A 453,305-nucleotide genomic window follows, 5' to 3' on the forward strand; every position below is an offset into this window, starting at 1 on the left:
TGCAGGTGGAAAACCATGTACAACCTGACATTACAGATATTCACCGCTGGCCAATGGCAAGACGCCATGGTCTTGAGTTTCGACAATCCTGAACAGGGGTTCGAAAGTCGCTGCAGTTTTGGTTACGAGACCGCTTACCTGGTCGATAACATCGACGATATAGGATCTCGTTTTTCCAAGGCTGTGAGTGCGCGGTTCCCACTGGATTGGGAAGGACGGCGGTCCGGCACGCCTGCGTTTGTGCATGACATTGCGCCGGCCGGCGCCGCCAGAAGGTTTCTCCTGGCACGCTTGGGAAACGAGAAACCTGCAAACATCAGCGCTGACCTTTATCTGCTCGGCCGGAGCACTCCGGCACCCATCGGCAACATGCGGATAAAAGAGTCGGCCGAGGCTGTGGATGAGCGTAAGCCAATCGGATTCCAGCGCGAGGATGTTATCAATCGTGACAACCGTTTTCTGGAGTACGCCTATGAACTGGGCGCGGCGATTGGCGGTGCCACAGGTGCTGGCGGGGAAGCTCCTAAGTTGCTGCTCGTCGAGAACCGTGCCGGCCTTTTGTATCCCGACGCGGTACTGGCTGATGAAGAGGTCAGTCAGCACTGGTTTGTGAAGTTTGCTCGAAACAAAGGAGGCCTGACTGATCAGGATATCCTGCGAAGCGAATTTCATTACTACAGGGCCTTACAGACACTCGGTATCGAAACGGTCGCTGCAGCAGGTCTGGCATTGGAGGAAGCGAGTAAACCCAGTCTGTGGATGCAGCGCTTTGATCGCATTGCGGCGGACGGGGAAGTAAGGCGTTTGGCTGTCGAGTCGATTTACTCGTTGGCTGAGGTAACAACGCCAGGCAGCGCAATGAACCATATGGATGTCATCCGCATGCTCGCCGGACTCTGGCGCGATGCGGGTCAGGCAAGTCAGATTCCGACGCTCGTTGCGGACTATCTACGCCGGGATCTGATCAACAAAATCCTCGGTAATTCTGATAACCACGGCCGTAATACCGCAATCATCCGGCAAGCCAACACGTTTCGCCTGGCGCCCATTTATGATTTGGCACCCATGGTCATGGATGACGAAGGCGTGACCCGTTCGACCAAATGGCCAAAAGAGCTGGAGCGGGCGGGAAATGTCGATTGGCGTGGAGTTTGCCGCGCACTTGCAGATATTGCTGATCCAGATGATCCATTGGCTGCGTTGGCTGACGCGCCCGACTCATTCGAGCGCTTGCGCGGGGATGCACAGCGCTTGGCTGCACTTCCCGATATTCTGACTGCCAGCGGTTTGCCGGATCGAACCATGAACCATCCGAGCATTGCATTGAAGAATCTGGAGCAACGTTTGAAAGAGTGGGATCTGAAATGAGCATGACCGTTGCCGAGCGCACTGTGCTCATCGAGAACATTCAAGAGGCACTGGCACAAGGAACCCTGGAGATCGGTGAAGCGGTTCGCCGTTTGCGCGTTGAAGTGACGGGATTGCATCAGACCCAGTTCGCGAAAATGTGCAAAATTTCCGTACGCACGCTGGTGCATATAGAGCATGGCGAAGGTAATCAGACGCTGAAGTCACTGAATGCCGTGTTTCGCCCCTTTGGACTGAAAATGGGCGTAGTGCGGATTCGCCGGGACGTTAACTGAAGATCAAAAGATCGCAGCCTGCCGAAGGCTGCGATCTTTTGCTTTTACAGGCTTAAGCGCGGCATTCAACCAAGCCTTTCACCTGCCCGTCAGGCGTCTGATTTTCATCGGACAGCCACTGCTCGAACCCCGCCGCAATCGCTGGCCATTCCGAGTTCAGAATCGAGTACCACGCGGTATCGCGGTTTTCGCCCTTGACCACCATGTGCTGGCGGAACACGCCTTCGAAGCTGAAGCCCAGACGTTCGGCGGCGTATTTGGAACGCGCGTTGCCGTTGTTGCATTTCCATTCCAGGCGACGATAGCCCAGCGCGAAGGATTCCTTGGCCAGCAGGTACACCGCTTCGGTGCTTTTCGGTGAGCGCTGCATCGGCGCGCCGAAGGTGACGTGGCCGATTTCGATGCGGCCGTGGGTCGGGACGATCGACATCAGGCTGAGGATGCCTTGCACCTGACCTGTGGCGCGGTCGATGACGCTGAAGAAATACGGGTCGCTGCTGGCAGCGTTGTTGTTCAGCCAGTCATTGAAAGTGCTGCGCTCGGGGAACGGGCCGTAAGGCAAGTAGTTCCACAGTTTCGGATCGGCGCCAGGACCTTCGAGGGCTTTGAAAAGGTCGTCGCCGTGGCGTGCCGGGTCGAGTCTTTCCAGACGGATAAAGCGGCCTTCGAGCAGTGTGGTCGAGGGCGGCGGTACGCCTTTCCAATCGGCGAGTGAGGTGGTCATGGCGCGATTTTCCTTGAAGAGTCTCAGATGGCTTTGCGGAACTGGATAAACCCCGGGCGTTCGGCGATGCGCTCGTAGAGCTGGATCGCCGTGGCGTTGGTTTCGTGGGTCAGCCAGTGAACTTTGCAGCATCCGTCAGCCTTGGCGGTGGCGTAGACGTGTTCGATCAGCAGGCGACCGACGCCAGTGCCACGGGTTTGCGGCGCGACCAGCAGGTCTTGCAGATAGCAGGAGTTTTCAATGCTCCAGTTCGAACGATGGTAGATGAAATGCACCATGCCCACGGCTTTGCCATCGGCCCAGGCGACCGCTGCGTGGGTCGGTTCGCCCGGGTCGAGAAAACGCTGCCAGGTACTGTGCGTGACGGCGTCCGGCAGTTCGGTGTTGTAGAAGCGCAGGTAGGCCTGCCACAGCGGCAGCCAGGCGGCGTGGTCGCTGGCGGTGACCGGGCGGATGTCGATTTGGCTCATGGTGATTTCCTTAACGCATCAAGTGGGCGAGTGTCTGATCGTTGATCTCGGTGCTGGCGGCCAGTCCTTCGCGCACTCCGGCGATGTCGGCGTCGCTGCGGTTCTGGCTGAGCTTGCGTTTGCCTTCGAGACGGTCGATGGGAATCGCAAAACCGACGATGGCCTTGAGCATGCCGTCGATGTAATCGGCGGGTGCGTCATCGACTTTCCACGGTTGCGCACGGCCGGCTTCATGGCGGTCGGTGAGGGTGCTGACGATGTCGAGCAGGCGTCCGCCATCGCTGAAGGTTTCGGCGTGGCCATAGGCGTGCACGGCGACGTAGTTCCAGGTCGGCACGACTTTGCCGTGCTCGGCCTTGCTCGGGTAAAAGCCCGGGCTGACGTAGGCGTCGGGGCCGGCAAAGATCAGCATGGCTTCGGCGCCGTCGCGCAGGTCTTTCCACTGAGGATTGGCTTTGGCCAGATGTCCGTAGAGCGTGCCGTTCTCACCTTGTTCGCAATGCAGCAGCACCGGTACGTGGCTGGCTTGCAGGCCCTGTTCGCCGTGGGTCACCAAAATGGCGAGGCGAGTGGCGAGGATCAATTCGTGCAGTTGCGACAAGTCGTCGATGGCAAAGGCGCGGGGCGTGTACATGGCGAAATTTTCCTTGGCGAATGCCTGCATCCTAGGCAGGCTATTGGTCTGTTGTAAGAGCCATTGATGGCCAATTTCATAGGTCCATTGTCATGCCAGAATCCATCACGCCAGCAATGCCCTTCAATCCGGCCGGGATTGAACTCGACCGTCGTCAGGGCCTGAGCCTGCAACTTTTCCAGGCACTGCGCCTGCGCGTGCTGGATGGGCGACTGGGCAGTGGCACCCGGTTGCCGGCCAGTCGTGATCTGGCGGCGGCGTTGGGTATTTCGCGTAACAGCGTGGTGCGCGCCTACGATCAACTCTACGCAGAGGGGTACATCGAGGGGCGTGTCGGTGACGGAACCTATGTGGCGCAACTGCCGCAAACACAACCTGCGGCAAAAAAATTATCCACAAAACTATCCACAGGGTTTTCAACAGGCTTACCCACAGCCTTATCCACAAAATCGTCAAATACACCTGGAATTTTATCCAGTAAAGTTATCCACAGCAGCGCTTTACAGACCCTCGAGCACAATCATTTACCGACGCCGCCGAGCGGTCCGCCGCGCGCTTTTCGGGTGGGGGTGCCAGCTTTCGATCTGTTCCCGTTCGACGTCTGGGCCAAGCTCAACGCGGCTTTCTGGCGAAAACCGGCTTTGCAGCAGTTGTGTTACGGCGATCCGGCTGGGGACGAACGTCTTCGAGGCTTGATTGCCGCGTATTTGCGCAGCTCGCGGGGGATGCAGTGCTCGGCTGAGCAAATTGTGATCACCAGTGGCGCTCAACAGGCCATTAGCCTTTGTGCACAGCTGCTGGTGGAGCCGGGCGCGGTGGTCGGCATCGAAAATCCGGGCTATCGGGCGGCCGGTCATGCCTTCACCGTGGCGGGAGCGCGATTGCATGGAGTGCCGGTGGATGAAGAGGGCATTGATTGCACAGCGTTGGCCAGACTTAGCGATTGCCGACTGGCCTATGTCACGCCGTCACACCAATACCCGACCGGGGTGGTCATGAGTCTGGCGCGGCGACTTGAGTTGCTGGCCTGGGCCGAGCGCAACCAAGGCTGGATCATCGAGGACGATTACGACGGCGAGTATCGCTACAGCGGCGCACCGCTGGCGCCTTTGGCAGCGCTGGATCGCGAAGGGCGAGTGCTCTACGTCGGGACGTTCGGCAAAGTGGCGTTTCCGGCATTGCGTCTGGGTTATCTGGTGTTGCCGACTGCGCTGGTGCAAGCCTTCGCCCGACGCCGGGCGGTGGATGTGCGGCATTCCGAAGTCAGCACCCAAGCGGTGATGGCCGAGTTCATGGCGGCCGGGCATTTCCAGCGGCATATCCGCCGTATGCGCCGTGCCGCGTTGAGTCGGCGCAACTGTTTGTTGGCGCATTGGCCGGAGAATATCGAAGGTGTCGGCAGCCTGCCGGCGGTGGCTGCCGGATTGCACCTGACCGTCTCGGTGAACAGCCTTGCCCGCGAGCGCGAATTGATCGCCAAAGCGCAAAGTGTCGGAGTCGAGGTCAATGGCCTGAGCAACTATTGGTTGCCCGACTCCCACATCCCGGCGGATCAACGTGCCGGGTTGGTACTGGGATTTGCAGCGGTGCCGGAGCAAGATATTCAGGCTGCTCTGGCACGTTTGCGTAGCGTCTGGCGCAAGTAACTCTGTAGACGATTAACCTTCAGTCAACCTCGCCAACCGGGTGCAGAAACAGATCCAGTACCTGTGGCCGAACGATTTTGCGCAGCACGTTATCCACTGCATCGAAATGTTCCAGATCCTGCCGCGCCTTGGCGGACAGCTCCTGCAAATAGCCGTCGGCAAACTTGAGATGCGCAGCCGTGAACTGATCAATCGGGTCAGTCAGGTTGTTGTAATGGAAGTGTGCGACCCACAAGGCTTTGTTCTGGCGTGCCTTGTCGTTAATCCGATACTCCTGGAAATAGTCTTTGCGCTGTTTGGTTCGGATGCGTCCCCGCTCGTCCTTGGTTATCTGTACCAGACGGTGGTCGTGCAGCCACTGCAGATAACTCTCCCGGGGTCTGCGCCCTGTGAGTATCGCGCCATAGACGCTGACGCCCTCACGACGCATACGGATTGCAGCCTCACGCAGTCCGGTGCTCAGTTGTCCCACCGGAAAATCCGCTTTTCTGCGAGCAAATATGGCGTCGACGTTCTCGGCAGTCTGGTCGAGACGGGTTGCCTGCTGGTCAAACAGATCCTGCATGTCAGCCGGAATACGTGAAGGTCGTTGGGCATCTGTGCGCAAACGTTTGATAAGCGGAGCCAGCTCGTCAACCATCGTCATGGCGCCGCTGATGACCTCTTCATCGGCCAGCGTTGGTGCTTGTATCGGCCGTTCGGCGGCGGCCCTGACGACAGGCATCTCTTCGAGTGCGCGGGGTGTTTCGGAGGAGGCAGCCTTTTGCGTTTCGATGACTCGTGGCCGGGATTTGTTCACCTTGCCAACTGCACGTGAGGTGGAGGACGCTGGTTCGAGCCGGGCCATCGTGGCGGTCATGACTTCTTCGGGCTCCGGCAACAGATCCAGCAGGTGACGTCGCGCTAAATGGTGGAATTCCTTGACCAGTTGCTGAACACGCTGGAAGCGGATGGCCTCCAGTTGTGCGGATGAACTGCTGGACAGATCTTCCAGTCGTTTTTCGGCATCTGCCAGGCGATCGACCAATTCGGTGAGCTGCTCGACGCTCAGGTCCGGGTTTTTTGTCTCCCTCGCGATGCCGAGGCGGCTGAACAGGCGGTGACCTGCATCAGCTGCACCGTCGAAAATCGGCACGATAATTTTCCGTAACGGATCCAGGACGCCCTCCGGTGCATCCAGCAGCGAGAGTTCAATAGACATCCCGATTTCATTGGCGTGCAGGTCGTGGCGCGAGAGCGCTGGCATCAATCGTTGTAGATCCCCCGCGACTTTGCGGGTGGTGCCGGTGTGAGCGTTCAACCTGTCGTGTGAAGCGTGCAGAAGGGTGAGGCGCTCGACCATTTCATTGCTTACGGCGATGGCTTTGCGCGCGGCTGTCATCTGTATCGGTCGGGATCGACTTTCGGGAGGCTCCAGAGTGCTCAGTTGCGGTGCGACGATTTTTGCGTACTCACGCAACTTCATGCGCATCCAGCTACTGAGATAGCGATTCTGTTCGACCGTCAACCGTATCAGTTGCGCCTGATAAAACACCCCGGCACCGCCGGCCTCACGCCACTTTTCGAGATCGGCCAATGCCTGGGTGTAGTCAATGGTCAACTGGTCGGCTTTGCTGACATAGGTGGCGATATCTTGCTCAGTCATCACGGCTGAAAGGTCGCTGTTTTCCGGTGGTTGCAAGGCACTTTCCAGATCCGCTCTTTTGCTGGCTTCCTGTTCGATGAACAGATGCAACGCAGCCCATGCCTCATCCTTGCGTTTGTTCTTCTCGCGGCGCAGGGCTTCGATCCTCCCGGTCGGACCACCGCCGCGTAACCGCAGTTTCAGCTCCCAGTGCCAGCGTTTGGTCTGTTGGTCGAACCTGATGCACAAACCCGTTTGGGAAGGTGTGTCGGGATCGACGACGAACACCGGCTCATCCGTTTCGGCACTGACTTGAAACCAGCGTTCACCGACTTCGGCATACAGCTTGCTCTCGAACTCATAAAGATGATCAGCGTTGGCTACCGCACCCTCGGGAAGAATCGGCCTGGGTACTTTAAGGCGATCAATGGTTTGCAGGAATGACGCTTGTGCATTGATGCGAACCAGTTTTTTGGGTGCCAGAATCGAGGAATGAGTTTCAGGCAGGGGAGAATTTAGTGGAGTGGTGTCGTGAGTGATGACCATTGTCCTGGTGCGAATCGGGGCAACGAGCTGCGGATCATCGACAGATACGTGCACCGGCGTGGCTTGCTCTTTCAGCGGACTCGAGAGCCGAAGGCGCTGTAACGAGAACCTTTGCGCGAGCAAGATGCCCAGCGTCAGCAACACATCACCGATCGACGACCATTCGGCAGACTTGTCACCGGTGTCATGTGCATCCAGAGCTTGCTGGAGTTGACTGATAGTCTGCCAGACCCACACTGCCGCGCCTGCCGGGCCGCTGAGGAAATTTGTTGCCACACCGAATATCGACCAGCCGCTGTCCTCCAGCAATGCCCAGCGCCGCTCGGCATTGGAGGTGGATTGGCGGTCGGCAAGCTCGGCTATTGCCAGGCTGTTTTTATCGAAAAGAGTCGAGAAAATGTCGCTGCTCAAGGGGCTGTTCGCCAGACTGACAGCAGCGCTCAGGTCAAGGTGGCTGAACGGATCGAATGCCAGGTCGGTGACGGTCCAGAGTGATGGCAGGCCACTGGAGAATACATACTGACCGTACTCGAAACTCAAGGCGCGGGTCGGTAGCCAGGCCAGCACTGCATCACGTAACTCACCCGCCTGGTAAAAGGCATAGAGCATGTTTTGTTCGGACGGAAATTGGCGCAGCGGTTGATCCAGCAGAGGGCGATAAAGAAGGCAGGGGCCGCTGGCTCCCGCTCGGGGTCCGATGATGTACATGTTGGTGACGGTGTCGGGTGTGCTGCCGAGCCGAAAGCGCGGGATGAACGCCAGTGGGCGAATCTGTACCGGCCACGAAGCGATCGGTGTAGCCGCGGTAATTGAAGCCATCAACTGACAGACCTGACGGTAACCCTGCTCGTCGACATCGCCCTGCTGCCTGAGTTTGCACTCCAGCGCCAGCATCGGCAGGAGTAACGGTAATTGTCGGCTGTAGCGCAACTTGTGGCGACGGGCTTGCTCCTGATCGTCAATCAAGGTGCTTTTGATCAGTTCTGGATAGTTTTCGCCGATGTTGACCTCGCTGGCCATGCGTATCAGAAACTTGATTGTCATCCAGGCCGGTGCGGGCGTGCCGTCGAGATAAGCCACCTCGGCCATGTAGGGCGACGTGTTGTACAGGGCGAATTCGCCAAGCGTCTGAACCCTGATCTGATTTGGATCGGGAAGGGTAAAACCACCGGCTTCGAAGCTATGTGTGATGGTGATCCGGACATCATTCAGGCGCAATTGCGTACTGTCGACTTCGTTTCGCTCGGCGACGATGGCCGCGTTTATTTGCTTTTGGGCATAGTCCTTGATCAGCGGAATTTCGCTGCTGTTGAAAACATCGCTACCGGTTTCACCGCGCAGCTTTCCCAAAGCAGTCAGGTAGCCGCTGTAGGCCTGAATTTCATCCAGCGACCCCGCCAAAAGCCATTCCGGGATCGCCTCTACAAGCCGTTCGACATGCGCCTGAGAGTTCCCCGCATCATCCTTGTATGCGACGAGCTGTGTCGTGGATGAACTGCTCGCCGGATCAAGGACATCGATCGAGTCGATCTGGCAGCCAATCAATGCCCAGACCGTGGCGTCGAAAATATTACCTTCGGGTTCATAGAGTCGCCACTTCAAACCATACTCTCTCAGATCGAGGTCGATCCGTCCGGGAAGAGTGGCGCCGAGTTGCGCCATGGATTCGAACGATTCACAGCCTTCATCAATGGTAAACATCGTGACCAACTCGCGGTTGCCCAGTGTTGCGGTCAGTACGATTGCACCAGCCAGCATCAGGTGCCGGGTCTTGTGGGTTTGGGTCAGGTCAACAATCAGATCGATATCGATAAGACTGGCGCGCACGTTTGACAGGCCGGCGATGTTCGCGGCGCGTGCAGCCCGATCCGGGAACTGCGAAACGTGTCGTGCCAGGGTGCATTCATGCGCATTCCAGCCTTTTACGGACTGGACGTTCAGTGCCTTTTGCAGCGTCTCGGACAACTGCTGCCAGCGCGGCAGGCTTTCGACGATTGCGCTCCAGTAATCGAGTTGGCTTTGCGCGAAGCCAACGAACAGTACCGGGGCACACTCGTTCAGCAGTGTGGTAATCGCGTCCATGCTGACGGGCAGGTGGACCGGGTCGGCGGCCTGGGGCGTCAAGGTCAGGAAGTGTTCACCCTCGATGAAGTCGGCTGTCATTTGAGTGAAAGCCAGGCGCGCCAGTAAGTGGGTCAGCGTTTCGAACCGGGTACTGTCGCTCAGCAGGTTTTCGCCCTGCTGATGCCAGATCGGGGTCATCAACATGGTTTTTTCGGGGTCGATTCGTTGCTCGGGAAAGAACTTGTGCAGGGCCCCGCGCAGCAGTTGTGCGGCAGCCTCCTGGAGAGTCGGACCGCCGCTGGTCTGTTCGATCAGTTGGCTTTTATTAAGCAGCGGTGAGGCAGTGTCTGTTCGGTTTGTTTCTTTCATGGGATCGGAACCGATTGCATGGTGGGGCGGCATCCGCCGCATGCAACCGAATGTACCGGCGTGTTCACCCGCTCGGGTGGTAGATATATATAGGTCGTAAAAAAGCCCGCAGATCGCGGGCTTATGGGGCGGGTATGTTTCAGGAGAAGAACAATGCAGAGGCTTGCCTGTGAGTGATGGTACTGCGATGGATGGCGATCAACTCTTGATTGCTATGGTTCTCGCGCTCTACGTAGGCACCACCCAGTCGTCTTTGCTCGACGGTTTTCAGATGTGCCGCAGTGAACGACGGTAGTGGATCGGTGGCGCTGGCGTAATGAAAATGCGCATACCACAAGACCTTGCCGGTAGGCTTGTCGAGTATCGGGTACTCCAGCAGATAATCTTTGCGCGGGCCTTTGAGTCGTCGACGTTCGGAGGCTTTGTCGATGGACACTTCCCCTTTGCCGTAGAGCCATTCGATCCGCGCTGCTGTCGGGAGCTGCTGTTTGGTGGTTTCGATTCTGGCGGCGCGACCTCTGGCATAAAGGGCCTTGGCCTCGATGTCGAGTTGTTGTCTGAGTGTGGCGGCGGAAGTGGTTTTGCTGGCGGTATGGTTACCGGCGGCGAGGGCCTGATCGATTTTTTCCATCGTTTCGTGCAATCGCGTGGCGTGCAGGTAGTAGATCTCCTCAATCTCCGTCGGATTGCGCTGCGCCCGGTCGATGTGTGCCTGGGTGCGCTCGCGGAAAGTTGGCAGCCCGTCGAGCAGCGCCTTTGCGGTTAGCAGGGCCTTCGGTAGATCGGGGTGTGGCTTGGGTGTTGCTGTGGGTTTGGCGGGTACTCTTTCCACCCAGTTGCCCGGAGTCTTTTCATGAAAGGTCGCGATCACTTTGCCGGTCAACGGCGCCACCACATCGACCAGGTCGCTGTCCTGTCCGTCGACACCGCGACGCGGCTGGCCGATCATCGTCCCCTTGTAACGAGTCTTGATGATTTTTTTCGCCGGCGCCGGTGACGATTTCGACGGCCCTGCGATGGGCTTCACCAGCCGCTGGTCCCGGAGCAGGTTCGACAACTGTCGCACAGCATCCTGATGGAATTCGGCAACATGTTTTTTGACTTGATCGAGACGTTCGGGAACCAGCTGCTGCGGATACTCGGCGAGGAGATCAACGAACCGCTGGTCGATGACGTCGAATTGCTCCACGAGATTGTTCATCGCTTCCAGGCGTTCGCCGAGCTGATCAAGACTTTGCTCCGCGCTCAGATCCAGGGTGCTCTGGATGTTCAGAGAGGCATCTTCGACAAGTGATTCAAGGGCCACTCGTGCTCCCTCCCGTGAATCCGTTGGATCGGCCCGAAGGCATAGTTCCTGCCCCAGGGTGATTTGCAGAAGCTTCAGATCTTCCAGCGAAAACTTCGGCAGTTTGGCCTTGTATTGACGGCTGATCTCGACCGCTTCTTTGCCAAGCAGGCTCATTTGCGTGAAACGTGTATGGGCGAACTCGATTTTTTCGATAATTCCCTTAGTCAGCTCGGACATGCTTTCGAACGGCGCAGAACGATCGGTTGCAGAAGTACTGGCACCCTCGTCGAGCAGCACCAGGGTTGTCTCCAGATTTTCGCGGAATGCGGGGAAGCTCTCATCGATCCAGGACTGCATGAGGAACAGTTGCAAGGAGGTTCGCTCGAGCATGGCTGTCCGGTAGTTGGGTACTGTTTCGAGGGTGTTCAATTCCTTCAGGCTTTCGATTTGCGTGCCGTAGTCCTTCACCTGTGAGTCGAGCGTGTCGAGAAAATGCTGGCGGGCGCTTGCGGCGTTTTCCGCCGTGGCCTCCAGCATGCTGCGTCGTGCGGTCATCAATGTGCTTCGCTTGGCCTCTAGGCTGGCATCGAAGGCGGCGATGTCTTGTTTCTTCTTGCGCAGCAGTTCCGCGTTCTGCTGTTGCAACTGCTTGCGGCGGCTCTTGAGACCGCCACCGCGCAGTCGCAAGCGCAGATCGACAAACCATTCGCCACGCGCATTGCGAATCAGTAAAGGCCCCGTGCGTCCCGGGTTCTCGCGAGTATCGATGATCTGAACGTCATCGTTGTCATTGAGCGCAACTTCGAACCAGCGTGCACCGACCTGCGCATACCATTTTTGTCCCTGATTACGCAGATGCCGATACAGGCCTTCGGTTGCGGGTTCGGCCAGTCCATCGGGACGGTCGATCTTCAGGCTGTCGAGCACCGTGGCCAAACCGGCCGGTGTTTTTTTGAGTGCGCCGAGGGTGTGCAGTAACAACTCATGATGGTGTGGCAGCTCATGGCCGGCGACATCTGGCAGCCGCGTCGCGCTGATGCGGGCGGACGTGATGGGTTCGCTGGACGTTTGCGGCACTTTCTCGGGGAGGGCGGCAGCCCGCTGTGCTGTCTTGCGCATCGCCGCGCGATGAGCGAGCACCATGCCCAGCGATAACAGAACGTCGGCCAGCGCGGTCCACGCGGGCTGCTGCTGTTCCTGTCCGTCAGCGACCTCTTGCAGATCGTCCATGATCTGCCAGATCCATGCAGCCGTGCCGACGCTGCGTCCCAGAAACGGCAAGGCTGCATTGAACAACGCCCAACCGCCGAGCTTGAGGGTGGCCCAGCGCGCTTCGGCATTGGAGACGGAGTCGCGATCGGCTTGAGCGATCAGCGCATCGGCATTGGCCTTGAACAGGTCTGCGAACAGGTCCTGTTCAAGCACTCGGTTGCCGAGCGCTACGGCGCCGGTCAGGTCCGGCGACAGCGTCGGGTCGACAAGTAACTGCGGCACTGTCCACACCGAAGGCAGAGCTCCGGGAAAGACATACTGTGAGTAGTTGAACCGAACACCGTCCGGCAACCAGGCGAGTACCGATTGACGCAACGTTCTCGAGTGCCTGATTGCATACAGCAGGTTCGCCGTTGAAGGGTATTGCAGCAGCGGCCTGTCGAGCAGCGGGCGATACAGCAGACACGGTCCGTTGTGCGTATCCCGTGGACCGATCACGAACATGTTGACTACTTCATCGGCGGCGCCGCTGACGTGATCGCCGGTGACGAAAGCCAGCGGGCGAATCACGATGTCCTGGCCGTCGACTCGTCGATCTGCGGGCTCGTTTGCCAGCGCGGCAACCACATACCGGTAACCCTGCTCGTCGAGGCCTGCTTCCCCGCGGATTTTGTGCTGCAACGCCAGCAACGGCAGCTCGATGGGCAATTGACGAACGTAGAGTTGGCGTAAGTGAGAAGCTTTGGCGTTGTCTTCTATCAACCTGTTTTTGAGCTGATTCGGATAGTTTTTGCCGATGTCCGCTGAAGTGATCAGGTTGTCCAGGTAGGCCGGGGTCATCCATGGCGGTATTGGTGTCCTCCCGTCCCGGTAGTTCACCGATCGGTTCCCCAGCGGCATCCCTGCCAGATTCTGCAGCGCCAGTTCGGTCAGTGACAGGGTCAGCGTCTGTTCGTGTTCCGGTGGGAGGAAGGTGCCCCAGACCACCACGCTGGTGATGGTCATTTCAACGTCTTGCAGTCTGACGTTTTGCGCCGGCCCCCGGTTGATGATTCTGTTCAGCTCCGCCAACGTGAAATCCTGAATCCTGGGAACTTCGTTTTGAAAGGTCTTCCCCTCGTTCTGTTGCTGTACCGCGACCAGGTCCAGCAAGTGCCGGCTGTAGCGCGACTGGTCGGCAGGTGCTGCATGTTCCAGCCACTGCGGCAACGAGTGCCCCATGCGCGCATAACCGGAGGATGATTGTTCTGTCGCCGAGGCTGAACCACCGCCTGCATCGGCAGGTGAAAAGTAAACCGAAGCCCGAGGTCGCTGGAAGTTGTCGATCTCACCTATCGCCTGGGCCTCCAGTGCAATCAGGGTGCAGGCTTGCTGGTCGAAAAAATTGCCTTGAGGCTCGAATAGCCGCCATTGCACGTTGATCGGGGGCATACCCGCTTCAGCCGGCCATTCCAGAGACTCGTTCAGTTCATCGAAGGTGTCGAAGCGTTTAAAACCCTGGGTAACCGAATGCGTCAGGATCATTGTGCGGTTGCCGTTTGTGCCAACCAGAACCGCCGTGTCGAGGATGCTCAGGTGCGTGCGGTCACTGCCTTGCTCCTTATCGAAATCGATCAGGCAGGCTCGGGTCTGGTAACGGTCGATGACTGATCGTTCAGTCTTGTCCGGGTAGTTGAAAACCGCACGCGCCATGGCTTGCTGATCGGCATCCCAACCATTGGCATCACTGACGTTCCACAGTTGCCGCAAGGTTTGCGAGAGTTCGTGCCAGCGGGGTGCTGAGGCGCTGCCGGTTTCATTCCAGTACTCAACTTGCTGTTGCTGGCGGGCCTTGAACAGCAAGGGGGCGAACTCATTCAGCAGAGCGCCGATCTTCTCGATGTCTGCCGGGATCTGAACGGGAGGGTCTACACCGGGTTGTGCGGTGAGGAAGTGTTCGCCTGCAATGAGAGTGACCACTGCACCTGACAGGGCAAGCCGCACCAGCATATCGGTGAGCGACTCGAAGTGGCAGGGGCCAGCCTCGACCTTGTTTTCCCTGATCAACCAGGTCGGTGTTGCAACCATGGTCAGCGCCGGCTCGATGGTCTGGCGCGGGTACAACTGCACGAGGACCGGGCGCAAAGTTTGGGTGGCGACTTCGGTAAGTGAGGGGCCGCTTACCAGTTGTGTGAGTACATCGACAGCGCTGGGCGTGGTGCTTTCGGGCATGACCATATCCTTGTCTGATGTTACGGCCGTTGCGATATGCAGCGCCGGACCAAGGCAAGGTAGGGCAGCGACTCAGACGTCGGGCGGTACATAAATATTGCAGGCAAAAAAAGACCCGCCTCGGCGGGTCTTTGGTTGGGTGACCACTCAGGTGCCGGACTTGATTTTGGTCCAGGCCCGGGTGCGCGCCCGTTCGGCGTCACGCGGCAGCGGTTGCAGGGTATACAGCGTGCTCATTGCCGCATCGGTCGGGTACAGATTAGGGTTGTTGCGGATTGCCGGATCGACCAGTTCGGTGGCGTCCTTGTTCGGATTCGGATAACCGACAAAGTCGCTGACCGGTGCGATCACCGCAGGTTGCAGCAGGTAGTTGATAAAGGTGTAGGCATCCTCGGTGTTCTTCGCGCCCTTGGGAATCGCGAGCATGTCGAACCAGATCGGCGCGCCTTCCTTCGGCAAGCGCATGTCCACGACTACGCCGTTCTTGGCTTCCTTGGCGCGGTTGGCGGCTTGCGAGAAGCTGCCGGAATAACCGACCGCCACACAGATGTCGCCATTGGCGATGTCGGCCATGTACTTGGATGAATGGAAGTAGGTTATGTACGGACGGATCTTCATCAGCAGTGCTTCGGCCTTGGCATAGTCCGCCGGGTTCTTGCTGTTCGGGTCGAGGCCGAGGTGTTGCAGGGCCAGCGGCAGAATCTCCGACGGCGAGTCGAGCAGGGCGACGCCGCACTGCTTGAGCTTGCTGATGTTCTCTTCTTTGAAGATCAGGTCCCAACTGTCTACAGGCGCGTTGTCACCCAGCGCAGCCTTGACCTTGGCCGGGTTGAAACCGATCAGGATGGTGCCGTACATGTATGGCACGGCGAATTTGTTGCCCGGATCGTTGGCCTCGATCAGCTTCATCAGTTTCGGATCGAGGTGATTCCAGTTTGGCAGCTTGCTGCGATCCAGTGGCTGGAACACCCCGGCTTCGATTTGCTTGGCGAGAAACACGTTGGATGGCACCACCACGTCGTAGCCGGAGTTGCCGGTCAGCAGCTTGGCCTCGAGCGCTTCGTTGGTGTCGAAGATGTCGTAGACCAGTTTGGTCTGGGTGTTCTGCGCCTTGAAGTCTTCCAGCGCCTTTGGCGTGATGTAGTCGAACCAGTTATAGACGCGCAGGGTGCGTTCTTCGGCGTGGACGGCGCTGCTCAGAAACGCAGCGCACAGCGCGGGGGCGATGAAGTGCTTGAGTCGGCTCATTGTTCAAAACCTTCCAGCACGTTCACCGCGTTGATGCCGATTTCTTCCACCGCGTAACCACCTTCCATGACGAACAGCGTCGGTTTGCCCAGCGCGGCGATGCGCTTGCCCATCGCCAGGTAGTCCGGGCTGTCGAGCTTGAACTGCGAGATCGGATCGTCCTTGAACGTATCGACGCCCAGCGACACCACAATGATGTCGGCGCCGTAGCTGTCGATCTCGTTGCAGGCCTGATCCAGCGCGGCGCTCCAGGTGTCCCAGCCGGAACCGGCCGGCAGCGGATAGTTGAAGTTGAAACCTTCACCGGCGCCTTCGCCCAGCTCGTCTTCGTAGCCGAGGAAAAACGGGAACTCCGCTTCCGGATGACCGTGAATCGAGGTGAACAGCACGTCGCTGCGCTCGTAGAAAATCGATTGCGTGCCGTTACCGTGGTGGTAATCGACGTCGAGGATCGCGACCTTCTTGTGGCCCTGATCGATGAATGCCTGTGCGGCTATGGCGGCGTTGTTGAGGTAGCAATAACCGCCCATCAAGTCGCCAGCAGCGTGGTGTCCCGGTGGTCGGCACAGGGCAAAGGCACTGCGTGCTCCGCGTTGTATTTCGGCTTGCGCGGTCAGCGCTACTTGCGCCGCGCTATAGGCCGCTTGCCAGGTACCGGCAGTGATCGGTGCGCCGCCGTCGAAGCTGTAATAACCGAGCTGGCCGTGCAGGCTGGTCGGTTTGATCTGACGCAAGGTGCGTGCCGGCCAGGTGTAGGGCAGCAGGTCGCCGTCGGTTTCGAGTTCGGCCCAACGTGCCCACGCTCCTTTGAAGAAGTCGAGATAGTCGCGACTGTGGATGCGCGCGATCGGTTCGAGGCCGAAGTCTTTCGGCGCCTCGACCGGACCGAGTTCCTGGTTCTTCACGCGGTGCAGAACGTGATCGGCGCGCGATGGCATCTCGAAGCAAGGCTTGAGTTGACCGTCGATCAATTCGCAGCGGCCATGGTGCAGGTGGTGATCGTCTGAGTAGATCGTCAGCATTTGTTGTTCTCCGCAGGGCTGATTCGGTTGACCCCAGTGTTGCGGCGCGAGGCGAATCGGAGAACGGCAGGAGAGGCCAAAAGGGGATCGATATGGCCAAAACCTGTGACCGGAATTCGCTCCTTTTCATGCATCCCTGCCCCGACTCAGGGCATGGAATAAAGAACCCTGTAGGAGTGAGCCTGCTCGCGATGGCGGTGTGTCAGTCACCTTTGATGTCGACAGGTTTGACGCTATCGCGAGCAGGCTCACTCCTACAGGGGCAATCAGTGTGGGCGGAACTGGCTCGGCGCCACGCCGCTCCAGCGTACGAAGGCGTGGCGGAAACTCGCGGTCTCGCTGAAACCCAGGGTTTCGGCGATGCGGTAGATCGGCAGTTGATCCTCGCACAGCATCTGTTTGGCCCGTTCGAAACGCAACTCGTCAAGCAGCTCCTGATAGCTGCTGCCCATGTCCTTGAGGTGCCGGCGCAAGGTGCGTGGCGAGCATTTCATCTGCTGCGCCAGGCCCTCAAGTCCCGGTGCGGCATTCAACTGGGCGCTGAGCAACTGGCGAATCCTTCCCAGCCACGCCTGACGCCCGGTGAACTCGGTGTTCTGCTTGCGGCAGCGTTCGGCCATCGCTTGATGGGTGATCACGTCGGCCAGCGGCAGCGGTTGATCAAGCCAGCGCCGGTCGAAAGCGAAGGCGTTGTCCTTGGCGCCGAAGTGCAGCGAGCTGTCGAAGTGCTCGGCATAGCTGTCGCGGTATCCCGGCGCCGCATGTTCGAAGCGCGCCGCCAGCAGCGGCAACGGATGCCCGAGCAAGTCGTCGCAAATGACTTTCAGCGACACCAGACAGAACTCGGCATTGAACACCGCCATCGCCGGACTCTCGCGGTAATCAGCGGCGACGAACCAGGCCCGTTCGCCGTCGTCCTCCAGACTCAGCTCGAAAAGTGTTCCCAACAGCGCCGGATAACGAATCGCCAGACGCAAAGCGTCACCGAAGGTGGCACAGGTGAGCAGCGCATAACCGAGGATGCCGTAGCAGGAAACGTGCATCCGTCGGCCGAGTTCCAGGCCGATGTCATGTTTGAGTGCAACGGCGTTGGCGCAGACCTGCATCTCCTGATTGGTGGTGATACGGGTGTCGGCACGGTTCAGATCCGCCGCGCTGATGCCGCTTCCGGCCAATAAAGCTTCACTGGACAGACCTTCGGCCTTGAAGGTGTTGAGCACCAGTGAAACGGCGTTGAGCGTGGTGAGGTGGGAGTGGAGCATGAGGACTTCCAGCCTGGGGATGGCTGGAACGCAGCAAGTTATATGCCGCACGAAGACCCTGATGTATGCGCGCTATTGTGGCGAGGGAGCTTGCTCCCTCGCCACAAAGGCTCACTCGCACAGGGTAAGGCGTTGTGTCAGATCAGTTCGCCGCAGAGGTCGAGTTCGATCAGACGTCGGACTTCTTCCGTTTCCAGCCCCGCGCCGAGCAATGCATGCAACTTGCCGAACCCCGCCTCACGGGTCATGCCGCCACCTGACAGCACGCCAACACCGCGCAAACGGCTGCCAGCCTCGTAGACATCCAGTTCGACACCGCCCTCATGGCACTGCGTCACGGCAACCACCACCACGCCGTTGTCCCGCGCGCGGCCAAGGCTGGCGAGAAACTCTGGATTGTCGCTGGGCCCGGTGCCGCTGCCATAGCACTCCAGCACTAGCCCTTGGATTCCGCTGTCGAGCAGACCGTCGAGGACTGCCGCGCTGATACCCGGGAACAGCGGCAGCACCGCGACATTCGCCAGTTGCCTGGGCTGGTTGTAGCTCAGCGCTGCCGGGATCGAAGACGCTTTCACGCCACCGCCCTGACGCTCCAGACGCTTGAACGGATGACGACCGAAGCTGCGCACTTTCGCGCAACGGGTCGGCGCCAGCAGCTCACCGTGGAAGTACAGATGCACGCCCGGCGCCAGGCCCTGACCGAGGGCGACCAGTGCGCCGCCGAGGTTTTCCCAGGCATCGCTGTCGGTGACACCGGCCGGCAGCATCGATCCGGTGAAGCACACGCGGGCATGCAGGCCGAGCAACTGGAAGCTCATTGCTGCGGCGCTATAGGCCAGAGTGTCGGTGCCGTGGAGGATCAGCACGCTGTCGCAACCTTGTACGTCGACGGCATCAACCACCGCTTCGCGTAGTTGCTGCCAGTAGGCAGGGGTCATGTTGGCGCTGTCGATCAGCGGCGCCATCTCGCGAAAGCGCCACTGCGGCACCACGAGTTCAGGCTGGCTGTGCAGATAGTCGCGCATCCGCGCTTCGAAACCGGAAGCCGGGGCCAGACCGTTGGCGCTGGCCTGCATGCCGATGGTGCCACCGGTATACAAAACCATGACGTGTTGGGCGGCGGGGTAGGTCGACGAATTCATAGGATTCTCCGAAACGATGAGTTCCTGTGGGAGCGAGCTTGCTCGCGAAAGCGGTGGGTCAGCCAAACATATTTCGACTGATTCACCGCATTCGCGAGCAAGCTCGCTCCCACAGTTTTCTGCACTTTAACTGACGGGCGCAGAGGGTGCGCCCGTCATTTACCCATCAGCGTTGCGCTGCGGGTACACCTTGCGACTCGGTTTCAACCTTGCCGGCAGCGGCAGGCGGATTGGCCGGCCAGGCTTTGCGGTCCAGATCCAGATCCGGGAACTTGCTCGAATCGAACACCGGAGTCTTGATCCCGGCTGCACGCTGGTCATCGTAGTCACGCAGGATGCGCATGCCGACCTTGAACAGCATGAACAGCGCGATCAGGTTGACGAACGCGAGCATGGTCATGGTGATGTCGGCGAAGGCGAACACGGTGCTGAGGTTTTCGATAGCGCCCCAGAAAATCAACACCAGTACCAGTGCGCGGTAGCCGATCAGCGCCTTGCGGTTTTCACCGATCAGGAAGCGCAGGTTGCTCTCGCCCAGGTAGTAGTTGTAGAGAATCGAGGTGAACACGAACAGCGCCAGTGCGACCGAGATGAACATCCGGCCCCATTCACCGACCACGGCGGCCAGCGAGTTCTGGGTCAGGGCAATGCCGTCGCCTTCGAAGCCCGGGGTGTAGAAACCCGAGAGCAGGATCAGCAGCGCGGTGCAGGTGCAGATCACGAAGGTATCGAGGAACACGCTGAACGCCTGAACCACACCCTGAGCCACCGGGTGCTCGACCGAAGCCACTGCGGCCACGTTTGGCGCACTGCCAAGACCGGCTTCGTTGGCGAACACGCCACGCTTCACGCCCATGACGATGGCGCTGCCGATCAGACCGCCGAAGGCCTGGTCGAGACCGAAGGCGCTCTTGACGATGGTCATCAGCATCGCTGGAACGTGATCGAATTGCAGCACGATCACGTACAGAGTCACGCCGATGTAAACCAGGGTTTTTACCGGTACCAGCAGGTCAGCGACCTTGGCGATCCGCTTGATCCCGCCAACGAACACCAGGCCCAGCAACACCGCCAGACCGAGGCCGGTGTAAGTGGTGTCTAGGCCGAAAGCGTTGTTCAGCGAGTGAGTCACAGCGTGAGCTTGCAGACCGTTGAACGCGAAGCCAAAAGTCACCAGCAACAGGAACGCCATGACCATACCCAGCCAGCGCTTCTGCAGACCGTGCTGGATGTAGTAGGACGGGCCGCCACGGAAGGTGCCATCGGAGTCGGTACGTTTGTAGAGCTGACCGAGCGAGCACTCGAAGAAGCTGCTGGACATGCCGACCAGTGCGGTGACCCACATCCAGAACACGGCACCTGGCCCACCGAGGGTCACGGCAATGCCGACACCGGCGATGTTACCTGCACCGACGCGGCCGGCGAGGCTGAGCATCAGGGCCTGGAACGAGCTGAGTTGCCCGGCGCTACTTTTCAGGCTGTCGCGGAACACCGCGAACATGTGGAAGAAGTGACGCAGTTGAACGAAACGCGAGCGAATCGTGAAGTAGCTACCGAGCCCGACAATGAGCACGATCAGTACTTTCCCTGAGAGGAAGTCGTTGATGACTTCGAGCATGGATTTTTCCTCGCTGTTTTTTGTGTAAGCAAATGCTGGATGTTCAGAAACATCGCGTTACACCGACAAGCGCACGGCAAGGCAGGTGAGGCGCAGGTTTCGTCCCGGTTCCAATTTCGCGGGTTTGTTATTAGTTCGGGTTTCGCATGGGTTATGGCCTCGTTACCGACGACCGCTCACGCGAAGAGGGGCGGCACTATACCGATCAGTGACGCGCCCGTCTGCACGGTAGTGGTGCAAGCGACGAAACGAGGCTTTGAAACACCCGACGTTACCGGCGCCGGGCTAGTGCGGAGACTGCTTTTCAGTGGGAGCGAGCTTGCTCGCGAAAGCGGTGTATCAGGCGCATTGCTGTTGAATGTACCGCCGCCTTCGCGAGCAGGCTCGCTCCCACATTGTTCAGTCCCCAGACATACGGGTCTCAGGATCAAAAGTTAAAAAAAAGGGCTTGGGGATAAAATCCCCAAGCCCTCAAAAGGTGAGAGGTGTCTAGTCCCTCGACCTGGTGAGCGGTGCTACAAGTTACGTGTCGGTTCAGCCTTTAAGCGGAACCAGACGCGGAGCAATCATGTTTTCCGGGCGCAGGATGTCGGCGAGCATGGCTTCGTCGAGCAGACCTTCTTCGCGCACCAGTTCCAGTACGCCACGGCCGCTTTCAAGCGCTAGGCCGGCGATACGGGTGGCGTTTTTGTAGCCGATGTACGGGTTCAGTGCGGTGACCAGACCGATCGAGTGCTCGACCAGTTCACGGCAGCGCGCTTCGTTGGCGGTGATGCCGACGATGCAGTGTTCGCGCAGCATGTCCATGGCGCGTTGCAGCAGGCGGATCGAGTCGAAGATCTTGAAAGCGATCAGCGGCTCCATCACGTTCAGTTGCAGTTGGCCGCCTTCGGCTGCCATGGTCAGCGCCAGATCGTTACCGATGACCTGGAATGCCACCTGGTTCACGGCTTCCGGGATAACCGGGTTGACCTTGCCTGGCATGATCGAGCTGCCTGGCTGACGCGCCGGCAGGTTGATTTCGTTGATGCCGGTGCGCGGGCCGCTGGACAGCAGACGCAGGTCGTTGCAGATCTTCGACAGCTTGACCGCGGTGCGCTTGAGCATGCCGGAGAACAGCACGAAGGCGCCCATGTCGGAAGTGGCTTCGATCAGGTCGGCGGCTGGAACCAGCGGTTGACCGCTGATCAGGGCCAGACGCTGAACGGCCAGAGCTTGATAACGCGGGTCGGCGTTGATGCCAGTACCGATCGCGGTGCCGCCCAGGTTCACTTCAGTCAGCAGTTCCGGGGCCAGCGTCTTCAGACGGGCCAAGTCTTCGCCCATGGTGGTGGCGAAAGCACGGAATTCCTGACCAAGGGTCATCGGTACGGCGTCTTGCAGTTGGGTACGGCCCATCTTCAGGACGTGGTTGAATTCTTGACCCTTGGCCGCGAATGCCTGAATCAGGCTGTCGAGGCTGGCGAGCAGGGCGTCGTGACCCAGCAGCAGACCCAGGCGGATGGCAGTCGGGTAGGCGTCGTTGGTCGACTGCGCCATGTTGACGTCGTCGTTCGGGTGCAGGAACTGGTACTCGCCTTTCTGGTGACCCATTGCCTCGAGCGCAATGTTGGCGATCACTTCGTTGGCGTTCATGTTGGTGGAAGTACCGGCGCCACCTTGAATCATGTCGACCACGAACTCTTCGTGGAAATCACCGCGGATCAATCGGGCACAGGCTTCGCTGATGGCAGCGTGCTTGGCTTCGCTCAGATGACCCAACTCACGGTTGGCGTCAGCAGCGGCCTGTTTGACCATTGCCAGACCGACAACCAGTTTCGGGTAATGCGAAATCGGAACGCCGGAGAGACGGAAGTTATTCACCGCTCGCAGGGTCTGGATGCCGTAATACGCTTGAGCCGGTACTTCGAGGGCGCCAAGCAGGTCGTTTTCTGTGCGGAAAGATGCAGCGGAGGACATGATAGAAATCATCTCGATATGGACCCGGTCTGTGCCGGAACGCTGCGAATGCTAGGCTTGTGGGAAATTTTGGGCCAATGCTGTTAAGCACTGGCCTATGCACATTCGGCATAATGCCCGTGTGACGCCGCCCGCGCGGCAGACGTGTGACCTGTTTTGGTGCGTGTCCGGGAGGACGTGATGAATCTGGAAAGCAAATGGCTCGAGGACTTCAGTGCTCTGGCCGCCACCCGCAGCTTCTCGCAGGCAGCCGAACGGCGCTTCGTGACTCAGCCGGCGTTCAGTCGGCGAATCCGCAGCCTCGAAGCGGCGTTGGGGCTGACTCTGGTAAACCGCTCGCGCACGCCGATCGAACTGACGGCGGCGGGGCAACTGTTTCTGGTGACGGCGCGCACGGTGGTCGAGCAACTCGGTGAAGTGCTGCGTCATCTGCATCATCTGGAAGGCGGGCAGGGCGAAGTCATGCAGGTTGCCGCGGCGCATTCGTTGGCGCTGGGCTTCTTTCCGCGCTGGATCGCGCAGCTGCGTAACGAAGGGCTGAACATTGCCACACGGCTGGTGGCGACCAACGTCGGTGATGCGGTGCATGCGTTGCGCGAGGGCGGATGCGATCTGATGCTGGCGTTCTATGACCCGGACGCGGCGATGCAGATGGACCCGGAGATTTTTCCTTCTTTGCATTTGGGGCAGACGGAAATGTTACCGGTGTGTGCCGCCGATGCGGATGGCAAGCCGCTGTTTGATCTGGAAGGTGATGCAAGTGTGCCGTTGCTGGCTTATAGCGCCGGGGCGTTTCTTGGGCGTTCGGTGAATGGTCTGTTGCGTCAGCGTGCTTTGCGCTTTACCACTATCTATGAGACTGCGATGGCGGACAGCCTGAAGAGTATGGCGCTGGAAGGGTTGGGGATTGCCTGGGTGCCGCAGTTGAGTGTTCGGGCTGAACTTGCCCGCGGTGAGTTGGTTGTTTGTGGTGGGCCGCCATGGCATGTGCCACTGGAAATTCGTTTGTATCGATGTGCGCTGGTGCGCAAGGCCAATGTACGGTTGTTGTGGCGAAAGTTAGAGAGTGGGGCGGCTGGCTCTACCGTTTGATCGACCGCCAAGAGTGAAAGTCAGTGGCGCTTCACTCTTGGCGAAATAAAAACTCAAAGTTTATTAATCGTGCAACTCGAGATAGTTACGAATGTGTTCCCGGTTTTTATCGCTGAAACGCTTGGCGTTTCCTCTGAAATTCGATTCAAGGGTGCCTGATGCCATGATGGTTTCATCCCACCAGCCATTGTAGTAAACCTCGTAATCTTCATGTCGTGCCCCGAACAAGTGACCGACTTCATGTGCCGGCGTCTGGTGGCCATTGATAGAGGCAATTGCACAACTGCCCGTATGAGTAGCAATCCCCCCGACCGTATCGCTTAGGTTGTCGCGTGTTAGCAGCAGACACTTCAGGGTGTGATCGGTGTATCCCGAGTTGACACCGATAATTTTCTCTTTATTTCTTTCGATTTTTTCATACCATGAATAGAGCGCCTGCTCGGGAGTGTCGACTTTGTAACTGTGCTCGCAGAGCTCCGGAGCCCTTGAATGCGGCACCATAATGATGCCGAATATTCTTCCGGAAATAGTTTCGAACTCCTTCGATAGCCATTTGAAATGGGTGTCGTAAAGATCGTTACTGTCATGCTCGGATAAATCCTTGTGAACATAAACCATCAATAATAAAGGCTTTGGCATTCGAGATTCTCTAGTGGTTTTTAATTGTTGGGTTTGCGTGAGCAAGTTCTATTGGTTCTGGTATTTTTATAGCACCAATAACTTCAGGGGTCTGTTTTCAGTGTTTTAGTTTTTATTTCTTAAAGTGCGAGCGTTCAGCTTTAACATACTGAAGTGACTGCTATTAATATTTGCCAAGTGTTATTTGGCAGATCACTGATCTTGATTTTCGAGTCAGTAAACGCGCTGTTTTTCGGCAAATGACAGATGGTCGAGACGGGGGCTGTTTATTGGCTTCTTTGCGGTATACTGCGCGGCCTTCGGCCGGTCCGTCCGGCCATTTTTCGTACAATCAAGCCACGCATCCTGCGTGGCTTGTTGTTTTTTGACGCGCCTGCGGGCGCCCAGAGAGAAGAGGCGCGACGATGAGTGCACTGGTTGGCGTGATCATGGGCTCCAAGTCCGATTGGTCCACCCTTAGCCACACCGCCGATATGCTGGAAAAGCTCGGCATCCCGTACGAGGTTAAAGTGGTCTCTGCCCACCGTACCCCGGATCTGCTGTTCCAGTACGCCGACGAGGCTGAAAGCCGCGGCATCGAGGTGATTATCGCCGGTGCCGGTGGCGCGGCCCACTTGCCTGGCATGTGTGCGGCCAAGACCCACCTGCCGGTGCTGGGCGTTCCGGTGCAGTCGTCGATGCTCTCGGGCGTCGATTCGCTACTGTCGATCGTGCAGATGCCGGCCGGTATTCCGGTTGCCACTCTGGCCATCGGCAAGGCCGGTGCGATCAACGCAGCCCTGCTCTCGGCGAGTATCCTCGGCGCCAAGCATCCGCAGTTCCACGCGGTACTGAAAACCTTCCGTGCCGAGCAGACAGACAGCGTCCTGGACAATCCAGACCCACGTATTGCCTGAGGTTGTTGAGATGAAGATCGGTGTAATCGGTGGCGGCCAGTTGGGCCGCATGTTGGCCCTGGCGGGCACTCCGCTGGGCATGAACTTCGCTTTCCTCGACCCTGCGCCGGACGCCTGTGCGGCCGCGCTGGGCGAACACCTGCGGGCCGATTACGGCGATCAGGATCACCTGCGTCAACTGGCCGATGAAGTCGATCTGGTGACCTTCGAGTTCGAAAGCGTCCCGGCCGAAACCGTGGCGTTTCTCTCGCAGTTCGTACCGGTCTACCCGAGTGCCGAAGCGCTGCGCATCGCTCGCGACCGCTGGTTCGAAAAGAGCATGTTCAAGGATCTGGGGATTCCGACTCCGGCGTTCGCCGACATCCAGTCGCAAGCCGATCTGGACGCCGCTGTCGCGACCATCGGCCTGCCGGCCGTGCTGAAAACCCGGACCCTGGGTTACGACGGCAAGGGCCAGAAAGTTCTGCGCAAGCCGCAAGATGTGGTCGATACGTTTGCTGAGCTGGGCAGCGTTGCCTGCCTGCTGGAAGGCTTCGTGCCGTTCACCGGTGAAGTGTCGCTGATCGCCGTGCGTGCCCGTGATGGTGAGACGAAATTTTATCCGTTGGTACACAACACCCACGACAGCGGCATTCTCAAGCTGTCGGTCGCGAGTACCGATCACCCGTTGCAGGCGCTGGCCGAAGACTATTCCAGCCGCGTCCTGAAGCAACTGAACTACGTCGGCGTAATGGCGTTCGAGTTCTTTGAAGTCGACGGCGGCCTCAAGGCCAACGAAATCGCGCCGCGTGTGCATAACTCCGGGCACTGGACCACCGAAGGCGCCGAGTGCAGCCAGTTCGAAAACCACCTGCGGGCGGTTGCCGGTCTGCCGCTGGGTTCGACCGCCAAGGTCGGCGAAAGCGCGATGCTCAACTTCATCGGTGTGGTTCCGCCGGTAGAGAAAGTCATCGCGATTGCCGATTGCCATCTGCATCACTACGGCAAAGCCTTCAAGGCCGGACGCAAGGTCGGTCACGCCAACCTGCGTTGCGCCGACAAGGCCACGCTGGAGCAGCAGATTCTCAAGGTCGAAGCGCTGATCGCCGAGTAAAGACAGTTTCATCTGGCGGCGGCGGAACCTTCGGGAACCGCCGTTCTCTGATGGCAGGATGCCAAAGTCTGGCTAGGCTATAGCCAATCAATCAGAGGGAAATGCCATGGGAATTATCGGAACCATCTTTATCGGCTTGATCGTCGGCCTGCTGGCGCGCTTCCTCAAACCGGGCGATGACAGCATGGGCTGGATCATGACCATCCTGCTCGGTATCGGCGGTTCGCTGGCAGCCACTTACGGCGGTCAGGCTCTGGGCATTTATCAGGCAGGTCAGGGTGCAGGCTTCATCGGCGCGCTGGTCGGTGCGATTGTCCTGCTGGTGATCTACGGTCTGATCAAAAAGAACTGATCCAAAGCGACCAGGTCCTCTCTGCCAAACCGGCGGAGAGGGCTAGAATGCTCGGCGAATCTCTTTCCTTCCTTTTACCCGAGCACCTTCATGCGCCGCATTTTGTTGACTCTCCTTTTTCTGGGCAGCGGTTTGGCCCATGCCGGCGAATTGCCGGAAACCGACTGGCTGGAACTGATGCCCAAGTCGGATCAAAAGGCCCTCGAGGCCATGCCTGAAATCGACCACAACTCCCCCGAAGCCACCGGCACCTTCACGGATAAGGGCGGCATGAAACAGGCCAAAGGTCTGCCGGCGGTGATGTATTCGACCAAAACCGTGGCGTCGATGAACGACAAGCACATCCGCATCGGTGGTTATCCGGTGCCGCTGGAGTCCGATGCCAAGGGCCGCAGCACGCTGTTCTTCCTCGTGCCATACCCGGGCGCCTGCATCCACGTGCCGCCACCGCCGCCGAATCAACTGGTACTGGTGCGCTATCCGAAAGGCTTGAAGCTGGATGACATCTATACACCGCTTTGGGTGATCGGCACGCTGAAGATCGAGAAGGTCAACAACGACCTGGCCGACGCGGCGTATGCGCTGGAGGCGGACAAGGTTCGCGTAGTCAAAGAGTCGGATCTCTAGCCAATACCCAAGAACAACTGTGGGAGCCAGCCTGCTGGCGATAGCGGTGCGTCAGGCATCTTCAAGTTGCCTGACACGGCGCCATCGCCAGCAGGCTGGCTCCCACATTTCGTACTGCGGTGTTGGTTAGAGCGGTTTAGCGCCGATGCTGACGCCCATCGTATGGCTGGCACCCGGTGCCAGATTCACCACATCGCCCATCACATTCGCCGTCTCGATGCACAACATGCGCTGCCAGCCATCGTTGTCCATGTCGCTGAGCGCGGCGGCGCGGTCGATCCACGGGTTCCAGATCACTGCTGTGCGCGAACCGGTCGCGCTCAGCACGATGCGCCGTTCCCACGTCGGGTCGACGATGCTCAGTTGTGGCGGAGCGTCGAGGTAGATGCGGTCGGTTTCGCCGGCAAACTGCAGATCGCCTCGCTGGGTGGCGGTGTTCCAGTCATCGAGGGTCTCGATGTAGTCCAAGCCGTCCACGCCTTCGACATGCACGTTGCGCACATCGCTGACCGCGAAATAGCTGTGCAGCGCCTGGCTGAGACTGACGCTGTCGCCGCCACGGTTATGGCTGGTCAGGCTGATGTGCAGTTGCTCGTCCAGACGCAGGGTCAGGGTCAGGTCCACTTCGTGCGGCCAGCCCGGGAAGCCGCCATCAGGGTAGGGCAACTTGAATTCGACCTTGATGCCATGGTCTTCGGCTTCGATGCCGCCCAATTCCCAATCCATCGCCCGGACAAAACCGTGCGCGCCTGCCGGTTCGTCGCTGACGCGCATGGCTTTGACGCTCTGCGGATTGCGCTCGAACACGCCGAACCACGGCCAGCACACTGGCACGCCGGCACGGATGCTTTTGCCGGTCTTGAACACGGCCTTGTCGTTCAGCCAGATGATCGGCGGCTGGCCGTCGATCTGATAACTGAGGATGTGCGCGCCTTGCTGGGCAACCAGCACTTCGGCCTGACCGTGGCGGATACGCCAGCAGTTCAGTTCATCCAGTTTCACGGCTTCAACGTTGGGCGTGTTCATGGGACAACTCTCGATCAGACACTTGGACGACTATCGACCGCAAAACGGCCGCGAGGTTTAACGTGCGCGAGGCGGAACCGAACGAGTGCGGCCGCTGCCATCGATGGCGACGAACACGAACACCGCTTCGGTGACTTTACGCCACTCGCTGGACAACGGATCGTCGCTCCACACTTCGACCATCATCTGGATCGAGCTGCGGCCGATTTCCAGGGTCTGGGTATAGAAGGACAATTGCGCGCCGACAGCCACCGGCACCAGAAACGCCATGCGGTCGATGGCCACGGTAGCGACGCGGCCGCCAGCGACACGGCTGGCCATTGCGGTACCGGCCAAATCCATCTGCGCCACCAGCCAGCCGCCGAAAATATCGCCAAAGCCGTTGGTTTCACGCGGTAGCGCGGTGATTTGCAGGGCCAGGTCGCCCTGTGGGATCGGATCTTCTTGTTCGAGCTCTATCATGCCGGGGGTGCCTCTGACCCGTGACTCTTCGTTGGTATCGCTGGTGGTAGCCGTCTTCAGGAAAAACGATTCAGCACCGAACATACTACGTTCGTCACGTTTTCCATAAGGCGCCTAAAGGGGAAACTCTGCGAAAGCGACTGACAGATCCAGCGACGATTTCGCACAGCAACCCCCTACAAACCGGAGCAAGGTTGCGAGTATATCGGTCGGTAGACTCCGCGACGACCATCCGGTTCTCATTTCGACCGTCAAATACGCACCTCTATGTGCTTTTTCGAACAATTTGCTATGGTGCCGAACCTGTCCAAGTCACAGCCAGCGTTGTTGTGACGACAGATCTGACTATAAGAGAAGCCCTTGCCATGACCACAGCGCCTTCGAGCCTCGCGCAGCCCGAGCAACCCGCACGACCGTTAACCCGCAATGACTACAAGACTCTGTCGCTATCGGCCCTGGGCGGTGCGCTGGAGTTCTACGATTTCATCATCTTTGTGTTCTTCGCCACCGTGGTCGGCAAGCTGTTCTTCCCGGCGGACATGCCCGAGTGGCTGCGCATGATGCAGACTTTCGGCATCTTCGCCGCTGGCTATCTGGCCCGGCCATTGGGCGGCATCGTCATGGCGCACTTCGGCGACCTGCTGGGGCGCAAGAAGATGTTCACCCTGAGCATTTTCATGATGGCCGTGCCGACCCTGATCATGGGTTTGCTGCCGACTTACGCGCAGATCGGCATGTGGGCGCCGATCCTGTTGCTGCTGATGCGGGTGATTCAGGGCGCGGCGATTGGCGGTGAAGTGCCGGGGGCGTGGGTCTTCGTTTCCGAACACGTACCGCAAAAGCACATGGGCTACGCCTGCGGCACCCTCACCAGCGGCCTGACCGCCGGTATCTTGCTGGGTTCGCTGGTCGCCACCGCGATCAACAGCATCTATACGCCTGTGGAAGTCGCGGATTACGCCTGGCGGATTCCGTTCCTTCTCGGCGGTGTGTTTGGCCTGTTCTCGGTGTACCTGCGCCGCTGGCTGCACGAAACCCCAGTGTTCGCCGAGCTACAACTGCGCAAGGCGCTGGCTGAAGAAGTGCCGCTGCGTGCGGTGCTGCGCGACCATCGCGGGGCGATTGCGATCTCGATGCTGCTGACCTGGCTGCTGTCGGCCGGCATCGTCGTGGTGATTCTGATGACCCCGACCGTGCTGCAAACGGTCTATCACTTCTCGCCGACCGTGGCGCTGCAATCAAACAGTCTGGCGATTGTGTTTCTGAGCATCGGTTGCGTTATTTCCGGCGCACTGGCTGATCGCTTTGGTGCGGGCCGCGTGTTCGTCTTCGGTAGCCTGGGGCTGTTGATCAGCTCCTGGACCTTCTATCACAGCCTGGCAGATCACCCGAACTGGCTGTTCCCGCTGTATGCGCTGACCGGTTTGCTAGTCGGCACCATCGGCGCGGTGCCGTACGTGATGGTCAAGGCGTTCCCGCCAGTAGTGCGCTTCAGCGGGTTGTCGTTTTCGTACAACGTGGCTTACGCGATCTTCGGTGGTTTGACGCCGATGGTGGTCAGCCTGCTGCTGAAAGAAAGCCCGATGGGGCCTGCCTACTATGTGGCGGTGCTGTGCACGATGGGGATTCTGGTGGGCGCGTATCTCTGGAAGAAGGGGCGCTGATTCCAGGATTATTTGCAGCAGTACCGGCCCTATCGCCAGCAGGCTGGCTCCCACATGGAGATGCATTCCAATGTGGGAGCCAGCCTGCTGGCGATTTGGGGCAGCGGAATTATCCGATAAAAGCTCAATGCTGGCCTTTCATCCAATTGTCATATTTCAGCCATAGAGTGTTCACACGGCCTGCTGATACTTGGCCCCGACTTAACACACCCTATCTGCTAGGAGTAAGGCATGAAACTGAAGCGTTTGATGGCGGCAATGACTTTTGTCGCTGCTGGCGTTGCGACTGCCAACGCGTTCGCCGCTGTTGACCCTGCTATCCCGAGCTACACCAAGACCACTGGTGTGTCGGGCAACCTGTCCAGCGTCGGCTCCGATACCCTGGCCAACCTCATGACCCTCTGGGCTGAGAACTACAAAAAAGAATATCCGAACGTAAACATCCAGATTCAGGCCGCTGGCTCCGCCACCGCGCCACCTGCGCTGACTGAAGGCACCTCCAACCTCGGCCCTATGTCTCGCAAAATGAAGGACACCGAACTGGCGGCCTTCGAACAGAAATACGGCTACAAGCCAACCGCTATCCCGGTTGCCGTGGATGCCCTGGCGGTGTTCGTCCACAAGGACAACCCGATCCAGCACCTGACCATGGAACAGGTTGACGCGATCTTCTCGTCTACTCGTCTGTGCGGCGCGAAAGCCGAAGTCAAAACCTGGGGTGACCTGGGTGTGACCGGCGACCTGGCCAACAAGCCAGTGCAACTGTTCGGCCGTAACTCGGTATCCGGCACCTACGGCTACTTCAAAGAAGAAGCCCTGTGCAAAGGTGACTACAAGCCAAACGTCAACGAACAACCAGGTTCGGCGTCGGTTGTGCAGTCGATCAGCTCCTCGCTGAACGGCATCGGTTACTCGGGCATCGGCTACAAGACCGCTAGCGTGAAAACCGTTGCTCTGTCGAAGAAAGGCAGCACCGAGTTCATCGAAGACAGCGAAGAAAACGCCCTGAACGGCAAGTACCCACTGTCGCGCTTCCTCTACGTTTACGTGAACAAAGCCCCGAACAAGCCTCTGGCCCCACTGGAAGCCGAGTTCGTGAAACTGGTTCTGTCGAAACAGGGCCAGGAAGTGGTAGTGAAAGACGGTTACATCCCGTTGCCAGCCAAGGTTGCTGCAAAAGCACTGGCTGACCTGGGTCTGCAAGAAGGCGGCGCTGAAGTCGCAAAGAAGTAACAAATTGAGTCCGGGGTGAACCCCACCGGACTCAAGTAAAAGGCCGGATCTGCTTGCAGACCGGCCTTTTACACACCTCAAATTTTCGATCCTCTGCCAGTTACGCTGGCGGCGGATTTGGTGCGTCACTGCATTGTCATCTTTCTGTCATACAGGATCGCTAGGGTGAGCGCATGAATGATCTGGCCAATTCCCCAATGACTACGACTTCCCCTCCCAAGCGCATTGATTTCAATACGCCTGAGCTGCAACGCAAGCGCCGCATCCGCGCGCTCAAGGATCGCTTCACCCGCTGGTACGTCCTCGTTGGCGGCCTGGCGGTGCTGGCAGCCATCACCCTGATCTTCTTCTTCCTTGCCTACGTGGTCGCGCCGCTGTTTAAAGGTGCCGATCTGACCGCGCAAGATGCAATCACCCCGGCCTGGATGCAGGACGCCGGCAAGCCGCTGATGATTTCGCTCGAAGAGCAGAATCAGGTGGCGATGCGCGTTTCCGATAAAGGTCAGGCGCTGTTCTTTGATATCGACAGTGGCGCTGAACTGAAGCGCGTCGATCTGCCGGTCCCGGTGGGCACCACCGTAACGTCCATCGGCGAAGACCAGCCAGGTCATCCGCTAGTGGCAGTGGGTCTGTCCAACGGTCAGGCTCTGGTGTTCCGTCACACCTATAAAGTCAGCTACCCCGATGGCAAGAAAACCATTTCCCCGGCTATTGAATACCCGTATGGCGAGGCGCCAATCGCGCTGAACGAAAACGGTGGTGCGCTGGAGCACGTCAGCCTCAACGCTACCGATACCACGTTGGTGCTGGCCGGCTCGACCGACTCGCAACTGCATGTGCTGTCGCTGACCAGCGAAGAAAACATGATGACCGGCGAAGTCACCAACGAGCAGAAGCGTATCGAGCTGCCGCAGATGACCGAACCGGTGAAGAACATCTTCGTCGACCCGCGCCAGCAGTGGCTGTACGTGGTCAACGGTCGTGCCCAGGCCGACGTGTTCAGCCTTCGCGACAAGAGCCTCAACGGTCGCTACAAATTGCTGGAAAACGCCGACTCTGAAATCACCGCCAGTACGCAATTGGTGGGCGGTATCTCGCTGATTTTCGGCGACTCCAAGGGCGGACTGGCCCAGTGGTTCATGGCGCGTGATCCGGATGGCGAACAACGCCTGAAGCAGATCCGCACCTTCCAGATGGGCACCGCACCGATTGTTGAAATCACCGCTGAGGAGCGCCGCAAGGGTTTCCTCGCCCTCGATGCTGCCGGCAAGCTTGGTGTGTTCCACAGCACCGCGCACCGCACCTTGCTGGTCGATCAAGTGGTCGACGGCCAAGGCCTGTTTGGTCTGTCGCCACGCGCCAACCGCGTGATCGTCGAGCAGGGCGGCAAGCTGCAACCGTTGTTGCTGGACAACCCGCACCCGGAAGTTTCCTGGAGCGCACTGTGGAGCAAGGTCTGGTACGAGAACTACGACGAGCCTAAATACGTCTGGCAATCGACCGCCGCCAACACCGATTTCGAACCGAAGCTGAGCCTGTCGCCACTGACTTTCGGCACCCTGAAAGCCGCGTTCTACGCGATGCTGCTGGCCGCGCCTCTGGCGGTTGCCGCTGCGATCTACACCGCCTACTTCATGGCGCCGGGCATGCGCCGCAAGGTCAAACCGGTCATCGAACTGATGGAAGCGATGCCGACGGTGATCCTCGGTTTCTTCGCCGGCCTGTTCCTCGCGCCGTATGTCGAAGGGCATTTGCCGGGCATTTTCAGTCTGTTGATGTTGTTGCCAATCGGCATTCTGGTCGCCGGTTTCAGCTTCAGTCGCCTGCCTGAATCGATCCGCCTGAAAGTGCCGGACGGTTGGGAAAGTGCGCTGCTGATTCCGGTGATTCTGTTTGTGGGCTGGCTGTCGCTGTACATGAGCCCGTTCATGGAGAACTGGTTCTTCGGCGGCGACATGCGTATGTGGATCTCCCACGACCTGGGCATCACCTACGACCAGCGCAACGCTCTGGTGGTTGGTCTGGCCATGGGCTTCGCGGTGATCCCGAACATCTACTCGATTGCCGAAGACGCCGTGTTCAGCGTGCCTCGCGGCCTGACCCTGGGCTCGCTGGCCCTCGGTGCCACACCGTGGCAGACCATGACTCGCGTGGTGATCCTCACCGCCAGCCCGGGGATCTTCTCGGCGCTGATGATCGGTATGGGCCGTGCGGTTGGCGAAACCATGATCGTGCTGATGGCCACCGGCAACACGCCGGTCATGGAAATGAACCTGTTCGAAGGCCTGCGCACCCTGGCCGCCAACGTCGCGGTGGAAATGCCCGAATCGGAAGTCGGCGGCAGCCACTACCGCGTGCTGTTCCTCTCGGCGCTGGTGCTGCTGTTGTTCACCTTCGTCATGAACACCCTGGCAGAACTGATTCGTCAGCGTCTGCGCAAGAAATACTCGTCGCTTTAAGCAAAGGTAGAAGTCTGTGAAACAGAACTCCCTGAAAGGATGGTTCAAGAGCGGCGCCCCGGGCGTCTGGATCAGCGGTGGCGCGGTGTCCATCGCGGTCATCATGACCATTGGCCTGTTGGCGGTGATTGCCGTGCGCGGTCTGGGTCACTTCTGGCCGGCGGATCTTGTCCACGCCAACTACGACGTACCGGGCCAGGCCAATCACCTGGTCATCGGTGAAGTGGTACAGAAAGAAGAAGTGCCGCGTGCACGTCTGAAGAGCGCTGGTTTGCCGGTGCCGGACCAGGGCCCGGAGTTCATGACCCGCGAGCTGATCAAGGTCGGCAACCGTGACTTGAACGGCAACGACTTCACCTGGATCGTCGGCGAGTGGCTGACCAACCAGACCACGCCGCCAGAGCTGATGGCGATCGAGCGTCGTGAGTGGGGCAACTTCTACGGCTATCTGGTCAACGTCAAACAGGACGGCAAAGTCATCGCCGAGGGCGAAGCGGCATGGCCTGAACTGCAAGCGCGGATCAACCGTGTGAACGGTCTGGCGGCGCAACTCAAGTCGCTGGAAAAAACCGACATTGGCGCGATCAACTCGGGTCTGGAGCGCATCCGTCTGCACGGTCGCAAACTGGAACTGGAAGGCAAGCTCGACGCCACCGCGCAAGCGGACATGGAATCCGAGCGCGCCGAACTCAACGCCCGTTATCAGGACATCGAAGCGCGTCTGTCGGATCTGCATGCGCAGTTCAACCGCGACAGCCTGACCGCTCGCGATGCCAACGGCAAAGAGCTGGAAATCGGTCTGGGCAAAGTGGTTCACGCCTACCAGCCGAACGCCATGAGCACCTTCACCAAGGTTCGTTTCTATTTCGGCAAGATCTGGGAATTCCTCTCGGATGACCCGCGTGAAGCCAACACCGAAGGCGGGATTTTCCCGGCGATTTTCGGCACCGTGATGATGACCTTGATCATGGCGATGATCGTCACCCCGTTCGGCGTACTGGCAGCGGTGTACCTGCGTGAATACGCCAAGCAGAACACCCTGACCCGGATCATCCGGATTGCGGTAAACAACCTCGCTGGCGTACCGGCCATCGTTTACGGCGTGTTCGGTCTGGGTTTCTTTGTTTACGTGCTGGGTGGTTCGGTTGACCGCTTGTTCTTCCCGGAAGCGCTGCCGGCACCGACCTTCGGTACGCCGGGTCTGCTCTGGGCGTCGCTGACCCTGGCGCTGCTGGCGGTGCCGGTGGTGATCGTGGCCACCGAAGAAGGTCTGGCGCGCATCCCGCGTACCGTGCGTGAAGGCTCGCTGGCCCTCGGCGCGACCAAGGCCGAGACGCTGTGGAAGATTGTGATTCCAATGGCCAGCCCGGCGATGATGACCGGCATGATCCTCGCCGTGGCTCGCGCCGCCGGTGAAGTGGCGCCGCTGATGCTGGTGGGTGTGGTGAAACTGGCGCCGTCGCTGCCGGTGGATGGCAACTACCCGTATCTGCACCTGGATCAGAAGATCATGCACCTGGGCTTCCACATCTATGACGTCGGCTTCCAGAGCCCGAACGTCGAAGCGGCCCGCCCGCTGGTGTACGCCACGGCGCTGCTGCTGGTGCTGGTGATCGCGACCCTGAACCTGTCGGCAGTGTGGATTCGAAACCATCTGCGCGAAAAGTACAAAGCACTGGATAGCTGATTTTCAGCACTGATTTCTATGTGGGAGCCAGCCTGCTGGCGATGGCAGCACCGCGGTTTATAGACAAACCGCAGCGCCTGAATCGCCAGCAGGCTGGCTCCCACGAAAACTGAACCGAATTTGTTAGCACAGGGGAGCCTCCCATGCAGCACGAAGCACATACCCACGGCATCAACATGTCCGCCCTGGGCCGCGACAAGCAGAGCCTGAACCTCGAACAGGAAACCGTGGCCATCGAAGTGCCGGGCCTGAGCCTGTACTACGGCGAGAAACAAGCACTGTTCGACGTCAGCATGAACATCCCGAAACAGCGCGTGACGGCCTTCATTGGTCCGTCCGGCTGCGGCAAGTCCACGCTGCTGCGCACCTTCAACCGGATGAACGATCTGGTTGACGGCTGCCGCGTCGAAGGCGCGATCAACCTGTACGGCAACAACATCTATCGCAAGGGCGAAGACGTTGCCGAGCTGCGTCGTCGTGTCGGCATGGTGTTCCAGAAGCCCAACCCGTTCCCGAAAACCATCTACGAAAACGTGGTTTACGGTTTGCGCATTCAGGGCATCAACAAGAAGCGCATCCTCGACGAAGCAGTCGAGTGGGCATTGAAAGGCGCGGCGCTGTGGGACGAAGTCAAAGACCGTCTGCACGAGTCGGCACTCGGCCTGTCCGGTGGTCAGCAGCAACGTCTGGTGATCGCCCGTACCATCGCCGTAGAACCTGAAGTGCTGCTGCTCGACGAACCGTGCTCGGCCCTTGACCCGATCTCGACCCTGAAAGTCGAAGAGCTGATCTACGAGCTGAAATCCAAGTTCACCATCGTCATCGTTACCCACAACATGCAACAGGCTGCGCGGGTGTCCGACTACACGGCGTTCATGTACATGGGCAAACTGGTGGAATTCGGCGACACCGACACGCTGTTCACCAATCCGGCGAAGAAGCAGACCGAAGACTACATCACCGGTCGTTATGGCTGACAGATGGTGGTTGCCCACTGAATTGATGCTGCGGCCCGCCGCACCTTACCGGACGCTCCAAGGACGCCAAGATGATTAGTAAAGAAGGTCTTACCCACCACATTTCCGCGCAGTTCAACGCCGAACTGGAAGAAGTGCGCAGCCATCTGCTGGCCATGGGCGGGCTGGTGGAGAAGCAGGTCAACGACGCCGTGACTGCGCTGATCGAGGCCGACTCCGGTCTGGCCCAGCAAGTGCGCGAGATCGATGACCAGATCAATCAGATGGAACGCAACATCGACGAAGAATGCCTGCGCATTCTGGCCCGTCGCCAGCCGGCGGCGTCCGACTTGCGTCTGATCATCAGCATCTCCAAGTCGGTGATCGACCTGGAGCGCATCGGCGACGAAGCGACCAAGATCGCCCGCCGCGCCATTCAGTTGTGTGAAGAAGGCGAAGCGCCGCGTGGTTACGTCGAAGTGCGGCACATCGGCGACCAGGTGCGCAACATGGTGCGCGATGCGCTCGACGCCTTTGCCCGCTTCGATGCCGATCTGGCGCTTTCAGTCGCCCAGTACGACAAGGTCATCGACCGCGAGTACAAGACCGCCCTGCGTGAACTCGCCACCTACATGATGGAAGATCCGCGCTCTATCTCGCGGGTCTTGAGCATTATCTGGGTACTGCGCTCGCTGGAGCGGATCGGCGACCACGCGCGCAATATCTCGGAGCTGGTGATCTATCTGGTTCGCGGCACCGACGTGCGCCACATGGGCCTCAAGCGCATGAAGGCAGAAGTTGAGGGCACAAGCGGCGAAACCGCTAATGTTCCGGGCGATGCTGACGATAAGTAAGATTGCCTGAGTAAAGCGCCCGGTCCTTTGGCCGGGCGTTTTTGTTTATAGCTTTCGAATTAAAAAGCAGCACCCGCGAACGAAAAGTCCCGGCGTGACTGAAGAGTTTTGGCAATGTGCCATCAGCCAGCGTTATGCTTGCCGGGATTTTAATAGGGGTGTTGGATGAGCAAGATCAGTGTGTTGGTCGTGGACGACGCTTCGTTCATTCGTGACCTGGTGAAAAAGTGCCTGCGCAATTACTTCCCGGGGATTCGCACCGAGGACGCCATCAACGGCAAAAAGGCTCAGGCGATGCTGGCCCGCGAAGCGTTCGACCTGGTCCTGTGCGACTGGGAAATGCCGGAAATGTCCGGCCTCGAACTGCTGACCTGGTGCCGCGAGCAGGACAACCTCAAAACCATGCCGTTTGTCATGGTCACCAGCCGTGGCGATAAAGAGAACGTGGTGCAGGCGATTCAGGCCGGCGTTTCCGGCTACGTCAGCAAGCCGTTCACCAACGAACAGCTGCTGACCAAGGTCAAGCAGGCGCTGAACAAGGTCGGCAAGCTCGATACCCTGATGAACAGCGCGCCGACCAAGATGAACTCGGCATTCGGCAACGACTCCCTGAGCGCATTGACTGGGGGCAAAGCTGCGGTGATCGGTTCGGCTCCGGCCGCTGCTGCGGTCAATCCGTTTGCCAAACCTGCCGTCGTTGCTCCAGCCCCGGCTGCCGCGCCATCCCGTGGTCTGCTCAACAGTCCGCCGGTCAAGGCACCAGCCTCTGCGGCAGCGCCTGCCAGCGGTCGCGGCCAAGGCCAGTTGCGCCTGCCGAGTGGCAACCAGCAATGCGTGATCAAGGCGCTGAGCATCAAGGAAGCGCTGTTGGTAGTGAAACGCACTGACACCCTGCCGCAGATTCTCGACAGCGCCGTGCTCGATCTGGAGCAGGGCGACAACGCCGAAATTGCCCGCCTGAATGGCTACCTGCATGCCATCGTTGCCTTTGAGCAGAAACCTGACAGCGAATGGCTGCAACTGACTTTCCGCTTCGTCGATCAGGACGCGCAGAAGCTCGACTACATCTCGCGTCTGATCGCTCGTGGTACCGCACAGAAGCACTTCGTTCCGGGCGCGTAATCATCGTCGCCTGAAAGTCCGCCTTCGCGAGCAAGCTCGCTCCCACAGGGATCACGCTGAACCTGTGGGAGCTAGCCTGCTGGCGATGGGGTCATCAAAAGCACCACCCATCTCTCGCTCTCCCAATTTGAAACATCTGTCGACTAGCCTGGTCTGTCTCAGCTGCTAGGCTCTTTCCCAAGCCTTACTTCGACAGACTCTTGCCCATGCTCGCGCGCCTGCTGTTTTTCTGTGGTCTCTTCATGGCCTCCACCTCGGCTGTGGCCATGACCATTTACAAATCCACCGATGCCAACGGCGTGGTCTCGTACAGCGACCGGCCGAGCAAAGGCTCGCAGGTGTTCGTGTTTCAGGACCGCATGGTCGAGCGCCTCGAGCGCCAGGTGTATCTCGACATCAAGAAGCAGAAGGGCGCCGATGTGGTGTTCGTGCGCAACGATCTGTATGCGCCGGTCGAGATTGCACTGGCTTTTACCGGGCTGAGCAATGTGCGTGGCGCGCCGGGTCAAACCATCCGCAAGGTACTGCCGGCGCGCAGCAATACGCGTCTGGCGCTGCTCACGGCGATTAACGGCGGACAACCGCTGGTGTATTCGCCGCAGTTCCAATATTCCCTGGGCGACCCCACGGGAGCGGCTCAGGGCTATCGCTATCCATTGCCGTGGCGTGGCGGGCCGTTTCGTCTCAGCCAGGGCGCCAATGGTCAGTACAGCCACTTCGGGCCGAAGAACAAATACGCGATGGACATCGCCATGCCGGTCGGCACGCCGATCATTGCGGCGCGGGCAGGCATCGTGGTCAAAACCGAGAACTCACAGACCGGACGCGGTACTGATCCGTCGGGCAATTTCGTCCGGGTGCTGCACGACGACGGGACAATGGGCGTGTATCTGCACCTCAAGCAAGGTTCGGTGAGCGTACGAGAGGGACAGCGGGTAGTGGTGGGCAGTCCTTTAGCGTTGTCGGGCAATACCGGCAACAGCAGCGGCCCGCACCTGCACTTTGTGGTGCAGCGCAATACCGGGCTGGGGCTGGTGTCGATTCCGTATCAGTTCAACCAGCCGCTGGGTGCGCTGCCCAACTTTGCGTTGGGCAAGCAGTAGGAAGGGATGTTGGGAGTCATTGTGGCGAGGGAGCTTTGCCCACTTGCGTCAATCCAGCATCAACACCTTGGCCAGAACGATCTTCGGCCCTTTCATCTTTTTGATGATGATCCGCAGGCCTTCGACTTCCAGCACTTCTTCCTCTTCCGGTACCCGTTTCAGGGTTTCGTAGATCAGACCGGCGAGGGTTTCAGCCTCGATGTGATCGAGGTCGATGCCCAGCAGGCGTTCAACCTTGAACAACGGCGTATCGCCACGCACCAGCAACTTGCCCGGCTGATAGGCGAGGATGCCGCGTTCGGCCTTGCGGTGTTCGTCCTGAATGTCGCCGACCAGCACTTCCAGCACGTCTTCCATGGTCAGGTAGCCGATGATGTTGCCGTCGGCTTCTTCGACTACGGCGAAGTGCGAGCCGCCCTTGCGGAACTGTTCCAGCAGTTGCGACAGCGGCATGTGCCGTGAAACGCGCTCCAGCGGGCGGGTCAGTTCGGCGAGGTTGAACGACTCGGGAATGTGATCCAGCGCCGCCAGTTCCAGCAACAGATCCTTGATGTGCAGCAAGCCGACGAACTCTTGGCGCTCGCTGTCGTACACCGGATAACGGCTGAACTTGTGGCGACGGAACATCGCCAGAATTTCCTTGAGCGGAGCGTTGAACTCCAGCGTGATCAAGTCTTCCCGGGAGTTGGCCCAGTCGACCACTTCCAGTTCGCCCATTTCCACCGCCGAGGCCAAAACACGCATGCCTTGGTCGCTCGGGTCCTGGCCACGGCTCGAGTGCAGAATCAGTTTCAGCTCTTCGCGACTGTAGTGGTGTTCATGGTGCGGGCCGGGCTCGCCTTGACCGGCGATACGCAGAATCGCGTTGGCGCTGGCGTTGAGCAGGTAGATCGCCGGGTACATCGCCCAGTAGAACAGGTACAGCGGCACCGCCGTCCACAGCGACAACAGCTCGGGTTTACGGATTGCCCAGGATTTTGGCGCCAGTTCACCGACGACGATGTGCAGATAGGAAATGACGAAGAACGCGGCGAAGAACGACACGCCTTTGATCACTTCCGGCGACTGCACGCCGACGGTTTCCAGCAGTGGCTCGAGAATGTGCGCAAACGCCGGCTCACCAACCCAGCCGAGGCCGAGGGAGGCGAGGGTGATGCCGAGCTGGCACGCCGAGAGATACGCATCGAGCTGACTGTGTACGGTGCGCAGGATGTGCCCGCGCCAGCCGTTTTTGTCAGCGATGGCCTCGACCCGGGTCGAGCGCAGTTTGACCATGGCGAATTCCGCCGCAACGAAGAATCCGTTGAGCAAAACCAGGATCAGAGCGAAAAGAATCATGCCGAAATCGGCGAAAATTGTAGCGAGGGACAAGCCAGGGGAAGGGTCCATGATGGAGTTTTGCGGGTTCCGTGTAATTCAAAAGAGAGAAAAATCATTGCCTGAAAGGCAGGCACAAGTCAGCCAATGTAGCGGCTGATATGGCGATTGCCTAGTGGCGGATTACTCAGCGGCGCGGATTACCTGAGCCCGGGCCACCTGCGCCGGGGCGAAATGGCAGGTGAACGTGCTGCCGTGGCCGGGCACGCTGCTGATCTCCATGCGTGCGCGGTGGCGCAATAGAACGTGTTTGACGATGGCCAGACCGAGCCCGGTGCCGCCGGTGTTGGAATTGCGGCTGGAGTCGACGCGGTAGAAGCGTTCGGTCAGGCGCGGCAGGTGTTTGCTGTCGATGCCGATCCCCGAATCCTGCACGCTCAGGTGCGCGCCTTGCTCGTCGCCCCACCAGCGAATGCGGATGTTGCCTTCGGCCGGGGTGTATTTCACCGCGTTGAACACCAGATTGGAAAACGCACTGCGCAATTCCGCTTCGCTGCCCTTGAGCAGCAGGCTGGCGTCGGCTTCCAGTGTGATGTGCTGGTTTTTCGAGCCGGATAATTGCTGCGCGTCGCTTTTGATCGATTGCAGCAGTGAGTCGACAGAAGTCGGCTGATTGTCCGACGGATAATCGGTGGCTTCCAGTTTCGCCAGCAACAGCAGGTCATTGAGCAGCGTCTGCATGCGTCCGCCCTGTTGCTGCATCTGCTGCAAGGCACGGCTCCAGCGCGGGTTCACCTCTTCGACGTTGTCGAGCAGGGTTTCCAGATACCCGCAGATCACCGTCAGCGGCGTGCGCAATTCGTGGGAGACGTTGGCGATGAAGTCTTTGCGCATCTGCTCCAACTGATGAATACGCGTGACGTCGCGTACCAGCATCAGGTGTTCGTTGTTGCCGTAGCGGGTCAGGTACAACTGAATGCGCACGCGATCATTGGTCGGCGAGGGGATTTCCAGCGGTTCGGCGTAGCTTTCCTGCTCGAAATATTCCTTGAAGCGCGGATGGCGCACCAGGTTGGTCACCGGTTGACCGCTGTCCTGCGGGGTTTTGAGGCCGAGCAGGGTTTCAGCGGCGCGGTTCCACCATTCGAGGTTGCCGTCGCTGTCGAGCATGATCACCGCGTCTTTCAGCGCGGCGGTGGACTCTTGAACCCGGTCGATCACCGCTTGCAGGCGTCCGCGCACCCGTTGGTCGCGGCGTTGCAGGTGATAGATGCTGTCGAACACTTCGCCCCACAGGCCATAGCCGTCGGGCGGTGCTTCATCGGGTTGGTGCAGGCGCAGCCATTCGTGCAGACGCAGCAGTTGCTTGAGCGTCCAGCCCAGATAAATCCCCAGGCCCGCCGCCAGGCTCCAGCCGTAATAGCCGGTGATCAGGCCGATCACCAGACACGCGGTGACCAGCAACAGCATGTGGCGAATCAGGGTGCCATGCCAGTTTTGATTCACGGAAAATACGGTCCTTGTCTGCGGGGCTGGCGGTCGGATCAGGCCTTGGTGGAAAACCGGTAGCCAGTGCCGCGCACGGTTTGTACCAGATTTTCGTAGGCATCGCCGAGGGCCTTGCGCAGGCGCCGGATATGCACGTCGACGGTGCGTTCTTCCACATAGACGTTGCCGCCCCAGACCTGATCCAGCAACTGGCCACGGGTGTAGGCGCGTTCCTGGTGGGTCATGAAGAATTGCAGCAGTCGGTATTCGGTCGGGCCCATCTCGGCCGGTTTGCCGTCGATGGTCACGCGGTGGCTGATCGGGTCGAGCAGCAGGCCGCCGACTTCAATCGGCGCTTCGCCATCGGTCGGCCCGGCGCGACGCAGTACAGCCTTGAGGCGTGCCACCAGTTCGCGAGGGGAAAACGGTTTGGTGATGTAATCGTCGGCACCGACTTCAAGACCCTGGATCTTGTTGTCCTCTTCGCCCTTGGCAGTAAGCATGATGATCGGGATGTCCCCGGTCAGCTCATCACGCTTGAGGCGCCGGGCCAGTTCAATGCCGGAGGTGCCGGGCAGCATCCAGTCGAGCAGGATCAAGTCCGGCTTGCGGTCGACGATGATGGCATGCGCCTGCTGCGAGTTCTCCGCCTCGAGGCAGTCATAGCCGGCCATTTCCAACGCAACGGCGATCATTTCGCGAATGGGCGCTTCGTCGTCGACGATCAGAATGCTCCTGCCAACCATGCCTTAATCCTCTTGTCATTTAACTGTCTTGCGCCGCATTAGATAACGGAATTATTGCAGTCGTGTGACAGTATTTCAGCGTCCGGCGATTGTGCAAATCCTCAACTAAGCTCTAAGTCCGAATCCTGACAACCACAAGAGAAGGTTTCCATGACTCAAATGACTGCTTCTTTCAAAGCCCTGCTGATGGCTGCTGCCCTGACTTTGCCTGGATTTGCCATGGCCGCCGAGCCGGCCATGATGAAGGACGGCATGATGGTCGATCATAAAGGCATGACCGTTTATACGTTCGACAAGGACGCTGGCGGCAAGTCGATGTGCAGCGGCGATTGCGCGAAGAACTGGCCGCCGATGATGGCGCCGGCGGGTGCCAAGGCTGAAGGCAAGTGGACGGTCATCAAACGCGATGACGGCATGATGCAATACGCCTATGACGGCAAGCCGCTTTACACCTTCATGAAGGACGAAAAACCTGGAGAAATGAAAGGTGATGGCATGAAGGATGTGTGGCACGTAGTGCACGAGCACAAGTAAACGCAAATCCCCTGTGGGAGCGAGCTTGCTCGCGAAAGCGGTGTGTCAGTAACCCGTTTGCTGGCTGACACGACGCCTTCGCGAGCAAGCTCGCTCCCACAGGTTTGAATCCTCAGCGCAGCGCGTAATCCAGCACGATCCCGACGAAAATCGCCAATCCTGCCCAGTGGTTATGCAAAAACGCCTGGAAGCAACGCATCCGGTCCTTGCCACGGGTGTACCAGAACTCCCAGACAAAGCATCCCGCCGCAGCCAGCAAACCGATGTGAAACCAGCCGCCGAGCTCGAACTTCGATCCGGCCAGCAACAGGCAACCCAGCGCCAGCGTCTGCAAGGTCAGGATGATCACCCGGTCGGCATCGCCGAACAGAATCGCCGTGGATTTCACGCCGATCTTCAAGTCGTCATCGCGGTCGGTCATCGCGTAGTAGGTGTCGTATCCCACCGTCCACAGCAGATTGGCGATCCACAGTAACCACGCCGCTGCGGGCAGGTTGCCGGTCTCGGCGGTGAACGCCATCGGCATGCCCCAGGAAAACGTCGCGCCCAGCACCACTTGCGGGTAATAGGTGTAGCGCTTCATGAACGGATAGGTGAACGCCAGCGCCAGCCCGCCAAGTGAGAGCCAGATGGTTGGGGCATTGGTGCACAGCACCAGCAGGAAACTCACGCCCATCAGCAGCGCAAAAAACACCAGAGCTTCTTTCGAGCTGATCCTGCCTGCCGCCAATGGCCGTTGCGCAGTGCGTTTGACGTGGCCGTCGACCTTGCGGTCGGCCCAGTCGTTGATCACGCAGCCGCCGGCACGGGTCAACACCACGCCGAGGACGAAAATCACGATATTGGCCAGCGATGGCGAGCCTTTGCCGGCAATCCACAGCGCCCACAGCGTCGGCCACAGCAGCAGGTAAATGCCGATCGGCTTGTCCATGCGCGTCAGCTGGACGAAATCCCAGGCGCGCGGGTTCAAGCGGTTCAGCGACTTGAGCAGGCTCTGATACATCAGCAGTTCTCCGGATGGGCGCGTGCGGCGCTCCACAGGGTCGGTAGAAAAATCTCCGCCACCAGCACGCTCAGTGCGCCACGGTCGAAACGCGAACGGCGGCCCCACAGTTCAGGTGCGCGGGATGCTTCGGGCAACCATTGTTCGGGGTAGTGACAGACCTCAATGGCGCGGCGCTGGAAGGCGTGATCACAGAACAGCAATTCACCCAGCGAGCGGCTGCCGAGTTCATCCATGTGCAAGCCGTCGCCCTGCAACGCACTGCGCGATGCCACGCTGCGGGCAAACACCCAGGCCTCGCCGTGACCGCGCAAATACACTTCGCGCACCCAGCCTTCGCTGCCTTCGGCCAGATTCAGCGCCGCACATTCATCGGCGCGCAAGGTGTTCCAGCCTTCGAACAACGGCGTGACGCTGAAGCCGTCAGCGGACAGCCTCGTCAGGCGACGGGTCAACGAACCTTCGTCGAACAACCAGTTCAGGGTCAACGAATCGGGGAGGGGCGACAATCGGCTCTGAGTCAGCCAGAGCGGGGCCGGGCAGGGATTTGTGTGTTGCACAATGAGTCATTATTGGCCGCAAATGAGGCCGCGAGCTTAACATGTCGAACTGCGATATTGATTGATCCGGGTCGCCGTTGCGCCGAACAGGCTTGCATCTGCCCGGCGTGATCAGTACAAAACGCGCTGAGCCGGATGGCAACGCAACACCCATCGACCGTTCGCGCCAGTCAAAGCCTGAATCCTGAGGAAGTATTTGAATGAAAAAGTGGCAATGCATCGTCTGCGGCCTGATCTACAACGAAGCCGATGGTTGGCCGGATGACGGCATTGCGCCGGGCACCGCATGGCAGGACGTACCGGAAGACTGGCTGTGCCCGGACTGCGGAGTCGGCAAAATGGACTTCGAAATGATCGAAATCAACTGAGTAAACACTGAGGAGTAAGGCATGAGCGCACCTGTCGTAATCATCGGCACCGGGTTGGCGGGTTACAACCTGGCCCGGGAGTATCGCAAGCTCGATAGCGAAACCCCGCTGTTGCTGATTACCGCCGATGACGGGCGCTCTTACTCCAAGCCGATGCTGTCGACTGGTTTCGGCAAGAACAAGGACGCCGACGGCCTGAGCATGGCCGAACCCGGCGCGATGGCCGAGCAGTTGAAAGCCGAAGTGCGCACCCACACGCGCATCAGCGGCATCGATGCCGGTCACAAGCGCCTGTGGATCGGCGAGGAAGCGGTGGCCTATCGCGACCTGATCCTCGCCTGGGGCGCGGAAACCGTGCGGGTGCCGATTGAAGGTGACGGCGCGGATCTGGTGTTCCCGATCAACGATCTGGAAGACTACGCACGCTTTCGTGCCGCGGCGGCGGGCAAGCGCCGGGTATTGCTGCTCGGCGCCGGCCTGATTGGCTGTGAATTCGCCAACGACTTGATCCTTGGCGGCTACGAAGTGCAATTGGTTGCTCCATGTGAACAAGTCATGCCGACCCTGCTGCACCCGGCGGCGGCCGCAGCGGTACAGGCCGGGCTGGAAAGCCTTGGCGCACGTTTCCATCTCGGCCCGGTGCTGACCCGCCTGCAAAAGGTTGCCGATGGCCTCGAAGCACATCTGTCCGACGGTCAGGTCATCGCTTGCGACGTGGTGGTGTCGGCCATCGGCCTGCGCCCACGAATCGATCTGGCGGCGGCTGCCGGTGTTCAGGTCAACCGTGGCGTCGTGGTCGACCGGCATCTGAAAACCTCACACGCCAATATCTATGCCTTGGGCGATTGCGCCGAGGTCGACGGGCTGAACTTGCTGTACGTGATGCCCCTCATGAGCTGTGCGAGAGCGCTGGCACAAACCCTCGCCGGTAACCCCGTCGCCGTGAGCTACGGCCCGATGCCGATCACTGTGAAAACCCCGGTATGCCCGCTGGTGGTTTCGCCGCCGCCACGGGGCGTCGAAGGTGTCTGGACTGTCGAAGGCCAGGATGCCGACATCAAGGCCCTGTGCCACGGCGCAGACGGTCAGTTGCTCGGTTACGCGCTGACTGGCGCGGCGGTGATGGAAAAACTCGCGCTGAACAAACAGCTTCCGGCCCTGCTGGCGTAAATACCGGTCGTTCTGTCGGAATCACCCCGCTTTTGCCCCTACAAAGGTCGCGGGGAGACTGGCGCAGCCGGTATCCGCGTGCCATTCTCACTCCCGTCTGCCGCAGAGTAGAGCCTGCGGCGCCTTGGGCGCTGTTCCAACGAGAACAGCACGGACATAACAACAAAAAACCGTCAAAGGGGCTTCACTAATGCGTAAACCAGAACTCGCCGCTGCAATCGCTGAAAAAGCAGATCTGACCAAAGAACAGGCCAACCGCGTTCTCAACGCCGTTCTCGAAGAAATCACCGGCGCTCTGCACCGCAAGGACAGCGTCACGCTGGTGGGCTTCGGCACCTTCCTGCAACGCCACCGCGGCGCCCGCACCGGCAAAAACCCGCAAACCGGCGAGCCGGTGAAAATCAAGGCCAGCAACACCGTTGCGTTCAAGCCAGGCAAATCGTTGAAAGACAGCGTTAATCCTTAATTGCGGCGAACTCCTCGAATCGCGAGGAGAACCGCAATAAAAAATGGGCACACCGATTGCGGTCGGGTGCCCATTTTTTATGCTTGATGGATGCGCTCAGTTGCGTCGAAAGCAGGCTTTGCCGTTGCCAAAATCCACAGCCAGGCAGTTTGGCTCAATCGCCAATTGCAGATCCTGGAACAAGGCGGACAAATCGCTGTTGGAGGTCGCTTTGGTTTCGCTGTTCAGCGTCAACATGTTGTCCTGCACTGTCCAGGTGCCTTTGGCGAAACCGTCGGCACTGCCGTACGCCACGCCTGCGTCAAAGGTGCCGTCCTGGCGCAGTAACAACTCGGCGCCCATTTCCATTGCTCCGTAGAGATAGTAATGGCCGTCCATTGGCGGGGTGTCCGCTGAGGCTTGTGTGACGGGAAGCCACATCAGTGCTGCAAAAAACAGGGGTTTCAATTCCATGAGGTAATGCTCCTTACCAGCTCCCGTAGGGGATGCCGTATTTTTCGATGTAGGCTTTGGATTCAAGTGATAGAGGCAAGGCATAGTGCCCCTCATTTTTTCCTTGATACGGACCTTCCTTCAATACACTTCCTTCGACCCGAGCTATCTCGACAGACTTGAGGCAAGTCCCTCCAAGCCAGACCTTCACAATGCCGCCGGGAGCCAAGCCAATTCCGATGTCGTCGCGGTAGTCAGTGATCCATTTACCATCAAGTCTGCAGAATGCTTGCTCGGGTTTGCGCATGATTTCCCGGGCAGTTTCGGGAATGATGACATAGGCCTCATAGGTTTGAGGCTCCGCTAGAGACTGCCAGCGTACGTAGATCAAGCGAGGCAGGTCGGCGCCGGTGACATCACGACCCGCGCCACTTCCGGGGTTTTCGGGCCAACCTGCGGGCTTGCCTTTGTAATCAGCGGGAGCTCTTACCGAAGCAATTCCGGCCCCAACACGCCGGAACACCCGTTCTCGAACATCTACGACGTCGGCGGTTTCAATCCAGACCTCCATGTAGTCCGGGGCTCCAAAGCCAAGAAACCATGGCACGTTACCCGCAGCATGAGAGCCCTCTTGTACGCAGCCGGCCAGTAACAAGCCTAAAAGAAGGCTCTTGCCTTTTTTGAAAATGCGAATGAAGTTAGTCATGGGGGTGCACCACTCGTTGCTTGTTCTTACTGGGGCGGTTGATAAACACAATGTTCATGTCGCTGCTATTCAAATCCTTGGCTGCGTTCCAGTTAGCGGAAAGATGGATATAGCGGCTACGTAACAGTGCCCTTTCTTTGATAGTCAGTCCTTCAACGGAAGACTCACCCAAGGCGTACGCCTGAAGTTTCTTATGGATGGGGATCAACTCTTCGGGCAGTTTTAGAGCTGGCGTTGCCGGGATGACCTTGAAAGGCACATCTGCTCGGACTGCAAGTTCATGCATGATGCGCAAATACACTAACGACAGTTCACCATGTACCGGGCGTTCAATGCTGGCTGCAGCATAAACCCGCTTCTGAGGTTCCTGCCTGAAACTGCCTTTTTCTGATGATTGACTTACGGGTTTTTCCCAGAATGCCACCCGCAGTTGGCTGCCTGGGGAGTCATCCTCTATGACTCCCTTCGCATACCATGCAAAGGCTTCTTTCTCGGCTTCAACATATGCTGCACTGCGGGCGCTCTCCTTATCTCGGCTAATGGTGCTGGTGATCGGTTTGCTCAGCAGGAGTTTTTCCTTAGCTCTGGGTAAATAACCGCCACCGAGATCCGAGTGTGAGCCGGGCAAAACCAGATCAATGTCACCTAAGCTGTTAAGCGCGAAGTTTTCACGAAACTCATCACGTGCAACCAAATGCACCACTTTGTTGGCGCAACCGTCTGGCAGTTTCAGATCGACGAAGGGATTCCTGCTATTGGCGCCAGTAAAGTCCAGCAGCCATGGGTTGGCGATTGCCGTGACGGTATCAAACAGGCCAATGAAGTTGATGGCGATGCTCGATTTCTGGCTCCAGTCAAAGCTGCTGGAAAAACCCGGAGAGCCCGCCGGCAAAGCGTTTGCGAGAGAACTGCGCTCATTTTTGAGTATCTCATTCGCAAAATGTCGAGCCGCTGCCGAACCTCGACTGAACCCAAAAATATCAACCTCGATGCTTTCCATGAGTACATTTGGATTCTTTTCAATCAGCAATCGCATTCGACCAATGATTTTTTCAGGACTCTGCTCAACTCGGGCTGACACACCTGTATCACCTCTGCCTGTTGCCTGAGCGTAAATCGAGTCACTCCCGTCAGCTGTAGTACCAATTCCTTCGATGTACACACGCAAAGAAGCGCTTTTCGCTTTCTCCGGCAGGGTTTCGAAAGCATGGTCCGTATATAGCTCATACAGCCGAACAATGTTGCTCACATCATTCCCATAGCTGTTATCCGGCGAATTCCCGTCCCCGTCATAACCATAAGTGGCGCAGTGTTTCTGAATCTCTTCAGCCGCTTCCGCCAGATTGGCATCCGGCGCATAGCAAGCGGCGACTGTCTCGCTGTTGGCTTTGTTGTTCCCCGTCCCATCAAAAAACACGCCGATACGCAAAGTAATACCCCCAGGCGTTTCGTCCTCCAGATCGACTTCTTCTTCCTCTTCTTCGAGTTCTTCCTCTACACGTGCCTGTGCCTGTGCTGCTGGAGCTGACGCAACGGACAACATGCCATCCAGCCCAGGCAGGAGCAGATGGGTGCCTGCACTGTCCGGTGGCTTGCGCCCCGTCTCGATTTCGGTGCTGGTGAAAATCCCGTCGGCATCGATCACGATGTGATGACCGCCCGCTTTCAGCGTGATGCTGGCGCCGGCATCCAGCACTACACTGGCCCCGGCCTTGAGATGCACTTGCTGGCCGGCTTCGATGTCGAGGGATTTTCCAACGCTGGTGTGGCTGTTGCCGTTGATGGTTTCACGGCGCTCGTTGCCCACTTCCAACTGAATGCTGTTACCGATTTTCTGCGCCAAGTCGCGTTGTGCACGCAGGTAGATCAACTCCTGCCCGGCGCGATCTTCTATCGACAGTTCGTTGTAGCCACCGGTATGGGGCGAGCTGTGGCTGCGCAGTACGGTTCTGGTTTTGTGATCGGGCAAGGAGTAGGGCGGCAAGGTGGATTTGTTTGCCACGCAGCCGGTAATCAGTGGTTTGTCAGGGTCGCCCTCGAGAAAGGTCACCACGACTTCCATGCCGATGCGCGGAAGGGTCACGGTGCCGAAGTGATCCCCGGCCCACCCCGTCGCCACACGTACCCAGCAACTGCTGCGCTCACTGTTCAGTTCGGCGCGATCCCACGGCAGTTCAATCTTCACGCGCCCGAATTCATCGCAGTAGATCTCTTCGTGCGCCGGCCCGGTAACTCGTGCGGTCTGAGCCACCAGTGGTGGTCGACGCGCTGGCAACGGCGGGCGGAAAACAACTTCTGCGGGAATCACGCTGAAGGTATTTCGATAGCCTTGGGTGAACCCGTCGGCGGCTTTGATTTCACTGGGGATCGATTCTTCGAGCACTTGTGGTTGTCGCCCATCGTGCTGAACGCTGAGCAACAGCCACAAGTCGTTGCACTGTTTGCGCGGGTGTTCAGTCAGATCGAAGAGGTGCCCACAGCGCAGGATCTGCTGATCGCTTTCACCCTCACCCAGTTCATAGTCGCTGCGATGCCGCTCCAGCGCCTGACGGGCAATTTGCTTGCCGCGCTTTTCGTTCTCGATCAGCAACGGATAACGGTAGTCCTCCAGGGCTGGAGTGAATTCGGCGGTGAAGCGGCTTTCAAGCAACAAACCTGGGCGTTTCAGGTCGTAGTCGCGGCGGGTGACGGTGCTGGTGCGAGTGCTGTTACGCACACTGAACCGGCTGACCACCGGGTGCTCGGCGACCATGCCGGTGTCCTGCTGATACGGTGTCGCACCCAACGTGGGGAGAAATACCTGGTCATCGGTGAACACCAGCAAATGCCCGTCCGCCGAATGCTGATGATGCCAGGCGATTCCGTCCTCGGCGCACAGGCGCTGAATGAATTCGAAGTCGCTTTCCGCATACTGGGTGCAATAGTCGCGTGGCGGGTTCGGGGTGACATGAAAGGTAAACGCATCACTTTGAATGCCGTGATCCTTGAACACCTGCGCGATGATCTGCTGCACCGTGCGGTGCTGAAAAATCCTTTGATCATGACTGAACTGCAAATAGTGCAGCGCCGGCACCAGCGTCAGTTGATAGTGCGTCAGCCGTCGTCCTGTCTCACCAACGCTCACATCCTCAATGCGTCCATGAATCCCCTCGTTGTTGAACCCGAATTGCAGAAATGCCGGTTGACTGAGCAAGCCTTCCAGGTCGATATCCGCTCGTTCGCTGACCAGCTTGATCCGGATGGCGTAAAGGCTGCTGATGGCTTCATCACCATCGAATGCCAACACCTTGAAGTCGTGGCGAACTCCGGGAATTTGCAAGGTAAAAGGCGCGCAAGTGCCCGTACTGAACATACGCTTGTCCTTAAGCAAGTGAGTCGATGCGCGGTGTTCGATCGTCCCTGATCGCCACGCGAAAAGAATTTGCCAAGGCAAGCTAGCAACGCAGGAAATAAATTGATGTAAGAAGTATCTCTGACATTTGTCAGAGCATTCCGGGCGTGAAAGTGTGGTGTGGGTTGAAGGAAATGACTGTGGGAAAGTAATTCGATAATTATTGAGTTAGCACGAAAGTGCAGTGTTTTCCGAGGCTGTGTAAGTTTCAACGAAATGAAATGCCATCACATTGATGGCACTTTTGTTGTGCGCTGTTGTCAGCGGTAATTGTTTTATGAATCCAATGAATTTTAGGAAGAATCCTACTTCTATTTTTTTCGAGAATGGTCATGCTTGCCGCCGTGTAATGGAGCCGGCGTGCTGCGCGAAGCCATCGAGGTCGAGCGGGCCGCTCTGGAGCAAGGGTTTCGAGGGGGCAGGGCAAATGTACACAATATAAGCCGACATCAGGGAACCCCCTGCAACATATAGGGCGATCTCTTACGCAGGGCAATGAACACTTCGTCTTGTTGTTTGATCAGATGCTTGCTAGTGGCCATCATTGTGATTACGATGCGCCCACTTGAAAGAGCAAACACTCAATTGGATGAGTCTCCAACAGCTCTTCGATACTGTCCGCGCCGCTGAAATTCCAAACAGGCGTATGACCGTCATCAAAACTTAAAGGCCATGGATGTCCTACTCAAGCAAACTTTCCGCTCATTACCTCGAACTCGCAAAAGTCTCTGTTTCCAAAGAGAATTTCGCGGGCGAAGACGTTCGTTTTTCGAGCGAATTCGAGGCACTGGAAAGCGAGCTGGCCAAGGCTTCGTCGATGCACGAAAGCGGGCAGATCGACTGGCTGAAAATCCGTGAAAACAGCGAAAATCTGCTGCGTACCCAATCCAAGGATTTGCGTGTCGGCGCCTGGCTGACGTGGTCTCTGTACCAGCGTGAATCTTTCCCCGGCCTGCTGGCCGGCCTCGGTCTGCTGCACCATCTGTCGGAAAACAACTGGCCTGTCGTTCACCCACTCAAAGCCCGGACCCGTGCTGCCGCCATTGGCTGGCTGGTGCCGCGTCTGGAGCAGGTGATCACCGAAAACATTGCGATCAAGGAACAGCTGCCGATGTTCCGGCAGTTGTCCGAGCATCTGGCCGGTCTCGACGCCGCGTGCACCGAGCATCTGGGCGATGACGCGCCGCTGCTGTTGCCGCTTTCCCGTCGCCTGAAAACCATGATCCAGCGCGCTGCCGACAACCAGCCGGCACCCGGCGTGATGGGCTCGGCGGTGGCGCAGGTCAAGCAGGCCGCCAGCCAGTTGCTCACGCCCGGCGCACCGATCGACAACGAAAAAGAAGCCTACAAGGCTCTTCGCGCCCAGCAGGAAAGCGCGCGTCCGTTGTGTGCCTGGTGGCTCAAGCAGAAAGCCACCGACCTGCGCGCCCTGCGCCTCAACCGTACTTTGCTCTGGCTGCCGATTGACGCGGTGCCGGAGCGCAACGCCGAGCAGATCACCGTGCTGCGCGGTCTGCCTGCGGACAAACTCAAGCAGTATCAGGACCGTTTCGATCAGGGCAAATACGCCGACCTGCTGGTTGAACTGGAGGCGAGCCTGGCGAAGGCGCCGTTCTGGTTCGATGGCCAGAGGATGGTCTGGGAATGTCTCCAGAACCTCAACGCCGAGATGGCTATGCGCGAAGTGGAGATCCACTTCGCGCTTTTGGTTCAGCGCCTGCCCGGCATCATCGAATGCCGTTTCCATGACGGTGCGCCGTTCGCCGATCCGTCCACCCGGGCGTGGATCGCCGGCAACGTCATGCCGCACCTGCAAAGCGCCAGTGCGCCGCGAAAGGTTGAAACCGACGACGTCCAGACTCAGCCCGCCTGGGAAAAAGCCCTCGAAGAAGTCCTGCCGGTTCTGCGCAAGGAAGGCCTCAAGCCTGCCGTGCAGATTCTCAAGCAGGGTCTGCAATCCGCCCACGGTGGGCGCGAGCGTTTCTTCTGGCAGTTCGCCCTCGGCCGGCTGTGTTTCATGGCCAAGAAATACGAACTGGCCAAGAACCAGCTCGAAACACTCGATCAGACTTTACAGGACTCAGGCCTGCACGCCTGGGAGCCCGATCTTGCATTGGAAGTGCTGCACCTGCTGCATAGCTGCTGCGAGTTGTTACCGCAGAACCATGCAGTGCGTGAACGCAAGGAAGAGATTTATCGCAGGCTGTGCCACCTCGATCTCGAAGTGGTACTCGAATAGGCCCCAGGGCCACAACCGCAAGGAGAAAAGCCATGGCCAAAGAAGGCTCGGTAGCCCCCAAGGAACGCATCAACGTCACCTTCAAACCCGCCACCGGCGGTGCTCAGGAAGAGATTGAACTGCCGCTGAAACTGCTGGCAATCGGTGACTACACCCACCGCAAGGACGATCGCAAAATCGAAGATCGCAAGCCGATCAGCATCGACAAGATGACCTTCGACGAAGTGTTGGCCAAGCAGGAACTGGGTCTGACGCTGAGCGTGCCGAACCGTCTGCAGGAAGACGGCGAAGCCGACGAGCTGGCTGTGCAATTGCGCGTCAATTCGATGAAGGACTTCAACCCGGCCAGCCTGGTCGAGCAAGTGCCTGAGCTGAAAAAACTGATGGAACTGCGCGATGCGCTGGTGGCCCTCAAAGGCCCGCTGGGTAACGCACCTGCGTTCCGTAAAGCCATCGAAGGCGTGCTCGCCGACGACGAATCCCGCGGTCGCGTACTCGGTGAGCTGGGCCTGAACGCCGCAGCCACGGACGCTTGAGACTCCAGTAGCCAAGGAAGCCAACACAATGAGCACTAGCGCAGCACAAGAGAAGAGCGCCGGCAACGGCGAGTACAGCATTCTCGACAGCATCATCGCCGAAACCCGCCTGACGCCGGACGACGAAGCCTACGACATCGCCAAGCGCGGTGTGTCGGCTTTCATCGAAGAGCTGCTCAAGCCGCAGAACAACGGTGAGCCGGTCAAGAAAGCCATGGTTGACCGCATGATCGCCGAGATCGATGCCAAGCTCAGCCGCCAGATGGACGAAATCCTGCACCACCCGGACTTCCAGGCTCTGGAATCGTCGTGGCGTGGTCTGCAACTGCTGGTCGACCGCACCAACTTCCGCGAAAACATCAAGATCGAAATCCTCAACGTCTCCAAAGACGACCTGCTGGACGATTTCGAAGACTCGCCGGAAGTCATGCAGTCTGGCCTGTACAAGCACATCTACACCGCTGAATACGGCCAGTTCGGTGGTCAGCCGGTTGGCGCGATCATCGCCAACTACTACATGTCCCCAAGCTCGCCGGACGTGAAACTGATGCAGTACGTTTCCAGCGTAGCCTGCATGTCTCACGCGCCATTCATCGCGGCTGCCGGTCCGAAGTTCTTCGGTCTGGAAAGCTTCACTGGCCTGCCGGATCTGAAAGATCTGAAAGACCACTTCGAAGGCCCGCAATTCGCCAAATGGCAGAGCTTCCGTACCTCGGAAGACTCCCGCTACGTTGGCCTGACCGTGCCGCGTTTCCTGCTGCGTAACCCGTACGATCCGGAAGAAAACCCGGTCAAATCGTTCGTGTACAAGGAAACCGTTGCCAACAGCCACGAGCACTACCTGTGGGGCAACACTGCCTACGCGTTCGGCACCAAGCTGACCGACAGCTTCGCCAAATTCCGCTGGTGCCCGAACATCATCGGCCCACAGAGCGGCGGTGCTGTTGAAGACCTGCCTCTGCACCATTTCGAAAGCATGGGCGAAATCGAAACCAAGATTCCTACCGAAGTATTGGTTTCCGACCGTCGTGAATACGAACTGGCCGAGGAAGGCTTCATTTCCCTGACCATGCGTAAAGGCTCCGACAACGCGGCGTTCTTCTCCGCAAGCTCGGTGCAGAAGCCGAAGTTCTTCGGCATCAGCGCAGAAGGCAAGGCAGCAGAGCTGAACTACAAGCTCGGCACCCAACTGCCGTACATGATGATCGTCAACCGCCTGGCTCACTACTTGAAAGTGCTGCAGCGCGAGCAACTCGGTTCGTGGAAAGAACGTACCGACCTCGAGCTGGAACTGAACAAGTGGATTCGCCAGTACGTTGCCGACCAGGAAAACCCGAGCGCCGAAGTACGTGGCCGTCGTCCGCTGCGCGCTGCGCAAATCATCGTCAGCGATGTTGAAGGCGAGCCAGGCTGGTACCGCGTGAGCTTGAACGTGCGTCCGCACTTCAAGTACATGGGTGCCGATTTCACCCTGTCGCTGGTTGGCAAGCTGGACAAAGAGTAAGAGCGACTCATGGACGGATACGGCAGCCTTTTCGAACGCCTCAATGGCGATGCTGAAAAACGTAATGGCAGGAGCCTCGAGGTTTCCGCCATGGCGTCTGTGGCTGCCCATCTGGCCAAAATGCTCAGCACCCGGGCCGGCAGTGTGCAAACGCTGTCCGACTACGGGTTGCCCGATCTCAATGACATGCGCCTGAGCCTGCACGACTCCCTGAGTCAGGCCCGCCTGGCCATCGAAAGCTTCATCGAAGCCTACGAACCGCGCCTGAGCAACGTGCGTGTCATTTCCCTGCCGCGTGACCACGATCAGCTTCGCCTGTCCTTCAGCATCGAAGGCCTGCTGGAAGTTGATGGTTTCAAGCGACAGGTCAGTTTTTCCGCGCGCCTGGATGGCAGCGGTCAAGTCAAGGTCAACTAAGGAGAACCCCGATGTCTGGCAAACCAGCAGCACGTGTATCCGACCCAACCGCTTGCCCGCTCCCCGGCCACGGCACAAACCCGATCGCCGCCGGTTCCGGCGACGTGTTCTTCGACGGCCTCGCGGCCGCCCGCCAAGGCGATGCCTCGGCGTGTGGTGGTGCGTTGGTCGGCGATCTGGCGACCACGGTTTTGATCAATGGCAAGCCGGCTGCGATCGTAGGTTCGGTTGGTACTCACGGCAATAAAGTCACGGCAGGTTCCGGGACAGTGATTATCGGTAATTCGCACTCGCCGGCGCCGTTTGTGCCACCAATTCCGTTGAACATATTTGGCTTTGATGTACGTGTTCAGTTAATGGACCCAGTATCGGGAGCCCCACTTAAAAATATTGCATACACCGCTACGCTTGAGGATGGTTCGGAAATTCGAGGCGTAACAGACGATACCGGACTATCCAAGTCGCTGGGCTCAAAAGCTCAAGTCCAAAATATACAAATTTCGGCTATACCAAACTGGTTGGTTAGGGGAGAGTGAAATGCCTCAAGCCGTAAAAGTCGCAACTGTAGCGACCACTCCTGCTAAGGATAAGACCCCAGTACAAATTTACTTGGTAAGTGATCATGATTTTGTGATTCCTGTTGTGTTTCCGGACTACAAAATTCATGTGGAGGCTTTGGGTATTAGTCATAAGTTCTCTGACCTAGGTCACGCAGGTGTACTAATTGTCAACGGTAAAACGGGGCTGACGAAGTACGGAGAGTACGGGCGTTATGAAGGAGCAGGTCCACCGGGAATTGTGAGGTTACGCCCTGTTCCTAATGTGACGATCAAAGGCGGAGCGATTACTGAGTCATCACTCAAAAAAACGTTGAGAAGTATGTCTTTAGCTTATGGTCAGTCGAGCAATGTGTCTGGGGTTGTACTCAGGGGGGCCGCTTTTTCTCAGGCCGAAGCGTGGCTTAAAAATAAAGAAAAAGACAACGACAACATGAATAGAGAACCGTACAGCATAAGAAGCCACAACTGCATGACGTTTGTGGCTGATTTAGTTGATAGTCTGGATCTCGGTGCGCCTAAAAGATCCTATTTTGCAGTGATACCAAAAGATTATATGGAGGATTTCCAAGAAACAAAGCCAGATCTGGATTACACATTCAGCAGCGATACGTTGGAGATAAAAGATTGATCTGGTTGAAGCGTTTTCTGATGGCCGTTGGTGCACTGTCTCTGTTGATAGCATTCGGGGTAATGTTTTTTATGGATTTTTCAGAAGATAAGCCGCATGTACTCAGCGAATATCCAAATGCTCATTGGAGAGGTGGTGCTGATGGAGGTCAATACATTGAAGTGACTAAGTCAGAACCTCCATATTATTTCGTTCAAGTCAGGCATGAAAGTGGTGAGTTGTGGGATGAAGGATGGCTCAAGTTTGGAGACGAGAATAGCGAGCCACTCACATCTAACAGTGTAATTGCCTTTTCAGGAGAAGGTGTTATTTATCTTCAGCAACGCAAAGTCCTAAGTTCTGAAAAAGCTAAAGCGAAATAGCTATGAGCAAATATTGAAAGACATTCTTGGGTATACGTTGGAAGCTGATGAAAATATCTGAAGCAGGTGAAATTCAAGGCTACCTCGCCTTTGTTGCCGACAGCGACCTGTTCGGCTGGCTGGCCCTGTTGAGCTTTTTTTTACTCGCGGCAGCAATTTTTCCCGCTGCTCGGAATTCGCGCCTGCACCGTGTGATGACGTTTTCGGTTCTGGTAGCCATTGTTGCTATCCATGGCTTTGGTTCGTGGTATGGGAATTTGAGGCTTGCATGAGTAGCTACGTTCGTCTCGCCCTATGCCTATTAATCCACGCCCTCGGATGCGTGGCTTATGCGTTTTTGAATGACGCGGTTGTGCATGCTTACAGGCTTTTTAACGGCGGATTTACCTCCCATGGTGTCGCCATCGGCATTGCGAGTTACGCACTGTTTTACATTTTTCTGGGCGTCAACCTGATCGTTGCGCTGATTCGAAGTCTGGTTGCCAAGCTGGCCATCCTTTTTCTGATGGTGGGCTTCATCCTGCTCGGGATGCTACCCGACAACCCGTTAAGAGCCCTGTTCTACGGCGTGGCCCAAGGCTGCGTCACGTTGCTGGCGATCCTCACCACTCAAGTCATCGAGTTGCGTTGGGCTTTGCGAAACATCTCAGGTCGTATTCAGCCAGGTCGGCCTGCAGGTGTAATCCAATGACCAGGTCGGGCGTCGAGCGTAATCCACAGCTCCGTATTTCCATGAGTTCCACTACCAGGCAGGTAACCCGTGTCCTTTAACCACTACTACCAAAGCGAACTCACCGCACTGCGCCAATTAGGTCGCCGTTTCGCCGAGCGTAGTCCGGCGTTGGCGCCGTATCTGGGGCAGGCCGGGCGGGACCCGGATGTGGAGCGGTTGCTGGAAGGCTTTGCGTTTCTGACCGGGCGCCTGCGGCAGAAGCTTGATGACGAGTTGCCGGAACTCAGCCATTCGCTGATGCAGTTGCTGTGGCCGAACTATATGCGGCCGCTGCCGGCGTTCAGCATTCTGCAGTTCGATCCGTTGAAGCGTTCCGGGCCCGCGTTGAAGGTCGAGCGGGATACGCCGATTGAAAGCAAACCGATTGAAGACGTGCGTTGCCGCTTTCGCACCTGCTACCCGACCGAGGTGTTGCCGCTGGATCTGGCCGCGCTGAATTACTCGGTGAAGGGCGACGGTTCGCTGCTCAGCCTGCGTCTGGAAATGAGCGCCGACGGTCATCTCGGCGAGCTCGAACTGAGCAAGCTGCGCCTGCACCTTGCCGGTGAGCGCTACATCAGCCAGATGCTTTACCTGAGCCTGTTGCGCAATCTGGAAGGCATCGAGTTGATCCCGCTCGACGGCGCCGGCAAGCCGATTGATGGCGTCAGCGGCAAGCCGATGGCGTTCAAGATTCCCGGGGACCGGGTCAAACCGGTGGGCTTTGCCGAAGAAGAAGCGTTGATCCCGTATCCGCTGAACACCTTCCGGGGCTATCGCTATCTGCAGGAATACTTCGCCTTCCAGGACAAGTTCCTGTTCGTCGACGTCCATGGTCTGGACATTCTCAAGGCGCTGCCGGAAGACACGCTCAAGCAGATGCGTGGCCTGGAATTGCGCTTCGATATTCGCAAGAGCGGCATCATGCGCATGCGTCCGACTTTGGACAACGTGAAGCTGTTCTGTACGCCTATCGTCAACCTGTTCAAGCACGATGCGCTGCCGATTCGTCTCGACGGCAAGCAGGACGAATACCTGCTGCTGCCGGCCGAATACGATCAGGAAAACTGCGGTGTGTTCTCGGTGGAAACCGTGACTGGCTGGAAGCCCGGCGGCCTCGGTTATCAGGAATACGTGCCGTTCGAATCCTTCGAGCACGACCCGAGTTTCGACGTGCCCAACAGCCGTCCGCATTACAGCATTCGCCAACGTTCATCCTTGTTGCACGACGGCCTCGACACCTACCTGAGCTTCGGCATTCGTCACACCGAAGCCCACGAAACCCTGTCGATCGAGCTGATGTGCACCAACCAGAACCTGCCGCGCAAGCTCAAGCTGGGCGACATCTGCATGGCGTGCGAGGAAACCCCGGAGTTCCTCAGTTTCCGCAACATCACCCCGGCCACTTCGAGTTTTGCGCCACCGCTGAATCGTGACTTCCTGTGGAAGCTGATCAGCAACATGTCGCTCAACTATCTGTCGCTGGCCGACGTCAATGCGCTGAAGGTGATTCTCGAAACCTACGACCTGCCTCGCTACTACGACCAGCACGCGGAGAAGGTCAGCAAACGCCTGCTCGGCGGCCTCAAGAACATCAAGCACCACCACGTGGACCGGTTGCACCGTGGCTTGCCGGTGCGCGGTTTGCGCACCGAACTGACCATCGACCCGGAAGGGTATATCGGCGAGGGCGACCTGTTCGTTTTCGCCTCGGTTCTTAACGAGTTTTTCGCGCTTTACGCCAGTCTCAATTCATTCCACGAGCTGCGGGTAAAAAGCACACAGGGAGAGGTGTACCAATGGACACCACGTATGGGCCTTCAGCCCCTGCTTTAAGCGGGCTGACCAAGGGTATACGCGAGTACTCGCTGTTTCAGGCCGTGCTGCTGGTGATCGACCGGCTGCGCGATGCGCACCCGTACCTGAGCGAAGACGATCTGTACGACCAGCTGGAATTCCAGGCCAACCCGAGCCTGGGCTTTCCCGGCAGCGACGTTGATCGCGTGGAGTTTTTCGAAGAGCACGGGCAGATGCGCGCGCGCCTGCGGTTCAACCTGATCGGCCTGGTCGGTTCGGGTTCGCCGCTGCCGGCGTTCTATGGCGAACAGGCCTTGGGCGACAGCGAGGACGGCAACCCGACCCGCAACTTTCTCGACCTGTTCCACCATCGCCTGCAACGCCTGATGCTGCCGATCTGGCGCAAATATCGCTACCGCGCAAGCTTCCAGAGCGGTGCGCTCGACCCGTTCTCGGCGCAGTTGTTCGCGCTGATCGGTCTGGGTGGCGAAGACATCCGCAAGGCCAAGGAACTGAACTGGAAGCGCCTGCTGCCGTACCTCGGCCTGCTCAGCTTGCGGGCGCACTCGGCGGCGCTGATCGAGGCGGTGCTGCGTTACTACTTCAAGCACGAAGACCTGGTCATCGAGCAGTGCATCGAGCGCCGCGTGGAGATCCTCGAGGAGCAACGCAATCGCCTCGGCCGCGCCAACAGCGCGCTCGGTGAAGACCTGGTGCTCGGCGAACATGTGCGCGACCGCAGCGGCAAGTTCCGCATTCACATCACCGAACTCGACTGGGAGCGATTCCACGAATTCCTGCCGATCGGTTTCGGGTACCAGCCGCTCTGCGCGCTGGTGCGGTTCACCTTGCGTGACCCGCTCGATTACGACATTCGCCTGGTGCTGCGCCCGGAAGAAATCCGCGAACTGCGCATTGGTGAGAAGAACGACTGTCGCCTTGGGTGGACCAGTTGGCTGGGCTGCGAGAAAGCAGACGGCGTGGTGACCCTGGGCAGCAAAATTCATTAAGGACGTGAGCCATGATCAACGTAGACCTGCAACAACTCATCCAGGCGCTGGACGCCGAAACCCGTCGTGACCTGGAACGTTCGGCGGAACGTTGTGTTGCCCGTGGCGGCAGCAAGATCCTCGTCGAAGACCTGATGCTCGGTTTGCTGGAGCGTCCGAACGGCTTGCTCGCACGCGCGTTGCAAGACGCCGATGTCGATGCCGGCGAACTCAGTGCCGCACTGCAATCGCGGGTCGAGCACAGCGCCTCGCGCAACCCGGTGTTCGCCCCGGAACTGGTGCAATGGCTGCAAGACGCGTTGCTGGTGGCCAACCTTGAACTGGGCCAGACCCAGGTTGAGGATGCGGCGCTGATCCTCGCGTTGCTGCGCAATCCGATGCGTTATGCCGGCAGCCGCTATCAGCCGCTGCTCGCCAAACTGAACATTGATCGCCTGAAAGAATTTGCCCTGTCACAACAGGAGCAACCGGCGGGCAATGGCAAACCGGCCGCACAAGGCGAGTCGCTGCTGCAACGCTTCACCCACAACCTGACCCAACAGGCCCGCGACGGCAAACTCGACCCGGTGCTGTGCCGCGATGGCGCGATCCGGCAGATGGTCGACATCCTCGCCCGTCGCCGTAAAAACAACCCGATTGTGGTCGGTGAGGCCGGTGTCGGTAAAACCGCCATCGTTGAAGGTCTGGCATCGCGCATCGCTGCCGGTGAAGTGCCGCAAGTGCTCAAAGGCGTCGAGCTGCTGTCGCTGGACATGGGCCTGTTGCAGGCCGGCGCCAGCGTCAAAGGTGAATTCGAACGTCGCCTGAAAGGCGTGATCGACGAAGTCAAAGCGTCGCCAAAACCGATCATTCTGTTCATCGACGAAGCCCACACCCTGATCGGTGCGGGCGGCAATGCCGGTGGTTCCGACGCAGCCAATCTGCTGAAACCGGCACTGGCGCGGGGCGAGTTGCGCACCATCGCCGCGACTACCTGGGCCGAGTACAAGAAATACTTCGAGAAAGACCCGGCGCTGGCCCGTCGTTTCCAGCCAGTGCAACTGCACGAACCGACCGTCAGCGAAGCAGTGACCATCCTCCGTGGTCTGGCTCAGGTTTACGAGAAGAGCCACGGCATCTACCTGCGTGACGACGCCGTGGTGTCGGCTGCCGAGTTGTCCGCCCGTTATCTGGCCGGCCGCCAACTGCCGGACAAAGCCGTCGACGTGCTCGACACCGCTTGTGCCCGCGTGCGCATCAGCCTCGCTGCTGCGCCGGAAAGCCTTGAGCGCCTGCGTGGTGAACTGGCTGAAGGTGGTCGTCAGCGTCAGGCGCTGCGTCGCGATGCCGAAGCCGGTCTGCTGATCGACCACGAAGCACTGGATGCACTGGAAGCGCGTCTGGACGAAGCCGAAAACGAAATGGTCGCGCTGGAAACTCTGTGGACTGAACAGAAGCAACTGGCCGAGCGCCTGCTGGAACTGCGTCAGCAACTGGCCAAGGCCCGTGAAGCCGCCGCCGTCGAGCCGACTGTCACGGTCGAGGAAGACGCCGAAGGCACCGTGATCGAAACCCTCGCCGCTGAAGTCGAAGAAGGCCAAAGCGTCGAAGCGCTGGAAGCTCAACTCAACGAAACCCACAGCGCGCTGACCGCCGTGCAGGTCAAGGAGCGTCTGGTCAGCTTCGAAGTCTGCCCGCGTCTGGTCGCCGAAGTAATCAGCGCCTGGACCGGTGTGCCATTGGCGCAACTGGCCCGTGAGCACAACGCCAAGGTAGCAAGTTTCGCCACCGATCTGCGCACGCGTATTCGCGGTCAGGAACAAGCCGTGCACGCGCTGGATCGCTCGATGCGCGCCACCGCTGCCGGCCTGAACAAGCCTGACGCCCCGGTTGGCGTGTTCCTGCTGGTCGGCCCGAGCGGTGTCGGCAAAACCGAAACTGCGCTGGCGCTGGCCGACTTGCTGTACGGCGGTGATCGTTTCATCACCACCATCAACATGTCCGAGTTTCAGGAGAAACACACCGTTTCGCGCCTGATCGGTGCGCCGCCGGGCTACGTCGGTTACGGCGAAGGCGGCATGCTCACTGAAGCGGTACGTCAGAAGCCGTATTCGGTGGTGCTGCTCGATGAAGTCGAGAAGGCTGATCCGGACGTGCTCAACCTGTTCTATCAAATCTTCGACAAAGGCGTGGCCAACGACGGTGAAGGTCGCGAGATCGACTTCCGCAATACGCTGATTCTGATGACCTCGAACCTCGGCAGCGACCGCATCAGCGACCTCTGCGAGAACGGCGCACGGCCGACTGCCGAAGTGCTTGAAGAAACCATTCGCCCGGTGCTCAGCAAACACTTCAAACCGGCGCTGCTGGCGCGGATGAAAGTGGTGCCGTACTACCCGGTCGGCGGCCCGGTGCTGCGCGAGCTGATCGAGATCAAACTCGGTCGTCTCGGCGAGCGTCTCAACCGTCGTCAGCTGGATTTCAGCTGGTGCCAGAACCTTGTCGATCATCTGTCCGAGCGTTGCACGCAAAGCGACAGCGGTGCGCGCCTGATCGATCATTTGCTCGATCAGCACGTACTGCCGCTGGTAGCGGATCGTCTGCTCGACGCGATGGCTACCGGTGAAAGCCTCAAGCGTGTGCATGCCACGCTCGACGGCAACGCCAGCGTGACGTGCGAGTTCGTCTGAGGTGGGCGTGATGTTCACTCAAGTGCCGCAACCACTGGTTTACGCCGAAGCCTTGCTGGCGCAATTCGCCAGCCTGTCGCGCGCGGCCGACGGTGCTGCGCTGCTGGGTGACTTCGTGCGCGGTCTGGCCGAACTGAGCGGTTGCGAGCTGACGCAGTTGTACCTGCTCGATGCCACGCACACGTGCCTCGGAATGAACGCCGAGTGCCTCGACGGTGTGTTGCAACCACGCGGCGCGGCGAGTCTGCCGGCCGACTACAACGGTGAACAACTGCTGCAATTTGCCCTGTGCCAGAACCGCGTGGTGAGCCTTGGCGACTTGGGCGGCAGCCTGCACGAAACCAGTTTTCTGCCGGCCACATCGGTGGCGTGGCAATCGTTGCTGTGCGTGCCGCTGGTCAATCAGCAGAAGGCTGTCGAAGGCTTGCTGCTGTGCGCCAGTCGTCATCGCGTCGAGCTGCAAGGGTTTGCCGATTCGCTCGGCCAGCTCGGCTCGTTCGTGCTGGGTCAGTTGCACTTGTTGCAACGGCTGCGTCAGCCAGTCGGCGTCGAGGCGCCGGCCAGCCGCAGTGTGCCGAGTGTCAGTGGTTATGGCTTGATCGGTAAGAGCGCGGCGATGCGCCAGACTTACTCGCTGATCAGCAAAGTGCTGCACAGCCCGTACACCGTGATGTTGCGCGGCGAGACCGGCACCGGCAAGGAAGTGGTGGCCCGCGCAATCCACGACTGCGGCCCGCGTCGGTCCCAGGCGTTCATCGTGCAGAACTGCGCGGCGATTCCGGAAAACCTGCTGGAAAGCGAGTTGTTCGGCTATCGCAAAGGCGCGTTCAGCGGCGCCGACCGAGACCGTCCGGGGCTGTTCGATGCTGCCAATGGCGGCACGCTGTTGCTCGATGAAATCGGCGACATGCCGATGTCGCTGCAATCGAAGCTGCTGCGCGTGTTGCAGGAAGGCGAGATCCGTCCGCTGGGTTCCAACGATACGCACAAGATCGATGTGCGGATCATTGCCGCAACGCACCGTGATCTGGCGGTGCTGGTCAGCGAAGGCAAATTCCGTGAGGACCTGTACTACCGTCTCGCGCAATTTCCGATTGAACTGCCGGCGCTGCGTCACCGCGAAAACGACATCCTCGATCTGGCCCGCCACTTCGCCGAAAAAGCCTGCGCGTTCTTGCAGCGTGACCCGGTGCGCTGGTCGGATGCGGCGCTGGATCACCTGTCCGGCTACGCCTTCCCCGGCAACGTGCGTGAACTCAAAGGACTGGTCGAGCGAGCGGTGCTGTTGTGCGAGGGCGGCGAGTTGCTGGCCGAGCATTTTTCGCTGCGCCTGACGGAGCCGATGCCGGATGACGCTGGAAGCCTGAATCTGCGCGAACGTCTGGAGCAGGTCGAACGCAGTCTGCTGCTCGATTGCCTGCGCAAGAACGACGGCAACCAGACCCTGGCCGCCCGCGAACTGGGCCTGCCACGCAGAACGCTGCTTTATCGCCTCGGGCGCCTGAATATCAATCTGGGTGACTTTGATGGCTGATCTGAAATTGATTTCTGCAATTCGCAGATCCCCGATGACCAGCAATTCCCCTGTGGTGAAGGGATTCCCCTCGCCACAGGGGATCGGCTCCAGGCCTTGGTTTAGAGCCTCCCCAAAGAATGAATTCGCTTATAACAGCGCCGCCCGCAAGGGTCGGCGCTTTGTGCTTTGTCTACACCTGGAGACCTTCTGATGTCTGTTCGTCACTGGCACGCTGCCCTGCTGACCCTCGTCGTTCTATGCGGCCTTGGCGGTTGCAGCGGCAATTACAAATTCAACGACAACGACTATCGCCCGTTGGGTGATCCGCAAGCGGTCAATCGCGGCAAGTGACCGCAAGGAGCATCAAACATGGAATTGGTTTTCGAAATGCTGAACACCAAGCAGTTCGTGCCCACCGAGCTGTGCCAGAGGACCTTCAAACAGGCCGGTGGCGTGATCGGGCGGGGCGAGGACTGCGACTGGATCATCCCTGACCGCAAGCGTCATCTGTCGAACCATCACGCGATTGTCAGCTTTCGCGAAGGTGTGTTCTTCCTGACCGACAGCAGCAGCAACGGGATTCAGGATGGCGGCAGCGGTGCACGTCTGAACAAAGGCGAGCCCGTGCGTATCGAGCACGGCAGCACCTACGTGCTCGGCGACTTCGAAATTCGTGCACGACTGGTGCGTGACCCGGCGACCTTCGATGGTGAAGCCGGCCGTCCGCGTGCTGCTGGCAGCATCATTCCGGACGACGCGTTTCTCGACCTTGACCCACTCAATGCGCTCGAACAGCAAGAGCGCGTGTACTCGGAAATCGACGAACTGCTGGCGCCGAACACCGCGCCCGAAGACAGCCGTCAGCGCGCCGACTATGCGCGCATCGACATGGAAAGCCTGATGGTGCCGGAGCTGATCGCCGCTCCCGCCGAACCTGCGCCTGCTCCGGCCCCGAAAGCCGTCGAGCGTCAGAGCGAAGGTTTCTGGGACCACTTCGGTGCAGCGCTCGGTGTCGATCTCAAGGGCCTCGATCACGATGCCCGCGAAGCGCTCGCCCTCAACGCCGCACGACTGCTGCGTCAGAGCATCGGCGGTTTGCAGCAGAGCTTGCGTACTCGTTCCGAGCTGAAAAACGAACTGCGTCTGGCCCAGACCACCGTGCAAGGCACCAACAAGAATCCGCTGAAATTCGCTGTCGATCCGAGCGAAGCACTGGAGATTCTGTTGCAGGCGCACAAGCCCGGGCATCTGCCGGCCGAGCAAGCGGTGTCCCGTGCGTTCCGTGATTTGCAGGCGCATCAGGTGGCCTTGCTGACCGCCAGCCGCGCCGCCGTTCGCGGCACGCTGGAGCACTTCTCGCCGGAGCAGTTGACCCTGCGTTTCGAGCGCGACAACAAACCGTTGCTCGCCACCTCGGGCGGACGCTGGAGAGCGTTCGGGCGTTATCACCAGGCACTGCGTCAGGACGATGACTGGAGCGAGCGTCTGCTGGCCCGCGATTTCGCTCAGGCCTACGAAGAACAGATCCGCCTGATCTCCACCCTCCACACCGACCACCAAGGATGATGCGCATGTCTCGCCGTTCGACCGCTTTTTTCAAGACGCTGACTGCGCTCACCGTACTGGTGCTGCTGGCTGGATGCTCGTCGTTGTCGCCGTACTCGAAAGTGACCAAGGTCAACCTGAAACTGACCGGCAGCGATCAGCTCAACCCGGACCTCAACGGGCGTCCGTCGCCAATCGTTGTGCGTCTGTTCGAACTCAAACACCCGGTGACCTTCGAGAACGCTGACTTCTTCAGCCTCTACGAGCGCGCCAAGGAATCCCTCAACCCGGATCTGGTGGCCAGCGAAGAACTCGAACTGCGCCCGGGTGAAACCGTGGAACTGAAACTCAGCGTGGAGGAGGGCAGCCGCTACGTCGGCATTCTCGCCGCTTACCGCGACCTGCCGGATACCAAGTGGCGCTACACCGTGCAGATCACGCCGCTGGAACTTACCGACGCCGATCTGACGCTTGATCAGGCCGGTATCCGCAACACCAATGAAGTGCTCGCCAAGGCGGATGACTGAACATGAATACCCATAAAGTCATTTGGCAGGAAGGCATGCTGCTGCGTCCGCAGCACTTCCAGCACAACGATCGCTACTACGATCACCAGATGAAAACCCGCACCCAGTTGCTGGGCAGTTACACCTGGGGTTTCCTCAATCTGGAGATCGACTTGCAGTTCCTCAACATGGGCAAACTGGTGATCAGTGAAGCCTCGGGGATTCTGCCGGACGGCAGCCTGTTCGAACTCGGCGGCAACACCGAGCCGCTGGCGCTGGACGTGCCGCCGAACACCGGCAACACGCCAATCTATCTGGCGCTGCCGCTGGTTACCGGTAACCACATCGAGTCGCGTCGTCCGGAGCAGTCCGACGTGCTGGCGCGGTTTACCGCGTATGACGCCGAAGTCGCCGACTCCAACGCCGGTGACGATTCTGCAAGCCAGGTCAGCTGCGGCCGCCCGGATTTCAAACTGCTGCTCGGCGAGCAACAGAGCGATCAGGCCTACGTGAAGCTGAAGATCTGCGACGTGCTCGACACCACGCCGGACGGCGTGATCAGCCTCGATCCGGATTTCGTGCCGACCTACATTCAGGCGCACGCTTCCAGCTATCTGCTGTCGTGCCTGAAAGAAGTGATCAGCATGCTCAACCACCGTGGCGACACGATTGCCGAGCGGATTCGCTCCAACGGCAAGGTCGGCGGCGCGGAGGTTGGCGACTTCATGATGCTGCAACTGATCAACCGCACCGAGCTGCTGTTGCGTCATTACCTTGGTCTTGAGCAGGTGCACCCGGAAGAGTTGTACCGCACGTTGTTGACCATGCTCGGCGATCTGGCGACCTTCTCCGGCGAGAGCAAACGTCCGCGTCTGGACAGCCGTTACTCGCACGCCGATCAGGGCGGGAGTTTCCGCAAACTGATGGAAGCGATCCGTCAGGTGCTGTCGATGGTGCTCGAACAGCACGCCATCGAACTGATCCTGCAAGCGCGTCAGTACGGGATCATCGTGTCGCCGTTGCACGACCACAAACTGCTGGGCTCGGCGTCGTTCGTGCTGGCAGCCAGTGCCAACTGCGATTCCGAAGAACTGCGCCACCGCTTGCCGGCGCACCTCAAGGTCGGCCCGGTGGAGCGTATTCGCCAACTGGTCAACCTGCATTTGCCGGGGATCAAGGTCAAACCGTTGCCGGTGGCCCCGCGGCAGATTGCGTTCCATTCGAACAAAACCTATTTCATTCTCGAACTCAGTTCCGAAGACTTGGCACAACTCGAGCGCTCCGGCGGCTTCGCGTTCCACGTGTCCGGCGAATTCGCCGAGCTTGAACTGAAATTCTGGGCCATCAGGAACTGACCGACATGATCAAGGACATGGAACACAATCAGGACGATAAAACCGTCCTGCTCGACCGTCAGGGCCACGGCCCGGCATCGAGTCCGCTGACCGACTTCGCCGCGCCTCCGCGCTTCGAACAACTGGAAGAACGGATGATCTACGCCGCGCGTCTGCGCCCGGCGGAAGCCTTCAACATCAGCCTCAATTCGCTGGTGGCGGCGTCGTCCGAACTGCTCTCGGAAGTGGTGCGTCTCAAGCACAGCGAAACCCGCGAAGACCTTTATGCGCTCAACGAGCGTTTGACCGCCGGGCTCAAGCTGTTTGAAGTGCGCGCCCTGCACAACGGCGCCGAAAGCAGCCAGGTGATGGCCGCCCGTTACGTGCTCTGCACCGTGGTCGACGAAGCCGTCGTGACCACGCCGTGGGGCAACGAAAGCGAGTGGTCGCAGATGAGCCTGCTCAGCTCCTTCCACAACGAAACCTTCGGTGGCGAGAAGTTCTTCCAGCTGCTCGATCGGTTGTCGAAAAACCCGGTCAAGCACCTGCCGATGCTGGAGCTGATGTACTTGTGCCTGTCCCTCGGTTTCGAAGGCAAGTACCGCGTGCAGGCACGCGGCATGCTCGAACTCGAAGGCATCCGTGACGCCTTGTACCGCCAGATCCGTCAACTGCGTGGCGACGTGCCGCGTGAGCTGTCGCCGCACTGGGAAGGCCTGAACGATCAACGTCGCAACCTGGTGCGCATCGTGCCGGCGTGGATGGTGGTGTTGTTCACTTTCGTCTGTCTGGTGGTGATGTATTCGGGTTTTGCCTGGGTCCTGGGCGAGCAGCGCGACACCGTTCTGCAACCCTATCAGCCGATTGATCCAGCCGCGGTCCAACCGCAGTCGCAGCCGTAAACAGGGACGTGTGATGAAAAAGTTTTTCAAGAAAGTCGGCGCCTTCCTGCGCCAGACCTGGGTCTGGACCCTGCTGCTGGTGCTGTTCGTGGCACTGCTGGTGTGGTTCGTCGGCCCGTTGTTGGCCGTTGATGACTACAAGTTCTGGGAAGGTTCGACCTCCCGCCTGCTGACCATCAGTGTGCTGTTCCTGATCTGGGGCCTGACCATGGTCTTCGTCAGCTGGCGCGCCGGTGTGCGCAAGAAAGCTGTCGAAGCAACCGAGGACGGTCAGGATCGCATCCGCCGCGAAGAGCTGATCGACGACGAGCAGAAAGAGTTGAAGGCGCGTTTCAAGGACGCACTGAAAACCCTGAAGACGTCGAGTCTGTATCGCGGTCGCAGCGAACGCTGGCGCAGCGAGCTGCCGTGGTATCTGTTGATCGGCCCGCAGGCCAGCGGCAAGACCAGCCTGCTGGACTTTTCCGGTCTGGAATTCCCGATCAACAAGATCGACCGCAAGCTGACCCGCGACACCCTCGGCACCCGTCATTGCGACTGGTACTTCGCCGATCACGGCGTGTTGATCGACACCGCCGGGCGTTACCTGACCCAGGCGGACGTCGACGTCGACAGCAGTGCCTGGACCACGTTGCTGGAGCTGCTGCGCAAGCGTCGTCGTGGACGTCCGCTGAACGGCGTGCTGGTGACCATTCCGGTGGAAACCCTGATCGGTGGCAGCGAGCAAGACATCGACACTCTGGCGCGCCAGGTGCGTGCCCGTCTGCAAGACGTCTATCAGAAGCTGCACGTCGATGTGCCGGTGTATCTGGTACTGAGCAAGGCTGACAAGCTGCTGGGCTTCGACGAGTTCTTCGATCAACTGACCCGCGAAGAAAGCGATCAGGTGCTGGGCACCAGTTTCCGCAAGGATCAGCAGGGCACCGACGTGTCGGTGCTGCGCAGCGAGTTCGAAGAGCTGCTGCGTCGCCTCAACAGCCAAGTGATCATGCGCATGCACTCCGAGCGCGATACTCAGCGCCGTGGCCGCATCCTCGACTTCCCGCATCAACTGGGGCAGATCGGCGAGCGCATGTGCCTGTTCGTCGATCTGGCGTTCACCGGCAACCGTTACCAGCGTGCCACGCAACTGCGCGGTTTCTACCTGACCAGCGCGCCGCACCTGACGCAGGAAATGGACGCGACCACCGCTGGCATCGGCGCCAACCTGGGCATGAGCGCCGGCGTATTGCCGACGTTGCGCAGTGGCCGTTCGCGGTTTATCCACCACTTGCTCAGCCGGGTGATTTTCCCCGAGGCCGATCTGGCCGGTCTGGACAAGCGCGAACGCAGTCGCATCCATTGGGGCCAGCGTGCGTTGTACGTCGGTGCACTGGCGGCACTGGCACTGTTCGGCATGCTTTGGGCTGGTGGTTTTTCGGCCAACTATGAGCGTCTGGAAAACCTGCGCAATCTGGCGCAGAACTGGGCTCAGCAACGCACGTTATTGAGCCCGCGTGATGATGCGATGGGCGCGCTGAAAGTCCTCGACACCAGCTACGCGGCGACGCAAGTGTTCCCGAAAAAGGGCGACGTTTCGTACCACGAGCGTGGCGGTCTGTATCAGGGCGAAGACGTTAATCCGGTAGTCAAAGAAGCTTACGAACGTGAGCTTCAGGCGCAACTGCTGCCACGGGTCGCGACGCTGCTCGAAGGGCAGATCCGCACCAACATGAAGGACCGCGAAAAGCTGATCAACAGCCTGCGCGCGTACCTGATGTTGAACATGAAGGACCGTCGCGATGCGGCGTGGCTCAAGGACTGGGTCGCTACTGACTGGTCGACGCGCTACACCGGCAACACTGCGGTGCAGAACGGCTTGACCACCCACTTCGAACGTCTGCTGAAGCTGCCGTTTATCTACCCGCTGAACGACCAACTGGTCGCGCAGGCGCGTCAGGTATTGCGCAGCGAATCGCTGGCGACCGTGGTGTATCGCATGCTCCGTGAGCAGGCGCGCAACCTGCCGGATTACCGTTTCAGCCAACACCTCGGCCCACAAGGCTCGCTGTTTGTCGGCACCGATTACGTGATCCCGGGTTTCTACACCCAGCAGGGTTATCAGCAGTATTTCTCGGTCCAGGGTTCTGCACTGGTCACCGACATCCTGCGTGACAACTGGGTGCTGGGCGAAGGCGCCGGTATCAGCGACATGGACTTGCGTCGCCTGATGGTCGAGCTGGAGCAACTGTACTTCCGCGACTACGCCAACTACTGGAGCGAGGCCGTTGGCCAAGTGGCATTGCCGCCGATCAACGACGCTGGCGAAGGCGCCGAGCAACTGGCGGGCCTGACTTCGGCCAACTCGCCGGTGCTGGCATTGCTGACAGAAGTACGCGAAAACACTCGCTTCCCGGCTGCTGCTGATCCGGTGGATGAAGCTGGCGATGCCGCCGATGCGCTGGCCGGCCAGAAGGGCAAGTTGGGTAAAGTCGGCAAACTGGCCTCTGCCGTGGCGGACAAGGCTTCGGCCCTGAACGTCGCGAAGAACCTGCCAGACACCGCGAAAAAATCCCTGCAACGTCGCTTCGAACCGCTGCACCGTTTGCTGGATGACAACAACGGCCCGGCCGCTGATCTGACCCCGGCACTGAGCGCGCTCAACGACCTGCAACTGCAACTGGCCAGCCTGGCTCGTTCCAGCTCGCCGGAACAAGCCGCGTTCGAACTGGCCAAGACCCGCATGAGCGGCCAGCGTGATGCGCTGACCAACCTGCGCAATGCGTCCGGTCGTCTGCCGCGTCCGCTGAGCGTGTGGTTCAACGTGCTGGCCGAAGACTCCTGGCGTCTGGTGCTCAACGATGCCTACCAATACCTGAACGGCCGTTATCAGAACGAGCTGTACAGCGTTTACGGCAAGACCATCAGCAAGCGTTATCCATTCAGCGCCAGTAGCACCAGCGACGTGGCGATCAGCGACTTCCGCGAGTTCTTCAAGGCTCAAGGCATCGCCGACCGTTTCTTCGACACCTACATGCGTCCGTTCGTCAGTGGTGATCCGGGCAACTACCGGATGCGCAGCGTCGACGGTCACAGCCTGCCGGTGTCCAAGGTCTACCTCGATCAGATGGCGGCCGCGCTGACGATTCGTCAGAGCTTCTTCTCGATCAACCCGGCCGAGCCGACCGTGCAGTTCAAACTGGAGCCGTACACCCTTGATCCATCGGTCAGCCGTTCGGAATTCAAGTTCGGTGACAAGACCATTGAATATCGCCACGGTCCAATCGTGCCGGTGTCGTTCAAGTGGCCAACCGATGCTGAAGACGGTCGCACCAGTCTGGTGATGGACAAGATGGCCGGTCGTCCGATCGGGATCGAAAAGAACTCCGGCCCATGGTCGTTGTTCCGTCTGTTCGACCTGATGCAGACCGAGTACCTGACCGGTCGCGACGTGCTGGTGCTGAAAGCCGATGTGGGTGGCCTGCGCGCCAACTACCTGCTGACCAGCCAGCGCACGCCGAACCCGTTCGACATGGGCGTGCTGCGCACCTTCCGTATGCCGGTGCAGCTCTGATGCTGGTGGCCAGTGCCTGGCGCAGCGCGGCGCGTACCGACCCGGGCAAGGTGCGGGCGCGCAACGAAGATGCTTTCCTCGACAATCCGCAGCAGGGGCTGTGGGTGGTCGCGGACGGCATGGGCGGTCATCAGGGTGGCGACATCGCCAGCCAGTTGATCGTCGCCAGCCTGGCGGAGTTGCCGCCACACGACGACTTCGACGAACGCCTCAAAGCCATTCGCCAGTGCCTGCACTGGCTGAACCGGCGACTGGGGCAGGAGTTGACCGTCACTGCCGGTCGTCACGACAGCATTATGGGCAGCACCGTCGTGGCGCTGCTGGTGGACGGTAATCGTGCGGCCTGCATCTGGGCCGGCGACAGCCGTTGCTACATGTGGCGCGGGCAGCGTTTGTATCAGCTGTCCAAGGACCATTCGCTGCAACAGCAATTGATCGACGAGCAACAGATGAGCGTCGAGCAGGCTGCTGCGCATCCGGCAGCTCAGGCATTGACCCGAGCCGTCGGCGCTGCCGAGCAACTGACCCTCGATGTACTGGAACTCGAAGTGCATCCGGGTGATGCGTTTTTGCTCTGCAGTGATGGTTTGTATCAGGGCCTGAGCAGCGACGCCCTCGGCAACGCCCTCAGCCTGACCGCGCCGCATGTGGCGCTGGAACGTCTGTTCGACGGCGCCCTGCGTGGCGCCGCCCGGGACAACCTGACTGCCGTGGTGATCCGCCAATGACTGAAATCGAATCCTCAGTCGACGACTTGCTGATGAGCGAAGAGCAGGCCAACAACCTGACCTACTTCGCCTTCGCCAAGCAACATAACGCCGAACCTGCGCTGGCGCCGACCAAGGCCAGCGTCGGTGAACTGCCGGATGTTCTGGCAGGCCGTTACCACCTCGAGCGTCTGCTCGGGGCGGGTGGCATGGGCGCCGTTTACCGGGCAAGGGATCTGCTGCACGAACAGTTCGGCGATCCCGACCCTTACATCGCGCTGAAAATCCTCAGCGAAGAATTTGCCGAGTCGCCGGACGCCAGTGCCTTGCTCTACAGCGAGTTCGCCCTGACCCGACGCCTGCGCCATGACAACGTGCTGCATCCGTACACGTTCGAAGTGGACACCGATTGCCAGCGGGCCTTCATCACCATGGAACTCATGCGTGGCCTGACCCTGGACAAATTGCTCTGCGAGCGGCCACTGGGCCTGCCGTGGAAAGAACTGCGCGACATTGTCCTGCCGCTGCTCGATGCGCTGGCCTACGCCCACGCACGCGGCGTGCTGCACGGCGACATGAAACCGAGCAACGTGATGCTCAGCGAAGACGGCGTGCGCCTCTTCGACTTCGGCCTCGGCCAGGCAGTCGAGGGCATTCTGCCCGGCCTGCCGCACCTGAGCCGAGAGCGCTTCAACGCCTGGACCCCGGGCTACGCCGCACCCGAACTGCTTGAGGGCCAACCGTTGTCGGCCAGCGCGGACGTGTACGGCGTGGCCTGCGTAATCTACGAACTGGCGGGCGGCAAACACCCGTTCCGCCGCTTGCCCTCGACCCAGGCCCGCGACGAGCACTTGGAGCGCGAGCTGCAAGCCCCGCAAAACTTACCGAAACACTGTTGGCCGGCGCTGCAAACGGCGCTGAGCTTCGATGCGGCAGAACGCACCATCACTGCCATCCAACTGCGTGACGCCATGGGCGCCACTTCGTCCTGGCTGCAACGTCTGCGACTTCGGGCGTAACGGATGACATTCGAACAGGGAGCACACAATGTTCAACTCAGCTAACGAAACGCACTTCAGCCTGACGGTTGAAGACTATGTGGGCGACCTGCAAGTGCTGGCGTTCACTGGCACCGAAGGCATCAGCCAGCCGTTTCGTTTCGACCTCGAACTGGTCAGCGAAAACCCCGATCTGGACCTGGAAAAACTCCTGCACAAGCAAGCGTTTCTGGCGTTCGATCCGCAGGGCAGTGGCATTCACGGCCAGATCTATCGCGTTGCCCAGGGCGATGCCGGCAAGCGCCTGACCCGCTACAAAATCTCGATGGTGCCGCAACTGCAATACTTGCATCACCGCACCAACCAGCGCATCTACCAGCAGATGTCGGCGCCGAAAATCATCGCGCTGATCCTCGAAGAGCACGGCATCAAAGGCAACGCCTACAGCTTCCAGCTGAGCCAGCCATGCCCGGATCGCGACTACTGCGTGCAGTACGACGAAACCGACCTGCACTTCGTCCAACGCCTGTGCGAAGAAGAAGGCATTCACTACCACTTCCAGCACAGCGAAAAATCTCATCTGCTGGTGTTCGGTGACGACCAGACCGTGTTCCAGAAACTCGGCCAGCCCACCGCCTACGTGCAGGGCAGCGGCATGGTCGCTGACGAACCGGTGATCAAAGGTTTCAAGCTGCGCCTGGAAACCCGCACCAGCCGCACCACGCGCCGCGACTACGACTTCGAAAAACCGCGCCTGCAAATGGAAGCGGCGTACAAACCCGATGGCGCTCTCGATAGCAAAGACGCTGAACCGGATCTCGAAGACTACGACTACCCGGGCCGCTTCATCGACCGCGCGCGTGGCAAGTTTCTCAGCCAGCGCGCCCTCGAACGCCATCGCGCCGACTACCGTCAGGCCGAAGGCCGTGGCGACCAGACCAAACTGGTCAGCGGCCACTTCATGGAAATGTCCGACCACCCGCGCACCGAGTGGAACGACCTGTGGCTGCTCACCGAAATCCTCCACGAAGGCAAGCAACCGCAAGTCCTCGAAGAAGGCGTGACCAGCGACACCACCGACAACAAAGACGACTTCCACCAAGGCTACCGCAACACCTTCCTCGCCACCCCGTGGGACGTGTTCTACCGCCCGGCGCTGGAACACCCGAAACCGCGCGTGCTCGGCAGCCAGACCGCCCACGTCACCGGCCCCAAAGGCGAAGAAATCCACTGCGACCAATACGGCCGCATCAAAGTCCAGTTCCACTGGGACCGCGAAGGCCAGGCCGACGACAAAACCAGCTGCTGGCTACGCGTCTCCAGTTCCTGGGCCGGCGACCGCTACGGCGCCATCTCCATTCCGCGCATCGGCATGGAAGTCCTCGTCACCTTCCTCGAAGGCGACCCCGACCAACCCCTCGTCACCGGTTGCCTGTACCACAAGGAAAACCCGGTGCCGTACGAACTGCCGGCGAACAAAACCCGCAGCGTGTTCAAAACGCTCAGTTCACCGGGCGGCGGCGGTTACAACGAACTGCGCATCGAAGACAAAAAAGGCGCCGAACAAATCTTCATCCACGCCCAGCGCGATTGGGATGAAAACGTCGAGCACGACCAGAAAATTCGGGTCGGCAACGAACGCCACGACACGGTCGAGAAAAACACCTACACCGAACTCAAGGCTGAAGAACACCGCACCACGATCTCCGACCGCAAAGTAGAAACGCGGATGGACGATCACCTGACGATTGGGCAGAACCAGCATGTGAAGCTCGGGACGGCGCAGCTCACCAGTGTGGGGAAAGAGATTCACCTTAAGGCTGGGGACAAGATTGTTATTGAGGCGGGGACGGAGCTGACCATTCTTGGGGGTGGGAGCTTTATCAAGCTGGATGGCGGTGGTGTGACGGTTGTTGGGCCGGTGGTGAAGATTAATGCTGGCGGGTCGGCGGGTAATGGGACAGGGATCGGGATTAAGCCGCCGGTTCTGCCGGGGGCGGCGGATAAGGATAAGGCGGGGAGTTTGATGGATCAGGCGTTGTTGAATGCGTCTGAGGAAAAGATCAAACGCAAACCGAAGCGCATGCTCAATTTTTCCGGGTAAGACATCGACGGCAATCCAAGCCACCAGGGATCAGAATTCAGGTAATTGGTAATGACAGAGACAACGAACAAAATTCAAAAATGGTCGTATCCCTTGAAAGTGGGGACAGCCGAAGCGACCGATCCGCAGCAGTTCTACAAGGCGCTAGCCAAAGCGAAGGATGGTTACTATCCGCTGGGGGCCAATGGGCTTTGGCATGGCGGCGTTCACTTCGATGAAGCTTCGGGTTTGGTCAGCGATCTGACGGAGGTCAGATGCATCGCTGATGGAGAGGTCGTCGCGTATCGCATTGACGAGAAGTACCCGACTTCTGATTTTAGCTCGACGCCCTCGGTTTATTCGACTGGGTTTGTGCTGGTAAAGCACCGACTTGAGCTCCCGGCACCTCCTGCGCCTGCATCCGGGGCGGCTCCTGCAAGCACGCCAACGGCTGGGCCAAGCCTGACGTTTTTCAGCCTCTATATGCACTTGCTGGACTGGGAGGGTTACAAAGCGAACCCTACGCTTAAAGACCGGCCGGGTTTTTGGGGAAAGGGACTTTATGAAGTTAAGGCCAATGCTCCAGACAAGCCTTTGGGCATACGGATGCGAAGTGGTAACGCCGGACACTTTCCTGTCTTGGCGGTTTTGCCCCGGGGGACGACCGTGGTTACACAACCTGCCCCAGCGAATCAAACGTGGGTTGCGGTTATCAGCGTTAGTCCTGAAATTTCAGGCTTGCCTGCGGGCGGATGGGTATATAAGGGGCAATTGAAAGACTTGGGGGGGGGCAAATACTTCGTGGGTAACGAAGCTCAAGATCCTATCCCTGGAGGCACTCAGCACGGAGCGAATATCCGCAGCGCCCATACTAGCGGCCTCCCGCTTAGCCACTTACCAGCAGGCGCACAAGTACGGCTTGGTGACGAAGCGACACCTAACAACTTTCGTAAACTCGCCGAAATCGTCAGTGGCCAGGCAACGCCAGCCTTAGCGCCCGGCGCAGATGGGAAGCTTCCTGGGTTTATTTGGCTGCAATCACTTACGCCAAAGAGTGAGCCGCACAGCCCGATGGGAGATGTTGTTGTCCTCTCTCAGACATACAAGATCAAGGCTGGTGAGGTTCTGGGGCATGTAGGCAAGTATCAGAACCATTCAGATGCAGCTCCGAAGAACCTTCTGCACCTAGAGGTTTTTAGCTGTGAGGATGTGAAAGCTTTCACTGAGCAAAGTAAAGCTAAGGCTGTCGGTTTTCCCCTCGCTGAGAAATCTATAGTAAAAATTCCAGTAGGCACCAAGCTTGTAACTCACGTACAAGGAATGGGCGCTACGAATCCACCTAAAGCATCGGATGCTGGGAAAGATGTGGGGTACGATTTTTATATCCCAGTAGGACTGCTAGAAGGATTACCTGCGGACAAAAAAATAAAACAAGCAGTCACAATGGGTCAGTCAACGACAACTACTTATTGGTGGCGTCTAGATGGTCTGTTAGGAGACAAGGACGGTAACGGAATTGATGGTTGGTTCGCGGAGCAGGATGTAGTTATTTCTCGACACTCACCCTTTGAATGGGGTGGCTTCAATTTCATCGAAGAGACCACCAGCAACGCCGATCACTTAGCAGCGTTCCTACATGCTCAAGAGAATCTCAATGAGCAAGAGCGTGAAACTTATGTGCCAAACATTGAAGCGGCCGTTGCGGGTTCGGTTAACGAGATGCTGTATAAAATACTTGACCGGAATGGGGACAAAAAACTGGCCCCGTCTGAGATTGCAGAGGCATTGAGCAAGCCTTGGTTCTCCCAACCGATATCGAACCTGGTCACGCGCTATGAAAATGAGTGGGATTTCAAAAAAGATAAGTGGGATGCTCTGGACGAAATAATTGGGCATAGTAATTCTGAGCCTCATAAAGATTGGGTAGAAGAAAAGGCAAGAATTGAGAAGCTTAGTTGGTGGAGCAAGCTGTTGGGTCAGCATGGGATCTCAAATAATGCGAGCGTGCAACATATTCATCCTGTCGGGCTAATTTCTTCGTTTGCATATAGCGGTGGCTGTAGTTGTTCGGACGTTATTACTAAAGAGCAAATTAAATTAATTGCCCCAGCGGCTACGCAGGCCAATATAGATAAGTACACAGATTTGCTAACTGAAATGTACGCCACGGCTGGAATTGTCACGTGTATAAGTAAAGCGCATGTTTTGGCGCAGATGTTACATGAGAGTGGCAGCCTTAGAGTTACGATTGAGGGTTATAATAGCCTTCCTTCGTATGCACCATATATTGGTCGGGGCTTGATCCAAATTACTTACGAAGAAAACTATAAGGCTTATGGGATTTTTGTAGGCGAAAATTTCTTGGGTGCGCCCGACTATAATAAAATGGCGCAGCTGCCTCATAGTGTAGTTTCCGTAGGGTGGTTCTGGGCGAATTATAAAAAGCTAACTGCGAGTTCGGATTTGGATGATTTTATCTATTGTACGGCCGTGGTGAATGGTGGCTTCAATGGTTACGATGATAGATTGCAGTTTTTGAATCGAGCAATTGAAGCGCTTGATATAAAGGGGTGCGCTAAGCTAAATAAGTTGGGCGTCTATGAGTTGGCTGACAGCAAAGCATATAAAAATGCCAAGTTTTCGTTTGCTTGGGGGTTATGGAGTGATCCGGCGGGAGGAACTAGCGGGAAGGCCGCAGACCGAAATCAAGCGATTATAGGGTATAAGCGTTTTATTGAACTATATAACTCGGACTCGTCCGTGAGTGGCAATGCTACCCGCAAATACTACGCGTCTTCCCGCACCGCGTCTGTCGCGAAACAGCATGCTGAAGCTCGAATAGTTGCTCTTGGAGGAACGCTATGATGAAGTTTTTATTTGGTTTCATGCTTCTTTCCGTGTTCGGCGTTGTGCAGGCAGCTACGCAGTGCCAGATCGATCTGAATTCCGATGGAGTATGTGATCATTATGCTGTGTCCTCTTCCGCGGACGATGAGACTTTTTCAAATATAACCATCGATATTGGCGGTAGTGATAAAAAAATAACAGGTGGTTTTGAGCTCGGTAGCGGTGGGCTTTCTGAGGGGTATATACCAGGTGATTTTTCACTTCTGATTGACTATTACCCGCATAACACACTGATAACGAAGTATGACTTCAGATGGGATCGAAGTCTTAATGATTTCGTGCTATACAAAATGTCCGGCTGGGAGGAGCCGGATCGTGATGAAAAATATTCTATTAGCGACGAGAGCGTGCCAGGCGAAGATAGAATTCCTCGTGAATTTGATGTGCGTCGCATTGAGTGTTGCGTAAAGTTTTCTCAATTTTCTGGTAATGGTCCTGCTGTCAAGAACATGAGTGAAAGTGCAAAGGTTGCTGAAATCAATAAAGATTTTAAGTATGTATTGAAGAAGCTTCCTGAAGGTGAAAAAGGGGCGCTGTTTCTTCAGCCCGGCACAGGTGGGGAACGAATTAGCATTCCAAAAGATTTGGTATATGAAATGACATTGATTGTTGGGGGTGATAATGTTGGAGCGATCAATGATTATGCTTACTATCTATACCGCAATAAAGAAAGTGCTTTAGCAGTATTGCTTCTGAAGAAAATTCACCAAAAGTATCCTGAAAGGGTAGTTGCTATACTGAATTTGGCAGATGCTTATTGGGATCTAGGTATGAAAGAAGATGCTTGCCCTCTTTACGCGAGTTATATCGATAAGATGAATGCGCTTGGCAAGTCTTCACGTATACCTGAATCTGTTAAAGATAAGAGTTATTGTATAAAGAGGGGTTGATATATTTGTCGTGATTGACATAAGTCTATCCTATTCCTTCGTGACGTAATTACAGCTTTAGAAGTCCAGCGTCGGATCCTGATCTTCGGAGTGGGCAGTGCTCAGGGAGATCGGGATAGACCGTACAATCGATTTCCCATAAGAAAATGGACATGAAAAAAGTACTTTTGGTGCTATCCAGCCATCTTCCCGATGATGGCTCACAGCGCAATTACCAGCGAATCTCTCTGCTTCGAACTCTTCAGAGACGTTGGCCATGAGTGCTTCGGCGTCGGTGCCGGGGAGAGGCTAAAGAGGCCGGTTTCGCGTCGCGTTTGGTTCGGTGGGCAGTTTGACGTGGTGGTCGATGGCGCGTTCGGCGGCTTTGTGGAATTTCTTGGATTCCAGCGATTCAATTGAATGTATTGGAGCAGGTGGCACTCAGTGAATGGAAATGCGTACAGGGGCATTCAGTTGAGCTTGCCCCAATCTTGTTTGAGGTGGGTGTTCGCATTCTGCACGACACTTCTATCACCGACATTGTTTGCTCAAGAGTCCACCTGCGAGTTTCATGACGTTCAGCCAATGCTGGAGTTCGTCAGCTGTGTCAACGAGGGCGCAATTGAAGTCCTGAAACTTTCGCCACTTCATCAGTCAACTTATGAAGGTGATCTAGACGGCCTCCCAACGTTTATCGTGCGGGGTAAGGACCTCGCCGAAGTCACGAAAACTGTGGGAATGAGTTCTTTATCGTCGCCATACAACTTGCTCGTCAAGCTGCCGAATGCTGAGGCAATCATGCACTTCGATGGACTTCCTGAAGCAGCCAGTACGAAATTGGCTATGTCAGGCTGGGTGCTGACGGATGCGCGGGATGTCGTGTATGGAAGGCAGGATGGCGGGGAAGGTCCGGGGATTGTATGCAGCACCCATGAAAAAGCGACCGGCTATGAATATGTGGTCCTGACGCAATGTAATGCCTTTTATGAGGAGGATATTGCTAGGTTGAAGGAGCTGCTCGTCTTGATTGACGCTCACTCAGTGCGATAGCGACAAAACCTATTGTGTTCGAGCGACTGAAAACACCCATTTTCCTTTAAACTCCCCACCCCCAAGGAATGCGCTCAGGACACGGAATGCCAGCCCCCTCGATCTCCCTTCGCCGCGCTTTAGTGCTCTGGCTATACGCCGCTGCGATCGTGCACATACTCGCCGGCCTCACCCTGACCTGGGCCGGGCATTCCGGTTTACTCGACGGCTATCTTCAAGTTCTCGAACTCGCATTCTGGGGCGCAGACCCGGTGCCCGCCGCCGGCCACGAACAACAAGTCTGGTGGCTCGCGCTGTTCGGCGCGACGCTGCAAAGTTACTCGCTGTACATGCTCGCGCTGGTGCACATTGGCAATCGCTCGAAAGCCCCGATGGTGTGGGGCTGGTTGATCGCCGGCATTCTGTTATGGGCACCGCAGGACATGTGGCTTTCAGCGCAACAACAGGTCTGGTCGCACTTGTGGCTCGACGGTTTTGCGTTGCTGGTGTTGGTGCCGCCGCTGTTGTGGCTGTATCGCCATGACCACCAAAAATCCCCTTCAGTTAAGACTCCGAGTTCATCCAACCCGTTTGTCGGCAGCGCCTATAAGCGCGTGCTGATCACCGGCGGCACCGGTTTTATCGGTGAAGCTTTGGTCAACCAACTACTCGACGCCGGTCATTCAATCAGCGTCCTGACGCGTGATCCGTTGAACGCGGCGAACCTGTTCAACGGCCGCGTCCGCTGTGTGCATTCGCTTAGCGAGCTCAGCCACGACGAAGCCTTCGACGTAGTGATCAATCTCGCAGGCGCACCAGTAGCTGGGCCACGCTGGAGTCCCAAGCGTCAAGCGCAACTGCTCGCCAGCCGAGTCGGTACCACCGAAGCGTTGATGACCTGGTTGAAGAACACGCGGCACAAACCAACGCTGTGGATTCAAGCCTCGGCCATCGGTTTCTACGGCGTGCGCGATGCCAGCGAAAGCCTCGACGAACACGCCAGCAAGGGTGACGGCTTCATGGCCGAACTCTGCGCTCGATGGGAAGCCGCCGCGCAACCGGCCACCGAGTTTGGCGTGCGTCAGGTGGTGCTGCGCTTCGGCGTAGTGTTCGGCCCGGGCGGTGCGTTGTTGCCGTTACTGATGCCGTTCCGCTTGGGCTTTGGCGGGCGAATGGGCGATGGTCGGCAGATCATGAGTTGGGTGCATCGCGACGATGTGCTGCAGGTGATTGCTCGGGCCTTCGACGACGAGAGTCTGCGTGGCACCTACAACATGGTCGCGCCTGAAACCGTCAGTCAGGCAGCGTTCGCCGCCAATGCCGGCAAAGTCCTCAAGCGCCCGGTGTGGTTCCACATTCCCGCCGCGCCAGTGCGTGCATTGGCGGGGGAGATGGCGCAGTTGTTCTTCGACGGTCAGCGCGTGGTGCCGCAGCGTTTGACCGAGGTCGGTTACACATTCCGTTATCCAACTCTCGACGCCGCTCTGCGCGATCTGACCTGAGGATCGTCCATGAGCAAACCCTTGATGTACCTGCTGGCCGGGAACGGCAGTGCCGCCGATTGGTGGGACGATGCGTTGCCGCACTTCCAGCGTTACACCGTGGTGCCGCTGGAGCTGCCGGGCTTCGGCATCAATCCGCAGCCACCCTGCGAAGACTTGACGGCCTACGCTCAGACGTTGCTGGCGATGACGAAAAAGGGCAGCGCGATCATGGCGGTCGGGGTTAATGCGTTGCTGGTGCTGCACGCGTTGCAGCGTCGGCCGGGGCACTTCTCCCGCAGCGTTTTGTTGGCTCCGGTCGGTGCCTTTTTGTGGCAGCGGCGGTTGCCGGCGCTGATGTCGCCGCTACCGATTCGCAAGACCATCCACTGGTTGCTGTCGAACAAACCCACGCTGTTCGCCCGCAAGTTCTCCAACCAGACCTGGACGCCTGCGCAGTACCAGCGCATGGGCGCCGGGTATGCGCGTTGCCGAGCGTTTGTGCCGCATTGGGATCTGGTGCGAGCCGACACGGCGCTGCCGCTGCTGGAGTGGATCACCGATCCGGTCGAGCTGGTCTGGGGCGATCAGGACAACGTGTTGGGCATTGAGCAAGCGGCGGCGTGGTCGGCGATTCTTGCGCGCGCCGATCTGACCATCAGCCTCAAACCCGGTTGGGGTCATTACCCGTGGATCGATTCGCCGGCCGAATTTGCCACGTGGCTGGAGTCCGGTGAGCGCGGATTTGTCGCGCACACCAAGGGCGGTCGGTTGCGCCTCGCTGAACTGGCAAGGCAACCGGTGCCGGCGGCGCTGACGCTTAACGATTGCGATGATCCGCGTCTGTCAGCGTTTCTCGCCGCGCAACCCGACGTGACCTGGGCGGTGCGCTCCTCCAGTTATGGCGAAGATCAGGCCGACTCGGCAAATGCCGGTTTGAGCACCACCTATCTGCGCGAGCCGAGCGCTAATGTGCCGAAACGTATCGCCGAACTCACGGCCGAAGGCGTCGAGGAAGTGGTGGTCCAGCGCTTCATCACGCCGGTGGTTTCCGGGATCGCGTTTGTGCGGCATCTGTCGGTAGAACTGGAATGGGTTGAAGGTCATCTCGAATCGCTCGCCGACGGTCACGTCAGCCCCTCGCGGGCAACGCTTTCGCGGCTCGGCGATGCGTGGCGAAGCGGCGCGTTCACGCCGTCCCATGGCTTGACCGAAGGCGTGCTCTGGCGCTTTCTGCAAGACGTTCTGCGCGTGTTCCACTACGTGCCCGGCGACGTCGAATGGGCTTGGGACGGTGCGCAACTGTGGCTGCTGCAATATCGGCCGATCAGCGATTACGGTTGGCGCCGGCACCTCACCGCCGCCAACATCGCCGAGATCCTGCCGCCGCAACCGAGCGTGTTGGTGGAGTACGCGCAGCGGCGCGCGGCAGCGAGTATCCCGGCAATCATGGCGCGCTGGGATGCGCGGGTGTTGCAGGACAACGAGCCGTTCACCGCAGTGTTCGGTGGCGCGTCCTATATCAACAATGATCTGTTTCTTGCCAGGCTGGCCGACTGGGGCATCAGCGCCGCTAACTACGCCGGTGAAGTCGGCGGCGCGACGCCGCATCTGCCGTGGCGACCGCTGAAGATGTTGCGTTCGCTGCCGCTGTTCCTGCGCATGCAACGCATCGCACGCGGCCACTTGCTGACTCTTGGACATGGCTTGCAGCGCTTCGATCAAGAGCTGACCGAACTCGTCGCCCAACGAGCTGACGGCCAACAACTGGCAGACTGGTTCACCCGGTTTTATGTATTCGTGGTGCAAGGCAACCTGTGCATCGCCACGGCGCTGGCCAGCAGCGGCGGCGATTGGCTGGGGCGTCCGCCGACCGCTTACGACAACCTTGAAAGCAGCCCCCACCGATTGCCATGGGAGACCGATCCGGCAACGCCTCGGCCAGCGGCAAGCGAGCTGCCGTTACAGGCATTTCCGCAGTGGTCGAGCCTGATCCGTATCGCGCACTCGACCGGCCTGCCGGGCTTGCGCGGTTACTACCTGCAAGTGCGCGAGTGGTACCGCGACAACCTGATGCGCATCTTCTTCCGTCTGCACCACGCCATGCCGCTGGCGGATCGCGAGCATTGGTTTGCGCCGCATCCGGACGTGCGGACGCGCGATGGCAGCTTCTGGCAGGACGGCCGTGAAGGCGCAGAGCAGGCGACCGGGTTCATGATTTATCCGGGGCAGGTGCGGGGCATTCTCGGCGAGGATATTTTGCTGGAGGACACACTTGATCCGGGACGGCACGCGCATTACCAGACGGCGCGTGCGGTGATTGCGCGGATGGGCGGACGCTTGTCCCACGGTTCGACGTTGTTGCGGGAATTGCGCAAGCCGTCGGCGGTGATGCCGCAGGTTGATCCGGCGTGGGTGGGGTGTGAGGTGTTGTATCGGGATGGTGAGTTGGAATTGATTAATTCGAAGGATACGAAGTGATAAGAAGGTCGTTATGTATCGGCATCATGTTAACCGCCTCGGCGTTTACGGCGCATGCTCGAGAAACCTGCAACCCCGATAGCTTTTCCAATCCTGACTTGGTCATTTGCGGCCAGCAAAGTTTCGAAAAGGTTGATGCCTTGCTGAATGAGCAATACAAGAAAGCGCTGGGCAGTTTGGCGCCTGCTGAACAGTTACAACTCAAAGGCGTGCAGAAGAAATGGGTGCGTTTCAAAGAAGGCTTTTGCGAGGAAATCTATCAGGGCACGTTCCCGGGCGCTGAGGCGCCGATTGATAGGCTTGGGTGTCTGGTGCAAACAACCAACGCACGTTTGGGAGAGTTGGTTGCTCTGCAAACCGGGTTGCCGCTGGACGGTTTTTACAAAGCCGCCACGGCCCTGGCTGGGCAGAATCGTGAGAAAGGTCTGGCGACGTCGATGGAGCGGTTGGGCGGGGCTGACTTCGACGATCCGCTTTGGAAGCAATACGCTGACGGGCACTGCGAAATGGCTGTTCAACTGTTTCGTGAAGACTTCGCCAATTGCATTGTTCGTATGCGTTTCCAGTTGCCGTTGAATCGTTGACGGGTTTGAAATTTTTCCACTTTTTCGATTACATCGCGAATTCGGCACTGGAGACAGGTTGCCAGCGGTCAAACAGGGAATTCAAGAAAGGGGACTTAACGTCCCCTTTTTCTATTCCAGATTCCGTTGAGCCTTAGCCCTGAAATGCCTGCCGCGTTTCAATATGATCCAGCGCGCCTTCCACCATCAACTGAACCCCATCCGCCATTCTGCTTAGCGCCAGGGCGACCGACCGGCGTGAGCCATCGATATCGTCAGCGAGGTCCGCAGCGATGGTACTGATGGATAACAAATCTTCCGAAGCGTTGGCTAGAAGGGCTTCGGCGTCGATTTTGGGGGAGAGGGTAAAGAGGCCTTCACGGCGCTTGGGTGTTGGATCTTTAGGTGGCCCGAAGTAGTGGGCGAAGGCGCGTTCGGCTGCTTCCTTGTCGAGTTTTTCATTGTCGACGGGTTCGGAGGATGTGGTTGTTTCGATATCGTTTGGTGAGTGATTCATCGGTGTAAATCCTGTGAAGTAGGAAAAAGATTTGCTCCCGATTTCGGACTTGCACATCCGGTCACCGATTTTGCGGCGACCCACAGAGGCTATCGATGATCGCTCAACCTGCCTAGTTCATGCATATCCCGGCGCTTTGCAGGAAATTTCCCATAGGTTTGCGGGGCTGAAGATCAAAAGATCGCAGCCTTCGGCAACTCCTACAGATATGTGTTTCAACAGGTGTAGGACGGTGGGTATTGGATTGTGACTTGGTGGTCATCGTGCGGGAAATGGGCTGCATCATCTTCCAATAGAGGCAGATAGTGGAGTTATCGTTCGAATCCCTTACACTGCCCCGGCCGTTCATTTTCCTTTTGAGGCTGTGCGCATGAAATTTCGTTTTCTTCTGTGGATGCTGGGTTTGTTGATGGGTAAGGCCAGTCGGACAAATCCTGCGTTCCAGCAGCAGTTGGGTGACAAGGATCTGGTGTTTCAGCTGCAGACTCTGGATGGGAAGGTGGCGCGGCATTTCGTGGTGAAGGGGCAGCGCATCACCAGCAAGTCAGGGGTGGTGGCGGAGCCGGCGTTTGCGATTGCGTTTAAAGATGCGGGTTATGGCTTTGCCACGATGCAGGCGAAGAATAAGCAGTTGGCGTTTATGCAGGGGATTCAGGACAAGTCGATTCAGATTAAAGGCAACCCGGCGCTGGTGATGTGGTTCCAGGGGCTGACCAAGTATTTGAAGCCGAGGAAGGCCAAGCCGAAAGCCTGAGTAGAAGGGCTGTTGTGGTGAGGGGATTTATCCCCGTTGGGCTGCGAAGCGGCCCTGAAACCTGATATTTGGGTTTTATCAGGCACACCCGGTTGGCTGGACTTGCGACTGCTGCGCAGCCGAACGGGGATAAATCCCCTCGCCACAGGTTTCTGGTGATTCAGTTGGGTTCTGGTTATTCAGCTGAATTGTGGTGATCAGATGGGTGCTGCTGAGTCAGTTGTACCGGGTTGGATTCTTCGCGAGCAAGCTCGCTCCCACAGGAGGTCGGCGAAACCTTGTGGGAGCGAGCTTGCTCGCGAAGTTTTTAGGCCTGGCTGAATTGCGAGGCCAGTTCGCGCAGCAGGACTTCGGCTTCGAGGACTTTGCTGACGACGTCGTTGGCTTTGTCGCGGCTCAGGCCGACGCGTTCGAGCAGGGCGTCGGGGATGTCTTCGTCCGGACCGGAGCCGATGCCGCGACCGCGCAGCAGGCGTACTGCCAGGCAGACGAGGTTCGGGTATTCGGCGTAGGCGCCATCGTAGCTTGGGTCGTGCTGGAAGCGCAGGGCGGTGGCCAGTTCGTCCGGCATGTCCCAGTAACGCATCAGCCACGAGCCGATCTGTTCACGGCTGATGCCCAGCAGGTGTTGCTCGACGTAGCTGTGGCACAGGTGCGGGTTGACCTCCAGGTGACGGCAGATCAGCGAGAAGTGTGGCGGGAACACGTGCGCCAGCAGCAGATAACCGAAGTTGTGCAGCAGGCCGGCAAGGTAGGTCAGGCCGGCTTCCGGACGCTGGGCGCGCGGCATGGCGCGGGTCAGGCCTTCGATGACGGCGGCGGTGTAGATCGACTGCTGCCAGTACGGCGTGGTGTGTTGCGGGTGGTCTTTCGGCAGGCTCAGGGTCTTGCCGAGGGCCAGGCCCAGCGCCAGGTTGATCACCAGATCGAAGCCGAGTACGCGGACAATGGCGTCTTCCACCGAACGAATCTTGCCCGGCGAAGCGTAGTACGGCGATGCCGCCCAGCTCACGACCTGTGCAGCCAGCGCCGGATCGGTTTCGACCACGCCGGTGATGTCGTCGATGGTGGCGTTCGGATCAACGCGCAGCTTGATGATTTTTTGTGCAGTTTCCGCCAGCGGTGGAATCTCGATGGTCGCTTCCAGACGCTGCTGGATACGGCGCGCCGTGAACGCTTGCACAGCCTGGGTGATTTCCTCGCGGTCGTCATCCGGGCGATCAAGGTTGGGGCGGATGCTGCTCAGGGCTTCGCCGAAGTTGGCGGCGCTGGCCTTGGTCAGCATGGTCTTGAAGGCTTCGCTGGTGATTTCCAGCAGTACGCCCGGTTCGCCGGAGTTGATCAGCAACTTCGGCTCGCGCAGCAAACTTTCTTCATACAGGCACGGCGAACTGGTCAGCGCCGGCAGGCCCGGCAACAAACTCAGGCTGTGTTTGCCGAGCATCTTTTCCAGGCGCTCGGTGGACACGGCGGTGAGGCGGCGGCCAGTCAGTTCAGCGAGGCGATTGAGGTCAAGCAGCTGGCTCTGCGGGAACAGCACCATCAGCGCGCCCACGGCATCGTCCAGCAACACGGCCTGCACTTTGCGCGAGGCGTTGAGACCGTGGTGGTCGAGCACTTCTTCGTAGGCGATGCCCAGCTTGCCCAGCAGCAGCCGAATGACGGACGGAGCGTGCGGGGGTTCGGGGGCGAGAGCGGCTTCGGTCATGGTGTGTATCCAGTTTTGAAACAATGGCAGGAGTATAACCAGCTCTGTAGGAACGATCCTTCACAAACTGCGACGGTGCTCACACTTGGCCATATTGCTGCCCATGACGCAGCCAGCGATCAAGCAATGGGCTGACGTGGGTCGGCCAGCGTTCCAGCAATGCCTGTGCGGCATCGCGCACGGCTGGCAACAGATCGGCGTCGCGCATCAGATCGGCGACTTTGAATTGCAGCAGACCGGTCTGGCGGGTGCCGAGCATTTCGCCGGGGCCACGCAGTTCGAGGTCTTTTTCGGCGATGACGAAACCGTCGTTGGTCTCGCGCATGATGCCCAGCCGCTGGCGCCCGATCTGTGACAGCGGCGGATGGTAGAGCAGCACGCAATGGCTGGCGGCGCTGCCTCGACCGACGCGGCCGCGCAATTGGTGCAGTTGCGCGAGGCCGAGGCGCTCGGGGTTTTCGATGATCATCAGGCTGGCGTTGGGCACGTCGACGCCGACTTCGATCACCGTTGTGGCGACCAGCAGTTGCAGGTTGCCGGCCTTGAATTCAGCCATCACGGCGGCTTTCTCGACGGGTTTCATCCGTCCGTGGATCAGCCCGACTTTCAGTTCGCCGAGGGCGGCAGTAAGGTCTTCGAAGGTGGTTTCGGCAGCCTGACAGGTCAGCTCTTCCGACTCTTCGATCAGCGTGCACACCCAATAGGCTTGACGCCCTTCGGCACAGGCGCCGCGCACCCGTTCGATGACTTCGACACGGCGGGTGTCGGTGACCAGCACGGTGTTGACCGGGGTTCGACCGGGCGGCAGTTCGTCGAGGATCGAGGTGTCGAGGTCGGCGTAGGCGCTCATCGCCAGCGTTCGCGGAATCGGCGTGGCGGTCATGATCAACTGGTGCGGGCACATGCGCCCGCCGACGCCTTTCTGCCGCAGCGCCAGACGCTGTTGCACGCCGAAACGGTGTTGTTCGTCGATGATCACCAGTGCGAGGTTCTTGAACTTCACTTCTTCCTGGAACAGCGCGTGGGTGCCGACCACCATTGGTGTACCGCTGGCGATTTGTTCCAGCGCGGCGACGCGGTTCTTGCCCTTGAGCTTGCCGGCGAGCCATGCGACTTCGATGCCCAGCGGCTCGAGCCAGCGCTTGAAAGTGATGAAGTGTTGTTCGGCGAGGATCTCGGTCGGCGCCATCAGCGCGACTTGGTAACCCGCCTCCAGTGCTTGCAGTGCGGCGAGGGCGGCGACCACGGTTTTACCCGCGCCGACATCGCCCTGAATCAGCCGCAGCATCGGTTCGTGCTGGCTGAGGTCGTAGGCGATTTCATTGCCGACACGCTGTTGCGCACCAGTCGGGCTGAAGCCGAGGTTGGCCAGATATTTTGGTGGCAGCTTCTTGGCTTTCGGCATCGCCGGGGCACGCAGCGAACGCATGCTCTCGCGCAGGCGTTGCTGCGACAGTTGATGGGTCAGCAGTTCTTCGAACGCCAGACGATGCTGGGCCCAGTGATGGCCGAGGGCGAGCTCGTCGACGTCGGCATCGGCCGGCGGGTTGTGCAGATAGCGGATCGCGTCGGCCAACGGCGCCAGTTGATAGTCGCGGGCCAGTTCGGTCGGCAGCCAGTCGGGCAGGCTGGTCGGGCCGAGCATGGTCAGGGTCTGCATGCACAACTGGCGCAGGCGCGCTTGCGTCAGGCCTTCGGTCAGCGGGTAGACCGGGGTCAGCGTTTCATCCACTGGCGGTGGTTCGTCGCCGGTAATGGCGCGGTATTCCGGGTGGTAGATTTCCAGCCCCGAGGCACCGGGCCGCGCTTCGCCGTAGCAGCGAATGCGCGTGCCGCGTTTGAGGCCTTCTTTCTGTGCGTTGCTGAAATGGTAAAAACGCAGGCTGAGCCCGCCGGTGCCGTCCTGCATTCGCACGACCAGGCTGCGGCGGCGGCCCATGACCACGTCGGCGCCGCTGACGGTGCCTTCGACGACGGCGTCCTGACCGGGGCGTAATGCGCCAATCGGCACCACGCGGGTGCGATCCTGGTAACGCAACGGCAGATGGAAAAGCACGTCCTGGAGGTTCTCCAGACCGACCTTGGCCAGTTTCTCGGCCATGGCTTCCCCGACACCCTTGAGTGCCGTCACCGACACTTGCGACAGCTCAGTCATGACGCTCGCTTAACCGGCTGTAACCGGTGCCGCTGGCTTGGCCACCGAACACAGGCGAATGGAGTCGGCAAGAATCTCGATGGCTTTCGGCCGCGGGAAGCTCGCGCGCCAGGCAATCGCTACGGTGCGGAACGGCACTGGCGGCGACAGTGGACGCACTTCGAGCACGCCCGGCGCGTAGTGATGGCTGTCGACCGCCGACAGCGGCAGGATCGAAATACCCAGCCCCGAAGCGACCATGTGACGAATGGTTTCCAGCGAGCTGGATTCGACCGTGGTGTGCTTGGCGCCGTCGCTGCCCTTGGTCAGGGTCGGGCAGGCTTCGAGCACCTGATCGCGGAAGCAGTGGCCTTCGCCGAGCAGCAGCAGGCTCTTGTCGTTGAGCAGGCCGGCGTCGATGGTTTCCTTTTGCGTCCACGGGTGCTGGGCCGGCATCAGGACGTAGAACGGCTCGTCGTAGAGTTGCAGGGTCAGCACGTCAGCTTCGTTGAACGGCAGGGCGATGATGATCGCGTCGAGCTCGCCGTTGCGCAGTTTGTCGCGCAGCACGTGGGTGAAGTTTTCTTCGATGTACAACGGCATCTGCGGGGCGACCCGGTGCAGTTGTGGAATCAGGTGCGGGAACAGATACGGGCCGACAGTGTAGATCGCGCCGACTTTCAGCGGAGCGGTCAGTTGGTTCTTGCCGGCCTGGGCCAGTTCGCGAATGCCTTGGGCCTGCTCCAGCACTTTCTGCGCTTGTGCGACGATGCCTTCGCCGACCGGCGTCACGCGCACGGCGCTTTTGCTGCGCTCGAAAATCAGCACACCGAGTTCGTCTTCAAGTTTCTTCACACCCACCGACAGGGTCGGCTGGCTGACGTGGCATTTCTCGGCGGCATGGCCGAAATGCTGCTCTTGGGCGAGGGTAACGATGTAGCGTAATTCTGTGAGGGTCATAGCAAGCGTCCATGAAGATGCGGGCCAAGCATACCGGCTGCAATCGATAGACGCACGTTATCAGACTGAGTGAGGAATGCGACACCGGGCAATGTGTGTTTGCCGCGTACAGATATGCAAAAGGCACCTTTCGGTGCCTTTTTGGCTGGATTCCCCGGTTGGCGGAGATACCTGTGGGAGCTGGCTTGCCAGCGATAGCGGTGGGTCAGTAGGTAAATTCTTGTCTGACACACTGCAATCGCTGGCAAGCCAGCTCCCACAGGGGTTTGTGTGGCTTTAGCGGCGACGTTCCAGCGAGTAAACAAACGGCGCAACAATTTCAATCGAGCCGTTGGTCAACATGTCGGCCGGCGGCTTGGGCAGCGGTTGAGCGCGGCGGATCATTTCCAGGGTAGCCCGGTCCAGATCGGCATTGCCGGAACGGCCCACCAGTTCGAACGACAGCACGTTGCCTTCGGCATCAACCACGAAGCGCAGACGGTTCAAGCCTTCCTTGCCCCGCGCCTGGGCGCTTTGCGGATACTTCTTGTATTTCGCCAGATGCGCGAGCAGCGTGCCTTGCCAGCTGGCCTTTGCAGCCATCTGTGCCGGCGAGGGACCCGGTGCTGGCTGGGCGGATTTCTCCGTCGGTGCCTGGGTCGGTTGTGCGTCGGACGGCTTTTCCTCGGAAGGTTTTTCCTTCGGCGGATCAGGCAGCTTCTTCTCGACCGGTTTCGGCGGTTGTGGCTTGGGCTTCGGCTTCACTGGCTTGGGCACGGCAATTTCTGCCTTCGGTGCTTCCGCCATTTTCGGAATCGGCAACTCTTCAACCGGAGCCGGTGGCTGCGGTGGTGTGACGACTTTCGGCGGAGCCGGCGGTGGCGGGGCCGGAACCGGTGCCAGCTCAACCATCATTGCCTGCGGCGGCAATTCGATGGGCGGGCGGGCGGTCCAGTTCAGTGCCAGCGCGATGGCCAGCGCATGAACACCCAGCACCACGGCCAGGCTACCGCCGTAACGCGTCAGCTTATGGCGCGTCGTGATCATTTCTTGGCTGCCGTCTCGAGTCCGACCAGACCGACCTTCAGGTAACCGGCTGCGCGCAGGTTATCCATCACGCTCATCAGGTCGCCGTAGTCCACGCCTTTGTCAGCCTGGAAGAAGATGGTCGTGTCTTTCTTGCCGTGGGTTCTGGCGTCGAGTGTGGCGCCGAGGGCTTCGGCCTTCACTTCGTCTTCGCCGAGGAACAGGCGCTGGTCAGCTTTGACGCTGAGGAACACCGGTTTCTCTGGCCGCGGCGCCGGTTTGGCGGTCGAGGCAGGGAGATCGACTTTGATGTCCACGGTGGCGAGCGGCGCCGCCACCATGAAGATGATCAACAGTACCAACATCACGTCGATGAACGGTGTGACGTTGATTTCGTGGTTCTCGGCCAGATCGTCGTCTGCGCCTTCTTTCAAATGCAGGCCCATGGCCGATTACCCCACTTTAACCATGTGCGGCTGGGAGCTGCGCTCAGGCTGGTGGTCGAGGTCACGGCTGACCAGCAGCAGGACTTCTGCCGAAGCGTCGGACACCTGCGCCTTGTAACCGGCAATCGAACGGGCGAACACGTTGTAGATGACCACGGCTGGAATTGCAGCGACCAGACCCAGTGCAGTAGCCAGCAGCGCTTCAGCGATGCCCGGAGCTACAACGGCGAGGTTGGTGGTCTGGGTTTTGGCGATGCCGATGAAACTGTTCATGATGCCCCACACGGTACCAAACAGACCGACGAACGGCGCGGTGGAACCGATGGTGGCGAGCACGCCGGTGCCGCTGCTCATGTTGCGGCCGCAAGCGGCAACCAGACGCTCAAGACGGAAGCTGACGCGTTCCTTGATGCCTTCTTTCTCGCGGCTGTTGACCGACAGGCGCATCTCTTCAAGGGCGTCGTGGACCAGCAGGTTGGCGAGGGTGCCCTCCTTGCCCGCCGTGGCGCTGGCTTCTTTCAGAGTGGCGGCTTTTTTCAGGGCAGCGATCTCGCCACGCAGACGACGCTTGGCGCCCATCAGCTCAAAGCCTTTGGCGATCCAGATGGTCCAGGTGATGATCGAGGCGATGGCCAGGCCGATCATCACGATTTTCACGATAATGTCGGCGTTCTGGTACATGCCCCATGGCGACAGGTCGTGGGCCATGCCCAGCGTGTTGTCGGCTTCGAGGACTTCCGGGGCATCGGCGGCGTCTACTGCTTGAACCGGATCGGTGGCAGCAGGCGCAGCAACCGGTGCGGTACCGGCAGGAGCATGCTGCTCGGTGGCGGCCGGAGCGGCAGGGGCCTGAGCGTCAGCGAAAGCGGCGGTCGGCGCCAGCATCAGGCTGAGCAACAGAGCCGCCACGGCGCTCCAGGCGCGAGGTCGTTTGGTTGGCGAAGCGGGAATTTGATTGCGTGTCATGCTGGCCGGACCTGAGATAGAAAAACGTGTGATGCTCTACCAGGCCTCGCAAGGCCGAGAACAAAAGTGGCGTGCATTATTGCAAGTAATTCTTGTTAACAAAAGTAATAGAGTATCTTTTTTTCCTTGATTGCTAGCCACTCGTCCAGTGCCGAGGCTAGTTTGTAGCTTTCCGATGGGAGTTTTTTGATGTCCGCGCCTTCTGTTTTGATCGCCGGTTGTGGTGATGTCGGTAGCCGTCTGGCCACGCAATTGCTGGCCCTGGGCTGGGAGGTTCATGGTTTGCGCCGTGACATTTCACGCCTGCCGGCCGGGGTGATCGGTGTGGCCGGTGACTTGTTCAATGAAGATTGCCCGGAGACCTGGCCGGTCGGTGCCGTGGATTACCTGGTGTATTGCGCGGCTGCCACCGACCACGATGAGGCCGGTTATCGCGCGGCTTATGTGCAGGGTTTGCAGAATGTACTGAGTTGGCTGGACGACTACGGGCAGACGCCGGATCGCCTGCTGTTCGTGTCCAGCAGCAGCGTTTATGGGCAGCAGGAGGGAGAGTGGGTCGACGAAAGCTCCGAAACCGTCGCGGCCGGCTACTCGGGTCGAGTGATGCTGGAAGCCGAGCAGTTGGCGTTGTCCAGTGGCATCCCGGCGAGCATCCTGCGTCTGACCGGCATCTACGGCCCTGGTCGTGAGTGGCTGTTGACTCAGGTGCGGCGCGGGTATCGCGTGGCAGTCGAACCGCCGTTGTACGGCAATCGCATTCATGCTGACGACGCTGCCGGTTTGATGGCGTTTCTGCTGGAAGCGGATCAAAAGGGTGTGGCGCTGGAGAAGGTCTACATCGGCGTCGACGATGCGCCGGCGCCGTTGGCCGAAGTGGTGGGCTGGCTACGCGAGTATCTGGGTGTGACTGAGTGGGCGGATGACGCCAGCGTGCGCCGTACCGGCAGCAAGCGATGCAGCAATGCGCGGGCGAAAGCGCTGGGCTGGGTGCCGAAATACCCAAGCTACCGCGAAGGTTATGCCGCGATCCTCGAAGGTAAATGCTGACTTCCAGGTACCGAAAATCACTGTGGGAGCTGGCTTGCCAGCGAAGACGGCCTATCAGTCAACATTGATGTTGAACGTGACGGCCTCATCGCTGGCAAGCCAGCTCCCACAGGATATGCGTTGTGCTCAGGTGTGCTTACTGTTTTTCCAGCAACCACTTGCGCTCACCCGGGGTGAACTGCGGCTGTTCATCCGCCAGTGCGCTGTTCACCGCTTGCAGGATTTCCAGCTCTTTACCCTTGCGGACAAAGATCCAGTTATTGCCTTGGCCACCCTGTTGCAGCCACATGCTGTCGTGGTCGCTGCTCATCGAGGCGCAATCGCCTGCGAGGCACAAGGCGTAACGATCTGCATTCGGCAGGCCAGTCACCTGACCATCAGCCTGAAACTGCACGGTGTTGCCTTCGCCGTCACCGCTGGCAATTTTCCAGCTGCCGCCCAGATAAGCGGAATACAGTGCGCGTTCGAAGCTGGCGCCGATCGGTGCACCTTCCGGTACCGGAATCTGCGCGCGGTCGAACAGTTGCTCCGGTTCGTTCTCGGTGGAAGCCTGTTTCAATTGTCGGCCGTCACGTTTCAGCTCACTGCTGGAGCTGCCATAGAAGTCGACTTTCCAGGCGCCGGACTGTTCGCCCAGCAGCCGTCCTTCGACGTTCTCAAAACCGTTGGTGTAGCGGGCCTGGCTGGCCTTGGTGTTGATGTCCCATTCCAGATTCGGGCCATAGGCCTGAAGCGCTTCGCGCAGGGGACCGCCCTTGGCGGCAGCATCGATCGCCACCTGGTTGATCCAGGTGCCGCTGATGTCACGGTCGGCAGGGTCGCTGGCGCAGCCGCCGAGGAAGATGGCGAGCAGCGAGAGAGCTAGCGCTTTGCGCATGGTGGAATCCTTTCAAAACCTTTTCTTGCAGAGCAGTCGGCGCAGCGTTTGATGGCTGCGCCGTACGCATTACTCGATGACCAGAATGGCATCCATTTCGACTTGCGAACCCTTCGGCAGGGCAGCAACGCCGATGGCGGCGCGGGCCGGGTATGGCTGGTCGAAGTACTTGCCCATGATCTCGTTGACCTTGGCGAAGTGGCTCAGGTCGGTGAGGAAGATGTTCAGTTTGACGATGTCCTTGAACGAACCACCGGCAGCTTCGGCCACGGCCTTGAGGTTCTCGAACACCTGGACGGTCTGGGCTTCGAAGCCTTCAACCAGTTCCATGGTCTTTGGGTCCAGAGGAATCTGGCCCGACATGTAGACGGTGTTGCCGGCCTTGATTGCCTGCGAATAGGTGCCGATGGCAGCTGGGGCCTTGTCGCTGGTGATAACAGTCTTGGTCATGTATGACTCCTTGTAATGGTTCAGTTATGCACGCATGCGGGTGATGCGGATGACCCCGGTCAGAGCGCGCAGTTTCTTGATCACGCGGGCCAGGTGCACACGGTCGTGGACGCTGACCACCAGTTGCACGACGCTGATGCGACCATCGCGTTCGTCCATGCTGATTTTCTCGATATTGCCGTCGGCTGCGTTGACGCTGCTGGCCAGCAGTGCGATCAGGCCGCGCTGATGTTCCAGCTCGACGCGCAGCTCGACGTTGAATTCGCCGGTGACATCCTTGGCCCACGAGAGCTGGATGCATTTTTCCGGGTTGTGGCGGATTTCGCTGATGTTGCGGCAGTTGTCCAGGTGTACAACCATGCCTTTGCCCGCCGACAGGTGCCCGACAATCGGGTCGCCCGGGATCGGCGTGCAGCATTTGGCGTAGCTGAGTACCAGACCTTCGGTGCCGCGAATCGCCAGCGGGCCTTCAGGGCTTGGCAACTGTTCGCCTTCGCCGAGCAGGCGGCGCGCAACCACATAGGCCATGCGATTGCCGAGACCGATGTCTTCCAGCAAATCTTCGATCAGTTCGAGACGGTATTCGGTGAGCATCGCTTTGACGCGCTCGGCCGGGATTTTTTCCAGTGAGCTGTCGAAACCGTTTAGCACCTTGTTCAGCAAGCGTTCGCCGAGGCTGATGGACTCGGAGCGGCGTTGCAGTTTCAGCGCATGGCGGATGTGCGTGCGCGCCTTGCCGGTGACCACGAAGTTGAGCCACGCCGGGTTCGGACGGGCGCCGGGCGCGCTGACGATCTCCACCGTGGAGCCGCTTTGCAGCGGTTCGGACAGCGGTGCGAGACGTCGGTTGATCCGGCAGGCAATGCAGCTGTTACCGACGTCGGTGTGTACCGCGTAGGCAAAGTCGACCGCCGTGGAGCCTTTCGGCAGCTCCATGATCCGGCCTTTTGGCGTGAACACGTAGACCTCGTCCGGGAACAGGTCGATCTTCACGCTTTCGATGAATTCCAGCGAGTTGCCGGCGCGTTGCTGCATTTCCAGCACGCCTTTGACCCACTGGCGGGCGCGGGCATGGGTGCCTTTCGGCTGTTCGTCACCGCTGGATTTGTACAGCCAATGGGCGGCGATGCCGTTGTTGGCCATCTCTTCCATTTCGCGGGTACGGATCTGAATCTCGATCGGTACGCCGTGCATGCCGAACAGCGTGGTGTGCAGCGACTGATAGCCGTTGGCCTTGGGGATCGCGATGTAATCCTTGAAGCGCCCCGGCAACGGTTTGTACAAATTGTGTACAGCGCCGAGCACGCGGTAGCAGGTATCGACCTTGTCGACGATGATCCGGAACGCATAGACGTCCATGATCTCGTTGAAGGCCCGACGCTTGCCGCGCATTTTTTTGTAGATGCCGTAGAGGTGTTTCTGGCGACCGCTGACTTCGCCCTGGATCTCATCGATGGCCAGGCAATGTGCGAGGGATTCTTCGATCTTGTTGACGATTTCCTTGCGGTTGCCCCGGGCGCGTTTGACGGCCTGGTAGATCCGCGCGGAACGCATCGGGTGCATGGCCTTGAAGCCGAGGTCTTCGAACTCTATGCGGATCGCGTGCATGCCCAGCCGGTTGGCGATGGGTGCGTAGATTTCGAGGGTTTCCTTGGCGATGCGCCGGCGTTTTTCGCCGGACAACACTTCCAGCGTGCGCATGTTGTGCAGGCGGTCGGCGAGTTTGACCAGGATCACGCGAATATCGCGTGCCATGGCCATGGCCATTTTCTGGAAGTTTTCAGCCTGGGCTTCGGCCTTGGTCTCGAAGTTCATCTGGGTCAGTTTGCTGACCCCGTCGACCAGTTCGGCCACGGTTTCACCGAACTGCGCTTGCAACGCTTCTTTGGCAATACCGGTGTCTTCGATCACGTCATGCAGCATCGCAGCCATCAAACTCTGATGGTCCATGTGCATGTCGGCAAGAATATTCGCCACCGCAAGAGGGTGCGTGACGTACGCCTCGCCGCTGCGACGGCGTTGACCGTCATGGGCTTGTTCGGCGTAGAAGTACGCTCGGCGGACCAGGTTTACCTGGTCTTTGCCGAGATAGGTCGATAAGCGATCGGCGAGGGCGTCTATGCTCGGCATGATGACTCCTGCCGTAGTCTGTATTCCCGCGCCGTGCTACGTCGACCAGGCATAGGCTTAGACGGCCTCGTTGGACTCGTCTTCGAACGCTGCGAACAGCGGCTCGTCCTGAACGATTTCCTGCTCGGCGATGAACTCGTAGCTCATCAGGCCTTCAGCGATTTCACGCAGGGCAACAACGGTAGGCTTGTCGTTTTCCCACTGAACCAGAGGCTCTTTGCCGCCGGTGGCCAGTTGACGGGCACGCTTGGTGGACAGCATGACCAGTTCAAAACGGTTTTCCACGTGGTTCAGGCAGTCTTCAACGGTTACGCGGGCCATGGTATTCCTCGGAGCGAATGCAATATGCGCGCTGCCCGGTTGGGCGAGCGGACTCAACAGTTTAAAAAATCACCAGCGATTAGGGAAGCGCTGATTTTTTGACCAAGCCCTTCAACGCGCTGCAAGTGCCAATGTAAAGCGCTTGCAGCGGTTTTGGGAAGCGCTGATTAGCCGAGCAATTCAGCGAGCAATTTGCCGAAACGCTGCTGTTGGCGCTTCTGTGCCAGCTGATTGGCACGGAAAATCGCCTTCAGATCGTCCAGCGCGTGGGCGAAATCGTCGTTGATGATCAGGTAGTCGTAGTCGACGTAGTGGCTCATCTCGCTGACGGCTTCACGCATCCGGCCGTCGATGATCTCGTCGCTGTCCTGACCGCGATTGGTCAGGCGCTGGTGCAGGGCCTGCAACGATGGCGGCAGAATGAAGACCGAACGCGCCTGCGGCATCAGCTTGCGCACTTGCTCGGCGCCCTGCCAGTCGATTTCCAGAATCAGGTCGTGGCCTTCGTCCAGTGTCTGCTGCAGGTGGCTTTGCGAAGTGCCGTAGAGGTTGCCGAAAACTTCGGCGCGCTCCAGGAAATCACCGTGCTCGATCATCTTCACGAACTCGCTGCGTTCGACGAAGTGATAGTTCACACCGTTCTCTTCACCGGGACGCATGGCGCGGGTGGTGTGGGAGACCGAGACGCGGATCTCCGGATTGGCGTCGGTCAAAGCCTTGACCAGACTGCTCTTGCCCGCGCCCGATGGGGCGGAAATGATGTACAGGGTGCCGGTGCTGTGGGTCATGTCGGGGTAGCCTTACTCAATATTCTGCACTTGTTCGCGCATCTGCTCGATCAACACTTTGAGGTTGACGGCGGCTTGGGTGCTGCGCGGGTCGAAGGCCTTGGAGCCCAGTGTGTTGGCTTCGCGGTTGAGTTCCTGCATCAGGAAGTCCAGGCGTCGCCCGGCGGCGCCGCCGGATTTGAGAACCCGGCGAACTTCAATGATGTGGGTGCTCAAACGGTCCAGTTCTTCGGCCACGTCGCTCTTTTGCGCGAGCATGACCATTTCCTGTTCGAGGCGCTGCGGATCAAGCTCGGCCTTCATGTCGGCGAAGCGATCGAGGACCTTCTGGCGCTGGGTCGCGAGCATCTGCGGAACCAGATCGCGCAGGGTCACGACGTCTTCTTCAATCGACGTCAGGCGCTCGTTGATCAGGCGTGCCAGTTCCGAACCTTCGCGCTCGCGGCCAGCCTTGAGCTCTTTCAGACCTTGATTGAACAGAGCCAGTGCGTCGGCATTCAGTGCCTGCGGGTCGCTGGCGTCGGCGACCAGCACGCCGGGCCAGGCCAGCACTTCCAGAGGATTCAACGCCGCCGGGTTCTTGATCAGGCTGGCGACGGTTTCAGCGGCGGCGACCAGTTGCGCGGCGCGCTCGCGATCCACCTGCAACGGTTTGCCGGTGCTTTCTTCGGTGAAGCGCAGAGTGCATTCGAGTTTGCCTCGCGACAGACCTTGGCGCAGCGCTTCACGCACGGCGCCTTCGAGGTCGCGAAACGACTCCGGCAGGCGCAGGTGAGGTTCCAGATAGCGGCTGTTGACCGAGCGCAGTTCCCAGCTCAGGGTGCCCTGAACGCCGGCTTTTTCAACGCGGGCGAAGGCGGTCATGCTGTGCACCATGGCGGTGACCTCGCAATGCAGATCGACACGGAGCGTAGGCTCCGCAGCTCGATATCAATGAATTTAAGCCGACTGGCAGCAAAGGCGCAGGATTGTAGCGCAGTGCGGCGAATGCGCCCAAACACACGGTGTGACAAAGGGCTGCAGGCCGTCGGGTAAGTACGTTTCAGGGCCTTCGATCGTCGGGCGAAATTTTTAACCCGTGCCCAGTCGCGGTGCACGGCTCTATAATGCTCGGCAGTTTTCCGTCCCCAGTACAGGTATTCCCTATGAAACGTCCAAGTGGTCGCGCTGCCGATCAGCTCCGCTCGATCCGCATTACCCGCAACTACACCAAACACGCCGAGGGATCTGTACTGGTCGAATTCGGTGATACCAAAGTCATCTGCACCGTCAGCGTCGAAAACGGCGTGCCGCGTTTCCTCAAAGGTCAGGGCCAAGGCTGGTTGACCGCTGAATACGGCATGCTGCCGCGCGCCACTGGCGAGCGTAACCAACGTGAAGCGAGCCGTGGCAAGCAGGGCGGTCGTACTCTGGAAATCCAGCGTCTGATCGGTCGTTCGCTGCGCGCCGCACTGGACATGTCCAAGCTGGGCGATGTCACCCTGTACGTCGACTGCGACGTGATCCAGGCTGACGGTGGCACCCGCACTGCATCGATCACCGGCGCCATGGTTGCGCTGGTCGATGCGCTGAAAGTGATCAAGAAGCGCGGCGGCCTGAAAGGCGGCGACCCGCTCAAGCAAATGATCGGCGCCGTGTCGGTTGGCATGTATCAGGGCGAGCCAGTGCTGGATCTGGACTATCTTGAAGATTCGGCTGCCGAGACTGACCTCAACGTAGTGATGACCAGCTCCGGCGGTTTCATCGAAGTTCAGGGCACCGCTGAAGGCGCGCCGTTCCAGCCAGAAGAGCTGAACGCCATGCTTGAGCTGGCGAAGAAAGGCATGAACGAAATTTTCGACCTGCAAAAGGCTGCACTGGCCGACTGAACAGGTTCATAACCCGCAAGGAGTCTGCGATGAGTGATGAGCAAGAGCTGCTGCCCAAACCGAGCCAGGAGGTTCGTCAATGGGCGATGTTTTGTCACTTGTCCGCCTTGCTGGGGATCTGGATTCCGTTCGGCAACCTGATCGGGCCACTGATTCTGTGGCAGATGAAGCGCGAAACCGATCCGTTCATCGATGCTCAGGGTAAAGAAGCGCTGAATTTCCAGATCACCGTGGCGATTGCCTCGGCCATCTGCCTGCTGTTGATGTTGCTGATTATCGGCTTCTTCCTGCTTGGCCTGCTGGCCATCGGTGCGCTGGTGCTGACGATCATTGCCGGGGTGAAGGCCAATGACGGGTTCCCTTATCGGTATCCGTTCACTTGGCGGCTGATCAAATAACGATCAATGCAGAACCCCTGTGAAGAAGCAGTAAGCAAATGCCCTGACTTGTCAGGGCGTTTTTGTTTTAGCGCCACAATTAACTACATGCTCGGGTGATATATCCGCGATAACAAAATGCAATAGGAATTTTCCTAAAGAAAACTCTTACATGTTTAGTCACAACTGCAATGCCCCTACGTCGGGTATGTCCTTGGCAATGCCACTTGGCGGTTGATAAAGTTGCCCCACGTCATATTCCCTCTGAAATATTTCGACATATTCAAGCCATCGAAGGTCCTTGAATTTCAAGCAATCAGCGTTGAGACACTCAGCCGATTCATGAGCCGTGCTTAGGTAGAAAAGTGCGCTTGTGAATATACAGCCAAGAATAATCCCAATGATTCAGCTCGATTTTTACGGAACGCTTGTGGCCGCCTCTTTAGTGCTTTTGCTAGGGCGCGGATTGGTTACACGAGTGGGTTTCCTGCGTAATTACAATATCCCTGAACCTGTTGCCGGTGGCCTGTTGGTTGCCCTGGTTCTGCTGGTATTACGAACTTTCGAAATTGAAGTGCGCTTCGATACTTCATTGCAGACGCCATTGATGCTGGCGTTCTTCGCCACCATCGGTTTGAGTGCAGACTTCGCCAGCCTGAGGAAGGGCGGTCGCGTAGTCGGCATTTTTCTGCTGGCGGTGGCCGGTCTGCTGGTCGTCCAGAACGCCATGGGTATCGGCCTTGCGAAAATGCTCGGGCTCGATCCGTTGATGGGCCTGCTGACCGGTTCGATTACATTGTCGGGCGGTCACGGTACCGGTGCGGCGTGGGGGACGGTGTTCAGCGAGAAGTACGGTCTGGCCTCGGCTTCCGAGCTGGCGATTGCCTCCGCGACGTTTGGCCTGGTGCTGGGCGGTTTGATTGGTGGTCCAGTCGCTCGCCTGCTGATCAAGCGTGTTCAGGTGCCCGGTTGCCAATCTCAGGAAGCGCCCCGGTTGCCAAAAGGCTTTGAGCAGCCAAACAAAGAGCGCTCGATCACGCCTTTTTCGTTTATCGAAACACTGGCGCTGATCGCCGTCAGCTTGCTGGCCGGCAATCTTCTGAACGGCTTCCTGCAAGGCACGGCACTTGAGTTGCCAACCTTCGTCTGTGTGTTGTTCGTCGGCGTGGTTTTGCGCAACGGGCTTTCGGCGCTGGGCCTGTATCAGGTATTCGAGCGTGAAGTTTCGGTGCTGGGTAATGTCAGTCTGTCGCTGTTTCTGGCGATTGCCTTGATGTCTCTGAAGCTTTGGGATCTGGCGGCATTGGCCTTGCCGATCTTCATCATTCTGGCCGCGCAAACTCTGGTCATGGCGCTGTTCGCGATTTTCGTGACGTTCAGGGTCATGGGTCGCAATTACGATGCGGCAGTATTGGCGGCAGGGCATTGCGGCTTCGGGCTGGGTGCAACGCCGACGGCCATCGCCAACATGCAGGCGGTGACGCAGCGCTACGGGCCTTCGCAGATTGCGTTTCTTGTGGTGCCGATGGTCGGTGCGTTCTTCATCGACATCATCAATGTCATCGTGATCAAGCTCTACCTGGCGCTGCCGTTCTTTGCGGTGACCTGAGGTTCGGGTCATTTCACCAGCGCATAAAAAATGCCCGTATCTCGCGATACGGGCATTTTTTAACTGCGAATCGACGCTTAGATAGTCAGCGTCCAGTCGTAGTCGACGATCAGCGGTGCGTGCTGCGAGAACCGTGGCTGACGTGGCAGGCGTGCGCTGCGTACAAAGCGGCGCAGGCCCGGGGTCAGCAACTGGTAGTCGAAGCGCCAGCCGAGGTTAAGCATCTCGGCCTGCTCGTTGTCCGGCCACCAGCTGTACTGGTCGCCTTCACGGCTGACTTCGCGCAGGGCATCGACATAGCCCATGTTGCCGACAATCTCGTCCATCCAGGCCCGTTCCGGCGCCAGGAAGCCCGGGGATTGCTGGCTGTCGCGCCAGTTTTTGATGTCGAGCTTCTGCTGCGCGACGTATAGCGAGCCACAATAAATGTACTCGCGACGTTTGCGTCGCTGTTTGTCCAGGTACTTGCCGAAGTCGTCCATGAGCTTGAACTTCTGGTTCAAGTCCTCATCGCCGTTCATCCCCGAAGGGAGCAGCAAGGTGGCAATACTGACTTTGTCGAAATCTGCTTGCAGGTAGCGCCCGTAGCGGTCGGCCGTCTCGAAACCGAGACCGCTGATGACAGCCTTCGGTTGCAACCGCGAATACAAAGCCACGCCACCTTGGGCAGGGACTTCAGCATCGCAGGCATAAAGGAAGTAGCCATCCAGTTGGAAGGCTGGGTCATCCAGTTCAAAGGCGGAGGCACGGGTGTCCTGCAGGCAGATGACGTCGGCATTCTGTGCTTGCAGCCAACTGAGCAAACCACGCTCGACTGCAGCCTGAATACCATTGACGTTCACACTGATGATCCGCATAAATGGCCCCAAAAATCGCGTGCGTGTATGATACACGGCGTCAAGCTAATTAGCTAAATCCGTGGTATTTGGGGTTTTTTTCATGCAAGCGTATCAGCGCGATTTCATTCGTTTTGCCATCGATCGCGGCGTTTTGCGCTTCGGTGAGTTCACCCTGAAGTCCGGGCGCACCAGTCCTTACTTCTTCAATGCCGGCCTGTTCAACTCGGGTTCGGCCCTGGCGCAGCTGGGTCGTTTCTACGCCGCAGCCATTGTCGAGAGCGGCATTGCCTTCGATGTGCTGTTCGGCCCGGCCTACAAAGGCATCCCGCTGGCGGCGACCACTGCCGTCGCGCTGGCCGAGCATCACGACCGTGACCTGCCATGGTGCTTCAACCGCAAGGAAGCCAAGGCCCACGGCGAGGGCGGCAGCCTGGTCGGCGCGCCGCTGACCGGTGATGTGCTGATCATCGACGACGTGATCACCGCGGGTACCGCTATCCGCGAGGTGATGCAAATCATCGCTTCGCAGGACGGCGCCAAGGCTGCCGGCGTGCTGATCGCCCTGAACCGTCAGGAGCGTGGCAACGGTGAGTTGTCGGCTATTCAGGAAGTCGAGCGTGATTTCGGTATTCCGGTGATCAGCATCGTTTCGCTGAACCAGGTGCTGGAATTCCTCGCCGACGATCCACAACTCAAGCAGCACCTGCCGGCCGTGGAAGCCTACCGCGCCCAATTCGGCGTGTAACGGCAAGATACTGTGGGAGCGAGCTTGCTCGCGATGGCGTCGTAACGTTCAACATCTTTGTTGACTGACTCACCGCTATCGCGAGCAAGCTCGCTCCCACAGGCAGCGCAGGCAAAAAAAGACCCCGCTCAGCCAGGCTGAGCGGGGTCTTTTTGTTTGCGTTGTTGCTTACGGACGCTTGCGATTGCTGATCAGCGTGCCCACACCGGTATCGGTGAAGATTTCCAGCAGGATCGCGTTCGGTACGCGACCGTCGATGATCAGCGAGCTGCCCACGCCGCCTTGCACCGCTTCCAGTGCACAACGGATCTTCGGCAGCATGCCGCCGTAGATGGTGCCGTCGGCGATCAGGTCGTCGACCTGCTGGGTGCTCAGGCCGGTCAGGACCGTGCCCGACTTGTCCATCAGGCCGGCGATGTTGGTCAGCAGCATCAGCTTCTCGGCTTTCAGCGCTTCGGCAACCTTGCCAGCCACCAGATCGGCGTTGATGTTGTACGACTCGCCGTTCTCACCCACGCCGATTGGCGCAATCACCGGGATGAAGTTGCCTTTGACCAGCAGGTTCAGCAGTTCGGTGTTGATCCCGACCACTTCGCCGACCTGACCGATGTCGATGATTTCCGGTTGGGTCATTTCCGGCGTCTGGCGGGTGACGTTGAGCTTCTTCGCGCGAATCAGCTCGGCGTCTTTACCGGTCAGACCGATGGCGCTGCCGCCGTGACGGTTGATCAGGTTGACGATGCTCTTGTTGACCTGGCCGCCAAGGACCATTTCCACCACGTCCATGGTGGCGGCGTCGGTGACGCGCATGCCGTCGACAAAATGGCTCTCGATCGACAGGCGCTTGAGCAGATCACCGATCTGCGGGCCGCCACCGTGCACGACCACCGGGTTGATGCCCACGGCTTTCATCAAGACGATGTCGCGAGCGAAGCCGGTTTTCAGCTCCTCGCTTTCCATCGCGTTGCCGCCGTATTTGATCACCAGAGTCTTGCCGACATAACGTCGGATGTAAGGCAACGCTTCGGACAGGACCTGGGCGGTGTGGGCGGCGGCTTCGCGTTCGAGGGTCATTCAGGGCTCCGGGTGAATCAGAACGGTAATTGGAGATCAGGTGCAACGCGTTTCAGTTGGGCGTGGAACACATCTTTGATGCGCTGCAATTCAGCCTCGTCATCGGCCTCGAAGCGCAGCACCAGCACCGGTGTGGTGTTGGAGGCGCGCACCAGGCCCCAGCCTTTGGCGTAGTCGACTCGCACGCCGTCGATGGTGGTCAGGTCGGCGCCTGCGCCCCACTGTGCGTCGTGCAGTGCATCAATGATGCTGAATTTGCTCTCTTCGGTCACATGGATATTGATTTCCGGCGTAGAAATATCGTTCGGGAAGGTCGCGAACAACTCTTCTGCCGAGGACTTTTCCTTGCTGAGGATCTCCAGCAGCCGCGCGGCGCTGTAGATACCGTCATCGAAACCGAACCAGCGCTCCTTGAAGAAAATGTGCCCGCTCATCTCACCGGCCAACAGGGCGCCGGATTGTTTCATCTTCTTTTTGATCAACGAATGACCAGTCTTCCACATTAGCGGACGACCACCGTATTCCTTGATCAGCGGTACCAGGCGGCGTGTGCATTTGACGTCGAAGATGACTTCCGCGTCCGGGTTGCGCGCCAGTACGTCGCGGGCGAACAGCATCAGCAGGCGATCCGGGAAGACGATGCTGCCGGTGTTGGTCACTACGCCGACGCGGTCACCGTCACCGTCGAAAGCCAGGCCGAGGTCAGCCTTGGTTTCCTTGACCTTGGCGATCAGGTCGACGAGGTTTTCCGGTTTGCCCGGGTCCGGGTGGTGGTTCGGGAAGTTGCCGTCCACTTCGCAGAACAGCGGGATGACCTCGCAGTTCAGCGCTTCGATCAGTTGCGGGGCGATCACGCCGGCCGCGCCGTTGCCGCAGTCGACTACGACTTTCAGGCGACGGGCCAGTTTGATGTCCTGGACAATTTCGGTGTTGTAGCGATCAAGAATCTCGACCTGGGTCACGCTGCCGGTGCCGCTGCTCAGATTGTTGCTCTTGAGGCGTTCGTGCAGGGCCTGGATCTGCTCGTTGGCGAGGGTGTCGCCGGCGATAACGATTTTGAAGCCGTTGTAGTTCGACGGGTTGTGGCTGCCGGTGAGCATCACCCCGGATTTGCCGGCCAGTACGTTGGCGGCGTAATACAGCGCAGGTGTCGGCACCAGGCCGACGTCGCTGACGTGGCAACCGCTTTCGGCGATGCCGCGAATCAGTTCGGCGACCAGTTCAGGGCCGGACAGGCGACCGTCGCGACCGACGGAGACGTTCGGCTCGCCTTGGGCCAGGCTCTGCGAGCCGATGGCGCGACCGATCCAGTAAGCGGTTTCGGCGTTGAGAAATTCCGGCACGGTGCCGCGAATGTCGTAGGCGCGGAAGATGCTGTCAGGCAGCTTTGGGGCAACTTGGGCTGGGGTGCTCATCTGCGGAAATGCTCCATCTCGAAAGTGGCTGGACAGACCGACGAGTCATTCGACGGCAGGCTCAAACTGAAGGGTATGACGGCGTTTTCCACAGAGAGTTCGTGGTGTGAAAGGGCCATGACACCTCGGCTGGCGTGGCTTTCGGCCGGCAAAACCTTGATTTCCGGCAGTAAACCTTTCAGATGAATCTGCGCAAATTTCCCCTGTAGGAGCTGCGGAACGCTGCGATCTTTTGATTGTGATTTTCAAAAAACAAGAACAAAAGATCGCAGCCTCCGGCAGCTCCTACAGGGAATGTATTGCAGCGGGTTATTTGGTGCCCGAGTGTCCGAAACCACCAGTGCCACGTTCGGTTTCAACGAACTCTTCAACCATCTCGAAATGCGCCTGCACCACTGGCACCAGTACCAATTGCGCCAGACGTTCGCCGACCGGCATGGTGAATTCGGTCTGGCCACGGTTCCAGCAGGACACCATCAGCGGGCCCTGGTAATCGGAGTCGATCAGGCCCACGAGATTGCCCAGCACGATGCCGTGCTTATGGCCCATGCCCGAGCGCGGCAGGATCAGTGCGGCGAGGTTCGGGTCGCCGATGTAAACCGACAGGCCGGTAGGGATCAGCACGGTTTCACCCGGCTTGATCACGGTGTCCTGTTGCAGCATGGCGCGCAGGTCGAGGCCGGCGGAGCCCGGGGTGGCGTATTGCGGCAGCGGGAATTCGGTACCGATGCGTGGGTCGAGGATCTTGGCTTGCAAAGCGTGCATGTAAATTAAACCTGGTTCAGACGTTCGGCGATAAAAGTGACCAGTTGGCGAGCGATTTTGCTCTTGCTGGTCTGGGCGAAAACTGTGGCGTGAAGCTCACGGTCGATCACGCTGCAGGCGTTTTCTTCGCTGTTGAAACCGATGCTCGGATTGGCGACGTCGTTGGCGACGATCAAATCGAGATTCTTGTCCTTCAGCTTGCGTGCAGCGTAGTCGAGCAGGTGTTCGGTCTCGGCGGCAAAACCGACACTGAACGGACGGTCGGGACGGGTTGCGATGGTGGCCAGGATGTCTGGGTTACGCACCATTTGCAGGACAAAGCCGTCGCCGCTTGTAGGGTCTTTCTTGAGTTTTTGTGGCGCGATGACTTCCGGGCGGTAGTCCGCAACTGCTGCCGAGGAAATGAACACGTCGCACGGGATCGCCGATTCACAGGCCGCAAGCATGTCGCGGGCGCTGACCACGTCGATGCGCGTGACGCGATCCGGGGTCGGCAGGTGCACCGGGCCGCTGATCAGCGTAACGCGAGCACCGGTTTCCACTGCGGCTTCAGCCAGGGCAAAGCCCATTTTTCCGGAGCTGTGGTTGGTGATGTAGCGCACCGGATCGATGTTTTCCTGGGTCGGGCCGGCGGTGATGACGACGTGCTTGCCGGTCAGCGCCTGACGCTGGAAGCAGTCTGCAGCGCATTGCGCCAGATCGGTGGCTTCCATCATCCGGCCCATGCCGACGTCGCCACAGGCCTGGCTGCCGGAGGCTGGGCCGAAAGTCTTCAGGCCACGGCTTTCCAGCAGTTGCAGGTTGGCCTGAGTGGCTGGATCGCGCCACATCGCCTGATTCATTGCCGGCGCGACGGCGACTACGGCGTCAGTGGCCAGCACCAGCGTGGTCAGCAGATCGTTGGCGATGCCTTGGGCCAGGCGGGCGATCAGGTCGGCGGTGGCCGGGGCGATCAGCACCAGATCGGCCCATTTCGCCAGTTCGATGTGGCCCATCGCGGCTTCAGCGGCCGGGTCGAGCAGGTCGAGATGAACCGGGTGGCCGGACAGCGCCTGCATGGTCAGCGGGGTGATGAACTCGGCGCCGCCACGGGTCATGACCACGCGCACTTCGGCGCCCTGGTCGATCAGGCGACGAACCAGGTCGGCGCTCTTGTAGGCAGCAATGCCGCCGCCGACGCCCAGAACGATGCGTTTCCGATACAGCCGCTGCATAGGTCTGCCTTTCATTTCGTTGATGACTGCTGGGCGATACCCCCTCCCCAGGGGTGAATCGACCGCAAAAAAGATGGGCTACGATATCACAGCGACCGCTACGGAACAGCGGCGCCCACAGACAAGGAATGTGTATGAGTATTCGCGATTGGCCTGCGGCGGAACGGCCGCGGGAAAGGTTATTGGAGCAGGGGCCGGCGAGTCTTTCGGATGCCGAATTGCTGGCGATATTTTTACGTACTGGAGTGGCCGGAAAAAGCGCCGTGGATCTGGCGCGACACTTGCTGACTCAGTTTGGCTGTCTGCGTTTGTTGCTTGAAGCCGATCTCGAAGCATTCAGCAAACAGTTGGGCCTCGGGCCAGCCAAGTTTGCCCAGTTGCAAGCTGCTCAAGAAATGAACAGGCGGCATCTGGCCGAGCGATCACGCGAGAAACCGGCTCTGGAAAACCCGCAGGCAGTCCGCGATTACCTCAAGGCGATGCTGCGCCATGAGCCGCACGAGGTGTTCGGGTGTCTGTTTCTTGATTCCAAGCATCAGGTTTTGGCCTTCGAGGCGCTGTTTCGCGGCTCGATCGACAACACCAGCGTGCATCCCCGGCAAGTGGTCAAGCGGGCTTTGGCGCATAACGCTGCGGCGCTGATCCTCTGTCACAACCACCCGTCGGGCAACACCGAGCCCAGTCAGGCTGATCGGCAACTGACCAAGCGTTTGCAAAAGGCGCTGGATCTGATTGATGTGCGGGTGCTCGACCACTTCATCGTCGGCGACGGGGAGCCGCTGTCTATGGCGGAGTATGGCTGGATGTAACCCTCGGAAAATGCAAGACCCTGTGGGAGCTGGCTTGCCAGCGATAGCGGTATTTCAGACGGCAATAGTGTTGAATTTATTGCCGTCATCGCTGGCAAGCCAGCTCCCACAGGTATTGTGTTGTTGCGGTTATTTCAGGGTGACTTTGGAGTAATCCTGACGCCCGAACGGGCTGACGGAGTAGCCCTGAACGTCCTTGCGCGTCAGTGCGAACGCGGTCGGATGCGCCAATGGCAGCCACAGCGCCTGTTGCTGGATCTGCGCCTGTGCCTGCTCATAGAGCTTGCTGCGCACGCCTTGCTCGCTGGTGGTCTTGCCGGCGCTGATCAGCTTGTCCAGATCGGCGTTGCAGTAACGCGCGAAGTTGGTACCGGACTTGACCGCGGCGCAGGAAAATTGCGGCGTGAGGAAGTTGTCCGGGTCACCGTTGTCGCCGGCCCAGCCCATGAACAACAAGTCATGCTCGCCAGCCTTGGCGCGACGGATCAACTCGCCCCACTCGATCACGCGGATTTCCGCCTGAATGCCGATTTCCGCCAGATCCGATTGCAGCAACTGGGCGCCGAGGCTCGGATTCGGGTTGAGCAGGCTGCCGGATGGCCGGGTCCAGATAGTGGTCTGGAAACCATCCTTCAAACCAACCTTGGCCAGTAACGCCTTGGCTTTCGCCACGTCGTGCGGATAACCCGGCAAGCTCTTGGCGTAGCTCCAGGTGTTCGGCGGATAAGGGCCATTGGCCGCTTCGGCGGTATCTTCGAACACCGCTTTGATGTAGTTGGCCTTGTCGAACGCAAGGTTGATCGCTTGACGCACTTCCGGCTTGTCCAGCGGTGGATGCTGGCTGTTGATGCCGACGAAAGCGGTCATGAACGCGTCAGTCTTTTCCACTTTGATCGTCGGTTCTTCTTTCGCCGCTTGTACGTCCAGTGGTTTGGGCGACAGGGCGATCTGGCATTCGTTGCGCTTGAGCTTTTGCAGGCGCACGTTGGCGTCCGGGGTGATGGCGAAGATAAGCGGGTCGACCGCTGGCTTGCCACCGAAGTAATCCGGGTTGGCCTTGTAGCGCACCGAAGCGTCTTTCTGGAAGCGGGTGAACACGAACGGGCCGGTGCCGATTGGCTGGCTGTTGAGCTTGTCGGTCGCGCCAGCCTTCATCAGTTTGTCGGCGTATTCGGCTGAATAGATCGAGGCGAAGCCCATGCTCAGTGTGGCGAGGAATGTCGAGTCCGGGTGGTCAAGGGTGAAGCGCACGGTCAGCGGATCAAGCGCATCGATCTTCTTGATCAGCGCGGGCAACTGCATTGATTGCGCATGCGGGAAACCACTTTGGGCAACCTTGTGCCATGGGTTCGCCGGGTCGAGCATGCGGTCGAAGCTGAATTTGACGTCTTCGGCGGTCAGCTCGCGCGTTGGGCTGAAATACTCGGTGCGGTGGAATTTCACCTGCGGATGCAGCTTGAACACATAGCTCAGGCCATCGGTGCTGACTTCCCAGCTATCGGCCAGGCTCGGGACGACTTTGCCGCTGGCAGTGTCGAACTCCACCAGACGGTTCATCAGCACGTCGGCGGATGCATTGGTGGTGGTCAGCGAGTTGTACTGCACCACGTCGAAGCCCTCAGGGCTGGCCTCGGTGCAAACGCTCAGGGCGGCAGCCTGGGCCAGAGGGCTCAGCAGAAGCGGGGCGAGCAACAGGGATAGGGCAGCGAGGCGCATGGTCGGCTTCCTTTACAGATCGAAGGCCCATCTGCAAGTGCAGTCTGGAAAAGGCCTACCCTAGTGGGCTGGATTGCAAATGACTATCCCCTTTTTGCATTTTTGAGGCTGGGTCATGGCGGTTTTTGCGGTAGCGTAGCGGGATGAAAAGTTAGAAAGGCGTGCGAAGGCGGTTTTCTTCGACGAGTGGTAAAAGCCGGTGACAGCCTTTATCCAAGGCTCTCGCAGCCGGGTTTTGCGCCTTTTTAGTGATCGATTGCACACGGAATGTTGTTGCTCTTCGGTCTTTCTGGTATAAAGCAGCGCTCTTTTCTAGGGGCCCGGTTCCTTCACTGTAGGTGTAGCCGGTAAGACCTCTAAAGAAACGCGGCGCCTGGCGCCAAATGACTGAGAGATTAAGCGGCCAACCCATGCCGGGTTGGGCATGTGGTTTTAGAGGGCTGAGGCATGTCGAGAGTATGTCAAGTTACCGGTAAGGGTCCGGTGACTGGGAATAACATTTCCCACGCAAACAACAAAACCCGTCGTCGTTTCCTGCCGAACCTGCAGCATCACCGCTTCTGGGTTGAAGAAGAGAAACGTTTCGTGCGTCTGCGTGTATCTGCCAAAGGCATGCGCATCATCGACAAGCGTGGCATCACTGTCGTGCTGGCCGAAATCCGCAAAGCTGGCAAGATCTAAGGGAGCTAATCATGCGTGAATTGATTCGTTTGATTTCGAGCGCCGGTACTGGTCATTTCTACACTACCGACAAAAACAAGCGTACTAAGCCGGACAAACTCGAGATCAAGAAATTTGATCCGGTTGTTCGCAAGCACGTGATCTACAAGGAAGGCAAAATCAAGTAATTGATTTTTCCCGACTTACGAAAAAGGCCCGTATCTCACGATACGGGCCTTTTTTGTTGCCTGGATTTTGAGGGGAGAGTCAGCCGCAGATAATCTCCAGGATCTCATCGCGGTCATTGACCAGTACCCGGACCCGATCGGTTCTGTTCAACAGGCTGAACATGTCCTCGGGCTTTTCCAGGCGCAGCCGATCCGAGCCTGTGGCTACCTGGATGGCCGAAAGGGTCAGCGAGGTGGCCTTTTGGCCTACAGGCAGGCCAGGGACATCTATATTGCATTGCCCGGCAAGCGCCGGCAGGGTAGACGCAAGCAGGACAGTGAACAGCGCCCCTTTGATCAGTTTTGATACGGTCATGGTAGTCATATGGCTTCCTTGCAAATTTATGGGATGAGGGCGCTCTGCGCTCTGGCCGAACAGCACATCCTGTGCCGTTTGATTCGGTATCGGAGACTGCGGAACACCTGGATTTGAGTCTGCCTCAAAGTCAGGGTGAAAACCGCTCTGCGATGGTGACAGTCTATTTCGTCGCGCAGGCGTAAGGTTCAGGCACAATACGTCCTGACGAAAAAAGGCCCGTATCGCGAGAGACGGACCTTTTTGTTGCATTCAGCTCTGCGGGGCCAGTGTTTGGCCGGAGCAGGCGGCGCAATAACTCAAGCCTTCTGTTCGAAGATCACATAGACCTTGCGGCAAGCCTCCAGCACTTCCCAGGTCCCACGGAAACCGGCAGGAATCACAAAACGATCGCCAACACGCAAAGTCTTGGCATTGCCGTCGCCATCACGCAGCACCGAAACCCCCTGCAGAATCTCGCAGTATTCGTGCTCGGTGTAATTCACCGTCCACTGGCCCACCGCACCTTCCCACACGCCGACGCCCATCTGCCCACACGGGCTTTCGTATTGATGGAATACAGCTTGCTCGGGATCACCTTTAAGCACTTTGGCCGGGTCCGGGCGATAGCGTTCGGCTTCGCTGCTGGTCAGGCTGATGTCGACGACGTTCTGGATATTCATTGTTGTTTTCTCCCGTGATTACGGCGCGTTGGCTGGAAAGGGCCAAAGTCTATGTTTATTAAATTGAACACTGCAAGGCCGTTTGCCGGGCTTATGTCAAATATATTGAAACAAACCCGGCCGCTGGTTTAGGGTGACGGGTGCCTCTGGCCGAAAAGCAGGCTGGCCGGGCAGAATTTCTGAAGACGTCCGCGAAGATCGCGGCGCTCGTATTCAACAAGAGGAGGACACTCGAATGACCACCCTGACTCGTGCCGATTGGGAACAACGCGCTCGCGACCTGAAGATCGAAGGCCGCGCCTACCTCAATGGCGAATACACCGATGCTGTCTCCGGCGAGACCTTCGAGTGCATCAGCCCGGTCGATGGCCGTCTGCTGGGCAAGATCGCCAGCTGTGACGCCGCCGACGCCCAGCGCGCCGTGGAAAACGCCCGCGCCACTTTCAATTCCGGCGTCTGGTCGCGTCTGGCGCCGACCAAACGCAAAGCCACGATGATTCGTTTCGCCGGCCTGCTCAAGCAGCACGCCGAAGAACTGGCACTGCTCGAAACCCTGGACATGGGCAAGCCGATCAGCGATTCGCTGTACATCGACGTTCCGGGCGCGGCGCAAGCGCTGAGTTGGAGCGGTGAAGCGATCGACAAGATCTACGATGAAGTCGCCGCCACCCCGCACGATCAACTGGGTTTGGTGACTCGCGAACCGGTGGGCGTAGTGGCGGCCATCGTGCCGTGGAACTTCCCGCTGATGATGGCCTGCTGGAAACTGGGGCCGGCGCTGTCGACCGGTAACTCGGTGATCCTCAAGCCGTCGGAAAAATCCCCGCTGACCGCCATCCGTATCGCCGAACTGGCGGTCGAGGCCGGTATTCCGAAAGGCGTGCTGAACGTGCTGCCGGGCTACGGTCACACCGTCGGCAAGGCACTGGCCCTGCATAACGATGTCGACACGCTGGTGTTCACCGGTTCGACCAAGATCGCCAAGCAACTGATGATCTACTCCGGCGAATCGAACATGAAGCGCGTCTGGCTGGAAGCCGGCGGCAAGAGCCCGAACATCGTGTTCGCCGATGCCCCGGATCTGCAAGCGGCGGCCGAATCCGCTGCCGGCGCCATCGCCTTCAATCAGGGCGAAGTCTGCACCGCCGGTTCGCGTCTGTTGGTCGAGCGTTCGATCAAGGACAAATTCCTGCCGATGGTGATCGAAGCGCTGAAAACCTGGAAACCGGGCAACCCGCTTGATCCGGCGACCAACGTCGGGGCGCTGGTCGATACCCAGCAAATGAACACCGTGCTGTCGTACATCGAGTCCGGGCATACCGACGGCGCCAAACTGGTGGCTGGCGGCAAGCGCATCCTTCAGGAAACTGGTGGCACTTACGTTGAGCCAACGATTTTCGACGGCGTGAGCAACGCGATGAAAATCGCCCAGGAAGAGATCTTCGGCCCAGTGCTGTCGGTCATCACTTTCGACACTGCAGAAGAAGCGATCCAGATCGCCAACGACACGCCATACGGCCTGGCGGCAGCGGTGTGGACTCAGGACATCTCCAAGGCGCACCTGACCGCCAAGGCACTGCGTGCCGGCAGCGTGTGGGTCAACCAGTACGACGGCGGCGACATGACCGCGCCATTCGGCGGCTTCAAACAATCGGGTAACGGTCGCGACAAATCGCTGCACGCGTTCGACAAATACACCGAGCTGAAGGCGACCTGGATCAAGCTGTAAGTCAGTGGGAGAGCCCGGTCTGAACCGGGCTCTCTGAGCGACGTAGATCCCCTGTGGGAGTGAGCCTGCTCGCGATAGCGGTGTGACAGTCGACATCAATGTTGAATGTGACGCCGTCTTCGCGAGCAGGCTCGCTCCCACATTGGTTTTTGTGGTGCACATAATAATTATCCACAGGAGCGTGGAACATGCGTTGGGCGACGTATTTCGCCGTGTTGGCGTCTGTCTTGAGTGTTGGCCTGGCCCTTGGGGTCAGCATGCCGCTGGTGTCGTTGCGGCTGGAGGGTTGGGGTTACGGCTCCTTCGCCATCGGTGTGATGGCGGCGATGCCGGCGATTGGCGTGTTGTTGGGCGCGAAGATTTCCAGTCATTTGGCGGCGCGTTTCGGCACGGCCAATCTGATGCGCCTGTGCCTGTGGGCCGGTGCCTTATCGATCGGTTTGCTGGCGCTGTTGCCGAGTTATCCGATCTGGCTGGTACTGCGCCTGATGATCGGCGTGATCCTGACCATCGTATTCATTCTCGGTGAAAGCTGGATCAACCAATTGGTGGTCGAGCGCTGGCGCGGGCGACTGGTGGCGCTGTATGGCAGCAGTTACGCGCTGAGCCAATTATCCGGCCCATTGCTGCTCGGTGCGCTGGGCACAGAACACGATTACGGCTTCTGGGTCGGTGTCGGCCTGCTGTTGGCCTCGCCGTTGTTGCTGTTGGGCCGTAGCGGCGCGCCGAGCAGTGAGGCGAGCAGCGTGACGTTCGGCGATCTGTGGCGTTTCAGCCGCGAGCTGCCGGCGATTGCCTGGGCGGTGTCGTTGTTTGCCGCGTTCGAGGCGATGATCCTGACGCTGCTGCCGGTGTATTGCCTGCGTCAGGGTTTCACCGCGGAAATCGCCTTGGCGATGGTCAGCACCGTTGTGGTCGGTGATGCGCTGCTGCAATTGCCGATTGGTGCGCTGGCCGACTATTTGTCGCGACGCACGTTGTTCGCCGGCTGCGCAGTGATCCTGATGCTGTCGAGTCTGGCGATTCCGCTGTTGATCGATACGCCGCTAATCTGGCCGCTGTGGGTGTCGTTCGGTGCCAGTGCGGGCGGCTTGTTCACCTTGTCGCTGATTCTGATTGGTGAGCGTTATCGCGACGATGCCTTGGTTCGTGCCAACGCGCACATTGCGCAGTTGTGGGGCGTTGGTTGTCTGATCGGGCCATTGGCAGCAGGGGCGGGCAGTCAGTGGATCAGCGGGCATGCGCTGCCGTTGTTGATGGCAGTGGGGGCGTTCGGATTGGTGATTCTGCTGATGCGCCAAGGTGCGTTCGGAGCAGTGCAAACCGCTTGAGATCAAATGATCGCGGCCTTCGGCAGCTCCTGCATGGGATTACATTCCAGCTGTTGGAGCTGCCGAAGGCTGCGATCTTTTAAAGCATTTTCTCCAGGCCGACGGTGGTGCTGAACCACGCATTGAACCGTCGCCACCAGCTCCCCGGCTCCTTGGTCAACGTATGCATCTGGCCGTTATCCTCGGTGACCCAGACAATCTTCCCGTCCTGCAATTTCGCCTCATAACTCAACGCTGGCGCCATGCCTTGTTCTGCCAGCTCGCGCACGTGCGCGGCCAGTTCCGGGCTGTCGACCAGCACGCCGACTTCGGTATTCCACAGCACTGAGCGCGGGTCGAAATTGAACGAGCCAATGAAGGATTTCTGTCGGTCGAAAATCATCGCCTTGCTGTGCAGGCTGGAATCCGAGCCGCGAAACGACTTGCTGTAAAACAAGTGCGGCCCGCTGCCATGGTTATCCCCAGGCTGGCGGCGCAGCTCGAACAGTTTCACCCCGTGCTCCAGCAATGCCTTGCGATACGGCGCATAACCGCCATGCACCGCTGGCACGTCGGTGGCCTCCAGCGAGTTGGTCAGCAGACTCACCGATACCCCGGCATCGGCGCGCCCGGTCAGGTACACCAGCCCCGGCTGGCCAGGCACGAAGTAGGCCGAGATCATGATCAGCTCTTTGCTGACGTTTTTCAGTTCCGGCGCCAGTTGCGTGGTCAGCAGCAATTGCGGGTCCGGTTCATCCTTGGCCAGCACCTTGCTCGGCGCATCCCACAGTGCCTGGTTCCAGGCCCAGATCAGCTCTTTGCGCCAGATGTCCATGCGCGGCTCGGTGGTGAAAGTCATCAGTTGCTGATACAGCGCGTGATTCTGTTTTCGGGATTCTTCCAGCGATTCTTCCAGCCGTGTGCGGGTGTTTTGCAGATCCTTGGCGCTGGGTCTGCTGGAGAGAAATTCGTCGATCGGTTTGCTCAGGGCGCTGTTCCAGTACTGATCGAAACTGTGCCCGAGTTGCTCGGCCACCGGGCCGACACTGAGCATGTCGATGTCGGTGAAATTCAGGTTGGGCTCGGCATCGAAATATTCGTCACCCAGATTGCGCCCGCCGACGATGGCCACACTGTTGTCCGCCAGCCACAGCTTGTTGTGCATCCGTCGGTGTTGCAGCGACAAGTTGAACAGCCGTCCTGCCGCGCGCGTCACGCCGGTGCTGCGCCCCAGATTGAGCGGATTGAACAGGCGAATCTGGATCTGCGGATGCGCCGCCAGTGTGGCGATGATCGTATCGAGGCCGTCGCTGGTGGTGTCGTCCAGCAGAATGCGTACGCGCACGCCACGGTCGGCAGCCTTGAGCAGTTCTTCCACCAGCATCCGTGTGCTGATGCCGTCATGGACGATGTAGTACTGCAGGTCGAGGCTGGTTTGCGCGTGGCGGATCAGCTCGGCGCGGGCGGTGAACGCCTCGGTGCTGTTGGACAGCAGGCGAAAGCCGGAGCGACCCTGATAGGGCGCAGCTTGCGCCTGGATCGAGCGGCCGAAGCTGGAGCTGGATGCCGGCAATGCCTGGCTCGGCTCGCGGGAAACATCGAGGCTGGCGCAACCGCCCAGGAACGCGGCGAGGATCAGCAAAGCGAGTAGGGGCTGTCTGAAGCTCACGTAGGATCGTTCCGGTCGGCAGTAATGGTCGGCATATGGACGCTGATGGCTCGAAAAAGGTCAGTCGGCTTCGGCCAGCAATCTGCTCGCCGCCGCGCCGACCTTGCGCACCGCGTCTTCGACCAGCGGTGTCGGTTTGGCAGCGTAGTTCATCCGCAGGCAATTGCGGTACTTGCCCGAGGCGGAAAAGATGCTGCCGACGGCGATCTGTACGCCTTGATCGTGCAGCTCTCGATTCAGTTTCAGGGTATCGAAACCCTCCGGCAGTTCGACCCACAACATGAAGCTGCCCTGCGGACGGCTGGCGCGAGTGCCGGCAGGAAAATAGCGCGTCACCCAGTCGATCATCACGTCACGGTTGCGTTGGTACTGCGTGCGCATCCGCCGCAAATGCGGTTCGAAGTGGCCGGCCTTGAGGAATTCGGCGATGGCAATCTGCGGCTGAGGCGCTGTCGAACCGGTGCTGATGTATTTCATGTGCAGCACCCGCTCCAGATAGCGGCCCGGTGCGACCCAACCGATGCGCAGCCCCGGCGCCAGCGTCTTGGAAAACGAACTGCACAGCAGCACGCGACCATCCTCGTCGAAGGATTTGATCGTGCGCGGACGTGGGTAGGTGTAGGCCAGTTCGCCATACACATCGTCCTCGATGATCGCCACGTCGAAACGCTGGGCCAGCGTCAACAGCGCGCGTTTGCGCGACTCCGGCATGATGTAGCCCAGCGGGTTGTTGCAGTTAGGCGTGAGCTGAATGACTTTGATCGGCCATTGCTCCAGCGCCAGTTCGAGGGCTTCGAGGCTGATGCCCGTGAGCGGGTCGGTGGGGATTTCCAGGGCTTTCATGCCCAGACCTTTAAGGGTCTGCATGGCGCCGTGAAAGCTCGGCGAATCCACCGCGACGATGTCGCCGGGCTCGCAAATCGCATGGATGCTGGTGGACAGCGCTTCATGGCAACCGGTGGTGACGACGAGGTCGGCGGCACTCAACTGGCAGCCGGAATCGAGCATCAATCGGGCAATCTGTTCGCGCAGTTCGAGGGTGCCGTGGATGTTGTCGTAATACAGGCCGGGCATGTCCTGGCGGCGGCTGATCCGCGCCAGTCCGCGCAGCAGCGGTTTCATGGTTGGCGAGCTGACATCCGGCATGCCGCGACCCAGTTGCACCACGTCTTTGCGCGGCACCGCGCGAATCAGTTCCAGCACCTGATCCCACTGCGAAATCTCCACCGGCCGCTGCGCCGGACGCCCGACGGCGGGCAGCTCCGGCAGCTCACGCCCCACCGGCACAAAGTAGCCGGACTTCGGTTTCGGTGTGGCCAGGCCGCTGTCTTCCAGCATGCGATAGGCCTGCTGCACGGTACTCAGACTGACGCCATGTTCTACGCTCAAGGCGCGCACCGAAGGCAAGCGGTCTCCGGGGCGATAGAAACCTTGTTCGATGCGCGTACCGAGCAATTCGGCGAGGTTTACATAGAGCGTCATGGCACTGCCTCGATGCAGATGATTCGTTAAACCAGTACAGATGCGACAGAAATCGGCAATTCAGTAACAGAAGCGGCAAATCTGTATGGAGTTAATACAGTTTGTTTGAATCTGTAATGCTTTTGTCGGCCCGCGCATCATGGAATCTCTGGCTACCCAAGTAAACAGGAGCGACAAAAATGAACGGCTTGAGTGATGTGCGGCTGACGTTACACAGTCAGGAACTGGCGGCGGGGCAGGAGGACAATGCGTGGCATGCGGCAATGCGCAACGCGCCGTCCGGCCTCAGTCGCTGGGGCCTGCTCTGGCATCGTCTGCACACGCGCAAGGCGTTGCTGGGGCTGACGCCGGAGCAACTCAAGGATGTCGGGCTGACGCGTGAACAGGCGCAGGAGGAGGGGTTGAAGCCGTTCTGGCGGATCTGAATTATATGCTGGCCTTGCTGGCCCCATCGCTGGCAAGCCAGCTCCCACAGGTTCGGTGGTGAACACCAAAACGTGTGAACCCCCCAATCACTGTGGGAGCTGGCTTGCCAGCGATGGCGGCCTCAAGGCCGATGCAAAAACCTCAGACCAACTCTTTCAGCCGATGCCACAACATCCCCAACGCCAGCAACGGCGAGCGCAAATGCTTGCCGCCCGGGAAGGTGATGTGCGGCACCTTGGCAAACAGATCGAAACCACCGCTGTGCTGCCCGCTGATCGCTTCGGCCAGCAACCTGCCCGCCAGGTGCGTGGCATTCACTCCATGACCGGAATAAGCCTGGGCGTAATACACATTCGGCTGTTCCGCGAGCCGACCGATCTGCGGCAAGCGATTGGCGCCGATGCCGATCATGCCGCCCCACTGATAGTCGATTTTGACCCCGCCAAGCTGCGGGAAAACTTCCAGCATCTTCGGCTGCATATACGCAGCGATGTCTTTCGGATCACGTCCCGAGTAATGGCAGGCTCCACCGAACAGTAAGCGTCGATCCGCCGAGAGCCGGTAGTAGTCCAGCGCCACCCGCTGGTCGCAGACCGCCATGTTCTGCGGCAACAAGGCATGGGCCTGTTCTTCGCTCAAGGGTTCGGTGGCGATGATGTAGCTGCCGGCCGGCAGCACTTTGCCGCTGAGTTGCGGGTTGAGGTCATTGAGATAGGCGTTGCAGCCGAGCACCAGGGTCTTGGCGCGCACCGAGCCTTGTGCGGTGTGCACCTTCACTTCAGGGCCGTAATCGATGCGTGTCGCTGCCGAATGTTCGAACAGTTTCACGCCCAGTTGCTGCGCCGCAGCGGCTTCGCCCAACGCCAGATTCAGCGGGTGCAGATGCCCGGAGCCCATATCGATCAAGCCGCCGACGTAGCGTTTGGAGCCGACCACCGTGTGCATTTCATTGGCTTGCAGCAGACGGGTTTCGTAGCGATAGCCGAGGCCGCGCAGTTCTTCGGCGTCTTCGGCAAATCCTTCGAGATCGGAAGGTTTGTTGGCGAGGTCGCAGTAACCCCACGTCAGGTCGCACGGGATCTGAAAGCGTTCGACGCGTTGACGGACGATTTCCACGGCTTCCAGGCCCATCAGTTTCATCTGTCGGACACCGTCGGTGCCGATGACGTTGGCGAACTGGTCGAGACCATGACCAACTCCGCGAATCAACTGCCCGCCGTTACGCCCGCTGGCGCCCCAACCGATCTTGTGCGCTTCCAGCAGGACCACGCTGAGGCCGCGTTCGGCCAGTTCCAGCGCGGTGTTCAACCCGGAGAAGCCGCCGCCGACCACGCACACGTCCGCAACCAGTTCGCCTTGCAACACCGGATGATCGGGCTGCGGCAGGCTGCTGGCGGCGTAATAAGAGGCAACGTGCGGTTGGCTCGCGGTGGTGTGGGCGCGGGCATTCATAGGCGTCATCCAACGGCTGAGTGTCGAGAAAATTTGACGGAGCATAAGCCGCACGCCCGAATACGGGCAACACTGGTCGGCCGTCGCTGTCTGGAATACGGCTTTTGCGGCACAATCGTCGCCTATTCCACGTTGGTTACCGTTTCGATGAGCTGCAACAGCGAGAAAATCCGCACCCTGCGTCAGCAGATCCCCACGTTCGAGTGCGTGCCGGGCTGCCATGACTGCTGCGGGCCGGTAACCACCTCGCCCGAGGAAATGGCCCGTCTGCCGCGCAAGACCCGCGCCGAGCAGGACGCCGCGATGGATGAGCTGAACTGTGTGCACCTGGGGCCGAACGGCTGCACGGTGTATGGCGAGCGACCGCTGATCTGCCGTTTGTTCGGCACCACCAAAACCTTGCCCTGCCCGAACGGGCGCGGGCCGGTGGAGCTGATACATCCACGGGTCGAGAAGCAGGTGTTCGAGTACATGGCGGCGAATCGGCAGGTGCTGGTCTAGCCAGATAGCCGAGTTGTCCGCATCGCTAGCAGGCTAGCTCCCACAGGGATTGCAGGTGTTCACATTGTTCGTGTTCACCACTGAACCTGTGGGAGCCAGCCTGCTGGCGATGGCAGCAGCACAAATCTCAGTCAGGAATCGGCAGGCTCAGGCTCTCTTTCACTTCTTCCATGACGATATAGCTCTTGGACTCGCGCACATGTGGCAGCTTGAGCAGGATGTCGCCCAGCAGTTTGCGGTACGAGGCCATCTCGGAAATCCGCGCCTTCACCAGATAGTCGAAATCCCCTGACACCAGGTGACATTCCAGCACATGCGGCAGTTTCAGCACCGCGCGTCGGAACTCCTCGAAAGTGTCGCCGGATTTGTAGTCGAGGCTGATCTCGACGAACACCAGCAGACTACCCTTCAAATGCTGCGGATTCAGGCGGGCGTTGTAGCCCATGATGATGCCTTCGCGCTCCAGCCGGCGTACCCGCTCGGTACACGGTGTGGTCGAGAGGCCGACTTTTTCCCCGAGTTCGGTAAAGGAAATCCGCCCGTCCGCCTGCAGGATTCGCAAGATGTTGCGGTCGATCTTGTCCAGCTCACGTTTGGTCTGAGTGTTGGTACGCATAGGGGATGCGCCTCCGTGAAAAGGGTTTTTGCCGAGAATTGTCGCCAAATATAGGCGCTTATATAGTGAAAAGCACTGGCTAATCTTTTTTACACTGCGCCCACAATTGCTCGTACAACAGACGTCGGCGGACAGCCCCGATGAGGGATACAAAAATGCGCGTTATGGTCTTGGGTAGCGGCGTCATCGGTACCGCCAGTGCTTATTATCTGGCCCGTGCCGGGTTTGAGGTGGTGGTGGTCGACCGGCAGCCAGCCGCCGCCATGGAGACCAGTTTCGCCAACGCCGGCCAGGTATCGCCGGGTTATGCCTCACCGTGGGCCGCGCCGGGCGTGCCGCTCAAGGCCATCAAGTGGCTGCTGCAACGCCACGCACCGCTGGCGATCAAAGCCACCGCCGACATCGATCAATACCTGTGGATGGCGCAGATGCTGCGCAACTGCACCGCCAATCGTTACGCGGTGAACAAGGAGCGCATGGTGCGTCTGTCCGAGTACAGCCGCGACTGCCTCGACGAATTGCGCGCTGAAACCGGCATCGCTTACGAAGGCCGCAGCCTCGGCACCACGCAACTGTTCCGCACTCAGGCTCAGCTTGATGGCGCCGCCAAAGACATCGCCGTGCTGAAAGAATCCGGCGTGCCATTTGAAGTCCTCGACCGCGCCGGCATTGCCCGCGTCGAGCCGGCACTGGCCAATGTCACCGACATCCTCGCTGGTGCGCTGCGCCTGCCGAATGACCAGACCGGCGACTGCCAGATCTTCACCACCCGCCTCGCCGAAATGGCGGTGAAACTGGGTGTGGAATTCCGCTACGGCCAGGACATCCAGAAGCTCGACTTCGCCGGTGATCGCATCAACGGCGTATGGATCGACGGCAAGCTGGAAACCGCCGACCGCTACGTGCTGGCACTCGGCAGCTACTCGCCGCAACTGCTCAAGCCGCTGGGCATCAAGGCCCCGGTGTATCCGCTCAAGGGTTACTCGCTGACCGTGCCGATCACCAACCCGGACATGGCCCCGACGTCGACCATTCTCGACGAGACCTACAAGGTCGCGATCACCCGTTTCGACAACCGCATCCGCGTTGGTGGCATGGCCGAGATCGCCGGTTTTGACCTGTCGCTGAACCCGCGTCGACGCGAAACCCTGGAGATGATCGTCAACGACCTTTATCCTCAGGGCGGTAATCTGGCCGAAGCGAGTTTCTGGACCGGCCTGCGTCCAACCACGCCGGACGGCACGCCGATTGTTGGTGCAACCCCGTTCAAGAATCTGTTCCTCAACACCGGTCACGGCACTCTTGGCTGGACCATGGCGTGCGGTTCCGGTCGTTTACTGGCTGACCTGATGGCGAAGAAAAAGCCGCAGATCAGCGCCGAAGGCCTCGATATTTCCCGTTACGGCAACAAAACCAAGGAGTCCGCACAACATGTCAATCCAGCGCCAGCTCACCAATGAGCGCATGAGTCAGATCGTCAGCCACAACGGCACCGTGTATCTGGCCGGACAGGTCGGTGACGATTTCAGCGCCGGGATTGAACAGCAGACCCGCGAAGTGCTCGCCAATATCGAGCGCTTGCTGGATCTGGCCGGTACCGACAAACAGCATTTGCTGTCGGCAACGATCTACCTGAATGACATCGAAGCGCACTTTGCCGGGATGAATTCGGTGTGGGACCAGTGGCTGCCAAAAGGCGCCGCCCCGGCCCGTGCCACCGTCGAAGCGAAGATGGCCAAGCCGACCATCCTGGTGGAAATCTCCATCGTCGCTGCGCTGCCGTAACCGCTGTAAAGATCCCTCTCCCGGTGCTGTTGGCGGTTCACGTCGTCAGCCAGCGCCGGTTTTTATTCCCATGACCGCCTAGAAGTCTGCCGCCATGCGTCCAGCCCGTGCCCTGATCGACCTTCAAGCCCTGCGCCACAACTACCGAATTGCCCGCGAAATCACTGGTGCCAAGGCGCTGGCGGTGATCAAGGCTGACGCTTATGGCCATGGTGCGGTGCGCTGTGCCCAAGCGCTGGAAGCTGAGGCTGATGGTTTTGCTGTCGCCTGCATCGAAGAAGCGCTGGAGCTGCGCGCTGCCGGTATCCGTGCCCCGGTGTTGCTGCTTGAAGGTTTTTTCGAAGCCGATGAACTGGCACTGATCGTCGAGCATGATTTCTGGTGCGTGGTGCATTCGTTGTGGCAGCTCGAAGCCATCGAGCAGGCGGCACTGAACAAACCGATCACCGTGTGGCTGAAGCTCGACTCGGGCATGCACCGCGTCGGCCTGCATCCCAAGGATTACCCGGCGGCCTATCAACGGCTGCTGGCCAGCGGCAAAGTGGCGAAAATCGTTCTGATGAGCCACTTCGCCCGCGCCGATGAACTGCACGCGCAAAGCAGCACCGAGCAAGTGGCGGTGTTCGAAGCGGCGCGTCAGGGCCTGGCTGCCGAAGTCAGCCTGCGCAACTCGCCTGCGGTACTCGGCTGGCCGCAGATCCACAGCGACTGGGTACGACCGGGCATCATGCTCTACGGTTCGACGCCTTTTGAAGAAGCCAACGCTGTCGCCGAACGCCTGCAACCGGTGATGACCCTGGAATCGAAAGTGATCTGCGTGCGTGAGCTGCCAGCCGGCGAACCGGTGGGCTATGGCGCCAAATTCATCACCGATAAACCGATGCGCATCGGCGTGGTCGCCATGGGTTACGCCGACGGCTATCCGCGTCAGGCACCGACCGGCACGCCGGTATTGGTGGCCGGTAAACGCAGCCGCATCATCGGCCGGGTATCGATGGACATGCTGTGCATCGACCTCACCGATGTGCCGGAAGCGGGCCTCGGTTCGACCGTCGAATTGTGGGGCAAAAACATCCTCGCCAGCGACGTGGCGAAGTGGGCGGACACCATCCCGTACCAGATCTTCTGCAACCTGCGCCGGGTGCCAAGGCTCTATTCCGAGGCTTGAGGCCGCTACGGAGCCCAAGTGTTGTAAATACTGAACGCTGTCGCCATGATACCGCTCAATATTCTTACAACATCAGGAGGCTCCAGCCTTGGACGTCGGTGAACGACTGCAATCCATTCGAAAGCTCAAAGGTCTTTCCCAGCGTGAGCTCGCCAAGCGCGCGGGCGTCACCAACAGCACCATTTCGATGATCGAGAAGAACAGCGTCAGCCCCTCGATCAGTTCGCTGAGAAAGGTTCTGGGCGGGATTCCCATGTCCATGGTCGAGTTCTTCTCCGAAGAAATCCTGCAGGAAAAACCGACCCAGATCGTCTACAAGGCCAACGAGCTGATCGACATCTCCGACGGTGCCGTGACCATGAAGCTGGTCGGTCGTGCGCACCCGAGCCGGGCCATCGCCTTCCTCAACGAAATCTACCCGCCGGGCGCCGATACCGGCGAAGAAATGCTCACCCATGAGGGCGAGGAAACCGGGATTCTGGTGGAAGGTCGTCTGGAGCTGGTGGTAGGGCTAGAAACTTTTATTCTCGAAGCTGGCGACAGCTACTATTTTGAAAGTACCAAGCCGCATCGTTTCCGTAATCCGTTCGACTCACCGGCGCGACTAATCAGCGCAGCCACGCCGGCGAACTTTTAAACAAAGAGGCGCCAGGCCATTACGGCGAAGGCACCCGGACCGTTTTATCGATGCGCAACAAGACCCCTTTAATAATGGGGTTGTTTCAGTGTGGCGGGCTACCCGCTATACTTGCGCCCGCCTGCGAACCGTGGCCGCAGGCGTGAATAGCCACCATTGAGGGTGAACGCGTGAACCTAATTATGAAAATGCTGGCTGCACCAGCAACCGTACTGGCCCTCTGGGCTGTCAGCGCTCAAGCTGCGACGAATGACGATATTGCCAAACGCCTCGAGCCGGTTGGCCAGGTGTGTGTCCAGGGTCAGGAATGCAAGGGGATGGAAGTTGCTGCCTCTACGGGCGGCGGCGGTGGAGCGAAGACGCCTGACGAAGTGATTGCAAAACATTGCAACGCTTGCCATGGCACCGGCCTGTTGGGCGCACCGAAAATCGGTGACGCGGCAGCCTGGAAAGACCGCGCCGATCACCAGGGCGGCCTCGACGGTTTGCTGGCCAAAGCCATTACCGGCCTGAACGCCATGCCGCCGAAAGGCACCTGCGCCGACTGCTCGGATGACGAGCTGAAGGGCGCGATCCAGAAGATGTCCGGCCTGAAATAAGCCGCATTTCTGACGAAAAAAACCGTCTTCGGACGGTTTTTTTGTGCCTGCGATTCAGGGTTGAGGCTGTCCTTTGCAGCAAACTCAAGGCAAGCTCGGTCTCACCTCTATTCACGGAACGGGCGGGAGGATTCAGATGGTGCAGTTGTGTTCGATCGAACAGGCAGTGGACGACGTGCTCGCACGGTTGCCGGCGCATATCCACATGGGCTTGCCGCTGGGGCTGGGCAAACCCAACCATTTCGTCAACGCGCTGTACCGGCGCGTCAAAGAGCTGCCCGAGCGGCAACTGACGATCTACACCGCCCTGTGCCTTGGCCGTCCGGATCTGGGTGATGGCTTGCAGAAGCGCTTTATCGAACCCTTCGTCGAACGCGTATTCGGTGATTATCCGGAGTTCGATTTCCTCGCCGACTTGCGTCGCGACAGCCTTCCCGCGAACATCCGCGTCGAACAATTCTTCATGCAGCCCGGCAGCCTGCTCAACAGCGCACCGGCCCAGCAGGATTACGTCAGCAGCAACTACAGCCACGCGGCCCGCGATATCAACGCAGCGGGCCTGAATCTGGTGGCGCAACTGCTCGCCAGCAGCAGCGAACATCCGGATCGCCTGAGCCTGAGTTGCAACCCCGACATCACTCTCGACCTGTTGCCGATGATCGCCAAACGCCGCGGGGCGGGGGAGACCATCCTGTTGGTTGGCCAGGTACACACCGATCTGCCGTACATGCCCGGCGATGCCGAAGTCGAGATCGATACCTTCGACTTTCTGATCGACGAGAAGGACAGCAGCACACTGTTTTCCACGCCGAACATGCCAGTCGGGTTTCAGGATCACTTCATCGGTCTGCACGCCAGCACCTTGGTACGCGACGGCGGCACCTTGCAGATCGGCATCGGTTCGATGGGCGATGCGTTGACCGCCGCACTGCTGGCTCGGCAGGCCGACAACGAAGGCTATCGGGCCTTGCTGGCGGACATCAATCTGAGCCAGTGGGCGCAATTGATCGAGCGCGAGGGCGGTATCGAACCGTTCGCCAAAGGTTTGTACGGTTGCAGCGAAATGTTCGTCAACGGCCTGTTGGTGCTGGCGGACGCCGGGATCATCCGGCGCAAGGTCTACCCGGACGTGCCGACTCAGGAGCGGGCCAACGCCGGCACTCTCGACGAGGCGGCGCAAACCGACGGCATCTCGGTGCACGGTGGTTTCTTCCTCGGGCCGCGCAGTTTCTACGAGCGCCTGCGCGAATTGCCGCACAGCAAGCGCCTCGAATTCAACATGACCCGCATCAGTTACATCAACGAGCTGTACGGTCAGGAAGAACTCAAGCGTTTGCAGCGCATCGATGCGCGCTTTATCAACACCGCGTTCACCATGACCTTGCTCGGTGCTGGCGTGTCCGATCAGTTGCAGGACGGTCGGGTACTCAGCGGTGTTGGCGGCCAGTACAACTTCGTCGCCCAGGGTCATGCGCTGCACGATGCGCGCTCGATTCTGATCCTGCGCAGCTGGCGCGAGTCTGGCGGCGAGGTCAGTTCGAACATTGTCTGGGAGTATGGCCACTGCACGATTCCCCGGCACTTGCGGGACATTGTGGTCACCGAATATGGCATCGCCGATTTGCGCGGCAAGACCGATGCGGTGGTGATCGAAGCGCTGCTGAATATCAGCGACTCGCGCTTCCAGTCAGGGCTTATCGAACAGGCGCAGAAGGTCGGCAAGCTGCCTAAGGACTTCCGGATCGATCCACGTTTTGCTGACAACACCCCGCAGCGTTTGCAGGCGATTGCCGCACGGCATCCGAACCTGTTTCCGGAGTATCCGCTGGGCTGTGATTTCAATGAGATCGAGCGGGATTTGTTGCGGGCGCTGAACTGGCTGAAGAGCAAGTTCAAACTGACCGAAATTCTGGAGTTGGGCAAGGCTGCGCTGGATGCGCCGGAGGCTTCGATGTATCCGGAGCATCTGCAGCGGATGCAGCTCACCAATCCCGAGGGCCTGAAAGAAGACCTGTTTCAGCGGCTGCTGCTTACCGGCCTGAAGGCCACCGCGCAGTAACCGCCCACACAAAACCAACTGTGGGAGCTAGCCTGCTAGCGATGGCGGTCTGTCAGTCATTTAAATTTTGACTGACACGTTGCCATCGCTAGCAGGCTAGCTCCCACAGGGGTAATGCGGTTTAGCTGGCTTTATTCGATGAAGGTTACTACGCCGCCCGCCAGCGACTTCACGCGTGCCAGCGATTCAACGCGATAACCCTGAGAATCCAGCTCCGCACGGCCGCCCTGAAACGACTTCTCGATCACGATGCCCAGACCGGCAACGGTTGCGCCAGCCTGTTTGATGATCGAGATCAGCGCTTGCGACGCCTTACCGTTGGCCAGGAAGTCGTCGATGATCAGCACGCGGTCGCTGCTGGTCAGGTGACGCGGGGAAATGGCGACGGTGCTTTCGGTCTTTTTGGTGAACGAGTAAACGGTCGCCGACAGCAGGTTTTCAGTCAGGGTCAGGGACTGTTGCTTGCGGGCGAAGATCACCGGCACGCCGAGGTTCAGACCGGTCATGATCGCCGGGGCGATGCCCGAGGCTTCGATGGTGACGATCTTGGTGATCCCCGAATCCTTGAACAGCGTGGCGAATTCGTCGCCGATCAGCTTCATCAGGGCCGGGTCGATCTGGTGGTTCAGGAAGGCGTCGACCTTCAGGACCTGGTCGGAAAGCACGATGCCTTGTTCGCGGATTTTCTGGTGCAATGCTTCCATGAAGCTGTCCTCTGATGGCGCTTGTGCGCCCTAGGCTTGTAAAAAAGTGGTCAATTCTAGCGCTTTAACATCGCGCGTATATCAGCCAATGCGCTATTGCCCCGCACGGCTTTGACTTCGGTAGGTGTGTCGTCGTTGCCTTCCCAGGCCAGATCGTCCGGCGGCAGCTCATCGAGGAAGCGGCTTGGCGCGCAATCGATGATCTCGCCGTACTGCTTGCGCTTGGCGGCGAAGGTGAACGCCAGGGTCTGACGGGCGCGGGTGATGCCCACGTAAGCCAGACGACGTTCCTCCTCGATGGTGTCGGCTTCGATGCTGGAACGGTGCGGGAGGATTTCCTCTTCCATGCCCATGATGAACACGTATGGGAATTCCAGACCCTTGGACGCATGCAGCGTCATCATCTGCACGCCTTCGGCGCCATCTTCCTCTTCCTGCTGACGCTCGAGCATGTCGCGCAGGACCAGTTTGCCGATGGCGTCCTCGACGGTCATTTCGCCTTCTTCGTCTTTCTCGAGGGTATTTTTCAACGCCTCGATCAGGAACCAGACGTTGCTCATCCGGTAGTCCGCAGCCTTGTCGCTGGAACTGTTGGTGCGCAGCCAGTTTTCGTAGTCGATGTCCATGACCATGCTGCGCAGCGCCGAGATCGGATCTTCGCCGGCGCACTGCTCACGCACCTTGTCCATGAAGCGCTTGAAGCGCGACAGGCGATCGGTGAAGCGGTTGTCCAGATGTTCGCCCAGACCGATTTCGTCGGTGGCGGCGTACATCGAAATCTTGCGCTCGGTCGCATAGTTGCCGAGTTTTTCCAGCGTGGTCGAGCCGATTTCCCGGCGCGGCACGTTGATCACCCGCAGGAAGGCGTTGTCGTCGTCCGGGTTCACGATCAGCCGGAAGTAGGCCATCAGATCCTTCACTTCCTGTCGCCCGAAGAAGCTGTTGCCGCCGCTCAAGCGATACGGCACCTGATGGTGCTGCAATTTCAGCTCGATCAGCTTGGCCTGATAGTTACCGCGATAGAGGATCGCGAAATCGCTGTAAGGGCGGTCGGTGCGCAAGTGCAGGCTGAGGATTTCCATGGCCACGCGCTCGGCTTCGGCGTCCTCGTTGCGGCAGCGGATCACGCGGATCTCGTCGCCGTGGCCCATCTCACTCCACAGCTGTTTTTCGAATTCGTGCGGGTTGTTCGAGATCAGCACGTTGGCGCAACGCAGGATGCGGCTGGTGGAGCGGTAGTTCTGCTCGAGCATCACCACTTTCAACGACGGGTAATCGTCCTTGAGCAGCATCAGGTTTTCCGGCCGCGCCCCGCGCCAGGCGTAGATCGACTGGTCGTCGTCGCCTACCACGGTGAACTGGTTGCGCTTGCCGATGAGCATTTTCACCAGCAGGTATTGGCTGGCGTTGGTGTCCTGGTATTCGTCGACGAGCAGATAGCGAACCTTGTTCTGCCACTTTTCGAGAATGTCGGCGTGGGCTTCGAACAGCTTCACCGGTTGCAGGATCAGGTCGTCGAAGTCCACCGCGTTGAACGCCTTGAGCGTGCGCTGATAGTGGGTGTAGACGATAGCGGCGGTCTGTTCCTTGGGGTTGCGCGCGTTTTCCAGGGCTTCGGGCGGCAGGATCAGATCGTTTTTCCAGGAGCCGATCATGTTCTTGATTTCGTCGACGCCGTCTTCGCCCGAGTATTCCTTCTGCATGATGTCGGTCATCAGGGCTTTGACGTCGGTCTCGTCGAAAATCGAGAAGCCCGGTTTGTAGCCCAGCCGCGCGTGTTCCTTGCGGATGATGTTCAGACCCAGGTTGTGGAAGGTGCAGACCGTCAGGCCACGACCTTCGCCGGCACGCAGCAGGGTGCCGACCCGTTCCTTCATCTCGCGCGCGGCCTTGTTGGTAAAGGTCATGGCGACGATGTACTGGGCGCGGATGCCGCAGTTCTGGATCAGGTGCGCGATCTTGCGAGTGATCACGCTGGTCTTGCCGGAGCCAGCACCGGCGAGCACCAATAGAGGGCCGCCGACGTAGTTCACGGCTTCTTGCTGCCGGGGATTGAGTCGGGACATACGAAATTCGGGAGTCGTTGACGAAATGGGCCGGCATTTTAACAGGCTCAGCGATTTATGCTGGTCTCTCCGACTTGTGACGTACCACGCGATTCATATTTGCCGGTTTTGTTACTTTCACGCAGGATGCGCGGTGATTTTGCGACTAATGTTCTCATTCGTGACACAAAATAACGTTTTGATAACCGTTGTCATTTGGTCATTGCTCAGCACAACGGCATAATGCCCGCCGCCCACATCATTGCAGAGTCTAGGGAGCTAGCTTGTCTACGCCTGTCGAACCCTTGCGTTTGCTGCTACTGGCCGAAGAGCCAGCGTGGACAGCGTTATTGCGTGAGTGTCTGGCTCCGATGGGGAGCGCGGCAGTGCTGATCAGCGCGCCGAGCTGGGAGTCGGTCAGCAGTTTGTTCGAAGACAACCGCCACGCGGTGTTGTTGACCATTCCCGCCTTGCAGCCAGCGCCCGGGCGTTGCAGCCTGCCGACCGTGTTGCTGCTGGAGCACGAGCCGGCCACTGCGCCGGACGGTGTCAGCGACTGGCTGGTGTTCGACGCACTCGACCCCGGCATGCTTCGCCGTTGCCTGCGTCATGTGCGCGAACGCGGCGTGCTGGAAAACACCCTGCAACGCCTGGCCGAACAGGATCCGTTGACCGGCATCGCCAACCGTCAGGGCTTCCAGACGCTGTTGACGGCGCGCCTCGCGGAAAACGACGGTCGCGGTCTGGCGCTGGGTCATCTCGATCTCGACAACTTCCGGCATGCCAACGATGCCCTCGGCCATCAGGCCGGTGATCGGCTGATCCTGCAAGTCGTCGCCCGCCTGAAAAGCCAGCTTGAGGCCGGCGATCAACTGGCACGCCTGGGCAGCGACGAATTCGCCCTGCTGATCGACACCCGCCGTGCGCCGCAGCGCGCCGAGTGGATGGCCGAGCGCATCACCGAAGCCTTGTCCGAACCGTATTGGGTCGATGGCGAAAGTCTGCTGATCGGCTCCAGCCTCGGTATCGCCCATGCCCGTGCGCAGGCTGGCGCCGATCCGCTGATGTGGCACGCGCACATCGCCATGCAGCAGGCGAAAAGCACTCAGGGCTGCACTTTTCATATTTTCAACGAACGCATCAACCGCAATGCGCGGAGCATGGCCGACCTGGAAAGCGAGTTGCGCCGGGCTCTGCGTCGCGATGAACTGGAGCTGCATTACCAGCCACGCCTGAACCTTGAGGACGGCCAGATCGTCGGCCTCGAAGCGCTGGTGCGCTGGCGTCACGGTGAGCGCGGTTTGCTGCCGCCGAGCGAATTCGTGCCGCTGGCCGAGCAGAGCGGTTTGATTGTGCCGCTGGGTTACTGGGTGATTTCCCGGGCCCTGCGCGACATGCAGGCGCTGCGCGAGCGTGGGCTGCCGGCGTTGCACATGGCGATCAACCTGTCGTTTCGCCAGTTTCAGGACAGCCAGTTGCTGCCGACCCTCAGCCGTTTGATTGCCGAACGCGGCGTCGAGGCGCAATGGCTGGAGTTCGAACTGACGGAAACCGCGGTGATGCGCCGCAGCGATCTGGTCAAGCAGACCATGGACGCTCTTGGTCGCCTCGGCGTGCGTTTCTCGCTGGATGACTTCGGCACCGGGTTCTCGTCGTTCGTGCACCTCAACAGTCTGCCGATCACTTTGCTGAAGATCGACAAGAGCTTTGTCGGCGGCATGGAACAACGCGAAGAGAACCGCAAACTGGTGCACGCGATGATCAACCTTGCGCACAACCTGCATCTGGAAGTGGTTGCTGAAGGGGTGGAGACGCCGGAGCAACTGGATCTGTTGCGTGGATTTGGTTGCGATCAGGTGCAGGGTTATCTGATCAGCCGGCCGTTGCCGTTGGCGGAGCTGGTCGAGTATCTGACGTTCGGTTCCAGCCAGCAGCCAGCCCTCGAAATCGTCGGTTGATCGCCAAATCAATGTGGGACTGCTTTTGTGGTGAGGGGATTTATCCCCGTTGGGTGGCGAAGCCGCCCCAAAACCTGGGATCGCGGTGTATCAGTTACACCCGGTTCTATGGTTTTACGACTGCTTCGCAGCCGAACGGGGATAAATCCCCTCGCCACAAAGGCTTGCTCCCACAAGGAAGTTTCACTCAGGCTGAGGGATGTTGAAGCCTTGAGATTGTGGTTCTCGAAGAATCATCCTCTTCATTTTCCATTCAAACGCCAGCGTCAGGCTCACCGCCGCGCACGCCAGCCCCAGCGCCAGACCCCACCAGACGCCCGTCGGCCCCCAATGCAGATGGAACGCCATCCACCACGCCGCTGGTGCGCCGATCAGCCAATAGCAAGCGAGCCCGACCAGGAAGGTGGTCTTCGCATCCTTGAGTCCGCGAATGCAGCCCATGGCAATGGTCTGCGTGCCATCGAACAGCTCAAACCACGCCGCCACCGCCAGCAGACTCACCGCCAGCCTGATCACCTCGGCAAACGCCGGATCGTTGTGATCGAGGAACAGACCAACCAACTGATTCGGCAGCAACCAGAACACCATGGCAAAACCGAGCATCACCACTGCGCCGAAGACGATCCCGACCCGCCCGGACATCCGCGCATCCAGCAACTGCCCGGCGCCGTAATGCTGACCGATGCGCATGGTGATCGCATACGACATACCCGCCGGCACCATGAACGCGACCGAGACGATTTGCAGGGCAATCTGGTGCGCACCCAACTGCGTGCTGCCCATGGTGCCCATGCACAGCGCCGCAAACGCGAACAAACCAACTTCCACTGCATAGGTGCCGCCAATCGGCAGGCCGAGGCGCCAGAGTTCTTTGAGGTACTGGCGATTGGGCCGCGACAGGCCTGCGCGTAACGGATAGGCGTCATACGCCGGATGCCGACGGATATGCCACGCCAATGCCAGCGCCATGCAGTTGGCAACTATCGCCGTAACCAGCCCGATGCCGGTCAGACCCATTTTCGGCAGGCCGAACATGCCGGTGATCAGCGCGTAATTGAGCAGGAAATTGGCCACCGTGCCGCCGAGGCTGATGACCATCACTGGCGTCGCCCGGCCAATCGCGCTGGTGAAACCACGCAAGGCCATGAAGCTCAGGTAGCCGGGCAGGGCGAACGGCAGGGCGATCAGGAACTGGCCGGCAGCGTTGACGTTGGTTTCGGTCTGGCCGAACAGCAGCAACACCGGTTTGAGGTTCCACAGCAGCAATCCGGCGCCCAGCGCCATCAGCCACGCCAGCCACAATCCGGCCTGCGTCAGGCGCGCGGCTCCGACAATGTCGCCGGCGCCCTGACGAATCGCCACCAACGTGCCAACAGCGGCAATCACGCCGATGCAGAAAATCGACACGAACGAATAACTCGCCGCGCCCAGACCGCCGCCGGCCAAAGCCTCGGGGCTGAGACGGGCCATCATCAACGTGTCGGTCAGCACCATCAGCATGTGCGCTAACTGCGAGGCAATCAACGGCCCCGCCAGCCGCAGGATGGCCCAGAGTTCGGTACGCACAGGATGCTGCATGGTCATCACCACTCAATTTTCAGAGGGAACAGGAGACCGTCGATTCTCGGCGCTTGGCAGGCGTTGCACAAAGGGATAAAAAGGATGGGTGGCATGATTAAAACTCATCCTGAGAACTTTCGGCCAGGTTGGCCTCGTCCCGCTACAGGAGCTTTCTGCATGTCGCGTCGTCTTCCTCCCTTGTATGCCCTGCGCGCATTCGAAGCAGCGGCACGGCATAGCTCGTTCACTCGCGCGGCGGAAGAGTTGTCGATCACTCAAAGTGCTGTCAGCCGGCACATCCGTACGCTGGAGGAGCATTTTGCTTGTCGGTTGTTTCACCGCAGCGGTCGCAATCTGCAACTGACCGAGTCGGCGCGCTTGCTGTTGCCCGGTATCCGCGACGGCTTCGCCGCGCTGGAACGCGCCTGCAATACCTTGCGCGCCGAAGACGACATCCTGCGCATGAAAGCCCCGTCGACCCTGACCATGCGCTGGCTGCTGGCGCGGCTCAGCCGCTTCCGCCATTTGCAGCCAGGCAACGAGGTGCAACTGACCAGCGCGTGGATGGATGTCGACTCGGTGGATTTCAACAATGAGCCGTTCGATTGCGCGGTGCTGCTGAGCGACGGGCATTTCCCGCCGGACTGGGAAGCCAGCCTGCTGTTTCCCGAAGAGCTGATCCCGGTGGGCGCGCCGAATCTGCTCAATGATCAGCCATGGGATTTGGCGCGACTGGCCAGCACCGAGTTGCTGCACCCGACCCCGGATCGCCGCGATTGGCGCAGTTGGCTGGAGCACATGGGCCTGTCTGACCAGGTATCGCTCAAGGGCGGGCAGGTGTTCGATACGCTGGAACTGGGGATGATCGCGGCGGCTCGCGGTTACGGCGTGTCGATGGGCGATCTGTTGATGGTCGCCGAAGATGTCGCACAAGGGCGCTTGAGTCTGCCGTGGCCAACCGCCGTCGCCAGTGGACTGAATTATTACCTAGTGTGGCCAAAGACCCGTCCGGGAGGTGAACGTTTGCGCCGGCTCAGCGACTTCCTGCAAGGCGAAGTCCGCGCCATGGCGCTGCCTGCGGTCGCACGCTTGAGCTGAAACGTTCGAGCGGCCACAATGCAGGCCTTGAGCCATACCCCTGCCACACACTCAAGTATTCAGTTTTACCGCCGAATACGTCCAAGTGGAACCGTCGTGCCGGTATCCGCGATTCACCCCCCATTATTAGAATATTTCCGAGCAATAGCTGCGATCAGGGAGGATCCGGTGGCTCGGCCAGGAGCTTCTCATGTCTCAACCTCGCGCCCGGATCGCCTCGCAGCTGGGCCTCGCGCTCGCTGTGATACTGGCGATTGTCATCAGCGGCAGTACGGTTTTCGCCCTGCGTTCGCTGGATACCGCTAACCTCGCCACCCGTGAAGAACACCTCGCCAGTGAAGCGCGGCTGTTGGCCGACCAACTGAGCACCTTCCACGGCACGCTGCGTGAGAGCACCCAGCGCCTGAGCGGGTTGTTCGAGAAGCGCTTCAGCGCGGGTTTGAGCATTCATCCGTCGGAGCCTGTGACCGTGGCCGGGACTCAGACGCCGGGCCTGCACCTGGGCAGCGAAGTGCTGAACAACAACTTCAAGGAAGTTGACGAGTTCACGCAAATGACCGCCGGTGTCGCTACATTGTTCGTGCGCAGCGGCGAAGACTTTGTGCGGGTCAGCACCTCCCTGACCAAGCAGGACGGCAGCCGCGCCATCGGCACGTTGCTCGATCACGCCCACCCGGCGTACGCGAAGTTGATGGCGGGGCAGGGCTATGTCGGCCGTGCCTTGTTGTTTGATCGTTCCTACATGACCCAATACACCCCGGTTCGCGACGGCAGCGGCAAAGTGATCGCAGTGCTGTTTGTCGGTTTCGATTACACCGATGCGCAGAACGCCCAGTTCGATAACCTCAAGCGCTTCCGCATCGGCCAGAGCGGTTCGCTGGCGTTGCTGGATGAGCAGAACAAATGGCTGGTTCCACCAGCGGGTGTGCAGGCACTGGATCAAGCCGTACCGGTGATCAATGGTCTGGCGAAGACCCCGGGCAAAGGCGAATTCTGGAGTGACAAATCCGAGGACTTCTACAGCATCGCCGTACCATTCGACGGCGGGCCGTGGTCGGTCGTGGCGAGCATGCCGAAAGCCGAGATTCGTGCGGTGACCTGGAGCGTTGGTACGCAACTGGCGATCGGCAGCCTCTTGGCGATGTTGCTGGCGGTCGGTTCGGTGGTCTGGTTGTTGCGCAGCAAGCTGGCACCGCTGAGCGATCTGGTGCGTCAGGCTGAAGCCTTGGGCGCCGGTGATCTTAGCGTGCGTCTGAACGTGTCGAGCAACGACGAAATCGGTCAGTTGTCCCGTGCGTTCAACCAGATGAGCCAGGCGCTGTCGACCATGGTCGAGCACATCCGCCGTTCCTCGGAAGAGGTCAACAGCCGTGCCCAGGCGCTGTCCGGTTTGTCCGGTGGTGCGTACGAAGGCATGGAGCAGCAGTCCGGCGAAATCACCAGCATGGCCGGTGCCGTTGAAGAGTTCAGCGCTACTTCGCTGGACATCGCCGACAACATGGGCGCGACCCAGCGTCTGGCCCAGGAAAATGCGCAGCAGACGCAGATCGGCCGCACCTCGATGGATGAAGCGTCTTCGTCTTTGGAGCAAATCGCAGGCGCGTTGAACACCACTGCCACCGTGATCAATACCCTTGGTCAGCGCTCGCAGGAAATCGGCGGCATCGTCAGCGTCATCACCTCGATTGCCGAACAAACCAACCTGTTGGCGCTCAACGCGGCCATCGAAGCAGCGCGTGCCGGTGAGCAGGGCCGTGGCTTTGCGGTAGTGGCGGACGAAGTGCGTAATCTGGCGTCGCGCACCCGTCAGGCGACCGATGAAATCTCCGGCATGATCCAGAGCATTCAACAGGAAACCGGTAACGCGATCAGCACCATGGAGCAGGGCAATCTGCTGATGCAGGAAGGCCTGTCGCGCAACGCCAATGTGGCCACGGCGCTGGCGCGCATTGATGAGCAAAGCCGTTCGGCGGGCCAGCAGTTTGCAGCGATTACCACGGCGACTCAGGAGCAGAGCAGCACCGCGACTTTGTTGAGCAGTAACTTGCAGAGTATTGCGCTGGCCAACAGTGAGCAGCGCGAGGTGGTATCGAACCTCGCCGTCACTGCCAAAGAGCTGGAGAAGCTTGCGGCGGATCTGCGCTCCGAGGTCGATCGCTTCCGTTGATACAGCCTTGATATAGCTTTCGCGAGCAAGCTCGCTCCCACAGTTTCCGGGGTCGCTCACAAAATTGTGTGAACAACCCAAAACCCTGTGAGAGCGAGCTTGCTCGCGAACGCAACGCCGCCGATCCGTGGCAAATCACCCTCTGCATCTCTCATCTATACTTGCTGAATCGTTTCCGCAGCGCTATAAAAATGGCACAACTCCAATAAAGGCTGCTGCCATGACCCCGCTCAAACTCGCCGTTGCACTCGGCGCACTGTCTGCTGCTTCCCATGCCATGGCTTGGGATTACGTCCTTCTCGATGCCAACAAGCCCGCGCAAAACTGGAGCATATCCAGTGAACAACTCGGGGTGAAAACCGACAAACCCTTCTCCGTAAGCCTGCGTACCTTGCACGGTGGACGGCAGGAAGGGGTCAGCATCGTCGATATCGATAACGGCACGATGAAACTCTCGGTAGTGCCGACACGTGGCATGAATGTCCTGCAAGCCTCTGTCGGCAACGTGCGCATGGGCTGGGATTCGCCGGTCAAGGATGTGGTCAACCCGGCGTTCATCGAACTCAACGGACGCGGTGGCCTGGGTTGGCTGGAAGGCTTCAATGAACTGGTGGCCCGCTGCGGTTACGAATGGGTCGGCCATCCCGGGATGGACAATGGCGAGTTGCTGACCCTGCACGGGCGCGCCGCCAACATTCCGGCCAGTACCGTCACGTTGCACATCGACGAAAAGCCTCCCTACGCCATCAGTCTGCGCGGCGAGCTGAAAGAGCAGGCGTTCAAGAAAGTCGACTTCTCGGTCGTCACTGAACTGGTCACCGAGCCCGGCACTGCCCGTTTCGCCCTCAACGATACGCTGACCAACAACGGCGATTATCCTAAGGAATACCAGGCGCTGTATCACAGCAACTTCAGTACGCCGTTCCTCGAACAGGGCGCGCGATTCGTGGCGCCGGTGAAACAGGTCTCGCCCTTCAACGACAAAGCCAAAGCCGAGTTGGCGGATTGGCAGACCTATCGCGGGCCGACCAAGGACTACGACGAAACGGTCTACAACGTCGTGCCTTATGCGGACGCCAAAGGCGAAACCCTGGCCGTTTTGCATAACAAGGCCGGCAGTCTTGGTGTTTCTGTTGGCTTCAATACGCAGCAGCTGCCGGTATTTTCCCTGTGGAAAAACACCGATACCCAAGGTCAGGGCTATGTCACGGGCCTTGAGCCGGGCACCAGTTTTTCCTACAACCGCCGCTATCAGCGCCCATTGAATCTGGTGCCGACCATTGCGCCAAAGGCCAGTCAACAGTTCCAGATCAGCTACAGCCTGCTGGTGGACAAAGGCGCTGTGGATAACGCGTTGAAGCGCGTGACCGAAATTCAGGCCGGGCGCGACACCGAAGTGCGGCAGGCACCATTGGTGGATCTGACCGAGCATTAAGGCGTTGCCGGCCGGTATTGCAGCGCTTCGGCCAAGTGCTCACGCTTGATTGCATCGACTTGCTCAAGGTCTGCCAGGGTTCTGGCGACTTTGAGTAAGCGGTGGGCCGAGCGCAGCGACAGAGTCAGCCGCTCACACGCCGACTCCAGCCATTTCTCATCGACTGTGGATAACTTGCAGTGGCGCTTCAACCCCGGCAGATCGAGAAACGCATTGGCGCAGCCCTGACGCTTCTGCTGACGCTCGCGGGCTTCGGCCACGACGGCCGCTGCGCTGGCGCTGTCCTCTCCCGGCTTCACCTCTGGATTCAACGCCGTCGCCTCCCGTGCGACCGTCAGGTGCAGATCGATCCGATCCAGTAGCGGCCCAGATAGCTTGTTGCGATAGCGCTGCACCATGTCCGGTGTGCATGAGCACTTGCCGCTGGGCTCGCCAAGATATCCACAGGGGCATGGATTCATCGCTGCCACCAACTGAAAGCGAGCGGGAAAGCGCACGCGATCCTTGGCGCGTGAAATCACGATATGCCCGGATTCCAGCGGCTCACGCAGCACCTCCAGCACCTTGCGATCAAACTCTGGCAGCTCATCCAGAAAGAGTACGCCGTGATGGGCGAGGGTGATCTCGCCGGGTTGCGGTTTCGAGCTGCCGCCGACCAGCGCCGGACCCGATGCGGAATGGTGCGGCTGGCGAAAGGGGCGTTGCGGCCAATGGGTCAATGGCACGCCGCTCGCGACTGATTGAATCGCCGCCACCTCCAGCGCTTCGCATTCCGACAGCGGTGGAAGCAATCCCGGCAGCCGACTGGCCAGCAGCGTCTTGCCTGTCCCCGGCGGCCCGCTGAACAGCAAATTGTGCGCCCCCGCAGCGGCAATCAGCAGCGCTCGTTTGGCGGCCATTTGCCCCTGAACCTCGTTAAGGTCGGGATAGGGTCTGGCGGCATGGATCAATCCGTCCGAAACGTACGGCGCAACCGGCGTATGCCCGTTGAAATGCGCCACCGCCTCCAGCAAATGATCCACCGCAAAAACTTTCAATCCCGACGCCAGACAAGCCTCCTCCGCATTCGCCCGCGGCACCACCAGCGCACGACCCGCCTTGCGCGCCGCCAACGCTGCCGGCAACACCCCGCGCACAGCTCGCACCGCACCGGACAATGCCAGCTCGCCCAGGCATTCCACATCATCCAGCGTCAGACACGGCACCTGCACACTCGCTGACAGAATCCCCAAAGCAATCGCCAGATCAAAGCGCCCGCCATCCTTGGGCAAGTCTGCCGGCGCCAGATTCAAGGTGATCCGCCGCGCTGGAAACTGCAGCCCGGAATTGATGATCGCGCTGCGCACCCGGTCCTTGCTCTCCTTCACCGCCGCCTCGGGTAGCCCGACCATGGTCAGCGACGGCAGACCGTTGGCGAGATGGACTTCGACAGTGACAGCGGGAGCATCCACGCCAATCTGGGCGCGGCTGTGGACGATGGAGAGGGACATGGTCGTTCCTTGAGCTGAATCGGGGGCCGCTTCCTGCGGGTTTTTGAAGGGTAGTCTTGGGATAAAGCGTTGGTCGGATTGTTTTAAGGACGAACTTTCTCTGAATGTTGCTGGAGGCACTAATCCTCAGGCATAAAAAAACCGCCTGTCAGGCGGTCATTTTGGCGGTACTCAGGTTCCACCACCGGCGAGCCAACCATCGGGCTCCATCTCCTTGCCGTAGGTCGCGGCCACTTTCAGAAAATGCCGCTGACTGGCTGAAACTCTGTCCGGCAAACCGAGTGCCTCGGTACCAGGTTTGGAAACCCGTGCCGGTTGGGTTTTCTGCTTCTTCTGCTTCATAAACACCTCACGTGCCGGGATGCTTGATTCAAGGTACTTACTTAATAAGGCGCGTGGGACGGTGCTTGTAGGACGTTGCCGGGATTGTCGCAGGGCTGAAGATCAAAAGATCGCAGCCTGCGGCAGCTCCTGCAAGTGAGGCGTAAGGTCGTTCCGACCTTTAATCGCTAGCAGGCTAGCTCCCACAGGGGATAGCAGCGGGTTATTCGGCTGGCGGAGTCAGCTTCGCTTCCATCTCGGCGACTTTGGCTTCGAGGCTTTCGAGGCGAGCGCGGGTGCGCGCCAGCACGACCATCTGACTATCGAATTCTTCCCGGCTGACCAGATCCAGTTTGCTGAAGGCACTTTGCAGCAGCATTTTGAACTGGCTTTCGATTTCGGCTTTCGGCAGCGGGGTGTCGCCGTTGAACAGGCGGGAGGCGGTGCCGCTCAGGGCGTCGAGGAAGTCTTTGGGCGCGAGCATGGGAAATGTCCTGGAAACAATGGCCGGCAGTGTATCACGCAGTGTCTATAGTCATTTGCGCAGGCACGGATGCACGCTTTTCGCGCAGGCGGACGGACGGCGACGCACCGTTGTTGTGCGTATCTGGATGGCCTTTTGCGCGGTTGCGCTTGCGGCAGCGGCTAACGGATTGAAATCAGTGGTTTTTGGCGACATGGCAAGCTTTCTGCTTAGTCGGTAGTGACCCATGCACTGATGCAGTCGCTGTGACGAATGCAGTGCGCCGGACGGGACGGGGAGTTTCGTCAGGAGCGGTTAGCTGGCGTCAGTCGGGCGGGTAAGGCCGACGATGCGTTACAAAGCCAGGCACTGCGCTTAGACTTGAGTCGGGTTTGTTTTCCTGGGGCAAGTCCACCAATTCGGGAGAGAGTTTCATGAAGCTAGTCACTGCCATCATCAAGCCGTTCAAGTTGGACGACGTGCGCGAGTCGCTGTCCGAAATCGGCGTGCAGGGCATTACCGTTACTGAAGTCAAAGGCTTCGGCCGGCAGAAGGGTCACACCGAGCTGTATCGCGGCGCGGAATACGTGGTCGATTTTCTGCCCAAGGTGAAAATCGACGTTGCAATCGACGACAAGGATCTGGATCGGGTTATCGAGGCGATAACCAAGGCTGCCAACACCGGCAAGATAGGTGACGGCAAGATCTTCGTGGTCAATCTGGAACAGGCGATTCGCATCCGTACCGGCGAAACCGATACCGACGCAATCTAAGCCGCCACAAACCCAACGCCCCAGGAGAAAACAATATGACTCTGCGTAAATTCGCAGGGCTAGGCGCCCTGTTGTCCATCGTAATGCCCGGCCTGGCTATGGCGGCAGATCCGGTGGCGCCTCCAGTCCTCAATTCCGGCGATACCGCCTGGATGCTGACCTCCACCGCCCTCGTGCTGTTCATGACCATTCCGGGTCTGGCGCTGTTTTACGGCGGCATGGTTCGCTCCAAAAACATTCTTTCCGTGATGATGCAGTGCTTCGCCATTACCGGCCTGGTCACCATCCTGTGGTTCCTTTATGGCTACAGCATGGCGTTCGACACCACCGGGATGGAAGCCAACGTCGTCAACTTCAACTCCTTCGTCGGCGGTTTCGGCAAGGCGTTCCTCGCCGGCATAACCCCTGCGAGCATCACTGGCCCGACTGCGCTGTTCCCTGAGGCGGTGTTCGTCACCTATCAGATGACCTTCGCGATAATCACCCCGGCGCTGATCGTCGGTGCGTTCGCCGAGCGGATGAAGTTCTCCGCAATGCTGGTGTTCATGGGCGTCTGGTTCACTCTGGTTTACGCACCGATTGCGCACATGGTCTGGAGCGGTCCGGGTTCGCTGTTGGGTGACTGGGGTGTGCTCGACTTCGCAGGCGGCACCGTTGTGCACATCAACGCTGGTGTCGCAGGTCTGGTGGCTTGCCTGGTACTCGGCAAGCGCAAGGGCTTCCCGACCACTCCAATGGCTCCGCACAACCTCGGTTACACCCTGATGGGTGCGGCGATGCTGTGGGTTGGCTGGTTCGGCTTCAACGCCGGTTCCGCTGCTGCTGCCAACGGCACTGCCGGTATGGCAATGCTGGTGACTCAGATCGCAACCGCCGCCGCTGCACTGGGCTGGATGTTCGCCGAGTGGATCACCCACGGCAAACCAAGCGCACTGGGCATCGCCTCGGGTGTGGTTGCAGGTCTGGTGGCGATCACTCCGGCCGCTGGCACCGTGGGCCCGATGGGTTCGCTGATCATCGGTCTGGCGGCAGGCGTAGTGTGCTTCTTCTGCGCGACTACCCTGAAACGCAAACTCGGCTATGACGATTCCCTGGACGCCTTCGGTGTGCACGGTATCGGCGGTATTCTCGGCGCGATCCTGACCGGTGTGTTTGCTGCACCGGCTCTGGGCGGTTTCGGCACCGTGACCGACATTGCTTCGCAAGTGTGGATTCAGTGCAAAGGCGTGGGCTTCACGGTGATCTACACCGCGATCGTCACTTTCATCATCCTCAAGGTACTGGACGTGGTCATGGGTCTGCGTGCCACCGAGGAAGAAGAAGCGGTCGGCCTGGATCTGGCACTACACAACGAACGCGGCTACAACCTGTAAGCACGCGAAAAAAATTGCCCGGTTCGCCGGGCATTTTTTTGCCTGCGATTTGTCATTCAAGAGAAGGCTGAAAGGATTTTTCGTACGGCTTTGGTCGTGTTTACGACAAGCATTTTTCTGCGGCCAAAGGCTTACATCAAAGCAGGAATATTAGGGCCTTTGTTTTTTTCCTGAGCGCGCTAGAATGCGCCCCGAACGTGCGGAGAACTGTATGTGGCAACAGACTCTGATAACCCTGCGGGCACGGCCCCGGGGCTTTCATCTGGTAACGGACGAGTTACTCGCCGGCCTGCCTGAACTCAAGGCGTGCCGGGTCGGTCTGTTGCATCTGTGGCTGCAGCATACCTCGGCGTCGTTGACCATCAACGAGAACGCCGATCCGGCGGTCCGTCGCGACTTCGAACGATTTTTCAATCGTCTGATCCCACAAGGAACAGACGGCTATGAGCATAACGACGAAGGCCTGGACGACCTCCCGGCGCACTTCAAGGCCAGCGTGCTTGGCTGTCAGATCAGTCTGCCGATTTCGGCAGGCCGGTTGGCACTGGGAACCTGGCAGGGCGTTTATCTGGGCGAGCACCGTGATCATGGCGGTGCACGTAAAGTCCTTGCCACCTTGCACGGTGAAGAGGCATAGCCGCTGGTCAGCAGCGACTACCGTTTTTTTACGGCGACTTTCGACAGTTGCCAAAGCTGGTCTATAACTAATCTGCTTTTCGCAAGTCATGAGGTAGAACATGAGCGACGATGATCTGGAAAACGACGACCTCGAAGTAGGCGACGAAGACGAGGCCGAAGAAGGCCTGGAAGCGGCAGCGGAAGACGCTGCCGACGATGATGGCGGTGACGATACGCCGGCCCCGGCTGCCAAAGGCAAAGCCAAGGCTGCGGTGTCGGTCGATGAGTTGCCGAGCATCGAGGCCAAGAACAAGGAACGCGACGCCCTGGCCAAGGCCATGGAAGAGTTTCTGTCGCGCGGCGGCAAGGTGCAGGAAGTGGAGGCCAATGTGGTCGCCGATCCGCCCAAGAAGCCGGACAACAAGTACGGTAGCCGTCCTATCTGACGGTCGCTGTTTGCTTGCTGAAAAAGCCCGCCGTCGCTGCGGGCTTTTTCATGCCTGAAATAAAGACGGACACTGTGGCGAGGGAGCTTGCTCCCGCTGGGTTGCGAAGCGACCCTGAAGTCTGCAATCCCAATCTTCCAGGAATACCGCGCCAGTTGATTTTGCGACTGCTGCGCAGCCGAGCGGGAGCAAGCTCCCTCGCCACAGAAGGCGGAACTCATGTCAGGCGGAAGTAGCATTCCAGCGCGCGAGCACGGCTGGCAGGTCGGTCAGGCTGCGGATTTCTGCGTCCGGCAGGCGCTCGGCTTCCCAGACTTTGCCGGCCGGGTTGAACCAGATCGCTCGCAGTCCCGCCTGTTGTGCGCCGGCAATGTCATCTCCCGGATGATCGCCAATGTGCACCGCCGCCTCGGCACTCACGCCGCCACGCTGCAAGGCTTCTTGAAACAGTCGAGCATCCGGTTTGGCGATGCCGATGTCTTCTGCGCACAGCGCAAACTTGAAATAGTCCGCCAGACCCAACCGTCGCACATCGGCATTGCCGTTGGTTACCACGCCGAGCGCATAGTGATTGGCGAGGATCTCCAGCACCGGCTCGACTTCCGGGAACACTTCGATCTGATGCCGCGCATGCAGGAATACTTCAAAACTCTTGTCGGCCAGATCAGACGCCTCGCCATGGGCATAACCGGCGTCTTCCAGAGCATGGAACAGCACGCGTCGACGCAGCGCGCTGATGCGGTGTTTCAGACCCGGCTCATTGGCCAGCACCCGCTCGCGGATTGCCCACAGATGTTCCACCGGCACCGCGCCCAGGTTCGGCGCATGTTCGGTCAGCCATTCGCGCAATACGGCTTCGGCGCTGATGATCACCGGAGCGGTATCCCACAGGGTGTCGTCGAGGTCGAAGGTGATCAACTGGATGCTCATGAATCGTCGCCTTTCATGCGTTTGGCCCGTGGGTGGGCGCTGTCGTAGACCGCCGCCAGGTGCTGGAAGTCCAGATGGGTGTAGATCTGCGTGGTCTTGATGTCCGAGTGGCCGAGCAGTTCCTGCACGGCGCGCAAGTCTTGGGAGGACTCCAGCAAGTGGCTGGCGAAGGAATGCCGCAGCATGTGCGGGTGCAGGTTTTGCCCCAGCTCACGCTCGCCGGCCAGTTTGACCCGCACCTGAATCGCCCGTGGGCCCAGACGTCGGCCTTGCTGGCTGACAAACACTGCGTCATCGGCCGGGTTGGTCATTGCCCGCAATGGCAGCCATAGTTCGAGCGCTTCACGAGCCTTTTTGCCGACCGGCAGCAGACGCGTCTTGCTGCCCTTGCCGAGCACCTGAACCATGCCGTCAGCGAGGTCGAGTTGATCGAGATTAAGCCCGGTCAGTTCCGACAGGCGCAGGCCAGAGGAATAGAACAACTCCAGAATCGCCTGATCACGACGGGCGAGAAAATCGTCCTCGACTGCGCCTTCAAGCAGTTGCAAGGCGCGGTCAGTGTCGAGGGTTTTCGGCAGGCGACGTTCGCCCTTCGGCGGCGCCAGACCCGTGGCCGGATCGTGGTCGCAGAGACCTTCGCGATTCAGATAGTGATAGAGCCCGCGCACCGCCGACAGCAAACGCGCAAGGCTGCGCGAGGACTGGCCTTGTGCATGCAGGCGAGCGATCAGGCTGCGCAGGCGCTGGATATCCAGCGCGGCCCAGCTGCCGACGTTCTGTTTGATGCACCAGCCGAGGACTTTATCGAGGTCGCGGCGGTAGGCCGACAGGGTGTGCGGCGACACCTGTCGCTCACTGCGCAGGTGTTCGCAGTAAGCGTCCAGTTGCCGTTCCATGTTCAGCGTACCGAACGCAGGGAGCTGTTGACCCGTGGCAGCACGCGGCCCATGACTTCGGCGATGTAGCTCAAGAACAGCGTGCCGACCGAACTCTTGTAGTGCTGCGGATCACGGCTGGCGATTGCCAGAATGCCGTGGATACCTTGATGGCTGACGGCAACGACGGCGGTGGAGCCGATCTGCTTGCGCTGTTCTTCGCCGAACAGGAAGTCCAGTTCATGCTCACGCAAACTGCCGCTGACGCTTTTGCCTTCAGTGAGCAAACCGCCGATAGCGACTTGTGCGTCGGCGTGGGTCACCCAGCGGCCGACCGGCGCCGGGTTGTCGCCAAGCAGGATCAGGCTCACGAAGGGCACCTGAAAATCCTGGCGCAGGCTGTCTTCGACGCTGATCACCACGTCTTCGAGACTGGCGGCGTCCATCAGGGCGAGGATCAGGCGACGGGTCTTGTCGAAGAGCCGGTCGTTGTCGCGGGCGACGTCCATCAACTGCGAGAGGCGATGGCGCATCTCGATGTTGCGGTCGCGCAGGATGGTCATCTGGCGTTCGACCAGCGACACGGTGTCACCGCGCTGGTGCGGAATGCGCATCGCCGGCAGCAGTTCTTCATGCTCGACGAAGAAGTCCGGATGAGCCTCCAGGTATGCGGCAACCGCTGCCGCCTCCAGGCTCTCGGACGCTGATTCGTCGGACTGTCGGGCGGGTACCTGAGGCTTATCGGTCATGGTTTCTGCTCACTCAAAGACGCACTTGTCCTTCGTATACGCGCACTGCCGGCCCGGTCATCAACACCGGGTGGCCAGGGCCTGCCCATTCAATCGACAGACGCCCGCCGGGCAGGTCGATCAGCAGTGGCGAATCCATCCACCCCTGACTGATCGCAGCTACAGCCGCTGCACAGGCGCCGGTGCCGCAGGCCTGGGTTTCCCCGGCGCCGCGTTCCCAGACGCGCAGTTGCGCGCGGTTCCGGTCAATGACCTGGATGAAACCGACATTGACCCGCGCCGGAAAGCGCGGGTGGTGTTCGATTTTCGGCCCCAGTTCATGCACCGGTGCGTTATTGATGTCCTGTACTCGCAGCACGGCGTGGGGGTTGCCCATCGACACGGCGGCCAGTTCGACGGTCGTACCGTCGACTTCAAGCTGATAGCTGGTGGCCTGCGCCGGCGCTTCGAACGGAATATCCGCCGGCACCAGACGCGGGGCGCCCATGTTCACGCCGATCTGGCCGTCATTTCGTACGTCCAGTTCGATGATGCCGCTCTTGGTCTCGACACGGATCTGGCGTTTGGCGGTCAGACGCTTGTCCAGCACGAAGCGGGCAAAGCAGCGCGCACCGTTGCCGCACTGCTCAACTTCGGAACCGTCGGAATTGAAGATCCGATAACGGAAGTCCACGTCCGGGTTGCTCGGCGCCTCGACGATCAGTAACTGATCGAAGCCGATGCCGGTGTGCCGATCACCCCATTGCTTGGCGTGTTTAGGCTGAATATGCGCGTGCTGGCTGACCAGGTCGAGAACCATGAAGTCATTGCCCAGGCCGTGCATTTTGGTAAAACGCAGCAGCATGGGTTACTCCGGCAGCAGGCTTTCGCCGGCAAACAGCTCGGCCACGGTTTCGCGGCGGCGCACTTCGAATACTTGATCACCATCCACCAGCACCTCGGCGGCGCGGCCGCGGGTGTTGTAGTTGGAACTCATCACAAAACCGTAGGCACCGGCCGAATGCACGGCCAGCAGGTCGCCTTCTTCCAGCGCCAGCTCACGATCCTTGGCGAGGAAATCACCGGTTTCGCAGATCGGGCCGACGATGTCGTAGGTGCGTGCCGCGGTTTCGCGCGGGCGCACGGCAGAGACGTCCATCCAGGCTTGATAAAGCGCCGGGCGGATCAGGTCGTTCATTGCCGCATCGACGATGGCGAAGTCTTTGTGTTCGGTGTGCTTGAGGTATTCGACCTGAGTCAGTAGCACGCCGGCATTGGCGACGATGAACCGGCCCGGCTCGAACACCAGCGCCAGATCACGACCGTCGAGACGTTCGCGCACGGCTTTGATGTAGTCGGCAGCCAGTGGCGGCTCTTCATCGCGATAACGCACGCCCAAACCACCACCGAGATCGATGTGGCGCAGGTGGATGCCGCAATCGCCGAGGCGATCAACCAGATCAAGCAAGCGGTCGAGGGCATCGAGGAACGGTGCCAAAGTGGTCAGTTGCGAACCGATGTGGCAGTCAACGCCGATCACTTCCAGGTTCGGCAAGTGCGCGGCACGCACGTAAACATCCTCGGCGTCGGCAATGGCAATGCCGAACTTGTTCTCTTTGAGACCGGTGGAAATGTACGGGTGGGTGCCGGCATCGACGTCCGGGTTGACGCGCAGCGAGACCGGCGCGCGAACGCCCAGTTCGGCGGCTACAACTTGCAGACGCTCAAGCTCTTCGGTGGACTCGACGTTGAAGCAATGCACGCCGACTTCCAGGGCGCGACGCATGTCGTCACGGGTCTTGCCGACGCCGGAGAACACGATCTTGTCGGCACTGCCGCCAGCGGCGAGTACGCGTTCCAGTTCGCCACGGGAGACGATGTCGAAACCGGCGCCGAGACGGGCCAGGACATTCAACACACCGAGGTTGGAGTTGGCTTTGACCGCGAAGCAAACCAGGTGCGGCATGCCGGCCAATGCATCGGCGTAAGCCAGATACTGGGCTTCAATGTGCGCACGCGAGTAAACGTAGGTCGGTGTGCCGAAGCGGTCGGCAATGGCGGACAGCGCCACACCTTCCGCGAACAGCTCCCCGCCACGGTAGTTGAAAACGTCCATGGCGATCCCTTATTGGTAAACGTCGTGCTTATGCGCCTTGGAGGCAGGTTGTTGTTGCGACGATTTGGCTTGCTCGGCCGGGTCCTGATTGTCATCGGGCAGGTACAGCGGGCCTTTTTGACCGCAGGCCGATACAAGGCAGGCAACCGCGACGAGCGCAGCAAGGGAAGAGATCAGGCGCTTCATGGCGAAATCCTTGAAAATGCGTTAATTGCGCCGGAGTATACCGGCCACCCGGCAGCTTGCCTATGCGACGGGCTTCCCGTCCGGCGGGCCTTGGCCGCTACTCCGCCAGACCCTGTGGGAGCGGGCTTGCCCGCGATGGCGGTGGATCAGCCGACATTGATGCTGAAGTTGCAGGCCCCATCGCGGGCAAGCCCGCTCCCACAGGGTTCGGTGTTGGCTTGCCAACAGGTCCCTGGTCGTTATCCTTTGCAATCAGTGGGGCGCGTCCGTATCTTTCGGCGCTTGAGCCTGATCAGACATTTTTTGAGGTTGCCGCAATGAGTTTGTCCGAAGCGCGTTTTCACGATCTGGTCGATGAAACCCAGGAAAAACTGGAAGACATCTTTGACGAAAGTGATCTGGATATCGATCTGGAGAGCTCGGCAGGTGTGTTGACCGTCAAGTTCGAAAACGGCTCGCAGTTGATCTTCAGCCGTCAGGAGCCGCTGCGTCAGCTGTGGCTGGCGGCGGTGTCCGGTGGTTTCCACTTCGATTACGACGAAGAGAGCGAGCGCTGGATGTGTGACAAGAGCGAAGAGCAACTGGGCGAAATGCTTGAGCGCATCGTCAAGCAGCAGGCCGGTGCCGAATTCGATTTCGAAGGTCTGTGATTTCGTGACTCAGCCTGCACCCGTTCGTCCGCCCAAGCCGCTTTACAGCAACGTCAGCCCGGCCGTGCTTTCGCCGTGCAGCGGCGTGTGTCGGCTGGATGAGCAGAAGGTTTGTCTCGGCTGCTTCCGGCATGTCGAGGACATCCGCGAATGGCGCTCGGCGGATGATGAGCGGCGGCGGGTGATCTGCACCGAGGCGGCGACGCGCAAATCTTTGGCTTAAGGATGTTGTGGCGAGGGGATTTATCCCCGTTCGGCTGCGTAGCAGTCGTCAAGGTCTCGGGGGCCGCTACGCGATCCAACGGGGATAAATCCCCTCGCCACAGAGGTTCTCGTCCAGCTCCAAAGGGCGTGACTTGTATATTTTTTGAGCTGTGATAGTGTCCGAGCACGCCTCAACCCATCGAGGCCTGGTGAAAACCCCGCCTTTTTTGGCGGGGTTTTGCTTTTTTTGTGCAGAAGAAAGGAGTCTGCCCGGATCATGACCGCACCTTCCATCACCCTTACCCGTCTGGACGTGCAACGTCTGGAGCGTTTGATCGACAGTCTGAAAGATCAGACTTCGCCAGGCGTAATCGCGCTGCAAACCGAACTGGACCGCGCCGATACGCTGGTCGGTCACGATGAAGTGCCCGCCGATGTCGTGACGATGAATTCCCGTGTGCATTGCCGCGAAGAAGGCAGTGGCAAGGACTATCACCTGACGCTGGTGTATCCCAAGGATGCCAACGCCGATGAAGGCAAGATCTCGATCCTGGCGCCGGTCGGCAGCGCACTGCTTGGCCTGAAAGTCGGTCAGCACATTGACTGGCCAGCACCGGGTGGCAAGACCCTGAAGCTGACCTTGCTCGAAGTCGAATCGCAGCCAGCCAATGGCGGTGAGTTTCGCGAGTAACCCCGTCTCAGACCTGTTCGAGTGCCTCGTTCAGGGCGCGCTCCAGGTCGGCCTTGTAACGCAGATACAGATTGCTTGAACTCTGACCATCACCGAGCAGGCCCGACAGGTCCAGGTCGGTGATGTAGCAGCGATAGCGCTCGGTTTCCCGGCGTTGCTCGACGATCTCCCGGGCGACCACGCTGAACAGCTGGTCGCCATGCTCCAGCTCGTTGAACTCTCGTTGATTGCAATACAGCGTGACCTGCACTTCCCCCGGTGTGGCTTTGCCGACGATGGCCTGCACGTCGTAGAACGGTTTGTTGACCGGAGTCTGCGGCGCCGGCCGCGCTTCGACCCGACGTGCCCGGCCCGGGCCTGATGGCAATAACTGGTAATACAAAGTATCGAGGTTGACTGCCTGACTGCCATCCATCGGCAGCAACGCCTCGCGCCGGAACAGGATCGATTGCAGAAATCGCTGCAACGGCACCAGCAGACTTTGTTCATCGTGATACGGCAAATGTTGCTGCCACAGCGCATTGAACTCATCCAGCACGTACAACTCGGCCTGATGCTCGGTAATCCGGTAGAACACCTGAATGGATTCGGGCTGGCCCATCGGCAGGATCAACGCCAGATCGTGATCCTCCAGTGCCATCGGGTCGAGGTGCAGCGGGCTGTAGCGCGCCTGTTCTTCGCCAAGGTAATCGAGCAGCGCCGGCAGGGTGGCGAGGGCCACATGGTTGACCTGACCCGGTACCAGCTCCAGTACGTGATAGTGCTGCTGTACCTGAATCAGGTAGCGATGATTGAGCCCGCTGAGCAACAGGTTCTGTGCGGTATCGACGATCTCTTCCACACGCCGGGCAATGAACTGCGCACGGTTATGACAGAAGCAACGTACCCGCAACGCTGGTTGCAGCGGTCCGCTGGGCAGGTTGTTGAGGTAATCGCGCAGGCAGTCGAGCAGGGCGTGCGGCCCGTCGAAGCGGTTGACCAGCACTTCGTTCCAGCTGTTGAGCGTGACCTGGTCCAGGGTCAGCACGAGGTTTTCGCGCACTCCGGCATAACTCAGCGAGTCAGTGCGCTCGGTGGTCATCAGGATATTCAGGTCGCGGTGATGCTTGAGTGGATCGACCCCGACGTTGACCAGAATCAGCACTTCACTCGGCACGGCGGCGCGCAGCAAAGGCTCTTCATCCACCGTCGGCAAGGGCAGGGCGATGCTCTGTTGCAGGCTGCCGAGCAGGTTGAACAGCTCGAACTCGCTCATGTCGCTGGTGCCGGGGTGCAAGGCCAGGCGGGTGCTGCTGTCGATCACGCCGTTGCGGTGGCACCACGTCAGCAGTTCGAGCAATTCGCGGCTGCGCTTGATCGGGGCGAAATGTTCCCACTCATGGGCGGTGAGGCTGCCGTTGTACAGACCCCATTGGGTTTGCCCCGGCTCTTTTTTGTTGCGCGACTGCACCAGCGTCAGAGTGTCTTCGGCCAGGTCCGGGGCGATCCCGGGGTTGATGAATTCGACCTTGTCGGCCTTGCGTTCGAACGCTGCGTACAACCGCCGACCCAAAACATTGAGGTCGCGCTTGTTGATCAGGCTGACGGTCTGTTCGGTGCGGGCGAACTGGGTCAGGAAGCGGTAGCTGTAATTCAGTTCATTGACCAGTGCGCGGCGTTCGGCACTGACCTGACGGACTTTCCACTGGCTCCGACTGTCGAGCAGCGTCAACTGTCGCTGATCCCAATGCCACTCCTGAGCCAGTCGTTCCAGCAACGAACGCTGCCAACTCTGGGTGCGACTGTTGCCGGTGAGCTTGCGATTGACCTTGAGATACAGCGCCCGGCGCACCAGCTCAAGCCGCTCCGGCTCGTTGCGCGCGATGAGGTATTCCTCGATGCGGCGGTAAACCACCATGTACGGGTCCAGCTCATCCAGATCGAGCTGGTTGGCAAACACCGCCTGCTTGAAGCGCAGGCTCAGGCACTGCACCTTCGGGTGCTCGCTGGCGTAGACCTCGGTCAGCAGCAGTTTGAGCACCGACTTGTAGGGCGATTCAATGCCTTTGAACAGCTGCCACAATCCGGCACCAATGAACTCCCCCGGCGGAATCTGCGCCAAATGGCCAAGGTCGAGGGTTTCGTCGGCGCGAATGAAACGCTTGGACAGCAGAGTGTGGGTGTACAGGTCGTAGGCTTTTTCTTCGTAAACCGGCACCAGCCACCAGATCGGCGTGCGCCCGGCCAGCCAGATCGCGGTGCGGTAGAACTCGTCCAGCAACAGATAGTGCTGGGTGGTACCGCAATCCTCTGAGCTGAGTTGCGTGTCGCGCTCGCCTTTGACGAAACGCGTCGGGTCGATCAGAAAGAAGTGCGCCTCAGCGCCCTGAGTGGCAGCCCAGGCTTCGAGCAACTGGCATTTCTTGCGCAGTTCGGCGAGCTCGTTTTCAGTCAGATCCGGCGCGTGGCAGACCCACACGTCCATGTCGCTCTGATCGGCCTGGGCCAAAGTGCCGAGACTGCCCATCAGGAACAGACCCTGAATTGGCCGTGGCGGATTGCTGCCGTGACGCGGCTTGTAAGAAAACGAGCGGGTCAGGCGCTGGGCTTCGGCGAGCGCATTGGTGTCCGGTTCGTAATTCGACAATCCAGCCGGCGTGCTGCCCGAAACGTAGCCCGGCAGCAGCGGATGATTGACGTGGAAAAACAGCGGCAGCAGCGTGAGCACGTCTTGCTGGCGGGTTGATAAACCTTCCAGTGCGCGAAGCAGGCGACCTTCATTGAGTTTGAGAAAGCGTGCGCGTAGCTGGCTGAGAACCTTGCGGTCGATTCCCTCGTCCAGATCGGGGCGAATTTCGTGGGTGCGCGTCATGTCAGCTCAAACCGGCTCGCAGGGCTCGGACGTAGAAGGTCTCGGAATGTGAGGCAGTTTAGCGTCTGCGCGGCGGGACTTTTAAGCTGAATTTGTGTTTTGACGTCAGATTTCTATCGTCGGGCGACGACAGATCATCGGGCAGGCCCGCGGAAATCCCGTGAAAGGGGTTCCCGTGGGCAATAAACGGGGATTCAGGCGGTTTCTTCTACGTTCAGAATGGTCAGAACGGTTTGCACATTTTGCGCGGCATCACGACCAAGGCTGGTCAGGTAACCGCCATCGGGCTGGTCGGTCAGTTCTTTTTCGAAGAGGCGTTGCGCGGCAGCAATATGTTTCAGGGCAGCGGTCTGATGAATTTTCAAACCTTCCTGGGAACTGTCCAGGGGAAAGAGTGCAAGGACTTCCAGTTCGGCAACCAACTCAGGGGTAAGCGACATAAGGACTCCAGACTTTCTAGGAATTAGACGACAGCGCCCCTAAGGTGAACCTGCGGATGCGGTGTGTCCAGTGCTGGCGACAGGGAATTTTCCCTTGGGCGGGTTCCAGTGTAGTCAGGTTCCTGGATCAAGCTGGATGGATACGTAACCAAACATCGTAGGAGTGAGCCTGCTCGCGATGGCGCAGTGTCGGTCAGCATCTTTCTGACTGAGAGAACGCAATCGCGAGCAGGCTCACTCCTACAGGATCGGGGGTTACTGTTTTTCTGGCGGTAGATCGGGCAGTGCGCGCAACGCGGTTTCATACCATTCGGTATCGAACGGGCGATCTTCATCGAGCATCGCGTCAATTTCGTAGGCCAGAACGTGGGCCATCAGATTGAGGATCTCTTCGCGCTCAACGCCGACCAGGGTCAGCTTGTTGAGCGTGGCTTTGGCGGCTGGCGGGTTGTCGCTTACGATCTGGTTTTCGATGGCTTCGATCAGAGTCGATTCGGTGAACTCTTCTTCGTCGTTATCGATATCAGTTGGCTCGCTCATGGCAGGCTCCTCAAGGAAAGGCGCCAGTTTACCCGCATTCAGCGGCGTGATGCTGCTGGCGGGAATCCATCCGGCGATCTATAAACAGGCACTGCCCACCCCGCACGGCCTGGAGGCTATGTGATGCTCAAGCTCTACGGATTCTCAGTCAGCAACTACTACAACATGGTCAAACTGGCGCTGCTCGAAAAGGCTCTGCCATTCGAAGAGATCACGTTCTACCCGACGCAGACCCCGGAATCACTGGTCATCAGCCCGCGTGGCAAGGTGCCGGTGCTGGGTGTCGAGGGCGGGTACATCAACGAAACTGCGGTGATCCTCGAATACCTTGAGCAGACTCAAAAAGGTACGCAGCTGCTGCCGAGTGATCCGTTCCAGCGCGCCCAAGTGTTGGCGATTGCCAAGGAAATCGAGCTGTACATCGAGCTGCCGGGCCGCGCCTGTTATGGCGAAGCGTTCTTTGGCGCGAGCATTCCCGAGGCGATCAAGGAAAAGACCAAGGCTGAACTGCTGCTGGGGTTTGCGTCGCTGGGGCGTCACGGCAAATTCGCGCCGTATGTGGCGGGCGACAGTCTGAGCGTGGCGGATTTGTACTTCCTCTACAGCGTGCCGCTGGCGTGCGCGGTCGGGCAGAAGCTGTTTGGAATCGATTTTCTGGCGGAGATGCCACAGGCCAAGGCACTGTTGCAGCGTCTGGAATCCAATCCGCATGTGCAGAAGATTGCGGCGGATAAGGAAGCGGCAATGCCAGCGTTTTTGGCGATGATCGCTGCCAAGAAGTAAGTTTTTGCTGATCTGAAGTGAGCTATCGCCAGCAGGCTGGCTCCCACAATTGGATTTGTGAACTCAGTCCAATGTGGGAGCCGGCCTGCTGGCGATGCTTTTAGCGGCTGGCGAGCAGCGCCTGACCGCGAACCACAGCCTTCTTGACCTGCGCCGGCGCAGTGCCGCCGATATGGTCACGGGCATTTACCGAGCCTTCCAGCGTCAGCACGGCGAACACGTCCTGCTCGATCTGGTCGCTGAACTTGCGCAGTTCTTCCAGGCTCATTTCCGCCAGATCCTTGCCGGTGTCCACGCCGTACTTCACCGCGTGGCCAACGATTTCGTGGCAATCGCGGAATGGCAGGCCACGGCGTACCAGATAGTCGGCGAGGTCGGTGGCGGTGGAGAAACCGCGCAGCGCCGCTTCACGCATGATCGCGTGTTTCGGCTTGATCGCCGGGATCATGTCGGCAAATGCACGCAGCGAGTCGCGCAGGGTGTCGGCCGCGTCGAACAGCGGCTCTTTGTCTTCCTGGTTGTCCTTGTTGTAGGCCAGGGGCTGGCCTTTCATCAGGGTCAGCAGGCCCATCAGCGCACCGAACACACGGCCGGTCTTGCCACGCACCAGCTCCGGCACGTCGGGATTTTTCTTTTGCGGCATGATCGAGCTGCCGGTGCAGAAACGGTCTGGCAGATCGATGAACTGGAACTGCGCGCTGGTCCACAGCACCAGCTCTTCGGAGAAGCGCGACAAGTGCATCATCGCGATGCTCGCAGCCGAGCAGAACTCGATGGCGAAGTCACGATCGGAAACGTTGTCCAGCGAGTTGCCACCGACGGCGTCGAAGCCCAGCAATTGCGCGGTGTATTCGCGATCGATCGGGTAGGTGGTGCCGGCCAGTGCAGCACTGCCCAACGGCATGCGGTTGGTGCGCTTGCGGCAGTCGACCAGACGCTCGTAGTCGCGGCTGAGCATTTCGAACCAGGCCAGCATGTGGTGACCGAACGTCACTGGCTGCGCGGTCTGCAAGTGGGTGAAGCCGGGCATGATGCTCGCGGATTCACGCTCGGCTTGCTCCAGCAGGCCTTTTTGCAGACGGGTGATCTCGGCCAGGATCAGGTCGATCTCGTCACGCAGCCACAGGCGGATGTCGGTAGCGACCTGGTCGTTGCGGCTCCGGCCGGTGTGCAGTTTTTTGCCGGTGACGCCGATGCGGTCGGTCAGGCGGGCTTCGATGTTCATGTGGACGTCTTCGAGGTCAATGCGCCAGTCGAACTGGCCGGCCTCGATTTCGCCCTGAATGGTCTTCAGGCCTTCGATGATGCTGTCGCGCTCGGCATCGGTCAGCACGCCGACCTTGGCCAGCATGGTGGCGTGGGCAATCGAGCCCATGATGTCGTGGCGATACAGGCGCTGGTCGAAAGTGACGGAGGCGGTGAAGCGGGCGACGAAGGCGTCGACGGGTTCACTGAAGCGGCCGCCCCAGGACTGATTGGTCTTGTCAGTGCTCATGAATTCGCTCGTATCGGCTTGAAGAAAAAAGGCGTGAAACGCTGGCGCGGATAATAACAGGGTTGCCAATCCTGTCGCTGACACTGGTCGATACGTTTTTTTCTCATTCGCTCATGCATAGTCGGCGCGGCCCGTGGGGCGTTTTGCACAAGGATATTTTTCGTTTGAGCAATATCGCTCCGGCGAGCGTCTACAGTTGGACATAGGAGTCGGCGCGAGCGGGGATCGCGCAAAGCGCTGGGTGCCGACTATAAGAAGAGAGGGGTGGGTGTATTGTCCATCGGCAAACCTTGTGAAAAGCGCAGACAACAGCGGGCTTTGAGCGGTACGAACCGGGCTTTGGCAAATATTGCTGGCCGACGTACGGCACTTTTTGGCGCTCGGGCTAGTCTTAGCGTGGATCGCGGTGACGGACGTCACTCCACCTGTCTACGCTATCCTTGTGCGAGACTCACGCAGGAATCCAGCGCAATATGAATGTCCTGATCGTTGATGACGAACCACTGGCCCGCGAGCGCCTCAGCCGAATGGTGAGCGAACTCGAGGGTTACACAGTCCTGGAGCCCAGCGCCACGAATGGCGAAGAGGCGTTGGCGCTGATCGACAGCCACAAGCCGGATATCGTGCTGCTCGATATCCGCATGCCTGGCCTGGATGGCCTGCAAGTGGCTGCCCGTCTGTGCGAACGTGAAACACCACCGGCCGTGGTGTTTTGCACCGGCCCCGATGAATTTGCCGTGGAAGCCCTGCAGGCCAGCGCCGTGGGCTATGTGGTGAAACCTGTGCGAACCGAACATCTGCAAGACGCCCTGAAACGGGCTGAACGTCCCAATCGGGCGCAACTCTCGGCCCTGACCCGTCCGGCTGCCGAAAGCGGCACCGGCCCACGCAGCCACATCAGTGCCCGCACCCGCAAAGGCATCGAGCTGATCCCGCTGGATCAGGTGGTCTACTTCATCGCCGACCACAAATACGTGACCTTGCGCCATGAAGGCGGCGAAGTGCTGCTGGATGAGCCGCTCAAGGCGCTGGAAGACGAATTCGGCGAGCGCTTCGTGCGTATTCACCGCAACGCACTGGTTGCCCGCGAACGCATCGAGCGACTGCAACGCACGCCGCTGGGACACTTCCAGCTGTTCCTCAAAGGTCTGAATGGCGACGCCTTGATCGTCAGCCGCCGGCATGTGGCGGGTGTGCGCAAAATGATGCAGGGCCTTTAACCCGGGGTTTCCCGGCGGCTCTCACTTCTCGTTACCGGACATTGCAGGCCAGGGAGGCCGCGCCGTTTCTGATTCAAGTCAAAGTGGATTTGGCTGAGCTGTTATTATCCGCCGTATCTATTCAGTACGGATTGATCCATGTCCTCTCGCGAAATCCGCATCGCCACCCGCAAAAGTGCCCTTGCCCTGTGGCAGGCCGAATACGTCAAAGCCCGTCTGGAAGCGGCCCACCCGGGTCTGCTTGTGACGCTGGTGCCCATGGTCAGTCGCGGCGACAAGCTGCTTGATTCGCCACTGTCGAAAATCGGCGGCAAAGGCCTGTTCGTCAAGGAACTGGAAACCGCGCTGCTGGAAAACCAGGCCGATATCGCCGTGCATTCGATGAAAGACGTGCCGATGGACTTTCCTCAAGGTCTGGGCCTGTTCTGCATCTGTGAGCGCGAAGACCCGCGTGACGCGTTCGTTTCCAATACTTACGCCAGCCTTGAAGCGCTGCCGGCCGGCAGCATCGTCGGCACCTCCAGCCTGCGTCGTCAGGCGCAGTTGCTGACCCGTCGCCCGGATCTGGAAATCCGCTTCCTGCGCGGTAACGTCAACACCCGTCTGGCCAAGCTCGATGCCGGTGAGTACGACGCGATCATCCTCGCCGCCGCCGGCCTGATTCGCCTCGGTTTCGAAGACCGCATCACCTCGGCAATCAGTGTTGATGACAGCCTGCCGGCCGGTGGCCAAGGCGCGGTCGGCATCGAATGCCGCAGCGTCGATAACGAAATTCATGCCCTGCTGGCGCCGCTGCATCATGCGGATACCGCTTCACGCGTTACTGCCGAACGAGCCCTCAACAAGCATCTGAATGGCGGCTGCCAGGTGCCAATCGCCTGCTACGCGGTGCTTGAAGGCGATCAGTTGTGGTTGCGCGGGCTGGTTGGCGAGCCAAGTGGCGGCAAGTTGCTGAGCGCCGAGGCCCGTGCGCCACGTGCTGCTGCCGAGACTCTGGGCGTGCAGGTCGCCGAAGACCTGCTGAGCCAGGGTGCTGCCGATATTCTCAAAGCGGTTTACGGTGAGGCTGGTCACGAGTGACCGGCTGGCGCCTGCTGCTGACCCGTCCGGCGGATGACTGCACGGCGCTTGCCGAGTTGTTGGCCGGGCAGGGGATTTTCAGCAGTTGTCTGCCGCTACTGGAAATAGCACCGCTGCCGGTCTCTGCGACAATGCGTCAGACGTTTGCCGATCTGCCGCGTTGCAGTGCGGTGATTGTGGTCAGCAAGCCGGCGGCGCGTATTGCGGTCGAGCTACTCGATAGCTACGGGCCGGCGTCGCTGGCGATGCCGTGGTTCAGCGTCGGCGCGGCTACCGCGCAGATTCTTCTGGATCGCGGTCTGGATGCAAACTTCCCGGCCGATGGCGATGACAGCGAAGCCTTGCTGCAATTGCCACGTCTGCGCGAGGCTGTGACCCGCGCTGATTCGCAGGTATTGATCCTGCGTGGCGAGGGTGGCCGTGAGCTGCTGGCCGAGCGCCTGCGCGAGCTAGGTGCTAGTGTCGAGTATCTGGAGTTGTATCGGCGAGACCTGCCGGCCTATCCGTCTGACGAACTGCCGCTGCGGATCGAAGCGGAACGCTTGAGCGGGCTGGTGGTCAGCAGTGGACAGGGTTTCGAGCACCTGCGTCAGTTGGCCGGCGATGCCTGGCCGAACATTGCGCAGTTGCCGTTGTTTGTTCCAAGCCCAAGGGTCGCCGAGCTGGCAAGTGCCGCCGGGGCCCGAACAGTTGTGGATTGCCGCGGCGCGAGTGCCGCGGCTTTGCTGACGGCGTTACGGGAGCATCCCGTGCCCGTTCTCTAATGCAAAGGATGGATACGTGAGCGAAACTGCCTTGCCTAAAGATGAACGCCCGCCGGTGCTTGATGCACCGATTGATTCATCGGTAGAAAGTCGGCCGCCGACTAAGGAACCGAGCCGAGGCAACGGACTGGCAATCATCGCGCTATTGCTCGGTGCCGCTGGTGTTGCAGTGGGCGGTTGGGGTGTGTGGCAGGTGCGTCACCTGCAAACCAACACTCTGCAACAGTCGAGTCAGGTGCAGGCGCTGAACGATCAGGCGCAGACACTTAAGCTCAACGAACAGCGCCTGACCGAGCGCCTCGCGCAATTGCCAGGCGCCGATGAACTCGCTGACCGTCAGCGTCTGGTGAGTCAACTCCAGAGCGATCAGCAGCGCCTCAATCAACGTCTGGAAACCGTGCTTGGTGCTAGCCGCAAAGACTGGCGTCTGGCCGAGGCCGAGCATCTGCTGCGTCTGGCCAGCCTGCGCCTTTCAGCGCTGCAGGACATCAGCAGCGCTCAGGCGCTGGTGCAGGGCGCCGACGAAATCCTCCGCGAGCAGAACGATCCCGGTTCTTTCGCCGCCCGCGAACAAGTGGCCAAGACTCTGGTTGCCCTGCGCAGCACCGAGCAGCCGGATCGCACCGGGTTGTTCCTGCGTCTGGGCGCATTGCGTGATCAGGTGATCGGGCTCACCGAGCTGGCGCCGGAATACAAGGACCGCGGCGAATCTCTGCTGGGCCTGACCGCCGATGGCGATGGCGCCAGTCGCTGGTCGCAGTGGTGGGATCAGGTTTCCCGTTACATCCGCATCGATTTCAATGCCGACAAGAATGTTCGACCACTGCTGGCCGGGCAGAGCCTGAGCCAAGTGCGCCTGGCCCTGAGCCTGTCGCTGGAGCAAGCGCAGTGGGCGGCGCTCAATGGTCAGGCGGCGGTTTACACCCAGGCGCTGGCCGAGGCACGGGATGTGCTTAAGGGTAATTTCAATCCGGATAATCCGCAGAGCAAAATCATGCTCGAACAGGTCGCCGAGCTGAGCAAGCAACCGGTCACCGTCAATACGCCGGATCTGACCGGCACGTTGAGTGCGGTGCAAGCCTATCTTGAGCGGCGCAATGTCAACGCTGAAGACTCGGTGAAACCCTTCGCCAAACCTGCCACTGACACTGCGCAGGAGGCCAAACCATGAAGCGCCTGTACGTGATCGTGTTTCTGGTGATCGCCGCAACGGCAGCGCTGGGCCTGGCGATTGCCGAGCATCCCGGTTACGTGCTGGTCGCCTACAAGAGCTTCCGCTATGAGTCGAGCCTGTGGGCAACGCTGGCGGTGATCGCAGTGTTGTGGCTGGTTGTCTGGGGGATCAAGGCGCTGGTCGAACTGGTGATGACGTCCAGTGGCGTGGTCAATCCATGGTCGCGACGCAACCGTAGCCGTCGTGTGCAAGTGGCAATCGAGCACGGTCAGCTGGATCTGGCGGAAGGTCGTTGGGCCAGTGCCCAGCGTCATTTGTCTCGAGCCGCCGAGGCCGAACGCCAACCGCTGCTGTATTACCTCGGTGCCGCCCGGGCGGCCAACGAACAAGGCAATTACGAAGAGTGTGATCGTTTGCTGGAGCGCGCTCTGGAGCGCCAGCCACAAGCGGAACTGGCGATTGCCTTGAGTCATGCCCAGTTGCAGACCGATCGTGGTGATACCGAAGGTGCGCTGGTGACGCTGCAAGCGATGCACGAGCGTCATCCACACAATGCGCAAACCTTGCGTCAATTGCAGCGTCTGTATCAGCAACGGGGTGAGTGGTCGGCGGTGATTCGTCTGTTGCCGGAACTGCGCAAGGACAAGGTTTTGCCACCGGCTGAGCTGGCTGAGCTTGAGCGTCGTGCCTGGGGTGAAAACCTGTCGCTGGCCGCTCAGCGAGAAGAGGACGGCAGCGTCGGCTTGCAGTCCCTTGAACGCGCATGGCAGCAATTGACTTCGGCTCAGCGTCAGGAGCCGGCGCTGGTGTTGGCCTACGCCGAGCAACTGCGTCAGCTGGGTGCTCAGGCTGAAGCGGAAGAAGTGCTGCGTGGTGCCCTTAAACGCAAATTCGATAGCCATCTGGCGCGTCTGTATGGTCTGGTACGTGGCAGTGATCCTGCACGCCAGTTGCAAACCGCTGAAGGCTGGCTCAAGGATCATCCGGCCGATCCGAGCTTGCTGTTGACCCTCGGCCGCCTCTGCCTGCAAACCAGTCTTTGGGGCAAGGCGCGTGATTATCTGGAAAGCAGTCTGCGTATGCAGCGCAATCCGGAAGCCTGCGCAGAACTGGCGCGCCTGCTCGCGCAACTGGGCGACACCGAGCGCAGCAACCAGTTGTTCCAGGAAGGCCTCGGGCTGCTCGATGAGCGACTTCTGGCAGCACCGTTGCCCGTGCCGGTGAACGCCTGAAACAGTGAGGGAGTACGCTCCCTCTTTCACCTTTTTCGAGTGAAAAATTACCTGTCTCTGACGTCCTGGGCAAAGTCCTACAGAGGACTACACCTATTCCTCCATAACTTGTCGGGATTTCCCTACACCTTTGGTGAAGTGTCGGCAGTGCGCTGCCTTGAAAGGCCCGCACCCTTTCCTCTACCGTAACCGCCTGTCTTTACTGTTACGGATTAGCCATGTCGTTGGCCTGCTCACGCTCCTTGTTTTTCATGGCTTTCACCGCTGGGGCAGTGGCCCTGGGAGCTTCTTATTACCTTGAATACGCGGTAGGCCTGCGGCCATGCAGTCTGTGTCTGGTGCAGCGCTTGTTCCTGAGTGTGCTCACCCTGAGCTGCGGGCTTGCAGCGGTGCACGGGCCGCGTAGCGCCGGATTGGGGTTCTATTGGACCTTTGCGCTGTCCGCCAGCCTTGGCGGGACGACAGCGGCATGGCGCCAGGTTTTGTTGCAGGGGGACTTCGTCAATCAACTGGTCAGCTGCTCACCGCAGCCCGAAGAGTTGTTCAGTAGCGTGCCTTGGTTATGTGCGTTGGTGCGGATGTTCAACAACACGGCCGATTGCGCAGAAATGTCCTGGACGCTGTTCGATTTGAGTATCCCGGAATGGAGCCTGCTGTTCTTCGTGGGGGTTTCGATGCTCGCCGCATGGCAGTTGCTGGGACTGGCGTGGAGCGCTCTGCAACGACCACTTAGCGGCGAACGGTCGCACCATGCCCTGATCCGGGATTAAACACTTGTATGAACTTTGTCGTCTGCGTACCTTGATGCTATAGGCGCGCGGGCATAATCTGGCCCGCACGTGTCATTGGAATTATGTTGCTCGATGACGCTCTGCCCGGTCGCCCCCCGAACCACAAGAGGGGTGCGGGTGTAGAGCAGCATGACCCACAAGGGAAGAGAGATCGCCATGCTCGAAAGTTGTCAGAATGCTCAGGAACGTTGGGGTGGAGTTCATCTGCTGATCGACCGCTGGTTGCAGGAGCGCAACGGTCTTGTTACAGCCTACGACTCGCTCGGCGCCAAGCCTGAAACCTTGAGTGAAAGCCGCAAGCCATTGCAGGAGTTCTGCGGTGTGCTGGTTGATTACGTATCAGCCGGGCATTTCGAGATCTATGAACAGCTTACTGGCGAAGCCAAGGCGTTCAACGATAAGCGTGGTCTGGAACTCGCCGAGACTATTTACCCGCGTATCGACGTGATCACCGAGAAGCTGCTGGCGTTCAACGATCTGTGCGACGAAGGCAAATGCGTTGCCGAGAAATTCAAAGAGCTGGGTGGCCTGCTTCACGAACGCTTCGAACTGGAAGACTGCCTGATCGAAGTGCTGCACACGGCTCACAAGGAAAAGGATGCAGTTCAGGCTTGAACCGCTTCCCGCAAGACCTCGAAACGGTGCGCCACGGCGCACCGTTTTTCGTTTGTGCGATCAGCTGGCGCCGCGTAATTCGACTTCAAATACCAGCGGTGTGAATGGCGCAATCAGGTCACCGGCACCGTCGGCGCCATAGGCCTGATCCGATGGAATCACCAGACGCCACTTCGCGCCGACCGGCATATTCTGCAACGCGGTGCGCCAGCCGGCGATCACGCTGTCGAGGCTGAACCATTGCGGTTGAGTGTTCTGATCGAACACCGTGCCATCCGGCAAGCGACCGACATACAGCACCTGCACTTTTCCATCAGGGCCGGCCTTGGCGCCGGTACCTGGTGTGAGTTCGGTCAGCAGGATGCCATCGGCCAGTTCCTTCACACCTGGCTTGGCTTTTTCTGCGGTGAGAAAACGCTGCTCGTTTTCCATCGCCGCCTCACTCGAAGGCTGCGACGTGTGCTCGGCATTTTGCGATTCGTGGTCGGCGAGGATCTGTTCGATTCGTGCCTCGCTCAATGTCAGTGGCTTGCCTTGATAAGCCTGCTGCAAACCTTCGATCAGTGCCTGAATCTGCAATTGCGGAACCTCCTGACGCAGGCGTTCGCCAAGGCTGGCGCCGAGGCTGTAGGCCAGATCATGAGCATCGTTCGGCGTGGTTTTTTCGTCAGCGTGGGCTGCGGAAAAAATCATGCAGAGGGATAAAAAAAGGTAGCGCGACATCGGCACTCTCCGTCCTGAGATGCGGTGGATTATGCCAGCGCGAACGTCTGCAACGGTGAACTGCTTTCGACTTCAGGCAGAACATTTTCACTTCGTTGCAACGCAAGCGTTTCGATACTGTCAACATCACCTAGCGGCGGTAGCAGCAGAGGTCTAGTATGAGCCGCACTCACGTCAGCCAGGAGGTAAACCATGTCGGCCACCAAGAAGCCTGTAAATACTCCGTTGCACTTACTCCAACAACTCTCGGGCAGCCTGCTCGAGCATTTGGAAACCGCTTGTTCCCAAGCCTTGGCTGATGCTGAAAAACTGCTCGCCAAACTGGAAAAGCAACGCGGCAAGGCACAAGAGAAACTGCACAAATCCCGCACCAAATTGCAGGACGCAGCAACCGCCGGTAAAGCCAAGGCACAGACCAAGGCCAAAGGCGCAGTGAAAGAACTTGAAGACCTGCTCGACGCGCTGAAGGATCGTCAGTCCGACACCCGCAGCTACATTCTGCAGCTCAAGCGCGATGCTCAGGAAAGCCTGAAGCTGGCGCAGGGCGTGGGTCGCGTGCAAGAGGCGGTGGTCAAGGCGTTGTCTTCCCGTGCGGCTAAACCAGCTGCCCCGGCGAAGAAAGCTGCAGCCAAACCAGCGGCGGCAAAAGCACCGGCGAAAACCGCTGCGGCCAAGCCTGCTGCAAAAGCTCCAGTGAAAGCAGCGGCCAAACCTGCTGCGAAACCAGCTGTGAAAAAAGCCGCAGCAAGTGCTGCAAAACCGGCTGCCAAAACCACCGCCGCCAAACCTGCGGCTGCCAAATCGGCCGCGGCAAAACCGGTTGCTAAAACCGCAGCAAAACCTGCTGCAAAACCAGCAGTGCGCAAAGCTGCTCCAGCGAAAACTGCTGCCGCCAAACCAGCCGCTAAACCGGCTGTAAAAGCTGCCGCCAAACCCGCTGTAAAACCGGCCGCCAAAACTGCCGCAGCAAAACCTGCTGCCAAGGTTGCCGCGAAGCCAGTCGCCGCGAAGCCAGCAGCGAAACCAGCCGTTAAGCCTGCTGCAAAAGCAGCTGCCAAGCCGGCTGCAAAACCTGCCGCCAAACCAGCAGCCTCGGCAAAACCAGCTGCCGCTGCCGCCAAGCCTGCCGCTGCCAAGCCGGCCGCCAAGCCAGCAGTAAAACCGGCTGCAAAACCAGCGGCAAAACCTGCCGTGAAAAAGCCGGTTGCTGCCAAACCAGCCGCCGCCAAACCAGCTACAGCGCCAGTCGCCAAGCCAGCGACTTCGGCACCGGCCGCTGCTCCAGCCGCTTCTACCTCGACCACCACGACTGCGCCAACGCCAGCCGCTGCGTCGAGCGTCGCCAGCAATCCGACCAGCGCTTCCTAACTGCCGGTCACCGCGGCGCGCAGCACTTGCAGCGCGTCGCGGTTCGGGTTGGCGCCCATGCCAGCCAGATTCTCCAGCCATTCCTTACACGCTGACGCCTCGTTCGACGGCCATTCCAGCGTTGCCTGTTGCAGTTGCCACAGCAGATGCCGCTCGGCTTCCAGCTCCAGTGCTTTCATTTGTTCACGCAGTTTCTTGAGGACCGGGTCATCATTGGCCAGGGTTTTCCACTGAGTGCGCAAGGCACGCAATGGCTGCACAACCTCCATATCCCAAGGTTCAACCAACGCTTCAAGTTGCCGCACGCGCTGTTCGTCGCAGGCTGTGCCGCGCTGTTCCAGCCATAATCCGCAGAGCAGCAGGCACACGTTGGCCCCCGCCGATTGCAGCTGCAGGCAAGCGTGTTCCACGCCCGGTCGGGCGTAAGTGGCAAGGGAAAAACTCCACAGGTCAGAGGACATCGTGCTTCTCGCGCCAGTTGCGAGCGAAGCTGGTAGACTCCGCCGCCATTATGATTCGACTTCAGAACCTGACTTTACAGCGTGGCCCGCAACGTCTGCTAGAAGACGCCGAGCTGACCCTGCACGCCGGCCATAAAGCCGGCCTCATCGGTGCCAACGGCGCCGGCAAATCCAGCCTGTTCGCCTTGATTCGGGGTGAGCTGCACCCGGACTCGGGTGATTGCTACTTGCCGGCCGACTGGCGTATCGCCCATATGCGCCAGGAGATCGAGACGCTTGAGCGTCTTGCCGTCGACTATGTGCTCGATGGTGACCTGCGCCTGCGTGAGGTGCAACGTGATCTTGCCGTTGCCGAAGCAGCCCACGACGGCACCGCTCTGGCCCGCCTGCATGCGGAACTCGACAGCGCCGACGGCTACACCGCCGATGCGCGAGCGCGCAAACTGCTGGCCGGTCTCGGCTTCACCAATGAGCAGATGGACCGTCAGGTCGGAGATTTCTCCGGTGGCTGGCGGATGCGTCTGAACCTGGCGCAGGCATTGATGTGTCCTTCGGACCTGTTGCTGCTCGACGAACCGACCAACCACTTGGATCTCGACGCGATCATCTGGCTTGAGGACTGGTTGAAAAACTATCCCGGCACGCTGCTGTTGATTTCTCACGACCGCGACTTCCTCGACGAAGTGGTTGATCACGTGGCGCATGTCGATCAGCGCAAAATTACCTTGTATCGCGGCGGCTACAGCGCGTTTGAGCGTGCCCGTGCCGAGCGTCTGGCCCAGCAGCAACAGGCCTACGAGAAGCAGCAGGTGCAACGTGCACACATGGAAAGCTACATCGCCCGCTTCAAGGCCCAGGCCACCAAGGCCCGTCAGGCGCAGAGCCGGATCAAGGCGCTGGAGCGCATGGAAGAGCTGTCCGCCGCCCACGTCGATTCGCCGTTCGACTTCGTGTTCCGCGAGTCGACCAAGATCTCCAGCCCGCTGATCGATCTGTCCGATGCGCGTCTGGGTTATGGCGACAAAACCGTGCTGGAGAAGGTCAAGCTGCAACTGACCCCCGGCGCGCGCATCGGTTTGCTCGGCCCTAACGGCGCCGGTAAATCGACCCTGATCAAGAACCTTGCCGGCGAGCTGGAACCGCTGGCCGGGCGCCTGACCCGTGGCGAGAACACCGTGGTCGGCTATTTCGCTCAGCATCAGCTCGACTCGCTGGACTCCAAGGCCAGCCCGTTGCTGCACTTGCAGCGTCTGGCTCCGGGCGAGCGTGAGCAAACCCTGCGCGACTTCCTCGGTGGTTTCGACTTCCGTGGTGCGCGCATCGACGAACCGGTACTGAATTTCTCCGGTGGCGAAAAGGCCCGCCTGGCGCTGGCGCTGATTGCCTGGGAACGGCCGAACCTGTTGCTGCTCGATGAACCGACCAACCACCTCGATCTGGAAATGCGCCTGGCGTTGACCATGGCGTTGCAGGAATTCAGCGGCGCGGTACTGGTGGTCTCTCACGATCGGCATTTGCTCAAGAGCACCACCGACAACTTCTTCCTGGTCGCGGACGGCAAGGTCGAAGAGTTCGACGGCGATCTTGAAGACTATGCACGCTGGCTGGTGGAATACCGCCAGCGCAACGCCCCTGTCAGCAATACGCCGGTGAATCCGGACAAGACCGACAAGAAGGCTCAGCGTCAGGCTGCCGCTGCGTTGCGTCAGCAACTGGCGCCGCACAAGCGCGAAGCCGACAAGCTCGAAGCCGAGCTGGGCAAGTTGCACGAGAAACTGGCGAAGATTGATGCCAGTCTCGGCGACAGCTCCATCTACGAGCCTGCGCGCAAGAACGAATTGCGTGATCTCCTGGCCGAACAAACCAGGCTGAAAGTGCGCGAAGCCGAGCTGGAAGAGTCCTGGATGGAAGCGCTGGAGTTGCTCGAAAGCATGCAAGCGGAGCTGGAGGCACTGTCCTGATGGATGCCTTCAAGCTGCCATTGCCGGCGGTGTGGATCGAGCCGATCTGGCTCGGTGTGCAGATTCTGCTGATCCTGCTGGCCGGTTATCTGGCCCAGCGCTTTGTCGCCAAAGGCCTGACCCGCCTCGGCGAGCGCTATCCGTTTCCGCCACAACTGCTGATGCCGCTGCGTGGTGGTTTGCGCTGGCTGATCATGGGCAGTGCACTGATCTTTGTGCTGGAGCGTCTCGGGGTATCGGCGACGGTGCTGTGGACGGCGCTGTCCGGTTTCGTTGCGGTGGCGGCGGTCGCGTTCTTCGCGATGTGGAGTGTGTTGTCGAACCTGCTCTGCGCGATTCTGATCTTCACCGTCGGGCCGTTCCGCCTCGGTGATGTGGTCGAGTTGGTCGACACCACCGACAAGCCCGGGGTCAAAGGGCGGGTGGTCGCGATCAATCTGCTGTACACCACGCTGATCGAAGCGGAAGAACTTGGCACCGGCAGCGCCATGGTGCAGGTGCCGAACAGCTTGTTTTTTCAACGCTCGGTGCGGCGTTGGCGCGGGACTGATGTGTTCCCTTCGAGTGGTTTCGAGAAGTAAGTTTCCAACAAGCAAGATCAAAAGATCGCCGCCTTCGGCAGCTCCTACAGGGGATCGTATTTCCATGTTGGAGCTGCCGAAGGCTGCGATCTTTGCTTTTGGCCCCAAACCGCATTAGCTTGGACGTCTGTCACGATTCTGAGTCGAGGTGTGCGATGGAGCTTCAAACATGGCTGGCGTTCTTCGCTGCCTGCTGGGTGATCAGTCTTTCCCCGGGCGCTGGCGCCATTGCGTCGATGTCCAGCGGTCTGCAATACGGCTTCTGGCGCGGTTACTGGAACGCCCTGGGCCTGCAACTGGGCCTGGCTTTGCAGATTGCAATTGTCGGCGCCGGCGTAGGCGCGATCCTTACTGCATCGGCCACCGCATTCCACGCGATCAAATGGTTCGGCGTGGCTTACCTCGTGTACCTGGCGATCAAGCAATGGCGCGCGCTGCCCATGGACATGAGCGATGACGGCGCAGTGCGTCCGATCGGCAGGCCGCTGGCGCTGGTGTTCCGTGGCTTTCTGGTGAACATCAGCAACCCCAAGGCGTTGATCTTCATGCTTGCGGTGCTGCCGCAGTTCATCAATCCGCATGCGCCACTGCTGATCCAGTATCTGTTGATTGGCGTGACCATGATCTGTGTTGATCTGGTGGTCATGGCCGGTTACACCGGACTGGCATCCAGGGTGCTGCGTCTGTTGCGGACACCGAAACAGCAGAAACGCATGAATCGCACGTTTGCCGGGCTGTTCATTGGTGCGGCGGCGTTTATGGCGACGTTGCGCAGGGCTGCGGTCTAAAGTTTGCGGACACAAAAAAAGGCGACCTGTTCAGGTCGCCTTTTTTCTGCCCGCAGGCTTTTGTGGTTGGCTCTTGTGGCGAGGGGATTTATCCCCGTTGGACTGCGCAGCAGTCCCGTCTCCGGGGCCGCTACGCGTCCCAACGGGGATAAATCCCCTCGCCACAGGGTGTCATTCCAACGGCTAGTGCAAAATCACCGGCGCAGTATCACGCGGCAGGTTGTTGCGCTGCGGTGCCTCGCGAGGCTGTTCGTAGCCGTTGCCACCGAGCTGTTGGCTCAGTTGCGCGGCCACGTCTTCACCCAGTGCCTTGGACACCTCACGCACCACCCGTGGGCGGTTCAGCGAGATCTTGATGTCGCGGTGGTTCACCAGTTTGGTGTCTTGACCTTCGCCCATCGCCGTGAAGGCCGAAGTGATCTCGTACGTCTTGGTGTTGATCAGGCTGAAGTCCGCCACCAGCGTCAGTGCCAGCACGGCTGAATAGCTGTCGGTGTTCGCCAGCTCGTTCATGTCCTGGGTGAAGTCGATGTCCGACACGGTGCCGAACAGCACATAGTCGGCGCCCTTGAAGTTGCCGGCCTTGATCCGCTTGATCACGTCGTAGACGTCACCCTTGGACGAAGCGGTGTACGGCGTGCCCTGCACCAGCTGGAACATGCCGGTACGGAGCATTTCACCCTTGATGTCGCCGGTGAATTTACGCAGTTCGCCTTGCTCGATGTAGCTGGTGGTGGCTTCGATCTCGTTGTAGCTCGAAGAGCCACTTGCACTGTAGTAACCCTCGCGGTGATTGCTCTGGGCCGAAACGATGTGGATGTATTGCTCCACACGTTCCTGATACGCCAGATCCGTCACTGCGACTTTCGGGGCCGCTTGCGCGCTGAACGCGCAAGCCAGGGCCATCATGCCAATCCATGTGCGCATCGATTAACGCTCCGTGGTTTTGCGGATCTCTTTTTCGTCCATCCACTCGGCCAGACCGCTTTCGACGTCGATCAATTGCAGGCTGAATTTGTAGAAGACGTCTTTGTAGTCGCTGCTGCGCTTGACGATCGAGCTGATCGAACCTTCGATGCGGTACTTGGCAGCGATCATGTTGCCAGTCTTGGCCACGGTGCTTTTTTTGTACAGACCGCTCTGGTTTTGCAGCTTGAGCTGGTCAACCTGGCTCTGCATGGCAGTGTTGTCGCTGGCGAAGCGGGCAACGCCGGTCTTCATCAACTGAGTCTTGATGCTGGTGGTGATTTCGCGGGTATCGATGTACTCGCTGGTCTTGTTCTTCACGTCGTAGACCTGAACCACCGGACGGCCCTGCAGAATGCCGGACTGGGCCAGCGAGCGGGTCATCGACTCGGCGATCATTTGCAGATCGGTCGAACCGAATTCGTTGGTCACGGTTTCAACCGCTTTGGTGTCGCCGTAGCTGATGTTCTTGCTGCCCAGAGTCGGCGAAGTGTTGGCGCAACCGGAGGCCAGCAGGGCGAGGACAGCGATGAAGGAAAAGCGTGCAAACATGGGAGTGCTCTCTGAATCAGGAATAGGGTGGCGTGCTTAAGGCTTCTTGAGTTCCAGACGGAAGTCCACGGCTTTAGGGGTCGGCGCGATGCCTTGGATGAAGCTGGTCTGCGCGCCATACATCATTTGGCTTTTCCAGACTTCTTCTTCGGCGATCGGGAAACCTTCCGGGCCAAGCCAGGCGAAGCGGTAGTAGAACGTCTTGTTGCTGTTGAGCGTATTGGTCAACTGCACATTGACGGTCATGAAGCCGTTCTCACGGGCAACGCGCATGGCGCCGACCGCGATGTGCTTCTGCGGGCCCATGGCCACGACCTTGCTCGCGGCACTGCCGGGCTCCGGTGGTGGCGGGGTGGCGCAGCCGGCCAACAGGGCCAGGGCGACAACGGCGATGAGTTTGAAGCGCATGCAAAGACTCCGTTCTTAAGGTTGTTTGAGGCTGGCCACGGCAGTCGGGCTGGCGCTCGGGATGACATGAGCGGCAACGCCGCCGGCGAAAACCTGATTGCCCACGGCACGCAGGCTGATCACCTGATAACGCTGGTCGACGGTGATCTTGACCAGCGAGCCGCCCACAGCGCTCGGCAGGGTGACTTGGTGTTCACCTTTCTTCAAGCGCAGACGCACCACCTGAGTATTGTCCGGCAGGGTGCGCCACGTACGGGTATCGGCACCTTCGAGCACAGCTGAAGAAATACCCACTGCCAGCCCGGCCAGCGGATTGGTTTCGTTGATCTTCTTCTGCGCCACACCTTTGGTGATCGCCCGCACGGTGGTGCGCAGGATGATTCCCGGCATGTCGTCACGCAGGGCGCGGCGGGACATGGCGGTGGTGCTGTTGAGCGCGGTCAGGTCCAGTTGCTGGCCATCGACACCAATCTGCGCGAACGGCGCGGTGCTGGTGTCTGGCTTGATCACCGGGAACGACAGCGGAGTGATCACTACATTGTTGGAAATCGGCAATGGCAGCGGAATGCGGATCGAGTCGCGGGACGGCGCCAGACCGCTTTGCACGACGATCAGGATGTCGCTGTCATCAGACTTGCTCGGCTTGTCGAGATCGATCAGCGCCTGTTCCAGCAGTTTGGTGTTCGGACGCAGTTCGGCAGCCTTGCGATAGCCCGGCGCGGCGAGGTCTTTTTCACCCAGGGCTTCGTAGACGAAACCGGCCAGGTAATGGCTGAACGCACTCTGGTAGCTGTTTTTCAGACCGACCACTTCCGGCGCATCGAGACTGGCAACCGGATAGCCTTGCAGATCCTTGTACTGGGTCTTGACGCCTTCTTTCTCGGCCTCTTCTTCGCTCTTGAGGTATTCCTTGTCGCGCAGGTCGGCGATCACCGCTTCACGTTCGTGAGTCTTCTTGATCGCGGTGCGGGCGCCATCGAAGTCATTGACCGCCAGCAGGTTCAGGGCCATTTGCGTGGTCAGCATGACTTTTTCGTAGTCGTAGCCTTCGTAGCGACGGACCTTGTCGTTGACGATAAAGCTGCCGAACTGAGCGAGGTATTTACCGGTGTCGAGCTTGACCGAGTCTTCCCACTGGCCAACCACCTGATCGGCATGACCCCAGGCATTCTGGCTGCCGGACAAGTCACCCTTGGCGCGCAGCAGTTCACCTTTCTCGAAGTAATAGAGCAGGTCTTTGTCTGGGCTGGTGTTGTTCTTTTCCAGCAGTGTCAGAGCGGCGTCAACGTTGCCGGAAGCCAGTTGCTGGTTGGTCTGGGCCAGTTCGGAGTCGTAGTTGCGAAACGCTGAACAGCCGGACAACAGAGTGACGGCGCTGAGCGCGATCAGAGTGGGAGCGCGGAATGCCATGGGGGTACTTCTTCCCTGAGCTTGAAACTGCATCAGCCGCCTGTGCTGGTCGGGCTGGTGTGACCCATCGACAGTGGCGCTGGCCTCCTGCCAATTCCTCATAACCAGAGGAGCTTTTATGCCATATCGCGATAGCGAGGGCGCGGCATTATAAGCGAGCAATACTGGCCATGTAATAGCTTTTTAATTGCACTGGTTAGTTATGTGCCATTACTGGTCGATTCCTGCGGTTTTGCCCGCTAATGGCAATTCGGGCAGAACCAGTGCCGGTCCTATATAAAAATCCTGGCCGCGGAAAATCCGCAGGTAGAACACCTGATGCGGCTGATCGACGCGTACCGTGAAGCCGTCTTCGGCCCGGTAGTAGGGGAAACGCAGGCGGTGCAGGCCTTTCTTCAGGCGCAGTCGGGCGACCAGGGTTTTATCCGGCAGGGTGCGCCAGGTACGCGTGTCAGCCTCTTCGAAGGGGTCTTTCTCTGTGACCACCAGCGAAGCCTTTTCCGGGTGGCGTTCGTTCTCCTGAGCCTGACTGATGGCGGCCATGTTGGCGCGAAACATCGCGCGAGAAATGATTGCCGGCATGTCATCGCGCAAGGTGCGCATGGCCATGTCGGTGACGCTGTTGATCATGGTCAACGGTTGTTGTTTGCCGTCAACCAGGAGGTAGGTCACCGCTGGCGTGAGGGTGTCGGGCACCATCACCGGGAACGAGATCGGGGCGACAATCGTCAGGTTCTCGTTCAGCCGCACCGGAATCGGCACCTGCACCGAACTGCGCGCCGGGGCAAAACCGCTTTGCACAACCACAAGGATCTCGCTTTCATCGTCTGCTGGCGGCGGCTTGTCGAGATTGCGCAAAGCCTTCTCGAGAAACGCTACGCCCGGGCGCAACTCGATGGCCTGACGATAACCCGGTGCCGCAAGACCGCGTTCGCCCAAGGCTTCATAAGTGAAACCGGCCAGATAATGGCTGAACGCACTTTGATAGCCGTTCTTCAGTTCAACCACTTGCGGGGCGTCGAGGACGGCGACCGGATAGCCTTGCAGATCCTTGTAGTGCAGCTTGATCCCTTGGTTTTTGGCCTGTTCTTCGGCTTCTTCGTATTGCCGTTCGCGCTGGCGGGCAATCAGGGTTTCGCGTTCGTGGGTTTTCTTGATGTCGGCGCGGGCACCGTCGAAATCGTTGTCCGCCAGTTGGTTGAGGGCCATTTCCGTGGTCAGCATGACCTTTTCGTAGTCGTAGCCGTCGTAGCGCAGCAGCTTGTCGTTGACCAGCATGGTGCCCATTTCATTGCCGAAGCGGGTCAGCAGTTTCATGGCGCCAGAAGGGTCGGCCTCTTCGCGCTGGAAAATCATCCGGTCAGCCGTGCGCCAGGCTTCCTGGCTTTTTGGCAGGTTGGTACCGGCGCTGAGAATGGCGCCTCTTTCCAGGTAATACAGCAGATCCTTGTCTTCCCAGGGATTGTGCAGCTTCAGCAGGTAGAGCGCTTCGTTGAGCTCGCCTTTCGACATTTCATCGATGGTCTGCTGCATCTCCTGATCGTAATTGCGGTAGGCGGCGCAACCGGCCAATTGCAGGATTGCCCCGAGCAGCAGTAAGACCAGCAAGCGATGGCGCATGGAGGCTGTTTCTTCCTTGAACGAAACGGGCGAGAAGGTGGCGCATTATAGAGATGGATAATGGCCCTGTGCTGCGATGTTTTTGCTCTGTTATATGTTTGAAAAGTGCACTAATCACGGTGTTAAGGGGGCAGGGGTTGGGCTAGGCTTGTGCGCTTGCCGCTCAACTGACTCCCGGGGTTTCGATGAATCAACTGCTGGCCATGCGTGCGTTTCGTTGCATCGTCGATTGTCGCGGCTTCAGCGCGGCGGCCGAGCGTCTGGACACGACGCATTCGACCATCTCCCGCCAATTGCAGCAGTTGGAAGCCGAACTCGGCACGCGCCTGATCAACCGCAACACGCGCAATTTCAGTCTGACCACGGCGGGTCAGCAGTATTACGCCGCGTGCGTCGACATTCTCGAACGTCTCGACCAGGCCGCAGTAGCGGTGGGGCAAGCCCATGAAAGTCCCAGCGGATTGCTGCGCATCAGCGCACCGATGGTGATCGGCACCCTGGAGCTGGCGAGCTGGTTGCCGGCGTTTCAACAGCGCTACCCGGATATTGAAGTCGATCTGTCCTGCGATGACCGCTTTGTCGATCTGATCGCCGACGGCTTCGATGTGGCGTTGCGCATTTGCGGGCCGCTGGCGGATTCCTCTTTGGTGGCGCGGCTGCTGACGGTCTCGGACATGCTGCTGGTGGCCTCGCCGGCCTATGTGGCGCGGCGTGGTCTGGTGCGTCAGGTGCGCGAACTCGCCGAGCATCAGTTGCTGGCGTTTTCCGGCGGCAGTGACTGGTCGCTGACCGATGCTCGCGGTGCGACCAGCAACGTGCGGGCGCAGGGCCGTTTCAAGGCTGACTCGATCAGTTCGCTGCATGCCGCTGCGCTGGCTGGCGTCGGCATCGCCGCGTTCACCCGGGCCACGGTGCAGGAGGATCTGCTGCGCGGTCGGCTGGTGCAGATCCTGCCCAACTGCTCGCTCGGCCAGCGTCATTACTACGCGTTGTATCCGCATGCCCGACATGTCGCGCTCAAGGTGCAGGTGTTTGTCGATTTCATGCTTGATCACTATCGCAATGCGACGGCGCCACTGCGCTAAAACGCCGCGAGACAGCGACAAAGCTTGAGGGAAACGTCTTCGAAGGGAACAATGTGTTACTTCGTATTTCCAATTGAGAATGATTCATGACTGCCTCGTCCCGATTCCTGGCCTGGCTGGTGTTGCCGTTGTGCGCCCTGAGCAGTTTCAATCTGCTGGCCGACACGGTGGAAAGTGCACCTCAGGCGCTGCACCTGCTTGATTACATCAGCGCGGATTACCCGAATACCGTGCAAGCAGGCCAAGTCATCGACGAGTCCGAATACCGCGAGCAACTGGAATTCACCCAAGCGCTGCAAGGGCTGATTGCCGACATGCCGGCCAAGCCGGAAAAAGCCGCGCTGGAGCAGGGTGTGAGTACGCTGCACGCAGCGATCAGCGCCAAACAGGACGGCGCGCAGATCGCCCGTCAGGCGCGCCAACTGGGTGCACAACTGGCGGTGGCCTACGAGGTCAGTCAGGCGCCAATTATCACCCCTGATCCGACTCGCGGCGCGCCGCTCTACGCCCAGCAATGTTCGGTGTGCCATGGCGACAGCGGAGCCGGTGACGGCCCGGCAGGTGTCGGCATGGTGCCAGCGCCCGCCAACCTGCGCGACGCGGCACGCATGGATCACCTGAGCCTGTACGCGATCTATAGCACCCTCGGCCAAGGTGTCGAAGGCACCGACATGCCGGCCTTCGCCGATCAACTCGACGACCGTCAGCGCTGGGATCTGGCCACCTACATCGGCGGATTCAGCGCCGATGCGGCGGCAGGCAAATCCGACAAGGCTTACAACATCGCCGATCTGGCCCGCCAGACCCCATCCGAAGTGTTGGCTGCCGAAGGCGCGCAAGCTGCCGCGACCTTCCGCGCCCAGCGTTCGCAGCCGCCGCAGGTCAAGCGTGGCCCGGCACAGTTGCTCGATTACACCGCTGCAACCCTCGACAAGAGCCTCGCCGCTTACCGTGCCGGTGAGCGCGATCAGGCCTATGACCTGTCGGTGGCTGCGTATCTGGAAGGCTTCGAACTGGTCGAAAGCTCGCTGGATAACGTCGATGCCAACGTGCGCAAGGACACCGAGAAGTCGCTGATGGCTTATCGGCAGTCGTTGCAGGATGGTCTGCCGGTCGAACAGGCCGAGCAGCGGCTTGATGTCGCCAAGGCCAAACTCAACGAGTCGGCTGGCCTGCTCGGCAATGACGGCTTGAGCTGGTCGCTGAGCTATATCTCCGGTCTGCTGATTCTGCTGCGCGAAGGTCTGGAAGCGATTCTGGTGCTGGCGGCGATCCTCGCGTTCCTGCGCAATACCGGCCAGCAATCGGCAGTGCGCAGCGTCAACGTCGGTTGGGGTCTGGCGCTGTTGACCGGTCTCGGGACCTGGGCACTGGCGGCGTATGTGATCGATGTCAGCGGCTCGCAGCGCGAATTGCTCGAAGGCGCCACGGCGCTGTTCGCCAGTGTCATGGTGTTGTGGCTTGGCGTGTGGATGCATGACCGTCGGCATGCAGCGGCCTGGCAGGATTACATCAAGAGCAGTCTGGTCGGCGGAGGCGGGCGTTTCGGTTTTGCGATCCTCGCGTTCTTCTCGGTTTATCGCGAACTGTTCGAAGTGATCCTGTTCTATGAAACCCTGTGGTTGCAGGCGGGGCCCGCCGGGCATGACGCGGTGCTGGCTGGCGGCGCGACGGCGCTGGTGCTGCTGGTCGGTCTGGCGTGGGTGATTTTGCGCGGCTCAGCGAAATTGCCGTTGACCCTGTTCTTCAGCATCAACGCCGGTCTGCTTTGCGCCTTGTCGGTGGTGTTTGCCGGGCATGGCGTCAAGGCGTTGCAGGAAGCGGGGATCTTCGGCACGCGGCCGGTGGCGTTCTTCGAGTTCGATTGGCTGGGGATTCATGCCGATGCGTATTCGCTGACGGCGCAGGCACTGGCGATTCTGGCGATCATTGTGTTGTATGGCCGTAGTCGGATCGCCGAGAAGAAGCGGGTGACCGCTTAACTGCATTCGCTGCGCTCATAATCGCGAGCAGGCTCGCTCCCACATGGATGGTGTATTTCCTGTGGGAGCGAGCCTGCTCGCGAAGCTTTTTAAGGGGTAAACAAAATGCGTGTATGGATCGATGCCGACGCCTGTCCGCGTGCGGCCAAGGATCTGGTGGTCAAGTTTGCGCTCAAGCGCCAGTTCGAAGTGGTGCTGGTCGCGGGGCAGCCGCAGATCAAACCGGCGCTGGCTATCGTCAAACTGATCGTGGTGCCGAGCGGCCCGGATGCGGCGGACGATTATCTGGTGGAACACGCGGTGCCCGGTGAGCTGGTGATTTGCAGCGATGTGCCGCTGGCTGACCGCCTGGTGAAGAAGGGCGTCTCGGCGCTCGATCCACGCGGCAAGGAGTTCGATGCGCAGAACATGGGCGACCGGCTGGCTGTACGCAACCTGTTCACCGATCTGCGTGAGCAGGGCCAGATGAGTGGCGGCCCCGCGCCGTTCGGCGAACGCGAGAAACAGGCGTTCGCCAATGCGCTGGACCGAATCCTTACCCGCCTGACCCGCAAGCCCTGATTCAACTCGATCCCCTGTGGGAGCGAGCCTGCTCGCGAATGCGGTGTGTCATGCAACAAAACTGTTCCCTGAAACACCGCTATCGCGAACAGGCTCACTCCTACATCAGGTCGTCTCAGGCATCGTTTTCGTGGGTCAGTTCCAGCACTCGATCCACCAGTTTGTTGATCCCTGATGCCGCTTCGCTGATGTTCTGCGCCAGCATGTACGCCGGGGTCGTCACCAGTTTGCGTGCCTTGTCTTCGATGATGTCGGACACCGCGCAATCTTCGTGGGTGGCGCCCATCTTGTTCATCGCTGTGGCGGTGTCGGCGTCATTGCCGATGGTGCAGGTCACGCCGGGGCCGTAGATTTTTGCCGCCAGTGCCGGCGAGATGCACATCAGGCCCACCGGTTTGCCCGCTTCGGCAAATGCTTCGGCCAGTGCCAACACTTCGGGTTGCACGCTGCAGCCAGCGCCTTCGACGGCGAAGTTCGACAGGTTCTTTGCCGCACCAAAACCGCCGGGCACGATCAGCGCATCGAAGTCATCGACGCTGGCTTCGCGGATGTCCTTGATGTTGCCGCGGGCAATGCGCGCCGATTCCACCAGCACGTTGCGCGACTCGGGCATTTCTTCGCCGGTCAGGTGATTGATCACATGCAATTGCGCGATGTTCGGGGCAAAGCACTGCACCTGCGCGCCGCGTTGATCAAGGCGTAGCAGGGTGATGACGCTTTCGTGGATCTCGGCGCCGTCGTATACGCCACTGCCGGACAGGATCACTGCAACTTTTTTGCTCATGGGTTTCTCTCCTGATTCATGGCGCTAAATGTCCACTAATTTGTCGCTCGTTGCCATAGGGTTAAATCGCGGCTAGACCTAGGATCTGTGCTCAAGACTTCAGTCGAGAAGCTTCATGGACTTGATTCTGTATGCGGTGCCGTTTTTCCTGCTGTTGATCGCACTGGAGCTTGTCGCTGACCGTTGGCGCGGGGTCAGCAACTATCGCCTGGCCGATGCGGTAAACAGCATCAGCACCGGTGTGCTCTCGACCACCACCGGCCTACTGACCAAAGGCGTCGGGCTGCTGACGTATGCGTTTGCCCTGGAACATCTGGCGCTGTTCAGATTGTCGGCGAACAGCGTCTGGGTCTGGGTGTTGGCCTTCGTCCTCTACGACTTTTGTTATTACTGGCTGCATCGCATGGGCCATGAACGCAACGTCCTCTGGGCCGCTCACTCGGTGCATCACCAGAGCGAGGACTACAACCTCTCGACCGCATTGCGCCAGACCAGCACCGGGTTTCTGCTGGGCTGGATCTTCTACCTGCCGATGGCGGTGCTCGGTGTGCCGCTGTTGGTGTTCGTCAGCGTTGCGGCGCTGAACCTGCTCTATCAATTCTGGGTACACACCAAGCACATCCCCAAGCTCGGCTGGTTCGAGTGGTTCTTCGTCACGCCGTCCAATCATCGGGCTCACCATGCACAGAACGCTCTCTACATGGATCGCAACTACGGCGGGGTGTTCATTCTTTGGGATCGGCTGTTCGGCACCTTTCAGGAAGAGGACGACAACGAGCCGGTGATTTTTGGCGTAACCACGCCGCTGGCCAGCTGGAATCCGTTGTGGGCGAATCTGCAGTTCTATGCGCAGCTGTGGAATGACGCACGTCGCGCCGAGAGCAAGTGGGACAAGCTGCGGATCTGGTTCATGCGTACCGGTTGGCGGCCGGCAGATGTCGCCGCGAAATATCCGATGAACAAGCCGGATCTGACGCAGTTCTGCAAATTCGATGTGCCGCTCGACAGTCGGCAACAGTGGTACGTCGCGGCGCAGTTTTGCGTCTACATCGCGTTGGGCAGTTACTTGATGAACCTGGAACGAAGTCTGCCTACCGCAGCGTTGGTACTCGGTTGGGGGGCGGTGGCGTTCGGTGTGTTTGCGCTGGGTGTGGCGCTGGAGAATCGCCCGTGGGCGCTGAAAGTCGAGCTGTTGCGGTTGTTGTCGAACCTGCCGCTGGTGTGGCTGGCGCCCATGCTCGGGCTATGGCCGGCCAGCCCGGTGATCTGGGCTGGCCTGCTCAGTTACAGCCTGCTCAGTGGCATTGGTCTGTATGTGTGCCGCCAGCGAATTACTCGGCTGGCGTCTTAGGCTCGGCGGCTTTGGCCTGTTCGGCTTTGTGGATTTGCTCGTCTTCGTAGATCTTCTTCGCCAGACGGGCATTCTTGAAACGGCGGCGCAGCCACAGGCCGACACCGAGGATCAGCAGCGCGCCGAGCACCCACAGCTCGTACTTCTTGATGCTGCCGAGCATGCCCTCCAGCACCGCGCCGAAGTGATAAGCAGCGGCGGCCAGAGCCGTGGCCCAGATTGCTGCGCCAATCCCGTTGAGCAGCAGATAGCGTCCCGGCGGATAACCCGACAGGCCGATGGCCACCGGCATTACCGTGCGCAAGCCATAAACAAAGCGGAAACTCAGGACCCAGATGTCTGGATGCTTGCGGATGTGCTCCAGCGCCCGGTCGCCCATCATCTGCCAGCGCGGTTTGCGCGCCAGCAACTTGCGCCCGTGCTTGCGTCCGAGGAAGTACCACAGCTGATCGCCGGCATAACTGCCGAAGAACGCCACAACCACGACCAGGTTGATATCCATGTATCCACGGAACGCGAGGAAGCCCGCGAGCACCAGGATGGTTTCGCCTTCGAAGAATGTGCCAAGAAACAGCGCAAAGTAACCAAAGTCATGCAGAAATTGTTGGAGCATTGTCTGGGTGCTGGCGAAATGAACGCGCAGCCTAACCCTTCAGACACATTCATGAAAGTGTCCAAATGTGTCTCGACGTGAACATTTCCTACACGGACAATGGAATAAGGCTACCTGTCACAGGACACACATAACTGTCATCTGTTGGTCATAATGGCCGTCTATAACTGTCACGCTCGCCCGTTTGCGCGGGCTCAGGAGTCCGCCGTGAGCTTTACCCCCGCCAATCGCCTGTTCCCTGCCACTCGTCTGCGACGCAATCGTCGTGATGATTTTTCGCGTCGGCTGGTGCGGGAAAATGTGCTGACGGTCGATGATCTGATCCTGCCGGTGTTCGTGCTCGACGGTGAAAACCGCCGCGAAGCCGTGGCCTCGATGCCGGGTGTGGAGCGTCTGAGCATCGACCTGCTGCTCGAAGAAGCCGCGAAATGGGTCGAACTGGGCATCCCGGCGCTGGCGCTGTTCCCGGTGACGCCACCCGGACTCAAATCCCTTGATGCCGCTGAAGCCTGGAATCCGCAAGGTATTGCCCAGCGTGCTACTCGCGCCCTGCGTGAGCGTTTCCCTGAGCTGGGCGTGATCACCGATGTCGCGCTGGACCCGTTCACCACCCACGGGCAGGACGGTATTCTCGATGAAGAAGGCTACGTGCAGAACGACATCACCGTCGATGCACTGGTCAAACAGGCTCTGTCCCACGCCGCCGCTGGCGCTCAGGTGGTCGCGCCATCCGACATGATGGACGGCCGGATTCAGGCGATCCGCGAAGCGCTGGAGATTGCCGGTCACGTCAACGTGCGGATCATGGCCTACTCGGCCAAGTACGCCAGCGCCTACTACGGGCCGTTTCGCGATGCCGTCGGTTCTGCTTCGAATCTGGGCAAGGCGAACAAAGCCTCCTATCAGATGGACCCGGCCAACAGCGACGAAGCGTTGCACGAAGTCGGCGCCGACTTGTCTGAAGGCGCGGACATGGTCATGGTCAAACCCGGCATGCCGTACCTGGACATCCTGTTTCGGGTAAAAGATGCCTTCAAAGTGCCGACCTTCGTCTATCAGGTCAGCGGCGAATACGCCATGCACATGGCGGCGATCCAGAATGGCTGGTTGAGCGAAGCAGTGATCCTCGAATCACTCACCTCCTTTAAACGTGCCGGCGCTGATGGCATCCTGACTTACTTTGCTGTCCGCGCCGCTCAATTGTTACGAGAGCAGAAATAGCCCTCCCAGGAACATCCGATGAATACCGAAGGACTGACTGAAGTTGCCGTAAAAGACGCTCAACCGGTGGTCGAGCAAATCACCGAAACCCCGCCGGAGCTGGAGCCAGCTCCGCCCGCGCCGGTGGCCGAACCGGCTGCGGCGGTTCCGGCGATTGCCATTCCCGGTCTGGATGACAGCAGCCTGTACATCCACCGCGAGCTGTCGCAACTGCAGTTCAACATCCGCGTGCTGGAACAGGCGCTGGATGAGTCCTATCCGTTGCTGGAACGATTGAAGTTCCTGCTGATCTTCTCCAGCAACCTCGACGAATTCTTCGAAATCCGCGTTGCCGGCCTGAAGAAGCAAATCACCTTCGCCCGTGAACAGGCCGGCGCCGATGGCTTGCAGCCGCATCAGGCGCTGGCGCGCATTAGCGAACTGGTGCACGGTCATGTTGATCGCCAATACGCGATCCTCAACGAGATTCTGTTGCCGGAGCTGGAAAAGCATCAGGTGCGCTTCATCCGTCGCCGTCATTGGTCGACCAAGATCAAAACCTGGGTACGCCGCTATTTCCGCGACGAGATCGCGCCGATCATCACCCCGATCGGACTCGACCCGACGCACCCGTTCCCGTTGCTGGTGAACAAGAGTCTGAACTTCATCGTCGAACTCGAAGGCATCGACGCCTTCGGTCGCGATTCCGGTCTGGCGATCATCCCGGCGCCGCGTCTGCTGCCACGGATCATCAAGGTCCCGGAAGAGGTCGGCGGCGCTGGCGACAACTATGTATTCCTGTCGTCGATGATCCACGCGCACGCCGACGATCTGTTCCAGGGCATGAAGGTCAAGGGCTGCTACCAGTTCCGTCTGACCCGAAACGCCGATCTGGCGCTCGACTCCGAAGACGTAGAAGACCTGGCTCGTGCCCTGCGTGGCGAGTTGTTCTCGCGTCGGTATGGCGATGCCGTGCGGCTCGAAGTCGCCGACACTTGCCCGAAACATCTCTCGGACTATCTGCTCAAGCAGTTCAACCTGAGCGAGACCGAGCTGTATCAGGTCAACGGCCCGGTGAACCTGACGCGGCTGTTCAGCATCACCGGTCTGGACAGTCAGCGCGAGCTGCAATATCTGCCGTTCACCCCGCAGATCCCGAAACTGTTGCAAAACAGCGAGAACATTTTCAGCGTGGTCAGCAAGCAGGACATCCTGTTGTTGCACCCATTCGAATCGTTCACGCCCGTGGTCGATCTGCTGCGTCAGGCAGCGAAAGACCCGCATGTATTGGCGGTGCGCCAGACCCTGTACCGTTCCGGCGCCAACTCGGAAATCGTTGATGCCCTGGTCGATGCTGCGCGTAACGGCAAGGAAGTGACCGCGGTCATCGAGTTGCGTGCGCGTTTCGACGAAGAGTCCAACCTGCAATTGGCCAGCCGCCTGCAAGCGGCCGGTGCAGTGGTGATCTACGGCGTGGTCGGCTTCAAGACCCACGCCAAGATGATGCTGATCCTGCGTCGCGAGGCCGGCGAGATCGTGCGTTACGCGCACCTCGGCACCGGTAACTACCACGCCGGCAACGCCCGCCTGTACACCGACTACAGCTTGCTGACCTCCGATGACGCGTTGTGTGAAGACGTCGGCAAACTGTTCAGTCAGTTGATCGGCATGGGTAAAACGTTGCGCATGAAGAAGCTGCTGCACGCGCCGTTCACCCTGAAGAAGGGCATGCTCGACATGATTGCCCGCGAGACCCAGTTCGCCCTCGACGGCAAACCGGCGCACATCATCGCCAAGTTCAACTCGCTGACCGATCCGAAGATCATCCGCGCGCTGTACAAGGCCAGCCAGTCCGGTGTGCGCATCGATCTGGTGGTGCGTGGCATGTGCTGCCTGCGTCCGGGCATCGCCGGGGTTTCGCACAACATCCATGTGCGCTCGATCATCGGCCGGTTCCTTGAGCACACCCGTGTCTTCTACTTCCTCAACGGTGGCGAGGAGCAGATGTTCCTCTCCAGCGCAGACTGGATGGAGCGCAACCTCGACAAGCGCGTCGAGACTTGCTTCCCGGTAGAAGGCAAGAAGCTGCTGACCCGCGTGAAGAAAGAGCTGGAGCTGTACCTGACTGACAACACCCACAGCTGGAGTCTGCAGTCGGACGGCCGTTACATCCGCAACACGCCAACCGGCAACCAGAACCCGCGCAGTGCGCAGGCGACTTTGCTGGAGCGCTTGGGCAGCCCGATTTTGCCGGTTAGCAGTTGACCTTCAAATCTGGCGCAATAAAAAAGGCGATCCTGATGGATCGCCTTTTTTGTGCCTGCACTGATTACCTGTGGCACAGGTTTCTCTGAGTTAGTGCACGGTAAGGATGATGCCCACCCGTGTCAGCCATTCAGCCTCAAGCCCGAAATCCGCCTGGGTCAGCTGATTCTCATCCAGCCAGTTCTCCGGGAATTCGACGTCGAGGCTGTCGCCCTTGGCGTGCAACACCACCTGCGGCATGGTCTGGGTGCCTCGAATGTGGTGGAACAGAATCGCAAAGCGCAGCAACGCACACAGGCGGATCAGCTTGATTCCGTCGTCGCCAAAGTCGGCGAACTTGTCCTTGGGAATGTTGCGGCGATGGCCGCGAACCAGCAGTGCGAGCATCTGTTGGTCTTCACGGGAGAACCCGGCGAGGTCCGAGTGCTCGATCAAATAGGCGCCGTGCTTGTGATAGTGATAGTGAGCGATGTCGAGACCGACTTCGTGCACTTTCGCTGCCCAGCCGAGAAGTTCGCGCCAGATACCGTCATCCAGTTCCCAGTCTTGAGCCACCTGATCAAACGCGTGCAGCGCCTTGCGTTCGACTCGCGCAGCCTGTTCCAGGTCAACGTGGTAACGCTCCATCAGCGACGTCAGGGTGCGTTCACGCACGTCTTCGTGATGATGGCGACCGAGCAGGTCATAGAGCACGCCTTCGCGCAGTGCGCCTTCGCAGTGATCCATGCGTTGCAGTTCGAGGGCGTCGAAGATCGCTTCGAGAATCGCCAGTCCTGCCGGGAAAATCGCCCGGCGATCCGGTTTGATGCCTTCGAAGTCGATCTTGTCCGAGTCGCCGAGCTTGAACAGTTTGCGCTTGAGCCAGGCCAGCCCTTCGGCGTTGACTTCGCCGGTACCATGACCGCCAGCCTTCAAGGCCAGACCGATGGCACGGATGGTCCCCGAGGAGCCGATGGCTTCATCCCAGGTCAGGCGGTGCAGGGCGTGTTCGATGCTCATGATCTCCAGCCGCGCCGCTGTGTACGCCTGGGCGTAGCGAGCCGGGGTGATCTTGCCGTCCTTGAAGTAGCGCTGAGTGAAGCTGACGCAGCCCATTTGCAGGCTCTCGCGCAGCAACGGCTCGAAGCGCTGGCCAATGATGAATTCGGTACTGCCGCCGCCAATGTCGGCGACCAGGCGTTTGCCCGGGGTGTCGGCCAAGGTGTGCGATACGCCGAGGTAAATCAGTCGCGCTTCTTCACGGCCGGAGATGACTTCCACCGGGTGACCGAGGATTTCTTCGGCGCGGTGGATGAATTCTAGGCGGTTACGCGCTTCGCGCAGGGCGTTGGTGCCGACGATCCGCACGGCGCCTAGCGGCATACCGTTGATCAGTTGGGCAAAACGCTTGAGGCAATCGAGCCCGCGTTGCATCGATTCTTCGTTGAGCTTGCGCTCATCGTCGATGCCGGCGGCCAGTTGGACCTTTTCGCCGAGGCGCTCGAGAATACGGATTTCGCCGTTCTGGGCCTTGGCCACGACCATATGAAAGCTGTTGGAGCCCAAGTCGATTGCGGCGATCAGGGACAGATTCTTGGCTTTGGATTGCGGCATGGTCAGGGGGGTCTCGGTCGATAACCCCGACATCGTGCCACGATCAAACGCCGCCGCCAACGCGTACGGCGCAAAGCCTTGATATGGCGCAGGAATGCCGGTGACCGCTGCGCGGTCAATCGCGAGCAGGCTCACTCCCACAGGTTTTTGCGCCGAACACACAATCCGGTTCCACCCGAAAACCCTGTGGGAGCGGGCTTGCCCGCGAAGAGGCCAGTAAAACCCCTACAGTTTCTTCAGGCTGTCGCCTCTACGCTACCAATAAAATTCGCCAGCTCCGCCGTCTGCGGATTGGCAAACAACACCTTCGGATCGCCCACCTCATGCACCTTGCCATGGTGCATGAACACCAGTTTGTCGCCGACCTCGCGGGCAAAGCGCATTTCATGGGTGACCATGATCAGGGTCATGCCTTCCTTGGCCAGTTGCCGCACCACGGCCAGCACTTCATTGACCAGTTCAGGGTCCAGCGCCGAGGTGATCTCGTCGCACAGCAAGACTTTCGGCGACATCGCCAAAGCACGGGCAATCGCCACCCGTTGCTGCTGCCCGCCGGACAGTCGATCCGGAAACGCATCGAACTTCTCGCTCAACCCCACCCGGGCGAGCATCTGCCGCGCCAGTTCGGCGGCTTTGGCCTTGGGCACTTTCTGCACCACTTGTGGTGCGAGCATCACGTTCTCGCCGACGGTCAGGTGCGGGAACAGATTGAACTGCTGGAACACCATGCCGACTTTCTGCCGCAGGCTGCGCAGATCCGCGCGGGCGGCATCAAGGTATTCGCCATCGACTTCGATCACGCCGTCATTGATCGATTCCAGACCATTAAGCGTGCGCAACAAGGTGGATTTGCCCGAGCCGCTGCGGCCGATGATCGCCACCACCTGGCCTTCCTCGACACTGAGGTCGATGCCTTTGAGTACATGGTGATCGCCGTAATACTTATGCAGGGCGGAAATTCTAAGCAGAGGCATGCAGTCTCCTTTCCAGATAGCGCGCACTGAGGGACAAGGGGTAACAGAGCAGGAAGTAGCCGGCGGCGACGAGGCCGTAGACCATGAACGGTTCGAACGTGGCGTTGGCGAGCATGCCGCCGGTCTTGGTCAGCTCGGTGAAACCGATGATCGAAGTCACCGCAGTGCCTTTGACCACTTGCACCGAGAAGCCCACGGTTGGCGCCACGGCAATGCGCAGGGCCTGCGGCAGGATCACGAAGCGCAGTTGCTCCAGCGGGTTCAGCGCCAGACTCGACGAGGCTTCCCACTGACCGTTGGGAATTGAATCGACGCAGCCGCGCCAGATCTCTGCCAGATAGGCGCTGGTGAACAGCGTCAGGGCAATCGCCGCCGCCATCCACGGCGAAATGTCTATACCGGCCAGCGCCACACCGAAAAACACCAGAAACAGCTGCATCAACAGCGGCGTGCCCTGGAACAGCTCTATCCAGGTCCGGGCGATGTTGCGCGGCAGGGCGTTTTTCGAGATGCGCATGACCATGATCAGCAAGCCGACCAACCCGCCACCAATGAATGCCACCAGCGACAGCGCCAGCGTCCATTGCAGACCGATAAGCAGGTTGCGCAGGATGTCCCAGAAGGTGAAATCGCTCATACGCTGCTCCTGCTTATGAAGCGGCGCCCGATCCAGTTCAGCAACTGGCGGATCAACAAGGCCATGCACAGGTAGATCAGCGTGGTCAGGGCGTAGGTTTCAAAGGCGCGGAAGTTGCGCGACTGAATGAAGTTGGCAGCGAAGCTCAGCTCCTCGGTGGCGATCTGTGAACACACCGCCGAACCGAGCATGACGATGATGATCTGGCTGCTCAGCGCCGGCCAAACCTTGCCCAGCGCCGGTAACAACACCACATGCCGGAACGCCTCGAAGCGACTCATCGCCAATGCGGCTGCGGCCTCCAGTTGACCCTTGGGGATCGCCTGAATGCCGGCGCGGATGATCTCGGTCGAATACGCACCGAGATTGATCACCATCGCCAGCACCGCCGCTTGCCACTCGGAAATCTGCACCCCGAGGGACGGCAAACCGAAGAAGATGAAAAACAGCTGCACGAGGAATGGCGTGTTGCGGATCAACTCGACATAGACGCCGAAGATTGCCGAGAACGGGCGGATGTTCCACGCCCGCACCAGCGCGCCGACGATGCCTACGCCAACCCCGAGCACCGCACCGATGGCCGTCAGCTCAAGGGTGAACAGAGCACCGCGCAACAGCAGGTCGGTGTTTTGCACCACCGGCAGGAAATCGAACTGATAGGCCATTAATTAACTCCCGCCCGAGCGATCAAAGATCGGCCGGCAGCGGCTCTTTCAGCCAGGTTTGCGAATTCTTTTCCAGCGCACCGTCGGTCTTGGCGGTGGCGAGGATCTCGTTGACCTTGCTCAGCAGTGCCGGCTCGTTCTTGTTCACGCCGACATAGACTGGCGAATCCTTGAGCTTCACTTTCAGCGCCGGCACGCGTTTCGGATTCTTTTCGCTGATCGCGACCATCACCACGTTGCCGCTGGCGATCAGATCAACCTGGCCGGCGAGATACGCGGCGATGGTCGAGTTGTTGTCTTCGAAGCGCTTGATGGTCACGCCTTCAGGGGCAACCTTGGTCAGTTCGATGTCTTCGATGGCGCCACGGGTAACGCTGATGGTTTTGCCCTTGAGGTCGTCGAGGCTGGTGATCGCGGCGTCCGGCGGGCCGAACACGGCGAGGTAGAACGGCGCGTAGGCATGGGAGAAATCGATGACTTTCTCGCGCTCCGGGTTCTTGCCGAGGCTGGAAATCACCAGGTCGACCTTGCCGGTGGTCAGGAACGGGATGCGGTTGGTGCTGTTGACCGGGGTCAGTTCGAGTTTGACCTTGAGCTGCTCGGCCAGCAGTTTTGCGGTATCGATATCGAGGCCGCGAGGTTTCATGTCCGGGCCGACCGAGCCGAACGGCGGGAAGTCCTGCGGCACGGCAACTTTCAATGTGCCGCGTTTGACCACGTCATCGAGACCGTCGGCGTGGGCGGAAACCTGACTCAACATCAGACCGGCAAACAGGGCAGCGAGGAGGGCGCTGGAACGCAGGGACATGGCAAATCTCCGGGATCGGCTGGAAGTGATTTCTGCGATCGGACAGAGCATGGGGCATGCCAACCCACCGTAATCATCACGGCAGGCCACGGTTTTGCCGGGTTTGTTCGGTCTTACTGGTCTGAACAGTCAGGTTGGTTTTCGCACCCCGATAGCGCATCGCAGCCCAGCGCCGAACCCCGCTGGGGCACGACTTGCCGGATGTTGCGAATAGCTTTACAACTAGCCGCACATTGGCCTGGCTCGTCTGGAAAACCATGAACTCGATCTCCCGCGCCGTACCCGAAGTGGCGCTGCAAGCTATTCGCAAACTGATCACCGAACAGGGTTTCGGCGCGGGCGATGCCTTGCCTTCGCAGCGCGATCTGGCCGTGCAGTTGGGGGTTAGCCGGGCTTCATTGCGCGAGGCGCTGTCGTCGCTGAGTGCGTTGGGTGTGGTGAGTATTCAGCCGGGCAAGGGCGTGTTCGTACAGGCGCCGGTTGATTTGTCACGCAGTGAAGGCGCGCTGGGCTGGCCATTCGCGGCGCAGGCCTCGCCGCTGGATATCTTTCAGTTGCGCTATGCGCTGGAAGGCTTTGCTGCGGGGCTGGCGGCGGTGACGTTGAGTACCTTTGAGCTGGACGCGCTGGAGGACAACGTCGCGGCAATGCGTGAGCAGTTACGGGCCAGCGACTTTGAAGCCGCAGCGAAACTCGACTTCGAATTCCACCGGCGCATCCTGCTGGCCAGCGGCAATCAGGCGATGCTGAGCATCCTCACCGCCAGTGCCGAGATCTTTCTCGAGAGCCAGAAGCTACCGTTCATCCGGGCCGAACGTGCCATGGAAACCTGGCAGGAACACCGCAAGATCCTCCGGGCACTCGCCCGTCGAGCCTCCGGCGCGGCGCAAAAAGCCATGCAGGAGCACGTGCGCAACGCTGCTCTGCGCACCGGAATTGCCTTCATCGCCCCCGCCACGGCGTGACTTGAGCTATACCCAAACTCATGGGGCACCATAGCAAGACTCAATCATCTGCGACTTCCTGAACAAGGGAAGGGCGGCTATGATGGGCCACGTTTTTTTGCTTACAACCTGGAGAATTCCATGAGCAGCGATCTTATCAAACACGTTAGCGACGCTAGCTTCGAAGCCGACGTACTCAAGGCCGAAGGCGCTGTACTGGTCGACTACTGGGCTGAATGGTGCGGCCCTTGCAAAATGATCGCCCCGGTTCTGGACGAGATTGCCGAGACTTACAAAGGCAAGCTGACCGTTGCCAAACTGAACATCGACGAGAACCAGGAAACCCCGGCCAAGCACGGTGTGCGTGGTATCCCGACTCTGATGCTGTTCAAGAACGGCAACGTTGAAGCGACCAAAGTCGGCGCGCTGTCGAAGTCGCAACTGGCTGCTTTCCTCGACGCCAACATCTAAGCGTCGCAGTAAAGTGTCTGAAAAAAAGCCCCGCAATTAGCGGGGCTTTTTGCGTATTCAGGGCTAGACGCTCCGAAATTCAGGTGGTACATTCGGCCCCGCACTGGTTTCTCCAATGCCCCCTGCTAGCCGCCGCCGACGCACTCCTTTTCGAACTAGTTCGCGATCCTGTCGCCTTCTCCGCGGCGCGGCCTCATTAAGCCAAAAGCTTAATTTCCCCCCTCCATAAATGATTACGTCATTCCTATATGAATCTGACTGAACTCAAGCAAAAGCCGATTACCGAACTGCTCGAATTGGCCGAACAGATGGGCATAGAAAATATGGCCCGTTCGCGCAAGCAGGACGTGATTTTCTCCCTGCTCAAGAAGCACGCGAAAAGCGGTGAGGAAATCTCCGGTGATGGCGTGCTGGAGATTCTCCAGGACGGCTTCGGCTTCCTGCGCTCCGCTGACGCTTCCTACCTGGCCGGCCCGGACGATATCTACGTCTCGCCTAGCCAGATCCGCCGTTTCAACTTGCGCACCGGTGACACCATCGTTGGCAAGATCCGCCCTCCGAAGGAAGGCGAGCGGTATTTCGCACTGCTCAAGGTCGACACGATCAACTTCGATCGTCCAGAGAACGCGAAAAACAAGATTCTCTTCGAGAACCTGACCCCGCTGTTCCCGACCGTGCGCATGAAGATGGAAGCCGGCAACGGTTCCACCGAAGACCTGACCGGTCGAGTGATCGACCTGTGCGCTCCGATCGGCAAAGGCCAGCGCGGTCTGATCGTTGCACCGCCGAAAGCCGGTAAAACGATCATGCTGCAGAACATCGCAGCGAACATCGCCCGTAACAACCCTGAAGTTCACCTGATCGTGTTGCTGATCGACGAGCGTCCGGAAGAAGTAACCGAAATGCAGCGCACCGTGCGCGGCGAAGTGGTTGCATCGACCTTCGACGAGCCGCCGACCCGTCACGTACAGGTTGCCGAAATGGTGATCGAGAAGGCCAAGCGCCTGGTCGAACACAAGAAGGACGTGGTGATCCTGCTCGACTCCATCACCCGTCTGGCCCGTGCCTACAACACCGTGATCCCGAGCTCCGGCAAGGTGCTCACCGGTGGTGTCGATGCCCACGCCCTGGAGAAACCGAAACGTTTCTTCGGCGCTGCGCGGAACATCGAAGAAGGCGGCTCGCTGACCATTATCGCCACCGCACTGGTTGAAACCGGTTCGAAGATGGACGAAGTGATCTACGAAGAGTTCAAGGGTACCGGCAACATGGAACTGCCTCTGGATCGCAAGATCGCCGAGAAGCGTGTGTTCCCGGCCATCAACATCAACCGTTCCGGCACCCGCCGCGAAGAGTTGCTGACTGCCGACGACGAACTGCAGCGCATGTGGATTCTGCGCAAGCTGCTGCACCCGATGGACGAAGTTGCCGCCATCGAGTTCCTGATCGACAAGCTGAAAACGACCAAGACCAACGACGAGTTCTTCTTGTCGATGAAGCGCAAGTAATACGAAAGCCGCTTAAAAAGGAGCGTCCCGAAAGGGGCGCTTTTTTTTGCGCTCGCGGTGCATAACTTTCCTGGCTGGCTAATGTCCTTGTTTGATCGGCTTGTATCCGAACCCACAAGGAGCGCTATGCACACGTTTGGCAATCGCCGTGATATCGACGGATTACGGGCACTCGCGGTTATTCCCGTCGTGCTGTTCCATTTCGGCTTCAGTACATTCAGCGGCGGTTTTGTCGGCGTTGACGTGTTCTTCGTCATCTCCGGATTCCTGATCACCACAATCCTGTTCCGTGAAATCAGCGCCCAGCGCTTCAGCTTCCTTGATTTCTGGGGGCGCCGGGCTCGTCGTATCCTGCCGGCCTTGAGTGTGGTTGTGGTGGTGACGCTGGCGTTGGGTTGGCTTTTGCTGACACCCAAAGACCTTTCCGAACTGGGGCGTACGGTTCGTTACCAGTCGTTGTTCATCTCCAACATCCTGTTCATGCGTCAGGACGGCTACTTCGAGCCTGCTTCGGAGCTCAAACCATTGCTGCACACCTGGTCGCTGGCGGTGGAGGAGCAGTACTACATCTTCTTCCCGCTGATGATGGTGTTGATGGTGCGCCACATCCGCCATTGGCGTTGGCTGCTGTTTGGCGTGCTGCTGGTGTCGTTCGGCCTGAACATTATCTACATCGAACGCAGGCTCGAATTTGCCTTTTTCTCGTTGCCAACCCGGGCCTGGGAATTGCTCTGCGGGGCCATGCTGGCGGTGATGCCTGCGCCGAAACTGGTTGTACGAACGTGGCTGCGTCAGTTGGTCGGTCTGGCTGGACTGGCGGCAGTGCTGGTAGCGGTGTTCACGTTTGACAAGTCCACGGTGTTCCCGGGCTGGGCGGCATTGCTTCCGGTATTGGGCACGACCGCGTTGATCTGGTCTGGCGCGCAGGGGCCGACGTGGGCTGGCCGGCTGTTGAGTGCCCGCGCCCTGGTGTGGGTCGGTCTGCTGTCCTATTCGCTTTACCTGTGGCATTGGCCGGTTTACGTGTATGCCAACGCGATTTCCATCGACGGCATCCAGCCTCTGGAAGCGATTGGCTGGATGGCCCTCGCGCTGGGTCTTGCATGGCTGAGCTTGCGTTACATCGAGCTGCCGTTTCGTGAAAAGCGAGTGTTTGCCAGCCGCAACTCGGTATTGATCGGTGGTTTGATCTCTATCACGGCTCTGGCTGTGACGGGGACGGCGATTGACCGGGCGCAAGGTGTGCCCCAGCGCATGACCGGTAAAGCGTTGGAGTACGCTCAGTCCCGGGAATGGCAGGCCGGGCAGGTGAAATGTATGCAGGTAAGCACGGACAAGGCGCTGGACAAAGCATGCCTGCTGGGCGGTGAACAGAAGTTAGCGGCGACAAAGATGTTCTGGGGTGACAGTCATACCGCCGCGTTGTTACCGGCCATCGAAGGAAGCGTCAGTCAAAATGGGCCGCCAGTGTGGTTGTACAGTCTGAGTGCCTGCCCGCCGATTATCGAAGATGTATTACGTCAGCAGTGCAAAGACTTCAATAAGCGAAACATGGAGAAAGTTCTCAGCCTCGGGATCAAGGACGTGGTGTTGGCGGCCAACTGGAGCTTGTACGTTTATGGCCGTGAAGACGGCGATGGCGACAGACAGTTCCTGCTTGATCGCAAAGACAATACGCAGCAAGCCGAACGGCGCATGGCCGCAGCGCTCAAGGCGCAAGTGGCCGAGCTACGTGACGCGGGCGTGCAGGTCTGGCTGTTCAAGGAGGTGCCGCTGCAGCACAAGAGTTTCATCAACCGTCTGACCAGCCTGGCGCGAATCGGGCGCTCGGCCGAGGGGCTCGGTCGGCCGCTCAATGAACATCTGGCGCGTCAGCAATTTTTCACTGACCTGTTCAACTCAATGAGTGCCGCGGATTCCGGTGTGCACGTCCTCGACCCGACACCGTTCATGTGTAAGGACGGGCTGTGCGCCATCGATGTCGATGGCCATTCACAGTACAAGGATGCAGATCATCTTTCTGACATGGGCAGTGCCAGATTGAGCCCTTTGTTTGCGCCGATACTGCTGGGCACCAACCACAATTGAGCAATGCCAAGCGCTGACGGGCTGCTGTTTGCCCGTCAGAGCAGGTAGGATGTACGCCTATTTTGAGGGTGCCATCGTCAATGAAATTCAAGGATCTTCGGGATTTCGTGCAGCAGCTTGAGCAGCGCGGAGAGTTGAAACGCATCCAGATTCCCGTCTCGCCGGTGCTGGAGATGACCGAGGTGTGCGACCGCACGCTGCGGGCCAAGGGCCCGGCGTTGTTGTTCGAGAAGCCGACCGGTTACGACATCCCGGTGCTTGGCAACCTGTTCGGCACACCCGAGCGGGTCGCCATGGGCATGGGTGCCGAGTCGGTCAGCGAGTTGCGCGAAATCGGCAAGCTGCTGGCGTTCCTCAAGGAACCGGAGCCGCCGAAGGGCTTGAAAGACGCGTGGTCGAAGCTGCCGATCTTCCGCAAGATCATCGCGATGGCGCCGAAAGTCGTCAAAGACGCGGTGTGCCAGGAAGTGGTTATCGAAGGTGATGATGTCGATCTGGCGATGCTGCCGGTGCAGACTTGCTGGCCCGGCGACGTCGGCCCACTGATTACCTGGGGCCTGACCGTCACCAAAGGTCCGAACAAGGACCGGCAGAACCTCGGCATCTACCGTCAACAAGTGATTGGTCGCAACAAAGTCATCATGCGTTGGCTCAGCCACCGTGGCGGTGCGCTCGATTTCCGTGAGTGGTGCGAGAAGCATCCAGGTCAGCCGTTCCCGGTGTCCGTGGCCCTCGGTGCCGATCCGGCGACCATCCTTGGCGCAGTGACGCCGGTACCGGACAGCCTCTCCGAATACGCCTTCGCCGGTCTGTTGCGCGGTAACCGCACGGAATTGGTGAAGTGCCGTGGCAACGACTTGCAGGTGCCGGCGACTGCCGAAATCATCCTCGAAGGCGTGATTCATCCGGGCGAAATGGCCGATGAAGGCCCGTACGGCGACCACACCGGTTACTACAACGAAGTCGATAGCTTCCCGGTATTCACCGTCGAGCGCATTACCCACCGGATCAAACCGATCTATCACAGCACCTACACCGGTCGTCCGCCGGATGAGCCGGCGATCCTCGGCGTGGCGCTGAATGAAGTGTTCGTGCCGATCCTGCAAAAGCAGTTCCCGGAGATCACCGATTTCTACCTGCCGCCGGAAGGCTGCTCGTACCGCATGGCCATCGTGACCATGAAGAAGTCGTATCCGGGCCATGCCAAGCGCGTGATGCTCGGTGTCTGGTCGTTTTTGCGACAGTTCATGTACACCAAGTTCGTTATCGTCACCGACGACGATATCAACGCCCGGGACTGGAACGACGTGATCTGGGCCATCACCACGCGCATGGACCCCAAGCGTGACACGGTGATGATCGATAACACGCCGATCGACTATCTCGACTTCGCCTCGCCGATTTCTGGCCTGGGCTCGAAAATGGGCCTCGATGCCACCCACAAGTGGCCGGGTGAGACCACTCGCGAGTGGGGCCGTGTCATCGTCAAGGACGACGCCGTTACTCAACGGATCGATGCCATCTGGAATCAGTTAGGAATAGATTGATGCGTGTAACCCTGCAGCCCTCCGGAGCGGTACTTGAGATACAGCCCGGTGAGCGGATTCTCGATGGTGCGCGGCGCCTTGGCTACGAATGCCCGCAAAGCTGCCGCAATGGCAATTGCCACGTTTGCGCGGCGTTGCTGGTGGAAGGTCGGGTCGAGCAGGCCGGCGATGTGCGTGACCACGGCGAGTTCTACACTTGCATAGCCGAGCCGCTGGAAGACTGCATCCTGCTGTGGGATGGCGTGCTCGCGCTAGGAGAACTGCCGGTGCGCAGCTTGTCGTGTCAGGTCATCGAGTGCCGGGATGTCGGTGGCGACACCTGGCGCGTGCGCTTGCGTGCGCCGGCCGGCAAGCCGCCGCGTTATCACGCCGGGCAGTATTTGCTGATCGAACGCGAGAACGGCGAGAAATCGGCGTTCTCCATGGCCTCGGCACCGCATGGCGGGCGAGACCTGGAAATCCATGTACTGGCGCGCGAACCCAGTGCGTTGAGCCTGATCGAGCAATTGCAGCGCAATCCGCTGGTGCGCGTCGAACTGCCGTTCGGTGATACCCACCTTGCGGAACTGCCCGACGGTCCACTGGTGCTGATCGCTGCCGGAACCGGCATGGGGCAGATCCACAGCCTGATCGAACATTGCCGGGCCAACGGCTTCAAGCACCCGGTGTATCTGTACTGGGGCGTGCGCCGACCGGAAGACTTCTATCAGATGGAACATTGGGACGAATGGGTGAAGTTGCCCAACCTGTTCCTGCACAAGGTCGTCAGCGATCAATGCGGCTGGGAAGGGCGCTGCGGGATGTTGCACGAAGCAGTCTGCGAGGACTTCCCTGATCTGAAACCGTTGCACGTCTACGCCAGCGGCTCACCGGCCATGGTCTATGGCACGCTGGACGCTTTGGTTGAAGCGGGGATGGATGCGCATCAGATGCGCGCCGACGTCTTCGCCTACGCGCCTCGTTCCTGAGTCGCGATTGAGCGTGCGTTACTAGAAACGCACGCCGGTCGTGACCATGGCCGCGTTGGCGCCGAGCAACACCAGTTCGGCAGCCACTGGCCCGTAATGAGTGCCCAGAGACGGAATGATCACCGGTGCAACACCGAAGTGATTGAGCGGGATCTTGTCCTTGTAGTCGCCGCGATAACCCTGCAACAACCCGCCGGTGAGTTTCAGGTAAACCGGATAATCGGCACTGTCGAAACGTTTGCCGACATAACCGTAATTTGAGCGCTGGCTGAACGAGTTACGAAAAGTCGCCCCGCCAAATACCCAGCCTGACGCCTGATTACGTTCAATGCCAATCAAGTCCTGATTGTTATTGTGTTCAGGGTCGGGAGAGTAGTGTTTGGTATAGACACTGGTCTGTGCATACCAGAACCCGCCGTCTTTCTCCGAGCTTTCCTGCGCCATTGTCTGGCCAGCCAGACTCAGCAGCAGTGCGGTCAAAATCCATGGGGTTTTCATTGTGCAGCCTCGGTAACGGGATGGCTTGCGCCAGAGGAAGGCCGTTATACGCGGGCGTTCAGCGACGGGACATAAAGAGATTCCGATATTTTAGTAGGAAATTTCCTTCGTACTCATGAACAAACCCTGAACAGGTGAGCGAATGCTTATGGATATGTCATTCAGGTATTTAAGACATTGGTGAAAGGGGATTAGGCTATATAAAAGCCAATGACCGGGCTGATAGCCGTTATTTGTCCTTATCAAAAGTGTCATACATCCTTTAGCACTTTTCGTTTTAGAGTTACTGCTATATGTTCTATGAAGCGAATTGTGCTTACATCTTGTAATACTTGCGGGGCCGAACACTACTGTCATGACAGCCATTGAATCTGCTTTTCTGAATCTGGCTTACCCTCCGCGGCTCGATCTGGGCGCGCAGCTGACGCACGAACAACTTCTCGTCTCGATGCAATCGACCATGGCGCGCCACAAGGGCGGGCCGGTGTGGCTGTTCGCCTATGGCTCGTTGATCTGGAAGCCGGAGTGTTCGTCCTCTGAACGGGTGCGCGGTCGGGTGCATGGTTACCATCGCGGCTTGTATCTGTGGTCGCACGAGCACCGAGGCACCCCGGAAATGCCCGGGTTGGTGTTTGGTCTGGATCGCGGGGGTTCTTGCAGCGGCTTTGCCTATCGGCTGCCGGAAGAGAATCTCGACAGTGCGTTGTATGCCCTGTGGAAAAGAGAGATGCCGTTTCCATCCTATCGCCCGCACTGGCTCAACTGCCGTCTTGAAGATGGCAGCCAGGTACAGGCCTTGGGATTTGTGCTGGAGCGACACCTGCCCAGCTATGCCGGCAACTTGCCGGATCATGTGCTGAGCCAGGTGTTCGAAAGCGCTTGCGGGCGTTATGGCACCACTCGCGATTATGTCGAGCAGACCGCACACGCTCTGCGTAGCCACGCCATGCCAGACCGGAATCTGGAGGCGCGGCTCAAGCGCTGTCAGTCAAAGACTGATCAGGCGACGGCTTCGCGGCTCTGACTGGCGACTTGTTTGTGCCAAAGGGTCGGGGCCAGGCAAACCATTGCCATAATGCAGCCGCCTACCAGAAGCACGAAACCACCGTCCCAGCCGAAATGGTCCACGGTGTAGCCCATCGCCGCACTGGCTGCGACCGAGCCACCCAGATAACCAAACAGGCCGGTGAAGCCCGCGGCGGTGCCGGCGGCTTTTTTCGGTGCCAGCTCCAAAGCTTGCAGGCCTGTCAGCATCACCGGACCATAGATCAGGAAACCGATTGAGAACAGGGCGATCATGTCGATGGTCGGGTTGCCTGGCGGGTTAAGCCAGTAGACCAGCGTCGCTACGGTGACCAGCGCCATGAACACCATGCCGGTCAGGCCACGGTTGCCACGGAAGATCTTGTCCGACATCCAGCCGCACAGCAAGGTGCCTGGAATGCCGGCCCACTCGTAGAAGAAGTACGCCCACGACGTGGTATCCACGGTGAAGTGCTTGGCTTCTTTCAGGTACGTCGGGGCCCAGTCCAATACGCCATAGCGCAGCAGGTAGACGAAGACGTTGGCCATGGCGACGTACCAGAGCATTTTGTTGCGCAACACGTATTTGACGAAGATTTCCTTGGTGCTGAATTCGTCTTCGTGGCTGGCGTCATAGCCTTCCGGATAGTCGTTCTTGTACTGCTCGATCGGCGGCAGGCCAACCGATTGCGGGGTGTCGCGCATGGTGATGAAGGCAAACGCCGCCACACCCAGGGCCACTGCTGCGGGTACATAGAATGCAGCGTGCCAGTCATTGAACAAGCCCATGCCAAGCAGAAACAACGGGCCGATCAGACCACCGCCAACGTTGTGCGCCACATTCCACACCGACACTACGCCGCCGCGTTCCTTTTGCGACCACCAGTGCACCATCGTCCGGCCGCTTGGCGGCCAGCCCATGCCCTGAGCCCAGCCGTTGATGAACAACAGGATGAACATCATCGTCACGCTGGACGTGGCCCACGGTGCGAAACCGAAAACGAACATCACGCCCGCCGAGATAAGCAGGCCGAACGGCAAGAAGTAGCGAGGGTTGGAGCGATCCGAGACCAGGCCCATCAAGAACTTCGACAAGCCGTAAGCGATCGCGATAGCCGACATTGCCAGACCCAACTGACCCCGGGTGTAGCCCTCGTCTATCAGGAATGGCATCGCCAGCGAGAAGTTTTTGCGCAGCAGGTAGTAACCCGCGTAACCAAAGAAAATACCGGCGAAGATCTGCCAGCGCAGGCGTCGGTAAGTGCTGTCTATTTTTTCTTCAGGCAATGGAGCCTGATGTGCGGCAGGACGAAAGAAAGCAAACATTCAAGAGCTCCAGATTTCTTGTTTTGACTGCGGATGCGAATGTTACAGTTTCGTTACCGAAAATAGCACCGGTTCGCATCGCCAAAACAGCGGAAAATGTTGGAAGTCGCATGTTCCTTTACGAACCTGTCGCTCAGCTGTAAGAACAGGGCGTTTTCACCACTTATCAACATCGAGTGACTTAGACTCGCGGCCAGTTCAGCCGATTGATCAGTCGAGATAAGAAATGCCACTGAAGGTTCGCAGGTTATTGCCGAGATTTTTTGTGGCGGCAGCACTCACCTTTGTGGTGCTGACCTTGATTTATGCTGATCATCCTGCCCATTCGGGCCTGCGCAATGCCACCGTATTGATCATTCGGCATGCGGAAAAACCGGATGTGGGATCGGTACTCAATGCCCGAGGCGAACAGCGCGCGGCAGCCTACGTCGATTATTTCAATCCGCTGAAACTCGACGGCCAGACCCTCACCCCCCAGCGTTTGATTGCTGCCGGCGACACCGCGGAGAGCTCACGCTCGCGCCTGACCCTGATCCCGCTGGCCCAGCGTCTGAACCTTGCGATTGAGCAGCCCTACCTCAATGGTGATCTTCATCAGTTGGTCAAACTGCTGCGCAAGAGCAATCAGGCGAAGACCGTGCTGATTGCCTGGCATCACGGACATATCAATAAACTGCTCAAAGCCTTCGGCGGCGACGCCACAGCATTGATGGGCCAGGAAAAATGGCCCGACGATGTCTACGACTGGCTGATCGTGTTGCGCTTCGATGAAAATGGCCGCCTCATCCCGTCTCGTAGCGAGAAAATTCAGGAACACCTGCTGCCGGGCGACATCGGCTATGCGCCCGGCAACTGATGACGTGCGTCCCAGGCTCAGCGCACCTGCACCACAACCTTGCCCACAGCCTTGCGCTGTCCAAGATCATTGATCGCCTGCGCCGCATTGCTCAGCGGATAGACCTGCGACACCAGCGGTTTCAGCTTGCCCTCGGCGAACCAGCCAAACAACTGCTGGAAATTCGCCGCGTTGTCCTGTGGCTGACGTTGAGCGAAGGAGCCCCAGAAAACGCCGAGCACCGCCGCGCCCTTGAGCAGGGCGAGGTTGACCGGCAATTCGGGAATGCGTCCGCTGGCGAAGCCGACTACCAGCAGGCGGCCGTTCCAGGCGATGGCGCGGATGGCTTGATCGAACAAGTCACCGCCGACCGGGTCGTAGATCACGTCAGCGCCCTGGCCATCGGTCAGGCGTTTGATTTCTTCCTTGAGGCTGGTTTCGCTGTAGTTGATCAGTTCGTCGGCGCCGGCCGCTTTGGCCACCGCGAGTTTCTCTGCGCTACTGGCAGCAGCGATGACCCGGGCACCCATGGCTTTGCCGATTTCCACGGCTGCCAGACCGACACCGCCGGATGCGCCCAGTACCAGCAGGGTTTCACCCGGTTGCAGGTTGGCGCGCTGTTTCAGGGCGTGCATCGATGTGCCGTAGGTCATGCTGAACGCGGCGGCGGTGTTGAAGTCCATCGACGGTGGAATCGGCAGGACGTTGTAGCCCGGCACCGCGACCTGTTCGGCGAAGCTGCCCCAGCCGGTCAGGGCCATGACCCGGTCGCCGACCTTCAAATGGCTGACTTTTTCACCGACAGCGCTGACCACGCCCGCCGCTTCACCGCCCGGAGAAAACGGGAAGGGTGGCTTGAACTGGTATTTACCCTCGATGATCAGCGTGTCCGGAAAGTTGACCCCGGCAGCGTGCACCTCCAGCAGGATTTCGTTCTTCTTCGCGACAGGACTGGCGACGTCTTCCAGCACCAGCGATTCGGCAGGGCCGAAGGCTTTGCACAGCACGGCTTTCATCAGGGCTATTCCTTTGGGAGTGATGGCCGATAAGTGTAGGTGTGTCAGTCAACGGGTCAACGAGCATGCCCGACCCTGATAGTCGCCCATAAGCTTGTGCTTGCGCGGCGGGTCGTTATGCTAGGCCGCAAACCGGATAAGGAGCGAATTGTGAAAGCGTGGATCATGTTGTTGCTGGCCCTGTCTCTGCCTGTGGCAGCGCTGGCCGAAGAAGCCAAAGAAGGCGAAGCGCCAAAGGTTAGCTACATCACCCTGAGCCCGCCTTTTGTGGGCAACTACGGGTTGGATGGCACACCGAAACTCAAGGTCTTCAAGGCTGACGTCGCGCTGCGGGTGACGGGTGATGAGTCGGCCAAACTGGTCAAGGCCAACGAACCGCTGATTCGCAATCAACTGGTGGCGCTGTTCACTCAGCAGACTACCGAAGCGATGGGCAGCATCGAAGGCAAGGAAAAGCTGCGTCAGGAAGCGCTGAAGCAGACTCAGCAAGTGATGAATGACGAGACTGGCAAGCCGGTGGTTGAGGATCTGTTGTTCAACAACCTGATCATTCAGTAAGACTTCTGCTGTCCGGGCGGGCCTCTTCGCTGGCAAGCCAGCTCCCACAGGATTTGCGGTGAAACACATTAATGTGATCGCCGCAGAACCCTGTGGGAGCTGGCTTGCCAGCGATTGCATTTTGTCAGCCGAAAAAAGTCTCAAGGCTTGAGCGCAATCACCGTCGCCCATTGCTCCGCCGTAACCGGCATCACCGACAACCGCGAACCCTTCTGCACCAACGGCATCTCGGCCAGCGCCGTCTGCTGTTTCAGATAATCAAGCTTCAACACCCGCGCAAACGTCTCGACATGGGCGACATCGATCGCGCTCCAGGCGTTTTTCTCGAGGCTGGCCTTAGGATCGAAGTAATGGCTCTCTGGCTCCAGCGCCGTCGGGTCAGGGTAGGCTGCCTTGATAATCTTGCCGATCCCGGCAATTTCCGGCTCCGGGCAGCTGGAGTGATAGAAAAAGAATTCGTCCCCAACCGCCATGGCCCGCAGGAAATTGCGCGCCTGATAATTGCGAACCCCATCCCAGCGCGCGGTGCCGAGCTTTTCCAGGCCTTTGATCGAGAGTTCGTCGGGCTCGGATTTCATCAGCCAATAGGCCATGTATTTTGCTCCTGAAACGGTCATTGGGCAGGTTGTCGGGCAATTTTATGACAAACCGACGGTCGGTTGACGTCAGCGTTTGCGCAGAGGGTCACGTTGACGCAAAATGCCGGCCTTTAAAGCTTGACGCTGCTGCACGGCCTACACACGGAAACCGCTGCTGTCATCGTGATGATGTGCCTTGAGGGGGGCAATCGATGAAACGCAAACCGGATTTACTATGGATTTTGGTTATTTTGTTCGGCCTGGGCGTCGTGACCACTGGTTATGCGCAGAGCCTGTGGGCCAACAAGACCGATGCACCGATTGAAGTCGCGCAACAAGTACAACAGTCGACCGCGTTCAAACGCTGAAACTGCCTTCCCGACGTCGCTGATCCGCGCGGCGTCTATCCTGCGAAATACCACGCCTTGTCGGTGACCGTGCCTTGTAACGGTACATCCCAACTCGCTTGCGCCAAGCGTTCGACCTTCTGACATTCATGGGCCAGCCCCAGCAGCGTCGGCTTGCGCCAGTTTTTTCGACGCGCCAGATACGCCAGGCTGCGGTCGTAGAAGCCACCGCCCATTCCCAAACGTCCACCGACGTCGTCAAAACCCACCAGCGGCAACAGCACCAGATCCAGCGTCCAGACTTTGCGTTGTCGAGCGAGGCAGGCGCGCGGCTCCAGAATGCGGAAGCGATTGGGTTTGAGTTTCTCGCCGGGGCGGATGCGCTGGAAAACCATTTTGGTTCGCGGCCAGGCACTGAGCACCGGTAGATAGGTCGCCTTGCCCCGACGCTGAGCTTCACGCAGCAGCAGGCGCGGATCGATTTCACCGTCGGTGGGCAGGTATAGAGAGATATGTTTCGCCCGGCGGAAATGCGGGTCTTGCGCCAGTTGCCGGTACAAGCCTTTGGCGGCCTGGCGTTGTTCGCTCTTTGACAGCGAGCGGCGCGCCTTGCGCAGCAGGCGGCGAAGTTGCGGGCGTGGTAGCAGCGCGGGTTCGGTCATGGTTCGGCTTCGGCAGGTGGGACGAAAACGTACGCATAAAAAATCCGATGTCGGTTTTCACCGACATCGGATTCGAATCAGGCTCCCCGGATGAACCGCTGTCAACTTAGCCCTTGAACCCGAAAGTTCAAGGTGGAAGATGCAGTAGACTTTAAGGCTTTCCGTCTAGCGGACATGCACACCAGCCCAACGTGCAACTTCCAGGGTAGTGCGAATCGGCTCAGGGACATCGTCAACTGGCAAGCACCCCAGGGAGTGCCGGGAGTATACCTCAAGCGGTCTGACGAATCAGCCCTTGGTGACGTCTGGCTCGGTGGCCAGCACCAGATCGACACGATCGAGCAAGTCGCGCACCTGTTCACGGGTCGAGCCGCTGGCCTGGATGTCCGGTCGCTCTTCTTTGTGCAAGAGATCGTGGGTGATGTTCAGTGCAGCCATCACGGCGATACGGTCGGCGCCGATGACTTTGCCGCTGCTGCGGATTTCACGCATCTTGCCATCGAGGTAGCGTGCGGCGCTCACCAGATTGCTGCGTTCTTCCTGCGGGCAAATGATCGAATACTCTTTGTCGAGGATCTGCACGGTTACGCTATTGCTTGAACTCATGAGTCTTGCTCCAGGGCCTTGAGGCGCGAAATCATCGACTCGACCTTACGCCGGGCGATTTCGTTTTTTTCAATGAGATGCGCGCGTTCCTCGCGCCAGGTCTTTTCCTGAGCTAGTAAGAGTCCGTTTTGGCTCTTTAGTTGCTCGACTCGGGTAATCAGCAGCTCGAGTCTGGCCATCAGCGCTTGCAGGTCGTTGTCTTCCATTGTGTCCACTGAATTTGTGTCTGATGGAGGTGACAGGCGGACAGCCTTTAATAGTCTTGGCGAGTCTGTCGATGTAGGATACAAGGCCTTCATTCTAGACATAGCGCCGTCTGGCGCCTAGCTGCCCATGACCATTCAGAATTCCCCGTACCAAGCCTTCGCCACTCTGCTGACTTCCAGCGGCCACAACGTCTCGCCTGCCGAATTGCATGGCCTGCTGCTCGGGCGCAGTTGCGCCGGAGCCGGCTTCGACAACGAAGGCTGGTTGATCGATGCCGCCGAATTGCTAGAAGGCGAGATCCAGGACAACGTCCGCAATGCCCTGATCGGCTTGCAGGAAATGGTCAAAGGCGAACTGACCGGCGACGACGTTACCGTCGTGCTGTTGCTGCCGACCGATGACGCGCCACTGGCTGACCGCGCCGCCGCACTGGGCGAATGGTGCCAGGGTTTCCTCAGCGGTTTTGGCCTGAACTGCCGCGACAGTAGCATGCTGAGCACCGAAGCCACTGAAGTGCTGCAGGATCTGGCAGCCATCTCTCAGGTGCAAGACGCTCTGGAAGAATCCGAAGACGGCGAAAGCGATTACATGGAAGTCATGGAATACCTGCGCGTCGCGCCGCTGCTGTTGTTCTCCGAAACCAAGAAAGCCGACGTGCCGCCCGCCGCCAAACCGTCGTTGCATTAATCGCGTGCCAGGGAAAGCCATCTGCCCATGATCCATATCCCGAAAGCGGAATACAGCCGTCGCCGCAAGGCCCTGATGGCGCAGATGGAACCCAACAGCATCGCGATCCTGCCCGCCGCCGCAGTTGCCATCCGCAACCGCGACGTCGAGCACGTCTATCGCCAGGACAGCGATTTCCAGTACCTCAGCGGGTTCCCCGAGCCGCAGGCCGTGATCGTTCTGATGCCCGGTCGCGAACACGGTGAGTACGTGTTGTTCTGCCGTGAGCGCAACGCCGAACGTGAATTGTGGGACGGCTTGCGTGCAGGCCAGGAAGGCGCGATCCGCGACTTCGGCGCCGACGATGCCTTCCCGATCACCGACATCGACGACATCCTCCCAGGCCTGATCGAAGGTCGCGACCGGGTGTATTCGGCGATGGGCAGCAACCCGGAATTCGACCGGCACCTGATGGACTGGATCAATGTGATCCGCTCCAAAGCGCACCTTGGCGCCCAGCCGCCGAACGAGTTCGTTGCCCTGGATCATCTGCTGCACGACATGCGCCTGTATAAATCGGCGGCAGAAGTGAAGGTAATGCGCGAAGCCGCAAGGATCTCGGCCCAGGCACACATTCGGGCGATGCAGGCCAGTCGCGCCGGATTGCACGAGTTCAGCCTCGAAGCCGAACTCGACTACGAATTCCGCAAGGGTGGGGCGAAGATGCCGGCCTATGGCTCGATTGTCGCTGCCGGGCGCAACAGCTGCATCCTGCATTACCAGCAGAATGACGCGCTGCTCAAGGACGGGGATCTGGTGCTGATCGACGCCGGTTGCGAGATCGACTGCTATGCCAGCGACATCACTCGCACTTGGCCGGTCAACGGCAAATATTCGCCCGAGCAGAAAGCGATTTACGAATTGGTACTGGCTTCGCAAGAAGCGGCGTTTACCGAAATCGCCCCGAACAAGCACTGGAACCAGGCGCATGAAGCCACAGTGCGAGTGATCACCAGCGGTCTGGTGAAGCTGGGCTTGTTGCAGGGCAACGTCGACGAATTGATCGCCAGCGAAGCCTATAAAGCGTTTTACATGCACCGCGCCGGCCACTGGCTGGGCATGGATGTGCACGACGTCGGCGAATACAAGGTCGGCGGCGAATGGCGCGTGCTGGAGGTCGGCATGGCGCTGACCGTGGAGCCGGGCATCTATATCGCCCCGGACAATCAGAACGTAGCGAAGAAATGGCGCGGCATTGGCGTGCGCATCGAGGACGACGTGGTAGTGACCAAAACCGGATGTGAAATCCTGACCAACGGCGTACCGAAAACCGTCGCCGACATCGAAGCGCTGATGGCGCAAGCCCGGGCGCACGTGGCATGAGTCGGGTCAATCTGGCAATCATCGGTGGCGGTCTGGTCGGCGCCAGTCTCGCGTTGGCTTTGCAGGCCGGAGCCAAGGCCCGTGGCTGGAAGATCGTGCTGATCGAACCGTTCGCCCCCGGCGAAGGTTGGCAGCCGAGCTACGATGCGCGCTCCTCGGCCCTGTCGTTCGGCGCCCGACAGATTTATCAGCGACTCGGTGTGTGGCAGGAAATCTCCCGCCGCGCCGAGCCGATCAAGCAGATTCATGTCTCCGACCGTGGACGCTTCTCCACCGCCCGTTTGTCGGCGATGGAAGAGGGCGTGCCGGCGCTCGGTTATGTGGTGGAAAACGCCTGGCTCGGCCAGTGCCTGTGGCAACACGTCGATAAAGAGGTGATCAGTTGGCGCTGCCCGGCGGAAGTCACCCGTATGGAGCCGCTGGCTGACGGTTATCGTCTGACCCTCAACGACGAAACCACTATTGAATGCGACCTCGCCGTGCTGGCCGATGGCGGTCGTTCCGGGCTGCGCGAGCAACTGGGCATCAATGTGCGCAAGCGTCCGTACAACCAGAGCGCGCTGATCGCCAACATCACCCCGAGCGAAGCGCACAACGGCATGGCCTTCGAGCGCTTTACCGATGACGGTCCGATGGCGCTGCTGCCATTACCGGAAAACCGCTGCGCACTGGTCTGGACCCGTTTGGGCATGGATGCGCAACGTCTGGCGGACTTGAGTGATCGCGATTTCCTCAGCGAATTGCAGAGCGTGTTCGGCTATCGCCTCGGTACCCTGAAACAGGTTGGCGCGCGGCATCTATATCCGCTGTCGCTGGTGGAGGCCGAGGAGCAGGTGCGTCCGCATCTGGCGATCCTCGGCAACGCCGCGCACAGCCTGCATCCGATTGCCGGCCAGGGTTTCAACCTGTCACTGCGCGATGCCAATGCGCTGGCTGAAGCCTTGCTCGCCAGCGACAAACCGCTGGGCGATTTCGCCACGTTGCAGGCTTATCGCGAGCGTCAGCGTCTCGATCAAGAGCTCACCGTAGGTTTCTCCGATCAAGTTACCCGACTGTTCGGCAGCACCCAGCCGCTGGTGTCGCTGGGACGCAACATCGGTTTGCTCGGTCTTGATCTGCTGCCACCGGCGAAACGCTGGTTCGCCCGTCAGGCCATGGGTTTGGGAACACGTCCGGATGCGTAACTGGTTGATGCGTTCGTTCGGCAAGGCACGCTTGATGCGCTGGGTGATGACGTTCTATCCGCCTTACCTTGGCGCTGGCGTGCGGGTTCGGCACATCAGCGATGACTTTCGCGACATTCAAGTGTCGATGGGATTGGGCTGGTACAACCGCAATTACGTCGGCACCCAGTTCGGCGGCAGTCTGTATTCGATGGTCGATCCGTTCTTCATGCTGATGTTGATGGAAAACCTCGGCTCGCGTTACATCGTCTGGGACAAGGCTGCCGACATCGATTTCATTGCGCCGGGCAAGGGCCGGGTGTTCGCCCGGTTCAACATCGACGAGACCTTGCTCGACGAGATCCGTCGGCAGACCGCCAGTGGCGAGAAATACCTGCCGCAGTTGCAGGTCGACATTCATGACGGCGCCGGCAACTTGGTGGCGCGGGTCGGTAAAACCCTTTACGTGCGGCTCAAGCCGCAAGCGAGACAGGCTTAAAGCATGGAAATGCGCGCAGATCTGCTGATTGTCGGAGCCGGAATGGTCGGCAGCGCCCTCGCGTTGGCGTTGCAGGACAGCGGGCTGGAAGTCCTGCTGCTCGACGGCAGCCCGTTGAGCGTCAAACCGTTCGATATCGATGCGCCGTTCGAGCCACGGGTGAGTGCGCTGTCGGCCGCAAGCCAGCGGATTCTCGAACGCCTCGGCGTCTGGGATGGCATCGCCAAACGGCGCAGCAGTCCTTACACCGACATGCACGTCTGGGACGGCAGCGGCACCGGGCAGATCCACTTCTCGGCGAGCAGCGTGCATGCCGAGGTGCTCGGGCACATCGTCGAAAATCGCGTGGTACAGGATGCCTTGCTCGACCGCTTGCACGACTGCGATCTGGGCATGCTGGCCAATGCGCGACTGGAACAGATGCGCCGCTCCGGCGACGACTGGCTGCTGACGTTGGCCGATGGCCGCACCTTGCGTGCGCCGCTGGTCATCGCTGCCGATGGCGCTAATTCGGCGGTTCGGCGCCTGACTGGCGTTGCGACCCGCGAGTGGGATTATCTGCACCACGCCATCGTCACTAGCGTGCGCAGCAGCAAACCGCACCGGATGACGGCGTGGCAGCGTTTCACCGATCACGGGCCGCTGGCGTTTTTGCCGCTGGAGCGTGATGGTCAGCAGGATTGGTGCTCGATTGTCTGGTCGACCACCCCGAGCGAAGCCGAGCGTCTGATGGCGCTGGATGAAGCGGCGTTCTGCCAGGAGCTGGAGCGGGCGTTCGAGGGTTGCCTCGGTGAAGTCATCAGCGCTGATCCACGGGTCTGCGTGCCGCTGCGTCAGCGCCATGCCAAGCGTTATGTCGCTGAAGGTCTGGCGTTGATCGGCGATGCCGCGCATACCATTCACCCGTTGGCAGGGCAGGGTGTGAACCTTGGTTTTCTTGATGCGGCGGTGCTGGCTGAAGTGCTGCTGCAAGCGGCCGAACGTGGCGAACGTCTGGCGGATGTGAAGGTGCTGAGCCGTTACGAACGTCGGCGCATGCCGCACAACCTGGCGCTGATGGCGGCGATGGAAGGCTTCGAGCGCTTGTTCCAGGCTGATCCGCTGCCGGTGCGCTGGTTGCGTAATGCCGGGTTGAAACTGGTTGAGCAGATGCCTGAGGCCAAGGCGTTGTTCGTGCGCGAAGCCCTCGGCCTGACCGGCGACCTCCCGGCCCTCGCCAAACCCTGACTTCTTTATTGAGGCTGCCGGCCTCATCGCTGGCAAGCCAGCTCCCACAGTGGGCGGTGTGAAGCTGCAATCCGCAGTGCACCGCGAAACCCTGTGGGAGCTGGCTTGCCAGCGAAGGCGTCCGCGCAGCCACCGCATATTTCAGCTTGCGCAACATCTGGTAAAGACTTGGGGAAGTGTTCGATTGTGGTGGTAAATGTGAGTCCTTATCATTTGGCCCACATTTCCCGACCGAGAGACCACTCCCATGTTGGCACCCAAGCGTCTTCTGACCGCACTGGCCCTGACCCTGATCGGCAGCACCACCGCACAGGCTGCCGATGAGGTAGTGGTTTACTCGTCGCGCATCGATGAACTGATCAAACCGGTATTCGATGCCTACACCGCCAAAACCGGGGTGAAGATCAAGTTCATCACCGACAAGGAAGCGCCGCTGATGCAGCGCATCAAGGCCGAAGGCGAAAACGCCACCGCCGACCTGCTGTTGACCGTCGATGCCGGCAACCTCTGGCAGGCCGAGCAGATGGGCATCCTCCAACCGTTCACCTCGAAAACCATCGACGCCAATATCCCGCTGCAATACCGCTCGTCCACTCATGCCTGGACCGGTCTGAGCCTGCGTGCGCGAACCATCGCTTACTCGACACAGCGAGTGAAACCGGGCGAGTTGACCACCTATGAAGCACTGGCCGACAAGAACTGGGAAGGTCGCCTGTGCCTGCGTACGGCGAAGAAGGTCTACAACCAGTCGCTGACCGCGACCATGATTGAAGTGCATGGCGCCGAGAAGACCGAGAAGATCCTCAAGGGCTGGGTCAACAACCTGTCCACCGACGTGTTCTCCGATGACGTTGCAGTGCTGGAAGCGATCAACGCCGGGCAGTGCGATGTCGGCATCGTCAACACCTACTACTACGGCCGCCTGCACAAGCAGAAGCCGGATCTGCCGGTGAAACTGTTCTGGCCGAATCAGGCGGATCGTGGGGTACACGTCAATCTGTCGGGTATCGGCCTGACCAAACACGCACCGCACCCGGAAGCAGCCAAGGCACTGGTCGAGTGGATGACCACACCTGAGGCGCAGAAGATCTTTGCTGATGTGAACCAGGAATTCCCGGCCAACCCGGCTGTGGCACCTTCCGAGGAAGTGGCGGCCTGGGGCAAGTTTGTTGCCGATACACTGCCGGTAGAAGTGGCGGGCAAGCGTCAGGCTGAAGCGATTCGCATGATGGATCGGGCGGGCTGGAACTGAGTCGATCACTCGATAAAACTATGTCCAGTGATTCTACTGTGGCGAGGGAGCTTGCTCCCGCTGGGGCGCGAAGCGGCCCCATGGCGTCCTCGTCTGTCGTCTGAGTTGATCTGGTAACCTTTTGCGGCTGCTTCGCAGCCGAGCGGGAGCAAGCTCCCTCGCCACAGAATATGGCCGACACAGAACTTGTGTCGGCCCTGTAATTTTTGAGACCTCCCTTGGCCCACCCCGCCCAACGCCGCTGGTATCCCGTCGTCTTCGCCATCGCCGCGCTGGTGCTGTTGCCGCTGAGCGTTTTGCTGCTGTCGTGGCAGACCATCGACCAGCAGATCTGGTCGCATCTGTGGGAAACCCAGATGCCGCGCTTGCTGGGCAACACTCTGACGCTGGTGCTCGGCGTCGGGATTGGCGTGACGCTGTTGGGCGTCAGTCTGGCGTGGCTCACCAGCCTCTGCGAATTCCCCGGCCGGCGCTGGCTCGACTGGGCGCTGATGCTGCCGTTCGCCATCCCCGCCTACGTGCTGGCGTTTGTCTTCGTCGGTTTGCTGGATTTCGCCGGCCCGGTGCAAACCCTGTTACGCGAGTGGTTCGGCAGCGGCCTGCGGCTGCCGCGAGTGCGCTCCACTGGCGGGGTGATTCTGGTGTTGGTGCTGGTGTTCTATCCTTACGTCTATCTGCTGGCGCGCACTGCGTTCCTCGCTCAGGGCAAAGGCCTGATGGAGGCTGCGCGGGTGCTGGGTCAATCGCCGTGGCAAGCTTTCTGGCGCGTGGCGTTGCCGATGGCGCGTCCGGCGATTGGTGCCGGTGTAGCGCTGGCACTGATGGAAACCCTGGCGGATTTCGGTGCGGTCTCGGTGTTCAATTTCGACACCTTCACCACCGCGATCTACAAGACCTGGTATGGCTTCTTCAGCCTCTCCAGCGCGGCGCAACTCGCCAGTCTGTTGCTGCTGGTGGTGATGCTGGTGCTCTACGGCGAACGTCGTGCCCGTGGGGCGAACCGGGCTAGCAACGAACGGCCACGGGTCAAGGCGTTGTATCACTTGCGTGGTTTGAAGGCATGGGCGGCGATGAGCTGGTGTGGACTGGTGTTCGCCTGCGCCTTCGTGATTCCGGTGCTGCAACTGATTATCTGGTTCTGGCAACGCGGACGTTTCGATCTCGATGAGCGTTATGCCGGGCTGATTCTGCACACCCTGTATCTGGGCGGCTTGGCAGCGCTTATCACGGTGAGCGTCGCCTTGCTGCTGGCCTTCGCTCGACGGCTGGCGCCAACCCGGCCGATCCGCGCCGGGGTCAGTCTGGCCAATCTGGGTTATGCGTTGCCGGGCTCGGTGCTGGCGGTGTCGATCATGCTGGCGTTCAGTTATCTCGACCGGGAACTGGTGATTCCGCTTTCCGGCTGGCTCGGCGGTGCGGGCAAACCGCTGCTGCTCGGCAGTCTGGCGGCGTTGCTGATGGCTTATCTGGTGCGGTTCATTGCGGTAGCCTACGGGCCGCTGGAAAACAGTCTGGCGCGTATACGGCCGTCTTTGCCCGAAGCAGCACGTAGCCTGGGTGTCAGTGGGCCGCGACTGTTTTTCAAAGTGTATCTGCCGTTATTGCTGCCGGGGACGCTCAGCGCAGCGTTGCTGGTGTTCGTCGACGTGCTCAAGGAAATGCCCGCAACCCTGCTGATGCGCCCGTTTGGCTGGGATACGCTGGCGGTGCGCATCTTCGAAATGACCAGCGAGGGCGAATGGGCGAGGGCGTCATTGCCGGCGCTGACCCTGGTTCTGGTCGGACTGTTGCCGGTCATCGGCCTGATCCGGCGATCTGCGCATCGAAACACTTAGTCGTCAGCCCTGAATCATGCGGCTACAATGCGCGGCATTCGGTGCGGTTCGTCTGACAGATCTGTTCGCTGGAATCGGCTGAGAGCCTTCTATTTCAAGGCTTTCACCCCGTACAGCAGCTGTCCGCACCTTCGCCACGCCCGGAAGGAGAAACCCATGGGACAGCGTACGCCTCTGTATGACCTGCATCTCGCCCTCGGCGCGAAGATGGTCGATTTTGGCGGTTGGGATATGCCACTGCATTACGGCTCGCAGGTCGAGGAACACCATCAGGTGCGCCGCGATTGCGGGGTGTTCGATGTTTCCCACATGACCGTGATCGATGTCGCCGGCACCCAGGCCAAGGCCTGGCTCCAGCATTTGCTGGCCAATGACGTCGAACGCCTGCACAGCCCTGGCCGTGCGTTGTACAGCACCATGCTCAATGACCGTGGCGGCATCGTCGACGACATGATCGTCTACCGTCTCGACGACGGTTATCGGCTGGTATTCAACGCCTCTACCCGCGATCAGGATCTGGCCTGGATGCAGGCGCATCTCGGCGCTTACGACGTGCAACTGCACGAGCGCCCGGAGCTGGCGATGCTCGCCATTCAAGGTCCGCAGGCCCGGCACAAGATTGCCGAGCTGGTGACCCAGTCCCGCGCCACGCTGATTCAGCAGATCAAGCCCTTTGAAGGCCGCGCCGACGGCGACTGGTTCATCGCTCGCACCGGATACACCGGTGAAGATGGCCTGGAAATCGTCCTGCCTGCCGATCAGGCCCCGGGTTTTTTCAACGATCTGGTGGGCGCCGGTATTTCGCCCATTGGCCTCGGTGCCCGCGACACCTTGCGGGTTGAGGCCGGGATGAACCTCTATGGTCAGGACATCCATCAGGACGTTTCGCCGCTCGCTTCGAACATGGCCTGGAGCATTGCCTGGGAACCGGCCTCGCGCCAGTTCATCGGCCGCTCTGCGTTGGAGGCGGAGAAAGCCGCTGGCGTTGCGCACAAACTGGTTGGTCTGGTGCTTGAGGAACGCGGTGTTTTGCGTGCTCATCAGGTGGTTCGTATCGCTGATGTTGGCGAAGGGGAGATCACCAGTGGTAGTTTCTCTCCTACGCTAAGCAAATCGATTGCCCTGGCGCGTGTTCCGACGGCAACTGCCGACCGCGCCGAAGTGGAAATCCGTGGCAAATGGTATCCGGTACGAGTGGTCAAACCGACCTTCGTGCGTCATGGCAAAACTTTGATCTAACCTATTTCCGGCGGGTCCGACCGCTGACAATTTCCTGAGGGCACCGAACATGAGCAACATCCCAGCCGAACTGCGTTTTGCCGAAAGTCACGAATGGGCACGTCTGGAAGCCGATGGCACCGTCACCGTGGGCATCAGCGATCACGCGCAAGAAGCGCTGGGTGATGTGGTGTTCGTCGAGCTGACTGAAGTGGGTAAGGTCTTCGCTGCCGCAGAACAGGCTGGGGTGGTCGAGTCGGTGAAAGCCGCTTCTGACATCTACTCGCCGATCGCTGGTGCAGTGATTGCCGTCAACGAAGAGTTAAGTGGTTCGCCTGAGTTGCTGAACTCCGATCCGTACGGCGCGTGGATCTTCAAGCTCAAGCCAGACAACGCGGCTGATCTGGAAAAACTGCTCGATGCAGATGCGTACAAGGCTGCAATCGGCGAGTAATGCTCGCCCCGTAAGAGCTGCCGCAGCCTGCGGCAGCTCTTACATTTAGAGCGGGTTAAGGTTTGAGGACGGCTTTCACCGCCTCGACCGAGCGCTCGACATCTTCTTTGCTCATCGTGGTAAACATCGGCAGCGACACAATCAGTCGCCCGACACGTTCCGCCACCGGCAACATCCCTTCCTTGAAGCCGCGCTCGCGGTACAAGCTCAGCAAATGAATCGGCGGGTAGTGATAGCCGATGCCGATACCCTTGGCCTGCATCTGCTCCATGAATGTCGCCCGTGCTGGCAAACCGTCCTTGCGCTCTGGCAGCACCAGTTGAAACAGGTGCCAGTTGCTGTTTTCGAAGTCCGCCGGCGGCAGTTGCGCGCCGTACTGCGCTTCGAAGTCCGCGCCAAAACATTTGAAGTAATGCCGGGCCAGTTCCCGCCGATGGGCGGTCAGCGCTTCGATATGGGCAAACTGGCCCAGACCGATGGCGGCGGCGATATCGGTCATGTTGAACTTGCCTCCCAACACATCAACGTCCAGACCGTCGAAGCCGTTGCGGGTAACGCCCTGCAAGCGGTACTTCTCCGCCAGCCGTGCTTCTTCGGGCGTGTTCAAGACCAGGCAACCGCCCTCGGAGCAGGTGACGTTCTTGTTCGCCTGAAAGCTGAAAGACACGAAGTCCCCGGTCGCGCCGATGCGCTGACCGTTCCAGCTCGAACCCAGGGCCTGCGCGGCGTCTTCGACAATTCGCAGATTGTGTTTTCGGGCGATGGCGTACAAACGCTCCATATCCACCGGCAAACCGGCCAGATACACCGGAATCACTGCTTTGGTGCGCGGGGTGATCGCCGCTTCCAGTTGATCGAGATCGATATTGCGCGTCACCGGGTCGATGTCCGCGAATACCGGAGTAGCGCCGACTTCGAGAATCACGTTGGCGGTGGCCACCCAGGAAATCGGCGTGGTGATGACCTCATCGCCCGGCCCGATGCCGGCAATACGCAAAGCGATTTCCATGGTGCAGGTGCCGGAGTTGAAGGTGCGCACCGGGCGCCCGCCGAAGTATTCCGACAGCTGTGCTTCGAAGGCCTGGACCTTCGGCCCGCTGGTGATCCAGCCGCTGCGCAGCACTTCGCCGACGGCGGCAATCGTGGCTTCATCAATGACGGGTTTGGAAAACGGCAGGAACGGTTGTTGGCTCATGAGACTTTGATCATCCGATGGTTGGATGCCTGAGGCAGGCGCCACAGCATGAACCGGAATACCCATCGCCGCCAAGCCGTCTGCGCCGGTATCGGCTGCTATGCTGGTTTGACCGTGTTGCATTGACGCCGAGCGCCAGCCAAGAGAGAGCCCGTCATGTCCCAGTTGCCGTCCCTGAGCCAGTTACGCGACCCCAACGCCTTCCTGCGCCGCCACCTCGGGCCTGATGTCGCCGAGCAACAGGCGATGCTCGAGAGCCTTGGTCTCGGCAGTCGAATTGAGCTGATCGAACAGACGGTACCGCCCGGTATCCGCTTCAATCGGGCGCTGGATCTGCCGCCGGCCCTCGACGAACAAGCGGCGCTGGCCAAACTGCGCGGTTACGCCGAACAGAACCAGGTCTGGACCAGCCTGATCGGCATGGGTTACCACGCCACCCTGACCCCGGCGGTAATATTGCGCAACGTGCTGGAAAATCCTGGCTGGTACACCGCTTACACGCCTTATCAACCAGAAATCGCCCAAGGCCGGCTCGAAGCGCTGCTGAATTTCCAGCAACTGACCATCGACCTCACCGGCCTCGAACTGGCCAACGCCTCGCTGCTTGACGAAGCCACCGCCGCCGCAGAAGCCATGGCACTGGCCAAACGCGTGGCGAAGTCGAAGAGCAATGTGTTTTTCATCGACGAGAACTGCCACCCACAGACCATTTCCGTGGTGCAGACCCGCGCCGCAGGTTTCGGCTTCGAGTTGATTATCGATGCTGTGGATAACTTGAAGCAGCATCAGGTGTTCGGTGCATTGCTGCAATATCCAGACACCCACGGTGAAGTCCGCGATCTGCGGCCATTGATCGATCATCTGCACGCGCAGCAAGCACTGGCCTGCGTCGCCACCGATCTGCTGAGCTTGTTGCTGCTGACGCCGCCGGGCGAGTTGGGCGCTGACGTAGTGTTCGGTTCGTCCCAGCGCTTTGGTGTACCGATGGGCTACGGCGGGCCGCACGCAGCGTTTTTCGCCAGTCGCGAGGAATACAAGCGGGCGATTCCGGGGCGGATCATCGGCGTTTCAAAAGATGCCCGGGGCAACGTCGCGTTACGCATGGCCCTGCAAACCCGCGAGCAACATATTCGTCGGGAGAAGGCCAATTCGAATATCTGCACGGCGCAGGTGCTGCTGGCCAACATCGCCAGTTTTTATGCGGTGTATCACGGCCCCGAGGGGCTGAAGCGGATTGCCCAGCGCGTGCATCGGCTGACCTGCATTCTGGCGACAGGCCTGGAGCGTCACGGGATCAAACGGGTGAACGCGCAGTTTTTCGACACGCTGACTTTGGAGGTTGGTGGCGCGCAAACCGCGATCATCGAAAGCGCGCAGGCAGCACAGATCAATCTGCGGATTCTCGGTCGTGGCCGTCTGGGCCTGAGTCTCGACGAGATCTGTGATGAAAGCACCGTGGCCAGACTGTTCGATGTGTTGCTGGGTGCCGATCATGGTCTGAGCGTCGAGGAGCTCGACGGCGAGATACTCACCTTGGGGATTCCCGACAACCTGCAACGCAGCACGCCGTTTCTGCGCCACCCGGTATTCAACGCCCATCACAGCGAAACCGAGATGCTGCGCTACCTTAAGCAACTGGAGAACAAGGATCTGGCGCTCAACCAGTCGATGATCCCGCTGGGCTCTTGCACCATGAAACTCAACTCCACCAGCGAAATGATCCCGATCACCTGGCCGCAGTTCGCCAATCTGCACCCTTTCGTACCCCGGGAGCAGGCGGTCGGTTACACATTGATGATTGAAGAGCTGGAGCGCTGGTTGTGCGCGATCACCGGGTTTGACGCGATCTGCATGCAGCCCAATTCCGGCGCACAAGGCGAATACGCCGGACTGCTGGCGATCCGCAAATACCACGAGAGCCGCCAGCAGGGTGCCCGGGAGATTTGCCTGATCCCGTCCTCGGCCCACGGCACCAACCCGGCCTCGGCGCAGATGGCCGGGATGCGCGTGGTGATTGTCGAGTGCGACACCGCAGGCAACGTTGATCTGGATGACTTGAAAAGCAAAGCGGCCGAGGCGGGGGACAAGTTGTCGTGCCTGATGGCGACTTATCCCTCGACCCACGGCGTATACGAGGAGGGCATCAGCGAGATCTGCGAAGTTATCCACAAGCACGGCGGTCAGGTGTACATGGACGGCGCCAACCTTAACGCGCAGGTTGGGCTGGCGCGTCCGGCGGATATCGGTGCTGACGTGTCGCACATGAATCTGCACAAGACTTTCTGCATTCCCCATGGCGGCGGCGGGCCGGGCATGGGGCCCATCGGGATACGTGCGCATCTGGCGCCGTTTGTCGCCAATCACCCGGTGGTGCCGATTGACGGGCCGCTGCCGCAGAACGGCGCGGTCAGCGCGGCGCCGTGGGGCAGTGCGAGCATTCTGCCGATCAGTTGGATGTATATCGCGATGATGGGCCCGCAACTGGCGGACGCCAGCGAAGTGGCGATTCTCGCGGCGAATTACCTGGCGCAGCATTTATCCGGTGCATTTCCAGTGTTGTACACCGGCCGTAACGGGCGGGTGGCGCACGAATGCATTCTCGATCTGCGGCCACTCAAGGCGCAGACCGGGATCAGCGAGGAAGATGTCGCCAAGCGCTTGATGGATTACGGCTTCCATGCGCCGACCATGTCATTCCCGGTGCCGGGTACCTTGATGGTCGAACCGACAGAGAGCGAATCCAAGGCCGAACTGGACCGGTTTATCGGGGCAATGCTCAGCATCCGCGCAGAAATCACCGAGGTGCAGAACGGCAACTGGCCGGCGGAGGACAACCCGCTCAAAGGTGCGCCGCATACCCTGGCGGATGTCACCGGCATCTGGGAACGCCCGTATAGCATCGAGCAAGGCGTGACGCCGGATGCACATACCAAGGCGCACAAATACTGGCCGGCGGTGAACCGTGTCGACAATGTCTACGGTGATCGCAACCTGTTCTGCGCGTGTGTGCCGGTGGATGATTACCGCTGATTTCGAGTCCACACAGATCCAGTGTAGGAGTGAGCCTGCTCGCGATAGCGGTTAATCAGTCACTGACGATGTCGCCTGACACAACGCTATCGCGAGCAGGCTCACTCCTACAGGGGATCTCTGACGAATCTGAGATTCGGGGCAAAAAAATGCCGCTCATGTTGAGCGGCATTTTTGTTTGCGGATGCTTATTCAGAAGCCACGGCATTCTTCGCCAGAATCGCATTCGCCAGTTCCATGTCCGTCGCTTGCAGGCCCGGGTTGTCGGCGCGGACTTTCTGCATGGCCGCTTCCAGATACGGCCCACGGATACCGCCGTCACTGGCAACGAAGCTGCCGGCATCATCCTGAGCCGCGACGATCAACTTGTGATCCTTGAAGGTCAGATAAGTCGAACCGGTGGTGGCGCCGGACGAGATGACGTTACGCCAAAAGCTGTCGGCCATTGCCGACCCGACGGGCAGAGACAGTAAGGCCAAAGTGGCGACAGCAAGTTTGAGACGCATGATGGGTGACTCCAAAGGGGGTTAACTACGGCGTTGGATCGTCATTTACCCGATCCGGTTCCGTGACCGCTTTATCTCTGCTCGCTTTGCGGCGTTACCCGCAACACCTCCTCAACCGTGGTCAGCCCCGCCGCGACTTTCTGCGCGCCGGACAGGCGCAGGCTGCGCATGCCTTCCTTGAACGCCTGACGGCGAATTGCGCTGAGGTCGGTATCCGGGGTGATGAAGGCCTTGAGGCTGTCGCTCAATTGCATGATTTCGTAGACCCCGGCGCGGCCGTGGTAACCGGTGTCGCGGCACTCCAGGCAGCCGATGGCGCGTTGCGCGTTACTCGGCAACGGCGCTTGCCAGGGGCGGGTCAGGGTTTGCCAGTCTTCTTCTTCGAGGGTCAGTGGCGCCTTGCAGTGCGGGCACAAGGTGCGCACCAGTCGCTGCGCCATGACCCCGAGTACGGTGGCCTTGATCAGGTAATGCGGAACGCCGAGTTCCAGCAGACGGCTGATCGCACTCGGTGCGTCGTTGGTGTGCAGCGTCGACAGCACCAAGTGGCCGGTCAGCGCTGCCTGAATCGCCATTTCGGCGGTTTCCAGATCGCGGATCTCGCCGATCATGATGATGTCCGGGTCCTGTCGCATCAGCGCGCGCACCCCGGCAGCAAAAGTCAGGTCGATGTTGTGCTGCACCTGCATCTGGTTGAACGCAGGTTCGACCATTTCTATCGGATCTTCGATGGTGCAGAGGTTGACCTGCGGCGTCGCCAGTTTTTTCAGCGTGGTGTACAGCGTGGTGGTCTTGCCAGAACCGGTGGGTCCGGTGACCAGGATGATGCCGTTCGGCTGGCGCGTCATGTCCTGCCAGCGGCGCAGGTCGTCAGCGGAAAATCCGAGCTGGTCGAAGTTTTTCAGCAGCACCTCCGGATCGAAGATCCGCATGACCATTTTTTCGCCGAACGCGGTGGGCAGCGTGGATAAGCGCAACTCGACTTCACCGCCGTCCGGGGTCTTGGTCTTGACCCGACCGTCCTGCGGTTTGCGCTTCTCGGCGACGTTCATTCGCCCGAGGCTTTTCAGGCGACTGACGATCGCCATGGTCACTTGCGGCGGAAATTGATAGACGTCGTGCAGCACGCCGTCGATGCGAAAACGCACGGTGCCGTGCTCGCGGCGCGGCTCTATGTGGATATCGCTGGCGCGCTGCTGGAAGGCGTACTGGAATAGCCAGTCGACGATGTTGACGATGTGCGCGTCGTTGGCGTCCGGTTCCTGATCGCTGGCGCCAAGGTTGAGCAGTTGTTCGAAGTTGCCGAGATTAGCGCTCTGCTGATCGGCATTACTCGCGCCGCTCACCGATTTGGCGAGGCGGAAAAACTCGACGCTGAAACGCTGGATATCGGTCGGGTTGGCGACCACCCGTTTGACCGGCAGCTTCAACACATGGGTCAGGTCGGCTTCCCATCCCGTCACGTAGGGTTGAGCGCTGGCCACGGTAACGCTGTCGCGATCGACAGCGACCGCGAGAATCTTGTGCCGTTGGGCAAAGGCGTAGGACATCAACGGAGTGATCGCGGCAACGTTGATCTTCAGCGGATCAATGCGCAAATAAGGCTGACCAGCCTGCTGCGCCAGCCACAGGGTCAGGCTTTCGAGGTCCAGATGTTTCCCCGGACGGCTGAGGTCGTCCAGTTGCTGGCTGGCGATGAACTCCAGCGGATGTTGCTGACCATTGCTGGCGTGGCGGCGGCGAGCGTTCAGCGCCTGCTCGGCCGAATCCTGGCTGATGAAGCCTTGGGCGACCAGTTCACGCAACACATCGTTGAGATCCAGCCAGCGGTCCTGAGTGGCAAGTTGAACGGACATGCGGGCTTCCTTTTGAGCGACATTGCGCCAAAGGATAGTCGCGGCTCCGCAGACCGTTGGGCCACTACCCGACGAAGCCATTGCCGGATTTGTCAGCCGGTCGCTTGCGACGGCGCATCCCAAGCAATGTCGGCGTTTTGCAGGTTCACCGAACAGACGCTGATCAGGTTACGAAGTTTTTCCGCGATCACTTGCGCACGGTGCCAGCTCAGCCCGCCGATGACGATATCGACCGACAGCAGATCGTCGAGCCGCTGCACATTGACCTGTTGTGGTGTGAGGAACTGCAGCGCGAACAGGTTCAGCACCCGCACCAGCAAATCCGGCTCGGCCTCGGCAAGAAGCTGATATTGCGCAAGGCAATGGGTGTTGCTGACGTTCCAGACATCGGCGCGCAATGGGGCGCTGGGCACGGCTTCGAGATGGGGCATTGGCGGGTCTCCAGATTTTCTGGAGGAATTTTTACATTCGGTACGGGGTATTTCTTATCTATGATGAGCGTTATCAGCGAGTAATCGACGTAATCAATTCGCCAAATAATCAATTTGAGGTTTTTCTATGCATAGCGAGCTGGACAGCTACGACCGCAGGATTCTCGCCCTGCTGCAAGAGGACGCTTCGCTGTCCAGTGCGCAGATCGCCGAGCAGGTGGGCTTGTCGCAGTCGCCGTGCTGGCGGCGGATACAGCGGATGAAGGAGGAGGGGATCATTCGCGGGCAGGTGACCCTGCTGGACCGGAAGAAAATCGGCTTGAACACGCAGATCTTCGCCGAGATCAAACTCAACGCCCACGGGCGTTCGAACTTCACCGAATTCACCGAGGCGATTCGCGGTTTTCCGGAAGTGCTGGAGTGTTATGTGCTGATGGGCGCGGTGGATTTTCTGTTGCGGATCGTCGCGGCGGACATCGAGGCGTATGAGCGGTTCTTCTTCGAGAAGCTGTCGCTGGTGCCGGGGATACAGGAAGTGAACTCGATTGTGGCGTTGTCGGAGATCAAGTCGACCACCAGTTTGCCGGTTTGAGGTGAGGCGGCTGGCCTGATCGCTAGCAGGGCTAGCTCCCACAGGGGATTTGTGGTGCGCACAAAACCAATGTGGGAGCCAGCCTGCTGGCGATGGCGGACTTACATACGCAGGAGCATTTTCCAGGCACGGTTCTGGTAAACCGCAATCGCCTGCTGCTTGCGTGCATCGAGCAGTTCGTCAGTGATCGTCGGTTCGTTGGCCAGTTGCGCCAGTTTGTTCAGCTCACCGTACAGGCGATCCATTTCCGGGATTTCCAGCACGTTACGTGCGTGGTGCAGCCAGACCTGAATGCGTTCGATGCGCGGCAGTTGCTCGGCCAGATCTTCCGGCTGCTGCTGGTAACGCTGCAATTGCAGGGCGGTAGCTTCTTCGCCGAGCAGACGCGGCAACCAGCTATGCAATTGCGCGCCACCCTGGCGGTTACCGCGAGTGTTGCGATCAGCCGTCCAGGTGCGAGCCATCAGCCAGCGCGAAGTGGTCAGCGAGAACAGGCCCCAGCGCGGGTCTTCCAGTTCTTCGAGGAACTGCTCCGGCGCGGCTTTGCGCACGTCTTCATCTTCGATACCGGCCTGCACCAGCGGGCGCCAGTCTTCGAGCAAGGCATCCAGCGCAACGCGCAGGTCGTGAGTCGACTGACGCGGTGCGGCCTGGCCGAGGCTGCTCAGCAGGGCGCGCAGTTCGGCAAGGTTCTCGACCCAGTCCAGCAACAGGCGCCAGTGGCCGTTGAAACGATACTGTTCGGCCAGACGCTGGCTGCTGCCGAGCAAGTGCCAGCTCAGGGCGGCGAACGCGTCGTCCAGCTGGGTTTCGGCGGTCAGTTCTGGCGCCGGCAGGCTCAGCGAGTAGCTGTTGGCGTCGTACAAGCGATAACCGCGCTCGGCCTTGCTGATGTCACATGGCATCAGCGCGAGGGTTTCGGCCAGTTCGGCAGCCAGTTCCAGCAGCGCGGCAGGCTCGCCTTCGCGCAATTCCAGTTCCAGCTCGCAGATTTCTTCTTTCTGCTTGCCGACCACCACGTGGCCGAGGTCCAAAGCGGCTTCGATGACCACTTTGGCCTTGCCGCGACCCCAAGCGATTTCAGCGCGTTCACGCACGAAGTCGGTGGTGAAGATCGGCTTCAGGGTTTTCTTGTCCAGCTCGGCCAGGGACTCGGGCCAGCATTCGCCGTCGAGTTTCTTCACGTCGAGCTTGGCTTTCGGCAGGTGCCAGTCGTATTCGTTACGCTCGGACAGGCCGGCGACGCTCTGGCCACGGGTCTTGAGGGTCTGAATCACCTCTTCGCCATCCTTGCGCAGGCGCAGGGCGACTTTGGCCTGGGCCAGGTCGCGCTCTGGGGTGTCGAAGTACTGGTTCATCAACTCACGGCGTTCCCAGCCACTTTTGTTGCGTTTTTTCAGTAACGGGTGCTCGCGCAGGGCGGCGAGGGTTTCGCGGCTGACGCGGAGTTTGATTTCGGTTTCTTTCTGCATGGCCGGAAAATCCAGGATCGGGAGCGCAGCCGGGGGAATGTGTGGCTGCCAAGGTCGTGCAGTGTACAGGACTGAACCTTCCTACGCCTTGCGGCGGTTTATTCCTGGCGCCGGATGGTTCTATGATGGACTTCAAATCGGGAGTTGGAGTCAGCGATGCCTTTGCCGTCCATGAAAGACCAGTTCGCTGCGTTGATCGCCGCGCCGTCGGTCAGCTGTACCCAGCCGAGCCTGGATCAATCCAACCGGCCCGTAATCGATTTGCTCGCGACCTGGCTGGGTGATCTGGGCTTCAGTTGCGACATCCAGCAGGTCAGCCCCGGTAAATTCAATCTGCTCGCCAGCTACGGCTCGGGCCCCGGTGGCCTGGTATTGGCCGGGCACAGCGACACGGTGCCGTTCGATGGCGCGTTGTGGCAGACCGATCCGCTGAAACTCACCGAAGTCGACGGGCGCTGGGTTGGCCTGGGCAGTTGTGACATGAAGGGCTTCTTCGCGCTGATCATTGAAGCCGTGCAGCCGCTGCTCGACCAACCGTTCAAGCAACCGCTGCTGATCCTCGCCACTTGCGATGAAGAAAGCTCGATGTCCGGCGCCCGCGCATTGGCCGAGGCCGGACGTCCGTTGGGCAGGGCGGCAGTGATCGGCGAGCCGACCGGGCTCAAGCCGATTCGTATGCACAAAGGCATCATGATGGAACGCATCGACATTCTCGGGCAGAGCGGTCATTCCTCCGATCCGCGCCTGGGTCACAGCGCGCTTGAGGCGATGCACGATGCGATTGGCGAACTGCGCGGCCTGCGCCTGTTGTGGCAGCGCGAGTTCAACAACCCGCAATTCGGCGTGCCACAACCGACGATGAACTTCGGCTGCATTCATGGCGGCGACAACCCCAACCGCATCTGCGGCCAGTGTTCGCTGGAGTTCGACCTGCGTCCGCTGCCGGGCATGGACCCGAAAGCCCTGCGCGCAGCGATCCTGCAAAAGCTCAATCCGGTTGCCGAACGGCATCAGGTGAAGATCGATTACGCGCCGCTGTTCCCTGAAGTGCCGCCGTTCGAGCAGGCCGAAGACGCCGAACTGGTGCGGATTGCCGAAAAGCTCACCGGTCATCGCGCCGAAGCAGTAGCGTTCGGCACCGAAGCGCCTTATCTTCAGCGCCTTGGCTGCGAAACCATCGTGCTCGGCCCCGGTGATATCGCCTGCGCACATCAGCCGGGCGAATACCTCGAAATGTCACGTTTGCAGCCTACCGTGCATCTATTACGGCAGTTGATTGAACATTACTGCCTGACCCCGGACAAAACATCTGTGCCGTCTGGTTAATTCCTGTGGGAGCCAGCCTGCTGGCGATGGCGTCAGGTTTGACACATTCATGTTAAATGAGTCGACCCTATCGCCAGCAGGCTGGCTCCTACAGGAGACTGTGTTTTGTCTGACCGAACGCTGTAAATTGCCGGTAACCCAACCCGTATTCATGAGGAGAGCGCGCGTGTCGCCAAGCCTGTTCCGACGATAACCATCAGCCCGCTGTGCGTTTTCCGTTTCGCCCTTTTTTCCGGCTGCTATTTATTACAGGCCCAGGTTCATGCCCGAATACGTCAATTGGCTTCGTCACGCGTCTCCCTACATCAATGCCCACCGCGATTGCACCTTCGTCGTCATGCTGCCCGGCGACGGCGTGGAGCATCCGAATTTCGGCAACATCGTCCACGACCTGGTCTTGCTGCACAGCCTCGGTGTGCGACTGGTGCTGGTGCACGGTTCGCGTCCACAGATTGAAACCCGCCTCGCCGCTCGCGGCCTGACCCCGCATTACCACCACGGAATGCGCATCACCGATGCCGCAACCCTTGAATGCGTGATCGACGCGGTCGGCCAACTGCGTATCGCCATCGAGGCTCGTCTGTCGATGGACATGGCTTCGTCGCCGATGCAGGGCTCGCGTCTGCGGGTGGCCAGCGGCAATCTGGTGACCGCTCGTCCGATCGGTGTGCTCGAAGGCGTCGATTATCACCACACCGGCGAAGTGCGCCGGGTCGACCGCAAAGGCATCAACCGCCTGCTCGACGAGCGCTCTATCGTACTGCTGTCGCCACTGGGCTATTCGCCAACTGGCGAGATTTTCAATCTGGCCTGCGAAGACGTCGCTACACGTGCGGCCATCGACCTGGGCGCCGACAAACTGCTGCTGTTTGGTGCGGATCTCGGTCTGATCGATGAAAACGGTCGGCTGGTGCGTGAACTACGCCCGCAACAGGTGCCGGCGCATTTGCAGCGTCTGGGCAGCAACTATCAAGCGGAATTGCTGGATGCCGCCGCCGAAGCTTGCCGTGGCGGCGTGGCGCGCAGCCATATCGTCAGTTATGCCGAGGACGGCGCACTGCTGACCGAACTGTTCACCCGTGACGGTGGCGGTACGCTGGTTGCTCAGGAGCAATTCGAACTGGTGCGTGAAGCGGCCATTGAAGACGTCGGCGGTTTGCTCGACTTGATCAGCCCACTGGAAGAGCAGGGGATTTTGGTGCGTCGCTCCCGCGAAGTGCTGGAGCGCGAGATCGAGCAGTTCAGCGTGGTCGAGCGTGAAGGGATGATCATCGCCTGCGCGGCGCTGTACCAGATTGCCGATTCGGATGCCGGTGAGCTGGCGTGTCTGGCGGTGAGTCCCGAGTATCGGCATGGCCGTCGTGGTGATGAATTGCTCGAACGCATCGAAACCCGTGCCCGGGCGCAAGGGTTGAAGACGCTGTTCGTTCTCACCACGCGGACGGCGCACTGGTTCCGCGAGCGCGGTTTCGAGCCGAGCAGCGTCGAGCGGCTGCCGGCGGCGCGGGCCTCGCTGTACAACTATCAGCGTAATTCGAAGATCTTCGAAAAGACCCTTTGATACAGAAGACCCTGCGTAACTATTGTGGCGAGGGGATTTATCCCCGTTGGGCAGCGAAGCTGCCCCGAAAAAAGGGACTGCTGCGCAGTCCAACGGGGATAAATCCCCTCGCCACAGGGTTACGCGTCAATCAGCAACGAATTTGGCGCTGACGTACGGCGAATAATCCGGCAGCACCGTTTCAACCTTGCCCTGTTCCTTCAAAAACTTCGCCGTTTCACCAATCGCCTTCGCCGTGCCGCCCTCCAGCAGTGCGCTCGATTGTTGCGTCTTGGCATCCGGGAACGTTGAGCCGGCGAGCAATTCCGGCACGTCAGCCGCGTTGGCACCGGTCAATTTGGCGATTTTCTGCACAGGCTCGGACTCTGCCGTCCATTGGTCTTTATGGCTGGCGTAATCGGCGAACGCGTCTAGAGTGACCTTGGCAAATTTGGCCACGACTTCTGGATGCTTCTCGGCGAAGTCCTTGCGGGCTACCCAGACTTCAAAGGTTGGGGCGCCCCATTGGCCGACTTGTGCGGCGTCGGTCAGGGTCTTGCCGGTCTTGCGGATTTCACCAAGCGCTGGCGACCAGACAAACGCGCCATCAATGTCGCCACGCTTCCACGCGGCGGCAATTTCAGCGGGTTGCAGGTTCACCACTTTGACTTTGGTGGCGTCCAGCCCCCAGTGCTTCAACGCGCCGAGCAAGCTGTAGTGGGAAGTGGAAACGAAGGGTGTGGCGATGGTTTTGCCGACCAGATCCTGCGGGGTATTGATGCCACTGCCATTGCGCACTACCAGTGCTTCGGCGGCATTGATTTGCGCCGAAACAATGAACGCGACGATCGGCAGATTACGCGAGGCGGCAGCGGCCAACGGGCTGGAACCGAGGTTGCCGATCTGCACATCGCCCGATGCAATGGCTGTCACAACTTCCGGGCCGCTGTTGAAGCGACGCCAGTCGATTTTCTGGCCAATGGTTTGTTCGTAGACGCCGTCGGCCTGGGGCACTTTGCTCGGGTCGATACCGGTTTGATAACCGACGGTGAGGTTAGAGGCCTGAGCGGAGAAGGAAATTATTACTGACACACAAACTGTAACAAATTGACTGGATAGTGCGCGTTTGGCCATTATGGCGTCGCCTTTTCGAAAGGGTTTGACGTGTGGGGTTTACGCCAAAGCTAATCGATCTAAAAAATGGCGAACAAATACCATTTAGGAATGAGCTTAGTAGCCGATACTCTGTGTCCAGGCTCAAAAGGCCATTACTCGGCCATATTCCTGAATGGTATGAAAAAGAATTAAATAATTCTTTTTGGAGTTAACAGGAAATCTTTAACCTGCAGGGACCAAATCACTGCGATTAGACGATGGTCGTAGACACACAAGGTTACGATTGACTTGTCAGTCACGGTCTGGCGCTAATCGCGCATCTTAGGATTCAGGGCATTCGACCCCGAACCAGGAACACAAGAATTAGAAACGAGAGGAGCGATACATGAACAAGTCCACCTTGGCCCTGGCCGTGGCTGTTGGGGTTATTGCGCAGCAGGCAGGCGCAGCCGGTTTCATCGAAGACAGCAAGGCCACTCTGGGTCTGCGTAACTTCTACATCAACACTGATAACCGTGACGGCGACGTCAACGCTCCTGCCAACAAGCGTGCTGGTGTTCAGAGCAAGCAAGAAGAATGGGGCCAGGCGTTTGATCTGCGTTTCATCTCTGGTTACACCCAAGGCACTGTAGGCTTCGGTATTGATGCTATCGGTCTGCTGGGTGTGCGCCTGGATTCCGGTGGTGGTACTAACGGTGCTTCGCCAAAAACCGCTACCAACTACGGTTCTTACGGCGGCACTGTTTTCCCAAGCAAATCCAACGGCGAAGCTGTTGATGACTTCTCGAGCTTGGGCCTGACTGCCAAAGCCAAGATCTCCCAGACCGAATTGAAGCTGGGTACTCTGCAGCCTAAAAACCCGGTTATCGTGACCAACGATGGTCGTTTGCTGCCGCAAACCTGGCAGGGTGGCCAGATCACTTCCGGTGACATCAAAGACCTGACGCTGGTTGGCGGTCAGATCGAAGCGGTCAAAGGTCGTAACTCGAGCAACAACGAACAGCTGTCGATCAACGGTGCCAACGGTCGTACCGCCGCCGGCCGCGACAGCAACAAGTTCATCTACGCAGGTGGTGACTACAAAATCACCAAAGACCTGACGGCCCAGTACTACTACGGCAACCTGGAAGATTTCTACAAGCAGCACTTCCTGGGTCTGGTTCACAACTGGGCAATCGGCCCGGGCGTGTTGAAGTCTGACTTCCGTTACTTCAACAGCCGTGACGATGGTAAGAATGGTCACGATGCCAACTACTTCACCACTGGTGATTACGGCACTGGCATCACCAAAGGCAAAGTCGATAACAACCTGTACAGCGGCCTGTTCCTGTACACCGTTGAAGGTCATACTTTCGGTGGCGGTTATCAGGTCAGCAATGGCGACAGCGACTTCCCATGGCTGAACCAAGGTGACGGTTCGTCGAACTACACAATTACCGACATGCAAATCCAGAAGTTCGGCCGCGCTGGCGAACGTACCTGGCAGGCTCGCTACTCGTATGACTTCGCCAAAGTTGGCGTCCCTGGCCTGACAGCCGGTATGGTTTACCTGCGTGGCGATAACATCGACACTTCCGGCAAGGTCGGCTACAACCAGGTCACTGTCAACGCTACTGGCCGTTCCGAGTGGGAACGCGACTTGACCGTAGGTTACGTCGTACCAGAAGGTCCGCTGAAAAACCTCGGCCTGATGTGGAAAAACGCAATGTGGCGCAACGACATTCCAGGCCAACGCGACCAGGACGAAAACCGCCTGATCGTCAGCTACTCGATCCCGCTGTTGTAATAGCGCGCTCAAGCTGCTGATGTGAAAAAGCCCCGTCCGGCATCGCGCCGGACGGGGCTTTTGCGTTTTCGAGTCAGACTCACCCCCGTAAGTCCTCCCCGAAATTCCCCTCTTTAAAGCAACTCAAGGCCTTCTCGAACCCTGGGGCGATGTTCGTCGTCTTGGTGCCGAGCGTCCAGTGAACAGATGTTTAATATTCTTTTAAGATCTAAATATCTATTTATTTATTCTTTTTGTTAAGCACAAAAGCCGAGCTACAGTTGAGTCCTACAACAATTCATCAGGAGCAGCACCATGAGCCTCAGACTCGGCGACATCGCACCCGATTTCGAACAGGATTCCAGCGCTGGCAAGATTCGTTTTCACGAGTGGCTGGGCGATAGCTGGGGCGTGCTGTTTTCCCATCCGGCGGACTTCACGCCGGTGTGCACCACCGAGCTGGGCTTCACCGCCAAGCTCAAGGATGAGTTCAGCAAGCGCGGCGTCAAAGCCATTGCGCTGTCGGTCGACCCGGTGGACTCGCACCACAAGTGGATCGAAGACATCAACGAAACCCAGAACACCATCGTCAACTTCCCGATCCTGGCGGACGCTGATCGCAAGGTCTCGGACCTCTACGATCTGATCCATCCGAATGCCAGTGACACCCTCACTGTGCGCTCGCTGTTCGTGATCGATCCGAACAAGAAGATTCGTCTGACCATCACTTATCCGGCGAGCACCGGGCGCAATTTCCACGAGATCCTGCGGGTCATCGATTCGTTGCAACTCACCGACAACTACAAGGTGGCCACACCGGCCAACTGGCAGGACGGTGACGAGGTGGTGATCGTGCCGTCGCTCAAGGACGAGGAAGAGATCAAGAAGCGCTTTCCCAAGGGTTATCGCGCGGTGAAGCCGTACCTGCGCCTGACGCCGCAGCCGAACAAATGAGTCGGTGAGATTGGCGATATAGCGACCACCGCTTTCGCGAGCAAGCTCGCTCCCACATTTGTAATGCGTTCCTCTGTGGGAGCGAGCTTGCTCGCGAAGGCGTCGGATCAATCAACACGAATTTCAGTTTGTATCATCCACGAAGCAGGGGATTTCAGGCCGTTCCGACGGCCTTTTTTTTCGCCCGAAAGAAGCTGAACCGCATATCTCCAAAACGCATAACCAAATGAATAAATATGATTTATGGATATATAAATCAGCTGTTAAGGTCACTCCATCGAAGCGAGATCGCAACCCGCGAATCGCCTGTACCGTCCAAGGAATTGTCTGAATGCTGGTTGTCTCACTCGGTGGCAGTCCCAGCCTGCGCTCCCGTTCCGGGGTGCTGCTGGAACGCTCGCAACACTGGTTGCAGCAACAAGGGGTGGAAGTGGTGAGTTATCAGGTGCGGGACTTCCCGGCCGAAGATTTGCTCCACGCCCGCTTCGACAGTCCGAAGGTACTCAACCTGCTGCAACAGATTGAAAACGCAGATGGGCTGCTGATTGCCACGCCGGTATACAAGGCCTCGTTTTCCGGGGCGCTGAAAACCGTGCTGGATCTGCTGCCCGAGCGTGCCCTGAATCACAAGATTGTTTTGCCGATGGCCACTGGCGGCAGCATCGCCCACATGCTGGTGGTCGATTACGCGCTCAAGCCAGTGTTGTCGGCATTGAAGGCGCAGGAAATGCTGCAAGGGATTTTCGCCGAGGATAGCCAGATCGCTTACGGCGAAGGCAGCTCTGCGGCGCAACTGGCGCCGGCACTGGAGCAGCGACTGCATGAAGCGCTGGACCAGTTTGTCAGCGCCATGGCCCGCCGGCCGAAACCGCTGGAGCCGGGCCTGTTGAATGAACGTTTGTTGAGTGCTCGCTGGAGCATTTGAGCGTCACCCGAACTTGATGTAACTGGCCTTACTCGCCCGCTAACGGGCAAGCAGGTGCAGCCAATACCCAACAGCAAAAAAGGAGAGCGCTATGCGCACTGTATTTTTGCGTCGTGGTCTGGTCGCTCTGTTTGCTGCGGCTGTGTCCTTAGGCGCCATCACTCAAGCTCAAGCCGATACATTGCGTATCGGCTATCAGAAGTACGGCACGCTGGTGCTGCTCAAAGCCAAAGGCACTCTGGAAAAACGTCTGGCTGCGCAAGGCGTCGATGTGCAATGGACTGAATTCCCGGGCGGCCCGCAACTGCTGGAAGGCCTGAACGTCGGCTCGATCGACTTCGGCGTTACCGGCGAAACGCCTCCGGTGTTCGCTCAGGCGGCGGGTGCCGATCTGCTCTACGTTGCCTACGAACCGCCAGCGCCAAACAGCGAAGCGATCCTCGTACCGAAAGGCTCGCCGATCAAATCGGTGGCGGATCTGAAGGGCAAAAAAGTCGTCCTGAACAAAGGCTCCAACGTGCACTACCTGCTGGTGCGCGCTCTGGAAGATGCCGGCCTCAAATACACCGACATTCAAACCGTATTCCTGCCGCCGGCCGATGCACGCGCCGCGTTCGAACGTGGCAGCGTCGATGCCTGGGTGATCTGGGACCCGTACCAGGCCGCCGCCGAACAACAGTTGCAAGCGCAGACCCTGCGTGACGGCAAAGGCATCGTCGATAACCACCAGTTCTACCTGGCGACCAAACCCTACGCACAGAAAAATCCCGAGGTGATCAAAGCCCTGGTTGAAGAAGTGCGCGCCGTCGGCGAATGGTCCAAGGCCAATCCTGAAGAAGTGACTGAACAGGTTTCGCCACTGCTCGGCCTGCCGGCGGACATCACCCTGACCTCGGTGAAACGCCAGGGCTATGGCGCGCTGTTCCTGACCCCGGAAGTGGTCGCCGCGCAGCAAAAAATCGCCGACACCTTCTACCAGCTCAAGCTGATTCCCAAGCCGTTGAGCATCAAGGATGTGATCTGGACACCCCCGGCCGCTGTGGCCCAAAGCTCCCAAGCCCAGTAACTCGAATCCCCAAGGAGACCACTCCATGAGCCTCAATATTTTCTGGTTCCTGCCTACCCACGGCGACGGCCATTACCTTGGCACCGCTGAAGGCGCTCGCGCCGTCGACCACGGTTATCTGCAACAGGTCGCGCAAGCGGCGGATCGTCTGGGTTTCGGCGGGGTGCTTATTCCTACTGGCCGTTCCTGCGAAGACTCGTGGCTGGTAGCCGCGTCGCTGATCCCGGTGACTCAGCGCCTGAAATTCCTTGTTGCCCTGCGCCCCGGGATCATTTCCCCGACGGTCGCGGCGCGGCAGGCAGCGACACTGGATCGCCTGTCCGGCGGTCGTGCGCTGTTCAATCTGGTGACTGGCGGTGACCCGGAAGAACTGGCCGGTGACGGTCTGTTTCTCAGCCATGAAGAGCGTTATCAAGCCTCGGTGGAATTCACTCGGATCTGGCGCCGCGTGCTGGAAGGTGAAACCGTCGATTATGACGGTCAGCACATCAGCGTGAAGGGCGCGAAACTACTTTATCCGCCGATCCAGCAACCGCGGCCACCGCTGTACTTCGGTGGATCTTCCGAAGCTGCGCAGGATCTGGCCGCCGAGCAGGTGGAAATGGTTCTGACCTGGGGCGAGCCGCCAGCGGCAGTGGCCGAGAAGATCGAGCAAGTGCGCGCCAAAGCGGCCAAGCTCGGGCGCACCGTGCGTTTCGGTATTCGTCTGCATGTGATTGTGCGTGAAACCAACGCCGAAGCCTGGCAAGCGGCGGATCGGCTGATCTCGCATCTCGACGACGAGACCATCAAACGTGCTCAAGCCTCGCTGGCGCGCTTCGATTCGGTGGGTCAGCAGCGCATGGCCGCACTGCACGGTGGCAGTCGCGACAATCTGGAAGTCAGCCCGAACCTGTGGGCCGGTGTCGGTCTGGTGCGTGGCGGTGCTGGCACTGCGCTGGTGGGCGATGGTCCGACCGTCGCGGCACGGGTCAAGGAGTACGCCGACCTGGGCATCGACACCTTTATCTTCTCCGGTTATCCACACCTCGAAGAGTCGTACCGCGTCGCTGAACTGCTGTTCCCGCACCTCGATATCGAGCGCCCGGAACTGCCAAAAGGCGCCGGTTACGTCAGCCCGTTCGGTGAGATGGTGGCCAACGACATTCTTCCCAAAGCCGCGTCGCAGAGCTGAGGCGCGCCATGAAGAAAATTATCCACAGCCTCGCGCCCTGGGCGTTGCCGGTGTTGTTGCTGGCGGTGTGGCAGTTGTCGGTGTCGGCGGGTTGGTTGTCGACGCGGATTCTGCCGGCTCCGGTGGCAGTGATCGAGGCCGGGGTCAGTCTGGTGCGCAGTGGCGAAATCTGGACGCACCTGGCGATCAGCGGCTGGCGTGCGGCGCTGGGCTTCACCATCGGTGGCAGCATCGGTCTGGTGCTGGGTTTCATCACCGGTCTGTCGAAGTGGGGCGAACGCCTGCTCGACAGTTCGGTGCAGATGATCCGCAACGTGCCGCATCTGGCGCTGATTCCACTGGTGATCCTTTGGTTCGGCATCGACGAATCGGCGAAGATTTTTCTGGTAGCGCTCGGCACATTGTTCCCGATCTACCTCAATACCTATCACGGCATTCGCAACGTCGATCCGGCGCTGGTGGAGATGGCGCGCAGTTATGGCCTGTCCGGGTTCAGCCTGTTCTGGCAAGTGATTCTGCCGGGTGCGCTGCCTTCGATTCTGGTCGGTGTGCGCTTCGCTTTGGGCTTTATGTGGTTGACGTTGATCGTTGCCGAAACCATTTCTGCCAGCTCCGGCATCGGATATCTGGCAATGAACGCCCGCGAATTTTTGCAGACCGACGTGGTGGTGCTGGCGATCCTGCTTTACGCGGTGCTCGGCAAACTGGCAGACCTGGCCGCCCGTGGACTTGAACGTGTCTGGTTGCGCTGGCACCCGGCCTATCAGGTTGCTAAAGGAGGTGCGGCATGACCGCTCAACAACCTCCACGCCTGCTGCGCGGGATTCCGCTGGCGGTGCGCAATCTGCAAAAGACCTTCGGTGCGCGGCAGGTGCTGCGCAACATCGATCTGCATATTCCGGCGGGGCAATTCGTCGCCGTGGTCGGTCGCAGTGGCTGCGGTAAAAGCACCTTGTTGCGCTTGCTCGCCGGGCTTGATCAACCCACCGGCGGCGACTTGCTGGCCGGTGCTGCACCGCTCAGTGATGCGCGGGAAGACACCCGCCTGATGTTTCAGGAAGCACGCTTGCTGCCTTGGAAAAAGATCATCGACAACGTCGGTCTCGGCCTCAAGGGTAACTGGCGCCCACAAGCGCTGGACGCACTGGAAGCCGTGGGGCTGGCTGATCGCGCCAATGAATGGCCGGCCGCTTTGTCCGGCGGACAGAAGCAGCGTGTGGCGTTGGCCCGGGCGCTGATCCATCAGCCGCGTCTGCTGTTGCTCGACGAACCGCTGGGTGCGCTGGATGCGCTGACCCGGATCGAAATGCAGCAACTGATCGAACGCCTTTGGCAGCAACACGGTTTTACGGTGTTGCTGGTGACTCACGATGTCAGCGAAGCCGTGGCGATTGCCGACCGGGTGATTCTGATCGAGGACGGCGAAGTCGGGCTCGACCTGCATGTCGAGCTGCCGCGTCCACGAGTACGCGGCTCGCATCGCCTGGCATCACTGGAAACCGAAGTGCTCAACCGAGTTTTGTCCCTGCCCGGAGAACCGCCGGAGCCGGAACCTGTTTCACCCTTGCCTACGCAATTGCGTTGGGCTCAATAACTCAAGCAAACGACAGGAATCATTGCCATGACTATCAAAGCCATCAACGTACGCAACCAGTTCAAAGGCTCGATCAAGGAAATCGTTCTCGGCGACGTGCTGTCGGAAATCGACGTGCAGACCGCTTCCGGCATCGTCACTTCGGTGATCACCACCCGCTCGGTCAAGGAGCTGGAACTGGTGGTTGGCAGCGAGGTGATCGCCTTCGTGAAATCCACCGAGGTATCGATCGCCAAGTTGTAAGCCGGTGATTAAAAAACAACCCCGAAGGGTGTGAGCCCTTCGGGGTTTTTTGTGTCTGATCTGAAAACTGCGGTGCGGCCTTCGCGAGCAAGCTCGCTCCCACAGGTTCGGTGTCGTTCATAGATGTTGTGTTCACCACAATCATTGTGGGAGCGAGCTTGCTCGCGAAGAGGCCGGTGAGGGCGCTAGAGAATTCTTTTGGGTAGATACGGCGGCAGATACAGCCCAATGTAGGCATCAAACACCCGCATCCCTTCCTCGGCCATGCGCGGAGTGATCTGCCCGTGCTGCTGCACCGAGCGCGCATAGACGCGGTCGCCCAGCTCCATCGCCAGAGCAAACACATCGACGTCGGTCGGCAGCTTCGGCAGCTCGAAGTGATGGTTGAACACCTTGTACATCAGATCACCCAGCTCGATGTCGTGCTGGCGGTCGGCTTGGGTTACTTCAGTCAGGCCGTGTTGCGCAAGGATCAGTTGGCGTGCAGCGGCGTCTTCAGCGTAGATCTCCAGCATCCGCTGTTCGATCAGACGTGACAGGTCGCGCCAGTCGCGCAGGGCATCATGGTCGATTGGCGCTTGCAGGCAGGCGCGGAACGCGGCGTGGACATCGGCAGTCAGGGCTTCGAGCAACGCCGGAACGCTGGCGAAGAAGTGGTAGACCGAGGAGGGCGGAATCTGTGCGCGCTCGGCGACGCTGTAGATCGACAGACTGCCCACGCCCTCGGCGGCCAGCAGCGTGCGCGCGGCATCGAGTATCGAATCGATCCGCGCCTGACTGCGGGCACGGGGTTTGCGAATAGGGGCGGGACGCGTCATGAAAGTCTCCTGCGGGGCAGCGGGCATTGTACGAGCAGGGTTTGATGTTGTCTGCCCGGACGCCATCGCTGGCAAGCCAGCTCCCACAGGGATTGATTGGGTACATGAGTTTTGTGTTCGACAAAAATCCTGTGGGAGCTGGCTTGCCAGCGATCCGCCGCAGGCGGCCATAAAAAAACGCCGTGGGCTGAATCAGCCAACGGCGTTTTTATCTGGATCACGAATCCGCTTAAACGGTATGCAGATACCAGTTGTACTCGAGGTCGGAGATGGAGTGTTCGAACTCCTCCAGCTCACTCTCTTTACAGGCGACGAAGATATCGATGTATTTCGGATCGATGTACTTGGCCATCACCTCGCTGTCGTCCAGCTCGCGCAGGGCATCGCGCAAGTTGTTCGGCAGGCTTTGTTCGTTCTGCTCGTAGCTGTTGCCTTCGACTGGCGCGCCCGGTTCGATCTTGTTGGTCAGACCGTGATGCACACCGGCCAGGACCGAAGCCATCAACAGGTACGGGTTGGCGTCGGCGCCGGCCACGCGGTGTTCGATACGTACGGCATCGGAAGAGCCGGTCGGTACGCGAATCGCCACGGTACGGTTGTCCAGACCCCAGCACGGCGAGTTCGGCACGTAGAACTGTGCGCCGAAACGGCGGTAGGAGTTGACGTTAGGGCACAGGAACGCCATTTGAGCGGGCAGGGTCTCCAGCACACCGCCGATTGCGTGACGCAATGCGGCGTTCTGCTCGGGATCCTCGCTGGCAAAGATGTTCTTGCCGTCCTTGTCCAGGATCGAAATATGGACGTGTAAACCGTTGCCTGCCTGACCCGGGTAAGGCTTGGCCATGAAGGTGGTATCCATTTCATGGTCGTAGGCGATGTTCTTGATCAGACGCTTGAGCAGTACCGCGTAGTCGCATGCCTTGATCGGGTCGGCGACGTGGTGCAGGTTCACTTCGAACTGCGCCGGGGCACTTTCCTTGACGATGGCGTCGGCCGGGATGCCTTGCTCTTTGGCACCTTCCAGAATGTCCTGGAGGCAGTCGACGTATTCGTCGAGGTCGTCGATCAGGTAGACCTGAGTCGAGTGCGGACGTTTACCGGATACCGGCGAGCGTGGCGGCTGTGGACGACCGTTCACGTTCTCCTGGTCGATCAGGTAGAACTCCAGCTCGAACGCTGCGCAGATAGTCAGACCCATTTCGTCGAACTTGCGCACTACGTTGGCCAGCACTTCACGCGGATCTGCGAAGAATGGCTGACCTTCGAGTTCGTGCATGGTCATCAACAGTTGCGCGGTAGGGCGCTTCTGCCATGGCTCGTTGCACAGGGTGTCGGGGATTGGATAGCAGATACGATCGGCGTCGCCGATGTCCAGGCCCAGGCCGGTACTTTCTACCGTCGAACCATTGATATCCAGAGCAAATAGAGAGGCCGGCAGGTTGATGCCTTTCTCGTAAACCTTGTGGAGGCTGGTGCGTTCGATGCGCTTGCCGCGCACCACACCATTCATATCCGCAATCAGAAGGTCAACGTACAGAACCTCAGGATGTTCCTTAAGGAACGCGTTCGCTTCATTAAGCTGAACGGCACGCGGGGGTACCGACATGATGCAACACCTTTGTTGTTAAAAATATCAATCATTGATCTTTTCTGGTTTCAGTCAACCCGAACGGCCTGCCGAAGTCAAGCGAGGCCTTTTTTGCCCTAAAAAAGCGCCGTGAGGGCATTTATGGGGCACTTTAGGGCGTTTTTTAGCACTTGGGACGCTTGGCACCCGCAGGCTTGAGCAGGCCGTGTTGTATTTTTTACGGGGGTGTTGTGTAAAAAAATGAACAAGGCTAAGCTCCGATCAAACCCATAACAGCAATAATACCGGGGTGCTTCATGTCTCGCCTGCCGTTAATCGGCGTCACCGACTGCTCCATGCAGTCCGGTCTGCATGCTTATCACATCAGTGGCGACTCGTCCGTCCGTATCGCAGCCGACAAGGCCTGCGACCTGCCGCAATCGCTCTCGCATTCGGCGGCAAAAACGGCAACGTCCGATATTCTGGACGCACAGGATGGCACCCTCTTTACCGATTTCCCTTCCAATATAGATCGCTTTCTTTCCCGCAGCCTGAGCCGTGCGCGGCGACGTGTCCATTGCGTTGCTCACGATTCTGCACGGTCGGCTGTATGTGTTGAGAGTGCACGGGAAATGCAACGCCAGCGTAAAGGGCAGGTAAGCTCCTCTTTCATTGTCTTCGCGCGGTGCCAGGCATAGGCCGGCATTCGCGCAAGCAAGCCCTTTATCGCGACGCCCCGGCGTCAAATTTTGCCTGACACCCGGTGTCAGGAGACTCAGCCCAGAGGCATTTATGAGTACCAACCTCGACCAGCTCACCGATTGGTTGAAAGACCACAAGATCACAGAAGTCGAATGCATGATCGCCGACTTGACCGGCATCACGCGTGGCAAGATCTCGCCGACCAACAAATTCATCGCCGAAAAAGGCATGCGCCTGCCAGAAAGCGTTCTGTTGCAGACCGTGACCGGCGATTACGTCGAAGACGACATCTATTACGAACTGCTCGACCCGGCTGACATCGACATGATCTGCCGCCCCGACCAGAACGCCGTGTACCTGGTGCCATGGGCCATCGAGCCGACCGCTCAGGTGATTCACGACACTTATGACAAGCAAGGCAACCCGATCGAGCTGTCGCCGCGCAACGTCCTGAAGAAAGTCCTCAAGCTGTATGCCGACAAGGGCTGGCAGCCAATCGTCGCGCCGGAAATGGAGTTCTACCTGACCAAGCGCAGCGACGACCCCGACTATCCGTTGCAGCCGCCAATCGGTCGCTCGGGCCGTCCGGAAATCGGTCGTCAATCGTTCTCCATTGAAGCCGCCAACGAATTCGATCCGCTGTTCGAAGACGTCTACGACTGGTGCGAATTGCAGGAGCTGGATCTAGACACGCTGATCCACGAAGACGGCACCGCGCAGATGGAAATCAACTTCCGTCACGGCGACGCGCTGTCGCTGGCCGACCAGATTCTGGTGTTCAAACGCACCATGCGTGAAGCCGCGCTCAAGCACGACGTGGCCGCGACCTTCATGGCCAAGCCGATGACCGGTGAGCCGGGCAGTGCCATGCACTTGCACCAGAGCATCATCGACATCGAGACCGGCAAGAACGTGTTCTCCAATGAAGACGGGACCATGAGCCAGTTATTCCTGCACCACATCGGTGGTTTGCAGAAACTGATCCCCGAGCTGTTGCCGCTGTTCGCACCGAACGTCAACTCGTTCCGCCGCTTCCTGCCGGACACCTCGGCACCAGTGAACGTCGAATGGGGCGAAGAGAACCGCACCGTGGGCCTGCGTGTACCGGATGCCGGTCCGCAAAACCGCCGGGTGGAAAACCGCCTGCCGGGCGCCGACGCCAACCCGTACCTGGCGATTGCCGCGAGCCTGCTCTGCGGCTACATCGGCATGGTCGAAGGCCTGAATCCGAGCGCGCCAGTGGTTGGCCGTGGTTACGAGCGCCGCAACCTGCGCCTGCCACTGACCATCGAAGACGCGCTGGAACGTATGGAAAACAGCACCACCGTCGAAAAATACCTGGGCAAGACTTTCATTACTGGCTACGTCGCGGTCAAGCGGGCCGAGCATGAAAACTTCAAGCGCGTGATCAGTTCGTGGGAGCGTGAGTACCTGCTCTTCGCCGTCTGATGCGCCAGGCGCGACGGTCAAACGTCGCGCCTTCACCGATAACAAGGAGAATTGGCATGACCAGCAACAACCCGCAAACCCGTGAGTGGCAAGCACTCAGCAATGATCATCACCTGGCCCCGTTCAGCGATTTCAAGCAATTGAAAGAGAAGGGCCCGCGGATCATCACCAATGCCAAGGGCGTGTACCTCTGGGACAGCGAAGGCAACAAGATCCTCGACGGCATGGCCGGGCTGTGGTGCGTGGCCATCGGTTACGGGCGCGATGAACTGGCCGATGCCGCCAGCAAGCAGATGCGCGAGCTGCCTTACTACAACCTGTTTTTCCAGACCGCGCATCCACCTGCGCTGGAACTGGCCAAGGCCATCGCCGACGTCGCGCCAGAAGGCATGAACCATGTGTTCTTCACTGGCTCCGGCTCCGAAGGCAACGACACCATGCTGCGTATGGTTCGCCACTACTGGGCGATCAAGGGCCAGCCGAACAAGAAAGTCATCATCAGCCGCAAGAACGGTTATCACGGTTCGACCGTGGCCGGCGCGAGCCTGGGCGGCATGACTTATATGCACGAACAGGGCGACTTGCCGATTCCGGGCATCGTCCACATTGCCCAGCCGTACTGGTTCGCCGAAGGCGGCGACATGTCCCCTGAAGAGTTCGGGATCTGGGCAGCCAATCAGCTGGAAGAAAAAATTCTCGAAGTCGGCGTGGATAACGTCGGTGCTTTTATTGCCGAGCCGATTCAGGGTGCTGGCGGTGTGATCATTCCGCCTGACAGCTACTGGCCGCGCGTGAAAGAGATCCTCGCCAAATACGACATCCTGTTCGTTGCCGACGAAGTGATCTGCGGTTTCGGCCGTACCGGTGAGTGGTTCGGTAGCGATTTCTACGACCTCAAACCCGACATGATGACCATCGCCAAAGGCCTGACCTCCGGCTACATCCCTATGGGTGGCCTGATCGTTCGTGACTCGGTGGTGGCAGTGCTTAATGAAGGTGGCGATTTCAACCACGGCTTCACCTACTCCGGTCACCCGGTGGCGGCAGCGGTGGGTCTGGAAAACATCCGTATCCTGCGCGAAGAAAAAATTATCGAGAACGCGCACAACGAAACGGCACCGTATTTGCAGAAACGTCTGCGGGAACTGAATGATCACCCATTGGTGGGTGAAGTTCGCGGTGTCGGTCTGTTGGGGGCCATTGAGCTGGTGCAGGACAAGGCCACTCGCAAGCGTTACGAAGGCAAGGGCGTCGGCATGATCTGCCGTCAGTTCTGCTTCGATAACGGGCTGATCATGCGCGCTGTCGGCGACACCATGATCATCGCGCCGCCGCTGGTTATCAGCAAAGCGGAGATCGATGAGCTGGTAACAAAGGCACGCAAGTGTCTGGACCTGACCCTCAGTGTGTTGCAGGGCTAGGTGCTAGGCTTCGGGCGGGGGAGCTGCGGCGCTCTCGCTCGAAGATGTCAGAAAGGCTGGTCTTTCCTTGAAAGACCGCCTCGGATCTTGCCAGACTAGTCGCGGTTCCAGTTGTCCGGGTTCGGCCGCTGAACAAAGTGGTTCAAAAAAGAAAAATTTGGAGCATTACGCATGAAGGCATTAGGCAAAAAGCTCGCTGGCAAGACTCTGCTCGCCATGTCCCTGATGGGAATCATGGCGGCTGCGGCTCAGGCGGACGACAAGGTGCTGCACGTCTACAACTGGTCCGACTACATCGCTCCGGACACCATCAAGAAGTTTGAAGACGAGTCGGGCATCAAGGTCGTCTACGACGTCTTCGACAGCAACGAAACCCTCGAAGCCAAACTGCTCGCAGGCAAGTCCGGCTACGACATCGTCGTTCCGTCGAACAACTTCCTCGCCAAACAGATCAAGGCCGGTGTCTACCAGAAGCTGGACAAGTCCAAGCTGCCTAACTGGAAAAACCTGAACCCGGATCTGCTCAAGGCCGTTTCGGTCAGTGACCCGGGCAACGAACACGCCTTCCCGTACATGTGGGGCTCGATCGGTATCGGTTTCAACGCCGAGAAGGTCAAGGCTGCACTGGGTGCCGACGCACCTGTCGATTCGTGGGATCTGATCTTCAAGCCGGAAAACGCGGCCAAGCTGAAATCCTGCGGCATCAGTCTGCTCGACTCGCCAACCGAGATGATTCCGGTGGCGCTGCATTACCTGGGCCTGCCAACCGACAGCCAGAAGAAAGAAGACATCGACAAGGCTGAAGCGCTGATCATGAAGGTTCGTCCTTCGATCGCTTACTTCCACTCGTCCAAGTACATCTCCGACCTGGCCAACGGCAACATCTGCGTAGCCGTCGGTTACTCGGGTGACATCTATCAGGCCAAGTCCCGCGCTGCCGAAGCCGGTGACAAGGTCAAAGTCAGCTACAACATTCCGAAAGAAGGTGCAGGCAGCTTCTACGACATGGTCGCCATCCCTAAAGATGCCGAAAACGTCGAAGGCGCCTACAAGTTCATGACCTTCCTGCAGAAGCCGGAAATCATGGCTGCAATCACCAACGCCGTACGTTTCCCGAACGGTAACGCCGCTGCAACCCCACTGGTCGATAAAGACATCACCAGCGACCCGGGCGTTTATCCACCGGCTGATGTACTGGCCAAGCTGTACGCGATTGCCGACTTGCCGGCCGCGACTCAGCGGATCATGACCCGCAGCTGGACCAAGATCAAATCCGGTAAATAAGCCGGTTTGAAGCAACAACCGCTGGCCGTCGTCCCTGCGAGGGCGGTCAGCGGAATAATTAAATGACAGAAAGTTTTGCTGGAACGGTTTTTCGAGGGTAAGTTGCGCGCCGGTTTTGTTGCCGGACAGCCATGGCTGTCATGCAGCGCTGGGCAACTTGGGCCCAACTAATTTAGAGGACCTCCACTTGCCTATTTTTTCTTTGTTGCGCAATGCATTGCTGGCCACTGCTGGCCTGACGTTCGTCGTCGGCGCCCAGGCTGCCGGTACCGTGCATATTTATAACTGGTCGGATTACATCGGCGAGACCACGCTGGCCGACTTCCAGAAAGACACCGGGATCAAGCCGGTCTACGACGTATTCGATTCCAACGAAACCCTGGAAGGCAAGCTGCTGGCGGGCCGCACCGGTTACGACGTGGTTGTGCCGTCGAACCACTTCCTCGGCAAACAGATCAAGGCCGGGGCTTTCCAGAAACTCGACCGTAGCCAGCTGCCGAACTACGCGAACCTTGATCCGGTGCTGCTCAAGCGCCTGGAGCAGAACGATCCGGGCAACCAGTACGCCGTGCCGTATCTGTGGGGCACCAACGGCATCGGTTACAACGTCGACAAGGTCAAGGCTGTGCTCGGCGTCGACAAGATCGATTCCTGGAGCGTGCTGTTCGAGCCGGAAAACATCAAGAAGCTGCACAGCTGTGGTGTAGCGTTCCTCGATTCGGCGGATGAAATGATGCCGACCATGCTCAACTACATGGGCCTGAACGCCAACAGCACCAATCCTGAAGACTACAAGAAGGCCACCGCCAAGCTGCTCGCAGTGCGTCCGTACGTGACCTACTTCCACTCTTCGAAATACATCGGTGACCTGGCTAACGGCGACATCTGCGTGGCGATCGGTTTCTCCGGCGACATCTTCCAGGCCAAGCACCGTGCCGAAGAAGCCAAGAAAGGCGTGAACATCGCCTACTCGATTCCAAAAGAGGGCGGCGCGCTGTGGTTCGACATGCTGGCGATTCCGAAGGACTCGTCGAACGTCAAAGAGGCCCACGCCTTCATCAACTATTTGCTGAAACCTGAGGTGATTGCCCAGGTCAGTGATTACGTCGGTTATGCCAACCCCAACCCGGGGTCGGACAAGCTGATGGAACAGTCCATCCGCACCGATGAAGCGGTTTATCCGCCGCAAGCAGTCCTCGACAAGACCTACGTGTCGACCGAGTTGCCACCGAACATTCAGCGTTTGATGACCCGTAGCTGGACCAAGGTCAAGACGGGCAAATAAGGCACAAACTATCCTGGGTTCGTCTTGCGTGGACGGACTGCATTGTTTTTTTCTGGGAGTTTCGTAAATGGCAGTTGCCTCCGGCGCCTATAAGAAAGCCCTCGAGGGCGACCAGACACCTAAACAGGTGTTGGTCAAAATCGACCGGGTCACGAAGAAGTTCGACGAGACGATTGCCGTGGACGATGTGTCCCTGGAAATCAAAAAGGGCGAGATCTTTGCCCTGCTCGGCGGTTCGGGATCGGGCAAGTCCACCCTGCTGCGGATGCTGGCAGGATTCGAACGGCCCACGGAGGGGCGCATTTTCCTCGACGGCGTCGACATCACCGACATGCCGCCGTACGAACGTCCGATCAACATGATGTTCCAGTCGTACGCCTTGTTCCCGCACATGACCGTGGCGCAGAACATCGCCTTCGGCCTCAAGCAGGACAAGATTTCGTCTTCCGAAGTCGATGCCCGCGTCGCCGAAATGCTCAAGCTGGTACAGATGAGCCAGTACGCCAAGCGCAAACCGCATCAGCTGTCTGGCGGTCAGCGTCAACGTGTTGCACTGGCGCGCTCGCTGGCCAAGCGGCCGAAGCTGCTGCTGCTCGACGAGCCGATGGGCGCACTGGATAAAAAACTGCGCTCGCAGATGCAGCTTGAACTGGTAGAGATCATCGAGCGCGTAGGCGTGACCTGCGTAATGGTGACCCACGACCAGGAAGAGGCCATGACCATGGCCGAGCGCATCGCGATCATGCACCTGGGCTGGATCGCTCAGATCGGCAGCCCGATCGACATCTACGAAACCCCGACCAGCCGTCTGGTCTGCGAATTCATCGGCAACGTCAACATCTTCGAAGGCGAAGTGATCGACGATGCGGAAGGCCACGCGACCATCACCTGCAAGGATCTCGACCGGCAGATCTACGTCGGCCACGGCATCAGCACCTCGGTCCAGGACAAGTCGGTCACTTACGCGATTCGTCCGGAGAAGCTGCTGGTCACCGCCGAAATGCCGACCTGCGAGTACAACTGGTCGAGCGGCAAAGTGCATGACATCGCCTACCTCGGCGGTCACTCGGTGTTCTACGTCGAACTGCCGAGCGGCAAACTGGTGCAGTCGTTCGTGGCCAACGCCGAACGTCGCGGCGCGCGTCCGACCTGGGGCGATCAGGTTTACGTGTGGTGGGAAGACGACAGCGGCGTGGTACTCCGCTCATGAACATGCGCAAATTCAAACGCCGCCTCAATCGAATAATCCCCAATGGCCGGCAGCTGGTCATCGGGGTTCCGTTCATCTGGCTGTTTCTGTTCTTCATGCTGCCGTTCTTCATCGTTCTGAAAATCAGCTTCGCCGAAGCCGACGTGGCGATCCCGCCGTACACCGAGATCTACACGTACGCCGAGCAGAAGCTGCAACTGCTGCTGAACCTGGGCAACTACGCGATGCTGGCGGGCGACGAGTTGTACATCGCCGCCTACCTTGGCTCGCTGAAGATGGCGTTTTTCAGCACGCTGTTGTGTCTGTTGATCGGCTACCCGATGGCTTACGCCATCGCCACCGCCCGTAAAGAGATGCAAACGGTGCTGGTGCTGCTGATCATGATGCCGACCTGGACCGCGATCCTGATCCGCGTTTATGCGTGGATGGGCATCCTCAGCAACAACGGCCTGCTCAACGGCTTCCTGATGAGCATGGGCTTTATCGATGAGCCGCTGCAGATCCTCAACACCAACCTCGCGGTGTACATCGGCGTCGTCTATTCGTACCTGCCGTTCATGATCCTGCCGCTGTACGCCAACCTGGTGAAGCACGATCACAGTCTGCTGGAAGCCGCTTCCGACCTCGGTTCGAGTACCTTCAACAGCTTCTGGAAAATCACTATTCCGCTGTCGAAGAACGGGATCATTGCCGGCTGCATGCTGGTGTTCATCCCGGTGGTGGGCGAGTTCGTGATCCCGGAACTGCTCGGCGGCCCGGAAACCCTGATGATCGGTAAAGTGCTCTGGCAAGAGTTCTTCAACAACCGTGACTGGCCGGTGGCGTCCGCGCTGGCGGTGGTGATGCTGGCGATCCTGATTGTGCCGATCATTCTGTTCAACCGCAGTCAGGCCAAGGAAATGGAGGGTAAAGAATGAAGCGCTTCCGTTTCTCCAGCCTGATGCTGGTGCTCGGCCTGTTGTTTATCTACCTGCCGATGCTGATCCTGGTGATCTACTCGTTCAACGCCTCGAAACTGGTGACGGTGTGGGGCGGCTGGTCGATCAAGTGGTACGTCGGCCTGCTCGACAACACCCAACTGATGGGCTCGGTGCTGCGCTCGCTGGAAATCGCCTGCTACACCGCAGTGGCTGCGGTGGCGCTGGGTACTCTGGCGGCCTTCGTGCTGACCCGTATCACTCGCTTCAAGGGTCGCACGCTGTTCGGTGGTCTGGTCACCGCGCCGCTGGTAATGCCTGAGGTGATCACCGGTCTGTCGCTGTTGCTACTGTTCGTGGCGATGGCGCAGATGATCGGCTGGCCGCAGGAACGTGGCATCGTCACTATCTGGATCGCCCACACGACGTTCTGTGCGGCGTATGTGGCGGTGGTGGTGTCGGCGCGTCTGCGTGAGCTGGACCTGTCGATCGAAGAGGCGGCGATGGACCTCGGTGCGCGGCCGTGGAAGGTGTTCTTCCTGATCACCATCCCGATGATCGCGCCATCGCTGGCAGCGGGCGGCATGATGTCGTTCGCGCTGTCGCTGGACGATCTGGTACTGGCGAGCTTCGTCTCGGGCCCGGGTTCGACGACCCTGCCGATGGAAGTGTTCTCGGCGGTACGTCTGGGCGTGAAGCCTGAGATCAACGCCGTGGCCAGCCTGATTCTGCTGGCGGTATCGATCGTCACCTTCATGGTCTGGTTCTTCAGCCGCCGTGCCGAAGAAGCCCGCAAGAAAGCCATCCAGCAAGCCATCGAAGAAGGCGCTGCCGATTCGTGGAAGCAACCGGACGTGCGCCGCGCGCAGGCGCCGGAAGCTGCGTAAGCCAATGGGGTTGATCACAAATCTGTGATCAACCCAAATCCCTGTGGGAGCGAGCTTGCTCGCGAATGCGATCTGTCAGTCAACATCCACGTGCCTGACCTACCGCCTTCGCGAGCAAGCTCGCTCCCACATGTTTTTTGGGTGGTCTTCAAGTCCAGGGAGATTTACGGATGACTTCAACGAAGTTCATCGGTTTGAACCCCGGCTCCTGATCTTTCAGCACATCGGTCTTTACATTGCCGAACGTGGTCTGCGGGCGATGACGCAAGCCATCGGCAAACGCGCAGATGATGCACTCCTTGAAACCCTCGCCACGCGGATGCGCATGCACCACGGCTTCGCGCTGCACGCTGCTGAACGCTGCGTAATCCATCCCCAGCACGTCCATCTCCACGCCCGCTGTCACCAGCGCCACGGTCGGACGCAGATGCCTGGGCACACCCGGCGTGGTGTGCAGGGCAATCGACAGCCATACCTGTTCGATATCGTCATCGCTCAATCCGTAAGGCTTGAGAAACGCCGCCGCTGCGTTGGCCCCATCCACTTCAAAACGCTCGTCATTGCTGCGATGACCTTCGATCAGACCGAGGTCGTGGAACATCGCACCGACGTACAGCAGTTCCGGATCGTAAGCCAGTTGCTGGCGATCACCGCTCAATGCGCCAAACAGAAACACCCGGCGCGAGTGGTGATAGAGCAGGTCGGATTCGATGTCGCGGATGTACTCGGTGGTGGCCCGGGCGAGGGCGCTGTCAGGGATCTGGATACCGGCAATGGTCGTGCTCATGGGATGCTTCCTCATGGAAAACGCCGTCGTGGCGCTGATGTACAAAGTCTGTTCCCTGAGGCACTAAACGGACAATCAACGCATGGCTGCGATCCTTGCCAATCCACCTGCAAATCGTGCCAACTGCCCTTCACAAGTTGGAATGCCATCCATTGTGGCGAGGGGATTTATCCCCGTTCGGCTGCGCAGCAGTCGTAAATCCAGCCATGAAGACTGCCTGACACAACGAGGTGTATGGTCTTGGGGCTGCTTCGCAACCCAACGGGGATAAATCCCCTCGCCACTGGGTTACAGGGGACCTAAAAAAACATGAATAAAACCGTCGCCATCGTGGTGTTCCCAGGCGTGCAGTCGCTCGACGTCACCGGACCTATGGATGTGTTTGCCGAGGCCAACCGGTTCCTTGCGCCAGAGGATCACTATCGGCTGGAGGTGATCGGTGTCGAGCACGGTTTGATGGCGTGCTCGAACGGCTTGTCTCTCAATGCCCATCGGCATTTCAGCGAGGCACTCGACGTCTATGACCTGCTGCTGGCCGCCGGTGGCCCGCAACTGCCGTTCATGGATTTTGGCGCGACGTTCGATGGTTGGCTGCGCGAGGCTTGCGCACGCGCCAGGCGCTTCGGCTCGATCTGCAATGGCGCGTTCATGCTCGCGCGAGCCGGGCTGCTTGAAGGACGCACGGTCACCACGCATTGGAACGACGCTGAGGTGCTGGCGCGGTTATGCCCTTCGACGCAGGTCGAGGCGGATCGTTTGTACGTTGAGGATGGCACGCTGTACACCTCGGCCGGGGTGACGGCGGGGATCGATTTGTCGTTGTACCTGCTGGCTCGAGATTACGGCGCCGAAGTGGCGTTAAGCGTGGCCAAGCGTCTGGTAGTGTTCACTCAGCGCTCCGGCGGCCAGTCGCAGTTCAGCCCGTTTCTGACCCCGCATGCGGAACCAACCTCGGCGGTGGCGCTGGTGCAGTTGTATGTGCTGGCCAATCTCACTGGCGATCTGACCATCGCCGATCTGGCGACGGCAGCGAACATGAGCGCGCGCAATTTCTCCCGGGTGTTCGCCCGCGAAGCCCGGGTCACCCCGGCTGAGTTCGTCGAACGGGCGCGGGTGGATGCTGCGCGAGTGATGCTGGAAAGCACCACGGCACCGCTGAAGACCGTTGCTTATCAGTGTGGATTTCGCGATGCGCAACATATGCGCAGCGTGTTCAACCGCCGGTTGGGCGTGACGCCGCAGCAGTTTCGGTTGAATTTTGCGGCTATGGTTTGAGGGCCTCATCGCTGGCAAGCCAGCTCCCACAGGTTTTTAGGGTGTTCACAAAATTTGTGATCGACGCCGATTCCTGTGGGAGCTGGCTTGCCAGCGAAGGGGCCAGCCCTGTCAGCGAAAATCTATTTCGATGACCGCGCCGGCAACAGCTTCAAGGTGCTGCGGGTATTGGCCGTCACCTCTTCATCACTGAAGTGCGCCTGCACATACATCCCTTCGACATATTCCTCGGCCTGATCGTCATAGTGACTATCAAACGGCACGCCGCTCTGGCCGACCGGGTTGATGGTCAGGCTGTGTGCCGGGTCGGCGAAGTCGATCAGCCGGCGCGTCGAAGGCCCGTAAGTCACTGGCCATGGCGCCGGGCCGATTTTCGCCGAGAGGTTGTTCGGCACTTCATGGCTGCCCGGTGCGGCGAACGGCCCAACGTTGAAAATCTTGTCCAGCGGCTTCTGCTGCCCCAGCGGATGGCCGTGAGTCAGGGTGTGCGCCGTGCCCCATTTCCAGGCGGAAGAATCCTCGCCGAGGGTCAGTTTCAGATGCTTGATGCTCGCCTGCCACGCCACTTTTACCGTATCGGCGCGGGTCTCCTTGTTCGGCGTACTGCGGTTGTCCCACCACGGTGAATCGGCGTTCGCCGCCAGCCGGGGCAGGGCAGCATCAATCACGCGGGTCGACAGCAAGGTTTCGAAAAGGTCGTTGCCCAGTTCATCACGCATGGCCGCATCGGCGAGGTCATAGAGGAACTGGTTGAACAGCGTCGCACTGACCGAATCCAGCGGGTAGTCGCCTTGCCACTGCGCCAGTTGCTCGACCAGCTTCAACTCGGCCGGGTCTTTCACCACCTCACGCAACACCGGCAGCAACGGCGCCAGTAGTCGAGGGCCGTAACCGGTGGTGGTGCCCAGTTGCAGTTTCTGGTTGGCCTCGTTGCTCCATTTCACGCTTTTGTCGCTGAGCTGGCGATTGAGCTGCTGACCGCGATCCGCGAGGTTGTAGTAACCGGGAATCTCCATGCCGGTCGGCGACAAGGGCTGGAAGTTGGCCGAAACGATGTAGCCGCGCGCCGGGTTTTCTTCCTGCGGATTGGCACTGAACGGGTAAAAACCATCCTTGTCTGGCTGATTGCTGCTGCCGTCGAGAATGAACTCCGGTTTCACTCCGGCAGGACGCTTGGGCAGCAATGCCGAAGCCCACCAGGCGATGTCGCCCTTGGCATTGGCGTAGACGATGTTCAGCCCCGGCGCCTGCACCTTGGCGGCAGCGGCGCGGGCCTTGGCCAGAGTGTCGGCGCGGTTGAGCTGGTAGAAGCCTTCGAGGATCGGGTTTGGTGTTTCGAGGAACGCCCACCACATGGCAATCGGCGTCTTGCCGGCGGCGGTGCCGAGGGCATCGTTGATGATCGGGCCGTGCGGCGATTGACGCAGGGTCAGAGTGACCGGGCTCTGACCTTTGACGTTGATCTGTTGCTCGGTGGTGACCATGTCGGTCCACTGGCCGCGATACCAGACCTGATTCGCGTTGTCCGGATTGACCTTCTCGGCGATCAGATCGAGGTCATCGTTCTGGAACATGGTCAGGCTCCAGCCGAAGTCCAGGTTGTGTCCCAGAAAGGCAAATGGCACCAGCGCCTGATGATGGCCGTAGAGTTCAAAACCCGGCGCCGACAGTTGCGCTTCGTACCACACCGACGGCACCGAGAAGCGAATGTGCGGGTCGCCAGCCAGCAGCGGTTTGCCGCTCTGGCTGCGGTTGCCGGAAATCACCCAGGCATTGCTGCCTTCGAATTGCGGCAGACCGTTGTCGATCAGCGCCTGCTCGCTGATGCGAGCGAGGGCGTTGAGGTCTTTCCAGTCACCGGCAGTGAGCGCCGGCACCGGGTTGGCGCGCCCCTTGGCCAACACGCCTTTTGGCTGCCAGTCGAGATCGAAGACGTTGAGGTATTCGGGCCCGAGCTGATCGCGCACGTAAGTCAGCAACGGCTCGGTGCGGAACGCCGCGGCAAAGCTGTAGGCCATATAGCCGGCGACGCTGATGCTGTCTTCGGCGGTGAACGGCCGCTTGGGGATGCCCAGCACGTCGAACTCGACCGGCGCGGCGTGGGTGTCCTGATATTGGTTGATGCCATCCAGATAGGCTTGCAGGGCCTTCCACGCCGGCGATTGTTTATCGAGGCTGGCGACGTAACTGGCGGCGCGCTCACGAATGCGCAGGCTGCGGAACAGTTTGTCGGTGTCGAGCAATTTCGGCCCGAGCACTTCGGCCAGTTCGCCCCGGGCCAGGCGGCGCATGGCTTCCATCTGGAACAGCCGATCCTGGGCATGCACATAGCCGAGGGCGCGGTAGAGGTCGGTTTCGTTCTCGGCACGGATGTGCGGCACGCCGCGCTCGTCATAACGCACGGTCACCGAGCCTTGCAGGTTGCGCAGCTCCACCTGGCCCTGGCGCGTCGGTTGCTTGCTGTAGACGTACCAGCCGGCGGCGCCGAGCAGGACAACGATGAGCAAGGCAAGAACGGTAAAGACGCGTTTCATGATGACTCCTTGTGCCTGCGGGATTGCCGCCCGTGCGGGCTGCAAACAATTAGCACAGACCTTCTGTGCCGTGCATCGCTGTCCTTGAAAAGTCCGGAATGCCCTTACTGCGCGTCTAGCGCCCACGGGCAGTAACAACCGACCGCCAGCGTGTGTGTGGCGTTGACCGGACGATCATCGCTCAACGCCTGCAGGATCGGTTCGATAAAGCTGTTGCTGGAGTTGCAGGTCAGGCCTTCGCTGTACGGCCCGAAGTAGGCGAGTTTGCCGCTGCGGTCCCAGATCGCCACGGCGGGGCTGGCCGGAACCTCTTCTGAACCGGGCAGCACGGCGATGGTTTTCAGTCTGCTCAGGGTCGCGGGCAACTGGCCGTGGCTACCGGCCTTCTGCACGGCAAAGAACTCCACGCCTTTGGGGCCGAACTGTTCGACCATTTCCGTCAGGTGCTGTTGATTGCCGACGTTGCACGGGCAGGCCGGGTCCCAGAAATGCACGAGTCGAATATTGCCGGGGCCGGCGAGTTCGGCTGGCAAGCGCAGCGGATCGCCGGAAAACACCGCCGTGTGTTCGCTGAACGCGCGCAGATAACGGCCCTGAAACCAGTCGTACGCCGCCCACAACACGCCGGCACACAGAAGGGTGAGCAGGCTGGCGAACACTGCGGTGCGGTAGGGCGAACGCATGGTTTTCGGTCCTCGAAGGTCGGCTAGCTTGCCATGCTTGCCGCAACAGATGAATATCGCAGGCCGATAAAGTCTGTTCACCGTTCTGGAAATTGCCTCATGCCTGCCTCTTTCGACCCCGATCATCTGCGCGCCAGCCTCAAGCCTTTGGCCGAGTGGCAGCCGTTATCGGACGAGGCGAAAGCTTACCAACGCTTCTACCAGACCGATTTTCCCGGGCGTGACATGTGGCGTGGCATCGGCCGTTTCGAAATCGATGGCTACGAACTGGTCAGCCATTGCTGGTGGCCGGAAAAGGTCAAGGGCACGCTGTTTCTGCTGCACGGGTTTTACGATCACACCGGTCTCTATCGGCATGTGATCGAGTGGGCGCTGGCGCAGGATTTCGCGGTGATTGCCTGTGACTTGCCGGGGCATGGTTTGTCCAGCGGCGCGCGGGCGAGCATCCGTGATTTCTCGGAGTATCAGGATACCCTGCAAGCATTGTTCGCCGAGGCGCGCTCGATTGCGCTGCCGCAGCCGTGGCACTTGTGTGGGCAGAGCACCGGTGGCGCGATTGTGGTCGATCATGTGCTTAACCATGGCGAGAACAGCCCGGCGCAAGGCCATTTGATTCTGTTTTCTCCGTTGGTTCGCCCGCGTGCCTGGGGCTGGTCGCAGCTGAGTTATTACTTGCTCCGGCCCTTCGTCAGAGGCGTTACCCGACGCTTCAGCGAAAACTCCAACGACCCGGATTTCCTGCCGTTTCTGCTGACCGATCCGTTGCAACCCAAGCGTCTGCCGACGGCATGGGTCGGGGCGTTGTCACGCTGGATCATTCGGGTCGAGCACGCGAAAAAAAGTCCGCGACGGCCGCTGATCATTCAGGGGCAGGCGGACATGACGGTGGACTGGCAGCACAATTTGCAGGTGATGAAGTGGAAGTTCGACCGGCCGCAGATTCTGCTGCTGGCCGAGGCGCGGCACCATCTGGCGAATGAGACGGCGGAAATGCGCGAGGAGTATTTCGAGTTCTTGAACAAGCGGATCAAGGGCCGCAATCTTTAGAGCATTTGATGGCCTCTTCGCGAGCAAGCTCGCTCCCACAGTTGGAATGCATTCCCCTGTGGGAGCGAGCTTGCTCGCGAAGAGGCCTGCCGGGCGATAAAGATCACTGGCTAAGGTTCGAGGAACTTTGCCCCACCGCCAACCCCGCCCGAATCGCCGCCAGCGCTGCCTGATAATAAGCCTTGCCCTCGGTGGACTCGGCAAACGTCGCGAACTGCTCCAGTTCGTCATCCGACAAATCACGATAAACGTAGAGCAGCGTGTTGTTCATGTCGGCGCCGATCTGATCCATCAAGCGCTGGCGCTGACCATTCAACATGCTTTGCGCCTGGCCGCCACCGAGCAGGCCGGGGATCATCGAACTCAAACTGTCCGCCGCCACACCGGCAATCGCCAGACTGACTTCGGCACCGGCCTCGCGCGCAGGCAGCGCCTGGGCCAGATGGCCGATGATCAGCAGACGACTGTCGCTGACCTGCATTTTCGGCAGGCCCTTGGCATTTTTCGCCAGTTGATCGCGACGGGTCGCCAGCAGTTCGGCAGCGACAATCTTCTTGCCCAGCGCTGACTGAAAGAACGTCAGCGCCGGTTTTGGATCGGCAAGGTTCTGCCGCAGTTGCGCTTCGGCGCGTTGATCCACGGCCTGTGCGGCAAAACGCTGATTGCTGTTGTTCACCAGCGCCTGAAACACCGCTGGCGGCAGGTTGTTCTGGTAACGCGTCTGCGCGGCGCTCAAGGCGTCATTGAAATGCGCGCGTTGTTCTGGCCAGCCGGCGACCTTGTACAGCTGATCGTGGCCGTCCGCCCAGGCGGGCAAAACACAGAACATCAACAGTGAAAAAAGCAAACGGCGCATAAGGACTCCTGTCAGCAGCGGACTATTCTCCGTGCGGTGCCGGTACTTGTCGAGAATTCGTGGCAAGCCGCTGCGCGGCTCTGTCGGATTTCTCGGCGCCGACATACTATGCGCGCCATGCAAATATCCTCTGAACACCCGCTGCTGTTACGCATTGTCGACGACCTGGCTGAGCATGGCTGGTCGCAGCAGAACATCTTCCTGCCCGTGGGTCTGACCCGCGAGCTGGCGGCCGAGTGCCGTAAACGTGACGCCGAGGGTGAACTGGCGCCGGCGGCGGTCGGTCGCGGGCCGTTTTCAGAGATTCGCGAAGGCATTCGAGGCGACCATATCCAGTGGATCGAACCCGGCGAAGCGCAGTCCAGCGACAGTTATCTGAGCTTGATGGACAGTCTGCGCGAGGCGCTCAACCGTGGGTTGTTTCTTGGTTTGGAAGACTTTGAGTGCCACTTCGCGCTGTATCCGCCGGGTGCGTTCTACCGCAAACATGTCGACCGTTTTCGCGATGACGACCGGCGCATGGTGTCGGCGGTGATTTACCTCAACGATGCCTGGCTGCCGGAACATGGCGGGCAGTTGCGTATGTATCTGAACGAGGATCGCGCCTACGACGTGCAACCCATCGGCGGTTGTCTGGTGGTGTTTCTCTCCGGCGAAGTGCCCCACGAAGTGCTGCCGGCCACCCGCGAGCGCTTGTCGCTGACCGGCTGGTTCCGTCGCCGTGGCAACGAGCCATTCTGATGGAAAAAATTCTGGTCAGCCGCTGCCTGTTGGGTCACCGCGTGCGTTACGACGGCGGGGCCAGCGGGCCATTCGATCTGCTTGAGCAGTGGATAACCGAAGGGCGCGTGGTGCCGCTGTGTCCGGAAGTGGCTGGCGGTTTGCCGACGCCGCGAGCGGCAGCGGAGATTCCTGGCGGGCAGGGCGGGGAAGTGCTGGATGGCGTCGCGGTGGTGATGACCACCGAGGGCGAGGACGTCAGCGCGCAGTTTCTCGATGGCGCCCGGCAGGCCCTGGAACTGGTGCAGAGGCACGGCATCCGGGTTGCGGTGCTCAAGGCCAATAGCCCGTCGTGCGGCAATCTGCTGACCTATGACGGGACGTTCAGCGGGGTGAAGGTCAGTGGCGAGGGCGTAACGGCAGCGCTGCTGAGACGCCACGGCGTGCAAGTCTTCAGTGAACTCGAATTGCCGCAAGCTGCGAAAGCCCTGACAAAACCCGACTAATCATCCACCACAAAAACCTGTGGGAGCTGGCAAGCCAGCTACCACAGGTTCTGCGTGTTCACTTTGGTTCGGTGAACCACTTCTGCGACAACGCTTCCAGCCGACCATCAGCCTTGATCCGCGCCAGTGCGCTATCAATGCTCGCCTGAAACGCCGGGTTACCCTTCTGAAACGGAATCGCCAGACTCACTGGTGTGGCGGCTTTCGGCTTCTCTTCAGTCAGTGCCTGCACCAGCACCATCGGGCGCGGCTGCGGCTCCTCATGCGCGAGCAACTGCGAATCAACCTGACTGTAAGGCGCGCTGAAGGCGAAACGTTCCTTGAGTTCCGGGGTCAGTGCTATGTGGTTGAGCGCAACGTCGTACTTGCCGCTTTCAACGCCTTCGAGCAGGTCACTGGCGTCGGTGACGATGAAATCGGCGCGCACATCCAGCTCATTGGCCAGTTGTTGCCCAAGCTCGACTTCGAACCCGGTGAGTTTGTCGCCGTCTTCCTTGTAATTGAAGGGCGGTGTATTAGCCTCAAGGGCTATACGCAGTTCGCCACGGTCGTTGACGTCATCAATCAGCTCGGCGTGAGCCAATGGGCTCAAAAGGGGTAGCAGGCAGATCAGGCCAGGCAGAAAACGCATGGTCACTCCTTTGAAATCGAAATCGGCCCGTTTTTCAGGCTCGCTTTGCTATGGTTGTCGAGTGCCTTCGACAACGAATAGTCATGAAGTTGTCATGACTACGCGGATTTTACGGAAAAACTGGAGAAGAGAATGAAAACATTCATGTCACGTGCTGCTTTGGCAGGGCTTCTGTTAGGTGCTTCGATGCTGGCCAACGCCGCTACACCGGCGCCGGCAGGTGCTTCAGTGAGTATCGTCGAGCCGAGCAGCGGTGCCGTTGTAGACAAGACCTTCAAGGTCAAATTTGAAGTCAAAGGGATCGCCTTGGCTCCGGCGGGCGACGTCACTGCCAACACCGGTCACCATCACCTGCTGGTCGATGCCAAGGAAATCATCCCCGCGGGTGCGGTGATCCCGGTCGATGCCAATCACATCCACTTCGGCAAGGCTCAGACCGAAACCGAGCTGACGCTGACTCCAGGCAAGCACACCTTGCAACTGGAACTGGGCGACAAGGGCCACATGGCTTTCGATCCGCCAATCGTTTCGGAAAAGATCACTGTGACCGTGAAGTAACTTTTCTGCAGACATGAAAAAGGGAGCCCTAGGCTCCCTTTCTTGTCGCTCGGCTTTTGATCAGAACAACACGCGGCTACGGATAGTGCCGTTGATGTGCTGCAGCTTCTCTTGCGCCAGGTCCGAGTACTCGGCGTCCACGTCGATTACCACGTAGCCGACTTTCTCGTTGGTCTGCAGGAACTGACCGGAGATGTTGATGCCGTTTTCGGCGAAGACCTTGTTGATCTCGCTCATCACACCCGGAATGTTCTCGTGGATGTGCAGCAGACGGTGCTTGCCAGGGTGAGCCGGCAGGGCCACTTCCGGGAAGTTCACCGACGATACCGAAGTACCGTTGTCGCTGTACTTGACCAGTTTTTCTGCCACTTCCAGACCGATGTTGGCTTGCGCTTCGGCAGTCGAGCCACCGATGTGCGGGGTCAGGATCACGTTGTCCAGGCCACGCAGCGGGCTTTCGAACTCTTCGTCGTTGGAGCGTGGCTCCACCGGGAATACGTCGATGGCTGCGCCGATCAGGTGCTTGTCCTTGATCGCGTCCGCCAGAGCGTCCAGTTCGACCACGGTGCCGCGAGCAGCGTTGATCAGGATGCCGCCCTTCTTGATGGCGCGGATTTCCTTCTCGCCGATCATCCACTGAGTGGCGGCGGTTTCCGGAACGTGCAGGGTGACGATGTCGGACATGCCCAACAGGTCGTTCAGGTTGCCGACTTGAGTGGCGTTGCCCAAAGGCAGCTTGGTCACGGTGTCATAGAAGAACACCTGCATGCCCAGGCCTTCAGCCAGAACCGACAGTTGCGTACCGATCGAGCCGTAGCCGACGATGCCGAGCTTCTTGCCACGGATCTCGAAGGAGTTGGCCGCGCTCTTGATCCAGCCACCACGGTGGCAGGAAGCGTTTTTCTCAGGGATGCCGCGCAGCAGCAGGATCGCTTCGGCCAGCACCAGCTCGGCGACGGAGCGAGTGTTGGAGTACGGCGCGTTGAACACGGCGATACCGCGTTCGCGAGCTGCACTCAGGTCAACCTGGTTGGTGCCGATGCAGAAACAGCCGACTGCCACCAGCTTCTTCGCGTGATCGAAGATCTCTTCGGTCAGTTGCGTGCGCGAACGAATGCCGATGAAGTGAGCGTCGGCGATCTTTTCCTTGAGCTGGGCTTCAGGCAGAGAACCGGTGAGGTACTCGATGCTGGTGTAGCCCGCCGCCTTGAGGACGTCGACAGCCGATTGGTGGACGCCTTCGAGAAGAAGGAACTTGATCTTGCTCTTATCGAGAGAAGTCTTGCTCATCTGCGTAAACCTGTATCCCGGAGAAAAATGGCAGGAAATAGCCAGCAGACGCTGACCCGGACGACAAGAATGCCGTCGCCGCGAATCAGGCTTGGGCACTGGTCCGCGGGGTCGGTATGCTAGCATAACGACCCCGCTAAACACTCATTCCTGCGACGTGAAGCGTTCTCAGGATGACCATGAATTGTTCGAGAGTTCCGTCGATGACCAATCCTGCCCTGATTGATGAACTGAAGACCCTGGTTGAGCCTGGCAAAGTCCTCACCGACGCCGACTCCCTGAACGCGTACGGCAAGGATTGGACCAAGCACTTCGCCCCGGCGCCGAGTGCCATTGTGTTTCCCAAGTCTATCGAGCAGGTGCAGGCCATCGTCCGTTGGGCCAATACGCACAAGGTGGCGCTGGTGCCATCGGGCGGGCGCACCGGGTTGTCCGCCGCTGCGGTGGCCGCGAATGGCGAAGTGGTCGTGTCCTTCGACTACATGAATCAGATTCTCGATGTGAACCTCACCGACCGTACCGCCGTTTGTCAGCCGGGCGTGGTCACCGAGCATTTGCAGAACGTCGCCGAAGAAAAAGGCCTTTATTACCCGGTGGACTTCGCATCTGCCGGTTCCAGCCAGATTGGCGGCAATATCGGCACCAATGCCGGCGGGATCAAGGTGATTCGCTACGGCATGACCCGTAACTGGGTCGCCGGGATGAAAGTCGTTACCGGCAAAGGCGATGTGCTGGAACTGAACAAAGACCTGATCAAGAACGCCACCGGTTACGACCTGCGTCAGTTGTTCATTGGCGCCGAAGGCACCCTCGGTTTCGTGGTCGAGGCGACCATGCGTCTGGATCGCGCACCGAAAAACCTTACGGCGATGGTCCTCGGTACCGCCGATTTCGATTCGATCATGCCTGTGCTGCACGCCTTCCAGGGCAAGCTCGACCTGACCGCGTTCGAATTCTTCTCCGACAAGGCCCTGGCCAAAGTGCTGGGTCGTGGCGACGTGCCGGCGCCGTTCGAAACCGATTGCCCGTTCTACGCGCTGCTGGAATTCGAAGCGACGACTGAAGAAGTGGCTAACACTGCGCTGGAAACTTTCGAGCACTGTGTCGAGCAGGGTTGGGTGCTGGACGGCGTGATGAGCCAGAGCGAAACCCAGTTGCAGAACCTGTGGAAACTGCGCGAGTACATCTCCGAGACGATTTCGCACTGGACGCCGTACAAGAACGACATATCGGTCACCGTTTCGAAAGTGCCGGCGTTCTTGCAGGAAATCGACGCGATTGTCGGCGAATACTATCCGGACTTCGAAATCGTCTGGTTCGGCCACATCGGCGACGGCAACCTGCACCTGAACATCCTCAAGCCGGAAAACCTGAGCAAGGACGAGTTCTTCGCCAAGTGCGCCACCGTCAACAAGTGGGTGTTCGAAACCGTCGAGAAATACAACGGTTCGATTTCCGCCGAGCACGGTGTCGGCATGACCAAGCGCGACTACTTGACCTACAGCCGTTCGCCGGTTGAGATCGAGTATATGAAAGCAGTCAAAGCGGTGTTCGATCCGAACGGCATCATGAACCCGGGCAAGATCTTCGCGGTTTGATTGGCAATTCTTGATGAATCAATGAAGGCAGGAGTCGGTAAATGAGCTATCAGCACCAGTATGTCGACGGCACTCGCATCCACTTCCCGATCGGGAAAGTCGTGTGCATTGGCCGTAATTACGCCGAACACGCCAAGGAACTGGACAATCCGGTCCCTACCGAGCCGCTGCTGTTCATCAAACCGGGCAGTTGCGTGGTGCCGCTGGAAGGTGGTTTCAGCATTCCGGCCGAGCGTGGCTCGGTGCATTACGAAGCGGAAATCGCTGTGTTGATCGGCAAGCCGCTGTCGACCAAGCCAAGCCGTGAAGAAGTGCTGGACGCGATCTCCGGCTTTGCCCCGGCCCTCGACCTGACCCTGCGCGACAAGCAGGCCGAACTGAAGTCCAAGGGCCTGCCGTGGGAAATCGCCAAGTCGTTCGATGGCGCAGCGGTGATTGCACCGTTCGTGGTCGCCAGCAGCTTTGCTGATCTGACCGATATCGGCATCCGCCTGACCATCAACGGCGAAGTCCGTCAGGACGGCAACAGCAGCGCGATGCTCAACCCGATTGTGCCGATGATCCAGCACATGGCCGGCTGCTTCTCGCTACAGGCTGGTGACGTGATCCTTACTGGTACGCCAGTGGGCGTCGGCCCGTTGAATGCCGGCGACGACATCGTCCTTGAACTGCCGGGCGTGAGCAGCTTCACCAGCAGCGTGCGCTAATTCAATGTAGTGCCCCTTGTGGGAGCGAGCTTTTGTGGTGAGGGGATTTATCCCCGTTGGACTGCGCAGCGGTCCCCGGGTTTTTGGGGTCGCTTCGCAACCCGGCGGGGATAAATCCCCTCGCCACAGGGGCCTTGCTCCCACATTTGTTTTTGTGATCCTGTCCGCAATGGCGCAGGGCAATCCCGCCATTTGCCGTTTTTTTCACATCCTGTCTGGATAATTTCAGCCTTTCTGGCGTCTGAGCCGGCCTCTTTGTGCTATTACCTTTAGCCTGAATTTCTGGAACTCGTCCTCCTGATGTCAACGCAGCCGCTGCCTAAACTCAAAACCGCCCGCCGTTCGCGTTTCGCCATGCGTTGGTATTCCTGGTTGCTGCTGATCGCAGTAGTTGCCTACGGCCTCGCGTTTATCATGCATTGGGATGACCGCGGCGTGCTCTGGGTACAGGAGCGTTTCGAATCGACGGCCGAGCGTCAGGAGAGCATCTGGCTGCCGGATTACCGGGCGGTGATCGATGCCAAGCTGTTGCCGGGCATGGAAAAGGATGAGGCTTCCGACCTGTCCTATAACCCGCAGACCAAAACCCTGTTTTCGGTCATGGGCAAAAACCCGTTCCTCGCCGAACTGACTTTGCAAGGTGACGTGCTGCGCAAGATGCCGCTGATTGGCTGGAGCAATCCCGAAGGCCTGACCGTGATGGAAAACGGCCTGATGGCCATCGTCGATGAGCGCCAGCACATGCTCTCGATCGTCAAGGTCGATGCCGACACCCGCGAACTGAACATCGCCGACTTCCCGAAATACGATCTCGGCCCGTCGAAAAACCAGAACAAAGCCTTCGAAGCCATCGCCTGGGATTCACGCAATCAACAGCTGTTGCTGGGCGAAGAACGTCCTCCGGCGCTGTTCACCTGGAAAAGCGACGGCAGCCAGATCCTCAAGGGTGACAAGCAGAAACTGGCCAGCGAAGAGCTGGATATCCGCAATCTTTCTGCCTTGGCGATAGACCCGCGCACCCGTCACACACTGGTGCTGTCCGCTGATTCGCACCTGCTGCTGGAGCTGGACGAGAAGGGCGATCAGGTCAGCTTCATGACCCTGTTAGGCGGCTTCAACGGCTTGAAGAACACCATCCCCCGCGCCGAAGGCGTGACCATGGACGAGGCGGGCACGCTGTACATGGTCAGCGAGCCGAACCTGTTCTACCGTTTCGAAAAACAGAAATAGCCCTTCGAGAGGGTTCTCTTGTGGTCGCAGGCTAGTGGCCATTAAGCTCCAGTTCAGACAGGCGTGATATTTCATCCGCCTGTTTTGATTCCGAGCCAGCCGCATGCGCCGATTTGCCCGCCCCAAACCTCTGATTATTCTGCTGACGGTGATTGCCCTGATCGCGTTGGTTGCGGTCGGCCAATACATGCGTCTGTTCGAGCGTGCGTGGTTCAATCTGCACACGCTCTTGCAGCCTGTGAGTGGCGAGTCCATTGGCCTGGACCAGTATCGGGTGGATATTGAAGCGCGGGCTATCGACGGGCTGGACGCAGATGTTTCGGCGCTGACCTACGATCCGGTGCGTAAAAGCCTGTTCACCGTGACCAACAAGAATGCCGAGCTGATCGAACTATCGCTCGATGGCAGGATTCTGCAGCGTATTGCGTTGATCGGGTTTGGCGACCCGGAGGCGGTGGAATTCATCAGTGCCGACACTTACGTAATCACCGACGAGCGCCAGCAACGGCTGATCAAGATCCATCTGGAAAAAGGCACCACATTCCTCGATGCGGCGGACGCCGAGCAAATGACCCTCGGCGTGCACATGAGCAGCAACAAAGGGTTCGAAGGCCTGGCCTACGACTCGGTAGGCAAGCGCCTGTTCGTCGCCAAGGAGCGCGATCCGATGCTGATCTATGAAGTGCACGGGTTTCCGCACTTCAATCCGGAGAAGTCCTATGCCGTGCATGTGATCAATGATCCCAAGCGCGATGCCGGGATGTTCGTCAGGGATTTATCCAGCCTGCAATATGACGAGCGCAGCGGCCATTTGCTGGCGCTGTCCGATGAGTCGCGATTGATTCTGGAGCTGGATGTGGACGGGCGCCCAATGAGCACCATGTCGCTGAACAAGGGCCGGCAAGGCTTGCAGAAAACCGTGCCGCAGGCGGAAGGCATTGCGATGGATGACGATGGCGCGTTGTATCTGGTGAGTGAGCCGAATTTGTTTTACGTCTTCAGAAAACCCGCGCAACCCTGACCAACATCACAAAACACTGTGGGAGCTGGCTTGCCAGCGATGGCGGCCTTTCAGTCAACATTGATGTTGAAGCTGATGGCCTCATCGCTGGCAAGCCAGCTCCCACAGGTTTTTTGGTCAGCCCATAAAGTGTGGGCGGTGCTGGATTACTCAGCGCGCAGGGTTTTCACGCCTTCGCTGGTACCCAGCAGCAACAGATCCGCCGGACGTGCCGCGAACAAACCGTTGGTGACCACGCCGACGATGGAGTTGATCTGCTTCTCCAGCTCCACCGGATTGGTGATCTGCATGTTGAACACGTCGAGGATGATGTTGCCGTTGTCGGTCAGCACGCCTTCGCGGTAAACCGGGTCGCCGCCCAGCTTCACCAGCTCGCGGGCCACATGGCTGCGGGCCATCGGGATCACTTCGACCGGCAGCGGGAATTCGCCGAGCACTGGCACCAGTTTGCTGCCGTCGGCGATGCAGATGAAGGTCTTGGCCACGGCCGCGACGATCTTCTCGCGGGTCAGGGCTGCGCCGCCGCCCTTGATCAGGTTCAGGTGTGCGTCGCTCTCATCGGCGCCGTCGATGTAGAACTCCAGATCGCTGACGGTGTTCAGCTCATACACCGGAATCCCGTGGCCCTTGAGGCGCGCGGCGGTGGCTTCGGAGCTGGCAACTGCGCCGTCAAACGCGCCTTTGTGCTGGGCCAGTGCGTCGATGAAGCAGTTGGCGGTGGAGCCGGTGCCGACCCCGACGACGCTCTTGTCGTCGAGTTTCGGAAGGATGAAGTCGACGGCGGCCTGAGCCACTGCCTGTTTGAGTTGATCCTGGGTCATGCGGGCTCCGAGGTGCCGAAGAGGGGGGAACGAAAGGCCGGCATTATATCCCCATGCTCGGCGAAAACTCCTGTGGTGAGGGGATTTATCCCCTCACCACAATGAACCCCTTCACCACAGGGGATGCATCAAGGCTAAAACCTCTGGATTCGTGTGGTCGTGCAGCCAAAAGCCGGGTTAGACTCCTTGGCCCTGCCCAACCCGCTCAGTGATGCTTTCCGATGCTCGAACAGTACGTCAAAAAGATCCTCACCTCGCGCGTTTATGACGTTGCCGTAGAAACCCCGCTGCAGAACGCTCGCCAGCTTTCCGAGCGGCTGGGCAACGATATCTGGCTCAAGCGCGAAGACTTGCAGCCAGTGTTCTCGTTCAAGATTCGCGGCGCGTACAACAAGTTGACCCAATTGACCGACGAAGAGCGCTCCCGTGGCGTGGTCACCGCGTCGGCGGGCAACCATGCGCAGGGTCTCGCGCTGGCGGCGAAAGTGCTGGGCGTGAAAGCGACCATCGTCATGCCCAAAACCACCCCGGAGATCAAGGTCGAAGGCGTGCGTTCGCGGGGCGGTAAAGTGGTGCTGCACGGCGACTCGTTCCCGGAAGCCCTGGCCTACTCGCTGAAACTGGTCGACGAAAAAGGCTACGTCTACATCCATCCGTACGATGATCCACACACGATTGCCGGGCAGGGCACCGTGGCGATGGAGATTCTGCGTCAGCACCCGCAACCACTGGACGCGATCTTCGTTCCGGTCGGCGGCGGCGGACTGATCGCCGGTATCGCGGCGTACGTGAAATACCTGCGTCCGGACATCAAGGTCATCGGCGTCGAGCCGGACGATTCCAACTGCCTGCAAGCGGCGATGGCGGCGGGCGAGCGCGTTGTCCTGCCAACCGTGGGCATCTTTGCCGACGGCGTTGCAGTGGCGCAGATCGGCCAGCACACCTTCGACATCTGCAAGGATTACGTCGATGAAGTGATCACCGTCAGCACCGACGAAATCTGTGCGGCAATCAAGGATATCTACGACGATACCCGCTCGATCACTGAACCTGCCGGCGCGTTGGGGGTGGCCGGGATCAAGAAATACGTCGAGCTGCGCGGCGTCAGTGGCCAGACCTTCGTCGCCATCGACTCCGGGGCCAACGTCAACTTCGACCGTTTGCGCCATGTCGCCGAGCGCGCCGAACTGGGTGAAGGCCGCGAAGCGATCATTGCCGTGACCATCCCGGAAAAACCCGGCAGCTTCAAGGCGTTCTGCGAAGCCATCGGCAAGCGCCAGATCACCGAATTCAACTACCGCTACAACACCGGCAGCGAAGCGCACATCTTCGTCGGCGTGCAGACGCACCCGGAAAACGATCCGCGCAGCGCATTGCTGGCGAGCCTGACCGGGCAAGGTTTCCCGGTCCTCGACCTGACCGACAATGAACTGGCCAAGTTGCACATCCGTCACATGGTCGGCGGACGTGCGGCGCAGGTAGTCGATGAAGTGGTGCTGCGTTTTGAATTCCCGGAGCGTCCGGGCGCACTGTTCAACTTCCTGCACAAACTCGGCGGGCGCTGGAACATCTCGATGTTCCACTACCGCAACCACGGCGCGGCGGATGGCCGAGTGGTCGCGGGCCTGCAAGTCCCGCATGACGAGCGCCATCTGGTGCCGGCAGCGCTGGAAGAAATCGGCTACCCGTACTGGGATGAAAGCGACAACCCGGCCTACAAGCTGTTTCTTGGCTGAGCGGCTACGCTTTTGGGCAGGTCATAAGGAAATCGGACAATGGAAACGTTAACTGCCCTGAAAGCGGCGCACATGGTGGCAACCGTGGTACTGCTGGCGAGTGCGCTGGGTCTGGGGATCTGGGTTTTTCTCGCGCGGCGCAAAGGGGATGCGACGGCGGGCAGCCGCACATTGCAGTCGCCGCGAGTGTTTATCTGGCTGCTGATGGGCCTGGCGCTGCTGAGCATGCCGTTCACCGGTTGGTGGATGGTGCACCTGGTGGGCTGGCCGTTGGGGCAGACGTGGATTCTGGCGTCCAGCGTGCTTTACACCGTGGCGGCGCTGGCGTGGTTCTGGTTGCTGGTGCGCTTGAACAAGTTGCGCAAGGCGCCGGGCCGGGTGGGCAGGTTCAGCTTTGCCTTGGCGTTGATCAGTTTTGTCTGCTTTATCGCGATTGCCGGGTTGATGGGTGCCAAGCCTGTTTAAGGCTTGAGACCGCGTCGGCACTTTCGCGAGCAAGCTCGCTCCCACAGGGGTTCTCAGTGAATACAGATTGTGTGAACACCCGAGAAACCTGTGGGAGCTGGCTTGCCAGCGATAGCGATATCAGTCGCGCAGCGTGATGACCGGCCAGCCACGTTTTTCGGCTTCGGCGCGCAGATTCGGATCTGGATCGACCGCCACCGGGTTCGCCACCTGCTCCAGCAGCGGCAGATCATTCATCGAATCGCTATAGAAATAGCTGTCATCCAGCGAATGCCCGGTCTCTTCCAGCCAACGATTCAGGCGCGTCACCTTGCCTTCACGGAAGCACGGAATGTCGGTGCTGCGTCCGGTATAGCGGCCATCAAGCATTTCGCATTCGGTGGCGATCAGGGTTTCAACGCCCAGACGCACGGCAATCGGCGCGGTGACGAAGCGGTTGGTCGCAGTGATGATCACCAGTTTGTCACCGGCATCACGGTGTTTTTTCAGCAGTTCCAGCGCCTTGGGCAGCATGATCGGTTCGATGCAGTCGCGCATGTAATCGCTGTGCCAGTCATCGAGCACGGCCATTTCGGTGCGGCCGAGAATCTCCAGGCAGAAGTTCAGGTACGCGGCGTTATCCAGTTTGCCGGCCAGGTAATCCTGATAGAACTCGTCGTTGCGCGTCTTGTACGCCACCGGGTCGAGAAAGCCGCGTTCACACAGATAGTCGCCCCAGGCGTGATCGCTGTCGCCGCCCAGAAGGGTGTTGTCCAAATCGAATAGAGCCAGGCGCATTGCAGTTACCCGCTGAAAAGTCTGTAAAAAGGCGACAAGAATACGGTCTTTTCACAAGAGTGCACATAAGGTAGGAAGCTTCGTTGCCGCCTTATCAACCTTTGTGGAACAATGCGGCGACATGCGTTTGCGAGGTTGTTGCCGTGATCGACCCCGATGGTTTCCGTCCCAATGTCGGGATCATTCTGACGAATGACGCCGGCCAGGTGCTATGGGCTCGCCGTATCAATCAAGATGCCTGGCAGTTTCCGCAAGGGGGAATCAACCCTGAAGAGACGCCGGAAGACGCCTTGTACCGCGAGCTGAACGAAGAAGTTGGCCTGGAACGTGAAGATGTTGAAATACTCGCCTGTACTCGGGGCTGGTTGCGCTATCGTTTGCCGCAACGTCTGGTGCGTACCCACAGCCAACCGCTGTGCATCGGCCAGAAACAGAAATGGTTTCTCCTGCGCCTGATCTCCAACGAGCAGCGGGTGCGGATGGATTTGACCGGTAAACCGGAGTTCGATGGCTGGCGCTGGGTCAGTTATTGGTATCCGTTGGGCCAGGTGGTGACATTCAAGCGCGAGGTTTATCGACGCGCCCTCAAAGAGCTTGCCCCGCGCCTTTTAGCGCGCGACTGACGACGGAGTTCGACCCCGAGCCATGCTCAATACGCTGCGCAAGATCGTCCAGGAAGTTAACTCCGCCAAGGATCTCAAGGCGGCGTTGGGGATTATTGTGTTGCGCGTCAAAGAGGCCATGGGCAGCCAGGTCTGCTCGGTCTACCTGCTTGACCCCGAGACCAACCGCTTCGTGCTGATGGCCACCGAGGGCTTGAACAAGCGCTCGATCGGCAAAGTCAGCATGGCACCCAACGAAGGTCTGGTCGGCCTGGTCGGCACGCGTGAAGAACCCTTGAACCTCGAAAACGCCGCGGATCACCCGCGCTATCGCTACTTTGCCGAGACCGGTGAAGAGCGTTACGCGTCATTCCTTGGTGCACCGATCATTCACCACCGCCGCGTCGTCGGCGTGTTGGTCATTCAGCAAAAAGAACGCCGTCAGTTCGATGAAGGTGAAGAAGCCTTCCTCGTGACCATGAGCGCGCAGCTTGCCGGGGTTATTGCCCACGCCGAGGCCACCGGTTCGATCCGGGGTCTGGGCCGTCAGGGCAAAGGCATCCAGGAAGCCAAATTCGTCGGCGTGCCGGGTTCACCGGGCGCGGCGGTCGGTACCGCTGTGGTCATGCTGCCGCCGGCAGACCTCGATGTGGTGCCGGACAAACACATCACCGACATCGACGCCGAACTCGGGCTGTTCAAGACCGCCATCGAAGGCGTGCGCGCCGACATGCGTGCCTTGTCCGCCAAACTGGCCACCCAGTTGCGCCCGGAAGAGCGCGCACTGTTCGACGTCTACCTGATGATGCTCGACGATGCCTCGCTGGGCAGCGAAGTCACCACCGTGATCAAGACCGGGCAATGGGCCCAGGGCGCGCTGCGTCAGGTGGTCACCGATCACGTCAACCGTTTCGAATTGATGGACGACGCCTACCTGCGTGAGCGTGCGTCGGACGTCAAAGACCTCGGCCGTCGCCTGCTGGCTTATCTGCAGGAAGAGCGTCAGCAGAGCCTGGTCTACCCGGAAAAAACCATTCTGGTCAGCGAAGAACTGACGCCGGCAATGCTCGGTGAGGTGCCGGAAGGCACGCTGGTCGGTCTGGTTTCGGTACTCGGTTCGGGCAACTCCCACGTCGCGATTCTGGCGCGGGCGATGGGTATTCCGACGGTGATGGGTCTGGTCGACCTGCCGTACGCCAAGGTCGATGGCATTGAAATGATCGTCGACGGTACACGCGGCGAGGTCTACACCAACCCGAGCGAAGTGCTGCGCAAGCAGTTCGCCGAAGTGGTCGAAGAAGAGAAACAACTGGCGCTGGGGCTCGACACCCTGCGCGACCTGCCGTGCGTGACCCTCGATGGTCACCGCATGCCGCTGTGGGTCAACACCGGCCTGCTGGCGGACGTGGCGCGGGCGCAGAAGCGCGGCGCCGAGGGCGTTGGTCTGTATCGCACCGAAGTGCCGTTCATGATCAACCAGCGTTTCCCGAGCGAAAAGGAACAACTGGCGATCTACCGCGAGCAACTCGCCGCGTTCCACCCGCAACCGGTGACCATGCGCAGCCTGGACATCGGCGGCGACAAGTCGCTGTCGTACTTCCCGATCAAGGAAGACAACCCGTTCCTCGGCTGGCGCGGGATTCGCGTCACCCTCGATCACCCGGAAATCTTTCTGGTGCAGACCCGCGCAATGCTCAAGGCCAGCGAAGGCCTGAACAACCTGCGCATCCTGCTGCCGATGATCTCCGGCATTCACGAACTCGAAGAAGCCCTGCACCTGATCCACCGTGCCTGGGGCGAAGTGCGCGACGAAGGCACCGACGTGCCGATGCCGCCAATCGGCGTGATGATCGAAATTCCTGCGGCGGTGTATCAGACCAAGGAACTGGCGCGGATGGTCGACTTCCTGTCGGTCGGCTCCAACGACTTGACCCAGTATTTGCTGGCGGTTGACCGTAACAACCCGCGAGTAGCCGATCTTTACGATTACTTGCATCCGGCGGTGCTGCAAGCCCTGCAAACCGTGGTTCGTGACGCGCATGCCGAAGGCAAACCGGTGAGTATCTGCGGTGAGATGGCCGGTGATCCGGCGGCGGCGGTGCTGTTGATGGCGATGGGTTTCGACAGTCTGTCGATGAACGCCACCAACCTGCCGAAAGTGAAATGGATGCTGCGCCAGATCAACCTGAGCAAGGCCAAGGATCTGCTGGCCGAGCTGATGACCATCGACAATCCGCAAGTTATCCACAGCTCGCTGCAATTGGCGCTGAAGAACCTCGGGTTGGCGAAGATGAATCCGCCGGCGGTGATCAAAGCCCTCTGAACGGCTAATGGCCTCATCGCTGGCAAGCCAGCTCCCACAGGTTTCCCCGGTGCTCACAGATTTTGTGTTCACTAAAGATCCTTGTGGGAGCTGGCTTGCCAGCGATGGCGTCAGTCGGAACACCGCCTAAACCAGAATCTCTACTTCTCCCAAATGCCCGCCAAACGGCCCGAAACTGCGCTCAACCATCCTGCGCGATCCATCCTCCTGCACAATCAGCGCGGTACTTGCCCGCGTCCCGTAGCTCTGGCTGGCAATAAATACACTCGACAACAATGACTCGGTCGCCTGACCCACGCCGGTATCCGGCAGTTCGGCTTCCGGTGCGGTCTGCGCATCGTTGAGAATCGCCAGCAAGCGTTCAGGTTGTGGGTCATCCAGCACTGCAGTCAACGCGTCCCGCGCCTTGAGCAACTTCGGCCACGGCGTATCCAGCCCGGCATTCGACAACCCGTAAATCCCCGGCTCAAGCATCACCGGCTGTGAAGCGCGGGCATGGAAGTGCCACAGTTCATTGGCGTTGCCGAGCAGCAGATTGAACCCGGCATATTCCGGCGAGCGGGCGACGATGTCGGCCAGGTAATCATCAATCGCCAGATTCCCCGTGAGAAACCTCGCCACCAGTTCACCCCGCGATTTACGCGCGGCTGGCTGCTGCGGGTCACGAATGTTGGTCAGCGCGGCAAAGCGCCCATTGGCGCCGATCCCCAGCCACGTGCCTCCGGCTTCAAGGTCGCGGCCCGCGTGCACCTGTGGTGCGTCTGCCCATTGCGCCAGCGGCAGGCTGGGGCGGGCGTAGAATTCGTCACGGTTGGCCGCGACGATCAGCGGCTGGGCATGGCCCGGGCGCCAGGCGAATACGATCAGGCACATAAGGTGGTCCTTGTGTGTTTTTTGCCCACTCTACGCAGACATCGTCCGTGCATCCATCGCAAGTGGAGCCCAAGGGCATGCATCCGTTACCATGCCGCTCCGGTTTGGGGGATGCGTCGGGGAGACGGCCATGGAATTTCTGCTCTATCTGGCGCTGGGCGCCTGTGCGGGCGTGCTGGCCGGGCTGTTCGGGGTTGGTGGCGGGATCATCATTGTCCCGGTGCTGGTTTTCAGCTTCACTTTGCAGGGCTTTGATCAGTCGATCCTCACGCATCTGGCGGTAGGGACTTCGCTGGCAACGATTATTTTTACCTCGGTGAACGCGGTACGCGAACATCATCGGCGCGGTGCAGTACGCTGGCCGATCTTTGCCTGGATGGCAGTGGGTATTCTGCTCGGCGCCGGTTTCGGCGCCCTGACAGCCGAGGCTATCTCGGGCCCTAACCTGCAAAAGATCATCGGTGTGTTTGCCCTGGTGATCTCGGTGCAACTGGCGCTGGACGTCAAACCCAAGGCCAGCCGCACGGTGCCGGGTAAATACGGCCTGGCGGCAGCCGGCAGTGTGATTGGCTGGGCCTCGGCGATTTTCGGGGTCGGCGGCGGTTCGCTCACCGTGCCGTTTCTGACCTGGCGCAGCGTGCCGATGCAGCAAGCGGTCGCCACGTCGTCGGCCTGCGGGCTGCCAATTGCGCTGATGAGTGCATTAAGTTTCATGATTCTGGGCTGGCATGACCCGTTGCTGCCACCCCATAGTCTCGGTTTTGTGTATTTGCCGGCGCTGCTGGGCATCGCTCTGACCAGCATGATTTTCGCCCGCATCGGTGCGCGATTGGCCCACAGGCTGTCGCCGCGCTTGCTGAAAAGGCTGTTCGCCGCTTTGCTGTTCTGCGTGGGTCTGACTTTTCTGATCTGACGCGCCAGACAATCCTGGCTTAATCCTGAGGTGGCAGCGTCGCCCGGGAATTTTGAATGTTTCAACTCTAACGAGGAGTCGCAATGCTGCCTTACCCGCAGATCGACCCGGTGGCTCTGGCCATCGGCCCGCTGAAAATCCACTGGTACGGCCTGATGTACCTTGTCGGCATCGGCGGTGCATGGCTGCTGGCATCGCGCCGGCTCAACCGTTTCGACCCGACCTGGACCAAGGAAAAGCTTTCCGATCTGATCTTCTGGCTGTCGATGGGTGTGATTGTCGGCGGGCGTCTGGGTTACGTGCTGTTCTACGATCTGAGCGCTTACATCGCCAACCCGACGCTGATCTTCGAAGTGTGGAAGGGTGGCATGTCGTTCCACGGCGGGTTCATCGGCGTGATGCTCGCGGCGTTGTGGTTCGGCAAGCGTAACGGCAAGTCGTTCTTCCAGTTGATGGACTTCGTCGCACCGATGGTGCCGATCGGTCTGGGTGCCGGGCGTATCGGTAACTTCATCAACGCCGAACTGTGGGGCAAGGCGACTGACGTGCCGTGGGCCATGGTCTTCCCGCCGTTCAGCGATCCGGCGCAGTTGCCGCGTCACCCGTCGCAGCTGTATCAGTTCGCGCTGGAAGGCGTTGCGCTGTTCCTGATCCTGTGGATTTTCTCGCGCAAACCGCGCCCGACCATGGCGGTTTCCGGCATGTTCGCGCTGTTCTACGGCATCTTCCGTTTCATCGTCGAGTTCGTCCGCGTACCGGACGCGCAACTGGGTTATCTGGCCTGGAACTGGCTGACCATGGGTCAGGTGCTGTGTGTACCGATGATCATCGGCGGGCTGTTCCTGATCTGGCTGGCCTATCGTCGCGCACCGGCGGCACCGGTTGCCCCGACGGTTTAAACTACGAACCCCGGCGCGCGACGCCGGGGCTCAAAGGACACAGGTAACTCATGAAGCAATATCTCGAACTGGTCTCGCACGTCATCCAGAACGGCACCAAACAGGCCAACCGTACCGGCATCAACACCATCAGCTTTCCCGGGGCGATGCTGCGTTTCGATCTGCAGGAAGGTTTCCCGGCGATCACCACCCGCAAGATGGCCTTCAAATCGGCCATCGGCGAGATGTGCGGCTTTCTGCGTGGCGTGAACAACGCTGCCGAATTCCGCGAGCTGGGCTGCAAGGTCTGGGACCAGAACGCCAACGAAAACGCGCAGTGGCTGGCCAACCCGTTCCGTCAGGGTGACGACGACCTCGGCGAAATCTACGGCGTGCAATGGCGCAAATGGCCGGCGTACAAGCAGATCCCGCTGAGCAACACCGCGGCCATCGAACAAACCTTGAGCAACGGCTACAAGCAGATTGCCCAGGGCGAAGAAGACGGCCAGGCCTACGTGGTGCTGTACAAAGCCATCGATCAGGTGCGCCAGTGTGTCGACACCATCATCAAGGACCCGGGCAGCCGTCGCATCCTGTTCCACGGCTGGAACGTTGCTCAACTGGATGAAATGGCCTTGCCGCCATGCCATCTGCTGTACCAGTTCCACCCGAATGTCGAGACCAAAGAGATCTCTCTGACCCTCTACATCCGCTCCAACGACCTGGGTCTGGGCACGCCGTTCAACCTCACCGAAGGCGCCGCGCTGCTGAGCCTGATCGGTCGCCTGACCGGCTACACGCCGCGCTGGTTCACCTATTTCATCGGTGATGCGCACGTCTACGAGAACCATCTGGACATGCTCAACGAACAGCTCAAGCGCGAGCCGTTCGCCATGCCGAAATTGAAAATCTCCGACCGCGTGCCGGAGTTTGCCAAGACTGGCGTGTACCAGCCGGAATGGCTGGAGCTGGTGGAGCCGGGCGACTTCTCGCTGGAAGGCTACGAACACCACGCGCCAATGACCGCGCCAATGGCGGTCTGAAACTCCGCACCAAACCCCTGTGGGAGCTAGCCTGCTAGCGATAGGGCCATCAGATTCAACAGTGATGTTGACTGACAGTCCGCTATCGCTAGCAGGCTAGCTCCCACATTTGTTTTTGGGTGTTGTTAGTGGCCGTGGCTGCGGCCTACGTGGGAGTGTTCGACCTCGGTCGCGACAACCCCGCCACTCACTTCCAGCCGCTGCAAGATCCCGCATTGATCCGCTGCCGGTCCCTCGCCACAACGTTGGCGCAGGTCGAGCAGTTGTGTCTGTAATGCCAATAACCCGTCAATCCGCGCTTTCACATGCTGGATATGCTCGTCGATCAGCGCATTGACGCTTTCGCACTGATCCTGCGGACTGTCGCGCAGTGCGAGCAGGCTGCGGATTTCCTCAAGCGTCATGTCGAGGGTGCGGCAATTGCGGATGAACGTCAGGCGTTCAGCGTGGGCCTGGGTGTAGACGCGGTAGTTGCCGTCGCTGCGGGCCGGTTCCGGCAGCAGGTTTTCGCGCTCGTAATAGCGGATGGTTTCCACGGCGCAATCGGTCAGTTTGGCCAGTTCTCCGATTTTCATGACGGCAATCTCCAAAAGGGTGCTTGACCCTATAGTGGCTACAGGGTCTTTACTTGGCAACAGGCACCTTCATGGACGCGACCAAATGAGCGATTCCCAGCACACCCACAAGCCCGGCGACGGACATAACCACAGCCACAAATTGCAGCCAGTGCATAAGCACGAGCATGGCGGCGATTCCTGCTGCGCGTCGAAAGCCGCCGCACCTTCGCGGGTGCAACTGAGCGAGGCGAAAAGCGCCGACGCCCGGTTGAGCAGTTTCCGTATCGAGGCGATGGACTGCCCGACCGAGCAGACGCTGATCCAGAACAAACTCGGCAAACTGGCCGGCGTTGAGCAACTGGAATTCAACCTGATCAACCGCGTGCTCGGCGTGACCCACAGTCTGCCGGACACCGCGCCGATCACCGAGGCGATCAAATCCCTCGGTATGCACGCCGAGCCGTTGGAGGCGGGCGTTGAAGCACCAACTCCTGCGCCAGTGAAAAAACACTGGTGGCCATTGGCGCTGTCCGGCGTTGGCGCATTGGCGGCGGAAGTTATCCACTTCACCAGCGCTGCGCCGACCTGGGTGGTGGCGATCATCGCGCTGATTTCGATTCTCAGCGGCGGCCTGACCACCTACAAAAAGGGCTGGATCGCCCTGAAGAACCGCAACCTCAACATCAACGCGCTGATGAGCATCGCCGTCACTGGTGCGGTATTGATCGGCCAGTGGCCGGAAGCGGCGATGGTGATGTTCTTGTTCACCGTCGCCGAGTTGATCGAAGCGCGCTCGCTGGACCGTGCGCGCAATGCGATCAGCGGTTTGATGCAGATGACTCCGGAGCAGGCCACGGTGTTGCAGGCTGACGGCAACTGGGTCGAACAGGATGTTAAAACCGTCGAACTCGGCGCCCGCGTACGGGTAAAGCCCGGCGAGCGCATCGCGCTGGACGGTGAAGTGGTCAGCGGCAGTTCGACCATCGATCAGGCGCCAATCACTGGCGAAAGCCTGCCGGTGGAAAAAACCGTCGGCGACAAAGTCTTTGCCGGCACCATCAACCAGGCCGGTTCGCTGGAGTACGCGGTGACCGCTGCGGCGAACAACTCGACGCTGGCGCGGATCATTCACGCCGTTGAGCAGGCTCAGGGTGCGCGTGCTCCGACCCAGCGTTTCGTCGATCAATTCTCGAAAATCTACACCCCGGTGGTGTTCGTCCTGGCCTTGGCTGTGGCGATCATTCCGCCGCTGTTCATGGGCGCCGTGTGGTTCGACTGGATCTACCGCGCACTGGTGTTGCTGGTGGTTGCTTGCCCGTGCGCACTGGTGATTTCCACTCCGGTGACCATCGTCAGCGGCCTCGCGGCAGCGGCGCGCAAAGGCATTCTGGTCAAGGGCGGCGTGTACCTGGAGGGCGGTTTCAAGCTCGACTATCTGGCGCTGGACAAGACCGGCACCATCACTCACGGCAAACCGGTGCAGACCGATTACCTGTCGCTCGACCCGACCGCCGACGCAATGGCCCCGGCATTGGCGGCGGCGTTGGCCGGCCGTTCCGATCACCCGGTATCGCTGGCCATCGCCAACGCCGCTGTGGATAAAGGCCTGGCGCCGCTGGTTGTGGATAACTTCGAAGCGCTGGCCGGGCGTGGCGTGAAGGGTGAAATCAACGGTCAGGCTTACCACTTGGGTAACCATCGTCTGGTTGAAGAGCTGGGCCTGTGCTCGCCGGCACTGGAAGAAAAGCTGTTCGCGCTGGAGAAACAGGGCAAGTCCGTGGTGCTGTTGCTCGACCAGTCCGGCCCGCTGGCGCTGTTCGCCGTGGCCGACACGGTCAAGGAAACCAGCCGCGAGGCGATTCGCCAATTGCATGCACTCGGGGTGAAAACCCTGATGCTTACCGGCGACAACGTCCACACCGCGCAGGCGATTGCCGCACAGGTCGGCATCGATGAGGCCCGAGGCGACTTGCTGCCGACGGACAAGCTGCAAGCCATCGAAGAACTTTATGCACAGGGCCGTCGAGTCGGCATGGTCGGTGACGGCATCAACGACGCTCCGGCACTGGCTCGCGCCGAGATCGGTTTTGCCATGGCTGCGGCGGGTACCGATACCGCGATTGAAACCGCCGATGTCGCCCTGATGGACGATGATCTGCGCAAGATCCCGGCATTCATCAGCCTGTCGCGTGATACCGCGAGTATCCTGAAACAGAACATCGCGCTGGCTTTGGTGATCAAAGCGATCTTTCTTGGGGTAACCTTCGCCGGACTCGCCACCATGTGGATGGCGGTGTTTGCCGACATGGGCGTGAGCCTGTTGGTGGTGTTCAACGGTCTGCGCCTGCTGCGCAAATAAGATGAGGGGCGGTTGTGCTGAGTGCCGAGCTGAAAGCGTTTTACATGGTCGCCCGTCTGGGCAGCATCACGCTGGCAGCGAAAAAACTCGGCCTCAGCCAACCGACCGTGACCACGCAGATCCGCAATCTGGAAAGTCAGTATTCGGTCGAGCTGTTCTACCGTGGCGGCCGTCGTCTCAGTGTCAGCGAGGAGGGCGCGCGGCTGTTGCCGATGGTCAAGGCGCTGTTGCAGCAGGAGGCCGATATCGAGTTCTTCCTGCGCAACAGCGGCCAGGTTCAGGGCACGTTGCGCATCGCAGCCACTGCGCCGTATTACATTCTTGATCTGGTGAAGACCTTTCGCGAGCGTCTGCCGCAGGTCGAAGTCTCGGTGGAAATCGGCAACTCCCAGCAGGTATTGGAAGCGCTGGAGGATTACCGGGTGGATGTCGCGGCGTCGTCGCAGTTGCTCGACGATGCGCGGTTGATTCGCCGGGTGCTCGGGACTGATCCACTGGTGTTGGCAGTGCACCGCAATCATCCGCTGGCGGCGCATGAGCATGTGGCGTTGAGCGCTTTGGCCGGGCACACGCTGTTGATGCGTGAAACCGGCTCGACGACCCGGCGTCTGACCGAAGAGCTGCTCGCCAGCGCCGGGGTGAGCTTCGGCCCGTTGCTGGAGATCGGCAGCCGTGAGTCGATCCGCGAGGCGGTGCTGCGCAATATCGGCATCAGCATCATTGCCCGGCAGGAAGTGCCGCATGATCCGCAACTGCGGGTGCTGACCATCGAGAATGCGCCGCAGATTCCCGAGTATCTGTATTGCCTCAAGGAGCGCAAGAATGCGCGGCTGCCGGCGGCGTTTCTCGGCTTGGCGCAGGAAATGTCCCCGGCCTGAGATCTTGGGTGTCATCACTGGCCTCATCGTTGGCAAGCCAACTCCCACAGGGTTTTCTGGTGTTCACAGCATCTGCATTCACTGAAGATCCCTGTGGGAGCTGGCTTGCCAGCGATGAGGCCAGATCAGTCGCCACATCATCTGAACCAAAATCCCCGAATACCACTATCAGCCGTTTTTGCCTTACTGCCACATGACGGACGCATTACAACTCTAGGATGGCCTGCATCTGCTCGATGAGGCCTGTCCATGAACCCTGCAATCGCAACTGCCCTGACCAACCCCGGTGCGCCGATGAAAGTGCGCGGCGTGCAGAAGCGCTTTGGCGCCTTCACCGCACTGGATAACGTCTCGCTCGATGTGAAGGCCGGAGAGCTGGTGTGTCTGCTCGGCCCGTCGGGTTGCGGCAAAACCACCCTGCTGCGCTGCATCGCCGGTCTGGAAAAGCAGGACAGCGGCGAGTTGTACCTTGGCGATCGCGACGTTTCGCACCTCGCACCGCAGGCCCGGGACTACGGGATTCTGTTCCAGTCCTACGCGCTGTTCCCCAACCTGACGGTCGAAGCGAACATTGCCTACGGCCTCGCCGGCAGTGGTCGCGACGAAGTACGCCGTCGCGTCGGGCAGATGCTGGAACTGGTCGGCCTCACCGGCAGTGAGAAAAAGTACCCCGGCCAATTGTCCGGCGGCCAACAACAGCGCGTGGCTTTGGCGCGCGCCCTGGCCCCGGCGCCGTCACTGTTGCTGCTCGACGAACCGATGTCGGCCCTCGACGCCCGGGTGCGCGAGCATCTGTGCACCGAGCTGCGTCAGTTGCAGCGCAATCTGGGCATCACCACGCTGATGGTCACCCACAATCAGGATGAGGCCATGCTGATGGCCGACCGCATCGCCGTGATGAACAACGGCCGGGTCGAGCAATACGCCACGCCGCAGGAAATCTACAACCTCCCGGCCACGCCGTTTGTGGCCGAGTTCGTCGGGCAGGGCAACTGGCTGCCATTCCAGCGCAGCAGCGACAGCCACGCCCGGGTTGGTGGAATGGATGTGCGTCTGGCCGACGGCAGCGTCAGCGGTGCCTCGGGCCGACTGTTCTGCCGCCCGGAAGCGATCAGCGTCAACCCGCTGGTGCATGAGGAAAACCTGTTCCCGGCCAAGGTGCGCGAGATCACGTTCCTCGGCAATCGCTGCCGCATGAGCTTCGAACTCGATCAGTTGCCGGGCCACTCGCTGCTCGCCGAACTCGCTCCGGAAGCCATGCCGCGCCTCGGCGCGCAGCAGATCATGGTCGCCTTGCCGCCGCGCAGCTTGCAGGTGTTTGCCTGATGAGCGCGAACCTCGCCCTGCCGCTACCGCACAAGCGCGTGCAGCAGACTTCCCGTGCCGAGATCGGCGACCGGATCTTTGTGCTCGGCGGCAAAATCCTCCTGCTGGTGTTACTCGGCGTGGCGGTACTGATGCCGTTGCTGGCGATCTTCTGGCGCGGTTTCAGCAGTGAGGCCGGGCAGGGCGGTGGTTTGCTCGCCGCGAAAGAGCTGGTGACCAGCGAGAATTTCCACTGGCTGCTCGGCAACAGCCTGAAAGTTTCCCTCAGCGTTGCGGCCATCGTCGTACCACTGGCCTACCTGTTTGCCTACGCGCTGCAACGCACGCTGATTCCCGGCAAAGGCATCTGGCGCGGGATTTCCCTGCTGCCGCTGATGGCACCGTCGATGCTGCCGGGGATTGCACTGGTCTATCTGTTCGGCAATCAGGGCATGTTGCGCGGGTTGCTCTCGGACAACATCTACGGTTTCTGGGGCATCGTGCTCGGTGAGGTGATTTACACCTTTCCGCATGCGCTGATGATCCTGTTGTCGGCGCTGTCGCTGGCGGATGCGCGATTGTTCGACGCCGCTTCGAGCATGGGCGCCAGTCCGGCGAAAGCCTTTCGCAGCATCACCTGGCCGGCCACTCGGCAAGCGGTGTTCGCCGCGTTCTGTCTGGTGTTCACCCTGACCATCACCGATTTCGGGGTGCCTGTGGTCGTCGGTGGCGATTACCAAGTGCTGGCGCTGGAAGCCTACAAAGCCGTGGTCGGCCAGCAGCAATTCGGTCGCGGCGCGTTGATCGGCATGGTGCTGTTGCTGCCAGCGCTGTTCAGTTTCGGGGTCGATGCCTGGTTGCGTCGGCGTCATGGCGATTCCATGAGTGGCCGCGCCCAGGTGTTCAAACCGGCGCCGTCGAAACGTCGTGACGCCTGTTATCTGGTCATCGTGTTGCTGATCAGCGCGGCGTTGCTGCTGGTGTTCGGCATGGCGGTGTTCTCGTCTTTGGTGAAGTTCTGGCCGTACAACCTGTCGCTGTCGCTCAATCACTATCAGTTCAACGAAACCGCTGGCGGTGGCTGGCTGGCCTATAGCAACAGTCTGAAAATGGCCTTGGGCACGGCGCTGATCGGCAGCGTGCTGATCTTCACCGGCGCCTATCTGATGGAGAAAACCCGTGGCCAGCGCGGCCTCAATCTGGCGCTGCGCATGCTCAGTTTTGTGCCGATGGCGGTGCCGGGGCTGGTGCTCGGTCTGGGCTACGTTTTCTTCTTCAACCTCACCGGCAATCCGCTGCACGTGCTCTACGGGACGATGACGCTGCTGATCGTCTGCACCATTGCGCACTATCTGACCACCGCGCAAATGACCGCGACCACTGCGCTGCGCCAGCTCGACGCCGAGTTCGAAGCCGCCGCGCTGTCGCTCAAGGCGCCGCTGTATCGGCATTACCTGCGCGTCACCCTGCCGATTTGCCTGCCGGCGCTGCTGGACATCGTGCGCTACCTGTTCGTCTCGGCGATGACCACTGTTTCCGCGGCGATCTTCCTCTACAGCCCCGACACCATCCTCGCGGCAGTCGCGGTGCTGAACATGGATGACGCCGGCAACGTTGGCGGCGCGGCGGCGATGTCGACCCTGATTCTGTTCACCTCGGCGGGCGTGTCCTTGCTGCTGGCGTGGGCTTCGCGCGGCTTGCTGCGCCGTTCTCAAGCCTGGCGGCAAACCGCGCCCGGTCACTGATTTGCCCAAACCCCTCAACTCAAAAGACAGGAAACCGATCATGTTCAAGCCTATGGCCCTGGCCGCTGCTGTGCTCGCTACTTTCAGCCTGAACGCCTTCGCGGCGAAAACCGAGTTGACGGTGTACACCGCCCTCGAAGCTGAGCAATTGACTGCCTACAAGGCCGCGTTCGAAAAGGCCAACCCGGAGGTCGAGATCAAATGGGTACGTGATTCCACCGGCATCATCACCGCCAAACTGCTGGCCGAAAAGGCCCGCCCGCAGGCTGACGCGGTGTGGGGTCTGGCCGCTTCGAGCCTGGCGATTCTCGATCAGCAAGGCATGCTGCAAAGCTACGCACCGAAGGATCTGGGCAAGATCGGCGCGAACTACCGCGACGCCGCCAACCCGCCAGCCTGGGTCGGCATGGACGTCTGGGCTGCGACCATTTGCTTCAACACCGTCGAGGCCGAAAAGCAGGGCCTGAGCAAACCGGTGAGCTGGCAGGATCTGACCAAGCCTGAGTACAAGGGCAAGATCGTCATGCCCAACCCGGCCTCGTCCGGCACCGGTTTCCTCGACGTCAGTGCCTGGCTGCAAACCTTCGGCGAGAAACAGGGCTGGGCCTACATGGACGGTCTGCACCAGAACATCGGCCAGTACGTTCACTCCGGTTCCAAGCCTTGCAAACTGGCGGCGTCGGGCGAATTCCCGATCGGGATTTCCTTCGAATATCCAGCCGTACAGCTCAAGCGTCAGGGCGCGCCGCTGGACATCATCCTGCCGAAGGAAGGTCTGGGCTGGGAGATCGAAGCGACTGCCGTGATCAAGGGCACGCCGCATGAAGAGGCGGCGAAGAAACTGGCTGACTTCTCCGCGAGCTCTGAAGCGATGGATCTCTACAAAGAGAACTTTGCTGTTCTCGCGCAGCCTGGGATTGCCAAGCCGCAGACTGAATTGCCAGCGGATTACGAGCAGCGTCTGATCAAGAACGACTTCGCCTGGGCCTCGAAGAATCGCGACGAGATCCTGACCGAATGGCGCAAGCGTTATGACGGCAAGTCCGAGAAAGTCGTTGCCAAGTAAGATCTTTATCGACTGACAGGGCCTCTTCGCTGGCAAGCCAGCTCCCACAGGTTTTTGAGGTGTTCACAAAGTGTGTGCCCATCACAAAGCCCTCAGGTTTTGGGGGGCACAAAGACTGTGTTCACCACAAAGCCCTCAGGCTTTAGGGTGTTCACAGAATTTGTGTTCACCATGAAACCCTGTGGGAGCTGGCTTGCCAGCGAAAGCGGTCTCTCATTCAGAGCACCTCTAAATGACCCAACACAACGACTTGCTGATCGTCGGCGCCGGCATTCTCGGCCTGTCCCATGCCTATGCTGCCGCCAAGCGCGGTCTCAAGGTCACGGTTTTCGAACGCACTGCCACGCCGTTGGGCGCGTCGGTGCGCAACTTCGGCCAGGCGCTGGTTACCGGTCAACCGCCGGGGCCGATGCTTGAACTGGCCAAGGCCAGCCGCGAGATATGGGGTGACTGGGCGCAACTCGCCGGTCTGCAGATCAAGCGCAACGGCTCGTATCTATTCGCCCGTACCGAAGCCGAAGAGCATCTGCTCGACGCTTTCTGCGCCGGCCGTGCCGTGGAACACGACTATCGCGTGGACTTGCTGCGCGGCGCCGCATTACGCGATCTCTACCACGGGCAGTTCAGACATCACCGCGCCGCGTTGCACGGCACGGACGATCAACAGTTGTATTCGCGGGAAGCGATTCCAGCGCTGATCGCCTATTTGCGTCGTGACCTCGGCGTCGAGTTTCACTTCTCGACGCTGGTGCGCGACGTTGAACCGGGCCGCTTGCACAGCACTGCCGGGACCTTCACGGCGGAGCAGATCATCGTCTGTTCCGGCCATGATTATCAGACGCTGTTGGCCGAGCCGATTGCCGCGCTCGACCCGCAAATCTGCCGCCTGCAAATGCTCCGCGCCCGCCCGCAGACCGATCTGAATCTGCAACACGCGTTGCTCACCGGTTTGAGTTGCGTGCATTACGGCGCCTTCGCTGATTTACCGGAAGCGGCTGCGGTACAAGCGCAGATCCTCCGCGAGCAACCGCATCTGCACGACAACGGCATTCACTTGCTGATCAGCCCGACGCCCTACGGCGAACTGATCATCGGTGACTCGCACCATTACGGCAGCGATCCGTCGCCGTTTAACGCAGAGCAAGTAGACGACTGGATGCTCGAACTGGCCGAGCAGACGCTAGGCTGCAAGGTGCAGGTGGTCGAGCGCTGGCAGGGCGTCTATGGTTCCCGAGGGCCGGGGCCGTTTTCGTTCCTGCGGCCGGCGCCGGGGTTGAGCGTGGCGCTGATGCACACCGGCGTCGGCATGAGCGTCGGCCCGGCGATGGCCGAGCGCAACATCGCAGCTTTGCTGGAGGAAATTTAATGGCAGCTCATGAGCAAACCGTCGCCAAGGTATTCGGCTTGTACGAACGTTTTGGTACCAGCGATTACATCGGCGAACCGGTGTCGCAGATCGAGCACATGTCTCAGGCTGCCGAACTGGCGATGGCCGAAGGCTTTGATGACGAAGTGGTGCTGGCGGCGTTCTTCCACGACATCGGCCACTTGTTTGCCGAGGGCGCGGAAAACATGGGCGGCTATGGCGTGGTCAGCCATGAACGGCTGGGCGCGGATTATCTGCGCGAGGCCGGGTTCAGCGAGCGCATGGCGCGGCTGGTGGAATATCACGTGCAGGCCAAGCGTTATCTGACACTGAGGGAGGCGGGGTATTTTGCTCGGCTGAGCGAAGCGAGCCGCAGGACGCTGGAGTATCAGGGCGGGGTGATGACTGAGGCTGAGGCGGATGCGTTTGAGCAGGACCCTTTGTGTGCGGTCAGTCTGCGGATGCGGCAGTGGGATGAACAGGCGAAAAACATCAATGTGCCGGTGATTGATGTGCAGTTACTGAAGCATAAGGCACTGACCCTGCTGTCCCGCGAAGTCAGTTGAGCTTTCCTACGCCATTTCGCGAAAGGGTACATGGCGTGCGCTACCCGTAGCAGACCAGACTGGTTTTTTGCCAACGGAGCGTAAACATGCGGTATTTGAAAGTGATTGCCCAGGACCCATTGGGCACTGGCGCGGCGGACAGTGTGCTTCTGCGCTTTCATGACAACGAACAGGATTGGCGCGCAGCCTCGGAACACGAACTGGGGCAACTACGCAGCTTCGCCACGACTTATCTGAAATGTGCCTGGTTCAATACGGCGCATGGCGAGAGTCGGCACATGCGGATTTTTGCCCTGAACCCGCGTGGCGATGGCACACCGGAATCGGTCAGATTGCATTTCCATGACGGTGACAAGCTCGCCTACAAAGCCGCTGTCCATGATTTGGACAATGATGGCGGCTTTGAGGTGAGCCTGGTTTCGGACATCGACAACGATGGCCACGTTAACCGCACTGATCGCAATCGCCTCACGGCGTTGGTCAAACAGTTCCTCAAGCTCGGCTGGATCTAGAGTTCCAGCACCTCGCTTACTAATCCGTCGATCTGCTCATGACGTTGGGCCTGGCTCAGTTTTGGGTGTGGATTGAGTGACGACCACTGCGGATGGGCCCGGGCGATATTCAGTGCTTCGGGCAACTTGCCTTCGCGCCAGGTCTTGCCTTGCGGCGTGGCGACCTGAATGCTCTCCATCGCCGCATGTCCGCGAGCTTCCAGTGCCTGCAGCAATTGCCGCTGACGCAACGCCAACAGGCGCAACACGCTGTCATCGACGGTCAATTCACGCTGGCCTTTGATCTTGCCCAGCAAACGGCTGCCATAACTGCGCGCCGTTTGCAGCGCTCCACCGGCAATCGCCCCGGCCAGTGCCGCCGCGCCGAGGGTCAAGCCGCCGACCAGCAAATCAACCCCGGCCCCGGCCGCCGCACCGGCAGCAATACCGCCGCCAACCCGCACGCCGAGTTGCTTGAGGGTTTCCGGGTTGAACAGGTCATCACCCCAGCGTCCATCGAGCAGCGGCAAATCACTGGCCGCCGCGTCCTGTGGACGAAACGCGTACAGCTTGAGCAGCGCCTCGACGCAGCGTTGTTCACGCTGACGCACGGCTTTGCGCAGTTCACTGATCGCTTGTTGCTCCTGCTCGGCGTTGCTGACCACACTGCGTCGGCAAGCGGCGCAATCGATCAGTAATTCGGCAATCAGCCGCGCCGCACTTTGCTGGCGGGCGAGGCGTTGAGCCTGTTGGTCGGTGATCAACCGTTCCAACTGAGGGCGAGCATTTTCCAACAACAGCGCAAGGCTTTCGTACAACCGTCGCTCGCCATCCTCCGGCGGCGCGACGCTGTCGAAACGCACCAAGGCATGCAGACCAAGACGCGCCAGCGCTTCACGCCAATCCGGTTCACGATGGTTGGCGCTGCTGACGAAATTCAGCACCGGCAGCAACGGTTTGCCGCAACTGGCCAGCACTTCCAGTTCGTCGCGGTACTTGGCCAACACTGGCTCGCGGGCGTCGATCACATAGAGTCCGGCGTCGGAGGCAAGCAGTTGCCGCAATACCTTGGCTTCCTGTTCAAAGCGCTGGCGCGCCTCGCTACCGTCGAGAAACCGCGCCAGTCGCGCCGGGCCGTCGAGGCGTTCGCCGGGGCGTTCCAGACGCTCAAGAAAATCCAGCAGGGCGATGGCATCTTCCAGCCCTGGCGTGTCATAGAGTTCGAGCAGCGGCTCGCCGTCCACCGACAACCGCGCGCCTTCAACATGCCGCGTGGTGCTCGGGCGATGCGAGACTTCGCCGAACCCGACGTCGCGGGTCAGGGTGCGCAGCAACGAAGTCTTGCCGACGTTGGTGTGGCCGACCACCGCCAGTTTCAGCGGGGCTTTCCGGGCATCAGTCATGGCCGCTCTCCAGCCAGTTCATCGGGGCACAATCGGCGAACGGCAATTCCAGCTGTTGCAGTGCTGAATGCCAGTCGCCGAGACGTGCCGCGTCCAGTGCTTCGCCGGGCGGTGCTTGCAGCAGCCAGATGCGAGTTGCGGCAGCATTGCGCGCCAGTTCGGCGATCAGCGCGAGGCTGCCGCGATCCGGCGAGCGCCGTGGATCGCAGGCAATCAGCAGACGTGCCGGCGGGAAGCGGCTCAACTGTTCGAGCAGTTTGTTCCGGGACTCGCGGCTGTCGAGGATTCCGGCGTTGCTCACGGTTTTCGGCAGTGCTGGCGGCCATGGACGCTGGTCGTCGAGTTCGATGGCGACCAGCAACGCACCGTCGCTGGAATGTTCGCTGACGCCGCTTTCGACCCGATGCAATTGCGCAGGTGCAGCATCGTTGATGCCGAGGCGTTCGCTGGTCGGCATCAGGCGTTCGCGCAATTGCGCGTAGCCGGGCAGATTCAGATCCAGACGCAGCGCAGCTTTGCCGCTGTTCCAGCGCCAGAAACACAACAGTGCCAGCAACAGGCGCGGCAGTACGCCGTAAACCACCAGCACCCCGACCAGCCATGTCGCCCAGGCCTGACGCGCGCTTTCGATGTCCAGCGCGCCATCGCCGCTGGCGCGGATCATCGCTTCAGTCGGTACATTGAAACCGAGCAGCGCTGGCAGGGCGCCGAGGGTTTGGGTCACGTTGATAAAGGTGTCGGCGCTGAGAATCGTGGTTTCCCAGACGAAGCCATAGCGCCGGGTCGCCATCAGCGTCAGCAACAGGATCAGCGCGCTGAGCATCGCCAGCAGCCACAGTCCGTTGACCAGAGTGCCGAGTGCCCAACGATTGAGTTTCTTGCGTTGCAGCATCAGCAGCAGGGCCGGCGCCAGTTGCGCGGCTTTAGCGTCGCGGGCGAGCTTTTCGCTGAGCCATATCCATAAGCGACCGAGGGTGGCGCCGTGTTCACCGGCAAAAATCAATCCCAGCGCCCAGCTCAACAGCAGGATCAGATTCAGCCCGAGCAGACTGCCCAAAGCCCAGAACACATTGACTGGTGTCTGGCCGAGTGCGGCGAACGCCAGACCGGCGCCGCTCAACACGGCCAGAATCATCAGCAACACCAGCGCCAGGCGGGCGCCTTGCAGCCAGTGCGAGAGTGCCGCGCGCAAGCCGTCGCGGTCGGCCAGCCACAAGGCACGCCGTTGAATGCGGCTCGGCAGATCGCCGCCAGCCGTGCGGGCCAGTCGATTGGCTTCCAGATCATCCAATGGGCCTGCGTGTTCTTCGCGCAGGCGAATGGTTTCGGTGAGCCAGAGGTTTTGCAGTTGAGTCAGTTCAGTCACGCGGCATCCCGTCGCTTAATTGAGCCGTGAGCATAACCGCTGTGGCGCTTATCGGGGTAAGCGCGGCTCTGGTATCCTCGCCGGCATGACTAAATCACTCCCCCTCAGCCTGATCGCAGCCCTCGGTGAAAACCGCGTGATCGGCGTCGATAACAGCATGCCCTGGCACCTGCCGGGGGACTTCAAATACTTCAAGGCCACGACCTTGGGCAAGCCGATCATCATGGGCCGCAAGACCTGGGATTCGCTCGGTCGTCCGCTGCCAGGGCGCTTGAACATCGTGGTCAGCCGTCAGGCCGGTCTGTTGCTGGAAGGTGCGGAGGTTTATCCGTCGCTGGAAGCAGCGGTGGTTCGCGCCGAAGAATGGGCGAAAGCGCAGGGCGTCGATGAGTTGATGCTGATTGGCGGCGCGCAGTTGTATGCGCAGGGATTGGCGCAGGCTGACCGGTTGTACCTGACCCGCGTTGCGCTGAGCCCGGAGGGTGATGCGTGGTTTCCGGAGTTCGATCTGAACCAGTGGAAACTGGTGTCGAATGTGCCGAATCCGGCCGAGGGTGACAAACCCGCGTACAACTTCGAAGTCTGGGAAAAGGCTTAAAAAGCATCGCTGGCAAGCCAGCTCCCACAGTGTCCAAGGTGAATCACAAATTGTGTGAACACCATAGATTCCTGTGGGAGCTGGCTTGCCAGCGATAGCAGTCTGTCAGGCGCTGATCAAGCCTGCGCCAACTCCGCATGCTCATCGGCATCCAGCAGCGCTTTATCAGTCTGTTGCATCACCTGGCTGGTAATCGCACCCGCCGTGATTGAACCACTCACGTTCAGCGCCGTACGACCCATGTCGATCAGCGGCTCAACCGAAATCAGCAGCGCCACCAGCGAAACCGGCAAGCCCATCGCCGGCAGCACGATCAGTGCCGCAAACGTTGCGCCACCACCGACACCGGCCACGCCGGCCGAGCTCAGGGTCACAATCGCCACCAGCGTCGCGATCCACAGCGGGTCCAGCGGATTGATGCCGACAGTCGGCGCCACCATCACCGCCAACATCGCCGGGTACAGACCTGCACAGCCGTTCTGGCCGATGGTTGCACCGAACGAAGCGGCGAAACTGGCGACCGATTGCGGAATCCCCAGACGACGGGTCTGCGCTTCGATGCTTAACGGAATGCTCGCCGCGCTCGAGCGGCTGGTGAACGCGAACGTCAGCACCGGCCAGATCTTGCGGAAGAACCGCAGCGGGTTAATCCCGGCGGCGGATACCAGCAGGCCATGCACCACGAACATCAGACCCAGACCGAGGTACGACACCACCACGAAACTGCCGAGTTTGATGATGTCTTGCAGGTTGGAACCGGCGACCACCTTGGTCATCAGCGCCAGCACGCCATACGGGGTCAGCTTCATCACCAGACGTACCAGACGCATCACCCAGGCTTGCAGGGTGTCGATGGCGTTGATCACTTTCTGACCTTTTTCGACGTCATCCTTGAGCAGTTGCAGCGCGGCAACCCCGAGGAACGCAGCGAAGATCACTACGCTGATAATCGACGTCGGCTTGGCCCGGGCCAGATCGGCGAACGGGTTCTGCGGGATGAACGACAGCAGCAATTGCGGCACATTCAGGTCGGCAACCTTGCCGGCGTAGTCGGTCTGAATCGTTTGCAGACGGGCCATTTCCTGAGTGCCGGCGACCAGACCTTCAGCGGTGAGGCCGAACAGATTGGTCAGGCCGATACCGATCAGCGCCGCAATCGCGGTGGTGAACAGCAGGGTGCCAATGGTCAGGAAGCTGATCTTGCCCAGCGACGAAGCATTATGCAGACGCGCCACGGCACTGAGGATCGAGGCGAACACCAGCGGGATCACGATCATTTGCAGCAACTGCACGTAACCGTTGCCGACCAGATCGAACCAGCCGATCGAGGCTTTCAGCACCGGGTTGCCAGCACCGTAAATAGTATGCAGCGCAACACCGAAGGCAACGCCCAGGGCGAGTGCGAGCAGGACTTTTTTCGCCAGGCTCCACGAGGTATGGCGGGTTTGCGCCAGACCGAAGAGCAGGGCGAGGAACACCAGCAGATTGAGGATCAGCGGCAGATTCATGAAGACTCCGATAAGACTTGTGCCAGCCACATTCTTGGGCAGCTGCGAACCGGCAAGCCTAACAGTTTGATTTCCATTGATTTAATACCGAAAAGGCAGGTCGTCCGTCGTTTTTGGAATAAGCCAATGTCGCTCAGAGGGATGCATCTGGCGCAAAAGGGACGCGCTCGGTCGCTGACAGACGAGGACTGTCACACTTATTTGTTAGCGTCGATCTCTTTGAACCTGTGTCTTTCAATGAGGGAGCATGCCGATGAAGTTCGCACCGAAAATGCTGGCTGTCGCACTGACGTTAGGGCTGGGCTTTGCCGGACAGGCATTCGCCACCGATCTCAAACACTGGCCGGCCGACCAGGCCAAGGCGCTGGACGCGATGATCGCGGCCAATGCCAACAAGGGTAACTACGCGGTGTTCGACATGGACAACACCAGTTACCGCTACGACCTGGAAGAGTCGCTGCTGCCGTACATGGAAAACAAGGGCCTGATCACCCGCGACAAGCTCGATCCCTCGCTGAAACTGATGCCGTTCAAGGACACCGCCGACCACAAGGAAAGCCTGTTCAGCTATTACTACCGCCTCTGCGAAGTTGACGACATGGTCTGCTACCCGTGGGTAGCGCAGGTGTTCTCGGGCTTCACCCTCACAGAGCTCAAGGGCTACGTCGATGAAATGATGGCTTCTGGCAAAGCGGTGCCGGCCACTTATTACGACGGCGATGTGGTGAAAAACCTCGACGTGCAGCCGCCGAAGATCTTCACCGGGCAAGTCGAGTTGTACAACAAGTTGATGGAAAACGGCATCGAGGTTTATGTGATGACCGCCGCTTCGGAAGAACTGGTGCGCATGGTCGCGGCCGATCCGAAGTATGGCTACAACGTCAAACCGCAGAATGTTATCGGCGTGACTACGCTGCTGAAGAATCGCGAAACCGGCGAACTGACGACTGCTCGCAAGCAGATCACTGCCGGCAAGTATGACGAGAAGGCCAACATGGGCCTCGAACTCACGCCGTACCTGTGGACCCCGGCGACCTGGATGGCCGGCAAACAAGCGGCGATCCTCACTTACATCGACGAATGGAAAAAACCGGTACTGGTGGGCGGCGATACACCGACCAGCGACGGTTACATGCTGTTCCACAGTGTGGATGTGGCCAAGGGGGGCATCCATTTGTGGGTCAACCGCAAAGACAAATACATGACCCAACTGAATGGCATGATGGCCAAGAACGCTGCGGCCCAGGCCAAAGAAGGTTTGCCGGTTACGGCGGACAAGAACTGGGTGATCGTCAAGCCTGAAGAGATCCAGTAAGACCGAGGTGCCTTCATCGCGAGCAGGCTCACTCCTACATTGAAATGCGTTTTCCTGTAGGAGTGAGCCTGCTCGCGATGGGGCAGTCATATTTACCCATTGAATCGAGCTGAAAACAAAATGCCCCGCACTTGGCGGGGCATTTTTTGTCCGGCGGCTAAGGATTACAGGCCGTCGAGCATCGCTTTGTTACGCACCGCGCCCTTGTCGGCGCTGGTGGCCAACAGGGCGTAGGCTTTCAGGGCGGTGGTCACTTTGCGTGGACGCACTTCCACCGGTTTCCAGCCTTTCTTGTCCTGTTCGGCACGGCGTGCAGCCATTTCCTCATCGCTGATCAACAGGTTGATCGAACGGTTTGGAATGTCGATCAGGACTTTGTCGCCGTCCTGTACCAGACCGATTGCACCACCGGCAGCCGCTTCTGGCGAAGCGTGGCCGATGGACAGGCCTGACGTACCGCCGGAGAAACGACCGTCGGTGAGCAACGCGCAATCTTTGCCCAGGCCTTTGGATTTCAGGTACGAAGTCGGGTAGAGCATTTCCTGCATGCCCGGGCCGCCTTTCGGGCCTTCGTAACGGATGATCACGATGTCGCCGGCCTTCACTTCGTCAGCGAGGATGCCGCGAACGGCGCTGTCCTGGCTTTCGAAGATTTTTGCATTGCCTTCGAAGACGTGGATCGACTCGTCGACGCCTGCGGTTTTCACTACGCAGCCGTCCAGAGCGATGTTGCCGTACAGAACGGCCAGGCCACCTTCTTGGGAGTAGGCGTGCTCGAAGCTGCGGATGCAGCCGTTTTCACGGTCGTCGTCGAGACTTTCCCAACGGGTCGACTGGCTGAACGCGGTCTGGGTCGGAATGCCCCCCGGGCCAGCCTTGAAGAAGTGATGCACGGCTTCGTCGGTGGTCTGGGTGATGTCCCACTTGGCGATGGCTTCTTCCATGCTGCGGCTGTGTACGGTCGGCAGGTCGGTGTGCAGCAGACCGCCACGGGCCAACGAACCGAGGATGCTGAAAATGCCGCCAGCGCGGTGAACGTCTTCCATGTGGTACTTCTGGATGTTCGGCGCAACTTTGCACAGCTGTGGAACGGTGCGCGAGAGACGGTCGATGTCGCGCAGGTCGAAATCGATCTCGGCTTCCTGGGCCGCAGCCAGCAAGTGCAGGATGGTGTTGGTCGAACCGCCCATGGCGATGTCGAGCATCATTGCGTTCTCGAACGCCTTGAAGTTGGCGATGTTGCGCGGCAGAACCGACTCGTCGTTCTCGGTGTAGTAACGCTTGCACAGCTCGACGATGGTGCGGCCGGCCTGCAGGAACAGCTGCTCGCGGTCACTGTGGGTGGCGAGGGTCGAACCGTTGCCCGGCAGTGCGAGGCCCAGGGCTTCGGTCAGGCAGTTCATCGAGTTGGCGGTGAACATGCCGGAGCACGAACCGCAGGTCGGGCACGCGCTGCGCTCGTACTCAGCGACTTTCTCGTCAGAAGCGCTGGAGTCGGCGGCGATCACCATGGCGTCGACAAGGTCGAGGCCGTGGGAAGCGAGTTTGGTCTTGCCGGCTTCCATCGGGCCGCCGGAAACGAAGATCACCGGAATGTTCAGACGCAGGGCCGCCATCAGCATGCCCGGGGTGATCTTGTCGCAGTTGGAGATGCACACAATCGCGTCGGCGCAGTGGGCGTTGACCATGTACTCGACGGAGTCGGCAATGATCTCGCGGCTCGGCAGCGAATAAAGCATGCCGTCGTGGCCCATGGCGATGCCGTCATCCACGGCGATGGTGTTGAATTCTTTCGCTACGCCACCGGCACGTTCGATTTCACGGGCAACCAGTTGACCGAGATCTTTCAGGTGCACATGGCCCGGAACGAACTGGGTAAAGGAGTTGGCAATGGCGATGATCGGCTTTTTGAAGTCGTCATCTTTCATCCCGGTGGCGCGCCACAGTGCGCGGGCGCCGGCCATGTTGCGGCCGTGGGTGGATGTTTTCGAGCGGTAATCTGGCATGGAACACTCCGGGCGGCTAATCAGGTATCAAAGGGGAGTGAGCTTCTATTGACGTCTGGAACACTCAGAAATAGCCGTGTGTCCGGAAGTTGCCGATGACTTTGCGGGATCGCCGCTTGCCTCAGCCTGAGCTCATAAACCCGCCGGGGGATGAATGGCGATGAATCCGCCGATTCTACACCGCTGGCGTCTGGAGGGAATGCCACAAAGCGTTGTTCCAGTGCCGACGGTTGGTATTCGATGACGACCGGCAGGTTCAATCACTGCCCGGCTGCGCTATCGGACTGGCCTCGACAGTTTTTGCTCGACGGCTGATCCTGCTATTTAGTGTCAGCGCCACGCAACTGAGCAGGACAAAGCAGTAACCGAGCGTCGATTGCAGGTTGGTCGGGCTGAGGCTGATCAGCGCACTGATCAATCCGCCGCAAATGAAGATGATCGTGCTGCCGGCCGAGGCCGAGGTACCGGCAATCTCGGGAAACAGGCTCATGGCCCGGGAGGTGGCAGCGGGGCGGGCAATGGTGGTGCCGGCGGTGCAGATCAACATGGGCACCAGTACCGTGGCTGGGCTCAGCGCAAAATATTTCGACAGATACAGCATCACCAGTCCTGCCATGAGGATCAGGCTCAGCCCGGTAATGATCTGCTGGCCGGGGGTGATTCGTCGGCTCAGCACTGTGGCGGCGACACCGCCGACGATATAGGCCGCGCCGTAGATCAACAGGATCAGCGAAAAGTCATAAGCCGAGAGTTGCAGGCGTTCCATGAAGATCAGTGGCGAGATGACGATGAACGAGAAGTGGCAAGCGAAGGCAAAGGCTGAAATCAGCCAGTAACCAACGAAGTCGAAACTCCCCAGCACTCCTCGATAGGCACCCAGGAAGTTAAGCGTATTGCTGCTGGTGGCTGGGCGGGTGTTCTCCAGAAACAGCCAGGCCTTGATTAGCACCACGACAGCCAGCGCAGTGAACAGCCAGAAACTGCCGCGCCAGCCGAGGGTGGCTTGCAGAAAGGTGCCGGCCAACGGCGACACCGAGATGAAAATCCCTGTAGCCGTGACCATCAGGATGCGCAGGCGATCACGCTCCTCACCCTCGAACAGGTCCTGGACCAGGGCCTGGGACAATACGAAGCAGCCGCAACCGATTGCCTGCAACACGCGAAACATCAGGAACAACGAATAGTCGCTGGTCATCACGCAGCCGAGCGCACCGAGCATCGACACGCACATGCCGGCAAGCAGCAGCCCTTTGCGGCCGATGACATCGGAAAGCGGCCCGATCAGCAATTGAGCAAAGGCGATGCCGACGGCGAACAGGCTGATCGACAGCGCGATATCCGCCGGGGTGCGTCCGAAGTGCGTGGCCAGCGCCGGAAATGAAGGAAGCAGGACGTCCAGTGGAAACACGCCCAAGAGCACCATCGCCAACAAGAGGCTTACAGCCCCGCGTCGTTGCCGGGCGGTCACCACTGTTCTTCCTTCATTCATCGATCAGTCCTGCCCTGGCGAAAAGTTTCAGGTTGTTGGGTAGTGCGAAGAATCCGGCTTTGCTCAATGCCTCAAGGGTCGCGGTGGCTCCAGCCCTGGCTCGCTGGCGTCTGGCGCCGACGCTGGTCACGCTGTCGAGAATCTCCCGGGTGGCACTGTCGCTGATACCGACACCGCGCAGGCTTTGTTTCAACCAGCGCTCATCGACCTCGAAAAACGTCACGATGATATCCAGCAGGGTTCTGGCAGCGAACACTCGCTGGCGACCGTTCAAGGTCAACCAGAGGTAGTGGAACACTTCAGAAAAGTAGCGACTGTGGCGAGCTTCGTCAGCGAGGTGGTCGCGCAACATGTCACTTACGCTGCTCACCAGACTTTCCCGACAGACGTCGAGCAGCTCACGGGCAATGATGGTTTCCGAGACGAAGCCGAGCAGAAACCATGCCAGTGGCCGGCTGTTCTCCGGCGTGCGGGCGATCAACGCGTTCAGTCGGGTGATGCGCAGAGGCATCACCGGACGCTCGGCGATGGCATAAAGCTTGGCGATCTGTTCCGCGAGTCGATTGGAAAACAGCGCGTGATAGCCCTCGTCCGTATAGAGCTGAAGCGCGGCATTTTTCATTCGCGGAGGAACGTATGCGGGCAACTCGCCGTGGATGATGGTTTCGACGGCGCGGTTGACGATGCGGTGTTCGAGCAACGTGGTGTAGTCGAGAAAATGCACCAGATGACAAGCTGACAGGCGATGCATGACGTCGGTGCCAGCCGCTTCGATGGCCGGATGGGCCAGGTACGGCAGGAATGCCGGAGGGAACCAGAATCGGGTCAGCAGTTGTTGCTGCACGTCGGGCGGTAATTGGTAGTCGTGGTGGCTGGTGCGGACTGTGGCGTGAGTGTTCCAGTCGCCCAGCGTGAACTGAAGCGACCAGGACAGTGGTTTTTCATCCGCGCCGGAAGTAAACGCCTTCATGGCGAAGACTCCTGTAGCAGGTCCTGCATTTCCTGGCACATCGCTCGCCCGTCGCTTGCACCACAACCGACGAAGAACAACGGCTGTTCTGCACTGTTTTCAATCTTCAGCAGGGCTTCGACCTGACTGTCGGCGAACGCTCCGGTCAGCCAGGTATTGAGGCCCAGTGTCGTCGCCACCAGTTGGAAGGATTGCGACAGATGTCCGGCCTCGACGAACGCCATTCGGTAGGCCCGCGAGTGTTCGTATTTCCACCAGAGCTTGTCGAATCGCGCGGTGATGAACAGCCCCAGCGGCAGGTTGTTGATGAAGTGCTGGCCGGCCAACAGATTGCCGAGTGCCGGTTCGGGTAGCGGGTTCACTGGACTCAGGGCGTGCTCTGCCGGGTGATAGGCGTAAATGCCGGGCTCAAGACCGGTGACGTTCTGCACCAGAAGAAAGCCTTCACACGCGTTTAGGCCACCACCGGAAGGGCTGCTTCGTCGGGCGTCGAGACCGGCGATGCTGGAGTCGCGATCGTTTTTACGTTCGTGGAGATAACCGAGGGTCAGATATAACAAGGTGGCAACGTCATCGAGGGTGATCGCTGCGCCATTGAACGAGCGACATGTTTTGCGCTGGAGCAATGCGTTGTTCAGGCTGTCGTCAGTCAATGCGAATGGTTTGGGCAGGGGAATTCGCTGGCCATCACCCTGAAGCGGACGTTGTTGCTCGGGAGCCGGAGTGGTCAGCACTTCATTGCAATGCTGGAGGTATTGTCTGGACCACTCATGAATATCTTGAGGTGTATGTTCGCACGGGATGTTCTGAGTGCCGATATGATAAATTTTCGACAGTTCATCCCAACCCCATTGCGGGTTGTCTAGTTTTGTAATAGTTAGGATTCCCGCATTTAATAGTTGTATGTCTATTATGTTGCGGCTGTCGAAGATATTGGGGTTGTCGATAAGTTTGGCAAGGCGGGAGGCGTAATTGACATCAAGTTCATGTTGAACATGATCTTTATAGTTCCAGACTATTTGTCCGGGTGTGCGCGGCAATATGAACAGAAAAGGATTGATGTGCATGTGGGTCGGCTCGCTCTGGTTACAGTCGGGCGGACACTGGAGGGCCGGCACTCCCCAGCGTCCTGACTTACTTAACGGGCTTTAGGGGCAACCAGAAAAGCCAGGTTTGCGATTTTGTTAGCTTCCAGAGTAATTGCTTTCATAGTGTGAACTCCTTGTTCATCAATTGTGGGTGCCACCTCGTGGTGACAACTCAATAATAGTTTGTAATGGATTTATGGCAAGCGATTATTAAGTAGGAAAAATCCAGTAATTTTGTCGGAGTGGTCGCACGGCGAAAGCTGCTGTGTAAGTTGTATGTCGTTAAATTAAAGTTGCGGAGAAATTTCCTGCAAGTATGTAGGAAGTTATTTGTAGGAAGAGAAATGCGCAGCGGGTGAATCCGACGACGTTGCATCGCCAGACAGCAAGCGGGGAGCCCGTGGGCTCCCCGTTTTCAGGCCAATCAGCTGTTTGGCAGCAGACGGCAGGTGATGCTTTTGATGTAGCGGGTCTCGGCGATGGCCGGGTGTACCGGGTGATCCGGGCCCTGACCGCCACGCTCCAGCAGTTGGATGTTGCGGTCCAGGTGACGGGCGCTGGTCAGCAGGATGTTCTGCAGATCGTCTTCCGGCAGGTGCATGGAGCACGAAGCGCTGAACAGGATGCCGTCCTTGTTGAGCAGGCGCATGGCCTGTTCGTTCAGGCGACGGTAAGCGCCTTCACCGTTTTTCAGGTCCTTCTTGCGTTTGATGAACGCGGGCGGATCGGCAACGATCACGTCGAAGCGCTCTTCGCTGGCCTTGAGTTCTTTCAAGGCCTCGAACACGTCACCTTCGATGCAGGTCATTTTTTCGGCGAAGCCGTTCAGCGCGGCGTTGCGCTCGACGCCGTCGAGGGCGAAGGCCGAGGCATCGACGCAGAACACTTCACTGGCGCCGAATGCGGCAGCCTGCACGCCCCAGCCACCGATGTAGCTGTACAGGTCGAGCACGCGTTTGCCTTTGGCGTAAGGTGCCAGACGGGCGCGGTTCATGCGGTGATCGTAGAACCAGCCGGTTTTCTGGCCCTGAATCACCGGTGCTTCGAACTTCACGCCGTTCTCTTCCAGTGCAACCCACTCCGGCACCAGGCCGAACACGGTTTCGACGTAGCGGTTGAGGCCTTCGGCATCACGGGCGGCGGAGTCGTTCTTGAACAGGATGCCGCTCGGCTTGAGCACTTGAGTCAGTGCGGCGATCACGTCTTCTTTATGCGCTTCCATGGTCGCTGAAGCGATCTGCACCACCAGGATGTCGCCGAAACGGTCAACCACCAGACCTGGCAGCAGGTCGGAATCGCCGTAGACCAGACGATAGAACGGCTTGTCGAACAGGCGATCACGCAGCGACAGGGCGACGTTCAGGCGATGCACCAGCAGCGACTTGTCCAGCGGCAGCTTGATGTCGCGCGACAGCAGACGGGCGCAAATCAGGTTGTTCGGGCTCATCGCGACGATGCCCAGCGGCTTGCCGCCGGCAGCTTCGAGGATGGCCTGATCGCCGGCCTTGAAGCCGTTCAGAGGGGTGGCGGCAACGTCGATTTCGTTGCTGTAGACCCACAAGTGGCCGTTTCGCAGGCGTCGGTCGGCGTTGGCTTTGAGGCGCAGGCTAGGCAGGGACATGACGTCGCTCCGGAAAAAAGAGCGGGAGTATAGCGTGTTGTACTGCCCGATTGGCTGGCGAGTGGACATGTGGCTGTTGGATACACAGGACGCCTGCGGTGGGTGGCTATACAGAGGCCCTGTGGCGAGGGGATTTATCCCCGTTGGACGGCGCAGCCGTCCCAATCCGTCCGGCACGGTACATCTGATATACCGCGCTGGCAGGTTTTGCGACTGCTGCGCAGCCGAACGGGGATAAATCCCCTCACCACAATAGATCAGTGGGAGCCGAACCGTCCTTATCAGGCTGACAGGGCCGTGATCAGTTCGCGGCTGAACGCCGGAATATCATCCGGGTTTCGGCTGCTGATCAGGTTGCCGTCCTTGACCACTTCTTTATCCACCCAGTGCGCGCCGGCATTAACCAGATCATCCTTGACGGTCTTGTAGCTGGTCATGGTCTTGCCATTCACCAGTCCCGAAGAAATCAGCAACCAACTGCCATGGCAAATCACCGCGATGGGTTTGCCGGCGGACGCTCCGGTCTTGACCAGATGCTGGGCATCCTGGTCGATGCGAATAGTGTCGGAGTTCTGCACGCCGCCGGGCAACACCACGGCATCGTACTGCTCGATGCTGGCGGCCTGGAAAGTCTGGTCTACCTTGAAGTCGTCCGCCGGTTTGTCGTGGTTCCAGCCTTTGACCTTGCCGGCTTCGGCCGAGAGGATGTCGACCTGTGCACCAGCCTGCTCCAGCGCTTGCTTGGGGCCAGTCAATTCAACCTGTTCGAAACCATCGGTTACCAAAAAAGCGACACGTTTGCCGTTGAGGGAAGTGGCCATCTATAAGCTCCTGAGTCTGCGGGATTTGCCGTCGCACGGAACTGAATTCAACCGTTCGGCATTACAGATTCCGAAGCCGGCGCGTGAATGAAAGTTCCTGACAATTGCCCACTGGTATGTCGTCCTGCAGTTTTTAGAGGTTAGAATCCCCGCCTGTCCCAGAGTGTGTACTTATGTCCCAAGAGCTGACCACCGAACAGATTCAACAGTCCCTGCAAGGCATCAGCGTGCCGGCGCAGCCGCAGATCATGGTGGATCTGCAAATGGAGCAGTACATGCCCGACCCGGATCTGGAGGTGATCGCCAAATTGATCGCCCAGGACCCTGGCCTGTCCGGCTCGTTGCTGAAAATCGTCAACTCGCCGTATTACGGCCTGAGCAACAAGATCACTTCGATCCAGCGCGCAGTGAATCTGCTGGGCAGCCGTTCGATCATCAACCTGATCAACGCGCAGTCGATCAAGGGCGAGATGAACGACGACACCATCGTCACACTCAATCGTTTCTGGGACACCGCTCAGGACGTCGCGATGACCTGCCTGACGCTGGCCAAACGCATCGGCACTCAGGCTGGCGATGAAGCCTACGCCTTGGGTCTGTTCCACGATTGCGGCGTGCCGTTGATGCTGCAGCGCTTCCCCAACTATATGTCGGTGCTGGAACAGGCTTACGCCAACGCCAGCCCTGAATGCCGAGTGGTCGATACCGAGAACCGTGAGTTCAACACCAACCATGCGGTGGTCGGCTACTACACGGCCAAGTCGTGGCGCCTGCCGGAGCATGTGAGTGCGGCTATCGCCAATCACCACAACGCCCTGGCGATCTTCACTGACGAGTCGTCGCGCAATAGCCAACTGAAAAACCTGCTGGCGATTCTGAAAATGGCTGAGCACATCTGCGCGTCGTACCGAGTGCTGGGCAACCAGACCGAAGATTTCGAGTGGAACGCGGTCGGTCCGCTGGTGCTTGATTATGTCGGTCTGTCGGACTACGACTTCGAAACGCTCAAACAAACGATCCGCGACCTCGGCGCGCATTGATTCGAGGACGCCATGCCTGAACTGCCGGAAGTCGAAACCACCCGTCGGGGCATCGCCCCGCATCTGGAAGGCCAACGGGTCAGCCGGGTTGTCGTGCGTGAGCGGCGGTTGCGCTGGCCGATCCCCGAAGACCTCGATGTGCGCCTGTCCGGGCAACGCATTGTGCTGGTCGAGCGGCGAGCCAAGTATCTGTTGATCAACGCCGAAGTCGGCACCTTGATCAGCCACTTGGGCATGTCGGGCAATCTGCGGCTGGTGGAAGTCGGGTTGCCGGCGCTCAAGCATGAGCATGTCGATATCGAACTGGAATCGGGTCTGGCCCTGCGCTACACCGATCCACGGCGTTTCGGCGCGATGCTCTGGAGTACCGATCCGCTCAATCACGAATTGTTGATTCGCCTCGGGCCGGAGCCGTTGACCGATCTGTTCGATGGCGAGCGCTTGTTCCAGCTGTCACGTGGGCGTTCGATGGCGGTCAAGCCGTTCATCATGGACAACGCGGTGGTGGTGGGCGTCGGCAATATTTATGCGACCGAAGCGCTGTTCGCTGCCGGCATCGACCCGCGCCGCGAGGCCAAGAGCATTTCCCGGGCGCGTTACCTGAAACTGGCAATCGAGATCAAACGCATCCTCGCTGCCGCTATCGAGCGCGGCGGCACCACGTTGCGCGACTTTATTGGTGGCGACGGTCAGCCGGGGTATTTCCAGCAGGAACTGTTTGTCTACGGTCGTGGCAACGAACACTGCAAGGTCTGCGGCACCGGCCTGCGGGAAGTGAAGCTGGGTCAGCGCTCCAGTGTGTTCTGCCCGCGCTGCCAAAGTTAGGCAGGAAGTCGAAAAAGTCCTACGGTCTATAGTGAGTTGTCTCACTGTTCAGCCCGAAGGATCGTGCCATGAAATCCTTGCAAGTCCTGCTTGTCGCACTGCTGCTGTGTTCCAGTCTGCCCGCCGGGGCCACGGAAAGCGGCAGCGGTGATCCACGCTATGCGATTCAGAATCCCCCTGCCTACGCGATGATCGGCGATCTGCTGATTGCCCGACCTTTATTGGTGGTGGCGACGGTGATCGGTGCAGGGGTGTTTGTGGTGTCGCTGCCATTTACCGCGCTGGGCGGCGGCGTCGGGGATGCGGGGCAGGCGTTGGTGGTCGATCCGGCGAAAGCGGCGTTCGTGCGGTGTCTGGGGTGTACGGGGGAGGGGTTTGAGCAGCGGGAGTGAGCTGATCTGAATAATGCAGTGATGCTGAGGCCTCATCGCCAGCAGGCTGGCTCCCACAAGGGATTGTGATCGGCACAAATCCCCTGTGGGAGCCAGCCTGCTGGCGATAGGACTAATAAGCGAAGATAGACTCAGGCCTTGCCAGTGATCTTGTGGTACTTCTCCATCAACTGCTCTTCAGTCTCCGGATGCGCTTCGTCCAGCGGGATGCAATCGACCGGGCAGACCTGCTGGCACTGCGGCTCGTCGTAGTGGCCGACGCACTGGGTGCACAGGTTCGGGTCGATCACGTAGATCTCTTCGCCCTGGGAAATGGCGGCGTTCGGGCACTCGGGTTCGCAGACGTCGCAGTTGATGCAATCGTCGGTGATGATCAGGGACATGCTAACTCCAGCCGGGGCGGCAGGCCCGGGCGCTATAAATCAATGCGCGCAATTGTGCCGCATTGGCGCCCGTAGTGCACGCGGGCGCCGTTTGAACGGTCGTTACTTCTTGAAGCGCAGGGTCAACGCGTCGGCCACGGCCGGGTGGACGAATTTGGTGATATCGCCGCCCAGGGCTGCGATTTCCCGCACCAGCGTCGAGGAAATGAACGAATAACGCTCGGACGGCGTGAGGAACAGGCTCTCGACATCCGGTGCCAGTTGGCGATTCATGTTCGCCAGCTGGAACTCGTATTCGAAGTCCGACACCGCTCGCAGGCCACGCAGGAACACGTTGGCGTTCTGCTCTTTGGCGAAATGCGCCAGCAGTGTCGAGAAGCCGACCACTTCGACGTTCGGCAGGTGTTTGGTCACTTCGCGAGCCAGTTCAACCCGTTGTTCCAGCGGGAACAGCGGGTTTTTCTTCGGGCTGGCGGCGACAGCAATGATCACATGATCGAACAGGCGCGAGGCGCGTTCGACCAGATCGCCATGGCCCTTGGTAATAGGGTCGAAGGTACCTGGGTACAACACTCGGTTCATCGCGTCGTCCTGGCGGGAGTCCGTTGGGGAGTCGGATGGTATCGCAGCCGTCCCGGTCGGCCAAGTCGCCTGTTGGGTAAGAAAGCACTATAGACGAGACGAATAATCGTTTTTTTCACGGATTTCTCAGTCGATCGACGAGGGATGTCGCCAGTTGCGCCGTAAGGCCATACACCGACAATTGCGGGTTGGCGCCGATGCTGGTGGGAAACAGCGAGCCGTCGTGAATCGATAGATTGCTCAGTTGATGATGACGACCCAGGCTGTCGGTGACCGCAGTTTTCGGGTCTTCGCCCATCGCGCAACCGCCCATGACGTGAGCGCTGCCCAGCCGGGTGCGATACAACTCAAGGCTCAGACCGTCAATCAGCGAGCGCGCTTCGGCCAGGCTGTTCACGTAGCGCGCATCGGCGTGCATCGGCATCACCGATTTGGCACCACCGGCAAACTGAATCTCGGCCATGCTGTGGAACGCCCGGCGCAGACCTTCCCAAGCGTAGGGCGAGACCTGATAGTCGAGCACTGGCGAGCCATCGCCACGCAATTCGACGCTACCGCCTGGGCTGTCCGGGTGAAAGCCGTCGCGCAGCAACGCGAGCATGGCATGGGTGTGCGGCAGATCGGCCATGTGCTCGGCGTTCTGCTGGCCAAAACCGCCGAGCAGAGTTGCCGCCAGCGCCGGTTGCAGCGGCGGCACTTCAAGTTTGTAGCCCATCGGCCCGGTGGTGCCGTCCTTCCACTGGAAATAGTCCGAATAGATTGACTGCGGCGCGCCGTAGAACGGATTGACCACTTCTTCGAAACGCCCGGCGGACATATTCACCAAATGCAGAAACGTGCGTTTGCCGAGGCATTTATGCGGATCGGGAGCATCCGAACGCAACAGCAGCCCCGGGCTGTTGATGCCGCCACCGGCCAGCACGTAATGCCGCGCCTTGACCGTGATGGTGCGGCCGGTGGGCTCGACGCAGCGTTCATCCATTGCCACGCATTGCAGGCCGGTGACCTTGTCGCCACTGAGCAACAACTTTTCGGCGCGAGCCAGATAGAGCAGCTCGCCGCCCTTTTCCAGCGTGGCGGGAATGGTCGTGACCATCATCGATTGCTTGGCATTGGTCGGGCAGCCCATGCCGCAATAACCGAGGTTCCAGCAGCCGAGCACGTTGCGCGGAATGACATGCCAGCTATAGCCGAGTTGCTCACAGCCTTTACGGATCACGTCGTTGTTGGCATTTGGCGGAACCATCCAGGGGGCGACGCCGAGGCGTTTTTCCATTTTCTCGAACCATGGCGCCATGTCGGCCGGGGTATGACCCTTGACGTTGTGCTCCTTGGCCCAGTGTTCGAGGGTTGGATCGGGGGTGCGAAAGCTCGACGTCCAGTTGATCAGCGTGGTGCCGCCGACGGCGCGTCCTTGCAGGATGGTGATGGCGCCGTCCTTGCTCATGCGGCCGATGCCTTCCTGATAGAGGCTGCTGTAGGCCTCGTCTTCGAGCATTTTGAAGTCGCTGCTGGTTTTCAGCGGGCCTTCTTCGATCAGCAACACTTTATAGCCGGCGGCGCTGAGGATTTCCGCAGTGGTGCCGCCGCCAGCGCCGCTGCCGATGATTGCCACGTCGGCTTCCAGCGTCAGGTCATTGGTCAGTTGCGCGCCGTTGTAGGTTTTCCAGCCACGGGCGAGGCCTTCGCGGAACGGGTCGGGTACGGGCATGTTCAGGCTCTCTTATTGTTGTCTGGCAGATGGATAGTGCTGCTGTTGGCCTCATCGCGAGCAGGCTCACTCCTACATTTGGAATGCGACCCCTGTGGGAGTGAGCCTGCTCGCGATAGGGGCTCCACGGTTTCAGACGGTGGGTGGGCCGGGGTAGCCGCAATGGGCCCAGGACTCGGCGCGGGTGTACCACGCCATCATCACCATTTGCTGCAGGGAGCTATGGCCCATGCGCAACAGACTCAGCGAGCTGTTCTGCCAGCGGTCGAGGAAATGCCGCATGGCCTCGGGACTGGCGTTTTCCCAGCTGCCCCAAATGCCGGTGAGCGGGCCACGAGTCACGGTCATGCCGAGCACGTCGAACAGTTGCCGGGTGAGTTTGAGCATTTCCGGCGACAGGTGATTGAGGCTGTAGTCCAACGACTTCAGCGTGCCGTCGACGGCGGCGGGCATGGCTGTCGCGGCTACGGCGCCGTCTAGCATCACCGGAATCAACGCGCGTAAAAACAGCAGATCGCCGTCGCGTAACGTGACGAAACCGTTGGCGGCGATGCTCGACGAACAGCCACTGAGGCTCGCGCCAAGCCCGGCAGTGGCAAGAAACGCGGTGGCGCCGAGGCTGAATTTCAGCAGGCCACGGCGTGACAGTGCAGGTGTTTCGGTCAGGCTTGGGTGCATTGTTGTTTTTACCAGGCGGTGACTTGCGTTAGCGAATGAACAGTTTCTGGATCAGTTTCTGAATCGACGTGCCATACGGTGGATAAATCAGCCTGGCCGCGTTGAAGCGCTGCTTGATCAGTACGCCCTTGGCCTTGCTGAAAGTCAGGAAACCTTCGTGACCGTGGTAATGACCCATGCCCGAGGCGCCAATGCCGCCGAACGGCATGTCGTCCTGCGCGACGTGCAGCAAGGTGTCATTCAGGCATACGCCGCCCGAATGGGTTTCGTGCAATACGCGATTCTGCTCACGCTTGTCGTAGCCAAAGTAGTAAAGGGCCAGAGGACGAGGGCGCTGATTGATGTAGGCAAATGCCTGATCCAGATCCTGATACGGCACGATTGGCAGCAACGGGCCGAAGATTTCATCCTGCATTACCGTCATGTCGTCGCTGACATTCAGCAACAGACTGTGCGGCATGCGTCGGCCCTGGCCTTGATCGAACAGCGGAATCAGTAGCGCGCCCTTGCTGGTGGCGTCGCTGAGATAGCTGTTGAGTCGCGCCAATTGGCGATCGTTGATGATTGCGGTGTAGTCCGGGTTGTCGGCGAGCGTCGGATAAAACCCCTGAACCGCCTGACGATAAGCCTCGACGAACGCGCCGACGCGGTCTTCCGGCACCAGCACGTAATCCGGGGCGACGCAGGTCTGGCCGGCGTTGAGGGTTTTGCCGAAGGCGATGCGTTCGGCAGCGTCTTTCAGCGGTACGTCGCGGGAGACGATGGCAGGGGACTTGCCGCCCAGTTCGAGGGTCACAGGGGTCAGGTTTTCTGCGGCGGCGCGCATCACATGTTTGCCGATGCTGGTAGCGCCGGTGAATAGCAGGTGATCGAAGCGCAGTCGGGAGAACGCCACGCCGACGTCGGCTTCACCGAGCACTACGCAGACCAGGTCTTCGGGGAAGATCCGCGCGAGCAGTTCCTTGAGCAGCAGGCCGGTGGCCGGGGTCGATTCGCTGAGCTTGAGCATCACCCGGTTGCCCGCCGAAAGGGCACCGACCAGCGGGCCGATGGCAAGAAACAGCGGGTAGTTCCACGGCACGATGACGCCGACCACGCCCAGCGGCTGATACACCACTTTTGCCGCAGCAGGCTGGAAGGCGACGCCGACTTTGCGCCGCGAGGGCTTCATCCACTGCTTGATGTGGCGGCTGGCGTAATGGATGCCGTGCAGGCTCGGCATCAGCTCGGCCAGCAGGGTTTCGTCAGCGCTGCGGTGACTGAAATCGGTGCTGATTGCTTCGATCAAGGCCTGACGTTCATTGCTCAACAGATCGCGCAACGCCTTGAGCCATTGCTGGCGCTGGGCGGCAGGCGGCATCGGGTTGGCGGCATACGCTGTGCGCTGGCCGTCGAACAGCCGATTGAGCTCGTCCAACGGCTGTTGAAGCGCCTGCAAGTAGGCAATGTCGGCAGTCATGGTCAGCTCCGGATTTATTCTAGTGAGGAACTTTTTAGAGTCTATGCTCTACAAAGTCAAATGACTTCCTGAACCGGTGCGGTTTTATCCGCTGACCGATAGGTCGTAAGATGCCCGCTATCGCACTCTGAATTTAAGCTCAAGCCATGGCCCCACGGATAAAAACCAGCGAGCGCATCGTGCAGAACAGCCTCGAGCTGTTCAATCAGCAGGGCGAACGCAGTATCAGCACCAATCACATCGCGGCCCATATGGAGATTTCTCCGGGCAATCTGTACTACCACTTCCCCAACAAGCAGGCGATTATCGCCGTGCTGTTCAGTGAGTACGAAAGCCTGGTGGACAGCTTTCTGCGCCCGCCTCAGGGGCGTGCTGCCACGGTCGAAGACAAGCGCTACTACCTCAAGGAGCTGCTGTCGGCGATGTGGGGCTATCGCTTTTTGCATCGTGATCTGGAACATTTGCTCGACAGCGATGCGGACCTGGCTGCGCGCTACCGGCGTTTCTCTCAGCGTTGCCTGATTCAGGGCACGGCGATCTACGAAGGGTTCGTGGCTGCCGGGATTCTCAAGATGGATCGCGTGCAAATCGAATCCCTGACGCTGAATGCCTGGATCATCCTTACCTCTTGGGTAAGGTTTCTGTGCACCACGCGGGAGAACTCCAAGCACCTCAGCGAGCAGGCCATTAAACGTGGTGTGTATCAGGTGTTGGTGCTGGAAGCAGGTTTTGTCACAGAGCAGGCCCGCGAAGAGGTCAATGCGTTGTTCGAGGAGTTCTACGTGCCGCTGGCCCAGGCCCTCGAAGAAGTGCAATAAACAATTTCGATGTCGTCCCACAGGAGTCCGCTATGCCGATTGCGCAACTGATCAGCCCGCAAGCGTTGGATGCCCGCAAGGAGCAGCCGGGGCTGGTGATTCTCGATTGTCGTTTTGCCCTCGAAGATCCGGATTACGGTCAGCGCAGCTACGCCGAAGGGCACATTGCCGGGGCGAGCTTCGCCGATCTTGAGCGTGACCTCAGTGGCCCGGTGATCAAGGGCAAGACCGGGCGCCACCCGTTGCCCGAGCCAGCGGCGTTGATCGAGCGACTGCAAGCCTGGGGCATCAATGCCGACAGCGAAGTGATTCTGTATGACGACGGCCCCGGCGCTTATGCGGCGCGGGCCTGGTGGTTGCTGGCGTGGCTGGGCAAGCGTGATGGCGTGTTCATTCTCGATGGCGGCCTAAAGGCCTGGCATGCGGCGGGCCTGCCGCTGAGTCTCGACGCGCCGAGCGTGTCTCGCAGCAATTTCAGCGGACAAGCAGACATGCATCTGTTGCTCAGCGCCGAGCAATTGCACAAGCGCCTCGGCCAACCGACGCTGACCTTGCTTGATGCCCGCGGATTGCCGCGTTTCAAGGGTGAAGTAGAACCGATCGATCCGATTGCCGGGCACATTCCCGGTGCGCAATGTGCGGCGTTCACCGACAACCTCGGCAGCGACGGACGATTCCTGCCGGCCGATCAGCTCAAACAGCGCTTTGCCGCGAAACTGGGCGAGCGCTCACCGTCTGAACTGGTCGCGTATTGCGGGTCCGGGGTAACGGCTTGCCACAATCTGTTTGCGTTGTGTCTGGCGGGTTATCCGTTGGCTTCGCTGTACGCGGGGTCATGGAGCGAGTGGATCAACGAACCGGCCCGCGGCATCGCCACCGGCGAATAGTCAGTAACTGCTGAACCCCTGTGGGAGCGAGCTTGCTCGCGAAGAGGTCGTGTTAGTCGATGGAGATGTCGGCTGACACACCGCTTTCGCGAGCAAGCTCGCTCCCACATTGGATCATTGGGTGTCTTCTGGCGTCCGTCGGGCATTGCGATACGCAGCAGGCCCGACGCCATAAGCCTGCTCGAACTGCCGGCTCAGGTGGCTCGGTCTACCAAAAGCGGCTCGACTCGCCCTGATCGTTCATGGCGCTACTCGCGCCCTGCGGCGGCCAGCCATTGCGGGATGCGCCGTTCCAGGTAGTAACCCGGCTGACGGAATGAACCGTCGACGAATCCGACATGCCCGCCCCGGGTCTGCAATTCGAACTGCGTGGACGAGGACAGCTCGCTGGCTTGCGGCAAGCTGTGCGGGAACACGAATGGATCGTCCGCTGCCTGAATAATCAGGGTCGGCGTGTGGATCTCGCCGAGGAAGTAGCGGCTCGATGCGCGGCGGTAATAGTCCTCGGCATCGACAAAGCCATGCAGCGGCGCGGTCACTCGGCCATCGAAATCCCAGAACGTGCGCATGTTCTCCAGAGAGCCGAGCGCGGCCAGCGCGGCGAGGCCGTCTTCGCGTCCGTCATGCTGGAACTGCCGTTGTTTGTTCTTGATGTAGGCGAGCATCTCGCGCATGAAGTGCGCCTGATAGACCTTGGAAAACCCTTGGCCGATCCGATCCGCGCATTGGTCCAGACGAAACGGCACCGATACCGCGACCGCACCAAGCACACCGCTTTCGCGGCCGGTTTCGCCCAAGTGCTTGAGCAGCACGTTGCCGCCCAGCGAATAACCGACGGCATACAGCGGCGCCAGTGGTCGCTTGGCGCGCAGATGCTTGATGGTTTCGGCGAGGTCTTCGCTGGCGCCGGAGTGATAGCTGCGTGGCAGCAGATTCGGTTCGCCCGAGCAGCCACGCCAGTTCAGCGCGACACTGGCCCAGCCTTGCGCGGCGAGGGCGGCTTGCATCCCGGCGACGTAAGGCGAGTTCGAGGAACCGGTCAGCCCGTGCAATACCAGCACCAACGGTGCGTCGGCGCTGTGCGGGCCGTGCCAGTCGAGGTCGAGGAAATCGCCGTCGTCGAGCCACAGGCGTTCGCGCTCGCGATCAAGGTGTACGGTTTTGCGCCACAGCGGCCCCCACAAGGTTTGCAGGTGCGGGTTGCCGAGGCCGAAAGCGGGGGTGAAGCGTTCTGACGAAAGGGACACGATGGTTCTCGATGCAGCAATGTGAGTCAATTTTCAGAGCACACACACTTTTGTGGCGAGGGAGCTTGCTCCCGCTGGACTGCGCAGCAGTCCCTGTTTTGAAAAGGGGCCGCTTCGCGACCCAGCGGGAGCAAGCTCCCTCGCCACAGGTTTTTTCCCGGCTTTCAGTTAGCCGGTGATCTCTGCCGTGCGCTGCCACAACGCGTAGTAAACGCGCCCGGATTTCTGCTCGCGGTGCAGGCGCCAGTTGCCCGGCAGGCCGAGGGTCGATGGCGCGGTCTCGCTTTCAGTGTAGACCCACGCATCGTCGGCCAGCCATTGGCGCTCTTCCAGCAGCTTGCACACCGCCGGCAGCAGGTTCTGATTGAACGGCGGGTCGAGGAATACCAGGTCGTAGGCAGTCGCCGTTTGGGTCTCCAGATAGCGCAGGGCGTCAGCGGTCTGCACCTGACCGGTGGTGCAGCGCAGCGTGCCGAGGTGTTCTTTCAGGCTCGAAACCGCAATGTTGCTGGCGTCCAGCGCCTGACCCATGGCCGCGCCACGGGACAGCGCTTCGAGAAACAGCGCGCCGCTGCCGGCAAACGGATCGAGCACTTTCGCGCCCTCTACGTACGGTGCCAGCCAGTTGAACAGGGTTTCGCGCACCCGGTCCGGCGTCGGGCGCAGGCCCGGCGCATCGGGGAAGCTCAGCTTGCGGCTGCCCCATTCGCCGCCAATGATGCGCAGCTGATTCACGCCGTTATGGACGTTGTGGACGGGTTTTTTAGGACGAGTAGCCATTAATGCTCCGGAACCCCGAGCGGTTGCTCGGCAGGTTTATCAGATGGGGCCGGTAACGGCTTTTGCGGCACGGTCGGGCCAGCGCTGACGATGACCAGTTTGTCCGTGCTCAAGTGTTTGTTCATTGCGTCTTTGACTTGCTCGACCGTGAGGCTCTGGGACTGACGCATGAAGTCGTCCAGATAGGTCAGCGGCAGATTATAGAAACCCATCGCGCCAAGCTGGCCAACGATGTCGGCGTTGCTCGCGGTGGACAGCGGGAAGCTACCGGCCAGTTCGCGTTTGGCGTCGTCGAGTTCTTTCTGGGTCGGGCCGGTTTTCAAATAGTCGGCGAGCACGTCCTGCACCAGTTTCAGCGTGCCTTCGCTCATTTCTGCGCGGGTCTGCAGATTGATCATGAACGGGCCGCGAGCCTGCATCGGGCTGAAACCCGAGTACACACCGTAAGTCAGGCCGCGCTTCTCACGTACTTCGCTCATCAGACGGGTGCCGAAACCACCGCCGCCAAGGATCTGGTTGCCCATCGACAGCGCAGCGTAATCCGGGTCGTCACGGTCGATGCCCAGTTGGGCGATCATCAGGTTGGTCTGCTTGGACGGAAACTCGATGTGGCCGATGCTGGCTTTCGGTTCCTGCGGCTGGGCGATTTTCGCCAGCGCGGGGCCTTTGGGCAGGGCGCCGGACACCTGATTGGCAATTGCCTCGGCTTCGCTGCGCGACAGATCACCGACCAGCGCAATCACCACGTTGCCGGCCGCGTAGGCCTTCTCATGGAATTCACGCAGTTGCGCGAGAGTGATCTTCGGAACGGTTTGCGCCGTGCCGTCGCTGGAATTCGCATACGGATGATCGCCATACAGACGCTTCATCAGTTCCAGGCTGGCGAGTTTGCCGGGGTTTTGCTTCTGGTATTCGAAACCGGCGAGCATCTGGTTCTTGATGCGCGCGAAGGAGTCAGCCGGGAAAGTCGGCTTGCCAATCACTTCCGAGAACAGTTTCAACGCCGGTTCGCGTTGCTCGGGCGCACTCAGGCTACGAAGTGAAGCAATCGCCATGTCGCGGTAGGCGCCATTGCCAAAGTCCGCACCGAGGCTTTCAAAACCCTGGGCGATAGCGCTGACATCCTTGCCGGCCACGCCTTCGTTGAGCATTGCGTTGCTCAGCACGGCCAGACCCGGTGCCTTGCCGTCCTGGCTGCTGCCGGCGGCGAAGATCAGACGCATGTCAAACATCGGCAGTTCATGGGCCTCGACGAACAGCACCTTGGTGCCTTCGGCGGTGTTCCAGGTCTGCACGTCCAGTTTGCGCGTGGCCGGGGCCTTGCCGTCGAGTTCGGCCAGCGATTGCAACTTCTGGCTGGTCTTGGCGTTGTCCAGCGCCTCACTGGCGTTGGTTTTGTCGCTCGGCACCAGATAGAACGCGGCGGAGCCGATGACAGCTACGGCGATCAGGCCGAGCAGCAGGCGTGGGGTTTTGCGCTCACTCATGAGTCGTCTCCAGTGGCAGGACGTGGGCGACGCTGAGACGTTCGCGGGTGAAGTACAGCTTGGCGGCGTCCTGGATATCTTGCGGGGTCACGCTTTCCAGATCGGCGAGTTCGGTGTCCATCAGCTTCCAGGACAGACCGACGGTCTCAAGCTGGCCGATGGCGGTGGCCTGGCTGGTGATCGAGTCACGCTCGAAAACCAGACCGGCAATCACTTGTGCACGCACACGCGCCAGCTCTTCAGCGGTCGGTGCGGTGGTTTTCAGTTGTTCCAGCAGTTTCCACAGACCGGCTTCAGCCTGGGCCATGGTCTTTTTCTTCTGAGTGTTCGGCGTGGCCGACAGGGTAAACAGGCTGTCGCCACGGGTGTAGGCGTCGTAGCTCGACGAACCGCCGGAGACCAGCTCTTCGCCGCGTTCCAGTTGCGTCGGGATGCGCCCGCTATAGCCGCCGTCCAACAGCGCCGAAATCAGGCGCAGGGCATTCACCGAGCGTTTGTCTTCGGCGGTGGCGATGCTCGGCACGTTGAAACCAAGCATCAGGCTAGGCAGTTGAGTCTGCACATGCAGGGTGATCAGACGTTCGCCGGGCTCGGCCAGCTCCAGCGGTTTTTTCGATGGCGGCACATCGCGCCTGGCGATTGGCCCGAAGTAACGCTGGGCGAGGGTTTTGACTTCGTCCGGGGTGACGTCACCGACTACTACCAGCGTGGCGTTGTTCGGCACATACCAGGATTGATACCAGTGACGCAGTTCCTCGACCTTCATCCGGTCCAGGTCAGCCATCCAGCCGATGGTCGGCGTGTGGTAACCGCTGGCCGGGTAAGCCATGGCCTTGAAGCGCTCGTAAGCCTTGGACATCGGTTTGTCATCGGTGCGCAGACGGCGCTCTTCCTTGATGACTTCGATTTCCTTGGCGAACTCGTCAGCCGGCAGGCGCAGAGTGGCCATGCGGTCAGCTTCCAGTTCGAAGGCAACGCCCAGACGATCGCGAGCGAGCACCTGGTAATAAGCGGTGAAGTCATCGCTGGTGAATGCGTTCTCTTCGGCGCCGAGGTCGCGCAGGATCAGCGACGCTTCGCCGGGGCCGATTTTCTCGCTGCCCTTGAACATCATGTGTTCCAGTGCGTGAGACAGACCGGTCTGGCCCGGGGTTTCGTAGCTGGAGCCGACCTTGTACCAGATCTGCGATACCACCACCGGCGCGCGATGGTCTTCGCGCACGACGACCTTCAAGCCGTTGTCGAGGGTGAATTCGTGAGTCGGTTGCGGGTCGGCGGCCAGGGCCGAAAGGGGCAGGCAGACTGTGCTGAGCAGCAGGCCAGCGGCGCGGCGGGCTAGAGCATTCATTCGTTTTTAAACCTGTTGGGCTGCCCGCTTGGTCTTAGCCTAGGCGGGCGAGGAGGTGCTAGGATACTGATCCGTTTTACTGGCGGCCACGCCTATCAGGCCATTGATCAGTCGATAGGTTGTATGGGTTTCCGGCAGAAGCTTTGAGTTTGTCAGCTAAACTCTGCGTTTTCGCCGACGATGCCGTTCCAGTCCTTCGTATTAGTCGACCTTTGAGGTGCCTTTGGCGCCTCGACAAAATGTTGCGCGTGAACAAGCTGGGTGAAACACAGTCTGTTCTGCATCGAATATTTATTTGCCGGGGCGCCCTTATGGCGCGTCGCTACCGTGAGATAGCCGTCCTCCATGTTTGGTTCCAACGACGACAAGAAGACCCCAGCTGCGGCTGGCGAGAAAAAAAGCCTGTTCGGATGGCTGCGCAAAAAGCCGCAGGAACCCGTCATCGAACAGCCGCCTGCGATTCCTGAGCCCGCTCCGGCACCTGTAATAGAAGAAGCGCCGGCGCCGATTGTGCTGCCGATTGCCGAGCCGGTGTTGCAACCGGTGGTCGAGGCTGAGCCTGAAGCGCCTGTTGCGGCTGAACTGCCGCTGTCGCCGGCGGCCGAGCCTTGGCTGACCTTGCCGGTAGCGGAAGAGCCGGTAGCGCTGGTTGAAGAGGCCGCGCCGCACATCACTCCACCGATTTCGGCGCCGACAGTGTTGGCTCCGGAACCGGTTCAAGCCCCGGTGATTGAGCCGGTGGTAGAGGTTGTGGTCGAGCCAGTGCCGATCGTTGCCGAGCCAGTGGCTCCGGTCTTCGTCGAGCCGGTTGCCCCGGTTGCCCCGGATGTTCAGCAACCCGTGCCTGCACCGGTTGTCGCTGCGCCAGTCGTTGCGGCGGAGCCAATTATCGAAACCCCGGTCGAAGCGCCGCGTACCGAAGAGTCGAAAGCCGGTTTCTTCGCCCGCCTCAAGCAAGGCTTGTCGAAGACCAGCGCCAGCATCGGCGAAGGCATGGCCAGCCTGTTTCTCGGCCGCAAAATCATTGATGACGAGTTGCTTGATGACCTCGAAACCCGTCTGCTGACCGCCGACGTGGGTGTCGAAGCCACCACGCAGATCATCCAGCGTCTGACCCAGAAGGTTGCCCGCAAAGAGCTGGCCGACGCCGACGCACTGTACAAATCCCTGCAAGCCGAACTGGCCGCGATGCTCAAACCCGTTGAGCAACCGCTGAAAATCGTCTCGCAGAACAAACCGTTCGTGATTCTGGTGGTTGGCGTCAACGGCGCCGGCAAAACCACCACCATCGGCAAACTGGCGAAGAAGCTGCAACTGGAAGGCAAGAAAGTCATGCTGGCTGCCGGTGACACCTTCCGCGCCGCTGCCGTGGAGCAATTGCAGGTCTGGGGTGAGCGCAACAAGATTCCGGTGATCGCCCAGCACACTGGCGCCGATTCGGCTTCGGTGATCTTCGATGCCGTGCAGGCCGCCAAGGCCCGTGGCATTGACGTGTTGATCGCTGACACCGCCGGTCGTCTGCACACCAAAGACAACCTGATGGAAGAATTGAAAAAGGTTCGCCGGGTGATCGGCAAGCTCGACGAAGACGCGCCGCACGAAGTGCTGCTGGTGCTCGACGCCGGCACCGGCCAGAACGCGATCAATCAGGCCAAGCAATTCAACCAGACCGTCACTTTGACCGGCCTGGCGCTGACCAAGCTCGACGGCACCGCCAAGGGTGGGGTGATTTTCGCCCTGGCCAAGCAGTTCGGCCTGCCGATCCGCTACATCGGCGTCGGTGAAGGCATCGACGATTTGCGTACTTTTGAAGCAGAACCCTTTGTCCAGGCACTCTTTGCCGAGCGGGAGCGTTCATGATTCGTTTCGAACAGGTCGGTAAACGCTACCCGAACGGTCACGTCGGCTTGCATGAGCTGAGCTTTCGAGTCCGTCGTGGCGAGTTCTTGTTTGTTACCGGCCACTCCGGTGCCGGTAAATCCACGCTTTTACGGCTGTTGTTGGCGATGGAACGTCCGACCAGCGGCAAACTGCTGCTGGCCGGGCAAGACCTGAGCACCATCAGCAATGCGCAGATTCCGTACCTGCGTCGACAGATCGGCGTGGTGTTCCAGAATCACCAATTGCTGTTCGATCGCACGGTGTTCAACAACGTCGCTTTGCCGCTACAGATCCTCGGGCTGTCCAAGGCCGAGATCGCCAAACGTGTGGATTCGGCACTGGAGCGCGTGGCGCTGTCGGATAAAACCGATCTGTACCCGGGCGACTTGTCCACCGGTCAACAGCAGCGCGTCGGCATCGCCCGCGCCATCGTTCACCGTCCGGCCTTGCTGCTGGCGGACGAACCGACCGGTAACCTCGACCCGCGTCTGGCGGCCGAAATCATGGGCGTGTTCGAAGATATCAACCGACTGGGCACCAGCGTACTGATCGCCAGTCACGACCTGGCGCTGATTGCGCGCATGCGCCATCGCATGCTGACGCTGCAACGCGGCCGATTGATTGGCGACGGGGAGGCCGGGGAATGAGTGCTACTCGCAGTCCTAAGGTTTCCGAGCGTGTGGCCCCGAAGGCCGCCGATCCGCAGCCACCGAAAAAGAAAAAACACGACGACGATGACGGCCCGGATTTCTCCACGCTGTTGCGTTCGTGGATTGAAAACCACCGCGCCAGCCTGATGGACAGCCTGCGTCGCCTCGGCAAGCAGCCGATTGGCAGCTTTTTCACCTGCATGGTGATGGCTGTGGCGCTGAGTTTGCCGATGGGTTTGTCGCTGTTGCTCAGTAATGTCGAGCGGCTGGGTGGTTCGTGGCAGCGTGCGGCGCAGATTTCGCTGTACCTGCAACTCGACGCCAGCCCCGAGCAGGGCGAGTCGCTGCGTGAACAGATCAAAGGCATGCCCGGCGTAGCTGATGCTGAATATGTCGGCCGCGATCAGGCGCTTGAGGAGTTCCAGCAGCAGTCCGGATTGGGCGAAGCCCTGCGCGAGCTGCCGGAAAACCCGCTGCCCGGCGTGGTGCTGGTCACCCCGAACGAAGTCGACAAGACGACGCTGGAAGCATTAAGACAAAAACTTTCCGAGCTGCCGAAGGTACAACAGGCGCAACTTGATCTAGTCTGGGTCGAGCGTCTGGCTGCCATCCTCAAGCTCGGTGATCGGTTTGTCTTCGGTCTGACGGTGCTTCTGGTTTCTGCATTACTTTTGGTGATAGGCAATACCATTCGTCTTCATATTGAAAACCGCCGCACAGAGATAGAAGTGATTAAACTCGTCGGCGGCACTGACAGCTATGTGCGTCGTCCCTTCCTTTATATGGGCGCGCTGTATGGTTTGGGTGCGGGGGTTCTGTCCTGGGGTGTGCTGGCGTTCGGCCTGGACTGGCTGAATGACGCGGTGGTTGGACTGGCCGGTTTGTACGGCAGTGATTTTGCGCTGGCCGGAGTGCCAGTTGCCGATGGTCTGTCGCTCTTGCTTGGCGCGGTGCTGTTGGGTTATATCGGTGCATGGATTGCAGTCGCACGTCATCTCAGGGAGCTGGCGCCGAAGTAGAATCTTTTTTGCGCGTGATTGACCTTGCGGTTTTTAAGGGAACTTCCTTTTGAGTTCCCGGTCAATTTTTCGCAGTGCTGAAAGGCACGAGTAATGTAAGTGGGAGGTTTTTTCGTATGACCAATTCTTTGCAACCTGCGTACGCGTTGGTTCCAGGCGCAAACCTGGAAGCCTATGTGCACACCGTGAACAGCATTCCATTGCTGACGCCGGAGCAGGAGCGTGAACTGGCCGAGAGTCTCTACTATGAGCAGGATTTGGGGGCGGCTCGGCAGATGGTGCTCGCCCACCTGCGTTTTGTCGTACATATCGCCCGTAGCTATTCCGGCTACGGTCTGGCTCAGGCTGACCTGATCCAGGAAGGTAACGTCGGCCTGATGAAGGCTGTAAAACGTTTCAACCCGGAAATGGGCGTGCGTCTGGTGTCGTTCGCAGTGCACTGGATCAAGGCGGAAATTCACGAGTTCATCCTGCGCAACTGGCGCATTGTGAAAGTCGCGACCACCAAGGCCCAGCGCAAGCTGTTCTTCAACCTGCGCAGCCAGAAGAAACGTCTGGCGTGGCTGAACAACGAGGAAGTCCACCGTGTGGCGGAAAGCCTCGGCGTTGAACCGCGTGAAGTGCGCGAGATGGAAAGCCGCCTGACCGGTCATGACATGGCCTTCGACCCGGCTGCCGAAGCGGACGACGACAGTGCATTCCAGTCGCCGGCCAACTATCTGGAAGACCACCGGTACGACCCGGCCCGTCAACTGGAAGACGCAGACTGGAGCGACAACTCCAACAACAACCTGCACGAAGCACTGGAAGTGCTGGACGAACGCAGCCGCGACATCCTCTACCAGCGCTGGCTGGCAGAAGAGAAAGCCACGCTGCACGACCTCGCACAGAAGTACAACGTGTCGGCAGAGCGTATTCGTCAACTCGAGAAGAGTGCGATGAACAAGCTCAAGTTGTCGATCGCCGCATAACCGGCGCCGCGACAAACAAAAACGCCCCGATCAGAGATGATCGGGGCGTTTTTTTATACACATTTTTCGGCTTCACCTTGTCCCCTGTGGGAGCGGGCTTGCCCGCGAAGGCGTCGTGTCAGTTAACGATGATGCTGGCAGCCCCACCGCTTTCGCGAGCAAGCTCGCTCCCACAGGGTTTCTTGGTGTCTGGAAGATTGTGTGGGGTTATTGCGCCCAAGGCGCCCGGCGCGAATCGTTGAGGCCCAGCAGATAGCTGTCCCCGCCCAACTGGCTCATTTGCTGGCGAATCCATCCGGCGCGGCGCGACACATAAGCGGTCGGATGGCTGGCGCTCCAGACTCGCGGGTTAGGTAACACCGCCGCCAGATAACTCGCCTGCTGCCGGGATAGCGACCTGGCGCTCACGCCAAAGTGATGCCGGGCAGCAGCTTCGGCGCCGAACACGCCGTCATCCCATTCGACGCTGTTCAGGTACACCTCAAGAATCCGCTGCTTGGGCCACAACACCTCGATCAGCGCGGTAAACCACGCTTCCAGGCCTTTGCGCAGATAACTGCGGCCCGACCACAGGAACAGGTTTTTCGAGACTTGCTGGCTCAAGGTGCTGGCGCCGCGAACGGTACCGCCCAGTTCGTTGTGTGCCAGCGCCGCCTGAATTGCCCCGAAATCAAAACCCCAGTGTTCAGGGAATTTCTGGTCTTCGCCGGCAATCACCGCGACCTTCAGGTCGTCCGAAATCTCGTCCCACGGTTTCCAGGTGCGTTGCAGGTCAATCGGCTCGCCGTCGACCCAGGATTCGATCTTGCGCTCGACCATCAGCGCCGTCCCCGGGGGCGGCACGAAGCGAAACAGCAAGACCAGCAACACGCTGCCGCCCGCGAACCAGAGCAGGGCCTTTGTAATACGACGGAAAATTGAACGCAGCATAGAGATGGCTTGGCCGAACCGGTTGAGCGGGCCATTATACAGACCCCGCCGATTGAGTCTGACTGGAGTTCTTCATGCTGCGTGGCTTTCTGATGCTGGCTGCTTTCTTTGGCTTTACCGGTGTGGCGCTGGGCGCATTCGCCGCCCATGGCCTGAAAAGCCGCCTGACCCCCGAGTATCTGGCGATTTTCCACACGGGCGTCACCTATCAACTGGTGCACACCCTGGCGTTGTTCGGTGTCGCGCTGCTGGCGACACAGATTCAGGGACGACTGGTCACCTGGGCCGGCATTTCTTTCGCCGTGGGCATTCTGCTGTTCTCCGGCAGCCTTTATGTGCTGACCACCACCGGCATCAGCAAGCTCGGCATCATTACGCCGTTCGGCGGTCTGGCATTTCTGGTCGGCTGGATATGCCTGGGCATCGCCGCCTGGCGCCTGAGCTAACCGCTTGACGCTTGGTGCTGACCTTTAGGTCATGATCGGGCTAGAATGCCACCCCCTAAAAATGATGGCGGCCTAGCGCATGCGCATTCAGTTGAACGGCGAATCCCTTGAACTGCCCGACGGTGAAACCGTTGCGGCCCTGCTGACCCGTCTGGATCTGACCGGACGCCGGGTGGCGGTTGAACTCAATCTGGATATCGTCCCGCGCAGCCTGCATGCCGATACCGCGCTCAACGACGGCGACAACGTCGAAGTGGTGCACGCCATCGGCGGCGGCTGAACAGCACAGCCTGTGCGGTCACAGAATTCTGCAAGTCCCTCACCCCAACAGAGGATTCCCCATGAGCATCGTTCGTAGCGACAAGCCTTTCGTTCTGGCCGGTCGTACTTACCAGTCGCGTTTGCTGGTCGGTACCGGCAAGTACCGTGACATGGAAGAAACCCGCGCAGCCATCGAAGCCTCGGGTGCCGAAATCGTTACCTTCGCCGTGCGCCGCACCAACCTCGGCCAGATCGAGGGCGAGCCGAACCTGCTCGACGTGCTGTCGCCGGATCGCTACACCTTCCTGCCGAACACCGCCGGTTGCTACGACGCCATCGAAGCTGTGCGCACCTGCCGCCTGGCCCGTGAGCTGCTCGATGGCCACAATCTGGTGAAGCTGGAAGTGCTGGCCGATCAGAAAACCCTGTTCCCCAACGTGATCGAAACCCTCAAGGCCGCTGAAACGCTGGTCAAGGAAGGCTTCGACGTGATGGTTTACACCAGCGATGACCCGATCATCGCCCGTCAATTGGCGGAAATCGGCTGCATCGCGGTGATGCCGCTGGCCGGTCTGATCGGTTCCGGGCTGGGTATCTGCAATCCGTACAACCTGCAGATCATCCTCGAAGAAGCGAAAATCCCGGTGCTGGTGGATGCCGGTGTCGGTACTGCCTCCGACGCCACCATCTCCATGGAGCTGGGCTGTGACGCGGTGCTGATGAACTCGGCCATCGCCCACGCAGGTTCGCCGATCATGATGGCTGAAGCCATGAAACACGCCATCGTTGCAGGCCGTCTGGCCTACCTCGCCGGCCGTATGCCGAAAAAACTCTATGCCAGCGCCTCTTCGCCGCTGGATGGTCTGATCAAGTAAGAGCCATTGATGACTGAATCGAACGACACGCCAATCCAGACGGAAGAAGGCGACGAGCGCCAACACCGCCGCATCAAGAGTTTCGTGATGCGCGCCGGGCGCATGACCGAAGGCCAGCAGAAAGGTCTGGATCAAGGCACACCGCTATTCGTGCTGCCGCTGGCCGACGCACCGGTTGATTACGACCAGGTGTTCGGCCGCTCCGCACCGCGCTCGCTGGAAATCGGTTTCGGCATGGGCCACTCGCTGCTGGAAATGGCCGCGGCTGCACCGGATCAGGATTTCATTGGCGTTGAAGTTCACCGTCCGGGTGTCGGCGCGCTGCTCAATGGCGTGCTGACGCAGGGCCTGACCAACCTGCGGGTCTACGATTGCGACGCGATTGAAGTGCTCAACCGCTGCATCGCCGACAACAGCCTCGATCGTCTGATGCTGTTTTTCCCGGACCCGTGGCACAAGAGCCGTCACCACAAGCGTCGTATCGTTCAGGCGTCGTTCGCTGAACTGGTGCGCAGCAAGTTGAAGGTTGGCGGCATTCTGCACATGGCCACCGACTGGGAACCGTATGCCGAATACATGCTGGAAGTGATGAACGTCGCCCCGGGCTATCGCAACCTTGCCGAAGACGGCAAATGCGTCCCGCGTCCGACCGAACGCCCGATCACCAAGTTCGAACGCCGTGGCGAACGTCTTGGGCATGGCGTGTGGGACCTGAAGTTCGAAAAACAGGCGTAAGCATCACGCAATAAAAACTGTGGGAGCTAGCCTGCTAGCGATTGCGTTCTGACAGTCAACGACGATGTTGAATGTTAAAGGGCTATCGCGAGCAGGCTCGCTCCCACAGTTGTTTTTGGGGGGCTTAAAGTTTGGTGGCGGGCCGCCGAAAGCTCTAGGTCCCTGAACCCGAAAAGGAAGTCATGTTGTGAAGCTTGTTCTTGCCGCTGTGCTTTTGCTGTTGTCCTCAGCGGTATTCGCCGCCGAGCCGACAACGCCTGACGAATACTTTGAACAGGCAAGGCAGAAGACCGAGCAGATGACTCAGGTCCTGGATGAATTACTGCAACGTGAGGCCGATGGCAAACTCGATTCCGAGGCAGATGCGGCGACTCTGCAGCGTGCCATGGCGATTGCGCCGCAGTTCAAGCATGACTTGCAGATGGCGTCACAAGGCGGGCATATCATCGCAACGTACTTACTGGCGAATATGGGCAGCAAGCCCACCCAGACAACCGAAGAAAGAAAGCAAGTTTGCGAGCTTCTGCAAAAGGCAATGGACGCTGGCTTGTTTGCCGCAACGGTGGCCTATTTCGCGCAATGCGACAAGGTGTACATGCGCTACGACTTCAGAAGTGCCGTGCACCTGAAATACTTGGAGCAGCTACGGCACCGTCTGGAGCGGGCGGATGGGTATCAGGATAACTATCCCCTTCCGATAAAACGTTCGTTTTGCTTTCAGGATCTGCGTGCACCACTGAACACTGAAAGGACGCTGGCCAATCTTCAGGCGGAAGCCAAGGCGATGCTGTTGAGCTACGACCAGTATCGGGCAGAGGCTTATTACGTTTTGGCGTCGACAAGTTTTACTGAAAAAGGTCAGCCGGAAAAGCTTAGTCTGGACTATCTCAATCAAGCTCTGGCATTAGGTTGTACTGACTCTTTGGAGCTCAAGGATTACTACGAGAAGGAATTCGGCGGCGCGCAAACCAAGTAAGGATTGCGGTCAATGTGGGAGCGAGCCTGCTCGCGAAAGTTATCGGTCATTCAGCAGTGTTGTTGGCTGACATGACGCCTTCGCGAGCAAGCCCGCTCCCACAGTTGTTTGTGTCGTGTCAGAGATCAGCGGCGGTCGGCGACTACGCCGATCAACACCAGTACCACCAACAACACCGGCGCAAGGCTGTAGTTGTTGAACTGGCTCAAGCCCTTGACCACCCACGGCGTGGCGTAGATCAGCGCAGCGCCGCTGCCGATCACGCACAGCAGGGCCATCAGCGGGACGCGCAAGGCGCCGGCGATGCTGCCCAGGCGTTGCTCGACCCAGCCTTTGAAGTCGGCGCCGAACAGCACCAGCAAGCAGCCCACCAGTGCCAAAGCGATTTCCGAGAGGTTGCTACGGCTCCAGCGCGAGACGGTGGCAAGCAGGTCGAGTATCAAATCCATGGGTTTTTCCTTAGGGCTGCCGTTTGGGATCGGGCTCAGCTCAAAAATTTCTGCAGCAAGTCGTTGAGGAACAGCTGTCCGCGCTCGGTGGCCGCCAGACGTGACGGTTCGACCTGCAACAAGCCACTTTGTTCGGCCTCCTGCCGGTGTTCGGCGAGACTCTCCAGCGACAGGCCGGTGCGTTCCGGATACAGGCGCGATTCCACCCCTTCAGTCAGGCGCAGCGCATTCATCAGAAACTCGAACGGCATCTCGCCATTGGTCAGGGCCTTCTCGCCAGCGAGGAAGCTTTTCGCCGGATTCAGATAGTCCTTCGGCAGGCGGGTTTTCCAGGTGCGCATAATGCGCCCGTCCGGATGGCTGAGCTTGCCGTGCGCCCCGGCACCAATGCCGATGAAGTCGCCGAAACTCCAGTAATTGAGGTTATGCCGTGCCGGGCGACCCGCCTGGGCGTAGGCCGAAACTTCGTATTGCGCGTAACCGTGCTCGGCCAACAGCGCTTGTCCGGCTTCCTGAATGTCCCACAGCGTGTCGTCTTCCGGCAGCACGGGCGGCTGGTTCCAGAACACCGTGTTCGGCTCCAGAGTCAGCTGATACCAGGAAATGTGCGTCGGCTGCAGTTCGATAGCCTGGCGCAAGTCGCTCAGCGCATCGTCCAGCGATTGATCGGGCAAGCCGTGCATCAAGTCCAGATTGAAGTTATCGAACCCGGCCTGACGCGCCATACCGGCCGCGCGTACTGCTTCGTCACCGTTGTGGATGCGGCCGAGGGCCTTGAGCTTTTCCGGCTGAAAGCTCTGGATGCCAATCGACAGGCGATTGATGCCGAGCTTGCGGTACGCGACGAACTTCTCTTGTTCGAAGGTGCCGGGGTTGGCCTCAAGGGTGATTTCAATGTCGCTGGCGAACGGAATGCGCGCTTCGACACCTTCCAGCAATCGCCCAAGCGCTTCGGCGCTGAACAGGCTGGGCGTGCCGCCACCAAAGAAGATCGAGCTGATCTCACGGCCATACACCGCGTGCAGATCCTGATCGAGATCGGCCAGCAGCGCGTCGACGTATTCCTGCTCCGGCAACACCGGGCTAGCGGTGTGCGAGTTGAAGTCGCAATACGGGCATTTGCGCACACACCACGGGATGTGGATGTACAGCGCCAGGGGCGGCAGCGTTGGCAGCGGGGCCCGAGGCGAGGAGGCGGCGCCGCCGATAATCAGCGACGACGCGGAGGAATCATGGGTCATTTCAAGCCCAGACGCTGGCGCAGCAGATCCATTGCTCGGGCGCGGTGGCTGATCTGGTTCTTGTCGGCCGGGCTCAGTTCAGCGCTGGAGACATTGCGCTCCGGCACCCAAAACAACGGGTCGTAGCCAAAACCGTGTTCGCCGCTGGCGGCGGTGAGGATGCGCCCGTGCCACAGGCCTTCGCAGAGAATCGGCAACGGATCATCGGCGTGCCGCACCAGCGCCAGAACGCAAACGAATTGCGCGCCGCGTTCGGCTTCCGGCACGTCTTTCAGGGCATCGAGCAGTTTGGCGTTGTTCGCCGCATCGCCCTTGCCGTCGGCATAACGCGCCGAATAGATGCCCGGTGCACCACCAAGGAAATCCACCGCCAGCCCGGAATCGTCGGCCAGCGCCGGCAAACCGGAAATGCGTGCAGCGTTGCGCGCCTTGAGGATCGCGTTCTCGACGAACGACAGGCCGGTTTCTTCCGGCTCGACCTTGCTCCACTCGCCAATCGAGCGCAGTTGCACCGATTCGCCGAGCATGGCCTGGAGTTCTTTGAGTTTGCCGGCGTTATGGCTGGCCAGTACGAGTTGCTTGAGGTTCATCATTCGCCGGGGAAAAGCTCTTGGTTGAAGTTGATGGTGTTGATTTTGTCACCGGTCTGCACCTTGATCTCGAAGGTACGGATTTCCTGCTGATCGACCGGGTATTGCGCGATGTAATAGACCGCGCCCTGTTCGCTGACCTGACGGAAATTCAGCGCCACGCTCTGGCTGGTCAGGTCCTTGACGGTACCGGTGACGTTGCCGATCAGCGGTTTGCCATCCTTGATCACCGAGACATTGATCACGCCCTGATTCTTGCTGCGGATCAGCTCGGCAGCCTTGGCGATGTCCGGTTGCAGGTAAGTGGAGTTGAAAGTGTTGTAGTGCACCGTCACGTCGCCGAAGGTTTCCTGGCGCTCGCTTTTGATGACGTCGGCTGCCAGAGCGCTGACGCTCAGGCAGGCAGTAATTAACAACAACGCTAGACGACGCATGATCGTTCTCCTCGGAATGTCGTGGTTCAGACCGCGATCCGGTGATCTGCAAGCCCCGGGCTACTGACGCGGTAGATACCGATCTCACCTAACAGATTAGGCCATAGCTTACTGGCCCACCCGTGGCGGTGCTGTTGATCCACGGCAAGCCGATCAATGACCTTCGCATCACGTTCGCGACAAAGTTCTTCAAAGTCTTCGAAGGTGCAGAAGTGAATGTTCGGCGTGTTGTACCAGGTGTAAGGCAGAAACTCGGAAACCGGCATCCGGCCCTTGCTCGCCAGATACCAGCGGCAGCGCCAGTGCCCGAAGTTGGGGAAGGTGATGATGCACTGACGACCGACCCGCAGCATTTCGTCGAGGATCTTGTCCGGGTAATGCACGGCTTGCAGGGCCTGAGTCATCACCACGATGTCGAAGCTGTTGCTGGCGAAGTTGCCCAGACCCTTGTCCAGATCCTGCTCGATGACGTTGATGCCTTTGGCCACGCACTCGGCGATGTTGTCGGCGTCGTTTTCCAGGCCATAACCGGTGACTTGTTTGTTGTCGCGCAGCCAGGTCAGCAGTTCGCCATCACCGCAGCCGAGGTCGAGCACGCGGCTGCCGGCGGGTATCCATTCCTGGATGATTTCCAGATCAGCTCTCATGGCTTTCTCACAACGTGATTCGGTTCATGTAATTGCCGAACGCCTGCAAATAGCGCGGGATCGGAATCAGGAAGGCGTCGTGGCCTTGCGGCGCATCGATTTCCAGGTAACAGACGTCCTTACGCGCCGCCATCAGTGCGTCCACCAGTTCCCGCGAACGGGCCGGGGAGAAGCGCCAGTCGGTGGTGAACGACATCACGCAGAACTTGGCAGTGGCGTTTTCGAAGGTCTTGGCCAGGTTATCGTCGAAGTTGGCTGCCGGATCGAAGTAATCCAGCGCCTTGGTCATCAGCAGATAAGTGTTGGCATCGAAGCGCCCGGAGAACTCTTCGCCCTGATAGCGCAGGTAGCTTTCGACCTGGAACTCGACGCTGTGGAAGTCGTAGTTGAGCTTTTCACTCTTCAGGCCACGCCCGAATTTTTCGCCCATCGAGTCATCGGACAGATAAGTGATGTGCCCGACCATGCGCGCCAGCATCAAGCCACGCTTGGGGATCACCCCGGCTTCCTGGAATGAACCGCCATGGAATTCCGGGTCGGTGAGGATCGCCTGGCGCGCCACTTCGTTGAAGGCGATGTTTTGCGCCGACAACTTGGGGGCCGAGGCGATGGCCAGGCAATGGCGGATGCGGTCGGGGTAGGTGATGCTCCATTGCATCGCCTGCATGCCGCCGAGACTGCCGCCGATCACGGCCGCCCATTGGCGGATGCCGATCAGGTCGGCCAGACGCGCCTGGCTGTGCACCCAGTCTTCCACGGTGAGCACCGGGAAGTCGGCGCCGAACGGTTTGCCGGTCTCCGGGTTGATGCTGCTCGGGCCCGTTGAGCCGTTGCAGCCGCCGAGGTTGTTCAGGCTGACCACGAAGAACTTGTTGGTGTCGATCGGCTTGCCGGGGCCGATGCAGCTGTCCCACCAACCGGGTTTACGGTCGTCGGCGCTGTGATAACCGGCGGCGTGATGATGGCCGGACAAGGCGTGGCAAATCAGCACCGCGTTGCTCGCTTGCGCGTTGAGCGTGCCGTAGGTTTCGTAGATCAGGTCATAGGCTGGCAGCGAACGGCCACAGGCCAGGGCCAGCGGTTCGCTGAAGTGCGCCGTTTGCGGCGTCACCAGACCAACAGAATCGGGGGGAAAGGCAGTTGGCATCGACCCTGCTCTCGTTGAAATGAGGCGTAAGTCTAAAGACCGGTGGGGTTAGCGGCAAGCAACCATCGGGCCTGATTCATTCATTGAACGCAGCCCTTGTGGTGAGGGGATTTATCCCCGTTCGGCTGCGCAGCAGTCGTGAAACCTGCCGGCCGGGTTCGCCTGCCGCAATGCAGGGGGCGGCTGCGCCACCCAACGGGGATAAATCCCCTCGCCACAGGGGTCAGGGACGCGTTAGATCAGGCAACTCCGGCAACTTCTTCGGCGAGCAAATCTTCACCCGCTTCTGCCGGTTCAACTCACCGCTGAGCAAACTGACCTGACTCTTGGAAACCCCAAAAGCCTTGGCCAGAAACCCGATCAGATACGCATTGGCCTTGCCCTCGACCGGTGGCGCGGTCAGGCGGATCTTCAGGCGATCACCGTGCAGCCCGGCGAAGTCATCGCTGCGGGCTGCCGGTTGCAGGTGACACTCGAGGATCAAGTCGTCACCGTCCCAGCGGAACCAGCTCACATCAGCAAGCGCAGGATTTCCGGCATCATCGTCATTGCCGCCAGATTGTTGATCACCAGCATGTCGATCAGCTTCAGCGCGAGAAAAGCGAAGATCGGCGACAGATCCAGCCCGCCGAGATTCGGCAGGAATTTGCGGAACGGCGCCAGGGCCGGCTCGCAGATCTGGTTCACCAGCTCGGCGCCCGGGTTATGGCTGCCCGGAGCGACCCACGAGAGGATCACGCTGATGATCAGGGCGAAGAAGAAGATCTTCAGGAACAGCGCGGTCACGCCGATGATCGACCAGATAAACAGTTGCAGCGGGTTACCGGTGGTGCCGTAAGTCAGCAGCAGGGTCAGCGCCATCAGCGCCAGTTGCACCAGGATCGCCAGCACCAGCGACGACATGTCGAGGCCGAACACGCTCGGGATGATCCGGCGCAGTGGCTTGAGCAGCGGCTGAGTGGCCTTGACGATGAACTGGCAGAGTGGGTTGTAGAAGTTCGCTCGCACCAGTTGCAGCACGAAGCGCAGCAGCACGATCAGCAGGTACAGACTGCCGAGGGTTTGCAGCACATAAACCGCTGCGGTGTTCAATCCAATCATGTAAGGCTCCTTATTTGCCCAGTTGTTCGGCCATTTCGGCCGAGCGGTGCGCGGCGGCGCCGAGTGCTTTTTCGACCAGAGCTTCGAAGCCCCCGGCCTGGAATGATTTGATTGCAGCTTCCGTGGTGCCGGCCGGCGAAGTCACGCGGCGGCGCAGTTCGGCGGCATCGACGTCACTGGCAACGGCCATGTGCGCGGCACCGAGAGCGGTCTGCAACGTCAGTTGTTCAGCGGTTTCTTTCGGCAGGCCGAGTTTGACGCCAGCGGCGGTCATGGCTTCGATCAACAGGAAGAAGTACGCCGGACCGGAACCGGAAACCGCAGTCACCGCGTCCAGTTGCTGTTCTTCGTTGAGCCACAGGGCGATACCGACGGCGGACAGCAGCTCTTCGGCTTGCTGACGCTGTTCGGCGCTCACTTCACTGGTCGCGTACAAACCGCTGACGCCCTGACGCAACAGCGCGGGGGTGTTCGGCATGCAGCGCACGATTGGCTGTTCGCCCAGCCATGCGGTCATGCTCGCGCAAGTGATGCCAGCGGCAATCGAGACCACCAGTTGCTGCGGTTTCAGGCTTGGGCGAATGGCTTCGCAGACGGCTTTCATCGCCTGCGGCTTGACCGCCAGCACGACCACGTCAGCGCCATCGATGGCTTGAGCGTTGTCGGCGAAGGTTTCGATGCCGTGTTCGGCGCTGACCCGGGCGCGGGTTTCTTCACCCGGATCGCTGGCGCGGATGTGTGCGGCTTCCAGACCCTTGGCCCGCAGGCCGCCGATCAGGCTGGCGGCCATGTTGCCGGCACCGATAAAGGCAATACGTGTGTTGCTCATGTCAGGTCCTTATCTGGAAATGTTCAAGATTGGGAATAGTCGCGGGCGCCAAACAGGGCCGTACCGATACGAACCCAGGTGGCGCCTTGGGCAATGGCCGACTCGAGGTCGTGGCTCATGCCCATGGAAAGTGTGTCGAGCGGCAGATCGAGGCTGGCCTGCAAACGTTGCACGGCAGCGAACGCGGCATCCTGCTCGGCGCGATCTTCGGTCGGCTCGGGAATCGCCATCAACCCGCGCAGTTTCAAGCGCGGCAAGGCACTGATGGCTTGCGCCAGCGCCGGCAGATCCTGCGGGGTGCAGCCGGACTTGCTGGCTTCGCCGCTGACGTTGACCTGAATGCAGATATTCAGCGGCGGCAGGTTTTCCGGACGTTGCTCGGACAGACGTTGTGCAATTTTCAGGCGATCCACGGAGTGCACCCAGTCGAAATGCTCGGCGATGGCGCGAGTCTTGTTCGATTGAATGGGGCCGATGAAGTGCCAGATCAAGGGCAGGTCGGCCAGTTCGAGCTGTTTGCTCAGGGCCTCTTGCAGATAGTTCTCGCCAAAGTCCCGCAGGCCGGCGGCATGGGCTTCGCGCAGTGCCTCGGCGGGCTTGGTCTTGCTCACGGCCAGCAACTGGATGCTGTTTTCGTCACGCCCGGCGGCTTGGGCGGCGGCGCGGATGCGTGAACCAACCAGTTGAATGTTGTCTGCTATCGTGGACATCAAGAGGCGCCAGCGGTCTGAAGGTTCGCGGCATTCTACTGGAATTGAGGAGCGTCATGGATATCACTGAACTGCTGGCGTTCAGCGCCAAACAGGGAGCTTCCGACCTGCACCTGTCGGCCGGTCTGCCGCCGATGATCCGCGTCGATGGCGATGTGCGGCGGATAAATCTGCCGGCGCTGGATCACAAGCAAGTACATGAATTGATCTACGACATCATGAACGACACCCAGCGGGTGGACTTCGAGAAACATCTGGAAACCGACTTTTCCTTCGAAGTCCCCGGTGTCGCGCGCTTCCGGGTCAATGCCTTCAACCAGAACCGTGGCGCCGGGGCGGTATTTCGCACCATTCCGTCGAAAGTGCTGAGCATGGAAGACCTCGGCATGGGCGACGTCTTCCGCAAGATCACCGATGCGCCACGCGGGCTGGTGCTGGTGACCGGGCCGACCGGTTCCGGCAAATCGACCACGCTGGCGGCGATGATCGATTACCTCAACAGCCACCGTCATCACCACATTCTGACCATCGAAGACCCGATCGAATTCGTCCACGAATCGCGTAAATGTCTGATCAACCAGCGTGAGGTTCATCGCGACACCCGCAGCTTCGCCACGGCGCTGCGCTCGGCGTTGCGTGAAGACCCTGACGTGATTCTGGTGGGCGAGATGCGTGACCTCGAAACCATTCGCCTGGCATTGACTGCCGCCGAGACCGGGCATCTGGTGTTTGGCACGCTGCACACCACCTCAGCGGCGAAAACCATCGACCGGGTGGTGGATGTGTTTCCCGGCGACGAGAAGTCGATGGTGCGTTCGATGCTGTCGGAGTCTTTGCTGGCGGTGGTCTCGCAGTCGCTGATCAAGAAGATCGGCGGCGGACGGGTGGCGGCGCACGAGATCATGCTGGGAACGTCGGCGATCCGTAACCTGATCCGCGAGGACAAGGTGGCGCAGATGTATTCGGCGATTCAGACGGGGGGATCGTTGGGGATGCAGACACTCGACATGTGCCTGAAAGATCTGGTGACCAAGGGCTTGATCAGCCGCGAACATGCGCGGGAGAAGGCGCGTACGCCGGATAACTTCTGAAGATTGGAATGCAAACCTGTGGCGAGGGAGCTTGCTCCCGCTTGAGTGCGTAGCGCTCACAAGCTTTTGGGGTCGCTACGCAGCCCAGCGGGAGCAAGCTCCCTCGCCACAGTTGATCCTGGGGGCTAGATCAGCGCTGAACCACACGCATTTGCTTGCCGGCAGGTTCTTTCGGCAGTACGCGCTTGGCGACTACGTAATGCTGCTGCCAGTACGGTTTGTTCAGCGTATCGATGCTCACCGCTTTGCCACGACGCGGTGCGTGGATGAAGCGGTCGTTGCCCAGGTAGATGGCAACGTGGTTGACCCGACGGCTCTTGATGTTGAAAAAAATCAGGTCGCCCGGTTTCAGATCCTTGCGTTCGACTTTCTCGCCGTGGCCGCTGGCCATGGCGTTGGAGGTGCGTGGCAGGTCGAAGGTGGCGTCGTTAAACGCATATTTCACCAGACCGCTGCAATCGAAGCCTTTACTTGGGCTGCTGCCGCCCCAACGATAAGGAGTACCGAGGACGTTTACCGCGCGACTCAGGACGTTGCTGCTTTCCTTGTTCGCCATCGGTGGCACCAACTTGCTGTGACTCTTGCTGCTCAGCGTGGTGGTTTTGCTTTTGCTGCTTTTGCTCGAAGGGGCAGAAGCATGGGATTTAGGGGTGAAACCGTTAACGTTGGGAAGACGTTGCTCACGATTGGTGGCGTGGGCGGCCAGTGGCATTAATAGGCAGATGGTTAGCCATGTCTTGAAGAATGGTCGCATTAGGCGTGGCTCTTATGTGTTAGCGCGCAACTTTATAACAGCTTTTTTGTCCCTTCCGGGGCCGTTGGTCGATTCAACCCGGCGGTCAATTTCGCCCAACAAGCGGCAATTTGGCGCAATTGTCGGACACAACCCAAGCCCCACAAGGCTTTCAGCAAAGTGTAACGTTGGCGAACCACTTGTCGGCTGGACATAAAAAAGTCACAGAAATGCAGAAAAAATTTATCTATCGACGCAAATGAGGCCATTCATGAACAGCTATCAGCTTCCCCGTGTGAAGCAAAAAGACACCCACAGCAAGGTGATCGGTTACCTGTTGTGGATTTTCGGTTTTACCGGCGCTCACCGCTTCTACTACGGCAAACCGGTGACCGGGACGATCTGGTTCTTCACTTTCGGTTTGCTGGGCATTGGCTGGCTGATCGACGTGTTTCTGATCCCGGCAATGGATCGGGAAGCGGATCTGCGGTTCGCCGCAGGGCCGATCGAATACAACGTGGCGTGGATTCTGCTGACGTTTCTCGGGGTGTTCGGCGTGCACCGGATGTATCAGGGCAAGTGGATCAGCGGATTGCTGTACTTGCTGACGGGCGGGTTGTTCTTTATTGGCGTGCTGTATGACTTCTGGACGCTGAACGATCAGGTCTCGGTGCGTAATGCGCAGAATCGCGGCGCCTTCCAGTAAGCCATCGCCAGCAGGCTGGCTCCCACAAGGGATCTGTGATCTACACAAATCCCTGTGGGAGCCAGCCTGCTGGCGATTGGGGCAACTGGATATCAGGCCTGGTGGCTGATCCGGCCGTCCACCAGGGTGTAACGCACCACCCCCGGCAAGCTATGCCCGAAGAACGGGCAGTTCTCGCCCTTCGACAACCAGGTCTCGCCAGCAACAGTCGAGGCCTTCGGATCGAACAGCACGATATCCGCCGGGCCACCCACCGCCAGCTTGCCCGCCGGCAGGCGCAGCGCCTCAGCCGGGCCAGCGCCCAGACGAGCGAGCAAGGTCGGCAGATCCAGCAAGCCATCCTCGACCAGCGTCATCGCCAGTGGCAGCAGCAGCTCAACACTGCTGATGCCCGGCTCGGTCGCGCCGAACGGCGCCAGTTTGGCGTCACGCTCATGCGGCTGGTGATGGCTGGAAATCGCCGAGATCACACCGGACTTGACCGCAGCACGCAGGCCATCGCGGTCGGCGCGGGTGCGCAGCGGCGGCTGGACGTGGTACAGGCTGCTGAAGTCGATCAGCGCTTCGTCAGTCAGGATCAGCTGATACAGAGCGACATCCGCCGTGACCTTCAAGCCACGCGCCTGCGCCTGAGCGATCAACGCGACACCGCGAGCGCTGGTGAGCTGGCTGAAGTGCGCGCGCACGCCGGTCTGCTCGACCAGCAACAGATCCCGGGCCAAAGCCACGGTTTCCGCCGTTTCCGGAATCCCCGGCAGACCGAGGAAACTGGCAGTCGGGCCTTCGTGGGCCAGACCGCCGTCGGCGAGGTCGTGATCCTGCGAGTTGAAAATCACCGTCAGATCAAACGTCGCCGCGTAATCCAGCGCCCGGCACAGGGTACGGGTGTTGCGGAAGCTTTCCAGACCATTGCCGAACGCCACGCAACCGGCGTCGCGCAGTGCCACCAGTTCTGCCAGCTGTTCGCCATCCAGACCTTTACTCAGCGCACCAATCGGGAAGACTTTGGTGTTGCCGGCCTCACGGGCGCGGTCGAGGATCAGCTCGGTCACGGCGGAAGTGTCGAGCACCGGTTTGGTCTGCGGTGGGCAGCACAGGCTGGTCACGCCGCCGGCTGCGGCGGCGCGGGTTTCGCTGGCAATCGAACCTTTGCGGCTGTAACCCGGCTCGCGCAGGGCGACGTTGAGGTCGACCAGCCCCGGGGCGGCGACCAGCCCTTGGGCGTCGATGGTTTCCAGAGCGCTGAAACCGGCTGGAGCGGCGCCAAGGGCGACGATCTTGCAGGCTTCGATATGAATGTCGGTAACTTGATCCAGACCCGAAGTCGGATCAATGACGCGTGCGCCGAGAATGCTGAGCTTCACTGGGCGTTCTCCTGCTCGAATTGGCGCTGGGCTGTCTGCCCGCTCATGGCCATGGACAGCACGGCCATACGAATCGCGATGCCGTAGGTCACCTGATTGAGGATCACCGAGTGCGGGCCGTCGGCCACTGCGGACTCGATTTCCACCCCCCGGTTGATCGGCCCCGGGTGCATGACGATGCAATCCGGTTTGGCGCCGGCCAGACGTGCGGTGGTCAGGCCGAACAGGCGATAGAACTCGCCTTCGCTCGGCAGCAGGCCGCCGGTCATGCGCTCGCGTTGCAGGCGCAGCATGATCACCACGTCGACATCTTTCAGGCCTTCGGTCATGTCGGTGTAAACCTTCACGCCGTATTGCTCGATGCCGATCGGCAGCAGGGTTTTCGGCGCGATCACGCGGATGTCCGGGCAGCCGAGGGTCTTCAGCGCGAGCATGTTCGAGCGCGCCACCCGCGAGTGCAGGATGTCGCCGACGATGGCCACCGAGAGATTCTCGAAGCTGCCCTTGTGCCGACGGATGGTCAGCATGTCGAGCATGCCCTGCGTCGGGTGCGCGTGACGGCCGTCACCGCCGTTGATGATCGCCACTTGTGGGCAAACATGTTCGGCGATGAAGTGCGCGGCACCGGAATCACCGTGGCGCACGACGAACATATCGGCGGCCATGGCTTCCAGGTTGCGCAGGGTGTCGAGCAGCGTTTCGCCCTTGCTCGCCGACGAAGTCGAGACATTCAAGGTGATCACGTCCGCCGACAGCCGCTGGGCCGCCAGTTCGAAGGTGGTGCGGGTGCGGGTCGAGTTTTCGAAGAACACGTTGCACACGGTTTTGCCGCGCAGCAACGGGACCTTCTTCACAGCCCGGGCACCGACTTCGAGGAACGAGTCGGCAGTGTCGAGGATTTCCGTCAGCAACTCGCGGCGCAGGCCGTCGAGCGAGAGGAAGTGGCGCAGCTGGCCCTGATCATTGAGCTGCAGCGGGCGCTTGGTATCTAGAGGCGTCATCGCGAGGGGGACTCTCAATAGGGCGGATTAAAGGGCAAGGTCTTGCAGTTCGAGCGTCAGCGGCGACGGACCGGACAGCTTGACCCGTTCGTGGGCGGCCAGACTCAGGGTCGCGCCAACCACGTTCGGGCGGATCGGCAGTTCGCCGGCGTCCAGGTCCAGCAGGCAGACCAGCGTCACGCTGGCCGGGCGGCCGTAGTCGAACAATTCATTGAGGGCGGCGCGGATGGTGCGGCCGCTCATCAGTACGTCATCGATCAGCACCAGATGCTGGCCTTCGATCTCGAAGGGCAGGGCGGACGGGCGCACTTGCGGGTGCAGGCCGTTCTGGCTGAAGTCGTCGCGGTAGAAGGAAACATCCAGCGTGCCCAGCGGCGCATCGCTGCCCAGCTCGGCAAGCAGGGCCTGAGCCACCCAGACACCGCCCGTGCGGATGCCGATGTAACGCGGTTCGCTGATACCACGGTGGGCAAGGTGCGCCTTGAGGCGGATCGCCATCTGAGTGATCAGTTCGGCGGGATTTGGCAGGCTCATGGTTGCTCCTTCTTGGCCCGAGCTTCGTTGTCCGGATACAGCACGGATCGTTGGCGCGGGTTATCACTTAAAAGAGAAGCGCCGTAGCGCTTTTCAGGATTCAAACAATGCGGTGTTTTCGTCGAGCCAGCCTTGCAGCAGCAGGGCGGCGGCGATGGCGTCCACGGGATTGTCGCGGTAACTGCCTTTCTGTCCGCCGCGCACCAGTCGTTCGCCCTTGGCTTCGAAGGTGGTCAGGCGTTCATCGTGGGTATAGAACGGCAGGTTGAAGCGACCGTTGAGACGGCGGGCAAACTTTTCGGCGCGTTCGCACATGTCGCTGCGCGTGCCGTCCATGTTCAGCGGCAGGCCGACCACCACGGCATCGGGCTTCCATTCCTTTATCAGCGCTTCGACCTGATTCCAGTCCGGAACGCCGTTTTGCGCTTTCAACGTGCAGAGTTCGCGGGCCTGGCCGGTAATTACCTGGCCGACTGCCACGCCGATCTGCTTGGTGCCGTAGTCGAAGCCGAGAATCAGGCGCAGAGCCATCAGGCGTGCCCCGCCTGGCTGGTCAGCAAGTTGAGGTTGATCCCCAAGTGCCGGGCCGCTGCTTCAAGGCGCAGCTCGCTGCTGGTGTTGAACAGGATGTCGGCGTCGTACGGGCAGGTCAGCCAGGCGTTGTCGGCCATTTCGGCCTCCAGTTGCCCGGCTTCCCAACCGGCGTAGCCGAGGGCGATCAGGCTTTTCGCCGGGCCGACGCCGTCAGCGATGGCGAACAGCACGTCCTGCGAAGTCGACAGCGCCAGATCACCGTCCAGCTCGACGGTGGCCTGGAAGGTCTTGCCCGAAGGATGCAGGACAAAACCGCGATCAGTCTGCACCGGGCCGCCGATGAAGATCGGCACATGCTGGCACAGCACTGGCGGATCGATGTCCGGGCGCAATTGTTCGAGGATGTCGGCCAGATTCAGCTCTTGCGGTCGATTGACCACCAGCCCCATGGCGCCATTGGCCGTGTGCTCGACGATGTAGGTCAAGGTGTGGGCAAAGTTCGGGTCGGCCATGTGTGGCATGGCGATCAGGAAGTGATGCTTGAGGTAGCTGGGGCTGACGTTTTTCATGTGCGCTAGTGTGGCGTTCGGGGGGCAAACTGACAAGCTGGAGATGCTTACACCACTACAGTCCCAATGTGCGAGCGGGCCTCTGTGGTGAGGGGATTTATCCCCGTTCGGCTGCGCAGCAGTCGCAAAATCATTCGGCTCGGTGTGTCAGGGTTGGTCAGGTCGCTGGGTTTTGGGGGCGCTTCGCACCCCAACGGGGATAAATCCCCTCGCCACAAAAGCCCTGCACGGTGGCGTTCAGTTGCTGGAGAGCTTGTCGCCGCGGGCGAATTTCCAGGTGCGGATGATTTCCAGGCGGTCAATGTCCGACAGGTCCCCGGTAAAGGGGGCAAACGGTGCCGCCAGTCGGACGATGCGCTGCGCCGCCTGATCCAGCAGCGGCTGGCCGGATGATTCCAGCACCAACACTTCATACAGCGAACCGTCGCGATTGATCGACACCATCAGCCGCAAGTTGCCGTAGATCTGCTTGCGGCGGGCTTCTTCCGGGTAATTGAGGTTGCCGATGCGTTCGACCTTCTTGCGCCAGTCGTCCTTGTACCAGGCGCCCTTGTCGCGCATGGTCGAGGCCGCGCTCAAGCGGTGGATACGTGGGCGTTTGGCGTACAGCTGTTGTTCGTTGGCCAGTTCCGCTTCGAGGCTGGCGATGTCGCTGGACAGCTGCGAGCTGTCGAAGGTAGGCGCCTCGACTGCGGGTTTGGTCTCGGTCTTGGCCTCTTCCTTCTTGGTCGGGGCCTTTTGCGGTTTCGGCGCAATGGTGGTCACGGATGCCTTGGGCGCCGCTTCCTTCACTTCAGCCTTGGCGGCTGGTGGCGGCGTGACCTTCTTGACCTGATTGTCCTGGAACGGCGCGACCTCGGTGGTCTTGGGGATCGCCTTCTTGTCCAGGGTGCCGCTGCCTTCCTGGTTTTCCTGCGCGAGGAAATCCGCCTTTTTGGGCTTGGTCTCGCTCTTGAACGTGGCGAGGGTGATTTCCAGGGTTTTGCTGATTTGCTTGGGCTCGACCATCGTGAAGCCGACGCCCAGCAGCAGCGCCAAATGAATCAGCGCCGCGAGAAACAGGGTAAATCCGAGGCGATCGGCCGGGCGCACGCCACGGTGGGCGAGTTCAGCGGGCAGTTCGGACGGAAGTGTCATGACAAGAAAACCAACATCGCGTTTTTCACAGGCCGCGCATGATAACGCAATGTTGGTTTCATCTTGGTTGTTCTATCTCAACGAGCCTTGAGCTTCTGATCGATGGCATCCATCAGCATGCCGCCGATGTCGGTGCCAAAGGCGTTGTCGATTTCGCGGATGCAGGTCGGGCTGGTCACGTTGATCTCGGTCAGATGTTCGCCGATGACGTCCAGACCGACGAACAGCAGGCCTTTTTCACGCAGGGTCGGGCCGACTTGTGCGGCGATCCAGCGATCCTTGTCGGTCAGCGGACGGGCTTCGCCACGACCACCGGCGGCAAGGTTGCCACGGGTTTCGCCCTTGGCCGGAATCCGCGCAAGGCAGTAATCCACCGGTTCACCGTCGATCATCAGGATGCGCTTGTCGCCATCGACGATGGCCGGCAGGTAACCCTGAATCATGATTTGCTGATGCCCGTGCAGGGTCAGGGTTTCGAGAATCACCGACAGGTTCGGGTGGCCGGCGGTGTGGCGGAAGATCGACGAACCGCCCATGCCGTCCAGCGGCTTGAGGATCACGTCGCCGTGGTGGTCGGCGAATTCGCGCAGCACATCCGGGCGACGGCTGACGATGGTCGGCGGCGTGCACTGCGGGAACAGCGTGGCGAACAGCTTTTCGTTGCAGTCGCGCAGGCTCTGCGGCTTGTTGACCACCAGTACACCAGCGGCTTCAGCCTGTTCGAGCAGGTAAGTGGAGTAGACGAACTCCATGTCGAACGGCGGGTCCTTGCGCATCAGGATCACGTCGAGGTCGCTGAGCAGCGAATCCTGCTCGGCATCCAGTTCGAACCATTTTTCCGGGTTGGCGAAGACTTTCAGCGGGCGCATCCGCCCGCGTGCCTGGCCTTCGGCCTGATACAGGTCGCGCTGTTCCATGTAGAACAGTTCCCAGCCACGCTTTTGCGCGGCCAGCAGCATGGCCAGCGAGCTATCCTTTTTATAGGAAATGCTGGCGATAGGGTCCATGACAATCCCGACGCGAACGCTCATTGGGTTTTCCTCGAAAATTGGCTACCGGATCGGTATTGAAAAAGTGGCGTCAGAGTGGCTCCGGGCGGGTTTTCGGTCAAGGAAAAACCCGTCGATAGATTGGATAAGGAGACTGTGCTAAAAAGGCTGCCAAGTCATGCTGGCCCTTGAGCATCAAGGGTTTCGAGCTATCGATTACTCGTAAACGGACAAATTGATTCGCAAAGGCGACGGTAGAGCCCTCTTATGGAACAGCAGTCCAGCGCCTTGAAGGTCATGGTGATCGACGACTCGAAAACGATTCGCCGCACCGCCGAAACATTGTTGAAAAATGTGGGTTGCGAGGTCATTACGGCGATCGACGGTTTCGACGCTCTGGCGAAGATCGCCGACAACCATCCCGGGATCATTTTTGTCGACATCATGATGCCGCGTCTGGATGGTTATCAGACCTGCGCTTTAATCAAGAACAACAGTGCGTTCAAGGCCACGCCAGTGATCATGCTGTCGTCCCGGGACGGACTGTTCGACAAGGCCAAGGGGCGGATTGTCGGTTCTGATCAATTTTTGACCAAGCCTTTCAGCAAGGAAGAACTGCTCAGCGCGATTCAGGCCCATGTTCCGGGCTTCGCCGCCGTTGTGCCGCAGTAAGACAAGTAAAGAGACGCTCGGCCAGCGGGCCGGATGTCGACAAGAAAAATGGGGAAGACCATGGCACGTATCCTGATCGTCGATGATTCGCCGACCGAAATGTACAAACTGACCGGCATGCTCGAAAAGCACGGCCATGAAGTGTTGAAAGCCGAAAACGGCGCCGACGGCGTGGCGCTGGCCCGTCAGGAAAAACCCGACGCGGTGCTGATGGACATCGTCATGCCCGGCCTCAACGGTTTTCAGGCCACCCGTCAATTGACCAAAGACCCGGAAACCGGGCACATCCCGGTGATCATCATCACCACCAAGGATCAGGAAACCGACAAGGTCTGGGGCACACGCCAGGGCGCCAAGGATTACCTGACCAAACCGGTCGACGAAGACACCCTGATCAAGACCCTGAACAACGTACTGAAGGGTTGATCGCGCGACCATGAGCCAATCGCTGACCGCTTTCGAACTGCTGTGGCAGATCGACCAGCGCTGCCGCCTGCTGGCGGCGGATCTGCCGTCGCAGCCCGGCCGTCAGGATCGCTGGAGCGGTATCGGCTTTCGCCTCGGCGAGCACTGGTATGTCGCGCCGATGGGTGAAGTCAGCGAAGTGCTGCACGAACCGCGCTTCACTCAGTTGCCCGGGGTCAAGCCATGGGTCAAGGGTGTGGCTAATCTGCGCGGACGGTTGTTGCCGATCATGGACCTGTGCGGTTTCTTCGGCCATGAGCTGTCGCCGCTGCGCAAACAGCGGCGAGTGCTGGTGGTCGAGCATCAGGATGTGTTCGCCGGGTTGATGGTCGATGAGGTGTTCGGTTTGCAGCACTTCGAGCAGGACAGCTTCGAGCCGATCTCGATCAGCAAGCGACAGGGTTCCAAGGCCGAGTTCGTCACCGGGTATTTTCGACGTGAGCAGAACTGGCGGGTGTTCAGCCTGTTTGCGCTGGCGCGGTCGCCGGTATTCATGCATGTAGCGATATAACCGCAACAACAGAGAACCCATGTGGGAGCTAGCCTGCTAGCGATTCAGGCGCCGCAGTGCATCAGGCACACCGCGCCATCGTTCAATCGCTAGCAGGCTAGCTCCCACAGGTTCTTTCGGTGAGCTTCAAATTAGGCGAGGACCGATGATAAAAGCAAAAACAGGTAAGTCGGCGGAAGGATCGCGCAGTCGCTCGCAGATCATCGTGCTGTTCATCGCACTGATCGTGTTCATCATGTTGCTGTTCGCCAACTTCGCGTACCTCAACACCCAGGCGAACTACGACAAGCAGTACATCGGTCACGCCGGTGAACTGCGCGTGCTCTCGCAGCGCATCGCCAAGAACGCCACCGAAGCCGCCGCCGGCAAGGCTGCCGCGTTCAAGTTGCTGAGCGATGCGCGCAACGATTTCGCCCAGCGCTGGGGTTACCTGAAAAAGGGTGACCCGGTCACCGGCCTGCCTCCGGCACCGTCCACCGTGCGCCCGGAAATGCGCGCCGTGCAGCTGGATTGGGAGCGCCTGCTGAAAAACACCGACGCGATTCTTTCCAGCGAACAGACGGTGCTGTCCCTGCATCAAGTCGCTGCGACCTTGGCCGAAACCGTGCCGCAGTTGCAGATCGAATACGAAAAAGTCGTGGAGATCCTCCTGCAACGCGGTGCCCCGGCCGCGCAAGTAGCGATGGCCCAGCGTCAATCGCTGCTGGCGGAACGCATCCTCGGCGCGGTCAACACGGTGCTGGCCGGCGACGAAAACTCGCAACAGGCCGCCGACGCTTTCGGCCGTGACGCCACACGTTTTGGCCAGGTACTCAACGGTATGTTGCAAGGCGACCCGGCGCTGAAAATCAGCCAGGTCGAAGACCGCGATGCGCGTGCGCGCCTGAGCGAGATTGCCGAGCTGTTCCAGTTTGTCTCGGGCTCGGTGGATGAAATCCTCGAAACCTCGCCGGAGCTGTTCAAGGTTCGCGAGTCGGCGAGCAATATCTTCAGCCTGTCGCAGACTTTGCTCGATGAAGCATCACACCTGGCCAACGGTTTTGAAAACCTGGCGGGCGGGCGCAGCACCGACACCATCGGCGGCTACGTGCTGGGCCTGCTGGCGCTGGCCTCGATCATCCTGATCGGCATGGTCATGGTGCGCGAAACCAACCGTCAGTTGCGCGAGACCGCCGAGAAGAACGAACGCAACCAGAACGCGATCATGCGTCTGCTCGATGAAATCGAGGACCTCGCCGACGGCGACCTGACCGTGACCGCCTCGGTGACCGAAGACTTCACCGGGACCATCGCCGACTCGATCAACTACTCGGTCGATCAGCTGCGCGATCTGGTCGCGACCATCAACCTCACCGCCGGCCAGGTCGCCGCCGCCGTGCAGGAAACCCAGGCCACCGCCATGCATCTGGCCCAGGCCTCGGAGCATCAGGCGCAGCAGATTTCCGAAGCCTCGACCGCGATCAGCGACATGGCGCAATCCATCGATCAGGTCTCGGCCAACGCCGCCGAGTCGTCAGCCGTGGCCGAGCGCTCGGTGGAAATCGCCAACAAGGGCAACGAGGTGGTGCACAACACCATCCACGGCATGGACAACATCCGTGAGCAGATTCAAGACACCGCCAAACGCATCAAGCGCCTTGGCGAGTCGTCGCAGGAAATCGGCGACATCGTCAGCCTGATTGATGACATTGCCGACCAGACCAACATTCTGGCGCTCAACGCGGCGATTCAGGCCTCGATGGCCGGGGATGCCGGACGCGGTTTTGCGGTGGTCGCCGACGAAGTCCAGCGGCTGGCCGAGCGCTCGTCCGCCGCCACCCGGCAGATCGAAACTCTTGTGCGAGCGATCCAGACCGACACCAACGAAGCCGTGATTTCCATGGAACAGACCACCACCGAAGTGGTGCGCGGCGCGCGGCTGGCGCAGGATGCCGGTGTGGCCCTGGAAGAAATCGAAGGCGTGTCCAAGACCCTCGCGGCGCTGATCCAGAGTATTTCCAACGCGGCGCAGCAACAGACGTCTTCGGCCGGGCAGATTTCCCTGACGATGAACGTGATCCAGCAGATCACTTCGCAGACCTCGTCCGGCTCCACGGCCACCGCCGAGAGCATCGGCAACCTGGCGAAAATGGCCAGTCAGTTGCGGCGCTCGGTGTCCGGTTTCACCTTGCCGGCGTCCGCGCCGGTGACCGATAAAGCGTGAGGCGCTGAGCGAAGTGGTTATGGGTGATCGGCACGATTATGTGGCCCTCGAATGGGTCAAGGGCGAAATTGCCGAAACGCTGAAACAGGCGCATCAGGCGATTGAAGCCGTGCTCGATGATCCGCAGGCGACGCCCGGGCTGGCCGAGTGCCTGGCGTGCATCCATCAGGTACACGGCAGCTTGCAAATGGTCGAGTTCTACGGCGCCGCATTGCTGGCCGAAGAGATGGAGCATCTGGCCGAAGCGTTGCTGCAGGATCGCGTCAGCCATCGCGACGAAGCCTTGCACTTGCTGATGCAGGCCCTCGGGCAACTGCCGATCTACCTCGACCGGGTGCAGAACGCCCGTCGCGACCTGCCGCTGGTGGTACTGCCGCTGATCAACGATCTGCGCAGCGCTCGCGGTGAAAGTCTGTTGTCCGAGACCAGCCTGTTCAGCCCGCAACTGCCGGAACTGCCGCCGCTCAGCGACGATGAACTCGCCTTGCTGGAACCGCCAGAGCTGCAGAACGTGCTGCGCAAGTTGCGCCAGACCTTGCAAATGGCCTTGCTCGGTTTGCTGCGCGAGCAGGACGATCAGACCCACCTTGGCTACCTCGGCAAAGTCTTCACCCGGCTCGAAGCGCTGAGTGGTGACGCGCCGTTGAGCCCGTTGTGGCAGGTCGCTTCGGCGCTGGTCGAAGGCATGCGTGAAGGCGCCATCGCCAACAGCCCGGCGCTGCGCAGCCTGTTGAAGGATGCCGACAAAGAGCTCAAGCGCTTGCTTGAACAGGGCCTGCCCGGGATCAACCAGCCGCCACCGCCAGAGCTGCTCAAGAGCCTGTTGTTCTATATTGCCAAAGCCGAACATCCCACCGGGCAGATGCTGACCATGAAAGATCGTTACTCTCTGGACGAAGCGCTGCCCGACACCGCGATGGTCGATGAAGAACGCGCGCGGCTGGCCGGTCCCGACCGCGACGCGATGCGCTCGGTGCTTGCCGCGCTCTGCGAAGAACTGGTGCGGGTCAAGGAGCGGCTGGATCTGTTCGTGCGCAGCGACCGTCAGCACACCTCGGATCTGGAGAGCCTGCTGGCGCCGTTGCGACAGATCGCCGACACCCTCGCGGTGCTCGGTTTCGGCCAGCCACGCAAAGTCATCATCGATCAACTGGCGGTGGTGCTGAGCCTCGCCCAAGGCCAGCGCGAACCGAATGACGCGACGCTGATGGACGTTGCCGGTGCGTTGCTTTACGTCGAAGCGAATCTGGCCGGAATGGTCGGCACGGTCGAAACGGAAAGCCAGGAAGACTCGCGCCTGCCGACCACCGACCTGACGCAGATTCATCAGATCGTGATCAAGGAAGCGCGCATTTGCCTGCAACAGGCCAAAGACATGATCGTCGACTACATCGACGCCGACTGGGATCGACAGCAACTGCAACCGTTGCCGGAGTTGCTGACCCAGGTACGCGGCGCGCTGGCGGTGATTGGCCTGAGTCGCGCGGCGAGTCTGGTCGAGGCGTGCAACGGTTTCATCCGCGAGCATCTGCTGCTCGACCAGCACGCGCCAGGCTGGCAGCAACTGGACAGCCTCGCCGATGTCATCAGCGGTCTTGAGTATTACCTCGAACGCTTGAGCGATGACCCGCAAGCGCCGAGCGAACAACTGCTGGATATCACCCAGAAGAGTCTCGCCAGCCTCGGTTTCTATCCCGACGAACAGCCCGGCGCACAGCATGTACCGCTGCTCGACGACGTGCTCAGCCCCAGCGAAGCGCTGGTGATGCAGGACATGCAGGCGCTGGATGACCCGCAAATCGTCCAGTCGCTGGCCGATGTGCTGGCCAGCCCGGTGTCGGCGCTCAACCCGCCGGCGCTGATTACCCCGGGCAGCCTGATGCCGCCGCCGGAGGATGAAGAACCGGTGGATGACGAACTGCTTGAAGTGTTCCTCGAAGAGACCGACGAGGTGCTGGATGTCCTGCGCGAATACCTGCCGCGCTGGTCGGCCAATCCGCAGGATCGCGCCGCACTGACCGAATTGCGCCGCGCCTTCCATACCTTGAAAGGCAGCGGGCGGATGGTCCGTGCGCTGATCCTTGGTGAGCTGGCGTGGGCCGTGGAAAACCTGCTCAACCGGGTGCTGGAGCACAGCGTCGAACCCGGTGCAGTGGTGCAGCAACTGCTCGCCGACACCTTGCAACTGTTGCCGGAGCTGATCAACGAATTCGCCGCCAATGCCCAGCGTCAGCGCAGCGATGTCGATCAACTGGCCGCCCGCGCCCACGCGCTGGCCAAGGGCGATACGCCGCTGGCCGCCGAGGACGTGGAAGACGTCGCGGCGCTTGATCCACTGTTGCTGGAGATCTTCCGCAACGAAGCCGAAACCCATCTCGCCAGCCTCAATCGTTTCCTCGATCAAGCCGCCGAGCACGTGCCGTTGCAGGCCAGCGACGAATTGCAGCGCGCCTTGCACACGCTCAAGGGCAGCGCGTCGATGGCCGGGGTGTTGCCGATTGCCGCACTGGCCGCGCCGCTCGATCAACTGGCTCGCGAGTTCAAGGCCCATCAACTGCCGCTCGACCTCGACGAAGTGGAACTGCTGCTCGAAGCCGAAGGCTTGTTTCGCATAGGCCTGCGTCAGCTCAAGCACGATCCGCTGGCGCCGATTGCCGGTGCGCAAGCGCTGATCAAACGCACCGAAGGGTTATTGGCCGAGCGCCTGCAATCGATCCTCGATGCGCCGAGCAGTGGCTTGCGGGTCAAGCGCGATCCACAACTGATCAACAACTTCCTCGCCCAGGGCATGGACATCTTGCTCGACGCCGAAAGCCTGTTGCAGCGCTGGCAGCAACACCCCGGGAAACGTCAGGAACTCAGCGCGTTGCTGGATGAATTGACCACCCTCGGCGAAGGCGCGCATCTGGCCGATCTGCTGCCGGTGGACGTGCTGTGCGAAGCCTTGCTCGATCTGTATGGCGCTGTCGAAGAAAGCAGTCTGGCGGTCAGCGAACGGTTTTTCCAGGAAGCACAGAACGCCCACGAAGCGCTGATCAACATGCTCGACGAACTGGCTGCCGGCCAGGAAGTCACTCCGCAGCCGCAGCGTATTCGCGCCTTGCACGATCTGCTGGATGAAAGCCTCGACCCGACGGCCATGGGCCTGATCCGCAGCGACGGCAGTCGCACGCTGAGCATCCACGAATTGGGTGCGGCCACGGCTGAGCTGGCACAAACCGGCAATGAAACCGAGCAAGACGACGAGATCGTCGAGATCTTTCTTGAAGAGGCGGTGGATATTCTCGACAGCGCTGGCCAAGCCTTGCAGCGCTGGCTGGCTGACCCTGAGAACGCCGCGCCGCTGTCATCGTTGCAGCGTGATTTGCATACGCTCAAGGGTGGTGCGCGGATGGCCGAAGTCGATGCCATCGGCGACCTCGCCCATGAACTGGAAAGTCTCTACGAAGTACTGATTGATCGGCGCAGCGGCTACAGCGAAGCCTTGGGCCGGTTGCTGCACAAGAGCCACGACCGTTTGGCGCAGTTGCTTGAGCAGTTGCAAAACCATCAGCCATTGAGCCCGGCAGATGATCTGATCGAAGCGATTCGCCAGTTCCGCCAAGGTCAGAGCGCCCACTCCGAAATTACCCCACCAGCGCTCAGCCACGACAGCGCCGGCCACGATCCTGAACTGTTGGAAATCTTCCTCGAAGAAGGTTTCGACATCATCGAAAACTCTGGCGCCGCGCTACTGCGCTGGCAGGCTGAGCCGGGCAATCGTCAGGAAGTGGAAACCCTGCTGCGCGATCTGCACACCCTCAAGGGTGGTGCGCGGATGGTCGAGATCGGCCCGATTGGCGACCTCGCCCATGAGTTGGAATACCTTTACGAAAGCCTCTCCGGTGGCGTGCTGCAACCGAGCGCCGACCTGTTCGCGCTGGTGCAGCGCGGGCATGACCGCTTGGCGCAGATGCTTGACGCAGTGCGCGCCGGTCAGCCATGCCCACCGGCTGATCGACTGATCAATGCGATCCAGAATTTCAGTCACCCGGCGACCCTCGACACACCGCCGCTGTTGCCGATCCCGCTGAAGACCGAAGCTGCTGCGCCTGCTGCCGATGCCGGCGCGGACATGGTCAAGGTCTCCGCCGAGTTGCTGGATGAGCTGGTCAATCTGGCCGGTGAGACTTCGATTTTTCGTGGCCGGATCGAACAGCAGGTCAACGATGCGCAAGTCGCGCTGAACGAGATGGAAACCACCATCGAGCGTATGCGCGATCAGTTGCGCCGCCTCGACACCGAAACCCAGGGGCGGATTCTCAGCCGTCAGCAAGTCGACGCCGAGCGTCTGGGCTACGAAGAATTCGATCCGCTGGAAATGGACCGTCATTCGCAGTTGCAGCAACTGTCGCGGGCGTTGTTCGAGTCCGCCTCCGACTTGCTCGATTTGAAGGAAACCCTCGACCGGCGCAATCACGACGCGGAGAACCTGCTGCAACAGCAGGGCCGGATCAACACCGAATTGCAGGAAGGCCTGATGCGTACGCGCATGGTGCCATTCGAACGGATGTTGCCGCGGCTCAAACGCATCGTCCGGCAGGTCTCGGAAGAACTGAATAAAGACGTCGCGTTTACTGTCGGCAATGCCGAAGGCGAGATGGACCGCAACGTGCTGGAGCGCATGGCCGCACCGCTGGAACACATGCTGCGCAATGCCGTCGATCATGGGCTGGAATCGGCCGAGGCACGGCTGGCGGCGGATAAACCGGCGCAGGGCAACATCACCCTCGACCTGTCCCGCGAAGGTGGCGACATCATTTTCGACATCCGCGATGATGGCGCTGGCGTGCCGCTGGAGGCGGTGCGGCGCAAGGCGATCAAGCGTGGAATGCTCGCGCCGGATGCCGAGATCAGCGACCGCGACGTGTTGCAGTTCATCTTGCAGCCCGGGTTCTCCACCGCCGAGAAGATCACGCAGATTTCCGGGCGTGGCGTCGGCATGGACGTGGTGCACGAAGAAGTGCGCCAACTCGGCGGCAGCATGAGCATTGATTCGGTGCCGGGGCAGGGCGTGCATTTCCGCATCCGGTTGCCGTTCACCGTGTCGGTCAACCGCGCGCTGATGGTGCAGAGCGGTGAGGATCAGTACGCGATTCCGCTGAACACCATCGACGGCATCGTGCGGGTATTGCCGAATGATCTGGAAGGGCATTTCCGTCTCGATCCGCCGAGCTATCACTACGCCGGGCAACGTTACGAACTGTGCTATCTCGGCGAACTGCTGAAAACCGCGCCACGCCCGAAACTGCTCGGCCAGAGCCTGCCGTTGCCGGTGCTGCTGGTGCAGTGCAACGACCGGCACATCGCGGTGCAAGTCGATACCATGGCCGGTACTCGCGAGATTGTGGTCAAGAGCCTCGGCCCGCAATTTGGCGCGGTGCAGGGCGTGTCCGGCGCAACCATTCTCGGCGATGGCCGGGTGGTGCTGATTCTTGATCTGCTGGCGCCGATTCGTGCGATGCAAGCGCGCCAGCCGCAGCATCCGGCGCATGCCGAACTGGAGAGCGAACCGCACAAACCACTGCTGGTGATGGTGGTCGACGATTCGGTCACGGTGCGCAAGGTCACCAGTCGCTTGCTCGAACGCCACGGCATGAACGTGCTGACTGCCAAGGACGGGGTCGATGCGATGTTGCTGCTCGAAGAACACATGCCGGACCTGATGCTGCTCGACATCGAAATGCCGCGCATGGATGGCTTCGAAGTCGCGACGCAAGTGCGCAATGACGAACGCCTGCAACACCTGCCGATCATCATGATCACCTCACGGACCGGCCAGAAACACCGCGACCGGGCGATGGCCATCGGCGTCAACGACTACCTTGGCAAGCCGTACCAGGAATCGGTGCTGCTCGAAAGCATTGCCCAATGGAGCAAGAAACATGCATGAACGCCGGCACAATCAGCGCAGCAGCCAACTCACCGGGCTGTTGCTGCCGCTGGCGGATCGCAACCTGATCCTGCCCAACGTCGCCGTGGCCGAGCTGATCGACTACCAGTCCAGCGCGTTCGATCTCGATACGCCGCCGTGGTATCTCGGGCGCGTGTCATGGCGCCAGCGACAGATTCCGTTGCTGAGTTTCGAGTCGGCCTGCGGGCAGAAAATCGTCATCGGCGAACGTGCCCGGATCGTCATCCTGAATGCCCTTGGTGGCTTGCCCGAGCTGAAATTCATTGCGCTGCTGGTGCAGGGAATTCCCCGCTCGTACAAGCTCGACAGCCAGTTGAGTTACGTCGACGTGCCGTTGTGCGCGCTGGAACAGGCGGCGGTGCAGGTCGGTGAGCAAGTGGCGAAAGTGCCGGATCTGTTGGGGCTGGAGCAGTTGTTGGTGGATGCCGGACTTATCCACTGATCCAGAATCTTCAGTGATCTCACTGACCTCATCGCGAGCAAGCCAGCTCCCACAGTGTCCGCGTTGTATTCGAATGTTGTGAACTACACAAAACCCTGTGGGAGCTGGCTTGCCAGCGAAGAGGCCAGTCGCATCACCAAATTCCGACAGACAAATTCCCAATTTCTGTAACGCCATAAACGCTTCCAGGCGCAGATGTTTAAAGACACTCAGTGTTACGCCCTACAGCCTACAAATCCTTGCGCCGCTGCCTACGCATGCACCAGAATCCGCCGGATTGTGCGCCTTGGGCATGCTGCGTAACTTGGATCGGGTCACTGATTTCCAGTGATCGAGCTTAGCGGCTCGGTATGCATTCACGGTTGTACAAGTCCTATCAAGTCAGGCTCTCGCCTGCGCTCGATGGTGGCTGTGCGCATGGCATCTTCGGATGCACCGGGTTTGGATGCTTACCGGTCCGCTAACTTGCGCACAGCTGCCACCCTTTCGCTTAGCGGCGAATTGGATGCAGCTTTTCTGGAGGCAAGCATCCATGTTCAAAGTAACGCCCAACCCACCGCCCACAGACTCAACATCCCCCTACGAATCCTCCGATTCCAAGAAATTCCACGAAGCCGCCGAACGCGCCCTCGACCACTACCTCGGCCCACCCACCGCCGACATCATGGCCGCCCCGTACAAACCCAACACCCTGTACATGGCCAACCCCGAAGCCGACACCGAATCCCTGCTGGCCGACGCCTGCGAATCGCTTGGCTCGGTCACGGTCATGCTCAACAACCACGCAGCGTTGCTTGAAGGCATCGCCCAAGTGGTGATGGTGGCGGAGATGGCCGTCAATCGCGTGCTGGACAAGTTAGTCCCGACGGACTGATCCAGCTTTTTCGGTGATTTGACTGGCCCTATCGCTGGCAAGCCAGCTCCCACAGTGTCCGAGGCGTACTCGAATGTTGTGAACCCCACAAAAACCTGTGGGAGCTGGCTTGCCAGCGATGAGGTCAGTGAACGTTACGCTGAGCGTAATGATTCACCGCCGCGCTTGATTGATGCCCTGCATCCACACGCCTAACTTACCTCCACGAAAGCGAACCCCGTGGAGTGAGCATGACAACAACAATATCCCCCGACTCGCGCTGGACGCGGCGGCGTGATGAGAAGAAGCGTCGCCTTGAGCAGGTACGCGATCTGGCCGACGGTGTGGTGTTGCCCACCGACAAAATCGTCGCTGCGCTCGAAGCGCTGATCCTGCCCGGCGACCGTGTGGTGCTGGAGGGCAATAACCAGAAGCAGGCGGATTTCCTCTCTCGCTCATTGGCCAAGGCTGATCCGGCCAAGCTCCACGATTTGCACATGATCATGCCCAGCGTCGGTCGCTCCGAACACCTTGATCTGTTTGAACGCGGCATCGCCCGCAAGCTCGATTTTTCCTTCGCTGGCACCCAGAGCCTGCGCATCAGCCAGTTGCTCGAAGACGGTCTGCTGGAAGTCGGCGCGATTCACACCTACATCGAACTCTATGCGCGACTGGTGGTGGACCTGATCCCCAACGTCGTGCTCTCCGCCGGGTTCATGGCCGACCGGGCCGGCAACATTTACACCGGGCCGAGCACCGAAGACACCCCGGCGCTGATCGAACCGGCAGCGTTCAGCGACGGCATCGTCATTGTCCAGGTCAACCAGTTGGTCGATGACGTCAGCGACTTGCCGCGTGTCGATATCCCCGCTTCATGGGTGGATTTCGTGGTGGTGGCGGACAAGCCGTTCTACATCGAACCGCTGTTCACCCGCGACCCACGGCACATCAAACCCGTGCATGTATTGATGGCGATGATGGCGATCCGCGGCATCTACGAAAAACACAACGTGCAGTCGCTGAACCACGGCATCGGTTTCAACACCGCTGCCATCGAATTGATCCTGCCGACCTACGGCGAATCCCTCGGCCTCAAAGGCAAGATCTGCCGCAACTGGACGCTCAACCCGCACCCGACGCTGATCCCGGCGATTGAAAGTGGCTGGGTGGAAAGCGTGCATTGCTTCGGCACTGAACTGGGCATGGAGAACTACATCGCCGCGCGTCCGGACGTGTTCTTCACCGGTCGCGATGGTTCGCTACGCTCCAACCGCATGTACAGCCAACTGGCCGGACAGTACGCGGTGGACCTGTTCATCGGCGCGACGCTGCAAGTCGATGGCGACGGTCATTCATCCACGGTCACCCGTGGGCGACTTGCCGGTTTCGGTGGCGCGCCGAACATGGGCCATGACCCGCGTGGCCGTCGTCACAGCACCCCGGCGTGGCTCGACATGCGCCACGCCGACGCCGAGCAACCGATGCTCGAACGCGGCAAAAAACTCGTGGTGCAAATGGTCGAGACCTTCCAGGAGGGCGGCAAACCGACCTTCGTCGAAACCCTCGATGCGGTGGAAGTGGCGAAGAAGAGTGGCATGCCGCTGGCGCCGATCATGATCTATGGCGATGACGTCACTCACCTGCTGACCGAAGAAGGCATCGCCTATCTGTACAAGGCGCGCTCGCTGGAAGAGCGCCAGGCGATGATCGCCGCTGTCGCCGGAGTTACCGCCATCGGCCTGCGCCACAACCCGAAAGACACCGCACGCATGCGCCGCGAAGGTTTGATCGCGCTGCCCGAAGACCTCGGCATCCGCCGCACCGACGCCACCCGCGAACTGCTGGCGGCGAAAAGCGTGGCCGATCTGGTCGAGTGGTCCGGGGGCCTCTACAACCCGCCCGCCAAGTTCAGGAGCTGGTAATGCACGCACTTAATCTGCAAGCGAAACCGCTTTCCCTGGCTGATCGATTGGCCGATCTGGCGGTGGATGCGTTGATCGACGAAGCCGATCTGTCGCCGAAACCGGCACTGGTCGACCGTCGTGGCAACGGCGCGCACACCGATCTGCATTTGGGATTGATGCATGCCTCGGCGCTGTCGCTGTGGCCGGCGTTCAAGGAGATGGCTGAAGCAGCGGTCGAAATCGGCGAAGTCGGTTTGACGCTGCGTGAGGCGATCGGCCGGATTGGTCGCGAAGGTGAGCAAGCGATGCTCACCACCACCAACGGCGTGAACACCCATCGCGGGGCGATCTGGGCCTTGGGATTGTTGGTGACTGCCGCAGCGCTGGAACCGCAATTTAATGGCGCCAACGCCGTCACCCTGCGCGCCGCACGTCTGGCATTGCTCGATGATCGTTACGCACCGCGTCCGCTGAGCCACGGCGCCCAAGTTGCCCTGCGTTACGGCGCTCGCGGCGCCCGTGAAGAAGCGCAACTCGGCTTCCCGTCGGTGCTGCAACGCGGTTTGCCGCAACTCAAAAGCAGCCGCGCTGCCGGCCATGGTGAGCAGAACGCCAGACTCGATGCGCTGCTGGCAATCATGACTGACCTGGCCGATACCTGCGTGCTCTATCGCGCTGGCGAGCAGGGCCTGCAAGCCATGCAGCACGGCGCGCAAGCGGTGCTCGACGCTGGCGGCAGCGCCAGCCTTGCCGGACGCCGTCGTCTGCATGAACTGGATCAACAACTCATCGCATTGAATGCCTCGCCCGGTGGCGCTGCCGACTTGCTCGCGGCCACTTTATTGCTCGACCGAATCGAGCGCGACGGCATTCTTCAGGGAGCGTTTTGATGGAAACCCTATCGTTTGAATTCCCCGCCGGGCAGCCGCCACGCGGTCGTGCGCTGGTGGGTTGTGTCGGCTCGGGCGATCTGGAAGTGCTGATCGAACCGGGGCTGGCCGGCAAGTTGACGATCAATGTGCAGACCTCGGTCAATGGTGCGCAGTTGCGCTGGCAGCACCTGTTTGCGCGGATGTTCGACGGCACCACGCCACCGGCGATGGCCATCGATATTCACGATTTCGGCGCAACCCCGGGCGTGGTGCGTCTGCGTCTGGAACAAGGCTTCGAGGAGATCGGCCATGACTGACAGTGCAGAACTTCTCAGCAAACACAGCTTCGTCGAACTCGGCGCACGGCAGCGGGCGAAAGCCTTGCTCGACGCCGGTACTTTCCGTGAGTTGCTCGACCCGTTCCAGCGGGTGATGTCGCCGTGGCTGGAACGTCAGGGCGTGGTGCCGCAGGCCGATGACGGCGTGGTGATTGCCAAGGGCAGCCTCGACGGTTTGCCAGTGGTGATTGCCGCCATCGAAGGCGCGTTTCAGGGTGGCAGCCTCGGCGAAGTCGGCGGGGCGAAAATTGCCGGCGCGCTGGAACTGGCCGCCGAAGACAACCGCAAAGGCATCCCGACCCGTGCCGTGTTGCTGCTGGAAACCGGTGGCGTCCGTTTGCAGGAAGCCAATCTCGGGCTGGCGGCGATCGCCGATATTCATGCAGCGATTGTCGATTTGCAGCAATACCAACCGGTGGTGGGTGTGGTCGCCGGCAGCGTCGGTTGTTTTGGCGGTATGTCGATTGCCGCCGGGTTGTGCAGTTATTTGCTCGTCACCCGCGAAGCGCGTCTCGGTCTGAATGGCCCGCAGGTGATCGAGCAGGAAGCCGGGATCGAGGAATACGACTCGCGTGATCGGCCGTTCATCTGGAGCCTGACCGGTGGCGAGCAACGTTTCGCCAGTGGTCTGGTGGATCGTTATGTCGCCGATGACGTGGCGCAGATTCGCCAGCAAGTCGGCGAGTTGTTGCAGCAAGGCTTGCCGGCGCAACCGCGCAGCCAGCAGTCGGCGCTGTTTCTGCAACGGCTGGCGCAGTTGAACGCCGAGCCGCAAATCGAACCTTCGGTGGTTCGCGATCTGTATCAAGGAGCGCGCTCATGAGTGGCTATTCCCTGCGGGGTTTGAACTGGTTCAACGCCTTGAGCGCAGGCGCTGCGGCGGTCGAAGGTTTGCCGCCGTCGCTGAAAGTCGCCGACACCGCACTCGGGCGTTTGCTCGCGGTGGTGGCCGATCCTGACAACCGTTTTCCTCGCGCTCGCAACGGCGAAGTCGGGCTGCTCGAAGGCTGGGGTCTGGCCAAGGCTGTGGATGATGCGATCACTGCCGACCGTGACAAGTCGCAGAAGCGTGCGCTGATCGCCATCGTCGATGTGCCGAGTCAGGCTTACGGTCGCCGCGAAGAAGCCCTCGGCATTCATCAGGCCCTGGCGGGGGCGGCGGACAGTTATGCCCGCGCCCGACTGGCCGGGCACGCGGTGATTGCGCTGTTGGTGGGCAAAGCCATGTCCGGCGCGTTTCTCGCCCACGGTTATCAGGCCAATCGCATGATCGCCCTGCGTGATCCGGGGGTGATGGTGCATGCGATGGGCAAGGCCTCGGTGGCGCGGGTGACATTGCGCAGCGTTGAAGAACTAGAAGCGTTGGCCGCCAGCGTGCCGCCGATGGCCTATGACATCGACAGCTACGCCAGCCTCGGCCTGCTGTGGGAAACCTTGTCGGTGCAGCAGATTGAACAGCCGAGCGCAGAAGATCTGGCGCGAGTCACCGAGTGCCTGACTCAGGCGATCAGCGATATCTCCGGTACAGATCTGAGCAATCGTCTTGGCGCGAAAAATCGTGCCGCATCCAGCCGCGTGCGGGAATTGTTGAGGGCGCAGTGGTGAGCACCGTACTCGCTCACGATCTGCTCTGGGGCATGACCCCGGCGCAGTTGCCGGCGGATGCGCCGGAGTGGGCGGTCGAGTCGCTGAACGCCGGGCAACCGGTGGTGGTGCGGCGGGCGTTGGCGGATTCGGGATTCGTCGCTGTCGGCGTACGCGGTGTGGCGCGAGAGCAACGATTGGCGGCGTTCATGGCGGTTGATTCGATAGCTTGCCGCGTCAGTCCTGAAGCGCTGTGCAATGTTGAAAGCCTGAGAGATTTGCCGGTGGTTCATGCCCTCAAGCAATTGCGGCCGATGCTCGATGACTGCGGTTGGGTCTGGGGTGTCAGCGGCAGTGCCGGGTTCGAACTGGCCAGCGGGATTGCGGCGATGCATGCCGACAGCGATCTCGATCTGATCCTGCGCACGCCGCAGCTGTTGCCGCGTAATCAGGCGCGCAAACTGGTTGAGCTTTTCGATCAGGTGGCGTGCCGGGTCGATATGCAATTGCAGACGCCATTTGGCGCAGTCGCCCTGCGCGAATGGGCCGGACAGTCCGCGAAGGTATTGCTGAAAAATGCGCATCAGGCCTGTCTGGTCAGCGATCCATGGAATCCGCAGGAGCAGGCAGCGTGAGCAGTTTGCTGGTGTTCCCGGGGCAAGGCGCGCAGCAGCCGGGCATGCTTCAGCGTTTGCCTCGGGAAACCCTGATCGAGGCCAGCGATGTGCTGGGCGAAGACGTCTTGCAACTGGATTCGCCCGAAGCGTTGCGCAGCACGCGGGCGGTGCAGTTGTGTTTGCTGATCGCCGCAGTCGCGGCGTCGCGCCAGTTGTTGCAGGACGGATTGCAAACGGATTTCGTCGCCGGTCTGTCCATCGGTGCCTACCCGGCAGCGGTGGTGGCGGGGGCCTTGGGTTTTGGCGATGCGTTGCACCTGGTCAGCCTGCGCGGTGAGTTGATGCAGCAGGCTTATCCACAGGGCTACGGCATGACGGCGATCATCGGCCTGCAATTATCCACAGTCGAAACATTGTTGGCGCAAGTCCACAGCGCCGAAACGCCGGTTTATCTGGCGAACATCAATGCCGATAACCAAGTGGTAATTGCCGGCAGCGATGCGGCGATGTCAGCCGTCGCCGAACTGGCGCGCAGCCGTGGCGCCGGTCTGGCAAAACGTCTGGCCGTCAGCGTGCCGTCGCACTGTCCGTTGCTGGATGAACCGGCGGGAAAGCTTGCCGAAGCCTTCGCCAGTGTCGAGTTGAAAATCCCGAAAATCGCTTATCTGAGTGGCAGTCGCGCCCGTCCGGTCATCAAGACCGACGCCCTGCGTGATGATTTGGCTTTCAACATGTGCCGTGTGGTGGATTGGCGCGGCACCGTACAAAGCGCCTATGAGCGCGGCGTACGTCTACAGATCGAACTGCCGCCCGGTGCGGTGCTGACCGGGCTGGCGCGCCGGGTGTTCGAACAGGGAACCGTCATTGCCTTCGACAGTGCCCGCCTCGACACCTTGCAGGCGCTGTTGCGTGAGGAGGGAAGCCGCCGACCTTAAACCGCCGACTCAAGCTTCGAACAACAAAAACAACATTCGACGATGCACTTTGAGGACAACAACAATGATTATCTACGGTGTGGCGTTTCTCGCCTTTTGTACCCTGGTGGGCATCTTCATCGGTGAACTGCTCGGCAAACTGATCGGTGTGCCGGCCAATGTCGGCGGGGTCGGCATTGCGATGTTGCTGCTGATCGGCCTCGGCAGTTATCTCAACAAAAGCGGCTGGCTCAAGGGCAAGACCGAGCAGGGCGTCGAGTTCTGGAGTGCGGTGTACATTCCCATCGTCGTCGCCATGGCCGCCCAGCAAAACGTTTACGGCGCGCTGAAAGGCGGGCCGATGGCGATTCTCGCCGGGACGCTCGCGGTGGTGATTGCCTTTGCTTTGGTGCCGGTGCTGACGCGCCTCGGCAACAAGGACCCGGCGCCGATCACTCCAGCCAAGACTGCGGGGTGATTGCCATGTACGAATCGATGATGAAAGCGATCACCGGCTACGGTTTGATCAGTGGTTTCCTGATAGTCGGCGTGACCATGTGGGTGTCCTACTGGATATCCAACACCTTTACCAAGGGCCGTCTGCACGGCTCGGCCATTGCGATTTTGCTCGGTCTGTTGCTGTCGTATGTTGGCGGCGCGCTGACCGGTGGACAGAAAGGCGTGGTGGATATTCCACTGCTGTCGGGTATCGGCTTGCTCGGCGGCGCGATGCTGCGCGACTTTGCGATTGTCGCCACGGCATTCGGCGTGAGCGTCGATGAACTCAAAAGGGCCGGGTTTGTTGGCGTGCTGGCGCTGTTTATCGGGGTTGGCACGTCGTTCGTGGCCGGGGTCGGTGTGGCGATGGCGTTTGGTTATACCGATGCGGTGAGCCTGACCACAATCGGCGCTGGTGCGGTGACTTACATCGTTGGCCCGGTGACCGGGGCAGCGATTGGTGCGAGTTCCGAGGTGATGGCGCTGTCGATTGCGGCGGGGTTGATCAAGGCGATTCTGGTGATGGTGATGACGCCGTTCGTGGCGCCAATGATCGGCCTGAACAATCCGCGCAGTGCAGTGATTTTCGGCGGCCTGATGGGCACTTCCAGCGGCGTGGCCGGCGGGTTGGCGGCGACTGATCCGAAGCTGGTGCCTTATGGGTGTCTGACGGCGGCGTTTTATACCGCGCTGGGTTGTTTGCTTGGGCCTTCGGTGTTGTTTCTGGTGATGCGCGGGTTGATGGGTTAGAGCATTTGGTGTCTGGGCTGACGCTTTCGCGAGCAAGCTCGCTCCCACATTTGGAATGCATTTCCCTGTGGGAGCGAGCCTGCTCGCGAAGTGGGCGACTCGGTCTCAGCTCTGGCGATTGGCATACATCCGACACTCCGCCAGCAACGCCAGCAGATTCGGATCACGCTCCTTGGCCTTGAGAAACACCACGCCAATATGCTGCTGCAACCGGTACTTCTCCTGCAACGGGATCAGCTTCACCCGGTTCTCATACACCGCCGCAATCCTCCCCGGCAGCAACGCATAACCGACCCCGGAGCTGACCATGCTCAGCAGGGTGAAGATGTCGTTGACCTGCATCGCCACCTTCGGCTCGAACCCCGCCTGCTTGAATACCCGGTTGCCGTCCTGATGGGTGGCGAAACCCTGGGTCAGGGTGATGAAGGTCTCGTCACGCACTTCGGCCAGATCGACTTCCTGGCGCTGGGCGAACCTTGAATCGGCGGGCGTGGCGAGGAAAATATCATCGGAGAACAGCGCAATTTGCTCGCAGTCCGGATCGTTGATGCTGTCGTCCAGCGACACTAGAATCGCATCCACTTCCATGTTTTTCAGCTTGTAGAGCAGGTCGATATTCGAGCCTAGAATCAGGTCAATGTTGAGTTCGCTGCGGCGGATCTTCAGACCCATGATCAACTGCGGCACGGTCTTCACCGTCAGTGAGTACAGCGAGCCCAGCTTGAAGCGCTCAGCTGAAAACCCGGCCGCTTCACGGGTCAGACGCACGCTTTCGACCACGTCCTGAATCAGCTTCTGCGCGCGTTCTTCGAGCACGTAAGCGCTTTCCAGTGGCGTCAGGTTGCGTCCTTCGTGCTTGAACAAGGGGCAGCGCAGGGCGCTTTCCAGCGAATGAATCGCGCGGTGTACGCTGACATTGCTGGTCTGCAACTCGGCGGCGGCACGGGCGAGGTTGCCGGTGCGCATGAAGGCGAGGAACACCTCGAGTTTTTTCAGGGTCAATTCTTCGTCGATCAGCATGGCGCGGACTCTTTTTGGTATCGGCCGATTGTGCCCAAATACCACGACGTGCGCAGGCTCGTGTTGAACAGAAACATTGCGCTTTTACGCTCAAGGCCCGAGCCTTGCGCGTTGCGGTAACGAATTTGAGGTGAGCAACACATGTATCACGGAGAACGATTGAACGCCTGGACGCATCTGGTCGGGGCGGTGGCGGCATTTGTCGGCGGGGTGTGGTTGTTGGTGATTGCCAGTCTCGACGGCAGTCCGTGGAAGATTGTCAGCGTGGCGATCTACGCGTTTACCTTGCTGGTGCTTTACAGCGCATCGACCGTGTACCACAGCGTGCGCGGGCGCAAAAAAGCGATCATGAAGAAGGTCGATCACTTTTCGATCTACCTGCTGATTGCCGGCAGCTACACCCCGTTTTGTCTGGTGACGCTGCGCGGGCCGTGGGGCTGGACGTTGTTCGGGATTGTCTGGGGGCTGGCGCTGATCGGTATTCTGCAAGAGATCAAACCGCGCTCTGAGGCGCGGATTCTGTCGATCGTGATTTACGCGGTGATGGGCTGGATCGTGCTGGTGGCGGTCAAGCCGCTGATCGCAGCGCTTGGGCCGACCGGGTTTGCCTGGCTGGCGTCGGGTGGTGTGTTGTACACCGTGGGGATCATCTTTTTTGCTCTGGATCACCGGTTGCGGCATGCGCACGGGATCTGGCATTTGTTCGTGATCGCCGGGAGTTTGCTGCACTTTGTGGCGATTCTGTTTTACGTCTTGTAGGCCGAGTCGCGGCCAATCGCTAGCAGGCTAGCTCCCACAGTGTCCGAGGCGTACTCGAATTTTGTGAACCTCACAAAAACCTGTGGGAGCTGGCCTGCCAGCGATGGGGCCTTAAAAGTCACCCCAAAGTTGCTGGGCGACCGCTAGCGCCACCACCGGCGCAGTCTCGGTACGCAACACCCGAGGCCCAAGGCGTGCAGCATGGAAACCATTGCCCTTGGCCTGCTCGACCTCAGCATCGGTCAACCCACCCTCAGGCCCGATCAGAAACGCCAGCGTCGCCGGTTTGGCATGACTCACCAGCGGCTCGGCCACCGGGTGCAGCACCAGTTTCAGATCGGCTTCGGTCTGCTTGATCCAGTCAGCCAGCAATACCGGTGGATGAATCACCGGCACCCGTGAACGACCGCATTGTTCACAAGCGCTGATTGCCACCTGGCGCCAGTGCAGCAGGCGTTTGTCGGCGCGTTCGTCCTTCAGGCGCACTTCACAGCGCTCGCTGAAGATCGGTGTGATTTCGTTCACGCCCAGCTCGGTGGCTTTCTGGATCGCCCAGTCCATCCGCTCGCCACGGGACAGGCCCTGACCGAGGTGTATGTGCAGTGGCGATTCGATCTGACCGGCGAGTTGCTCGTCGATCTGCACCGTCACGCGTTTCTTGCCGACTTCTTTCAGCGAACCGCGAAACTCATGGCCGGAACCGTCGAACATCTGCACCGCATCGCCCTCGGCCATGCGCAGCACCCGGCTGATGTAATGCGCCTGAGCCTCCGGCAATTCGTGATCGCCGATGCTCAGCGGGGCGTCGATAAAGAAGCGGGACAGTCTCATGGTGGGTCTCTGGCAAATTGGATCTTGCATTACAGTGGCTTGCTTTTGTGGTGAGGGGATAAATCCCCTCACCACAAGGTTCTCTTCAAACCTTCAAATGGCAATCAGCCCGGATCGCGGAAACCCGGGTGGAAGTCTTTCGGCACGGCCACGCTGACGCTGCCACGGGTGGCGATGTCGATGCCTTCGCTGGCGACTTCGGCGAGGAAGTCGATCTGCTCCGGGGTAATCACGTACGGCGGCAGGAAATACACCACGCTGCCCAGCGGACGCAACAGCGCGCCACGCTCCAGTGCATGCTGAAACACCTTCAGGCCACGGCGTTCCTGCCAAGGGTAGGCTTCCTTGGTGGCCTTGTCCTTGACCATCTCGATGGCCAGCACCATGCCGGTCTGGCGCACTTCGCTGACGTTCGGATGATCGACCAGATGCGCAGTGGCCGAAGCCATGCGCTGGGCCAGCGCCTTGTTGTTCTCGATGACGTTGTCCTGCTCGAAGATATCCAGCGTCGCCAGTGCCGCCGCACAGGCCAGCGGGTTGCCGGTGTAGCTGTGCGAGTGCAGGAAGGCGCGCAGGGTCGGATAGTCATCGTAGAACGCGCTGTAGACCTCGTCGGTGGTCAGGCACGCTGCCAGCGGCAGATAGCCGCCGGTCAGGGCTTTCGACAGGCAGAGGAAGTCCGGGCGGATACCGGCCTGTTCACAGGCGAACATGGTTCCGGTGCGGCCGAAGCCGACGGCAATTTCGTCGAGGATCAGATGCACGCCATAACGGTCACAGGCTTCGCGCAGCAGTTTCAGGTACACCGGGTGATACATGCGCATGCCGCCCGCGCCCTGAATCAGCGGCTCGACGATCACCGCCGCAACGCTGTCATGATTCTCTGCCAGGGTTTGTTCCATGGCGGCGAACATATTGCGCGAATGCTCTTCCCAGCTCATGCCTTGCGGACGTAAATAGCAATCCGGGCTCGGCACCTTGATGGTATCCATCAGCAGCGCTTTGTAGGTCTCGGTGAACAGCGGCACGTCGCCGACTGCCATCGCGGCCATGGTTTCGCCGTGGTAGCTGTTGGTCAGGGTGACGAAGCGCTTTTTCGCAGGCTTGCTGCAGTTGAGCCAGTAGTGAAAGCTCATTTTCAGCGCGACTTCGATGCAGGACGACCCGTTATCGGCGTAGAACACCCGGTTCAGGCCTTCCGGCGTCATCTTCACCAGACGCTCGGACAGCTCGATCACTGGCTGATGGCTGAAGCCGGCGAGAATCACGTGCTCCAGTTGATCGACCTGATCCTTGATGCGCTGGTTGATGCGCGGGTTGGCATGGCCGAACACGTTGACCCACCACGAGCTGACGGCATCGAGGTAGCGCTTGCCTTCGAAGTCTTCGAGCCAAACGCCTTCACCGCGCTTGATCGGGATCAGCGGCAGCTGTTCGTGGTCTTTCATCTGGGTGCAGGGATGCCACAACACCGCGAGGTCGCGTTGCATCCACTGATTATTCAGGCCCATTTACAGTCTCCTCGAGGCGGCTCGCGTCAGGCGCGGGCAAACAATCGCGCAAGCCTATGCAATGCGTCGCACGGGGACAACCCATTGTGTCGATTGAGCTACTTTGTATGGGCCGATAGACGTCGCTGGCGGCGTTTTGATGGCTGACGTATTCTTCGCGGTTCTTTGGGTCGTCTGACCCGCAAAACTGCTTTTTTCTGTGTATTTCCGGAGTTCGCTGAATGTCTGTCGGTTGGCTGCGCGCCTGTGCGCTGGTGATGTTGGGGCTGTTCAGCGTGACTGCGCTGGCCAAGGATAAAACGGCGATCGTGATCGGCGGCGGCCTGTCGGGCCTGACTGCCGCTTATGAGCTGCAAAACAAAGGCTGGCAGGTCACGCTGCTGGAAGCCAAACCGAGCCTGGGCGGTCGCTCCGGCATGGCCACCAGCGAATGGATCGGCAACGACAAGACCCAGCCGGTGCTGAACAAGTACGTTTCGACGTTCAAGCTGAGCACCACGCCGGCGCCGGAATTCGTGCGTACTCCGGGTTATCTGATCGACGGCGAATATTTCTCCGCCGCTGATCTGGCGACCAAGCAGCCCGCAACGGCCGAAGCGATCAAGCGTTACGAGAAAACCCTCGATGATCTGGCGCGCTCGATCGACGATCCGCAGAACCCGACGGCGACCAACACCCTGCATGCACTGGACCAGATCACCGTGTCGAGCTGGCTCGACAAACAGAATCTGCCGGCCACTGCGCGTCAGTTGATCAACCAGGATATCCGCACCCACTACGACGAACCGTCGCGTCTGTCGCTGCTGTACTTTGCACAGCAGAGCCGGGTTTATCGCGGCGTGTCCGACCGTGACCTGCGCGCCTCGCGTCTGGTCGGCGGCAGTGCGGTGCTGGCTCAGGCTTTCGTCAAGCAACTGAAAATCATCAAGACCAATTCGCCGGTATCGGCCATCAGCCAGGACAAGGACGGCGTGACCGTCAAGGTCGGCGCTGTTGGCTATCAGGCAGATTACGTGGTGTTGGCGGTGCCGTTGCGTGCCCTGAACAAGATTCAGATGACCCCGGCGCTGGATGCTCAGCACCTGGCGGCGATCAAGGGCACCAACTACGGCTGGCGCGACCAGATCATGCTGAAGTTCAAGACGCCAGTGTGGGAAAGCAAGGCGCGGATGTCCGGCGAGATCTACAGCAACGCCGGTCTGGGTATGTTGTGGATTGAACCAGCCTTGAAGGGCGGCGCCAACGTGGTGATCAACCTGTCCGGCGACAACGCCCGGGTGATGCAGGCGTTCGGCGACAAGCAGATGGTCGATCAGGTGCTGATCCGTCTGCACGCGTTTTATCCTCAGGCCCGTGGCTCGTTCACCGGTTATGAAATCCGTCGCTACAGCACCGACCCGTCGATGGGCGGCGCTTACCTGGCCTTCGGTCCGGGTCAGATCAGCAAGTTCTGGCGTCTGTGGGAACGTCCGCTGCAACGTGTAACGTTTGCCGGCGAACACACCGACACCTTGTACCCGGGCACTCTGGAAGGCGCGCTGCGCACCGGTCAGCGAGCAGCCAGTCAGGTTGAAGACCTGGCGGCGGGCAAGTCGTTTGAACCGGCCAAAGTGGTTCCGGCTGCAGCAGCGGCAGGCGCGGCGGGTGCCGTGGCAGCGAAGAAGGGCAACTTCTTCAGCAACCTGTTCGGTGGTTCGGATGATGACAAGAAACCAGAGCCAGTGAAGGCACCTGAGCCGGCTCCTGCTCCAGTGGCTCCAGCGCCTGCACCGGCTCCTGCGCCAGCTCCGGTGGAAGCACCGAAGCCAGCGGCTCCGGTAAAAGCCGAGCCAGCCAAGAAAGCGGCGGCCAAACCGGCAGCGAAGAAGCCAGCAGCCAAAACCGAGGCGAAAAAAGCTCCGGCCAAGCCTGCGGCGAAAAAGGCTGAACCGGCGAAGAAGCCAGCGGCCAAACCGGCTGCACCCGCGACTGCTCCGGCAGCGGCGACGGATACCAAAGCGCAGTAAGGCTTTGCGGTGAACAAAAAAGCGCGGCTCATGCCGCGCTTTTTTATTGCCTGCAAGGGCCTCATCGCTGGCAAGCCAGCTCCCACAGTGATTCGAGTCGTTCACAAAATTTGGGCTCAACCCTGAAACCTGTGGGAGCTGGCTTGCCAGCGATGAGGCCGGATCTGACTGCACATATCTCGGGTCAGATACCAGACATCCCGTCACACTTTCGCCTTTAATCTTTCCTTAACGCGCCTGTTAAACACTCTTCATCGTTTTTCTCGATATTTCAAAGCGAAATTTTCCGCTTTAATTCGATAGATAACTCGCTAGTCTTGGTTCGCAGTTCTCACAGGATTTGGGCAATGCAGCTACGTAATTCTTCTTCGCGCTATGGTTGGGTCAGCATCTTCATGCACTGGGGTGTGGCGCTGGTGGTCTTCGGACTGTTCGCCCTCGGCCTGTGGATGGTTGGGCTGGATTACTACAGCACCTGGCGCAAAGACGCGCCGGATCTGCACAAGAGCATCGGTCTGGTGTTGCTGGGTGTGATGGTGTTGCGGGTGTTGTGGCGTTTTATCAGCCCACCGCCGCCAACGCTGCAAAGCTACAGCCGCATGACCCGTATCGGCGCGAAGTTCGGCCACGGGTTTCTGTATCTGGGGCTGTTCGCTGTGATGCTTGCCGGTTACCTGATTTCCACCGCAGACGGTGTCGGGATTCCGGTGTTTGGCCTGTTTGAAGTTCCTGCACTGGTTTCCGGGCTACCGGATCAGGCAGACACCGCTGGGGTGATTCATCTCTGGCTGGCGTGGGCGCTGGTAATTTTTTCCGGCCTCCATGCGTTGGCAGCATTGAAGCACCACTTTATCGATCGTGATGCGACCCTTACGCGAATGCTCGGTCGCAAAGCCTGAAATTCAACCTCGACTCAAAGGAAAAGAAAGCATGTTGAAAAAGACTCTGGCCGCTCTGGCAATCGGTTCTGCCGTGCTGTCCGCAAACGTGATGGCTGCTGATTACACCGTCGACAAAGAAGGCCAGCACGCCTTCGTTGACTTCAAGATCAGCCACTTGGGCTACAGCTACATCACCGGTACTTTCAAGGACATCGACGGCAAGTTCAGCTTTGACGCTGCCAAGCCTGAAGACAGCAAAATCGAATTCAACGTGAAAACCGCCAGCGTGTTCACCAACCACGCCGAGCGCGACAAGCACATCGCCAGTAAAGACTTCCTGGACGTGGGCAAATACGCTGACGCCAAGTTCGTCTCCACCAGCGTCAAATCCACCGGCAAGAACGCCGCTGGCAAAGACACTGCTGACGTGACTGGCGACCTGACCCTGCACGGCGTGACCAAGCCAATCGTGGTCAAGGCCACTTTCCTGGGTGAAGGCAAAGATCCATGGGGCGGCTACCGTGCCGGCTTCGAAGGCACCACCAGCATCAAGCGTTCTGATTTCGGCAAGATGATGGACTTGGGCCCTCAGTCCGACGCCGTCGAGCTGTACATCTCGTTTGAAGGTGTGAAAGCGAAGTAACTTTCGCCCACCACACAAAAACGCCCCTGGTCGTAAGGCCGGGGGCGTTTTTTTTGTCTGTCACATTCTGCTAATCACCGCAGACCCCTGTGGGAGCCAGCCTGCTGGCGATGAGGACAACACATTCAAAACTTGTGCTGACTGACCCACTGCTATCGCTAGCAGGCTAGTTCCCACAGGGCGCGTATTTGGCGGCATAAAAAATGCCCCGGCTCTTTCGAGTCGGGGCATTTTCATTGCAGCGTCAAATCAGCGATTGCGGGTCAGCAATGCCGGTTTTTCGCCACGCGGGCGGCTTGGCAGTTGATCGAGCTGCTCAGGCGTCGGGAAGCGGTCGGCTTTCGATTCCTTGTGCATGATCTTCGGACCATTGCTGCGCGGGTTCTGCACGGCTGGTTCAGCGCTTGGCTGATCTTCGCGGGCCGGGCGACGGTTGCGCGGCGCCTCGTCACGACGACCTTGACCGTCACGCGGAGCACCATTGCGTGGGCCGCTGCGTTTGGCTGGCGGCGTGCCGGTGCTCGAACCGTTGGTGTTGCGCGGGCCGTTTTGACGACCTTGCGCCTGACCACCACGCGGTGCGCCGGTGCCTGCTGCTGCGCCCTGAGCCGGTGCGCCTGGACGACGACCGCGGCCGCCGTTAGGTGCTGGCTTCGGTACGTAGTCAACGCGGTTGCCGAAGTTATCGACATCGTCATCAAGGAACTCGTCCGGTGCACGGTCAGCGGAAGCGCGTGGCGGTTGGCTCGGCTGACGCTGTTCGCGTGCCGGAGTGCCTTCGCGTGGTTTCTGCTGACGAGCTGGACGCTCACCGCGTTCGCCACGTTCGCCGGCCGGTTTTTCCTTGCCCTTGTCTTTGCCTTTGTCTTTACGACCGCCGCCACCGCCGCCGCCATTCGGACCGTCGCCACGCGGGCCACGGGAATTGCGCGGGTTGCGAACGTCCGGACGCTCACGCACTTCCGGCTTCTCGGCTTCAATGGTGCTGGAGTCGAAGCCCATCAGGTCGCCATCGGCGATTTTCTGCTTGGTCATGCGCTCGATGCTTTTCAGCAGTTTTTCTTCGTCCGGCGCGACCAGCGAGATCGCCTCGCCCGAACGACCGGCACGGCCAGTACGGCCGATACGGTGTACGTAGTCTTCATCGACGTTCGGCAGCTCGAAGTTGACCACGTGTGGCAACTGATCGATGTCCAGACCACGAGCAGCGATGTCGGTGGCTACCAGAATGCGCACTTCGCCGGCCTTGAAGTCGGCCAGGGCTTTGGTGCGAGCGTTTTGGCTCTTGTTACCGTGGATCGCCACAGCCGGCAGGCCGTGCTTGTCCAGGTACTCGGCCAGACGGTTGGCGCCGTGTTTGGTGCGAGTGAACACCAGCACCTGTTCCCAGGCGCCAGCGGTGATCAGGTGAGCCAGCAGCGCACGTTTGTGGCTGGCCGGCAGACGGAATACGCGCTGTTCGATACGCTCGACCGTGGTGTTCGGCGGCGTCACTTCGATGCGTTCCGGGTTGTGCAGCAGCTTGCCGGCGAGGTCGGTGATGTCCTTGGAGAACGTCGCCGAGAACAGCAGGTTCTGACGCTTGGCCGGCAGACGCGCGAGGACTTTCTTCACGTCATGCACAAAACCCATGTCGAGCATGCGGTCGGCTTCGTCGAGCACGAGGATTTCGACGTGAGACAGATCAACGCTGCCTTGGCCGCACAGGTCGAGCAAACGACCCGGGCAGGCGACGAGAACGTCAACGCCGCGGGACATGGCCTGAACCTGTGGGTTCATGCCGACACCGCCGAAGATGCAGGCGCTGACGAATTTCAGGTCACGGGCGTAGATCTTGAAGCTCTCGTGAACCTGGGCCGCGAGTTCGCGGGTCGGGGTCAGGACCAGTACGCGCGGTTGACGCGGGCCATGACGCTGGGATTTGTCCGGGTGACCGTTAGGGAACAACCGCTCCAGAATCGGAAGGGCGAAGCCACCGGTTTTACCAGTACCTGTCTGTGCCGCAACCATCAGGTCGCGACCTTGCAACACGGCGGGAATAGCCCGCTGTTGCACCGGAGTAGGCTCGGTATAGCCCGCATCTTCGATGGCACGGACTAAAGCCTCGGAGAGACCGAGGGAAGCAAAGGACATGAGTAATCCTGTTCTAGTTAGGGCTTGGCCCAATGGGAGTCTTGCCTGGCGCGAATCACGTTTAAGAGGACGCAATCCCGTCCGGTCCTGCTGCGGTTCCGAAGGCACGTCCGGAGTGCTCGCGCGGGCTGAAAAGCTGCGCTGTAGCGGTCGAGAGGCCTGTTACGGTTCCGGGCGTCCGGGCGTGAGCCTGGCGGGAACGCCGGAGTATAACAGAGCAATCACTGCGCGCTGCTTTCCTGCTGCTCAACGGTTTTACTGTTGGCCGATGCATTGCCCAGCGGCGCGACGCCTGCGGGAGCCGCACCATAGCGTGCGCTGAGCTCGGCATACGCCGGTTCGCGCTTGAAACGTTTTAGTTCTGCGCCGAAACGCTGCACCAGCAAATCCATCCCGGCATTGCGTCGAACTGCCAGATACTGGCTTTGACGGCTAATGACCATCGGGTTTTCGGTGATTTGATCGCGGATATCCAGCTGATCGAGCAAGTGCTGACCAACACGGCGATCAGTGATCAGCAAGTCGATACGTCCACGCACCAGTTTTCCGAAGTTGGCTTCGTGGGTCGGCGCGGGCTCGCGGGTGAACAAGGTCGATTGACTGAAGTCGGGGCTGTACAGATAACCCGGTGAAGTGCCGATAGTCAGGCCCTTTAAATCTTCGAGCTTGCTGAAGGGGTGTGGTCGGTCGTTGGCGTAGAACATCACGAATTCGACGTCCGACAGCGGTTCGACAGGGTAGAGCAGGGTGGCGTCGCGTTCATCGCTGTGAAAAATATCCAGCGCGCCGTCGGCCTGGCCGGTTTCGAGCATCGACAGGCAGCGCTTCCACGGCAGGAATTGCCATTCGACTTCGATCCCCAGGCGCTTGAATACGACGGCAGTGGTTTCGTAGTCGAGCCCGAGGTTTTTGCCGCCCTCTTCGTACACGTAAGGGGCCCATGGCTCGGTGACAATACGCAACTTCTCGCCCCGAGCGGCGAAGCTCAGGCAAGCAAAAACCAGCACGGCGAATAACTGCGTGATCAAAGGCATGGCTTGAGATTACGACGAGAAATGCGAAAGAGCCAGAAAGTGCCTGCAGAAGCTCTGTTTCGGGCGTTAAAAGCAAAAGATCGCAGCTACGAAACCCCTGTAGGAGCTGCCGAAGGCTGCGATCTTTTGATCTTTCTTTGCGACTTTTAGCGCGGCAACTTCAGGTTATTCCAGATCGCCAGGCTAGGTTCGGCCTGGTTCATGGAATAGAAGTGCAGCCCAGGTGCGCCGCCCTGCAACAAGCGTTCGCACATTTCGCTGACCACTTGCTCACCGAAACGCTGAATGCTTTGCGTGTCATCGCCGTAGGCTTCCAGTTGCTTGCGAATCCAGCGCGGAATTTCCGCACCGCAGGCATCGGAGAAACGCGCAAGCTTGCTGTAGTTGGTGATCGGCATGATCCCCGGCACGATTGGCGTATCGATGCCCAGCGCCTGCAAACGGTCGACAAAGTAGAAGTAGCTGTCGGCGTTGAAGAAGTACTGGGTGATCGCGCTGTCGGCGCCGGCCTTGGCCTTGCGCACGAAGTTGGCGAGATCGTCTTCGTAGTTGCGCGCTTGCGGATGCATCTCCGGGTAAGCGGCAACTTCGATGTGGAAATGATCGCCGGTTTCTTCACGAATGAATTCAACCAGTTCATTGGCGTGACGCAGCTCACCGCTGGTCATGCCCATGCCGGACGGCAGGTCGCCACGCAGGGCAACGATGCGCTTGATGCCGGCAGCCTTGTACTCGTTCAGCAGGCCGCGCAGGTCGTCCTTGCTGTCGCCGACGCACGACAGGTGCGGTGCGGCGGGAATTTTGACTTCGCTTTCCAGCTGCAAAACGGTGTTGAGGGTGCGATCACGGGTCGAACCACCAGCGCCATAGGTGCAGGAGAAGAAATCAGGATTGTACGTTGCCAGCTGACGGGCAACGTTGAGCAGCTTTTCATGCCCAGCATCGGTCTTGGTCGGGAAGAACTCGAAGCTGTAGCGACGGTCTTGGGACATGGTCATACCCTTGGAAACAAGAACCTTCGAGGCGCTGCAGTCCCATGTGGGAGCGAGCCTGCTCGCGAAGGCGGTGAGTCAGACAACATGGGTGCTGAATGATAGACCGCCTTCGCGAGCAAGCTCGCTCCCACAGGGAGAGCGAGCAATCAGCGCCTGTTAGTAGCGGTAAGCGTGCGGCTTGAACGGGCCTTCGACGGTTACGCCGATGTAGTCAGCCTGTTGCTTGGTCAGTTGAGTGACCACGCCGCCGAAGCCGCGAACCATTTCCAGAGCCACTTCTTCGTCGAGTTTCTTCGGCAGAACTTCTACGGTCAGGCGCTCGGCTTTCTGGGCTGGCGACAGGTCGGCGTACTTCTGGCCGAACAGGAAGATCTGCGCCAGAACCTGGTTGGCGAACGAACCGTCCATGATGCGGCTCGGGTGACCTGTGGCGTTGCCCAGGTTCACCAGACGGCCTTCGGCCAGCAGGATCAGGTAGTCGTCGTTCTGAGCGTCGAAAGCGCCCGGGCCGGTACGGTGAATCTTGTGTACCTGTGGCTTCACTTCTTCCCATGCCCAGTTCTTGCGCATGAAAGCGGTGTCGATTTCGTTGTCGAAGTGACCGATGTTGCAGACAACGGCGCGCTTCTTCAGGGCTTTGAGCATGTTCGAGTCGCAAACATTGACGTTACCAGTGGTGGTCACGATCAGGTCGATCTTGCCCAGCAGTGCTTTGTCGATGCTTGCTTCGGTGCCGTTGTTGATGCCGTCGATGAATGGCGAAACCAGTTCAAAGCCGTCCATGCAGGCTTGCATGGCGCAGATCGGGTCAACTTCGGAGACTTTGACGATCATGCCTTCCTGACGCAGGGACTGGGCCGAACCCTTGCCCACGTCACCGTAACCGATGACCAGCGCTTGCTTGCCGGACAGCAGGTGGTCGGTGCCGCGCTTGATTGCGTCGTTCAGGCTGTGACGGCAGCCGTACTTGTTGTCGTTCTTCGACTTGGTAACCGAGTCGTTGACGTTGATGGCCGGGATTTTCAGCTCGCCCTTGGCCAGCATGTCCAGCAGACGGTGTACGCCGGTGGTGGTTTCTTCGGTCACGCCGTGAACGCGGTCCAGAACCTGTGGGTACTTGTCGTGCAGCAACTGGGTCAGGTCGCCGCCGTCGTCGAGGATCATGTTGGCAGCCCATGGCTGGCCGTCTTTCAGAATGGTTTGCTCCAGGCACCACTCGTACTCTTCTTCAGTTTCGCCTTTCCAGGCGAAAACCGGGATACCGGCAGCAGCGATAGCGGCAGCGGCCTGATCCTGAGTCGAGAAGATGTTGCACGACGACCAGCGAACTTCGGCACCCAGGGCAACCAGGGTTTCGATCAGTACGGCAGTCTGAATGGTCATGTGGATGCAGCCGAGGATCTTCGCGCCTTTCAACGGCTGCTCGCCGGAGTACTTGCGACGCAGACCCATCAGAGCTGGCATTTCCGACTCGGCGATGATGGTTTCGCGACGGCCCCAGGCAGCCAGGGACATGTCGGCAACTTTGTAATCGGTAAAATCTGCAGGCGTGATAACAGCGCTCATGAAGAGCCTCCATTCGTAATGTATGCGAATGGGCGCCGTTGTGCGTTTAGTGTCCGGCTTAGTGCCAGTCAACGCCCCATCCGAGCCTGACAGGTTGAACCTGCTGCAGCGCCCCTCGGACAGGTGGCGGGAAAACGGTATCAATTGAAGATGACCGTTTTGAAACGGTGGCGATTATAGCCGTCTAGACTGATCTTCCAAAGGGTTTCTGTCGGCCAGATGAAGATCGTTAATCGCGACCATAGTCGAAGCCGCATGGAGCATGACCGCTCAGTCTGCCAAGATACCGTCCATCGTTCGGCAAGACACTCAGGAGTGAAGATGAATTTCCACACCCGCAAATGGGTAAAACCCGAAGACCTCAACCCCAACGGCACGCTGTTCGGCGGTAGCCTGTTGCGCTGGATCGACGAAGAAGCGGCGATCTACGCCATCGTCCAGTTGGGCAATCAGCGCGTGGTGACCAAGTACATTTCCGAAATCAACTTCGTCAGCGCCTCGCGCCAGGGCGACATCATCGAACTGGGCATCACCGCCACCGAGTTCGGCCGCACCTCGATCACCCTGACCTGCGAAGTGCGCAACAAGATCACGCGCAAGAGCATTCTGACGGTCGAGAAAATGGTCTTCGTCAATCTGGGCGAAGACGGCCTGCCGGCACCGCATGGGCGGACCGAGATCAAGTACGTCAAAGACCAGTTTCAGGAAGATGAACTCGTCACCAAGTGACATCGGCGGCGCGTCCTTCGCGAGCAAGCTCGCTCCCACAGGAACCGCGCAATCCCTGTGGGAGCGAGCTTGCTCGCGAAAGCGGTTTTGCAGTCATCGAAGATTTACCCGCCTACTGAACAGCTGTGAACGGCGGGGGTCGTAGCTAAAAGCCCCCCACCGGTTCCCACGCCATGACCACCCCCACCGACGGCAAGACCCCCGACCTCTCGGCCAAAGAGCAGCACGAAGTCGAGAAAAGCCAGCCGCCCCGTGCGGCGGTGCTGCACGAAATCATCCGCACCCAGGGCGATCAGGAACTGGAGCGCAGCATTGCTGCGTTGTGGTGGTCGGCGCTCGCGGCAGGGCTGACCATGGGCCTGTCGCTGATGGGCATGGGTCTGCTCAATTCACGTCTGCCTGAGGGTGACGAGTTCAAGGTGATCGCCAGTTTCGGCTACTGCGCAGGCTTTCTCGCGGTGATTCTCGCCCGTCAGCAATTGTTCACCGAAAACACCCTGACCGCGGTTCTGCCGGTCATGACCAAACCGACGTTAGGCAATTTCGGCCGGCTGATCCGCCTGTGGACGGTGGTGCTGTTCGGCAACCTGTGCGGCACGATTCTCGTGGCTTACGTGATGCTCAAGTTGCCGATCTTCGACAGCAAGACCGATCTGGCTTTCCTCGAAATCGGTCGCAAGGTCATGGAGAACCACGCCAGTCAGATGTTCGCCAAGGGCATCGTCTCCGGGTGGATGATCGCCACGATGGTCTGGATGATCCCATCGATGGAAAGCGCAAAGATGTGGATCATCATCCTCATCACTTATCTGATGGCGCTCGGCGACTTCACCCACATCGTCGTCGGCTCGGCAGAGGTGTCATATCTGGTGTTTGCCGGCGAGTTGCCGTGGAGTGATTTCTGGCTGGTGTTCGCAGGTCCCACGCTGGCCGGGAACATCATTGGCGGCAGCTTCATTTTCGCCCTGATCAGCCACGCGCAGATCCGCAGCGAAAGCGGGGCGCCGAATACCGACAAGCCCCGCGTGGATCAGTCCGACAATAAAGATGATTAGTTTCAGGCCTTGAATGGCGGAGCGGCCAGTTCAGTCGGGGCGTCGCTGGTCGGTGCCTTCAGTTGACCCTCCCAGCGAGCGATGACCAGCGGTGCGAGGGCATTACCCAGCACGTTAAGCGCGGTAACCGGCATGTCCATCAGGCGGTAAACCCCGGCGATGATCGCCACGCCCTCGACTGGCAAACCGGCCGCCGTCAGCGTCGCGGTGAGGATGATGAACATGAAGCCAGGCACGCCCGCCGCACCTTTTGACGTCAGTACCATGATCAGCACCAGCATCGCCTGATCAGCCAGGCTCAGGTCGATGCCGTAGGCCTGTGCGATGAACAGTGTGCCCAGTGCGGCAAAAAGCGCGGCGCCATCCAGATTGAACGAATAGCCCAAGGGGATGACCATGCTGGTGATCGAACGGGGTGCGCCATAACGCTCCATTTTCTCGATCAGTTGCGGCATCACCGTTGCCGATGCTGCGCTGCTGTAAGCCAATAGCAGTTCGCTACGGATCTCACGCACCAAGTGGAAAAATCTGATGCCGGCCATTCGCGCCACAACCCCCAACACACACAGCGCAAACAGCAACACCGCGACATAGGTGATGCCGATCAGTTTGGCCAGGGGCAACAAGGCGCTGAGACCGAAACTGGCCACGGTGACGCCGATCAGCCCGAAGATCCCGATGGGCGAGTAATGCATGACCAGATGCGTCACTTTGAACATGGTGTCGGAAATCGCCTGCATGACCGCGACCAATGGCGCCTTCTGCTGCGCCGGCAGCATCGACAGGGCGCAGCCGAACAGGATGGCGAAAAACAGCACAGACAGTAGCTTGCCCTGGGACATGGCCAGGACGATGTTGTCCGGCACGATGTTGACCAGCGTCTGGCCAAGGTTCTGCGTTGCTGCGCTGGAGGCGAGACCCGTTACCGGAGTTTGCAGCGTGCTGGCGAAGTCTGCGCCGGCACCCGGCTGAAACACGTTGCCGACTATCAAGCCGAATACGATGGCGATGCTGGTGATGGTAAAGAAGTAAACAAACGTCTTGATGCCGACTCGGCCCAGCGCTTTGGTGCTGCCTGCTCCGGCAATGCCCACGGTCATGCAGGCAAAAACCAGCGGCACGACGATCATCTTCATCAGCTTGATGAACAGATCGCCTGCCGGTTGCAGCAGATTGTCGATGAACCAGGTCTTGTGCTCGGGAAACTGATTGAGAAGGATGCCGACGATCACGCCGGCGATCAGTCCGATCATGATGCGTACGACCAGGCTGACGGGTTTCTTGGTGGTCATGGTGTGCCCCTTTTTATTGTGTTTGTTGGGGGAAATCAGCTTGCGAACAAACCGTCAAAATCCTTGAAGCCTTTGACTTCAATCGGGTTGCCGCTGGGGTCGAGAAAAAACATCGTGCGTTGCTCGCCGGGTTCTCCGGCGAAGCGGATCACCGGCGCAATTTCGAACCGAGTGCCGAGTCGGGTCAGCCGGTCGGATAGCTCCAGCCACTCATCCAGTGGCAACACCACGCCCAGATGTGGCATCAACACTTTGTGTTCTCCAACCTGCCCGGTACGGGTGGTGGGAAAGGGTGTGCCGAGGTGCAGCGAGAGTTGATTGCCGAAAAAATCGAAGTCGATCCACGTTTCGGCGCTTCGACCTTCGGTGCAGCCCAACACATCTCGATAAAAAATCCGCGCCTGTTCCAGGTCGCAAACGTGATATGCAGCGTGAAAGGGTCTGTTCATGTGATCTACCTGAGTGAAGGAGCAGTCAGGGTAAGCAGGCCGTATGGCGAGGTAAAACCGCTTCGCCTTGTTCTGAGCGAAAGGAAAACTTATGGATATACGGTTCCTGAAAAGTCTGGTCGCAGTGGTTGAGACCGGTTCGATTGCGGCGGCTGCACGGCGAGAAAATCGCACGGCGGCCGCGATCAGTCAGCGTGTCCAGGCGCTGGAGCGAACGCTCGGTTGTACGCTGCTGTTGCGTACGGCGCACGCGGTGCAACCGTCGGATCAGTGCCTGCTGCTGATGCCGAAAATTCGCGCACTCATTGAGCAGGCCCAGGCCCTGCAAAACGATTCGAGTCACGACGGGCTTACCGGAGAAGTGAAGATCGGCGCGATATCGACGGCGCTGACCGGGGTGTTACCGGGGCTGATCGAACGGTTGGCACTGTCCGCACCAGAGTTGAAGTTGAAGATCACACCGGGCGACTCGAGAAGCCTCTACGAGAAAGTCCTGACGGGTGAGCTGGACGCGGCGATTCTGGTAAAGCCTCCATTCCAGCCACCAAAATCACTGGCGCTGGTGTTGCTCAAGGCTGAACCGTTGATCCTGATCGCCCCGGCCGCGCAGGCCGGGCAGCCTCTTGAAAGGCTGGTGCGCAAGCAGCCGTTCATTCGCTATGACGCTCGGTCGTGGGGAGGGCAGATTGCTCAGCGCTTTCTGGATGAGCACGCTATCGAGCCGCAACTTCTGTGTGAGCTGGATGCGCTGGAGACCATTGTCATGCTGGTAGCGCAAGGCATGGGAGTATCGCTGGTGCCGCAGTGGGTCGGGATGCCACAGGAGGGATTGTGTGTTTTGCCAGTCGATGACGCACTGCGTTATTCACGGGAACTGGTGGTCATGCACAGCTCGACACCGCACCGCCCATTGGCGATGCGGCATCTGCTCGGATTGCTGAGTAGTCGCTAGCGCAGCCTCAGGACTGGCTGGTTACGTGGCGAACCACTCGGCCAATGGTCAGACCTTGCAACAGGATCGACGACAGCACCACGATGTAAGTGATGCTCAGGATCAGATCGCGTTCCGGGCCCAGCGGCAAGGCCAGCGCCAGTGCCACCGAGACACCACCGCGCAAGCCGCCCCAGGTCAACACGCGGATGGTGCCGCGCGGCACCGTGCGCCAGCGTCGCAGCAGGACAATCGCCGGGGCCACGGTGAGCAGGCGCGAGAGCAGAATCGCCAACGCCAGCAGACCCGCCGCCGCCACATGCAGCCAGTTGAACGGCAGCAGCAACAGCTCCATGCCGATCAGCGCAAACAACAGCGCATTGAGCATGTCATCGAGCAACTCCCAAAAACCGTCGAGGTATTTGCGGGTCATGTCGTTCATCGCCAGGTTGCGCCCCAGGTTGCCGATGATCAGACCGGCGACCACCATCGCAATCGGTGCCGAGACGTGCAACTCGCTGGCCATCGCCGAGCCGCCGATCACCAGCGCCAGGGTCAGCATCACTTCGATCTGGTGCTGCTCGATGCTCTTGATCATCAGGTACACCAGATAACCGATCAGCCCGCCGAACAGCACGCCGCCAATTGCTTCGTGGGCGAACAGCATGGCCGTGGCGCTGACGGTCGGGGTTTCGCCGAGTTGGGCGATGCCCAGCAGTACGGTGAACACCACAACAGCGGTGCCGTCGTTGAACAGCGATTCACCAACGATGGTGGTCTTCAGCGGCTTCGAAGCATTGGCAGTACGCAACACGCCGAGTACCGCAATCGGGTCGGTCGGGGAAATCAGCGCGCCGAACAACAGGCAGTAGAGGAAGCTCACGTGCCAGCCGAACAGGGCAAAGATGTAGTAAGCGAGGCTGCCGATTACGGCTGTGGCGATCAATACACCGAAAGTCGCGAGCAGGCCGATGGGCCAGCGATAGCTGCGCAGGTCATTCAGGTTGACGTGCAGCGCGCCGGCGAACAGCAGGAACGAGAGCATCCAGTTCATCAGCAGATCGCCAAAGTCGATCTGGCCGATCAGTTGCTGCACGCGCTCTTCGAGGCCGGGGTAGCCGATGAAGCTCAGGCCTTGCAGCAGCAGGGAGAACATCAGTGCAGTGACCATCACACCGATGGTCGGCGGCAGGCCGATGAAGCGGAAGTTCACGAACGTGAGGAGGGTGGTGAGGCAGATAAAAGCGGCGACGAGTTCAAGCATCCGGGGTCCTTTGGATGGTGAGTGAAAAGAGTGCACCGATGTTTGGGCGCAAGGGTTTGATGGGCTGGCTCAAGCTAAGGACACATGATCTCCCTCGCCACAGGTGAGTGGGCGCCTACATTGACCACAGCCACGCCTCGGCGTTGCAGAGATTGAATGTTCTGGATCTCGGTAGGTAGTCTTGGCGGTACTCTTTGTTTTTTGAACATCAAAGAGTTTCAGCCTGCGGCACCGTCAACATCAGACGTGTGAAAAATAATAAGGAGTGGGTCGTGCTTGCAACGGGGTTGGTACTGGTGGCGGCGCTGTTGCATGCGGCGTGGAATACCTTGATCAAGTTCAGCGCCGAACGGCTGCTGGTGGTGGCGTGCATGGACACCGTGGCGCTGCTGTTTGTCGCCGTCGCACTGCCGTTCGTGAACTTGCCACCCGTGGAAATCTGGCCGTGGATTCTGGCTTCAGCGGCGTTCGAACTGCTGTATCGCTATTTGCTGATTCAGGCTTACCGGGTTGGCGATCTGGGGCTCGTCTATCCGCTGATGCGCGGACTCTCGCCACTGGTGGTGCTGGCGCTGACCTTGATCTTCGCCGGCGAAGTGCTCACCACGCAGCAGATCTTCGGCATCATGCTGATCCCGTTCGGCATGGCTTGCCTGCTTTGGCAGGGCGGCGGCGGAAAGCATTTGCCATGGACGATGCTGCCGGTGGTGGCGCTGATCGGGCTGTGCATCGGCTGTTACACCTACATCGATGGTCAGGCCTTGCGGCGCTGGTCGCATCCGCTGGATTACCTGGTCTGGGTCACGCTGCTCAGCGCCTGGCCGTTTCCGTTGCTGGCATGGGTCGCCAAACGCCCGGCGTTCCTGCAGTTCTGGCGTGAGCAATGGCGTCTGGGGCTGGCGGTCGGGTTCTGCGTGTTGTTCAGCTACGCTCTGGTGCTGTGGGCGATGCAACTGGGCTCGATTGCCGAAGCGGCGGCATTGCGCGAGATCAGCGTGATTCTGGTGGTGCTGTTCGGCATGCGTTACCTGAAAGAACCTTTTGGCAGGCCACGGCTCTTAGCCTGTGGGCTGGTGTTGATCGGCATACTGATAATGAAGTTCTGACGGCCCGCGAATTCTATAACTCGAAAAAAGGATGGCGTTATGACGGTGGCTCTGTGGTGTGTGTTGATCGCGATCTTTTTGCCGTATGTGTGTACGGGCGTGGCCAAGGCTGTGGGTGGTTACCGGCTGAGTGACAACCATGATCCTCGGGATTTTCTGGAAAGCCTGAACGGTCTGGCTCGACGGGCGCATGCGGCGCAACTGAACAGTTTTGAAGTGATGCCGGCATTTGCGGCGGCGGTGCTTGTCGCGCACCTGGTAGGAACCGCGCAGTTGGTGACGGTCAATGTGCTGGCGGTGCTGTTTATCACCAGTCGCCTGCTCTACATCATTTGCTATCTGGCGGACTGGGCGGTTGCGCGTTCGCTGGTGTGGTTTGTCGGGATGGGGTTGATCATCAGTTTCTTTGTGGTGTCAGCCTGATTCACGGGTGTTGCGGCTGGCCTCTTCGCGGGCAAGCCCGCTCCCACAGGGTTCTTGGCTTACACATAATTTGTGCTCACCTTCGAAACCTGTGGGAGCGGGCTTGCCCGCGATAGCTATCTGACTACCGAAGCTGATCTCAAGGGGTAGTCTTTACTGCATCCGCCACCTGCGGCACTTGCGGCAGCGCTGCGCCTTTAGGCCAGAGCATCCAGATTTGTCCCTGCTGCTTCATGTCCCCGGCCAGTTGCCCGGCTGCATCGCCAGTGCCCCAGAACAGATCCGCGCGAACTTCACCAGCAATCGCGCCGCCAGTGTCCTGCGCCGCTACCGGGCGAACCAAAGCGGTGCCATCCGGGCGAGTGGTCGACAGCCACAACAGGCTGCCCAACGGAATCACCTTGCGATCCACCGCTGCGCTATAACCAGCGGTCAGCGGCACGTTCAGTGAGCCGCGCGGGCCTTCGTTGCTGTCCGGGTTACGGGTGAAGAATACGTAGCTCGGATTGCTGCCCAGCAGTTCCGGGATGCGCGCCGGATTGGCCTTGGCCCAGTTGCTGATCGCGCCCATGGTCACGTCTTCTTTTTTCAGCTCGCCCTGTTCCACCAGCCAGCGACCGATTGGTCGATATGGGTGGCCGTTCTGGTCGGCATAGGCGATCCGCAGTTGTTTTCCGTCTTTCGTCTGGATTCGCCCGGAACCCTGAATTTGCAGGAATTGCAGGTTCATCGGGTCGGTGAGGTAGGCAACCACCGGCGCTTTTATCCCTTTGGACTCAATGGTCGCTGCGTCGTCATAAGGTTTGAGCACCCGACCTTCAAGGCGTCCGCGCAGGCGCTTGCCTTTCAGCTCGGGATAAATGCTGTCGAGCGAGACAATGATCATGTCTTCCGGCACGCCGTAAACCGGAACGTTCGCGGTTTCAGTTGGCGTCAGGCTGCCTGGATAGACCGGTTCGTAGTAACCGGTGATCAGACCGCTCGGGTTGTCGTTTTCGGCGCGCAGGCCAAAGACATCAAGGTTCTGCTTTAGAAAGGCGCGGATCTCGTTGGCGCTCTGCGGCACATTGGCCGCTGCCGCGCAGGTGCCGCCCCAGATCTGATCAGCCTTGAGTCGGGTGCAGGCGCTGCGCCATGAGCCGAAACCGGCCACCAGATCGCTGTCGGAAACTGCCGGCAGAGCTTCCCACGTTGCGCTGGAATAAGTCGCCAATGCGTGGGTTTTCGGCTTGGCGCTGTCGCCACCGGTGCAGCCGGCGAGAATCGCCAGCAACGGCAGGGTTGCGAGCAGTGGATGGTGCCAGGCCTTGAAGCGGCTGTTCATGGAGTAATTCCTGTGTCGGTTGCCGAAGTGCTCCATGCGCTCAAGCAACCCGTATTTTTAATAGGGCTATTGGTGTTTTCCGGTGACGCGAGGATACTGGCCGCCGAATTCCGTGACCTGAAGCCACCATGACTCTTAAAAGAATTTCTGTTGTATTGCTGGCCTGTCTGACCTTGTCCGCCTGCGGCGGTGTCGATCCGAATTCCCCTTTGGGTCAACGCAAGGCGATCTTCAAACAAATGCTCAAGACCGGTGAAGACCTAGGCGGCATGTTGCGCGGACGCATTCCGTTCGACGGGCCGAAATTCGCCGAGGGTGCGGTGAAACTCGATGCTCTGTCGCATGAGCCGTGGAAGCATTTCCCGCAGGTGCGCGAAGAAGATCACACCAGCGCCAAGGACGCTGTCTGGTCGCGACAGGCACGTTTTCAGGAAATGGCCCGCAATCTTGAAGCGGCCACCGGTGAATTGGTGATCGCCAGCAAGGTTCAGCCTTACAAGGCCAGCAACCTGGGGCCTGCGGTGCAGAAAGTCGAAGATGCCTGCAGTGCCTGCCATAAAGAGTTTCGCGACCACTGAGTGTCTGTGACTGAGTAACTGTGGCGAGGGAGCTTGCTCCCGCTGGGTTGCGAAGCAGCCCCAAAACCATTCAACCGATTTGTTTCAGGTAATTCCGGTCAACTGGTTTTGCGACGGCTGCGCCGCCGAGCGGGAGCAAGCTCCCTCGCCACAGGAAAGCCTTTGATCTCAAACAATCAGTGGCTTACTTGTCGATTTCATCCAGCGCGTCCTGCAGTTCCTTGCGCGACTCGGCGAGCTTGTCCTTACGCTTGTTGATCTTGTCGGCATCGCCTTTCTTCATGGCTTTGTCGAGATCAGCCTGGCGCTTGCTCACTTCGTGCTTGGCGTCGAGGACCTTGTTCTCGCGTTCCTTTTTCAGGCCGGCGTCGGTGCAATTCTTGTTGACCGCGTCCAGCGCTGCTTCCAGACCTGCCTGCTGATCGGCGTTGCCGCGCGACTTGGCTTGTTCGATCTGGTTGATGATGCCCTGCTTCTTGGCTGCGCAGCCGGTCAGTCCCGGGGCGTCTTCGTCGGCCATCACCGGAGCGGCCAGGACGCCACAAAGAGTCAGCAGGGCAAGTGGTGCGAGAAATTTCATAAAAGCTCCATGTGCAAAGGCAATCGGGTCGGTGGGGCACTGCGCTGTTGGAGCGCTTGGCGGCCCTTGGGTTCCCGGCTGCCGGGGATTGCGTATTCAGAAACCGTCGATTCCGGCGGCACGTAAGGTTTCACTCAGGGCCAGCACCTGCGGGTCGCGGAAGAATGCGCTCAATTGCGCCGCGCGGCCCGGGCCGATACCGGCTTCTGCCTGCCATTGTTCGGTGTCGCGTTGTACCAGCGTCTGCCACGAATCGCTGAGTATTGCCTGACCTGTGGGCGGCAAGCCCAGCGCTTTCAACCATTGAGCAAATGGCCGTTGGCGGACGCTGTGAAAACTGTGAATCAGGCGGGCGCTGCTGCGCTCGCCGAAGCCAGCAATGTTAGCAAGCTCTGGCTCATCGAGGGTCAACCAATCCAGCAGGTTGTTCAGGCGGCCTGTTTCCAGAAGTTTCTCCCAGGTACCGCGCCCGACATGTGGCATTGCCAGCCCTTGCTTGCCGCCAAGCCAGGTCAGGCGGGCGAGAAACTGGCTTTTGCAGTCTGGCGTTGGTTGCCAGCAACTCAAGGCATGGAAGTCACTGGCGTTCGGGATGTTCATGTCTGCACGTTCAGTCGTGCGCAATACGACGCTATCAAGGCGCGGGATGGTCAGGCCCGCGAGGCTGATCGCGACTTGATCACCGGGGCGGATGTCCATTTCCTGCCAGCGCTTTATCGAACTGACGCTGACACGCTTGATCTGCCGGTCATCGAGCGTGACCGGTGCCAACTCCAGCACCGGGGTAATGCGCCCGGTGCGACCGATCTTGAAGTTGATGCTGCGTACGTCGGCCAATGCCTGGGCAAACGGGTATTTCCAGGCAATGGCCCAGTAAGGTGGGCGCGCCTGCCAGCGCTCGGCTACCGGTCTTTGGTTTTGGCGCAGAACAATTCCATCGCTGGCGAAGGGCAGTGGCGAGCGATACCAGTGATCGCGCCGCTGCTGCGCGTCTGCAAGATTGCTGACGGGGTGGCTGTAGGCTTCAGTCGAAGCGAAGCCCAGCATCGTCAGGGTCGAAATCCGTTCAGGCAGATTGTCCGGGCCTTCCGGCCAGTCCCAGACGAATAACCCGATGCCTGCGGCTTGTTCGGCATTCAGGGTTTTGCGCCCCATCAGTCCGGCGATGGTGGCGCGGGCGTTGACGCTGCCTGAGCGGGCCTGAACATGCTCGTTCAAGCGCCAATAGAGTTCGCCCTGCACCAGCAAGTCCAGCGGTTGCGTCAGCCGTTGAGGGATGGCGCCGATCTTTTTTACCGATGCGCTCCAGTCCTGTCCCTTGATTCCGTCACCGCGACTGATCGCCTGCTGCAACAAACCGCCGCGATAAATCAGCGTCACCGCAACGCCGTCTACTTTGGGCTGGGCCCAGATATCCTCGCGGGTTCGAAGCCACGCTTCGACGGCTGCTGCGTCGTGGATTTTTTCCAGGCCGGTATGGGCGATGGGGTGTGCGATAGGGCCTGCTGCCGTGCGCAACGGTTCGGATGCCGATGGCAGATTGAAACACTGACGCCATTCGATCAGGCGTGTTCGGGACTGATCGTAGAGTTCATCGGCGATCAGGGAGCGGCCCTCGCGGTGATAGGCATCGTCCCATTGGTTGATCTGGTTTTGCAGGGCGGTGATTTCACGCTTTGCCTGAAAAGGAGACCAGTCTGGACAGTTGGCATGGCTGATCAGGCTGGTGAGGCTTAATAGTAGAACTGACAACAAACGCAGCATCGTGAGCGTCCTTGCTCAGGGGTGATGCTTGCAGGCTAGGTCAGAATTCCGGGGTGGGCTGGAAGGTGTTTTGCGAGGTGTTTCCCAGACGTGAAAAAGCCCCGCACGGCGCTAACCGTGCGGGGCTTTTTGTGTCGCCGGGGAGTCTTACAGGCCAGCAGCAGTACGCAAAGCGTCGGCGCGGTCGGTTTTTTCCCAGGTGAACGTGGTGAAAGTATCGTCGCCCACAGTCTTGGTCTGCGGAGTACGACCGAAGTGGCCGTAAGCTGCAGTTTCTTTGTACATCGGGTGCAGCAGATCAAGCATGGTGGTGATTGCGTATGGACGCAGGTCGAACACTTCACGTACCAGTTTGACGATTTTGTCGTCGCTGATCTTGCCGGTGCCGAAGGTGTTCAGCGAGATCGAAGTAGGCTGGGCCACACCGATCGCGTAGGAAACCTGAATCTCGCAGCGCTCGGCCAGGCCGGCAGCAACGATGTTCTTGGCAACATAACGGCCAGCGTAGGCAGCCGAACGGTCAACCTTCGATGGATCTTTGCCGGAGAACGCGCCGCCGCCGTGACGGGCCATGCCGCCGTAGCTGTCGACGATGATCTTGCGACCGGTCAGACCGCAGTCACCTACCGGGCCGCCAATGATGAACTGGCCGGTCGGGTTGATGTGGAACTGGGTGTCTTTGGTCAGCAGTTCGGCAGGCAGCACGTGCTTGACGATCAGCTCCATCACGCCTTCGCGCAGGTCGTTGTACGACACTTCAGGGTTGTGCTGGGTCGACAGCACCACGGCGTCGATACCGACAACCTTGCCGTTTTCGTAACGGCAAGTCACCTGGGACTTGGCGTCTGGACGCAGCCAAGGCAGCAGGCCGGATTTACGGGCTTCGGCCTGGCGCTGCACCAGCTGGTGCGAGAAGGTGATCGGTGCTGGCATCAGCACGTCGGTTTCGTTGCTGGCGTAGCCGAACATCAGGCCCTGGTCGCCGGCGCCCTGATCTTCAGGCTTGGCACGGTCAACACCCTGGTTGATGTCAGGGGACTGCTTGCCGATGATGTTCATCACGCCGCAGGTCGCGCCGTCGAAGCCGACGTCGGAGCTGGTGTAGCCGATGTCGGTGATCACGTCACGAACGATCTGCTCCAGGTCAACCCAGGCCGAAGTGGTGACTTCGCCAGCGATGATTGCCACGCCGGTTTTCACCAGGGTTTCGCACGCCACGCGGGCGAACTTGTCTTCAGCAATGATGGCGTCCAGCACCGCATCGGAAATCTGGTCGGCGATTTTGTCCGGATGTCCTTCAGACACGGACTCGGAGGTGAAGAGGGAGTATTCGCTCATCTCGATGTTTTCCTGAATTTACCGATGGTGAGTGTCGCCAGTCGGTCGCTGAAAGTGGCGAACCTGGATCTGGAAACCATTACGTAAGCCTACATAGAGGCTTTCCCCGGGAACGAGTCCCGCAGCGGTGGCCCAACGGGCCAAATCGTCCTGTTCAAACCCCAACCACAGATCACCGCAGGCCTCCCTGGCCCAACTCTGGTTGTGGCTACATAACTCTGTCACGAGCAGACTACCGCCCGGTTGCAGCAGGTCGGCCATGTGCTTGAGCGCATCGGCCGGCGCGGCGAAATGGTGCAAGACCATGTTCAGCACCACGCAATCGGCCTGAAGGCTTGTGCCGTTCAGTGCATCGGCCAATTGCAGGCTGACGTTAATCAGCCGTTCACGTTCGCAAACCTGACGTGCCAGTTCGAGCATCGCCGGGCTGTTGTCCAGCGCGGTCACGGTGGCGAAGCGGCGCGCCAGTTCCGGCAGAAAAGCGCCGTCGCCGGGGCCGACTTCGATGGCCGTGGCAGCACCATTGAAGTTCAGTTTATCGAGCAGGGCCAGCACGCTTTCGCGGTACTGCGGCAGGCCGGCAATCAGGTCTTGCTGGGCGCGAAATTTCTCCGCCACCCGTGCGAAAAAGTCCTGGCTGGCCGCCTCACGTTGCCCGTGTACCTGGGCGATTCGCGCCTGGACGTCGTCTGGCAGCGTCAGATTGTCGACTTCTTCTAACAATGCGGCGTGCAGCTTGCCGCCGAGAATTTCGGTGTGGGGCAGGGCGCGACGATAAAAAATCGCGTTGCCTTCACGGCGCGTCGCCACCAGGTCGGCCTGGGCCAGCACTTTAAGGTGGTGACTCATGCCGGACTGACCGATACCGAAAATCTGCGCCAGTTCCAGTACGCCAAACGAATCGTTGGCCAGTGCGCGCAATACATTCAGCCGCAGCGGATCACCGCCGGCCTTGCACAGGGCCGCCAGCTCGTCGCAGTCGTCATGGCGAATGGAAGGCACACGTAAGTTCATAGGGCTGGCAGTCTAGTGACGGCTCGAAAGCATCGCAAGGCCAATATCAAAAAGTTTTGATATTGCTCGATAAATGGCACTTCTCACTGGCTGGTTAACTCTACAAACGAACAGCGGAAAGGTTTCATCAGTCGAAACCGTCGTTATCCATTGGAAAAACGCCGGCAGATGACTATCTGTCATTGCCCCGAGGCGTCCCGGTGAGGGAAAATGCTCGCCTTTTTTCCGTTTCGATTTTTCACTCTGTTTCACAACTCCCAGGAGATCAGCGATGCCTAGCCGTCGTGAGCGTGCCAACGCCATTCGTGCCCTCAGCATGGATGCCGTGCAAAAAGCCAACAGCGGCCATCCCGGTGCCCCAATGGGTATGGCGGATATCGCCGAAGTGCTTTGGCGCGACTACCTCAAGCACAACCCGAGCAATCCATCGTTTGCCGACCGCGACCGCTTCGTGCTGTCCAACGGCCACGGCTCGATGTTGATCTACTCGCTGCTGCACCTGACCGGTTACGACCTGTCGATCGAAGACCTCAAGCAGTTCCGTCAACTGCACAGCCGCACTCCGGGTCACCCGGAATTGGGCTACACCCCGGGCGTCGAGACCACCACCGGTCCACTGGGTCAGGGCCTGGCCAACGCTGTGGGTTTCGCTCTGGCAGAAAAAGTCATGGCGGCACAGTTCAACCGCCCAAGCCACAACATCGTTGACCACCACACCTATGTGTTCCTGGGTGATGGCTGCATGATGGAAGGCATTTCTCACGAAGTCGCTTCCCTGGCCGGTACTTTGGGTCTGGGCAAGCTGATCGCTTTCTACGATGACAACGGCATCTCCATCGACGGCGAAGTCGAAGGCTGGTTCACCGATGACACGCCGAAGCGTTTTGAAGCCTACAACTGGCAAGTGATCCGCAACGTTGACGGTCACGACCCGGAAGAGATCAAGACCGCCATCGAGACCGCTCGCAAGAGCCCGCTGCCGACCCTGATCTGCTGCAAGACCACCATCGGTTTCGGTTCGCCGAACAAGCAGGGCAAAGAAGACTGCCACGGCGCCCCGCTGGGTGACGCGGAAATCGCTCTGACCCGCAAGGCACTGAACTGGAATTACGGCCCGTTCGAAATCCCGGCCGACATCTATGCCGAATGGGACGCCAAGGAATCCGGTCGCGCTGTTGAAGCCGAATGGGATCAGCGTTTCGCTGCCTACTCCGCTGCGTTCCCGACCGAAGCCAACGAGCTGATCCGTCGTCTGAGCGGCGAGTTGCCGGCTGACTTCGCTGAAAAAGCCTCGGCCTACATCGCTGAAGTTGCTGCCAAGGGCGAAACCATCGCCAGCCGTAAAGCCAGCCAGAACACCCTGAACGCTTTCGGCCCGATGCTGCCGGAACTGCTCGGCGGTTCGGCTGACCTCGCCGGTTCCAACCTGACCTTGTGGAAAGGTTGCAAAGGCGTCAGCGCTGAAGACGCCAGCGGCAACTACATGTACTACGGCGTGCGCGAATTCGGCATGACCGCAATCATGAACGGCGTTGCTCTGCACGGCGGTCTGGTGCCTTACGGCGCGACCTTCCTGATGTTCATGGAATATGCGCGCAACGCGGTGCGTATGTCCGCACTGATGAAGCAGCGCGTGATCCACGTCTACACCCACGACTCCATCGGTCTGGGCGAAGACGGCCCGACGCACCAGCCGATCGAGCAACTGACCAGCCTGCGCACCACGCCGAACCTCGACACCTGGCGCCCAGCCGATGCCGTTGAATCGGCAGTGGCCTGGAAAAACGCTCTGGAGCGCAAGGACGGCCCATCGGCGCTGATCTTCTCGCGTCAGAACCTGCAGCACCAGGAACGTGATGCCGGCCAGATCGCCGACATCAGCCGTGGTGGTTACGTGCTGAAAGACTGCGCGGGCGAGCCTGAGCTGATCCTGATCGCAACCGGTTCGGAAGTGGGCCTGGCGGTTCAGGCTTTCGACAAACTGACCGAGCAAGGTCGCAAGGTGCGTGTGGTTTCCATGCCGTGCACCAGCGCCTTCGACGCTCAGGAAGCTGGCTACAAGCAAGCCGTTCTGCCGTTGCAGGTCAGCGCACGTATCGCCATTGAAGCGGCTCACGCTGACTTCTGGTTCAAGTACGTGGGCCTGGAAGGTCGCGTGATCGGCATGACCACCTACGGTGAGTCGGCGCCGGCTTCGGCATTGTTCGAAGAGTTCGGTTTCACCCTGGAAAACATCCTGGGTCAGGCTGAAGAACTGCTGGAAGACTGATCCAGAAAAGATGTCGTCTGAGCTGACGCCTTCGCGAGCAAGCTCGCTCCCACAGGGTTATGCACTGCCCATGTGGGAGCGAGCTTGCTCGCGAAAGCGATGGTTCGGGCAACATCGCACTACCTGATTCACCACGGTAATCGAGAACCCCATGCCTCAACCGCGTCCTTACAAAGTTGCACTCAACGGCTACGGCCGGATTGGTCGTTGCGTCTTGCGTGCGTTGTTTGAGCGAGGCGAGAAAGCCGGGTTTGAAATTGTCGCGATCAACGATCTGGCGGACATGGCCAGCATCGAATACCTGACACGCTTCGACTCCACCCACGGCCGGTTCCCCGGCGAAGTGCGTGTTGACGGCGATTGTCTGCATATTAATGGTGATTGCGTGAAGGTCCTGCGCAGTGCCACCCCCGAAGGCATCGATTGGGCGTCGCTGGGCGTCGATCTGGTGCTGGAATGTTCCGGTGCCTACAACACTCGTGAAGACGGCCAGCGGTTTCTCGACGCCGGCGCGCCACGGGTGCTGTTCTCACAGCCGATGGCCAGCGAGGCGGATGTCGACGCCACCATCGTCTACGGCGTCAATCAGGATTGCCTGACCGGCGACGAACTGCTGGTCTCCAACGCCTCCTGCACCACCAACTGCGGCGTGCCGCTGTTGCGCCTGCTGGACAAGGCGATTGGCCTGGATTACGTGTCGATCACCACGATTCACTCGGCGATGAACGATCAGCCGGTAATCGACGCCTATCACCACGAAGACCTGCGCCGCACCCGTTCGGCGTTTCAGTCGGTGATCCCGGTGTCCACCGGTCTGGCGCGCGGTATCGAACGCCTGCTGCCGGAACTTGCCGGACGAATTCAAGCCAAAGCCGTACGCGTGCCGACGGTCAACGTGTCCTGCCTCGACATCACGATGCAGACCGCCACGGCGACCGACGCCAATGAGGTCAACCGGATTCTGCGTGAGGCTGCCACCAGCGGCCCGCTCAAAGGCCTGCTGGCCTATACCGAGTTGCCGCACGCTAGCTGTGATTTCAACCATGACCCACATTCGGCCATCGTCGATGCCAGTCAGACCCGTGTTTCCGGCCCAAAACTGGTGAACATCCTGGCCTGGTTCGACAACGAATGGGGTTTTGCCAACCGAATGCTGGACGTTGCAGAACACTATCTGCAAACAGCAACTTCAAAAAAACCGTAGGAAGTGCGACCCATGACCGTGTTGAAGATGTCCGACCTCGATCTGCAAGGTAAGCGCGTATTGATCCGCGAAGACCTCAACGTCCCAGTCAAGGACGGTGTTGTCACCAGCGATGCGCGTATCCTGGCTTCGCTGCCGACCATCAAGCTGGCCCTGGAAAAAGGTGCGGCCGTCATGGTTTGCTCGCACCTTGGCCGTCCGACCGAAGGCGAGTTCTCCGCCGAGAACAGCCTCAAGCCAGTCGCCGATTACCTGAGCAAGGCTCTGGGTCGTGAAGTGCCGCTGGTGGCCGATTACCTGGGCGGCGTTGACGTCAAGGCCGGCGACATCGTGCTGTTCGAAAACGTGCGCTTCAACAAGGGCGAGAAAAAGAACGCTGACGAACTGGCCCAGCAATACGCCGCCCTGTGCGACGTGTTTGTGATGGACGCTTTCGGCACCGCTCACCGCGCCGAAGGTTCGACCCACGGCGTGGCCAAGTTCGCCAAAGTCGCTGCTGCTGGCCCGCTGCTCGCCGCTGAACTGGACGCATTGGGCAAAGCCCTGGGCGCTCCGGCGCAACCGATGGCTGCCATCGTTGCCGGCTCCAAGGTGTCGACCAAACTCGACGTGCTGAACAGCCTGAGCCAGATCTGCGATCAACTGATCGTTGGTGGCGGCATTGCCAACACTTTCCTCGCCGCTGCCGGTCACCCGGTCGGCAAGTCGCTGTACGAGCCGGATCTGCTGGACACCGCTCGCGCCATCGCCGCCAAGGTCAGCGTGCCGCTGCCAGTGGATGTGGTTGTTGCCAAGGAGTTCGCCGAAACCGCTGAAGCCACCGTCAAGCTGATCGCTGATGTGGCAGCCGATGACATGATTCTGGACATCGGCCCGCAGACCGCAGCGAACTTCGCTGAACTGCTGAAATCGTCGAAGACCATTCTGTGGAACGGTCCGGTCGGCGTGTTCGAGTTCGACCAGTTCGGTAACGGCACCAAGGTGCTGGCCAAGGCTATCGCCGACAGCTCGGCATTCTCGATTGCCGGCGGTGGCGACACTCTGGCCGCCATCGATAAATATGGCGTGTCCGAGCAAATCTCCTACATTTCCACCGGTGGTGGCGCGTTCCTCGAATTCGTCGAAGGTAAAGTGCTGCCAGCCGTTGAAGTCCTGGAAAGCCGGGCCAAGGCCTGAGGCCGCCCGTTTGGCCAGGCAAAGGAGTGTTCATATGGTCAAGTCGTTAGCACTGTTGTTGCTGACCGGTACGCTGGCGGCCTGCGGGAGTAACCCGAAGGCCGAGCCGACACCGGCCCCCGGCGCCGCGCAGAAAAACTGCTACCAGTCTGACTGGCAGGCGGAAACCAACCCGGTACTGAACAAGCGTTCAGGCCCGGATGGCCTGGACAAGTACGAGACGCAAACTCCGGCCAAGGAACATGGTTGTCCTTGACGGGTCTGACTCTTTAACTCAGGGCTGGCGGCGTGTGTCGTCAGTCGAGGAACACGGATGAAAGGCTTGATCGCCATTGCGGCGCTGGCATTGTTGGGCGGTTGCGCGCAGATGAACCTGTTTCAGTCGTCCGCACCTGTGGATAACTGGACCACCTGGACCTGTGACAGCCAGGCCAAAGTGCTGTGGCGTTATACCGACGCTGCCCGCAAGGAAGTCGATGTCCGCCTCGGCGGCGGCGATCAGGTCTATCGCCTGAAAGAACAGCCGGGCGCGTCGGGCGTGCTGTACAGCGACGACATGCTGGCGTTTCACGTCAAGGGTGAGGAAGGCCTGGTGTACTGGGTCGCCACCAATGACCTGATCGGCCGTGGTTGCAAGGCTGAGTAATAGACACACCACAGATCCATTCTAGGGGACTGTGCAGGTTTCAGAATTTGCTTTATCGAATCACCAGACCGGGCTTCGACCCCCGATCTGCAATCACTTGAATAGCCGCCGCCGCTCCGGCAGGCTGGCACGATTAACGACCCTCAACCGGGAGAGACACACACAATGGCACTTATCAGCATGCGCCAGATGCTGGACCACGCAGCCGAGTTCGGCTACGGCGTTCCAGCCTTCAACGTCAACAACCTTGAGCAGATGCGCGCCATCATGGAAGCCGCTGACAAGACTGACTCCCCGGTGATCGTCCAGGCTTCGGCCGGCGCCCGTAAATACGCTGGCGCGCCATTCCTGCGTCACCTGATCCTGGCGGCGATCGAAGAATTCCCGCACATCCCGGTGTGCATGCACCAGGACCACGGCACCAGCCCTGACGTCTGCCAGCGTTCGATCCAGCTGGGCTTCAGCTCGGTAATGATGGACGGCTCCCTCGGCGAAGACGGCAAGACCCCGACCGACTACGACTACAACGTCCGCGTTACCCAACAAACCGTAGCCATGGCTCACGCCTGCGGCGTTTCGGTTGAAGGCGAGCTGGGCTGCCTGGGTTCACTGGAAACCGGCATGGCCGGTGAAGAAGACGGTATCGGCGCCGAAGGCGTTCTGGATCACAGCCAGATGCTGACCGACCCGGAAGAAGCCGCTGACTTCGTAAAATGCACTCAAGTTGATGCCCTTGCCATCGCCATCGGCACCAGCCACGGCGCTTACAAGTTCACCAAGCCACCTACCGGCGACGTGCTGGCGATCGACCGCATCAAGGAAATCCACAAACGCATCCCGAACACCCACTTGGTGATGCACGGTTCGTCCTCGGTGCCACAAGAGTGGCTGGCGATCATCAACCAGTACGGCGGCGACATCAAAGAAACCTACGGCGTACCGGTTGAAGAAATCGTCGAAGGCATCAAGCACGGCGTGCGCAAGGTCAACATCGACACCGACCTGCGTCTGGCATCCACCGGCGCCATGCGTCGCCTGATGGCTACCAACCCGAGCGAATTCGACCCACGTAAATTCTTCGGCGCGACCGTAACGGCGATGCGCGACGTATGTATCGCTCGTTATGAAGCGTTCGGCACTGCCGGCAATGCTTCGAAGATCAAACCGATCTCGCTGGAAGCGATGTATCAGCGTTACCTGAAAGGTGAGTTGAACGCCAAGGTCAACTAAGACTGAGCGTTAAACTGCGTTGATGAAAAACCCGCCGAGAGGCGGGTTTTTTGTGGCCGATGATTTTTTGCCTGATTAATCTATCCAAAGGTCCGGGAAAACGGTGCTGCTGATTGCTCAATAGCAGTAATCACGTGAGCTGCTTGCTCTCGATATTGGGGGGAGCGTTTCAGTACTGCTTCTACAGCGTAGAGCAAGTTCTGAATGCGTTCCCTTGGTTGCTCGATCTCACAGGTGTGCGCGAACTCCAGGAGTCCTTGCCGTGAGGCAAACATTGACTTGTTTCCGACCAGATCCAGCGCTAGAGCATCTTCCGGGATATAGGCGGTGGTGTTGACGATGTCGTAAGCCGGAGAGAGGTGCGCATCACGTTTTGTGGGGTCGGAATAGAGTAAGCCGAAGTTTTTCAAATGAGCGTCGCCATTCCCGACAATGCAACTCAGGGCGACGCTGTCGAAGAGCTGGGAAAGAGAGTTGCGCATATTTTTTGCCGGGCAAAACAAACGAATCGCCTTGGCGATTGCTGCATAACTCTTGCTGTACTTCTGGCTGGCCGATAACCCCATCAACACCGCCATATCTTCAAATCCGATTGGGTTGAGCTCATCGTCGCGGTCAAAACGTCGCATGACAAACAACTTGGCATTATCTGAAAGGTAAAAAGGCGGAACAGAAATGCCCGCCTCTTTGGCAATGGACATGCAAAGGAATTCGTTGATCGCCAGGCCGGGAAATTCGTCGCTGCCGCTTTTGATGATCAGATCCGAAGTCTTCGATGCTACTCGTGGCTGGGCGGATTCTTGTCGCTCAGGCACCAACACCTTGGGTTGAACACCTGAAATGCCTGCTCGCAGGATGTAGCGGTCAAGCATGTCAGCGAAGATATCTTCGGTGCCATCCCAAGTCAGAATCTCTTCGAGGTTTTCGCCTGGAAATTGTTGCTCCTCCAGCAGCGCGTCAACTGTTTCAGATCGAACCTGAACCCGGCCAATGGGCGAGGTGCTGCCGGTCAGTGCCAGCAACAACATCGGGTCGACATTCACAGTCTTGGCCAAGCGATTGCGCAGCTGTTCCAGCACATAGCCTTCTGGCAGGTTCATCTGAAAAACAGGATGAAGCTCGCGCCGACGAAACTCATCATGTCTGACAGGCATCGACAAGCTGATGGCCACCTCGGGTAACGCATCTGCGTGATAACGGAACGTGTAATCCTCGCTATCGCCGAAAAGCCTGCCACTAGCCCCTTCAGGCGTACTGACTTTGAGCGAGGTCATTTTCATTCGAACAAGTCCCCAAGCTCTTCAAGTGTCGGCATTGCTGCTGGAACGACTGCGAGTTCACAATCCAGAGCACCCAGAACTCGCGCATAGGCGATCATCCCGACAGAAAGGATGCCTTTTTCTACTGCGATGACTTTGTACCGCGTCAGTCCCGCGAGGTTGGCAAGCTGCGCTTGTGTCAGGCCACGATTTATACGTTTTTCACGTAATTGGGTGCCGAGACGGCTAATTACTAAAGAATGATCCATGTTCTGCTACCGCAACATTTATGGTTAAAGGTAGCGTATACGCAACATTCCATCCACTGCGAATTATGGGCAGCAGCCATTGGGTGGTTAAAGGTTCCCTATCGTGGTCATCAGAGGCGGCTAGCGATCATCGTTATCTGAAAGGTGAGTTGAACGCCAAGGTCAACTAAGACTGAGCGTTAAGCCGCTTTGATGAAAAACCCGCCGAGAGGCGGGTTTTTTATTGGGCAGGAAATCAGGTGCAGGGCGTGGGAGTTTTGGTTATTTATCGTGATCAATATCCAGTTTGGTAAACGTCACCTGCCCACCCTCACTGGTGTACCCAGTGTTGTCCTGCACATAAACCCCGGCCTTGAAATACAGCGGCTTCACCCGCCATGTTGCGCTGATTTGTGAATCCCATTGATAACCCGCCGCGCTCACGCCGAGTGCGCCGCCGGGGCTGAGGTGGATGAGGTAGTTGAATTCGTTGTCGAGTTTGATCCCGGTGGCGAGGGTGATGACGCGGCTTTCTTCGTCATCGGGGTGCATGCGTACTTTGATCACCAGGTTGCCGGTCTGGGTTTTGTCCTTGTACTGGTATTCGAGTTTGACCAGTGGGCGTTGGCTTTCATAAGCGTGGATCTGGCCGATGACGATCTTGCCGGAGCTTGGCACTTTGTTGATCGCGAGGGTGGCGCGCAGCAGGTTGTCGGCATCCGGGTAGTACCAGTTGCGCAAGGTACCGTTGCTGTAGGTTTCGCGCAGTTCGGTGCGGGGGTAGATCGCGTTTTCGGTTTTTGACCCGGTAACCGGTGACCAGAAAAACAGTGTTCCGGTGTCGGAATGGAAGTACTGATCTTTGAAGCCATCCACCAGTTTCGAGGTTTCAACGGTGTACGGCGGACTGCCGACGGGAACGCTGAGGTTCCAGGTTGCGAGATCGATCATGTCGGTTCTTCCACTCTGTTCATCCTGAACGCGGGTGCCAGAAGCTCTAGCCCGCGCCTTTTGGGGGCGGCCTTTATAAGCGTAGAGGCTTATTTTGTTAACGCCCGTTTGGCGGATGATTGGCGCCAACATCCTGTCGAATTGCCATCTTCGCCGGTTTCCGGGGGCTGCAGGCGTGACCGTTAGTCGGCTAAACGCGGCTTTGCCCCGGTGATGGCCGGGTGACAGCTTCTGCTTTTACAGATCCCGGACTAGAGTGAAGGCTCAGTATATGTGCGGTTTTTACCGAAAGCCGGCCTTGCCCGGATAAGAGATGTTTCGACAAGAGAAGTAGCATGGACGCGCAACCCCAGCCAGGTGAAGGCCACTCAGTCCTTTTGATCGTCGATGATTACCCTGAAAATCTGATCAGCATGCGCGCGTTGCTGCAGCGTCAGGATTGGTTGGTCATGACCGCTGCCTCAGGCTTCGAGGCGCTGAACCTGTTGCTCGAACATGACGTTGATCTGGTACTGCTGGACGTGCAGATGCCGGGCATGGACGGTTTTGAAGTTGCACGATTGATGCGCGGCAGTCAGCGCACACGTCTTACACCGATTATTTTTCTGACCGCCAACGAAAAATCCCAGGACGCGGTGATCAAGGGCTACGCCAACGGCGCGGTGGATTACCTGTTCAAACCCTTCGACCCGCAAATCCTCAAACCCAAAGTCCAGGCCTTGCTGGAACACCAGCGCAATCGCCGTGCCTTGCAACAGCTGACGCATGATCTTGAAGTGGCGCGCGCCTTCAACGCCTCGGTGCTGGATAACGCCGCCGAGGGCATTCTGGTGCTCGGCGAGGACGGGCTGATTCGGTTTGCCAATCCGGCGATTTCACGGCTGCTCAATGCGCCGGTGAAGGAGCTAGAGGGCAAGGAGTTTCTCGATTATCTGCAGAAACCGCACATTCCGTTGTGGGCCGATTCGGAGTTGTATACCGGTTATAAGCGTGGTGAAACCCTGCGCTTGCATGATGCGCTGTTGCGCACGGCGCCGGGTCAGCAGGTGCCGGTGGCGTTGTCCTGCGCGCCGTTGCCGCCCGAGCAACACGCGATGGTGGTGACGGTGCTGGACATGTCGGTGGTGCGCCATCTGCATCAGCAGCTTGAGTTTCAAGCGGTCACTGATCCGCTGACCGGGTTGCTCAACCGTCGCGGTTTCTATCAGACCGTGGAAAACCTGCTGCTGCGCGGGGAGCGCAGCGACAGCAGTTGGGTGCTGCTTTATCTCGATCTCGATGGCTTCAAACGGGTCAATGATTCCCTTGGCCACGATGCCGGCGACCGCGTGCTGCGCTGGGTCTCGGAGCAATTGAAGGCATGCCTGCGGCCGTTCGACATTCTGGCGCGGATGGGCGGTGACGAATTTACCGCGCTGCTCGATCTGGAGTTTCCTGAACAGGCAGCGAAGATTGCCGAGAAGCTCATTGAGCGGGTGTCGATCTGTCAGCAGATTGAAGGTCTGGATATCGCCCTCGGCGCCAGTATCGGCATTGCCACGTATCCGGATTGCGGTTCAAACCTCGACGGCTTGCTGCGCGCGTCCGACATTGCCATGTACGAGGCTAAGCGCGCCGGGCGTCAGCAGTATCGTTTTTATGATCATGAAATGAATGGCCGCGCGCGGTCACGGCTGATGCTCGAAGAGAGTGTGCGCAACGCCATCGAGAATCGCGATTTCAATCTGGTGTATCAGCCGCAGGTGGCCATCGACAGCGGGCAGATTCGCGGTTTTGAAGCGCTATTGCGCTGGCAGCACCCGAGTGTCGGCGATGTGCCTCCGGGATTGTTTCTGCCGTTGCTGGAAGAGGCGCGGCTGATCAGTCGGCTCGGCAGCTGGATTTATCATCGCGGCGCCGGGCAGCGCAAAGCCTGGGAAACCTTGTTTGCCGAAGATCTGGTACTCGGCGTGAGTCTGAGCAACACCCAGTTTGGAATGCCGAACCTGGTCACCGAATTGCGTCAGGTACTTGAGCGCCATGCGTTGCAGCCTCGGCAACTGGAGGTGGAAATCACCGAAGAGGCGCTGATGCACAACCCCGATGAAACCCGCAAACAGCTGCGGTTGTTGCGCAATCTCGGGGTGCGGGTGGCGCTGGATGACTTCGGTTCAGGGCCGTGCTCGCTGGCGCATCTGCGCGATCTGGAACTCGATACGCTCAAGCTTGACCGGCACTTGATTGCGCGGCTGCCGGACTCGACCCGCGACGCCGCACTGGTCAGCAACGTGATCAATCTGTGCAAGCAATACGGGTTGTTGGTGATTGCCGAAGGTGTGGAAACCATCGAACAGTATCAATGGCTACAGGCCAACGGTTGCGAGTATGTGCAAGGTTTCCTGGTGGCGCGTCCGTTGATCGCCGAGGATGTCGCAAGCTTTGCCGAACCCTTTGACTGGAGCGCGTTGCCCGGTTGAATTCGTTACACTGGCGCTCTTTTAGATGTGTGTCGCCCGCTCATGACTGCGTTGAAATACCTCCAGGCCTATCCCGCACAATTGCAGGATCAAGTGCGCCAACTGATCGCCGAAGGGCGTCTCGGTGATTACCTGAACCAACGTTACCCGGGGCGGCACGATGTGCAGAGCGACAAGGCGCTGTACACCTTCGCGCTGGATCTGAAGCAGGAATACCTGCGCAACGCGCCGGCCATCGACAAGGTTCTGTTCGATAACCGCCTCGACCTGACCCACCGCGCCCTCGGCCTGCACACCACGGTTTCGCGGGTACAGGGCGGCAAGCTCAAGGCCAAGAAAGAGATTCGTATCGCCTCGTTGTTCAAGGAGGCTGCGCCGGACTTCCTGAAAATGATCGTGGTGCATGAGCTGGCGCACTTCAAGGAATCGGACCACAACAAGGCGTTCTACAAATTGTGTGAGCACATGCTGCCGGGGTATCACCAGATCGAGTTCGATCTGCGGGTGTACCTGACTTGGCGGGATATGCAGTAACAGATCTTCAATAAGCGCGGAGCGCATGCATGGACGTCAGCAAGACCAAAAGCAGCTTCTATCGTCGCCTGTACGTGGCGTACCTGATCGACAGCGGGCTGGCCAGCAGTGTGCCGGCGCTGACGGAAGTCACGGGCATGCCACGCCGGACGGCGCAGGACACGATTGCCGCGCTGGCGGATCTGGATATCGTCTGTGAATTCGAGCAGGAGGATGGCGCACGCAATCATGCGGGGCGTTATCGGGTACGTGACTGGGGAGCGATTGATCGGGGCTGGATCGAGCGTAATTTGCGGCAGATCAAAGCGGTGTTGGAGTATCCCTGAGTCCTGGGTTGTTTGAGCTGACGCCATCGCTGGCAAGCCAGCTCCCACAGGGGAGTGCGTTTCAACTGTGGGAGCGGGCTTGCCCGCGAAGGGGCCATTAAGGCCGGCGCATGCCTATGTGCGGAATGTCATCCTCCAGATATTCCTCACCCGCCACCACAAACCCGTACTTGCCGTAATACCCCTGCAAATGCGCTTGCGCCGACAGATACACCGGCACCTGCGGCCAGTGCTTCTCGGCCTGTTTCAGCGCCTGTTCCATCATCTCGTGTCCCAAACCTTTGCCCCGGCCCTGCGCTGAAGTCAGCACACGGCCAATCACCACGTCGCCGCCCTGGGATTCCGGGTCCAGCAGGCGCAGGTAGGCGACCAGCTGATCATCTTCCCAGCCCATCAAGTGATAGGTGTCACCGTCCAGATCCTGACCGTCGAGGTCCAGGTAGGCGCACTTTTGCTCGACCACGAACACTTCTGCGCGCAACTTGAGAAGGGTGTAGAGCTGTTCTATGCCCAGGTCACTGTGATGTTTGCAGATCCACTCGATTGTCATCTTCCGATTCCTTGAACGTCGTCGCCCGATACTAAGCGCCCAGGCCAAAGATGTCTGTATGGCGTAAGAGTCTGTGACAAAGGTCAAAATGCCATCATTCCTTTCTCGCGACGCTGGCTTCTTTGTGTAATCTGCTGGGAAGCGCTGTGCACTGGCTTCAATGAGCTAATGTTAGGGCCTGGGTTTCGCCGGTAAGGGGCCTTGGGGTTTTGACTGAAAACACGTCGGGCAGTCTGCCCGCTAAGGATTTTCAAGCATGCCACGATTGCATCGAGCCATTGCTCTGATCGGACTGCTCTTGCTTGCGCAAACCGCCGCAGCGGAAAAGCTGCGGCTGGTGTTCGATATCTGGCCGCCGTTTACCGACGACACGCTGGTCAACGGTGGGTTGGCCACCGACATTGTCAGCACCGCGCTGGCCCGGGCCGGTTATCCCAGCGACTACGAACAGGTGCCTTGGGCGCGAGCGCTGCTGGGCGTTGGCGAAGGGCGCTACGACGTGCTGGTCAACGCCTGGTACAACGACGAGCGGACCAAACTCGGGCAGTTTTCCGATGAATATCTGCTCAACCGCATCCGCTTTATCAAGCGCAAAGACACGCCCGTCGAATACAGCAACTTGCAGCAATTGCACACTTATCCGATAGCGGTGGTGCGCGGTTATGCCTATTCGGCAACGTTCGATGCCGACACCGCGCTGCAGAAAGTCCCGGTGCATAACTTCGCCATGGCCGTGCGCATGCTGGCGGCGGATCGGGTCAAGTTGACGCTGGAAGATGAATACGTCGCGCGGTATTACCTGGCTCGCGAATCACCGAAAGTGCGTAACGCCGTGGAGTTTTTGCCCAAGCCGCTGAGCGAGAACAGCCTGCATATATTGGTCAGCCTGAAGAATCCAGAGCATGAGCAGATTGTCGCGGGGTTTGATAAGGCGATTGCGGCGATGAAGGCGGATGGGAGTTATGACAAGTTGCTGAGGCAACATGGGATGTGAGGGCTGATCCTGAGTTTGCTCTATGACTGATGGCCTCATCGCCAGCAGGCTGGCTCCCACATTTGGAATTTGCAATACATCCCACTGTGGGAGCCAGCCTGCTGGCGATGGCGTCCTGTCAGGCGCCACCATCTTCGCTGGTATCCTTGATCAAATGCGCCGCCAACGTGCGCAACGGTCCCAACTGCCGGCAGATCAAAGCCAATTGCGTCTGCACCAGCCGCTGCCCTTCATCAATCTCGTCGGGCATCTGTTCCAGCTCATTGGCCAGTGCTTCTTCTTCATCGCTCTGAATCGCAATCGGCTGCTTGCTCGCCAGACCCTGGGCGATCTCGTCGATGCTCGCCGCCAGTTTCACCCCAGCGCCGTCGATCAACTGTTCACGCACGTCTTCCGGCAACTGGGTTTCCCGGTGCGCGCCAAGCCCTGACAAGTAACTGAGCAACGTGTGCGAGAGCACCAGAAAGCGGAAGCCGACATCCGCTTCTTTGCGGAAATGCCCCGGCTCCATCAGCATGTTCGCCAGCGTCGTCGACAGCGCGGCATCGGCGTTGTGTGCATTGCGCCGGGCTAGGCGATAGGCGAGGTCGTCGCTCTTGCCGGCGGCGTATTGCTGCATGATCTGCCGCAGATAAATGCTATTGCAGGTCAGGGTGTTGGCCAGCACTTTGTTCAAGCGTCGGCCCTGCCAGTCGGGCAGGAACAGGATCACCGTCAGACCCGCGATCAAGCTGCCGAGCAAGGTATCGAACAGCCTCGGCACAAACAGACCGTAACCGTCACCGACCTGATTGAAGCAGAACAACACCATGATGGTGATAGCCGCCGTCGCCAGGGTGTAGCGCGTGGTGCGGTTGATAAAGAACACCACGCCGGCGGCGATGGCAAAGCATGATTGCACCAGCGGACTCGGGAACAGATCGAACAGCGCCCAGGCCACGGTCAGGCCGATGGCCGTGCCGAGAATCCGCTGGCCGAGTTTGCGTCGGGTCGCGCCGTAGTTCGGCTGGCAGACGAACAGCGTGGTCAGAATGATCCAGTAACCCTGCGACGGGTGAATCAGGTGCACCATGCCGTAACCGATGCTCAAGGCCAGCGGCAGGCGCAGGGCATGGCGGAACAGCAGCGACGTCGGCGTCAGTTGCGTGCGCAGGCGAATCCACACGTCTTTCAGACTGCGCGGCGAACGGTCGAGCAGGCTGCTGTCGGTGGCATCGGCCAGCGCATCGGGATTGCTCGCGTCACTGAGCAAACGGTCGAGCGTGCCGAGGTTGGCCGCCAGTGCGCGCAGTGAGCGCAGCAATCCGCGCCACGCCGGGTTGCTCTGGATGCGCAGGTGTTCGAGGGAGGCGTGCAGATCGCTCAGGGCTTCGGCAAACGTCGCGTCATAGACGAACGGCTGGCGCATCTGGATCGATTCAGCGAGTGCGCGGCAGGCCTTGCCTTGCTGGCGCAGCAGGCGTTGGCAGCGGAACAACACGTCGCTGTGGAAGAACGCATCGGCCAGCGCGTTGTACGGATAGTGCGAAGAGCTGGCGCGTTCGTGAATGTCCTGCGCGAGGAAATACAGCTTCAGGTAGCGGCTGACTTTCGATCCCGGGCGACCGTTGCCGACCCGGTGCAGAATGATTTCCTTGGCGCTGTTCAACGCGGCCACGACACGGCCGTTTTGCTGCGCCAGTTCCAGACGTCGCGCCTCGACATCCATCTGCCGGATCGGCTCGAACAGCGAGGATTTCAGCTTGAGGTAAAACCCCAGCTCGCGGAACAATCGCGCCAGACTCTGCTGCACCGGCTGATTGGAAAACATCGCCTGCCACAACACCGAGAGCAAGCCGTACCAAGCGGCACCGGCCACCAGCAGCATCGGTTCGTGCCAGAAATCAGTGACCGCGCCGCCACGCTGATCGACGCCGATCATCGTGTACACGGACAGAATCAACGTCGCCGAGGCAATCGCGCCATAACGCTCGCCGAGCGCGCCGAGCATGGTCAGGCCGAAGCTCGCCAGCGCGAGTGCAATTGCAAAAACGATGGGATAGGGGAACAGCAATTCCACCGACAGCGCGGCGACGCTGAAACACACCAGCGTTACCGCCAGCGCATTCAGGCGGCCTTGCCAACTGTCGTCGGTCTCGGCCAGGGCGCTGGCGATAATCCCCAGGAACAACGGGATCAACAGGCCCATTTCATCCTGATACCAACACAGCGCCATGCTGCCGGTCAGGGCGATGAACACCCGTACGCTGTAGCTGAATTTATCCAGCGCCCACAGGCGCCGCAAAGACTGACGAAACGAGGTCGAGGACATGAAGTGCGAAGGCCTTCCGAGGCGATGCCGCTAAATTGAGCCAGTAATGACGCCGACGCAATGGCGCCGATCACATCTGACAGCAAAAAGTGTTCCTTACTGCTGCACGCATTACAAATGTAGGAGTGAGCCTGCTCGCGATCGCGGTGGGTCAGTCTCAAATTGTTGACTGACAGATTGCAATCGCGAGCAGGCTCACTCCCACAGGGATTTGTATTTTGCTTTGGATCAGGCGTATTGCGCGGCGGCGTAGCCCGAGGCCCAGGCCCACTGGAAGTTGAAGCCACCCAGATGCCCGGTGACGTCGAGCACTTCGCCGATGAAATACAGACCTGGGCTTTTTAGCGACTCCATGGTCTTCGACGAGACTTCGCGAGTATCGACGCCACCCAGTGTCACCTCAGCGGTGCGATAGCCTTCAGTGCCGGCCGGCACCACTTTCCAGCAGCCAAGCTTGTCGGCGATTTCCGCCAGTTCAGCGTGGGTGTACTGCTTCATCGGTTTCGAGACGAACCAGTTGTCCGCCAGCAAGTTGGCCATTTTCTTGGTGAAGATTTCACCGAGCAAAGTCTTCAACTCGCTGTTCGGGCGTTCGGCGAGTTGCTGTTGCAACCAGTCCGCCGCGTCGTGATCCGGCAGCAGATTGATCTCGACCGTGTCGCCCGATTCCCAGAACGACGAGATCTGCAAGATCGCCGGGCCGCTGAGGCCACGGTGAGTGAACAGGATGTTCTCGCGAAAGCTCTGGTCGTTGCAGCTCACCAGGCAATCCACCGAAGTGCCCGACAGCTCGGTGCACAAATCCTTGAGCTGATCGGTGATGGTAAACGGCACCAGACCGGCGCGGGTCGGCAGCAGTTCGTGGCCAAACTGTTTGGCCACCTGATAGCCGAAACCGGTCGCGCCCAGCGTCGGGATCGACAGACCGCCAGTGGCGATCACCAGCGACTGGCACTGGATCTGGCCGAGGGTGGTGTCGAGCAGGTAACCGCTTTCGACCTTTTCGATGGTCTGGATCGAGGTGTCCAGATGCAGGCTGACGCCGACCTGATCGCACTCGTCGAGGAGCATGCCAAGGATGTCGCTGGACTTGTTATCGCAGAACAATTGGCCGAGTTTTTTCTCGTGGTACGGCACGCCGTGCTTGCCGACCATGCCGATGAAATCCCACTGGGTGTAACGCGCCAGTGCGGATTTGCAGAAATGCGCGTTCTGCGACAGGAAATTGTTGGGTTCGGTGTACATGTTGGTGAAATTGCAGCGGCCACCGCCCGACATCAGGATTTTCTTGCCGGCCTTGTTGGCATGGTCGAGCAGCATCACCTGACGCCCGCGCCCGGCGGCGGTCAGTGCGCACATCAAGCCTGCGGCGCCAGCGCCAATGATCACGACTTCGGTAGAGCGCAAAACGGTGTCCTCACACAAATTTCAAATTCACCGACGACCCATGTGGGAGCGGGCTTGCCCGCGATGAGGTCGGCACATTCAACATAGATGTTGTCTGCCAGTCCGTCATCGCGGGCAAGCCCGCTCCCACAGGGATCTTCGTTGGATGGAAGATCGATTACAAAATGCGTACGCGCAGCGAGCGACCTTTGATCTTGCCGTCGTTCAGACGCTGCAAGGCCTGCATGGCTACGGTACGTTCAACAGCCACATAAGCCTGGAAGTCGAAGATCGCGATCTTGCCAACCTGCGCGCCCGGAATGCCGGCATCGCCAGTCAGTGCGCCAAGAATGTCGCCCGGACGGACTTTGTCTTTACGGCCAGCACCGATGCACAGGGTGGTCATCGGCGGCTGCAACGGGGCAAGGCCCTGGGACTTGAGGTCATCGACCTGAGCCCAGTTCAACGGCGATTTCTGCAGTTGTTCGATGGCTTGTGCGCGGTGTGCTTCGCCCGGCGCAACCAGACTGATCGCGATACCTTTTTCGCCAGCACGACCGGTACGGCCAACGCGGTGAATGTGGATTTCCGAATCACGCGCCAGTTCGACGTTGATCACCATGTCCAGCGCATCGATGTCCAGACCACGGGCGGCAACGTCAGTGGCAACCAGAACCGAAGTGCTGCGGTTGGCGAACATCGCCAGTACCTGGTCGCGATCACGTTGTTCCAGATCGCCGTGCAGGCCGACGGCGGAGATGCCTTTGGCGGTCAGGTGATCAACGGTTTCCTGAACCTGCTGCTTGGTGAAGCAGAACGCCACGCAAGATGCAGGACGGAAGTGGTGCAGGACTTTGGTCACAACACCCATGCGGTCTTCCGGGGAAATCTCGTAGAAACGCTGCTCGATCTGCGTGTCATCGTGGAACGCTTCGGCCTTGACCGTTTGCGGGTCACGCATGAATTTCGAGGCCAGCTGCTTGATGCCCACCGGGTAAGTCGCGGAGAACAGCAGGGTCTGACGACGTGCCGGGGTCTTTTCGATGATGTCTTCGATGGCGTCGTAGAAGCCCATGTCGAGCATGCGATCAGCTTCGTCGAGGATCAGCGTGTTCAGGCCATCCAGCACCAGCGAACCTTTGCGCAAGTGCTGCTGGATGCGTCCCGGGGTGCCGACGATGATGTGCGCGCCGTGTTCCAGCGAAGCGATCTGCGGGCCGAAGGACACGCCGCCGCACAGGGTCAGGACCTTGATGTTGTCTTCGGCGCGCGCCAGACGGCGAACTTCCTTGGCAACCTGGTCAGCCAGCTCGCGAGTCGGGCAGATCACCAGCGCCTGGCAACCGAAGTAGCGCGGATTGATCGGGTTCAGCAGGCCGATGCCGAAAGCAGCAGTCTTGCCGCTGCCGGTCTTGGCCTGGGCGATCAGGTCCATCCCCTTGAGGATCACCGGCAAGCTCTGCGCCTGGATCGGCGTCATCTGGGTATAACCGAGAGATTCGAGGTTAGCCAGCATGGCGGCGGACAGCGGCAGAGTGTTAAAAGCGGTGGCGATGGTGGTCACGGGACTGGCCTGCAAAACAAAATGTCGCGCAGTGTACCAGCCCCGTGCCACTTTCCTCGAAAGTTCTGGACGAACAGTGACTCAATCCCCCAGCTCAAACCTTTACAGCCGAGTGCAAAACCTGTGGCGAGGGGATTTATCCCCGTTGGGGCGCGCAGCACCCCCGAAATCAGTCCCCCCCAATCTGACAGACAGACCGCATTCAGCCTTTTTGGGGCTGCTGCGCAACCCAACGGGGATAAATCCCCTCGCCACAAAAGCTTTCACAAGGCATGACACTGTCTAGTGTTCGATGTGTTCATCCGGGTGTTCTTCCGGGCGTTTGACGCGTCGGCCGTCTTCTTTTGAGAGTTGCGAGAAGATCGTCGCTGCCAGCATCGCCATGACGCCTACCGTGACGAAGGTCAGCTGGAACGCACCCAGCACGGTCTCGACGCCATCATTGCCGACCTCCGCCGTGAAGCCGCCGAGCAATGCGCCGGCACACGCTACCCCGAGGCTCAGCGACAACTGCGCGACCACCGACAGCAAGCTGTTGCCGCTGCTGGCGCTGGCGTCGTCGAGGTCGATCAGGGTCACGGTGTTCATCGCGGTGAATTGCAGCGAGTTGATCGCGCCGAGTATCGCCAGCAGTAATAGCAGCAACCAGTACGGCGTCTGCTCGCTGACCAGACCCATGCTCGCCAGCATGATCCCCAGCGCCAGGGTGTTGCCGGTCAGCACGATGCGATAGCCAAGACGTTCGATCAGCGGTCGCGCCATCCACTTGGCAAACATTGCCGCCGCCGCCAGCGGCAGCATGCTCATCCCGGCTTGCGACGGCGAATAACCCAAGGCTACTTGCAACAGCAACGGCACCAGAAACGGCAGGGCGCCGCTGCCCAGACGAGCGAACAGGTTGCCGAGGATGCCGACGGCAAAGGTACGGGTCTTGAACAGCGACGGCGAGAACAACGGATTGTCGATGTGTCCGGCGCGCAGCCAGTACGCCGCGAGACAGGCCATGCCGCCGAACAGCAGCAACATCACCCGCAAGTGCGGCAGATGCAGTTCGCCGAGGCCTTCCATGGCGATGGTGATCAGGATCATCGCCGCACCGAACAGCAGAAATCCGAGGCTATCGAAACGCGTACGTTCGGTGCCGCGCAAGTCGGGGATGAACTTCCATACCGCGTAGCAACCAATCAGACCCACCGGCAAATTGATCAAAAAGATCCAGTGCCACGTCAGGTATTGCACCATCCAGCCGCCCATGGTCGGGCCGATCAACGGGCCGAGCAGACCGGGAATGGTGATGAAACCCATGATCCGCACCAGTTCCGAACGCGGGTAGGCGCGCAGCACCACCAGTCGCCCGACTGGCAGCATCAATGCACCGCCGAGGCCCTGAATCACCCGGGCGCCGATCAACATGCTCAGGCTGTTCGACATTGCGCAGAGTAATGAACCGAAGCTGAACAGCAGGATGGCACCGAAGAAGATCTTCTTGGTGCCGAAGCGGTCGGCGATCCAGCCGGAAGCCGGGATCAGCAAGGCCACGGTGAGCATGTAGGCGATGATTACGCCCTGCATGCGCAACGGGTCTTCGGCCAGATCGCGGGCCATGGCCGGCAGTGCGGTGTTGAGGATGGTCCCGTCGAGGGACTGCATAAAGAAAGCAATGGCGACGACCCACGGCAACCAGCGGGCGGTGATGGCGTCGAGAGGCGGGCGGTTGGGCATGGAACCTCTTGTTGTGGAGTCAGTGAAGGCCTCATCGCGAGCAGGCTCGCTCCTACATTTATTCTGTGTCGACCACAAATCCAATGTAGGAGTGAGCCTGCTCGCGATGCTTTTACAGGGTCAGGGTCAGTCGGCTCACCAGCGCCCCCGGCAGCAATGCCGAGGACGTATTGCGCTGGCTATAGGTGCTGGCCGACAGGAGCATTTCGCGTTCCGCAGTCAGCGCTTCGAGCTGCGAACCGAGCAGGCTGTAGGCACTGTCATCAAAACGCATGGTGCTGACCGGCGCCTGTATCTCGCCGTTCTCGACCCAGAACGTGGCAAACCGGGTCATGCCGGTCAGCCGCGCGGCCGGTTGATCCGAGTAGTTCAGGTACCACAGATTGCTGATGTACAGCCCGGTGCCCAACTGCTTGAGAATCTCGGCCTGCGGCAGATCGCCTGCGGCCATGTTCAGCGCACTCGGCGCTTCACCGCCACTGGCGCCGTTGGCGGTCAGACCATACTCGGCAGCACTGCGCGAACCGACCAATTGCTCGCCGGCCTTGCCTTCGATGATCAGGCGCAAATCGCTGTGCGGATAACCTTCGCCGGAAAACGCCGGGCTCAGCGAGCCGCTGACTTTCTCGTCGAGCGACACCAGCGGACTGAACGCCTGATCACCGGCATAGAGCTTTTGCAGCGGACTGCTCTTGCTGGCAATCGACTGCGCCGAGAACCCGCCCCAGCACAGCATGCTCATGATCTCTTCGAGGGCGGCCGGAGCCAGATAAGCGCGGTATTGCCCCGGCGCCAAAGTGCGCAGCGGACGACCGAGAAACTCCAGTTGCTCACGCGCCTGACCGATGCGCGCGGCGAAGCCTTCGCTGCTCCAGTCATGCCCGGCATAGCTGGCTTTCACCGCCTGACCGTTTTCGTGGAACAGGCTGAAATCGAAGTTGAAGCTGTTGGCCTGATGCCAGCCGAAAGCACCCGACGAACTGGCGAAACCACGGGAGATCGGCCCGGCAGCATAGAAACCGACCAAGTCCAGGCCTTCAGCCTCGCGAGCGATTTCTGCCACCACTTGCTCGGTGTCCGGCAGCGGATGTTCCTGAACGTTGTTGTTCTGCCAGCCGTTGTGATTGAGCAGCAGATACGGGTCCTGCGGCAGCAGCGGGAGGATTTCGCGCAGTTGTTGCAGACCTTCGGCCAAGCGTTGCAGATCGGTTTCCGGCTCGCCGGACAGGGTGATCTGCAGGTCGGCGTGGCGGCCATCGTTGATCAGTTTCAGGCCGACACCGGCCTGTTGCACTTGCCCGGCCTGACGCACCTTGGCGTGATTGAAACGGACAAACGCCGAAGACTCACCGGCAAAGCTGAGAGTGAACTGCTCCGGCTCACGCACGGTGTCGCGCAGCCAGTTGACCAGCACTTTAAAGGCCTCAGCCTGACTCTTGACTGTACTCATCAGGCGTCTCCCCCAAATACATCAACGTTGCTGAATACACAGGCCGGCGAAGCATGGCCGACGCGGATCACCTGGTTCGGTTCGCCCTTGCCGCAATTCGGTGTGCCGAGCACTTTCACCGTGCTGGCATCGCCGACGGCGCGCAGGCTTTTCCAGAATTGCGCGGAAATCGCCCGGTAGTTCGGGTTTTTCACGATGCCTTTGAGTTCACCGTTTTCGATCAACTGACCCCATTCGCAACCGAACTGGAATTTGTTGCGTGCATCGTCAATCGACCATGAACGGTTGGTGCGCATCAGAATGCCGTGTTCGATGCCGCCGATCATCTGCTCCAGCGACTGGTCGCCCGGCTCGATGTTGAGGTTGGCCATGCGATCGATTGGTGCGCGGTTCCAGCCGCAGGCGCGACTGTTGGCAACACCGTCGAGGCCGGCGCGGAACTGCGACAGCGCGCCGCCCAGTGGTCGCAGCAACAAGCCTTCACGGATCAGGAATTGTTTGCTGGCCAGCGTGCCGTCGTCGTCATGCCCGTAGCTGGCGAGTTCTTCGGGGATATCCGGGTCGAACGTCACGTTGAGCAGTTTCGAGCCGTATTGCAGGCTGCCGAAGTCTTCGGCTTTGACGAAACTGGTGCCGGCGTAATTGCGTTCGTCGCCGAGAATCCGGTCCAGCTCCAGCGGGTGACCGATGGATTCGTGGATCTGCAGCATCATCTGATCCGGCATCAACAGCAGATCGCGCGGCCCCTGCGGGGTGTTCGGCGCGAGCAACAATTGCAGGGCCTGATCGGCGACTTTCGGTCCGGCGCCGACCAGTCCGCAACGGCTGATCACATCAGCGCCACCTTGCTGGCCGAAGTTCTCGCGACCGAGGCTGCGGGTCTGGCTATCGTTGCCGTCGTAGGCAGTAACTTCGAGACTCGGATAGACGAAGCGCTGGGCCTGGCGCAGTTCGGCGCCGGCACTGCTGAGGTAGATCTGCTCGACATTGGTGATGCCGACGCTGACCTGCCAGTTCACCAAGCGCTCATCCTTTGGCACCGAGGCGGATTCCGTGCCGAGCAGATCGTAGCAATCGCTCAGGGACGGGAAGGGCTGTTCGAAGTTCGGCGAAAAGTAGTCGGCGCGGTCGCTGGATACCGGCTGCTCGCGCAGATCGAGCAACGCGTAAGGCTTGATTCGCCGGGCCTGTTGCTCGGCGCGTTCGAGCGCGGCTTGCAGGCCTTGCTGCGACAGATCGTTGGTGGCGGCGTAAGCCTCGACCCCGTTGACCCGCACGGTGAGCATCGCCCCTTCGTCGCGACTCATGCTCGGTGGTTCGGCGACGTTCTTGCGCACCGACAGGTATTGGCCTGACTCGCGGACGTATCGCAGGGAAAAGAATTCAGCGCCCGTGCGCAAGGCAGCGAAGCGCTGCTTGAGCTGGGGGTGGAAATCGAACATTCGGGAACCTCCTTGTTATGGAGTAGCGGTGCGGCGATTCGGCGGGGAGGGGTGAAACGGTTGCGCGAGGTCTAGAGTAGGCCTGCGTGGGGGTAGGATCAAGTGAAGAGGGGGTGTAGGAAGATTTACTGGGGGAAGCAGGGAGATGGGTGTTGATTTGTAGGGCCTCATCGCTGGCAAGCCAGGCTCCCACAGGTTATGGGGTGATCACAATAACTGTGAACGACACAAAACCCTGTGGGAGCTGGCTTGCCAGCGATTAGCTGTGACGCGGTGTAACGATGTTACTGGGCAGCAGGGGTGATATCACGCATCGGCTTGCCTTTGACCGGCGCATCGCCCGCCACGTAGTAAGCAGCCTGGCTACGTGCCAATGGCTGGCGACCACGAATCTTGTCGGCGATTTTCTCGGCGATCATGATCGTCGGCGCGTTGAGGTTGCCGGTGGTGATGATCGGCATGATCGAAGCGTCGACCACACGCAGGCTCTGCATGCCATGCACGCGGCCTTCGCCATCAACCACAGCCATCTCGTCGGTGCCCATCTTGCACGAGCAGGACGGGTGGAACGCGGTTTCGGCGTGCTCGCGGATGAACTTGTCCAGTTGCTCATCGGACTGGACGTCGATGCCCGGGCTGATTTCGCGACCACGGAAGGCGTCGAGTGCCGGCTGTTGCATGATTTCACGGGTCAGGCGGATGCCGTCGCGGAATTCCTGCCAGTCCTGCTCGGTGGCCATGTAGTTGAACAGAATGCTCGGGTGCTGGCGCGGGTCTTTCGACTTGGCCTGAATGCGACCACGGCTCGGCGAACGCATGGAACCCATGTGCGCCTGGAAACCGTGCTCTTTCACACCGTTGCTGCCGTTGTAGTTAATCGCAACCGGCAGGAAGTGGTACTGGATGTTCGGCCATTCGAATTCCGGACGCGAACGGATGAAACCACCGGCTTCGAACTGGTTGCTGGCGCCGATGCCGGTGCCGTTGAACAGCCACTCGGCACCGATGGCCGGCTGGTTGTACCAGAGCAGCGACGGGTACAGGGAAACTGGCTGAGTGCACGCGTATTGCAGGTACAGCTCAAGGTGATCCTGCAGGTTTTCACCAACGCCCGGCAGGTCGTGAACGACCGGGATGTCCAGCGAGTTCAGCAGTTCGGCAGGGCCGACACCGGAACGCTGCAGGATTTGCGGCGAAGCGATGGCGCCGGAGCACAGCAGGACTTCCTTGCGTGCTTTGACTTCAACGCGTTCCTCGGCATCACCGATCAGATAACGCACGCCAACGGCACGCTTGCCTTCGAACAGAATCTTGTCGGTCAGGGCGTGGGTGACGATGGTCAGGGTCGAACGCTTTTTCGCGGTGTCGAGGTAACCACGGGCGGTGGAAGCACGACGACCTTTCGGCGTCACGGTGCGGTCCATCGGGCCGAAGCCTTCCTGCTGGTAGCCGTTCAAGTCTTCGGTGCGCGGGTAACCGGCCTGCACGCCGGCTTCAACCATGGCGTGGAACAGCGGGTTGTTGCCAGCCTTCGGCGTGGTCACGCTGACCGGGCCTTCGCCACCGTGGTAGTCGTTCGGGCCGATGTCGCGGGTTTCCGCTTTGCGGAAGTACGGCAGGCAGTCGAGGTAGGACCAGTTTTCCAGGCCTGGCAGTTTTGCCCAGCCGTCGTAGTCCATCGCGTTGCCACGGATGTAGCACATGCCGTTGATCAGCGAGGAACCGCCGAGGCCTTTGCCGCGGCCGCATTCCATCCGGCGACCGTCCATGTGTGGCTCGGCATCGGTTTCGTACGCCCAGTTGTAGCGACGGCCTTGCAGCGGGAACGCCAGAGCGGCCGGCATTTGCGTACGGAAATCGAAACGGTAGTCCGGGCCGCCTGCTTCGAGCAGCAGAACGGTAACGCCAGCGTCTTCAGTCAGACGGGTCGCCAGGGTGTTACCGGCCGAGCCGGCACCGATGATGATGTAATCGAATTCTTGGGACATTGAATGCACCCTCTTTGAAGTTGGTCAGGTCAGGCCTGATGAGTGCTGTGCACTCAATCGCCAGCAGGCTGGCTCCCGCAGAGATGGGGGAATCCCACAGGTTGGGTGCATGACACCAAACCTGTGGGAGCTAGCCTGCTGGCGATGAAGGCCTTTCAGGCGAAGCGATTGACGCCTTAGAACACCGAGACGTAATCGCCCAGCTCGACCTGTACCGATTTGATGCGAGTGAAGTTGTTCAGCGAGCTGATGCCGTTTTCACGACCCACGCCCGACTGCTTGTAACCGCCAACCGGCATTTTTGCGTCGGACTCGCCCCAAGCGTTGATCCAGCAGATACCGGCTTCCAGTTGATGAATCACGCGGTGAGCGCGGTTCAGGTCTTTGGTAACGATACCGGCGGCCAGGCCGAAGTCGGTGTCGTTGGCGCGGCGGATCACTTCTTCTTCGGTTTCGTAGGAGAGGATCGCCATCACTGGGCCGAAGATTTCTTCGCGAACGATGGTCATCTCGTCGGTGCAGTCGGTGAACACGGTTGGAGCCACGAATGCGCCTTTGGCGAATTCGCCGTCGGTCAGACGATCGCCCCCGCACAGAACACGCGCGCCTTCTTCTTTACCCTTGGCGATGTAACCCAGCACGCTTTCCATGTGGGCGAAGCTGACCAGTGGGCCGAAGTTGGTGTTCTCGTCTTCCGGGTTGCCAACGCGGATGCGTGCAACGCGCTCGACGATCTTGGCTTCGAAAGCGGCTTTCAGGTGGCTCGGCACGAATACGCGAGTGCCGTTGGTGCAGACCTGACCGGAGCTGTAGAAGTTGGCCATCATGGCGGTGTCGGCAGCGCGATCCAGATCGGCGTCGTCGCAGATGATCAGCGGGGACTTGCCGCCCAGTTCCATGGTCACGTCTTTCAGCGAAGATGCCGAAGCGCTGGCCATGACTTTCTTGCCGGTGTCGGTGCCGCCAGTGAACGAGATCTTCTCGATGCGCGGGTGCTCGGTCAGCCAGGTGCCGACTTCACGGCCGCTGCCGGTCAGAACGTTGAACACGCCATCCGGTACGCCGGCCGCGGTGTAGATCTCGGCCAGTTTCAGGGTGGTCAGCGAGGTGACTTCGCTTGGCTTGAAGATCATCGCGTTACCGGCAGCCAGTGCTGGTGCGGATTTCCACAGAGCGATCTGGATCGGGTAGTTCCACGCGCCGATACCGGCGACAACGCCCAGCGGCTCGCGACGGGTGTAGACGAAAGCGGTGTCACGCAGCGGGATCTGCTCGCCTTCGATGGCGGGTACCAGGCCTGCGTAGTATTCCAGCACATCGGCACCGGTGACGATGTCGACATACTTGGTTTCGGAGAACGACTTGCCGGTGTCCAGGGTTTCCAGCGCGGCCAGTTCATCGTTGCGCTCGCGCAGGATGTCGACGGCACGACGCAGGATGCGCGAACGCTCCATGGCGGTCATCGCAGCCCAGATTTTCTGGCCCTTTTCGGCGCTGACGACGGCGCGCTCGACGTCTTCCTTGGTCGCACGTTGTACCTGTGCGAGGACTTCACCGTTAGCCGGGTTGATGGCTTCGAAAGTGGCGTCGCTGCTGGCGTCACTGTAGCCGCCATCGATGTAGAGTTTTTGCAGTTCGAAACGGGCCATAAAGTCCTCGCAAGTGCATAAGTGATTGGCTTCAGGCGCCGAGCGTATCTTCGTGCTCTAGCTCACCTTCTTGGCCAGTTGGAAATCCATGTATTCGTAAGCGATCCGTTGCGCCTGCGTGGTGTCGAAAGCGTCTCCCGACAGCGCGCCGCGCAACCACAAACCGTCAATCAACGCTGCCAGTCCACGGGCGGCGTTACGCGCATCTTCGAGCGGCAACACACGGCGGAACTCGCAGCACAGGTTGGAATACAGACGGTGATCGTTGATCCGCTGCAACCTGTGCAAAGACGGCTGGTGCATGCTGGTGGCCCAGAAGGCCAGCCAGGTTTTCATTGCCGGGCCATTGACCTGGCTGGCGTCGAAGTTGCCTTCGATGATCACCTGCAGATGCGCCCGTGGGCTGTCATCTGCCAGCGCTTGGCGGCGCAGGGTGACGTTCTCGCTGAGGACGCTCATCAGATACCGCATCGTGGCGGCAATCAGGCCGTTCTTGTCCTGAAAGTAATGACTGATGATGCCATTCGAGACACCGGCCAAACGGGCGATCAGCGCAATGCTGGCGTCCCCCATTCCGACCTGATCGACCGCTTGCAAAGTGGCTTCGATCAGTTGTTGGCGGCGGATGGGTTGCATACCGACCTTGGGCATCTTGCACATCTCCTTAGGCCTTCCGAGGGGCGATAAACGCCTATCGGATTGAGGGCCAGTCTATTTTGTTTTGATTGAACGTTCAATCAACAAAGAATAAGATCTGCGACAAATCGTCGCTGCTTACAGATTTTTCCTACATGTAAATGGCGATAAACCGACATCCGAAAATGCTCGAAACCTGCGCGGGGCATGGCGCGGTTCGCGGTTCGATGGACGTGTTGAAAGGGCAAGACGCTCAGGCTCAAGTTTCGGATGAACGTCCGGGCTTCGGCCACGAAAGCGATTCGTGACGCCATTTCTGCAGGTTCGAGCTTTTTTCGGGGTGTCTTTATATCACCCACCGGTCGGCTGCCAACTAACCGATTGGTCGGGTTCCGCGTTGCCTTGTGTTCTTCTCTCGCACTGCCTGGAGCATTTGTGCCATGAGTTCTGCCTCTCTTATAAAGACCCCGCCCGAGAAGGTGACGGTCAACGGTTGGGTGTTCTACACCTCTACCGCGTTGATTCTGTTGTTGACCGCCATTCTGATTATCGCCCCGCAAGAGGCCGGCAGAATGTTGGGTGTGGCCCAGGCCTGGTTGTCGCGCAGCTTCGGCTGGTACTACATGGTGGTGATAGCCGCCTATCTGGTATTCGTCATCGGTCTGGCGTTTTCGTCTTACGGCAAGCTCAAACTGGGCAGCAAGGACGACACCCCTGATTTCAGCTACGGCGCCTGGGCGGGCATGCTGTTCTCGTCGGGTATCGGCATCTCCTTGTTGTACTTCGGTGCATCCGAGCCGCTGGATCACTACTTCAATCCGCCGGAAGGCGCGTCGGCCACCAACATGGCGGCACGTCAGGCTGTGCAACTGACTTTCCTGCACTGGGGCCTGCACGGCTGGGCGATCTACGCATTGGTCGGTCTGGCCGTGGCGTACTTCGCGTACCGTCATAACCAGCCGCTGGCACTGCGTTCGGCGCTGTATCCGCTGGTCGGTGAGCGTTGGGTCAAAGGCGCGGCCGGTCATGCGGTGGACGGCTTCGGCATGTTCGTGACCCTGCTGGGTCTGGTGACGAACCTGGGGATTGGTTCGCTGCAAGTGTCGTCGGGCCTTGAAAACCTGTTCGGCATGGAACACAGCAACACCAACCTGCTGATCGTGATCATCGTGATGAGCACCGTGGCGACCATCGCTGCCGTGTCCGGCGTGGAAAACGGCATCCGTCGTCTGTCCAACCTGAACATCGTGCTGTTCAGCGGTCTGCTGATTTTCGTGCTGCTGTTCGGCCCGACCCTGCACCTGCTCAACGGCTTCGTGCAGAACGTCGGCGACTACCTCAACGGCGTGGTGCTGAAGACCTTCGACCTGTACGTCTATGAAGGCGACAGTGAAAAGTCCGACCGCTGGCTGGGTCTGTGGACGCTGTTCTACTGGGCATGGTGGATTTCCTGGGCCCCGTTCGTAGGCATGTTCATCGCGCGTATTTCCCGTGGTCGTACCGTGCGTGAGCTGGTGGCCGGCGTGCTCCTGATTCCGCTGGGCTTCACCTTGGCGTGGCTGTCGATCTTCGGTAACTCGGCACTGGACCTGGTGATGAACCATGGAGCGGTGGAACTCGGCAAGACGGCGCTCGAGCAGCCGTCGATGGCGATCTACCAACTGCTCGAGCATTACCCTGCATCCAAAGTCGTGATCGGTGTATCGATCTTCGTTGGTTTCGTGCTGTTCCTGACCCCGGCCGACTCCGGCGCGGTGATGATGGCCAACCTTTCGTGCAAGGGCGGCAACGTCGACGAAGACGCGCCGCACTGGCTGCGGATCTTCTGGTCGGTGGTGATCACGCTGGTGACCATCGGTCTGCTGTTCGCCGGTAACTTCGAAGCCATGCAAACCATGGTGGTGCTGGCCGGTCTGCCGTTCTCGGTGGTGCTGGTGTTCTTCATGTTCGGCCTGCACAAGCAGATGCGCCAGGACGTGCAGATCGAACAGGAGCAAGCGCAACTGGCTGAGCGCGGTCGTCGTGGTTTCAGCGAGCGTCTGACTCAACTGGATCTGCAACCGAGCCAATCGGTAGTGCAGCGTTTCATGGACAAGCAAGTCAGCCCGGCGCTGGAAGATGCTGCCGCGCAAATGCGTGCGCAGGATCTGCAAGTACAGACGCTGCTGGGCAAGTCCAAGCGTTGCATGGGTGTGCGCATCGAGATGGAAGAGGGCAACCCTTTCGTCTACGAAGTGAGCCTTGAAGGCTACCTCGCGACACCGTCCGAATCGGTGGAGTCTGAAGAGGCGCGTCAGCGTTTCTATCGCGCCGAGGTGTATCTGCACAACGGCAGCCAGGATTACGACCTGATGGGCTTCACGCAGGATCAGATCACGCGGGATGTGCTCGATCAGTTTGAAAGCCATCGGCAGCTCCTTGGCCGGGTGTATAGCTAAGTTGTAAGTGCTGCGGTGTTTCTGTCTGAAGCACCGCGCCAACTCTATCGCCAGCAGGCTGGCCCCCACATTGGAATGCATTCTCCTGTGGGAGCCAGCCTGCTGGCGATGGGGTCATCAACTTCAACACTGTATTGCCAGATATCCCGATAAACAAAAACGCCGCGATCCTCTCGCGGCGTTTTTGTGTCCGGGGTCTTACCCCAGGTTCTTGCCCAGCAGCGCGTGATACAACTCGCTGTCGCCAAGGATCCCCACCACATGATTGTTATCGTGCAGCACCAGTTTGTTGCCGGTCTGATAACGAATCTGCAAAGCGTCACGCATGCCGATATTGGAGTCCACCAGCGTTGGTCGGCGTTCCAGCCCTTCGACCGCTTGCCCCGGTGCCCAGTTCTGCAAGTCCAGCACCGAACCGTTCTGCCGCGCACCCTTGATCGTATTGCCTTCGGCCAGATCCAGCCACGAGTCGCCGCCCGGGTCGAGGCATACCGAACCGTTGATGCGTTTGCACTTGTCCAGCGTGCGCATCAGGCTGCGTCCGCAAAGCACGTTGAGCGGATTGGTATGCGCCACAAACGTGCGCACATATTCGTCTGCCGGGTTCAGCACGATCTCTTCCGGCACGCTGTACTGGATGATCCGCCCGTCTTTCATGATCGCGATGCGGCTGCCGAGTTTCAGCGCCTCGTCGAGGTCGTGGCTGACGAACACGATGGTTTTGTTCAGCTTGCGTTGCAGTTCCAGCAGCTCGTCCTGCAAACCCTGGCGGATCAGCGGATCGAGTGCCGAGAACGGTTCGTCCATCAGCAGAATATCGGCGTCCATCGCCAGTGCCCGGGCCAGACCGACACGCTGTTGCATGCCGCCCGAGAGTTCGTCAGGCTTCTTGTTACGCCATTGGGTCAGACCCACCAGTTCGAGTTTTTCATCGACCAGTTTTTTGCGTTCTTTCTCCGGACGTCCCTGCATTTCCAGACCGAAACTGATGTTCTCGCGTACCGTCAGCCAAGGCATCAGGGCGAATTTCTGGAACACCATGGCGATGCGTTGGGTGCGCATCATTTTCAGCTCGGCCGGGGTGCACGAGGCGATGTCGATCTGCCTGCCTTCGTGCTCGACGAACAGTTTGCCGCGACTGACGGTGTTGAGGCCGTTGATGCAACGCAGCAGGCTCGATTTGCCGGAGCCGGAAAGCCCCATCAGCACGCAAATCTCGCCTTTGTTGATGTCCAGGCTGGCCTTTTCCACACCGACAATCTGCCCGGTCTTTTTCAGGATCTCGTTGCGGGTCATGCCCTGATCAAGCAGCTTGAGCGCCTCGCGCGGGTCCTTGGAGAAGATTACGTCGACGTCTTCGAAGCGAATTATGCTCATGCGTCACCCCCTGCTTTGGCGTCGGGTTGTTTGCAGATACGGTCGAGCATGATCGCCAGCAATACAATCGCCAGGCCCGCTTCGAAGCCCAGGGCGATATCAGCAGTGTTCAGTGCGTTGACCACCGGTTTGCCGAGTCCGTCGGCGCCTACCAGTGCCGCGATCACCACCATCGACAACGACAGCATGATGCACTGAGTGATGCCGGCAGCGATGCTCGGCATGGCGTGTGGCAGTTCAATCCGTGAGAGCAGTTGGCGACGCGAGCAGCCGAAGGCCTTGCCGGCGTCCATCAGTTCTTGCGGGACATCGCGGATGCCCAGGTAGGTCAGGCGGATCGGCGCAGCGATGGCGAATACCACCGTGGAGATCAGGCCCGGCACCACACCCAGCCCGAAGAGGGTCAGGGTAGGAATGAGGTAAACGAAGGTCGGTACGGTCTGCATCAGATCGAGTACCGGACGCATTATTGTGTAGAACATCGGTTTATGCGCGGCGACGATGCCCAACGGCACGCCGATAACCACGCAGACCAGGGTCGCGAACAGCACCTGGGCGAGGGTTTCCATGGTTTCCTGCCAGTACCCCAGATTGAGGATAAGCAGAAAGGAGGCGATGACGAAAACGGTCAGGCCCCATTTGCGTTGAATGAAATGGGCGAGCAGGGCGATGAGGCCGATCAAGACAAAAGGGTTGAACCAGGTCAGCGCAAACGTCACGCCGTGGATCATCGTTTCCAGGGTCACGGCGATTGCGTCGAAGGTGCTGGCGCCGTGTTGCGTCAACCATTCAACGAAGCTCGCAATGTACTGGCCTAAAGGTATTTTCTGATCAATCAGCATGGTAGTGAACGTCCGCATGCAAGGAAATAAACAGCCCGGGCAGGCGAACCTGCCCGGCATAAGCGATTACTGATTCAACTTGGCTTTCACGGCCTCCAGGCCTGGTTTACCGTCAGTGGTGGTCACGCCAGCGAGCCAGGTATCGAGCACCTGTGGATTCTTTTTCAGCCAGGCCTTGGCGGCCGCTTCAGGCTTCATCTTGTCGTCGAGGATGTTGCCCATCAGTTCACTTTCCATGTCGACGGTGAACTCCAGGTTTTTCAGCAACTGACCGACGTTGCTGCATTCCGTGGCGTAGCCCTTGCGGGTGTTGGTCGCAACGGTCGCGGCACCGAAGTCGGGGCCGAAGAAGTCGTCACCACCGGTCAGGTATTGAATCTTGAAGCGCTTGTTCATCGGGTGCGGCGCCCAGCCGAGGAACACCACGGCGGTGTCGCGTTTCTGTGCGCGGTCAACCTGCGACAGCATGCCCGCTTCGGACGACTCGACCACTTTGAAACCGGCGCTTTTCAGGCCGAAGGCATCTTTGTCGATCATGCTCTGGATCAGACGGTTGCCGTCGTTGCCAGGCTCGATGCCGTAGATCTTGCCGTCGAGTTCCTTCTTGAATTTGGCGATGTCGGCGAAGTCATGCAGACCTTTGTCATACAAGGCTTGCGGCACGGCGAGGGTGTACTTGGCGCCCTTGAGGTTGGTGCGCACGGTGTCCACGGTGCCGGCATCGCGGTAGGCCTTGATGTCGTTTTCCATGGTCGGCATCCAGTTACCGAGGAACACGTCCATGTTCTTGCCGTCGGCCAGCGACTTGTAGGTCACAGGCACGGAAATCATGGTGGTCTTGGTTTTGTAACCGAGGGCGTTGAGCACGACGCTGGTGGTCGCGGTGGTTGCGGTGATGTCGGTCCAGCCGACATCGGAGAAATTCACGGTACTGCATTGAGCGGGTTCTGCTGCTTGCGCCAGTAACGGCAGACTCAGCATGGCGGCCAACAACAACGACGGGGAACCTTTCATGGATGGACTCCTTGGTGTTTTTTTTGGCAGTGTTCCGACTGGACCACCGCACTTATAGGTTGCGGTTGGATGGCGTTCTGGAGACAGCTCTACCGCGGCGCCTTGCAATCGAGTCGATACGATCATGTACCAGTGAAAATCTGACGCCTACAGGGTGCGTCGTATCCAGTACAGGGATGGTCGTATCTAGTGTCAGTGACGTCGTTTACAGCTTTTTTTAGCCCCGTCTGGCCATCTGGACCGCAAAAAAACGGCGGAAAACCGGGATAAAAACGGCGCGGCGTTGGCGGACATGAGTGCGTCGGTGTCAGACGCCGGACAACCCGACAAAAGCCTGATGATGCGGGCATTCCGGCGGATCGCAGCTTGAGCGTAGCAGCTCCGCCAGCGGGCGCTTCGTGCCCGGGTCCCGCCTCCTCAGGAGCTCTGCAGCAATGGCTATCAGCGTTTTCGACCTGTTCAAAATCGGCATCGGCCCCTCCAGTTCCCACACCGTCGGGCCGATGCGCGCCGCCGCATTGTTTGTCGAGTCGTTGCGTAACAAACATCAACTGGAGCAGGTGCGCCGCATCGAGGTGCAGCTGTTCGGTTCGCTATCAGCCACCGGCATCGGTCACGGCAGCGACAACGCGGTGATCATGGGCCTGATGGGCGAGTGGCCGGACGCAATCGACCCGTCGCAAATCGGCCCGCGCATCCAGGCCCTGCGCGAAACTCACACCCTTTTATTGGATGGTCGCTTGTCGGTGCCGTTTGTCTGGGCCCGGGACATGCGCCTGATCGACGAAAACCTGCCGTTCCATCCCAACGCCATGACCCTGATTGCCGAGGGTGATCACGGTGAACTGCATCGCGACACCTACTATTCGGTGGGCGGCGGTTTTGTCGTGGATGAGGCGCAGGCTTCCAGCGGCGTGGTCGATCTGGATCGCACTGAGCTGCCATACGATTTTTCCAGCGCAGTCGAGCTGCTGGAACTGTGCAAGAAGCACAATCTGCGCGTCGCCGAGTTGATGCTGGCCAACGAGAAGATCTGGCGCAGCGAAGAAGAAATCCGCGCCGGCCTGATGAAACTCTGGCGAGCGATGCAGGATTGTGTGGAACAAGGTCTGAAGCACGAAGGCATCCTGCCGGGCGGTCTCAACGTGCGGCGGCGTGCGGCCAAGTTGCACCGTAGCCTTCAAGAGTTGAACAAGCCCAACGTGATCGGCTCGACGCTGAGCGCGATGGAGTGGGTCAACCTGTTCGCCCTCGCGGTGAACGAGGAAAACGCCGCCGGCGGGCGCATGGTCACGGCGCCAACCAACGGCGCGGCGGGGATCATTCCTGCGGTGCTGCACTACTTCATGAAGTTCAGCGAAGTGGTGACCGAGGCCAACGTGGTCGATTACTTCCTCAGTGCGGCGGCGGTGGGCATCCTCTGTAAAAAGAATGCGTCGATCTCCGGTGCCGAAGTCGGTTGTCAGGGTGAGGTCGGCTCGGCCTGCGCGATGGCAGCGGCAGGGCTGGCGGAAATCCTCGGCGCGTCTCCGGAACAGTTGTGCAACGCGGCGGAAATTGGCCTGGAACATAACCTCGGCCTGACCTGCGATCCGGTCGGCGGACTGGTGCAGGTGCCGTGCATCGAGCGCAACGCGATTGCCGCAGTGAAGGCAATCAATGCGGCGCAAATGGCCTTGCGCGGGGATGGTCAGCACTTTATTTCGCTGGACCGGGTGATCCGCACCATGCGCGATACCGGCGCCGATATGCATGACAAATATAAAGAGACATCGCGCGGTGGTTTGGCGGTCAGTGCGGTGGAGTGCTGATGCCGCATCGCTCCCATCGCTCCCATCGCTCCCATCGCTAGCAGGCTAGCTCCCACAGGTTCTCTGGTGTTGCTGATATTTTGATCACACCGCAAATCCCTGTGGGAGCCAGCCTGCTGGCGATCAGGGCCAGACCAGTCAAAACTGCGCGTTAAGTGAACACAGTCATTCAAACACGCCACCTTTTAGCGCGTCGCAATCAGACAAGAACCTTTCCCACCCGAGAGGCGCCCCCAAAGCCTCCTACCGTCCGTCACCCGTGCTTGCGGTGACACTCAGAAACATCGGCGCGCAGGCCCGTTCCCACAAGTGCTACCGATTTGCTCACACGCAACGGAGCAGAGCTTTCGCCGCCGCTGATGGCACTTCGAAATACCTTTTGTCGGACGTCTCGTATAGACACGTCGCGACGTCGTTTTCAGGAGTTATTGAACGGCCATTCAATTTTAGGCATGGCAATTGCTCTGTCATAACAAAGCCCGTCTCCCACGCGAGAACGATGGCAATAACAAGAGCCTCCGCCTGAGGCCATCACCCGCTTTGTGTGAGGAGATACCGCGATGACGTCGTTCAACTCCGGGGCCCAACCCCAGAACCGTGCGCCTCAATCCATCGGCTTTCTGCTGCTGGACAATTTCACGCTGATTTCCCTGGCATCCGCAGTAGAACCCCTGCGCATGGCCAACCAATTGTCCGGTCGTGAGCTGTATCGCTGGAGCACCCTCACCGTCGATGGCGGCCAGGTTTGGGCCAGTGACGGTCTGCAAATCACTCCCGACGCCTCCATGCACAAAGCCCCGCCACTCGATACCGTGATTGTCTGCGGCGGCATTGGCATTCAACGCACCGTCACCCGTGAACACGTGTCATGGCTGCAAAGTCAGGCGCGCCAGTCGAAGCGTCTTGGCGCCGTGTGCACCGGCAGTTGGGCACTGGCTTGCGCCGGTCTGCTCGACGGTTTCGATTGCAGCGTGCACTGGGAATGTCTGGCCGCGATGCAGGAAGCTTTCCCGCGTGTGGCCATGAGCACACGCCTGTTCACCCTCGACCGCAACCGTTTCACCAGCTCCGGTGGTACTGCGCCGCTGGACATGATGCTGCACCTGATCAGCCGCGATCACGGACGTGAACTGTCCGCCGCGATTTCCGAGATGTTCGTCTACGAACGCATCCGCAACGAACAGGATCACCAGCGCGTGCCGCTCAAGCACATGCTTGGCACCAACCAGCCGAAGTTGCAGGAAATCGTCGCGCTGATGGAGGCCAATCTGGAAGAGCCGATCGACCTCGACGAACTGGCGGTGTACGTCGCCGTGTCGCGTCGTCAGCTGGAGCGGCTGTTCCAGAAATACCTGCACTGCTCGCCGTCGCGCTATTACTTGAAGCTGCGCCTGATCCGCGCCCGGCAACTGCTCAAGCAGACGCCAATGTCGATCATCGAAGTGGCGTCGGTCTGCGGGTTTGTGTCGACGCCGCACTTCTCCAAGTGCTACCGCGAATACTTCGGCATTCCGCCGCGTGACGAGCGCGTAGGCTCCAACACCACCCAGCAAGTGGCGATGATGCCGCTGCCGCAAGCGCTGGTGCTGTCGCCGCTGTCGGGGCCGATGTCGGCGTTGAGCCAGGCGCGTAATGAGTCGACGTTTGCCAGCGTAAGGCTGTAGACCGAGTCATCGTTCTTCGCGAGCAAGCTCGCTCCCACACTGGAATGCATTTCAACCGTGGGAGCGAGCTTGCTCGCGAATGGATCTATCAGGCGCTGCGGGTCTGTTGGTAATCCGCCAGCGCCGGCAGCAACTGTCTGTCGATGGCCTGCCGCACGGCGGGCTGGATACTGGCGCCGCTGGTGTACATGTCCTTGACCATCTTGCGCAGCTCATATGCCCGGGCATCATCCAGACCGCGCACTGCACACTCACATGCCTGTTCTGCCGTGGTGCCGCTCGGCGTTTGAATTCCCAACGCCTTGAGCTGGCCCAACAGGTCTTCCTGATCAATCAAATCGGCGTACATCATGAGGCGAATCCTTCTTTGGCAACGGAGGTCGTGGCTCGATTCTGGTAGGCATACGGGGGGAGGGCAAGGGCGTTTTGTCGCAGTGTCTACATTGGTTATGAGCATGTCGTTTTTGGCCAAGTCGCCGAACAGCGGAATGGTCACACTGGCCCCAGCTACTTCACGAAGGTTTGGTCACCCTCGCCTGGCGGCTCCTCAACAGTACCCTCTGCCCCGATCCTGTCACGGCTTGTATCGGGGCTTTTTTTGGTCGTGAACCAGACTGCCGAGGTGGATTCTTCGCGAGCAGGCTCACTCCCACATTTGGAATGCATTTCCCCTGTGGGAGCCAGCCTGCTGGCGATGAACGATGACGCGGTCTAGCGTTGCAACACCAGAATCCGCGACAACAGCTCATCCCGGTCGATATAGCAGCCCTGAAAATGCCGTGCGCCGGTCGCCGGATCAAACGCATTGCGCGCATGCAGAGTCCGGCGATTATCGAAACACCACAGCTCTCCGGGATTAAGCCGCTGCATCAGCCGGAAGCGCGGCTCGCGGGTCATCGCAATAAAGCGCCGATAAGCCCGATACAACAACGGCATTTGCTCCACCGACGTATCGAACGCGCCACGCAGAAAGTTCGCCATGCGAATCTCCGAAACCTGCCCCAGTACGTTCAGCGCAATGATCGGCGCCAGGCAGCGATAGTCGCTGTGGCGATCCTTGTTGCGAAACTCAACGGGGATTTCACACAGGGCCTGAAACGACTCGGGATCTTCCTGGCGCAAGGCGTCGGCAATCGCAAAGCCGTCGACGAAAATACTCTCGCCACCCTCGGCGTCATTCACCAGACAATGCAGAAATTGCAGCCCCGGTTGCAGCTCGCGGGTCGGCAGATCCGTGTGCAGTGGCAGGTTGAAAGCGGTGTAGGCATTGCTGTCGGCGTCGGCCTTGGATTGCACGTTGAACAGCACACCGAAATTGCTTTCGCGGATGAAGGAGATCCGTTGTGCGATCAACTTCAGCGAGCCGGGCTCGGTGGGCACGCCACGGACCTGAGTCAGGCCGATGTCGCGCACGGCGATCAGCCATTGCAGCAGCGCCGCGTTGTCGTTCATCAACGCTGCATATTCGAACACCGGCAGCTGCAAATCGCTGCGCCATAGATAAGCTTTGGGTTTGGCGGCCAGACGCTCGGCGCGGGACTGATCGTCATAGGCGTGGGCGCGCAGCCAGCCCGGATCGAAACGGCTGAGGTGGCCGTCCTGCCAATCGATGTGCAAACAGCCATCGGTAGCGATATGTGCAGCGGCAGGGGCGAGGTCGTGCGCGGCATCGACAATCTCGAATACCTGCTCACGGGTGACGTTGTAGACGCATTGCGGGCACGGACAGTTATCGCGCAGCCATGCATGGTGAAACGGGCTGATACGGCCATCGGCCCATTCAATCGAAACGCGATCCGCCAGGCTCTGCACGCCGCTTAGCGCGCTGATCAACGGATAAGTACGGAAGTCGGCAACAGCGGCAGCGGTGTTCATGACGGCTCCTTGCGATGGATGAATTTACCGGGCAGGTGGCAGGGCGATAACCCGGCCGATGTAAGCGGGGGCGGGCAGGTCTTGCTGGTCGACGACGATGGTTTGCAGGCGGTTCAGGGTGTCAGGGCTGAACGGTGCTGAACGCGGGCCGGCGAGATCGACGTGGAGCAGCATCTGCTCATTGCCAGCCAGTTCCTGGTCATCACCGACCTTGTGCAGGCTGTGATAGAGATGCACGCGCTTGGCGTCGTGACCGATGATTTGCGTGCGCACTTCGACTTCGGTGTCGAGCTTCACTTCGTGCAGATAGTTGAGGTGCAGTTCGAGAGTGAACAACGAATTGCCGCTGGCTTCGCGGTTGTTGCTGTCCATGCCGAGGCGATCCATCAGGGCATCGGTGGCGTAGCTGAAAATCAGCAGGTAGAAGGCGTCGCGCAGATGGCCGTTGTAGTCGACCCAGTCGGGGATGATGCGGGTCTGGTAGGTGGTGAGGCTGGGCATGATTTATGTTCCAACATTGATGGTGACTGGACGGTTGCTTTCGCGGGCAAGCCCGCTCCCACAGGGGATCGCATTCCAATGTGGGAGCGGGCTTGCCCGCGAAGAGGCCGGTACTGCTGACCTCAATCTGCAAGGATCACTCGCTGAAACTCATCCCATGCTTCTCTTTGGTGGTCTTCACCGCTTCCAGCACCGCCAGCAGGCAGTCATCACGATAGCGTTCCAGCGCCGAAATACTGTGGCGGCCGAGCTGATCGCTGGTGCCATCCACCACGTCATCAATCAACTTGTCGGTCAGCTCGGGTGCCGGCAGATACGTCCATGGCAACTGCAACGCCGGGCCGAATTGCGACATGAAGTGGCGCATGCCGGCATCGCCACCAGCCAGGGTGTAAGTCAGGAAAGTGCCCATGAACGACCAACGCAAACCAGCGCCAAAGCGGATCGCATCGTCGATTTCGCCGGTGGTTGCCACGCCGTCATTCACCAGGTGCAGAGCCTCGCGCCACAGTGCTTCGAGCAAGCGGTCGGCGATGAATCCCGGTACTTCCTTGCGCACATGCAGCGGACGCATGCCGAGGGATTCGTAGACTTTCATTGCCGCTTGCACGGCCTCCGGCGCGGTGTTCTTGCCGCCGACCACTTCCACCAGCGGCAACAGGTAAACCGGGTTGAACGGGTGACCGACCACGCAGCGTTCCGGGTGGGTCGAGCTTTCGTAAAACTCACTCGGCAACAGGCCGGAAGTGCTGGAGCCGATCAAGGCGTTCGGTTTGGCGGCGGCGCTGATTTTGCTGTGCAGTTCGAGTTTCAGTTCCAGACGCTCGGGGGCGCTTTCCTGAATGAAGTCGGCGTCACGCACGCATTCTTCGATGGTTGCAACGAAGCGCAGGCGATCTTGCGAGGCACCCGGTGCCAGACCGCTTTTCTCCAGCGCACCCCAGGCGTTGGCCACGCGTTTGCGCAGCGCCGCTTCAGCGCCGGGCGCCGGGTCCCAGGCCACCACGTCGAGGCCATGGGCGAGAGCACGGGCAACCCAGCCACTGCCGATGACACCGCTGCCCAGCGCGGCGAAGGTTTTGATTTCGGTGATAAAGCTCATGGCGACGTCCTGAAAGAGTTCGGTGATCCATTGTGGGAGCGAGCCTGCTCGCGAAGAGGCCAGTACATCCGATAAACATTCTTCGGCAGCTGTACCGTATTCGCGAGCAGGCTCGCTCCCACAGGGGGAAGTGGTGTGAAGGGTTTAACCGCGCTGGGTCAGGCCCATTTTTTTGCGGCCTTCAGCCGGCGTCAGCACCCGGGCGCCGAGGCGGCTGAGGATTTCAGTGGCGCGCTCGACCAGTTGGCCGTTGGTCGCCAACACGCCTTTATCCAGCCACAGGTTGTCTTCTAGCCCTACCCGCACGTTGCCGCCGAGCAACACTGCTTGTGCGGCCATCGGCATCTGCATGCGACCGATGCCGAAACCAGCCCAGACCGCATCCGCCGGCAAGTTATCGACCATGGCTTTCATGGTGGTGGTGTCAGCCGGAGCGCCCCACGGAATGCCCAGGCACAGTTGGAACAGCGGATCGTGGAGCAAACCTTCCTTGATCATCTGCTTGGCGAACCACAGGTGACCGGTATCGAAAATCTCCAGCTCGGCCTTCACGCCCAGCTGGGTGATGCGCTTGGCCCCGGCGCGCAGTTGCGCGGGAGTAGAGACATAAATCGTGTCGCCATCACCGAAATTCAGCGTGCCGCAATCGAGGGTGCAGATTTCCGGCAGCAGTTCTTCGACGTGCGCCAGACGAGTCAGCGGGCCAACCAGATCGGTGTTCGGGCCGAACTCCATCGGGTTTTCGCCGGCACCGATTTCGAGGTCACCGCCCATACCCGCAGTGAGGTTGACGATGATGTCGACGTCAGCCTCGCGGATGCGCTCCATCACTTCGCGGTACAGCGCCACGTCACGGCTGAACTTGCCGGTCTGCGGATCACGCACGTGGCAATGCACTACGGTGGCGCCGGCCTTGGCGGCTTCCACCGCAGCGGCGGCGATCTGTTTCGGGGTGACCGGCACATGTGGGCTTCTGGCGGTCGTGTCGCCAGCACCGGTAAGTGCGCAGGTGATGATGACGTCGTGGTTCATGGTGCGGTTTCCTTCAGGCGTGATGGGTCTGTCCGCAGCCCGTTTCGGGCGGCGAAGCGTCGTTCAGTTCCCTCTCCCTCTGGGAGAGGGTCAGAGTGAGGGGGGCTTCAATCGAGGATTATTTACTGGTCAGTTGCAGGTTCTCGGCGGCCGGTTTGCCGTCGAAAGTGGTCACGCCTTCAAGCCAGCGCGCCTTGTCCTGCGGGTGATCCTTGAGCCATTGTTTGGCCGACTCGAAGGCGTCCTTGTGATCGAGCAGCGGCTGCATCATCCGGCTCTCGTCTTCGGCGGTGTAGGTCAGGTTGCTCAGCAGACGACCGACGTTCGGGCATTGATCGGCGTACTTCGGCGCGGTGACAGTCCACACGGTGGCCATGCCTTCGTTCGGGCCGAGGGCGTCGTCGCTGCCGGTGAGGTAAGTCATTTTGACGTTGACGTTCATCGGGTGCGGCGCCCAGCCGAAGAACACCACGGCTTCATTGCGGCGCACGGCGCGATCGACGGCGGCGAGCATCCCGGCTTCACTGGACTCGACCAGCTGGAACTTGCCGAGGCCGAACTGGTTCTTGGCGATCATTGCCTTGATCTGCGTATTGGCGCCCGAGCCCGGCTCGATACCGTAAATCTTGCCGCCGAGTTCTTTTTCGAACTTGGCAATGTCGGCGAAGGTTTTCAGACCTTTGTCCGCCAGATAGGTCGGCACGGCGAGCGTGGCGCGGGCGTCCTTGAGGCTTGGCGCTTGCAGCACCTTGACCTGATTGGCATCGACGAACGGGGTGATGGTCTGGGTCATCAGCGGGTTCCAGTAACCGAGGAACAGGTCCAGCCGCTGATCGCGAATCCCGGCGAAGATGATCTGCTGGGAGGCGCTGGTTTGTTTGGTGTTGTAGCCGAGGCCGTCGAGCAGTACCTGAGTCATGGCGCTGGTGGCGATCACGTCAGTCCAGTTCACTACACCCATGCGCACGTTCTGGCACGACGCGGGTTCGGCCGCCATGACGCTGGCGCTCAACAAAGCGGTACCACTGAGTGCAAGAACACAGCTGCTGATCAGTCGTTTCATGTCAGGTTCCTCGGCAGGTCGTTATTGTGAGTTCCGGCGTCTGTCGCGCCGGTGATGCAAAGTTACCCAGCAACGCCCCGATGAAAGCGCACTGCGGCGACTGGCATTTGCACTGTAGCGACCTGCACTCTTGAACGGCGATCACAAACGGCGTATCAACGATCCACGCTACCCGCCAACCGAGTGCGCACATGTCCCAGGATTTCTACTTTTTGCTGATGCCGGGTTTCTCCGCCATCGGTTTTATTTCGGCCATCGAACCGCTGCGCGTGGCCAACCGCTTTCGTGGCGAGTTGTACCGTTGGCATGTGCTGAGCGCCGATGGCGGGGCAGTGCTGGCGAGTAACGGCATGTCGGTCAACGCCGACGCGGCGCTGGAACCGCTGAAGAAAGGCGCGACGCTGCTGGTGGTCGCCGGTTTCGAACCGCTGAAGTTCGCCACCCCGGCGCTTGAGCATTGGCTGCGTCGCCTCGATAACGAAGGCGTGACCCTCGGAGCCATCGACACCGGCAGCTTCGTCCTCGCCGAGGCCGGCCTGCTCGATGGTCATCGCCTGACCCTGCACTGGGAAGCCATTGACGCCTTCAAGGAGTCTTATCCACAGCTCAGCGTGACCCAGGAGCTGTTCGAGATCGACCGTCGACGGATCACTTCTGCGGGCGGCACCGCTTCCATCGATTTGATGCTCGATCTGATCGCCCAGGCCCACGGCCCGCAACTGGCGATCCAGGTCAGCGAGCAATTCGTGCTCGGGCGTATTCGGCCGCGCAAGGATCACCAGCGCATGGAGGTCGCCACGCGCTACGGCATCAGTAACAAGAAACTGGTGCAGGTGATTGGCGAGATGGAGCAGCACAGCGAACCGCCGCTGACCACGCTGCAATTGGCGGAATCGATCAAGGTCACGCGGCGGCAACTGGAGAGGTTGTTCCGCTTGCACCTCAATGACACGCCAAGCAATTTCTACCTGCGCCTGAGGCTGGAGAAGGCTCGGCAGTTGTTACGTCAGACCGACATGAGCGTGCTCGAAGTCAGCATCGCCTGCGGCTTTGAATCGCCGTCGTACTTCACCCGCAGCTACCGCGCCAAATTCGCCCGCTGCCCCCGCGAAGACCGGCGAACCGCGCAAGCCTGACTTGAGACTGTTTTGGGAACACCATAGAACCCTGTGGGAGCGGGCTTGCCCGCGATGGCGGTGTGTAAGGCAGCATTAATGTTGAATGTGCCGGCCTCATCGCGGGCAAGCCCGGCTCCCACAGGTTCTCAATGATCTGAGGAATCGGGTTACTTCTTCACCAGCGCCGAACAGGCCGCTTTATAGGCCTCATGCTGATACTTGTTCAACGTCCCCGGCAGCTCAAAGTTATGCTTCTTCGCCTGCGCATTGATCGTCTGCGGCGACAGCAGCGTCACCTCGCAACCATCCAGCAACTGAAACACACCCTCAATCTTGAACGTGGTCGGCCCACCGGCAAACTCACCCTTCTTGCTGCGCTTCTTGATCGCAATCCGGTCAATCGAATTCTCACGTACAAATGACGCCACTTGCGCGGCGAAGCGTTTGACGTTGGCCGCTTCATCGTCATCGTCGAGGGCGATTTTCTTGGTGGAGAGGGCGATGTGGCTCAGGGCCGAACCGTCGAGAGCGGCCACGGCGATGATCGCTTCGCTGCCTTTGATTTCAATGCCGCAGATGTTCATGGTCGCGCCTTGATTGAGTGTGAGCGGGTGGCGATGGTCGCGCACCCTAAGTATTAGGTCAAAGTGGATCGCCGCTGGTCATGGCAGAATTGCCGGGACGGCTGAGCAGTAGACTCAAACACGCCGCCGCCAGTGCGAACGCTGTCAGCAGCGCGCCGACCAGTGGCGTGATTTCCAGGCTGCCCCGCGCAATCACCACGCCACCGAGCGCAGCGCCCAACGCCACGCCAAGGTGCATCGCCGATGTGTTGATGCCGACATTCGCCTCGCCAGCCTCAGGTGCGCTGTGCAGCAGGTAGTTTTGCACCACTGGCGAGATGGTCCAGCTCAACGCCATCCACACCGCGTACAGCGCCAGAAAGCTGAAAAGCGAGGTTGTGGCCCACGGCAGCAGCGCCATCACCACGGTGAACAGTGCGGGAATCAATACCAGCGCACGTCTGAACCCCAGGCGATCCGATAGCCAGCCACCGCAAAAGCCGCCGCTGATCGCCGCCAGACCGAAATACAAATAAAGATAACTCAGCGAAACACCGTCGACGCCCATGGTTTTCTGTACGTAGGGCGCCAGATAGGCGAACAGCACGAAATGTCCCGTCAGCAGTAACACCGACACCAGTTGTGCCAGCAGCAATTTCGGAATGACCAATTGTCGGCAGTAATCGAGCAGCGACAGCGGCGGGCGGCTGGCGAACGTCGGCAAAGTCGCCCGCAGCAAAACGGCAATCACCAGTGCCAGCGCCCCGAGCAGCAGAAACGGCGCCCGCCAACTGATCGCCTCGCTCAGGGCAATCCCCAGCGGAATTCCCAGCACCAGCGAACCGCTGATGCCCATGAACACGATGCCAATCGCCCGTCCGCGCAATCGCGCATCCACCAGCGAAGCGGACAGGGTCGAAGCCAACACCACCACCAGCGCACAACTGGCGGCGCTGATGATCCTGCAGACCAGCAGCATCCAGTAATCCACTGCCAGTCCCGAACCGAGATTACCCACGGCAAACGTCAGCAACGCATAGATCAGCAACGTCCGCCGTTCGACCCGTGCGGTAAACGACAGCAACGGCGCGGCGCACAAGGCAAACGTCAGGGAAAACACCGCCGTCAGTTGTCCGGCAGCACTCAGGCTGACCCCAAGCTCTCGGGACAGTAGCGGCAAAATCCCGCCCACCAGATTTTCATCGATACCGGCCACGAACGCGGCGAGGGCGAGCAGGTAGATGCGAGGATTCATGGGCTATCAATGCGGGAGAAGTGGAGGGCGATGATGGCGGGGATGATGGTTGACTGGCAAGTCAGTAAAACGTTGTTGGACAAGTGAATCGAAGCCTGCGGAAGTTATTCCACAGGCTGTGATCGTCTCTCGAAATTCTAAAGCTCAAGCTGATTGGCCGTAATTCCAAACGCCGCTGCAATTTTCTCGCGTGTCGCCTTGCGTGGCTTGGCAACGGCTTCCTGCTGGGCGAACGCCGGTTGGGAAATACCCATGCGCCCGGCGACCTCTTCCTGAGTCAGGTTGAGGTGTTCGCGCCAGGCGCGGATCGGGGTCGCGCCGTCAACCATAAGGCTGACCACCTCATGGGGGATCAGATCGGGTTGTATCTTCTGCGCGACGTATTGTGCGTAGGGAATGACCACGAAAGCAGGTTTGCCCTCGGCATCATTGATAATTTGGATGTCAGTAGGTGCGTTCATCGCGTTTTTTGACCTCTTGAATACTGACCACTTTGATTGCGCCGTCCCAGTCGAACATGACCCGATAATTACCGACTCGCAGTCGGTACGCGAAGTCATGGCCCACCAATGCTTTGACGTTGCCCACATCAGGCATGTCAGCCAGCGCAGTGATGGCATCACGAACCTGACCCTGATGAGCGGAATGCAATTTAACGAGTTGCTTAACGGCCTTTCGAGTCCAGTGGATGCTGTTCATGGAAGAATATAAGTCTTTTATAAGATTTGCGAATCTTTACTTATATTTATCAAGTGGCCAATCAACAATCATTGTCAGCATGTTGCTTGAAAGGCCCGTTATTTGGGCCTTTCAAACACTATCTGTAGGCGAGGTCAGAACACTGTGTAGGACGAAGGGCTTGTGGGCGTGAAAGCTTAAGACGACTCCAGATTTCAGCGAGTTTTCAGGACTATTCCTGCCCAATCGACTCCAAAAACTCCGACCGCTCGTCACTCATCCGCGCCACACAATCGTTCTGCGCAATCTTGAACGCCTTGCTGCCTTCCGTCGCCGGGAAGGCTTCCACCGCGCAATCGGCATCCCGGGTTTTCAGCCATTGCTGCTGGGCGGTTTTCAGTTTGGTGGTGATGTCGGTCAGTTGTGCCGGGTTTTTGCCGTAGGCGGTTTGCATGCGTTCGGACAGGCTTTTGTAGTTGTCCTTGAGCAGGTCTTCGGCGGTGGTGCGGCTGTAGGTCGAGCATTCCAGGGTCTGCACGTCGTTTTCGACGGCGTCGCAGGGGTTGTTGTCGTCAGACTCGTCGGCGGCGTGTACGCCGGTCGCAATCAGTGCCAAAGCCAGGAAGATCGATTTCATTGATGTCGCCGCTCTAAACCGGTGAAGTTCCATTGATGCGGCGAATTCTGGCTCATGATCGCGGGCTTGAACAGGTGGCCGGTCGGGTGGCTTGTCGACCCTTTGTCGCGGATTGACGCTTTCGGCAATTCCCCTGTCGTTTTTGCACCCGGTCGCCCCTGCACCGAGGCATATGCTGGCCCCAAAGCGCCGGCAGACGATTCGGCGCATGAATCGCCAATAAGGGGACGCCTGATGAGCCCAGCCGAATTACACGCCGACAGCATCGTTATCGACGGTCTGATCATTGCCAAATGGAACCGCGAGCTGTTCGAAGACATGCGCAAGGGCGGCCTGACGGCGGCCAACTGCACCGTGTCGGTGTGGGAAGGCTTTCAGGCGACCGTGAACAATATTGCCGCCAGCCAGAAGCTGATCCGCGAAAACAGCGACCTGGTGATTCCGGTGCGCACCACTGCCGATATCCGCAAGGCCAAGGAGCAGGGCAAGACCGGCATCCTCTTCGGCTTCCAGAATGCTCACGCGTTTGAAGACCAGATCGGCTATGTCGAGGTGTTCAAGCAGCTCGGCGTCGGCATCGTGCAGATGTGCTACAACACCCAGAACCTGGTCGGCACCGGTTGCTACGAGCGTGACGGCGGTTTGTCGGGTTTCGGTCGCGAAATCGTTGCCGAGATGAACCGCGTTGGCGTGATGTGCGACCTGTCCCACGTCGGCTCCAAGACGTCCGAAGAAGTCATCCTCGAATCGAAAAAACCGGTCTGCTATTCGCACTGCCTGCCGTCGGGGCTCAAGGAGCACCCACGCAACAAGTCCGATGAAGAGCTGAAATTCATCGCCGACCACGGCGGATTTGTCGGCGTGACCATGTTCGCGCCGTTCCTCGCCAAAGGCATCGATTCGACCATCGACGACTACGCCGAAGCGATCGAATACACCATGAACCTCGTCGGTGAAGACGCGATCGGCATCGGCACTGACTTCACTCAGGGGCACGGCCAGGACTTCTTCGAATACCTGACCCACGACAAGGGCTATGCCCGTCGTCTGACCAGTTTCGGCAAGATCATCAATCCGCTGGGCATCCGCACCGTCGGCGAATTCCCGAACCTGACCGAAACCCTGCTCAAGCGCGGCCACTCCGAACGTGTCGTGCGCAAGATCATGGGCGAAAACTGGGTCAACGTCCTCAAGGACGTCTGGGGCGAATAAGCCACCGCACTTCTGAATCCTTTCCCCCGGCCGTCCGCGCCGGGGGCAACAAACCAAATTTTCTGGAGTTAAGTTTCCATGGCCAAGATCGCCCCGCAATTGCCAATCGAAGTCGACAGCGAAACCGGTGTCTGGACCTCCGACGCCCTGCCGATGCTGTATGTGCCGCGTCATTTCTTCGTCAACAACCACATGGGCATCGAGGAAGTGCTGGGCGCTGACGCCTACGCCGAAATCCTCTACAAGGCCGGCTACAAATCCGCCTGGCACTGGTGTGAGAAAGAAGCCGAATGCCACGGCCTGGAAGGCGTCGCGGTGTTCGAACACTACATGAAGCGCCTGTCGCAACGCGGCTGGGGCCTGTTCAAGATTCAGGACATCGATCTCGACAAAGGCACCGCCAGCGTCAAGCTCGAACACTCGGCGTTCGTCTACGTCTACGGCAAGGTCGGGCGCAAGGTCGACTACATGTTCACCGGTTGGTTTGCCGGCGCCATGGACCAGATTCTTGAAGCGCGTGGCAGCAAGATCCGCACCGTGGCCGAGCAAGTCTACGGCGGCTCCGAAGAGGGCCACGACGACGGCCTGTTCACCGTCAAGCCGTTGTAAGTCGAGGAACCCGCCATGGCTTTCGAAGCAATGTTCCAGCCGATCCAGATCGGCAAACTGACCATCCGCAATCGCGTGCTCAGTACCGCGCACGCCGAGGTCTACGCGACCGACGGCGGCATGACCACCGACCGCTACGTCAAATATTACGAAGAGAAAGCCAAGGGCGGCATCGGCCTGGCGATTTGCGGCGGTTCTTCCAGCGTGGCCATCGACAGCCCGCAAGGCTGGTGGAAATCGGTCAACCTGGCGGACGACCGGATCATTCCGCACTTCCAGAATCTGGCCGACGCCATGCACAAGCATGGCGCCAAGATCATGATTCAGATTACCCACATGGGTCGTCGTTCGCGCTGGGATGGCGAGCACTGGCCGACCCTGCTGTCGCCATCGGGCATCCGTGAACCGGTGCACCGTGCGACCTGCAAAACCATCGAGCCGGAAGAGATCTGGCGGGTGATCGGCAACTACGCCACGGCGGCGGCGCGGGCCAAGGCCGGTGGTCTGGACGGCGTCGAACTGTCAGCGGTGCACCAGCACATGATCGACCAGTTCTGGAGTCCGCGCGTCAATAAACGTACCGACGAATGGGGCGGCAGCTTCGAGAACCGCATGCGTTTCGGTCTCGAAGTACTCAAGGCTGTGCGCAAGGAAGTCGGCCCGGATTTCTGCGTCGGCATCCGTCTGTGCGGTGACGAATTCCACCCGGACGGCTTGTCCCACGAGGACATGAAACAAATCGCCAAGTATTACGACGACACCGGCATGCTCGACTTCATCGGCGTGGTCGGCTCGGGTTGCGACACCCACAACACCCTGGCCAACGTTATCCCGAACATGAGTTATCCACCGGAGCCGTTTCTGCACTTGGCGGCCGGTATCAAGGAAGTGGTCAAGGCCCCGGTGCTGCACGCGCAGAACATCAAGGACCCGAACCAGGCCACACGGATTCTGGAAGGCGGTTACGTCGACATGGTCGGCATGACCCGCGCGCACATCGCTGACCCGCACCTGATCGCCAAGATCAAGATGGGCCAGATCGATCAGATCAAACAATGTGTCGGCGCCAACTACTGCATCGACCGTCAATATCAGGGGCTGGATGTGCTGTGCATCCAGAACGCCGCGACCTCCCGTGAATATATGGGTGTGCCGCACATCATCGAAAAATCCACCGGCGTAAAACGCAAAGTGGTGGTGGTCGGTGCCGGTCCTGCCGGGATGGAAGCGGCTCGCGTGGCCGCCGAACGTGGCCACGACGTGACTCTGTTCGAGAAGAAAGAATTTATCGGCGGGCAGATAACTACCGCATCGAAAGCCCCGCAGCGTGACCAGATTGCCGGCATCACTCGCTGGTTCCAGCTGGAGCTGGCGCGGCTGAAAGTCGACCTGCGTCTGGGCACAGCGGCGGATGCGCCGACCATCATGGATTTGCGTCCGGACGTGGTGGTGCTGGCCGTCGGCGGGCATCCGTTCCTGGAGCAGAACGAACACTGGGGCGCCGCCGAAGGGCTGGTGGTCAGCAGCTGGGACGTGCTCGACGGCAAAGTCGCGCCGGGCAAGAACGTGCTGGTCTACGACACCATTTGCGAGTTCACCGGAATGTCGGTTGCCGACTTCCTTGCCGACAAGGGCAGCCAGGTCGAGATCGTCACCGACGACATCAAACCGGGCGTGGCCATCGGCGGTACGTCGTTCCCGACCTACTACCGCAGCATGTACCCGAAAGAAGTAATCATGACCGGCGACATGATGCTGGAGAAGGTCTATCGCGAAGGCGACAAACTTGTCGCGGTGCTGGAGAACGAATACACCGGCGCCAAAGAGGAGCGGGTGGTCGATCAGGTGGTGGTGGAAAACGGCGTGCGTCCGGACGAAGAGCTGTATTACGGGCTCAAGGACGGTTCGCGCAACAAGGGCCAGATCGACATCGAAGCATTGTTCGCGATCAAGCCGCAGCCATCGCTGAGCGAGCCGGGTGACGGTTACTTGCTGTTCCGCATCGGCGACTGCGTGGCTCAGCGCAATACACACGCGGCGATCTACGACGCCCTCAGACTGTGTAAAGACTTCTGACGGCTTGCACATAACCCTGTGGGAGCGGGCTTGCCCGCGAAAGCGGTGGGTCAGTCAATGCAACGGTGACTGACAGAATGCATTCGCGGGCAAGCCCGCTCCCACAGGGACCGAGTAAGGCATCTCGACCTGCAAGACCCGAGGTCTTTGGGAGCTTCACCTATGTTGAACACCCTTCTTCCAATCCTGTTGTTCGCAGCCCTGGGCCTTGGTGTCCTCGGCGCGTTGCGGCGGGTGGCCATGTGGCGTCGGGGCCGGGCCTCGAAGGTCGATCTGATCGGCGGCCTGCTCGCCATGCCCAAGCGTTACATGGTCGATCTGCACCATGTGGTGGCGCGGGACAAATACATCGCCAACACCCACGTCGCCACGGCGGGCGGGGCAGTGGCGTCGATTGTGCTGGCGATTCTGGTGCACGGTTTCGGCCTGCATAACCGCATCCTCGGTTACGCCTTGCTGTTGATGTCGGCAGTGATGTTTGTCGGTGCGATCTTCGTTTACCTGCGTCGGCGCAACCCGCCAGCGCGGCTGTCGAAAGGCCCGTGGATGCGTCTGCCGAAAAGCCTTATGGCGTTCTCGGCATCGTTCTTTCTGGTGACGTTGCCGGTGGCCGGCATTCTTCCGGAAAACTTCGGCGGCTGGCTGGTCGCGGTGGTTCTCGGGATCGGTGTGCTGTGGGGCGTTTCGGAATTGTTTTTCGGCATGACTTGGGGCGGGCCGATGAAGCACGCCTTTGCTGGCGCCCTGCATCTGGCCTGGCACCGTCGCGCCGAGCGCTTCAATGGCGGCCGTTCCACCGGGTTAAAACCGCTGGACCTCAACGACCCAAGCGCGCCGCTGGGCGTGGAAAAACCCAAGGATTTCACCTGGAATCAACTGCTCGGTTTTGACGCCTGCGTGCAGTGCGGCAAATGCGAAGCGGCGTGCCCGGCGTTCGCTGCCGGTCAGCCGCTGAACCCGAAAAAGCTGATTCAGGACATGGTCGTTGGCCTCGCTGGCGGCACTGATGCCAAATTCGCCGGTAGCCCTTACCCCGGCAAACCCATCGGCGAACACAGCGGCAATCCGCATCAACCGATCGTCAACGGTCTGGTCGATGCCGAAACCCTGTGGTCGTGCACCACCTGCCGCGCCTGCGTCGAGGAATGCCCGATGATGATCGAGCACGTCGATGCCATCGTCGACATGCGCCGGCATCTGACCCTGGAAAAAGGCGCGACCCCGAACAAGGGCGCCGAAGTTCTGGAGAACCTGATCGCCACCGACAACCCGGGCGGTTTTGCACCGGGCGGGCGGATGAACTGGGCGACGGATTTGAATCTCGACCTGCTCAGCGAAAAGAAATCCACCGACGTGCTGTTCTGGGTGGGTGACGGTGCGTTCGACATGCGTAACCAGCGCACTTTGCGCGCGTTCGTCAAAGTGCTGAAAGCCGCCAAAGTCGACTTCGCGGTGCTCGGTCTGGAAGAACGCGACAGCGGCGACGTGGCCCGGCGTCTGGGCGATGAAGCGACGTTCCAGTTGCTCGCCAAGCGCAACATTCAGACCCTGGCCAAATACAGTTTCAACCGCATCGTCACCTGCGATCCGCACAGTTTTCATGTGCTGAAAAACGAGTACGGCGCCTTCGACGGCAACTACCTGGTGCAGCACCACAGCACCTACATGGCGGAAATCATCCAGGCCGGCGCGCTGAATCTCGGTCAGCACAAAGGCAACAGCGTGACCTATCACGATCCGTGCTACCTCGGCCGTTACAACGGCGAATACGAGGCGCCTCGTGAAGTGCTGCGCGCCCTCGGTATCGAAGTGAAAGAGATGCAACGTTCCGGTTTCCGTTCGCGCTGCTGCGGCGGCGGTGGCGGGGCGCCGATCACCGACATTCCGGGCAAACAACGGATTCCCGATATGCGCATGGACGACATCCGCGAGACCGGCGCTGAACTGGTGGCCGTGGGTTGTCCACAATGCACGGCGATGCTCGAAGGCGTGGTTGAACCGCGTCCGCTGATCAAGGACATCGCCGAACTGGTGGCCGACGCGCTGCTCGAAGATGCCGCGCCGAGCAAGCCTGCCACGCCGGCCAAACGTGAACCTGCGGAGGCCCACTGATGAGCGACATTATCCGCCGCGACCCGCGCGCCGAATGGATTGCCCGCAATCGTCTGCATCCGCTGCACGCGGCAATGCAACCGGCGCAACACAGCTGGATGGGCCCGAACGGCGTCATCCGCAAGAATTTGCACGGGATCGGATTCATCGGCCCCAACGGCATCAAACGTATCGACCGCAGCGGCGCGCAACAGGGCGGGGCGGTCAAACGTTCGGCCGCTGTGGAAGTGCAATTGCCGCTGCATCAAGTACCGGCACCGGCGTTCTACATCTGCGTAGTGCCGGACATGGTCGGCGGTCGCTTGAGCAGTCACGACCGCGATCTGCTCGGCCTCGCTCATCAACTGGCCGGCAACGACGGCGCGGTACTGGCGGTGGTGTTTGGTGAACACAAGGAAAGCACCTTCGGCAATGCTGGCGTCGATCGCCTGCTGGTGCTTGATGGCGAAGAGTTCAGCGGTTATGCACCGGAACAGCGGGTGCAGGGTTTGCGTGCTGTGGATAACCAGTTCAATCCGCGTCATTGGCTGCTGCCGGACAGCCGCAGTGGTGGCGGCGAACTGGGTCGCCGTTTTGCCGCTGCACTGGGCGAACGCCCGGCGACTCGCGTGTGGCAAGTCAAGGATCAAGAGTGCATCGGCCGTGCCGGTGCGGGTCTGCAAGACCTGGCACGACCGGTTGCGCGGCTGATTCTGGCCTCGGCCGAGTGTGCCGAACCGGTCAGCGAAACCCGTCACGAAGCATTGCCGGTGGAGTTATCCACAAGCGTCGCACGCAGCCTGTCGCGGATCGAGGATCTCGGTGCGGTGGCCGTCGACCCGGCGGCGATTCCGATGGCCGAGGCCGAGTTCATTTTCTCCGGCGGCAACGGGGTCAAGGACTGGGCACTGTTCCACGAAACTGCCGCAGCATTGGGGGCTACCGAAGGCGCTTCGCGGGTCGCAGTGGACGACGGCTTCATGGCTCGCGACCGTCAGGTCGGCGCGTCCGGCACTTGGGTCACCGCACGGGTTTACGTGGCGGTGGGGATTTCCGGGGCAATCCAGCATCTGCAAGGCATTGGTGCCTGCGACAAGGTGGTGGCAATCAACCTCGATCCGGGTTGCGACATGATCAAACGGGCCGACCTGTCGGTGATCGGCGAAAGCGCGGAGATTCTTCAAGCCTTGATCGCGGCGGTAGCGGCTTACCGCAACGACGCCAAGCGCGATGCGGCTTAAGGGAAGGAAAGGGTTATGAGCACGAACATCATCAGCCTCGTCTCCATCGGCGCCCACCCGACCTCGGGCCGGCCGCGCCGCGCCGAACAGGATGCCCGCGCCGTGGAGCTGGGCCTGCAACTGGCTGGGGATAACCTGCAAGTGCTGCATGCCGGCGACGTTGCGGAACCGGCGTTGCGCGCTTATCTGGGCATGGGCCTGGAGCAACTGCATGTGCTGGAGCAACCGGCTGGCGCTGATGCCTTGCCGGCGTTGACTGCGTATCTGCGTGAGGCCGGTGCACAAGTGGTACTGACCGGTAGCCAGGCGGAAACCGGTGAAGGCTCGGGGATGTTGCCGTTCCTGCTCGCCGAAAGCCTCGGCTGGCCGTTGGTGGTCGGGCTGGCACAGGTCGAGTCGATCAGCGACGGTTCGGCGCTGGTGCTGCAAGCGTTGCCCCGTGGTCAGCGGCGGCGCTTGAAGGTAAGGTTGCCGTTTCTGGCGACTGTGGATAACGCTGCGCCGAAACCCCGGCAGAGTGCTTATGGCCCGGCACGGCGTGGGGTGTTGAACGCTGAAGATATCGAGGTGATCGACGACGAGCTGCTGGCAGTCGCCACGCTGCAAACGGCCAAACCACGGCCCAAGCGTCTGAAAGTGATCAAGGCCAAAAGTGGCGCAGACCGGATGAAAGCGGCCACGGCCAAGGCCAGCGGTGGTGGCGGCCAAGTGCTCAAAGGTGTCACGGCGCAGGCTGGGGCCGAGGCGATCCTCAAATTGCTGATCGAAGAAGGTGTCGTCCGCTGACACACCGCCAATCTCCATAAAGGAAAAACATGGCAGTTGAATTCCGTTCGGCCCAACGCACCGACGCCCGCGAAATCGCGCGCCTGTTCCAGATCTCCTCGGAAGGCGCTTCTGACTACATCTGGAGCCAAATCGCCGAACCCGGCGAACCGCTGCTCGACGTCGGCGCACGCCGCTATGCCCGGGATGACGTGGACTTCTCCTGGCAGAACTGCCAGATCGCCGAGGCCGACGGACAGGTGATCGGCATGATGCACAGCTACGTGATGCGCCATGATCCGGATGCCGAGCCGAGTACCGATCCGGTGCTGGCGCCTTACGCGGATATGGAAGTGCCGGACACGCTGTACATCTCCAGCCTCGCGTTGCACGAGGGCTGGCGCAATAAAGGCATCGGGGTGCAATTTCTTCAACACGCGCAAAAACGCGCCGACAGTCTGCGACTCAATGGCCTGAGCCTGATCGACTACGCCGCCAATACCGGTGCCCGACGTTTCTACGAGCGCCATGGCTTTGCAATCGTCAAAACCTGTCAGGTTGTGCCGCATCCGATGATTGCAGTAACCGGCGAGGCTTATCTGATGCATCGGCGTTGAGCGAACGCTGTTTTACCCACAATCCCTGTTGGTCGATCTGTGGTTAACGTGTTCGTCCCTCGCTGTACGCCACGTCAATCAGGCCTCTCAGCCCGAAGATCAAAAAACAACCAGCCTAAGTTGCGGTTTTTTCGGGCTTTTTCCCCAGTCTGACGACACAAGTTGCCCCCAATCTCTGTTGGCGCTTCTGTGGATAAGATGTTCGCTATCTTCTGTAGGCCATATAAAACGTGGCTTGCATGGGTTTGGTTGAATTTTGATCAATTACGTCTTTTTACGCATGAAATTTCGCGAAACGCCCGATTTATCAAGGGCTCCAGGGCTTTTCCACAGATCACCTGAAGTTACCCCCGAACTCTGTTGGCGCTTCTGTGGATAAGGTGTTTGCCATCCTCTACAGGCCATATGAAACGTGCCTTACAGGGTTGTGATCAAAAAACGCTCAATCACTCGATAAAACCCTGCTTCTGAATAAGTCACGGTTTTTCTTCGTAAATCAGCCACTTATTTGCAACTCATCCACAGTTGTCCCCATTTGCTGTGGGTGGCTCTGTGGATAAGTTGTTCGCCAAACCTTGCAAGCCCCGCCAGGCATAGTTCAAATGGCAATTGGTCACATTTCATACAGTTCTAAACTGCTGCCTTGACTTCAATCCAGCGCCTGTCTTCACTGCAATGGCACAAGGACAGCCGTTACTTATCCACATCTGGTTCTGGGAGAACGCATGATGGATAGCCGCCCACATCGCCCGCCCCCCTCGCCACGCAAGCGCACGTTACGCCGTGCCGCCAATCAACACGCTCGTCTGTAGTCCGCCAGTTCTGCCCAACCGCTGTGCTGTCGCCGGGTTCGCCCCGGAGGCCAGGTGCTCGTTCGCCCATTGATTGCAGGCATCCGCAGAGTTGCCGCATCAGCCTGAGAAAGGATCAGTCTCATGACACGCATCGCAACGCCCATCAGTGATATCAAGGAACACTACGACGTGATCGTCATCGGCTCCGGGTATGGCGGCGGCATTGCCGCGTCACGCTTGTCCCGCGCCGGTAAACGTGTGTGTTTGCTGGAGCGGGGTAGAGAAATCCAGCCCGGCGAATACCCCAACACCATGATCGCCGCGACAGAAGAACTGCAGGTCCACGACCCCGACGGCCATATCGGCTCGCGCACCGGGTTGTTCGATCTGCACGTCAATGCGCAGCAGAACGTGGTGGTTGGTTGCGGCCTCGGCGGCACGTCGTTGATCAACGCCAACGTGGCTCTGGAACCGGAACCCGGTGTGTTCGATGATCCGCGCTGGCCGCAAGCTGTGCGTGAACATCGCGACACTTTGCTCAAGGACGGTTATGCCCGGGCCCGGGAGATGCTCAAACCCAATCCCTACCCGAGCACCGCACCGAATCTGCCCAAGCTCGACGCCAACCGCAAGTCGGCGGATTACCTCAAGCAGGGCGCGCATTTTTATACGCCGCCGATCAACGTGAACTTCGACAAACTGCCGAACAACATCAACCACGTCGGCGTCGAGCAATTGCCGTGCAACCAGTGCGGCGACTGCGTGTCGGGCTGTAACAACAAGGCCAAGAACACCACGCTGATGAACTATCTGCCGGACGCCTGGAACCACGGCGCAGAGATTTTCTGTCAGGCCGAAGTGCGACATCTGGAGCGCGACGGCGATGGCTGGATCGTGCACTTCCAGACCCTGGACAGTGGTCGCGAACTGTTCTCGGCGCCGACGCTGTTTGTGAAAGCCGACATCGTTGTGGTGTCTGCCGGCACCCTCGGCTCGACTGAAATTCTCCTGCGTTCAGAGGCCAAGGGTTTGGTGATGTCCGGGCAACTCGGCGAAAACATGAGCGGCAACGGCGACATCCTCGGCTTCGGCCACAACTGCGAGCAGACCATCAACGGCATCGGTTTTGGCGCGCACTCGGCCAAGGAACTGCAACCGGTCGGCCCCTGCATCACTTCGGTGATCGACATGCGCACCGAAGGTGACTGGCGCAGTCGCATGGTCATCGAGGAAGGCTCGATCCCTGGCGCGCTGGGTCGGCCGATGGTGCCGGCGATGGCCGGGTTCGCCGAGATGATCGGCGTGGCCACCGACGACACGTTCAGCGGCAAGTTGAAGTACAAGGAGCGCGAGGCGGAAAGCTTTCTGCGTGGCCCTTATTTCGGTGCGCTGCACAACATGCAGACGTACCTGATCATGAGCCACGACAGCGGTCAGGGGCGGATGGTGCTTGATAGCAAGGATCAGTTGCGCATCGACTGGCCGGGTGTCGGCGACCAGGAAAACTTCAAGATCGGTAACGCGCGTCTGCAGCAAAGCACCAAGGCGCTCGGTGGGGTGTGGGTGGAGAATCCGATCTGGACCAAACTGCTCAAGCACAGCATCGTCTCGGTGCATCCGCTGGGCGGTTGCGTGATGGGTGAAGATGCGGCGCAGGGCGTGGTCAACCACAAAGGGCAGGTGTTCAGCGGCGCCAGTGGCACTGACGTATACGCCAGTCTGTACGTGACCGATGGCGCGGTGATTCCGACCTCGCTAGCGGTCAATCCGCTGCTGACCATCTCCGCCGTAAGCGAGCGCAACATGGGCCTGCTGGCCGCCGACCGTGGCTGGCAGATCGATTACACGTTGCCGTCGGCACCGCGCAAACAAGTCGCGCCGCCGACCCTCGGCGTGCAGTTTACCGAAACCATGAAGGGCTATTTTTCTCGCGCCTTCACTGCTGCGCAAAGCACCGATCTGCAGATCTACGAAGCCGCGGCGACACGCGGCGAGGCCGACAATTCGCCGATCGATTTCACCCTGACCATCACCGCCGCCGACATGAACCGGATGATCAAGGAGCCGGAACATGCCGCCACCATCGTCGGCACGGTGACCGCTCCGGCGCTGTCGGCGAAACCGCTGACGGCGAGCAATGGCGTGTTCAATCTGTTCGAGCAATTCGACCAGCAAGTCGATACGCGGCACATGAAGTACGACATGAAACTGACCGCCGAGGACGGCCAGGACTATTTCTTCAGCTCCTTCAAAACCGTGCCCGAGGACCACGGCGTGCTGAATATCTGGCACGACACCAGCACGTTATACGTGACGCTGTATCGCGGGCCGGACAAGACCGGTGAGGTGATTGGTTCCGGAGTGATGCACATCCATCCGACCGATTTCGCCAAACAGATGACCACCATGAAAGTCCTCAATGCGCGCAACGAGCGTGAGCGCATCGAAGGACTGGCGCGGTTCGGCAAGTTCTTCGCCGGGATTCTCTGGGAAAGTTACGGCGGTGTGTTTGCCGGGGATATCTATTTCAACCCGGATGCCCCGCCACGGCTGAAACGGCCGCTGGATGCGCCGGTGCCAGCGGTGCATTTCTTCCCCACCGAGGACGGCGTGGAATTGCGCCTGACGCGTTATCAGGCGGGCAGCAAGGGCCCGGTGATGCTGGTGCATGGATTGGGCGTCGGCTCGAATATCTTTTCCACCGATACCATTCAGACCAACCTGCTGGAGTACCTGTGCAAGCACGACTACGACGTCTGGCTGCTGGATTTTCGCGTGAGCATTCTGCTGCCGGCGAGCAAGAAGGAATGGAACGGCGATCAGATCGCCCAATACGACTTCAAGGCTGCCATTACGCAGATTCAACAGCAGACCAACGCCAAAGACGTGCAATGCGTGGTGCATTGCTATGGCGCGACGACGTTCTTCATGTCGATGCTGGCGGGGCTGCAAGGCGTGCGTTCGGTGGTCTGCTCGCAGATTGCTGCTGACACGGTGGTCGCTACTGCGACGGGACTGAAGGCCGGTTTGCACTTGCCAGGCGTGCTCGATGCCATCGGCGTGAAGTCGATGACAGCCTACGCCGACAGCAAGGAAAACTGGTTCAACAAGCTCTACGACAAAGCCCTTAATGGCTACGCAAGGATCGAAGCCCAGGGTTATTGCAGCAATCCGGTGTGCCACCGCATCACCTTCATGTACGCCTCGTTGTACCGCCACGACACCCTCAACGAAACCCTGCACGACAACCTGCACGAGCTGTTCGGCGAATCGAACATCGAGACGTTCGAGCATCTGGCGCTGATCGTGCGCAAAGGGCATCTGGTGAATTTCAAGGGCGAGGATGTGTACATGCCGCACTTTGATCGGCTGACCATGCCGATCTGCTTTATCAGCGGTGCGGATAACCAGTGCTATCTGCCGGAAAGCACGCTCAAGACCTACCAGCGGGTTTGCGACATGCACGGGCCGGAGCGCTACAGCCGGCATGTGGTGCCGGGCTACGGCCACATCGACTGCATGTTCGGCAAGAACGCGGTGGTCGATGTCTATCCGATCATCCTTGAACACCTGGAGAAAACTGCCCTCGGCTGACAGAAGTTACTGAATGTTGTGCTGAGGAGATCCTCTGTGGAGAGGGGATTTATCCCCGTTGGGTCGCGAAGCGGCCCTAAAACCAGCCAATGCGGTGTATCTGGAGAACCGTAGGTGATGGTTTTGCGACTGCTGCGCAGCCGAACGGGGATAAACCCCCTCGCCACAGGAGGCATTGCAGGTTGGTGATTAGAAGGAAATGGATGACATGGATACCTACATCCGCTGGTTCCAACGTTTCATCTGGATCGGCATTGCGATGAACATGGTGTTTGCGATCCCGGCGTTGTTTATGCCGGGGTTGCTGACATCGGTGGTCGGGCTGCCGCCGCAACTCTCCGACCCGTGGCTGGAAAACGCCGGGATGCTGCTGGTCGGCATCAGCGTGTTTTACATGCCTTCGGGTTTCAACGCGCCGCGCTACGTGGTGCATTCCTGGTTGTGCGTGCTGACGCGGCTGATCGCCGTGGCGTTCTGGATTTACCTGATCAACACCAGCATTCAGGGTTCGGTGTTTGTACCGATGCTGATGGGGGATCTGAGCTTCTTCCTGATCCTCGGCATTCTCTTGTACCTCGGCACCACGCCCGAAAACCGCCCGCTGGCGTTGCTGTGCAATGGCTGGCGCGAATGGAAAGCGGCGTGGGCGCGACACTGGCAAAGCCACGCCTTCAAGGTTGGCACTCTGGTTGTGCTCGCGGTGCTGGGCTTCATCGGCTACGAAACCTGGTATCAGATGCTGCGCGTGGTGCCGGAGCAGGAATACGCCTCCGACGAAGATCACTACAAATACGCTGCCATCGGCCTCGGGATCGAAGCGCGAATCCCGTATTACCTGTTCGCCGTGCTGCCGCAACTGTGCCCGGAAAAGATGCCAAAACCCGGTGGCTGGGAAGTCTTCGGTTTCCTCTACGAAAACGGCAAGGACTTGCCCATTGGCATGGCCAAGCGGCAGATCGGTTACCCGACCGTGGAACCCAATTGTGCGCTGTGCCACACCGGTTCCTACCGGGCCAATGCCAGCGACGTGGCGGTCAATGTGCCGAGTGCGCCGGCCAATACCTTGCAGCTACAGGCCTTCCAGTGGTTCGCCTACGATTGCGCCAGCGATCCGAAATTCAGCACCGACGCGGTGATGACGGCGATCAACAGCAAGTTTCAGTTGGGCTTTTTTGAAAGGCTCTACAACCGCTACCTGATCATGCCGATGGCGAAAAGTGCGCTGCTCAAGCAGAAACAGGCCTACGCCTGGCAGAAGCTGCGCCCGCAACAAGGGCCGGGGCGCACCGACACGTTCAACCCGACGAAAATGGTGGTGTTCGGCTTCCCGGATGATTCGACCATCGGCACTGTCGATCTGCCGCAAGTGTGGAACCAGAAACCCCGGGAAACGATGTACCTGCACTGGGACGGCAATAACAACAAGATTCACGAACGCAACTACGCCGCCGCAATGGCCGTCGGTGCGACCCCGGAATCAGTGTTGCCGCCGAGCTTCAACCGCGTGACCAACTGGCTGCTCGGGCATAAAGCCCCGGCATGGCCGTGGGCGCTGGATCAGGCCAAGGTCGCGCAGGGCAAGCCGATCTGGGATAAAAACTGCGCCGGTTGCCATGATTTCGGCCGCGCCGACACCGGTCAGGTCACCACCAATATCGATCAGCTCGGCACCGATCCGCATCGGCTGGACTCGTTCACCGTCGGCCTGGTTGCCGCGTTCCACACCTTCAAGAAACCGCCGTTCGACTTCGGTGCCTATCGCAAGACCCAGAGCTACAGCAACACGCCAACTGACGGCATCTGGCTGCGTGCGCCGTATCTGCACAACGGCTCGGTGCCGACGTTGTGGGATTTGCTGCAACCCGAAGAAAAACGCCCACAGGTGTTCGTCACTGGTTCCGATGTCTACGACCCGGTCAACGTCGGTTTCGTCACCAGCGGCGCCCAGGCCAAAGCCTCGGCGGACTTCAAATACGACACCCGACTCGAGGGCAACCACAACACTGGTCACCTCTACGGCACGACACTGTCGGACGACGACAAACGCGCGCTGATTGAATTCATGAAAACCCTGTGAGCCCTTACGGATAGAGGATTACGCCATGTCATTGGTCAGTCATTGGGAACACGAGTACGACAAAGTCAAAGTGCGGATTCACGGCTTGTTCACGCGCATGGAAATGGCTTGGATGAAGCTCATCAGCGAGCTGGAGCCACAGGAGTTCGAGGCGATCATCAAGCTGCTGCAGCGCGGTCACGATCAGGCGCAATACGTGCTGAAAAACGGCGAGTTGCCGGACGATGAACCGGCGGTGCCGTGGGAGTTGTCGCATGGTTTGTCGATCCTGCGCATCGGCAACGCCACACCGTTGCCGCAATCGCCGGATGAACTGCAAACCAGAGTGCTGAAGGACGGCACGCTGCTCGGTTGCCGCAAATGGGAGCTGCTCGATCTGTTGTGGAGCGAGGCGCTGTTGAAGTGGATCGAAAACCTGCGGCATCACGCGACCTTCGGCACTGATCCGGCCGTGGTGCAAATGAAGCGCGACGTGACGCTGGCGATTGCCGGCGACTGGGGCACCGGTCCGTTCGACACCCATGCGCCAGCGGTGTCGGTGGCCAATCAGATGCAACTGGCGCAGGCCGATTTCACCGTGCATCTGGGCGATGTGTACTACGCCGGCAGTCACTCGCAGGAAAACGTCGACATGGCCGGTTGGCCGATGGGCACCCACGGCTCGTTCACCCTCAATTCCAATCACGAGATGTACAGCGGCGCCCACGGTTATTTCAAGGAACTGGCCAAGCGTTTTCCGGGACAGCAGGGCACCAGTTATTTCGCGTTGATCAACGATGACTGGCTGGTGATCGGGCTGGATTCGGCGTACGCCTCGGATGCGATGAATCTGTACATGGACGGCACGCTGAACGAGCCGCAGATCCTCTGGATGAAGGGCCTGCCGAAACGCAAAAAAATCATGGTGCTCAGTCATCACCAGGGGTTCGATATTTCCGGGCACAACAAGACTGCGCTGTATCAACCGGTGTGCGATGCACTCGGGCGCGAGCCGGATTATTGGTACTGGGGGCATCTGCACAACGGCATCGTCTATGCGCAGCAGGGCGGATTGCAGGCGCGGTGTGCCGGGCACGGGGCGATTCCGTATGGGACGACCAGTGAACTCAACGGGCATTCGCGGGTGTTGTGGTCGGAAACGCAGGATGCGCAGGACCCGGCTTATCCGCTGCGGGTGTTGAATGGGTACGCGAAGATCAGGTTGGTGGGGGAGGATATTTTTGAGGAGTTTATTGGCGAGGATGGATCGGTGAGGTGGTCATCCAGGTAATGCGGTGAATGTTCTGACGCCATCGCCAGCAGACTGGCTCCCACAGTGGATCTCTGGTGCTCAGAAGATCTCCTGTGGGAGCTAGCCTGCTAGCGATGCTTTTGCTTTTTAGCCCTGGACCGGGACGCCTTTGAGGTATGGCGCAGGCTCGGCCCCGAGGTTGTTCAGCAAACGCTCGCTGTACCAGTCGACGAAGTTGACCACACCAAACTCATAAGTCTTCGAGTACGGCCCCGGCTGATAAGCCGTGGAGTTGATCCCGCGCTGGTTTTCCTCAGCCAGACGCCGATCCTGATCGTTTGTCGCGTCCCACACCTGACGCATGCGCTCGACGTCGTAATCCACGCCTTCGACGGCATCCTTGTGCACGATCCATTTGGTGGTGACCATGGTTTCCTGCGCGCTGATCGGCCACACGGTGAAGACGATGATGTGGTCGCCCATGCAGTGGTTCCACGAGTGCGGCAGGTGCAGGATGCGCATCGAGCCGAGGTCCGGGTTCTTGATCCGGCCCATCAGTTTGGCGCAGCCCTGTTTGCCGTCGAGGGTCATCGACACGGTGCCCTTGAGCAGCGGCATGCGCACTATGCGGTTACGCAGGCCGAAACTGGCGTGAGCGTAAGGGATCTTCTCCGCTTCCCACGCGGCGGCGGACGCGGCAACGTGATCCTTGAACGCCTGATCGGCGCGTGGATCGGTGACGTCGTCCCATTCCAGCAGGGTTTTCAGCAGCTCCGGGTGCGACGCGTTGCAGTGGTAGCACTCGCGGTTGTTTTCCAGCACCAGTTTCCAGTTGGCCTTTTCGAACAAGGTGGTCTGGATCGCCACCTTGGTGTTTTCCATGTCGTACGGTTCCATGTAATGGTTCAGCGTCGACAGGAAGTCATCAATCGCCGGCGGATTTTCCGCCAGGCTGATGAAGATGTAACCGCCAGCAGTCTTCACGTTCACCGGTTTCAGGCCGTACTGCTTCATGTCGAAATCGGCGCCCATTTCGGTGCCGGCGAACAACAGACGACCGTCCAGCTCATACGTCCACTGGTGGTAATGGCAGACCAGTTTGGCGACTTTGCCCTTGTCGCTGGTGCACAGGCGCGAGCCACGGTGGCGGCAGACGTTGTGGAACGCATGCACCACGCCGTCGGCGCCACGAATGACGATGATCGGGTTCTTGCCAATCTGCAGGGTAATGTAGTTGCCCTTGGCCGGGATCTCGCAGGTCATGCCGGCGATCAACCACTCTTTCTGGAAGATCTCCTGCATGTCGATATCGAACAGACGCTCATCGCTGTAGAACGGTTGTGGCAGCGAATACGTGCGTTCGCGCTCTTGCAGCATCTGTGCGGTGGCCTTGCGTGCGGGTTCCAGCGGATCGCCCAGGCTGATTTTTGCGGTGACGTCCATCGATGTGATCCTCAAGGCCATCTGCGTGGCCGGCGAAAGTGGCTAAACGGTAGTGCTACGCAAGGTGTAAAGAAATCGTCGTTGTCTGAGGCGGAGTGTGGGCCCGGCGCTGGGCGCAACCTTATCCATGGGCGACATGATGCAATCTGTTCCCGACGCGCAACCCCCGGTGGTTGGGGGCTGGTCGCGATAAGTATGTCAATGTCGCGGATAGGTAAACGGACGGTCTGCGCTATACGCAGAATCGCCGACATGAGGCCGACAGTCGGCCGTGGAGAACAGCATGTCCAACAGCTTCCTGAATCCGGTCACCACACAGACCTGGGCCAATGGCCGACACATCGTCCGTTGCGTCAAAGTCATCCAGGAAACCTGGGACGTGCGCACCTTCTGTTTCATGGCCGACCAGCCGATCCTGTTCTTCTTCAAGCCCGGGCAGTTCGTCACCCTGGAGCTGGAAATCGAAGGCCAGCCGATCATGCGCTCTTACACGATCTCCAGTTCGCCGTCGGTGCCATACAGCTTTTCGGTGACGATCAAGCGAGTGCCGGGGGGCAAGGTGTCGAACTGGCTGCACGACACCCTGCACGAAGGGCAGGAGCTGGCGGTGCACGGGCCAGTCGGGCTGTTCAACGCCATCGACTTCCCGAGCCCGAAAGTGCTTTATCTGAGCGGCGGCGTCGGCATCACCCCATGCATGTCCATGGCGCGCTGGTTCTACGACACCAACGCCAACGTCGACATGACCTTTATCCACAGCGCCCGCTCGCCGAAAGACATCATCTATCACCGCGAGCTGGAACACATGGCGTCGCGGATCGACAACTTCAGCCTGCACCTGATCTGCGAGAAGCATGGTCTCGGCGAGCCGTGGGCCGGTTATCGCGGCTATCTGAATCACAAGATGCTGGAACTGATGGTTCCTGACTTCCTTGAGCGTGAAGTCTTCTGCTGCGGCCCGACGCCGTACATGACGGCGGTCAAGCGCTTGCTGGAAGCTGCCGGTTACGACATGGCGCGCTACCACGAGGAATCCTTCGGCGCCACGCCACCCGAGGCCCGTGCCGACGCGGTGGAACAAGCCGAACAAGCTGCCGACGCACCGGAAATCGACGCGGCGGATCTGCATCAGGTGGAATTCACTTCTTCCGGCAAGAGCATTCGCGTCGCGCCGGGGGAAACCGTGCATGCGGCGGCGGCCAAGCTGGGCCTGATGATCCCGAAAGCCTGCGGCATGGGGATTTGCGGGACGTGCAAGGTGCTCAAGCTTGGGGGCGAGGTGGAGATGGATCACAACGGCGGGATTACCGAGGACGACGAGGCGGAAGGCTTCATCCTGTCTTGCTGCAGCGTGCCGAAGGGGGACGTGCGGATCGAGTTTTAACGCGTTGAAGCTGCATTTCCACACGTGGGTGCGGGATTGATCAATGACTGGCTTATATCCATGGTCAGGCGGTGAGTTTATTTATTCAAACTGCTTTCCTTGGATAAATAAACTCGGCACGTCGCCCATGCGGACTGTATTTTTAATGTTTAAAGTTTTTTATTTTGGATGTCCTACCACAGTTATTTCGAGTGACCAATCGCGTTGCGCACCTTGAAAGATGGTTTTTTTGGTCACAGTGCCATAGTATCTTTTTCCTTTGTCATTAAAAAGGATATCTGTGCCAATCCCCGCGCACTCGAAAAGTTGGCGGTGTAGATCATCGGCTGCTACGCTGTAGGCGAATTTATCGCCTCCTTCAGCACTGGAAAAATGAATAGTAATATCGAGGGTAGACATTTCGAGTGACCTCTTTCTTGAGTAGTGAGTTATTAGACTCATGTTTGCCTTGACGCTGATGCTATGGAGCGCTTGCCGCAAGCCACTGCGGCAAGGTTACATTGATATTATTTTGCTGAGCTAGCAGCAGTCTACTGTCAGAAATTACAGTAGCCATGAAGTGTTTTTTATGCAGTTAAAAGTGCTGGGTGATTGTTATCTCTCGATGTTCTGAAGGGGTAAGGTGCAACTCATTGATTGCACGAATTTTGCCAAGAAATAAAGTCGGCGGGCCCGGTAGCCTGGCTACAAGTTGGTTATTAAATTTTTCTATATATCTTAAGTAGAAATTAGCCTTGTTGTATTTATGCGGTCGCTATGACTCTTCCGAGAGCCTGTGCTGGACAATAAGAGGGCGGTAATTCCAAAACCTGTGAATTCGACGTCAATCGTGTGGATCCCGCCTACAAGACGGGATTCGCTGTTCGAGGTGGCTCAATCCACAAACAAATCCATCATCAACGCCGCGTCACTGTCCTGGGTAAACCGATAGTGTTCGAACTCTGTCACACCGCGTTCCCGAAGGATCTCCTCATCAATCAGCAAACGCCCGGTCAGGCTGCGGTTTGCGCTGCTCAAAATCACATGCGCCGCATCCGCCATGATCGCGGGTGTGCGCGCATGTTTGAACGACTCGCGACTGCCCAACTGAAACTCGATCGCCGCTGTGGCAATCATGGTCTGTGGCCACAACGAGTTGACGCTGATCCCGTGGTTGGCGAATTCTTCGCTCATGCCCAGGGTCAGCATGCTCATGCCGTATTTGGTCACGGTGTAGGGGCTGTACTGCGCAAACCATTTGTTCGCCAGATTCAGCGGCGGTGACAGGTTGAGAATGTGCCCGGCGGATTTTTTCAGATAGGGCAGGGCAGCCTGGCTACAGAGCAACACGGCGCGGGTGTTGATCTGGTGCATCAGGTCGAAGCGCTTGAGTTCGATGTGCGCAACCCCGGTCAACTTGATCGCTCCGGCGTTGTTCACCAGTGCGTCGATGCTGCCGAAATGCTCGTTGGCCTGGGCCAGCGCCTGGCGCACCGCGTCTTCATCACGCACGTCCAGTTGCAACGCCAAGGCTTTGCCGCCTGCGGCTTCGACTTCTGCAGCGACACTGTGGATGGTGCCGGGGAGTTTGGCGTGCGGTTCGGCGCTTTTGGCGGCGATGACGATATTGGCCCCGTCTTTCGCAGCCCGCAGCGCAATCTCACGCCCGATGCCACGGCTGGCGCCAGTGATGAACAGGGTTTTGCCTTGTAGCGACATGCGGATGCTCCTGCTTATTGTTATGTGAGCGGAGGGCTCGACAGACAATGTAGACGAAGCAGTAGCGACGGGATGGACGGCTTGGTTGTTAGAGGATTTTGTGGCGAGGGGATTTATCCCCGTTGGGCTGCGAAGCAGCCCCAAAGCCTACGAACGCGATCTGACAGGAAGACCGCGTTCTCAGGATTCACGACGGCTACGCCGCCGAACGGGGATGAATCCCCTCACCACAGGGGAGCTCATCGCTTCAAGAGGTCAGGCGGACATCACTTCGCGGATGTCGCGGGCCAGTTCGCGTACGCGTTCTTCTTCGGTGTCCCACGAGCACATGAAGCGTGCGCCGCCCTTGCCGATGAAGGTGTAGAAACGCCAGTTTTTGGCGGTCAACGCGGCAATCGCCGGTTCCGAGAGTTGCAGGAACACGCCGTTGGCCTGCACCGGGAACATCAATTCCACGCCCGGAATGTCGCTGACCAGCTCTGCCAGCAACTGCGCGCAGTGGTTGGCGTGGCGGGCGTATTTGAGCCAGGCGTCGGTTTCGAGAATGCCGACCCACGGCGCCGACAGAAAACGCATCTTCGAAGCCAGTTGCCCGGCCTGTTTGCAGCGGTAATCGAAGTCTTCGGCCAGTTTATGGTTGAAGAACAGAATCGCCTCACCCACGGCCATGCCGTTTTTCGTGCCGCCGAAGCACAGCACATCGACGCCGGCCTTCCAGGTCAGGTCGGCAGGCGAGCAGCCGAGGAATGCGCAGGCATTGGAGAAGCGTGCGCCGTCCATGTGCAGGTGCAGACCCAGCTCTTTGCAGGTGGCGCTGATGGCGCGGACTTCTTCCGGGGTATAGACGCTGCCGACTTCGGTGGCTTGGGTCAGGGTGACCACGCGCGGTTTCGGGTAGTGAATGTCCTGACGCTTGAGCGCCACTTCACGGATCGATTCCGGGGTGATCTTGCCGTTTTCGGTACGGGCGATCAGCAGTTTCGAGCCGTTGGAGAAGAACTCCGGGGCGCCGCATTCGTCGGTTTCGACGTGGGCGGTTTCCGAGCAGATCACGCTGTGGTAACTCTGGCACAGCGACGACAGCGCCAGCGAGTTGGCGGCGGTGCCGTTGAAGGCGAAGAACACTTCGCAATCGGTTTCGAACAGTTTGCGGAAATGATCAGAGGCGCGTGCGGTCCACTCATCGTCGCCATAGGCACGTTGGTGGCCGTGGTTGGCCTGTTCCATGGCAGCCCAGGCTTCAGGGCAGATACCGGAATAGTTGTCGCTGGCGAATTGTTGGCTCTTGTCGGTCATGGCCGGCTTCCGTGATCGAAACGCTTGTGACGCTTCGTTGGTCAATGATGGTGCGCACTTTACCGAAGATCATCCGGGGAGCACACGGGATGTCGCTGTCAGAACATTACATGGACACGGGCCGATTATGCACCTGAGTAAACGCGACGGCGCGCTGGATCTGCTCAAGTGGCTGGCGCTGCTGAGCATGTTGCTCGATCACCTGCGATATGTCGGGTTCTCCGCCGATTGGCTGTATGTGCCGGGACGGCTGGCGTTTCCGTGGTTCTGTCTGGCGATGGCGGCGAATCTTTCCCGTGACGGTTTGAGGAAAACCGACGGGCAGTGGCGTTATCTCCGGTGGTTGCTGTTGTTTAGTGCGGTGAGTGAAATTCCCTACCGCGTTTATATTCCTGATCCTGAGACGTTGAACGTGATGCCGACGCTGGCGCTGGGCTTGCTGGTGGCGCGGGGCTGGCTGGATCGGGTGCTGTCGGCACGATTGCTCGCTGCCGGGGCGGTGCTGTTGGCAGCGCTGTTCTCAAACTGGCTGATGTTTGGCTTCTTCGGGGTGCTGTTGCCATTGGCGCTGCTGTTGGTGATTCGCCGGCC

Annotated in this window: 414 protein-coding genes, 1 other RNA gene, 2 pseudogenes and 1 riboswitch (1 of these 418 running past the window's edge); of the genes and pseudogenes, 231 read left to right on the plus strand and 186 right to left on the minus strand. The window is 59.6% G+C overall.

All coding sequences use genetic code 11. The features are described from left to right. The first annotated feature begins 15 nt into the window (after positions 1–15). Positions 16–1,368 (plus strand): HipA domain-containing protein, encoded by a 1,353-nt coding sequence (locus ACTWLJ_RS07395; protein WP_445180402.1) that lies wholly within the window; start codon positions 16–18, stop codon positions 1,366–1,368. Next, on the plus strand, positions 1,365–1,643 hold the full coding sequence (locus ACTWLJ_RS07400; protein WP_401213175.1) for a helix-turn-helix domain-containing protein: 279 nt from the start codon (positions 1,365–1,367) through the stop codon (positions 1,641–1,643). The genes ACTWLJ_RS07395 and ACTWLJ_RS07400 overlap by 4 nt, the downstream gene beginning before the upstream one ends. A 52-nt stretch (positions 1,644–1,695) precedes the next feature. Here the strand turns inward: ACTWLJ_RS07400 and ACTWLJ_RS07405 are convergent, their stop codons facing one another. From ACTWLJ_RS07405 to ACTWLJ_RS07415, 3 genes are read right to left on the minus strand one after another with little or no spacing between them, the layout of a single operon-like run. Then, positions 1,696–2,367 carry a GNAT family N-acetyltransferase gene (locus ACTWLJ_RS07405; protein ID WP_445180403.1) on the minus strand — a complete coding sequence of 224 codons (672 nt, stop codon included), beginning with the start codon at positions 2,365–2,367 and terminating at the stop codon, positions 1,696–1,698. A 23-nt stretch (positions 2,368–2,390) separates the two neighbouring features. Beyond that, the gene (locus ACTWLJ_RS07410; RefSeq protein ID WP_445180404.1) at positions 2,391–2,837 is read right to left on the minus strand and encodes a GNAT family N-acetyltransferase; all 447 of its coding nucleotides are present in this window, start codon (positions 2,835–2,837) and stop codon (positions 2,391–2,393) included. Positions 2,838–2,847: 10 nt separating this feature from the next. Further along, a complete protein-coding gene (locus tag ACTWLJ_RS07415) occupies positions 2,848–3,471 on the minus strand; it encodes an FMN-binding negative transcriptional regulator (RefSeq protein WP_445180405.1) in 624 nt (207 codons plus the stop codon). 92 nt (positions 3,472–3,563) lie between these two features. On the opposite strand from ACTWLJ_RS07415, the gene pdxR reads away from it, so the two are divergent. Further along, positions 3,564–5,117 (plus strand): MocR-like pyridoxine biosynthesis transcription factor PdxR, encoded by a 1,554-nt coding sequence (gene pdxR / locus ACTWLJ_RS07420; protein ID WP_445180406.1) that lies wholly within the window; start codon positions 3,564–3,566, stop codon positions 5,115–5,117. A 19-nt stretch (positions 5,118–5,136) separates the two neighbouring features. Here pdxR and ACTWLJ_RS07425 read toward each other — a convergent pair whose 3' ends face one another. From ACTWLJ_RS07425 to ACTWLJ_RS07460, 8 genes are all read right to left on the minus strand, one after another. Beyond that, a complete protein-coding gene (locus tag ACTWLJ_RS07425) occupies positions 5,137–9,720 on the minus strand; it encodes a dermonecrotic toxin domain-containing protein (protein WP_445180407.1) in 4,584 nt (1,527 codons plus the stop codon). Positions 9,721–9,859: 139 nt separating this feature from the next. Continuing rightward, positions 9,860–14,431, minus strand: coding sequence for a dermonecrotic toxin domain-containing protein (locus ACTWLJ_RS07430; protein ID WP_445180408.1), 4,572 nt, complete (start codon positions 14,429–14,431; stop codon positions 9,860–9,862). Positions 14,432–14,578: 147 nt separating this feature from the next. After that, positions 14,579–15,679: a polyamine ABC transporter substrate-binding protein gene (locus ACTWLJ_RS07435; RefSeq protein ID WP_445180409.1), complete on the minus strand. Its 1,101-nt coding sequence runs from the start codon at positions 15,677–15,679 to the stop codon at positions 14,579–14,581. Continuing rightward, complete coding sequence (locus tag ACTWLJ_RS07440; RefSeq protein WP_445180410.1) at positions 15,676–16,701, minus strand: histone deacetylase family protein; 1,026 nt, start codon at positions 16,699–16,701, stop codon at positions 15,676–15,678. The genes ACTWLJ_RS07435 and ACTWLJ_RS07440 overlap by 4 nt, the downstream gene beginning before the upstream one ends. Positions 16,702–16,967: 266 nt before the next feature. After that, complete coding sequence (locus ACTWLJ_RS07445; protein ID WP_445180411.1) at positions 16,968–17,963, minus strand: AraC family transcriptional regulator; 996 nt, start codon at positions 17,961–17,963, stop codon at positions 16,968–16,970. 137 nt (positions 17,964–18,100) lie between these two features. Then, on the minus strand, positions 18,101–19,105 hold the full coding sequence (locus tag ACTWLJ_RS07450) for an asparaginase (RefSeq protein ID WP_445180412.1): 1,005 nt from the start codon (positions 19,103–19,105) through the stop codon (positions 18,101–18,103). Positions 19,106–19,271: 166 nt separating this feature from the next. Continuing rightward, positions 19,272–20,723: an alanine/glycine:cation symporter family protein gene (locus tag ACTWLJ_RS07455; protein WP_445180413.1), complete on the minus strand. Its 1,452-nt coding sequence runs from the start codon at positions 20,721–20,723 to the stop codon at positions 19,272–19,274. A 534-nt stretch (positions 20,724–21,257) separates the two neighbouring features. Beyond that, positions 21,258–22,682 carry an aspartate ammonia-lyase gene (locus ACTWLJ_RS07460; protein WP_401213211.1) on the minus strand — a complete coding sequence of 475 codons (1,425 nt, stop codon included), beginning with the start codon at positions 22,680–22,682 and terminating at the stop codon, positions 21,258–21,260. 180 nt (positions 22,683–22,862) lie between these two features. Here ACTWLJ_RS07460 and ACTWLJ_RS07465 point away from each other — a divergent pair, with 180 nt between their 5' ends. After that, positions 22,863–23,774, plus strand: coding sequence for a LysR substrate-binding domain-containing protein (locus tag ACTWLJ_RS07465; protein WP_445180414.1), 912 nt, complete (start codon positions 22,863–22,865; stop codon positions 23,772–23,774). A 63-nt stretch (positions 23,775–23,837) separates the two neighbouring features. Here ACTWLJ_RS07465 and ACTWLJ_RS07470 read toward each other — a convergent pair whose 3' ends face one another. Next, a complete protein-coding gene (locus ACTWLJ_RS07470; RefSeq protein WP_445180415.1) occupies positions 23,838–24,413 on the minus strand; it encodes a hypothetical protein in 576 nt (191 codons plus the stop codon). Between the two features lie 404 nt (positions 24,414–24,817). Here ACTWLJ_RS07470 and purE point away from each other — a divergent pair, with 404 nt between their 5' ends. The 4 genes from purE to ACTWLJ_RS07490 all read left to right on the plus strand — a co-directional run bounded on the left by purE (position 24,818) and on the right by ACTWLJ_RS07490 (position 27,381). Beyond that, a complete protein-coding gene (gene purE, locus ACTWLJ_RS07475) occupies positions 24,818–25,309 on the plus strand; it encodes a 5-(carboxyamino)imidazole ribonucleotide mutase (RefSeq protein ID WP_445180416.1) in 492 nt (163 codons plus the stop codon). Positions 25,310–25,319: 10 nt separating this feature from the next. Beyond that, positions 25,320–26,402: a 5-(carboxyamino)imidazole ribonucleotide synthase gene (locus ACTWLJ_RS07480; protein WP_445180417.1), complete on the plus strand. Its 1,083-nt coding sequence runs from the start codon at positions 25,320–25,322 to the stop codon at positions 26,400–26,402. Between the two features lie 106 nt (positions 26,403–26,508). Further along, positions 26,509–26,754: a GlsB/YeaQ/YmgE family stress response membrane protein gene (locus ACTWLJ_RS07485; RefSeq protein WP_003229635.1), complete on the plus strand. Its 246-nt coding sequence runs from the start codon at positions 26,509–26,511 to the stop codon at positions 26,752–26,754. Positions 26,755–26,844: 90 nt separating this feature from the next. Next, positions 26,845–27,381, plus strand: coding sequence for a DUF3299 domain-containing protein (locus ACTWLJ_RS07490; RefSeq protein ID WP_445180418.1), 537 nt, complete (start codon positions 26,845–26,847; stop codon positions 27,379–27,381). Between the two features lie 126 nt (positions 27,382–27,507). On the opposite strand, the gene ACTWLJ_RS07495 is transcribed toward ACTWLJ_RS07490, so the two are convergent. Then, complete coding sequence (locus ACTWLJ_RS07495) at positions 27,508–28,407, minus strand: D-hexose-6-phosphate mutarotase (protein WP_445180419.1); 900 nt, start codon at positions 28,405–28,407, stop codon at positions 27,508–27,510. A gap of 57 nt (positions 28,408–28,464) precedes the next feature. Continuing rightward, on the minus strand, positions 28,465–28,869 hold the full coding sequence (locus tag ACTWLJ_RS07500) for an acyl-CoA thioesterase (RefSeq protein WP_003229628.1): 405 nt from the start codon (positions 28,867–28,869) through the stop codon (positions 28,465–28,467). A 365-nt stretch (positions 28,870–29,234) separates the two neighbouring features. Between ACTWLJ_RS07500 and ACTWLJ_RS07505 the strand changes: the two genes are divergently transcribed. The 8 genes from ACTWLJ_RS07505 to ACTWLJ_RS07540 all read left to right on the plus strand — a co-directional run bounded on the left by ACTWLJ_RS07505 (position 29,235) and on the right by ACTWLJ_RS07540 (position 39,947). Then, positions 29,235–30,533: an MFS transporter gene (locus ACTWLJ_RS07505; protein ID WP_401213224.1), complete on the plus strand. Its 1,299-nt coding sequence runs from the start codon at positions 29,235–29,237 to the stop codon at positions 30,531–30,533. A gap of 231 nt (positions 30,534–30,764) precedes the next feature. Then, positions 30,765–31,766 carry a phosphate ABC transporter substrate-binding protein PstS gene (locus tag ACTWLJ_RS07510; RefSeq protein ID WP_445180420.1) on the plus strand — a complete coding sequence of 334 codons (1,002 nt, stop codon included), beginning with the start codon at positions 30,765–30,767 and terminating at the stop codon, positions 31,764–31,766. Positions 31,767–32,191: 425 nt separating this feature from the next. Continuing rightward, entirely contained in the window at positions 32,192–34,225 is a 2,034-nt protein-coding gene (locus ACTWLJ_RS07515; protein ID WP_445181333.1) for an ABC transporter permease subunit, read from the plus strand. A gap of 16 nt (positions 34,226–34,241) precedes the next feature. Next, complete coding sequence (gene pstA, locus ACTWLJ_RS07520) at positions 34,242–35,912, plus strand: phosphate ABC transporter permease PstA (RefSeq protein WP_445180421.1); 1,671 nt, start codon at positions 34,242–34,244, stop codon at positions 35,910–35,912. 143 nt (positions 35,913–36,055) lie between these two features. Beyond that, complete coding sequence (gene pstB / locus ACTWLJ_RS07525) at positions 36,056–36,889, plus strand: phosphate ABC transporter ATP-binding protein PstB (protein ID WP_064116474.1); 834 nt, start codon at positions 36,056–36,058, stop codon at positions 36,887–36,889. Between the two features lie 71 nt (positions 36,890–36,960). Next, the gene (gene phoU / locus ACTWLJ_RS07530) at positions 36,961–37,722 is read left to right on the plus strand and encodes a phosphate signaling complex protein PhoU (protein ID WP_401219923.1); all 762 of its coding nucleotides are present in this window, start codon (positions 36,961–36,963) and stop codon (positions 37,720–37,722) included. 165 nt (positions 37,723–37,887) lie between these two features. Beyond that, on the plus strand, positions 37,888–38,844 hold the full coding sequence (locus ACTWLJ_RS07535; protein WP_401219926.1) for a response regulator: 957 nt from the start codon (positions 37,888–37,890) through the stop codon (positions 38,842–38,844). Between the two features lie 206 nt (positions 38,845–39,050). After that, positions 39,051–39,947 (plus strand): peptidoglycan DD-metalloendopeptidase family protein, encoded by an 897-nt coding sequence (locus ACTWLJ_RS07540; RefSeq protein ID WP_445180422.1) that lies wholly within the window; start codon positions 39,051–39,053, stop codon positions 39,945–39,947. A gap of 48 nt (positions 39,948–39,995) precedes the next feature. On the opposite strand, the gene ACTWLJ_RS07545 is transcribed toward ACTWLJ_RS07540, so the two are convergent. From ACTWLJ_RS07545 to phoB, 3 genes are all read right to left on the minus strand, one after another. Next, positions 39,996–41,336 (minus strand): hemolysin family protein, encoded by a 1,341-nt coding sequence (locus ACTWLJ_RS07545; RefSeq protein WP_401219930.1) that lies wholly within the window; start codon positions 41,334–41,336, stop codon positions 39,996–39,998. Positions 41,337–41,447: 111 nt separating this feature from the next. After that, positions 41,448–42,734 (minus strand): phosphate regulon sensor histidine kinase PhoR, encoded by a 1,287-nt coding sequence (gene phoR, locus ACTWLJ_RS07550; RefSeq protein WP_445181334.1) that lies wholly within the window; start codon positions 42,732–42,734, stop codon positions 41,448–41,450. A gap of 74 nt (positions 42,735–42,808) precedes the next feature. Beyond that, entirely contained in the window at positions 42,809–43,498 is a 690-nt protein-coding gene (phoB, locus tag ACTWLJ_RS07555) for a phosphate regulon transcriptional regulator PhoB (RefSeq protein ID WP_007896474.1), read from the minus strand. A gap of 150 nt (positions 43,499–43,648) precedes the next feature. On the opposite strand from phoB, the gene ACTWLJ_RS07560 reads away from it, so the two are divergent. After that, positions 43,649–44,032 carry a COG4315 family predicted lipoprotein gene (locus ACTWLJ_RS07560; protein WP_401219934.1) on the plus strand — a complete coding sequence of 128 codons (384 nt, stop codon included), beginning with the start codon at positions 43,649–43,651 and terminating at the stop codon, positions 44,030–44,032. A gap of 112 nt (positions 44,033–44,144) precedes the next feature. Here ACTWLJ_RS07560 and ubiA read toward each other — a convergent pair whose 3' ends face one another. Continuing rightward, entirely contained in the window at positions 44,145–45,035 is an 891-nt protein-coding gene (gene ubiA, locus ACTWLJ_RS07565; RefSeq protein WP_445180423.1) for a 4-hydroxybenzoate octaprenyltransferase, read from the minus strand. Beyond that, positions 45,035–45,595 carry a chorismate--pyruvate lyase family protein gene (locus ACTWLJ_RS07570; RefSeq protein WP_445180424.1) on the minus strand — a complete coding sequence of 187 codons (561 nt, stop codon included), beginning with the start codon at positions 45,593–45,595 and terminating at the stop codon, positions 45,035–45,037. The genes ubiA and ACTWLJ_RS07570 overlap by 1 nt, the downstream gene beginning before the upstream one ends. A 200-nt stretch (positions 45,596–45,795) precedes the next feature. On the opposite strand from ACTWLJ_RS07570, the gene ACTWLJ_RS07575 reads away from it, so the two are divergent. The 3 genes from ACTWLJ_RS07575 (at position 45,796) to ACTWLJ_RS07585 (ending at position 47,599) form a co-directional block, all read left to right on the plus strand. Continuing rightward, positions 45,796–45,963, plus strand: a complete 168-nt coding sequence (locus ACTWLJ_RS07575; RefSeq protein WP_064589849.1) for a rubredoxin — start codon at positions 45,796–45,798, stop codon at positions 45,961–45,963. Between the two features lie 21 nt (positions 45,964–45,984). Next, a complete protein-coding gene (locus ACTWLJ_RS07580; RefSeq protein ID WP_445180425.1) occupies positions 45,985–47,133 on the plus strand; it encodes an NAD(P)/FAD-dependent oxidoreductase in 1,149 nt (382 codons plus the stop codon). 190 nt (positions 47,134–47,323) lie between these two features. Further along, positions 47,324–47,599, plus strand: coding sequence for an HU family DNA-binding protein (locus tag ACTWLJ_RS07585; RefSeq protein ID WP_003213368.1), 276 nt, complete (start codon positions 47,324–47,326; stop codon positions 47,597–47,599). Positions 47,600–47,695: 96 nt separating this feature from the next. Here ACTWLJ_RS07585 and ACTWLJ_RS07590 read toward each other — a convergent pair whose 3' ends face one another. The 3 genes from ACTWLJ_RS07590 to tssI are packed head-to-tail and all read right to left on the minus strand — an operon-like array spanning position 47,696 to position 52,089. Further along, positions 47,696–48,052 (minus strand): hypothetical protein, encoded by a 357-nt coding sequence (locus tag ACTWLJ_RS07590; RefSeq protein WP_445180426.1) that lies wholly within the window; start codon positions 48,050–48,052, stop codon positions 47,696–47,698. A gap of 13 nt (positions 48,053–48,065) precedes the next feature. Then, entirely contained in the window at positions 48,066–48,737 is a 672-nt protein-coding gene (locus tag ACTWLJ_RS07595) for a DUF2931 family protein (protein ID WP_445180427.1), read from the minus strand. After that, a complete protein-coding gene (gene tssI / locus ACTWLJ_RS07600) occupies positions 48,730–52,089 on the minus strand; it encodes a type VI secretion system tip protein TssI/VgrG (RefSeq protein WP_445180428.1) in 3,360 nt (1,119 codons plus the stop codon). Before tssI ends, ACTWLJ_RS07595 begins: the two co-directional genes overlap by 8 nt. A gap of 715 nt (positions 52,090–52,804) precedes the next feature. Here tssI and tssA point away from each other — a divergent pair. The 28 genes from tssA (at position 52,805) to ACTWLJ_RS07740 (ending at position 87,057) form a co-directional block, all read left to right on the plus strand. Beyond that, complete coding sequence (tssA, locus tag ACTWLJ_RS07605) at positions 52,805–54,367, plus strand: type VI secretion system protein TssA (protein ID WP_445180429.1); 1,563 nt, start codon at positions 52,805–52,807, stop codon at positions 54,365–54,367. Between the two features lie 32 nt (positions 54,368–54,399). Next, positions 54,400–54,903, plus strand: coding sequence for a type VI secretion system contractile sheath small subunit (gene tssB, locus ACTWLJ_RS07610; protein WP_129386638.1), 504 nt, complete (start codon positions 54,400–54,402; stop codon positions 54,901–54,903). A gap of 28 nt (positions 54,904–54,931) precedes the next feature. Then, on the plus strand, positions 54,932–56,407 hold the full coding sequence (gene tssC, locus ACTWLJ_RS07615) for a type VI secretion system contractile sheath large subunit (protein WP_201236272.1): 1,476 nt from the start codon (positions 54,932–54,934) through the stop codon (positions 56,405–56,407). 9 nt (positions 56,408–56,416) lie between these two features. Then, on the plus strand, positions 56,417–56,824 hold the full coding sequence (gene tssE / locus ACTWLJ_RS07620) for a type VI secretion system baseplate subunit TssE (RefSeq protein WP_445180430.1): 408 nt from the start codon (positions 56,417–56,419) through the stop codon (positions 56,822–56,824). A gap of 11 nt (positions 56,825–56,835) precedes the next feature. Further along, a complete protein-coding gene (locus ACTWLJ_RS07625; RefSeq protein WP_401221400.1) occupies positions 56,836–57,360 on the plus strand; it encodes a PAAR domain-containing protein in 525 nt (174 codons plus the stop codon). 1 nt (position 57,361) lies between these two features. Beyond that, positions 57,362–58,012 carry a hypothetical protein gene (locus ACTWLJ_RS07630; protein ID WP_098966309.1) on the plus strand — a complete coding sequence of 217 codons (651 nt, stop codon included), beginning with the start codon at positions 57,362–57,364 and terminating at the stop codon, positions 58,010–58,012. Between the two features lie 5 nt (positions 58,013–58,017). Further along, the gene (locus ACTWLJ_RS07635; protein WP_225136803.1) at positions 58,018–58,374 is read left to right on the plus strand and encodes a hypothetical protein; all 357 of its coding nucleotides are present in this window, start codon (positions 58,018–58,020) and stop codon (positions 58,372–58,374) included. 47 nt (positions 58,375–58,421) lie between these two features. Then, on the plus strand, positions 58,422–58,646 hold the full coding sequence (locus ACTWLJ_RS07640; protein ID WP_401221396.1) for a hypothetical protein: 225 nt from the start codon (positions 58,422–58,424) through the stop codon (positions 58,644–58,646). Then, entirely contained in the window at positions 58,643–59,065 is a 423-nt protein-coding gene (locus ACTWLJ_RS07645) for a hypothetical protein (RefSeq protein ID WP_445180431.1), read from the plus strand. Before ACTWLJ_RS07640 ends, ACTWLJ_RS07645 begins: the two co-directional genes overlap by 4 nt. Positions 59,066–59,134: 69 nt before the next feature. After that, positions 59,135–60,922 carry a type VI secretion system baseplate subunit TssF gene (gene tssF, locus ACTWLJ_RS07650; RefSeq protein ID WP_401221390.1) on the plus strand — a complete coding sequence of 596 codons (1,788 nt, stop codon included), beginning with the start codon at positions 59,135–59,137 and terminating at the stop codon, positions 60,920–60,922. After that, the gene (gene tssG / locus ACTWLJ_RS07655) at positions 60,886–61,893 is read left to right on the plus strand and encodes a type VI secretion system baseplate subunit TssG (protein WP_445180432.1); all 1,008 of its coding nucleotides are present in this window, start codon (positions 60,886–60,888) and stop codon (positions 61,891–61,893) included. Before tssF ends, tssG begins: the two co-directional genes overlap by 37 nt. Positions 61,894–61,904: 11 nt before the next feature. Next, positions 61,905–64,562: a type VI secretion system ATPase TssH gene (gene tssH, locus ACTWLJ_RS07660; RefSeq protein WP_445180433.1), complete on the plus strand. Its 2,658-nt coding sequence runs from the start codon at positions 61,905–61,907 to the stop codon at positions 64,560–64,562. Positions 64,563–64,572: 10 nt separating this feature from the next. Continuing rightward, on the plus strand, positions 64,573–66,096 hold the full coding sequence (locus ACTWLJ_RS07665) for a sigma-54 interaction domain-containing protein (RefSeq protein WP_401221236.1): 1,524 nt from the start codon (positions 64,573–64,575) through the stop codon (positions 66,094–66,096). A gap of 192 nt (positions 66,097–66,288) precedes the next feature. Continuing rightward, positions 66,289–66,429, plus strand: a complete 141-nt coding sequence (locus ACTWLJ_RS07670) for a type VI secretion protein (protein ID WP_108589157.1) — start codon at positions 66,289–66,291, stop codon at positions 66,427–66,429. A gap of 18 nt (positions 66,430–66,447) precedes the next feature. After that, positions 66,448–67,644, plus strand: a complete 1,197-nt coding sequence (gene tagH / locus ACTWLJ_RS07675) for a type VI secretion system-associated FHA domain protein TagH (RefSeq protein WP_445180434.1) — start codon at positions 66,448–66,450, stop codon at positions 67,642–67,644. Positions 67,645–67,649: 5 nt separating this feature from the next. Beyond that, complete coding sequence (gene tssJ, locus ACTWLJ_RS07680; protein WP_401221232.1) at positions 67,650–68,150, plus strand: type VI secretion system lipoprotein TssJ; 501 nt, start codon at positions 67,650–67,652, stop codon at positions 68,148–68,150. 2 nt (positions 68,151–68,152) lie between these two features. Next, positions 68,153–69,484, plus strand: a complete 1,332-nt coding sequence (gene tssK / locus ACTWLJ_RS07685) for a type VI secretion system baseplate subunit TssK (RefSeq protein WP_445180435.1) — start codon at positions 68,153–68,155, stop codon at positions 69,482–69,484. A 5-nt stretch (positions 69,485–69,489) separates the two neighbouring features. Then, entirely contained in the window at positions 69,490–70,365 is an 876-nt protein-coding gene (gene icmH / locus ACTWLJ_RS07690) for a type IVB secretion system protein IcmH/DotU (RefSeq protein WP_401218701.1), read from the plus strand. Positions 70,366–70,378: 13 nt separating this feature from the next. Further along, complete coding sequence (tssM, locus tag ACTWLJ_RS07695; RefSeq protein ID WP_445180436.1) at positions 70,379–73,918, plus strand: type VI secretion system membrane subunit TssM; 3,540 nt, start codon at positions 70,379–70,381, stop codon at positions 73,916–73,918. Further along, entirely contained in the window at positions 73,918–74,646 is a 729-nt protein-coding gene (locus ACTWLJ_RS07700) for a PP2C family protein-serine/threonine phosphatase (protein ID WP_401218707.1), read from the plus strand. The genes tssM and ACTWLJ_RS07700 overlap by 1 nt, the downstream gene beginning before the upstream one ends. Further along, complete coding sequence (locus tag ACTWLJ_RS07705; protein ID WP_401218710.1) at positions 74,643–75,644, plus strand: serine/threonine-protein kinase; 1,002 nt, start codon at positions 74,643–74,645, stop codon at positions 75,642–75,644. Before ACTWLJ_RS07700 ends, ACTWLJ_RS07705 begins: the two co-directional genes overlap by 4 nt. A gap of 28 nt (positions 75,645–75,672) precedes the next feature. Beyond that, positions 75,673–77,727, plus strand: a complete 2,055-nt coding sequence (locus tag ACTWLJ_RS07710) for a type VI secretion system Vgr family protein (RefSeq protein WP_445180437.1) — start codon at positions 75,673–75,675, stop codon at positions 77,725–77,727. A gap of 51 nt (positions 77,728–77,778) precedes the next feature. Next, positions 77,779–80,571 (plus strand): glycoside hydrolase family 19 protein, encoded by a 2,793-nt coding sequence (locus ACTWLJ_RS07715; protein WP_445180438.1) that lies wholly within the window; start codon positions 77,779–77,781, stop codon positions 80,569–80,571. Next, a complete protein-coding gene (locus ACTWLJ_RS07720; protein WP_445180439.1) occupies positions 80,568–81,503 on the plus strand; it encodes a tetratricopeptide repeat protein in 936 nt (311 codons plus the stop codon). The genes ACTWLJ_RS07715 and ACTWLJ_RS07720 overlap by 4 nt, the downstream gene beginning before the upstream one ends. 564 nt (positions 81,504–82,067) lie before the next feature. Next, positions 82,068–82,532 (plus strand): hypothetical protein, encoded by a 465-nt coding sequence (locus tag ACTWLJ_RS07725; RefSeq protein WP_445180440.1) that lies wholly within the window; start codon positions 82,068–82,070, stop codon positions 82,530–82,532. An 86-nt stretch (positions 82,533–82,618) separates the two neighbouring features. Then, positions 82,619–84,013: a TIGR01777 family oxidoreductase gene (locus tag ACTWLJ_RS07730; protein ID WP_445180441.1), complete on the plus strand. Its 1,395-nt coding sequence runs from the start codon at positions 82,619–82,621 to the stop codon at positions 84,011–84,013. Positions 84,014–84,022: 9 nt separating this feature from the next. Further along, positions 84,023–86,473 (plus strand): alpha/beta hydrolase, encoded by a 2,451-nt coding sequence (locus ACTWLJ_RS07735; protein ID WP_445180442.1) that lies wholly within the window; start codon positions 84,023–84,025, stop codon positions 86,471–86,473. Positions 86,474–86,499: 26 nt separating this feature from the next. Further along, positions 86,500–87,057 carry a lysozyme inhibitor LprI family protein gene (locus ACTWLJ_RS07740; RefSeq protein ID WP_445180443.1) on the plus strand — a complete coding sequence of 186 codons (558 nt, stop codon included), beginning with the start codon at positions 86,500–86,502 and terminating at the stop codon, positions 87,055–87,057. Positions 87,058–87,190: 133 nt separating this feature from the next. Here the strand turns inward: ACTWLJ_RS07740 and ACTWLJ_RS07745 are convergent, their stop codons facing one another. Next, positions 87,191–87,553, minus strand: coding sequence for a DUF6124 family protein (locus ACTWLJ_RS07745; RefSeq protein WP_445180444.1), 363 nt, complete (start codon positions 87,551–87,553; stop codon positions 87,191–87,193). Positions 87,554–87,923: 370 nt separating this feature from the next. Between ACTWLJ_RS07745 and ACTWLJ_RS07750 the strand changes: the two genes are divergently transcribed. Continuing rightward, positions 87,924–88,307 (plus strand): helicase, encoded by a 384-nt coding sequence (locus ACTWLJ_RS07750; protein WP_445180445.1) that lies wholly within the window; start codon positions 87,924–87,926, stop codon positions 88,305–88,307. A 307-nt stretch (positions 88,308–88,614) separates the two neighbouring features. Here ACTWLJ_RS07750 and ACTWLJ_RS07755 read toward each other — a convergent pair whose 3' ends face one another. From ACTWLJ_RS07755 to exbB, 6 genes are all read right to left on the minus strand, one after another. After that, positions 88,615–90,015 (minus strand): aminoacyl-tRNA deacylase and HDOD domain-containing protein, encoded by a 1,401-nt coding sequence (locus tag ACTWLJ_RS07755; protein WP_401218737.1) that lies wholly within the window; start codon positions 90,013–90,015, stop codon positions 88,615–88,617. A 79-nt stretch (positions 90,016–90,094) separates the two neighbouring features. Next, positions 90,095–92,170: an ATP-dependent DNA helicase RecG gene (gene recG, locus ACTWLJ_RS07760; RefSeq protein WP_401218740.1), complete on the minus strand. Its 2,076-nt coding sequence runs from the start codon at positions 92,168–92,170 to the stop codon at positions 90,095–90,097. 9 nt (positions 92,171–92,179) lie between these two features. Further along, positions 92,180–93,109: a hydrogen peroxide-inducible genes activator gene (locus ACTWLJ_RS07765; RefSeq protein ID WP_401218742.1), complete on the minus strand. Its 930-nt coding sequence runs from the start codon at positions 93,107–93,109 to the stop codon at positions 92,180–92,182. A gap of 276 nt (positions 93,110–93,385) precedes the next feature. Beyond that, positions 93,386–94,135: a TonB family protein gene (locus ACTWLJ_RS07770; protein WP_445180446.1), complete on the minus strand. Its 750-nt coding sequence runs from the start codon at positions 94,133–94,135 to the stop codon at positions 93,386–93,388. Further along, positions 94,132–94,560, minus strand: a complete 429-nt coding sequence (exbD, locus tag ACTWLJ_RS07775) for a TonB system transport protein ExbD (RefSeq protein WP_401218748.1) — start codon at positions 94,558–94,560, stop codon at positions 94,132–94,134. Before exbD ends, ACTWLJ_RS07770 begins: the two co-directional genes overlap by 4 nt. A 6-nt stretch (positions 94,561–94,566) precedes the next feature. Next, positions 94,567–95,526: a tonB-system energizer ExbB gene (gene exbB / locus ACTWLJ_RS07780; RefSeq protein ID WP_445180447.1), complete on the minus strand. Its 960-nt coding sequence runs from the start codon at positions 95,524–95,526 to the stop codon at positions 94,567–94,569. Between the two features lie 189 nt (positions 95,527–95,715). On the opposite strand from exbB, the gene ACTWLJ_RS07785 reads away from it, so the two are divergent. After that, the gene (locus ACTWLJ_RS07785) at positions 95,716–96,573 is read left to right on the plus strand and encodes an SDR family oxidoreductase (RefSeq protein WP_445180448.1); all 858 of its coding nucleotides are present in this window, start codon (positions 95,716–95,718) and stop codon (positions 96,571–96,573) included. A gap of 136 nt (positions 96,574–96,709) precedes the next feature. On the opposite strand, the gene ACTWLJ_RS07790 is transcribed toward ACTWLJ_RS07785, so the two are convergent. The 6 genes from ACTWLJ_RS07790 to ACTWLJ_RS07815 all read right to left on the minus strand — a co-directional run bounded on the left by ACTWLJ_RS07790 (position 96,710) and on the right by ACTWLJ_RS07815 (position 102,015). Then, complete coding sequence (locus tag ACTWLJ_RS07790; protein ID WP_445180449.1) at positions 96,710–97,450, minus strand: hypothetical protein; 741 nt, start codon at positions 97,448–97,450, stop codon at positions 96,710–96,712. Between the two features lie 69 nt (positions 97,451–97,519). Then, a complete protein-coding gene (locus ACTWLJ_RS07795) occupies positions 97,520–97,900 on the minus strand; it encodes a RidA family protein (RefSeq protein WP_003229509.1) in 381 nt (126 codons plus the stop codon). 24 nt (positions 97,901–97,924) lie between these two features. Next, entirely contained in the window at positions 97,925–100,030 is a 2,106-nt protein-coding gene (gene spoT / locus ACTWLJ_RS07800) for a bifunctional GTP diphosphokinase/guanosine-3',5'-bis pyrophosphate 3'-pyrophosphohydrolase (RefSeq protein ID WP_445180450.1), read from the minus strand. A gap of 57 nt (positions 100,031–100,087) precedes the next feature. Continuing rightward, positions 100,088–100,351, minus strand: coding sequence for a DNA-directed RNA polymerase subunit omega (gene rpoZ / locus ACTWLJ_RS07805; RefSeq protein WP_016985812.1), 264 nt, complete (start codon positions 100,349–100,351; stop codon positions 100,088–100,090). 167 nt (positions 100,352–100,518) lie between these two features. Continuing rightward, positions 100,519–101,139, minus strand: a complete 621-nt coding sequence (gmk, locus tag ACTWLJ_RS07810) for a guanylate kinase (RefSeq protein ID WP_445180451.1) — start codon at positions 101,137–101,139, stop codon at positions 100,519–100,521. 12 nt (positions 101,140–101,151) lie between these two features. Further along, a complete protein-coding gene (locus ACTWLJ_RS07815) occupies positions 101,152–102,015 on the minus strand; it encodes a YicC/YloC family endoribonuclease (RefSeq protein WP_445180452.1) in 864 nt (287 codons plus the stop codon). Positions 102,016–102,284: 269 nt separating this feature from the next. Here ACTWLJ_RS07815 and rph point away from each other — a divergent pair, with 269 nt between their 5' ends. From rph to gltS, 3 genes are all read left to right on the plus strand, one after another. Beyond that, positions 102,285–103,007 carry a ribonuclease PH gene (gene rph / locus ACTWLJ_RS07820; protein ID WP_128604619.1) on the plus strand — a complete coding sequence of 241 codons (723 nt, stop codon included), beginning with the start codon at positions 102,285–102,287 and terminating at the stop codon, positions 103,005–103,007. A 29-nt stretch (positions 103,008–103,036) separates the two neighbouring features. Further along, entirely contained in the window at positions 103,037–103,405 is a 369-nt protein-coding gene (locus tag ACTWLJ_RS07825) for a DUF4870 domain-containing protein (protein WP_095187918.1), read from the plus strand. A 379-nt stretch (positions 103,406–103,784) separates the two neighbouring features. Then, positions 103,785–104,993 (plus strand): sodium/glutamate symporter, encoded by a 1,209-nt coding sequence (gene gltS, locus ACTWLJ_RS07830; RefSeq protein WP_445180453.1) that lies wholly within the window; start codon positions 103,785–103,787, stop codon positions 104,991–104,993. Between the two features lie 77 nt (positions 104,994–105,070). On the opposite strand, the gene ACTWLJ_RS07835 is transcribed toward gltS, so the two are convergent. Further along, the gene (locus tag ACTWLJ_RS07835; protein ID WP_003229491.1) at positions 105,071–105,850 is read right to left on the minus strand and encodes an exodeoxyribonuclease III; all 780 of its coding nucleotides are present in this window, start codon (positions 105,848–105,850) and stop codon (positions 105,071–105,073) included. A gap of 82 nt (positions 105,851–105,932) precedes the next feature. On the opposite strand from ACTWLJ_RS07835, the gene pyrE reads away from it, so the two are divergent. Next, a complete protein-coding gene (gene pyrE, locus ACTWLJ_RS07840) occupies positions 105,933–106,577 on the plus strand; it encodes an orotate phosphoribosyltransferase (protein WP_008030591.1) in 645 nt (214 codons plus the stop codon). 168 nt (positions 106,578–106,745) lie between these two features. On the opposite strand, the gene argB is transcribed toward pyrE, so the two are convergent. The 4 genes and pseudogenes from argB to coaBC all read right to left on the minus strand — a co-directional run bounded on the left by argB (position 106,746) and on the right by coaBC (position 111,045). Continuing rightward, a complete protein-coding gene (gene argB / locus ACTWLJ_RS07845) occupies positions 106,746–107,651 on the minus strand; it encodes an acetylglutamate kinase (RefSeq protein WP_445180454.1) in 906 nt (301 codons plus the stop codon). A gap of 17 nt (positions 107,652–107,668) precedes the next feature. Further along, positions 107,669–109,072, minus strand: a pseudogene (locus ACTWLJ_RS07850) (phosphomannomutase/phosphoglucomutase); the annotation flags it as partial. A gap of 303 nt (positions 109,073–109,375) precedes the next feature. Continuing rightward, positions 109,376–109,831, minus strand: a complete 456-nt coding sequence (dut, locus tag ACTWLJ_RS07855; protein WP_150702378.1) for a dUTP diphosphatase — start codon at positions 109,829–109,831, stop codon at positions 109,376–109,378. Positions 109,832–109,836: 5 nt separating this feature from the next. Next, positions 109,837–111,045 carry a bifunctional phosphopantothenoylcysteine decarboxylase/phosphopantothenate--cysteine ligase CoaBC gene (gene coaBC / locus ACTWLJ_RS07860; RefSeq protein WP_445181335.1) on the minus strand — a complete coding sequence of 403 codons (1,209 nt, stop codon included), beginning with the start codon at positions 111,043–111,045 and terminating at the stop codon, positions 109,837–109,839. A gap of 134 nt (positions 111,046–111,179) precedes the next feature. On the opposite strand from coaBC, the gene radC reads away from it, so the two are divergent. After that, positions 111,180–111,854, plus strand: coding sequence for a RadC family protein (radC, locus tag ACTWLJ_RS07865; protein ID WP_445180455.1), 675 nt, complete (start codon positions 111,180–111,182; stop codon positions 111,852–111,854). 129 nt (positions 111,855–111,983) lie between these two features. On the opposite strand, the gene ACTWLJ_RS07870 is transcribed toward radC, so the two are convergent. Further along, positions 111,984–113,570, minus strand: coding sequence for an ABC transporter substrate-binding protein (locus ACTWLJ_RS07870; RefSeq protein ID WP_445180456.1), 1,587 nt, complete (start codon positions 113,568–113,570; stop codon positions 111,984–111,986). Positions 113,571–114,017: 447 nt separating this feature from the next. On the opposite strand from ACTWLJ_RS07870, the gene rpmB reads away from it, so the two are divergent. Both rpmB and rpmG read left to right on the plus strand, forming a co-directional pair. After that, a complete protein-coding gene (rpmB, locus tag ACTWLJ_RS07875) occupies positions 114,018–114,251 on the plus strand; it encodes a 50S ribosomal protein L28 (RefSeq protein WP_007894701.1) in 234 nt (77 codons plus the stop codon). Between the two features lie 11 nt (positions 114,252–114,262). Next, positions 114,263–114,418: a 50S ribosomal protein L33 gene (rpmG, locus tag ACTWLJ_RS07880; protein WP_445180457.1), complete on the plus strand. Its 156-nt coding sequence runs from the start codon at positions 114,263–114,265 to the stop codon at positions 114,416–114,418. 79 nt (positions 114,419–114,497) lie between these two features. Here the strand turns inward: rpmG and ACTWLJ_RS07885 are convergent, their stop codons facing one another. Beyond that, positions 114,498–114,782 (minus strand): I78 family peptidase inhibitor, encoded by a 285-nt coding sequence (locus tag ACTWLJ_RS07885; RefSeq protein WP_445180458.1) that lies wholly within the window; start codon positions 114,780–114,782, stop codon positions 114,498–114,500. A 290-nt stretch (positions 114,783–115,072) separates the two neighbouring features. Then, positions 115,073–115,435 (minus strand): cupin domain-containing protein, encoded by a 363-nt coding sequence (locus ACTWLJ_RS07890; RefSeq protein WP_401212968.1) that lies wholly within the window; start codon positions 115,433–115,435, stop codon positions 115,073–115,075. 235 nt (positions 115,436–115,670) lie between these two features. Here ACTWLJ_RS07890 and ACTWLJ_RS07895 point away from each other — a divergent pair, with 235 nt between their 5' ends. After that, positions 115,671–117,164, plus strand: a complete 1,494-nt coding sequence (locus tag ACTWLJ_RS07895; RefSeq protein ID WP_445180459.1) for an aldehyde dehydrogenase — start codon at positions 115,671–115,673, stop codon at positions 117,162–117,164. 188 nt (positions 117,165–117,352) lie between these two features. Further along, positions 117,353–118,495, plus strand: a complete 1,143-nt coding sequence (locus ACTWLJ_RS07900) for an MFS transporter (protein ID WP_445180460.1) — start codon at positions 117,353–117,355, stop codon at positions 118,493–118,495. A 79-nt stretch (positions 118,496–118,574) separates the two neighbouring features. On the opposite strand, the gene ACTWLJ_RS07905 is transcribed toward ACTWLJ_RS07900, so the two are convergent. After that, a complete protein-coding gene (locus ACTWLJ_RS07905; RefSeq protein ID WP_445180461.1) occupies positions 118,575–120,143 on the minus strand; it encodes a phospholipase D family protein in 1,569 nt (522 codons plus the stop codon). A gap of 60 nt (positions 120,144–120,203) precedes the next feature. Next, positions 120,204–121,625, minus strand: a complete 1,422-nt coding sequence (locus ACTWLJ_RS07910; RefSeq protein WP_445180462.1) for an aminotransferase-like domain-containing protein — start codon at positions 121,623–121,625, stop codon at positions 120,204–120,206. Between the two features lie 179 nt (positions 121,626–121,804). On the opposite strand from ACTWLJ_RS07910, the gene ACTWLJ_RS07915 reads away from it, so the two are divergent. Beyond that, positions 121,805–122,050, plus strand: coding sequence for a DUF1127 domain-containing protein (locus tag ACTWLJ_RS07915; RefSeq protein ID WP_445180463.1), 246 nt, complete (start codon positions 121,805–121,807; stop codon positions 122,048–122,050). A 142-nt stretch (positions 122,051–122,192) separates the two neighbouring features. Here the strand turns inward: ACTWLJ_RS07915 and ACTWLJ_RS07920 are convergent, their stop codons facing one another. Next, positions 122,193–123,503, minus strand: a complete 1,311-nt coding sequence (locus ACTWLJ_RS07920) for an NAD(P)/FAD-dependent oxidoreductase (protein WP_445180464.1) — start codon at positions 123,501–123,503, stop codon at positions 122,193–122,195. A 147-nt stretch (positions 123,504–123,650) separates the two neighbouring features. Between ACTWLJ_RS07920 and ACTWLJ_RS07925 the strand changes: the two genes are divergently transcribed. Then, the gene (locus ACTWLJ_RS07925; protein WP_445181336.1) at positions 123,651–124,004 is read left to right on the plus strand and encodes a YkgJ family cysteine cluster protein; all 354 of its coding nucleotides are present in this window, start codon (positions 123,651–123,653) and stop codon (positions 124,002–124,004) included. A 127-nt stretch (positions 124,005–124,131) separates the two neighbouring features. Here the strand turns inward: ACTWLJ_RS07925 and ACTWLJ_RS07930 are convergent, their stop codons facing one another. Continuing rightward, positions 124,132–124,620, minus strand: a complete 489-nt coding sequence (locus ACTWLJ_RS07930) for an Lrp/AsnC ligand binding domain-containing protein (protein WP_003177284.1) — start codon at positions 124,618–124,620, stop codon at positions 124,132–124,134. 155 nt (positions 124,621–124,775) lie between these two features. On the opposite strand from ACTWLJ_RS07930, the gene dadA reads away from it, so the two are divergent. The 6 genes from dadA to ACTWLJ_RS07960 all read left to right on the plus strand — a co-directional run bounded on the left by dadA (position 124,776) and on the right by ACTWLJ_RS07960 (position 130,868). Then, positions 124,776–126,080: a D-amino acid dehydrogenase gene (dadA, locus tag ACTWLJ_RS07935; RefSeq protein ID WP_401212949.1), complete on the plus strand. Its 1,305-nt coding sequence runs from the start codon at positions 124,776–124,778 to the stop codon at positions 126,078–126,080. Next, positions 126,052–126,405, plus strand: a complete 354-nt coding sequence (locus tag ACTWLJ_RS07940) for a RidA family protein (RefSeq protein ID WP_401212947.1) — start codon at positions 126,052–126,054, stop codon at positions 126,403–126,405. The genes dadA and ACTWLJ_RS07940 overlap by 29 nt, the downstream gene beginning before the upstream one ends. A gap of 94 nt (positions 126,406–126,499) precedes the next feature. Then, positions 126,500–127,573 carry an alanine racemase gene (gene alr / locus ACTWLJ_RS07945; RefSeq protein ID WP_445180465.1) on the plus strand — a complete coding sequence of 358 codons (1,074 nt, stop codon included), beginning with the start codon at positions 126,500–126,502 and terminating at the stop codon, positions 127,571–127,573. Between the two features lie 88 nt (positions 127,574–127,661). Further along, a complete protein-coding gene (locus ACTWLJ_RS07950) occupies positions 127,662–128,210 on the plus strand; it encodes a cupin domain-containing protein (protein WP_096817305.1) in 549 nt (182 codons plus the stop codon). 182 nt (positions 128,211–128,392) lie between these two features. Then, positions 128,393–128,809, plus strand: a complete 417-nt coding sequence (locus ACTWLJ_RS07955; RefSeq protein ID WP_445181337.1) for a c-type cytochrome — start codon at positions 128,393–128,395, stop codon at positions 128,807–128,809. 136 nt (positions 128,810–128,945) lie between these two features. Next, the gene (locus ACTWLJ_RS07960) at positions 128,946–130,868 is read left to right on the plus strand and encodes an acetyl-CoA hydrolase/transferase C-terminal domain-containing protein (protein WP_445180466.1); all 1,923 of its coding nucleotides are present in this window, start codon (positions 128,946–128,948) and stop codon (positions 130,866–130,868) included. Between the two features lie 131 nt (positions 130,869–130,999). Here ACTWLJ_RS07960 and ACTWLJ_RS07965 read toward each other — a convergent pair whose 3' ends face one another. Continuing rightward, positions 131,000–131,572 carry a xanthine phosphoribosyltransferase gene (locus ACTWLJ_RS07965; RefSeq protein WP_401212937.1) on the minus strand — a complete coding sequence of 191 codons (573 nt, stop codon included), beginning with the start codon at positions 131,570–131,572 and terminating at the stop codon, positions 131,000–131,002. A gap of 56 nt (positions 131,573–131,628) precedes the next feature. Further along, positions 131,629–133,638 carry a DNA helicase Rep gene (gene rep / locus ACTWLJ_RS07970; RefSeq protein ID WP_401212934.1) on the minus strand — a complete coding sequence of 670 codons (2,010 nt, stop codon included), beginning with the start codon at positions 133,636–133,638 and terminating at the stop codon, positions 131,629–131,631. Between the two features lie 263 nt (positions 133,639–133,901). Between rep and ACTWLJ_RS07975 the strand changes: the two genes are divergently transcribed. Next, positions 133,902–135,575: a putative bifunctional diguanylate cyclase/phosphodiesterase gene (locus ACTWLJ_RS07975; RefSeq protein WP_401212931.1), complete on the plus strand. Its 1,674-nt coding sequence runs from the start codon at positions 133,902–133,904 to the stop codon at positions 135,573–135,575. 183 nt (positions 135,576–135,758) lie between these two features. Here ACTWLJ_RS07975 and ACTWLJ_RS07980 read toward each other — a convergent pair whose 3' ends face one another. Then, complete coding sequence (locus tag ACTWLJ_RS07980) at positions 135,759–137,153, minus strand: NorM family multidrug efflux MATE transporter (RefSeq protein WP_445180467.1); 1,395 nt, start codon at positions 137,151–137,153, stop codon at positions 135,759–135,761. A 159-nt stretch (positions 137,154–137,312) separates the two neighbouring features. Between ACTWLJ_RS07980 and ACTWLJ_RS07985 the strand changes: the two genes are divergently transcribed. The 4 genes and pseudogenes from ACTWLJ_RS07985 (at position 137,313) to ACTWLJ_RS08000 (ending at position 141,835) form a co-directional block, all read left to right on the plus strand. Continuing rightward, a complete protein-coding gene (locus ACTWLJ_RS07985; RefSeq protein ID WP_401212925.1) occupies positions 137,313–138,233 on the plus strand; it encodes a LysR substrate-binding domain-containing protein in 921 nt (306 codons plus the stop codon). Between the two features lie 190 nt (positions 138,234–138,423). Further along, positions 138,424–139,545: pseudogene (locus tag ACTWLJ_RS07990) on the plus strand (Cache 3/Cache 2 fusion domain-containing protein); the annotation flags it as partial. 132 nt (positions 139,546–139,677) lie between these two features. Then, positions 139,678–140,400 (plus strand): methyl-accepting chemotaxis protein, encoded by a 723-nt coding sequence (locus ACTWLJ_RS07995; protein ID WP_445181338.1) that lies wholly within the window; start codon positions 139,678–139,680, stop codon positions 140,398–140,400. A 220-nt stretch (positions 140,401–140,620) separates the two neighbouring features. Further along, positions 140,621–141,835 (plus strand): aldose 1-epimerase family protein, encoded by a 1,215-nt coding sequence (locus ACTWLJ_RS08000; RefSeq protein WP_445180468.1) that lies wholly within the window; start codon positions 140,621–140,623, stop codon positions 141,833–141,835. Here the strand turns inward: ACTWLJ_RS08000 and ACTWLJ_RS08005 are convergent. From ACTWLJ_RS08005 to ACTWLJ_RS08015, 3 genes are all read right to left on the minus strand, one after another. Next, on the minus strand, positions 141,832–143,325 hold the full coding sequence (locus ACTWLJ_RS08005) for a YifB family Mg chelatase-like AAA ATPase (protein ID WP_445180469.1): 1,494 nt from the start codon (positions 143,323–143,325) through the stop codon (positions 141,832–141,834). The genes ACTWLJ_RS08000 and ACTWLJ_RS08005 overlap by 4 nt on opposite strands. A 171-nt stretch (positions 143,326–143,496) precedes the next feature. Then, positions 143,497–143,667 carry a hypothetical protein gene (locus ACTWLJ_RS08010; protein WP_171057229.1) on the minus strand — a complete coding sequence of 57 codons (171 nt, stop codon included), beginning with the start codon at positions 143,665–143,667 and terminating at the stop codon, positions 143,497–143,499. A 202-nt stretch (positions 143,668–143,869) separates the two neighbouring features. Next, a complete protein-coding gene (locus ACTWLJ_RS08015; protein WP_008086041.1) occupies positions 143,870–144,130 on the minus strand; it encodes an accessory factor UbiK family protein in 261 nt (86 codons plus the stop codon). Positions 144,131–144,543: 413 nt separating this feature from the next. Here ACTWLJ_RS08015 and glnK point away from each other — a divergent pair, with 413 nt between their 5' ends. From glnK to sutA, 4 genes are all read left to right on the plus strand, one after another. Beyond that, positions 144,544–144,882, plus strand: coding sequence for a P-II family nitrogen regulator (glnK, locus tag ACTWLJ_RS08020; protein WP_002555808.1), 339 nt, complete (start codon positions 144,544–144,546; stop codon positions 144,880–144,882). A gap of 35 nt (positions 144,883–144,917) precedes the next feature. Beyond that, positions 144,918–146,255, plus strand: coding sequence for an ammonium transporter (locus ACTWLJ_RS08025; protein ID WP_201148219.1), 1,338 nt, complete (start codon positions 144,918–144,920; stop codon positions 146,253–146,255). Between the two features lie 211 nt (positions 146,256–146,466). Next, positions 146,467–146,892: a secondary thiamine-phosphate synthase enzyme YjbQ gene (locus ACTWLJ_RS08030; RefSeq protein ID WP_445180470.1), complete on the plus strand. Its 426-nt coding sequence runs from the start codon at positions 146,467–146,469 to the stop codon at positions 146,890–146,892. Between the two features lie 100 nt (positions 146,893–146,992). Next, entirely contained in the window at positions 146,993–147,319 is a 327-nt protein-coding gene (gene sutA, locus ACTWLJ_RS08035) for a transcriptional regulator SutA (RefSeq protein ID WP_401212914.1), read from the plus strand. 222 nt (positions 147,320–147,541) lie between these two features. On the opposite strand, the gene ACTWLJ_RS08040 is transcribed toward sutA, so the two are convergent. Genes ACTWLJ_RS08040 through lptM form a run of 6 tightly spaced genes read right to left on the minus strand, consistent with a single transcriptional unit; the run spans position 147,542 to position 152,154 of the window. Beyond that, positions 147,542–148,249 carry an HAD family hydrolase gene (locus tag ACTWLJ_RS08040; RefSeq protein ID WP_445180471.1) on the minus strand — a complete coding sequence of 236 codons (708 nt, stop codon included), beginning with the start codon at positions 148,247–148,249 and terminating at the stop codon, positions 147,542–147,544. Then, positions 148,246–149,145: a tyrosine recombinase XerC gene (gene xerC, locus ACTWLJ_RS08045; RefSeq protein ID WP_401212909.1), complete on the minus strand. Its 900-nt coding sequence runs from the start codon at positions 149,143–149,145 to the stop codon at positions 148,246–148,248. Before xerC ends, ACTWLJ_RS08040 begins: the two co-directional genes overlap by 4 nt. A gap of 2 nt (positions 149,146–149,147) precedes the next feature. After that, positions 149,148–149,873 carry a DUF484 family protein gene (locus tag ACTWLJ_RS08050; protein WP_401212906.1) on the minus strand — a complete coding sequence of 242 codons (726 nt, stop codon included), beginning with the start codon at positions 149,871–149,873 and terminating at the stop codon, positions 149,148–149,150. 13 nt (positions 149,874–149,886) lie between these two features. Beyond that, on the minus strand, positions 149,887–150,717 hold the full coding sequence (gene dapF / locus ACTWLJ_RS08055) for a diaminopimelate epimerase (RefSeq protein ID WP_401212903.1): 831 nt from the start codon (positions 150,715–150,717) through the stop codon (positions 149,887–149,889). A gap of 3 nt (positions 150,718–150,720) precedes the next feature. After that, positions 150,721–151,968: a diaminopimelate decarboxylase gene (gene lysA / locus ACTWLJ_RS08060; protein ID WP_445180472.1), complete on the minus strand. Its 1,248-nt coding sequence runs from the start codon at positions 151,966–151,968 to the stop codon at positions 150,721–150,723. A gap of 9 nt (positions 151,969–151,977) precedes the next feature. Next, the gene (gene lptM / locus ACTWLJ_RS08065) at positions 151,978–152,154 is read right to left on the minus strand and encodes an LPS translocon maturation chaperone LptM (protein ID WP_401212897.1); all 177 of its coding nucleotides are present in this window, start codon (positions 152,152–152,154) and stop codon (positions 151,978–151,980) included. Positions 152,155–152,471: 317 nt separating this feature from the next. Here lptM and cyaY point away from each other — a divergent pair, with 317 nt between their 5' ends. The 3 genes from cyaY (at position 152,472) to rnk (ending at position 153,699) form a co-directional block, all read left to right on the plus strand. Next, positions 152,472–152,804, plus strand: coding sequence for an iron donor protein CyaY (cyaY, locus tag ACTWLJ_RS08070; RefSeq protein WP_077575013.1), 333 nt, complete (start codon positions 152,472–152,474; stop codon positions 152,802–152,804). Positions 152,805–152,808: 4 nt separating this feature from the next. Next, on the plus strand, positions 152,809–153,027 hold the full coding sequence (locus tag ACTWLJ_RS08075) for a DUF1289 domain-containing protein (protein ID WP_445180473.1): 219 nt from the start codon (positions 152,809–152,811) through the stop codon (positions 153,025–153,027). 258 nt (positions 153,028–153,285) lie between these two features. Beyond that, positions 153,286–153,699, plus strand: coding sequence for a nucleoside diphosphate kinase regulator (rnk, locus tag ACTWLJ_RS08080; RefSeq protein WP_445180474.1), 414 nt, complete (start codon positions 153,286–153,288; stop codon positions 153,697–153,699). A gap of 7 nt (positions 153,700–153,706) precedes the next feature. Here the strand turns inward: rnk and ACTWLJ_RS08085 are convergent, their stop codons facing one another. From ACTWLJ_RS08085 to ACTWLJ_RS08095, 3 genes are all read right to left on the minus strand, one after another. Next, on the minus strand, positions 153,707–156,550 hold the full coding sequence (locus ACTWLJ_RS08085; RefSeq protein WP_445180475.1) for a class I adenylate cyclase: 2,844 nt from the start codon (positions 156,548–156,550) through the stop codon (positions 153,707–153,709). A gap of 194 nt (positions 156,551–156,744) precedes the next feature. Beyond that, complete coding sequence (locus tag ACTWLJ_RS08090) at positions 156,745–156,990, minus strand: TIGR02647 family protein (protein ID WP_401212891.1); 246 nt, start codon at positions 156,988–156,990, stop codon at positions 156,745–156,747. 255 nt (positions 156,991–157,245) lie between these two features. Further along, positions 157,246–157,530, minus strand: coding sequence for a hypothetical protein (locus tag ACTWLJ_RS08095; protein WP_445180476.1), 285 nt, complete (start codon positions 157,528–157,530; stop codon positions 157,246–157,248). A gap of 123 nt (positions 157,531–157,653) precedes the next feature. On the opposite strand from ACTWLJ_RS08095, the gene ACTWLJ_RS08100 reads away from it, so the two are divergent. Next, positions 157,654–158,313, plus strand: coding sequence for a glutathione S-transferase family protein (locus ACTWLJ_RS08100; protein WP_445180477.1), 660 nt, complete (start codon positions 157,654–157,656; stop codon positions 158,311–158,313). 100 nt (positions 158,314–158,413) lie between these two features. On the opposite strand, the gene argH is transcribed toward ACTWLJ_RS08100, so the two are convergent. Continuing rightward, the gene (argH, locus tag ACTWLJ_RS08105) at positions 158,414–159,808 is read right to left on the minus strand and encodes an argininosuccinate lyase (RefSeq protein WP_445180478.1); all 1,395 of its coding nucleotides are present in this window, start codon (positions 159,806–159,808) and stop codon (positions 158,414–158,416) included. A 473-nt stretch (positions 159,809–160,281) separates the two neighbouring features. Here argH and ACTWLJ_RS08110 point away from each other — a divergent pair, with 473 nt between their 5' ends. From ACTWLJ_RS08110 to rsd, 7 genes are all read left to right on the plus strand, one after another. Further along, complete coding sequence (locus ACTWLJ_RS08110) at positions 160,282–161,028, plus strand: LytR/AlgR family response regulator transcription factor (protein WP_401212882.1); 747 nt, start codon at positions 160,282–160,284, stop codon at positions 161,026–161,028. A 138-nt stretch (positions 161,029–161,166) separates the two neighbouring features. Further along, a complete protein-coding gene (hemC, locus tag ACTWLJ_RS08115) occupies positions 161,167–162,108 on the plus strand; it encodes a hydroxymethylbilane synthase (RefSeq protein ID WP_401212881.1) in 942 nt (313 codons plus the stop codon). Then, positions 162,105–162,872: a uroporphyrinogen-III synthase gene (locus ACTWLJ_RS08120; protein WP_445180479.1), complete on the plus strand. Its 768-nt coding sequence runs from the start codon at positions 162,105–162,107 to the stop codon at positions 162,870–162,872. The genes hemC and ACTWLJ_RS08120 overlap by 4 nt, the downstream gene beginning before the upstream one ends. A gap of 16 nt (positions 162,873–162,888) precedes the next feature. Beyond that, a complete protein-coding gene (locus ACTWLJ_RS08125; protein WP_445180480.1) occupies positions 162,889–164,043 on the plus strand; it encodes a uroporphyrinogen-III C-methyltransferase in 1,155 nt (384 codons plus the stop codon). Further along, positions 164,040–165,278, plus strand: a complete 1,239-nt coding sequence (locus ACTWLJ_RS08130) for a heme biosynthesis protein HemY (RefSeq protein WP_445180481.1) — start codon at positions 164,040–164,042, stop codon at positions 165,276–165,278. The genes ACTWLJ_RS08125 and ACTWLJ_RS08130 overlap by 4 nt, the downstream gene beginning before the upstream one ends. A gap of 218 nt (positions 165,279–165,496) precedes the next feature. Next, the gene (locus ACTWLJ_RS08135) at positions 165,497–166,048 is read left to right on the plus strand and encodes a disulfide bond formation protein B (RefSeq protein ID WP_445180482.1); all 552 of its coding nucleotides are present in this window, start codon (positions 165,497–165,499) and stop codon (positions 166,046–166,048) included. 177 nt (positions 166,049–166,225) lie between these two features. Then, positions 166,226–166,684, plus strand: a complete 459-nt coding sequence (rsd, locus tag ACTWLJ_RS08140) for a sigma D regulator (RefSeq protein WP_401212867.1) — start codon at positions 166,226–166,228, stop codon at positions 166,682–166,684. A 60-nt stretch (positions 166,685–166,744) separates the two neighbouring features. On the opposite strand, the gene ACTWLJ_RS08145 is transcribed toward rsd, so the two are convergent. Continuing rightward, complete coding sequence (locus tag ACTWLJ_RS08145) at positions 166,745–167,407, minus strand: FKBP-type peptidyl-prolyl cis-trans isomerase (protein WP_445180483.1); 663 nt, start codon at positions 167,405–167,407, stop codon at positions 166,745–166,747. 192 nt (positions 167,408–167,599) lie between these two features. Here ACTWLJ_RS08145 and ACTWLJ_RS08150 point away from each other — a divergent pair, with 192 nt between their 5' ends. Then, positions 167,600–168,775: an AlgP family protein gene (locus ACTWLJ_RS08150; protein ID WP_445180484.1), complete on the plus strand. Its 1,176-nt coding sequence runs from the start codon at positions 167,600–167,602 to the stop codon at positions 168,773–168,775. Here the strand turns inward: ACTWLJ_RS08150 and ACTWLJ_RS08155 are convergent. Beyond that, positions 168,772–169,236: a TIGR02444 family protein gene (locus ACTWLJ_RS08155; RefSeq protein ID WP_445180485.1), complete on the minus strand. Its 465-nt coding sequence runs from the start codon at positions 169,234–169,236 to the stop codon at positions 168,772–168,774. The genes ACTWLJ_RS08150 and ACTWLJ_RS08155 overlap by 4 nt on opposite strands. Before the next feature lie 50 nt (positions 169,237–169,286). On the opposite strand from ACTWLJ_RS08155, the gene ACTWLJ_RS08160 reads away from it, so the two are divergent. The 3 genes from ACTWLJ_RS08160 (at position 169,287) to ACTWLJ_RS08170 (ending at position 172,566) form a co-directional block, all read left to right on the plus strand. Then, positions 169,287–171,197, plus strand: coding sequence for an ATP-binding cassette domain-containing protein (locus ACTWLJ_RS08160; RefSeq protein ID WP_445180486.1), 1,911 nt, complete (start codon positions 169,287–169,289; stop codon positions 171,195–171,197). After that, on the plus strand, positions 171,197–171,778 hold the full coding sequence (locus ACTWLJ_RS08165; RefSeq protein ID WP_401212855.1) for a mechanosensitive ion channel domain-containing protein: 582 nt from the start codon (positions 171,197–171,199) through the stop codon (positions 171,776–171,778). The genes ACTWLJ_RS08160 and ACTWLJ_RS08165 overlap by 1 nt, the downstream gene beginning before the upstream one ends. Positions 171,779–171,933: 155 nt before the next feature. Then, positions 171,934–172,566, plus strand: coding sequence for a LysE family transporter (locus ACTWLJ_RS08170; RefSeq protein WP_445180487.1), 633 nt, complete (start codon positions 171,934–171,936; stop codon positions 172,564–172,566). A gap of 183 nt (positions 172,567–172,749) precedes the next feature. Here ACTWLJ_RS08170 and ACTWLJ_RS08175 read toward each other — a convergent pair whose 3' ends face one another. From ACTWLJ_RS08175 to ACTWLJ_RS08195, 5 genes are all read right to left on the minus strand, one after another. Next, positions 172,750–173,493 carry a penicillin-binding protein activator LpoB gene (locus tag ACTWLJ_RS08175; protein ID WP_445180488.1) on the minus strand — a complete coding sequence of 248 codons (744 nt, stop codon included), beginning with the start codon at positions 173,491–173,493 and terminating at the stop codon, positions 172,750–172,752. 3 nt (positions 173,494–173,496) lie between these two features. Then, the gene (gene lpoB / locus ACTWLJ_RS08180; RefSeq protein WP_401212848.1) at positions 173,497–174,084 is read right to left on the minus strand and encodes a penicillin-binding protein activator LpoB; all 588 of its coding nucleotides are present in this window, start codon (positions 174,082–174,084) and stop codon (positions 173,497–173,499) included. Positions 174,085–174,120: 36 nt separating this feature from the next. Continuing rightward, positions 174,121–174,492, minus strand: coding sequence for a DUF1425 domain-containing protein (locus ACTWLJ_RS08185; RefSeq protein ID WP_445180489.1), 372 nt, complete (start codon positions 174,490–174,492; stop codon positions 174,121–174,123). A 15-nt stretch (positions 174,493–174,507) separates the two neighbouring features. Then, entirely contained in the window at positions 174,508–175,902 is a 1,395-nt protein-coding gene (locus ACTWLJ_RS08190; protein WP_445180490.1) for a COG3014 family protein, read from the minus strand. 210 nt (positions 175,903–176,112) lie between these two features. Beyond that, positions 176,113–177,522, minus strand: coding sequence for a COG3014 family protein (locus tag ACTWLJ_RS08195; protein WP_445180491.1), 1,410 nt, complete (start codon positions 177,520–177,522; stop codon positions 176,113–176,115). Between the two features lie 185 nt (positions 177,523–177,707). Here ACTWLJ_RS08195 and ACTWLJ_RS08200 point away from each other — a divergent pair, with 185 nt between their 5' ends. The 3 genes from ACTWLJ_RS08200 (at position 177,708) to ACTWLJ_RS08210 (ending at position 181,150) form a co-directional block, all read left to right on the plus strand. Further along, positions 177,708–178,607: a LysR substrate-binding domain-containing protein gene (locus ACTWLJ_RS08200; RefSeq protein WP_445180492.1), complete on the plus strand. Its 900-nt coding sequence runs from the start codon at positions 177,708–177,710 to the stop codon at positions 178,605–178,607. An 86-nt stretch (positions 178,608–178,693) separates the two neighbouring features. Further along, positions 178,694–180,589, plus strand: coding sequence for an FTR1 family protein (locus ACTWLJ_RS08205; RefSeq protein WP_445180493.1), 1,896 nt, complete (start codon positions 178,694–178,696; stop codon positions 180,587–180,589). Positions 180,590–180,694: 105 nt separating this feature from the next. After that, positions 180,695–181,150 (plus strand): YaiI/YqxD family protein, encoded by a 456-nt coding sequence (locus ACTWLJ_RS08210; protein WP_401212833.1) that lies wholly within the window; start codon positions 180,695–180,697, stop codon positions 181,148–181,150. Between the two features lie 115 nt (positions 181,151–181,265). Here the strand turns inward: ACTWLJ_RS08210 and elbB are convergent, their stop codons facing one another. After that, a complete protein-coding gene (gene elbB / locus ACTWLJ_RS08215; protein ID WP_401212830.1) occupies positions 181,266–181,934 on the minus strand; it encodes an isoprenoid biosynthesis glyoxalase ElbB in 669 nt (222 codons plus the stop codon). A gap of 115 nt (positions 181,935–182,049) precedes the next feature. Here elbB and ACTWLJ_RS08220 point away from each other — a divergent pair, with 115 nt between their 5' ends. Beyond that, positions 182,050–183,285 (plus strand): sterol desaturase family protein, encoded by a 1,236-nt coding sequence (locus ACTWLJ_RS08220; protein WP_445180494.1) that lies wholly within the window; start codon positions 182,050–182,052, stop codon positions 183,283–183,285. Here the strand turns inward: ACTWLJ_RS08220 and ACTWLJ_RS08225 are convergent. Beyond that, positions 183,266–183,898: a DedA family protein gene (locus ACTWLJ_RS08225; RefSeq protein WP_445180495.1), complete on the minus strand. Its 633-nt coding sequence runs from the start codon at positions 183,896–183,898 to the stop codon at positions 183,266–183,268. The two genes, ACTWLJ_RS08220 and ACTWLJ_RS08225, sit on opposite strands and share 20 nt — an antisense overlap. A 207-nt stretch (positions 183,899–184,105) precedes the next feature. Here ACTWLJ_RS08225 and hemB point away from each other — a divergent pair, with 207 nt between their 5' ends. Next, positions 184,106–185,119, plus strand: coding sequence for a porphobilinogen synthase (hemB, locus tag ACTWLJ_RS08230; protein ID WP_445180496.1), 1,014 nt, complete (start codon positions 184,106–184,108; stop codon positions 185,117–185,119). Positions 185,120–185,137: 18 nt separating this feature from the next. Beyond that, positions 185,138–187,363, plus strand: coding sequence for a polyphosphate kinase 1 (gene ppk1, locus ACTWLJ_RS08235; RefSeq protein ID WP_445180497.1), 2,226 nt, complete (start codon positions 185,138–185,140; stop codon positions 187,361–187,363). Positions 187,364–187,453: 90 nt separating this feature from the next. Here ppk1 and ppx read toward each other — a convergent pair whose 3' ends face one another. The 5 genes from ppx to ACTWLJ_RS08260 all read right to left on the minus strand — a co-directional run bounded on the left by ppx (position 187,454) and on the right by ACTWLJ_RS08260 (position 192,040). After that, positions 187,454–188,956, minus strand: a complete 1,503-nt coding sequence (gene ppx / locus ACTWLJ_RS08240) for an exopolyphosphatase (protein WP_445181339.1) — start codon at positions 188,954–188,956, stop codon at positions 187,454–187,456. A 236-nt stretch (positions 188,957–189,192) separates the two neighbouring features. Next, positions 189,193–189,930, minus strand: a complete 738-nt coding sequence (locus ACTWLJ_RS08245) for an amino acid ABC transporter ATP-binding protein (RefSeq protein WP_401212817.1) — start codon at positions 189,928–189,930, stop codon at positions 189,193–189,195. After that, entirely contained in the window at positions 189,917–190,567 is a 651-nt protein-coding gene (locus ACTWLJ_RS08250; RefSeq protein WP_445180498.1) for an amino acid ABC transporter permease, read from the minus strand. Before ACTWLJ_RS08250 ends, ACTWLJ_RS08245 begins: the two co-directional genes overlap by 14 nt. After that, positions 190,564–191,232 (minus strand): amino acid ABC transporter permease, encoded by a 669-nt coding sequence (locus ACTWLJ_RS08255; protein WP_445180499.1) that lies wholly within the window; start codon positions 191,230–191,232, stop codon positions 190,564–190,566. The genes ACTWLJ_RS08250 and ACTWLJ_RS08255 overlap by 4 nt, the downstream gene beginning before the upstream one ends. 22 nt (positions 191,233–191,254) lie before the next feature. Further along, positions 191,255–192,040, minus strand: coding sequence for a transporter substrate-binding domain-containing protein (locus ACTWLJ_RS08260; RefSeq protein ID WP_445180500.1), 786 nt, complete (start codon positions 192,038–192,040; stop codon positions 191,255–191,257). 257 nt (positions 192,041–192,297) lie between these two features. Here ACTWLJ_RS08260 and ACTWLJ_RS08265 point away from each other — a divergent pair, with 257 nt between their 5' ends. The 6 genes from ACTWLJ_RS08265 (at position 192,298) to ACTWLJ_RS08290 (ending at position 199,566) form a co-directional block, all read left to right on the plus strand. Beyond that, positions 192,298–193,005, plus strand: coding sequence for a FadR/GntR family transcriptional regulator (locus ACTWLJ_RS08265; RefSeq protein ID WP_445180501.1), 708 nt, complete (start codon positions 192,298–192,300; stop codon positions 193,003–193,005). A 120-nt stretch (positions 193,006–193,125) separates the two neighbouring features. Next, positions 193,126–193,455 (plus strand): thioredoxin TrxA, encoded by a 330-nt coding sequence (gene trxA, locus ACTWLJ_RS08270; protein ID WP_003206727.1) that lies wholly within the window; start codon positions 193,126–193,128, stop codon positions 193,453–193,455. A 248-nt stretch (positions 193,456–193,703) separates the two neighbouring features. Next, positions 193,704–194,963, plus strand: coding sequence for a transcription termination factor Rho (gene rho / locus ACTWLJ_RS08275; protein ID WP_042561678.1), 1,260 nt, complete (start codon positions 193,704–193,706; stop codon positions 194,961–194,963). 126 nt (positions 194,964–195,089) lie between these two features. Further along, a complete protein-coding gene (locus ACTWLJ_RS08280; RefSeq protein WP_445180502.1) occupies positions 195,090–197,051 on the plus strand; it encodes an acyltransferase family protein in 1,962 nt (653 codons plus the stop codon). Positions 197,052–197,131: 80 nt separating this feature from the next. Continuing rightward, complete coding sequence (gene ubiD, locus ACTWLJ_RS08285; protein WP_401212797.1) at positions 197,132–198,598, plus strand: 4-hydroxy-3-polyprenylbenzoate decarboxylase; 1,467 nt, start codon at positions 197,132–197,134, stop codon at positions 198,596–198,598. Continuing rightward, positions 198,598–199,566 carry a CDP-6-deoxy-delta-3,4-glucoseen reductase gene (locus ACTWLJ_RS08290; protein WP_445180503.1) on the plus strand — a complete coding sequence of 323 codons (969 nt, stop codon included), beginning with the start codon at positions 198,598–198,600 and terminating at the stop codon, positions 199,564–199,566. Before ubiD ends, ACTWLJ_RS08290 begins: the two co-directional genes overlap by 1 nt. Before the next feature lie 21 nt (positions 199,567–199,587). Here ACTWLJ_RS08290 and ACTWLJ_RS08295 read toward each other — a convergent pair whose 3' ends face one another. Continuing rightward, positions 199,588–200,064, minus strand: a complete 477-nt coding sequence (locus tag ACTWLJ_RS08295; protein ID WP_445180504.1) for a sn-glycerol-3-phosphate transporter — start codon at positions 200,062–200,064, stop codon at positions 199,588–199,590. Positions 200,065–200,419: 355 nt separating this feature from the next. On the opposite strand from ACTWLJ_RS08295, the gene ACTWLJ_RS08300 reads away from it, so the two are divergent. Next, positions 200,420–201,088, plus strand: coding sequence for a gamma-glutamylcyclotransferase (locus ACTWLJ_RS08300; protein WP_445180505.1), 669 nt, complete (start codon positions 200,420–200,422; stop codon positions 201,086–201,088). On the opposite strand, the gene glpT is transcribed toward ACTWLJ_RS08300, so the two are convergent. Then, the gene (gene glpT, locus ACTWLJ_RS08305) at positions 201,064–202,413 is read right to left on the minus strand and encodes a glycerol-3-phosphate transporter (RefSeq protein ID WP_445180506.1); all 1,350 of its coding nucleotides are present in this window, start codon (positions 202,411–202,413) and stop codon (positions 201,064–201,066) included. The genes ACTWLJ_RS08300 and glpT overlap by 25 nt on opposite strands. A gap of 226 nt (positions 202,414–202,639) precedes the next feature. On the opposite strand from glpT, the gene ACTWLJ_RS08310 reads away from it, so the two are divergent. Continuing rightward, on the plus strand, positions 202,640–203,269 hold the full coding sequence (locus ACTWLJ_RS08310; RefSeq protein ID WP_445180507.1) for a flagellar basal body-associated protein FliL: 630 nt from the start codon (positions 202,640–202,642) through the stop codon (positions 203,267–203,269). A gap of 17 nt (positions 203,270–203,286) precedes the next feature. Here ACTWLJ_RS08310 and ACTWLJ_RS08315 read toward each other — a convergent pair whose 3' ends face one another. Continuing rightward, positions 203,287–204,264, minus strand: coding sequence for an NADPH:quinone oxidoreductase family protein (locus ACTWLJ_RS08315; RefSeq protein ID WP_401212780.1), 978 nt, complete (start codon positions 204,262–204,264; stop codon positions 203,287–203,289). A gap of 150 nt (positions 204,265–204,414) precedes the next feature. On the opposite strand from ACTWLJ_RS08315, the gene ACTWLJ_RS08320 reads away from it, so the two are divergent. After that, positions 204,415–204,822 (plus strand): flagellar basal body-associated protein FliL, encoded by a 408-nt coding sequence (locus tag ACTWLJ_RS08320; protein ID WP_401212777.1) that lies wholly within the window; start codon positions 204,415–204,417, stop codon positions 204,820–204,822. A 140-nt stretch (positions 204,823–204,962) separates the two neighbouring features. Here ACTWLJ_RS08320 and ACTWLJ_RS08325 read toward each other — a convergent pair whose 3' ends face one another. Then, entirely contained in the window at positions 204,963–205,415 is a 453-nt protein-coding gene (locus ACTWLJ_RS08325) for an EVE domain-containing protein (RefSeq protein ID WP_445180508.1), read from the minus strand. A 197-nt stretch (positions 205,416–205,612) separates the two neighbouring features. Here ACTWLJ_RS08325 and ACTWLJ_RS08330 point away from each other — a divergent pair, with 197 nt between their 5' ends. Beyond that, entirely contained in the window at positions 205,613–205,768 is a 156-nt protein-coding gene (locus ACTWLJ_RS08330) for a hypothetical protein (protein ID WP_445180509.1), read from the plus strand. Between the two features lie 35 nt (positions 205,769–205,803). Here the strand turns inward: ACTWLJ_RS08330 and ACTWLJ_RS08335 are convergent, their stop codons facing one another. From ACTWLJ_RS08335 to ACTWLJ_RS08350, 4 genes are all read right to left on the minus strand, one after another. After that, positions 205,804–206,409, minus strand: a complete 606-nt coding sequence (locus tag ACTWLJ_RS08335; protein WP_401212770.1) for a 5-formyltetrahydrofolate cyclo-ligase — start codon at positions 206,407–206,409, stop codon at positions 205,804–205,806. A 79-nt stretch (positions 206,410–206,488) separates the two neighbouring features. After that, a non-coding RNA gene (gene ssrS / locus ACTWLJ_RS08340) (6S RNA) lies at positions 206,489–206,667 on the minus strand. Between the two features lie 30 nt (positions 206,668–206,697). Further along, entirely contained in the window at positions 206,698–207,015 is a 318-nt protein-coding gene (locus ACTWLJ_RS08345; protein WP_401212769.1) for a cell division protein ZapA, read from the minus strand. Then, positions 207,012–207,221, minus strand: coding sequence for a TIGR02449 family protein (locus ACTWLJ_RS08350; protein WP_401212767.1), 210 nt, complete (start codon positions 207,219–207,221; stop codon positions 207,012–207,014). The genes ACTWLJ_RS08345 and ACTWLJ_RS08350 overlap by 4 nt, the downstream gene beginning before the upstream one ends. A 127-nt stretch (positions 207,222–207,348) precedes the next feature. Here ACTWLJ_RS08350 and ACTWLJ_RS08355 point away from each other — a divergent pair, with 127 nt between their 5' ends. From ACTWLJ_RS08355 to gcvH, 9 genes are all read left to right on the plus strand, one after another. Continuing rightward, complete coding sequence (locus ACTWLJ_RS08355; RefSeq protein WP_445180510.1) at positions 207,349–207,909, plus strand: YecA/YgfB family protein; 561 nt, start codon at positions 207,349–207,351, stop codon at positions 207,907–207,909. Between the two features lie 27 nt (positions 207,910–207,936). Next, a complete protein-coding gene (gene pepP, locus ACTWLJ_RS08360) occupies positions 207,937–209,271 on the plus strand; it encodes a Xaa-Pro aminopeptidase (RefSeq protein WP_445180511.1) in 1,335 nt (444 codons plus the stop codon). Further along, complete coding sequence (ubiH, locus tag ACTWLJ_RS08365) at positions 209,268–210,455, plus strand: 2-octaprenyl-6-methoxyphenyl hydroxylase (protein WP_445180512.1); 1,188 nt, start codon at positions 209,268–209,270, stop codon at positions 210,453–210,455. Before pepP ends, ubiH begins: the two co-directional genes overlap by 4 nt. Then, entirely contained in the window at positions 210,448–210,933 is a 486-nt protein-coding gene (locus ACTWLJ_RS08370) for a DUF4442 domain-containing protein (protein WP_401212758.1), read from the plus strand. The genes ubiH and ACTWLJ_RS08370 overlap by 8 nt, the downstream gene beginning before the upstream one ends. Positions 210,934–210,942: 9 nt before the next feature. Next, positions 210,943–212,160, plus strand: coding sequence for a 2-octaprenyl-3-methyl-6-methoxy-1,4-benzoquinol hydroxylase (locus tag ACTWLJ_RS08375; RefSeq protein ID WP_445181340.1), 1,218 nt, complete (start codon positions 210,943–210,945; stop codon positions 212,158–212,160). Positions 212,161–212,407: 247 nt separating this feature from the next. Next, positions 212,408–213,412: an extracellular solute-binding protein gene (locus ACTWLJ_RS08380; RefSeq protein WP_401212755.1), complete on the plus strand. Its 1,005-nt coding sequence runs from the start codon at positions 212,408–212,410 to the stop codon at positions 213,410–213,412. A 218-nt stretch (positions 213,413–213,630) separates the two neighbouring features. Next, positions 213,631–215,247 carry an ABC transporter permease gene (locus ACTWLJ_RS08385; protein WP_445180513.1) on the plus strand — a complete coding sequence of 539 codons (1,617 nt, stop codon included), beginning with the start codon at positions 213,631–213,633 and terminating at the stop codon, positions 215,245–215,247. Positions 215,248–215,403: 156 nt separating this feature from the next. Then, positions 215,404–216,486: a glycine cleavage system aminomethyltransferase GcvT gene (gene gcvT, locus ACTWLJ_RS08390; RefSeq protein WP_445180514.1), complete on the plus strand. Its 1,083-nt coding sequence runs from the start codon at positions 215,404–215,406 to the stop codon at positions 216,484–216,486. Positions 216,487–216,535: 49 nt separating this feature from the next. Continuing rightward, the gene (gcvH, locus tag ACTWLJ_RS08395; RefSeq protein WP_445180515.1) at positions 216,536–216,919 is read left to right on the plus strand and encodes a glycine cleavage system protein GcvH; all 384 of its coding nucleotides are present in this window, start codon (positions 216,536–216,538) and stop codon (positions 216,917–216,919) included. 55 nt (positions 216,920–216,974) lie between these two features. On the opposite strand, the gene ACTWLJ_RS08400 is transcribed toward gcvH, so the two are convergent. Further along, positions 216,975–218,114: a DegT/DnrJ/EryC1/StrS family aminotransferase gene (locus ACTWLJ_RS08400; protein WP_401212745.1), complete on the minus strand. Its 1,140-nt coding sequence runs from the start codon at positions 218,112–218,114 to the stop codon at positions 216,975–216,977. A gap of 156 nt (positions 218,115–218,270) precedes the next feature. Here ACTWLJ_RS08400 and gcvP point away from each other — a divergent pair, with 156 nt between their 5' ends. Then, positions 218,271–221,144: an aminomethyl-transferring glycine dehydrogenase gene (gcvP, locus tag ACTWLJ_RS08405; protein ID WP_445180516.1), complete on the plus strand. Its 2,874-nt coding sequence runs from the start codon at positions 218,271–218,273 to the stop codon at positions 221,142–221,144. A gap of 188 nt (positions 221,145–221,332) precedes the next feature. Here the strand turns inward: gcvP and ACTWLJ_RS08410 are convergent, their stop codons facing one another. The 3 genes from ACTWLJ_RS08410 to ACTWLJ_RS08420 all read right to left on the minus strand — a co-directional run bounded on the left by ACTWLJ_RS08410 (position 221,333) and on the right by ACTWLJ_RS08420 (position 223,937). Beyond that, positions 221,333–221,653: a DUF2388 domain-containing protein gene (locus ACTWLJ_RS08410; RefSeq protein WP_169843014.1), complete on the minus strand. Its 321-nt coding sequence runs from the start codon at positions 221,651–221,653 to the stop codon at positions 221,333–221,335. Between the two features lie 68 nt (positions 221,654–221,721). Next, entirely contained in the window at positions 221,722–223,506 is a 1,785-nt protein-coding gene (locus ACTWLJ_RS08415) for a GspE/PulE family protein (protein ID WP_401212741.1), read from the minus strand. Positions 223,507–223,598: 92 nt separating this feature from the next. Continuing rightward, on the minus strand, positions 223,599–223,937 hold the full coding sequence (locus tag ACTWLJ_RS08420; protein ID WP_445180517.1) for a hypothetical protein: 339 nt from the start codon (positions 223,935–223,937) through the stop codon (positions 223,599–223,601). Between the two features lie 127 nt (positions 223,938–224,064). Between ACTWLJ_RS08420 and ACTWLJ_RS08425 the strand changes: the two genes are divergently transcribed. Further along, positions 224,065–224,529 (plus strand): Lrp/AsnC family transcriptional regulator, encoded by a 465-nt coding sequence (locus ACTWLJ_RS08425; protein WP_027610503.1) that lies wholly within the window; start codon positions 224,065–224,067, stop codon positions 224,527–224,529. 101 nt (positions 224,530–224,630) lie between these two features. Here ACTWLJ_RS08425 and ACTWLJ_RS08430 read toward each other — a convergent pair whose 3' ends face one another. After that, positions 224,631–226,001: a CYTH domain-containing protein gene (locus ACTWLJ_RS08430; RefSeq protein WP_445180518.1), complete on the minus strand. Its 1,371-nt coding sequence runs from the start codon at positions 225,999–226,001 to the stop codon at positions 224,631–224,633. A 156-nt stretch (positions 226,002–226,157) separates the two neighbouring features. Between ACTWLJ_RS08430 and argE the strand changes: the two genes are divergently transcribed. Together argE and argA are read left to right on the plus strand one after the other, a co-directional pair. Continuing rightward, positions 226,158–227,327, plus strand: a complete 1,170-nt coding sequence (gene argE, locus ACTWLJ_RS08435) for an acetylornithine deacetylase (RefSeq protein ID WP_401212733.1) — start codon at positions 226,158–226,160, stop codon at positions 227,325–227,327. Between the two features lie 262 nt (positions 227,328–227,589). After that, entirely contained in the window at positions 227,590–228,888 is a 1,299-nt protein-coding gene (argA, locus tag ACTWLJ_RS08440) for an amino-acid N-acetyltransferase (RefSeq protein WP_445180519.1), read from the plus strand. Between the two features lie 126 nt (positions 228,889–229,014). Here the strand turns inward: argA and tauA are convergent, their stop codons facing one another. Further along, positions 229,015–230,001, minus strand: a complete 987-nt coding sequence (gene tauA, locus ACTWLJ_RS08445) for a taurine ABC transporter substrate-binding protein (protein ID WP_445180520.1) — start codon at positions 229,999–230,001, stop codon at positions 229,015–229,017. Positions 230,002–230,368: 367 nt separating this feature from the next. On the opposite strand from tauA, the gene ACTWLJ_RS08450 reads away from it, so the two are divergent. The 8 genes from ACTWLJ_RS08450 (at position 230,369) to ACTWLJ_RS08485 (ending at position 237,704) form a co-directional block, all read left to right on the plus strand. Then, entirely contained in the window at positions 230,369–231,769 is a 1,401-nt protein-coding gene (locus ACTWLJ_RS08450) for an OprD family porin (protein WP_445180521.1), read from the plus strand. 294 nt (positions 231,770–232,063) lie between these two features. Next, complete coding sequence (locus ACTWLJ_RS08455; RefSeq protein ID WP_401212722.1) at positions 232,064–232,702, plus strand: peroxiredoxin; 639 nt, start codon at positions 232,064–232,066, stop codon at positions 232,700–232,702. A gap of 331 nt (positions 232,703–233,033) precedes the next feature. After that, the gene (gene ssuE / locus ACTWLJ_RS08460) at positions 233,034–233,627 is read left to right on the plus strand and encodes an NADPH-dependent FMN reductase (RefSeq protein ID WP_445180522.1); all 594 of its coding nucleotides are present in this window, start codon (positions 233,034–233,036) and stop codon (positions 233,625–233,627) included. Between the two features lie 91 nt (positions 233,628–233,718). Beyond that, complete coding sequence (locus ACTWLJ_RS08465) at positions 233,719–234,693, plus strand: sulfonate ABC transporter substrate-binding protein (RefSeq protein WP_445180523.1); 975 nt, start codon at positions 233,719–233,721, stop codon at positions 234,691–234,693. A 25-nt stretch (positions 234,694–234,718) separates the two neighbouring features. Then, positions 234,719–235,867: an FMNH2-dependent alkanesulfonate monooxygenase gene (gene ssuD, locus ACTWLJ_RS08470; RefSeq protein ID WP_445180524.1), complete on the plus strand. Its 1,149-nt coding sequence runs from the start codon at positions 234,719–234,721 to the stop codon at positions 235,865–235,867. 8 nt (positions 235,868–235,875) lie between these two features. After that, entirely contained in the window at positions 235,876–236,658 is a 783-nt protein-coding gene (gene ssuC / locus ACTWLJ_RS08475; protein ID WP_003229260.1) for an aliphatic sulfonate ABC transporter permease SsuC, read from the plus strand. Continuing rightward, the gene (ssuB, locus tag ACTWLJ_RS08480; protein WP_445180525.1) at positions 236,655–237,461 is read left to right on the plus strand and encodes an aliphatic sulfonates ABC transporter ATP-binding protein; all 807 of its coding nucleotides are present in this window, start codon (positions 236,655–236,657) and stop codon (positions 237,459–237,461) included. Before ssuC ends, ssuB begins: the two co-directional genes overlap by 4 nt. Positions 237,462–237,488: 27 nt before the next feature. Next, on the plus strand, positions 237,489–237,704 hold the full coding sequence (locus tag ACTWLJ_RS08485) for a TOBE domain-containing protein (RefSeq protein WP_003229256.1): 216 nt from the start codon (positions 237,489–237,491) through the stop codon (positions 237,702–237,704). A gap of 185 nt (positions 237,705–237,889) precedes the next feature. Here ACTWLJ_RS08485 and ACTWLJ_RS08490 read toward each other — a convergent pair whose 3' ends face one another. Both ACTWLJ_RS08490 and ACTWLJ_RS08495 read right to left on the minus strand, forming a co-directional pair. After that, positions 237,890–238,522 (minus strand): TetR/AcrR family transcriptional regulator, encoded by a 633-nt coding sequence (locus ACTWLJ_RS08490; RefSeq protein WP_445180526.1) that lies wholly within the window; start codon positions 238,520–238,522, stop codon positions 237,890–237,892. A gap of 229 nt (positions 238,523–238,751) precedes the next feature. Further along, a complete protein-coding gene (locus ACTWLJ_RS08495) occupies positions 238,752–240,128 on the minus strand; it encodes a glutamine synthetase family protein (protein WP_038980872.1) in 1,377 nt (458 codons plus the stop codon). A gap of 278 nt (positions 240,129–240,406) precedes the next feature. Between ACTWLJ_RS08495 and ACTWLJ_RS08500 the strand changes: the two genes are divergently transcribed. The 8 genes from ACTWLJ_RS08500 (at position 240,407) to ACTWLJ_RS08535 (ending at position 249,244) form a co-directional block, all read left to right on the plus strand. After that, positions 240,407–240,787, plus strand: a complete 381-nt coding sequence (locus ACTWLJ_RS08500) for a gamma-glutamyl-gamma-aminobutyrate hydrolase family protein (protein WP_445180527.1) — start codon at positions 240,407–240,409, stop codon at positions 240,785–240,787. 94 nt (positions 240,788–240,881) lie between these two features. After that, on the plus strand, positions 240,882–242,240 hold the full coding sequence (locus ACTWLJ_RS08505; RefSeq protein ID WP_445180528.1) for a glutamine synthetase family protein: 1,359 nt from the start codon (positions 240,882–240,884) through the stop codon (positions 242,238–242,240). 56 nt (positions 242,241–242,296) lie between these two features. Continuing rightward, positions 242,297–243,661 carry an aspartate aminotransferase family protein gene (locus ACTWLJ_RS08510; RefSeq protein ID WP_445180529.1) on the plus strand — a complete coding sequence of 455 codons (1,365 nt, stop codon included), beginning with the start codon at positions 242,297–242,299 and terminating at the stop codon, positions 243,659–243,661. Positions 243,662–243,832: 171 nt separating this feature from the next. Further along, the gene (locus ACTWLJ_RS08515; protein WP_445180530.1) at positions 243,833–244,945 is read left to right on the plus strand and encodes a polyamine ABC transporter substrate-binding protein; all 1,113 of its coding nucleotides are present in this window, start codon (positions 243,833–243,835) and stop codon (positions 244,943–244,945) included. A 187-nt stretch (positions 244,946–245,132) separates the two neighbouring features. Further along, complete coding sequence (locus tag ACTWLJ_RS08520) at positions 245,133–246,230, plus strand: polyamine ABC transporter substrate-binding protein (protein WP_401219379.1); 1,098 nt, start codon at positions 245,133–245,135, stop codon at positions 246,228–246,230. A gap of 67 nt (positions 246,231–246,297) precedes the next feature. After that, positions 246,298–247,440, plus strand: a complete 1,143-nt coding sequence (locus ACTWLJ_RS08525; RefSeq protein ID WP_401219381.1) for an ABC transporter ATP-binding protein — start codon at positions 246,298–246,300, stop codon at positions 247,438–247,440. Positions 247,441–247,475: 35 nt separating this feature from the next. Next, the gene (locus tag ACTWLJ_RS08530; RefSeq protein ID WP_178087369.1) at positions 247,476–248,357 is read left to right on the plus strand and encodes an ABC transporter permease subunit; all 882 of its coding nucleotides are present in this window, start codon (positions 247,476–247,478) and stop codon (positions 248,355–248,357) included. Beyond that, positions 248,354–249,244: an ABC transporter permease subunit gene (locus ACTWLJ_RS08535; protein ID WP_445180531.1), complete on the plus strand. Its 891-nt coding sequence runs from the start codon at positions 248,354–248,356 to the stop codon at positions 249,242–249,244. The genes ACTWLJ_RS08530 and ACTWLJ_RS08535 overlap by 4 nt, the downstream gene beginning before the upstream one ends. A 148-nt stretch (positions 249,245–249,392) precedes the next feature. On the opposite strand, the gene ACTWLJ_RS08540 is transcribed toward ACTWLJ_RS08535, so the two are convergent. Continuing rightward, on the minus strand, positions 249,393–250,031 hold the full coding sequence (locus ACTWLJ_RS08540; protein ID WP_445180532.1) for an HD domain-containing protein: 639 nt from the start codon (positions 250,029–250,031) through the stop codon (positions 249,393–249,395). 309 nt (positions 250,032–250,340) lie between these two features. Here ACTWLJ_RS08540 and ACTWLJ_RS08545 point away from each other — a divergent pair, with 309 nt between their 5' ends. Continuing rightward, complete coding sequence (locus tag ACTWLJ_RS08545; protein WP_445180533.1) at positions 250,341–251,306, plus strand: GlxA family transcriptional regulator; 966 nt, start codon at positions 250,341–250,343, stop codon at positions 251,304–251,306. Positions 251,307–251,428: 122 nt separating this feature from the next. Here ACTWLJ_RS08545 and ACTWLJ_RS08550 read toward each other — a convergent pair whose 3' ends face one another. Next, complete coding sequence (locus tag ACTWLJ_RS08550) at positions 251,429–253,840, minus strand: penicillin acylase family protein (protein ID WP_445180534.1); 2,412 nt, start codon at positions 253,838–253,840, stop codon at positions 251,429–251,431. A gap of 104 nt (positions 253,841–253,944) precedes the next feature. After that, positions 253,945–254,523 carry a DUF6436 domain-containing protein gene (locus ACTWLJ_RS08555; protein WP_445180535.1) on the minus strand — a complete coding sequence of 193 codons (579 nt, stop codon included), beginning with the start codon at positions 254,521–254,523 and terminating at the stop codon, positions 253,945–253,947. Between the two features lie 99 nt (positions 254,524–254,622). On the opposite strand from ACTWLJ_RS08555, the gene ACTWLJ_RS08560 reads away from it, so the two are divergent. Further along, positions 254,623–255,570 (plus strand): alpha/beta hydrolase, encoded by a 948-nt coding sequence (locus tag ACTWLJ_RS08560; RefSeq protein ID WP_445180536.1) that lies wholly within the window; start codon positions 254,623–254,625, stop codon positions 255,568–255,570. Between the two features lie 103 nt (positions 255,571–255,673). On the opposite strand, the gene ACTWLJ_RS08565 is transcribed toward ACTWLJ_RS08560, so the two are convergent. Then, a complete protein-coding gene (locus ACTWLJ_RS08565; RefSeq protein ID WP_445180537.1) occupies positions 255,674–256,426 on the minus strand; it encodes a hypothetical protein in 753 nt (250 codons plus the stop codon). Positions 256,427–256,534: 108 nt separating this feature from the next. Here ACTWLJ_RS08565 and ACTWLJ_RS08570 point away from each other — a divergent pair, with 108 nt between their 5' ends. Further along, a complete protein-coding gene (locus ACTWLJ_RS08570) occupies positions 256,535–257,167 on the plus strand; it encodes a 2OG-Fe(II) oxygenase (protein ID WP_401219401.1) in 633 nt (210 codons plus the stop codon). Beyond that, positions 257,167–257,652, plus strand: coding sequence for a DUF523 domain-containing protein (locus ACTWLJ_RS08575; protein WP_445180538.1), 486 nt, complete (start codon positions 257,167–257,169; stop codon positions 257,650–257,652). The genes ACTWLJ_RS08570 and ACTWLJ_RS08575 overlap by 1 nt, the downstream gene beginning before the upstream one ends. Positions 257,653–257,710: 58 nt before the next feature. Here ACTWLJ_RS08575 and ACTWLJ_RS08580 read toward each other — a convergent pair whose 3' ends face one another. Then, positions 257,711–258,283: a transporter substrate-binding domain-containing protein gene (locus ACTWLJ_RS08580; protein WP_445180539.1), complete on the minus strand. Its 573-nt coding sequence runs from the start codon at positions 258,281–258,283 to the stop codon at positions 257,711–257,713. Between the two features lie 132 nt (positions 258,284–258,415). On the opposite strand from ACTWLJ_RS08580, the gene ACTWLJ_RS08585 reads away from it, so the two are divergent. After that, positions 258,416–258,841 carry a DUF4399 domain-containing protein gene (locus ACTWLJ_RS08585; RefSeq protein WP_401219409.1) on the plus strand — a complete coding sequence of 142 codons (426 nt, stop codon included), beginning with the start codon at positions 258,416–258,418 and terminating at the stop codon, positions 258,839–258,841. Positions 258,842–258,901: 60 nt separating this feature from the next. Here the strand turns inward: ACTWLJ_RS08585 and serA are convergent, their stop codons facing one another. Then, the gene (gene serA, locus ACTWLJ_RS08590; protein ID WP_401219412.1) at positions 258,902–260,131 is read right to left on the minus strand and encodes a phosphoglycerate dehydrogenase; all 1,230 of its coding nucleotides are present in this window, start codon (positions 260,129–260,131) and stop codon (positions 258,902–258,904) included. 203 nt (positions 260,132–260,334) lie between these two features. On the opposite strand from serA, the gene ACTWLJ_RS08595 reads away from it, so the two are divergent. From ACTWLJ_RS08595 to ACTWLJ_RS08610, 4 genes are all read left to right on the plus strand, one after another. After that, a complete protein-coding gene (locus ACTWLJ_RS08595) occupies positions 260,335–261,729 on the plus strand; it encodes an FAD-binding oxidoreductase (RefSeq protein WP_401219415.1) in 1,395 nt (464 codons plus the stop codon). Positions 261,730–261,770: 41 nt separating this feature from the next. Further along, on the plus strand, positions 261,771–262,436 hold the full coding sequence (locus ACTWLJ_RS08600) for a fumarylacetoacetate hydrolase family protein (protein ID WP_401219417.1): 666 nt from the start codon (positions 261,771–261,773) through the stop codon (positions 262,434–262,436). Positions 262,437–262,736: 300 nt separating this feature from the next. Beyond that, the gene (locus ACTWLJ_RS08605) at positions 262,737–263,666 is read left to right on the plus strand and encodes an SdiA-regulated domain-containing protein (protein WP_445180540.1); all 930 of its coding nucleotides are present in this window, start codon (positions 262,737–262,739) and stop codon (positions 263,664–263,666) included. 103 nt (positions 263,667–263,769) lie between these two features. Then, positions 263,770–264,687 carry an SdiA-regulated domain-containing protein gene (locus ACTWLJ_RS08610; protein WP_445180541.1) on the plus strand — a complete coding sequence of 306 codons (918 nt, stop codon included), beginning with the start codon at positions 263,770–263,772 and terminating at the stop codon, positions 264,685–264,687. 146 nt (positions 264,688–264,833) lie between these two features. Here the strand turns inward: ACTWLJ_RS08610 and rpiA are convergent, their stop codons facing one another. Next, the gene (rpiA, locus tag ACTWLJ_RS08615; RefSeq protein WP_445180542.1) at positions 264,834–265,508 is read right to left on the minus strand and encodes a ribose-5-phosphate isomerase RpiA; all 675 of its coding nucleotides are present in this window, start codon (positions 265,506–265,508) and stop codon (positions 264,834–264,836) included. A gap of 221 nt (positions 265,509–265,729) precedes the next feature. On the opposite strand from rpiA, the gene ilvA reads away from it, so the two are divergent. Continuing rightward, positions 265,730–267,244, plus strand: coding sequence for a threonine ammonia-lyase, biosynthetic (ilvA, locus tag ACTWLJ_RS08620; RefSeq protein ID WP_401219427.1), 1,515 nt, complete (start codon positions 265,730–265,732; stop codon positions 267,242–267,244). A 39-nt stretch (positions 267,245–267,283) separates the two neighbouring features. Next, a complete protein-coding gene (locus tag ACTWLJ_RS08625) occupies positions 267,284–267,709 on the plus strand; it encodes a DUF2269 domain-containing protein (RefSeq protein ID WP_445180543.1) in 426 nt (141 codons plus the stop codon). Between the two features lie 120 nt (positions 267,710–267,829). Here ACTWLJ_RS08625 and ACTWLJ_RS08630 read toward each other — a convergent pair whose 3' ends face one another. Continuing rightward, positions 267,830–268,486: an HAD family hydrolase gene (locus ACTWLJ_RS08630; RefSeq protein ID WP_445180544.1), complete on the minus strand. Its 657-nt coding sequence runs from the start codon at positions 268,484–268,486 to the stop codon at positions 267,830–267,832. Positions 268,487–268,629: 143 nt separating this feature from the next. On the opposite strand from ACTWLJ_RS08630, the gene ACTWLJ_RS08635 reads away from it, so the two are divergent. Continuing rightward, positions 268,630–269,109: an RNA pyrophosphohydrolase gene (locus ACTWLJ_RS08635; RefSeq protein WP_003229203.1), complete on the plus strand. Its 480-nt coding sequence runs from the start codon at positions 268,630–268,632 to the stop codon at positions 269,107–269,109. A 22-nt stretch (positions 269,110–269,131) separates the two neighbouring features. Next, positions 269,132–271,411 carry a phosphoenolpyruvate--protein phosphotransferase gene (gene ptsP / locus ACTWLJ_RS08640; RefSeq protein WP_445180545.1) on the plus strand — a complete coding sequence of 760 codons (2,280 nt, stop codon included), beginning with the start codon at positions 269,132–269,134 and terminating at the stop codon, positions 271,409–271,411. Between the two features lie 126 nt (positions 271,412–271,537). Here ptsP and ACTWLJ_RS08645 read toward each other — a convergent pair whose 3' ends face one another. Continuing rightward, positions 271,538–272,284: an NRDE family protein gene (locus ACTWLJ_RS08645; protein WP_445180546.1), complete on the minus strand. Its 747-nt coding sequence runs from the start codon at positions 272,282–272,284 to the stop codon at positions 271,538–271,540. Positions 272,285–272,414: 130 nt separating this feature from the next. Between ACTWLJ_RS08645 and ACTWLJ_RS08650 the strand changes: the two genes are divergently transcribed. From ACTWLJ_RS08650 to ACTWLJ_RS08660, 3 genes are all read left to right on the plus strand, one after another. Further along, positions 272,415–273,197 (plus strand): sulfite exporter TauE/SafE family protein, encoded by a 783-nt coding sequence (locus ACTWLJ_RS08650; RefSeq protein WP_445180547.1) that lies wholly within the window; start codon positions 272,415–272,417, stop codon positions 273,195–273,197. A gap of 83 nt (positions 273,198–273,280) precedes the next feature. Further along, positions 273,281–274,096 carry a prolipoprotein diacylglyceryl transferase gene (gene lgt / locus ACTWLJ_RS08655; RefSeq protein WP_445180548.1) on the plus strand — a complete coding sequence of 272 codons (816 nt, stop codon included), beginning with the start codon at positions 273,281–273,283 and terminating at the stop codon, positions 274,094–274,096. A gap of 50 nt (positions 274,097–274,146) precedes the next feature. Next, positions 274,147–275,118 carry a thymidylate synthase gene (locus ACTWLJ_RS08660; protein WP_445180549.1) on the plus strand — a complete coding sequence of 324 codons (972 nt, stop codon included), beginning with the start codon at positions 274,147–274,149 and terminating at the stop codon, positions 275,116–275,118. Positions 275,119–275,243: 125 nt separating this feature from the next. On the opposite strand, the gene cadR is transcribed toward ACTWLJ_RS08660, so the two are convergent. Further along, on the minus strand, positions 275,244–275,693 hold the full coding sequence (cadR, locus tag ACTWLJ_RS08665) for a Cd(II)/Pb(II)-responsive transcriptional regulator (RefSeq protein WP_401213519.1): 450 nt from the start codon (positions 275,691–275,693) through the stop codon (positions 275,244–275,246). A gap of 85 nt (positions 275,694–275,778) precedes the next feature. Between cadR and ACTWLJ_RS08670 the strand changes: the two genes are divergently transcribed. The 8 genes from ACTWLJ_RS08670 (at position 275,779) to ACTWLJ_RS08705 (ending at position 285,472) form a co-directional block, all read left to right on the plus strand. Then, the gene (locus tag ACTWLJ_RS08670) at positions 275,779–278,034 is read left to right on the plus strand and encodes a heavy metal translocating P-type ATPase (RefSeq protein ID WP_445180550.1); all 2,256 of its coding nucleotides are present in this window, start codon (positions 275,779–275,781) and stop codon (positions 278,032–278,034) included. A 14-nt stretch (positions 278,035–278,048) separates the two neighbouring features. Then, positions 278,049–278,912 (plus strand): LysR family transcriptional regulator, encoded by an 864-nt coding sequence (locus tag ACTWLJ_RS08675; protein ID WP_445180551.1) that lies wholly within the window; start codon positions 278,049–278,051, stop codon positions 278,910–278,912. Positions 278,913–279,161: 249 nt separating this feature from the next. After that, positions 279,162–280,238, plus strand: a complete 1,077-nt coding sequence (locus ACTWLJ_RS08680) for a putative 2-aminoethylphosphonate ABC transporter ATP-binding protein (RefSeq protein ID WP_445180552.1) — start codon at positions 279,162–279,164, stop codon at positions 280,236–280,238. After that, positions 280,238–281,962 (plus strand): putative 2-aminoethylphosphonate ABC transporter permease subunit, encoded by a 1,725-nt coding sequence (locus tag ACTWLJ_RS08685; protein WP_445180553.1) that lies wholly within the window; start codon positions 280,238–280,240, stop codon positions 281,960–281,962. Before ACTWLJ_RS08680 ends, ACTWLJ_RS08685 begins: the two co-directional genes overlap by 1 nt. A 40-nt stretch (positions 281,963–282,002) precedes the next feature. Then, positions 282,003–283,028, plus strand: coding sequence for a putative 2-aminoethylphosphonate ABC transporter substrate-binding protein (locus ACTWLJ_RS08690; RefSeq protein ID WP_445180554.1), 1,026 nt, complete (start codon positions 282,003–282,005; stop codon positions 283,026–283,028). Positions 283,029–283,260: 232 nt separating this feature from the next. Further along, positions 283,261–284,394 carry a TIGR03364 family FAD-dependent oxidoreductase gene (locus tag ACTWLJ_RS08695; protein WP_445180555.1) on the plus strand — a complete coding sequence of 378 codons (1,134 nt, stop codon included), beginning with the start codon at positions 283,261–283,263 and terminating at the stop codon, positions 284,392–284,394. Further along, positions 284,394–284,960 carry a phosphonate degradation HD-domain oxygenase gene (locus ACTWLJ_RS08700; RefSeq protein ID WP_445180556.1) on the plus strand — a complete coding sequence of 189 codons (567 nt, stop codon included), beginning with the start codon at positions 284,394–284,396 and terminating at the stop codon, positions 284,958–284,960. The genes ACTWLJ_RS08695 and ACTWLJ_RS08700 overlap by 1 nt, the downstream gene beginning before the upstream one ends. A gap of 86 nt (positions 284,961–285,046) precedes the next feature. Beyond that, the gene (locus tag ACTWLJ_RS08705) at positions 285,047–285,472 is read left to right on the plus strand and encodes a hypothetical protein (protein WP_445180557.1); all 426 of its coding nucleotides are present in this window, start codon (positions 285,047–285,049) and stop codon (positions 285,470–285,472) included. Here the strand turns inward: ACTWLJ_RS08705 and ACTWLJ_RS08710 are convergent. Both ACTWLJ_RS08710 and ACTWLJ_RS08715 read right to left on the minus strand, forming a co-directional pair. Further along, complete coding sequence (locus ACTWLJ_RS08710) at positions 285,469–286,854, minus strand: GTPase/DUF3482 domain-containing protein (RefSeq protein WP_445180558.1); 1,386 nt, start codon at positions 286,852–286,854, stop codon at positions 285,469–285,471. The genes ACTWLJ_RS08705 and ACTWLJ_RS08710 overlap by 4 nt on opposite strands. After that, positions 286,847–288,220 (minus strand): DUF2868 domain-containing protein, encoded by a 1,374-nt coding sequence (locus ACTWLJ_RS08715; RefSeq protein ID WP_445180559.1) that lies wholly within the window; start codon positions 288,218–288,220, stop codon positions 286,847–286,849. Before ACTWLJ_RS08715 ends, ACTWLJ_RS08710 begins: the two co-directional genes overlap by 8 nt. An 85-nt stretch (positions 288,221–288,305) precedes the next feature. On the opposite strand from ACTWLJ_RS08715, the gene ACTWLJ_RS08720 reads away from it, so the two are divergent. After that, on the plus strand, positions 288,306–288,818 hold the full coding sequence (locus tag ACTWLJ_RS08720; RefSeq protein WP_445180560.1) for a dihydrofolate reductase: 513 nt from the start codon (positions 288,306–288,308) through the stop codon (positions 288,816–288,818). A 116-nt stretch (positions 288,819–288,934) separates the two neighbouring features. On the opposite strand, the gene ACTWLJ_RS08725 is transcribed toward ACTWLJ_RS08720, so the two are convergent. Next, on the minus strand, positions 288,935–290,326 hold the full coding sequence (locus tag ACTWLJ_RS08725; protein WP_445180561.1) for an L-cystine transporter: 1,392 nt from the start codon (positions 290,324–290,326) through the stop codon (positions 288,935–288,937). A gap of 253 nt (positions 290,327–290,579) precedes the next feature. Between ACTWLJ_RS08725 and ACTWLJ_RS08730 the strand changes: the two genes are divergently transcribed. Further along, positions 290,580–291,641: a haloacid dehalogenase-like hydrolase gene (locus ACTWLJ_RS08730; protein WP_445181341.1), complete on the plus strand. Its 1,062-nt coding sequence runs from the start codon at positions 290,580–290,582 to the stop codon at positions 291,639–291,641. 164 nt (positions 291,642–291,805) lie between these two features. Here the strand turns inward: ACTWLJ_RS08730 and ilvD are convergent, their stop codons facing one another. The 6 genes from ilvD to ACTWLJ_RS08760 form a co-directional block, all read right to left on the minus strand. Beyond that, the gene (ilvD, locus tag ACTWLJ_RS08735) at positions 291,806–293,647 is read right to left on the minus strand and encodes a dihydroxy-acid dehydratase (protein ID WP_445180562.1); all 1,842 of its coding nucleotides are present in this window, start codon (positions 293,645–293,647) and stop codon (positions 291,806–291,808) included. Between the two features lie 256 nt (positions 293,648–293,903). Then, on the minus strand, positions 293,904–295,136 hold the full coding sequence (locus tag ACTWLJ_RS08740; RefSeq protein ID WP_445180563.1) for a multidrug effflux MFS transporter: 1,233 nt from the start codon (positions 295,134–295,136) through the stop codon (positions 293,904–293,906). Next, entirely contained in the window at positions 295,129–296,106 is a 978-nt protein-coding gene (locus ACTWLJ_RS08745; protein ID WP_445180564.1) for a diiron oxygenase, read from the minus strand. Before ACTWLJ_RS08745 ends, ACTWLJ_RS08740 begins: the two co-directional genes overlap by 8 nt. Further along, complete coding sequence (locus tag ACTWLJ_RS08750; protein WP_445180565.1) at positions 296,103–297,173, minus strand: SagB family peptide dehydrogenase; 1,071 nt, start codon at positions 297,171–297,173, stop codon at positions 296,103–296,105. The genes ACTWLJ_RS08745 and ACTWLJ_RS08750 overlap by 4 nt, the downstream gene beginning before the upstream one ends. A 445-nt stretch (positions 297,174–297,618) precedes the next feature. Further along, positions 297,619–298,815, minus strand: coding sequence for a class I SAM-dependent rRNA methyltransferase (locus ACTWLJ_RS08755; RefSeq protein WP_401213560.1), 1,197 nt, complete (start codon positions 298,813–298,815; stop codon positions 297,619–297,621). Between the two features lie 281 nt (positions 298,816–299,096). Then, positions 299,097–299,636: a type 1 glutamine amidotransferase domain-containing protein gene (locus tag ACTWLJ_RS08760; RefSeq protein WP_445180566.1), complete on the minus strand. Its 540-nt coding sequence runs from the start codon at positions 299,634–299,636 to the stop codon at positions 299,097–299,099. Between the two features lie 227 nt (positions 299,637–299,863). Between ACTWLJ_RS08760 and ACTWLJ_RS08765 the strand changes: the two genes are divergently transcribed. From ACTWLJ_RS08765 to ACTWLJ_RS08775, 3 genes are all read left to right on the plus strand, one after another. Then, positions 299,864–300,676, plus strand: coding sequence for an HDOD domain-containing protein (locus ACTWLJ_RS08765; protein ID WP_445181342.1), 813 nt, complete (start codon positions 299,864–299,866; stop codon positions 300,674–300,676). A 12-nt stretch (positions 300,677–300,688) separates the two neighbouring features. Beyond that, entirely contained in the window at positions 300,689–301,501 is an 813-nt protein-coding gene (gene mutM / locus ACTWLJ_RS08770; RefSeq protein ID WP_401213565.1) for a bifunctional DNA-formamidopyrimidine glycosylase/DNA-(apurinic or apyrimidinic site) lyase, read from the plus strand. 68 nt (positions 301,502–301,569) lie between these two features. Further along, on the plus strand, positions 301,570–301,893 hold the full coding sequence (locus ACTWLJ_RS08775; RefSeq protein ID WP_445180567.1) for a multidrug transporter: 324 nt from the start codon (positions 301,570–301,572) through the stop codon (positions 301,891–301,893). 131 nt (positions 301,894–302,024) lie between these two features. Here the strand turns inward: ACTWLJ_RS08775 and ACTWLJ_RS08780 are convergent, their stop codons facing one another. From ACTWLJ_RS08780 to ACTWLJ_RS08800, 5 genes are all read right to left on the minus strand, one after another. After that, positions 302,025–302,276, minus strand: coding sequence for a YfhL family 4Fe-4S dicluster ferredoxin (locus tag ACTWLJ_RS08780; protein WP_128873547.1), 252 nt, complete (start codon positions 302,274–302,276; stop codon positions 302,025–302,027). A 102-nt stretch (positions 302,277–302,378) separates the two neighbouring features. Then, positions 302,379–302,858 (minus strand): pantetheine-phosphate adenylyltransferase, encoded by a 480-nt coding sequence (gene coaD / locus ACTWLJ_RS08785; RefSeq protein ID WP_003176711.1) that lies wholly within the window; start codon positions 302,856–302,858, stop codon positions 302,379–302,381. A gap of 115 nt (positions 302,859–302,973) precedes the next feature. Next, a complete protein-coding gene (locus ACTWLJ_RS08790) occupies positions 302,974–304,569 on the minus strand; it encodes a GMC family oxidoreductase N-terminal domain-containing protein (protein ID WP_445180568.1) in 1,596 nt (531 codons plus the stop codon). Positions 304,570–304,701: 132 nt separating this feature from the next. After that, on the minus strand, positions 304,702–305,247 hold the full coding sequence (locus tag ACTWLJ_RS08795; protein WP_445180569.1) for a twin-arginine translocation pathway signal protein: 546 nt from the start codon (positions 305,245–305,247) through the stop codon (positions 304,702–304,704). A gap of 28 nt (positions 305,248–305,275) precedes the next feature. Beyond that, entirely contained in the window at positions 305,276–306,706 is a 1,431-nt protein-coding gene (locus ACTWLJ_RS08800) for a coniferyl aldehyde dehydrogenase (RefSeq protein ID WP_445180570.1), read from the minus strand. 146 nt (positions 306,707–306,852) lie between these two features. Between ACTWLJ_RS08800 and ACTWLJ_RS08805 the strand changes: the two genes are divergently transcribed. Together ACTWLJ_RS08805 and ACTWLJ_RS08810 are read left to right on the plus strand one after the other, a co-directional pair. Continuing rightward, the gene (locus tag ACTWLJ_RS08805; protein ID WP_401213581.1) at positions 306,853–307,524 is read left to right on the plus strand and encodes a TetR/AcrR family transcriptional regulator; all 672 of its coding nucleotides are present in this window, start codon (positions 306,853–306,855) and stop codon (positions 307,522–307,524) included. A gap of 32 nt (positions 307,525–307,556) precedes the next feature. Further along, a complete protein-coding gene (locus ACTWLJ_RS08810) occupies positions 307,557–308,411 on the plus strand; it encodes a sulfurtransferase (RefSeq protein ID WP_445180571.1) in 855 nt (284 codons plus the stop codon). A gap of 248 nt (positions 308,412–308,659) precedes the next feature. Here ACTWLJ_RS08810 and ACTWLJ_RS08815 read toward each other — a convergent pair whose 3' ends face one another. The 4 genes from ACTWLJ_RS08815 to ACTWLJ_RS08830 all read right to left on the minus strand — a co-directional run bounded on the left by ACTWLJ_RS08815 (position 308,660) and on the right by ACTWLJ_RS08830 (position 313,273). Beyond that, a complete protein-coding gene (locus ACTWLJ_RS08815) occupies positions 308,660–309,658 on the minus strand; it encodes a hydrolase (RefSeq protein ID WP_445180572.1) in 999 nt (332 codons plus the stop codon). A 168-nt stretch (positions 309,659–309,826) separates the two neighbouring features. Further along, positions 309,827–310,438: a 16S rRNA (guanine(966)-N(2))-methyltransferase RsmD gene (gene rsmD / locus ACTWLJ_RS08820; protein WP_445180573.1), complete on the minus strand. Its 612-nt coding sequence runs from the start codon at positions 310,436–310,438 to the stop codon at positions 309,827–309,829. Beyond that, positions 310,438–311,925, minus strand: a complete 1,488-nt coding sequence (locus ACTWLJ_RS08825) for a M16 family metallopeptidase (protein WP_445180574.1) — start codon at positions 311,923–311,925, stop codon at positions 310,438–310,440. Before ACTWLJ_RS08825 ends, rsmD begins: the two co-directional genes overlap by 1 nt. Then, the gene (locus tag ACTWLJ_RS08830) at positions 311,918–313,273 is read right to left on the minus strand and encodes a M16 family metallopeptidase (RefSeq protein WP_401213592.1); all 1,356 of its coding nucleotides are present in this window, start codon (positions 313,271–313,273) and stop codon (positions 311,918–311,920) included. Before ACTWLJ_RS08830 ends, ACTWLJ_RS08825 begins: the two co-directional genes overlap by 8 nt. 345 nt (positions 313,274–313,618) lie before the next feature. On the opposite strand from ACTWLJ_RS08830, the gene ftsY reads away from it, so the two are divergent. The 4 genes from ftsY (at position 313,619) to rpoH (ending at position 317,794) form a co-directional block, all read left to right on the plus strand. Continuing rightward, on the plus strand, positions 313,619–315,133 hold the full coding sequence (gene ftsY, locus ACTWLJ_RS08835; RefSeq protein WP_445180575.1) for a signal recognition particle-docking protein FtsY: 1,515 nt from the start codon (positions 313,619–313,621) through the stop codon (positions 315,131–315,133). Next, on the plus strand, positions 315,130–315,801 hold the full coding sequence (gene ftsE, locus ACTWLJ_RS08840) for a cell division ATP-binding protein FtsE (RefSeq protein WP_401213597.1): 672 nt from the start codon (positions 315,130–315,132) through the stop codon (positions 315,799–315,801). The genes ftsY and ftsE overlap by 4 nt, the downstream gene beginning before the upstream one ends. After that, the gene (ftsX, locus tag ACTWLJ_RS08845; protein ID WP_445180576.1) at positions 315,798–316,823 is read left to right on the plus strand and encodes a permease-like cell division protein FtsX; all 1,026 of its coding nucleotides are present in this window, start codon (positions 315,798–315,800) and stop codon (positions 316,821–316,823) included. Before ftsE ends, ftsX begins: the two co-directional genes overlap by 4 nt. 116 nt (positions 316,824–316,939) lie before the next feature. Then, complete coding sequence (rpoH, locus tag ACTWLJ_RS08850) at positions 316,940–317,794, plus strand: RNA polymerase sigma factor RpoH (protein WP_042561557.1); 855 nt, start codon at positions 316,940–316,942, stop codon at positions 317,792–317,794. A 207-nt stretch (positions 317,795–318,001) separates the two neighbouring features. Here the strand turns inward: rpoH and mtgA are convergent, their stop codons facing one another. After that, positions 318,002–318,724: a monofunctional biosynthetic peptidoglycan transglycosylase gene (gene mtgA / locus ACTWLJ_RS08855; RefSeq protein WP_445180577.1), complete on the minus strand. Its 723-nt coding sequence runs from the start codon at positions 318,722–318,724 to the stop codon at positions 318,002–318,004. Positions 318,725–318,798: 74 nt separating this feature from the next. On the opposite strand from mtgA, the gene ACTWLJ_RS08860 reads away from it, so the two are divergent. From ACTWLJ_RS08860 to ACTWLJ_RS08880, 5 genes are all read left to right on the plus strand, one after another. Beyond that, positions 318,799–319,170 (plus strand): DUF423 domain-containing protein, encoded by a 372-nt coding sequence (locus ACTWLJ_RS08860; RefSeq protein ID WP_445180578.1) that lies wholly within the window; start codon positions 318,799–318,801, stop codon positions 319,168–319,170. A gap of 79 nt (positions 319,171–319,249) precedes the next feature. Beyond that, complete coding sequence (thiS, locus tag ACTWLJ_RS08865; protein ID WP_401213608.1) at positions 319,250–319,450, plus strand: sulfur carrier protein ThiS; 201 nt, start codon at positions 319,250–319,252, stop codon at positions 319,448–319,450. 61 nt (positions 319,451–319,511) lie between these two features. Further along, positions 319,512–320,306: a thiazole synthase gene (locus tag ACTWLJ_RS08870; protein ID WP_401213610.1), complete on the plus strand. Its 795-nt coding sequence runs from the start codon at positions 319,512–319,514 to the stop codon at positions 320,304–320,306. 9 nt (positions 320,307–320,315) lie between these two features. Next, positions 320,316–321,041: a tRNA (guanosine(46)-N7)-methyltransferase TrmB gene (gene trmB / locus ACTWLJ_RS08875; protein WP_445180579.1), complete on the plus strand. Its 726-nt coding sequence runs from the start codon at positions 320,316–320,318 to the stop codon at positions 321,039–321,041. 187 nt (positions 321,042–321,228) lie between these two features. Further along, on the plus strand, positions 321,229–322,017 hold the full coding sequence (locus tag ACTWLJ_RS08880) for a hypothetical protein (protein ID WP_445180580.1): 789 nt from the start codon (positions 321,229–321,231) through the stop codon (positions 322,015–322,017). A 125-nt stretch (positions 322,018–322,142) separates the two neighbouring features. On the opposite strand, the gene ACTWLJ_RS08885 is transcribed toward ACTWLJ_RS08880, so the two are convergent. The 10 genes from ACTWLJ_RS08885 to ACTWLJ_RS08930 all read right to left on the minus strand — a co-directional run bounded on the left by ACTWLJ_RS08885 (position 322,143) and on the right by ACTWLJ_RS08930 (position 329,165). Next, positions 322,143–322,466, minus strand: a complete 324-nt coding sequence (locus ACTWLJ_RS08885; protein ID WP_003229134.1) for a DUF3392 domain-containing protein — start codon at positions 322,464–322,466, stop codon at positions 322,143–322,145. A 35-nt stretch (positions 322,467–322,501) separates the two neighbouring features. Next, positions 322,502–323,707: a radical SAM family heme chaperone HemW gene (gene hemW / locus ACTWLJ_RS08890; protein WP_445180581.1), complete on the minus strand. Its 1,206-nt coding sequence runs from the start codon at positions 323,705–323,707 to the stop codon at positions 322,502–322,504. Then, complete coding sequence (gene rdgB / locus ACTWLJ_RS08895) at positions 323,704–324,300, minus strand: RdgB/HAM1 family non-canonical purine NTP pyrophosphatase (protein ID WP_201147631.1); 597 nt, start codon at positions 324,298–324,300, stop codon at positions 323,704–323,706. Before rdgB ends, hemW begins: the two co-directional genes overlap by 4 nt. Continuing rightward, the gene (locus ACTWLJ_RS08900; protein ID WP_445180582.1) at positions 324,297–324,731 is read right to left on the minus strand and encodes a DUF4426 domain-containing protein; all 435 of its coding nucleotides are present in this window, start codon (positions 324,729–324,731) and stop codon (positions 324,297–324,299) included. The genes rdgB and ACTWLJ_RS08900 overlap by 4 nt, the downstream gene beginning before the upstream one ends. A 26-nt stretch (positions 324,732–324,757) precedes the next feature. Further along, the gene (gene metW, locus ACTWLJ_RS08905) at positions 324,758–325,378 is read right to left on the minus strand and encodes a methionine biosynthesis protein MetW (RefSeq protein WP_108591861.1); all 621 of its coding nucleotides are present in this window, start codon (positions 325,376–325,378) and stop codon (positions 324,758–324,760) included. Between the two features lie 7 nt (positions 325,379–325,385). Then, positions 325,386–326,525 (minus strand): homoserine O-succinyltransferase MetX, encoded by a 1,140-nt coding sequence (gene metX / locus ACTWLJ_RS08910; protein ID WP_445180583.1) that lies wholly within the window; start codon positions 326,523–326,525, stop codon positions 325,386–325,388. A gap of 223 nt (positions 326,526–326,748) precedes the next feature. Beyond that, a complete protein-coding gene (locus tag ACTWLJ_RS08915; protein ID WP_445180584.1) occupies positions 326,749–327,039 on the minus strand; it encodes a DUF167 domain-containing protein in 291 nt (96 codons plus the stop codon). Next, on the minus strand, positions 327,036–327,626 hold the full coding sequence (locus ACTWLJ_RS08920) for a YggT family protein (protein ID WP_401213626.1): 591 nt from the start codon (positions 327,624–327,626) through the stop codon (positions 327,036–327,038). Before ACTWLJ_RS08920 ends, ACTWLJ_RS08915 begins: the two co-directional genes overlap by 4 nt. A gap of 10 nt (positions 327,627–327,636) precedes the next feature. Then, on the minus strand, positions 327,637–328,455 hold the full coding sequence (proC, locus tag ACTWLJ_RS08925; RefSeq protein ID WP_445180585.1) for a pyrroline-5-carboxylate reductase: 819 nt from the start codon (positions 328,453–328,455) through the stop codon (positions 327,637–327,639). 23 nt (positions 328,456–328,478) lie between these two features. After that, the gene (locus ACTWLJ_RS08930) at positions 328,479–329,165 is read right to left on the minus strand and encodes a YggS family pyridoxal phosphate-dependent enzyme (RefSeq protein WP_401213630.1); all 687 of its coding nucleotides are present in this window, start codon (positions 329,163–329,165) and stop codon (positions 328,479–328,481) included. 56 nt (positions 329,166–329,221) lie between these two features. On the opposite strand from ACTWLJ_RS08930, the gene ACTWLJ_RS08935 reads away from it, so the two are divergent. Beyond that, a complete protein-coding gene (locus tag ACTWLJ_RS08935; RefSeq protein WP_401213632.1) occupies positions 329,222–330,256 on the plus strand; it encodes a type IV pilus twitching motility protein PilT in 1,035 nt (344 codons plus the stop codon). 130 nt (positions 330,257–330,386) lie between these two features. Here the strand turns inward: ACTWLJ_RS08935 and ACTWLJ_RS08940 are convergent, their stop codons facing one another. Next, positions 330,387–331,010, minus strand: coding sequence for a C40 family peptidase (locus tag ACTWLJ_RS08940; RefSeq protein WP_401213634.1), 624 nt, complete (start codon positions 331,008–331,010; stop codon positions 330,387–330,389). 250 nt (positions 331,011–331,260) lie between these two features. Between ACTWLJ_RS08940 and ACTWLJ_RS08945 the strand changes: the two genes are divergently transcribed. Further along, the gene (locus ACTWLJ_RS08945; protein WP_401213637.1) at positions 331,261–331,695 is read left to right on the plus strand and encodes an NINE protein; all 435 of its coding nucleotides are present in this window, start codon (positions 331,261–331,263) and stop codon (positions 331,693–331,695) included. A 92-nt stretch (positions 331,696–331,787) separates the two neighbouring features. On the opposite strand, the gene ACTWLJ_RS08950 is transcribed toward ACTWLJ_RS08945, so the two are convergent. From ACTWLJ_RS08950 to gshB, 7 genes are all read right to left on the minus strand, one after another. Further along, positions 331,788–333,059 (minus strand): dihydroorotase, encoded by a 1,272-nt coding sequence (locus ACTWLJ_RS08950; protein WP_445180586.1) that lies wholly within the window; start codon positions 333,057–333,059, stop codon positions 331,788–331,790. Further along, positions 333,056–334,060, minus strand: a complete 1,005-nt coding sequence (locus ACTWLJ_RS08955) for an aspartate carbamoyltransferase catalytic subunit (RefSeq protein ID WP_095164512.1) — start codon at positions 334,058–334,060, stop codon at positions 333,056–333,058. Before ACTWLJ_RS08955 ends, ACTWLJ_RS08950 begins: the two co-directional genes overlap by 4 nt. A gap of 27 nt (positions 334,061–334,087) precedes the next feature. After that, a complete protein-coding gene (gene pyrR, locus ACTWLJ_RS08960; RefSeq protein WP_445180587.1) occupies positions 334,088–334,594 on the minus strand; it encodes a bifunctional pyr operon transcriptional regulator/uracil phosphoribosyltransferase PyrR in 507 nt (168 codons plus the stop codon). A gap of 93 nt (positions 334,595–334,687) precedes the next feature. Then, positions 334,688–335,125 (minus strand): Holliday junction resolvase RuvX, encoded by a 438-nt coding sequence (gene ruvX, locus ACTWLJ_RS08965; RefSeq protein ID WP_401213643.1) that lies wholly within the window; start codon positions 335,123–335,125, stop codon positions 334,688–334,690. Further along, positions 335,125–335,697 carry a YqgE/AlgH family protein gene (locus ACTWLJ_RS08970; protein WP_445180588.1) on the minus strand — a complete coding sequence of 191 codons (573 nt, stop codon included), beginning with the start codon at positions 335,695–335,697 and terminating at the stop codon, positions 335,125–335,127. Before ACTWLJ_RS08970 ends, ruvX begins: the two co-directional genes overlap by 1 nt. A 237-nt stretch (positions 335,698–335,934) precedes the next feature. Continuing rightward, a complete protein-coding gene (locus tag ACTWLJ_RS08975) occupies positions 335,935–336,834 on the minus strand; it encodes an energy transducer TonB (protein ID WP_445180589.1) in 900 nt (299 codons plus the stop codon). Between the two features lie 77 nt (positions 336,835–336,911). Next, positions 336,912–337,865 (minus strand): glutathione synthase, encoded by a 954-nt coding sequence (gshB, locus tag ACTWLJ_RS08980; protein ID WP_445180590.1) that lies wholly within the window; start codon positions 337,863–337,865, stop codon positions 336,912–336,914. A 225-nt stretch (positions 337,866–338,090) separates the two neighbouring features. Here gshB and pilG point away from each other — a divergent pair, with 225 nt between their 5' ends. The 16 genes from pilG (at position 338,091) to madM (ending at position 356,399) form a co-directional block, all read left to right on the plus strand. Further along, the gene (gene pilG / locus ACTWLJ_RS08985; RefSeq protein ID WP_445180591.1) at positions 338,091–338,495 is read left to right on the plus strand and encodes a twitching motility response regulator PilG; all 405 of its coding nucleotides are present in this window, start codon (positions 338,091–338,093) and stop codon (positions 338,493–338,495) included. A gap of 60 nt (positions 338,496–338,555) precedes the next feature. Further along, positions 338,556–338,921, plus strand: a complete 366-nt coding sequence (gene pilH / locus ACTWLJ_RS08990; protein WP_026000666.1) for a twitching motility response regulator PilH — start codon at positions 338,556–338,558, stop codon at positions 338,919–338,921. Between the two features lie 10 nt (positions 338,922–338,931). After that, the gene (locus ACTWLJ_RS08995; protein ID WP_401213656.1) at positions 338,932–339,471 is read left to right on the plus strand and encodes a chemotaxis protein CheW; all 540 of its coding nucleotides are present in this window, start codon (positions 338,932–338,934) and stop codon (positions 339,469–339,471) included. 145 nt (positions 339,472–339,616) lie between these two features. Beyond that, a complete protein-coding gene (locus tag ACTWLJ_RS09000) occupies positions 339,617–341,674 on the plus strand; it encodes a methyl-accepting chemotaxis protein (protein ID WP_445180592.1) in 2,058 nt (685 codons plus the stop codon). A gap of 19 nt (positions 341,675–341,693) precedes the next feature. Beyond that, positions 341,694–347,606 (plus strand): Hpt domain-containing protein, encoded by a 5,913-nt coding sequence (locus ACTWLJ_RS09005; protein WP_445180593.1) that lies wholly within the window; start codon positions 341,694–341,696, stop codon positions 347,604–347,606. Beyond that, entirely contained in the window at positions 347,599–348,069 is a 471-nt protein-coding gene (locus tag ACTWLJ_RS09010; RefSeq protein ID WP_445180594.1) for a chemotaxis protein CheW, read from the plus strand. Before ACTWLJ_RS09005 ends, ACTWLJ_RS09010 begins: the two co-directional genes overlap by 8 nt. A gap of 532 nt (positions 348,070–348,601) precedes the next feature. After that, positions 348,602–348,943: a DUF6124 family protein gene (locus ACTWLJ_RS09015; RefSeq protein WP_445180595.1), complete on the plus strand. Its 342-nt coding sequence runs from the start codon at positions 348,602–348,604 to the stop codon at positions 348,941–348,943. 230 nt (positions 348,944–349,173) lie between these two features. Next, entirely contained in the window at positions 349,174–350,844 is a 1,671-nt protein-coding gene (gene mdcA, locus ACTWLJ_RS09020) for a malonate decarboxylase subunit alpha (protein ID WP_445180596.1), read from the plus strand. Further along, positions 350,844–351,716, plus strand: a complete 873-nt coding sequence (locus ACTWLJ_RS09025) for a triphosphoribosyl-dephospho-CoA synthase (RefSeq protein WP_445180597.1) — start codon at positions 350,844–350,846, stop codon at positions 351,714–351,716. Before mdcA ends, ACTWLJ_RS09025 begins: the two co-directional genes overlap by 1 nt. Beyond that, on the plus strand, positions 351,716–352,015 hold the full coding sequence (locus ACTWLJ_RS09030) for a malonate decarboxylase subunit delta (protein ID WP_007913697.1): 300 nt from the start codon (positions 351,716–351,718) through the stop codon (positions 352,013–352,015). The genes ACTWLJ_RS09025 and ACTWLJ_RS09030 overlap by 1 nt, the downstream gene beginning before the upstream one ends. Further along, the gene (locus ACTWLJ_RS09035) at positions 352,008–352,859 is read left to right on the plus strand and encodes a biotin-independent malonate decarboxylase subunit beta (RefSeq protein ID WP_401213673.1); all 852 of its coding nucleotides are present in this window, start codon (positions 352,008–352,010) and stop codon (positions 352,857–352,859) included. Before ACTWLJ_RS09030 ends, ACTWLJ_RS09035 begins: the two co-directional genes overlap by 8 nt. Beyond that, positions 352,856–353,641 (plus strand): biotin-independent malonate decarboxylase subunit gamma, encoded by a 786-nt coding sequence (gene mdcE / locus ACTWLJ_RS09040; RefSeq protein WP_445180598.1) that lies wholly within the window; start codon positions 352,856–352,858, stop codon positions 353,639–353,641. Before ACTWLJ_RS09035 ends, mdcE begins: the two co-directional genes overlap by 4 nt. Further along, complete coding sequence (locus tag ACTWLJ_RS09045) at positions 353,635–354,255, plus strand: malonate decarboxylase holo-ACP synthase (protein ID WP_445180599.1); 621 nt, start codon at positions 353,635–353,637, stop codon at positions 354,253–354,255. Before mdcE ends, ACTWLJ_RS09045 begins: the two co-directional genes overlap by 7 nt. Further along, positions 354,252–355,172 (plus strand): malonate decarboxylase subunit epsilon, encoded by a 921-nt coding sequence (gene mdcH / locus ACTWLJ_RS09050; RefSeq protein ID WP_445180600.1) that lies wholly within the window; start codon positions 354,252–354,254, stop codon positions 355,170–355,172. The genes ACTWLJ_RS09045 and mdcH overlap by 4 nt, the downstream gene beginning before the upstream one ends. Positions 355,173–355,236: 64 nt before the next feature. After that, positions 355,237–355,629, plus strand: coding sequence for a malonate transporter subunit MadL (madL, locus tag ACTWLJ_RS09055; protein WP_445180601.1), 393 nt, complete (start codon positions 355,237–355,239; stop codon positions 355,627–355,629). A 5-nt stretch (positions 355,630–355,634) separates the two neighbouring features. Next, the gene (gene madM, locus ACTWLJ_RS09060; RefSeq protein WP_445180602.1) at positions 355,635–356,399 is read left to right on the plus strand and encodes a malonate transporter subunit MadM; all 765 of its coding nucleotides are present in this window, start codon (positions 355,635–355,637) and stop codon (positions 356,397–356,399) included. Between the two features lie 105 nt (positions 356,400–356,504). On the opposite strand, the gene ACTWLJ_RS09065 is transcribed toward madM, so the two are convergent. Next, positions 356,505–357,419, minus strand: coding sequence for a LysR family transcriptional regulator (locus ACTWLJ_RS09065; RefSeq protein ID WP_445180603.1), 915 nt, complete (start codon positions 357,417–357,419; stop codon positions 356,505–356,507). 141 nt (positions 357,420–357,560) lie between these two features. On the opposite strand from ACTWLJ_RS09065, the gene trhA reads away from it, so the two are divergent. After that, complete coding sequence (trhA, locus tag ACTWLJ_RS09070; protein ID WP_401213692.1) at positions 357,561–358,178, plus strand: PAQR family membrane homeostasis protein TrhA; 618 nt, start codon at positions 357,561–357,563, stop codon at positions 358,176–358,178. A gap of 111 nt (positions 358,179–358,289) precedes the next feature. On the opposite strand, the gene ACTWLJ_RS09075 is transcribed toward trhA, so the two are convergent. Both ACTWLJ_RS09075 and ACTWLJ_RS09080 read right to left on the minus strand, forming a co-directional pair. Continuing rightward, on the minus strand, positions 358,290–359,009 hold the full coding sequence (locus tag ACTWLJ_RS09075; protein WP_401213695.1) for a 16S rRNA (uracil(1498)-N(3))-methyltransferase: 720 nt from the start codon (positions 359,007–359,009) through the stop codon (positions 358,290–358,292). A 104-nt stretch (positions 359,010–359,113) separates the two neighbouring features. Then, the gene (locus tag ACTWLJ_RS09080) at positions 359,114–360,520 is read right to left on the minus strand and encodes an adenosylmethionine--8-amino-7-oxononanoate transaminase (protein WP_445180604.1); all 1,407 of its coding nucleotides are present in this window, start codon (positions 360,518–360,520) and stop codon (positions 359,114–359,116) included. 221 nt (positions 360,521–360,741) lie between these two features. Between ACTWLJ_RS09080 and ACTWLJ_RS09085 the strand changes: the two genes are divergently transcribed. The 3 genes from ACTWLJ_RS09085 (at position 360,742) to ACTWLJ_RS09095 (ending at position 364,050) form a co-directional block, all read left to right on the plus strand. Further along, positions 360,742–362,526 (plus strand): flavin monoamine oxidase family protein, encoded by a 1,785-nt coding sequence (locus ACTWLJ_RS09085; protein ID WP_445180605.1) that lies wholly within the window; start codon positions 360,742–360,744, stop codon positions 362,524–362,526. Positions 362,527–362,873: 347 nt separating this feature from the next. Next, positions 362,874–363,425, plus strand: a complete 552-nt coding sequence (locus ACTWLJ_RS09090; protein ID WP_445180606.1) for a cytochrome b — start codon at positions 362,874–362,876, stop codon at positions 363,423–363,425. A 31-nt stretch (positions 363,426–363,456) separates the two neighbouring features. Then, on the plus strand, positions 363,457–364,050 hold the full coding sequence (locus tag ACTWLJ_RS09095) for a YceI family protein (RefSeq protein WP_401213703.1): 594 nt from the start codon (positions 363,457–363,459) through the stop codon (positions 364,048–364,050). 249 nt (positions 364,051–364,299) lie between these two features. Here ACTWLJ_RS09095 and ACTWLJ_RS09100 read toward each other — a convergent pair whose 3' ends face one another. From ACTWLJ_RS09100 to ahcY, 4 genes are all read right to left on the minus strand, one after another. Then, the gene (locus tag ACTWLJ_RS09100; RefSeq protein WP_401213704.1) at positions 364,300–366,183 is read right to left on the minus strand and encodes a DEAD/DEAH box helicase; all 1,884 of its coding nucleotides are present in this window, start codon (positions 366,181–366,183) and stop codon (positions 364,300–364,302) included. Positions 366,184–366,404: 221 nt separating this feature from the next. Further along, the gene (locus tag ACTWLJ_RS09105; protein WP_401213706.1) at positions 366,405–367,217 is read right to left on the minus strand and encodes a substrate-binding periplasmic protein; all 813 of its coding nucleotides are present in this window, start codon (positions 367,215–367,217) and stop codon (positions 366,405–366,407) included. A 146-nt stretch (positions 367,218–367,363) separates the two neighbouring features. Beyond that, positions 367,364–368,209 (minus strand): methylenetetrahydrofolate reductase [NAD(P)H], encoded by an 846-nt coding sequence (metF, locus tag ACTWLJ_RS09110; RefSeq protein WP_401213709.1) that lies wholly within the window; start codon positions 368,207–368,209, stop codon positions 367,364–367,366. Positions 368,210–368,368: 159 nt separating this feature from the next. Then, on the minus strand, positions 368,369–369,778 hold the full coding sequence (gene ahcY / locus ACTWLJ_RS09115) for an adenosylhomocysteinase (protein ID WP_401213711.1): 1,410 nt from the start codon (positions 369,776–369,778) through the stop codon (positions 368,369–368,371). Between the two features lie 23 nt (positions 369,779–369,801). Continuing rightward, a riboswitch (S-adenosyl-L-homocysteine riboswitch) is annotated at positions 369,802–369,901 on the minus strand. Between the two features lie 198 nt (positions 369,902–370,099). Here ahcY and ACTWLJ_RS09120 point away from each other — a divergent pair. Together ACTWLJ_RS09120 and ACTWLJ_RS09125 are read left to right on the plus strand one after the other, a co-directional pair. Beyond that, on the plus strand, positions 370,100–370,507 hold the full coding sequence (locus tag ACTWLJ_RS09120; protein ID WP_016984776.1) for an acyl-CoA thioesterase: 408 nt from the start codon (positions 370,100–370,102) through the stop codon (positions 370,505–370,507). 173 nt (positions 370,508–370,680) lie between these two features. After that, positions 370,681–371,562 carry a formate/nitrite transporter family protein gene (locus tag ACTWLJ_RS09125; RefSeq protein ID WP_445180607.1) on the plus strand — a complete coding sequence of 294 codons (882 nt, stop codon included), beginning with the start codon at positions 370,681–370,683 and terminating at the stop codon, positions 371,560–371,562. 2 nt (positions 371,563–371,564) lie between these two features. Here ACTWLJ_RS09125 and ACTWLJ_RS09130 read toward each other — a convergent pair whose 3' ends face one another. Both ACTWLJ_RS09130 and ACTWLJ_RS09135 read right to left on the minus strand, forming a co-directional pair. After that, positions 371,565–372,854 carry a cation:dicarboxylate symporter family transporter gene (locus tag ACTWLJ_RS09130; RefSeq protein ID WP_445180608.1) on the minus strand — a complete coding sequence of 430 codons (1,290 nt, stop codon included), beginning with the start codon at positions 372,852–372,854 and terminating at the stop codon, positions 371,565–371,567. A 35-nt stretch (positions 372,855–372,889) separates the two neighbouring features. Then, positions 372,890–373,303 carry a VOC family protein gene (locus tag ACTWLJ_RS09135; protein WP_445180609.1) on the minus strand — a complete coding sequence of 138 codons (414 nt, stop codon included), beginning with the start codon at positions 373,301–373,303 and terminating at the stop codon, positions 372,890–372,892. A gap of 91 nt (positions 373,304–373,394) precedes the next feature. Here ACTWLJ_RS09135 and ACTWLJ_RS09140 point away from each other — a divergent pair, with 91 nt between their 5' ends. Continuing rightward, on the plus strand, positions 373,395–374,255 hold the full coding sequence (locus ACTWLJ_RS09140; RefSeq protein ID WP_445180610.1) for a LysR family transcriptional regulator: 861 nt from the start codon (positions 373,395–373,397) through the stop codon (positions 374,253–374,255). 7 nt (positions 374,256–374,262) lie between these two features. Here ACTWLJ_RS09140 and ACTWLJ_RS09145 read toward each other — a convergent pair whose 3' ends face one another. Next, a complete protein-coding gene (locus ACTWLJ_RS09145) occupies positions 374,263–375,498 on the minus strand; it encodes a cation:proton antiporter (RefSeq protein ID WP_445180611.1) in 1,236 nt (411 codons plus the stop codon). A gap of 272 nt (positions 375,499–375,770) precedes the next feature. Here ACTWLJ_RS09145 and ACTWLJ_RS09150 point away from each other — a divergent pair, with 272 nt between their 5' ends. Further along, positions 375,771–376,604: an EamA family transporter gene (locus ACTWLJ_RS09150; RefSeq protein ID WP_401213719.1), complete on the plus strand. Its 834-nt coding sequence runs from the start codon at positions 375,771–375,773 to the stop codon at positions 376,602–376,604. Between the two features lie 39 nt (positions 376,605–376,643). After that, positions 376,644–377,027, plus strand: coding sequence for an MAPEG family protein (locus tag ACTWLJ_RS09155; protein ID WP_445180612.1), 384 nt, complete (start codon positions 376,644–376,646; stop codon positions 377,025–377,027). A gap of 139 nt (positions 377,028–377,166) precedes the next feature. On the opposite strand, the gene mltA is transcribed toward ACTWLJ_RS09155, so the two are convergent. Beyond that, positions 377,167–378,351: a murein transglycosylase A gene (mltA, locus tag ACTWLJ_RS09160; RefSeq protein WP_445180613.1), complete on the minus strand. Its 1,185-nt coding sequence runs from the start codon at positions 378,349–378,351 to the stop codon at positions 377,167–377,169. Positions 378,352–378,479: 128 nt separating this feature from the next. On the opposite strand from mltA, the gene ACTWLJ_RS09165 reads away from it, so the two are divergent. Then, positions 378,480–378,929 carry a c-type cytochrome gene (locus tag ACTWLJ_RS09165; protein WP_401213726.1) on the plus strand — a complete coding sequence of 150 codons (450 nt, stop codon included), beginning with the start codon at positions 378,480–378,482 and terminating at the stop codon, positions 378,927–378,929. Positions 378,930–379,113: 184 nt separating this feature from the next. Here the strand turns inward: ACTWLJ_RS09165 and ACTWLJ_RS09170 are convergent, their stop codons facing one another. The 4 genes from ACTWLJ_RS09170 to ACTWLJ_RS09185 all read right to left on the minus strand — a co-directional run bounded on the left by ACTWLJ_RS09170 (position 379,114) and on the right by ACTWLJ_RS09185 (position 383,625). Continuing rightward, on the minus strand, positions 379,114–379,509 hold the full coding sequence (locus tag ACTWLJ_RS09170) for a DUF1090 domain-containing protein (protein WP_445180614.1): 396 nt from the start codon (positions 379,507–379,509) through the stop codon (positions 379,114–379,116). Between the two features lie 96 nt (positions 379,510–379,605). After that, the gene (ligB, locus tag ACTWLJ_RS09175) at positions 379,606–381,273 is read right to left on the minus strand and encodes an NAD-dependent DNA ligase LigB (protein ID WP_445180615.1); all 1,668 of its coding nucleotides are present in this window, start codon (positions 381,271–381,273) and stop codon (positions 379,606–379,608) included. A 147-nt stretch (positions 381,274–381,420) separates the two neighbouring features. Then, entirely contained in the window at positions 381,421–382,611 is a 1,191-nt protein-coding gene (gene metK, locus ACTWLJ_RS09180; RefSeq protein ID WP_445180616.1) for a methionine adenosyltransferase, read from the minus strand. Positions 382,612–382,629: 18 nt separating this feature from the next. Next, positions 382,630–383,625 (minus strand): ArsR/SmtB family transcription factor, encoded by a 996-nt coding sequence (locus tag ACTWLJ_RS09185; RefSeq protein ID WP_445180617.1) that lies wholly within the window; start codon positions 383,623–383,625, stop codon positions 382,630–382,632. 271 nt (positions 383,626–383,896) lie between these two features. Here ACTWLJ_RS09185 and tkt point away from each other — a divergent pair, with 271 nt between their 5' ends. From tkt to fba, 6 genes are all read left to right on the plus strand, one after another. Continuing rightward, positions 383,897–385,894 carry a transketolase gene (gene tkt, locus ACTWLJ_RS09190; RefSeq protein WP_445180618.1) on the plus strand — a complete coding sequence of 666 codons (1,998 nt, stop codon included), beginning with the start codon at positions 383,897–383,899 and terminating at the stop codon, positions 385,892–385,894. Between the two features lie 151 nt (positions 385,895–386,045). Further along, positions 386,046–387,098, plus strand: coding sequence for an erythrose-4-phosphate dehydrogenase (gene epd / locus ACTWLJ_RS09195; RefSeq protein WP_401213743.1), 1,053 nt, complete (start codon positions 386,046–386,048; stop codon positions 387,096–387,098). Positions 387,099–387,110: 12 nt separating this feature from the next. Next, positions 387,111–388,274 (plus strand): phosphoglycerate kinase, encoded by a 1,164-nt coding sequence (locus tag ACTWLJ_RS09200; RefSeq protein ID WP_401213745.1) that lies wholly within the window; start codon positions 387,111–387,113, stop codon positions 388,272–388,274. Between the two features lie 34 nt (positions 388,275–388,308). Then, entirely contained in the window at positions 388,309–388,530 is a 222-nt protein-coding gene (locus ACTWLJ_RS09205) for a hypothetical protein (protein WP_401213747.1), read from the plus strand. Between the two features lie 57 nt (positions 388,531–388,587). Further along, positions 388,588–388,920, plus strand: a complete 333-nt coding sequence (locus tag ACTWLJ_RS09210; protein ID WP_445180619.1) for an MliC family protein — start codon at positions 388,588–388,590, stop codon at positions 388,918–388,920. Between the two features lie 165 nt (positions 388,921–389,085). Next, positions 389,086–390,150 carry a class II fructose-bisphosphate aldolase gene (fba, locus tag ACTWLJ_RS09215; RefSeq protein WP_445180620.1) on the plus strand — a complete coding sequence of 355 codons (1,065 nt, stop codon included), beginning with the start codon at positions 389,086–389,088 and terminating at the stop codon, positions 390,148–390,150. Between the two features lie 80 nt (positions 390,151–390,230). Here fba and ACTWLJ_RS09220 read toward each other — a convergent pair whose 3' ends face one another. From ACTWLJ_RS09220 to ACTWLJ_RS09230, 3 genes are all read right to left on the minus strand, one after another. Continuing rightward, the gene (locus ACTWLJ_RS09220) at positions 390,231–391,430 is read right to left on the minus strand and encodes a type II toxin-antitoxin system HipA family toxin (protein WP_445180621.1); all 1,200 of its coding nucleotides are present in this window, start codon (positions 391,428–391,430) and stop codon (positions 390,231–390,233) included. Next, the gene (locus ACTWLJ_RS09225) at positions 391,427–391,678 is read right to left on the minus strand and encodes a helix-turn-helix domain-containing protein (RefSeq protein WP_445180622.1); all 252 of its coding nucleotides are present in this window, start codon (positions 391,676–391,678) and stop codon (positions 391,427–391,429) included. Before ACTWLJ_RS09225 ends, ACTWLJ_RS09220 begins: the two co-directional genes overlap by 4 nt. Positions 391,679–391,939: 261 nt before the next feature. Continuing rightward, positions 391,940–392,608, minus strand: coding sequence for a polysaccharide lyase family 7 protein (locus tag ACTWLJ_RS09230; protein WP_401216304.1), 669 nt, complete (start codon positions 392,606–392,608; stop codon positions 391,940–391,942). Positions 392,609–392,943: 335 nt separating this feature from the next. Between ACTWLJ_RS09230 and ACTWLJ_RS09235 the strand changes: the two genes are divergently transcribed. The 3 genes from ACTWLJ_RS09235 to ACTWLJ_RS09245 are packed head-to-tail and all read left to right on the plus strand — an operon-like array spanning position 392,944 to position 395,924. After that, a complete protein-coding gene (locus tag ACTWLJ_RS09235; protein ID WP_445180623.1) occupies positions 392,944–395,064 on the plus strand; it encodes a putative bifunctional diguanylate cyclase/phosphodiesterase in 2,121 nt (706 codons plus the stop codon). 42 nt (positions 395,065–395,106) lie between these two features. Then, on the plus strand, positions 395,107–395,598 hold the full coding sequence (locus ACTWLJ_RS09240) for a M48 metallopeptidase family protein (protein ID WP_401216302.1): 492 nt from the start codon (positions 395,107–395,109) through the stop codon (positions 395,596–395,598). 29 nt (positions 395,599–395,627) lie between these two features. After that, positions 395,628–395,924 carry a winged helix-turn-helix domain-containing protein gene (locus tag ACTWLJ_RS09245; protein WP_445180624.1) on the plus strand — a complete coding sequence of 99 codons (297 nt, stop codon included), beginning with the start codon at positions 395,628–395,630 and terminating at the stop codon, positions 395,922–395,924. Between the two features lie 97 nt (positions 395,925–396,021). On the opposite strand, the gene ACTWLJ_RS09250 is transcribed toward ACTWLJ_RS09245, so the two are convergent. Continuing rightward, positions 396,022–396,474, minus strand: a complete 453-nt coding sequence (locus ACTWLJ_RS09250) for a GNAT family N-acetyltransferase (RefSeq protein ID WP_445180625.1) — start codon at positions 396,472–396,474, stop codon at positions 396,022–396,024. Between the two features lie 256 nt (positions 396,475–396,730). On the opposite strand from ACTWLJ_RS09250, the gene ACTWLJ_RS09255 reads away from it, so the two are divergent. Further along, positions 396,731–397,468: a substrate-binding periplasmic protein gene (locus ACTWLJ_RS09255; RefSeq protein WP_445180626.1), complete on the plus strand. Its 738-nt coding sequence runs from the start codon at positions 396,731–396,733 to the stop codon at positions 397,466–397,468. A 118-nt stretch (positions 397,469–397,586) separates the two neighbouring features. Here the strand turns inward: ACTWLJ_RS09255 and yccS are convergent, their stop codons facing one another. The 9 genes from yccS to betI all read right to left on the minus strand — a co-directional run bounded on the left by yccS (position 397,587) and on the right by betI (position 411,631). Continuing rightward, the gene (yccS, locus tag ACTWLJ_RS09260) at positions 397,587–399,779 is read right to left on the minus strand and encodes a YccS family putative transporter (RefSeq protein ID WP_445180627.1); all 2,193 of its coding nucleotides are present in this window, start codon (positions 399,777–399,779) and stop codon (positions 397,587–397,589) included. A gap of 228 nt (positions 399,780–400,007) precedes the next feature. Beyond that, positions 400,008–401,186, minus strand: a complete 1,179-nt coding sequence (locus ACTWLJ_RS09265) for an NAD(P)/FAD-dependent oxidoreductase (protein ID WP_445180628.1) — start codon at positions 401,184–401,186, stop codon at positions 400,008–400,010. 157 nt (positions 401,187–401,343) lie between these two features. Then, positions 401,344–402,729 (minus strand): ATP-dependent RNA helicase DbpA, encoded by a 1,386-nt coding sequence (gene dbpA, locus ACTWLJ_RS09270; RefSeq protein WP_401216296.1) that lies wholly within the window; start codon positions 402,727–402,729, stop codon positions 401,344–401,346. A gap of 282 nt (positions 402,730–403,011) precedes the next feature. After that, positions 403,012–404,451 (minus strand): multidrug transporter subunit MdtD, encoded by a 1,440-nt coding sequence (mdtD, locus tag ACTWLJ_RS09275; RefSeq protein WP_445180629.1) that lies wholly within the window; start codon positions 404,449–404,451, stop codon positions 403,012–403,014. Between the two features lie 112 nt (positions 404,452–404,563). Beyond that, positions 404,564–405,901: a TldD/PmbA family protein gene (locus ACTWLJ_RS09280; RefSeq protein WP_445180630.1), complete on the minus strand. Its 1,338-nt coding sequence runs from the start codon at positions 405,899–405,901 to the stop codon at positions 404,564–404,566. Next, positions 405,901–407,343 (minus strand): TldD/PmbA family protein, encoded by a 1,443-nt coding sequence (locus ACTWLJ_RS09285; RefSeq protein WP_445180631.1) that lies wholly within the window; start codon positions 407,341–407,343, stop codon positions 405,901–405,903. Before ACTWLJ_RS09285 ends, ACTWLJ_RS09280 begins: the two co-directional genes overlap by 1 nt. 284 nt (positions 407,344–407,627) lie before the next feature. Then, on the minus strand, positions 407,628–409,331 hold the full coding sequence (betA, locus tag ACTWLJ_RS09290; protein ID WP_445180632.1) for a choline dehydrogenase: 1,704 nt from the start codon (positions 409,329–409,331) through the stop codon (positions 407,628–407,630). A 176-nt stretch (positions 409,332–409,507) separates the two neighbouring features. Then, on the minus strand, positions 409,508–410,980 hold the full coding sequence (gene betB, locus ACTWLJ_RS09295; RefSeq protein WP_445180633.1) for a betaine-aldehyde dehydrogenase: 1,473 nt from the start codon (positions 410,978–410,980) through the stop codon (positions 409,508–409,510). Positions 410,981–411,037: 57 nt separating this feature from the next. Next, entirely contained in the window at positions 411,038–411,631 is a 594-nt protein-coding gene (gene betI, locus ACTWLJ_RS09300) for a transcriptional regulator BetI (protein WP_445180634.1), read from the minus strand. A gap of 170 nt (positions 411,632–411,801) precedes the next feature. Between betI and ACTWLJ_RS09305 the strand changes: the two genes are divergently transcribed. Further along, a complete protein-coding gene (locus ACTWLJ_RS09305; RefSeq protein WP_401216288.1) occupies positions 411,802–411,924 on the plus strand; it encodes a hypothetical protein in 123 nt (40 codons plus the stop codon). 132 nt (positions 411,925–412,056) lie between these two features. After that, positions 412,057–414,054, plus strand: coding sequence for a choline BCCT transporter BetT (betT, locus tag ACTWLJ_RS09310; protein WP_401216287.1), 1,998 nt, complete (start codon positions 412,057–412,059; stop codon positions 414,052–414,054). A gap of 198 nt (positions 414,055–414,252) precedes the next feature. Here betT and choV read toward each other — a convergent pair whose 3' ends face one another. The 3 genes from choV to ACTWLJ_RS09325 all read right to left on the minus strand — a co-directional run bounded on the left by choV (position 414,253) and on the right by ACTWLJ_RS09325 (position 417,287). Next, positions 414,253–415,431, minus strand: a complete 1,179-nt coding sequence (choV, locus tag ACTWLJ_RS09315; protein WP_401216286.1) for a choline ABC transporter ATP-binding protein — start codon at positions 415,429–415,431, stop codon at positions 414,253–414,255. Then, positions 415,428–416,273: a choline ABC transporter permease subunit gene (gene choW / locus ACTWLJ_RS09320; RefSeq protein ID WP_445180635.1), complete on the minus strand. Its 846-nt coding sequence runs from the start codon at positions 416,271–416,273 to the stop codon at positions 415,428–415,430. Before choW ends, choV begins: the two co-directional genes overlap by 4 nt. 66 nt (positions 416,274–416,339) lie before the next feature. Next, the gene (locus tag ACTWLJ_RS09325) at positions 416,340–417,287 is read right to left on the minus strand and encodes a choline ABC transporter substrate-binding protein (protein ID WP_445180636.1); all 948 of its coding nucleotides are present in this window, start codon (positions 417,285–417,287) and stop codon (positions 416,340–416,342) included. 434 nt (positions 417,288–417,721) lie between these two features. Between ACTWLJ_RS09325 and ACTWLJ_RS09330 the strand changes: the two genes are divergently transcribed. Together ACTWLJ_RS09330 and ACTWLJ_RS09335 are read left to right on the plus strand one after the other, a co-directional pair. Beyond that, positions 417,722–419,098, plus strand: coding sequence for an L-serine ammonia-lyase (locus ACTWLJ_RS09330; protein WP_445180637.1), 1,377 nt, complete (start codon positions 417,722–417,724; stop codon positions 419,096–419,098). Between the two features lie 560 nt (positions 419,099–419,658). After that, on the plus strand, positions 419,659–420,762 hold the full coding sequence (locus ACTWLJ_RS09335; RefSeq protein WP_401216282.1) for a GlxA family transcriptional regulator: 1,104 nt from the start codon (positions 419,659–419,661) through the stop codon (positions 420,760–420,762). Between the two features lie 88 nt (positions 420,763–420,850). Here the strand turns inward: ACTWLJ_RS09335 and ACTWLJ_RS09340 are convergent, their stop codons facing one another. The 6 genes from ACTWLJ_RS09340 to choX all read right to left on the minus strand — a co-directional run bounded on the left by ACTWLJ_RS09340 (position 420,851) and on the right by choX (position 426,335). Beyond that, positions 420,851–421,114 carry a hypothetical protein gene (locus ACTWLJ_RS09340; protein WP_401216281.1) on the minus strand — a complete coding sequence of 88 codons (264 nt, stop codon included), beginning with the start codon at positions 421,112–421,114 and terminating at the stop codon, positions 420,851–420,853. A gap of 359 nt (positions 421,115–421,473) precedes the next feature. After that, positions 421,474–422,637 carry a gamma-butyrobetaine dioxygenase gene (locus tag ACTWLJ_RS09345; RefSeq protein ID WP_445180638.1) on the minus strand — a complete coding sequence of 388 codons (1,164 nt, stop codon included), beginning with the start codon at positions 422,635–422,637 and terminating at the stop codon, positions 421,474–421,476. Positions 422,638–422,661: 24 nt separating this feature from the next. Beyond that, the gene (locus ACTWLJ_RS09350; RefSeq protein ID WP_445180639.1) at positions 422,662–423,138 is read right to left on the minus strand and encodes a thioesterase family protein; all 477 of its coding nucleotides are present in this window, start codon (positions 423,136–423,138) and stop codon (positions 422,662–422,664) included. A gap of 136 nt (positions 423,139–423,274) precedes the next feature. Then, entirely contained in the window at positions 423,275–424,240 is a 966-nt protein-coding gene (locus tag ACTWLJ_RS09355; protein ID WP_445180640.1) for an L-carnitine dehydrogenase, read from the minus strand. A gap of 144 nt (positions 424,241–424,384) precedes the next feature. Continuing rightward, a complete protein-coding gene (locus ACTWLJ_RS09360; protein ID WP_445180641.1) occupies positions 424,385–425,272 on the minus strand; it encodes a 3-keto-5-aminohexanoate cleavage protein in 888 nt (295 codons plus the stop codon). A 118-nt stretch (positions 425,273–425,390) separates the two neighbouring features. Then, a complete protein-coding gene (gene choX / locus ACTWLJ_RS09365; RefSeq protein ID WP_445180642.1) occupies positions 425,391–426,335 on the minus strand; it encodes a choline ABC transporter substrate-binding protein in 945 nt (314 codons plus the stop codon). Positions 426,336–426,526: 191 nt separating this feature from the next. On the opposite strand from choX, the gene ACTWLJ_RS09370 reads away from it, so the two are divergent. Continuing rightward, entirely contained in the window at positions 426,527–427,471 is a 945-nt protein-coding gene (locus ACTWLJ_RS09370; protein WP_252142512.1) for a GlxA family transcriptional regulator, read from the plus strand. A 149-nt stretch (positions 427,472–427,620) separates the two neighbouring features. On the opposite strand, the gene ACTWLJ_RS09375 is transcribed toward ACTWLJ_RS09370, so the two are convergent. From ACTWLJ_RS09375 to ACTWLJ_RS09395, 5 genes are all read right to left on the minus strand, one after another. Then, positions 427,621–428,037 (minus strand): DUF3010 family protein, encoded by a 417-nt coding sequence (locus ACTWLJ_RS09375; RefSeq protein ID WP_445180643.1) that lies wholly within the window; start codon positions 428,035–428,037, stop codon positions 427,621–427,623. A gap of 58 nt (positions 428,038–428,095) precedes the next feature. Next, positions 428,096–429,271, minus strand: coding sequence for an MFS transporter (locus ACTWLJ_RS09380; RefSeq protein WP_445180644.1), 1,176 nt, complete (start codon positions 429,269–429,271; stop codon positions 428,096–428,098). A 137-nt stretch (positions 429,272–429,408) separates the two neighbouring features. After that, on the minus strand, positions 429,409–429,732 hold the full coding sequence (locus ACTWLJ_RS09385) for a helix-turn-helix domain-containing protein (RefSeq protein WP_445180645.1): 324 nt from the start codon (positions 429,730–429,732) through the stop codon (positions 429,409–429,411). After that, a complete protein-coding gene (locus tag ACTWLJ_RS09390) occupies positions 429,716–429,970 on the minus strand; it encodes a type II toxin-antitoxin system RelE family toxin (RefSeq protein ID WP_401216273.1) in 255 nt (84 codons plus the stop codon). Before ACTWLJ_RS09390 ends, ACTWLJ_RS09385 begins: the two co-directional genes overlap by 17 nt. Positions 429,971–430,181: 211 nt before the next feature. Then, complete coding sequence (locus tag ACTWLJ_RS09395) at positions 430,182–430,586, minus strand: lysozyme inhibitor LprI family protein (RefSeq protein WP_401216272.1); 405 nt, start codon at positions 430,584–430,586, stop codon at positions 430,182–430,184. Positions 430,587–430,820: 234 nt separating this feature from the next. On the opposite strand from ACTWLJ_RS09395, the gene ACTWLJ_RS09400 reads away from it, so the two are divergent. The 10 genes from ACTWLJ_RS09400 to ACTWLJ_RS09445 all read left to right on the plus strand — a co-directional run bounded on the left by ACTWLJ_RS09400 (position 430,821) and on the right by ACTWLJ_RS09445 (position 446,932). Then, complete coding sequence (locus tag ACTWLJ_RS09400; protein ID WP_108216971.1) at positions 430,821–431,798, plus strand: dipeptidase; 978 nt, start codon at positions 430,821–430,823, stop codon at positions 431,796–431,798. A gap of 78 nt (positions 431,799–431,876) precedes the next feature. Beyond that, on the plus strand, positions 431,877–432,407 hold the full coding sequence (locus ACTWLJ_RS09405) for a DUF5943 domain-containing protein (protein ID WP_005792152.1): 531 nt from the start codon (positions 431,877–431,879) through the stop codon (positions 432,405–432,407). Between the two features lie 15 nt (positions 432,408–432,422). Next, a complete protein-coding gene (dgcA, locus tag ACTWLJ_RS09410; RefSeq protein ID WP_445180646.1) occupies positions 432,423–434,483 on the plus strand; it encodes a dimethylglycine demethylation protein DgcA in 2,061 nt (686 codons plus the stop codon). A gap of 162 nt (positions 434,484–434,645) precedes the next feature. After that, a complete protein-coding gene (dgcB, locus tag ACTWLJ_RS09415) occupies positions 434,646–436,595 on the plus strand; it encodes a dimethylglycine demethylation protein DgcB (RefSeq protein ID WP_445180647.1) in 1,950 nt (649 codons plus the stop codon). After that, positions 436,595–437,815, plus strand: coding sequence for an electron transfer flavoprotein subunit alpha (gene etfA / locus ACTWLJ_RS09420; protein WP_445180648.1), 1,221 nt, complete (start codon positions 436,595–436,597; stop codon positions 437,813–437,815). Before dgcB ends, etfA begins: the two co-directional genes overlap by 1 nt. Positions 437,816–437,830: 15 nt before the next feature. After that, positions 437,831–438,601: an electron transfer flavoprotein subunit beta gene (etfB, locus tag ACTWLJ_RS09425; RefSeq protein WP_445180649.1), complete on the plus strand. Its 771-nt coding sequence runs from the start codon at positions 437,831–437,833 to the stop codon at positions 438,599–438,601. A 29-nt stretch (positions 438,602–438,630) separates the two neighbouring features. After that, positions 438,631–439,197, plus strand: coding sequence for a GNAT family N-acetyltransferase (locus ACTWLJ_RS09430; RefSeq protein WP_445180650.1), 567 nt, complete (start codon positions 438,631–438,633; stop codon positions 439,195–439,197). Positions 439,198–440,132: 935 nt separating this feature from the next. Further along, positions 440,133–443,585: a GMC family oxidoreductase N-terminal domain-containing protein gene (locus tag ACTWLJ_RS09435; RefSeq protein WP_445180651.1), complete on the plus strand. Its 3,453-nt coding sequence runs from the start codon at positions 440,133–440,135 to the stop codon at positions 443,583–443,585. A 208-nt stretch (positions 443,586–443,793) separates the two neighbouring features. Continuing rightward, complete coding sequence (locus ACTWLJ_RS09440) at positions 443,794–445,662, plus strand: c-type cytochrome (protein WP_445180652.1); 1,869 nt, start codon at positions 443,794–443,796, stop codon at positions 445,660–445,662. Between the two features lie 25 nt (positions 445,663–445,687). Further along, positions 445,688–446,932: a metallophosphoesterase family protein gene (locus tag ACTWLJ_RS09445; RefSeq protein WP_445180653.1), complete on the plus strand. Its 1,245-nt coding sequence runs from the start codon at positions 445,688–445,690 to the stop codon at positions 446,930–446,932. 108 nt (positions 446,933–447,040) lie between these two features. Here the strand turns inward: ACTWLJ_RS09445 and gbcA are convergent, their stop codons facing one another. Further along, positions 447,041–448,336 (minus strand): glycine-betaine demethylase subunit GbcA, encoded by a 1,296-nt coding sequence (gbcA, locus tag ACTWLJ_RS09450; protein ID WP_401216261.1) that lies wholly within the window; start codon positions 448,334–448,336, stop codon positions 447,041–447,043. 283 nt (positions 448,337–448,619) lie between these two features. Between gbcA and gbcB the strand changes: the two genes are divergently transcribed. Continuing rightward, a complete protein-coding gene (gene gbcB / locus ACTWLJ_RS09455) occupies positions 448,620–449,720 on the plus strand; it encodes a glycine-betaine demethylase subunit GbcB (RefSeq protein WP_401216260.1) in 1,101 nt (366 codons plus the stop codon). Between the two features lie 159 nt (positions 449,721–449,879). Here gbcB and ACTWLJ_RS09460 read toward each other — a convergent pair whose 3' ends face one another. From ACTWLJ_RS09460 to ACTWLJ_RS09470, 3 genes are all read right to left on the minus strand, one after another. Continuing rightward, positions 449,880–450,119 carry a hypothetical protein gene (locus tag ACTWLJ_RS09460; protein WP_445180654.1) on the minus strand — a complete coding sequence of 80 codons (240 nt, stop codon included), beginning with the start codon at positions 450,117–450,119 and terminating at the stop codon, positions 449,880–449,882. Between the two features lie 474 nt (positions 450,120–450,593). Then, positions 450,594–451,418 (minus strand): SDR family oxidoreductase, encoded by an 825-nt coding sequence (locus ACTWLJ_RS09465; protein WP_445180655.1) that lies wholly within the window; start codon positions 451,416–451,418, stop codon positions 450,594–450,596. A 255-nt stretch (positions 451,419–451,673) separates the two neighbouring features. Beyond that, on the minus strand, positions 451,674–452,714 hold the full coding sequence (locus ACTWLJ_RS09470; protein ID WP_201228883.1) for a threonine aldolase family protein: 1,041 nt from the start codon (positions 452,712–452,714) through the stop codon (positions 451,674–451,676). Positions 452,715–452,841: 127 nt separating this feature from the next. On the opposite strand from ACTWLJ_RS09470, the gene ACTWLJ_RS09475 reads away from it, so the two are divergent. Beyond that, positions 452,842–453,305, plus strand: partial view of a TraX family protein gene (locus ACTWLJ_RS09475; RefSeq protein ID WP_445180656.1) — the 5' portion only. It continues 253 nt past the right edge of the window; the window shows 464 of its 717 coding nt (coding positions 1–464); it begins with the start codon at positions 452,842–452,844; the stop codon falls past the right edge of the window.

The sequence above is a fragment of the Pseudomonas sp. McL0111 genome, assembly GCF_052567255.1.

What these genes read in the sequence shown, in the direction of transcription:
- ACTWLJ_RS07700 (WP_401218707.1), top strand. Translation starts at nt 73,918, where the DNA reads ATGCTGGTGGCCAGTGCCTGGCGCAGCGCGGCGCGTACCGACCCGGGC.
- tssM (WP_445180436.1), top strand. Translation starts at nt 70,379, where the DNA reads ATGAAAAAGTTTTTCAAGAAAGTCGGCGCCTTCCTGCGCCAGACCTGG.
- ACTWLJ_RS08945 (WP_401213637.1), top strand. Translation starts at nt 331,261, where the DNA reads ATGAACAGCTATCAGCTTCCCCGTGTGAAGCAAAAAGACACCCACAGC.
- ACTWLJ_RS07430 (WP_445180408.1), bottom strand. Translation starts at nt 14,431, where the DNA reads ATGCCCGAAAGCACCACGCCCAGCGCTGTCGATGTACTCACACAACTG.
- thiS (WP_401213608.1), top strand. Translation starts at nt 319,250, where the DNA reads ATGCGCATTCAGTTGAACGGCGAATCCCTTGAACTGCCCGACGGTGAA.
- ACTWLJ_RS08610 (WP_445180541.1), top strand. Translation starts at nt 263,770, where the DNA reads ATGCGCCGATTTGCCCGCCCCAAACCTCTGATTATTCTGCTGACGGTG.
- trxA (WP_003206727.1), top strand. Translation starts at nt 193,126, where the DNA reads ATGAGCAGCGATCTTATCAAACACGTTAGCGACGCTAGCTTCGAAGCC.
- ACTWLJ_RS09100 (WP_401213704.1), bottom strand. Translation starts at nt 366,183, where the DNA reads ATGTCCTTTGCTTCCCTCGGTCTCTCCGAGGCTTTAGTCCGTGCCATC.
- phoR (WP_445181334.1), bottom strand. Translation starts at nt 42,734, where the DNA reads ATGCTGTTGCTGGTCACCGCGTGTCTGGTGATCGGCCTGATCACCGGC.
- cyaY (WP_077575013.1), top strand. Translation starts at nt 152,472, where the DNA reads ATGAGTTTGTCCGAAGCGCGTTTTCACGATCTGGTCGATGAAACCCAG.
- ACTWLJ_RS08705 (WP_445180557.1), top strand. Translation starts at nt 285,047, where the DNA reads ATGCGGTATTTGAAAGTGATTGCCCAGGACCCATTGGGCACTGGCGCG.
- tssK (WP_445180435.1), top strand. Translation starts at nt 68,153, where the DNA reads ATGAATACCCATAAAGTCATTTGGCAGGAAGGCATGCTGCTGCGTCCG.
- ACTWLJ_RS07485 (WP_003229635.1), top strand. Translation starts at nt 26,509, where the DNA reads ATGGGAATTATCGGAACCATCTTTATCGGCTTGATCGTCGGCCTGCTG.
- ACTWLJ_RS08670 (WP_445180550.1), top strand. Translation starts at nt 275,779, where the DNA reads ATGAGCGATTCCCAGCACACCCACAAGCCCGGCGACGGACATAACCAC.
- ACTWLJ_RS07455 (WP_445180413.1), bottom strand. Translation starts at nt 20,723, where the DNA reads ATGCTCGAAGTCATCAACGACTTCCTCTCAGGGAAAGTACTGATCGTG.
- ACTWLJ_RS08430 (WP_445180518.1), bottom strand. Translation starts at nt 226,001, where the DNA reads ATGCAGAAAGAAACCGAAATCAAACTCCGCGTCAGCCGCGAAACCCTC.
- ACTWLJ_RS08415 (WP_401212741.1), bottom strand. Translation starts at nt 223,506, where the DNA reads ATGTCCGTTCAACTTGCCACTCAGGACCGCTGGCTGGATCTCAACGAT.
- ACTWLJ_RS08170 (WP_445180487.1), top strand. Translation starts at nt 171,934, where the DNA reads ATGGAGCTTCAAACATGGCTGGCGTTCTTCGCTGCCTGCTGGGTGATC.
- ACTWLJ_RS08200 (WP_445180492.1), top strand. Translation starts at nt 177,708, where the DNA reads ATGAATCAACTGCTGGCCATGCGTGCGTTTCGTTGCATCGTCGATTGT.
- ACTWLJ_RS08000 (WP_445180468.1), top strand. Translation starts at nt 140,621, where the DNA reads ATGACCCCGCTCAAACTCGCCGTTGCACTCGGCGCACTGTCTGCTGCT.
- ACTWLJ_RS07890 (WP_401212968.1), bottom strand. Translation starts at nt 115,435, where the DNA reads ATGAATATCCAGAACGTCGTCGACATCAGCCTGACCAGCAGCGAAGCC.
- ACTWLJ_RS09330 (WP_445180637.1), top strand. Translation starts at nt 417,722, where the DNA reads ATGGCTATCAGCGTTTTCGACCTGTTCAAAATCGGCATCGGCCCCTCC.
- ACTWLJ_RS07630 (WP_098966309.1), top strand. Translation starts at nt 57,362, where the DNA reads ATGCCTCAAGCCGTAAAAGTCGCAACTGTAGCGACCACTCCTGCTAAG.
- choW (WP_445180635.1), bottom strand. Translation starts at nt 416,273, where the DNA reads ATGCTGATTGATCAGAAAATACCTTTAGGCCAGTACATTGCGAGCTTC.
- ACTWLJ_RS09130 (WP_445180608.1), bottom strand. Translation starts at nt 372,854, where the DNA reads ATGACCACCAAGAAACCCGTCAGCCTGGTCGTACGCATCATGATCGGA.
- rpiA (WP_445180542.1), bottom strand. Translation starts at nt 265,508, where the DNA reads ATGACCCAGGATCAACTCAAACAGGCAGTGGCTCAGGCCGCCGTCGAC.
- ACTWLJ_RS08085 (WP_445180475.1), bottom strand. Translation starts at nt 156,550, where the DNA reads ATGACGCGCACCCACGAAATTCGCCCCGATCTGGACGAGGGAATCGAC.
- argA (WP_445180519.1), top strand. Translation starts at nt 227,590, where the DNA reads ATGCCCGAATACGTCAATTGGCTTCGTCACGCGTCTCCCTACATCAAT.
- ACTWLJ_RS09380 (WP_445180644.1), bottom strand. Translation starts at nt 429,271, where the DNA reads ATGAATCCTCGCATCTACCTGCTCGCCCTCGCCGCGTTCGTGGCCGGT.
- ftsX (WP_445180576.1), top strand. Translation starts at nt 315,798, where the DNA reads ATGAGTGCTACTCGCAGTCCTAAGGTTTCCGAGCGTGTGGCCCCGAAG.
- ACTWLJ_RS07825 (WP_095187918.1), top strand. Translation starts at nt 103,037, where the DNA reads ATGAGTGATGAGCAAGAGCTGCTGCCCAAACCGAGCCAGGAGGTTCGT.
- ppx (WP_445181339.1), bottom strand. Translation starts at nt 188,956, where the DNA reads ATGCCGCAATCCAAAGCCAAGAATCTGTCCCTGATCGCCGCAATCGAC.
- fba (WP_445180620.1), top strand. Translation starts at nt 389,086, where the DNA reads ATGGCACTTATCAGCATGCGCCAGATGCTGGACCACGCAGCCGAGTTC.
- ACTWLJ_RS09245 (WP_445180624.1), top strand. Translation starts at nt 395,628, where the DNA reads ATGGACGTCAGCAAGACCAAAAGCAGCTTCTATCGTCGCCTGTACGTG.
- ACTWLJ_RS08935 (WP_401213632.1), top strand. Translation starts at nt 329,222, where the DNA reads ATGGATATCACTGAACTGCTGGCGTTCAGCGCCAAACAGGGAGCTTCC.
- ACTWLJ_RS08295 (WP_445180504.1), bottom strand. Translation starts at nt 200,064, where the DNA reads ATGAAAACCCCATGGATTTTGACCGCACTGCTGCTGAGTCTGGCTGGC.
- ACTWLJ_RS08225 (WP_445180495.1), bottom strand. Translation starts at nt 183,898, where the DNA reads ATGCTCCAACAATTTCTGCATGACTTTGGTTACTTTGCGCTGTTTCTT.
- ACTWLJ_RS09120 (WP_016984776.1), top strand. Translation starts at nt 370,100, where the DNA reads ATGAATTTCCACACCCGCAAATGGGTAAAACCCGAAGACCTCAACCCC.
- ACTWLJ_RS08605 (WP_445180540.1), top strand. Translation starts at nt 262,737, where the DNA reads ATGTCAACGCAGCCGCTGCCTAAACTCAAAACCGCCCGCCGTTCGCGT.
- tauA (WP_445180520.1), bottom strand. Translation starts at nt 230,001, where the DNA reads ATGGCCAAACGCGCACTATCCAGTCAATTTGTTACAGTTTGTGTGTCA.
- ACTWLJ_RS08465 (WP_445180523.1), top strand. Translation starts at nt 233,719, where the DNA reads ATGCGCACTGTATTTTTGCGTCGTGGTCTGGTCGCTCTGTTTGCTGCG.
- ACTWLJ_RS08885 (WP_003229134.1), bottom strand. Translation starts at nt 322,466, where the DNA reads ATGGATTTGATACTCGACCTGCTTGCCACCGTCTCGCGCTGGAGCCGT.
- ACTWLJ_RS07785 (WP_445180448.1), top strand. Translation starts at nt 95,716, where the DNA reads ATGTCCGCGCCTTCTGTTTTGATCGCCGGTTGTGGTGATGTCGGTAGC.
- ACTWLJ_RS08050 (WP_401212906.1), bottom strand. Translation starts at nt 149,873, where the DNA reads ATGACCGATAAGCCTCAGGTACCCGCCCGACAGTCCGACGAATCAGCG.
- ftsE (WP_401213597.1), top strand. Translation starts at nt 315,130, where the DNA reads ATGATTCGTTTCGAACAGGTCGGTAAACGCTACCCGAACGGTCACGTC.
- ACTWLJ_RS08130 (WP_445180481.1), top strand. Translation starts at nt 164,040, where the DNA reads ATGAAGCGCCTGTACGTGATCGTGTTTCTGGTGATCGCCGCAACGGCA.
- glpT (WP_445180506.1), bottom strand. Translation starts at nt 202,413, where the DNA reads ATGTTTGCTTTCTTTCGTCCTGCCGCACATCAGGCTCCATTGCCTGAA.
- ACTWLJ_RS08205 (WP_445180493.1), top strand. Translation starts at nt 178,694, where the DNA reads ATGACTGCCTCGTCCCGATTCCTGGCCTGGCTGGTGTTGCCGTTGTGC.
- ACTWLJ_RS09010 (WP_445180594.1), top strand. Translation starts at nt 347,599, where the DNA reads ATGCATGAACGCCGGCACAATCAGCGCAGCAGCCAACTCACCGGGCTG.
- ACTWLJ_RS09095 (WP_401213703.1), top strand. Translation starts at nt 363,457, where the DNA reads ATGTTGAAAAAGACTCTGGCCGCTCTGGCAATCGGTTCTGCCGTGCTG.
- ACTWLJ_RS08100 (WP_445180477.1), top strand. Translation starts at nt 157,654, where the DNA reads ATGCTCAAGCTCTACGGATTCTCAGTCAGCAACTACTACAACATGGTC.
- mdcA (WP_445180596.1), top strand. Translation starts at nt 349,174, where the DNA reads ATGACAACAACAATATCCCCCGACTCGCGCTGGACGCGGCGGCGTGAT.
- ACTWLJ_RS07710 (WP_445180437.1), top strand. Translation starts at nt 75,673, where the DNA reads ATGTTCAACTCAGCTAACGAAACGCACTTCAGCCTGACGGTTGAAGAC.
- ACTWLJ_RS08575 (WP_445180538.1), top strand. Translation starts at nt 257,167, where the DNA reads ATGGAAAAAATTCTGGTCAGCCGCTGCCTGTTGGGTCACCGCGTGCGT.
- ACTWLJ_RS08010 (WP_171057229.1), bottom strand. Translation starts at nt 143,667, where the DNA reads ATGAAGCAGAAGAAGCAGAAAACCCAACCGGCACGGGTTTCCAAACCT.
- ACTWLJ_RS07755 (WP_401218737.1), bottom strand. Translation starts at nt 90,015, where the DNA reads ATGACCGAAGCCGCTCTCGCCCCCGAACCCCCGCACGCTCCGTCCGTC.
- ACTWLJ_RS08040 (WP_445180471.1), bottom strand. Translation starts at nt 148,249, where the DNA reads ATGAGCATCCAGTTGATCACCTTCGACCTCGACGACACCCTGTGGGAT.
- ACTWLJ_RS09230 (WP_401216304.1), bottom strand. Translation starts at nt 392,608, where the DNA reads ATGATCGATCTCGCAACCTGGAACCTCAGCGTTCCCGTCGGCAGTCCG.
- ACTWLJ_RS09035 (WP_401213673.1), top strand. Translation starts at nt 352,008, where the DNA reads ATGACTGACAGTGCAGAACTTCTCAGCAAACACAGCTTCGTCGAACTC.
- ACTWLJ_RS09225 (WP_445180622.1), bottom strand. Translation starts at nt 391,678, where the DNA reads ATGGATCATTCTTTAGTAATTAGCCGTCTCGGCACCCAATTACGTGAA.
- ACTWLJ_RS08700 (WP_445180556.1), top strand. Translation starts at nt 284,394, where the DNA reads ATGGCAGCTCATGAGCAAACCGTCGCCAAGGTATTCGGCTTGTACGAA.
- ACTWLJ_RS08220 (WP_445180494.1), top strand. Translation starts at nt 182,050, where the DNA reads ATGGACTTGATTCTGTATGCGGTGCCGTTTTTCCTGCTGTTGATCGCA.
- ACTWLJ_RS08745 (WP_445180564.1), bottom strand. Translation starts at nt 296,106, where the DNA reads ATGAAGGCGTTTACTTCCGGCGCGGATGAAAAACCACTGTCCTGGTCG.
- betI (WP_445180634.1), bottom strand. Translation starts at nt 411,631, where the DNA reads ATGCCCAAGGTCGGTATGCAACCCATCCGCCGCCAACAACTGATCGAA.
- ACTWLJ_RS08730 (WP_445181341.1), top strand. Translation starts at nt 290,580, where the DNA reads ATGAAGTTCGCACCGAAAATGCTGGCTGTCGCACTGACGTTAGGGCTG.
- ACTWLJ_RS09340 (WP_401216281.1), bottom strand. Translation starts at nt 421,114, where the DNA reads ATGATGTACGCCGATTTGATTGATCAGGAAGACCTGTTGGGCCAGCTC.
- ACTWLJ_RS07595 (WP_445180427.1), bottom strand. Translation starts at nt 48,737, where the DNA reads ATGACTAACTTCATTCGCATTTTCAAAAAAGGCAAGAGCCTTCTTTTA.
- ACTWLJ_RS09350 (WP_445180639.1), bottom strand. Translation starts at nt 423,138, where the DNA reads ATGCCCAGCCTCACCACCTACCAGACCCGCATCATCCCCGACTGGGTC.
- ACTWLJ_RS08790 (WP_445180568.1), bottom strand. Translation starts at nt 304,569, where the DNA reads ATGCCCGTACCCGACCCGTTCCGCGAAGGCCTCGCCCGTGGCTGGAAA.
- ACTWLJ_RS07625 (WP_401221400.1), top strand. Translation starts at nt 56,836, where the DNA reads ATGTCTGGCAAACCAGCAGCACGTGTATCCGACCCAACCGCTTGCCCG.
- ACTWLJ_RS07815 (WP_445180452.1), bottom strand. Translation starts at nt 102,015, where the DNA reads ATGGTGCACAGCATGACCGCCTTCGCCCGCGTTGAAAAAGCCGGCGTT.
- ACTWLJ_RS08900 (WP_445180582.1), bottom strand. Translation starts at nt 324,731, where the DNA reads ATGCGTCGTCTAGCGTTGTTGTTAATTACTGCCTGCCTGAGCGTCAGC.
- ACTWLJ_RS07985 (WP_401212925.1), top strand. Translation starts at nt 137,313, where the DNA reads ATGTCGCGTCGTCTTCCTCCCTTGTATGCCCTGCGCGCATTCGAAGCA.
- ACTWLJ_RS07980 (WP_445180467.1), bottom strand. Translation starts at nt 137,153, where the DNA reads ATGCAGCATCCTGTGCGTACCGAACTCTGGGCCATCCTGCGGCTGGCG.
- ACTWLJ_RS07965 (WP_401212937.1), bottom strand. Translation starts at nt 131,572, where the DNA reads ATGGAAGCATTGCACCAGAAAATCCGCGAACAAGGCATCGTGCTTTCC.
- ACTWLJ_RS08535 (WP_445180531.1), top strand. Translation starts at nt 248,354, where the DNA reads ATGAAGCGCTTCCGTTTCTCCAGCCTGATGCTGGTGCTCGGCCTGTTG.
- metW (WP_108591861.1), bottom strand. Translation starts at nt 325,378, where the DNA reads ATGAGAGCTGATCTGGAAATCATCCAGGAATGGATACCCGCCGGCAGC.
- ACTWLJ_RS08025 (WP_201148219.1), top strand. Translation starts at nt 144,918, where the DNA reads ATGACTCTGCGTAAATTCGCAGGGCTAGGCGCCCTGTTGTCCATCGTA.
- rpoZ (WP_016985812.1), bottom strand. Translation starts at nt 100,351, where the DNA reads ATGGCCCGCGTAACCGTTGAAGACTGCCTGAACCACGTGGAAAACCGT.
- metX (WP_445180583.1), bottom strand. Translation starts at nt 326,525, where the DNA reads ATGCCAACTGCCTTTCCCCCCGATTCTGTTGGTCTGGTGACGCCGCAA.
- tssA (WP_445180429.1), top strand. Translation starts at nt 52,805, where the DNA reads ATGTCCTACTCAAGCAAACTTTCCGCTCATTACCTCGAACTCGCAAAA.
- ACTWLJ_RS08150 (WP_445180484.1), top strand. Translation starts at nt 167,600, where the DNA reads ATGTCGGCCACCAAGAAGCCTGTAAATACTCCGTTGCACTTACTCCAA.
- ACTWLJ_RS07715 (WP_445180438.1), top strand. Translation starts at nt 77,779, where the DNA reads ATGACAGAGACAACGAACAAAATTCAAAAATGGTCGTATCCCTTGAAA.
- ACTWLJ_RS09280 (WP_445180630.1), bottom strand. Translation starts at nt 405,901, where the DNA reads ATGAGTACAGTCAAGAGTCAGGCTGAGGCCTTTAAAGTGCTGGTCAAC.
- hemC (WP_401212881.1), top strand. Translation starts at nt 161,167, where the DNA reads ATGTCCTCTCGCGAAATCCGCATCGCCACCCGCAAAAGTGCCCTTGCC.
- tssB (WP_129386638.1), top strand. Translation starts at nt 54,400, where the DNA reads ATGGCCAAAGAAGGCTCGGTAGCCCCCAAGGAACGCATCAACGTCACC.
- ilvA (WP_401219427.1), top strand. Translation starts at nt 265,730, where the DNA reads ATGCTCGAACAGTACGTCAAAAAGATCCTCACCTCGCGCGTTTATGAC.
- pstB (WP_064116474.1), top strand. Translation starts at nt 36,056, where the DNA reads ATGCAGCACGAAGCACATACCCACGGCATCAACATGTCCGCCCTGGGC.
- mutM (WP_401213565.1), top strand. Translation starts at nt 300,689, where the DNA reads ATGCCTGAACTGCCGGAAGTCGAAACCACCCGTCGGGGCATCGCCCCG.
- ACTWLJ_RS09355 (WP_445180640.1), bottom strand. Translation starts at nt 424,240, where the DNA reads ATGAGCTTTATCACCGAAATCAAAACCTTCGCCGCGCTGGGCAGCGGT.
- exbD (WP_401218748.1), bottom strand. Translation starts at nt 94,560, where the DNA reads ATGGGCCTGCATTTGAAAGAAGGCGCAGACGACGATCTGGCCGAGAAC.
- ACTWLJ_RS09210 (WP_445180619.1), top strand. Translation starts at nt 388,588, where the DNA reads ATGAAAGGCTTGATCGCCATTGCGGCGCTGGCATTGTTGGGCGGTTGC.
- gcvP (WP_445180516.1), top strand. Translation starts at nt 218,271, where the DNA reads ATGTCCCAGTTGCCGTCCCTGAGCCAGTTACGCGACCCCAACGCCTTC.
- betB (WP_445180633.1), bottom strand. Translation starts at nt 410,980, where the DNA reads ATGGCCCGTTTCGAACTGCAAAAACTCTACATCGATGGCGGCTACAGT.
- exbB (WP_445180447.1), bottom strand. Translation starts at nt 95,526, where the DNA reads ATGACACGCAATCAAATTCCCGCTTCGCCAACCAAACGACCTCGCGCC.
- mtgA (WP_445180577.1), bottom strand. Translation starts at nt 318,724, where the DNA reads ATGCTGCGTTCAATTTTCCGTCGTATTACAAAGGCCCTGCTCTGGTTC.
- ACTWLJ_RS09075 (WP_401213695.1), bottom strand. Translation starts at nt 359,009, where the DNA reads ATGAGACTGTCCCGCTTCTTTATCGACGCCCCGCTGAGCATCGGCGAT.
- ACTWLJ_RS07395 (WP_445180402.1), top strand. Translation starts at nt 16, where the DNA reads ATGTACAACCTGACATTACAGATATTCACCGCTGGCCAATGGCAAGAC.
- betT (WP_401216287.1), top strand. Translation starts at nt 412,057, where the DNA reads ATGAGTTCTGCCTCTCTTATAAAGACCCCGCCCGAGAAGGTGACGGTC.
- lysA (WP_445180472.1), bottom strand. Translation starts at nt 151,968, where the DNA reads ATGGACGTTTTCAACTACCGTGGCGGGGAGCTGTTCGCGGAAGGTGTG.
- madL (WP_445180601.1), top strand. Translation starts at nt 355,237, where the DNA reads ATGATTATCTACGGTGTGGCGTTTCTCGCCTTTTGTACCCTGGTGGGC.
- ACTWLJ_RS08805 (WP_401213581.1), top strand. Translation starts at nt 306,853, where the DNA reads ATGGCCCCACGGATAAAAACCAGCGAGCGCATCGTGCAGAACAGCCTC.
- ACTWLJ_RS07435 (WP_445180409.1), bottom strand. Translation starts at nt 15,679, where the DNA reads ATGAGCCGACTCAAGCACTTCATCGCCCCCGCGCTGTGCGCTGCGTTT.
- ACTWLJ_RS07445 (WP_445180411.1), bottom strand. Translation starts at nt 17,963, where the DNA reads ATGCTCCACTCCCACCTCACCACGCTCAACGCCGTTTCACTGGTGCTC.
- ACTWLJ_RS07750 (WP_445180445.1), top strand. Translation starts at nt 87,924, where the DNA reads ATGAAATTTCGTTTTCTTCTGTGGATGCTGGGTTTGTTGATGGGTAAG.
- ACTWLJ_RS08250 (WP_445180498.1), bottom strand. Translation starts at nt 190,567, where the DNA reads ATGAGCGATTTCACCTTCTGGGACATCCTGCGCAACCTGCTTATCGGT.
- ACTWLJ_RS07400 (WP_401213175.1), top strand. Translation starts at nt 1,365, where the DNA reads ATGAGCATGACCGTTGCCGAGCGCACTGTGCTCATCGAGAACATTCAA.
- ACTWLJ_RS07410 (WP_445180404.1), bottom strand. Translation starts at nt 2,837, where the DNA reads ATGAGCCAAATCGACATCCGCCCGGTCACCGCCAGCGACCACGCCGCC.
- ACTWLJ_RS08515 (WP_445180530.1), top strand. Translation starts at nt 243,833, where the DNA reads ATGAAGGCATTAGGCAAAAAGCTCGCTGGCAAGACTCTGCTCGCCATG.
- ubiA (WP_445180423.1), bottom strand. Translation starts at nt 45,035, where the DNA reads ATGTATCAGAGCCTGCTCAAGTCGCTGAACCGCTTGAACCCGCGCGCC.
- ACTWLJ_RS07795 (WP_003229509.1), bottom strand. Translation starts at nt 97,900, where the DNA reads ATGACCAAGACTGTTATCACCAGCGACAAGGCCCCAGCTGCCATCGGC.
- lgt (WP_445180548.1), top strand. Translation starts at nt 273,281, where the DNA reads ATGCTGCCTTACCCGCAGATCGACCCGGTGGCTCTGGCCATCGGCCCG.
- ACTWLJ_RS09155 (WP_445180612.1), top strand. Translation starts at nt 376,644, where the DNA reads ATGACGGTGGCTCTGTGGTGTGTGTTGATCGCGATCTTTTTGCCGTAT.
- metF (WP_401213709.1), bottom strand. Translation starts at nt 368,209, where the DNA reads ATGTCCCAAGACCGTCGCTACAGCTTCGAGTTCTTCCCGACCAAGACC.
- ACTWLJ_RS07405 (WP_445180403.1), bottom strand. Translation starts at nt 2,367, where the DNA reads ATGACCACCTCACTCGCCGATTGGAAAGGCGTACCGCCGCCCTCGACC.
- ACTWLJ_RS08680 (WP_445180552.1), top strand. Translation starts at nt 279,162, where the DNA reads ATGAACCCTGCAATCGCAACTGCCCTGACCAACCCCGGTGCGCCGATG.
- ACTWLJ_RS08260 (WP_445180500.1), bottom strand. Translation starts at nt 192,040, where the DNA reads ATGTCCCTGCGTTCCAGCGCCCTCCTCGCTGCCCTGTTTGCCGGTCTG.
- ssuC (WP_003229260.1), top strand. Translation starts at nt 235,876, where the DNA reads ATGAAGAAAATTATCCACAGCCTCGCGCCCTGGGCGTTGCCGGTGTTG.
- ACTWLJ_RS07885 (WP_445180458.1), bottom strand. Translation starts at nt 114,782, where the DNA reads ATGACTACCATGACCGTATCAAAACTGATCAAAGGGGCGCTGTTCACT.
- ACTWLJ_RS08155 (WP_445180485.1), bottom strand. Translation starts at nt 169,236, where the DNA reads ATGTCCTCTGACCTGTGGAGTTTTTCCCTTGCCACTTACGCCCGACCG.
- ACTWLJ_RS08380 (WP_401212755.1), top strand. Translation starts at nt 212,408, where the DNA reads ATGTTGGCACCCAAGCGTCTTCTGACCGCACTGGCCCTGACCCTGATC.
- ACTWLJ_RS09390 (WP_401216273.1), bottom strand. Translation starts at nt 429,970, where the DNA reads ATGAACAGCATCCACTGGACTCGAAAGGCCGTTAAGCAACTCGTTAAA.
- ACTWLJ_RS07575 (WP_064589849.1), top strand. Translation starts at nt 45,796, where the DNA reads ATGAAAAAGTGGCAATGCATCGTCTGCGGCCTGATCTACAACGAAGCC.
- ACTWLJ_RS07515 (WP_445181333.1), top strand. Translation starts at nt 32,192, where the DNA reads ATGCAGGACGCCGGCAAGCCGCTGATGATTTCGCTCGAAGAGCAGAAT.
- dgcA (WP_445180646.1), top strand. Translation starts at nt 432,423, where the DNA reads ATGGCTTTCGAAGCAATGTTCCAGCCGATCCAGATCGGCAAACTGACC.
- ppk1 (WP_445180497.1), top strand. Translation starts at nt 185,138, where the DNA reads ATGAATACCGAAGGACTGACTGAAGTTGCCGTAAAAGACGCTCAACCG.
- gltS (WP_445180453.1), top strand. Translation starts at nt 103,785, where the DNA reads ATGATTCAGCTCGATTTTTACGGAACGCTTGTGGCCGCCTCTTTAGTG.
- ACTWLJ_RS08095 (WP_445180476.1), bottom strand. Translation starts at nt 157,530, where the DNA reads ATGAGCGAGCCAACTGATATCGATAACGACGAAGAAGAGTTCACCGAA.
- ACTWLJ_RS08995 (WP_401213656.1), top strand. Translation starts at nt 338,932, where the DNA reads ATGAGCCAATCGCTGACCGCTTTCGAACTGCTGTGGCAGATCGACCAG.
- ptsP (WP_445180545.1), top strand. Translation starts at nt 269,132, where the DNA reads ATGCTCAATACGCTGCGCAAGATCGTCCAGGAAGTTAACTCCGCCAAG.
- ACTWLJ_RS07510 (WP_445180420.1), top strand. Translation starts at nt 30,765, where the DNA reads ATGAAACTGAAGCGTTTGATGGCGGCAATGACTTTTGTCGCTGCTGGC.
- argB (WP_445180454.1), bottom strand. Translation starts at nt 107,651, where the DNA reads ATGACCCTCGAACGCGAAGCCGCCGCCCACACCGCCCAGGTCCTGTCC.
- ACTWLJ_RS09440 (WP_445180652.1), top strand. Translation starts at nt 443,794, where the DNA reads ATGGATACCTACATCCGCTGGTTCCAACGTTTCATCTGGATCGGCATT.
- ACTWLJ_RS09370 (WP_252142512.1), top strand. Translation starts at nt 426,527, where the DNA reads ATGTCCCAGGATTTCTACTTTTTGCTGATGCCGGGTTTCTCCGCCATC.
- ACTWLJ_RS08525 (WP_401219381.1), top strand. Translation starts at nt 246,298, where the DNA reads ATGGCAGTTGCCTCCGGCGCCTATAAGAAAGCCCTCGAGGGCGACCAG.
- ACTWLJ_RS08315 (WP_401212780.1), bottom strand. Translation starts at nt 204,264, where the DNA reads ATGAAAGCCGTGCTGTGCAAAGCCTTCGGCCCTGCCGAATCGCTGGTG.
- ACTWLJ_RS08510 (WP_445180529.1), top strand. Translation starts at nt 242,297, where the DNA reads ATGACCAGCAACAACCCGCAAACCCGTGAGTGGCAAGCACTCAGCAAT.
- ACTWLJ_RS07790 (WP_445180449.1), bottom strand. Translation starts at nt 97,450, where the DNA reads ATGCGCAAAGCGCTAGCTCTCTCGCTGCTCGCCATCTTCCTCGGCGGC.
- ACTWLJ_RS08750 (WP_445180565.1), bottom strand. Translation starts at nt 297,173, where the DNA reads ATGCACATCAATCCTTTTCTGTTCATATTGCCGCGCACACCCGGACAA.
- choX (WP_445180642.1), bottom strand. Translation starts at nt 426,335, where the DNA reads ATGAAACGACTGATCAGCAGCTGTGTTCTTGCACTCAGTGGTACCGCT.
- ACTWLJ_RS07995 (WP_445181338.1), top strand. Translation starts at nt 139,678, where the DNA reads ATGGCCGGTGCCGTTGAAGAGTTCAGCGCTACTTCGCTGGACATCGCC.
- ACTWLJ_RS08755 (WP_401213560.1), bottom strand. Translation starts at nt 298,815, where the DNA reads ATGTCCCTGCCTAGCCTGCGCCTCAAAGCCAACGCCGACCGACGCCTG.
- ACTWLJ_RS09470 (WP_201228883.1), bottom strand. Translation starts at nt 452,714, where the DNA reads ATGACCGACAAGAGCCAACAATTCGCCAGCGACAACTATTCCGGTATC.
- ACTWLJ_RS08810 (WP_445180571.1), top strand. Translation starts at nt 307,557, where the DNA reads ATGCCGATTGCGCAACTGATCAGCCCGCAAGCGTTGGATGCCCGCAAG.
- ACTWLJ_RS09325 (WP_445180636.1), bottom strand. Translation starts at nt 417,287, where the DNA reads ATGAAAGGTTCCCCGTCGTTGTTGTTGGCCGCCATGCTGAGTCTGCCG.
- ACTWLJ_RS08015 (WP_008086041.1), bottom strand. Translation starts at nt 144,130, where the DNA reads ATGCTCGCGCCCAAAGACTTCCTCGACGCCCTGAGCGGCACCGCCTCC.
- lpoB (WP_401212848.1), bottom strand. Translation starts at nt 174,084, where the DNA reads ATGTTTGCACGCTTTTCCTTCATCGCTGTCCTCGCCCTGCTGGCCTCC.
- tagH (WP_445180434.1), top strand. Translation starts at nt 66,448, where the DNA reads ATGGAATTGGTTTTCGAAATGCTGAACACCAAGCAGTTCGTGCCCACC.
- ACTWLJ_RS09285 (WP_445180631.1), bottom strand. Translation starts at nt 407,343, where the DNA reads ATGTTCGATTTCCACCCCCAGCTCAAGCAGCGCTTCGCTGCCTTGCGC.
- ACTWLJ_RS08185 (WP_445180489.1), bottom strand. Translation starts at nt 174,492, where the DNA reads ATGCGCTTCAAACTCATCGCCGTTGTCGCCCTGGCCCTGTTGGCCGGC.
- ACTWLJ_RS09015 (WP_445180595.1), top strand. Translation starts at nt 348,602, where the DNA reads ATGTTCAAAGTAACGCCCAACCCACCGCCCACAGACTCAACATCCCCC.
- ACTWLJ_RS08265 (WP_445180501.1), top strand. Translation starts at nt 192,298, where the DNA reads ATGAACTCGATCTCCCGCGCCGTACCCGAAGTGGCGCTGCAAGCTATT.
- ACTWLJ_RS08090 (WP_401212891.1), bottom strand. Translation starts at nt 156,990, where the DNA reads ATGTCGCTTACCCCTGAGTTGGTTGCCGAACTGGAAGTCCTTGCACTC.
- ftsY (WP_445180575.1), top strand. Translation starts at nt 313,619, where the DNA reads ATGTTTGGTTCCAACGACGACAAGAAGACCCCAGCTGCGGCTGGCGAG.
- xerC (WP_401212909.1), bottom strand. Translation starts at nt 149,145, where the DNA reads ATGGAACGGCAACTGGACGCTTACTGCGAACACCTGCGCAGTGAGCGA.
- ACTWLJ_RS09345 (WP_445180638.1), bottom strand. Translation starts at nt 422,637, where the DNA reads ATGAACACCGCTGCCGCTGTTGCCGACTTCCGTACTTATCCGTTGATC.
- ACTWLJ_RS07505 (WP_401213224.1), top strand. Translation starts at nt 29,235, where the DNA reads ATGACCACAGCGCCTTCGAGCCTCGCGCAGCCCGAGCAACCCGCACGA.
- ACTWLJ_RS08975 (WP_445180589.1), bottom strand. Translation starts at nt 336,834, where the DNA reads ATGACACTTCCGTCCGAACTGCCCGCTGAACTCGCCCACCGTGGCGTG.
- mdcE (WP_445180598.1), top strand. Translation starts at nt 352,856, where the DNA reads ATGAGTGGCTATTCCCTGCGGGGTTTGAACTGGTTCAACGCCTTGAGC.
- ACTWLJ_RS09170 (WP_445180614.1), bottom strand. Translation starts at nt 379,509, where the DNA reads ATGAAATTTCTCGCACCACTTGCCCTGCTGACTCTTTGTGGCGTCCTG.
- dapF (WP_401212903.1), bottom strand. Translation starts at nt 150,717, where the DNA reads ATGCTGCTGCGTTTTACCAAAATGCACGGCCTGGGCAATGACTTCATG.
- rpmG (WP_445180457.1), top strand. Translation starts at nt 114,263, where the DNA reads ATGCGTGAATTGATTCGTTTGATTTCGAGCGCCGGTACTGGTCATTTC.
- rpmB (WP_007894701.1), top strand. Translation starts at nt 114,018, where the DNA reads ATGTCGAGAGTATGTCAAGTTACCGGTAAGGGTCCGGTGACTGGGAAT.
- yccS (WP_445180627.1), bottom strand. Translation starts at nt 399,779, where the DNA reads ATGTCCTCGACCTCGTTTCGTCAGTCTTTGCGGCGCCTGTGGGCGCTG.
- ACTWLJ_RS07720 (WP_445180439.1), top strand. Translation starts at nt 80,568, where the DNA reads ATGATGAAGTTTTTATTTGGTTTCATGCTTCTTTCCGTGTTCGGCGTT.
- ligB (WP_445180615.1), bottom strand. Translation starts at nt 381,273, where the DNA reads ATGCTGCGTTTGTTGTCAGTTCTACTATTAAGCCTCACCAGCCTGATC.
- ACTWLJ_RS08690 (WP_445180554.1), top strand. Translation starts at nt 282,003, where the DNA reads ATGTTCAAGCCTATGGCCCTGGCCGCTGCTGTGCTCGCTACTTTCAGC.
- ACTWLJ_RS09025 (WP_445180597.1), top strand. Translation starts at nt 350,844, where the DNA reads ATGCACGCACTTAATCTGCAAGCGAAACCGCTTTCCCTGGCTGATCGA.
- ACTWLJ_RS07425 (WP_445180407.1), bottom strand. Translation starts at nt 9,720, where the DNA reads ATGAAAGAAACAAACCGAACAGACACTGCCTCACCGCTGCTTAATAAA.
- ACTWLJ_RS09220 (WP_445180621.1), bottom strand. Translation starts at nt 391,430, where the DNA reads ATGAAAATGACCTCGCTCAAAGTCAGTACGCCTGAAGGGGCTAGTGGC.
- ubiD (WP_401212797.1), top strand. Translation starts at nt 197,132, where the DNA reads ATGAAATTCAAGGATCTTCGGGATTTCGTGCAGCAGCTTGAGCAGCGC.
- ACTWLJ_RS08175 (WP_445180488.1), bottom strand. Translation starts at nt 173,493, where the DNA reads ATGCGCACATGGATTGGCATGATGGCCCTGGCTTGCGCGTTCAGCGCG.
- rph (WP_128604619.1), top strand. Translation starts at nt 102,285, where the DNA reads ATGAAACGTCCAAGTGGTCGCGCTGCCGATCAGCTCCGCTCGATCCGC.
- mltA (WP_445180613.1), bottom strand. Translation starts at nt 378,351, where the DNA reads ATGAACAGCCGCTTCAAGGCCTGGCACCATCCACTGCTCGCAACCCTG.
- ACTWLJ_RS07870 (WP_445180456.1), bottom strand. Translation starts at nt 113,570, where the DNA reads ATGCGCCTCGCTGCCCTATCCCTGTTGCTCGCCCCGCTTCTGCTGAGC.
- ACTWLJ_RS08825 (WP_445180574.1), bottom strand. Translation starts at nt 311,925, where the DNA reads ATGAGTGAGCGCAAAACCCCACGCCTGCTGCTCGGCCTGATCGCCGTA.
- ACTWLJ_RS08625 (WP_445180543.1), top strand. Translation starts at nt 267,284, where the DNA reads ATGGAAACGTTAACTGCCCTGAAAGCGGCGCACATGGTGGCAACCGTG.
- ssuD (WP_445180524.1), top strand. Translation starts at nt 234,719, where the DNA reads ATGAGCCTCAATATTTTCTGGTTCCTGCCTACCCACGGCGACGGCCAT.
- ACTWLJ_RS08490 (WP_445180526.1), bottom strand. Translation starts at nt 238,522, where the DNA reads ATGACGCGTCCCGCCCCTATTCGCAAACCCCGTGCCCGCAGTCAGGCG.
- ACTWLJ_RS09065 (WP_445180603.1), bottom strand. Translation starts at nt 357,419, where the DNA reads ATGCTGATCGACGAAGAATTGACCCTGAAAAAACTCGAGGTGTTCCTC.
- argH (WP_445180478.1), bottom strand. Translation starts at nt 159,808, where the DNA reads ATGAGCACTGACAAGACCAATCAGTCCTGGGGCGGCCGCTTCAGTGAA.
- ACTWLJ_RS07915 (WP_445180463.1), top strand. Translation starts at nt 121,805, where the DNA reads ATGAACGGCTTGAGTGATGTGCGGCTGACGTTACACAGTCAGGAACTG.
- ACTWLJ_RS09200 (WP_401213745.1), top strand. Translation starts at nt 387,111, where the DNA reads ATGACCGTGTTGAAGATGTCCGACCTCGATCTGCAAGGTAAGCGCGTA.
- ACTWLJ_RS08920 (WP_401213626.1), bottom strand. Translation starts at nt 327,626, where the DNA reads ATGATTGGATTGAACACCGCAGCGGTTTATGTGCTGCAAACCCTCGGC.
- ACTWLJ_RS07580 (WP_445180425.1), top strand. Translation starts at nt 45,985, where the DNA reads ATGAGCGCACCTGTCGTAATCATCGGCACCGGGTTGGCGGGTTACAAC.
- ACTWLJ_RS07465 (WP_445180414.1), top strand. Translation starts at nt 22,863, where the DNA reads ATGAATCTGGAAAGCAAATGGCTCGAGGACTTCAGTGCTCTGGCCGCC.
- ACTWLJ_RS07730 (WP_445180441.1), top strand. Translation starts at nt 82,619, where the DNA reads ATGCCAGCCCCCTCGATCTCCCTTCGCCGCGCTTTAGTGCTCTGGCTA.
- etfA (WP_445180648.1), top strand. Translation starts at nt 436,595, where the DNA reads ATGAGCGACATTATCCGCCGCGACCCGCGCGCCGAATGGATTGCCCGC.
- tssE (WP_445180430.1), top strand. Translation starts at nt 56,417, where the DNA reads ATGGACGGATACGGCAGCCTTTTCGAACGCCTCAATGGCGATGCTGAA.
- ACTWLJ_RS08650 (WP_445180547.1), top strand. Translation starts at nt 272,415, where the DNA reads ATGGAATTTCTGCTCTATCTGGCGCTGGGCGCCTGTGCGGGCGTGCTG.
- ACTWLJ_RS09090 (WP_445180606.1), top strand. Translation starts at nt 362,874, where the DNA reads ATGCAGCTACGTAATTCTTCTTCGCGCTATGGTTGGGTCAGCATCTTC.
- ACTWLJ_RS09445 (WP_445180653.1), top strand. Translation starts at nt 445,688, where the DNA reads ATGTCATTGGTCAGTCATTGGGAACACGAGTACGACAAAGTCAAAGTG.
- dadA (WP_401212949.1), top strand. Translation starts at nt 124,776, where the DNA reads ATGCGCGTTATGGTCTTGGGTAGCGGCGTCATCGGTACCGCCAGTGCT.
- ACTWLJ_RS07920 (WP_445180464.1), bottom strand. Translation starts at nt 123,503, where the DNA reads ATGAATGCCCGCGCCCACACCACCGCGAGCCAACCGCACGTTGCCTCT.
- ACTWLJ_RS08870 (WP_401213610.1), top strand. Translation starts at nt 319,512, where the DNA reads ATGAGCATCGTTCGTAGCGACAAGCCTTTCGTTCTGGCCGGTCGTACT.
- ACTWLJ_RS09375 (WP_445180643.1), bottom strand. Translation starts at nt 428,037, where the DNA reads ATGAACATCTGCGGCATTGAAATCAAAGGCAGCGAAGCGATCATCGCC.
- ACTWLJ_RS07415 (WP_445180405.1), bottom strand. Translation starts at nt 3,471, where the DNA reads ATGTACACGCCCCGCGCCTTTGCCATCGACGACTTGTCGCAACTGCAC.
- sutA (WP_401212914.1), top strand. Translation starts at nt 146,993, where the DNA reads ATGAGCGACGATGATCTGGAAAACGACGACCTCGAAGTAGGCGACGAA.
- ilvD (WP_445180562.1), bottom strand. Translation starts at nt 293,647, where the DNA reads ATGCCAGATTACCGCTCGAAAACATCCACCCACGGCCGCAACATGGCC.
- ACTWLJ_RS09385 (WP_445180645.1), bottom strand. Translation starts at nt 429,732, where the DNA reads ATGAACGCACCTACTGACATCCAAATTATCAATGATGCCGAGGGCAAA.
- etfB (WP_445180649.1), top strand. Translation starts at nt 437,831, where the DNA reads ATGAGCACGAACATCATCAGCCTCGTCTCCATCGGCGCCCACCCGACC.
- radC (WP_445180455.1), top strand. Translation starts at nt 111,180, where the DNA reads ATGAGTATTCGCGATTGGCCTGCGGCGGAACGGCCGCGGGAAAGGTTA.
- ACTWLJ_RS09000 (WP_445180592.1), top strand. Translation starts at nt 339,617, where the DNA reads ATGATAAAAGCAAAAACAGGTAAGTCGGCGGAAGGATCGCGCAGTCGC.
- ACTWLJ_RS08455 (WP_401212722.1), top strand. Translation starts at nt 232,064, where the DNA reads ATGAGCCTCAGACTCGGCGACATCGCACCCGATTTCGAACAGGATTCC.
- ACTWLJ_RS08545 (WP_445180533.1), top strand. Translation starts at nt 250,341, where the DNA reads ATGAATAAAACCGTCGCCATCGTGGTGTTCCCAGGCGTGCAGTCGCTC.
- rdgB (WP_201147631.1), bottom strand. Translation starts at nt 324,300, where the DNA reads ATGATGAACCTCAAGCAACTCGTACTGGCCAGCCATAACGCCGGCAAA.
- ACTWLJ_RS07440 (WP_445180410.1), bottom strand. Translation starts at nt 16,701, where the DNA reads ATGCTGACGATCTACTCAGACGATCACCACCTGCACCATGGCCGCTGC.
- tssG (WP_445180432.1), top strand. Translation starts at nt 60,886, where the DNA reads ATGGACACCACGTATGGGCCTTCAGCCCCTGCTTTAAGCGGGCTGACC.
- ACTWLJ_RS07665 (WP_401221236.1), top strand. Translation starts at nt 64,573, where the DNA reads ATGTTCACTCAAGTGCCGCAACCACTGGTTTACGCCGAAGCCTTGCTG.
- purE (WP_445180416.1), top strand. Translation starts at nt 24,818, where the DNA reads ATGAGTGCACTGGTTGGCGTGATCATGGGCTCCAAGTCCGATTGGTCC.
- coaD (WP_003176711.1), bottom strand. Translation starts at nt 302,858, where the DNA reads ATGAACCGAGTGTTGTACCCAGGTACCTTCGACCCTATTACCAAGGGC.
- ACTWLJ_RS09305 (WP_401216288.1), top strand. Translation starts at nt 411,802, where the DNA reads ATGCTCGAAACCTGCGCGGGGCATGGCGCGGTTCGCGGTTCGATGGAC.
- ACTWLJ_RS07745 (WP_445180444.1), bottom strand. Translation starts at nt 87,553, where the DNA reads ATGAATCACTCACCAAACGATATCGAAACAACCACATCCTCCGAACCC.
- ACTWLJ_RS08830 (WP_401213592.1), bottom strand. Translation starts at nt 313,273, where the DNA reads ATGAATGCTCTAGCCCGCCGCGCCGCTGGCCTGCTGCTCAGCACAGTC.
- ACTWLJ_RS09465 (WP_445180655.1), bottom strand. Translation starts at nt 451,418, where the DNA reads ATGTCGCTACAAGGCAAAACCCTGTTCATCACTGGCGCCAGCCGTGGC.
- ACTWLJ_RS08425 (WP_027610503.1), top strand. Translation starts at nt 224,065, where the DNA reads ATGCATAGCGAGCTGGACAGCTACGACCGCAGGATTCTCGCCCTGCTG.
- ACTWLJ_RS09335 (WP_401216282.1), top strand. Translation starts at nt 419,659, where the DNA reads ATGACGTCGTTCAACTCCGGGGCCCAACCCCAGAACCGTGCGCCTCAA.
- ACTWLJ_RS09250 (WP_445180625.1), bottom strand. Translation starts at nt 396,474, where the DNA reads ATGACAATCGAGTGGATCTGCAAACATCACAGTGACCTGGGCATAGAA.
- serA (WP_401219412.1), bottom strand. Translation starts at nt 260,131, where the DNA reads ATGAGCAAGACTTCTCTCGATAAGAGCAAGATCAAGTTCCTTCTTCTC.
- betA (WP_445180632.1), bottom strand. Translation starts at nt 409,331, where the DNA reads ATGTCCCAAGAATTCGATTACATCATCATCGGTGCCGGCTCGGCCGGT.
- ACTWLJ_RS09430 (WP_445180650.1), top strand. Translation starts at nt 438,631, where the DNA reads ATGGCAGTTGAATTCCGTTCGGCCCAACGCACCGACGCCCGCGAAATC.
- rsmD (WP_445180573.1), bottom strand. Translation starts at nt 310,438, where the DNA reads ATGGCTACTCGTCCTAAAAAACCCGTCCACAACGTCCATAACGGCGTG.
- ACTWLJ_RS07705 (WP_401218710.1), top strand. Translation starts at nt 74,643, where the DNA reads ATGACTGAAATCGAATCCTCAGTCGACGACTTGCTGATGAGCGAAGAG.
- ACTWLJ_RS08860 (WP_445180578.1), top strand. Translation starts at nt 318,799, where the DNA reads ATGCTGCGTGGCTTTCTGATGCTGGCTGCTTTCTTTGGCTTTACCGGT.
- ssuE (WP_445180522.1), top strand. Translation starts at nt 233,034, where the DNA reads ATGCTGGTTGTCTCACTCGGTGGCAGTCCCAGCCTGCGCTCCCGTTCC.
- cadR (WP_401213519.1), bottom strand. Translation starts at nt 275,693, where the DNA reads ATGAAAATCGGAGAACTGGCCAAACTGACCGATTGCGCCGTGGAAACC.
- ACTWLJ_RS08560 (WP_445180536.1), top strand. Translation starts at nt 254,623, where the DNA reads ATGCCTGCCTCTTTCGACCCCGATCATCTGCGCGCCAGCCTCAAGCCT.
- ACTWLJ_RS07450 (WP_445180412.1), bottom strand. Translation starts at nt 19,105, where the DNA reads ATGAATTCGTCGACCTACCCCGCCGCCCAACACGTCATGGTTTTGTAT.
- ACTWLJ_RS07590 (WP_445180426.1), bottom strand. Translation starts at nt 48,052, where the DNA reads ATGGAATTGAAACCCCTGTTTTTTGCAGCACTGATGTGGCTTCCCGTC.
- ACTWLJ_RS08145 (WP_445180483.1), bottom strand. Translation starts at nt 167,407, where the DNA reads ATGTCGCGCTACCTTTTTTTATCCCTCTGCATGATTTTTTCCGCAGCC.
- gshB (WP_445180590.1), bottom strand. Translation starts at nt 337,865, where the DNA reads ATGAGCGTTCGCGTCGGGATTGTCATGGACCCTATCGCCAGCATTTCC.
- ACTWLJ_RS07645 (WP_445180431.1), top strand. Translation starts at nt 58,643, where the DNA reads ATGAGTAGCTACGTTCGTCTCGCCCTATGCCTATTAATCCACGCCCTC.
- ACTWLJ_RS08695 (WP_445180555.1), top strand. Translation starts at nt 283,261, where the DNA reads ATGACCCAACACAACGACTTGCTGATCGTCGGCGCCGGCATTCTCGGC.
- ACTWLJ_RS08400 (WP_401212745.1), bottom strand. Translation starts at nt 218,114, where the DNA reads ATGAGCCAACAACCGTTCCTGCCGTTTTCCAAACCCGTCATTGATGAA.
- ACTWLJ_RS08725 (WP_445180561.1), bottom strand. Translation starts at nt 290,326, where the DNA reads ATGAATCTGCCGCTGATCCTCAATCTGCTGGTGTTCCTCGCCCTGCTC.
- ACTWLJ_RS08585 (WP_401219409.1), top strand. Translation starts at nt 258,416, where the DNA reads ATGAAAACATTCATGTCACGTGCTGCTTTGGCAGGGCTTCTGTTAGGT.
- ACTWLJ_RS08970 (WP_445180588.1), bottom strand. Translation starts at nt 335,697, where the DNA reads ATGAAAAACGTCAGCCCCAGCTACCTCAAGCATCACTTCCTGATCGCC.
- rho (WP_042561678.1), top strand. Translation starts at nt 193,704, where the DNA reads ATGAATCTGACTGAACTCAAGCAAAAGCCGATTACCGAACTGCTCGAA.
- ACTWLJ_RS07925 (WP_445181336.1), top strand. Translation starts at nt 123,651, where the DNA reads ATGAGCTGCAACAGCGAGAAAATCCGCACCCTGCGTCAGCAGATCCCC.
- spoT (WP_445180450.1), bottom strand. Translation starts at nt 100,030, where the DNA reads ATGCCGAGCATAGACGCCCTCGCCGATCGCTTATCGACCTATCTCGGC.
- ACTWLJ_RS09435 (WP_445180651.1), top strand. Translation starts at nt 440,133, where the DNA reads ATGACACGCATCGCAACGCCCATCAGTGATATCAAGGAACACTACGAC.
- ACTWLJ_RS08685 (WP_445180553.1), top strand. Translation starts at nt 280,238, where the DNA reads ATGAGCGCGAACCTCGCCCTGCCGCTACCGCACAAGCGCGTGCAGCAG.
- ACTWLJ_RS07955 (WP_445181337.1), top strand. Translation starts at nt 128,393, where the DNA reads ATGAAAATGCTGGCTGCACCAGCAACCGTACTGGCCCTCTGGGCTGTC.
- recG (WP_401218740.1), bottom strand. Translation starts at nt 92,170, where the DNA reads ATGACTGAGCTGTCGCAAGTGTCGGTGACGGCACTCAAGGGTGTCGGG.
- ACTWLJ_RS07490 (WP_445180418.1), top strand. Translation starts at nt 26,845, where the DNA reads ATGCGCCGCATTTTGTTGACTCTCCTTTTTCTGGGCAGCGGTTTGGCC.
- ACTWLJ_RS08930 (WP_401213630.1), bottom strand. Translation starts at nt 329,165, where the DNA reads ATGTCCACGATAGCAGACAACATTCAACTGGTTGGTTCACGCATCCGC.
- hemW (WP_445180581.1), bottom strand. Translation starts at nt 323,707, where the DNA reads ATGACCCATGATTCCTCCGCGTCGTCGCTGATTATCGGCGGCGCCGCC.
- ACTWLJ_RS07835 (WP_003229491.1), bottom strand. Translation starts at nt 105,850, where the DNA reads ATGCGGATCATCAGTGTGAACGTCAATGGTATTCAGGCTGCAGTCGAG.
- ACTWLJ_RS08190 (WP_445180490.1), bottom strand. Translation starts at nt 175,902, where the DNA reads ATGGCATTCCGCGCTCCCACTCTGATCGCGCTCAGCGCCGTCACTCTG.
- ACTWLJ_RS07765 (WP_401218742.1), bottom strand. Translation starts at nt 93,109, where the DNA reads ATGACCCTCACAGAATTACGCTACATCGTTACCCTCGCCCAAGAGCAG.
- rpoH (WP_042561557.1), top strand. Translation starts at nt 316,940, where the DNA reads ATGACCAATTCTTTGCAACCTGCGTACGCGTTGGTTCCAGGCGCAAAC.
- ACTWLJ_RS08310 (WP_445180507.1), top strand. Translation starts at nt 202,640, where the DNA reads ATGCCACTGAAGGTTCGCAGGTTATTGCCGAGATTTTTTGTGGCGGCA.
- ACTWLJ_RS08780 (WP_128873547.1), bottom strand. Translation starts at nt 302,276, where the DNA reads ATGTCCCTGATCATCACCGACGATTGCATCAACTGCGACGTCTGCGAA.
- ACTWLJ_RS09030 (WP_007913697.1), top strand. Translation starts at nt 351,716, where the DNA reads ATGGAAACCCTATCGTTTGAATTCCCCGCCGGGCAGCCGCCACGCGGT.
- ACTWLJ_RS08565 (WP_445180537.1), bottom strand. Translation starts at nt 256,426, where the DNA reads ATGCGCCGTTTGCTTTTTTCACTGTTGATGTTCTGTGTTTTGCCCGCC.
- pyrE (WP_008030591.1), top strand. Translation starts at nt 105,933, where the DNA reads ATGCAAGCGTATCAGCGCGATTTCATTCGTTTTGCCATCGATCGCGGC.
- ACTWLJ_RS08720 (WP_445180560.1), top strand. Translation starts at nt 288,306, where the DNA reads ATGACTAAATCACTCCCCCTCAGCCTGATCGCAGCCCTCGGTGAAAAC.
- rnk (WP_445180474.1), top strand. Translation starts at nt 153,286, where the DNA reads ATGACCGCACCTTCCATCACCCTTACCCGTCTGGACGTGCAACGTCTG.
- ACTWLJ_RS09395 (WP_401216272.1), bottom strand. Translation starts at nt 430,586, where the DNA reads ATGAAATCGATCTTCCTGGCTTTGGCACTGATTGCGACCGGCGTACAC.
- ACTWLJ_RS07640 (WP_401221396.1), top strand. Translation starts at nt 58,422, where the DNA reads ATGAAAATATCTGAAGCAGGTGAAATTCAAGGCTACCTCGCCTTTGTT.
- madM (WP_445180602.1), top strand. Translation starts at nt 355,635, where the DNA reads ATGTACGAATCGATGATGAAAGCGATCACCGGCTACGGTTTGATCAGT.
- ACTWLJ_RS07740 (WP_445180443.1), top strand. Translation starts at nt 86,500, where the DNA reads ATGTTAACCGCCTCGGCGTTTACGGCGCATGCTCGAGAAACCTGCAAC.
- ACTWLJ_RS08450 (WP_445180521.1), top strand. Translation starts at nt 230,369, where the DNA reads ATGAACAAGTCCACCTTGGCCCTGGCCGTGGCTGTTGGGGTTATTGCG.
- ACTWLJ_RS07960 (WP_445180466.1), top strand. Translation starts at nt 128,946, where the DNA reads ATGGTGCAGTTGTGTTCGATCGAACAGGCAGTGGACGACGTGCTCGCA.
- tssC (WP_201236272.1), top strand. Translation starts at nt 54,932, where the DNA reads ATGAGCACTAGCGCAGCACAAGAGAAGAGCGCCGGCAACGGCGAGTAC.
- ACTWLJ_RS09165 (WP_401213726.1), top strand. Translation starts at nt 378,480, where the DNA reads ATGACTCTTAAAAGAATTTCTGTTGTATTGCTGGCCTGTCTGACCTTG.
- gcvT (WP_445180514.1), top strand. Translation starts at nt 215,404, where the DNA reads ATGGGACAGCGTACGCCTCTGTATGACCTGCATCTCGCCCTCGGCGCG.
- ACTWLJ_RS08595 (WP_401219415.1), top strand. Translation starts at nt 260,335, where the DNA reads ATGACCAATCCTGCCCTGATTGATGAACTGAAGACCCTGGTTGAGCCT.
- ACTWLJ_RS09105 (WP_401213706.1), bottom strand. Translation starts at nt 367,217, where the DNA reads ATGCCTTTGATCACGCAGTTATTCGCCGTGCTGGTTTTTGCTTGCCTG.
- ACTWLJ_RS08165 (WP_401212855.1), top strand. Translation starts at nt 171,197, where the DNA reads ATGGATGCCTTCAAGCTGCCATTGCCGGCGGTGTGGATCGAGCCGATC.
- ACTWLJ_RS09085 (WP_445180605.1), top strand. Translation starts at nt 360,742, where the DNA reads ATGTCTGTCGGTTGGCTGCGCGCCTGTGCGCTGGTGATGTTGGGGCTG.
- ACTWLJ_RS07725 (WP_445180440.1), top strand. Translation starts at nt 82,068, where the DNA reads ATGCTGGAGTTCGTCAGCTGTGTCAACGAGGGCGCAATTGAAGTCCTG.
- ACTWLJ_RS07910 (WP_445180462.1), bottom strand. Translation starts at nt 121,625, where the DNA reads ATGACGCTCTATGTAAACCTCGCCGAATTGCTCGGTACGCGCATCGAA.
- ubiH (WP_445180512.1), top strand. Translation starts at nt 209,268, where the DNA reads ATGAGTCGGGTCAATCTGGCAATCATCGGTGGCGGTCTGGTCGGCGCC.
- tssH (WP_445180433.1), top strand. Translation starts at nt 61,905, where the DNA reads ATGATCAACGTAGACCTGCAACAACTCATCCAGGCGCTGGACGCCGAA.
- ACTWLJ_RS08300 (WP_445180505.1), top strand. Translation starts at nt 200,420, where the DNA reads ATGACAGCCATTGAATCTGCTTTTCTGAATCTGGCTTACCCTCCGCGG.
- ACTWLJ_RS08795 (WP_445180569.1), bottom strand. Translation starts at nt 305,247, where the DNA reads ATGCACCCAAGCCTGACCGAAACACCTGCACTGTCACGCCGTGGCCTG.
- ACTWLJ_RS07470 (WP_445180415.1), bottom strand. Translation starts at nt 24,413, where the DNA reads ATGCCAAAGCCTTTATTATTGATGGTTTATGTTCACAAGGATTTATCC.
- ACTWLJ_RS07895 (WP_445180459.1), top strand. Translation starts at nt 115,671, where the DNA reads ATGACCACCCTGACTCGTGCCGATTGGGAACAACGCGCTCGCGACCTG.
- ACTWLJ_RS09135 (WP_445180609.1), bottom strand. Translation starts at nt 373,303, where the DNA reads ATGAACAGACCCTTTCACGCTGCATATCACGTTTGCGACCTGGAACAG.
- pdxR (WP_445180406.1), top strand. Translation starts at nt 3,564, where the DNA reads ATGCCAGAATCCATCACGCCAGCAATGCCCTTCAATCCGGCCGGGATT.
- lptM (WP_401212897.1), bottom strand. Translation starts at nt 152,154, where the DNA reads ATGAAGCGCCTGATCTCTTCCCTTGCTGCGCTCGTCGCGGTTGCCTGC.
- ACTWLJ_RS07670 (WP_108589157.1), top strand. Translation starts at nt 66,289, where the DNA reads ATGTCTGTTCGTCACTGGCACGCTGCCCTGCTGACCCTCGTCGTTCTA.
- tssI (WP_445180428.1), bottom strand. Translation starts at nt 52,089, where the DNA reads ATGTTCAGTACGGGCACTTGCGCGCCTTTTACCTTGCAAATTCCCGGA.
- ruvX (WP_401213643.1), bottom strand. Translation starts at nt 335,125, where the DNA reads ATGGCTCTGCGCCTGATTCTCGGCTTCGACTACGGCACCAAGCAGATC.
- ACTWLJ_RS09080 (WP_445180604.1), bottom strand. Translation starts at nt 360,520, where the DNA reads ATGGGCCTGAATAATCAGTGGATGCAACGCGACCTCGCGGTGTTGTGG.
- ACTWLJ_RS08660 (WP_445180549.1), top strand. Translation starts at nt 274,147, where the DNA reads ATGAAGCAATATCTCGAACTGGTCTCGCACGTCATCCAGAACGGCACC.
- ACTWLJ_RS08500 (WP_445180527.1), top strand. Translation starts at nt 240,407, where the DNA reads ATGTCTCGCCTGCCGTTAATCGGCGTCACCGACTGCTCCATGCAGTCC.
- ACTWLJ_RS07930 (WP_003177284.1), bottom strand. Translation starts at nt 124,620, where the DNA reads ATGCGTACCAACACTCAGACCAAACGTGAGCTGGACAAGATCGACCGC.
- ACTWLJ_RS08630 (WP_445180544.1), bottom strand. Translation starts at nt 268,486, where the DNA reads ATGCGCCTGGCTCTATTCGATTTGGACAACACCCTTCTGGGCGGCGAC.
- ACTWLJ_RS08540 (WP_445180532.1), bottom strand. Translation starts at nt 250,031, where the DNA reads ATGAGCACGACCATTGCCGGTATCCAGATCCCTGACAGCGCCCTCGCC.
- ACTWLJ_RS09005 (WP_445180593.1), top strand. Translation starts at nt 341,694, where the DNA reads ATGGGTGATCGGCACGATTATGTGGCCCTCGAATGGGTCAAGGGCGAA.
- ACTWLJ_RS08710 (WP_445180558.1), bottom strand. Translation starts at nt 286,854, where the DNA reads ATGACTGATGCCCGGAAAGCCCCGCTGAAACTGGCGGTGGTCGGCCAC.
- metK (WP_445180616.1), bottom strand. Translation starts at nt 382,611, where the DNA reads ATGAGCGAATACTCCCTCTTCACCTCCGAGTCCGTGTCTGAAGGACAT.
- ACTWLJ_RS08760 (WP_445180566.1), bottom strand. Translation starts at nt 299,636, where the DNA reads ATGGCCACTTCCCTCAACGGCAAACGTGTCGCTTTTTTGGTAACCGAT.
- choV (WP_401216286.1), bottom strand. Translation starts at nt 415,431, where the DNA reads ATGAGCATAATTCGCTTCGAAGACGTCGACGTAATCTTCTCCAAGGAC.
- ACTWLJ_RS08245 (WP_401212817.1), bottom strand. Translation starts at nt 189,930, where the DNA reads ATGCCTCTGCTTAGAATTTCCGCCCTGCATAAGTATTACGGCGATCAC.
- ACTWLJ_RS07540 (WP_445180422.1), top strand. Translation starts at nt 39,051, where the DNA reads ATGCTCGCGCGCCTGCTGTTTTTCTGTGGTCTCTTCATGGCCTCCACC.
- rsd (WP_401212867.1), top strand. Translation starts at nt 166,226, where the DNA reads ATGCTCGAAAGTTGTCAGAATGCTCAGGAACGTTGGGGTGGAGTTCAT.
- gcvH (WP_445180515.1), top strand. Translation starts at nt 216,536, where the DNA reads ATGAGCAACATCCCAGCCGAACTGCGTTTTGCCGAAAGTCACGAATGG.
- alr (WP_445180465.1), top strand. Translation starts at nt 126,500, where the DNA reads ATGCGTCCAGCCCGTGCCCTGATCGACCTTCAAGCCCTGCGCCACAAC.
- ACTWLJ_RS08345 (WP_401212769.1), bottom strand. Translation starts at nt 207,015, where the DNA reads ATGAGTTCAAGCAATAGCGTAACCGTGCAGATCCTCGACAAAGAGTAT.
- ssuB (WP_445180525.1), top strand. Translation starts at nt 236,655, where the DNA reads ATGACCGCTCAACAACCTCCACGCCTGCTGCGCGGGATTCCGCTGGCG.
- ACTWLJ_RS08355 (WP_445180510.1), top strand. Translation starts at nt 207,349, where the DNA reads ATGACCATTCAGAATTCCCCGTACCAAGCCTTCGCCACTCTGCTGACT.
- elbB (WP_401212830.1), bottom strand. Translation starts at nt 181,934, where the DNA reads ATGAGCAAAAAAGTTGCAGTGATCCTGTCCGGCAGTGGCGTATACGAC.
- dut (WP_150702378.1), bottom strand. Translation starts at nt 109,831, where the DNA reads ATGCACGCTTTGCAAGCCAAGATCCTCGACCCACGCATCGGTACCGAA.
- tssJ (WP_401221232.1), top strand. Translation starts at nt 67,650, where the DNA reads ATGTCTCGCCGTTCGACCGCTTTTTTCAAGACGCTGACTGCGCTCACC.
- ACTWLJ_RS08740 (WP_445180563.1), bottom strand. Translation starts at nt 295,136, where the DNA reads ATGAATGAAGGAAGAACAGTGGTGACCGCCCGGCAACGACGCGGGGCT.
- ACTWLJ_RS08195 (WP_445180491.1), bottom strand. Translation starts at nt 177,522, where the DNA reads ATGCGCCATCGCTTGCTGGTCTTACTGCTGCTCGGGGCAATCCTGCAA.
- ACTWLJ_RS09405 (WP_005792152.1), top strand. Translation starts at nt 431,877, where the DNA reads ATGGCCAAGATCGCCCCGCAATTGCCAATCGAAGTCGACAGCGAAACC.
- gbcB (WP_401216260.1), top strand. Translation starts at nt 448,620, where the DNA reads ATGTCCAACAGCTTCCTGAATCCGGTCACCACACAGACCTGGGCCAAT.
- ACTWLJ_RS08330 (WP_445180509.1), top strand. Translation starts at nt 205,613, where the DNA reads ATGAAACGCAAACCGGATTTACTATGGATTTTGGTTATTTTGTTCGGC.
- ACTWLJ_RS09460 (WP_445180654.1), bottom strand. Translation starts at nt 450,119, where the DNA reads ATGTCTACCCTCGATATTACTATTCATTTTTCCAGTGCTGAAGGAGGC.
- ACTWLJ_RS08485 (WP_003229256.1), top strand. Translation starts at nt 237,489, where the DNA reads ATGACTATCAAAGCCATCAACGTACGCAACCAGTTCAAAGGCTCGATC.
- phoB (WP_007896474.1), bottom strand. Translation starts at nt 43,498, where the DNA reads ATGGTTGGCAGGAGCATTCTGATCGTCGACGACGAAGCGCCCATTCGC.
- ACTWLJ_RS07940 (WP_401212947.1), top strand. Translation starts at nt 126,052, where the DNA reads ATGTCAATCCAGCGCCAGCTCACCAATGAGCGCATGAGTCAGATCGTC.
- proC (WP_445180585.1), bottom strand. Translation starts at nt 328,455, where the DNA reads ATGAGCAACACACGTATTGCCTTTATCGGTGCCGGCAACATGGCCGCC.
- ACTWLJ_RS07460 (WP_401213211.1), bottom strand. Translation starts at nt 22,682, where the DNA reads ATGTCCTCCGCTGCATCTTTCCGCACAGAAAACGACCTGCTTGGCGCC.
- ACTWLJ_RS09205 (WP_401213747.1), top strand. Translation starts at nt 388,309, where the DNA reads ATGGTCAAGTCGTTAGCACTGTTGTTGCTGACCGGTACGCTGGCGGCC.
- ACTWLJ_RS08210 (WP_401212833.1), top strand. Translation starts at nt 180,695, where the DNA reads ATGCGTGTATGGATCGATGCCGACGCCTGTCCGCGTGCGGCCAAGGAT.
- ACTWLJ_RS08110 (WP_401212882.1), top strand. Translation starts at nt 160,282, where the DNA reads ATGAATGTCCTGATCGTTGATGACGAACCACTGGCCCGCGAGCGCCTC.
- ACTWLJ_RS09400 (WP_108216971.1), top strand. Translation starts at nt 430,821, where the DNA reads ATGAGCCCAGCCGAATTACACGCCGACAGCATCGTTATCGACGGTCTG.
- ACTWLJ_RS09125 (WP_445180607.1), top strand. Translation starts at nt 370,681, where the DNA reads ATGACCACCCCCACCGACGGCAAGACCCCCGACCTCTCGGCCAAAGAG.
- ACTWLJ_RS09140 (WP_445180610.1), top strand. Translation starts at nt 373,395, where the DNA reads ATGGATATACGGTTCCTGAAAAGTCTGGTCGCAGTGGTTGAGACCGGT.
- glnK (WP_002555808.1), top strand. Translation starts at nt 144,544, where the DNA reads ATGAAGCTAGTCACTGCCATCATCAAGCCGTTCAAGTTGGACGACGTG.
- ACTWLJ_RS09145 (WP_445180611.1), bottom strand. Translation starts at nt 375,498, where the DNA reads ATGCTTGAACTCGTCGCCGCTTTTATCTGCCTCACCACCCTCCTCACG.
- ahcY (WP_401213711.1), bottom strand. Translation starts at nt 369,778, where the DNA reads ATGAGCGCTGTTATCACGCCTGCAGATTTTACCGATTACAAAGTTGCC.
- ACTWLJ_RS08290 (WP_445180503.1), top strand. Translation starts at nt 198,598, where the DNA reads ATGCGTGTAACCCTGCAGCCCTCCGGAGCGGTACTTGAGATACAGCCC.
- epd (WP_401213743.1), top strand. Translation starts at nt 386,046, where the DNA reads ATGCCTCAACCGCGTCCTTACAAAGTTGCACTCAACGGCTACGGCCGG.
- ACTWLJ_RS08375 (WP_445181340.1), top strand. Translation starts at nt 210,943, where the DNA reads ATGCGCGCAGATCTGCTGATTGTCGGAGCCGGAATGGTCGGCAGCGCC.
- ACTWLJ_RS07770 (WP_445180446.1), bottom strand. Translation starts at nt 94,135, where the DNA reads ATGATCACGACGCGCCATAAGCTGACGCGTTACGGCGGTAGCCTGGCC.
- ACTWLJ_RS08645 (WP_445180546.1), bottom strand. Translation starts at nt 272,284, where the DNA reads ATGTGCCTGATCGTATTCGCCTGGCGCCCGGGCCATGCCCAGCCGCTG.
- ACTWLJ_RS08775 (WP_445180567.1), top strand. Translation starts at nt 301,570, where the DNA reads ATGAAATCCTTGCAAGTCCTGCTTGTCGCACTGCTGCTGTGTTCCAGT.
- ACTWLJ_RS08955 (WP_095164512.1), bottom strand. Translation starts at nt 334,060, where the DNA reads ATGACGCCTCTAGATACCAAGCGCCCGCTGCAGCTCAATGATCAGGGC.
- ACTWLJ_RS07900 (WP_445180460.1), top strand. Translation starts at nt 117,353, where the DNA reads ATGCGTTGGGCGACGTATTTCGCCGTGTTGGCGTCTGTCTTGAGTGTT.
- ACTWLJ_RS08600 (WP_401219417.1), top strand. Translation starts at nt 261,771, where the DNA reads ATGAGCTATCAGCACCAGTATGTCGACGGCACTCGCATCCACTTCCCG.
- ACTWLJ_RS09185 (WP_445180617.1), bottom strand. Translation starts at nt 383,625, where the DNA reads ATGAACTTACGTGTGCCTTCCATTCGCCATGACGACTGCGACGAGCTG.
- ACTWLJ_RS08350 (WP_401212767.1), bottom strand. Translation starts at nt 207,221, where the DNA reads ATGGAAGACAACGACCTGCAAGCGCTGATGGCCAGACTCGAGCTGCTG.
- ACTWLJ_RS07545 (WP_401219930.1), bottom strand. Translation starts at nt 41,336, where the DNA reads ATGGACCCTTCCCCTGGCTTGTCCCTCGCTACAATTTTCGCCGATTTC.
- ACTWLJ_RS08335 (WP_401212770.1), bottom strand. Translation starts at nt 206,409, where the DNA reads ATGACCGAACCCGCGCTGCTACCACGCCCGCAACTTCGCCGCCTGCTG.
- ACTWLJ_RS08005 (WP_445180469.1), bottom strand. Translation starts at nt 143,325, where the DNA reads ATGTCCCTCTCCATCGTCCACAGCCGCGCCCAGATTGGCGTGGATGCT.
- pepP (WP_445180511.1), top strand. Translation starts at nt 207,937, where the DNA reads ATGATCCATATCCCGAAAGCGGAATACAGCCGTCGCCGCAAGGCCCTG.
- ACTWLJ_RS08255 (WP_445180499.1), bottom strand. Translation starts at nt 191,232, where the DNA reads ATGGCCTATCAGTTCGATTTCCTGCCGGTGGTGCAAAACACCGACCTG.
- ACTWLJ_RS09360 (WP_445180641.1), bottom strand. Translation starts at nt 425,272, where the DNA reads ATGAACCACGACGTCATCATCACCTGCGCACTTACCGGTGCTGGCGAC.
- gmk (WP_445180451.1), bottom strand. Translation starts at nt 101,139, where the DNA reads ATGACCCACAGCACCGGCACCCTGTACATCATTTCCGCCCCATCGGGC.
- ACTWLJ_RS08420 (WP_445180517.1), bottom strand. Translation starts at nt 223,937, where the DNA reads ATGCCCCATCTCGAAGCCGTGCCCAGCGCCCCATTGCGCGCCGATGTC.
- ACTWLJ_RS08280 (WP_445180502.1), top strand. Translation starts at nt 195,090, where the DNA reads ATGCACACGTTTGGCAATCGCCGTGATATCGACGGATTACGGGCACTC.
- gbcA (WP_401216261.1), bottom strand. Translation starts at nt 448,336, where the DNA reads ATGGACGTCACCGCAAAAATCAGCCTGGGCGATCCGCTGGAACCCGCA.
- dgcB (WP_445180647.1), top strand. Translation starts at nt 434,646, where the DNA reads ATGTTGAACACCCTTCTTCCAATCCTGTTGTTCGCAGCCCTGGGCCTT.
- ACTWLJ_RS07495 (WP_445180419.1), bottom strand. Translation starts at nt 28,407, where the DNA reads ATGAACACGCCCAACGTTGAAGCCGTGAAACTGGATGAACTGAACTGC.
- ACTWLJ_RS07500 (WP_003229628.1), bottom strand. Translation starts at nt 28,869, where the DNA reads ATGATAGAGCTCGAACAAGAAGATCCGATCCCACAGGGCGACCTGGCC.
- ACTWLJ_RS08495 (WP_038980872.1), bottom strand. Translation starts at nt 240,128, where the DNA reads ATGTCGGTACCCCCGCGTGCCGTTCAGCTTAATGAAGCGAACGCGTTC.
- mdtD (WP_445180629.1), bottom strand. Translation starts at nt 404,451, where the DNA reads ATGCCCAACCGCCCGCCTCTCGACGCCATCACCGCCCGCTGGTTGCCG.
- pilG (WP_445180591.1), top strand. Translation starts at nt 338,091, where the DNA reads ATGGAACAGCAGTCCAGCGCCTTGAAGGTCATGGTGATCGACGACTCG.
- ACTWLJ_RS07585 (WP_003213368.1), top strand. Translation starts at nt 47,324, where the DNA reads ATGCGTAAACCAGAACTCGCCGCTGCAATCGCTGAAAAAGCAGATCTG.
- coaBC (WP_445181335.1), bottom strand. Translation starts at nt 111,045, where the DNA reads ATGCAGCGGCTGTATCGGAAACGCATCGTTCTGGGCGTCGGCGGCGGC.
- ACTWLJ_RS08570 (WP_401219401.1), top strand. Translation starts at nt 256,535, where the DNA reads ATGCGCGCCATGCAAATATCCTCTGAACACCCGCTGCTGTTACGCATT.
- ACTWLJ_RS08800 (WP_445180570.1), bottom strand. Translation starts at nt 306,706, where the DNA reads ATGACTGCCGACATTGCCTACTTGCAGGCGCTTCAACAGCCGTTGGAC.
- ACTWLJ_RS07560 (WP_401219934.1), top strand. Translation starts at nt 43,649, where the DNA reads ATGACTCAAATGACTGCTTCTTTCAAAGCCCTGCTGATGGCTGCTGCC.
- ACTWLJ_RS09235 (WP_445180623.1), top strand. Translation starts at nt 392,944, where the DNA reads ATGGACGCGCAACCCCAGCCAGGTGAAGGCCACTCAGTCCTTTTGATC.
- phoU (WP_401219923.1), top strand. Translation starts at nt 36,961, where the DNA reads ATGATTAGTAAAGAAGGTCTTACCCACCACATTTCCGCGCAGTTCAAC.
- ACTWLJ_RS07480 (WP_445180417.1), top strand. Translation starts at nt 25,320, where the DNA reads ATGAAGATCGGTGTAATCGGTGGCGGCCAGTTGGGCCGCATGTTGGCC.
- ACTWLJ_RS08135 (WP_445180482.1), top strand. Translation starts at nt 165,497, where the DNA reads ATGTCGTTGGCCTGCTCACGCTCCTTGTTTTTCATGGCTTTCACCGCT.
- ACTWLJ_RS08370 (WP_401212758.1), top strand. Translation starts at nt 210,448, where the DNA reads ATGCGTAACTGGTTGATGCGTTCGTTCGGCAAGGCACGCTTGATGCGC.
- trmB (WP_445180579.1), top strand. Translation starts at nt 320,316, where the DNA reads ATGACTGAATCGAACGACACGCCAATCCAGACGGAAGAAGGCGACGAG.
- trhA (WP_401213692.1), top strand. Translation starts at nt 357,561, where the DNA reads ATGTATCACGGAGAACGATTGAACGCCTGGACGCATCTGGTCGGGGCG.
- ACTWLJ_RS07535 (WP_401219926.1), top strand. Translation starts at nt 37,888, where the DNA reads ATGAGCAAGATCAGTGTGTTGGTCGTGGACGACGCTTCGTTCATTCGT.
- ACTWLJ_RS08940 (WP_401213634.1), bottom strand. Translation starts at nt 331,010, where the DNA reads ATGCGACCATTCTTCAAGACATGGCTAACCATCTGCCTATTAATGCCA.
- pilH (WP_026000666.1), top strand. Translation starts at nt 338,556, where the DNA reads ATGGCACGTATCCTGATCGTCGATGATTCGCCGACCGAAATGTACAAA.
- rep (WP_401212934.1), bottom strand. Translation starts at nt 133,638, where the DNA reads ATGTCCCGACTCAATCCCCGGCAGCAAGAAGCCGTGAACTACGTCGGC.
- ACTWLJ_RS08325 (WP_445180508.1), bottom strand. Translation starts at nt 205,415, where the DNA reads ATGGCCTATTGGCTGATGAAATCCGAGCCCGACGAACTCTCGATCAAA.
- ACTWLJ_RS07735 (WP_445180442.1), top strand. Translation starts at nt 84,023, where the DNA reads ATGAGCAAACCCTTGATGTACCTGCTGGCCGGGAACGGCAGTGCCGCC.
- ACTWLJ_RS08550 (WP_445180534.1), bottom strand. Translation starts at nt 253,840, where the DNA reads ATGAAACGCGTCTTTACCGTTCTTGCCTTGCTCATCGTTGTCCTGCTC.
- ACTWLJ_RS08555 (WP_445180535.1), bottom strand. Translation starts at nt 254,523, where the DNA reads ATGCGTTCGCCCTACCGCACCGCAGTGTTCGCCAGCCTGCTCACCCTT.
- tkt (WP_445180618.1), top strand. Translation starts at nt 383,897, where the DNA reads ATGCCTAGCCGTCGTGAGCGTGCCAACGCCATTCGTGCCCTCAGCATG.
- argE (WP_401212733.1), top strand. Translation starts at nt 226,158, where the DNA reads ATGCCTTTGCCGTCCATGAAAGACCAGTTCGCTGCGTTGATCGCCGCG.
- ACTWLJ_RS08160 (WP_445180486.1), top strand. Translation starts at nt 169,287, where the DNA reads ATGATTCGACTTCAGAACCTGACTTTACAGCGTGGCCCGCAACGTCTG.
- icmH (WP_401218701.1), top strand. Translation starts at nt 69,490, where the DNA reads ATGATCAAGGACATGGAACACAATCAGGACGATAAAACCGTCCTGCTC.
- ACTWLJ_RS08505 (WP_445180528.1), top strand. Translation starts at nt 240,882, where the DNA reads ATGAGTACCAACCTCGACCAGCTCACCGATTGGTTGAAAGACCACAAG.
- ACTWLJ_RS08030 (WP_445180470.1), top strand. Translation starts at nt 146,467, where the DNA reads ATGTGGCAACAGACTCTGATAACCCTGCGGGCACGGCCCCGGGGCTTT.
- ACTWLJ_RS09255 (WP_445180626.1), top strand. Translation starts at nt 396,731, where the DNA reads ATGCCACGATTGCATCGAGCCATTGCTCTGATCGGACTGCTCTTGCTT.
- pyrR (WP_445180587.1), bottom strand. Translation starts at nt 334,594, where the DNA reads ATGAGCCTGCCAAATCCCGCCGAACTGATCACTCAGATGGCGATCCGC.
- ACTWLJ_RS09240 (WP_401216302.1), top strand. Translation starts at nt 395,107, where the DNA reads ATGACTGCGTTGAAATACCTCCAGGCCTATCCCGCACAATTGCAGGAT.
- ACTWLJ_RS08580 (WP_445180539.1), bottom strand. Translation starts at nt 258,283, where the DNA reads ATGCGTTTTCTGCCTGGCCTGATCTGCCTGCTACCCCTTTTGAGCCCA.